Origin of the sequence: Pectobacterium betavasculorum (assembly GCF_000749845.1) — a bacterium.
Classification (GTDB): Bacteria; Pseudomonadota; Gammaproteobacteria; order Enterobacterales; family Enterobacteriaceae; genus Pectobacterium; species Pectobacterium betavasculorum.
Genome location: NZ_JQHM01000001.1, coordinates 1,038,084 through 1,499,456 on the forward strand (window position 1 = coordinate 1,038,084; position 461,373 = coordinate 1,499,456).

423 protein-coding genes, 2 tRNA genes, 6 pseudogenes, 1 riboswitch and 1 other annotated feature (2 of these 433 running past the window's edge) are annotated in these 461,373 nt (G+C 52.0%); of the genes and pseudogenes, 171 read left to right on the forward strand and 260 right to left on the reverse strand.

What is annotated here, in order from left to right; genetic code table 11:
• The 3 genes in view from oppC to oppF are tightly spaced (at most 11 nt apart) and all read left to right on the forward strand, a layout consistent with a single transcriptional unit that may run on beyond the window.
• Window positions 1-106, forward strand: the 3' portion of a protein-coding gene (gene oppC / locus KP22_RS04730) for an oligopeptide ABC transporter permease OppC (protein WP_039322728.1). Its footprint begins 803 nt before the window's first position; the window shows 106 of its 909 coding nt (coding positions 804-909); its start codon lies off the left edge, out of view; it ends in the stop codon at window positions 104-106.
• A gap of 11 nt (window positions 107-117) precedes the next feature.
• Complete coding sequence (gene oppD, locus KP22_RS04735; RefSeq protein ID WP_039322731.1) at window positions 118-1,113, forward strand: ABC transporter ATP-binding protein; 996 nt, start codon at window positions 118-120, stop codon at window positions 1,111-1,113.
• On the forward strand, window positions 1,110-2,144 hold the full coding sequence (gene oppF, locus KP22_RS04740; protein ID WP_039322734.1) for a murein tripeptide/oligopeptide ABC transporter ATP binding protein OppF: 1,035 nt from the start codon (window positions 1,110-1,112) through the stop codon (window positions 2,142-2,144). Before oppD ends, oppF begins: the two co-directional genes overlap by 4 nt.
• A gap of 151 nt (window positions 2,145-2,295) precedes the next feature.
• On the opposite strand, the gene KP22_RS04745 is transcribed toward oppF, so the two are convergent.
• The gene (locus KP22_RS04745; protein WP_039300020.1) at window positions 2,296-2,619 is read right to left on the reverse strand and encodes an HI1450 family dsDNA-mimic protein; all 324 of its coding nucleotides are present in this window, start codon (window positions 2,617-2,619) and stop codon (window positions 2,296-2,298) included.
• 55 nt (window positions 2,620-2,674) lie between these two features.
• Complete coding sequence (cls, locus tag KP22_RS04750) at window positions 2,675-4,135, reverse strand: cardiolipin synthase (RefSeq protein WP_039300016.1); 1,461 nt, start codon at window positions 4,133-4,135, stop codon at window positions 2,675-2,677.
• A gap of 195 nt (window positions 4,136-4,330) precedes the next feature.
• On the opposite strand from cls, the gene KP22_RS22345 reads away from it, so the two are divergent.
• Window positions 4,331-4,507, forward strand: a complete 177-nt coding sequence (locus tag KP22_RS22345; protein WP_085996914.1) for a YciY family protein — start codon at window positions 4,331-4,333, stop codon at window positions 4,505-4,507.
• Between the two features lie 75 nt (window positions 4,508-4,582).
• On the opposite strand, the gene KP22_RS04755 is transcribed toward KP22_RS22345, so the two are convergent.
• Window positions 4,583-6,256 (reverse strand): Tar ligand binding domain-containing protein, encoded by a 1,674-nt coding sequence (locus KP22_RS04755; RefSeq protein ID WP_039322736.1) that lies wholly within the window; start codon window positions 6,254-6,256, stop codon window positions 4,583-4,585.
• A 131-nt stretch (window positions 6,257-6,387) separates the two neighbouring features.
• Window positions 6,388-6,684, reverse strand: coding sequence for a YciI family protein (locus KP22_RS04760; RefSeq protein WP_039300009.1), 297 nt, complete (start codon window positions 6,682-6,684; stop codon window positions 6,388-6,390).
• 252 nt (window positions 6,685-6,936) lie between these two features.
• On the opposite strand from KP22_RS04760, the gene tonB reads away from it, so the two are divergent.
• Window positions 6,937-7,695: a TonB system transport protein TonB gene (gene tonB / locus KP22_RS04765; protein ID WP_039300006.1), complete on the forward strand. Its 759-nt coding sequence runs from the start codon at window positions 6,937-6,939 to the stop codon at window positions 7,693-7,695.
• A 124-nt stretch (window positions 7,696-7,819) separates the two neighbouring features.
• Here the strand turns inward: tonB and yciA are convergent, their stop codons facing one another.
• The 3 genes from yciA to KP22_RS04780 form a co-directional block, all read right to left on the reverse strand.
• A complete protein-coding gene (gene yciA, locus KP22_RS04770; RefSeq protein WP_039300003.1) occupies window positions 7,820-8,242 on the reverse strand; it encodes an acyl-CoA thioester hydrolase YciA in 423 nt (140 codons plus the stop codon).
• A gap of 103 nt (window positions 8,243-8,345) precedes the next feature.
• Complete coding sequence (locus KP22_RS04775) at window positions 8,346-8,912, reverse strand: septation protein A (RefSeq protein WP_039300000.1); 567 nt, start codon at window positions 8,910-8,912, stop codon at window positions 8,346-8,348.
• A 198-nt stretch (window positions 8,913-9,110) separates the two neighbouring features.
• The gene (locus tag KP22_RS04780; protein ID WP_039299996.1) at window positions 9,111-9,863 is read right to left on the reverse strand and encodes a YciC family protein; all 753 of its coding nucleotides are present in this window, start codon (window positions 9,861-9,863) and stop codon (window positions 9,111-9,113) included.
• 348 nt (window positions 9,864-10,211) lie between these two features.
• On the opposite strand from KP22_RS04780, the gene ompW reads away from it, so the two are divergent.
• On the forward strand, window positions 10,212-10,847 hold the full coding sequence (gene ompW / locus KP22_RS04790) for an outer membrane protein OmpW (protein WP_039299991.1): 636 nt from the start codon (window positions 10,212-10,214) through the stop codon (window positions 10,845-10,847).
• A 139-nt stretch (window positions 10,848-10,986) separates the two neighbouring features.
• On the opposite strand, the gene KP22_RS04795 is transcribed toward ompW, so the two are convergent.
• The 7 genes and pseudogenes from KP22_RS04795 to KP22_RS04825 form a co-directional block, all read right to left on the reverse strand.
• A complete protein-coding gene (locus KP22_RS04795; protein WP_039299987.1) occupies window positions 10,987-11,718 on the reverse strand; it encodes an oligogalacturonate-specific porin KdgM family protein in 732 nt (243 codons plus the stop codon).
• 381 nt (window positions 11,719-12,099) lie between these two features.
• The gene (gene trpA, locus KP22_RS04800; RefSeq protein WP_039322739.1) at window positions 12,100-12,906 is read right to left on the reverse strand and encodes a tryptophan synthase subunit alpha; all 807 of its coding nucleotides are present in this window, start codon (window positions 12,904-12,906) and stop codon (window positions 12,100-12,102) included.
• On the reverse strand, window positions 12,906-14,099 hold the full coding sequence (gene trpB, locus KP22_RS04805) for a tryptophan synthase subunit beta (RefSeq protein WP_197061542.1): 1,194 nt from the start codon (window positions 14,097-14,099) through the stop codon (window positions 12,906-12,908). The genes trpA and trpB overlap by 1 nt, the downstream gene beginning before the upstream one ends.
• A 13-nt stretch (window positions 14,100-14,112) precedes the next feature.
• Window positions 14,113-15,480, reverse strand: coding sequence for a bifunctional indole-3-glycerol-phosphate synthase TrpC/phosphoribosylanthranilate isomerase TrpF (trpCF, locus tag KP22_RS04810; protein WP_039299977.1), 1,368 nt, complete (start codon window positions 15,478-15,480; stop codon window positions 14,113-14,115).
• 7 nt (window positions 15,481-15,487) lie between these two features.
• Window positions 15,488-16,483, reverse strand: a pseudogene (gene trpD / locus KP22_RS04815) (anthranilate phosphoribosyltransferase); the annotation flags it as partial.
• Between the two features lie 93 nt (window positions 16,484-16,576).
• A pseudogene (locus tag KP22_RS04820) lies at window positions 16,577-17,148 on the reverse strand (glutamine amidotransferase-related protein); the annotation flags it as partial.
• Window positions 17,148-18,710: an anthranilate synthase component 1 gene (locus tag KP22_RS04825; protein ID WP_039299965.1), complete on the reverse strand. Its 1,563-nt coding sequence runs from the start codon at window positions 18,708-18,710 to the stop codon at window positions 17,148-17,150. The pseudogene KP22_RS04820 and the gene KP22_RS04825, both read right to left, overlap by 1 nt.
• A gap of 30 nt (window positions 18,711-18,740) precedes the next feature.
• Window positions 18,741-18,845, reverse strand: a sequence feature (Trp leader region).
• A 220-nt stretch (window positions 18,846-19,065) separates the two neighbouring features.
• Here KP22_RS04825 and rnm point away from each other — a divergent pair.
• The 3 genes from rnm to rluB all read left to right on the forward strand — a co-directional run bounded on the left by rnm (window position 19,066) and on the right by rluB (window position 21,746).
• Window positions 19,066-19,938 (forward strand): RNase RNM, encoded by an 873-nt coding sequence (rnm, locus tag KP22_RS04830; RefSeq protein WP_039299961.1) that lies wholly within the window; start codon window positions 19,066-19,068, stop codon window positions 19,936-19,938.
• A 142-nt stretch (window positions 19,939-20,080) separates the two neighbouring features.
• Window positions 20,081-20,701 (forward strand): L-threonylcarbamoyladenylate synthase, encoded by a 621-nt coding sequence (locus tag KP22_RS04835; protein ID WP_039299958.1) that lies wholly within the window; start codon window positions 20,081-20,083, stop codon window positions 20,699-20,701.
• 160 nt (window positions 20,702-20,861) lie between these two features.
• The gene (gene rluB, locus KP22_RS04840; protein ID WP_039299955.1) at window positions 20,862-21,746 is read left to right on the forward strand and encodes a 23S rRNA pseudouridine(2605) synthase RluB; all 885 of its coding nucleotides are present in this window, start codon (window positions 20,862-20,864) and stop codon (window positions 21,744-21,746) included.
• 57 nt (window positions 21,747-21,803) lie between these two features.
• Here rluB and cobO read toward each other — a convergent pair whose 3' ends face one another.
• Both cobO and KP22_RS04850 read right to left on the reverse strand, forming a co-directional pair.
• Entirely contained in the window at window positions 21,804-22,394 is a 591-nt protein-coding gene (gene cobO, locus KP22_RS04845; RefSeq protein WP_039322742.1) for a cob(I)yrinic acid a,c-diamide adenosyltransferase, read from the reverse strand.
• Between the two features lie 18 nt (window positions 22,395-22,412).
• On the reverse strand, window positions 22,413-23,174 hold the full coding sequence (locus KP22_RS04850; protein ID WP_039322745.1) for a YciK family oxidoreductase: 762 nt from the start codon (window positions 23,172-23,174) through the stop codon (window positions 22,413-22,415).
• A gap of 354 nt (window positions 23,175-23,528) precedes the next feature.
• On the opposite strand from KP22_RS04850, the gene sohB reads away from it, so the two are divergent.
• Window positions 23,529-24,575: a protease SohB gene (gene sohB, locus KP22_RS04855; RefSeq protein ID WP_039301074.1), complete on the forward strand. Its 1,047-nt coding sequence runs from the start codon at window positions 23,529-23,531 to the stop codon at window positions 24,573-24,575.
• Window positions 24,576-24,632: 57 nt separating this feature from the next.
• Here the strand turns inward: sohB and KP22_RS04860 are convergent, their stop codons facing one another.
• Entirely contained in the window at window positions 24,633-24,902 is a 270-nt protein-coding gene (locus tag KP22_RS04860; RefSeq protein WP_039322748.1) for a YciN family protein, read from the reverse strand.
• A gap of 368 nt (window positions 24,903-25,270) precedes the next feature.
• On the opposite strand from KP22_RS04860, the gene topA reads away from it, so the two are divergent.
• Together topA and cysB are read left to right on the forward strand one after the other, a co-directional pair.
• Window positions 25,271-27,871, forward strand: coding sequence for a type I DNA topoisomerase (topA, locus tag KP22_RS04870; protein ID WP_039299944.1), 2,601 nt, complete (start codon window positions 25,271-25,273; stop codon window positions 27,869-27,871).
• 375 nt (window positions 27,872-28,246) lie between these two features.
• Window positions 28,247-29,221: an HTH-type transcriptional regulator CysB gene (cysB, locus tag KP22_RS04875; protein WP_005968651.1), complete on the forward strand. Its 975-nt coding sequence runs from the start codon at window positions 28,247-28,249 to the stop codon at window positions 29,219-29,221.
• Window positions 29,222-29,303: 82 nt separating this feature from the next.
• On the opposite strand, the gene nth is transcribed toward cysB, so the two are convergent.
• The 10 genes from nth to KP22_RS04925 all read right to left on the reverse strand — a co-directional run bounded on the left by nth (window position 29,304) and on the right by KP22_RS04925 (window position 39,306).
• Window positions 29,304-29,939, reverse strand: a complete 636-nt coding sequence (gene nth / locus KP22_RS04880; protein ID WP_039322755.1) for an endonuclease III — start codon at window positions 29,937-29,939, stop codon at window positions 29,304-29,306.
• The gene (locus tag KP22_RS04885) at window positions 29,936-30,643 is read right to left on the reverse strand and encodes an electron transport complex subunit E (RefSeq protein ID WP_039299940.1); all 708 of its coding nucleotides are present in this window, start codon (window positions 30,641-30,643) and stop codon (window positions 29,936-29,938) included. Before KP22_RS04885 ends, nth begins: the two co-directional genes overlap by 4 nt.
• A complete protein-coding gene (gene rsxG / locus KP22_RS04890; RefSeq protein WP_039299937.1) occupies window positions 30,640-31,269 on the reverse strand; it encodes an electron transport complex subunit RsxG in 630 nt (209 codons plus the stop codon). Before rsxG ends, KP22_RS04885 begins: the two co-directional genes overlap by 4 nt.
• A gap of 10 nt (window positions 31,270-31,279) precedes the next feature.
• A complete protein-coding gene (gene rsxD / locus KP22_RS04895; protein WP_039322758.1) occupies window positions 31,280-32,335 on the reverse strand; it encodes an electron transport complex subunit RsxD in 1,056 nt (351 codons plus the stop codon).
• Window positions 32,336-34,246 (reverse strand): electron transport complex subunit RsxC, encoded by a 1,911-nt coding sequence (gene rsxC, locus KP22_RS04900; protein ID WP_039299931.1) that lies wholly within the window; start codon window positions 34,244-34,246, stop codon window positions 32,336-32,338. It abuts the gene before it with no gap.
• Entirely contained in the window at window positions 34,239-34,817 is a 579-nt protein-coding gene (gene rsxB, locus KP22_RS04905) for an electron transport complex subunit RsxB (protein WP_039299927.1), read from the reverse strand. The genes rsxC and rsxB overlap by 8 nt, the downstream gene beginning before the upstream one ends.
• Window positions 34,817-35,398: an electron transport complex subunit RsxA gene (gene rsxA, locus KP22_RS04910; protein WP_011093834.1), complete on the reverse strand. Its 582-nt coding sequence runs from the start codon at window positions 35,396-35,398 to the stop codon at window positions 34,817-34,819. Before rsxA ends, rsxB begins: the two co-directional genes overlap by 1 nt.
• A 225-nt stretch (window positions 35,399-35,623) precedes the next feature.
• Entirely contained in the window at window positions 35,624-35,839 is a 216-nt protein-coding gene (gene ydgT, locus KP22_RS04915; RefSeq protein ID WP_039299924.1) for a transcription modulator YdgT, read from the reverse strand.
• Window positions 35,840-36,078: 239 nt separating this feature from the next.
• Window positions 36,079-37,584, reverse strand: a complete 1,506-nt coding sequence (araA, locus tag KP22_RS04920) for an L-arabinose isomerase (RefSeq protein ID WP_039299921.1) — start codon at window positions 37,582-37,584, stop codon at window positions 36,079-36,081.
• Between the two features lie 36 nt (window positions 37,585-37,620).
• Window positions 37,621-39,306, reverse strand: a complete 1,686-nt coding sequence (locus KP22_RS04925) for a ribulokinase (protein WP_039299918.1) — start codon at window positions 39,304-39,306, stop codon at window positions 37,621-37,623.
• Between the two features lie 373 nt (window positions 39,307-39,679).
• Between KP22_RS04925 and KP22_RS04930 the strand changes: the two genes are divergently transcribed.
• The 7 genes from KP22_RS04930 (at window position 39,680) to KP22_RS04960 (ending at window position 47,271) form a co-directional block, all read left to right on the forward strand.
• On the forward strand, window positions 39,680-40,663 hold the full coding sequence (locus KP22_RS04930) for an arabinose ABC transporter substrate-binding protein (RefSeq protein WP_039299914.1): 984 nt from the start codon (window positions 39,680-39,682) through the stop codon (window positions 40,661-40,663).
• Window positions 40,664-40,759: 96 nt separating this feature from the next.
• Complete coding sequence (gene araG, locus KP22_RS04935) at window positions 40,760-42,283, forward strand: L-arabinose ABC transporter ATP-binding protein AraG (protein WP_039299911.1); 1,524 nt, start codon at window positions 40,760-40,762, stop codon at window positions 42,281-42,283.
• Between the two features lie 18 nt (window positions 42,284-42,301).
• The gene (araH, locus tag KP22_RS04940; protein WP_039299907.1) at window positions 42,302-43,288 is read left to right on the forward strand and encodes an L-arabinose ABC transporter permease AraH; all 987 of its coding nucleotides are present in this window, start codon (window positions 42,302-42,304) and stop codon (window positions 43,286-43,288) included.
• Between the two features lie 64 nt (window positions 43,289-43,352).
• The gene (gene araC / locus KP22_RS04945) at window positions 43,353-44,285 is read left to right on the forward strand and encodes an arabinose operon transcriptional regulator AraC (protein WP_039299904.1); all 933 of its coding nucleotides are present in this window, start codon (window positions 43,353-43,355) and stop codon (window positions 44,283-44,285) included.
• A 116-nt stretch (window positions 44,286-44,401) separates the two neighbouring features.
• Entirely contained in the window at window positions 44,402-45,448 is a 1,047-nt protein-coding gene (locus KP22_RS04950) for an oxidoreductase (protein ID WP_039322761.1), read from the forward strand.
• A 140-nt stretch (window positions 45,449-45,588) separates the two neighbouring features.
• Complete coding sequence (locus tag KP22_RS04955; protein ID WP_039299899.1) at window positions 45,589-46,581, forward strand: bile acid:sodium symporter family protein; 993 nt, start codon at window positions 45,589-45,591, stop codon at window positions 46,579-46,581.
• A 231-nt stretch (window positions 46,582-46,812) separates the two neighbouring features.
• The gene (locus KP22_RS04960; protein WP_039299896.1) at window positions 46,813-47,271 is read left to right on the forward strand and encodes an SgcJ/EcaC family oxidoreductase; all 459 of its coding nucleotides are present in this window, start codon (window positions 46,813-46,815) and stop codon (window positions 47,269-47,271) included.
• Between the two features lie 102 nt (window positions 47,272-47,373).
• Here the strand turns inward: KP22_RS04960 and add are convergent, their stop codons facing one another.
• From add to manA, 4 genes are all read right to left on the reverse strand, one after another.
• Window positions 47,374-48,387 carry an adenosine deaminase gene (gene add / locus KP22_RS04965; RefSeq protein WP_039322764.1) on the reverse strand — a complete coding sequence of 338 codons (1,014 nt, stop codon included), beginning with the start codon at window positions 48,385-48,387 and terminating at the stop codon, window positions 47,374-47,376.
• A gap of 121 nt (window positions 48,388-48,508) precedes the next feature.
• A complete protein-coding gene (locus KP22_RS04970) occupies window positions 48,509-49,486 on the reverse strand; it encodes an arsenic resistance protein (protein ID WP_039322766.1) in 978 nt (325 codons plus the stop codon).
• A gap of 101 nt (window positions 49,487-49,587) precedes the next feature.
• A complete protein-coding gene (locus KP22_RS04975) occupies window positions 49,588-51,138 on the reverse strand; it encodes a YdgA family protein (RefSeq protein WP_039322769.1) in 1,551 nt (516 codons plus the stop codon).
• Window positions 51,139-51,257: 119 nt separating this feature from the next.
• Window positions 51,258-52,430 carry a mannose-6-phosphate isomerase gene (manA, locus tag KP22_RS04980; protein WP_039322772.1) on the reverse strand — a complete coding sequence of 391 codons (1,173 nt, stop codon included), beginning with the start codon at window positions 52,428-52,430 and terminating at the stop codon, window positions 51,258-51,260.
• A gap of 239 nt (window positions 52,431-52,669) precedes the next feature.
• Between manA and fumC the strand changes: the two genes are divergently transcribed.
• Window positions 52,670-54,067 carry a class II fumarate hydratase gene (fumC, locus tag KP22_RS04985; RefSeq protein ID WP_039322775.1) on the forward strand — a complete coding sequence of 466 codons (1,398 nt, stop codon included), beginning with the start codon at window positions 52,670-52,672 and terminating at the stop codon, window positions 54,065-54,067.
• Window positions 54,068-54,130: 63 nt separating this feature from the next.
• On the opposite strand, the gene tus is transcribed toward fumC, so the two are convergent.
• Together tus and KP22_RS04995 are read right to left on the reverse strand one after the other, a co-directional pair.
• On the reverse strand, window positions 54,131-55,066 hold the full coding sequence (gene tus, locus KP22_RS04990; RefSeq protein ID WP_039323470.1) for a DNA replication terminus site-binding protein: 936 nt from the start codon (window positions 55,064-55,066) through the stop codon (window positions 54,131-54,133).
• A 171-nt stretch (window positions 55,067-55,237) separates the two neighbouring features.
• The gene (locus KP22_RS04995; protein ID WP_052012472.1) at window positions 55,238-56,506 is read right to left on the reverse strand and encodes an MFS transporter; all 1,269 of its coding nucleotides are present in this window, start codon (window positions 56,504-56,506) and stop codon (window positions 55,238-55,240) included.
• 114 nt (window positions 56,507-56,620) lie between these two features.
• Between KP22_RS04995 and KP22_RS05000 the strand changes: the two genes are divergently transcribed.
• The 4 genes from KP22_RS05000 to KP22_RS05015 all read left to right on the forward strand — a co-directional run bounded on the left by KP22_RS05000 (window position 56,621) and on the right by KP22_RS05015 (window position 61,344).
• A complete protein-coding gene (locus tag KP22_RS05000) occupies window positions 56,621-57,520 on the forward strand; it encodes a LysR family transcriptional regulator (protein ID WP_039322779.1) in 900 nt (299 codons plus the stop codon).
• A 231-nt stretch (window positions 57,521-57,751) separates the two neighbouring features.
• Window positions 57,752-58,969, forward strand: a complete 1,218-nt coding sequence (gene mlc, locus KP22_RS05005; RefSeq protein ID WP_039322782.1) for a sugar metabolism global transcriptional regulator Mlc — start codon at window positions 57,752-57,754, stop codon at window positions 58,967-58,969.
• A gap of 134 nt (window positions 58,970-59,103) precedes the next feature.
• Window positions 59,104-59,769: a dethiobiotin synthase gene (bioD, locus tag KP22_RS05010; protein WP_039299870.1), complete on the forward strand. Its 666-nt coding sequence runs from the start codon at window positions 59,104-59,106 to the stop codon at window positions 59,767-59,769.
• A gap of 102 nt (window positions 59,770-59,871) precedes the next feature.
• Window positions 59,872-61,344 carry an MDR family MFS transporter gene (locus KP22_RS05015; protein WP_039299866.1) on the forward strand — a complete coding sequence of 491 codons (1,473 nt, stop codon included), beginning with the start codon at window positions 59,872-59,874 and terminating at the stop codon, window positions 61,342-61,344.
• 242 nt (window positions 61,345-61,586) lie between these two features.
• Here KP22_RS05015 and KP22_RS05020 read toward each other — a convergent pair whose 3' ends face one another.
• The 7 genes from KP22_RS05020 to KP22_RS05055 form a co-directional block, all read right to left on the reverse strand.
• Window positions 61,587-61,886 carry a DUF1161 domain-containing protein gene (locus KP22_RS05020; RefSeq protein ID WP_039322785.1) on the reverse strand — a complete coding sequence of 100 codons (300 nt, stop codon included), beginning with the start codon at window positions 61,884-61,886 and terminating at the stop codon, window positions 61,587-61,589.
• 104 nt (window positions 61,887-61,990) lie between these two features.
• Window positions 61,991-62,296, reverse strand: a complete 306-nt coding sequence (locus KP22_RS22685) for a hypothetical protein (RefSeq protein WP_244880002.1) — start codon at window positions 62,294-62,296, stop codon at window positions 61,991-61,993.
• Between the two features lie 467 nt (window positions 62,297-62,763).
• On the reverse strand, window positions 62,764-63,114 hold the full coding sequence (locus KP22_RS05030; protein WP_039299855.1) for a DUF1283 family protein: 351 nt from the start codon (window positions 63,112-63,114) through the stop codon (window positions 62,764-62,766).
• Window positions 63,115-63,388: 274 nt separating this feature from the next.
• A complete protein-coding gene (gene ydfG / locus KP22_RS05035; protein ID WP_039322791.1) occupies window positions 63,389-64,138 on the reverse strand; it encodes a bifunctional NADP-dependent 3-hydroxy acid dehydrogenase/3-hydroxypropionate dehydrogenase YdfG in 750 nt (249 codons plus the stop codon).
• Window positions 64,139-64,344: 206 nt separating this feature from the next.
• Window positions 64,345-65,529 (reverse strand): pyridoxal phosphate-dependent aminotransferase, encoded by a 1,185-nt coding sequence (locus tag KP22_RS05045; RefSeq protein ID WP_039322794.1) that lies wholly within the window; start codon window positions 65,527-65,529, stop codon window positions 64,345-64,347.
• 315 nt (window positions 65,530-65,844) lie between these two features.
• The gene (locus KP22_RS05050) at window positions 65,845-67,062 is read right to left on the reverse strand and encodes a glycosyltransferase family protein (RefSeq protein WP_039322797.1); all 1,218 of its coding nucleotides are present in this window, start codon (window positions 67,060-67,062) and stop codon (window positions 65,845-65,847) included.
• 30 nt (window positions 67,063-67,092) lie between these two features.
• Window positions 67,093-67,917 (reverse strand): mannosyl-3-phosphoglycerate phosphatase-related protein, encoded by an 825-nt coding sequence (locus KP22_RS05055; protein ID WP_039322801.1) that lies wholly within the window; start codon window positions 67,915-67,917, stop codon window positions 67,093-67,095.
• A 273-nt stretch (window positions 67,918-68,190) separates the two neighbouring features.
• Here KP22_RS05055 and pptA point away from each other — a divergent pair, with 273 nt between their 5' ends.
• The gene (gene pptA, locus KP22_RS05060) at window positions 68,191-68,421 is read left to right on the forward strand and encodes a tautomerase PptA (protein ID WP_039299836.1); all 231 of its coding nucleotides are present in this window, start codon (window positions 68,191-68,193) and stop codon (window positions 68,419-68,421) included.
• A 190-nt stretch (window positions 68,422-68,611) separates the two neighbouring features.
• On the opposite strand, the gene KP22_RS05065 is transcribed toward pptA, so the two are convergent.
• From KP22_RS05065 to KP22_RS05080, 4 genes are all read right to left on the reverse strand, one after another.
• Window positions 68,612-70,123, reverse strand: a complete 1,512-nt coding sequence (locus KP22_RS05065; protein ID WP_039322804.1) for a pyridoxal phosphate-dependent decarboxylase family protein — start codon at window positions 70,121-70,123, stop codon at window positions 68,612-68,614.
• Window positions 70,124-70,132: 9 nt separating this feature from the next.
• Window positions 70,133-71,515: a diaminobutyrate--2-oxoglutarate transaminase gene (locus KP22_RS05070; protein WP_039322807.1), complete on the reverse strand. Its 1,383-nt coding sequence runs from the start codon at window positions 71,513-71,515 to the stop codon at window positions 70,133-70,135.
• Between the two features lie 420 nt (window positions 71,516-71,935).
• Window positions 71,936-73,228, reverse strand: a complete 1,293-nt coding sequence (locus tag KP22_RS05075; protein ID WP_039322811.1) for a glycoside hydrolase family 10-like protein — start codon at window positions 73,226-73,228, stop codon at window positions 71,936-71,938.
• A 5-nt stretch (window positions 73,229-73,233) separates the two neighbouring features.
• The gene (locus KP22_RS05080; protein ID WP_039299825.1) at window positions 73,234-73,521 is read right to left on the reverse strand and encodes a VF530 family protein; all 288 of its coding nucleotides are present in this window, start codon (window positions 73,519-73,521) and stop codon (window positions 73,234-73,236) included.
• 177 nt (window positions 73,522-73,698) lie between these two features.
• Between KP22_RS05080 and KP22_RS05085 the strand changes: the two genes are divergently transcribed.
• Window positions 73,699-73,911: a DUF6500 family protein gene (locus KP22_RS05085; protein ID WP_039322814.1), complete on the forward strand. Its 213-nt coding sequence runs from the start codon at window positions 73,699-73,701 to the stop codon at window positions 73,909-73,911.
• 281 nt (window positions 73,912-74,192) lie between these two features.
• On the opposite strand, the gene KP22_RS05090 is transcribed toward KP22_RS05085, so the two are convergent.
• A complete protein-coding gene (locus tag KP22_RS05090; RefSeq protein WP_039322816.1) occupies window positions 74,193-74,735 on the reverse strand; it encodes a TetR/AcrR family transcriptional regulator in 543 nt (180 codons plus the stop codon).
• A 91-nt stretch (window positions 74,736-74,826) separates the two neighbouring features.
• Here KP22_RS05090 and KP22_RS05095 point away from each other — a divergent pair, with 91 nt between their 5' ends.
• Window positions 74,827-76,344, forward strand: coding sequence for an MFS transporter (locus KP22_RS05095; protein ID WP_039299819.1), 1,518 nt, complete (start codon window positions 74,827-74,829; stop codon window positions 76,342-76,344).
• 158 nt (window positions 76,345-76,502) lie between these two features.
• Window positions 76,503-76,769 carry a YjbD family protein gene (locus tag KP22_RS05100; protein ID WP_005968519.1) on the forward strand — a complete coding sequence of 89 codons (267 nt, stop codon included), beginning with the start codon at window positions 76,503-76,505 and terminating at the stop codon, window positions 76,767-76,769.
• Here KP22_RS05100 and KP22_RS05105 read toward each other — a convergent pair.
• The 5 genes from KP22_RS05105 to KP22_RS05125 all read right to left on the reverse strand — a co-directional run bounded on the left by KP22_RS05105 (window position 76,766) and on the right by KP22_RS05125 (window position 81,817).
• Window positions 76,766-77,665, reverse strand: coding sequence for an HTH-type transcriptional regulator ArgP (locus KP22_RS05105; RefSeq protein WP_072012537.1), 900 nt, complete (start codon window positions 77,663-77,665; stop codon window positions 76,766-76,768). The genes KP22_RS05100 and KP22_RS05105 overlap by 4 nt on opposite strands.
• 189 nt (window positions 77,666-77,854) lie before the next feature.
• On the reverse strand, window positions 77,855-79,828 hold the full coding sequence (locus tag KP22_RS05110; RefSeq protein ID WP_039299813.1) for a methyl-accepting chemotaxis protein: 1,974 nt from the start codon (window positions 79,826-79,828) through the stop codon (window positions 77,855-77,857).
• A gap of 169 nt (window positions 79,829-79,997) precedes the next feature.
• Window positions 79,998-80,483 carry a GNAT family N-acetyltransferase gene (locus tag KP22_RS05115; protein WP_039322822.1) on the reverse strand — a complete coding sequence of 162 codons (486 nt, stop codon included), beginning with the start codon at window positions 80,481-80,483 and terminating at the stop codon, window positions 79,998-80,000.
• A 196-nt stretch (window positions 80,484-80,679) separates the two neighbouring features.
• Window positions 80,680-81,066 (reverse strand): cytochrome b562, encoded by a 387-nt coding sequence (locus tag KP22_RS05120; protein ID WP_231566823.1) that lies wholly within the window; start codon window positions 81,064-81,066, stop codon window positions 80,680-80,682.
• A 322-nt stretch (window positions 81,067-81,388) separates the two neighbouring features.
• Window positions 81,389-81,817, reverse strand: a complete 429-nt coding sequence (locus tag KP22_RS05125) for an OsmC family protein (RefSeq protein ID WP_039299804.1) — start codon at window positions 81,815-81,817, stop codon at window positions 81,389-81,391.
• 330 nt (window positions 81,818-82,147) lie between these two features.
• Between KP22_RS05125 and KP22_RS05130 the strand changes: the two genes are divergently transcribed.
• The 10 genes from KP22_RS05130 (at window position 82,148) to sodC (ending at window position 95,206) form a co-directional block, all read left to right on the forward strand.
• Window positions 82,148-82,837, forward strand: coding sequence for an expansin EXLX1 family cellulose-binding protein (locus KP22_RS05130; RefSeq protein WP_010275007.1), 690 nt, complete (start codon window positions 82,148-82,150; stop codon window positions 82,835-82,837).
• A 290-nt stretch (window positions 82,838-83,127) separates the two neighbouring features.
• A complete protein-coding gene (locus KP22_RS05135) occupies window positions 83,128-84,510 on the forward strand; it encodes an SrfA family protein (RefSeq protein ID WP_039322825.1) in 1,383 nt (460 codons plus the stop codon).
• Between the two features lie 2 nt (window positions 84,511-84,512).
• Window positions 84,513-87,500, forward strand: a complete 2,988-nt coding sequence (locus KP22_RS05140; RefSeq protein ID WP_039322828.1) for a virulence factor SrfB — start codon at window positions 84,513-84,515, stop codon at window positions 87,498-87,500.
• Window positions 87,497-89,959: a putative virulence factor gene (locus KP22_RS05145; protein WP_039322830.1), complete on the forward strand. Its 2,463-nt coding sequence runs from the start codon at window positions 87,497-87,499 to the stop codon at window positions 89,957-89,959. The genes KP22_RS05140 and KP22_RS05145 overlap by 4 nt, the downstream gene beginning before the upstream one ends.
• Window positions 89,960-90,216: 257 nt before the next feature.
• On the forward strand, window positions 90,217-90,696 hold the full coding sequence (locus KP22_RS05150) for a nuclear transport factor 2 family protein (protein ID WP_039299793.1): 480 nt from the start codon (window positions 90,217-90,219) through the stop codon (window positions 90,694-90,696).
• On the forward strand, window positions 90,693-91,409 hold the full coding sequence (locus KP22_RS05155; RefSeq protein WP_039299791.1) for an SDR family NAD(P)-dependent oxidoreductase: 717 nt from the start codon (window positions 90,693-90,695) through the stop codon (window positions 91,407-91,409). Before KP22_RS05150 ends, KP22_RS05155 begins: the two co-directional genes overlap by 4 nt.
• A 5-nt stretch (window positions 91,410-91,414) precedes the next feature.
• A complete protein-coding gene (locus KP22_RS05160) occupies window positions 91,415-92,683 on the forward strand; it encodes an NAD(P)/FAD-dependent oxidoreductase (RefSeq protein WP_039299788.1) in 1,269 nt (422 codons plus the stop codon).
• Window positions 92,676-93,401, forward strand: coding sequence for a DUF1365 domain-containing protein (locus KP22_RS05165; protein ID WP_039322833.1), 726 nt, complete (start codon window positions 92,676-92,678; stop codon window positions 93,399-93,401). Before KP22_RS05160 ends, KP22_RS05165 begins: the two co-directional genes overlap by 8 nt.
• Window positions 93,398-94,627 (forward strand): SAM-dependent methyltransferase, encoded by a 1,230-nt coding sequence (locus KP22_RS05170; protein ID WP_039299782.1) that lies wholly within the window; start codon window positions 93,398-93,400, stop codon window positions 94,625-94,627. Before KP22_RS05165 ends, KP22_RS05170 begins: the two co-directional genes overlap by 4 nt.
• 54 nt (window positions 94,628-94,681) lie before the next feature.
• Window positions 94,682-95,206 carry a superoxide dismutase family protein gene (gene sodC, locus KP22_RS05175; protein ID WP_039299779.1) on the forward strand — a complete coding sequence of 175 codons (525 nt, stop codon included), beginning with the start codon at window positions 94,682-94,684 and terminating at the stop codon, window positions 95,204-95,206.
• 66 nt (window positions 95,207-95,272) lie between these two features.
• On the opposite strand, the gene KP22_RS05180 is transcribed toward sodC, so the two are convergent.
• The gene (locus KP22_RS05180; RefSeq protein WP_039323475.1) at window positions 95,273-96,592 is read right to left on the reverse strand and encodes an ABC transporter substrate-binding protein; all 1,320 of its coding nucleotides are present in this window, start codon (window positions 96,590-96,592) and stop codon (window positions 95,273-95,275) included.
• Window positions 96,593-96,700: 108 nt separating this feature from the next.
• On the reverse strand, window positions 96,701-97,996 hold the full coding sequence (locus KP22_RS05185) for a Gfo/Idh/MocA family oxidoreductase (protein WP_039322836.1): 1,296 nt from the start codon (window positions 97,994-97,996) through the stop codon (window positions 96,701-96,703).
• A gap of 485 nt (window positions 97,997-98,481) precedes the next feature.
• Between KP22_RS05185 and ogt the strand changes: the two genes are divergently transcribed.
• The 3 genes from ogt to uspE all read left to right on the forward strand — a co-directional run bounded on the left by ogt (window position 98,482) and on the right by uspE (window position 101,151).
• Entirely contained in the window at window positions 98,482-99,015 is a 534-nt protein-coding gene (gene ogt / locus KP22_RS05190) for a methylated-DNA--[protein]-cysteine S-methyltransferase (RefSeq protein ID WP_039299772.1), read from the forward strand.
• 249 nt (window positions 99,016-99,264) lie between these two features.
• Window positions 99,265-100,011, forward strand: a complete 747-nt coding sequence (fnr, locus tag KP22_RS05195) for a fumarate/nitrate reduction transcriptional regulator Fnr (protein ID WP_039299770.1) — start codon at window positions 99,265-99,267, stop codon at window positions 100,009-100,011.
• A 189-nt stretch (window positions 100,012-100,200) separates the two neighbouring features.
• Entirely contained in the window at window positions 100,201-101,151 is a 951-nt protein-coding gene (gene uspE, locus KP22_RS05200; RefSeq protein ID WP_039299767.1) for a universal stress protein UspE, read from the forward strand.
• Between the two features lie 188 nt (window positions 101,152-101,339).
• Here the strand turns inward: uspE and pntB are convergent, their stop codons facing one another.
• Both pntB and pntA read right to left on the reverse strand, forming a co-directional pair.
• Window positions 101,340-102,728 (reverse strand): Re/Si-specific NAD(P)(+) transhydrogenase subunit beta, encoded by a 1,389-nt coding sequence (gene pntB / locus KP22_RS05205; RefSeq protein WP_039299765.1) that lies wholly within the window; start codon window positions 102,726-102,728, stop codon window positions 101,340-101,342.
• 10 nt (window positions 102,729-102,738) lie between these two features.
• On the reverse strand, window positions 102,739-104,268 hold the full coding sequence (gene pntA / locus KP22_RS05210; RefSeq protein WP_039322839.1) for a Re/Si-specific NAD(P)(+) transhydrogenase subunit alpha: 1,530 nt from the start codon (window positions 104,266-104,268) through the stop codon (window positions 102,739-102,741).
• Window positions 104,269-104,849: 581 nt separating this feature from the next.
• Between pntA and ydgH the strand changes: the two genes are divergently transcribed.
• Complete coding sequence (gene ydgH, locus KP22_RS05215; RefSeq protein WP_039299761.1) at window positions 104,850-105,803, forward strand: DUF1471 family protein YdgH; 954 nt, start codon at window positions 104,850-104,852, stop codon at window positions 105,801-105,803.
• Window positions 105,804-105,840: 37 nt separating this feature from the next.
• Here ydgH and KP22_RS05220 read toward each other — a convergent pair whose 3' ends face one another.
• The 8 genes from KP22_RS05220 to hemA all read right to left on the reverse strand — a co-directional run bounded on the left by KP22_RS05220 (window position 105,841) and on the right by hemA (window position 113,733).
• Complete coding sequence (locus KP22_RS05220; RefSeq protein WP_039322844.1) at window positions 105,841-106,383, reverse strand: ankyrin repeat domain-containing protein; 543 nt, start codon at window positions 106,381-106,383, stop codon at window positions 105,841-105,843.
• 60 nt (window positions 106,384-106,443) lie between these two features.
• Window positions 106,444-107,937 (reverse strand): catalase, encoded by a 1,494-nt coding sequence (locus KP22_RS05225; protein WP_167333798.1) that lies wholly within the window; start codon window positions 107,935-107,937, stop codon window positions 106,444-106,446.
• A 429-nt stretch (window positions 107,938-108,366) separates the two neighbouring features.
• The gene (gene kdsA, locus KP22_RS05230) at window positions 108,367-109,221 is read right to left on the reverse strand and encodes a 3-deoxy-8-phosphooctulonate synthase (RefSeq protein ID WP_039322849.1); all 855 of its coding nucleotides are present in this window, start codon (window positions 109,219-109,221) and stop codon (window positions 108,367-108,369) included.
• 75 nt (window positions 109,222-109,296) lie between these two features.
• Window positions 109,297-110,106 (reverse strand): invasion regulator SirB1, encoded by an 810-nt coding sequence (sirB1, locus tag KP22_RS05235; protein ID WP_039299752.1) that lies wholly within the window; start codon window positions 110,104-110,106, stop codon window positions 109,297-109,299.
• Window positions 110,107-110,108: 2 nt separating this feature from the next.
• Window positions 110,109-110,510, reverse strand: coding sequence for a SirB2 family protein (locus KP22_RS05240; protein ID WP_039299750.1), 402 nt, complete (start codon window positions 110,508-110,510; stop codon window positions 110,109-110,111).
• A gap of 5 nt (window positions 110,511-110,515) precedes the next feature.
• Complete coding sequence (prmC, locus tag KP22_RS05245; RefSeq protein ID WP_039299748.1) at window positions 110,516-111,361, reverse strand: peptide chain release factor N(5)-glutamine methyltransferase; 846 nt, start codon at window positions 111,359-111,361, stop codon at window positions 110,516-110,518.
• Window positions 111,361-112,443, reverse strand: coding sequence for a peptide chain release factor 1 (gene prfA / locus KP22_RS05250; protein WP_039322852.1), 1,083 nt, complete (start codon window positions 112,441-112,443; stop codon window positions 111,361-111,363). Before prfA ends, prmC begins: the two co-directional genes overlap by 1 nt.
• 33 nt (window positions 112,444-112,476) lie before the next feature.
• On the reverse strand, window positions 112,477-113,733 hold the full coding sequence (gene hemA / locus KP22_RS05255) for a glutamyl-tRNA reductase (protein WP_039299739.1): 1,257 nt from the start codon (window positions 113,731-113,733) through the stop codon (window positions 112,477-112,479).
• A gap of 232 nt (window positions 113,734-113,965) precedes the next feature.
• Here hemA and lolB point away from each other — a divergent pair, with 232 nt between their 5' ends.
• The 3 genes from lolB to prs all read left to right on the forward strand — a co-directional run bounded on the left by lolB (window position 113,966) and on the right by prs (window position 116,550).
• A complete protein-coding gene (lolB, locus tag KP22_RS05260; protein WP_039299736.1) occupies window positions 113,966-114,589 on the forward strand; it encodes a lipoprotein insertase outer membrane protein LolB in 624 nt (207 codons plus the stop codon).
• A 3-nt stretch (window positions 114,590-114,592) separates the two neighbouring features.
• Window positions 114,593-115,465 carry a 4-(cytidine 5'-diphospho)-2-C-methyl-D-erythritol kinase gene (ispE, locus tag KP22_RS05265; RefSeq protein ID WP_039322854.1) on the forward strand — a complete coding sequence of 291 codons (873 nt, stop codon included), beginning with the start codon at window positions 114,593-114,595 and terminating at the stop codon, window positions 115,463-115,465.
• 137 nt (window positions 115,466-115,602) lie between these two features.
• On the forward strand, window positions 115,603-116,550 hold the full coding sequence (prs, locus tag KP22_RS05270) for a ribose-phosphate diphosphokinase (protein ID WP_039299731.1): 948 nt from the start codon (window positions 115,603-115,605) through the stop codon (window positions 116,548-116,550).
• 171 nt (window positions 116,551-116,721) lie between these two features.
• On the opposite strand, the gene ychH is transcribed toward prs, so the two are convergent.
• The gene (gene ychH, locus KP22_RS05275; RefSeq protein ID WP_039299729.1) at window positions 116,722-116,991 is read right to left on the reverse strand and encodes a stress-induced protein YchH; all 270 of its coding nucleotides are present in this window, start codon (window positions 116,989-116,991) and stop codon (window positions 116,722-116,724) included.
• 312 nt (window positions 116,992-117,303) lie between these two features.
• Here ychH and pth point away from each other — a divergent pair, with 312 nt between their 5' ends.
• Both pth and ychF read left to right on the forward strand, forming a co-directional pair.
• Entirely contained in the window at window positions 117,304-117,891 is a 588-nt protein-coding gene (gene pth / locus KP22_RS05280; RefSeq protein WP_039299727.1) for an aminoacyl-tRNA hydrolase, read from the forward strand.
• A 129-nt stretch (window positions 117,892-118,020) separates the two neighbouring features.
• Window positions 118,021-119,112 carry a redox-regulated ATPase YchF gene (ychF, locus tag KP22_RS05285; protein WP_039322857.1) on the forward strand — a complete coding sequence of 364 codons (1,092 nt, stop codon included), beginning with the start codon at window positions 118,021-118,023 and terminating at the stop codon, window positions 119,110-119,112.
• 189 nt (window positions 119,113-119,301) lie between these two features.
• Here ychF and KP22_RS05290 read toward each other — a convergent pair whose 3' ends face one another.
• The 3 genes from KP22_RS05290 to ycgZ all read right to left on the reverse strand — a co-directional run bounded on the left by KP22_RS05290 (window position 119,302) and on the right by ycgZ (window position 120,345).
• Window positions 119,302-119,580 carry a biofilm development regulator YmgB/AriR family protein gene (locus KP22_RS05290; protein ID WP_081923361.1) on the reverse strand — a complete coding sequence of 93 codons (279 nt, stop codon included), beginning with the start codon at window positions 119,578-119,580 and terminating at the stop codon, window positions 119,302-119,304.
• Window positions 119,581-119,620: 40 nt separating this feature from the next.
• Window positions 119,621-119,932 (reverse strand): hypothetical protein, encoded by a 312-nt coding sequence (locus KP22_RS05295; RefSeq protein ID WP_039299723.1) that lies wholly within the window; start codon window positions 119,930-119,932, stop codon window positions 119,621-119,623.
• A 173-nt stretch (window positions 119,933-120,105) separates the two neighbouring features.
• A complete protein-coding gene (gene ycgZ / locus KP22_RS05300) occupies window positions 120,106-120,345 on the reverse strand; it encodes a regulatory protein YcgZ (protein ID WP_039299720.1) in 240 nt (79 codons plus the stop codon).
• A gap of 355 nt (window positions 120,346-120,700) precedes the next feature.
• Here ycgZ and KP22_RS05305 point away from each other — a divergent pair, with 355 nt between their 5' ends.
• Together KP22_RS05305 and KP22_RS05310 are read left to right on the forward strand one after the other, a co-directional pair.
• A complete protein-coding gene (locus tag KP22_RS05305; RefSeq protein WP_039322858.1) occupies window positions 120,701-121,921 on the forward strand; it encodes a diguanylate phosphodiesterase in 1,221 nt (406 codons plus the stop codon).
• 124 nt (window positions 121,922-122,045) lie between these two features.
• Window positions 122,046-122,777 carry a MerR family transcriptional regulator gene (locus KP22_RS05310; RefSeq protein ID WP_039299716.1) on the forward strand — a complete coding sequence of 244 codons (732 nt, stop codon included), beginning with the start codon at window positions 122,046-122,048 and terminating at the stop codon, window positions 122,775-122,777.
• 85 nt (window positions 122,778-122,862) lie between these two features.
• On the opposite strand, the gene KP22_RS05315 is transcribed toward KP22_RS05310, so the two are convergent.
• Both KP22_RS05315 and KP22_RS05320 read right to left on the reverse strand, forming a co-directional pair.
• Window positions 122,863-123,945, reverse strand: a complete 1,083-nt coding sequence (locus KP22_RS05315; RefSeq protein ID WP_039322860.1) for an MBL fold metallo-hydrolase — start codon at window positions 123,943-123,945, stop codon at window positions 122,863-122,865.
• 235 nt (window positions 123,946-124,180) lie between these two features.
• The gene (locus KP22_RS05320; RefSeq protein WP_039299711.1) at window positions 124,181-124,774 is read right to left on the reverse strand and encodes a hypothetical protein; all 594 of its coding nucleotides are present in this window, start codon (window positions 124,772-124,774) and stop codon (window positions 124,181-124,183) included.
• An 803-nt stretch (window positions 124,775-125,577) separates the two neighbouring features.
• Between KP22_RS05320 and KP22_RS05325 the strand changes: the two genes are divergently transcribed.
• Window positions 125,578-126,588, forward strand: coding sequence for a LacI family DNA-binding transcriptional regulator (locus KP22_RS05325; protein ID WP_039299708.1), 1,011 nt, complete (start codon window positions 125,578-125,580; stop codon window positions 126,586-126,588).
• A gap of 322 nt (window positions 126,589-126,910) precedes the next feature.
• Here KP22_RS05325 and KP22_RS05330 read toward each other — a convergent pair whose 3' ends face one another.
• The 3 genes from KP22_RS05330 to KP22_RS05340 form a co-directional block, all read right to left on the reverse strand.
• Window positions 126,911-128,281, reverse strand: a complete 1,371-nt coding sequence (locus KP22_RS05330; RefSeq protein WP_039322862.1) for a NosD domain-containing protein — start codon at window positions 128,279-128,281, stop codon at window positions 126,911-126,913.
• A gap of 73 nt (window positions 128,282-128,354) precedes the next feature.
• On the reverse strand, window positions 128,355-129,788 hold the full coding sequence (locus KP22_RS05335) for a glycoside-pentoside-hexuronide (GPH):cation symporter (RefSeq protein ID WP_039322865.1): 1,434 nt from the start codon (window positions 129,786-129,788) through the stop codon (window positions 128,355-128,357).
• A 566-nt stretch (window positions 129,789-130,354) separates the two neighbouring features.
• Window positions 130,355-131,011, reverse strand: coding sequence for a TetR/AcrR family transcriptional regulator (locus tag KP22_RS05340; protein ID WP_039299699.1), 657 nt, complete (start codon window positions 131,009-131,011; stop codon window positions 130,355-130,357).
• A 746-nt stretch (window positions 131,012-131,757) separates the two neighbouring features.
• Here KP22_RS05340 and KP22_RS05345 point away from each other — a divergent pair.
• Window positions 131,758-132,651, forward strand: coding sequence for an NAD(P)/FAD-dependent oxidoreductase (locus KP22_RS05345; protein ID WP_039322868.1), 894 nt, complete (start codon window positions 131,758-131,760; stop codon window positions 132,649-132,651).
• Window positions 132,652-132,667: 16 nt separating this feature from the next.
• Here the strand turns inward: KP22_RS05345 and KP22_RS22690 are convergent, their stop codons facing one another.
• Complete coding sequence (locus KP22_RS22690; protein ID WP_244880016.1) at window positions 132,668-132,880, reverse strand: hypothetical protein; 213 nt, start codon at window positions 132,878-132,880, stop codon at window positions 132,668-132,670.
• Between KP22_RS22690 and KP22_RS05350 the strand changes: the two genes are divergently transcribed.
• The gene (locus KP22_RS05350) at window positions 132,788-133,087 is read left to right on the forward strand and encodes an antibiotic biosynthesis monooxygenase family protein (protein ID WP_231566834.1); all 300 of its coding nucleotides are present in this window, start codon (window positions 132,788-132,790) and stop codon (window positions 133,085-133,087) included. The genes KP22_RS22690 and KP22_RS05350 overlap by 93 nt on opposite strands.
• Window positions 133,088-133,301: 214 nt before the next feature.
• Here the strand turns inward: KP22_RS05350 and KP22_RS22695 are convergent.
• From KP22_RS22695 to KP22_RS05360, 4 genes and pseudogenes are all read right to left on the reverse strand, one after another.
• Window positions 133,302-133,427 (reverse strand): annotated as a pseudogene (locus KP22_RS22695) (hypothetical protein); the annotation flags it as partial.
• A 141-nt stretch (window positions 133,428-133,568) separates the two neighbouring features.
• Window positions 133,569-133,796 carry a hypothetical protein gene (locus KP22_RS21510; protein ID WP_072012539.1) on the reverse strand — a complete coding sequence of 76 codons (228 nt, stop codon included), beginning with the start codon at window positions 133,794-133,796 and terminating at the stop codon, window positions 133,569-133,571.
• Window positions 133,797-133,969: 173 nt separating this feature from the next.
• Window positions 133,970-134,476 (reverse strand): ClbS/DfsB family four-helix bundle protein, encoded by a 507-nt coding sequence (locus tag KP22_RS05355; protein ID WP_039322874.1) that lies wholly within the window; start codon window positions 134,474-134,476, stop codon window positions 133,970-133,972.
• Between the two features lie 91 nt (window positions 134,477-134,567).
• Complete coding sequence (locus KP22_RS05360; RefSeq protein WP_039322877.1) at window positions 134,568-135,548, reverse strand: LLM class flavin-dependent oxidoreductase; 981 nt, start codon at window positions 135,546-135,548, stop codon at window positions 134,568-134,570.
• Between the two features lie 284 nt (window positions 135,549-135,832).
• Between KP22_RS05360 and KP22_RS05365 the strand changes: the two genes are divergently transcribed.
• Window positions 135,833-137,029, forward strand: coding sequence for a M20 peptidase aminoacylase family protein (locus KP22_RS05365; RefSeq protein WP_052012473.1), 1,197 nt, complete (start codon window positions 135,833-135,835; stop codon window positions 137,027-137,029).
• 181 nt (window positions 137,030-137,210) lie between these two features.
• Here the strand turns inward: KP22_RS05365 and KP22_RS05370 are convergent, their stop codons facing one another.
• The gene (locus KP22_RS05370) at window positions 137,211-137,756 is read right to left on the reverse strand and encodes a flavin reductase (RefSeq protein ID WP_039322880.1); all 546 of its coding nucleotides are present in this window, start codon (window positions 137,754-137,756) and stop codon (window positions 137,211-137,213) included.
• A gap of 299 nt (window positions 137,757-138,055) precedes the next feature.
• Here KP22_RS05370 and KP22_RS05375 point away from each other — a divergent pair, with 299 nt between their 5' ends.
• The 6 genes from KP22_RS05375 (at window position 138,056) to KP22_RS05400 (ending at window position 143,914) form a co-directional block, all read left to right on the forward strand.
• Window positions 138,056-139,384, forward strand: coding sequence for an LLM class flavin-dependent oxidoreductase (locus KP22_RS05375; protein WP_039322883.1), 1,329 nt, complete (start codon window positions 138,056-138,058; stop codon window positions 139,382-139,384).
• A 21-nt stretch (window positions 139,385-139,405) separates the two neighbouring features.
• The gene (locus tag KP22_RS05380; protein ID WP_039322885.1) at window positions 139,406-140,341 is read left to right on the forward strand and encodes a transporter substrate-binding domain-containing protein; all 936 of its coding nucleotides are present in this window, start codon (window positions 139,406-139,408) and stop codon (window positions 140,339-140,341) included.
• A gap of 76 nt (window positions 140,342-140,417) precedes the next feature.
• Entirely contained in the window at window positions 140,418-141,401 is a 984-nt protein-coding gene (locus KP22_RS05385) for an ABC transporter substrate-binding protein (protein WP_039322888.1), read from the forward strand.
• An 87-nt stretch (window positions 141,402-141,488) separates the two neighbouring features.
• Window positions 141,489-142,043 (forward strand): GNAT family N-acetyltransferase, encoded by a 555-nt coding sequence (locus KP22_RS05390; RefSeq protein WP_039299683.1) that lies wholly within the window; start codon window positions 141,489-141,491, stop codon window positions 142,041-142,043.
• Window positions 142,044-142,121: 78 nt separating this feature from the next.
• On the forward strand, window positions 142,122-143,066 hold the full coding sequence (locus KP22_RS05395) for an amino acid ABC transporter permease (RefSeq protein WP_039299675.1): 945 nt from the start codon (window positions 142,122-142,124) through the stop codon (window positions 143,064-143,066).
• Window positions 143,067-143,089: 23 nt separating this feature from the next.
• Window positions 143,090-143,914: an amino acid ABC transporter ATP-binding protein gene (locus KP22_RS05400; RefSeq protein ID WP_039299673.1), complete on the forward strand. Its 825-nt coding sequence runs from the start codon at window positions 143,090-143,092 to the stop codon at window positions 143,912-143,914.
• Between the two features lie 69 nt (window positions 143,915-143,983).
• On the opposite strand, the gene KP22_RS05405 is transcribed toward KP22_RS05400, so the two are convergent.
• The 10 genes from KP22_RS05405 to KP22_RS05450 form a co-directional block, all read right to left on the reverse strand.
• On the reverse strand, window positions 143,984-144,433 hold the full coding sequence (locus tag KP22_RS05405; protein WP_039299671.1) for a hypothetical protein: 450 nt from the start codon (window positions 144,431-144,433) through the stop codon (window positions 143,984-143,986).
• Window positions 144,434-144,555: 122 nt separating this feature from the next.
• Entirely contained in the window at window positions 144,556-145,254 is a 699-nt protein-coding gene (gene urtE, locus KP22_RS05410) for an urea ABC transporter ATP-binding subunit UrtE (protein ID WP_039299669.1), read from the reverse strand.
• Between the two features lies 1 nt (window position 145,255).
• Window positions 145,256-146,092, reverse strand: a complete 837-nt coding sequence (urtD, locus tag KP22_RS05415) for an urea ABC transporter ATP-binding protein UrtD (protein ID WP_052012474.1) — start codon at window positions 146,090-146,092, stop codon at window positions 145,256-145,258.
• Window positions 146,085-147,161, reverse strand: a complete 1,077-nt coding sequence (gene urtC, locus KP22_RS05420; RefSeq protein WP_039323483.1) for an urea ABC transporter permease subunit UrtC — start codon at window positions 147,159-147,161, stop codon at window positions 146,085-146,087. The genes urtD and urtC overlap by 8 nt, the downstream gene beginning before the upstream one ends.
• A 23-nt stretch (window positions 147,162-147,184) precedes the next feature.
• Window positions 147,185-148,774: an urea ABC transporter permease subunit UrtB gene (gene urtB, locus KP22_RS05425; protein ID WP_052012475.1), complete on the reverse strand. Its 1,590-nt coding sequence runs from the start codon at window positions 148,772-148,774 to the stop codon at window positions 147,185-147,187.
• 368 nt (window positions 148,775-149,142) lie between these two features.
• On the reverse strand, window positions 149,143-150,411 hold the full coding sequence (gene urtA / locus KP22_RS05430; protein ID WP_039322890.1) for an urea ABC transporter substrate-binding protein: 1,269 nt from the start codon (window positions 150,409-150,411) through the stop codon (window positions 149,143-149,145).
• Window positions 150,408-151,181, reverse strand: a complete 774-nt coding sequence (locus KP22_RS05435; RefSeq protein ID WP_039322895.1) for a GntR family transcriptional regulator — start codon at window positions 151,179-151,181, stop codon at window positions 150,408-150,410. The genes urtA and KP22_RS05435 overlap by 4 nt, the downstream gene beginning before the upstream one ends.
• Window positions 151,182-151,237: 56 nt before the next feature.
• Window positions 151,238-154,852 (reverse strand): urea carboxylase, encoded by a 3,615-nt coding sequence (gene uca, locus KP22_RS05440; protein WP_039322897.1) that lies wholly within the window; start codon window positions 154,850-154,852, stop codon window positions 151,238-151,240.
• Entirely contained in the window at window positions 154,845-156,647 is a 1,803-nt protein-coding gene (gene atzF / locus KP22_RS05445; protein WP_039322900.1) for an allophanate hydrolase, read from the reverse strand. Before atzF ends, uca (KP22_RS05440) begins: the two co-directional genes overlap by 8 nt.
• Window positions 156,648-156,838: 191 nt before the next feature.
• Entirely contained in the window at window positions 156,839-157,846 is a 1,008-nt protein-coding gene (locus tag KP22_RS05450; RefSeq protein ID WP_039322903.1) for a Gfo/Idh/MocA family protein, read from the reverse strand.
• Between the two features lie 235 nt (window positions 157,847-158,081).
• On the opposite strand from KP22_RS05450, the gene KP22_RS22525 reads away from it, so the two are divergent.
• A complete protein-coding gene (locus tag KP22_RS22525; protein WP_167333796.1) occupies window positions 158,082-158,258 on the forward strand; it encodes a hypothetical protein in 177 nt (58 codons plus the stop codon).
• A 9-nt stretch (window positions 158,259-158,267) separates the two neighbouring features.
• On the opposite strand, the gene KP22_RS22870 is transcribed toward KP22_RS22525, so the two are convergent.
• On the reverse strand, window positions 158,268-158,390 hold the full coding sequence (locus KP22_RS22870) for a hypothetical protein (protein ID WP_269321018.1): 123 nt from the start codon (window positions 158,388-158,390) through the stop codon (window positions 158,268-158,270).
• Between the two features lie 310 nt (window positions 158,391-158,700).
• Complete coding sequence (locus KP22_RS05455; protein WP_039322906.1) at window positions 158,701-159,822, reverse strand: ABC transporter substrate-binding protein; 1,122 nt, start codon at window positions 159,820-159,822, stop codon at window positions 158,701-158,703.
• A 625-nt stretch (window positions 159,823-160,447) separates the two neighbouring features.
• Between KP22_RS05455 and KP22_RS05460 the strand changes: the two genes are divergently transcribed.
• A complete protein-coding gene (locus KP22_RS05460; RefSeq protein WP_039322909.1) occupies window positions 160,448-161,113 on the forward strand; it encodes a GntR family transcriptional regulator in 666 nt (221 codons plus the stop codon).
• A 9-nt stretch (window positions 161,114-161,122) separates the two neighbouring features.
• Here the strand turns inward: KP22_RS05460 and KP22_RS05465 are convergent, their stop codons facing one another.
• Both KP22_RS05465 and KP22_RS05470 read right to left on the reverse strand, forming a co-directional pair.
• The gene (locus KP22_RS05465) at window positions 161,123-161,545 is read right to left on the reverse strand and encodes a type III secretion system chaperone (RefSeq protein WP_039299640.1); all 423 of its coding nucleotides are present in this window, start codon (window positions 161,543-161,545) and stop codon (window positions 161,123-161,125) included.
• A gap of 20 nt (window positions 161,546-161,565) precedes the next feature.
• Window positions 161,566-166,689 carry an AvrE-family type 3 secretion system effector gene (locus tag KP22_RS05470; RefSeq protein ID WP_039322912.1) on the reverse strand — a complete coding sequence of 1,708 codons (5,124 nt, stop codon included), beginning with the start codon at window positions 166,687-166,689 and terminating at the stop codon, window positions 161,566-161,568.
• Between the two features lie 175 nt (window positions 166,690-166,864).
• Here KP22_RS05470 and KP22_RS05475 point away from each other — a divergent pair, with 175 nt between their 5' ends.
• Both KP22_RS05475 and KP22_RS05480 read left to right on the forward strand, forming a co-directional pair.
• On the forward strand, window positions 166,865-168,298 hold the full coding sequence (locus KP22_RS05475) for a pectate lyase (RefSeq protein ID WP_039322915.1): 1,434 nt from the start codon (window positions 166,865-166,867) through the stop codon (window positions 168,296-168,298).
• 1 nt (window position 168,299) lies between these two features.
• On the forward strand, window positions 168,300-168,623 hold the full coding sequence (locus KP22_RS05480) for a hypothetical protein (protein ID WP_039299632.1): 324 nt from the start codon (window positions 168,300-168,302) through the stop codon (window positions 168,621-168,623).
• A 133-nt stretch (window positions 168,624-168,756) separates the two neighbouring features.
• Here the strand turns inward: KP22_RS05480 and KP22_RS21515 are convergent.
• From KP22_RS21515 to KP22_RS05535, 12 genes and pseudogenes are all read right to left on the reverse strand, one after another.
• Window positions 168,757-169,046: pseudogene (locus tag KP22_RS21515) on the reverse strand (contractile injection system protein, VgrG/Pvc8 family); the annotation flags it as partial.
• A gap of 354 nt (window positions 169,047-169,400) precedes the next feature.
• Window positions 169,401-170,513 carry a type III secretion protein HrpN gene (locus KP22_RS05485; RefSeq protein WP_039299630.1) on the reverse strand — a complete coding sequence of 371 codons (1,113 nt, stop codon included), beginning with the start codon at window positions 170,511-170,513 and terminating at the stop codon, window positions 169,401-169,403.
• Between the two features lie 145 nt (window positions 170,514-170,658).
• Window positions 170,659-171,006 (reverse strand): hypothetical protein, encoded by a 348-nt coding sequence (locus KP22_RS05490; protein ID WP_039299627.1) that lies wholly within the window; start codon window positions 171,004-171,006, stop codon window positions 170,659-170,661.
• Entirely contained in the window at window positions 170,999-171,190 is a 192-nt protein-coding gene (gene hrpT, locus KP22_RS05495) for an HrpT family type III secretion system protein (protein WP_039299625.1), read from the reverse strand. Before hrpT ends, KP22_RS05490 begins: the two co-directional genes overlap by 8 nt.
• A gap of 163 nt (window positions 171,191-171,353) precedes the next feature.
• A complete protein-coding gene (sctC, locus tag KP22_RS05500; RefSeq protein ID WP_039299623.1) occupies window positions 171,354-173,423 on the reverse strand; it encodes a type III secretion system outer membrane ring subunit SctC in 2,070 nt (689 codons plus the stop codon).
• Window positions 173,416-173,850, reverse strand: a complete 435-nt coding sequence (locus KP22_RS05505) for a type III secretion system chaperone (protein ID WP_039322918.1) — start codon at window positions 173,848-173,850, stop codon at window positions 173,416-173,418. The genes sctC and KP22_RS05505 overlap by 8 nt, the downstream gene beginning before the upstream one ends.
• On the reverse strand, window positions 173,837-174,061 hold the full coding sequence (locus KP22_RS05510) for a type III secretion protein HrpF (protein WP_009112566.1): 225 nt from the start codon (window positions 174,059-174,061) through the stop codon (window positions 173,837-173,839). The genes KP22_RS05505 and KP22_RS05510 overlap by 14 nt, the downstream gene beginning before the upstream one ends.
• Before the next feature lie 107 nt (window positions 174,062-174,168).
• Window positions 174,169-174,768 (reverse strand): type III secretion system stator protein SctL, encoded by a 600-nt coding sequence (gene sctL / locus KP22_RS05515; RefSeq protein WP_039322921.1) that lies wholly within the window; start codon window positions 174,766-174,768, stop codon window positions 174,169-174,171.
• 38 nt (window positions 174,769-174,806) lie between these two features.
• Window positions 174,807-175,427: a hypothetical protein gene (locus KP22_RS05520; protein WP_039322925.1), complete on the reverse strand. Its 621-nt coding sequence runs from the start codon at window positions 175,425-175,427 to the stop codon at window positions 174,807-174,809.
• Window positions 175,424-176,191 carry a type III secretion system inner membrane ring lipoprotein SctJ gene (gene sctJ, locus KP22_RS05525; RefSeq protein WP_039322928.1) on the reverse strand — a complete coding sequence of 256 codons (768 nt, stop codon included), beginning with the start codon at window positions 176,189-176,191 and terminating at the stop codon, window positions 175,424-175,426. The genes KP22_RS05520 and sctJ overlap by 4 nt, the downstream gene beginning before the upstream one ends.
• A 6-nt stretch (window positions 176,192-176,197) precedes the next feature.
• Window positions 176,198-176,569 carry an EscI/YscI/HrpB family type III secretion system inner rod protein gene (locus tag KP22_RS05530; RefSeq protein ID WP_039322930.1) on the reverse strand — a complete coding sequence of 124 codons (372 nt, stop codon included), beginning with the start codon at window positions 176,567-176,569 and terminating at the stop codon, window positions 176,198-176,200.
• 68 nt (window positions 176,570-176,637) lie between these two features.
• Window positions 176,638-176,844, reverse strand: a complete 207-nt coding sequence (locus KP22_RS05535; RefSeq protein WP_039299607.1) for a type III secretion system major pilin HrpA — start codon at window positions 176,842-176,844, stop codon at window positions 176,638-176,640.
• Between the two features lie 376 nt (window positions 176,845-177,220).
• Here KP22_RS05535 and KP22_RS05540 point away from each other — a divergent pair, with 376 nt between their 5' ends.
• Window positions 177,221-178,801, forward strand: a complete 1,581-nt coding sequence (locus KP22_RS05540) for an EAL domain-containing protein (RefSeq protein ID WP_039323488.1) — start codon at window positions 177,221-177,223, stop codon at window positions 178,799-178,801.
• 81 nt (window positions 178,802-178,882) lie between these two features.
• On the opposite strand, the gene KP22_RS05545 is transcribed toward KP22_RS05540, so the two are convergent.
• From KP22_RS05545 to KP22_RS05560, 4 genes are all read right to left on the reverse strand, one after another.
• Window positions 178,883-179,887 carry a sigma 54-interacting transcriptional regulator gene (locus KP22_RS05545; protein ID WP_039299604.1) on the reverse strand — a complete coding sequence of 335 codons (1,005 nt, stop codon included), beginning with the start codon at window positions 179,885-179,887 and terminating at the stop codon, window positions 178,883-178,885.
• Window positions 179,888-180,237: 350 nt separating this feature from the next.
• The gene (locus tag KP22_RS05550; RefSeq protein ID WP_039299600.1) at window positions 180,238-180,879 is read right to left on the reverse strand and encodes a response regulator transcription factor; all 642 of its coding nucleotides are present in this window, start codon (window positions 180,877-180,879) and stop codon (window positions 180,238-180,240) included.
• A gap of 36 nt (window positions 180,880-180,915) precedes the next feature.
• Window positions 180,916-182,385, reverse strand: coding sequence for a PAS domain-containing sensor histidine kinase (locus KP22_RS05555; RefSeq protein ID WP_039322933.1), 1,470 nt, complete (start codon window positions 182,383-182,385; stop codon window positions 180,916-180,918).
• Window positions 182,386-182,624: 239 nt separating this feature from the next.
• A complete protein-coding gene (locus tag KP22_RS05560) occupies window positions 182,625-183,167 on the reverse strand; it encodes an RNA polymerase sigma factor (protein ID WP_039299594.1) in 543 nt (180 codons plus the stop codon).
• A 326-nt stretch (window positions 183,168-183,493) separates the two neighbouring features.
• Here KP22_RS05560 and sctW point away from each other — a divergent pair, with 326 nt between their 5' ends.
• The 11 genes from sctW to sctU are packed head-to-tail and all read left to right on the forward strand — an operon-like array spanning window position 183,494 to window position 194,015.
• Window positions 183,494-184,702 (forward strand): type III secretion system gatekeeper subunit SctW, encoded by a 1,209-nt coding sequence (gene sctW, locus KP22_RS05565; RefSeq protein WP_039299590.1) that lies wholly within the window; start codon window positions 183,494-183,496, stop codon window positions 184,700-184,702.
• Window positions 184,699-186,801: a type III secretion system export apparatus subunit SctV gene (sctV, locus tag KP22_RS05570; protein WP_039322937.1), complete on the forward strand. Its 2,103-nt coding sequence runs from the start codon at window positions 184,699-184,701 to the stop codon at window positions 186,799-186,801. Before sctW ends, sctV begins: the two co-directional genes overlap by 4 nt.
• Before the next feature lie 9 nt (window positions 186,802-186,810).
• Window positions 186,811-187,740, forward strand: a complete 930-nt coding sequence (locus tag KP22_RS05575; RefSeq protein WP_039322940.1) for an FHA domain-containing protein — start codon at window positions 186,811-186,813, stop codon at window positions 187,738-187,740.
• The gene (gene sctN / locus KP22_RS05580; RefSeq protein WP_039322943.1) at window positions 187,740-189,104 is read left to right on the forward strand and encodes a type III secretion system ATPase SctN; all 1,365 of its coding nucleotides are present in this window, start codon (window positions 187,740-187,742) and stop codon (window positions 189,102-189,104) included. Before KP22_RS05575 ends, sctN begins: the two co-directional genes overlap by 1 nt.
• The gene (locus KP22_RS05585; RefSeq protein WP_039322946.1) at window positions 189,094-189,531 is read left to right on the forward strand and encodes a hypothetical protein; all 438 of its coding nucleotides are present in this window, start codon (window positions 189,094-189,096) and stop codon (window positions 189,529-189,531) included. Before sctN ends, KP22_RS05585 begins: the two co-directional genes overlap by 11 nt.
• Entirely contained in the window at window positions 189,528-190,043 is a 516-nt protein-coding gene (locus KP22_RS05590) for a type III secretion system HrpP C-terminal domain-containing protein (protein ID WP_039299575.1), read from the forward strand. The genes KP22_RS05585 and KP22_RS05590 overlap by 4 nt, the downstream gene beginning before the upstream one ends.
• Complete coding sequence (sctQ, locus tag KP22_RS05595) at window positions 190,040-191,197, forward strand: type III secretion system cytoplasmic ring protein SctQ (RefSeq protein ID WP_039299572.1); 1,158 nt, start codon at window positions 190,040-190,042, stop codon at window positions 191,195-191,197. The genes KP22_RS05590 and sctQ overlap by 4 nt, the downstream gene beginning before the upstream one ends.
• Entirely contained in the window at window positions 191,194-191,847 is a 654-nt protein-coding gene (gene sctR / locus KP22_RS05600; protein ID WP_011093641.1) for a type III secretion system export apparatus subunit SctR, read from the forward strand. The genes sctQ and sctR overlap by 4 nt, the downstream gene beginning before the upstream one ends.
• Before the next feature lie 7 nt (window positions 191,848-191,854).
• Complete coding sequence (gene sctS / locus KP22_RS05605; protein WP_011093640.1) at window positions 191,855-192,115, forward strand: type III secretion system export apparatus subunit SctS; 261 nt, start codon at window positions 191,855-191,857, stop codon at window positions 192,113-192,115.
• Window positions 192,116-192,121: 6 nt separating this feature from the next.
• Window positions 192,122-192,922, forward strand: coding sequence for a type III secretion system export apparatus subunit SctT (gene sctT, locus KP22_RS05610; RefSeq protein WP_039322950.1), 801 nt, complete (start codon window positions 192,122-192,124; stop codon window positions 192,920-192,922).
• A gap of 13 nt (window positions 192,923-192,935) precedes the next feature.
• Window positions 192,936-194,015 carry a type III secretion system export apparatus subunit SctU gene (sctU, locus tag KP22_RS05615; RefSeq protein WP_039299566.1) on the forward strand — a complete coding sequence of 360 codons (1,080 nt, stop codon included), beginning with the start codon at window positions 192,936-192,938 and terminating at the stop codon, window positions 194,013-194,015.
• Between the two features lie 359 nt (window positions 194,016-194,374).
• Here sctU and KP22_RS05620 read toward each other — a convergent pair whose 3' ends face one another.
• Window positions 194,375-195,310 (reverse strand): LysR family transcriptional regulator, encoded by a 936-nt coding sequence (locus KP22_RS05620; RefSeq protein ID WP_039322953.1) that lies wholly within the window; start codon window positions 195,308-195,310, stop codon window positions 194,375-194,377.
• A gap of 143 nt (window positions 195,311-195,453) precedes the next feature.
• On the opposite strand from KP22_RS05620, the gene KP22_RS05625 reads away from it, so the two are divergent.
• On the forward strand, window positions 195,454-196,857 hold the full coding sequence (locus tag KP22_RS05625) for a M20 family metallopeptidase (protein WP_039322956.1): 1,404 nt from the start codon (window positions 195,454-195,456) through the stop codon (window positions 196,855-196,857).
• 166 nt (window positions 196,858-197,023) lie between these two features.
• On the opposite strand, the gene KP22_RS05630 is transcribed toward KP22_RS05625, so the two are convergent.
• From KP22_RS05630 to KP22_RS05650, 5 genes are all read right to left on the reverse strand, one after another.
• The gene (locus KP22_RS05630; RefSeq protein WP_039299559.1) at window positions 197,024-197,314 is read right to left on the reverse strand and encodes a Bor family protein; all 291 of its coding nucleotides are present in this window, start codon (window positions 197,312-197,314) and stop codon (window positions 197,024-197,026) included.
• Window positions 197,315-197,507: 193 nt separating this feature from the next.
• Complete coding sequence (locus KP22_RS05635) at window positions 197,508-198,317, reverse strand: MetQ/NlpA family ABC transporter substrate-binding protein (protein WP_039299556.1); 810 nt, start codon at window positions 198,315-198,317, stop codon at window positions 197,508-197,510.
• A 279-nt stretch (window positions 198,318-198,596) separates the two neighbouring features.
• A complete protein-coding gene (gene menC, locus KP22_RS05640) occupies window positions 198,597-199,709 on the reverse strand; it encodes an o-succinylbenzoate synthase (protein WP_039299553.1) in 1,113 nt (370 codons plus the stop codon).
• A 41-nt stretch (window positions 199,710-199,750) separates the two neighbouring features.
• Window positions 199,751-200,410 (reverse strand): methionine ABC transporter permease, encoded by a 660-nt coding sequence (locus tag KP22_RS05645; protein ID WP_039299550.1) that lies wholly within the window; start codon window positions 200,408-200,410, stop codon window positions 199,751-199,753.
• On the reverse strand, window positions 200,403-201,425 hold the full coding sequence (locus tag KP22_RS05650) for a methionine ABC transporter ATP-binding protein (protein WP_039299547.1): 1,023 nt from the start codon (window positions 201,423-201,425) through the stop codon (window positions 200,403-200,405). Before KP22_RS05650 ends, KP22_RS05645 begins: the two co-directional genes overlap by 8 nt.
• 558 nt (window positions 201,426-201,983) lie before the next feature.
• On the opposite strand from KP22_RS05650, the gene KP22_RS05655 reads away from it, so the two are divergent.
• On the forward strand, window positions 201,984-203,291 hold the full coding sequence (locus tag KP22_RS05655) for an acid phosphatase (protein ID WP_039322959.1): 1,308 nt from the start codon (window positions 201,984-201,986) through the stop codon (window positions 203,289-203,291).
• A gap of 20 nt (window positions 203,292-203,311) precedes the next feature.
• Here KP22_RS05655 and KP22_RS05660 read toward each other — a convergent pair whose 3' ends face one another.
• From KP22_RS05660 to KP22_RS05695, 8 genes are all read right to left on the reverse strand, one after another.
• Complete coding sequence (locus KP22_RS05660) at window positions 203,312-204,613, reverse strand: aspartate aminotransferase family protein (protein WP_039322963.1); 1,302 nt, start codon at window positions 204,611-204,613, stop codon at window positions 203,312-203,314.
• The gene (locus KP22_RS05665) at window positions 204,610-205,734 is read right to left on the reverse strand and encodes a phosphotransferase (RefSeq protein WP_039322966.1); all 1,125 of its coding nucleotides are present in this window, start codon (window positions 205,732-205,734) and stop codon (window positions 204,610-204,612) included. The genes KP22_RS05660 and KP22_RS05665 overlap by 4 nt, the downstream gene beginning before the upstream one ends.
• The gene (locus KP22_RS05670; protein ID WP_039299535.1) at window positions 205,727-206,461 is read right to left on the reverse strand and encodes an SDR family NAD(P)-dependent oxidoreductase; all 735 of its coding nucleotides are present in this window, start codon (window positions 206,459-206,461) and stop codon (window positions 205,727-205,729) included. The genes KP22_RS05665 and KP22_RS05670 overlap by 8 nt, the downstream gene beginning before the upstream one ends.
• A 490-nt stretch (window positions 206,462-206,951) precedes the next feature.
• A complete protein-coding gene (locus KP22_RS05675) occupies window positions 206,952-207,770 on the reverse strand; it encodes an ABC transporter permease (protein WP_011093619.1) in 819 nt (272 codons plus the stop codon).
• A 37-nt stretch (window positions 207,771-207,807) separates the two neighbouring features.
• Window positions 207,808-209,076, reverse strand: coding sequence for an ABC transporter permease (locus KP22_RS05680; protein ID WP_039299526.1), 1,269 nt, complete (start codon window positions 209,074-209,076; stop codon window positions 207,808-207,810).
• A 42-nt stretch (window positions 209,077-209,118) separates the two neighbouring features.
• Complete coding sequence (locus tag KP22_RS05685; RefSeq protein ID WP_039299523.1) at window positions 209,119-210,198, reverse strand: ABC transporter substrate-binding protein; 1,080 nt, start codon at window positions 210,196-210,198, stop codon at window positions 209,119-209,121.
• Between the two features lie 363 nt (window positions 210,199-210,561).
• Window positions 210,562-212,034, reverse strand: coding sequence for an NAD-dependent succinate-semialdehyde dehydrogenase (locus KP22_RS05690; protein WP_039299520.1), 1,473 nt, complete (start codon window positions 212,032-212,034; stop codon window positions 210,562-210,564).
• 10 nt (window positions 212,035-212,044) lie between these two features.
• Entirely contained in the window at window positions 212,045-213,310 is a 1,266-nt protein-coding gene (locus KP22_RS05695; protein ID WP_039322969.1) for a 4-aminobutyrate--2-oxoglutarate transaminase, read from the reverse strand.
• A gap of 144 nt (window positions 213,311-213,454) precedes the next feature.
• On the opposite strand from KP22_RS05695, the gene pdxR reads away from it, so the two are divergent.
• Window positions 213,455-214,948 carry a MocR-like pyridoxine biosynthesis transcription factor PdxR gene (gene pdxR / locus KP22_RS05700; RefSeq protein WP_039322972.1) on the forward strand — a complete coding sequence of 498 codons (1,494 nt, stop codon included), beginning with the start codon at window positions 213,455-213,457 and terminating at the stop codon, window positions 214,946-214,948.
• 205 nt (window positions 214,949-215,153) lie between these two features.
• Window positions 215,154-216,248: an ABC transporter ATP-binding protein gene (locus KP22_RS05705; protein WP_039322975.1), complete on the forward strand. Its 1,095-nt coding sequence runs from the start codon at window positions 215,154-215,156 to the stop codon at window positions 216,246-216,248.
• 226 nt (window positions 216,249-216,474) lie between these two features.
• Here KP22_RS05705 and KP22_RS05710 read toward each other — a convergent pair whose 3' ends face one another.
• The 5 genes from KP22_RS05710 to KP22_RS05730 all read right to left on the reverse strand — a co-directional run bounded on the left by KP22_RS05710 (window position 216,475) and on the right by KP22_RS05730 (window position 220,311).
• Entirely contained in the window at window positions 216,475-216,723 is a 249-nt protein-coding gene (locus tag KP22_RS05710) for a GlsB/YeaQ/YmgE family stress response membrane protein (RefSeq protein WP_039299508.1), read from the reverse strand.
• A gap of 260 nt (window positions 216,724-216,983) precedes the next feature.
• Window positions 216,984-217,826: an excinuclease Cho gene (gene cho, locus KP22_RS05715; RefSeq protein WP_039323491.1), complete on the reverse strand. Its 843-nt coding sequence runs from the start codon at window positions 217,824-217,826 to the stop codon at window positions 216,984-216,986.
• Window positions 217,826-219,091 (reverse strand): translesion error-prone DNA polymerase V subunit UmuC, encoded by a 1,266-nt coding sequence (gene umuC, locus KP22_RS05720; protein WP_039322977.1) that lies wholly within the window; start codon window positions 219,089-219,091, stop codon window positions 217,826-217,828. The genes cho and umuC overlap by 1 nt, the downstream gene beginning before the upstream one ends.
• Window positions 219,091-219,510 carry a translesion error-prone DNA polymerase V autoproteolytic subunit gene (umuD, locus tag KP22_RS05725; protein WP_052012476.1) on the reverse strand — a complete coding sequence of 140 codons (420 nt, stop codon included), beginning with the start codon at window positions 219,508-219,510 and terminating at the stop codon, window positions 219,091-219,093. Before umuD ends, umuC begins: the two co-directional genes overlap by 1 nt.
• 177 nt (window positions 219,511-219,687) lie before the next feature.
• Window positions 219,688-220,311 carry a helix-turn-helix transcriptional regulator gene (locus KP22_RS05730; protein WP_039322983.1) on the reverse strand — a complete coding sequence of 208 codons (624 nt, stop codon included), beginning with the start codon at window positions 220,309-220,311 and terminating at the stop codon, window positions 219,688-219,690.
• Window positions 220,312-220,606: 295 nt separating this feature from the next.
• On the opposite strand from KP22_RS05730, the gene KP22_RS05735 reads away from it, so the two are divergent.
• Genes KP22_RS05735 through KP22_RS05745 form a run of 3 tightly spaced genes read left to right on the forward strand, consistent with a single transcriptional unit; the run spans window position 220,607 to window position 223,672 of the window.
• Window positions 220,607-221,581 carry a threo-3-hydroxy-L-aspartate ammonia-lyase gene (locus KP22_RS05735; RefSeq protein ID WP_039322986.1) on the forward strand — a complete coding sequence of 325 codons (975 nt, stop codon included), beginning with the start codon at window positions 220,607-220,609 and terminating at the stop codon, window positions 221,579-221,581.
• 10 nt (window positions 221,582-221,591) lie between these two features.
• Window positions 221,592-222,533 carry an ornithine cyclodeaminase family protein gene (locus KP22_RS05740; RefSeq protein ID WP_039299496.1) on the forward strand — a complete coding sequence of 314 codons (942 nt, stop codon included), beginning with the start codon at window positions 221,592-221,594 and terminating at the stop codon, window positions 222,531-222,533.
• Complete coding sequence (locus tag KP22_RS05745; protein WP_039299493.1) at window positions 222,530-223,672, forward strand: DSD1 family PLP-dependent enzyme; 1,143 nt, start codon at window positions 222,530-222,532, stop codon at window positions 223,670-223,672. The genes KP22_RS05740 and KP22_RS05745 overlap by 4 nt, the downstream gene beginning before the upstream one ends.
• 57 nt (window positions 223,673-223,729) lie before the next feature.
• Here KP22_RS05745 and KP22_RS05750 read toward each other — a convergent pair whose 3' ends face one another.
• A complete protein-coding gene (locus tag KP22_RS05750) occupies window positions 223,730-224,293 on the reverse strand; it encodes a MarR family winged helix-turn-helix transcriptional regulator (protein ID WP_039322990.1) in 564 nt (187 codons plus the stop codon).
• A 62-nt stretch (window positions 224,294-224,355) separates the two neighbouring features.
• On the opposite strand from KP22_RS05750, the gene KP22_RS05755 reads away from it, so the two are divergent.
• Window positions 224,356-225,228 (forward strand): EamA family transporter, encoded by an 873-nt coding sequence (locus tag KP22_RS05755; RefSeq protein WP_039322993.1) that lies wholly within the window; start codon window positions 224,356-224,358, stop codon window positions 225,226-225,228.
• A 300-nt stretch (window positions 225,229-225,528) separates the two neighbouring features.
• On the opposite strand, the gene narI is transcribed toward KP22_RS05755, so the two are convergent.
• The 5 genes from narI to KP22_RS05780 form a co-directional block, all read right to left on the reverse strand.
• Window positions 225,529-226,218 carry a respiratory nitrate reductase subunit gamma gene (gene narI / locus KP22_RS05760; protein ID WP_039299481.1) on the reverse strand — a complete coding sequence of 230 codons (690 nt, stop codon included), beginning with the start codon at window positions 226,216-226,218 and terminating at the stop codon, window positions 225,529-225,531.
• Complete coding sequence (narJ, locus tag KP22_RS05765; protein ID WP_039322997.1) at window positions 226,218-226,937, reverse strand: nitrate reductase molybdenum cofactor assembly chaperone; 720 nt, start codon at window positions 226,935-226,937, stop codon at window positions 226,218-226,220. The genes narI and narJ overlap by 1 nt, the downstream gene beginning before the upstream one ends.
• Window positions 226,930-228,510, reverse strand: coding sequence for a nitrate reductase subunit beta (gene narH / locus KP22_RS05770; RefSeq protein WP_039299475.1), 1,581 nt, complete (start codon window positions 228,508-228,510; stop codon window positions 226,930-226,932). The genes narJ and narH overlap by 8 nt, the downstream gene beginning before the upstream one ends.
• Window positions 228,510-232,286, reverse strand: a complete 3,777-nt coding sequence (locus tag KP22_RS05775) for a nitrate reductase subunit alpha (protein WP_039299472.1) — start codon at window positions 232,284-232,286, stop codon at window positions 228,510-228,512. Before KP22_RS05775 ends, narH begins: the two co-directional genes overlap by 1 nt.
• A 714-nt stretch (window positions 232,287-233,000) precedes the next feature.
• On the reverse strand, window positions 233,001-234,389 hold the full coding sequence (locus tag KP22_RS05780; RefSeq protein ID WP_039323494.1) for a NarK family nitrate/nitrite MFS transporter: 1,389 nt from the start codon (window positions 234,387-234,389) through the stop codon (window positions 233,001-233,003).
• A 333-nt stretch (window positions 234,390-234,722) separates the two neighbouring features.
• On the opposite strand from KP22_RS05780, the gene narX reads away from it, so the two are divergent.
• The 4 genes from narX to KP22_RS05800 all read left to right on the forward strand — a co-directional run bounded on the left by narX (window position 234,723) and on the right by KP22_RS05800 (window position 240,042).
• Entirely contained in the window at window positions 234,723-236,531 is a 1,809-nt protein-coding gene (gene narX / locus KP22_RS05785) for a nitrate/nitrite two-component system sensor histidine kinase NarX (protein ID WP_039323001.1), read from the forward strand.
• On the forward strand, window positions 236,524-237,174 hold the full coding sequence (narL, locus tag KP22_RS05790; protein ID WP_010276892.1) for a two-component system response regulator NarL: 651 nt from the start codon (window positions 236,524-236,526) through the stop codon (window positions 237,172-237,174). The genes narX and narL overlap by 8 nt, the downstream gene beginning before the upstream one ends.
• A 262-nt stretch (window positions 237,175-237,436) precedes the next feature.
• Window positions 237,437-238,711: an acyltransferase family protein gene (locus KP22_RS05795; protein ID WP_039323003.1), complete on the forward strand. Its 1,275-nt coding sequence runs from the start codon at window positions 237,437-237,439 to the stop codon at window positions 238,709-238,711.
• Between the two features lie 290 nt (window positions 238,712-239,001).
• Window positions 239,002-240,042 (forward strand): DUF481 domain-containing protein, encoded by a 1,041-nt coding sequence (locus KP22_RS05800; protein WP_039299464.1) that lies wholly within the window; start codon window positions 239,002-239,004, stop codon window positions 240,040-240,042.
• A gap of 74 nt (window positions 240,043-240,116) precedes the next feature.
• Here KP22_RS05800 and KP22_RS05805 read toward each other — a convergent pair whose 3' ends face one another.
• Window positions 240,117-240,803, reverse strand: coding sequence for a gamma-glutamylcyclotransferase (locus tag KP22_RS05805; protein ID WP_039299461.1), 687 nt, complete (start codon window positions 240,801-240,803; stop codon window positions 240,117-240,119).
• A gap of 476 nt (window positions 240,804-241,279) precedes the next feature.
• On the opposite strand from KP22_RS05805, the gene KP22_RS05810 reads away from it, so the two are divergent.
• The 3 genes from KP22_RS05810 to dauA all read left to right on the forward strand — a co-directional run bounded on the left by KP22_RS05810 (window position 241,280) and on the right by dauA (window position 245,402).
• The gene (locus KP22_RS05810) at window positions 241,280-242,083 is read left to right on the forward strand and encodes a siderophore-interacting protein (protein WP_039299457.1); all 804 of its coding nucleotides are present in this window, start codon (window positions 241,280-241,282) and stop codon (window positions 242,081-242,083) included.
• Between the two features lie 351 nt (window positions 242,084-242,434).
• Window positions 242,435-243,535: a sodium-potassium/proton antiporter ChaA gene (gene chaA / locus KP22_RS05815; protein ID WP_039299452.1), complete on the forward strand. Its 1,101-nt coding sequence runs from the start codon at window positions 242,435-242,437 to the stop codon at window positions 243,533-243,535.
• Window positions 243,536-243,698: 163 nt separating this feature from the next.
• A complete protein-coding gene (gene dauA, locus KP22_RS05820; RefSeq protein ID WP_039299449.1) occupies window positions 243,699-245,402 on the forward strand; it encodes a C4-dicarboxylic acid transporter DauA in 1,704 nt (567 codons plus the stop codon).
• A gap of 37 nt (window positions 245,403-245,439) precedes the next feature.
• On the opposite strand, the gene KP22_RS05825 is transcribed toward dauA, so the two are convergent.
• On the reverse strand, window positions 245,440-245,856 hold the full coding sequence (locus tag KP22_RS05825; RefSeq protein WP_039323007.1) for a hypothetical protein: 417 nt from the start codon (window positions 245,854-245,856) through the stop codon (window positions 245,440-245,442).
• A 135-nt stretch (window positions 245,857-245,991) separates the two neighbouring features.
• Here KP22_RS05825 and folM point away from each other — a divergent pair, with 135 nt between their 5' ends.
• The 10 genes and pseudogenes from folM (at window position 245,992) to KP22_RS05875 (ending at window position 256,101) form a co-directional block, all read left to right on the forward strand.
• Window positions 245,992-246,714, forward strand: coding sequence for a dihydromonapterin reductase (gene folM / locus KP22_RS05830; protein WP_039299442.1), 723 nt, complete (start codon window positions 245,992-245,994; stop codon window positions 246,712-246,714).
• Between the two features lie 304 nt (window positions 246,715-247,018).
• Window positions 247,019-247,756 carry a two-component system response regulator RstA gene (rstA, locus tag KP22_RS05835; RefSeq protein WP_039299439.1) on the forward strand — a complete coding sequence of 246 codons (738 nt, stop codon included), beginning with the start codon at window positions 247,019-247,021 and terminating at the stop codon, window positions 247,754-247,756.
• A complete protein-coding gene (gene rstB, locus KP22_RS05840; protein WP_039323010.1) occupies window positions 247,753-249,066 on the forward strand; it encodes a two-component system sensor histidine kinase RstB in 1,314 nt (437 codons plus the stop codon). Before rstA ends, rstB begins: the two co-directional genes overlap by 4 nt.
• Before the next feature lie 178 nt (window positions 249,067-249,244).
• Window positions 249,245-249,550: pseudogene (asr, locus tag KP22_RS05845) on the forward strand (acid resistance repetitive basic protein Asr); the annotation flags it as partial.
• 633 nt (window positions 249,551-250,183) lie between these two features.
• Complete coding sequence (locus tag KP22_RS05850) at window positions 250,184-250,486, forward strand: type 1 fimbrial protein (protein WP_039299423.1); 303 nt, start codon at window positions 250,184-250,186, stop codon at window positions 250,484-250,486.
• A 225-nt stretch (window positions 250,487-250,711) separates the two neighbouring features.
• Window positions 250,712-251,533, forward strand: coding sequence for a trypsin-like serine peptidase (locus KP22_RS05855; protein WP_039323017.1), 822 nt, complete (start codon window positions 250,712-250,714; stop codon window positions 251,531-251,533).
• 159 nt (window positions 251,534-251,692) lie between these two features.
• On the forward strand, window positions 251,693-252,085 hold the full coding sequence (locus tag KP22_RS05860; RefSeq protein WP_081923358.1) for a CesT family type III secretion system chaperone: 393 nt from the start codon (window positions 251,693-251,695) through the stop codon (window positions 252,083-252,085).
• Between the two features lie 9 nt (window positions 252,086-252,094).
• Complete coding sequence (locus tag KP22_RS05865; protein ID WP_039323021.1) at window positions 252,095-253,219, forward strand: T3SS effector HopA1 family protein; 1,125 nt, start codon at window positions 252,095-252,097, stop codon at window positions 253,217-253,219.
• Window positions 253,220-253,448: 229 nt separating this feature from the next.
• Window positions 253,449-255,227, forward strand: a complete 1,779-nt coding sequence (locus KP22_RS05870) for a sensor domain-containing phosphodiesterase (protein WP_039299413.1) — start codon at window positions 253,449-253,451, stop codon at window positions 255,225-255,227.
• A gap of 46 nt (window positions 255,228-255,273) precedes the next feature.
• Window positions 255,274-256,101, forward strand: coding sequence for an EcsC family protein (locus KP22_RS05875; RefSeq protein WP_039299411.1), 828 nt, complete (start codon window positions 255,274-255,276; stop codon window positions 256,099-256,101).
• A 27-nt stretch (window positions 256,102-256,128) separates the two neighbouring features.
• On the opposite strand, the gene hrpA is transcribed toward KP22_RS05875, so the two are convergent.
• Window positions 256,129-260,016, reverse strand: a complete 3,888-nt coding sequence (gene hrpA / locus KP22_RS05880; RefSeq protein WP_039323023.1) for an ATP-dependent RNA helicase HrpA — start codon at window positions 260,014-260,016, stop codon at window positions 256,129-256,131.
• Between the two features lie 334 nt (window positions 260,017-260,350).
• Here hrpA and KP22_RS05885 point away from each other — a divergent pair, with 334 nt between their 5' ends.
• On the forward strand, window positions 260,351-260,956 hold the full coding sequence (locus tag KP22_RS05885) for an FMN-dependent NADH-azoreductase (protein WP_039299402.1): 606 nt from the start codon (window positions 260,351-260,353) through the stop codon (window positions 260,954-260,956).
• Window positions 260,957-261,288: 332 nt separating this feature from the next.
• Here KP22_RS05885 and KP22_RS05890 read toward each other — a convergent pair whose 3' ends face one another.
• Together KP22_RS05890 and KP22_RS05895 are read right to left on the reverse strand one after the other, a co-directional pair.
• Window positions 261,289-261,519, reverse strand: coding sequence for a YnbE family lipoprotein (locus KP22_RS05890; RefSeq protein WP_011093566.1), 231 nt, complete (start codon window positions 261,517-261,519; stop codon window positions 261,289-261,291).
• Window positions 261,520-261,534: 15 nt separating this feature from the next.
• On the reverse strand, window positions 261,535-264,126 hold the full coding sequence (locus KP22_RS05895) for a YdbH family protein (RefSeq protein ID WP_039323026.1): 2,592 nt from the start codon (window positions 264,124-264,126) through the stop codon (window positions 261,535-261,537).
• Between the two features lie 574 nt (window positions 264,127-264,700).
• Here KP22_RS05895 and KP22_RS05900 point away from each other — a divergent pair.
• Window positions 264,701-266,254: a methyl-accepting chemotaxis protein gene (locus KP22_RS05900; protein ID WP_039299392.1), complete on the forward strand. Its 1,554-nt coding sequence runs from the start codon at window positions 264,701-264,703 to the stop codon at window positions 266,252-266,254.
• A gap of 117 nt (window positions 266,255-266,371) precedes the next feature.
• Window positions 266,372-267,364, forward strand: coding sequence for a 2-hydroxyacid dehydrogenase (locus KP22_RS05905; RefSeq protein ID WP_039323029.1), 993 nt, complete (start codon window positions 266,372-266,374; stop codon window positions 267,362-267,364).
• Window positions 267,365-267,396: 32 nt separating this feature from the next.
• On the opposite strand, the gene KP22_RS05910 is transcribed toward KP22_RS05905, so the two are convergent.
• Window positions 267,397-267,684 (reverse strand): putative hemolysin, encoded by a 288-nt coding sequence (locus KP22_RS05910; protein ID WP_039323032.1) that lies wholly within the window; start codon window positions 267,682-267,684, stop codon window positions 267,397-267,399.
• Between the two features lie 291 nt (window positions 267,685-267,975).
• Here KP22_RS05910 and ttcA point away from each other — a divergent pair, with 291 nt between their 5' ends.
• Complete coding sequence (gene ttcA, locus KP22_RS05915) at window positions 267,976-268,911, forward strand: tRNA 2-thiocytidine(32) synthetase TtcA (RefSeq protein ID WP_039323036.1); 936 nt, start codon at window positions 267,976-267,978, stop codon at window positions 268,909-268,911.
• A 121-nt stretch (window positions 268,912-269,032) separates the two neighbouring features.
• On the opposite strand, the gene KP22_RS22530 is transcribed toward ttcA, so the two are convergent.
• From KP22_RS22530 to KP22_RS05925, 3 genes are all read right to left on the reverse strand, one after another.
• Window positions 269,033-269,209, reverse strand: a complete 177-nt coding sequence (locus KP22_RS22530) for a hypothetical protein (RefSeq protein ID WP_167333797.1) — start codon at window positions 269,207-269,209, stop codon at window positions 269,033-269,035.
• A gap of 770 nt (window positions 269,210-269,979) precedes the next feature.
• Window positions 269,980-270,963, reverse strand: a complete 984-nt coding sequence (gene zntB, locus KP22_RS05920; protein WP_039323039.1) for a zinc transporter ZntB — start codon at window positions 270,961-270,963, stop codon at window positions 269,980-269,982.
• Between the two features lie 149 nt (window positions 270,964-271,112).
• A complete protein-coding gene (locus KP22_RS05925) occupies window positions 271,113-272,729 on the reverse strand; it encodes a peptide ABC transporter substrate-binding protein (protein ID WP_039299368.1) in 1,617 nt (538 codons plus the stop codon).
• Window positions 272,730-272,894: 165 nt separating this feature from the next.
• Between KP22_RS05925 and mpaA the strand changes: the two genes are divergently transcribed.
• Both mpaA and tpx read left to right on the forward strand, forming a co-directional pair.
• On the forward strand, window positions 272,895-273,614 hold the full coding sequence (mpaA, locus tag KP22_RS05930) for a murein tripeptide amidase MpaA (protein ID WP_039299365.1): 720 nt from the start codon (window positions 272,895-272,897) through the stop codon (window positions 273,612-273,614).
• 79 nt (window positions 273,615-273,693) lie between these two features.
• Window positions 273,694-274,197 carry a thiol peroxidase gene (tpx, locus tag KP22_RS05935; RefSeq protein WP_005972398.1) on the forward strand — a complete coding sequence of 168 codons (504 nt, stop codon included), beginning with the start codon at window positions 273,694-273,696 and terminating at the stop codon, window positions 274,195-274,197.
• Window positions 274,198-274,264: 67 nt separating this feature from the next.
• On the opposite strand, the gene tyrR is transcribed toward tpx, so the two are convergent.
• From tyrR to KP22_RS05955, 4 genes are read right to left on the reverse strand one after another with little or no spacing between them, the layout of a single operon-like run.
• Window positions 274,265-275,833 carry a transcriptional regulator TyrR gene (gene tyrR / locus KP22_RS05940; RefSeq protein ID WP_039299361.1) on the reverse strand — a complete coding sequence of 523 codons (1,569 nt, stop codon included), beginning with the start codon at window positions 275,831-275,833 and terminating at the stop codon, window positions 274,265-274,267.
• A 33-nt stretch (window positions 275,834-275,866) separates the two neighbouring features.
• A complete protein-coding gene (locus tag KP22_RS05945) occupies window positions 275,867-276,073 on the reverse strand; it encodes a hypothetical protein (RefSeq protein WP_039323042.1) in 207 nt (68 codons plus the stop codon).
• A gap of 17 nt (window positions 276,074-276,090) precedes the next feature.
• Complete coding sequence (locus tag KP22_RS05950; RefSeq protein ID WP_039323045.1) at window positions 276,091-277,134, reverse strand: YcjF family protein; 1,044 nt, start codon at window positions 277,132-277,134, stop codon at window positions 276,091-276,093.
• A complete protein-coding gene (locus KP22_RS05955; protein WP_039323050.1) occupies window positions 277,131-278,528 on the reverse strand; it encodes a YcjX family GTP-binding protein in 1,398 nt (465 codons plus the stop codon). Before KP22_RS05955 ends, KP22_RS05950 begins: the two co-directional genes overlap by 4 nt.
• Before the next feature lie 288 nt (window positions 278,529-278,816).
• Between KP22_RS05955 and KP22_RS05960 the strand changes: the two genes are divergently transcribed.
• The 5 genes from KP22_RS05960 (at window position 278,817) to KP22_RS05980 (ending at window position 289,546) form a co-directional block, all read left to right on the forward strand.
• A complete protein-coding gene (locus tag KP22_RS05960) occupies window positions 278,817-280,559 on the forward strand; it encodes a ShlB/FhaC/HecB family hemolysin secretion/activation protein (protein ID WP_039299352.1) in 1,743 nt (580 codons plus the stop codon).
• 11 nt (window positions 280,560-280,570) lie between these two features.
• Window positions 280,571-281,086 (forward strand): toxin-activating lysine-acyltransferase, encoded by a 516-nt coding sequence (locus KP22_RS05965; protein ID WP_039299349.1) that lies wholly within the window; start codon window positions 280,571-280,573, stop codon window positions 281,084-281,086.
• A 27-nt stretch (window positions 281,087-281,113) separates the two neighbouring features.
• Complete coding sequence (locus tag KP22_RS05970; protein WP_244880003.1) at window positions 281,114-288,568, forward strand: hemagglutinin repeat-containing protein; 7,455 nt, start codon at window positions 281,114-281,116, stop codon at window positions 288,566-288,568.
• On the forward strand, window positions 288,565-288,930 hold the full coding sequence (locus tag KP22_RS05975) for a hypothetical protein (protein ID WP_039299347.1): 366 nt from the start codon (window positions 288,565-288,567) through the stop codon (window positions 288,928-288,930). Before KP22_RS05970 ends, KP22_RS05975 begins: the two co-directional genes overlap by 4 nt.
• 61 nt (window positions 288,931-288,991) lie before the next feature.
• On the forward strand, window positions 288,992-289,546 hold the full coding sequence (locus tag KP22_RS05980) for a hypothetical protein (protein WP_231566821.1): 555 nt from the start codon (window positions 288,992-288,994) through the stop codon (window positions 289,544-289,546).
• Between the two features lie 92 nt (window positions 289,547-289,638).
• Here the strand turns inward: KP22_RS05980 and pspC are convergent, their stop codons facing one another.
• From pspC to pspA, 3 genes are all read right to left on the reverse strand, one after another.
• A complete protein-coding gene (gene pspC / locus KP22_RS05985) occupies window positions 289,639-290,004 on the reverse strand; it encodes an envelope stress response membrane protein PspC (RefSeq protein WP_039299346.1) in 366 nt (121 codons plus the stop codon).
• Window positions 290,004-290,228 carry an envelope stress response membrane protein PspB gene (gene pspB, locus KP22_RS05990; protein ID WP_011093546.1) on the reverse strand — a complete coding sequence of 75 codons (225 nt, stop codon included), beginning with the start codon at window positions 290,226-290,228 and terminating at the stop codon, window positions 290,004-290,006. Before pspB ends, pspC begins: the two co-directional genes overlap by 1 nt.
• 101 nt (window positions 290,229-290,329) lie before the next feature.
• The gene (pspA, locus tag KP22_RS05995) at window positions 290,330-290,995 is read right to left on the reverse strand and encodes a phage shock protein PspA (RefSeq protein WP_039299343.1); all 666 of its coding nucleotides are present in this window, start codon (window positions 290,993-290,995) and stop codon (window positions 290,330-290,332) included.
• Between the two features lie 225 nt (window positions 290,996-291,220).
• Here pspA and pspF point away from each other — a divergent pair, with 225 nt between their 5' ends.
• Window positions 291,221-292,210, forward strand: a complete 990-nt coding sequence (gene pspF, locus KP22_RS06000; protein WP_039299341.1) for a phage shock protein operon transcriptional activator — start codon at window positions 291,221-291,223, stop codon at window positions 292,208-292,210.
• A 71-nt stretch (window positions 292,211-292,281) separates the two neighbouring features.
• Here the strand turns inward: pspF and KP22_RS06005 are convergent, their stop codons facing one another.
• Window positions 292,282-293,799 carry a cellulase family glycosylhydrolase gene (locus tag KP22_RS06005; RefSeq protein ID WP_039299339.1) on the reverse strand — a complete coding sequence of 506 codons (1,518 nt, stop codon included), beginning with the start codon at window positions 293,797-293,799 and terminating at the stop codon, window positions 292,282-292,284.
• A 26-nt stretch (window positions 293,800-293,825) separates the two neighbouring features.
• Here KP22_RS06005 and KP22_RS22350 point away from each other — a divergent pair, with 26 nt between their 5' ends.
• Window positions 293,826-294,017, forward strand: coding sequence for a hypothetical protein (locus KP22_RS22350; protein ID WP_156107262.1), 192 nt, complete (start codon window positions 293,826-293,828; stop codon window positions 294,015-294,017).
• 163 nt (window positions 294,018-294,180) lie between these two features.
• On the opposite strand, the gene KP22_RS06010 is transcribed toward KP22_RS22350, so the two are convergent.
• Entirely contained in the window at window positions 294,181-294,669 is a 489-nt protein-coding gene (locus KP22_RS06010; RefSeq protein ID WP_039323053.1) for an RES family NAD+ phosphorylase, read from the reverse strand.
• On the reverse strand, window positions 294,666-295,106 hold the full coding sequence (gene parS / locus KP22_RS06015; protein ID WP_039323055.1) for a type II RES/Xre toxin-antitoxin system antitoxin: 441 nt from the start codon (window positions 295,104-295,106) through the stop codon (window positions 294,666-294,668). The genes KP22_RS06010 and parS overlap by 4 nt, the downstream gene beginning before the upstream one ends.
• Before the next feature lie 170 nt (window positions 295,107-295,276).
• Here parS and sapA point away from each other — a divergent pair, with 170 nt between their 5' ends.
• The 6 genes from sapA (at window position 295,277) to fabI (ending at window position 301,605) form a co-directional block, all read left to right on the forward strand.
• A complete protein-coding gene (gene sapA / locus KP22_RS06020; RefSeq protein WP_039323059.1) occupies window positions 295,277-296,965 on the forward strand; it encodes an ABC transporter substrate-binding protein SapA in 1,689 nt (562 codons plus the stop codon).
• A complete protein-coding gene (sapB, locus tag KP22_RS06025; RefSeq protein ID WP_039323061.1) occupies window positions 296,962-297,927 on the forward strand; it encodes a putrescine export ABC transporter permease SapB in 966 nt (321 codons plus the stop codon). Before sapA ends, sapB begins: the two co-directional genes overlap by 4 nt.
• Window positions 297,914-298,804, forward strand: coding sequence for a putrescine export ABC transporter permease SapC (sapC, locus tag KP22_RS06030; protein WP_039299324.1), 891 nt, complete (start codon window positions 297,914-297,916; stop codon window positions 298,802-298,804). Before sapB ends, sapC begins: the two co-directional genes overlap by 14 nt.
• A gap of 16 nt (window positions 298,805-298,820) precedes the next feature.
• Entirely contained in the window at window positions 298,821-299,813 is a 993-nt protein-coding gene (gene sapD / locus KP22_RS06035; RefSeq protein ID WP_039299321.1) for a putrescine export ABC transporter ATP-binding protein SapD, read from the forward strand.
• A complete protein-coding gene (gene sapF, locus KP22_RS06040; RefSeq protein ID WP_039299318.1) occupies window positions 299,813-300,628 on the forward strand; it encodes a putrescine export ABC transporter ATP-binding protein SapF in 816 nt (271 codons plus the stop codon). The genes sapD and sapF overlap by 1 nt, the downstream gene beginning before the upstream one ends.
• Before the next feature lie 188 nt (window positions 300,629-300,816).
• Window positions 300,817-301,605, forward strand: coding sequence for an enoyl-ACP reductase FabI (gene fabI / locus KP22_RS06045; protein WP_010276729.1), 789 nt, complete (start codon window positions 300,817-300,819; stop codon window positions 301,603-301,605).
• Between the two features lie 62 nt (window positions 301,606-301,667).
• On the opposite strand, the gene KP22_RS06050 is transcribed toward fabI, so the two are convergent.
• The 4 genes from KP22_RS06050 to KP22_RS06065 form a co-directional block, all read right to left on the reverse strand.
• Complete coding sequence (locus KP22_RS06050) at window positions 301,668-302,651, reverse strand: FAD:protein FMN transferase (protein WP_039323064.1); 984 nt, start codon at window positions 302,649-302,651, stop codon at window positions 301,668-301,670.
• Window positions 302,652-302,734: 83 nt separating this feature from the next.
• Window positions 302,735-305,626 carry a flavocytochrome c gene (locus tag KP22_RS06055; RefSeq protein WP_039323068.1) on the reverse strand — a complete coding sequence of 964 codons (2,892 nt, stop codon included), beginning with the start codon at window positions 305,624-305,626 and terminating at the stop codon, window positions 302,735-302,737.
• A 351-nt stretch (window positions 305,627-305,977) separates the two neighbouring features.
• Window positions 305,978-308,344: a glycoside hydrolase family 31 protein gene (locus KP22_RS06060; protein WP_039323071.1), complete on the reverse strand. Its 2,367-nt coding sequence runs from the start codon at window positions 308,342-308,344 to the stop codon at window positions 305,978-305,980.
• A gap of 158 nt (window positions 308,345-308,502) precedes the next feature.
• Window positions 308,503-309,813 (reverse strand): MFS transporter, encoded by a 1,311-nt coding sequence (locus tag KP22_RS06065; protein ID WP_039323073.1) that lies wholly within the window; start codon window positions 309,811-309,813, stop codon window positions 308,503-308,505.
• Window positions 309,814-310,134: 321 nt separating this feature from the next.
• On the opposite strand from KP22_RS06065, the gene KP22_RS06070 reads away from it, so the two are divergent.
• Complete coding sequence (locus tag KP22_RS06070; protein WP_039323076.1) at window positions 310,135-311,205, forward strand: LacI family DNA-binding transcriptional regulator; 1,071 nt, start codon at window positions 310,135-310,137, stop codon at window positions 311,203-311,205.
• On the opposite strand, the gene KP22_RS06075 is transcribed toward KP22_RS06070, so the two are convergent.
• Window positions 311,196-312,098, reverse strand: a complete 903-nt coding sequence (locus KP22_RS06075; RefSeq protein WP_039299299.1) for a LysR family transcriptional regulator — start codon at window positions 312,096-312,098, stop codon at window positions 311,196-311,198. The genes KP22_RS06070 and KP22_RS06075 overlap by 10 nt on opposite strands.
• Before the next feature lie 371 nt (window positions 312,099-312,469).
• Between KP22_RS06075 and KP22_RS06080 the strand changes: the two genes are divergently transcribed.
• The 4 genes from KP22_RS06080 (at window position 312,470) to KP22_RS06095 (ending at window position 320,501) form a co-directional block, all read left to right on the forward strand.
• Window positions 312,470-314,782: an FdhF/YdeP family oxidoreductase gene (locus KP22_RS06080; protein ID WP_039299297.1), complete on the forward strand. Its 2,313-nt coding sequence runs from the start codon at window positions 312,470-312,472 to the stop codon at window positions 314,780-314,782.
• A 232-nt stretch (window positions 314,783-315,014) separates the two neighbouring features.
• Window positions 315,015-316,949, forward strand: a complete 1,935-nt coding sequence (locus KP22_RS06085; protein ID WP_039323080.1) for an exoribonuclease II — start codon at window positions 315,015-315,017, stop codon at window positions 316,947-316,949.
• 158 nt (window positions 316,950-317,107) lie between these two features.
• Entirely contained in the window at window positions 317,108-318,025 is a 918-nt protein-coding gene (locus tag KP22_RS06090; RefSeq protein ID WP_039323084.1) for an aldo/keto reductase, read from the forward strand.
• A gap of 412 nt (window positions 318,026-318,437) precedes the next feature.
• On the forward strand, window positions 318,438-320,501 hold the full coding sequence (locus KP22_RS06095; RefSeq protein ID WP_039323087.1) for a carbon starvation CstA family protein: 2,064 nt from the start codon (window positions 318,438-318,440) through the stop codon (window positions 320,499-320,501).
• Between the two features lie 173 nt (window positions 320,502-320,674).
• Here KP22_RS06095 and araD read toward each other — a convergent pair whose 3' ends face one another.
• Entirely contained in the window at window positions 320,675-321,370 is a 696-nt protein-coding gene (gene araD, locus KP22_RS06100) for an L-ribulose-5-phosphate 4-epimerase (protein WP_039299285.1), read from the reverse strand.
• Between the two features lie 335 nt (window positions 321,371-321,705).
• Here araD and osmB point away from each other — a divergent pair, with 335 nt between their 5' ends.
• The gene (gene osmB / locus KP22_RS06105; protein ID WP_039299282.1) at window positions 321,706-321,918 is read left to right on the forward strand and encodes an osmotically-inducible lipoprotein OsmB; all 213 of its coding nucleotides are present in this window, start codon (window positions 321,706-321,708) and stop codon (window positions 321,916-321,918) included.
• A 50-nt stretch (window positions 321,919-321,968) separates the two neighbouring features.
• Here the strand turns inward: osmB and yciH are convergent, their stop codons facing one another.
• The 4 genes from yciH to KP22_RS06125 form a co-directional block, all read right to left on the reverse strand.
• Complete coding sequence (gene yciH, locus KP22_RS06110) at window positions 321,969-322,298, reverse strand: stress response translation initiation inhibitor YciH (RefSeq protein WP_039323090.1); 330 nt, start codon at window positions 322,296-322,298, stop codon at window positions 321,969-321,971.
• Complete coding sequence (gene pyrF, locus KP22_RS06115) at window positions 322,295-323,038, reverse strand: orotidine-5'-phosphate decarboxylase (protein WP_039323092.1); 744 nt, start codon at window positions 323,036-323,038, stop codon at window positions 322,295-322,297. The genes yciH and pyrF overlap by 4 nt, the downstream gene beginning before the upstream one ends.
• A gap of 181 nt (window positions 323,039-323,219) precedes the next feature.
• Entirely contained in the window at window positions 323,220-324,389 is a 1,170-nt protein-coding gene (gene lapB / locus KP22_RS06120) for a lipopolysaccharide assembly protein LapB (RefSeq protein ID WP_039299273.1), read from the reverse strand.
• Between the two features lie 12 nt (window positions 324,390-324,401).
• Window positions 324,402-324,707 (reverse strand): LapA family protein, encoded by a 306-nt coding sequence (locus tag KP22_RS06125; RefSeq protein WP_039299270.1) that lies wholly within the window; start codon window positions 324,705-324,707, stop codon window positions 324,402-324,404.
• Window positions 324,708-324,891: 184 nt separating this feature from the next.
• Between KP22_RS06125 and KP22_RS06130 the strand changes: the two genes are divergently transcribed.
• On the forward strand, window positions 324,892-325,836 hold the full coding sequence (locus KP22_RS06130) for a sugar-binding transcriptional regulator (protein WP_039299268.1): 945 nt from the start codon (window positions 324,892-324,894) through the stop codon (window positions 325,834-325,836).
• A gap of 86 nt (window positions 325,837-325,922) precedes the next feature.
• Here KP22_RS06130 and KP22_RS06135 read toward each other — a convergent pair whose 3' ends face one another.
• The 9 genes from KP22_RS06135 to pgpB form a co-directional block, all read right to left on the reverse strand.
• On the reverse strand, window positions 325,923-326,921 hold the full coding sequence (locus tag KP22_RS06135; RefSeq protein WP_039323095.1) for a sugar phosphate isomerase/epimerase family protein: 999 nt from the start codon (window positions 326,919-326,921) through the stop codon (window positions 325,923-325,925).
• 114 nt (window positions 326,922-327,035) lie between these two features.
• Window positions 327,036-328,526, reverse strand: coding sequence for an FGGY-family carbohydrate kinase (locus KP22_RS06140; protein WP_039323098.1), 1,491 nt, complete (start codon window positions 328,524-328,526; stop codon window positions 327,036-327,038).
• Between the two features lie 2 nt (window positions 328,527-328,528).
• Window positions 328,529-329,473 carry a transketolase family protein gene (locus KP22_RS06145; RefSeq protein WP_039299261.1) on the reverse strand — a complete coding sequence of 315 codons (945 nt, stop codon included), beginning with the start codon at window positions 329,471-329,473 and terminating at the stop codon, window positions 328,529-328,531.
• Window positions 329,466-330,296 (reverse strand): transketolase, encoded by an 831-nt coding sequence (locus KP22_RS06150; protein ID WP_011093514.1) that lies wholly within the window; start codon window positions 330,294-330,296, stop codon window positions 329,466-329,468. The genes KP22_RS06145 and KP22_RS06150 overlap by 8 nt, the downstream gene beginning before the upstream one ends.
• Before the next feature lie 205 nt (window positions 330,297-330,501).
• Window positions 330,502-331,599 (reverse strand): ABC transporter permease, encoded by a 1,098-nt coding sequence (locus tag KP22_RS06155; RefSeq protein WP_039323102.1) that lies wholly within the window; start codon window positions 331,597-331,599, stop codon window positions 330,502-330,504.
• A gap of 1 nt (window position 331,600) precedes the next feature.
• Window positions 331,601-333,154 carry a sugar ABC transporter ATP-binding protein gene (locus KP22_RS06160; protein WP_039323499.1) on the reverse strand — a complete coding sequence of 518 codons (1,554 nt, stop codon included), beginning with the start codon at window positions 333,152-333,154 and terminating at the stop codon, window positions 331,601-331,603.
• On the reverse strand, window positions 333,154-333,786 hold the full coding sequence (locus tag KP22_RS06165; protein ID WP_039323104.1) for a DUF2291 family protein: 633 nt from the start codon (window positions 333,784-333,786) through the stop codon (window positions 333,154-333,156). The genes KP22_RS06160 and KP22_RS06165 overlap by 1 nt, the downstream gene beginning before the upstream one ends.
• Window positions 333,787-333,830: 44 nt before the next feature.
• Window positions 333,831-334,772, reverse strand: coding sequence for a D-ribose ABC transporter substrate-binding protein (locus KP22_RS06170; protein WP_039323107.1), 942 nt, complete (start codon window positions 334,770-334,772; stop codon window positions 333,831-333,833).
• 264 nt (window positions 334,773-335,036) lie between these two features.
• On the reverse strand, window positions 335,037-335,813 hold the full coding sequence (pgpB, locus tag KP22_RS06175; protein WP_039323110.1) for a phosphatidylglycerophosphatase B: 777 nt from the start codon (window positions 335,811-335,813) through the stop codon (window positions 335,037-335,039).
• A gap of 258 nt (window positions 335,814-336,071) precedes the next feature.
• On the opposite strand from pgpB, the gene ribA reads away from it, so the two are divergent.
• Window positions 336,072-336,665, forward strand: coding sequence for a GTP cyclohydrolase II (gene ribA, locus KP22_RS06180; RefSeq protein ID WP_039299247.1), 594 nt, complete (start codon window positions 336,072-336,074; stop codon window positions 336,663-336,665).
• Window positions 336,666-336,735: 70 nt separating this feature from the next.
• Here ribA and KP22_RS06185 read toward each other — a convergent pair whose 3' ends face one another.
• The 3 genes and pseudogenes from KP22_RS06185 to KP22_RS22990 form a co-directional block, all read right to left on the reverse strand.
• The gene (locus KP22_RS06185) at window positions 336,736-338,370 is read right to left on the reverse strand and encodes an ABC transporter substrate-binding protein (protein WP_039323112.1); all 1,635 of its coding nucleotides are present in this window, start codon (window positions 338,368-338,370) and stop codon (window positions 336,736-336,738) included.
• Between the two features lie 229 nt (window positions 338,371-338,599).
• A complete protein-coding gene (gene acnA, locus KP22_RS06190) occupies window positions 338,600-341,272 on the reverse strand; it encodes an aconitate hydratase AcnA (RefSeq protein WP_039323115.1) in 2,673 nt (890 codons plus the stop codon).
• 162 nt (window positions 341,273-341,434) lie between these two features.
• Window positions 341,435-341,669, reverse strand: a pseudogene (locus KP22_RS22990) (hypothetical protein); the annotation flags it as partial.
• Between the two features lie 116 nt (window positions 341,670-341,785).
• On the opposite strand from KP22_RS22990, the gene gstA reads away from it, so the two are divergent.
• Window positions 341,786-342,394: a glutathione transferase GstA gene (gene gstA, locus KP22_RS06195; RefSeq protein ID WP_039299237.1), complete on the forward strand. Its 609-nt coding sequence runs from the start codon at window positions 341,786-341,788 to the stop codon at window positions 342,392-342,394.
• Window positions 342,395-342,435: 41 nt separating this feature from the next.
• Here gstA and pdxY read toward each other — a convergent pair whose 3' ends face one another.
• From pdxY to anmK, 5 genes are all read right to left on the reverse strand, one after another.
• Complete coding sequence (gene pdxY, locus KP22_RS06200) at window positions 342,436-343,293, reverse strand: pyridoxal kinase PdxY (RefSeq protein ID WP_039323118.1); 858 nt, start codon at window positions 343,291-343,293, stop codon at window positions 342,436-342,438.
• Between the two features lie 84 nt (window positions 343,294-343,377).
• Window positions 343,378-344,655 (reverse strand): tyrosine--tRNA ligase, encoded by a 1,278-nt coding sequence (tyrS, locus tag KP22_RS06205; protein WP_039323120.1) that lies wholly within the window; start codon window positions 344,653-344,655, stop codon window positions 343,378-343,380.
• Window positions 344,656-344,887: 232 nt separating this feature from the next.
• A complete protein-coding gene (gene pdxH / locus KP22_RS06210) occupies window positions 344,888-345,571 on the reverse strand; it encodes a pyridoxamine 5'-phosphate oxidase (protein WP_039301028.1) in 684 nt (227 codons plus the stop codon).
• A gap of 107 nt (window positions 345,572-345,678) precedes the next feature.
• On the reverse strand, window positions 345,679-345,996 hold the full coding sequence (locus tag KP22_RS06215; protein ID WP_039299230.1) for an MliC family protein: 318 nt from the start codon (window positions 345,994-345,996) through the stop codon (window positions 345,679-345,681).
• 96 nt (window positions 345,997-346,092) lie between these two features.
• Window positions 346,093-347,205 carry an anhydro-N-acetylmuramic acid kinase gene (gene anmK / locus KP22_RS06220; protein WP_039299228.1) on the reverse strand — a complete coding sequence of 371 codons (1,113 nt, stop codon included), beginning with the start codon at window positions 347,203-347,205 and terminating at the stop codon, window positions 346,093-346,095.
• 348 nt (window positions 347,206-347,553) lie between these two features.
• Here anmK and KP22_RS06225 point away from each other — a divergent pair, with 348 nt between their 5' ends.
• Window positions 347,554-348,021 carry an outer membrane lipoprotein gene (locus KP22_RS06225; RefSeq protein WP_039299226.1) on the forward strand — a complete coding sequence of 156 codons (468 nt, stop codon included), beginning with the start codon at window positions 347,554-347,556 and terminating at the stop codon, window positions 348,019-348,021.
• A gap of 131 nt (window positions 348,022-348,152) precedes the next feature.
• Here KP22_RS06225 and slyA read toward each other — a convergent pair whose 3' ends face one another.
• On the reverse strand, window positions 348,153-348,590 hold the full coding sequence (gene slyA, locus KP22_RS06230; protein ID WP_039299223.1) for a transcriptional regulator SlyA: 438 nt from the start codon (window positions 348,588-348,590) through the stop codon (window positions 348,153-348,155).
• 228 nt (window positions 348,591-348,818) lie between these two features.
• The gene (locus KP22_RS21530) at window positions 348,819-349,058 is read right to left on the reverse strand and encodes a DUF1289 domain-containing protein (RefSeq protein ID WP_072012542.1); all 240 of its coding nucleotides are present in this window, start codon (window positions 349,056-349,058) and stop codon (window positions 348,819-348,821) included.
• 288 nt (window positions 349,059-349,346) lie between these two features.
• On the opposite strand from KP22_RS21530, the gene gloA reads away from it, so the two are divergent.
• Both gloA and rnt read left to right on the forward strand, forming a co-directional pair.
• Window positions 349,347-349,754 carry a lactoylglutathione lyase gene (gene gloA / locus KP22_RS06235; protein WP_039299220.1) on the forward strand — a complete coding sequence of 136 codons (408 nt, stop codon included), beginning with the start codon at window positions 349,347-349,349 and terminating at the stop codon, window positions 349,752-349,754.
• Window positions 349,755-349,902: 148 nt separating this feature from the next.
• Entirely contained in the window at window positions 349,903-350,574 is a 672-nt protein-coding gene (gene rnt / locus KP22_RS06240; RefSeq protein WP_039299216.1) for a ribonuclease T, read from the forward strand.
• 110 nt (window positions 350,575-350,684) lie between these two features.
• Here rnt and KP22_RS06245 read toward each other — a convergent pair whose 3' ends face one another.
• Window positions 350,685-351,035 carry a Grx4 family monothiol glutaredoxin gene (locus tag KP22_RS06245; RefSeq protein WP_005972539.1) on the reverse strand — a complete coding sequence of 117 codons (351 nt, stop codon included), beginning with the start codon at window positions 351,033-351,035 and terminating at the stop codon, window positions 350,685-350,687.
• 341 nt (window positions 351,036-351,376) lie between these two features.
• Between KP22_RS06245 and KP22_RS06250 the strand changes: the two genes are divergently transcribed.
• Window positions 351,377-352,228, forward strand: coding sequence for a C40 family peptidase (locus KP22_RS06250; RefSeq protein WP_039299213.1), 852 nt, complete (start codon window positions 351,377-351,379; stop codon window positions 352,226-352,228).
• A 101-nt stretch (window positions 352,229-352,329) separates the two neighbouring features.
• On the opposite strand, the gene cydH is transcribed toward KP22_RS06250, so the two are convergent.
• Window positions 352,330-352,419 carry a cytochrome bd-I oxidase subunit CydH gene (gene cydH / locus KP22_RS22360; protein WP_154715561.1) on the reverse strand — a complete coding sequence of 30 codons (90 nt, stop codon included), beginning with the start codon at window positions 352,417-352,419 and terminating at the stop codon, window positions 352,330-352,332.
• Window positions 352,420-352,809: 390 nt separating this feature from the next.
• Between cydH and purR the strand changes: the two genes are divergently transcribed.
• Together purR and cfa are read left to right on the forward strand one after the other, a co-directional pair.
• Entirely contained in the window at window positions 352,810-353,835 is a 1,026-nt protein-coding gene (gene purR / locus KP22_RS06255) for an HTH-type transcriptional repressor PurR (RefSeq protein WP_039299210.1), read from the forward strand.
• A gap of 198 nt (window positions 353,836-354,033) precedes the next feature.
• Window positions 354,034-355,185: a cyclopropane fatty acyl phospholipid synthase gene (gene cfa, locus KP22_RS06260; RefSeq protein WP_039299207.1), complete on the forward strand. Its 1,152-nt coding sequence runs from the start codon at window positions 354,034-354,036 to the stop codon at window positions 355,183-355,185.
• 61 nt (window positions 355,186-355,246) lie between these two features.
• On the opposite strand, the gene KP22_RS06265 is transcribed toward cfa, so the two are convergent.
• Window positions 355,247-355,882, reverse strand: coding sequence for a riboflavin synthase (locus tag KP22_RS06265; RefSeq protein WP_039299204.1), 636 nt, complete (start codon window positions 355,880-355,882; stop codon window positions 355,247-355,249).
• A 248-nt stretch (window positions 355,883-356,130) separates the two neighbouring features.
• On the opposite strand from KP22_RS06265, the gene KP22_RS06270 reads away from it, so the two are divergent.
• The 6 genes from KP22_RS06270 (at window position 356,131) to KP22_RS06300 (ending at window position 362,811) form a co-directional block, all read left to right on the forward strand.
• Window positions 356,131-357,504 carry an MATE family efflux transporter gene (locus KP22_RS06270; RefSeq protein ID WP_039299201.1) on the forward strand — a complete coding sequence of 458 codons (1,374 nt, stop codon included), beginning with the start codon at window positions 356,131-356,133 and terminating at the stop codon, window positions 357,502-357,504.
• Between the two features lie 500 nt (window positions 357,505-358,004).
• Window positions 358,005-358,081: transfer RNA gene (locus tag KP22_RS06280), tRNA-Val, on the forward strand.
• A 285-nt stretch (window positions 358,082-358,366) separates the two neighbouring features.
• Complete coding sequence (locus tag KP22_RS06285) at window positions 358,367-359,920, forward strand: L-lactate permease (protein ID WP_039299198.1); 1,554 nt, start codon at window positions 358,367-358,369, stop codon at window positions 359,918-359,920.
• Between the two features lie 45 nt (window positions 359,921-359,965).
• Window positions 359,966-360,685, forward strand: coding sequence for a (Fe-S)-binding protein (locus tag KP22_RS06290; protein ID WP_039299189.1), 720 nt, complete (start codon window positions 359,966-359,968; stop codon window positions 360,683-360,685).
• Between the two features lie 9 nt (window positions 360,686-360,694).
• On the forward strand, window positions 360,695-362,116 hold the full coding sequence (locus tag KP22_RS06295; RefSeq protein ID WP_039323123.1) for a LutB/LldF family L-lactate oxidation iron-sulfur protein: 1,422 nt from the start codon (window positions 360,695-360,697) through the stop codon (window positions 362,114-362,116).
• Window positions 362,116-362,811, forward strand: a complete 696-nt coding sequence (locus KP22_RS06300) for a LutC/YkgG family protein (RefSeq protein ID WP_039323126.1) — start codon at window positions 362,116-362,118, stop codon at window positions 362,809-362,811. The genes KP22_RS06295 and KP22_RS06300 overlap by 1 nt, the downstream gene beginning before the upstream one ends.
• Window positions 362,812-362,862: 51 nt before the next feature.
• On the opposite strand, the gene uca (KP22_RS06305) is transcribed toward KP22_RS06300, so the two are convergent.
• The 7 genes from uca (KP22_RS06305) to KP22_RS06335 all read right to left on the reverse strand — a co-directional run bounded on the left by uca (KP22_RS06305) (window position 362,863) and on the right by KP22_RS06335 (window position 371,575).
• A complete protein-coding gene (uca, locus tag KP22_RS06305) occupies window positions 362,863-366,465 on the reverse strand; it encodes an urea carboxylase (RefSeq protein WP_039323129.1) in 3,603 nt (1,200 codons plus the stop codon).
• Between the two features lie 242 nt (window positions 366,466-366,707).
• A complete protein-coding gene (locus tag KP22_RS06310; protein ID WP_039323132.1) occupies window positions 366,708-367,343 on the reverse strand; it encodes an urea amidolyase associated protein UAAP2 in 636 nt (211 codons plus the stop codon).
• An 11-nt stretch (window positions 367,344-367,354) separates the two neighbouring features.
• Window positions 367,355-368,119, reverse strand: coding sequence for an urea amidolyase associated protein UAAP1 (locus KP22_RS06315; RefSeq protein ID WP_052012477.1), 765 nt, complete (start codon window positions 368,117-368,119; stop codon window positions 367,355-367,357).
• Between the two features lie 13 nt (window positions 368,120-368,132).
• The gene (locus tag KP22_RS06320) at window positions 368,133-368,924 is read right to left on the reverse strand and encodes an ABC transporter ATP-binding protein (RefSeq protein WP_039323135.1); all 792 of its coding nucleotides are present in this window, start codon (window positions 368,922-368,924) and stop codon (window positions 368,133-368,135) included.
• Window positions 368,921-369,736: an ABC transporter permease gene (locus tag KP22_RS06325; protein ID WP_039323137.1), complete on the reverse strand. Its 816-nt coding sequence runs from the start codon at window positions 369,734-369,736 to the stop codon at window positions 368,921-368,923. The genes KP22_RS06320 and KP22_RS06325 overlap by 4 nt, the downstream gene beginning before the upstream one ends.
• Before the next feature lie 23 nt (window positions 369,737-369,759).
• Window positions 369,760-370,818 carry a putative urea ABC transporter substrate-binding protein gene (locus tag KP22_RS06330; RefSeq protein WP_039323141.1) on the reverse strand — a complete coding sequence of 353 codons (1,059 nt, stop codon included), beginning with the start codon at window positions 370,816-370,818 and terminating at the stop codon, window positions 369,760-369,762.
• Window positions 370,819-370,877: 59 nt separating this feature from the next.
• Window positions 370,878-370,979: riboswitch (guanidine-I (ykkC/yxkD leader) on the reverse strand.
• A gap of 182 nt (window positions 370,980-371,161) precedes the next feature.
• Window positions 371,162-371,575 (reverse strand): MarR family winged helix-turn-helix transcriptional regulator, encoded by a 414-nt coding sequence (locus KP22_RS06335; protein WP_039323144.1) that lies wholly within the window; start codon window positions 371,573-371,575, stop codon window positions 371,162-371,164.
• Window positions 371,576-371,656: 81 nt separating this feature from the next.
• Between KP22_RS06335 and KP22_RS06340 the strand changes: the two genes are divergently transcribed.
• A complete protein-coding gene (locus KP22_RS06340; protein ID WP_039299154.1) occupies window positions 371,657-371,920 on the forward strand; it encodes a DUF3861 domain-containing protein in 264 nt (87 codons plus the stop codon).
• Window positions 371,921-372,006: 86 nt separating this feature from the next.
• Here KP22_RS06340 and katG read toward each other — a convergent pair whose 3' ends face one another.
• Window positions 372,007-374,181 (reverse strand): catalase/peroxidase HPI, encoded by a 2,175-nt coding sequence (gene katG / locus KP22_RS06345; protein ID WP_039299151.1) that lies wholly within the window; start codon window positions 374,179-374,181, stop codon window positions 372,007-372,009.
• Between the two features lie 717 nt (window positions 374,182-374,898).
• On the opposite strand from katG, the gene KP22_RS06350 reads away from it, so the two are divergent.
• Window positions 374,899-374,975: transfer RNA gene (locus KP22_RS06350), tRNA-Val, on the forward strand.
• A 184-nt stretch (window positions 374,976-375,159) separates the two neighbouring features.
• On the opposite strand, the gene KP22_RS06355 is transcribed toward KP22_RS06350, so the two are convergent.
• Window positions 375,160-376,047: a LysR family transcriptional regulator gene (locus tag KP22_RS06355; RefSeq protein WP_039299147.1), complete on the reverse strand. Its 888-nt coding sequence runs from the start codon at window positions 376,045-376,047 to the stop codon at window positions 375,160-375,162.
• A gap of 139 nt (window positions 376,048-376,186) precedes the next feature.
• Between KP22_RS06355 and KP22_RS06360 the strand changes: the two genes are divergently transcribed.
• Window positions 376,187-376,933, forward strand: a complete 747-nt coding sequence (locus KP22_RS06360; protein WP_039323506.1) for an AEC family transporter — start codon at window positions 376,187-376,189, stop codon at window positions 376,931-376,933.
• Window positions 376,934-377,016: 83 nt separating this feature from the next.
• Here the strand turns inward: KP22_RS06360 and KP22_RS06365 are convergent, their stop codons facing one another.
• Window positions 377,017-377,574: a recombinase family protein gene (locus tag KP22_RS06365; RefSeq protein WP_039305365.1), complete on the reverse strand. Its 558-nt coding sequence runs from the start codon at window positions 377,572-377,574 to the stop codon at window positions 377,017-377,019.
• 81 nt (window positions 377,575-377,655) lie between these two features.
• Between KP22_RS06365 and KP22_RS06370 the strand changes: the two genes are divergently transcribed.
• Entirely contained in the window at window positions 377,656-377,997 is a 342-nt protein-coding gene (locus KP22_RS06370) for a hypothetical protein (RefSeq protein ID WP_039305185.1), read from the forward strand.
• A gap of 25 nt (window positions 377,998-378,022) precedes the next feature.
• Here the strand turns inward: KP22_RS06370 and KP22_RS22705 are convergent, their stop codons facing one another.
• From KP22_RS22705 to KP22_RS06390, 4 genes are read right to left on the reverse strand one after another with little or no spacing between them, the layout of a single operon-like run.
• Window positions 378,023-380,020 carry a phage tail fiber protein gene (locus KP22_RS22705; protein WP_052012478.1) on the reverse strand — a complete coding sequence of 666 codons (1,998 nt, stop codon included), beginning with the start codon at window positions 380,018-380,020 and terminating at the stop codon, window positions 378,023-378,025.
• Window positions 380,020-380,595, reverse strand: coding sequence for a phage tail protein I (locus KP22_RS06380; protein WP_039305182.1), 576 nt, complete (start codon window positions 380,593-380,595; stop codon window positions 380,020-380,022). The genes KP22_RS22705 and KP22_RS06380 overlap by 1 nt, the downstream gene beginning before the upstream one ends.
• Window positions 380,588-381,694, reverse strand: a complete 1,107-nt coding sequence (locus KP22_RS06385; RefSeq protein ID WP_039305180.1) for a baseplate assembly protein — start codon at window positions 381,692-381,694, stop codon at window positions 380,588-380,590. The genes KP22_RS06380 and KP22_RS06385 overlap by 8 nt, the downstream gene beginning before the upstream one ends.
• Window positions 381,685-382,032 carry a GPW/gp25 family protein gene (locus KP22_RS06390; protein WP_039305177.1) on the reverse strand — a complete coding sequence of 116 codons (348 nt, stop codon included), beginning with the start codon at window positions 382,030-382,032 and terminating at the stop codon, window positions 381,685-381,687. The genes KP22_RS06385 and KP22_RS06390 overlap by 10 nt, the downstream gene beginning before the upstream one ends.
• A gap of 75 nt (window positions 382,033-382,107) precedes the next feature.
• Here KP22_RS06390 and KP22_RS06395 point away from each other — a divergent pair, with 75 nt between their 5' ends.
• Complete coding sequence (locus KP22_RS06395) at window positions 382,108-382,374, forward strand: hypothetical protein (protein ID WP_156103740.1); 267 nt, start codon at window positions 382,108-382,110, stop codon at window positions 382,372-382,374.
• A 1-nt stretch (window position 382,375) separates the two neighbouring features.
• Here KP22_RS06395 and KP22_RS06400 read toward each other — a convergent pair whose 3' ends face one another.
• Genes KP22_RS06400 through KP22_RS22365 form a run of 5 tightly spaced genes read right to left on the reverse strand, consistent with a single transcriptional unit; the run spans window position 382,376 to window position 388,014 of the window.
• Complete coding sequence (locus tag KP22_RS06400; RefSeq protein ID WP_039305171.1) at window positions 382,376-382,969, reverse strand: phage baseplate assembly protein V; 594 nt, start codon at window positions 382,967-382,969, stop codon at window positions 382,376-382,378.
• On the reverse strand, window positions 382,966-384,117 hold the full coding sequence (locus tag KP22_RS06405) for a phage late control D family protein (RefSeq protein ID WP_039305167.1): 1,152 nt from the start codon (window positions 384,115-384,117) through the stop codon (window positions 382,966-382,968). The genes KP22_RS06400 and KP22_RS06405 overlap by 4 nt, the downstream gene beginning before the upstream one ends.
• On the reverse strand, window positions 384,105-384,320 hold the full coding sequence (locus KP22_RS06410; protein WP_039305164.1) for a tail protein X: 216 nt from the start codon (window positions 384,318-384,320) through the stop codon (window positions 384,105-384,107). The genes KP22_RS06405 and KP22_RS06410 overlap by 13 nt, the downstream gene beginning before the upstream one ends.
• Window positions 384,317-385,201, reverse strand: a complete 885-nt coding sequence (locus tag KP22_RS06415) for a phage tail protein (protein ID WP_039305161.1) — start codon at window positions 385,199-385,201, stop codon at window positions 384,317-384,319. The genes KP22_RS06410 and KP22_RS06415 overlap by 4 nt, the downstream gene beginning before the upstream one ends.
• A complete protein-coding gene (locus KP22_RS22365; protein WP_039305158.1) occupies window positions 385,201-388,014 on the reverse strand; it encodes a phage tail tape measure protein in 2,814 nt (937 codons plus the stop codon). Before KP22_RS22365 ends, KP22_RS06415 begins: the two co-directional genes overlap by 1 nt.
• A 42-nt stretch (window positions 388,015-388,056) precedes the next feature.
• Between KP22_RS22365 and KP22_RS06425 the strand changes: the two genes are divergently transcribed.
• Window positions 388,057-388,326, forward strand: coding sequence for a hypothetical protein (locus tag KP22_RS06425; RefSeq protein ID WP_039305156.1), 270 nt, complete (start codon window positions 388,057-388,059; stop codon window positions 388,324-388,326).
• 59 nt (window positions 388,327-388,385) lie between these two features.
• Here KP22_RS06425 and KP22_RS06430 read toward each other — a convergent pair whose 3' ends face one another.
• The 25 genes from KP22_RS06430 to KP22_RS06550 all read right to left on the reverse strand — a co-directional run bounded on the left by KP22_RS06430 (window position 388,386) and on the right by KP22_RS06550 (window position 405,774).
• Entirely contained in the window at window positions 388,386-388,703 is a 318-nt protein-coding gene (locus tag KP22_RS06430; RefSeq protein ID WP_039305153.1) for a phage tail assembly protein, read from the reverse strand.
• Window positions 388,704-388,844: 141 nt separating this feature from the next.
• The gene (locus tag KP22_RS06435) at window positions 388,845-389,045 is read right to left on the reverse strand and encodes a hypothetical protein (protein ID WP_039305150.1); all 201 of its coding nucleotides are present in this window, start codon (window positions 389,043-389,045) and stop codon (window positions 388,845-388,847) included.
• A 6-nt stretch (window positions 389,046-389,051) separates the two neighbouring features.
• Complete coding sequence (locus KP22_RS06440; protein WP_039305147.1) at window positions 389,052-389,576, reverse strand: phage major tail tube protein; 525 nt, start codon at window positions 389,574-389,576, stop codon at window positions 389,052-389,054.
• Window positions 389,576-391,003 carry a phage tail sheath subtilisin-like domain-containing protein gene (locus KP22_RS06445; RefSeq protein ID WP_039305144.1) on the reverse strand — a complete coding sequence of 476 codons (1,428 nt, stop codon included), beginning with the start codon at window positions 391,001-391,003 and terminating at the stop codon, window positions 389,576-389,578. The genes KP22_RS06440 and KP22_RS06445 overlap by 1 nt, the downstream gene beginning before the upstream one ends.
• The gene (locus tag KP22_RS06450; protein WP_197061572.1) at window positions 390,993-391,220 is read right to left on the reverse strand and encodes a hypothetical protein; all 228 of its coding nucleotides are present in this window, start codon (window positions 391,218-391,220) and stop codon (window positions 390,993-390,995) included. Before KP22_RS06450 ends, KP22_RS06445 begins: the two co-directional genes overlap by 11 nt.
• Window positions 391,214-391,681, reverse strand: coding sequence for a Gp37 family protein (locus tag KP22_RS06455; protein ID WP_039305139.1), 468 nt, complete (start codon window positions 391,679-391,681; stop codon window positions 391,214-391,216). Before KP22_RS06455 ends, KP22_RS06450 begins: the two co-directional genes overlap by 7 nt.
• Window positions 391,681-392,127, reverse strand: coding sequence for a gp436 family protein (locus KP22_RS06460; RefSeq protein WP_039305136.1), 447 nt, complete (start codon window positions 392,125-392,127; stop codon window positions 391,681-391,683). Before KP22_RS06460 ends, KP22_RS06455 begins: the two co-directional genes overlap by 1 nt.
• 2 nt (window positions 392,128-392,129) lie before the next feature.
• Window positions 392,130-392,468 (reverse strand): capsid cement protein, encoded by a 339-nt coding sequence (locus KP22_RS06465; protein ID WP_039305133.1) that lies wholly within the window; start codon window positions 392,466-392,468, stop codon window positions 392,130-392,132.
• A 10-nt stretch (window positions 392,469-392,478) separates the two neighbouring features.
• Entirely contained in the window at window positions 392,479-393,414 is a 936-nt protein-coding gene (locus KP22_RS06470; RefSeq protein ID WP_039305130.1) for a hypothetical protein, read from the reverse strand.
• Between the two features lie 36 nt (window positions 393,415-393,450).
• A complete protein-coding gene (locus tag KP22_RS06475; protein ID WP_039305127.1) occupies window positions 393,451-394,560 on the reverse strand; it encodes a hypothetical protein in 1,110 nt (369 codons plus the stop codon).
• 195 nt (window positions 394,561-394,755) lie between these two features.
• Entirely contained in the window at window positions 394,756-395,205 is a 450-nt protein-coding gene (locus KP22_RS06480; protein ID WP_039305125.1) for a phage virion morphogenesis protein, read from the reverse strand.
• Window positions 395,202-396,023 (reverse strand): phage head morphogenesis protein, encoded by an 822-nt coding sequence (locus KP22_RS06485; RefSeq protein ID WP_039305121.1) that lies wholly within the window; start codon window positions 396,021-396,023, stop codon window positions 395,202-395,204. The genes KP22_RS06480 and KP22_RS06485 overlap by 4 nt, the downstream gene beginning before the upstream one ends.
• Entirely contained in the window at window positions 396,004-397,497 is a 1,494-nt protein-coding gene (locus KP22_RS06490) for a DUF935 domain-containing protein (RefSeq protein ID WP_039305118.1), read from the reverse strand. Before KP22_RS06490 ends, KP22_RS06485 begins: the two co-directional genes overlap by 20 nt.
• Window positions 397,497-399,020, reverse strand: coding sequence for a terminase large subunit domain-containing protein (locus KP22_RS06495; protein ID WP_039305115.1), 1,524 nt, complete (start codon window positions 399,018-399,020; stop codon window positions 397,497-397,499). The genes KP22_RS06490 and KP22_RS06495 overlap by 1 nt, the downstream gene beginning before the upstream one ends.
• Window positions 399,017-399,562, reverse strand: a complete 546-nt coding sequence (locus tag KP22_RS06500) for a DUF3486 family protein (RefSeq protein ID WP_039305111.1) — start codon at window positions 399,560-399,562, stop codon at window positions 399,017-399,019. Before KP22_RS06500 ends, KP22_RS06495 begins: the two co-directional genes overlap by 4 nt.
• A 1-nt stretch (window position 399,563) precedes the next feature.
• The gene (locus KP22_RS06505; protein WP_039305108.1) at window positions 399,564-399,875 is read right to left on the reverse strand and encodes a hypothetical protein; all 312 of its coding nucleotides are present in this window, start codon (window positions 399,873-399,875) and stop codon (window positions 399,564-399,566) included.
• Window positions 399,868-400,200 carry a hypothetical protein gene (locus KP22_RS06510; protein WP_039305104.1) on the reverse strand — a complete coding sequence of 111 codons (333 nt, stop codon included), beginning with the start codon at window positions 400,198-400,200 and terminating at the stop codon, window positions 399,868-399,870. Before KP22_RS06510 ends, KP22_RS06505 begins: the two co-directional genes overlap by 8 nt.
• Entirely contained in the window at window positions 400,200-400,871 is a 672-nt protein-coding gene (locus tag KP22_RS06515; protein ID WP_052012479.1) for a hypothetical protein, read from the reverse strand. The genes KP22_RS06510 and KP22_RS06515 overlap by 1 nt, the downstream gene beginning before the upstream one ends.
• A complete protein-coding gene (locus tag KP22_RS06520; protein WP_039305101.1) occupies window positions 400,855-401,502 on the reverse strand; it encodes a transglycosylase SLT domain-containing protein in 648 nt (215 codons plus the stop codon). The genes KP22_RS06515 and KP22_RS06520 overlap by 17 nt, the downstream gene beginning before the upstream one ends.
• Before the next feature lie 2 nt (window positions 401,503-401,504).
• Window positions 401,505-401,849, reverse strand: a complete 345-nt coding sequence (locus KP22_RS06525) for a putative holin (RefSeq protein WP_039305098.1) — start codon at window positions 401,847-401,849, stop codon at window positions 401,505-401,507.
• 147 nt (window positions 401,850-401,996) lie between these two features.
• Window positions 401,997-403,178: a membrane protein gene (locus tag KP22_RS06530; protein WP_039305095.1), complete on the reverse strand. Its 1,182-nt coding sequence runs from the start codon at window positions 403,176-403,178 to the stop codon at window positions 401,997-401,999.
• A 2-nt stretch (window positions 403,179-403,180) separates the two neighbouring features.
• A complete protein-coding gene (locus tag KP22_RS06535) occupies window positions 403,181-404,188 on the reverse strand; it encodes a nucleoid-associated protein (RefSeq protein ID WP_039305093.1) in 1,008 nt (335 codons plus the stop codon).
• Between the two features lie 130 nt (window positions 404,189-404,318).
• Window positions 404,319-404,711: a hypothetical protein gene (locus KP22_RS06540; RefSeq protein WP_039305090.1), complete on the reverse strand. Its 393-nt coding sequence runs from the start codon at window positions 404,709-404,711 to the stop codon at window positions 404,319-404,321.
• Window positions 404,712-404,722: 11 nt separating this feature from the next.
• Entirely contained in the window at window positions 404,723-405,307 is a 585-nt protein-coding gene (locus tag KP22_RS06545; protein WP_039305088.1) for a hypothetical protein, read from the reverse strand.
• Between the two features lie 35 nt (window positions 405,308-405,342).
• Window positions 405,343-405,774 (reverse strand): helix-turn-helix domain-containing protein, encoded by a 432-nt coding sequence (locus KP22_RS06550; RefSeq protein ID WP_039305085.1) that lies wholly within the window; start codon window positions 405,772-405,774, stop codon window positions 405,343-405,345.
• Between the two features lie 85 nt (window positions 405,775-405,859).
• Here KP22_RS06550 and KP22_RS06555 point away from each other — a divergent pair, with 85 nt between their 5' ends.
• The 14 genes from KP22_RS06555 (at window position 405,860) to KP22_RS06620 (ending at window position 413,931) form a co-directional block, all read left to right on the forward strand.
• Window positions 405,860-406,048: a DNA-binding protein gene (locus KP22_RS06555; protein ID WP_039305082.1), complete on the forward strand. Its 189-nt coding sequence runs from the start codon at window positions 405,860-405,862 to the stop codon at window positions 406,046-406,048.
• A gap of 52 nt (window positions 406,049-406,100) precedes the next feature.
• Window positions 406,101-406,406 carry a helix-turn-helix domain-containing protein gene (locus tag KP22_RS06560; RefSeq protein ID WP_011095206.1) on the forward strand — a complete coding sequence of 102 codons (306 nt, stop codon included), beginning with the start codon at window positions 406,101-406,103 and terminating at the stop codon, window positions 406,404-406,406.
• Window positions 406,407-406,415: 9 nt separating this feature from the next.
• Window positions 406,416-407,324, forward strand: a complete 909-nt coding sequence (locus KP22_RS06565; RefSeq protein ID WP_039305079.1) for a DUF3102 domain-containing protein — start codon at window positions 406,416-406,418, stop codon at window positions 407,322-407,324.
• Between the two features lie 9 nt (window positions 407,325-407,333).
• A complete protein-coding gene (locus KP22_RS06570; protein ID WP_039305076.1) occupies window positions 407,334-409,112 on the forward strand; it encodes a DDE-type integrase/transposase/recombinase in 1,779 nt (592 codons plus the stop codon).
• A 9-nt stretch (window positions 409,113-409,121) separates the two neighbouring features.
• On the forward strand, window positions 409,122-410,273 hold the full coding sequence (locus KP22_RS06575) for an ExeA family protein (protein ID WP_039305073.1): 1,152 nt from the start codon (window positions 409,122-409,124) through the stop codon (window positions 410,271-410,273).
• A 2-nt stretch (window positions 410,274-410,275) separates the two neighbouring features.
• Window positions 410,276-410,533 (forward strand): hypothetical protein, encoded by a 258-nt coding sequence (locus KP22_RS06580; protein ID WP_039305070.1) that lies wholly within the window; start codon window positions 410,276-410,278, stop codon window positions 410,531-410,533.
• A 30-nt stretch (window positions 410,534-410,563) separates the two neighbouring features.
• Entirely contained in the window at window positions 410,564-410,833 is a 270-nt protein-coding gene (locus KP22_RS06585; RefSeq protein WP_011095201.1) for a hypothetical protein, read from the forward strand.
• Between the two features lie 36 nt (window positions 410,834-410,869).
• Window positions 410,870-411,454 carry a DUF3164 family protein gene (locus KP22_RS06590; RefSeq protein ID WP_039305356.1) on the forward strand — a complete coding sequence of 195 codons (585 nt, stop codon included), beginning with the start codon at window positions 410,870-410,872 and terminating at the stop codon, window positions 411,452-411,454.
• An 89-nt stretch (window positions 411,455-411,543) separates the two neighbouring features.
• Complete coding sequence (locus KP22_RS06595) at window positions 411,544-411,843, forward strand: nucleoside triphosphate pyrophosphohydrolase family protein (RefSeq protein ID WP_156103739.1); 300 nt, start codon at window positions 411,544-411,546, stop codon at window positions 411,841-411,843.
• Complete coding sequence (locus tag KP22_RS06600; protein WP_039305066.1) at window positions 411,827-412,555, forward strand: DUF2786 domain-containing protein; 729 nt, start codon at window positions 411,827-411,829, stop codon at window positions 412,553-412,555. The genes KP22_RS06595 and KP22_RS06600 overlap by 17 nt, the downstream gene beginning before the upstream one ends.
• A complete protein-coding gene (locus tag KP22_RS06605; RefSeq protein WP_039305063.1) occupies window positions 412,555-412,755 on the forward strand; it encodes a hypothetical protein in 201 nt (66 codons plus the stop codon). Before KP22_RS06600 ends, KP22_RS06605 begins: the two co-directional genes overlap by 1 nt.
• Window positions 412,733-413,155, forward strand: coding sequence for a gp16 family protein (locus KP22_RS06610; protein WP_039305060.1), 423 nt, complete (start codon window positions 412,733-412,735; stop codon window positions 413,153-413,155). Before KP22_RS06605 ends, KP22_RS06610 begins: the two co-directional genes overlap by 23 nt.
• Entirely contained in the window at window positions 413,152-413,544 is a 393-nt protein-coding gene (locus KP22_RS06615) for a Mor transcription activator family protein (RefSeq protein WP_039305057.1), read from the forward strand. Before KP22_RS06610 ends, KP22_RS06615 begins: the two co-directional genes overlap by 4 nt.
• Window positions 413,545-413,739: 195 nt before the next feature.
• The gene (locus KP22_RS06620; protein WP_039323150.1) at window positions 413,740-413,931 is read left to right on the forward strand and encodes a hypothetical protein; all 192 of its coding nucleotides are present in this window, start codon (window positions 413,740-413,742) and stop codon (window positions 413,929-413,931) included.
• 68 nt (window positions 413,932-413,999) lie between these two features.
• On the opposite strand, the gene narP is transcribed toward KP22_RS06620, so the two are convergent.
• Both narP and narQ read right to left on the reverse strand, forming a co-directional pair.
• Window positions 414,000-414,632, reverse strand: a complete 633-nt coding sequence (gene narP, locus KP22_RS06625) for a nitrate/nitrite response regulator protein NarP (RefSeq protein ID WP_039299121.1) — start codon at window positions 414,630-414,632, stop codon at window positions 414,000-414,002.
• A gap of 87 nt (window positions 414,633-414,719) precedes the next feature.
• Entirely contained in the window at window positions 414,720-416,441 is a 1,722-nt protein-coding gene (gene narQ / locus KP22_RS06630; RefSeq protein WP_039299117.1) for a nitrate/nitrite two-component system sensor histidine kinase NarQ, read from the reverse strand.
• A 365-nt stretch (window positions 416,442-416,806) separates the two neighbouring features.
• Between narQ and napF the strand changes: the two genes are divergently transcribed.
• Genes napF through napC form a run of 7 tightly spaced genes read left to right on the forward strand, consistent with a single transcriptional unit; the run spans window position 416,807 to window position 422,736 of the window.
• The gene (napF, locus tag KP22_RS06635) at window positions 416,807-417,343 is read left to right on the forward strand and encodes a ferredoxin-type protein NapF (RefSeq protein ID WP_039299114.1); all 537 of its coding nucleotides are present in this window, start codon (window positions 416,807-416,809) and stop codon (window positions 417,341-417,343) included.
• The gene (gene napD / locus KP22_RS06640; RefSeq protein WP_039299111.1) at window positions 417,340-417,660 is read left to right on the forward strand and encodes a chaperone NapD; all 321 of its coding nucleotides are present in this window, start codon (window positions 417,340-417,342) and stop codon (window positions 417,658-417,660) included. Before napF ends, napD begins: the two co-directional genes overlap by 4 nt.
• Window positions 417,657-420,143 carry a nitrate reductase catalytic subunit NapA gene (gene napA, locus KP22_RS06645; RefSeq protein ID WP_039323153.1) on the forward strand — a complete coding sequence of 829 codons (2,487 nt, stop codon included), beginning with the start codon at window positions 417,657-417,659 and terminating at the stop codon, window positions 420,141-420,143. Before napD ends, napA begins: the two co-directional genes overlap by 4 nt.
• Before the next feature lie 5 nt (window positions 420,144-420,148).
• On the forward strand, window positions 420,149-420,841 hold the full coding sequence (gene napG / locus KP22_RS06650) for a ferredoxin-type protein NapG (protein WP_039323155.1): 693 nt from the start codon (window positions 420,149-420,151) through the stop codon (window positions 420,839-420,841).
• The gene (napH, locus tag KP22_RS06655; RefSeq protein WP_039299103.1) at window positions 420,828-421,691 is read left to right on the forward strand and encodes a quinol dehydrogenase ferredoxin subunit NapH; all 864 of its coding nucleotides are present in this window, start codon (window positions 420,828-420,830) and stop codon (window positions 421,689-421,691) included. Before napG ends, napH begins: the two co-directional genes overlap by 14 nt.
• Window positions 421,688-422,125, forward strand: coding sequence for a nitrate reductase cytochrome c-type subunit (gene napB, locus KP22_RS06660; protein ID WP_039323159.1), 438 nt, complete (start codon window positions 421,688-421,690; stop codon window positions 422,123-422,125). The genes napH and napB overlap by 4 nt, the downstream gene beginning before the upstream one ends.
• Before the next feature lie 8 nt (window positions 422,126-422,133).
• The gene (gene napC, locus KP22_RS06665; protein WP_010276503.1) at window positions 422,134-422,736 is read left to right on the forward strand and encodes a cytochrome c-type protein NapC; all 603 of its coding nucleotides are present in this window, start codon (window positions 422,134-422,136) and stop codon (window positions 422,734-422,736) included.
• Window positions 422,737-423,204: 468 nt separating this feature from the next.
• On the opposite strand, the gene ccmI is transcribed toward napC, so the two are convergent.
• From ccmI to licT, 22 genes are all read right to left on the reverse strand, one after another.
• Entirely contained in the window at window positions 423,205-424,074 is an 870-nt protein-coding gene (ccmI, locus tag KP22_RS06670) for a c-type cytochrome biogenesis protein CcmI (RefSeq protein ID WP_039323162.1), read from the reverse strand.
• Window positions 424,071-424,529, reverse strand: coding sequence for a cytochrome c-type biogenesis protein (locus tag KP22_RS06675; RefSeq protein ID WP_039299094.1), 459 nt, complete (start codon window positions 424,527-424,529; stop codon window positions 424,071-424,073). The genes ccmI and KP22_RS06675 overlap by 4 nt, the downstream gene beginning before the upstream one ends.
• Window positions 424,526-425,083, reverse strand: coding sequence for a DsbE family thiol:disulfide interchange protein (locus KP22_RS06680; protein WP_039299091.1), 558 nt, complete (start codon window positions 425,081-425,083; stop codon window positions 424,526-424,528). Before KP22_RS06680 ends, KP22_RS06675 begins: the two co-directional genes overlap by 4 nt.
• Window positions 425,080-427,035 (reverse strand): heme lyase CcmF/NrfE family subunit, encoded by a 1,956-nt coding sequence (locus KP22_RS06685; protein WP_039323164.1) that lies wholly within the window; start codon window positions 427,033-427,035, stop codon window positions 425,080-425,082. Before KP22_RS06685 ends, KP22_RS06680 begins: the two co-directional genes overlap by 4 nt.
• Window positions 427,032-427,514, reverse strand: a complete 483-nt coding sequence (gene ccmE / locus KP22_RS06690) for a cytochrome c maturation protein CcmE (RefSeq protein WP_039299086.1) — start codon at window positions 427,512-427,514, stop codon at window positions 427,032-427,034. Before ccmE ends, KP22_RS06685 begins: the two co-directional genes overlap by 4 nt.
• Window positions 427,511-427,729, reverse strand: a complete 219-nt coding sequence (gene ccmD / locus KP22_RS06695) for a heme exporter protein CcmD (RefSeq protein ID WP_039323167.1) — start codon at window positions 427,727-427,729, stop codon at window positions 427,511-427,513. Before ccmD ends, ccmE begins: the two co-directional genes overlap by 4 nt.
• A complete protein-coding gene (locus KP22_RS06700) occupies window positions 427,726-428,466 on the reverse strand; it encodes a heme ABC transporter permease (protein ID WP_039301022.1) in 741 nt (246 codons plus the stop codon). Before KP22_RS06700 ends, ccmD begins: the two co-directional genes overlap by 4 nt.
• A 68-nt stretch (window positions 428,467-428,534) precedes the next feature.
• Window positions 428,535-429,191, reverse strand: coding sequence for a heme exporter protein CcmB (gene ccmB / locus KP22_RS06705; RefSeq protein WP_081926227.1), 657 nt, complete (start codon window positions 429,189-429,191; stop codon window positions 428,535-428,537).
• Window positions 429,191-429,811: a cytochrome c biogenesis heme-transporting ATPase CcmA gene (gene ccmA / locus KP22_RS06710; protein ID WP_039323172.1), complete on the reverse strand. Its 621-nt coding sequence runs from the start codon at window positions 429,809-429,811 to the stop codon at window positions 429,191-429,193. Before ccmA ends, ccmB begins: the two co-directional genes overlap by 1 nt.
• A 245-nt stretch (window positions 429,812-430,056) precedes the next feature.
• Window positions 430,057-430,887, reverse strand: a complete 831-nt coding sequence (gene nrfG, locus KP22_RS06715; RefSeq protein ID WP_039323174.1) for a heme lyase NrfEFG subunit NrfG — start codon at window positions 430,885-430,887, stop codon at window positions 430,057-430,059.
• Window positions 430,884-431,285 (reverse strand): heme lyase NrfEFG subunit NrfF, encoded by a 402-nt coding sequence (nrfF, locus tag KP22_RS06720; protein WP_039323176.1) that lies wholly within the window; start codon window positions 431,283-431,285, stop codon window positions 430,884-430,886. Before nrfF ends, nrfG begins: the two co-directional genes overlap by 4 nt.
• On the reverse strand, window positions 431,278-433,152 hold the full coding sequence (locus tag KP22_RS06725) for a heme lyase CcmF/NrfE family subunit (RefSeq protein WP_039323178.1): 1,875 nt from the start codon (window positions 433,150-433,152) through the stop codon (window positions 431,278-431,280). The genes nrfF and KP22_RS06725 overlap by 8 nt, the downstream gene beginning before the upstream one ends.
• Window positions 433,153-433,173: 21 nt before the next feature.
• Entirely contained in the window at window positions 433,174-434,136 is a 963-nt protein-coding gene (nrfD, locus tag KP22_RS06730) for a cytochrome c nitrite reductase subunit NrfD (protein ID WP_039323180.1), read from the reverse strand.
• A complete protein-coding gene (nrfC, locus tag KP22_RS06735; protein WP_039299059.1) occupies window positions 434,133-434,804 on the reverse strand; it encodes a cytochrome c nitrite reductase Fe-S protein in 672 nt (223 codons plus the stop codon). Before nrfC ends, nrfD begins: the two co-directional genes overlap by 4 nt.
• Window positions 434,801-435,370: a cytochrome c nitrite reductase pentaheme subunit gene (nrfB, locus tag KP22_RS06740; protein WP_039299056.1), complete on the reverse strand. Its 570-nt coding sequence runs from the start codon at window positions 435,368-435,370 to the stop codon at window positions 434,801-434,803. Before nrfB ends, nrfC begins: the two co-directional genes overlap by 4 nt.
• Before the next feature lie 48 nt (window positions 435,371-435,418).
• Window positions 435,419-436,837, reverse strand: a complete 1,419-nt coding sequence (gene nrfA, locus KP22_RS06745) for an ammonia-forming nitrite reductase cytochrome c552 subunit (protein ID WP_280513126.1) — start codon at window positions 436,835-436,837, stop codon at window positions 435,419-435,421.
• A gap of 454 nt (window positions 436,838-437,291) precedes the next feature.
• The gene (locus KP22_RS06750; RefSeq protein WP_039323184.1) at window positions 437,292-438,305 is read right to left on the reverse strand and encodes a nucleoside hydrolase; all 1,014 of its coding nucleotides are present in this window, start codon (window positions 438,303-438,305) and stop codon (window positions 437,292-437,294) included.
• Between the two features lie 106 nt (window positions 438,306-438,411).
• Complete coding sequence (locus tag KP22_RS06755; protein WP_209428688.1) at window positions 438,412-439,602, reverse strand: alpha/beta hydrolase; 1,191 nt, start codon at window positions 439,600-439,602, stop codon at window positions 438,412-438,414.
• Between the two features lie 86 nt (window positions 439,603-439,688).
• Window positions 439,689-441,347 (reverse strand): carbohydrate porin, encoded by a 1,659-nt coding sequence (locus KP22_RS06760; protein WP_039323186.1) that lies wholly within the window; start codon window positions 441,345-441,347, stop codon window positions 439,689-439,691.
• Between the two features lie 250 nt (window positions 441,348-441,597).
• Entirely contained in the window at window positions 441,598-442,992 is a 1,395-nt protein-coding gene (locus KP22_RS06765; RefSeq protein ID WP_039299044.1) for a glycoside hydrolase family 1 protein, read from the reverse strand.
• Window positions 442,993-443,027: 35 nt separating this feature from the next.
• Window positions 443,028-444,929, reverse strand: a complete 1,902-nt coding sequence (gene bglF, locus KP22_RS06770; RefSeq protein ID WP_039323189.1) for a PTS beta-glucoside transporter subunit IIABC — start codon at window positions 444,927-444,929, stop codon at window positions 443,028-443,030.
• Window positions 444,930-445,231: 302 nt separating this feature from the next.
• Window positions 445,232-446,095 carry a BglG family transcription antiterminator LicT gene (gene licT, locus KP22_RS06775; RefSeq protein ID WP_039323192.1) on the reverse strand — a complete coding sequence of 288 codons (864 nt, stop codon included), beginning with the start codon at window positions 446,093-446,095 and terminating at the stop codon, window positions 445,232-445,234.
• Window positions 446,096-446,739: 644 nt separating this feature from the next.
• Here licT and pykF point away from each other — a divergent pair.
• Window positions 446,740-448,152, forward strand: coding sequence for a pyruvate kinase PykF (gene pykF / locus KP22_RS06780; RefSeq protein WP_039323195.1), 1,413 nt, complete (start codon window positions 446,740-446,742; stop codon window positions 448,150-448,152).
• Between the two features lie 313 nt (window positions 448,153-448,465).
• On the forward strand, window positions 448,466-448,702 hold the full coding sequence (locus KP22_RS06785; RefSeq protein ID WP_005970385.1) for a major outer membrane lipoprotein: 237 nt from the start codon (window positions 448,466-448,468) through the stop codon (window positions 448,700-448,702).
• 223 nt (window positions 448,703-448,925) lie between these two features.
• On the opposite strand, the gene KP22_RS06790 is transcribed toward KP22_RS06785, so the two are convergent.
• The 7 genes from KP22_RS06790 to sufA form a co-directional block, all read right to left on the reverse strand.
• Entirely contained in the window at window positions 448,926-449,948 is a 1,023-nt protein-coding gene (locus KP22_RS06790) for a L,D-transpeptidase family protein (RefSeq protein ID WP_039299036.1), read from the reverse strand.
• Between the two features lie 389 nt (window positions 449,949-450,337).
• The gene (gene sufE / locus KP22_RS06795; RefSeq protein ID WP_039299034.1) at window positions 450,338-450,754 is read right to left on the reverse strand and encodes a cysteine desulfuration protein SufE; all 417 of its coding nucleotides are present in this window, start codon (window positions 450,752-450,754) and stop codon (window positions 450,338-450,340) included.
• Between the two features lie 33 nt (window positions 450,755-450,787).
• A complete protein-coding gene (sufS, locus tag KP22_RS06800) occupies window positions 450,788-452,011 on the reverse strand; it encodes a cysteine desulfurase SufS (protein WP_039323198.1) in 1,224 nt (407 codons plus the stop codon).
• Window positions 452,011-453,342 carry a Fe-S cluster assembly protein SufD gene (sufD, locus tag KP22_RS06805; protein ID WP_039299028.1) on the reverse strand — a complete coding sequence of 444 codons (1,332 nt, stop codon included), beginning with the start codon at window positions 453,340-453,342 and terminating at the stop codon, window positions 452,011-452,013. Before sufD ends, sufS begins: the two co-directional genes overlap by 1 nt.
• Entirely contained in the window at window positions 453,317-454,063 is a 747-nt protein-coding gene (gene sufC / locus KP22_RS06810) for a Fe-S cluster assembly ATPase SufC (RefSeq protein WP_039299024.1), read from the reverse strand. Before sufC ends, sufD begins: the two co-directional genes overlap by 26 nt.
• Window positions 454,064-454,160: 97 nt before the next feature.
• On the reverse strand, window positions 454,161-455,660 hold the full coding sequence (gene sufB / locus KP22_RS06815; protein WP_039299023.1) for a Fe-S cluster assembly protein SufB: 1,500 nt from the start codon (window positions 455,658-455,660) through the stop codon (window positions 454,161-454,163).
• A gap of 13 nt (window positions 455,661-455,673) precedes the next feature.
• On the reverse strand, window positions 455,674-456,045 hold the full coding sequence (gene sufA, locus KP22_RS06820) for a Fe-S cluster assembly scaffold SufA (protein WP_039299022.1): 372 nt from the start codon (window positions 456,043-456,045) through the stop codon (window positions 455,674-455,676).
• Window positions 456,046-456,471: 426 nt separating this feature from the next.
• Here sufA and KP22_RS06825 point away from each other — a divergent pair, with 426 nt between their 5' ends.
• The gene (locus KP22_RS06825; RefSeq protein ID WP_005970399.1) at window positions 456,472-456,873 is read left to right on the forward strand and encodes a hypothetical protein; all 402 of its coding nucleotides are present in this window, start codon (window positions 456,472-456,474) and stop codon (window positions 456,871-456,873) included.
• Window positions 456,874-456,942: 69 nt separating this feature from the next.
• On the opposite strand, the gene KP22_RS06830 is transcribed toward KP22_RS06825, so the two are convergent.
• Both KP22_RS06830 and ydiJ read right to left on the reverse strand, forming a co-directional pair.
• Window positions 456,943-457,359, reverse strand: a complete 417-nt coding sequence (locus tag KP22_RS06830) for a hotdog fold thioesterase (RefSeq protein WP_039299021.1) — start codon at window positions 457,357-457,359, stop codon at window positions 456,943-456,945.
• A complete protein-coding gene (gene ydiJ, locus KP22_RS06835; RefSeq protein WP_039323200.1) occupies window positions 457,359-460,412 on the reverse strand; it encodes a D-2-hydroxyglutarate dehydrogenase YdiJ in 3,054 nt (1,017 codons plus the stop codon). The genes KP22_RS06830 and ydiJ overlap by 1 nt, the downstream gene beginning before the upstream one ends.
• A gap of 407 nt (window positions 460,413-460,819) precedes the next feature.
• Between ydiJ and ydiK the strand changes: the two genes are divergently transcribed.
• Window positions 460,820-461,373, forward strand: the beginning of a protein-coding gene (gene ydiK, locus KP22_RS06840; protein ID WP_039299019.1) for an AI-2E family transporter YdiK. The gene runs 559 nt beyond the window's last position; only the first 554 of its 1,113 coding nucleotides appear in the window; its start codon is at window positions 460,820-460,822; its stop codon lies off the right edge, out of view.

The window sequence follows — 461,373 nt, forward strand, 5'->3', positions numbered from 1 at the left end:
GCCATGGTTATTGTTCTATCCGGCGGCGTTTCTGGTTGTCACGTTGTTTTGTTTTAACTTTATCGGCGATGGCCTGCGTGATGCCCTCGACCCTAAAGATCGCTGAGGAGTATTAACATGAGCAAGATTGAATTAACTGGCGCGCACGACGCGCTGCTACATGTTCAGGATCTCCGGGTAACGTTCAACACGCAGGATGGCGACGTGACGGCGGTTAACGACCTGAACTTCACGCTTAACGCGGGTGAAACGCTGGGAATTGTCGGTGAATCGGGATCGGGTAAATCGCAGACCGCGTTTGCGTTGATGGGGTTGCTGGCTCGCAATGGCCGTATTGGCGGCTCGGCACGTTTTCGTGGCAAAGAAATTCTCAATTTACCTGAAAACCAATTGAATAAGCTGCGGGCTGAAGAAATCAGTATGATCTTCCAAGACCCGATGACGTCGCTGAACCCTTACATGCGCGTCGGTGAACAACTGATGGAAGTGCTGATGTTGCACAAACGCTTGAGCAAAAGCGAAGCGTTTGAAGAGTCGGTCAACATGCTTGACGCGGTTAAAATGCCGGAAGCGCGTAAGCGTATGAAGATGTATCCACATGAGTTTTCCGGCGGGATGCGTCAGCGTGTGATGATCGCGATGGCGCTGCTGTGTCGGCCGAAGCTGCTGATTGCCGATGAACCGACAACGGCACTGGATGTAACGGTTCAGGCGCAGATTATGACGCTACTGAACGAGCTGAAGCGCGAGTTTAATACTGCCATTATCATGATCACCCATGACCTGGGCGTGGTGGCTGGCATTTGTGACAAAGTTCTGGTCATGTACGCCGGGCGTACCATGGAATATGGTGTTGCCCGTGATGTCTTTTATCATCCGAGCCACCCGTATTCCGTTGGCCTGCTGAATGCTGTGCCGCGTCTGGATGCAGAGGATGACGTGTTGGCGACGATTCCAGGTAATCCACCGAACTTACTGCGTTTGCCGAAAGGGTGTCCGTTTCAACCGCGCTGCCCGTATTCAATGGATGTCTGCCATAGCGCCCCAGCGCTGGAATCCTTTGGTAATGGCCGCTTGCGCGCCTGCTTTAGAGCGATTGAGGAGGTGGTATGAACAACGCGGACGAGAAAAAGGTGTTGTTAGAAGTGGACGATCTGAAAGTCCACTTTGATGTCAGAGACGATAAGCAGTGGTTCTGGCAGCCGCCAAAAAAACTGAAAGCGGTCGATGGTGTGACGCTACGTTTGTATGAAGGTGAAACGCTGGGCGTGGTAGGGGAATCCGGCTGCGGAAAATCTACACTGGCGCGTGCGATTATCGGGTTGGTAAAAGCGACGGACGGTCGGGTGACCTGGCTGGGGAAAGACCTGCTGGGGATGAGTGCCGATCAATGGCGCGCAACGCGTAGCGATATTCAGATGATATTTCAGGATCCTCTGGCGTCGCTGAATCCACGCATGAACATTGGCGAAATTATTGCCGAGCCGTTAAAAGTTTATCATCCAGAGCTTGATCGACAGACGGTGAAAGATCGCGTGAAAGTGATGATGTCGAAGGTTGGGCTGCTACCGAGCCTGATTAACCGCTATCCGCATGAATTCTCTGGCGGACAGTGCCAGCGTATTGGGATCGCGCGTGCGCTGATTCTGGAGCCGAAGCTGATTATCTGTGATGAACCGGTTTCCGCATTGGACGTATCGATTCAGGCACAGGTTGTCAACCTACTGCGTCAGCTACAGCGTGAAATGCGCCTGTCGCTGATTTTCATCGCTCATGACTTATCGGTAGTGAAGCACATTTCCGATCGCGTGTTGGTGATGTATCTGGGCCATGCAGTAGAGCTGGGAACCTACGATCAGGTTTATCAAAACCCACAGCATCCGTATACTCGCGCGCTGATGTCTGCCGTGCCAATTCCCGATCCCGATCAGGAGCGCAACAAGAAGATACAACTGCTGGAAGGGGATTTGCCGTCACCGATCAATCCGCCATCGGGCTGTGTATTTTGCACTCGCTGCCCGGTTGTCGGCCCTGAGTGCACGAAAACTCGCCCTTTGTTGGAAGGGAGCTTTACGCACGCTGTTTCGTGTCTGAAGGTCGATCCTCAGGCGCTGCTGCCAGTAGCAGAAGCTGAACCACAGTAATCCGTTTTATCGGCTACTGATGTAAAAAAGGCGTCTCCTGTGAGAGACGCCTTGCATTGTTGACAATGTACGTTGAGCGTTGATAGATCGTAAAGACGCTGTAAATAGAATCACCCGCGTTTTTAGATGCTTTGCGTTGAGGCGAAACGAATTATTCTTTCCACAGAATGTGGCAAAGTTTGTGGTCTTTTTCCCGGCAAATTAGCACGCGGGCAAAGATATCGGTAATTTCTTCACCGTCATTCTCGGCCAGCCCAATCACGACTTCGGCAAAGAAGTCTGGATTCAAATCGAAATCAACGTGCTCAGCCCAGTCTTCAGCGGGATCGAATAACTCTGCGCCACCGCGCTCTTCGAATTGCAGGTTGAACAGCAGAATATCTGCCGGATCGAGGTTATCAGCTGCGAGTTCCAAAAAGATATCGTAGGCCTGTTCCAATGCTTCGTCTTCGGTCAGGCGGTTATTCAAATCCATAACGTAATTCCTGTTAATTCCCAATAGTCTTATTAGAACACGGGAAAACGCGTATTTATAGCAGGGGGCTGAAAAAGTAGAACAGCCGCTCGACGATGCGTTGCCAATAAGGGCGGTTTTGCCACTGCGTCGCGTTTAACAGACGTGAACGGGCGATATAGTCTTCCTGCACGCAGGCTAGATCGCTGCCGAATCCGGCATCATCAATCACCAGTGTGATTTCAAAATTCAGCCACAGGCTGCGCATATCCAGATTCACCGTACCGATCAGGCTCAGTTGTCCATCAACCAGCACGCTTTTAGTATGTAGCAGCCCGTCTTTGAATTGGTAAATTTTTACCCCTGCGGCTAGCAGTTCCGTGAAGAACGCCCGGCTGGCCCAGCCGACTAATACAGAGTCGTTCTTGTGCGGAACAATAATGCTGACATCTACACCGCGCTGGGCGGCGGTACAAATAGCGTGCAAAAGGTCGTCGCTGGGCACGAAGTAAGGTGTTGTCATGATCAACTGCTTACGTGCCGAATAGACGGACGTCAGCAGCGCCTGATGAATCATCTCTTCCGGGTAACCGGGGCCGGATGCAATAACCTGAATGGTATGGCCGCTCTCCTGTTCAAAAGGCATGAAGTTAACATCAGGCGGCGGCGGCAGCAGGCGTTTCCCTGTTTCCATTTCCCAGTCGCAGCAATAAATGATGCCCATTGTGGTCGCCACCGGGCCTTCAATACGTGCCATCAGGTCAATCCATTGCCCAACCCCTGCATCCTGTTTGAAGAGGCGTGGATCGACCATATTCATGCTGCCGGTATAAGCAATACGGCTGTCGATCAGGATAATTTTACGGTGCTGTCGTAAATCCATACGGCGCAGGAAAGCACGGAATAGATTCACTTTCAGCGCTTCGACCACTTCTATCCCAGCGGTGCGCATGAGCTCGGGATGATGTTGGCGGAAAAATTGAACGCTGCCAGCCGAGTCCAGCAGGATACGGCAATGCACGCCGCGTCGTGCAGCCGCGATAAGAGAAGAGGTGACTTGCTCGACCAGACCACCGGGTTGCCAGATGTAGAACACCATTTCGATGTTGTTACGCGCGAGTTCAATGTCACGCAATAGCGCTTTAATAGTGTCATCAAATGTGGTCATCAATTGCAACTGATTGCCTTTGACGCCACCAACCCCTTGTCTACGTTCACAGAGCTGGAATAACGCACTGGCGACTTCACTGTTTTCCGTCGCGAAAATACGGCGATATTCCTTTAACTCGCGCAGCCATTTTGCCGTTGATGGCCACATTTTGCTGGCACGCTCAGCACGACGTTTGCCGAGATGAAGTTCGCCAAATGAAAGATAAGCGACAATACCGACAAGTGGCAGAATATAAATCACCAGTAGCCAGGCCATTGCAGAAGGCACCGCCCTACGTTTCATCAGAATACGCAAGGTCACACCTGCGATCAGCAACCAGTAGCTAAAAACCAGTAACCAACTTATTACGGTATAAAATGTCGACATAAACGCAGCACAGTTCCCTTCTGCAAAGAATTAACAAAGTGTACTCATAGATTTATAAAAGGGGAAATGCCTTTCCTCTGAATAAAATAGCGTAATTGGATAAGAAGAGAATCACGGAGAGGTTGATTCACCGATTGTCGTCACCTATGAGGAGGGTATAATGCCCAGCGCGAGTGGATTAACAAGAGTTGCATCATGAAACGCAGTCGGAATGAAGTGGGGCGCTGGCGGATGTTACGCCAGGTCCAGCGTAGAAGAAGTCGATGGTTGGAGGCTCAATCACGTACTTATCGCCATATCCGCTCTGCCCGTTATCTGCAACAAAAGCAGCAACGGCGGGCATTGCTCTATGCGGTAACCTACGACTGGTAAGCCAGTGAGAAAAATAGCGACCTGAGCTGTGGTCGCTATTTTTTATTGCATAACGGATCTTATTTCCTTATCAACTTATCCCATCACGGAAATGCGCTGCGTCCCTTCTTTCTGAGCTATCATCGGATTCACATCAGCTTCTGTCGAGGGAAGGATAAACAGCGACACCGAGGTGTTTAGGCGTTCCGTTAGCTCCAGAAGTGAAGAGAAGGTGTGTGCGGAGGCTTCTACCTGTCCTGCATTTTCTCTGACGGTGTCGTTCAGTGTGCTGAGTCGGTCGGTCACTTCATGAATGCTTTCATTCTGCTGGTGTGATATCTCCGAGATCTCGCTCAGGAACGTGCCAGTCCCTTTCGCCGTTTGAATGATGTTATGCAGGCTGTCATTGAGTTTGTTCACCAGTCGTGCTCCGGCAGTTACGCTGTTATCAGAATCACGAATCAGCACATTGATACTTTGTGCGGAATGACTGCTTTGTGAAGCCAGTGAGCCGACTTCTCGTGCGACAACGGCAAAGCCTCGTCCCATCGTCCCGGCTCGAGCCGCTTCAATCGCTGCATTCAATGACAAGATATGGGTCTGGAATGCGACGTTCTCAATCATCCTGATGGCTTCTGTCATTTCGCGTGTTCTGCCTGCAATATCTGACATTGCTGCCTTGACGTCGTTCATCATCGTTTCACCCTGCGCAGCGATTTTGCTGGTGTCTTCTGCGTGCAAATTAGCCTGTTGGGTATGCTGGGTATTTTTTTCCAGATGCTGGCTAAGCTGAATAATATGTTCTGTGGTGACTTTTAGCTCGTGGGATTGGCGATTCGCCTGTTCGGAAAGCCGATGGTTATCCTCAGCCACGCGATCGACCTGCGTCACCATGTGATCAACGCCCTGACGCACCTGATTAACCAAGGTAACCAGACCTTTCTGCATTTGGATGACGCTGGTATTGAGCTGTTCAACTTCCCGTGTACCCCGTGTCTTTGCGTTGACCGAATGAGAAAGATCGCCTGCCGCGATTAGCTTTAAATGGGCAATGATGTGCGTCAACGGGCGAATAATGACCTGGCTAACACCAATCCAAACGGCAATTGCGATCGCCAGTAAAAGTCCTAAAACCGTGATGAAAATTGTTTTCGCCCGATCAAGAGAGGATAAAAATTGTTGGCCATGTTGTTTTTGCAGTGCATCAGTATCTTGCAGATAGTGTGCATACTTTTGGGTAAAATCGCTTTGATAGGCCTGAACCGGGACAGCAAAGAAAATATCAATCTGATTGATGGTTTTTATTCCCTCTGCCAGCTCGACAAGCCCTGAATAAAGCTGGTTGTAGCTCTTTTTCAAACCGACAAATGCCTCGGTGTCAGTTTCCGCTGTCGTGGCTGTTTCCAGTAATTGATAATGTTTTTTTGCCTGTTTTAGAGATACTTCAGCTTCATCCATCAGGCTGTGCCAGCTACCTTCAGACCCGGTTTCTTTGTCTACCAACAGATAAATGCCTGCGCGGTTGAGCTTGTCGCTGGCATTCATGACTTCCATCCGCGCTTTATCCATTAACGCTTGTTGCTGGCGAAGGCTCTCGTTAGCAGAAATATCCTGCCGAACCTGAGTCATGGTTTGAGAAATGACGCCGACGGAAACCAATTGTAATAAAGAAAATAACCCAATGATCAATAACAATCCGGAGAGAATACTGAGGCGATGACGGCGGCGGATACGTGCAACTCCGTTTCGCAAAATCGCAGGCATTAACATGATTGTTGACTCTCTATAGATGAATAACGGTCAAACTATCACTGTTAAATGACTAAAATATTTCAGCTTTTGACGGGGGCGAAAAGGGCCATGGCTTTTTCATGCAACCATGACCTGTATCAATTGGATGTTTAAAACACTTTTTTGAATGGCTTCACGCTGACGTGTTTATAGACACCGGCTGCGATGTAGGGGTCGGCATTGGCCCATGCTGTTGCCTCATCCAGCGATGTGAATTCGGCGATAATCACAGAACCGCTAAAACCAGCCTGTCCTGGATCTTCACTATCAATCGCAGGTAACGGACCTGCGGTAATCAGCCGCCCTTGATCGCGCAATATCTGTAAGCGAGCAAGATGGTCTGGTCTTACCGACAGGCGTTTTGCTAATGAATCAACATTATCTTCAGCATAAATGACATAGAGCATAGCGACCTCATTGGTTAGGAAGGTACCCTCTCTCGTTTGTGATGCTGGGTAGGGATCCCCAGTGGCCAAACGCTATCGGGTAAGAGAAACGTGTTTTTATCATCATACGTGATGTTGTTCGAGGACAATAGGTTGATTTGCCAGACTAATCCCCCCACGATTTCTGTTTTTTTTACAATTCCATGCGTTGTTATTGAATATGATTGCTATTTGCATTTAAACTTGGGCGGCATAAGAGGATAAAGACAGACTATGCCGCAAAAAAAGTTTTTTTTAACCCGCCGTTACTCATGGCCATTCATACTTTCAGTTGGTTTTCACGGTTCACTGATTGCAGGTTTGCTGTACGCGTCATTTAATAATTCAATCGAATTACCGCAGGAATCTAAGCCTATCAGCGTTGTGATGGTTAACCCTGCGGCTTATGAAGCGGCACCTGCTGCCAAATCTGCGCCTGAACCAGAGCCAGTTAAGCAACCGGAGCCAGAGCCAGAGCCGGAACCGATTCCAGAACCGGAGCCAGTGCCGCAGCCGGTTCCTATGCCATTACCCGAGCCTAAGCCCAAGCCGCCGAAACCTAAACCGGAACCCAAGCCGGTGAAGAAGGTTGAGCAGCCGAAGCCGGTCAAACGTGAGCCGACCGTTGAAAAACAGCCACCGTCACCGTTTACCAGCGAAGAGCCGACGCGCAACGTGAATAATGCACCAGTGAAGCAGGCGCCAGCCGCAAGCTCACAGTCAAGTGGGCCGCGCCCGTTGAGTCGTGCACAGCCCCAGTATCCGGCTCGTGCGTTCTCTCTGCGTGTCGAAGGGCGAGTGAAAATGCAGTTTGATGTGGATGAATCTGGACGTGTTGACAATGTTCGCGTGCTTTCTGCCGAACCGCGCAATATGTTCGAGCGTGACATCAAACAGGCGATGCGTAAATGGCGCTACGAAGCGAACAAGCCGGGTAAGGATTTGGTTGTGACCATCGTCTTTAAAATTGATGGCGGGGCAGCCGTCGAATAATTCACACCAGTAAAAAGAAACGAGGTGTCATCTTTGGCTGATGACACCTCGTTTTCGTTAGTTCTCTATCTGTCAATTCTTCAGGATAGATGATGTCGCATCTACGCAAAAAAAGTGTCAGAAGTTACTCGCTTGGCGTGAAGCTGCTTTTACCTGCTGGCAGCTCGCGCGGATGGCCTTCTTCATCGACTGCGACGTAGGTGAATAGCGCTTCGGTGGCCCGATAGCGCTGTCCAATCGGCTCAGAAGAGACTTTCTTCACCCATACTTCAACGTTGATGTTGATAGAACTACGACCCGTGCGTAAGCAGCGCGCATAGCAGCAAACCACATCGCCGACGGCGACAGGTTTTAAGAACGACATTCCATCAACCCGTACGGTGACGACACGTCCCTCGGCGATTTCTTTTGCCAAAATCGCACCGCCGATGTCCATTTGCGACATCAGCCAGCCGCCAAAAATATCGCCGTTTGCATTAGTATCGGCTGGCATTGCCAGCGTGCGGAGAACCAGTTCGCCCTGTGGTAACACGTTTTGTGTGCTCATTTTGCAATCAGTCAAGTTGGTTAAATTGAGTATACCCAGCCGTAGAAACGATCTTGTGGCTGGGTATAGTGTATTTATCAAACAATTTGTATTGCTTTAGCGATTACTGTTGCTCGCTTTTTTCTTCTTCTGATTTCTCTTGGTCGTTAGGCAAGTGGCGATAAATATAGACGCCGCAAATCAGCGTAAACAGCAGTGTCACACCGGTCAGACCAAAGACTTTAAAATTGACCCAAACGCTTTGCGGTAGCCAAAAAGCAATGTAGATATTAACCAATCCACACACCAGAAAGAACAGAGCCCAGGCGAAATTAAGTTTCCCCCAGACGGGCTGTGGCAAGGTTAGCTCTTTGCCCAGCATCTTCTGAATCAGAGTCTGTTTCATGACAAACTGACTAACCAGCAGAGCAACGGCAAACAAAGCGTAGATGATGGTGACTTTCCATTTGATGAACAGATCATTATGGAACACCAGCGTTAGTGAACCGAAAACGACAACCATTGCAAAAGTGACCAGCGTCATTTTCTCTATTTTACGATACATCACCCAAGTGACAGCAAGTGACAACGCCGTTGCCGCAATCAGTGCACCCGATGCAATATAGATGTCATAAAGTTTATAGGCCGCAAAAAAAACGACCAACGGTATAAAATCAAGAAGTTGCTTCATTATGTCAATCCATCACTCAACAGTGTCGTAATCATAACCCGCGAGAGTTACCTGATAGTTCATGCCATTATCCTTTATTGTGGAACACCATTCCCAAGATATTGTAATAATTTGCAGAAAATTACGATTGGGTAGATAGCGAACGGGATCTGGCGGAACCTATGCCACCAAAACAGTGGCATAGGTAATGTGCGGTAATTAAGCGCGCAGTAGCATATAAAGTCGGAATAGATAAATGAGCAGGATTGCGGAAATAAGGTTGCTCAAACCGTTTAGAACCACGGCTAGCACGGTAGGTGAGGAAATCGGCAACTTCGACACGATCAGCAAAATAGCGATTTTAGCCAGCAGCCACATCACGATAGCAGGCGCGGTTGCACGCAGGTTACCGTAGGCCAGTTTAGAGCTTGTTTTAATGGCGCTGAAAATCCCGCTTTTTTCAGTGACGACAATCACGGGTGACAAACTCAGCGCAATAGCCAGCAGCACGCCAGGAATGACCAGAAGCATCATGCCAAGTTGGATGAGCAGGGTGCACAACAGAATCAGGAAAAGCAAACGCAATAAAAACGGTGCGGATGCGCCAATAGCGCGCAGAGCGCTGGTGCGTTGTCCGTCAGAAACCAACTGAATCAGCATCAGAACCCCGCCCGTTAGCAGCACGTTGCCCACTAACGCAGCAAAGGTGCCTGCCGCCGACATTTTCAGCAACACGGTTTGTTGTTCCGGCGTCATTTGCTGAATCAAGTCCATTAAGCCCGATTCGACGGAGGATGACAGATCGCTACTGGAACTGCTCAGAATCTGTAACTCGTCTCCAGAAGGCGATAACGCATGATTCAGTATGACAGTAATGAATGCCGTCAGCAGTGACATCATTAAGATGCTGATGAACTGGTTACGGGTAAAATTCATTGTGTCACGGTACAACGTGTTAGCCGTGATAGGCATGCAGGCTCCTTGAAAAAGATAAATCGACAGAAAGAACTTAACTCACGATTGTAACCTGTTAATTCCCACTGTGGCACCCCGTCGACGATGCAATGCTGCTTTTCCCTTCACACAAGATCAATGTGGCGTTGCTACCAATAGTGATTCTCTTTGCCATAGGTGATGCATTTTATGGCCTTGCGCTGTTTTTGATCTGGATCAATTCCATGAAATTTAATTGGTTACTGATAAATGATTCAGTTCAATTTGGGCGTAAAATATTTAAAAGATGTGATCTGGATTAAAACAAGAATACCTACTTAGGGGTATATTTCGCTCGAAATTTAAACCCTATAAATGGAGTGGGTAATGAAAAAGACATCTTTCTTGTTGTTGGCAGCGGCGCTAATGCCTGCATTGGCGCAGGCTCATCAAGCGGGTGATTTCATTGTTAGGGCGGGCTCGGCAACCGTCCGTCCCTCTGAAAGCTCGGACAACGTACTAGGCAGCCTGGGATCGTTTCAGGCTAATAACAATACCCAGTTGGGTCTGACCTTCAGCTACATGGTGACGGACAACATTGGTGTCGAACTGCTGGCTGCAACCCCGTTTAACCACAATATCGGTTTGAGAAGCACTGGGACAATCGCTGAAGTCAAACATTTGCCGCCGTCTCTGGTAGCACAATATTACTTTGGTGATAAAGAAGATACGCTGCGCCCGTATCTCGGCGTTGGTGTGAACTACACCCTGTTCTTTGATGAGAAATTTAATGATACAGGGAAAAGTGCAGGGCTAAGCGATCTGAGCCTGAAAAACTCTTGGGGTATTGCTGCGCAGGCTGGGTTGGATTATAACCTGGATAAGAACTGGCTGCTCAATATGTCCGTGTGGTGGATGGATATTGATACCGATGTGAAATTTAAAGCCGGTAACGATCAGCAAAGCGTGCATACCCGTCTTGATCCGTGGGTATTTATGTTTGGCGTAGGTTATCGTTTCTGATTGCGAACCTAATTTTAATATTACACGAAGAATAAAAACGGCGAAGTTAATAACTTCGCCGTTTTTATAGACAGGAAATAACAAACCAATAAAGAAACACTATTTACTATTGAATCTATTCTCTAAATGGCGTTAGCCATTAGAAATTATATTGTACACCTACGCGGTAGCGAGTTTGACGTTCGTCTGTATTTTTGCTGCCAACCACGTTGCCGACTTCAGCGTAAGGCGTCCAGTTTTTATCATATTTATACGCTAATTTAACGTTGTGAGTGAGGCCATAGTTGTCGTTGTCAGCAATGTAGCCAGGGGCTCCTGCTTTGGTTTTCTTATCGTATTCAAATTCGTATTCAACAACAAAGTTCGCTGGCAGTTTATAACCCAGCGTACTGGTGATGGTGTAGCCTTTGATGTCAGTAGGGTTCGCCGCGGTATTGGTGTTACCGATGTTGTTACTTTTACGTAAATAAGATGCACGGTAGCGCAGGCCATAATACAGTGAATCGGTGATGTTAGCCGTGCCTTTAATATAAGGACGATAGTTGTTGTCATCCGACGTCGTGACCATGTTCAGGCCTGCTTCCAAACCAAAGGTTTTATCGAATTTGTACAGATAGCTTGCGGTGACTTCAGTACCGTTGCTGACTGTTTCGTTATACGGTTTATTTGGAGTTGTATCACTTTTTGATTGACCCCACTTGCCTTCCAGTGACAGGCCAAAACCGTTGTCGAAACGGTGGGACATCAGCAGACGATCTTTATGGTCGTTTTTTGCCGTATCCTGCATTTCATGACGATAGTCAATCGTAACAGCCATGGAGCTTAAGCTGATTAAAGAAGTTACCATCATCGTCAATATTTTAGCTTTCATTTTATTATCCCAAGTCAAAGAGAATTATTATTTAAAAATGCGCTGCCACTTTTGTTCAGCGGCTCCATTCTATTTATTATTTTTTACAGTAATGTGAACGAGATCGTTAAAAAGAGAAAATTTAAAACGATCTCAATTATGTGATTATCTTCGTATTTTATTGATGGAAATTATGCGGTTTAAAAATTGAGGGTTATTTAATTGATTTTCTGAATTTGAGTAAATAATTATTTCGATTTGAAAATATTCCTTACACTTATAATGAAATAGAGATCGAATTATGATTGATTTTTTTATTTATTAAAGTAAGAAATGATATGACATGTTATTCGGCGCGCGACATAGCTTGCGTTAAGCATAAATCGCGCACACTGAAAAGTGTTAAGAACGCGTAGCGGCTTTCATTTCACTCACAAAGGCGTGTAATTCTGACAGCATGACATCAGGCTGGTTCAGATTTTTTTCGATAATCCGTACGATCGCAGAACCAGAAATGGCACCCGCTGCGCCTGATGCTACTGTTTCCCGCACTTGAGCAGGGTCGGAAATGCCAAATCCTTGTAGCGGCGGAGCGGCATGATACGCGTTCAGTTTCGCAACCAGATGGTTCAGCGGCAACTGAGCACGTTTCTCCGCCCCGGTCACGCCTGCGCGTGAAACCAGATAGGTATAGCCACGGCCATAAGAGGCAATCTCTCTCAGCAGCTCATCGTCAGCATTGGGTGGGCAGATAAAGATAGGAGCAATACCGTGTCGTAGCGCTGCGGTACGGAAAGCCGCTGATTCCACTACTGGAACATCCGCGACTAAAACCGAATCGACGCCAACCTCAGCACAACGCTGATAAAATTCATCAATACCGTTGCTGAAAACCAGATTGGCATACATCAGCAGGCCAATCGGGATTTCTGGGTATTTCTGGCGTAGGGTCGCTAACATCTCGAAGCATTGTCCGGGTGTAACGCCCGCGGCAAAAGCACGTAAGTTAGCGTCCTGAATCGTTGGCCCATCGGCTAACGGATCAGAGAAGGGCACGCCCAGCTCGAGCGCGTCGGCACCGGCGGCAATCAGCGTATCGATAATCTTCAGTGACTGCTCGGGGGACGGATCGCCCAATGTAACAAAAGGGACGAACGCGCCTTCATTTTTCTCTGCCAGGCGGGTAAACAGCTGTTGATAGCGCTCCATTAGATTTCTCCCCGATCTTTCAAAATATCGTGCACGGTAAAGATGTCTTTATCACCACGGCCGGACAGGTTGACCACCAGCAGTTGCTCTTTCTCCGGCTCCGCTTTGATCATTTTCAAGGCGTGCGCCAACGCGTGGGATGATTCCAGCGCGGGAATAATCCCTTCGCCGCGGCAAAGTGCTTTGAAAGCCTCCAGCGCTTCATCATCGGTAATAGAAACATAGTCAGCCCGGCCGATACTGTTCAGATAGGCGTGCTGCGGCCCTACGGACGGGAAATCCAGCCCGGCAGAAATAGAGTAGGACTCTTCAATTTGTCCGTCAGATGTTTGCATCATCGGGGACTTCATACCGAAATAGATACCGACGCGGCCATGTTTTAACGGCGCACCGTGCTGCCCTGATTCAATGCCTAAGCCGCCAGGCTCAATGCCGATCAGACGAACATGGGTATCGTCGATGAAATCAGCGAACATCCCGATTGCGTTAGAGCCGCCGCCGACACAGGCCAGCACCGCATCCGGCAAGCGACCTTCTTTTTCCAGAATCTGCGCCTTCGTCTCTTCGCCAATCATGCGTTGGAATTCACGCACGATAGTCGGGTAAGGATGTGGGCCCGCCGCCGTTCCCAGCAGATAGTGCGCCGTTTCATAGCTGCCAGACCAGTCACGCAGCGCTTCGTTACAGGCATCTTTCAGCGTGGAAGAACCGCTATGAACCGGAATCACTTCTGCCCCCATCAGACGCATGCGGAAGACGTTCGGAGACTGACGCTCAACGTCTTTTGCCCCCATATAAACGCGGCATTTCAAGCCGAGCAGCGCACAAGCCAGCGCTGTCGCAACGCCGTGTTGGCCCGCACCGGTTTCAGCGATGATTTCACTTTTACCCATGCGTTTAGCCAGCAATGCCTGTCCAAGCACCTGATTGGTTTTGTGCGCACCACCGTGCAGCAGATCTTCGCGTTTCAGGTACAGCTTGGTTTTCGTTCCTGCCGTCAGATTTTGGCACAGGGTTAACGCTGTCGGGCGACCCGCATAGTTTTTTAGCAGATCGGTAAATTCGGCCTGAAATTCAGGATCTTTTTGTGCACTGACGAAAGCCTCTTCCAGCTGGCGTAACGCCGGGATGAGGATCTGCGGAACAAACTGTCCGCCGAATTCACCGAAGTAAGGGTTGAGTAATGTCATAATTTTCCCGTCTGTTTTAGTGTTGCTGCTGACGTAACGTCGCAAAAACGGCAGCAATTTTATGTGAATCTTTTTTCCCCGGTTCGCTTTCCACCCCGGAATTGAAATCCAGTCCTGCGCAACCTTGCTGTGCGGCCAAGGCACAGTTATCGCTATTCAGGCCACCGGCTAACAGCACATTATCCAGTGGTTGATTGTCCAGTAGCGACCAGTTGAAGGTTTCACCGCTGCCGCCCTGACCGTTGTCAAACACGTAGCGATCGACGTGGGTGAGATCGCGCTCAGGCAGCACATCCGCGATGCTCAGCGCTTTCCAGATCTGGCACGCGGCGGGTAATTGCTGGCGCAGTTGGTTGATCGTCTGTTGATCTTCATCGCCATGTAGTTGAACAGCCGCTAAGCCCAACTGCGTCGTGATAGCAACGATATGTTCGACGGGCGCATTGCGGAAAACACCGACATAGCGCAGTGGAGCTCCGGTGATAATATCGGTGGCTTGTTTGGCATCAACATAGCGTGGAGAACTGGCGACGAAGATTAATCCGCCATAGAGTGCACCCGCTTGATAGGCAGCCTGTGCATCTACTGCACGCGTCAGGCCGCAAACTTTGTTCTCGCCCAGAATGACGCGGCGTACTGCACCGCTGAGGTCCGGCTCGGACATCAGCGAGCTGCCGATCAAGAACCCATGAGCAAACGCGCTAAGTTCACGAATCTGCGCATGGTGATTGATGCCGGACTCACTAATCACCGTTACGCCAGCAGGCAGACGAGGGGCGAGTGTCCGGGTACGGTTGAGATCGATGGAGAGATCGCGCAGGTCACGGTTGTTGATCCCGACGACGCGCGCTTCGAGCTGAATAGCACGCTGTAGCTCTTCTTCATTACTGACTTCCGTTAACACACCCAGTTTCAGGCTGTGCGCTACCTCGGCCAGTTGCCGATACTGCTCGTCGTCCAGCACGGACAGCATCAGCAGAATAGCATCGGCCTGGTAGTAACGCGCCAGATAGATCTGGTAGGACGAAATAATAAAGTCTTTGCACAACACCGGCTGATGTACCGCCGCACTGACCTGCGGGAGAAAAGCAAAGTCGCCCTGAAAATACTGCTCGTCGGTTAAAACGGAAATGGCGGACGCATAATCTTTATAGACCTGAGCAATCGCCACTGGGTCAAAATCGTCGCGGATCAACCCTTTGGACGGCGACGCCTTTTTGCATTCCAGAATAAAAGCGGGCTTATCCTGTTTCAGCGCCTGATAAAAGTCGCGCTGGCTGGGAACGATCTCATGCTGAAAAGAGACGAGCGGCTGTGTTTTCTCGCGTTCTGCAATCCAGAGTGCTTTGTCACGCACAATTTTATGTAATACGGTTTCCTGCATGGTTCCATTATCCTCTGGCGGACAGGGCGATAACACGCTGATAAGCCTGTCCGCTATGAATGACTTCAAGTGCCTGTTGCGCATTCTGGCGCAGATCTTCTTGTCCGAACAATCTCAGGAGCAACGCAACGTTGGCGGCAACCGCAGCGGCGTGCGCGCGTTCACCTTTACCTTGTAGCAGCGACGCGAGAATGTCACGATTTTCTTCCGGCGTACCGCCTTGTAATGCCGACAGAGGATGCGCATCCAGACCAAAATCGCGATGCGTGAGTTCGTAGGTTTCGATCTCACCGTTATTTAACTCGGCAACCTGCGTTGGTGCATGAATCGCGACTTCATCCATCCCACCGCCGTGTACGACGGCGGCACGCTGGTAGCCCAGCACTTTCAACGTTTCGGCGATAGGGCGGACTAATTCTGGACTATACACGCCAATCAGCGCCAGCGGAGGGCGTGCCGGGTTAACCAACGGCCCCAGCACGTTGAAGACGGTGCGTGTTTTGAGCTGTTGACGCACCGGCATGGCATGGCGGAAACCTAAATGATATTGCGGGGCAAACAGGAAACACACGCCCAAATCATCCAACGCCTGGCGTGAATCCTGCGCGCTCATATCCAGCTTAATACCGAAAGCAGAAAGCAAGTCGGATGAACCTGAACGGCTGGACACGCTGCGGTTACCGTGTTTGGCGATTTTCAGGCCACAACTGGCTGCAACGAATGCGCTGGCGGTTGAAATATTAATGCTGTTCGTGCCGTCACCGCCCGTGCCGACGATATCGGCAAATAAATAGTCAGGGCGTGGAAACGGCTGTGCATCGGCCAGTAATGCTGTGGCGGCACCAGCGATTTCATCGGGATGCTCGCCGCGCACTTTCATGCTAATCAACGCTGCTGCCAGTTGGCTGGCTTCCAGTTCACCGCGGATAACCGCGCCAAACAGTGCCTGGCTTTCCTGACGGCTGATATTTTCCGCGCGGTATAATTTTTCCAGTATGTTTTGCATGATAAATACATCCTGAGCAGTAGATGGTTCTCGGGTCTTAGAAGATTGTTGCGTAGAAGACAGTTGCATCATCGATTCCCTCGTTAAGCCAGCGCCCAGTCCAGCGTTTGTTCCAGCAGTCGAGCACCGTGTGTGGTCAGGATCGACTCAGGATGGAATTGAAAACCGCAGACGCGATCTGCATCGTTACGCACAGCCATCACCATCATGTTGAAGTGTGCGTTGACGGTTAGCGTAGAAGGAATGTTGCTGCCAACCAGCGAGTGGTAACGGGCGACCGGCAACGGGTGCGGTAAACCGCTAAACATGCCGCTGGCATCGTGGTCAATAGCAGAGGCTTTACCATGCAGGATTTCTCCGGCTTGGCCGACATGGCCGCCGTAGGCTTCCACGATGGCCTGATGGCCGAGGCAAATACCGATAATCGGCAACTGACCGCGCAGACGTTGCAATAGTTCAGGCATACAGCCCGCCTCCGCAGGCGTGCCGGGGCCAGGGGAGAGCATCAGAATCGGTTTTTCCATCTGCTGTAAACGCGCGATGATGACGTCGGCAGGCACATGGTTACGGTAAATCACGACCTGATGACCGCTGGCACGCAGCTGATCCACCAGGTTGTAGGTGAATGAGTCGATATTATCGAGCAGCAGGATGTCGGCCATCAGAAGATCTCCTTTGCATGATGCGCACTGGCAATGGCTCGCAGCACGGCACGGGCTTTGTTGCGTGTTTCGTCGGCTTCGGCCTGAGGGGTAGAATCCAGAACAACACCTGCACCTGCCTGAACGGTGGCAATACCGTCTTCGACATAGGCGGAGCGAATGACGATGCAGGTATCGAGATCGCCGTGAGCGGTGAAGTAACCCACCGCGCCGCCGTAGCTGCCGCGTCGGGTTTTCTCACTTTCCGCAATCAACTGCATTGCCCTAACTTTCGGTGCGCCGCTTAGCGTACCCATATTCATGCAGGCGCGGTAGGCGTGCAGTACATCCAAATCTTCGCGCAGTGTGCCAACGACGCGGGAGACCAGATGCATCACAAAGGAATAGCGGTCAACTTTGGTTAAATCAGCAACGTAGCGACTGCCTGGCTGACAGATACGTGCCAGATCGTTGCGGGCTAAATCTACCAACATTAGGTGTTCTGCTAGCTCTTTATGGTCGGTACGCATTTCCAGCTCAATACGGCTATCAAGATCGCGATCCAGCGATCCATCAGCACGACGACCGCGTGGGCGGGTACCGGCAATCGGGTAAATTTCGATTTGGCGGCTGTCGGCATCGTATTTCAGAGAGCTTTCCGGTGAGGCACCGAACAGTGTGAAATCCTGATCCTGCATGTAAAACATGTAAGGGCTAGGGTTGTTATCTTTCAGCGTTTGGTAGGCGGCCAGCGGTGAAGGACACGGCAGAGAGAAACGGCGTGACGGCACGACCTGAAAAATTTCACCGATGCGAATAGCATCCTGCATCTGGCTGACGACGTCACCAAAGTCTTCATCGCTCTGGTTGCAGCTCAGCGCCATGTCTTCGATGGATTGGCTCGGCAGCGCAGGAGCCGGTTGGGTGAGTTGAGATTGTAATTGATCCAGACGCTGTTGCAGACGCTGTTTTTCGCTGTGGCTTGGCGTAAACAAGCTGGCTTGCAGGGCGGTCACGCGTTTTTGATGGTCAAGCACCAGCAGCGTTTCGGCCAGATAGAAGCAAAAATCCGGGCAACGCTGCTGCTGGCTCAGCGCGGGTAATTCTTCAAACCCGGCGACCAAATCGTAGGCAAACAGACCACCGAGGAACATGGCTTCACGCTCGTCTGGCGGGCTGGCAACCAGCGTCAGAATCTGACGTAAGGCGTCAAACACAGACAGTGAACGCAGGCGAGCATCTTCATCCAGCATGTCATCTGCCAGTGGAAAAGTGAGTTCACGACCGTTCGGACGCGGCTGGTTGATAACCTCCATAGGCAGTGCGGCATCCAGCAGCGGCAACAGACTGGCACCGTTTGCGGTTAATGCCTGAATAGAAACCTGCTGGCCGAGTGCGGTGATGCGCAGCGCGCTATCAATGATTAATAGGCTTTTCAGGTTTTCCTTGCTGTCGATTTCAGCGGACTCTAACAGCAACGTGGCAGGTCTGGCACCGCAGAGTTGATGGAAGATGGCGCTGGGGTCATTACGGTAAACGGCCTCAATACGCAGCAGTTCCAGTTTCGGTTGTGTTGTTTGCATTCTTACTATCCGTTTAATGTTGTGCCCATCAATAAAAAACCCGCTTAGTTAAGCGGGTCTGGGAATATCTGCATGTGTGATAACAGCGATGCGTGATTAGTCCACCCGCGATAGGGAAGCGCGCCACCAACCATGCTTCATCATTTTCTGCGTTGCCATTATCATCATCTCGCTGTTTGTGTACCGAGCAATATTTGCGTGCTGAGCTTGCGTACTAGTTAACTGGTTCGACGATAAAATGTCAACACTTACAATAGGATTATTTTATTACTCAGGGAAACGGCAGGAATTACCCTTTTCTTCCTATTAATGGCATCATGCGGCCTTCGCATAACTCTTGCTAATGGATAGTCTTGTGCCAGAAGATTCCCAACCAATATCGTCATTCCCACTTTATGATTTACATAGCCATACCACGGCGTCTGATGGGCTGTTAACGCCGACGGCGCTGGTCCGTCGGGCGGTAGATATGCGGGTGAGCGTACTGGCCATTACCGATCACGACACGATTGCCGGGCTTGAAGAAGCACAACATGCGATTGCGCAACAAGGGCTGCCAATGAGGTTGATTCCCGGCGTAGAGATCTCCACGTTGTGGGAAAATCATGAGATCCATATTGTCGGATTGGGGATGGATATTGCACACCCCGCATTAAGTGGATTGCTGCAACAGCAGGCGGACTCTCGGCAGAGGCGGGCGGAACAAATCGCGACTCGGTTGGAGAAATCCCGCATTCCCGATGCGCTGGCTGGCGCACAGCGTTTGGCGACGGGAGGGCAGATTACACGAGCACATTTTGCGCGTTATTTGATTGAATTGGGTATCGCGTCGAATATGAATCAAGTGTTTAAAAAGTATCTGGCGAAAGGCAAAACCGGCTACGTGCCACCGCAGTGGTGCACGATTCCGCAAGCTATCGACGCTATTCATCAATCTGGCGGTGTGTCTGTGCTGGCTCACCCAGGCCGTTACGATCTGACGGCCAAATGGTTAAAGCGTCTGTTAACCATGTTTGCAGAAAGCGGCGGGATTGCAATGGAAGTTGCACAATGTCAACAGGCACCGGATGAGCGAACGCAGCTTGCTCGCTATGCGCGTGATTTCAACCTGATGGCGTCACAAGGATCGGATTTTCATCTGCCTTGTGCCTGGATTGAACTGGGTCGCAAACTGTGGCTGCCTGCTGATGTCGAACCCGTTTGGCATCATCCATTATTGGCAGATTAGCGGGATATTACCGTGTCATGGCAACGCTATTTCATGAAATAACAATCTTTTACCACCGACACGTTCTATAATAACCCTATTGCATTATGACGCGGTGTGGGATAAGCAACGCCGCGAAATGTCAGACGCACGAGGTAGGGTCATGAGTCAGTTTTTCTATATTCATCCACAAAATCCACAACCACGGTTAATCAGCCAATCGGTGGAGTTTTTGCATAAGGGCGGGGTGATTGTTTATCCAACGGATTCCGGTTATGCGTTGGGCTGTATGTTAGGTGAAAAGAACGCGCTGGAACGCATCTGTCGGATTCGCGATCTGGGTAGCGATCATAACTTCACGCTGATGTGTCGCGATCTGTCCGAACTATCAACGTATGCCCATGTTGATAACACGGCCTTCCGATTGATTAAAAATAATACACCGGGAAATTACACGTTTATTCTGAAAGCGACGAAAGAGGTTCCTCGCCGTTTAATGAATGAAAAACGCAAAACTATCGGCCTGCGTGTGCCGTCCAATCCTATTGCGCTGGATCTGCTGGCCGCGCTGAATGAACCGCTGATGTCGACAACGCTGATGCTACCGGGAAATGATTTTGCCGAATCCGATCCCGAAGAAATTCAGGAAAGATTGGGAAAACGGGTGGATTTGATTATTCACGGTGGTTCTCTTGGTCAACAGCCTACGACGGTTATCGATTTGACGGAGTCCGTACCGCGCGTTGCTCGTGAAGGCACTGGTGACGTCACTCCGTTCTTATAAGCGCTGTGACGGCTGTAACAATGGGAATACAAATGGCGCGAAGATCGGTATAATCGCGCCAGCATTGCATGTGACGAACGATTTTTACGTAACTTGCTGAATTTTATTAGCAGTTATGACTCCCCCCGACGCCTGGGAAGGCGACACTAGAGGTTGCTCAATGAGCGAAAAGTTACAAAAAGTTCTGGCGCGCGCCGGACATGGCTCACGCCGCGAAATTGAAGGTATCATTCAGGCTGGACGCGTCAGCGTTGATGGTAAGATTGCCACTCTGGGCGATCGCGTTGAAGTGACGAAAGCCACCAAAATCCGTATTGATGGCCATGTGGTTACCGTTAAGGAAACCGAAGAAACCGTGTGCCGCGTGCTGGTGTATTACAAACCGGAAGGCGAACTCTGTACACGGAACGATCCTGATGGGCGTCCAACGGTATTTGACCGTCTGCCGAAAATTCAGGGCTCTCGTTGGGTTGCAGTAGGGCGCCTGGATGTGAACACCTCCGGCCTGCTGCTGTTCACGACCGACGGGGAACTGGCCAATCGCCTGATGCACCCTAGCCGTGAAGTTGAGCGTGAATATGCTGTGCGGGTCTTCGGTGAAGTTGATGATGAAAAGATCAAACAGCTGAGTAAAGGCGTACAGCTTGAAGATGGTCCTGCCTCGTTCCGTTCTATCCGCTATCAGGGTGGTGAAGGCCTGAACCAGTGGTATAACGTCACGCTGACAGAAGGGCGTAACCGCGAAGTTCGCCGTCTGTGGGAAGCGGTTGGCGTGCAGGTTAGCCGCCTGATTCGCGTGCGCTACGGCGACATTACGTTGCCGAAAGGCATTCCACGCGGTGGCTGGGCAGAAATGCCGTTGGAACAGCTTAACTATCTGCGGGAATTAGTGCAGCTTCCGGCAGAAACAGTGTCGAAACTGCCGGTTGAGCGCGAGCGCCGTCGGGTGAAAGCGAATCAGATCCGCCGTGCGGTAAAACGTCACAGCCAGATCAACAGCGCTCCGGCACGTCGCACGTCGCCAAAGCCAAAACGCAACGGCTAAGCTTTTCTCTATATGTTTCACGGGCAGCCTTCGCTGCCCGTTTTAGTTTTATCTCGACTACCAGTCAATGCCTTGCTGTGCCTGAATCCCGTTATCAAACGCATGCTTTACCGGGCGCATTTCCGTCACGGTATCTGCCATTTCGAGTAAATCACGGTGGCAGCCACGACCGGTGATGATCACAGTCTGTCCTGCGGGGCGATGCTTCAAGGCAGTGACAACGTCACTTAAATCCAGATAATCATAGCTAACCATATACGTCAGCTCATCTAATACGACGAGGTCAAGCTGTGGATCGGTCAGCATCCGTTTACCTGCCTGCCACACGCTCTGCGCTGCTTCGGTATCTGTCTGGCGATTCTGCGTCTCCCAGGTAAAGCCCGTTGCCATCACTTGAAACTCTACGCCGTGTTGTTGCAGCAGGTTTTTTTCACCGTTTGGCCATTCGCCTTTAATAAACTGGATCACGCCAGCCTGTAAACCATGGCCGAGCGCCCGCGTGACGGTGCCAAACGCTGCTGTCGTTTTCCCTTTCCCATTCCCCGTGAACACAATCAGGATACCGCGCGTTTCATTCGCTGCGGCAATGCGAGCATCAACCTTTTCTTTCAGACGCTGTTGACGTTGCTGGTGACGTTCATCGCTCATATTGAGTGCTCTTATCTATTATTCGGCTGGACCGGCTTTTCTACCCGGTTGTGCATCAAAACTCATCCCCGTCTTACGGCGGCTGTCATCGCCCATTAGATAGAGATACAGCGGCATGATATCTGCCGGCGTTTTCAGCTTCATCGGGTCTTCGTTGGGAAACGCCGAGGCGCGCATGCCTGTACGCGTTCCACCGGGATTAATACAGTTCACCCGCAGATTGTGTGAACGATACTCATCAGCCAGCACTTGCATCAGGCCCTCTGTAGCGAATTTGGATGCAGAATAGGCTCCCCAGTTAGCACGACCTTCTCGGCCTACGCTGGAACTGGTGAAAACCAGAGAAGAGCAAGGCGATTTCAATAACAGGGATAGCAGAGCCTGCGTCAGCATAAAGGTTGCGTTGACGTTGACTTGCATAACCTGATGCCAGATCTCCGGTGTTTGCTGTACGACAGGGGCAATTTCCCCAAGCAATCCGGCATTGTGGAGGACGCCATCCAGATGCGGTACAACCTGTGCCAGCTCATCAGCCAACTGAAAACACTGTGCGGAGGATAAGGCCAACATATCGCAGACAACAACGTGTGCCTCCGTACCGTGTTCCTGTTTGATCTGCTGTTTAACCGCCTGTAATTTACTTTCCGTTCGTCCTAATAAGACAACGTGTGCGCCGTAGCGAGCGTAGGTCAGCGCGGCTTCTCGACCAATGCCGTCGCCTGCTCCAGTGACAAGAATGATGCGGTTTTGCAGTAAATCGGTTTTAGGCTGGTAATGCACAATGGGTTCCTCTTGCTGTGGCGCAGGATGGCCACGCTTCAGATAATAGATCTGCCATTACGTATCGGCACGATGTGGTTGCAGGGGCGTGTCGATCGGAGCGTCAGATAAGGCGCATCCGGGCAGGTGAATGGGGGTGTTATGCCTCAAATGCCGCACGTTTTCAATGAGACTGCCTCTATTTATCATCGTGCTGTTGTAAAAAGCAGCATTAAACATAAAAACTACAGGAATAACATCGCCATATTGCGTGCCATCAGTTAGGTTATAGGAAGGTAATGGCGTGCGACGTCAACGCCATGGTTGGTCAGTAAGCCAACATTAATTAATACTCAGTCAATGAGGACGGTGTTTGTGGAATTACTTTCTCTGTACGGTTTATTCCTGGCTAAGGCGCTCACCATCGTGGTGGCTATCGGTGCGTTAGTCGTTCTGGCATTCGGGATGACGCAGCGCAAGCGCCAACATAAAGGTGAGTTACAGGTCACGAATCTGGGCGAACAATATCAGGAAATGCAGCGCGAAATGCAGACTGCCTGTATGAGCGACACCGAGCGTAAGCTGTTATCTAAACAAGAAAAAAAGAAAGAAAAAGAAACGGTGAAGCAAGATAAGCAGCGGGCCAAACGTGGTGAAGAGAAAAGTATAAAACCATGCCTGTACGTACTCGATTTCAATGGCAGCATGGATGCAGGAGAAGTCAGTTCACTACGTGAAGAGATTTCTGCCGTGCTCGCCGTGGCGAAACCGAAAGATGCGGTCTTGCTGCGTCTGGAAAGCCCTGGCGGTGTGGTGCACGGCTATGGGCTGGCCGCTTCGCAATTACAACGCTTGCGCCAAGGCGGTGTACGCTTGACGGTCTCCGTAGATAAAGTTGCTGCCAGCGGCGGATATATGATGGCCTGCGTGGCCGACCGTATCGTAGCGGCACCTTTTGCTATTGTCGGTTCTATTGGCGTCGTAGCACAAATCCCCAATTTTCACCGTTTGCTGAAAAACAAAGACATTGATGTTGAATTGCATACCGCAGGTGAATTTAAACGCACGCTAACGCTGTTTGGTGAGAATACTGAGCAAGGTCGTGAAAAATTCCGCGAAGATCTGAATGTCACGCATACGTTGTTTAAGGATTTTGTACAGCAGATGCGCCCGTCGCTGGATATTGATTCGGTTGCGACAGGAGAGCACTGGTTTGGCACTCAGGCTAAAGATTTGGGGTTAATTGACGCCATTGGTACCAGTGACGATCTGTTGATTGCCGAAATGGCTAGCCATGAGGTATTAAGCGTTCGCTATACGCGGCGTAAACGCTTGCTGGATCGTCTGACTGGCAGCGCGGGAGAGACCGCCGAACGTCTGATGCTGCGTTGGTGGCAGCGTGGTTCAAAGCCCCTGCTGTAACCGAGTATTGGTAAGTCGTACCTCGTTTAAGTGCCCGCAGTTTGCGGGCACTTTTCTTTAATCGACCAGATAATATTTTTCGGATAAAACATGCGCAAGATGTTTGAACATGTTAAATACAGCGGTGCTTTTTAAGGTTGGTATTCCGTTTTTATCGAGAAAAAATTCACCGCGGAAAACCAGCACGCCGTTTTTTTGTTCTACGCTATCAGCGACCATACCGTGCAAATAATCATCGTGATGTTTAATGATGTCATTAGCTTCAACTAATAAGCTCTGGCGATCGATAGGACGTTTTTCTTTATTAACCTGGTGTTCAGGTGACATGATTGCTACTCCTGTACTCACCCTTGAAAAAGGGGTAGTTACACTATATCAACAATGCTGTTTCGAAAAGCAACGCTGCTATTTCGAAAACCAATGCGGCTATTCCAAAAACAGCACCAAGAGAAAGGGTACTGCGATACGGTTTCAACGTAAAGGGCAGATTATGATGCAAATGGGCTACATTTTAGGGGCTTACCTGCCGATATTCAATTTGGCAGGAAGCGGATAAAACAGGCTTTCCATGCTAATTAAGTTGCGTGGCAGTATTTATCAGGTAGAGTGTGGGATTTTGCGCAGTCAGTAGAATCCGCTCTGAATGCCCCGAAAAATATCTGATTTTCAGAAGAATTCAGCAGGTAATAGTACATATGGGTAAAGCTCTCGTTATCGTCGAGTCCCCGGCAAAAGCCAAAACGATCAATAAGTATTTAGGCAATGACTACGTGGTGAAATCCAGCGTCGGTCATGTGCGTGATTTGCCGACGAGCGGCTCAGTCAGTAAAAAGAGCGCGGACTCAACGACTAAAGATAAAACGAAAAAGAAAGTCAAAAAGGATGAGAAATCCGCGCTGGTTAATCGTATGGGCGTCGATCCTTATCATGGCTGGAAAGCCAACTATGAAATACTGCCGGGTAAGGAGAAGGTTGTCTCCGAATTAAAAACGCTGGCGGAAAATGCCGACCACATCTATCTCGCAACCGACCTTGACCGCGAAGGGGAAGCCATTGCCTGGCACCTGCGGGAAATCATTGGTGGTGACGATCAGCGTTTCAGCCGCGTAGTGTTTAATGAAATCACGAAGAATGCCATTAAACAGGCATTTGAAAAACCAGACACCTTGAATATTGACCGCGTTAATGCACAGCAGGCGCGTCGGTTTATGGATCGCGTGGTGGGTTACATGGTTTCCCCGCTGCTGTGGAAAAAAATTGCCCGCGGTCTGTCCGCTGGTCGCGTGCAGTCAGTTGCGGTACGCCTGATTGTCGATCGCGAGCGTGAAATCAAAGCGTTCGTACCAGAAGAATATTGGGAATTGCACGCCGATTTGTTGGCGGGTAGCGATATTCAACTGCAAATGCAGGTAACGCATCACAACGGCAAACCGTTTAAGCCGGTTAATAAAGAGCAAACGCATGCGGCGGTCAGTCTGCTGGAAAACGCACGCTATGTGGTTGCTGACCGTGAAGATAAGCCTACCAGCAGCAAACCAGGGGCGCCGTTCATCACATCCACGCTGCAACAGGCTGCCAGTACACGTCTTGGTTTTGGTGTGAAAAAGACCATGATGATGGCGCAGCGTCTGTACGAAGCTGGCCACATTACCTATATGCGTACCGATTCAACGAACCTCAGTCAGGATGCACTGACGATGGTGCGTGGCTATATCGGCGAAGCGTTCGGTAAGCGCTATTTGCCAGAGGCGGCGATCGTCTACAGCAGCAAAGAGAATTCGCAGGAAGCGCATGAAGCCATTCGTCCTTCCGATGTTGGCGTGCTTGCTGACAGCCTGAAAGATATGGAAGCCGATGCACAGAAGCTGTATCAACTGATTTGGCGTCAGTTCGTCGCCTGTCAAATGACGCCTGCGCAGTACGATTCCACCACATTAATCGTGGAAGCCGCAGATTATCAACTGCGTGCCAAAGGCCGTACGCTGCGTTTTGATGGCTGGACGAAAGTGATGCCAGCGCTGCGTAAAAATGATGAAGATCGCACGTTGCCAACCGTGGACGTGGGTGAGTCGCTGTCACTACAGAAACTGTTGCCAGGGCAACATTTCACCAAGCCACCGGCACGTTACAGCGATGCTTCTCTGGTTAAAGAGTTGGAAAAACGCGGCATTGGTCGTCCATCTACCTACGCCTCTATTATTTCGACCATCCAGGATCGTGGCTATGTGCGCGTGGAAAATCGCCGTTTTTACGCCGAGAAAATGGGTGAAATTGTTACCGACCGACTGGAAGAAAACTTCCGCGAATTGATGAATTACGATTTTACCGCGCGGATGGAAAGCCGCCTCGATCAGGTGGCCAATAATCAGGCGGAATGGAAAGCCGTGTTGGATGAGTTCTTCGACGAATTTAGCCAGCAGTTGGAAAAGGCAGAGCTGGACCCTGAAGAGGGCGGTATGCGCCCCAATGCGATGGTGCTGACCAGCATTGATTGCCCAACCTGCTCTCGTCAAATGGGGATTCGTACCGCCAGTACCGGTGTGTTCCTGGGCTGTTCCGGCTATGCACTGCCGCCGAAAGAGCGCTGTAAAACCACGATCAACCTGATACCGGAAGCCGAAGTGCTGAACGTGTTAGAAGGTGATGAAGCCGAAACTAACGCATTGCGTGCTCGCCGTCGCTGTGAAAAATGCGGTACGGCGATGGACAGCTACTTGATCGATAATCAGCGTAAGCTGCACGTTTGCGGGAATAACCCAGCCTGTGACGGATATGAAATCGAAGCTGGTGAGTTCCGTATCAAGGGCTATGATGGGCCGATTGTTGAATGCGAAAAATGTGGCTCCGAAATGCACCTCAAAATGGGGCGCTTCGGTAAATACATGGCCTGCACCAGCGAGACGTGCACTAACACGCGTAAGATCCTGCGTAATGGCGATGTTGCGCCACCGAAAGAAGATCCGGTGCCGTTGCCTGAGTTGCCTTGCGAGAAGTCTGATGCCTATTTCGTCTTGCGTGACGGTGCGGCAGGGGTATTCCTTGCAGCTAATACGTTCCCGAAATCTCGCGAAACGCGAGCGCCGTTGGTAGAGGAACTGGTGCGATTCAAAGATCGTTTATCAGAAAAACTGCGCTATCTGGCCGATGCACCAGTGGTTGATAAAGACGGTAATAAAACGCAGGTGCGTTTCAGCCGTAAGACCAAACAGCAATATGTCTCATCAGAGAAGGACGGCAAGGCAACCGGCTGGTCAGCGTTTTACATTGACGGAAAATGGGTTGAAGGGAAGAAGTAATTTCTTTCTGCCATCCTCTGCCCAACGGTGGTTGGGCGTAGAAAATAGTTAAATCAAGCCAGCCGCAAGGTTGGCTTTTTTATCGCAAAAATCTCCTGATAAAACAGATATATGAAGATTCTCTTGCGGTAGCGTGAGGATTGTTGATCCGTGATAGAGAATCATGCGGTTTACCTCGGTGATAATTGCACGCACTGCATTCTTTAATTACCGACGTTATGTAAAAATGGTTATATAAAAATAATTTTTATGATTAAATGACATTAATTGATGGAAATATGCGCCGGATGATTAAGGCGTAATCATGAGCCAGTCAATAAAACGGAACGTCGTCAGAACGTCGTGCGCACACTTCAATTGGGAATGGGATAAATTATGAAACTACAACAGCTTCGTTATATTGTTGAAGTTGTTAATCACAACCTAAATGTGTCTTCTACCGCAGAAGGGTTGTACACCTCTCAGCCAGGGATCAGTAAACAGGTCCGCATGCTGGAGGATGAGTTGGGCATTCAGATTTTTGCCCGTAGTGGAAAACACCTGACACAGGTGACCCCCGCTGGACAGGAAGTCATCCGCATTGCACGCGAAGTGTTGTCGAAAGTCGATGCCATCAAAGCGGTTGCCGGAGAGCATACCTATCCCGATAAAGGGTCACTGTACGTCGCGACTACCCACACGCAGGCCCGCTACGCGCTGCCAAGTGTTATCAAAGGTTTTATCGATCGCTACCCTCGCGTGTCGCTGCACATGCATCAGGGCTCACCGACGCAGATTGCCGAGGCCGTTGCGAAAGGATCGGCGGATTTTGCTATTGCGACAGAAGCGCTGCATCTGTACGACGATCTGATCATGTTGCCGTGTTACCACTGGAATCGCGCTGTAGTAGTAAAACCTGATCACCCGCTGGCATCCAAAACAGACATCACTATTGAAGAACTGGCTGCCTATCCTATCGTTACCTATACCTTTGGCTTTACGGGGCGTTCTGAACTGGATACCGCGTTCAACCGGGCTGGCCTCACGCCGCGCATCGTCTTTACTGCTACAGATGCTGATGTGATTAAAACCTACGTGCGTTTAGGGCTGGGCGTGGGGGTAATTGCCAATATGGCGGTCGATCCGCAGACGGAAACCGATCTGGTGACCATCAACGCGAACAGCATCTTCAGCTATAGCACCACGAAAATCGGCTTCCGTCGCAGTACGTTCCTGCGTAGCTACATGTACGATTTCATCCAGCGTTTTGCTCCGCATTTAACGCGTGATGTCGTCGATTCTGCCGTGGCGCTGCGCTCGAATGATGAAATTGAAGCGATGTTCAAAGATGTGACGCTGCCAGTGAAGTAAGCGTCATTCAGGACGGGTCAATCAAAAAGCCAGACAATGTCTGGCTTATCATCAAACTCTTTACTAAGAACCCCTCATCAGATTAGGCATCGACTTTTTCGCCGAACTCACATAAATCTTCAATCAGGCAGGAGCCACAGCGCGGTTTGCGAGCAATACAGGTGTAACGGCCATGCAGGATTAACCAGTGGTGGCAGTCGACTTTAAATTCTGCCGGAACGACTTTCAGCAGTTTTTCCTCTACCTGTTCGACATTTTTACCAGGCGCGAATTTTGTACGGTTACTGACGCGAAAGATATGCGTATCAACAGCAATCGTCGGCCAGCCAAACGCGGTATTCAAAACAACGTTTGCCGTTTTTCGTCCTACGCCGGGCAACGCTTCTAATGCCGCGCGATCTTCAGGAACCTGTCCCTGATGCTTTTCCAGCAATAGGCGGCAGGTCTTGATAACATTTTCCGCTTTGCTGTTAAACAGGCCGATCGTCTTGATATAGCCTTTAACGCCGTCCACACCGAGTTTAAGCAGGGCTTCGGGGGTGTTGGCAACAGGATAGAGCTTTGCGGTTGCCTTGTTCACGCTGACGTCGGTTGCCTGTGCGGAAAGCAGTACGGCGATGAGCAGTTCAAATGGCGTGCTGAAAGTTAACTCAGTCGTCGGATGGGGATTGTTGTCGCGTAAACGCGTTAAGATCTCAACCCGTTTGGCTTTGTTCACAGCGATTCTCCTATGGCATTGGTTGCCGGAGCCGCTTTTTCCTCGGTGGCAACGGCACGTGCTCGACGCTGTTTCATTTTCTCATCGATCAAATATTTCACGGCAAGCAGCAACCCCAGACCGATAAAGGCACCCGGTGGCAACATCGCCAGCAGGAAAGGGGAATCGAGGTGAACAACCTCAATGCGGAGGACTTTAGCCCAACTGCCCAACAACAGATCAGCGCCGTCGAACAGCGTGCCGTTACCCAGAATTTCACGCAAAGAGCCGAGAACCACCAATGCGCTGGTTGCTCCTAGTCCCATTGCCAGTCCGTCAATGGCGGAAGGGAAGACGGCATTTTTAGACGCGAAGGCTTCTGCGCGACCGATAACAATGCAGTTCGTCACGATCAGCGGAATAAAAATCCCCAGCGATTGATATAAACCGTAGGCATACGCGTTGATCAGCATCTGTACAGCGCTGACGACGGAAGCAATAATCATGACGTAAATCGGAATACGGATTTCTGCTGGCACCCAGCGGCGCAGCGCAGAGACAGCTATATTCGTACAGGTGAGAACCAGTGTGGTTGCCAGCCCTAATCCCAGCGCGTTAGTTGCCGTTGATGACACTGCCAACAGGGGGCACAGACCCAACAATTGAACCAATGCCGAGTTGTTCTTCCATAACCCGTCAATGAAAAGCGTTTTGGTTTGACTCATTGGTTCTCTCCACAGGCGGACAGCGTGTTGATTTGCGACGGCAGGGTTTGCAGATAAAGCGCACTGCGTTTTACGCTGTTAATAACGGCACGTGGCGTTATGGTGGCTCCGGTAAACTGATCAAACATCCCGCCTTCTTTCTTCACCGCCCAACGGGCGTCATGTTCGCCTTGTACCATCAGCCCATTGAACCGTGTGATCCAGTCAGAAATTCGCAATTCGATTTTATCACCCAGCCCCGGCGTTTCATGGTGCTCCGTCACGCGAACGCCGAGTACCGTGCCATGAAAATCAGCGCCAACCAGCAGTTTAATGGCACCAGAATAACCATCTGGCGCGGTACTTTCCAGTGCAGCGGCTACCGGCTCACCATTCTGACGAGCGATGAAGACGCGGTGCGGTGCTGACGATCCCAATGCTGGATTGGTGACAACGTAACACTCTTTCTGGATGTCACTGTTATACAGCTCGGCGGGAACGACCTGATCTAACAACATCTTTTGCTGCAACATCGCCTGATGGGAGATCGTCGGCTCCGTCAGTATATTCACCACGGCAGTGACTGCGGTAGTGGAAGCAGCAAACAGAGCCAGTGTCGTCGCGTGGCGGCGCATTGTCGTTATCATGGACGTCTCCTCAGCGATGGTGGCCGTAAGCGCGTGGCTTAGTGTAATAGTCGATCAGCGGTACGGTGATGTTCGCCAGTAGTACGGCAAAGGCTACGCCGTCTGGGTAACCACCGTAAGTGCGAATCAGCCACACCAGCAACCCGATCAGCGCTCCGAAAATCAGACGGCCGCGGTTCGTGGTTGATGCAGTAACGGGATCGGTGGCGATGAAAAATGCACCGAGCATGGTGGCACCGGACAGCAGATGTAACATCGGTGGGGCAAATTTCTCCGGCGCTATGAGCCAACTTAATGACGCACAGAACAGCAGTGATAGCAGAAAACTGACCGGAATATGCCAGCGAATTGTGCCGCGCAGCAGCAAGAACAGCCCGCCGATGAGAAAACCGATATTAATCCACTGCCAGCCAATACCAGACAGCGATTGCGCAAATATCGGCTGTTGCAGAATGACTTGTGGTGTTTGACCGGAACGTAAGCTGGTTTTAAACGTATCCAGCGGGGTGGCCTGACTCACGCCATCAACGTTATGCATCAACTGTTGCATGATGTGCCCGTCAGGCGTGTGTCCGGTAAAGATGATGATGAGCGTATCATGGAAACTGAGCGGAATGGTTTGCAGCGGCGCAGGTGGTAGCCAGCTTGTCATCTGGACTGGGAAAGAGATCAGTAACACCACATAGCCAATCATCGCTGGGTTAAAGGGGTTTTGCCCCAGACCGCCATACAGCTGTTTGGCGATAATGATAGCGAAGACGGTAGCCATAACTACCATCCACCACGGCGCTAACGGCGGAAGGCTGATACCCAGCAGCACGGCGGTTAATAATGCGGAATTATCAGCCAGTGTAGTGCGTACTGCGAATCTTCTCAGTGACAGTGTCACGCCTTCCGCAATAAGCGCAGTGGCAGAAGCCAGCCCGACCTGAATCAGGTTGCCGTAGCCAAAGAAATAGGCCTGTGCCAGCATTCCCGGCAGGCAGGCCAAAATAACCAACAGCATGATGCGCTGTGTGCGCTGTTGATTATGTGTGAACGGTGAACTCGCAATTCTAAAAGCCATTTATTCCTCTTGATGTGACGATGCCTGCGCGGCTTTACGGGCTTTAACACGAGCAATAGCGGCAGCAACGGCTGCCTTACGCGGATCTACTGGCTCTTGCGCTTCAACGGCCGCGATCGGTTCTGCTGTTGTCTCGGAAACGATAGGAGCGGCGGCTTCTACATCTGTCGCAGACTGCTGTGCGGCTTTACGGGCTTTAACGCGCGCGATAGCGGCGGCAACGGCAGCTTTACGCGGGTCAAGCTCGTCTGGCATAACATTAGCCGCAGGTGTTTCCTGCTGCGCCCGTTCTTCACGTACTAATGCTTTACGTGCGGCACGTGCCGCAATAGCCGCACTGTTATCCGGCTGTGCATCGGGGATTACGGTAACGGGTGTACCGATCCCGGCTTCTGTAGTTTGTTTACGGCGTACGCGTTCCAAGGCTGCCTGAACGGCGTCTTTATCAGTGGTGGATACGCCAGCGGTAGCCTGTTTATGGCGCAATTCTCGTGCGGCTTTTTCCCGCTCCAGACGAGCCTGTTTGGCATCAAAACGCACTTTGGCCTGCGCGGCACGCTGTGCGTCTTCGTCGATGGCCCGAATTTCGGCCTTTTCCTGACGATAGTACTGCACCAGCGGAATATTGCTGGGGCAGACGTAAGCGCAAGCACCACATTCAATACAATCGAACAGATGATGATTACGGGCTTTTTCGTGTTCCTGTCCGCGACTGAACCAGTAAAGCTGCTGCGGTAAGAGACCTGCCGGACAGGCATCGGCACATTTGCTACAGCGAATACAGGATTGCTCTTCGGCAACTGGCTCCATTTCCGAATGTGACGGCGCGAGCAGGCAGTTGCTGATTTTAACGATAGGGACATCCAGCGACGGGAGAGTAAAGCCCATCAACGGGCCACCCATCACCACCATCGGCTGTTTAGTAATATGGAAGCCACCCTGTTTAAGCAGGTGGCGTACTGGCGTCCCGAGTCGCGCCCACACGTTACCGGGCTGGCGCAAGGCTTCACCGGTCAGTGTCACTACGCGCTCAGTGAGCGGTTCACCGTCGATCACGGCGCGTTTGATGGCGTAGGCCGTGCCGACGTTCTGCATGAGCACGCCAATCGCGGCGGAGTGTTTACCGAACGGGACTTCTTTGCCAGTCAAAATCTTGGTGAGCTGCTTGGCACCGCCTGACGGATACTTGGTAGGGATGACTCGCAGCTGCATGTCGCTGCGTTTACCCAACGCCAGCCGCAGGGCACTGATGGCTTCCGGCTTGTTATCTTCGATTCCGATCAGGATACGTTTTGGCTGCAACAGGAACGAAAGAATCTCGACACCCTGAATAATCTCATCGGCACATTCCTGCATAAGCCGATCGTCGGCGGTAATGTAGGGTTCGCATTCTGCGCCGTTGATAATCAGGGTTTCAATCCCGCGCATCCCGCCTTGTAATTTGGCGGCAGTAGGGAAGCCTGCGCCACCCAAACCCGCAATGCCCGCCTGATGCAGATGGGCAAGCAGGGTATCGACGCTCTGCGCACGATAATCTCTATAAGTCTGGCGCTCGCACCAGCGGTCTTCGCCGTCTGGCACAATAATGATACTAAGTTCGGACAGGCCAGAAGGGTGCGCCGTCGTGTGCTGGCGAATTGCGTTCACCGTTCCCGATGTCGGTGCATGAACGGGTAATGTACGTCCTTTTCCCCGCGTCAACGGTTGACCGCGCAGTACTTTATCGCCGACGCTGACACAGATTTCACCTTCCGGCCCAAGATGCTGTTTGAGTGGAATAATGAACTGCTCTGGCAGCGAGATCTGGCGCAGTGGCGTCTGGCTGGACTGCGTCTTCATTTCCGGCGGATGAATGCCTCCGTCGAAATCCCAGATCCTGTCTTTTCTAAAGGCGGAAAACAGCTTAAGCATGTCGTTCTACTTGAATAACGCGTACTGGAATCGTATCGAGATCCCATTTCCAGTTAGCGGGAGTCGGAGCGATGGGCCGTAATTCGATACAGTCCGTGGGGCAAGGGGAGACGCAGAGATCGCAACCGGTGCATAAATCGCTGACGACGGTGTGTACCGCTTTGGTACTGCCGATGATGGCATCAACCGGGCATGCCTGAATGCACTTGGTGCAGCCGATGCAGTTGCTTTCATCGATCCAGGCAACATGGCGCGCAGGGGCTTGAATATCAGCATCGCCTTCCAACGGTTGCGGGTCGACGTTGAGCTTTTCAGCCAGCTTCAACATCATCGCTTCGCCGCCGGGTCCGCATTTATTAATGCTTTCACCATTTAGCGCGACGGCTTCGGCGTAAGGCCGACAGCCAGGGTAACCGCACTGGCCACACTGGCTCTGCGGCAGCATGGCTTCCACTTCTTCCACGATCGGATCGTTTTCGACTTCAAAACGACGAGCGGCGTAGCCGAGCACCAGACCAAATGCCAGCGCAAGTGCGCTTAATGCCGCAATGGCGATCCAGATAGCGGTCATCAGAATTTCACCAATCCGGTAAAGCCCATAAATGCCAGTGACATCAGGCCTGCGGTGATCAGTGCGATAGAAGAGCCACGGAACGGTGCAGGGATGTCCGACACGGCGAGCCGTTCACGGATGGCGGCAAAAAGAACCATTACTAGCGAGAAGCCTGCGGCACCGCCGAAACCATAAATCGTCGATTGCAGAAAACCGTGCGACAGGTTGATGTTGAGCAAGACAACGCCAAGCACGGCACAGTTGGTGGTGATCAGCGGCAGGAAAATCCCGAGCAGGCGATACAGCTCTGGGCTAACTTTGCGCACGAACATCTCGGAGAACTGCACCACAACGGCGAGCACCAGAATAAAAGCCATGGTGCGCAAATAGAGAATATCGAGCGGGACAAGAATAAATTCGTTGATCAGCCAGGAAAACATGGAACCCAGCGTCATGACAAACGTGGTCGCCATGCCCATGCCAATCGCCGTCTCTAGCTTTTTGGACACGCCCATAAAGGGGCACAGCCCAAGAAACTTCACTAAGACGAAATTATTTACCAGAAGGATGCTAACAAAGAGCAATGCGTATTCGGTCATTACGGTGCCTACAAAACAAAACCGGACTATTATCAGGTATTGTTGGGGTTTCGACAACATACCCAAAGTAGGGTTATCGCTGTCCTCTTCAAGAAGCGGAAGATCAGGTTCTCTGAATAAGAGAAATGCCGGACTATCAAACAGCAACACGTGGTGCATTCTAAGCCATAGCCCGGAAGGGAATTATTGCATAATTATTCTTTTTTCGCAGATAACACTCTATCGCTACAGAACATAACGCCAGACGGATTTTGGCACGCAGCCGATATCGAATAAGCGCCCTCCGGATGCTAGTTCAGCTCGCCGATGATCGGCTGCACGATACATGTTAATGATTTCCTGATTATCTGTCAGAGAGTAATTGAGGTGATCAAAGAGTTTTTCCAGACTTTCTGTTGAGCTGACTTTCCTGAATTTGAGCAAATAGTCATGAACGGTCATGGTGAATTGGTCTAATAGTTATGTGGTTGAGATGACTAAGTATATTCAAGCAAGAAAGCCTGTCTAGAGGGGGATGTAATAAAGTATGCTTATTTTCAATAACAAACGACTGGAAATAAAAAATAAAGGATTGACAGAAAAATAAGACGGCATTGGAGGGTAGGAACGATGAATGCCTATAAAGGGGCAGATTGTCTACGGATGAAAGAACCATAGACAATCTGTCTCGACGCGTGGAACTAGCGGCTACAAAGTTTGTAGTACACCTCGTTCCAGCGCAGTGCATCTTTGAATTCGTGGAGTCGGGTTTCGTTGTCGATCACCAGTAGTTCAATGTTCTGCATCTCTGCATAGAGCCGCATGTGGTCGAGATCCAATGCCTGACTAAAGACCGTATGGTGCGCACCGCCCGCCAGAATCCAGGCTTCGGCCGCCACTTCCAGCGACGGTTGCGCTTTCCAGATGGCACGAGCAACCGGCAATTTTGGCAATGGATGCGGCTGCTCAATGGTATCGACCAGATTAACCAACATTCTGAAACGGTCACCCATGTCGATCACGCTGGCGTTGAGAGACGGTCCGGCTGGCGTGGAGAAAATCAAACGGGCAGGGTCGGCTTTTCCGCCAATGCCAAGGTGTTGTGCATCCAGAATCGGTTTCTGCTCTTTCGCAATGGTAGGGCAGACTTCCAGCATATGAGAACCGACGACCAGATCGTTACCATTCTGGAAGTTATAGGTGTAGTCCTCCATGAAGGACGTTCCGCCCGACAATCCGCCGGCCATCACTTTCATGATGCGCAGCAGCGCAGCCGTTTTCCAGTCGCCTTCACCGCCGAAACCGTAGCCTTGCTGCATCAGACGCTGAACCGCCAGACCCGGTAGTTGTTTCAAGCCGTACAGGTTTTCAAAATCGGTGGTGAAGGCGTGATAGCCGCCTTGTTCCAGAAAGCGTTTCATCCCGAGTTCGATCTGAGCGGCATCCAGCAGGTTTTGCCGGTTAGCCCCGTTGAGTTTCACTGCGTCCGTCAACTGGTAACTGGTTTCATACTCTTCGATCAGCGCATCAATATCGCCTTTGGAGACGGCATCAACCACGGCGGTTAAATCGCCCAGCCCCCAGGCACTGATGGAGTAACCGAATTGAATCTGTGCGCCGACTTTATCACCTTCGGTAACGGCAACTTCACGCATGTTGTCGCCAAAGCGCGCGACCTTCAACTGCTTGCTTTCCTGAATGGCAGCGGCAACGCGCATCCATTTGCCGATGCGAACATGGGCGTTCTTATCCTGCCAATGGCCGACGACAACCTGATGCGCCTGCCGCATGCGGGCGCCGATAAAGCCAAACTCACGTCCGCCGTGTGCGGTCTGGTTCAGGTTCATGAAATCCATGTCCATGGTGTCCCATGGTACTTCGGCATTGAACTGGGTATGGAATTGCAGCAGTGGTTTACTGAGTACGCTCAGGCCGCCAATCCACATTTTTGCCGGAGAGAAGGTATGCAGCCAGGTTAGCAAGCCGATGCAGTTATCCTGATAGTTGGCATCGCGACACAGTGCCAGAATTTCATCCGGTGTTTTTACCAGCGGCTTTAGCACCAGCTTAACCGGTAGGTTGGCCTGTTGATTCAAACCCGCGACGACTTTTTCTGCGTTCTCTTTTACCTGACGTAACGTTTCTGGCCCATAGAGATGTTGGCTACCGATGACAAACCAGACTTCAAGCTGCTTAAAATGTTCCATGATGACTCCTGTACGTGATCCCCTGAGGGATAAAAATTAGTTTTTTGCCGCAGACGTGGGGCTATAGGCTGGTTCCGCGAGGCGGCACCACTGCTGATAGCGCTCGTAAAGCTGCTGATAACGGGCAACGCGCTGGCTATCTGGCATCAAGGTGCGTTCTATACCGCTGGCCATATGCTGTTGTGCGGTTGGGATATCGCCGTGAACGCCAGCCGCGACGGCGGCAAAGATCGCTGCACCAAGTGCACAGCACTGATCGGACGCGACGATCTGCAAGGGACGATTCATTACGTCGGTACACACTTGCATAATGACCGGTGATTTCCGCGCGATGCCACCCAGTGCCAGCACGTTCTCGACGGGGACACCTTGTTCTTCAAAGCATTCCATAATCGCGCGTGCGCCAAAGGCGGTAGCGGCAATGAAACCGCCAAACAGTGTTGGGGCATCGGTGCCCAAATTAAGATCGGTAATCACGCCTTTTAAACGCTGGTTGGCGAACGGCGTTCTGCGGCCGTTAAACCAGTCCAGCACGATCGGCAGGTGATCCAGCGTGGGGCTGTCCGCCCAGTGACGGGTCAGTCGCTCCAGCAGCTTGGCTTCCATCGCCTGTAGTGACGTTTTGAGTTCCGGATGGTCTTTTGCCGCCTCCTGTAACGACCAGCCCAGCAGCCTGCCAAACCAGGCATACATGTCGCCGAAGGCGGACTGTCCGGCTTCCAGACCGATATAGTTGGGGACGACGCTGCCGTCTACTTGCCCACAAATACCGGCAATGGTGCGGTCGGCAATGCGCTCTTCATCAGCGATCAGAATGTCGCAGGTGGAGGTGCCAATCACTTTGACCAACGTATAAGGCTGTGCGCCCGCGCCGACGGTGCCGACGTGGCAGTCGAACGCACCACCTGCAAGCGTGACCGTCTCAGGGATGCCAAGACGCTGCGCCCACTCTGCGGTAATGGTGCCGACCGGTTGCTCGGCGGTCCAGGTATCGGTAAACAACGGGTACTGCAATGCCTCGGTTAGGCAGGGATCGAGCGCGTGTAGGAAATCTTTCGGTGGGAGTCCACCCCAGCTCGGATGCCAGAGTGATTTATGTCCGGCGCTGCACCGGCCACGACGAATATCGGCTGGCGCTTGTGTGCCAGAAAGCAGGGCTGGCACCCAGTCGCACAGTTCTATCCAGGAAACGGCCGCCTGACGCACCGCTGTATCTTCGCGCGATACATGCAGGATTTTGGCCCAGAACCATTCGGATGAGTAAACACCACCGATATAGCGGGTGTAATCCGGGAACTGACCGCTGCGGCACAGTGCATTAATGGCATCTGCTTCTTCTATTGCCGTGTGATCTTTCCACAGCACGAACATCGCATTGGGGTTGTTGGCAAACTCGGGGCGTAGCGCCAGGATCTGGCCTTGTTCATCAATGGGGGCAGGCGTTGACCCGGTTGAATCCACGCCAATACCGATGATGCTCTGCCGTTGATCGTTAGTCAGGCGAGAAACCACCACTTTAATCGCCTGTTCCAGCGATTCGATATAGTCCAGCGGATGATGTCGGAACTGGTTGTTGGCAGGCTGACAATATTTACCCTCACGCCAGCGGGGGTAGTAGACCACTTCTGTTTCCAGTTCTTTCCCGCTTTGGCAGTCAACGGCTAAGGCGCGTACCGAATCACTGCCGAAGTCGAGGCCAATCGTAATAGCGCCCGCGCTCATGCTTTGCTCCTCATTAATCCCAGATCGTTGGTGTTTACGATAGGCAGGGATAACGAGAGGCGGTTAGGAGCGGTTAGCTGGAAGTATGTATTTTTCTGTCGCGAACAGCCATTTTGTGAAGCGGGTCAAAGGTTAATGATTGGTTAAATTTGCTAAATGTATGCACAAACCTGTCATTGTTCGGGACTGTGATAGCGCTCTATATTCTTACCGATAATAACGGCTAAAACATAAAGCGTCTGAATGCTACTGAGTAAAGGAATCACGCTAAGTCTGTGTTTTTCCTTTATCCAGACCGGAAATACCTTACCAGGAACTCGAATTCGCTTCAGCGTCGCTGGCGAATGAAAAGATAATTACACCGGAGAACATCATGCATAAATTCACTAAGGCGCTGGCAGCAATCGGGTTAGCCGCTGTTATGTCACAATCAGCTATGGCAGAGAACTTAAAGTTGGGGTTTCTGGTTAAGCAACCGGAAGAACCCTGGTTCCAGACCGAATGGAAATTCGCTGATAAGGCAGGCAAAGATCTTGGTTTTGATGTGATAAAAATTGCGGTTCCTGATGGAGAAAAAACCCTGAACGCAATTGATAGCCTGGCGGCCAGCGGAGCCAAAGGGTTTGTTATTTGTACCCCAGACCCGAAATTGGGGCCGGCCATTATTGCAAAAGCACGTAGCTACAACCTGAAAGTGATCGCGGTTGATGACCAGTTCGTGAACGCTAAAGGTCAGCCGATGGACTCGGTGCCGTTGGTGATGATGGCGGCCACCAAAATTGGCGAGCGTCAGGGGCAGGAACTGTATAAAGAGATGAACAAGCGTGGCTGGAAAGTGGATGAAACCGCGGTGATGGCGATTACCGCTGATGAGCTGGACACCGCGCGCCGTCGTACCTCTGGCTCCATGGATGCGCTGAAAGCCGCAGGCTTCCCAGAAAAACAGATCTATCGGGTTCCGACCAAATCCAATGATATCCCCGGTGCGTTTGACGCCGCCAACTCCATGCTGGTTCAGCATCCTGGCGTGAAAAACTGGCTGATTATCGGTATGAATGACAACACCGTACTGGGTGGCGTTCGTGCGACAGAAGGCCAGGGCTTTAAAGCGGCAAACGTCATTGGTATCGGTATCAATGGCGTGGATGCAGTGAGCGAGCTGTCTAAAGGTCAGGCAACCGGCTTCTTTGGTTCACTGCTACCAAGCCCGGATATTCACGGCTACAAGAGTATCCAGATGCTGAATGATTGGGTCACCAAAGGCGTCGAACCAGAGAAATTTACCGAAGTAACCGACGTGGTGCTGATCACTCGAGACAACTTTAAGGTCGAACTGGAGAAAAAAGGCCTGATGTAATCACGCCTGATTTCGTAAAGATGCGGATAACGCCGGTCAGTATGATGCTGGCCGAGGTTATCCGCGCTCTACCTGCATCGTTATGAGGAAACAGACATGGCAGCACAGTCACCCTATTTGTCGTTTCATGGGATCGGTAAAGAATTTCCCGGTGTTAAGGCGCTATCGGATATCAGCTTTTCCTGCCATGCCGGCCAGATCCATGCATTAATGGGGGAAAATGGGGCGGGCAAGTCGACGCTGTTAAAAATCCTGAGCGGCAACTATTCACCGTCAGCGGGCGAAATCCACATTCAGGGCAAGTCTGTGCAGTTTAGTAATACGATGGATGCCCTGAATGCGGGTGTTGCCATTATTTATCAAGAGCTGCATTTGGTGCCAGAAATGACGGTCGCCGAGAACATTTATCTGGGCCAATTGCCGCATAAATACGGCATGGTGAACTATTCGCTGCTGCGCTATGAAGCCAAACTGCAATTACAGCATTTGGGGTTGGATATCGATCCTGATACCCCGCTGAAATACCTGTCTATCGGGCAGTGGCAAATGGTGGAAATCGCCAAGGCGCTGGCGCGTAATGCCAAGATTATTGCTTTTGATGAACCGACCAGCTCGCTGTCTGCCCGTGAAATCGAGCAGCTCTTCCGGGTGATTACTGAATTGCGCAGCGAAGGCCGGATCATTTTGTACGTTTCACACCGGATGGAAGAAATTTTTGCGCTGAGCGATGCCATTACCGTGTTTAAAGATGGTCGCTATGTGCGCACGTTTGACGATATGCAACAGGTGAACCATGAGTCGCTGGTACAGGCGATGGTTGGGCGTAACCTGGGGGATATCTATGGTTATGCGCCGCGTCCGCATGGTGAAGAACGTTTGACGCTGAAAGAGGTAAAAGCGCCGGGCGTGAAATCCACGATTTCCCTGAACGTGAAACAGGGGGAAATTGTCGGGCTATTTGGCCTGGTGGGCGCGGGCCGCAGCGAACTGATGAAAGGGCTGTTTGGGGCGACCAAAATAACCGGCGGTCAGGTGCTGCTGGATGGCAAGCCGCTGGTGGTGAATTCTCCCATCGATGCGATTCGTCAAGGCGTGATGCTTTGCCCAGAGGATCGTAAAGCGGACGGTATTATTCCGGTGCACTCGGTGCGTGACAACATCAATATCAGCGCAAGACGCAAGAGCCTGAAAGCCGGTTTTATTATTAATAATCAGTGGGAAGTGGATAACGCCTCACAGCGTATTGAGGCGCTCAACATCAAAACGCCGTCCGATGAACAGCTGATTATGAATCTTTCCGGCGGAAACCAGCAGAAAGCCATTCTTGGCCGCTGGCTGTCCGAAGAGATGAAGGTCATTTTGCTCGATGAACCCACGCGTGGTATCGACGTCGGCGCGAAGCACGAAATTTATCATGTCATCTATGAACTGGCGAATCAGGGGATCGCGGTGCTGTTTGCCTCCAGCGATTTACCAGAAGTGCTTGGGTTGGCCGACCGGATTATCGTCATGCGCGAAGGTGCGGTGTCCGGCGAACTGCTACATGGCGATGCCACGGAGCAGAAAGTGCTCAGTCTGGCTATGTTACGAACCCCCGATATCGAATCTGCGGTTGCCTGACCGCGAAGGAGCAAAACAATGTCAACGGTTACGTCTGCAACCTCAGAAAAGAAGAAAAACGGTATGGGACTGTCCCGCATTTGGGATAACTACGGCATGCTGGTGGTTTTTGCCGTACTGTTTCTTGGTTGTGCAATTTTTGTCCCAAATTTCGCCTCATTTATCAATATGAAAGGGCTAGGGCTGGCGATTTCCATGTCCGGTATGGTGGCGTGCGGGATGCTGTTCTGTCTGGCTTCCGGTGATTTTGACCTGTCGGTGGCTTCGATTATCGCCTGTGCTGGGGTCGCGACGGCGGTGGTGATTAATATCAGTGAAAGCCTGTGGATCGGCGTCGGTGCCGGTCTGCTGCTGGGTGTGGCTTTCGGTCTGCTTAACGGCTTCGTGATTGCCCGCTTGAAGATCAACGCGCTGATTACAACGTTGGCAACGATGCAGATTGCGCGCGGCCTGGCGTACATCATTTCCGATGGTAAAGCAGTAGGGATTGAAGATGAGCGTTTCTTCGAATTGGGCTATGCCAACTGGCTGGGCTTGCCTGCGCCAATCTGGATCACCATCGGCTGTATGATCCTGTTTGGCCTGTTGCTGAACAAGACCACGTTTGGCCGCAATACACTGGCGATTGGGGGAAATGAGGAAGCGGCGCGTTTGGCCGGGGTGCCGGTTGTGCGTACCAAGATCATCATTTTTGCCTTGTCCGGTCTGGTATCGGCGGCAGCGGGAATCATTCTGGCGTCGCGTATGACCAGCGGCCAGCCGATGACGTCCATCGGGTATGAGCTGATCGTCATTTCTGCCTGTGTGCTGGGTGGTGTATCACTGAAAGGCGGGATCGGTAAAATTTCCTACGTAGTGGCCGGTGTGCTGATTTTAGGTACGGTGGAGAACGCGATGAACCTGCTGAATATCTCACCGTTCGCCCAGTATGTGGTACGCGGCCTGATTCTGCTGGCGGCGGTTATCTTCGACCGCTACAAACAACTGGCGAAGAAAACGGTATAAATGCCTGTGCGGCAGGTGAGTCATCCCGCCGCTTTCTTTCTTATTAACGTGTACCGGAGGCCTGATGTATCACCGTATGGCGCATGAATCTCAGCCTAACCCGCTGCTGCCAGGGTATTCGTTCAACGCTTATCTCGTGGCAGGTCTAACGCCGATTCTGGCTGAAGGGCCGCTCGACTTCTTTATCGATCGTCCCGATGGGATGAAAGGCTACATCATTAACCTCACCATGAAAGGACAGGGTCAGGTTTTTGATGGCGATGAGACTTTTTTCTGTAATCCTGGCGATCTACTGCTGTTCCCACCTAAATCGAAGCATTTTTATGGCCGCTCACCGGGCAGCGACTGCTGGTATCACCGCTGGGTTTATTTTCGTCCCCGCGCTTACTGGGCTGACTGGTTGGAATGGCATACCAAAAGTAGCGGCATCGGCCGTATGAGTCTGCCAAATAACCAACTGCTGCTGGAGTTCGACAGGCTATTTGCCAATATCGAGCAGACGCAGCGTTCAGGACGGCGTTTTTCGGAAGAACTGGGCATGAATCTGCTGGAGCGCCTGTTGCTCAGAGCGATGGAAGAAGATCCGCAGAGTCCGCAGAAAATCATGGATCCGCGTGTGATTGAAGCCTGCCAGTTTATTACCAGCAATCTGGCCGGAGAACTGCGTATTGATGAAGTCGCACGGCACGTTTGCCTGTCGCCGTCGCGGCTGGCGCATTTGTTTCGTGAGCAGGTGGGCATTAATATTCTGCGCTGGCGTGAAGATCAGCGCGTGATCCGCGCCAAGCTGTTACTACAGACGACACAGGAATCCATCGCCAACATTGGTCGGGTGGTGGGGTATGACGATCAACTTTATTTCTCACGCGTCTTCCGCAAGCGGGTCGGCGTCAGCCCCAGTGATTTCCGGCGTCGCAGCAGTGAAATCAACTATCCGGCAGCCAAAACGCTGCCCGTGGCGTGGGGAGAGCGGATGCCCAACGCTGTGAGCGGTTAACTTACCTCAAAATCTGACAGATTCCCCTGTCGGTTATCCCTCTCTGCAATCTGGCGGATGACGGGTATATACTGAGTGAGAAATCACAACGTCAAAATAAGCTAAGGGGAATCGTCATGAGTGAGACCGTTCGTGTTGGACTGCTGGGCTATGGCTATGCCAGTAAGACATTCCACGCACCGTTAATTGCCGGTACGGCAGGTATGGAACTGGTGGCCGTTTCCAGCAGCAATGCTGAAAAAGTGCATGCGGATTGGGCAAATCTGCGGGTGGAGAAAGACCCGCAGGCATTGTTTAACGATCCCGATATTGACCTCATTGTTATTCCTACCCCCAATGACACACACTTCCCACTGGCGAAACAGGCGCTGGAAGCGGGCAAGCATGTCGTCGTCGATAAACCTTTTACTGTGACGTTGTCACAAGCATACGATCTGGGTGCGATTGCCGAACGCGTCGGGAAAGTGCTTTCTGTTTTCCATAACCGCCGCTGGGATAGCGATTTTCTGACGCTGAAACAGCTGCTTTCAGCCGGAACACTGGGAAATGTGGTGTATATGGAATCACATTTTGATCGCTTCCGCCCTGAGGTTCGTCAGCGCTGGCGTGAAGACGGCAGCGAAGGTAGCGGGATTTGGTACGATCTTGGACCGCACTTGCTGGATCAGGCATTGGAACTGTTTGGTTTGCCGGTGGCGATTCAGGTTGATATGGCGCAACTAAGGCCAGGCAGTAAGGCAACGGATTATTTTCATGCGACGCTGATTTATCCACAGCGCCGCGTGATCCTGCACGCTAGCATGCTGGTGGCCGCAGCGTCAGCTCGCTATACCGTGCATGGTACACGCGGCAGTTTTGTAAAATACGGGCTCGACCCACAGGAAGATCGTCTGAAAGCGGGTGAGCGCCCACCGCTGGCCGATTGGGGGCAGGATAAAAATGATGGCGTGCTGACACTGTCTCGCGATGGCATAACGGCGGAGCAAACGATCGCCACGATTCCGGGTAATTATCCGGCTTACTATGCGGCAGTGCGCGATGCGCTGACGGGTAAAGGCGAAAACCCCGTCAGCGTGCATCAGGCGATTCAGGTGATGGAGCTGATAGAACTAGGGCTGATCTCCCACGAGCAGAAAAAAGCCGTCACGCTGAAAAATAGCTAGATTTGCCACGTGTTATTCCAGATAGTTAACGGTTTGTTTAAATAGGTGATCTTAGGCTCGCCGTAGACTGCCGTTTTGGGCGTCCGTCGGGTCGTTCATATTGTTAGGGTGTTAATTAGGCTAAGGGAAAGGTGTCGGGCATGGGGTGGTTACAACGGTTACGCATTGATAAGTTTTTATTGGTACTGATTCTGGTTGTGGTGACGGCGTCGATTCTTCCTGCTGAAGGCAGTGTGAAGGTTTTCTTTGAGCATCTGACAACGGCGGCGATTGCTCTGTTGTTCTTTATGCATGGCGCGAAGCTATCGCGTGAAGCGATTACCACCGGTATGGGGCACTGGCGTTTGCATCTGGTGGTATTTGCCAGCACGTTTATTCTTTTCCCGCTGCTGGGAATGGGCATGAGCCTGCTGTCGCCAGTGGTGCTGACGCCAACCTTGTATCTTGGCTTCCTCTATCTGTGTGCGTTACCGGCGACGGTGCAATCGGCGATTGCTTATACCTCAATGGCTGGTGGTAACGTGGCAGCGGCGATCTGTAGTGCGTCAGCATCCAGTATTTTGGGCGTGTTCCTCTCGCCAATTCTGGTTGGTTTGCTGATGCACACGCAGGGGGGAGAAACCGACACGCTGCATGCTATCGGTTCCATTATCATGCAGTTAATGGTGCCTTTCGTCATTGGGCATCTGTCTCGTCCGCTGATTGCCAAGTGGATCGAGCGTCACCGTAAGCTGATTAATATTACTGACCGGTCATCGATTCTTCTGGTGGTTTATGTCGCCTTCAGCGAAGCGGTTGTGCAGGGGATTTGGGGGCAGATCAACGGATGGTCATTGCTGGCGGTCGTGGGGTGCTCAATAGTACTGTTAGCGATTGTGCTGGTGGTGAATACACTGGTTGCTCGTAAGCTGGGCTTTAACACCGCCGATGAAATCACTATTGTTTTCTGTGGTTCGAAGAAGAGTCTGGCGAACGGAATTCCAATGGCAAACGTACTGTTCCCCGCCGCGGCTGTTGGCGCGATGGTGCTGCCGCTGATGATCTTCCACCAAATTCAGCTAATGGTATGCGCCGCGCTAGCACAGCGCTACGCCAAAAGGCTAAGTAAGGAACAAGAGATATCCGAGCAGTAAGGCATTATGGGTTCCTCGATACATAAAATAACGCCCTCGGACTGTACACCGTTCGGGGGCGTTGTTATTTGTGACCATTTAGAAATACATTAAATAATATATTACAGTGATAGTTTTTAAAGTGTATCACCCTCTCGATCTGTTACGTTATAACAATGCTGGCTCATCAAGATTGATTGTCGATAGAGCAGGATGCAGTTGATGATAATTATTATTTGAGATCGAGAATATATGTTAAAAAAAACGCTAGTCACGTTAGCCATGCTAGGAGCGTTAGCTTCCACATCCGTGCAGGCTGCTCAACATATGGACTGTGTACAAGCCAGTCAAAAAGAGATTGCGTCGTTATTTGACCGTTGGAATGCATCATTGCAAACGGGTGATGCGAAGAAGGTTGCGAAAAACTATGCTCCAGACTCAGTGCTTCTGCCGACGTTGTCCGATAAACCACGTACGACTGACGCAGAGCGCATTGATTACTTTGAACATTTTTTGGCAAAAAAGCCAGTTGGTAAGATTGACACCAGCACAATCCGGATCGGCTGTAATAAGGCTGTTGATACCGGAACGTACACTTTTACATTCGGTGATGGTAGCGTAGCCAAAGCACGGTATACCTATACTTACGCTTGGAACGGCAAACAGTGGCTGATCACCACGCACCATTCTTCAGCGAATCCGAGTAGTTGAACCTTATAGATGATCTGTAACAAATTTGCATCAAACGGCTAACGAGAGTTAGCCGTTTTTCGTGTGAGGGTAGGCAGGGGTAACGACATGATTTCACTGTTATCAGGCAGAATCCCGTTTACGCAGAACCTTTTCACGTAACTGTTGCTTTTCCTGCTCGCTGATAAAGGCGATGTTTAGGCCGTTTTCCTGCGCTTTGCGCGTTTCTACCGCCGTCAGGCCTGCAAGTGGTGCTGCGACTTCATATTCGTGGCGGATCTCTATGCCTTGAACCGCAGGGTCGTCCGTGTTGATCGTGGCTGGAATGCCGTAACGCAAGAAGTGGATCAACGGGTGTTTATCCAGAGTTTCCACCGTACTGGTTTGAATGTTCGATGTCAGGCAAGATTCAATGCCAATCCCATTCTCTGCCATGTGCGTCATCAGGCGAGGATCGATAATAGCGGTTACGCCGTGCCCGATGCGCTCTGCGCCCAGATGATTAATCGCCTGCCAAATGCTTTCTGGTCCAGCCGCTTCACCTGCGTGAACGGTGATATGCCAGCCAGCATCGCGGGCTTGTCGGAAATGAGAGGTAAACTTCGCACCCGGGTGGCCGAGTTCATCGCCCGCCAGATCGATCGCCACAATCCTATCGCGCTGTGACAACAGGGCATCCAACTCTTGCTGACAGGCTTCGGTACCGAATGTCCGGCTCATGATGCCAATCAGACGGATATCGGTATCGAAATCACGACAGCCTGCCGTAATACCGTCGATCACCGCCTCAACAACGCCAGCAATTGGTAACTTATGATTCATCGCCATGTAGTAGGGAGAAAAGCGCAGCTCAGCGTAATCCAGCCCAGCTTTCATGGCATCTTCAACATTCTCGTAAGCGACACGGCGGCAGGCGTCCAGTGAGCCGAGAACGGCTACGCCCCAGTCGAGTTTTTGTAAAAAACTCAGTAAATCAGGTTCATTTTTGGTGACCTGGACGTGAGGACGGAGCGCGTCAAGATCGCTGGCAGGTAACGCAATATTGTACTGGCGTCCTAGCTCCAGAATACTCTGTGCGCGGATATTGCCATCCAAGTGGCGGTGGATATCAGTCAGTGGCAGGCGTAAATCAATCATAATGTTATTGTCTGATTACTGTTTTTCATAGGACAAAGTATAAAAAGAAATCGTGGTAAATAGCTAATCGTTACCGATAAAATTCAAGCGCATTGGGCAATCATTGAGCAAAAACAATTAGTTATTGGTTTTTTTGCTTAATTTCAGGCGCGTTTAACTTAGGAATAACCCGGATATAAATGAGTTCACTGAGTAATTCGACTAAAGTTTGGCTAACGATTACCGCTGGCAGTAGCGGTAGCGCGCCCGGGATTGCCAAGGCCAGCGGCAGAATAACCAGAGAATTACGTGTGCTGGCGCTAAAAGCCACGGCTCGTCCGCCTGCCGAATCCAATCGGAACGCGCGGGCAATAAGCCAACCGAGCAACGGTGCCAACAGCGCGAAGAGCAGGTAAAACGGTATGGCGAGTAAAACCGATTCCCAGGTAGTACGCAATTGTGGAATGACTGCGGCCACCACGATAAACAGCACCAGAGCCGTGGCTGGAACGGGGAGATAACCTAATGCATCTGAAAATGTTGCCATAACACGCTGTCGTGCCGCTAACGATTGCAGAAGGGCAGCCAATGCTAAAGGTATGGCAATGAGCCAAATAAAGGCGTCGATAAAGGGGGCGAAAACGATGAGTCCAGCGAAATCATCGCCGAGAAATAGCGTCAGATAAAAGGGCAACGCCAGCATTTGCAGCATCAGTAGTATGGGCGTTGCGGCCAGAAGGCGGGCAGCATCGGCCCGGCCCAGATGCGCGAATGTCACCACGTAATCAATACAGGGGGCGAGTAGCACTAATATGATGCCTAGCTTCACCAGCGGTTCGGCGGGGAGAAAGGGTAATAGCGCCACGACCAGCAAGGGAATCACGATGAAATTGGCAACGAGAAGCGCACCGATGAATCTGGCCTGAGTGATACTTTTTCCGATCGTGGTCAGCGGAACTTGCAGAAACGTAACAAACAGCATTAGCGCCAGAGCGGGATTAATCACTGCACTTAGTTGCTCTGTTTCCGGCACAACCATGGCTGTTGCCGCTGCCACTATTACTGCAAAAAAGTAGATTGTGGCTTGATGGGCTTCCATAAAAGGTTTCAGCGCGGACATGACGTTATCTCAATATCAAACAGAAGATTTAGGGCAGAAAAAACGGTGGCTGAAAGGGCGGCCACCGTGTGTTTTAGCGCGTAATATTATTTAGTGCTGGATTATTGTGCCGGTGGTGTGATCGGCTCTTGCGGCGCGCCAGGCTGGGATTCTTCACCTTCTTCCGTTGGAATGGAGAAATACGGGGCGATGAATTCGGCCAGTGTTACCTTGTTGCCGTTAAAGTCAATTTGACCATCAGCATAGTGCAGTGAGCTGGTAATCGCATTGTCCTTCGTGACACTCATCTGGTTCATTTGACCAATGTCCGCCATCATCTTCGCTTGCTGCTGCGCCATTTCTGTCGCCTGCTTCTGCTCTTCAGCGTTAGCTGGTTTCGGCCCCGCCTGCACCATTAATTCTGCCAGCATATCGAGCGGTACATTGAGTTTGGCATCGAGTTTTTTGACCGATTGACGAATGATTTTTTCTTCATCCGATACCGTTGCGTCAGCGGCTTTATCCGTGCTTTGCAATGGGTCGGTTAAATCCAGTGCGAGCGTGAACGTGCCTTCACCTTTACTGTTTTTCCAACTGATTGGAGAAATTTCAACGCTCGGATTACCTTTCAACAGTTGTGGCAGGTATTGCAGAATAGACATAGCGACTTCGTGCTGATAAACATCGGGGTCCATAGCACTTGGATCCTGCAACAGTTTCTGCACTTTTGCCTGATAGGCAGTGAGGAACTGCTTGGTGCCCGCGCCGTCAAGCTGTGAGATAGACATGCTTGCGTTACCCGAGCCCAGATTACGGTCGCCGATGATTAATGAACCCAGCTTAACGTCCATTTTGCCCGCCAGATTCTTATCATCTTCCGTTGCGCTGCTTTGCAGAGAGAAGTCGTTCAAGGTAACGGGCTCTCCACCTTCTACGATAAACGTCATCGTTTTAAGTGATAAAGCCCCATCGCCTAAATCAAGATCGAATTTGCCTTTTTGATTGGTTCCTTTGATGGAGAAATCGGTGACATCGACGGTCTCGGTTTGACCCCAGGCATTTTTCCTTTCCATCTTCACGCTGCTGATGTTGGTATCCAGCTTGCTGCTGCGTAGATCGTGACCGATATCCAACAGCGCCTCTGCGCCGCTGAAGGAGAATTTTTGTTCTGGCGTTTGATAGTCGATTGGCACCAGAGTAATGAGTGACTGCGTATCACCGCTATAAGCGACGCGAGTTTCGGCCGTGAAGAATGGCTTATCTTTGGTTAGTTCAAACCAGGCTTTGACTGCTGGGGTGTTGGCCAACTCGGTATGAACAGAAGCCATCGCCGGGGCGAGGTTGAATTTCTTGAGTTGCGCCAGCGGGAATGGTCCGTGAGAGACGGTTTCGTTGAAGACGAGTTCTTCACCAGGAGCAAGGAACTGTGTACCTTTTGCTGTGCCATCGGTCTGTATAACGTAGGCCAGAGTGCTGCTGAACACGCCACCTTGATAGTCGCGATAGACCACTTTTAACCCAGCGTTCGGGTAGGCTTGTTTGATCTTAGTATTCAACGTATCGGTAAAATCATCAATCTGCTGAGCCACCTGTTTGCCGGTGTACCAGGATGCGCCGGTCCAGATAGCGCCCAGAGCAACAATAACGCCTACGGCGACTAACGACTTCTTCATTTTTATTCATCCTTTAGTAAAAAAATGCGCGTTTTCAACGCTAAACGCGGGTAACTCTCAACGTAATGCGCAGATAACTTTCAACGCGCTACGCGGGTTAACACCGCGTATGGAACGAGTTATCGATTAAATACGCGAGCGAGACGCCCCTGTCCCTCAACCGTTATCGGTGACTCACTGGCAGAAATAAAGCAGGATTCTCCCGGACGTAGCGAGAGCCGCTGCTCATTCTTTTGCAAGACGGCATGGCCGTCAACGCAAAATACAATGGCAGCACTGTCTTGGCTGAGCGTTTGCGGGCTCTGGCTCAGTTCATGCAGTGAAAAAGCAAAATCATCAACAGGAATAGGGAAGCTTAGTTCATTACCCTGTTGCTGTGGCGTAGTCAGCAATTGGTTTGCGGGTTTGCCTTCAAACACGACATTTTCCAGCAGTTCTGGAATATCAATGTATTTCGGGGTTAAGCCCGCACGCAGCACATTGTCCGAGTTCGCCATGACTTCTAATGCTACGCCTTTTAAATAGGCATGCGGCGTTTGGGCAAACAGGAACATGGCTTCGCCGGGTTGGAGCGTAATGACATTCAGCAGCAGTGGGGAAAACAACCCGCTGTCATCGGAATAGTATCGTGTAATCGCGCGAATGGTGGCCCAGGGCTCGTCATTCTGACTATTTAGCGCAGCCTTCAATACGCCGAGTGCTCGGGATTTCTGCTCACCGTCCATGCTCAGCAGATTAGTGAACAGCATGGCGAGGTTCTTCGCATCGGGCTGCTGTAGAAACGCGGCGATTGATGGATGCGCGCTGGCAACTGGCTCTAGCAGGTGCACAATTTCAGATAATTCTCGGAACCCATTCATGGCCTGAAAGGGGGTTAACGCGTAGACCAATTCCGGTTTGTGATTGGAATCTTTGTAGTTTCTTTCGGCTGCATCTAGCGCGATACCTGCGGCATTTTCTTTCGCAAAGCCTTGTTCTGCCGCTGATTTACTGGGGTGAACTTGAATAGAAAGGGGCTGTTCCGCGCACAATACCTTAAACAAAAAGGGTAATTCGCCAAAACGTTGCGCGATCGTTGCGCCAAGATGGGCTGTCGTGTCTTCGGCAATTACCTCACGCAGGCTGCGGGTGTCGCCTTTTTCATCAATAATTACCGAGCTACTTTTAGGATGGGCGCCCATCCACAGTTCAGCCATCGGTAAATCGTTAGGGTTATCAATGCTATAAAGCTCAGTTAAGGCGTGTTTGCTGCCCCAGGCGTAGTGCTGGACGCAATTGAGCATTTTTTGCATGTCGGCTCCCTGCTATTACATTAATTGTTAGTTTCTGTGATGCTGGCTGTTAACTACTTGAATGATTATGAATACACTGCATCTTCTTCGCTTCATGGTAATGTTTTATGTAGCGCGATGCCAGACCGTGTTAGTAGACACAATAAGTGTTATAGGCCAGTCCGTGTTATCAGAATAGGCCCAGCGATGTGATTCGATGTCTTCTACTATTTGAATCTGTGTTTTAAGGAGGAAAGGTAATGAGCACGACACGTAGTGAAAAAGACTCAATGGGGCCAATCGATGTTCCTGCTGAACGTTTGTGGGGGGCACAAACGCAACGATCGCTGGAACATTTCCGTATTTCTGAAGAAAAAATGCCACGTGCGCTGATTTATGCGCTGGCGCAAACCAAGCGTGCAGCGGCTCGCGTCAATGTGGATCTCACACTTCTGCCTGCCGACCGGGGAAATGCGATTATTCAGGCAGCGGACGAAGTGTTGGCAGGCAAACATACCGGAGAATTCCCGTTAGCGATCTGGCAGACGGGATCGGGTACGCAAAGCAATATGAATATGAACGAGGTGTTGGCTAACCGCGCCAGTGAATTGCTGGGGGGGGAAAGGGGCAACAATCGACTTGTTCATCCCAATGATGATGTCAACAAAAGTCAGAGTTCCAATGACGTATTCCCAACGGCGATGCATGTTGCGGCTGTGGTTGCGATCAACGAACATCTGATTCCTGAATTAAAAGCATTGCATGCAACCTTGGCGTCGAAGGCTGAGCAATTCAAGGACATCGTCAAAATTGGCCGTACGCATTTACAGGATGCGACACCACTGACGCTGGGGCAGGAAATTTCCGGCTGGGCCGCGATGTTACAGCATAATTTGAAACACATCGAAAACAGCGTGCCACATATTTGCGAATTGGCGCTGGGCGGTACCGCTGTTGGTACGGGGTTGAACACGCATCCTGAATATGCGGTGCGTGTGGCGGCGGAACTGGCGAAATTAACCGGTCAGCCGTTTGTGACCTCGCCGAACAAATTTGAAGCGTTGGCAACCTGTGATGCGCTGGTTCACGGGCACGGTGCCTTGAAGGGGCTGGCTGCATCGTTAATGAAGATTGCCAACGATGTGCGCTGGCTGGCATCTGGCCCACGCTGCGGCATCGGTGAACTCAGTATTCCTGAAAATGAACCGGGTAGTTCTATCATGCCGGGGAAGGTCAACCCGACTCAATGTGAAGCGCTGACAATGCTATGTTGCCAGGTGATGGGCAATGACGTTGCCGTGAATATCGGCGGTGCATCCGGTAATTTTGAGCTAAACGTGTACCGGCCAATGGTGATTCATAACTTCCTGCAATCGATTCGCCTGTTGGCTGACGGCATGAAGAGCTTTGATGAACACTGTGCGGTGGGGATTGAACCGAATCACGATCGCATTACTCAGTTGCTGAACGAATCGCTGATGCTGGTGACCGCGCTGAACACGCATATCGGCTATGACAAAGCGGCTGAAATTGCCAAAAAAGCGCATAAAGAAGGGCTGACGCTGAAGGCGTCCGCACTCAAACTGAACTACCTCACTGAAGCACAGTTTGATGAGTGGGTTCGGCCAGAAGATATGGTCGGTAGCCTGAAAAAATAATGATGCTGTAGTTGGCGTTTTATCACGTAGCCTGCCGATACCTATCCGCAGGCTTTTTCTTTTTTATTCTGGCGCATCGGTATACAGATGCAAACGCGGGATAAGCAGGCGAAGTTCGGCGGCTTTCGGTTTATGTTTATGTGTGATGTTGTGGGCATCGTAAGGGCTAAGTTCGCCGATAATCGGCACCTCGCCCCCAGACTCCTGCGGACAAAGCACGAGCAGGGGAGACGGGCAGGGATGTTGAACCTGTTTCTGTTGCTCGGGATACCACACGCGTGCGATTGGCTGCACTTTTACCGGACGTTTTATCTTCAAGACTGCGTCTTCCGGTAACTGCAATACGGCATCCATTTCCTGTTCCACATGCTCAATCCATTGCGCTTTGGTATACGGCGCCGCATGCTTTGCGGCGTTCAGGCTTTTGGTCAATTTTTCCAGCAATTCTATGCGTGTCATGTTTTTGATGACATGCTTATTTGCCCAGCCAAAACGGACTGAGGCCGGGTTGGTTATGAGTGTCAGCGAGCGGTAAGCGCTGAGTGTGATCAACCCTTTCAGATGCGTGTGGACGAACTCAAAGCGTTGTTCCGGCTCAAGCCCTGATTCGACGGTGACTATTTGCTCCAGCTCTTTTTTCAGCGCATTAATTTCCGCAATGAGTGACTGCGCCTGCTGATATTGCGCCGTATTTACCGCAAAGCAGAGTGCGCCGGGTAAGCGAATCGCACTTTTGCTACTGAGTGCTTCTGGGTAGTGGTGAATGAACAGGCGCTGAAAATGCGCTAGCCCTTTATCGCGAGCTTCCTGACCAACGTACTGCGTGACGGCGATGTGCTCAATCGGATCATGCTCCGTTCCTTTTTCCACATGGGGAAGGGAATAGACGCGGCCCGCCAGTAGTCGATACGTTGAAAACAGCTGCTGCATCACGGTAAGCTTGGTCTCTAAAGTCTGAAAACAGTCGTTCATGCGATCGATTAATGCGTAGCGATTCATATGCATAATTATTTTAGTTACAACATACTTATCTTTATACTCATAAATACACGCATCAGCAATTGTGATTACCGGTATTTTCGAGCAGGGCTGATGAGATAATATTGAGGAAGGGTGCAGAAACAACGCGGAGTTTACCCTGGCGCAGGTAAACTCCGGTAATAAAAGAGATTAAATACGGTGTTTTAGTATCAGGCTGACGAGCAGTGCGAGAAGTAAGAGCGTCGTGAGGAATGCGGTGATCCCCATCCAGCCGAATGAATGCCAGAAGAATCCCCCTAGCGTGCCTGCCAGGCTTGAGCCCAGATAGTAAGAAAAGAGATACATGGACGAAGCCTGACCTTTCGCGCGCCGCGCCCGTTGTCCAATCCAACTGCTTGCTACCGAATGAGCAGCGAAGAAGCCAGCGGTAAAGAGCATCATTCCGCCAAAGATAGCGAATAACGGGTTCAGTGCCGTTATTCCTAATCCCAGCAGCATCAGAAGGATCGAAATACTCAGCACCGGGCCGCGTCCGTAGCGAGACGTTAACGCACCGGCTTTCGGCGAACTGTAACTTCCGGTGAGATAGACCACCGAAAGTAAGCCAACCACCGCCTGACTGATTAAATACGGCGGAGCTAGCAGGCGATACCCAATGTAGTTAAACAGGGTAACGAACGCGCCCATCAGCAAGAATCCCTCAAGGAACAGCAACGGCAAGCCCGCATCGCGCCAGTGTAATTTACTATTCAGTAATAGCGTTTTCGGGCGCAGTGAACCGGCACGAAAATGGTGTGATTCCGGCAGAATTCGCCAGAACGTTATCGCCGCAATAAGCGCCAGTACGCCGATGATACCGATAGCAACCCGCCAGGGGAAATAGTCCGTTAACACGCCGCTGACCAGACGTCCGCTCATTCCGCCAATTGAGTTACCGCTGATATATAACCCCATCGAAAACGCCAATACGCTGGGGTGAATTTCTTCACTCAGATAGCTCATGGCGACGGCCGCGACGCCGCTTAGCGACAAACCAATCATCGCCCGCATGATCAATACGCCATTCCAACTGGTCATAAATGCGCAAACCACAGTACAGATCGCAGCCAGCATCAGCGACACAACCATCACATTCTTACGACCAATCGTGTCGGAAAGCGGGCCGGTGAATAACAGGCCAAAAGCCAACATCACCGTCGAGACAGAAAGTGACAAACTGCTGGTTGCTGGCGAAATACCGAAATCCTGAGATAACACCGGCAGCAGCGGTTGTACACAATACAGTAGGGCGAACGTTGCTAACCCAGCAGAAAATAGCGCGAGCGTGACACGCATAAATTGCGGTGTACCACGCGTGATGTAGGGCGTTTTACCAGAAGATTTCGGGGCGATATCATCCGCATCGCTGGCCGTAGAGATAGGCCAGTCGTTTGGTGCAGAAGATGGCAGGTTACTCACAATAATTCCTTAGCGGGAAAGGTAAATCTGACGTAAAACAACGATAAGACGATCATAGAAGAGTGCTATTGTTTTGTATAATATATTAATAATCATGATTGATACGTTTAAAATATGAATATAGAACTACGTCACCTCCGCTATTTTATTGCGGTCGCCGAAGAGCTGCATTTTGGTCGAGCCGCAGAAAGATTACGCATTTCACAGCCGCCGCTAAGCCAACAGATTCAGATTCTGGAAGAGCAGGTAGGGGCAAAACTTTTGGCACGAAACAACCGGAATGTTCAGCTCACGCCAGCTGGTGAAATGTTCCTGAAAGAAGCCTGGTCGATTATCAGCCAGGTTGATCAGGCCGCTGAGCGGGCATCCCGCATTCAACGCGGTGAAATTGGAGAGTTAACGATAGGTTTTACGTCGTCCGCGCCGTTCATCAAAAAGATCTCCAGCAGCCTGCTGCGTTTTCGCCAAACGTACCCAGAAGTGCATATTCAAATGATGGAGCTCAACACCAAGCAACAAATTGAACCGCTGCTGAATGGTAAGCTCGATATCGGCATTATGCGCAATAACCCGTTGCCGGACGCGCTGGATCATCAACTACTATTACGTGAACCGCTTATTGCCGTGGTGCAGGAGTCGCATCCTTTAGCGCAGCAGGCCGCAGGGCGGGCAATCAACATCACACAGTTGGCAAATGAGCCGTTCGTTTTCTTCTCCCGCGCGGTTGGAACCGCACTGTATGACGATACGCTGACGCTATTGAAACGCTATGGCATCAGCCCTTACATCACGCAAGAGGTGGGTGAGGCGATGACCATCGTCGGGCTAGTTTCAGCAGGATTAGGCGTGTCCATTTTACCTGCATCATTTTTGCGTATTCGGGTTGATGGCGTTAAATATTTGCTGCTGGAAGAAGAGGACGCCACAACGGAAGTCTGGCTGGTTACGGCGCGACATCACCCGCAAAGTGCAGCAGCTAACATGCTGATGTCGCTGATGTTGGGCAGACAATAGTTAAAATATGCGGGCTAAATCACATAACGAATCAAATATTTGACGAGTTTAGTGAAAAGCCCCACCATACCCGCAGTTTTTTTATTTTGCAGCGTGAAAAATAGTCATGCCGCGATAATAAAGATGAATTTTTCAACAGCAGTGCCAGTTATACCCTAAATAATTCGGGTTGTAGACAACGCATAGGCAGCTTGAAATATGATGAGTATATAATGCGTAGGAGCCAGGTTTGTGATTGCTGACGGTCAACCAGGACACATCGATCAAATCAAACAAATTAATGCCGGTGCAGTTTATCGGCTGATCGATAAGTACGGCCCGATATCACGTATCGAACTGTCCAAACGCGCTCAGCTCGCACCCGCCAGTATCACCAAAATCGTCCGCGAACTGCTGGAAGCTCATCTGGTACAGGAAACTGAATATCAAGATGTTGGCAGCAGAGGGCGTCCCGCTATCGGCCTGATTCTGGATACCCAAGCCTGGCACTATCTTTCTGCACGCATCAGCCACAATACCTTGTTATTGGCGCTACGCGATCTCAGCAGTAAGCTGGTTGTGGAGGAGGACATTCCCCTTCCCGCAGAAGCCTCGCAGCCGCTGCTCGACCGCATTCTGAATGAAATCGACCAATTTTTTATTCGTCACCAAAAGCGGCTGGAGCGATTAACGGCAATTGCAATTACTGCACCAGGCATGATTGATGCCAGCAAGGGCATTATTCATCGGATGCCATTTTATGACGTTGAGGAAATGGCGATTGGTCCAGCACTGGAACAGCGCACGGGTCTGCCAGTGTATTTGCAGCACGATATCTGCGCCTGGACGATGGCCGAAGCGCTATACGGCGCATCACGCGATTGCCAAAATGTGATTCAGGTGGTGATCGACCATAACGTCGGCGCGGGCGTGATTACCGGAGGACGGATTCTGCACGCAGGGAGCCGGAATCTGGTCGAGATTGGACACACGCAGGTCGACCCTTATGGCAAACGCTGCTACTGCGGCAATCACGGCTGTCTGGAAACCGTCGCCAGCACGGAAAACATGCTGGAACTGGCACAGCAACGCATGAATACGTCCATGAGTTCACTTTTGCACGGCTCACCGCTCAGCGTGGAGAACCTGTGTGATGCGGCGCTCAAGGGTGATGCGTTAGCCAAAGATATCATTAACGATGTCGGTAATAACGTGGGCCGAATCGTCGCCATTATGGTGAACCTCTTCAACCCCGATAAAATTCTAGTCGGTTCCCCTCTGAATAAAGCGGCCAGCATTTTACACCCCGCTATTTTAGGCTGCATTCAACAGCAATCATTTCCTCCCTATAGCCACAATGTCCAGGTAGAAGCGACCCAATTCTACAATCAGGGCACAATGCCCGGTGCGGCATTGGTAAAAGACGCGCTCTACAATGGTTCGCTGCTGGTTAAATTGTTGCAGGGATAACCATAAAGACGTAGAGCAACAAAACATTGCGCTAACGCAAACCGTCCGAATGGGGCATAGCCTAGACTTTCACGCTTGGAAAGCATTTTAGCTGTGCTTGTTTTTTTGGTGTTTAGGTGGTCTGGAGTTATCCCATGTTGAAACGTATTTTTGTCACTGGTACCGATACCGCCGTTGGCAAAACGGTGGTATCCAAGGCGCTACTGCAAAAACTGGCGCAGGCAGGCAAATCAGTTGCAGGCTATAAACCGATAGCAAAAGGGTGCGAAGAGACGGAAGCGGGTCTGCGTAATAAAGATGCGCTGCTGCTACAGGCGGCCTCGACGCTGGAACTGCCCTATAACATGGTTAACCCCATCGCACTGCGAGAAGATGAAATCAGCATCAGTGAAGGAACCATTGATTATTGTGCGATGACGCAGGGCCTACGGCACATGGGCGAGGTCGTCGATATCGTCGTGGTTGAAGGCACCGGTGGATGGCGGACCGTTATGAACGATCTACGTCCGTATTCCGAATGGGTAGTACAGGAACAACTGCCTGTCGTGCTGGTTGTCGGCATCAAACTGGGTTGTATCAGCCATGCGCTGTTGACAGCGCAGGCAATCATCAACGATGGCTTACCGTTGGTTGGCTGGGCAGCTAACCGCATTAACCCTGGACTGGCTAATTACGCAGAAATTATTCACGTTCTGCGGAAAAAAATTCCGGCACCACAACTGGGTGAACTGCCTTATTTGCCGCGTGCCGAACAGCGGGATCTCTCGTCTTACATCGATCTTTCTGCCATCAGCTATTAATTCCTGTTGTCTTCTATTCCCGCATCTCTGCGGGAATAAATTTCCTCCGTCATGCCACCTGTTATACTCACAGGCAGTTTTTCTTCTTATCCTGAAAATATAATGAAAACAGAGAATAACCAGAAACAAACACCTGTTCCACATCGCCATTGGATTTTAATTGCCTGTATGTTAGCCATGTTCACGGCGGCGATTGAAGTGACAATTGTTGCGACAGCGCTGCCCACTATCATCGCGGATTTAGGCGGTTTTTCCCTGTTAGGTTGGGTCTTTGCGGGTTATTTGCTGACACAGTCGATCAGCATTCCAATTTATGGCCGATTGGCCGACCTGTATGGTCGTAAAAAGATTTTCTTCTTCGGCATGGTGGTATTCCTGCTGGGGTCTATTCTCTGCGGATTCTCGACGCAGATGGGCTGGTTGATTGTTTTTCGCACCTTGCAGGGTCTGGGCGCAGGGGCGATTACGCCGATTGCGTTCACCATTGTTGCCGATGTTTATAGCTCAACCGAACGCCCGAAGATACAGGGCTATTTGTCCAGCGTGTGGGGGTTTTCCGCCATTATCGGTCCGTTGCTCGGGGCGTTCATTGTGCAACACTTTAACTGGGCGCTGGTCTTCTGGGTCAATGTGCCGATTGGGCTATTCTCTATCTTCCTGCTGGCTCGTTATCTGCCGACGATCAATGCCGTTCGTCAGCATCAGTTGGACTGGACGGGGGCGTTCTATCTGGTTGTGTCCGTTGCCAGTTTGCTCATGGCGCTGCTACAGGCTGAGGTATTTGGCTACTGGGTGATTCCTCTGTTTGCGCTCTCCATCGTGGGCGGCATTTTGCTGGTTCGACAGGAAAAACGTACGCAGGAACCACTGTTTCCGCTGGCGCTGTGGCGCAACCGAATCATTATTGCCGGTAACCTCGGTGGATTAGTCGTCGGTGCTGCCATGATGGGGGTGAGCGCTTTTTTGCCGACGTTTATTCAGGGCGTGATGGGCAAAACACCACTGGAAGCAGGTAGCATATTGGCAATGATGTCGATAGGCTGGCCGCTGGCCAGCACGCTGAGTGGGCGATTAATGCTATGGACGTCTTACCGATTTACGGCGATGTGCGGCGGTATTGTACTGATTATCGGCAGTCTGACATTGTTAACGGTTCAACCGGACAGCAATCTTATGTGGGCACGGCTTGCGGCCTTTTTGATCGGCTCGGGAATGGGGTTGAGCAGCACCACGTTTCTGGTATCGATACAAAACTCGGTGGACTATTCGATTCGTGGCATTGCGACAGCCTCCGCCATGTTTACCCGAATGCTGGGTTCTGCGCTGGGAACGGCAATTCTTGGCGCCACGCTAAATATCAATCTGCATTGGCGATTGCCGGAAGTGAGCGATCCTCTACAGACACTCATGGACCCGGCCAAGCGTATCCTGCTGAGTGTGAATCAGCTCGATACGATGGCATCGCAAGTCGCGTCGTCAATCCACGGCGTATTTATCGTTTCCGCACTCATCGCGACCATTACGCTGCTTTCCGCCAGAATGATCCCCGTGAGCCAACGACCAGGACAGACGTAAACCCGACAGCAAAAGAAAAGGCGCGAAAGCGCCTTTTGAGGTTGCTGAAAAAGCCCGTAGAGCGAGAGTAACGGATAGATCGTAAAGACGCTGTGAATACATCCTTGTACGCTCGGCTTGCGCCATCCCTGGCGCAAACGCTTTACTCTTCTATTCCGTTACTCCCGTTTTCATTCAGTAAATAGGTTTGTCAATGGTCTGAAAAGGCGCGAAAGCGCCTTTTGAACATCCAGAAGAAGAGGTTACGGTGTCGTTGTCGGCTGGCCTTCAGCTGGCGCAGGTGCGCTTTCAGCATTCGCTTCGCCATCAGCATGACGGGTGTAAACAATCTTGTGTGAATCATTCTCGCAGTGACCAACTACCTGACCACCGGCCTGATTCACCTGATCGTTCGGTACAATATCCAGTGTAAAACCAGATTCTGGTACGCCATTGGCAATGATTTTCTGGGTAATATCCGCTTTCACGCTCTCGCAAGATGCCTGAGCAGCCAACGGAACAACCAAGAATAACGCAGCACCCAAAATGACGGTTCTTTTCATCTTTTGATCCTTTTCTCTGAAAAAGTCTCTTTGAGTATATCAAACGATGAAAATAACGCGAAAAAGCCGCGAAATAAGGCCATCAACGATGGCTCGGAAACACGCTAGACGCAGGGACCAGTGGCGCAACCATACATCATAAACAGCGGGAAAAGGATAACGGCCGGAATCATGAGAGGGGCAAGCAGTACTTCTTTACCGGAGTTATCACTGCTATTGATGACTACGGGGATTGGCTGCGGTAAGCGCCCATTTTCGGTTGGGCTGACCAGTGACCCTTTTTTCTTGCTGAACGTACCTTGCGCGCTAAACGTGACTTCGCCTTTTCCCATCGTCGTGGGAATTTGTGCCGCGTAGAGCTCACGTAAATCAAGTTCCTGTGCTTTGGTCAACCGGCGAGTATCAATCATATTTTTATATCTTGCATAGACTTGACCATTATTACGGAGAGAAAAATCGACCCTCACACCCGTAATGATGTCTTTATAATCGCGATAAAACGCGTAATAGTCCTGATACTCCTTTTGCGTTCTTGCATCAGGGAATTTATAAACGTAGGTATTGGACTCAGCGATAAGCGTCCCGTTGTTATTGGCGATATGGGTGATGTTGTCCGTTTCTGGATACGTGCTTGCGCATGAACTGACCAACAAGCACATGATCAGAAGGCCCCACAATTTTAGGTGAAAAGAGCGGAAAAATAACCGTGCTAAATCCCTATTCATCCTGATGCACTCCATTTTGGATAAAAACGCGTGTTGCTACGGTATAGCGATAATCGTTGAATTTAACGGTGACGTCATCATCGGATGCAGGTTAATTTGTTGCAATCTGAAGATAAAAGGGGAAACCCACGCCAGAAGGCGTGGGTAAAGAATCAAGGATTAACCGGACGACCAGTACGACGATCGAGGCAGCGATCGGTCGTGTTTTCCCAATAAGCGTTGACGTTATAACTCGCGTTGCACTTCTCACGCCCATCAATGGATTTTTCGGTTTTATCGAATTCTTTCTCAACGCGGTTATTGACTTTATTACGCAGCGAGCGGGTTGAATCCCATTGCTCTTTGCTTTGACGCGCCGCTTCTTTCGACAACGCGCTGTCGCCGGAATCGACAATGATATGGCGCGTATCAGCCAGAGCGGCTGGCTGCCAGGCAGCAGAAACGATAACCAGAGAAAGCGGGATGAAGGCCCGAATCAAAGAGGAAAAAGAGTAGTGGTTCATGTTTCACCTTGACAGAACGAATGATAAAAACAAACGCCGATGCCGCAAAATGATAACAAGCGCACGGCAAGCGATAGACAACAAAAGGCGACCGCCGTTCCCTATAACCTTTGCGCTTCGTGCAAAACGAAAGGTTGCCTATTACAAGAAGTATACATCCTTCGCTTCAACGGCACTATAACCGTGCAGCATTGGGTTAAGCGCAATTTATGAACCCAAAGAAAAGGGCATGAAACTACGTTCATACTCTTAATTCCCGTGCTGTCGGCGATTATCAGCTTCCGCGATGTACGCTTAACCCAGCAAAAGATTGGCTAACTGGCATCATTTCCAGCGTGTTGATGTTGACGTGCGCAGGCAGGGTGGCAGCCCAGAAAACAGCTTCTGACACATCTTCTGCGGTCAGCGGCGTCGTGTTGTCATAGGTTTTGCTGACTTTGTCGTCGTTACCCTTGAAACGCACGGCTGAAAACTCGGTTCCGCCAACCAGACCGGGCTCGATATTCGTCACACGGATTCGGGTGCCAGACAGGTCGGCACGTAACCCCAGGCTGAATTGCTGCACGAATGCCTTGCTGGCACCGTACACATTGCCGCCAGCGTAAGGCCAGCTTCCAGCGGTAGAACCGATGTTAATGACATGACCGATATTGCGCGCCACCATGTCAGGCAGCAGTGCGCGTGTCATAAATACCAGCCCTTTGTTGTTGGTATCGATCATATTTTCCCAATCGTCTACCGATGCCTTATGTGCCGGCTCCAGACCCAGCGCCAGCCCGGCGTTATTTACCAGCACATCAATCGCCCGCCAGTCGGCAGGCAGGGAAGAAACAGCCTGCTCAATCGCCTGACGATCGCGCACGTCTAATTTTAGCGTATATAACGCATCGCCCAGCTCCGCCTTCAGGGCATCCAGACGTTCCTGACGGCGGCCCGTCGCGATCACTTTATGACCCGCACTAATGAATTTACGGGTAATTGACTCACCAAACCCAGCCGTTGCACCGGTAACAAAAATAATCATGCTTTTTTCTCCCTGACCGTTTTCATGTTCTGCTTGTGCCTGATATCAATATAAATAATGAAAGGCATGAGATCATTTAGCCGCGCAATTCCCTGCGGGTCAAGCGTTACTCCGGTTTTAACGATGTGTTTCAGGAATAATTGCCCCTCAGAAAGAGGGGCAAATGTCGCGCCATAGCGGAGCAACAAGCTCGGAATAATGGAGAATTAAATCCAACTCTTTTTACGGAATTCGCGCATGGTATCCGCTACCCACTGCATTTCCTGCGGTGTACCTAATGAGATACGGCACCAGCTATCCGCCGGAGGAAACGCGCGGCCGATCAACACGCCAGCGTCTGCCATATGCTTTTGGTAATCCTTGAGCGGCACGACCAACTGGTGGAAAACAAAATTCCCTTCTGACGGCAAGTACGGCAATTTCAGATCATCTAGCGCCTTCAATAATATTTGACGCGACATATCATTACTCTTTTTACTGTAGGTAATAAATGCCGAGTCGTTCATGGACGCCAATGCGGCATCAACGCCGCTAAAGTTGATTTTTTCACCCGCGACATACCTTCCCATCAACGCAATCACGGTAGGGTGTGCAACGGCATATCCAACGCGCATACCGGCCATCGCGTGTATTTTGGAGAAGGTTTTGAGCAGAATAATGTTCTCTGCGCCTTGAGTAATCATCGGTGAAATAGAGCGAAAACGTGGATCATTGACGAACTCGGCGTAGGCTTCATCGACGATAAACATCGTATTGGCAGGCTTGCTGGCAATCCACGGTTCGATAACATCCGCAGGCGTAATCGTGCCCGTTGGGTTATTGGGGTTGACCAGATAAACGATGGAAGGGCCGTTGTAACTGGCAACCGCGGCTTTTAACCCTTCAATATCGAACGCCCAGTTGTTGAGCATTTTGACTTTAGTGACTTTCATTCCGGCAATTTTGGCAAAGTGCTCGCCGTCGCCGTAGGTTAATTCAGGAATCACCAACTGCGCTTCCAACGCTGCGTAAGCTTCGATCGCCGCTCGGATACCTTCGGACGACCCTGCCGTCAGCAAAATGGAAGGGGCTTCCACCTGATGATGTGCTGCCAGTTTATTGCCAAGCATCAAAATTTCATTCTTTGCGTAGCGGTTGGCTTTCACGACGGCATCGCGTGCGGCGGCTTGCGCCTTAGGTGACATACCCAGTGGATTTTCATTGAAATTAATGCGGATCGGGTTATCGGCCGAAGGCGCGGTAAATGTTGCGCTCTCAGGTTGTGTCTCGGCAAACACTCGCGAACTTAACCCTGTGGTTACCGCAGCCGTCCCCAGCAGGGCGCCAGAAAGTTTTAATAATGCTCTGCGTTTCGGGTTTAATACGTCGCTTTCATTGATTAAAAAATTCATCAAAACACTCTCCTTAGTTGCATAATGGCAGGAGAGCTAAAGCATAAAGCGAGCCAGTTTTTCTTATTGATTAATCGCTAATTCATTGTCAGATAGGAGAAATCATATTTTCTTACGACACGATTGCCCGCATAACGGGACATTTCACCTTTTCTTGCACATCCATTAAAAATAAAAAAAATTGATATATTCATTGGGAGATTAACGCAAAGAATATGAGTTACTTATGTTACTTATGCAAGGGATCCATCATGACGCATGAAATGATGCATCATGATGCGTTTGCCCTATGGGTAGTGTTGCATAGTGGAGAGCTCACGTTTCCTGATTGTCGGCTTCTACCGCAGCGTACAGCCGGTCAAGAATATCGGGAAAAGCAGACTGCACACGGTTCCAACTTGGTACAAACGGTTTATCACCTGGACTATCGCTGTAGGCATGGCCGGAAAGGGTGATCACGTCGGAAAATAACTCCACCGCTGACTCTTCTTTATGGCGGTCAAAACTCAGGCCGTTCATACGGGCATCGTGTTCGAAGGCATCAATCATATCGAGAGCGGTGCGATAGTAGGTTGCCCGCAGGACGCGAAACGAATCCGTGGTGATATTCACACCGAGAATCGCGAGCTTGCGATACAGTGCTTTGGTGATGTCAGCCGCCATGCGCTGTAGCCCTGCGTTCGGATCGTCTTCAGACATCGGTTGATGTTTATGGTCGTAGCGATCCGCGATATCTACCTGACAAATACGCCGGGTAGCGGTGCCGCGATGAATTTCTGACAGCACGCCAATTTCCAGCCCCCAATCACTCGGAATACGCAGGTTGTTCAGAATGGTGGTGCGCATCGCAAACTCGCCGGAAAGCGGATAGCGATAACTGCGCATGTAATCCAGATAGTCGGAATTGCCATAAACTTTTTGCAGCGATTTCAGTAACGGATAAACCAGCAGACGCCCCACACGGCCATTCAGTTTTCCCTCAGCGACGCGGGCATAGTAGCCTTTGCAGAAATCATAATTAAAGTGCGGATTCGCTACAGGATAGAGTAGGCGCGCCAGCATTGCCCGATCATAGGTGACAATGTCACAATCATGCAGGGCAACACAGGCTGAACGACGTGATGCCAACGTGTAACCGACGCAAAACCAGACATTTCGGCCCTTGCCAGGCTCCAGCGGTGCCAGCGATTTTTCTGCTAGCTCGTCGCTGAGTGCTTTCAGACGCGGACCATCGTTCCACAGAATACGATGCCGCTGTGGCAGACGAGAGAAAAATTCTCGGGCGTAAAGAAACTGCTCCCGATCGGCGCGATCCAGTCCAATCACAATTTCGCCAAGGTAAGAAACCTGGGATAGCTGCTCGATAATGTGGCTCAGCGCCGGGCCTTCCAACTCAGAATAGAGCGATGGCAAAATCAGCCCCATGCTGTTTTGACCGGAAAATACCTGAAGTTCATACTCCAATTCCTCCGTACTTCTCTGAGTGAGGTTGTGAAAATTAGTAATGATGCCATCTTGATAAAATTCGCTCATCATGTGCTCCCATACCATCTTGTGGCTAATTCATGCAAAGAAATGACCGTTGCCGATAAAGTGCTCCAGTCCTTCACTCCAGCCTTGAGGCCCTGAAGCCTGCGTACAATATTGCTTACCGGCATACGACTCAGGCAGGCTAACAATTTGATTCCCCTTACCTTTGATTAATACAGCGCAGTCTACGGCGCATAAAAGAGAGATATCGTTCGGGCCATCGCCGAGGCCGAGGGTTTTGACGTCAGTGCCGTATTTTTCGATATACTGTTTTTTTATCCAGCCCCCCATAAATCCCTTACTCGTTTGAGTTCCCATGACGTGATAGAAACGACCGCCTTGCGTCAAATCTAAACCCACGTCCGCCAATAACTGACGAAAATGCGGCAATCTGCTGGCATCATCCAACCAAAGTAACGGTTCAGAGGCTTCACGCTGTTGCGCTCGTCGGGCGTCTTGCTCGCTTAACCCTGTGACTTCCGCTATTTCCGTGCAGCTCATATCGCCAAATCCTTTGAAACTAAAACCTAATCCGCGTAGTTGCTCTAACTGCGTGCGGATAATGGAATACCCTGAACCGATTCTCTTCCTTGGATAATCAGGATGTGTTCGCCATGTTGGTGGCAGTACCGCAATGGCACCGTTTTCAGCAATATAAGGATAATCACCCAGCCCAAGTGCCTGCTGTAAGGGCTCAACTTCCGCTGCCGTTTTACTGGTGGTGATGATCAGTGGAATTGCCTCATTCGCCAGCCGTGTCAGCCAGCGTTGTGCGGCATCCCACCGATAAGTCTCATGGTCAAGTAACGACCCATCGAGATCGCTGAAAATAATTAGCTTCGTATTACGCGTTTGCATGGGTTCTCCATGTTTTATCGTGGATAAACAGAGAGTAACGATGGTCGGTGAACGTTAGTCTGAAAGGGCGAGTGGTTTGTCAGTGAGAGGGATTCGTGAATGTGATCGTAATCACACTTTAAAGATAGGCAGAGATCCGTAACTTCACCAATAGCATAATGATCTGGTTACTTCGTTGTACGAGATGGAAATACAGATTTTCAGCGTTACCGTCTTCATGCACAATGGCTATCTTAAGCAACGTGCTGTTTCAGCAATGAAAAGGACCATCCCATGCCCCATATCGATGTCAAACATTTCCCAAGAAACCTGTCTGAAGAAGAGAAGAAAGTCATTGCTGAAGATCTCGCTGCGGTTCTGAAGAAGCACTTCGGTTCTTCTAACAATTCGCTTTCTGTCGCGTTCAACGAAATTGAGCCAGAACGCTGGAAGGACGAGGTTTACGATCCGATCATCAAACCGCATTTGGATACGTTGGCGAAAAAACCGGGCTATTCGTATTAATTCACCTCGCATCTTAATGTGTTAGCTTGCCTGCTCCGAGACTTTTTTCAACGCAGCGGAGCGGGTTGACCACCAACAACAAAGATGAGGAGCATCGTGTCACCGCTTATTACCATTTGGGTTATAGGCAGTAAAAAGCCGATAACCTGTTATGGTTATCGGCTTTTATGATGCTGTAGAGCAGGGGGAGTTATGCGTTCAGCAGTTGCTGTGCGGTGCTTTCAACCAGGGCAAGCAAGACTTTGACATCATCCAGGTTCACCGTTGGGTTCAGTAACGTTAGTTTCAGGCAGGTAACGTCATCAAACTCGGTTACCCCGACGTTGGCACGTCCTGATTCCAGCAGTGCATCGCCAATACGTTGGTTAAGCAGTGCAATCGTTGCATTATCCAATGTCGACAACGGCTGTGGGCGATAGCGGAAGAGTACGCTTGCCAGCTGCGGCTGCATCACTAATTCCAACGAAGCGTGTTCATCCACATACAGGGCAACCTGTTGTGCCAGCGTGACACCGTGATCGATGATCGCCGCATACTGCTGTTGGCCTAATGCTTCCAGACCCATCCACAGTTTCAGCGCATCAAAACGACGTGTCGTCTGCAATGACTTCGACACCAGATTAGGCACGCCTTGGGCTTCATCGAACTCAGAGTTCAGGTAAGCCGCCTGATAGCGCATCAGTTCATAGTGGCGGGCTTCTTTCAGCAAGAATGCGCCACAGCTGATGGTCTGGAAGAATTGTTTGTGGAAATCCAATGTAATGGAATCCACCAATTCAATACCGTCCAGATAATCGCGATACTTCTCGGACAGCAATAGTGCACCGCCCCAAGCTGCATCAACGTGCACCCAAATCTGGTGTTCCGCTGCCAATGTCGCAATCGCCCGCAGAGGATCGATTGCACCCGCATCAGTCGTTCCTGCCGTCGCGACAATCGCCAGAATCTGCTCGCCGTTAGCCTTGGCCTGCGCCACTTTCTCTGCTAAATCGTTCAGATCCATCCGCGCGAAGCGATCGGTTTTCACCAGCGTGACGCATTGATAACCTAAGCCAAGTAAAGCCATGTTCTTTTGCACCGAGAAATGGGCATTTTCAGAACAGAACACTTTAATTTTCTTCAGGTTACCGACTAATCCGTCTTGCTGGATCGAGTGTCCCTGACGGGCGAAGAAAGCATCACGCGCCAGCATCAGCCCCATCAGATTGCTCTGGGTGCCGCCGCTGGTGAACACGCCAGCATCGCCGGACTGATAGCCGACCTGAGTACGCAGCCATTCAATCAGCTTCATCTCAATGATGGTGGCTGACGGGCTTTGATCCCAGGAGTCCATGCTCTGGTTGGTGGCGTTAATCAAAACTTCAGCCGCCTGACTGACCACCAGACTCGGGCAATGCAGGTGAGCGACACACTGCGGGTGATGTACCGACAGGCTGTCTTTCAAAAAGTACTCAATCGCACGCTCGATAGCGACCTGGTTACCCAGACCCTGAGGATTAAAATCCAGCGTGATGCGTTCACGCAGTTCAGCAACTGTTTTCCCCTGATACATCTCAGGCTGTTGCAGCCACTGCATAACGGCTTGACTACTCTGCGTAATCGCATCCTTATAGGCTTCGATACTCTGCGCAGAAGAAGCCAGAATCGGGTTTACTTCTGTTTCCACTACTTCTTTTTGCACTAATTGGGACATCGTGGTCATTCGCTCCACTCAGACTGGCTTCACGCCAGCAGACAGCAGGGCGTTTTCAAATTTATCCAGGAAGATTTCCAATTCAGCATTGCTGATCAGCAGGGAAGGCAGCAGACGCAGAACGCAACCGTTACGGCCACCGCGCTCCAGAATCAGGCCTGATTCAAAACATTTCTTCTGCAACAGCGCAGACAAATTGCCATCAGCCGGGTAACAACCCATGTGATCCTGCGCTTCGTCAGGTTTAACAATCTCAATCCCGATCATTAATCCCAAACCGCGAATGTGTCCGATCACTGGATAACGTTTTTGCAGCTCAGCCAGTTTGGCCTTCAGCCATTCACCTTGCTCAGCGACTTTATTAGCCACCTGATTGTCTTTGAGGTGCTTCAGCGTCGTCAGGCCGGTGGCCATTGCCAGTTGGTTACCGCGGAAAGTGCCGGTGTGATGACCCGGAGCCCAGGCATCGAACTGCTTCTTGATACCCAGTACGGCTAATGGCAAGCCGCCACCGACCGCTTTGGACATCACGATGATATCTGGCTCAATGCCAGCGTGTTCAAAGGCGAAGAATTTACCAGTACGTGCAAAACCCGCCTGAACTTCGTCGATAATCAGCAAAATACCGTGTTCCTGCGTCACTTTACGGATGCGCTGCAACCACTCGGCCGGTGCCGGGTTAACGCCACCTTCACCCTGAACGGCTTCAAGAATGACCGCAGCAGGTTTGCGTACGCCACTCTCAACATCGTTGATCAGGTTTTCAAAATAGTAGGTTAATGCTTTAACGCCAGCGTCACCGCCAATACCTAGCGGGCAGCGGTACTGATGCGGATAAGGCATAAACTGGACTTCAGGCATCATGCCGTCGACCGCTTCTTTAGGTGACAGGTTACCCGTTACCGACAAGGCACCATGCGTCATGCCGTGGTAACCGCCAGAGAAGCTGATTACACCAGAACGGCCAGTGTGTTTTTTTGCCAGTTTCAGTGCAGCTTCAACGGCATCGGCACCAGAAGGGCCGGTAAACTGGAGGCAGTACTCTTTGCCCTGGCCAGGCAATAAGGAAAGCAGATATTCGGAGAACTGATCTTTCAACGGCGTTGTCAGATCAAGGGTATGTAACGGCAAGCCGCTAGTAATGACACGTTGGATGCTTTGCAGCACGTCAGGATGGTTATGACCAAGCGCGAGCGTACCCGCACCAGCCAGACAATCAAGATATTGATTATTCTCAACATCGGTGATCCACACGCCTTCGGCTTTCGCAATTGCCAGAGGCAATTTGCGTGGATAACTCCTCACGTTCGATTCAAATTCAGCTTGTCTTGCCAAATAGGTTTCATTGTTTCCGTTTAATGAATTCGCACCTAAACTGTCAATACGGACTTTATCCGTCATCATATCTCTCCTACAACCGTGTGCTCGCTGGCAATCACAGTTGAATAAATGAATTAAACACGTAACGACTATAAGAAAAGCGCGGCCAATATAGGTTTTTTCAGTCACCGACTCAATGATTTATTTCGTTTCGAAACTTTTATTTTTTCACATAAAAATCAACCAGTTGAATGATTAATTACTCATCATGATGCCATGGCTATCTTACATGCTTATTAAATAAGCAAAAAATATTGCTAAGTACTGGGGAATATTGGAAAGAAAAGCTGAGAGCCACACGACAAATGACCTATGGCGAGATCGTTTCTGATTTATGGCGATTCACATAAATCATTTTTCGATCAATACGTTGATTGGCTTTTAAGCTGAATCGGTAAAAAGTGGTATGCCGTCTCAAGACTGGTGACTGCTGATGGACAGCTAACTGCCCCAGCGGTTCCTCAGGTAGTTAACGGCTTCCTGAGTTTGTGGTTGATTGAGATAGTTTTCTCTGAATAGAATCGTGCCATTAATGTGCGGCGTAGACTCGTTCAAATCGAGCTGCTTTTTCAGCTCTGGCACGCCGCCATTTATCATCCAGTCTGGTTCATTCTTTGACGGTTCACCCACCTTATACAGTGCAACGCCTATGTAGAGACGCGTGCTTGTAGGCTTCACTACATCCGCCCACCATTTTGCCAATACGTCGTAGCGAGCAGCGTCGCGCGCGAAGGGCCAGTAAAGCTGCGGGGCGATATAATCCAGTAACCCTTGCTGAACCCACTGGCGTGTATCGGCATAGGCTTCATCATAGGCAGCAGCGCCTCGCGTGTTGGAACCTGCTGCATCGTGTGATCGGTTGCGCCATACGCCGGCAGGGCTGACACCGAATTCAACCTCGGGTTTCAACTGCTTGATGGTGCGTGAGACCTGCTCAATCAACTGCTGTGTATTGTGTCGACGCCAGTCTGCTTTTGAACCAAATCCCTGACCATACCTTTTAAAGGTTTCTCCGTCGTTAAGAACGGAGCCGGATGATTCAGCATAGAAGTAATCATCGAACTGCACACCGTCAATAGCGTAGCATGTAACGACCTCAGCCACGATACTGGTGATCCAGCTTCGCGCTTCTGGGATTCCTGGGTCGAGGACAAAGCGATCGCCCGCCGTGCGTATCCAGTCACGATGCAACACAAATACGCTGGCCGGATTCTGCGACAGTGTACGGTTTAGCTCCGCAACGGTTCCTGACTTGGTGTTGACGGATACGCGATAGGGATTAAGCCAGGCATGAACTTTCATACCGCGCTTGTGCGCTTCATCCAGCATGAACTGGAGCGGGTCGTAGCCCGGATCTTCACCAATATGGCCTGTCAGCATATCTGACCAGGGCAATATTTTAGAAGGCCAGAGTGCGGTACCATCCGGTTTAACCTGGAAAAATACGGTATTGATACCGAGATTTTTCAATTTATCTAGCTTGCTTTTCAGCGCTTCCTGCTGCTGGGTAATGCGGATAGCAGGGCTGCTGGCATTGACTGATGTCACCGGCGGCCAATCGAGACGGGAAACTGTCGCCAGCCAGACTCCGCGTACCGGTTCCTGACTTTGCTGAGATGTGGCCGGAAGCGGCTGTTTAACCGGAGGAAGCGGAGTGACAAGTGAGCTCGGCGGTTTGGAAGCGCAACTGGCGAGTAGAAGCGCAGCGGCAATAAGTACGACTGGCTTTTTCACGTTGGTTAGCTCTTATTTTTGCGGCTGTTTGCCCATGGATCAACGACGCTATCATCTGATGTTGCGGGAACAACATTATTCAGAGAATCAAGATATAGTGCTTCAACTTCGGCGCGAGCCCACGGCGTCCGACGCAGAAACTTTAAACTGGATTTCACGCTTGGATCACTTTTAAAGCAATTGATGTTGATCAGTTTGCTCAGCTCAACCCAGCCAAAACGTGCAACCAGCGCGTTAACTTGCATTTCAAGCGTTACGCCATGTAAAGGATCTTTAGAAATATGAGCAGTCATGTAGTTGAAGTCCGGTAGTTTCAGTATTGTGTTCAGCGTTGGGCTTGTTAGCAAGGGAAGGGTACAAGAAAGCAGGCCGAGCGGCAATGTTGTGCGGCTATGACGTTGGCACTAATACACAGGATTACATCAGCAAAGGCTAGTATGAGCATCCTCAGTAATCATCAAGGAAAGGTAATGAGAGCCAGTATTCGGGCGAAGATAATGAGAGTATGTGAAGCCAAGATTGCAGCTAAAGGAGATAATGTTGGCGTGTCATTTTATGCTTTTTTTGCCAACAAGAATGACGATCCAGAATTACTCATGGAAGTCGCTCAATGGTGGATCATAGAGATGAAGCTAGACCACTTTGAAAAAGCCAGAAAGATCATATCTCTTCTTACACACTAGAAATAATAAATAAGGGATTTTAATGCTCTGTAAATAGATATTTGGGGCTTTACCTCTGCTCATTGTTTTTTTCGAGGAACGAGGGTTCTATGTGACATTAAGAACCCTTATATTGAATTTAACATAATATACATTATGCGCACCACGAATGATTCACGCAGGAACTGGCCGTTCCGATCCCCGTTCTCTGCCTAAGGCATCGAGGAACAGGAACGCACCCATCTGACGCTTTTCATGAGCGCGGCCAATGATTATTCTGGGTAGAACCCGCCTGAGAGTCATCAGGTGAGCAGAATGTCGATGATATCATCGTGGACAGCCTGCCATTCCTGGTCGCTAAAAGCATGAAACCGGAAGCCTCGTAAGGCAAAAGCACCTTCCGTAGCCAGAAATGCCAGCCGCAGACGACGGCCTGCCAGACTTGAGGTATCGAACATGGCGAAAAAGTCATTATAAAAAATATTCGTCTCGGCCTGGAAAGCCGGTGCCCGCATAAAGCTAGCCATCAGCGCGACCGCGCGTGCAATGACCTCTGCGTCTTCATTCCGGTTGGCCTCAACATAGGCATGGATACGGGTTTCTGGACTGTCGCCCATAATGGCCAGAAACGCCTCAACGACGCGGTCGTAACTGGAGACTACCCGGCTTAGCATCGCATCGATCAGTACATCCTTGCTTGCAAAAGCATAGAGTACTCCCCCTTTGCTGACATTTGCCTCTTTAGCTACGGCATCAAAAGTCAGGCCGCCAGCGCCTTCACGAAGCACCACAGCCTCGGCAGCGTCAAGCAATAACTCTCGATCAATAATTTTACGTCGCCCCATAACTTTACCATTTTCAATCCGTCTGGATGGATATATATTACAACCCGGTTTATTTCAATGCAATTGCGCTCATGCGCAAAGAGGTTTAAAGATGTTGTTTCTCCGAAATCGCTGGTTCGTACTGCTATCAGTGCTTCTGGCATTTTTGCCCATCATACTCGACATGACCATTCTGCACATTGCAGTTCCTTCTCTTACCCTGGCACTGGGTGCCAGTGGAAACGAGGTCTTGTGGATCATTGATATCTATCCGCTAATAATGGCAGGATTACTTGTTCCTATGGGGACATTGTCAGATCGGGTCGGACATAGACGCATGCTGCTGGCGGGTCTGTTCATATTTATGCTTGCTTCGCTGGCGGCAGCCTTCTCACCCACGGCAGGTTTTCTGATTGCCGCCCGCATCCTGCTTGCTGTTGGTGGATCCATGGTGATGCCTAATGTGCTCGCGCTCATCAGACATACCTTCGATGACCCCAAAGAGCGAGGCATGGCTCTGGGTCTCTGGGGGACTTTTGGCTCGGCCGGTGCAGCTCTCGGTCCGTTAGGTGGTGGCGCGTTGCTTGAACATTTCTGGTGGGGGGCTGTTTTCCTGATCAACGTGCCGATCATTCTGGTCGTCTTGCCACTGGCTTTTTTGAACCTGCCACGTTATACACCAACGGTGAAGGGAAACTGGGCTATAAGACAAGCTCTGGTTCTGATTGCGAGCCTGATAGCCATAATCTATGCCGTTAAATCGGGATTTAAGGTAGAAAGCTCCCTGCTGACCACCTACCTGATGCTGGCTACAGGACTCGGTCTGCTGACCTGGTTTGTCCGCCAACAGCTTTCCAGTGCAGACCCTATGCTGGATCTTTCCTTGTTCAGAAAACCTGCTATCTGCACTGGTATCATCATGGCCCTGGTTGCCAGTGGTGCGCTGACGGGAGTTGAGCTGACCCTGGCTCAGGAATTGCAGTTTGTAATGGAATATTCTCCGCTACAGGCGGGGCTCTTTATGATGCCGCTAGTCGTTGGCTCAGCTCTGGGGGGGCCTCTGGCCGGTTATGCCACGGCTCTTTGCGGACTGCGCAGCGTGGCCGTAGCCTCACTACTGGCGGCGGCTGGTTGCCTCGCAGGACTTAGTAGTAGCGACTTCAGTCACCCGAGCATTATCGTTATCACTTTGCTGACGGTACTGGGTATTTCGCTGAGTATCGGTTTTACGGCATCTTCCATCGCCATTATGAACAGTGCACCACCGGAAAAAGCCGGTGCGGCTGGTTCACTGGAAGTGACAGGCTATGAACTGGGGGCTAGCCTGGGTATCACTTTTTTTGGGGTTCTACTTTCAGTGACCTACTCGAATGCAATCCGTTTGCCAGATGGTCTGCCGGGAAACATGCAATCCACTGCTTCCAGTTCAATTAGTGACACGATGGTTATAGCCGACCAGTTGGGTACAGCCGGAACTGCCCTTGCGCAGGCTGGTCGTGTCGCGTTTTCCGACGCGCACAGCATTGTCTTGCTGACATCTGCGAGCATGATAGCCATGTTGGCTGTCACAGTGTTCGTCGCATTGAGAAACTATCAGCCGTCAACACAGCATCAGCCTAATCCTAATTAAGATATTCACTGATAAAAAAAATGGGCGCATGCGAATGCGCCCTGTCCTTGGCAAAACGCATTTCCTACATCAAAAGTCATTCCACTGTGTTAACGCAACCATTGCAGAGTGTTTTCCTCTACAATGTATTTTCCAGCTCGCTTATTAGGCTCATTCCCATGCCCAGACTGACTCAGAAAGACATGACAGAAAGTGAACAGCGTCAACTTAAGACGTTACTCGATCAGGCGAGAAAAAAACAGGATCGCCCGCTGACCAACTCTGAGAGTAATCACATTAAAGATGATTACATTGATAAACTGATGAAGGAACGTGAAGCTGTGGCAAAACAAGCGCGGGCCGAGAAGAAGAAAAATAAATTCAAGCCTGATTCCTCTACAACCTATGAGTGGTCCGCTAATACGAACTTACGAGGCCGCCGCTAGCCTCCCAGCATTGATGATTGAAAAAGATGCCTAACGGCCGCTGCTCGCACACTCTGACTTAATGCTTCCAGCGGCACAGAGCGGATATTCCAACGGTGCCAGTACAGGCGGATATCAATCGCGTTCCCGGTTTGAAACTGCACCAGCTCACCTTTTTCTGTATGAGGTGATGCCATATGTTCAGGGATCATGCCCCACCCTAACCCTCTGAAAATGGCGCCGACAAAGGCTGAGGTTGAAGGAACAAATTGCTGAGGCGGTTCAATCACTTCAGGAACCAGCGATTCAATGAATAAGGACTGTAGCCGGTCTTTATTGTTAAATATCAGGAGCGGCGCTTTCTGCAAACTGTCTGCGTTAATGCCGTCAGCAAAGTACGTATTGTGAAAAATCTGTGAGCAATAGGCGCGGTAGCGCATTGTCCCTAGATATTCTACGCCACATCCTTGAATCGGTTCCGGGCTGGCACTGACTGCGGCCATAACCCGACCTTCACGCAGTAAGGTCGCTGAATGTTCCTGATCCTCAACAAGGATGTCGAGCAAAATACCAGATTGGTGGCCGACATCTTCCATCGCATCCAGAAACCATCCATCTATAGAATCTGCATTCACAGCCACTGAGATACTCTGCCTGCCTGGCATTTCAAGCGTGCTGAAGAGCTCATTCTCCAACATATCAATCTGCTCCGCGTGACGAAGTAGCGCTTGACCGGTCGGCGTTGCGCGACACGGATTGCCCCTTACGATCAGCACCTGACCAAGCTGATCTTCCAATTGCTTGATACGCTGGCTGATGGCAGACGGCGTGACGTGAAGTTTACGGGCGGCAATTTCAAAGCTGCCGCTACGGACGATCTCCATAAACGCTCTCAGGCAGGGATAATTCAGATGCATGGTTATTTTTTCTTAACAATATCAGGATGATTTAATTTGCCTTAATTAAGGGTGCAATACAACTTTCGTGAGGGTGTGAATGCTATGCACGATATTGATGGAGATTTGAAGGCGTGTGAGTATGGGGCAGAGGGGCGCCGGATATATCAGCCCGGCAACCTTAGGGTCGCCGGGTGATCGTATTTCTGTTTATCTTAAAAGCGCATGAGGTAAAGTGTGCTGCTGTTCCAGACGGAAATGCTCTATCGTTTGCGCCAACAGTATGGACTGATCTTCCAGCGAACTGGCTGCGGCAGACATCTGTTGTACCAGTGCGGAGTTTTGCTGCGTTACGCCATCCATTTCATTGACGGCAATCGTTACCTGACTGATGCCTTTCGCCTGCTCATCCGATGCGGTGACAATCTCACCGATAATGCCTTGTACCGAACTAATGGCATGCGTCATATCCTGCATGGTTTTACCCGCGTCGTTTACCAGTTTAACGCCGCTTTCAACACGCTGGCTGGATTCCTCAATCAGTGCGGCAATCTCCTTCACCGCGCTAGCGCTGCGCTGTGCCAGGCTGCGAACTTCCGATGCCACGACGGCGAACCCTCTTCCCTGCTCACCCGCTCGCGCTGCCTCTACCGCTGCATTCAGCGCCAGAATATTGGTCTGGAAAGCGATGCTGTTAATCATGGAGGTAATGTCGCCAATCTTCTTCGCACTATCGTCAATCTGCGACATCGTCTGCACCACCTGGCTAACCAGCGATTCACCGCGCTGAGCGATTTTTGTGGCGTTCTCTGTCAGCGTCGTGGCCTGATGGGCGTTGTTAGCATTGTGTTTCACCGTGGCAGTGATCTCTTCCATGCTCGCCGCGGTCTGCTCAAGCGCCGCCGCCTGCTGCTCCGTACGCGAGGCAAGGTTGAGGTTACCGCTGGCAATTTCCGCTGCACCTTGTCGCACGGAATCACTGGCATCTTTGATCTGCCCGACCACCTGACGCAGTTGTGATTGCATCGTATTCAGTGCGAAAAAAAGGCTACTGCGATCGTTGGTTTTCACGTCAATCACATTACTCAGCCGCCCTTCGGCAACAGACAGTGCAATGGTTGCAGCTTCAAGTGGCTCGCCGCCAATCGGTTTAAGCACTTTACGGCTGAATACCCAGCCTAGCAGCGCGCTCACCAGCAGAATGCTGACCACCATCATGATGACGGCATTGATCAACTGGCGCTCAGACGCGGCCATTACCTGGCTTACTGGCGCAACAATCCCCAGATACCATTTCTCCGTGCTGTTGCCGATGGTAACGGGTTGCCAGGTAACCAGCACTTGTTGGCCCAAAATTGCATCATCGTGTTGTACCACTGAAGAGGTGAAACTGTCCGTCGGTCCTTGCCAGGCTTTGCTCGTCTGCGATTTATCAGGATAAGAGATGACTTTACCCGCACTGGATAACAGCATCGCGTAGCCACCGCCTTCCCAAGGTTTAATCTGGTTAACTTTTTGCTGCAATGACGCAAGAGAAATGTCTGAAGTGACGACGCCCCACAGTTTCCCCTGACTAACAATCGGTGCGGCGACTGATGTCAGCAGCGTCGGAACGCCGTTGTAAGCATAGGTGTAGGGTTCAATTAGCGTATCTTTCTGGCTCTTTTGCGGCAGCAGATAGTAATCGCCCTGGCCGGGAGTCAGATAAGAAAGCAAAGGATGCATGGAGTAATTATCGGCCTGATCGCGGTCAACAAACCAGGCGTAGCGACCTTTCGGTGCCTGACCCGGTTGATCGGCAAACTCAGCATCACGTCCGTCAAACACATTCTCTTCAAAAATGACTGAAATCGAAAGGTATTCCGGGTTATCCCGCAGGGCATATTCCATCATTTTATCGACCACTGCACGGTCTTTAATGCCTGCGGATGGCAAAGCAGCCAGCCCTTGCCCGAGGTTATGCGCTACATCACGTGCGTAGTTGAGTTCCTGCTGAATTCTCAGAGCTTCACTTTGGGCGATTTGCTGTAAATAACGCTCGGCCAAAGATTTTTGTTCACTACTCGACTGCCAACTGAGTACGCCGATGGTGACAGCAAAACCGAGCGCGATGGTGAATGCGCCAGTTAGCAATACCTGGGCGCGGGTGCTCATTGTCTTTTTTTGTATTAATTGTTTGGCCATTATGGCTCTCCTGGTGTTGACCCTTATCGTAATCAACAATCCCTTGCAATGAGTTCCCTACTATTTGTCTATCGGCGTTTTTTTTTTGAACTTTAGCGGCGCAGGAATGAACAAGAGATAAGGGATGGAGACCAATGGTCATCGGAGATCGTATTTCTACGTCATGGACTTAGCCGCACTCTGACAATGAGTTCGATTCCAGTCTTTTGTGCATGTTAAAACCGGTAATCTGGAATCCCTGTTTTTCATATAAAGCCTTAGCAACCGAGTTACCCGTAGCGACTCTCAGCCCGATTTCGCTGATGCCTAGCGCGGCGACCGCTACGTCCATCGCGGCCAGTGAGGCTTTACCTAATCCGAGGCCACGCCACGCTGGCAGAAGGCAAAAATCAGATATCCAGGCAGAATTTCCGTTCAGAACCACCCACAAATAGCCGATGATGCCTTCACCGTTTAAAGAATGAATGCACCATAATTTATTGGCTGGCGTGTGAATGCCTTGCGGTAACGCAATATCGATGGATTGCGTTGCGATCGCCCTCGCCTTTTCCGCGTCATATCCCCGGGACTCTTGCAAATCCTGTGTATATTCAAGAATGAAGAACTGACGATAGTCGGGATAATCCGACTCGGTCATATCCGTTAAATTTACCATTGTGTCCACTTTTCCTCATCCGAGTTACGGCTAACCTCGCTGCTGTTATTCAGCAATTTCAGCCATCACGTAATTTATTCTCAACATAATCAACATAATCAACATAATGACACAAGCAGCGCGGTTCCGGAAATCACAAAAAAAACCGCCAGTGGGCTCGATTCCCACTGGCGGCTTATGGTAAGCGAAAAGCGGTTTAACCTCTCAATTTACTGTGGTATTCACCTTTCAACGTATTGATTTCTGCTAATACTGCCTTGGCTTCGCTCACTTTACCCGCGTCAGCCAGAGCCTGCGCGCTGTCGACTTTTTGCAAAATCTTATCCAAGCCTTCCACATAAGCTTTTCGATCTGGGCCGTCTGCGGGTTGCTTAGCGAAATCAGGCGGTACTTGCGTTTTGGCCTGTACTACATGCTCACGGAATGTGCTCAGTGCGGTTTTCAGCGCGGCAGCATCGTCCGCTTTCGTTGCTGCGGTATAACTTTTTTGCATACCGCGCATGTCTTCCGACACAGTTGCATTCGCCAAAACCGGTGTCAACAAACTCCCGGCCAGCAGTACAGAAAAACAGATCTTGGTCATTCTATTCATCTTGAATTCTCGCTTGTGTTCCATAGCACGACATACTCGGAGAATCTGGCCATCACACGCCGACCAGTCCAATATTGATCTTGTTATATTGCGTCCTACGCCATTGCCCACATCACGGAGCGATGACTCTGCTAATTTTATGGTTATTACGGTAAAGATGTTAAATTATTTTTAATCGTTTCGTTGTTTTTAATTGTATAAATGTAAAAAAGCTCACCAGAACTACTCTGGTAAGCCTTTTATCAGCCCCTATTTTTGGGTAAAACAGGTGAATCACCTAAATTCAGCGGCTTGAGCCTCGCTCAACGAGTTCTTAGTTCAACTGATAATCCAGCGTAATCTCTGCCTTGAGCACTTTTGACACCGGGCAACCTGCTTTCGCTTTTTGGATAATTTTATCAAATATGGCTTCTTCAATCCCCGGTAGCTTTACCGTGCTATGAAGGGCGATCTTGGTGATGGCGAATCCACCGTCGACTTTATCCAGCGAGACATCCGCCGTGGTATCAATGGACTCGGGTTTATGGCCTTCTTCGCCCAACATCAGCGATAGCGCCATAGAGAAACAGGCCGCATGCGCCGCACCAATCAGCTCTTCCGGGTTCGTGCCAGGCTTACCCTCAAAACGGGTATTAAAGCCGTAAGGTTGCTGTTGCAATGCCCCGCTTTCCGTTGAGACGGTGCCTTTTCCCTGCTTGATATCCCCTTCCCAATGCGCTTGTCCTTTCTTATGGATGGTCATGCTCTCTCCTCGTTATAGGTTAGCTATTGGCAGCTATCCGCATTGAAGCGAAATAATGCTGTCATCACACCCTTTAAACCGTAGAACATATTTGTAAGAAACCCAAACCGATTATTTCCTATCTATAATAATTTCATTCTATAGAAATAAACCTGGTGATATATTCACTGCTTTATTGTTTTAAGATAAAACCGATTTACCTATTTATACAAAACTCGGATTATCGACGAGCCAAATCAATAGATTTTCGAAAAATGGACTTCTGTTTTGGCGTGTTTATTTTTACAACTCACCTATGTTATTAATCTTGAATCATATTGGATGTGAAACATGAATAAAATAACCTCATTAGCTTTGTCTGCATTATGCGTCATTCCTCTGATCAATACCGCTCACGCCCAGTGGGAACTGGACGATATCTGTTACGGCTACGCTACCGCGACCGGCTCTGGGTATCAGGGCGGTGCACTCTTGTTGGACCCTATTCCACAGAATATGGAAATCACCGCGTTAAACCGGAACCAACTGGATTATCGCGGTGTGAAAGCATCACTGGCTGGGGCTTACCTGAAAGTCAATGGACCTAAAGGCAGTACGGTAGTTTATGTTACGGATCTTTACCCTGAAGGTGGAGATTGCGCATTAGATTTATCGTTTAACGCTTTCGAGAAAATCGGCGATCTGCGGGATGGGAAAATTAATATAGACTGGACGCTAATCGAAGCACCGGTAAATGGTAACGTTATTTATCGTATTAAGGAAGGCTCAAACCCTTATTGGGCGGCGGTGCAATTCAGAAACGTAAAATATCCGGTTATTGAGATGAAGTATATGCGCAATAACCAATGGATTGCCGCACAAAAAACCGATTATAACCACTTTATTGTTGAACACGTGGGAATGAACGATATTCCTATTGAATTTACCGATGTAAAAGGTAATGTCCTCAGCGACACGCTACCGCCAATGTCACAAAGTACCTCATCAGCCTACCTGATTACAGGCAACGTTCAACTGTAGTCGCCCACTCATTGAGGGGCGCTGACACCGTGCAGCATCCCTCGTTTCTGTCAGATTACGCTTAATAAAAGCGCCCGCCATTTTTGTCAGTATTTTCATCATATTATCTGGATGTCGGCTGTAGCGCATGAGTACGCTTCTCGTTTCCTACTTTTTCTATTGCTCAAATATTTGTAAGTTTTATCACTTCTTTAAGCGTTTGATTCGCCATCATTCGCACTACAGTATACCCTGTCGCAGATTACATTTTATTTTCTGCTTTAGGCATCATTACAAAAGGTCTCTTTTGCGTGGCAAAATTATTTTTACGTAGTGGAAGTTTGGATGATTTTCTGGCGTTGGGTGAAAACGGGCAGCCAGTTTATGCATCAGCACTTCAATTGCGGGAAACGTTACGTCTCAGAAAACAGCAGCAGATTGCCGATTGTCTGGCAATTCCCCAACCCAACGAGCATGGCGACCGCATTGACTGGTACTCGCCGGTTGACGGTAAAGTCACCTCCTGGATTGCCGCTAGTGAAGAAGAACGAAAAAACGCGCTGTCCTTACTGGAAACCTATCAAACTGCGGTTGCCGACATCAGCCAGCGTGCGCAAAACGCAGAAAAAGCGGGACAGAAGCTTTTCGGTGTCCTACTGGCAAAAGCGATACAGTTCCCAGGGGCGAACCACGTCTATCTGGTTGATGGCAAACCAGTCTTAACATTCTGGGGTTTCGTTAATCTTGATAAGAAATCCCGCCTTGATGCACTGGACTGCCTGCGGCCTATCATCAAGGAAACAGAGCCGCTCTTTGTTGCACCCACTCCCGCTGCAAGCGTACCAACGCCTCCACTGGCCGACCCTGTACCGGAGCCAGAAACCCAGCCTATGGTTCAGCCCGAACCCATCGCGCCAACGCCTGTGCCTGCTGCGGCGTTACCGACGCGTCCGCCATTCTTCCGCCTGTGGTGGTTATTACCTGCCGCGGCACTTTTAGCGATTTTGTCATTGCAGATACGTGGCTGTGTGTCGGAACAAGAAAAACAGACATCCGAACAGGCCGCGACGGTCAAATCGGAAAAACGCGCTTTGCCTTCTTCCACACCTGCTGAACCAACGCCGCCACCTGCTCCACCTGTCGCAGAAAAAGAGATCGTGAAAGCAACTGAGCCCCCCATTTCAGCTCCGCCTGTTGTTTCTCCGGCGCCTATCGTAGAAGCGGCCAAACCAGAAGCCCCTGCTGCTGTTGAACCAAAAGAGCCGGTTGAACCTGTTGTCGAGCAAGTGCCTGCACTGCCTGCGGGCAAAGATGATTTAGTCATGCCAGCCGACGCCGTGAAAATTGGTTCTATCAAGTTCCTGAACGGCAACTGGCGCGTCATTGTTGATGGCAAAGCCCCGATTACTGGCAGACCACCTAGCCTGCGCTACCAAATCCAAAATGGCAAAGGAACGGCTCGTATTACTCACGGTGACGGTGTCACGTGTCGCGCCAACGTTGAAGCAGGCTTAATGAGCTCCGGCAACCTGATCATCAACAGCCGTTCTGGCGCACGCTGTTCCGATAATTCTCGTTTCCAGATGCCGGAGCTGGTCTGTAAACAAGGTGCATCCGGCACCGCTGCGGAGTGTATTGGTCGTTATGATGCAGACACCGTTTTCCCGATGACGATAAAGCGCGAGAGTAAATAATCATGCTGGCGACAATTACCGATTATAAACAACGCATTACGTTGATTCAGGACAGCGGGATTCAGTTTTTGGATTTTGCTTTAAAGCCGCAGTTTCTGGCTGAACAGCCTAACTGCTATGTGCGTAAAAGTGCCAACGGCCCCTTATTGCACCTGCTTTATGATGAACATACGGATAAATTCCTGCTGCCTTCTGCAACGGGTATGCCGCCGGAAGTGGTGAAGCCTGAGTTAAGTATTTCACTTGAGCAATCGTTGAAGCTGCTGGAAAAGGTCTGGCTGCCGCTGCCCTTTTTCCGCTTCAATCCGCCGCGTACCTTTATGGGCGGCCCGGACAACTGGGCGCGGATGCAGATCCTTGCGTTGGATACGCCCGATCAGGACGGCAACACGCACCGCATTTGTCTGGCGTTTGATACCAAAACCTATCCCGAAGGTCACGAATACGAGTCGCTGGCACCGAATGCCAATGACATCAAAACCGGCGGAAATTTCGCGCTGGCTTATCACAGCGATGAGCTGGGTGAATTCCTCGATGAAACGTGGGTCGACGGCTGGCTGCGCGAAGTCTTTACTCAGCAGGTTAAAGCGCAGGAAAAACGCGATAACCATGATGTGAAAGTGGCGCTCAGAGGATTCGAATATCAGGCGCATTACCTGAATGTGTTGGATATGCTGGGCAATCAGCTTGAAATACCTGAAATTCGCATCAACACCAGCACGTTGCAGGAACCCGCCGTCAACGTTGACCTGATTTTGGATGTCGGTAATTCGCACACCTGCGGCATTCTGGTTGAAGACCATGCAGACGAAAGCAATGGCCTGAAGCAGACCTATGAACTGCAATTGCGCGACCTGAGTGAACCTCATTATCTGTATAACGAGCTGTTTGAGAGCCGGGTTGAGTTTTCACAGGCGAAGTTCGGCAAGGAAAATTTCTCCGTGGAAAGCGGTCGTGATGATGCCTTCATCTGGCCGTCGATTACCCGCGTCGGACGCGAAGCCAGCCATATGGCGCTGCTGCGTCAGGGAACGGAAGGATCGAGCGGTATTTCCAGCCCGCGTCGTTATCTGTGGGACGAAGAGAGTTATGCGCCAGGCTGGCGTTTTAGCCAGACGGACGCGCATTCTCAGGCCGAACCGTTAGCCACCGCCATGCCGCTGACCATTATGTTGAATGATGAAGGTCAACCGCTCTACAACCAGCCGCTGGATGAGCGTCTACCGGTGTTTTCGCCGCACTATAGCCGCAGTTCGATAATGACCTTCATGCTCTCCGAACTGCTGGCGCAGGCGCTCATGCAGATGAACAGCGCCGCCCAGCGATTGAAAATGATCCACAGCAGCGCGCCGCGCCAATTGCGCAACATCATTCTGACCCTCCCTTCCGCGATGCCGAAGCCCGAGCGTGAAATTTTCCGCCGCCGCATGCATGAAGCTATTGCTCTGGTCTGGAAAGCGATGGACTGGCACCCAATGGACGAAGATTTCACCACGCTGGCAGACAAGCAACAGAGCCGGGTTCCAGTGCCTGATGTGCAAATTGAATGGGATGAAGCGACATGTGGACAGATGGTTTACCTGTATAACGAAGCACAGGTGAACTTTGGTGGCCGCGCAGAGGATTTTTTTGCCAGTATGGTTCGTCCGGATAAAGAGCTTGATGAGGGCGAACCCGTAGGTAAAACGCTGCGTATTGCCTCAATCGACATCGGAGGCGGCACCACTGACCTCGCCATTACGCAATATCTGCTCGATGACGGTGTTGGTAACAACGTTAAAATCATACCACGCCTGCTGTTCCGCGAAGGTTTTAAGGTCGCAGGTGACGATATCCTGCTGGATGTGATTCAGCTTTATATCCTCCCCGCGCTACAGGCTGCGCTGAAAACCGCAGGAATGGCTAGCCCAGATGCGCTGATGGCGAAGTTGTTCGGCAATGAAGGCCGTATGGATGCTCAGCTTACGCTGCGCCAGCAGGTAACGTTGCAGGTTTTCATTCCCATCGGTCGCGCGATTCTGGAAGCCTACGAGCGTTTCGATCCGCTGGACACCAGCGCCGAGATCGAATCCACCTTCGGTGAACTGCTGGAACAGGCGCCGACGGAAAAAGTGCTGGAATACATCAATACAGAAGTGCAGCGCGAACTGCCAGTTAGCGATGCTGTATTCGATATTTTACAGGTGCCGCTGATCCTCAAACTGAACAAGCTGCACGGCGAATTTTTGTCTAACAAAATGAACATCACGCAGAACCTGCGCCTGATGTCTGAAGTCGTGTCGTTGTACTCGTGCGATGTGCTACTACTCACCGGTCGCCCTTCGCGCTTCCCGGGGATTCAGGCGCTGTTCCGTCACCTGCAACCGCTGCCGATTAATCGGATGCTGTCGCTTGATGGCTATCATACCAATGACTGGTATCCGTTTAACAAGCGCGGCCGCATCGATAACCCGAAATCCACCGCTGCCGTCGGTGCGATGTTGTGCCTGCTGGCGCTCGATCTGCGCCTGCCGGGCTTTTACTTTAAAGTCGGTGATTTCCAGCCGTATTCCACGGTGCGTTATCTCGGCATGATGGACAGCAACAATGCCCTGACGCTGGATAATGTGTATTACAGCGATATCGATCTGGATGCATCAGATTTCGAGCTGGACGCGAAACAAAGCTTCCAGGTGCGAGGTTCTCTCTGCCTCGGATTCCGCCAGTTGGACAATGAGCGCTGGCCTGCCTCCTCGCTCTATATGCTGTCGATTGTCGATCAGGATTTAGCCCGTAAGGTCGTCGGGGACAGCAAGCTACGCGTCCGACTGGCCGTGACCAGGAGCGACGATCAAGACAGCCCAGAGCGCTTTGAGATTGCCGATGCGGTATTGGAAGACGGCACCCGCGTTCCACCCCATCATTTACGACTTAAATTGAACACATTATCCGCTAACGGCTCTGGAGCGACCCATTATTGGATCGATAGTGGGAGTGTATTTAAAAAATGAAACGATTAACACCCAAACAGCTTTCTACCCGACTTCACAGCCAGCTACAGGCCGTCGCGCAAGGTGTTGAACAGGCTATCGGCTGGGTTGAAACCACGCGTCAGAACGCCCCTCGTCTGGATATTGAAGCCGACCGCTTGATCGTCAAACTGCGCCGTAACCACAATAAAGCGCAGCATCTCTCCGATGTGGCGCAGAAAGAGATTGCCATCGGCTTTTTTGGCCTGTCTCAGGCAGGGAAAAGCTATCTTATCTCGTCGCTGGCTGGGGGAGAAAACGGCAAGTTGGAAACCTCATTTGAGGGGCAACAGCTGGATTTTATCGATCACATTAATCCGTCTGACCGGGCAACCGCGCTCGTTACGCGTTTTAGCCGACAGTCGGGTGTGAAGAACAAATCGTTTCCCGTTCAACTGCAACTCCTCGGCGAGCTGGATATTGGCAAGATCATGGCTAACGCGTTTTTAAACGATCTCAACCAAGAGACAACGTTTGAAGAGCTGGATGAACGCCATATCGCTGAACATATTAAAACGCTGTTGATGCACCGCCAGCCAGAACCCGTTGAAGGGATGAGCCGCGATGAAGTGGTCGAACTCTGGGACTATCTCATACGCCACGATGTCAAACGGCAGAAACAGCTGGAAGCGCACTTCTGGCCAGTTGCGATTGAACTCGCACCTTATCTCACCGTAGATGACCGTGCCCAGCTCTTCTCTATACTGTGGGGAGAGTTGAATTCTCTGACTTCCGCGTATCGCCATTTCAGCCACACGCTGCAACACTTGTCTGGTGCAAGTAAGTTATTAGCACCGTTACGGACACTGGTGGATGATGAGCTAAATCCCGCAGACGGTCTGGTCGACGGTTCCGCGTTGGAGCGACTGCACAGTACCGACGATCCCAGCGTGCTGGTACGCCCGATTCAAAACGGCCGTGCCGGGAAAACGGCTGAGATTTCGCTGGCCGAGTTGACGATGCTGACGGCGGAGTTGCTTATTCCACTACAGTCACCGCCTAAAGAAGCGCTATTCGAGCAGGTCGATGTACTGGATTTCCCCGGTTTTGGTGAGGTTCGCGAGACGCGAATCGTGCCACCAGCGAAAGGTCAAAACACGCTATATCCGCTGGCACACTCGCTATTGCGCGCGAAACGCGCCTATCTACTGGAACGCTATACCGACAATCAGGAAATGAACGTTCTGATGGTATGCAGCGCCGCGGGCGACCGTGCCGATATTAAAGTGGTCGGCAAGGCACTGGATCATTGGGTCAAACAGACTCAGGGTGAAAATGCGCAGGTTCGTAGCCACCGTAAACCGGGGCTGATTTGGGCTGTTACCCGCCATGACCGTCGTATTACGCACGGACAAAACTACGATGCCGCGGTACAGCGTTATGTCGGTAATCCCGGCGACGCCTGGGGAACGATGCTGGCCATGGATAAACGTGGTGTAACACGGATGGCAACCTGGCTAGGGACTGAAGTTCATCGAGAAGTGAAACTGGGACGCATCAGCGAACAGCTGAATGAGATCCAACGTGAACTCAGCGATAACCTGCTAGGTAACTGGTATCTGCCCGTTGATGTTGACGACCCGGCGGAAAAACAGCGCATCGCAGAAACCTTACTTAAGTCGCTCCAGACCCGCACCGGCGTGCACGGCGAGCTATTGGAACGGCTTCTACCCTCACGTGATGAGCTGCGCCGTCTGTACCTGCAACAGAAAGGGGCAAGCTACGGCGGTTTTCACGCCGATGCGGAAGATATCTCTGCTCCTTTAGCCAATAGCGATCCGTTTGGCGTCGGGATCGAAATCGATCTGTTTGCCGATGAACCGATCGCTCTCGACCAGCCTGTCATGCCCGTTCTGACGATCGATCATGGCTATGAAGCGGACTATGCGCACGGCGTTTATCGTTACTGGATTAATTATCTGCGCGGCTTGCCGGAAAATGCCCCGCTCCTCGATCTGCTGAACGTGCCGAAATCAACGATCGAAATATTGGTCGAAGAATTGATTACCGGCAGCATCCGTTTACGTATCGAAGAAGCGCTGGTCGATATGTTGGTTGATGGTGAGCAGTTGGGTATCAATCGTGAGAATAAAGCCGACCGTCAGGTTTCACGCGTGCTGACCATTCTCGGCGATTTTGTCGCCTGGCTCGGCTTCCAGCAGCTCGATGAATCTCTGCGCCCTGCCAGCCGCATCAATCGCGGCCATAAGATTTTCGCCAAGCCGGAAAAACAGTCGGTCAGCTTTGGGGCCTCACAGCGTTTAACCAAACTGTCGCTCACGCCGACCAACAATACGGCATTTTATATCTATGACTGGCTGGTTGGTCTGAATGAGATGATTATCCAGAACGCGGGTTACTCCGCTGCGCGAGAGGTCAGCGCGGAACAACGTGAACAGCTGGGAACGATTTTGGCGTTGATTAAGCCTGCTGAAAAATAACGTTCAGTCAACCACTGTCGATGTAAGAAACATGACGTGACATTGTCACTAATATTCACGTCATGTTTCCTTTTTTCTGCAACATTATCCCCTCCTGATGTGTTTATCCTCCGTTGTTGTTTCTCAAAATCTTATTTGACGAACGGTGGATTCAATCTATACCTAAGTTGATATCTTTCAATTAATAAGCGTTGACGTTCCTCTATCTGTTAGCCATTTCCACCACGTGGGAGTGGGTGACCTTAACAGGAGTGGTTATGACGATAGAACAAGCGCGCGAGGAAGACGGCATTTCGGTAGAGAATGGCGAGCATGAACCTGTTCTACTGAAAATAAGGGAATTCTATCGAGAACTGACAGCTGAGGGGTTAGCGGAACTGGGTGAAATTTATCATCAGGATATTCATTTTATCGATCCCGTATCTAGTCATCATGGGTTGAGTGCTTTACATCATTACTTTTCCCATTCACTCGACAATCTGAGTTATTGTCAGTTCGATATCAGCGATATCCACACTTTTCGCGGCGGTGCGACAATGTTCTGGACGATGCATTATGCACATCCGTCCTTAAAGCGTAATGCGCCACTGACGCTCGCGGGCTGTAGCCACCTGCTCTTTGCCGACAATAAAGTTATCTACCACCGTGATTATTACGACATGGGTGCGATGCTTTATCAGCATGTTCCTTTGCTCGGCTCGTTAATCAACTATCTGAAGTCGAGACTTAAAACATGAGGCGCGTGTTGATTACTGGCGCCAGCTCTGGAATCGGTCAACAGCTGGCACTGGATTATGCCAGAGACGGTTGGGACGTCCTCGCCTGCGGGCGCGACGAGCAACGGCTTCACGCATTGACTACCACCTCTCCAGCCATTCGCACTGTGGCATTTGACATGACGAATTTAGACGACACGCGTCAGGCGTTGGAAGGCGTGACGGCCGATCTGGTGATTCTCAGTGCCGGAACCTGTGAATATCTGGATAATGGCGTCGTTGAAGCAGAAAAAATCAGCCGGGTGCTAACAACCAACGTCATCGGCCCGGTCAATTGCCTGTCGGTGCTATTACCACAGCTTGCCAGCCATAGTCATCTGGCGTTGGTGGGTTCAACCGCCAGCCTCGTTCCCCTACCACGAGCGGAAGCCTATGGTGCCTCAAAGGCGGCACTGGCCTATTTTGCCCGCAGCCTGTCGCTGGATTTGCAGGCACGCAATATCACCGTGTCGCTGATCCTGCCCGGTTTTGTGGAGACACCACTGACTGCGCGTAATGATTTCCCTATGCCGATGTTGATTTCCGTGTCCCATGCTTCTGATGCTATTCGGCGTGGGCTAGCAAAGAAGAAACGCGAAATCGCCTTCCCTGTACGTTTTGCGCTATTACTCAAATTGATTTCTGTGCTCCCACAGTCATGGCAACGTCTGCTGGCAAGCCGCTTAGTAAGGTAAAAAGTATGAAGATTGCCATTATTGGTAGCGGTATTTCTGGCTTAACCTGTGCACTCAGATTATCCGATCGCTTTCAGGTGTCGGTGTTTGAGGCGAACGATTATCTGGGGGGGCACACGGCAACGGTCGATGTGGTTCAGGATGGTACGCCCTACGCCATCGATACGGGCTTTATTGTCTATAACGAGCGGACTTATCCAAACTTCATTGCTCTGCTGGATGAACTGGGGTTAACGGGGCAGCCTACCGAAATGAGTTTTTCGGTCAGTAATCCGGTTTCCGGGCTGGAATATAACGGGCATACCTTAAACACGCTGTTTGCCCAGCGCAGCAACCTGTTCCGCCCCACTTTCTATCGCTTCGTTGCGGAAATCGTGCGCTTTAACCGCGTGTGTAAGCGGTATTTGAGTGACGATAATTATCAGGGACTGACGCTAAGCCATTTATTGCAGCAGGAAAAATTCTCGCCGTTCTTTGCTCAGCACTATCTTTTACCCATGGGCGCGGCAATCTGGTCGTCGTCGCTTGAAGATATGCGACTTTTTCCGCTATCGCTTTTCCTGACCTTCTTCAACCATCATGGACTGTTGGATTTGGTCAATCGTCCGCAGTGGATGGTGGTGCCCGGAGGGTCGCGGGAATATGTACGGCGCATTGCCGAGCGTGTCCGCGATCGGGCGACGATCCACCGCCAGACGCCTGTCAGTCAGGTAGTGCGTGATGACGCAGGCGTTACGGTGCATATCACCGAACAGGCGCATCGGTTCGATCAGGTTATTTTTGCCTGCCATTCCGATCAGGCGCTGGCGCTATTGGAAACGCGTACGCCCGATGAGCAGCATATTCTCGGTGGTATACGTTATCAGCCTAACCACGTGATTTTACATACCGACACCCGACTTTTACCCCATAACCGACGGGCATGGGCGAGTTGGAATTATCGTCTGCCGGTCGATCAGGCGCTTAGCCGTTCGCGTGCGTCCGTCACCTATAACATGAACATCCTGCAAGGTATTCGGTCATCCACCACCTTCTGCGTTTCGTTGAACCCTCAGCAAGATATCGACCCGAGTAAAATATTGCATCGCGCGGTTTATCATCACCCCGTTTTTACTCAACAGACAACAGAGTATCAACAACAGCGCGAACGTATTAATGGGCACAACCGTAGCTGGTTTTGCGGAGCTTACTGGTATAACGGTTTTCATGAAGACGGTGTAAAAAGCGCGCTGGATGTCGTCGGCCACATCGAGCAAGGTGTGCGACATGAATAGCGCGCTGTATGTGGGTAAGGTTCGTCATCGGCGCTTCACACCCGTCACGCATCGTTTTGACTATGCGCTATTCATGGCATTAATCGATTTAGATGAAATCCCCGCCTTGCCGCATGCAGGCATTGCGTTGGAGCGTTTTGCTCCAGCGTCATTCTATCGCGGTGATTATCTCGGTGGCGGCGATATTAAAACCAAAGCCCAGGATCGGATTGTGGAGCTGACTGGGGAACGCCTAACGGGTAAGGTCTTGCTGCTATGCCAGCTACGCTATCTGGGGTGCTATTTCAACCCGGTCAATTTCTATTATTTGTACGATGAGCATAACCAGCTACGCTGGTTATTGGCAGAAGTGCGCAATACGCCCTGGAACGAACGCCATACTTATGCTGTCGTCCCCGATGGGTCTACTCCCATTTCCAAGGCGTTCCACGTGTCGCCTTTTAACCCGATGGATATGGTTTACCACTGGCGACTCACGCCGCCCGTCGAGCGTTTGCGGATCCACATAGAGAACCACAGACAAGGACGCGAATTTGATGCGACGCTGTTGCTCCATCGCCAGCCGCTCACTCGCGCCAATTTGCGTAATCAGCTTTGGTCCCTGCCGTTAATGACGATGAAAACCGCCTGCACCATATATTGGCAGGCTTTGAAACTGTGGATTAAACGCTCGCCCGTTTATCCTCATCCGCAGTCTGGAAAGAAGGACAACTCATGAGTTCAACGGAAACACAGCTGGTGCGTCACCCGAACGATACCGCTCGCTATACCCGAGCCAGAAAAGTGGTGTTCACCCTGCTTGGGCGAATAGAAAACGGAAGTGTGCGTCTTAGCGAACCAGGAGGTAATGAAACGTTCTTCGGGGATCAACACGCAACGCTGCAAGGCGAAATCACGATACATAATCACCGTGTCTATCGCCGTGTCTTGCTGGGGGGGAGTATCGCTGCCGGAGAGAGCTATATTGATGGCGACTGGAGCTCAACAAACCTCACACTCGTTCTTCAGCTATTGGCGCAAAACCAGCCGCTAATCGACACGCTTGAAACGCGTTTTGGCTGGCTCACCGGGCCATTTCATCGGTTTATCCACTGGTGTCGCCGTAATCGCCCACAGCAGGCGCAGAAAAACATCGCCGCTCATTACGATCTGGGCAATCATTTTTACCGCAGCTTTCTCGATAGCGAGATGCTCTATTCCAGCGCCTGGTATCAGCAGCCTGACATGACGCTGGAAGAAGCTCAGCGCGCTAAACTCCGCCGTCTCTGCGAACAACTGGCACTGTGTGAAACCGATCATTTGTTGGAAATTGGCACAGGCTGGGGAGGACTTGCCGAACTGGCCGCCCGTGAATATGGCTGTCACGTCACCACTACCACGCTGTCACAGCAGCAATATGACTACGCAGTTGAGCGTATTCAGCAGGCAGGACTGAGTCATAAAGTAACGGTGTTGCTTCAGGATTACCGTGCGCTGACCGGCCAGTATGACAAACTGGTATCGGTCGAAATGATCGAAGCCGTGGGGAAAGCCTATTTGCCCACCTTCTTCAAACGCTGCCAGCAATTGTTGAAGCCACAAGGCCGAATGGCGCTTCAGGCTATCACCATCGCCGACCAACGCTACCATCATTACTCTCGCAACGTGGATTTTATCCAACGCTATGTTTTTCCCGGCGGTTTCCTACCCTCTGTCACGGCGATGACTACCACCATGACGCGGCATACCGACTTTATCACCCGCGACCTGTTTGATATCGGTCAGGACTATGCCCGCACCCTCAGAGAGTGGCGGCAGCGTTTTCATCAGCAGTGGCATACCCTGAGTACTCAGGGTTTTGATGAGTCTTTCCAACGCCTGTGGGTATTTTACCTTTGCTACTGCGAAGCAGGCTTTCGAGCACGCACCATCAGCACAGTACAACTCACGGCAGAAAGACCATGAGCAAAAAACATCTCGATTGATTCTTTACACTCAACCCCTAAGAGGTAAAAGACAATGAAACTGAAGGCACTTATCCTGACAGGCGTGTTCTTTTCCTGTTCCACCTTCGCAGCAAGCACCACGGTGACGCTGAATGAAGCGCTACCAACGGGCGCAGGTAGCAGTATCGGTGAAGTCTCCATTACGGAAACCCCGTACGGCCTGCTTTTTACGCCGAATCTAAAGGGACTGGAAGCGGGTATTCACGGGTTCCACGTACATGAAAATGCCAGTTGTGAAGCAGCCGAACAAGACGGTAAATCAGTTCCCGCGCTGGCAGCAGGCGGCCACCTCGATCCAAAGAAAACAGGTAAACACCTTGGGCCTTATGACGATCAGGGACACGTAGGTGATTTGCCCGGATTGGTAGCTAATGCCGATGGTACGTCAACCTATCCGATTCTGGCTCCTCGGATAAAATCACTGTCTGAGGTGAAAAACCACGCGTTGATGGTTCATGTCGGCGGGGATAACTATGCCGATATGCCAGCAAAGTTGGGTGGAGGCGGTGCCCGTATGGCGTGTGGTGTGATTAAGTAAAGCAAGAAGAGAAAGTAACGATGCCATATCGCGAAGGATATGGCATCGAATGTTAACAATCGTTGGTTATCGAATCGCGCGTTTTAATATACGGTTAGCGCCGCTGAGGAAATCATCGGCAACCTTATTCACTTCACCATTTCCGTAGTCCAGTTTTTGCAGACTCGTCGTCCATAACTGTACCAGTTCCTGATTTTCCATAAACGGTGATACAGCTACCTTCGATTCAGGCTGTGCCACTGCTGCCCGATAGGCATTGGCTAATAGGTTACCGGGGTTGATCACGCCGATGTCTTCCAGCAGTTTTTGTGCTTTCGGATTGGCTGGCATACCGTTTTGCAACCCAAGTGCCTTCACGCCTTCTGGGTTACTCAGCATGAAATTCATCAGCATCGCCGCTTCTTTTGGGTGTTTACTGTTCTTGCTAATCGCAAACAGTGAGGAGGGCTTGCTTGTCAACCCAGAGTCCTTAGCGCCCGGCATCGTGATGAACGGTCCGGTTTCTAATACGGTATCCTTCGGCATGTTGCTGGAATAAGTATAGATGGCAGAATCCCACAGATACATGCCCGCTAATTCGCCGTTAATCCACGGGCGAATTTCATAGACGTTGGTGCGCCCGAACGAGGAGAAATAGCGCTGATCGGGTATCACATGGGAATCAACCAGCTTTTTATAAAAGCCGAACAGTTCCCGCACCTGATCGCGGCTATAGGCAATGCTTTGCTTCTTCTCATCGATCATATCAATGCCGTATTTCTGCGCCATATAACTACGACCGAGCGTGAGAATATCCAGCACGTCGCTTGCCCCTTGAGCTACGCCGAGCGGATAGTAGTTGTCACCCAGTTTTTGTTTAAACACCGGGCCAGCGGCAAAGAGTTCATCCCAGGTTTTCGGGTAAGCAACGCCCGCGTTGTCCCAGGTGGTTTTATTGTAAATCATACTGCGGGACGTCATCGAAATCGGGAGACCTTGCAGTTTCCCTTTTACATCTGCCGTTTTCAGAGCGTTAGGCGGGAAATCACCCAACCCCAGAACGTCTTTTTGTTTATTCAGATCATAAAAACCGTCGCCATTACGGGAAAATTGCGGCAGCCAGTTCCAGTCAATACGAATAACATCAGGCTCTTCCCCCCCTGCCATCTGGGTTGATAGACGGGAAAGATAACCGTCCCAACCAGCATATTCGGCTTTAACCGAGATTGTCGGGTTGGCTTTTTGAAATGCGTTAATGGCAGCCAGCGTGGCCTCATGTCGTTGATTGCCGCCCCACCAAGAGATGCGGATTTCGGCAGCGTCAGCAGAGTGAGAAAATGCCGCTCCCAAGGGAAGAGCCGCACAGAGCAGGAGTAAGTGAGATAATGTGTTCCGTGTTTTCGCCATAATAGAACCCTTATAATTGTATTCGGAGGTTTCCACCCGCTGCTCTTTTAGGACAGACAGGTACTACGGATGCGGAAGCTTTTTCTGCCGACATGGCAGAGACTCTAATTAATTCCCTCTTTTCAGGTTAACGGCCAGTTCGCTTATTTTCACTGGCAGTTCGGTGCGTAATGACCGATTAGCGGCAATACCGGTTAAAATAGACATTGCCCCATCTCGATAATCCGCTGCACGATGTAATGGATCGGGTTCCGGTGTACCAAACAGATCGTTTAACATGACCTGATCGCCGCCGCCGTGTCCGCCCGATTTAAATTCAACCGGTACGACATAAGGCTCTTCAAACATCGGATAGATCTTTATTTCACATTCATTCAGCGCACCTTCATCCTCTTTTTGTCCGCCTCCGTTTACGTAAGATTTCTCGACCAGTTTCATTTCTAACCGGCCTTTGCTGCCATTAAACACCACATTCAATCCTTCCCAGGGTAAATATGCATTTAATGAGTACGTCATGATGGCTTTGTTCTTATAGCGCACCATCACTCCCAACACATCTTCAATATTGATACCGTCATCGAACACACTTTTATCACGGTAATAACCATCTTCGTGTTCGGCATCTAAATATAAAGCTGTCAGCTGTTCGCTTTGATTCATATGCAATGCAAACGGATCGTTTTCAGCCGCAGCGCTATTATGTGAACGTGAATAAAATTCCGTAACGCCACGTGTTTCGGCATTCTCTTTACCATAAAAACGTAAATCGCCTTGCGCATAGACCGTTTCCGGTTCGCTGTTCAGCCAGAAGTTGACCAGATCAAAGTGGTGTGTGGATTTGTGGACCAACAGCCCGCCGCTATTGCGCTTGTCACGGTGCCAACGACGGAAATAATCGGCTCCGTGTTCAGTATTTAGCAGCCACTCGAAATGAACGGAGTAGACCTCACCAATCACCCCTGCCGCAATTAACTCGCGGACTTTACTGTGGTGTGGTGCGTAACGATAATTAAAGGTCACCCGTAATTTACGGCCAGTGCGGTTAATCGCATCAATAATGGCCTGACATTTTTCTTCGTCAATCGTCATCGGTTTTTCACTGATGACATCACACCCTAATTCCATTGCCCGAATAATATAATGATGATGCGTCCGGTCTATTGACGCCACAATAACAATATCTGGCTTGGTTTCCGTGATCATCTGTTCAAATCGATCGGCGTGATACGTTGCCACATTATTGTGTCCGAATTTATGGACAATACGGTTGGCGTAATCCATTCGCGTCTGGTTTGTATCGCAAAAAGCAACAAATTGTCCCTGATCCCTATAATCTCTGGCGATCGACTCCAGATAAAGGCCCGCGCGGCCCCCCATTCCCACTACGGCATATTTCTTTTTCATTCTGTGTATTTCCTCCAAATAACGTAGGGCGCATAGCTATTCGTACATAAAACAGGACGCTAAAAAATTTCACCGAATCGACTGGCACATGCCGATTAAGGGAGCTGGTATAGTGATTTTCATCATGCAAGCCATACCCCACTCTATGTCTTTGCCATAAAAAATAGAGCATACCGACATCGTTCACCTTCACATTATTGCCATGTGACGATGTTATCTGGCAGTAGGATGAAGATTGACATGCTTCATCTCTCATAAATGCAAATTGGGCGCACGCGAATTAGCCATTGATTTTATTAACAATATAAGATTATGGTAACTCACATTTTTCACATTGAATGAGCACCGATTCTATTAAGAATGCGCACATCAACGGAATTCTCTCTACATATCTCGCATTTTATTTTCAATCCGTCTGATGATGCCGGATACTAATGAGAGATGTAGGAAAGCGACAAGCGCGTAAGGAACGACAAGGAATCACTATGCAGACTTTTTTTCAGGACACGATGGCCACCCCGCTTGGGGAGTTATTGATTATTGCTGATGAAAATAATCATTTACGTGCCGTCGAGTGGCGCGAGTATGAAGACGATTTATTTCGCTCGCTCAATCGTAGTTATCGGAATGATCCCTTTTCGTTACAGTCACGTCATAATCCCGGCGGTCTGACAGACAGTCTGCAACGCTATTTTGATGGCGAATTAGCGATTATTGATACACTGCCCGTCGCGTCCATAGGGACGGAATTTCAACAGCAGGTTTGGCGGGAATTACGTCGAATTCCCTGCGGAGAGATTACTACCTACGGCGAACTCGCCACGCTATTAGGGCGTGCTGGCGCAGCGCGTGCGGTCGGCATGGCAAACGGCTCAAACCCTGTCAGCATTGTGGTCCCGTGCCATCGCGTCATCGGAACCGGCGGTGCTCTGACGGGCTACGCAGGGGGGATTCATCGTAAACAGTGGCTGTTAGCCCATGAGGGTTACTTACCTCGCCAAAATAGTTTACCGCTATAATTATAACGCTTTGATACGTGAGAATTCCCTTAAGTGATTCCGATTAATCAACGTCTTAATCGTTCAAGAACGAGGTAGGCGATAATATTATCGTCATATAGCGCTTATATATCGGAATATCTTCTAGCAAAATCGAAAAATTATAGTTAGTTCACTATTTATTGGTCTATTCCGATGATTGTTGGTCTTATCACAGCCGATAAAAGCTGTTAAAATTGACCAATATCAATTATTGCCTGAGCAAAGCCTATGATCCCGGAAAAGCGAATTATCCGACGCATCCAGTCTGGCGGTTGTGCAATCCACTGTCAGGATTGCAGTATCAGTCAGCTATGCATCCCTTTCACCCTGAATGAACATGAGCTTGATCAGCTTGATAACATCATTGAAAGGAAGAAGCCTATCCAGAAGGGGCAAGCGTTGTTTAAAGCAGGCGATGAGCTGAGATCGCTGTACGCCATCCGCTCCGGTACGATAAAAAGTTACACCATCACCGAACAAGGCGATGAGCAGATCACCGGTTTTCATCTGGCGGGCGATTTAGTTGGCTTTGACGCTATCGGAACTGCTCAGCACCCAAGTTTTGCTCAGGCACTGGAAACCTCGATGGTTTGTGAAATCCCTTTCGAGACGCTGGACGATCTCTCAGGGAAAATGCCTAACCTGCGCCAGCAAATGATGCGTCTGATGAGCGGTGAGATCCGTGGCGATCAGGACATGATTTTACTGCTGTCGAAAAAGAATGCCGAAGAGCGTCTGGCGGCGTTTGTCTACAATCTCTCCCGTCGTTTCGCTCAGCGTGGTTTCTCGCCACGTGAATTCCGTCTGACCATGACGCGCGGTGATATCGGTAACTATCTGGGACTAACCGTTGAAACCATCAGCCGCCTGTTGGGTCGTTTCCAGAAGAACGGTACGCTTGCAGTGAAAGGGAAATACATCACTATCGAGAATATTGATGCACTTTCCGAATTAGCTGGGTCTTCACGCAAATAATCTTTCCAGCCTAACTATCTGACGTTGCCGCTATTTTACTGTGGCAACGTCACGTTCTCTCCTCCCTTTCCTCACCGTTCGTGATATTTCTTATTTTGTTATTCTGCGGCTTATCTCTGTTGTTCAAAGCGATTCCATTGCGGTACTCTTGATTTACAGGCTGTGGAGTAACAGCTGTTTGGAGGAGCTATGGCAAAGTATCAGAATTTACTGGTAGCTATTGACCCAAACCAGGATGATCAACCAGCGCTGCGTCGGGCGGTTTACCTGGTTCAGCGACTTGGCGGCCGTATCAAGGCATTTCTGCCGATTTACGATTTCTCTTATGAAATGACCACCCTACTTTCCCCCGATGAAAGAGTAGAGATGCGTCAGGGCGTTATTCAACAGCGGACCGAGTGGATTGCGGAACAGTGCAAATACTACCTTGAAGCAGGTATTTCTATAGAAATCAAAGTGGTTTGGCACAATAAGCCCTTTGAAGCCATCATTCGAGAAGTCATTTCCGGGCAACATGACCTGTTGTTAAAAATGGCACATCAGCACGATCGTCTAGAAGCAGTTATTTTTACGCCAACAGACTGGCAGTTACTGCGTAAATGCCCTTGCCCAGTGTGGATGGTAAAAGATCAGCCATGGCCGCTCGAAGGTCGTGCATTGGTTGCGGTCAACCTGGCCAGTGAAGACCCTTATCACGATCCACTCAATATCAAATTGGTATCAGAAACGCTGGAACTGGCTGAGCAGGTTGACCAAACAGAGGTCCACCTGGTTGGTGCCTATCCAGTGACTCCCATCAATATTGCCATTGAATTGCCTGATTTCGATCCCAGCGTCTACAACGATGCGATTCGAGGGCAGCACCTGATTGCCATGAAGTCGCTACGCCAGAAGTTCAGTCTGGATGAGCGTGTGACGCATGTAGAAAAAGGGCTACCAGAAGAAGTGATCCCCGATCTGGCGGAGCATTTGCAGGCTGGTGTCGTGGTATTAGGGTCGCTGGGGCGAACCGGTCTTTCCGCTGCCTTTATCGGCAACACGGTTGAGCATGTTATCGATCACTTGAAATGTGACCTGTTGGCAATCAAACCCGATGACTTCGTATCACCGATTACACAGGAAGACAGTGATAACAACTGACTCCATGTTTCATCACGTTTGAATCAAATAATGCCGGCCTTAGCGCTGGCATTATTTTTGGCAATGTTATGCGGCGCACATGCAACGTAAAACATGAAGAGTCGATATTTAAGATGTAAAAAAGGGGCGATATTCGCCCCTTTCGTTGTCAATCATAAACCACCTCCTCGGGAGGTGGTCTTCACTTCTTACAGTGCTTTCAGAATCGCCTCAACGCTGTCTTTGGCATCGCCAAAAAGCATCTGCGTGTTCTCTTTAAAGAACAACGGGTTCTGTACGCCAGCGTAACCGGTATTCATCGAACGCTTAAATACGATAACGTTCTGCGCTTTCCACACTTCCAGCACCGGCATGCCCGCGATGGGACTATGTGGATCTTCTTGCGCCGCCGGGTTCACGGTGTCATTCGCGCCAATCACCAGCACGACATCGGTCTCGGCGAAATCATCATTAATTTCATCCATTTCCAACACGATATCGTAAGGCACTTTTGCTTCAGCCAACAGCACGTTCATGTGACCAGGCAGACGCCCAGCAACCGGGTGAATACCAAAGCGAACATTGATACCGCGTGCACGCAGTTTTGCGGTGATGTCATGCACAGGGTATTGCGCCTGTGCAACGGCCATACCATATCCCGGAGTGATGATGACTGAAGTTGAGTTCTTGAGTAAATCAGCCACGTCCTCGGCTGAAGCCTCACGATATTCTCCTACCTCTTCGCTCTCACTGGAGGAAACGCCATCGGTACCAAAACCACCGGCAATCACGCTGATAAAGGAACGATTCATGGCCTTACACATGATGTAAGACAGAATCGCACCAGAAGAACCCACCAGAGCACCGGTCACGATCAACAGGTCATTGCTTAGCATGAAGCCCGCTGCCGCTGCCGCCCAACCGGAGTAGGAGTTCAGCATGGAAACGACGACCGGCATGTCTGCACCACCAATCGATGCAACCAGATGCCAGCCAAATACCAGTGCAATTGCCGTCATCAGAATCAGCGCCAGTACCTGTAACGCTACGCTGCCGGTGTTGACGAAGACCAATAACAGCAGGAAGGATACAACCAACGCCGCCAGATTCATTTTATGGCGATGAGGCAACATCAACGGCTTGGAAGAGATATTACCGCGCAATTTGCCGAATGCGATAACCGAACCCGTGAAGGTAACAGCACCGATGAAGATACCCAGGAAGACTTCCGTCAAATGGATATTTACCATCACCGGATCGGTGATTTCACCATGATCGAGGAAGCTGTTAAAGCCCACCAGTACCGCAGCCAAGCCCACAAAGCTGTGAAGAATAGCGACCAATTCTGGCATTTCGGTCATTTCAACCTTACGCGCCAGATAAATACCAATTGACCCACCGATCGCCATAGCCACGATGATCCAACCAACGTTGCCAGAATCAGGCCCCAGAATCGTCGCGATCAGCGCAAGTGCCATACCGCTGATCCCAAAGATGTTCCCTTGTTGCGACGTTTCGTGCTTGGACAACCCGGCCAAACTGAAAATAAACAAAATTGCGGCAACAATGTATGCAGCAGTTACTAATCCACCAGACATGTGTTACCCCTTAGTTTTTACGGAACATTTTCAGCATGCGCTGCGTCACGGTGAAACCACCGAAAATATTGATGCTGGCAATCAATACGGCAATGAATGAGAAGAACGACACCCATCCGCCGTGACCGATTTGCAACAATGCTCCGACAACGATAATGCCTGATATCGCGTTAGTGACTGACATCAGTGGTGTGTGCAACGCGTGGCTAACATTCCAGACAACGTAATAGCCCACCACGCAGGACAATGCAAAAACGGTAAAGTGAGACAGGAACTCTTTAGGTGCGACATCAGCCAGCCAACCAAACAGCAGAATGGCGATCACGAGGAACGCATATTTCTTCCACGGCGATGTTGGCTTGGCTTCTACTTTCACTGCCGCAGCGGCAGGTTTCGCCTGCTGTGGCTGAGCTGAAACCTGAATCGGCGGAGCTGGCCAGGTGATTTCGCCAGCTTTAACCACAGTCACACCGCGAATCACGGTGTCATCAAAATCAACATCGATTTCACCGTTTTTCTCTTTGCAGAGTAACTTCAGCAGGTTGACAAGGTTGGTGCCGTAAAGCTGTGAAGATTGTGTCGGCAAACGGCTAGGTAAATCGGTGTAACCGATAATTTTCACGCCATTTTCCGTAACCGTCACGCGGTCGGCAACGGTCAACTCGCAGTTTCCGCCCGTTTGCGCGGCCAAATCGACGATCACGCTACCAGGCTTCATGCTCAGCACCATCTCTTTGGTGATCAGGCGTGGAGCCGGTTTCCCTGGGATCAGTGCGGTCGTGACAATAATGTCGACTTCTTTCGCCTGCGCGGCAAACAGTTCCATTTCGGCTTTGATAAAGGCTTCAGACATGACTTTGGCATAGCCGTCACCGCTGCCGGCCTCTTCTTCAAAGTCGAGTTCGAGGAACTCGGCGCCCATGCTCTTAACCTGCTCTTTGACCTCAGGACGGGTGTCAAAAGCACGAACGATAGCGCCCAGGCTACCCGCAGCGCCAATCGCAGCCAAACCGGCGACGCCGGCACCGATAATCATGACTTTGGCAGGTGGAACCTTACCTGCTGCGGTAATCTGTCCGGTAAAGAAGCGACCAAATTCATGGGCAGCCTCAACGATAGCGCGATAGCCAGCGATGTTAGCCATCGAGCTGAGCGCATCCAGTGACTGCGCACGCGAAATACGCGGCACGGAATCCATTGCCATTACCGTCACTTGACGAGCGGCCAGTTTCTCCAGCAGTGCCGGGTTTTGTGTCGGCCAGATAAAGCTGACAACCGTACTGCCCGCTCGGGTCAGTTCGATTTCATCATCCTGCGGCGCATTTACCTTCAGGACAATATCAGATTGCCAGACTTCCGAACTGTCAACAATTGACGCGCCAGCTTCTTCATATGCCGCATCGTCAAAACTTGCCAGTTTTCCTGCTTCACGTTCTATCGAGACCGTAAAACCCAGTTTCAGCAGTTGTTCAACCGTTTTCGGCGTCGCTGCTACACGGGCTTCATTGGTCAACCGCTCTCTTGGTACACCAATACGCATGCTGATACCCTTTTCGCTTATTTTAACGAAGGTTATTATTCTCACCCTATTCTGTTATACGAATTCGCCGAGACCTGCTGCACCCTATATCCCCGCATTCACGCGGTAGGAAGAGGGTCTTATCATCTTCTTACCACACGCTTTTTTTGGGGCGTCTCACTTTAGGCGAACTCATTTATAACGTACTGAAAATGTGATCGATGATCCATAAATAAAATGAATTTCACAGAAAAGCCGAGTTATCACAGGTTCTGCCAGCCTTTCTTGGTCGAAAATCATGCTCTTCTCTGCCTTTTGTAGCATTCTTACAGAAGTATTTTTCTGTTCTGTTTCACAAAAACGATGTGTTACAAGCTTGTTAATGCGATAAATCGCATAAATATCCCTTATGATGCCAAAACAATCATTAACCGTTATTATTAGCACTTTCCTTGTTCCCAACCGAAGTATCACGGCATTTCAGGCCGTTGAAAATGCTAAAGCACAAGAATTTATTCCGTGCGATAATCGGCTCTATTCCGTTACAGGTTGATTGCTATACCTTAAATAATTCGAGTTGCAGAAAGGCGAAAGGATTTTTTATGAAGCTGAAGACTACTGTTATTGCATCTACATTGTTGTTATCACTCTCGGCATTTTCAGCGCAGGCTGCACAGGAACTGACACCTGAGCAGGCAGAATCCCTGCAACCATTTAAAAGAATTACATTTAAAGGGCGTTTTAACGCAATCAATGAAGCCGTTGCCGCAGCATCAAAACGTGCCGACAAATCGGGTGCGGAGTCGTTCTATGTGCAAGCTATGGATGACGCTAATTCGAGCGGAAACTGGAATGTTACTGTCGACCTGTATCGCAAAGATGCGCCAAAGGCGAATCAGGACATCCAATTCCGCACGTTTCATGGCGTGAAAGAGTTACCCAAAGACGCGGCCTACTCACTGGAACCCTATGATACAGTAACCGTTGCTGGATTCTTTCGCAGTCAACCGGATGTAAATGATGCCATCGCGAAAGCGGCAAAAGAGAAAAATGCAGATTCGTACTACATCGTCCGTCAGATTGATGTTAATTCAAATAGCGGCAACCAAAGAATCACCGCGTATATTTATAAAGCCGATGCACCGAAACGTCAGACCCAGAGCACAGACGTGATTCCAGCAGATTCTGATGCTGGCCGTGCGGCACTTGCTGCGGGTGGTGCGGAAGCGGCTAAGGTAGAAATCCCTGGTGTCGCCAACTCAGGTAGCCCTAGCCGTAACGTAGGTAACTTCTTTGAAACGCAGTCATCAAAAGGCGGGCGTTACACAGTAACGTTGTCCGATGGCACGCAAATTCAAGAATTGAACAATGCCACAGCGGCTCAGATGGTGCCTTTCGATTCCATTCAGTTCCGCGGCAACTACACCAATATGACGCAGGTGTCTGAAGCCGTTGCTAAACGCGCAGGCGCGAAAGGAGCCAAGTACTACCACGTCACCAGACAGTGGGAAGGTAAAGGCAACAACCTCACAATCAGCGCTGACCTTTATAAGTAAGGTAAATGAAATAGCCCGCAGCAATGCGGGCTAAGCACTATCGGGTAGTAAACTCCCCCTTCTTCAGCGTTTCCACGCTATTACCATTCGCATCCTTCATCTCAAAATCCGCGCCTTTCTCTTTCAGCGCTTTCAAAAGTTCTGAACGCTGGAACAGCGAGGCGTACATCGCAGCCGTTTGTCCTGCATGATTACGTTCATCAGGGTTGCATTCAGCGGCTATCAATCGGCGGGCGATTTTTATCTCACCTTTAAAAACCGCACCCATCAACGCAGTATTACCACGTGCATCACGCAGACATGGGTCAGCCCCTGCTTTTATCAACGCTTCCACCGCGGCATCATGCCCGTGATAAGCCGCGAGGATCACCGCTGTATAGCCCTTTTCATCCGCTACATTCAGATTGTAGTGCGATGTGATAAAGGTCTGGAGTATTTCAAGATCGCCATGCCTGGCTGAATCCCATAAGTACCGATTAAGCGATGAGGTGACTTCGATTTCTCTCAGCCTCGTTTCCTCGCTTTGCGCCACCTGGGGGATAGCGATGAACAACCCAAGAATCAGCAATAGTGTTTTCACTGTCTTTCCTCCTTGAGATAAATGCCCTGCGCCATGAATGGCGCAGGGCATTTAATACGCTTAGTCAGACAGTTTTTCAGCCAGCTTTTTCACCGTGGCAAGATCAGCTTTTGCCGTCGCAGTCAGACGCGAGCCATACTCCGCATCAGCCTTGTAAAAGTACGACAGCATGATGTCGCGGCTTTCTTTATCGGCCGTTGCTAACGCCGTGCCTAGGCTATTAACCAGATCGGTCCGCTCTTTATCACTGTAGGAACGATACAGTTCGCCCGTTTGCTTAAAATTCTGCTCTCGCTGGATTTTACTCTGTGTCGTACTACCCTGTAATGGTAAGTGACTATAACGTGCGGAAACCAACTCCTCACGAGGATACAATCGACTAGGCTGGTAGTTGACGCCTTTGTTCTGCGTTTTCCCACTGTTCAGGCTACCATCCTGATTACCGTTGTTAACGCCATTGTGCGGCGTATTGATTGGCAAGCTGAGTCCGTTGGCTCCAATACGATACATTTGCGTGTCGGCATAGGCAAACAGCCGCCCTTGAAGCAATTTGTCTTCTGAGGGCTCAATTCCCGGCACCAGATTGGAAGGAGCCATCGCAACTTGTTCCGTCTCCTGAAAAATATTTTCAGGATTGCGATTCAGCACCATTTGTCCAATTTTTCGTTCAGGGACGTCAGGCCAGATTTTTGTCGCGTCCAGCGGATCGAAAGCAAACTTCTTCAAATCCTCCGGCTTGAGTACCTGAATATAGAGATCCCATTTAGGGAAATCGCCGCGCTTAATTGCAGACACTAAATCGTTGGACATGTGGCTGTAGTCTTTTCCCTGCACCTGCTCAACCTGTTGCGGATCGAGGTTTTTGATTCCTTGCAGCGTTTTCCAGTGGAATTTGACGTAATGAATCTCGCCCTTACTATTCACTAACTTGTAAGCGTGTACGCCATTACCATCCATATTGCGATAAGTGGCAGGCGTGCCTTCATTGGAATAGAGTAGCGTTAGCGTACGAATAGATTCGGGTACGTGGGAAAAGAAATCGAATCGACGGGCGTCATCATCCAAATTCGTGCGTGGATCGGGCTTAAAAGCATGCACCATATCTGGAAATTTAATCGCATCCCGAATAAAGAATGTGGGGAAATTATTACCGACTAAATCCCAATTTCCCTGAGACGTATAGAATTTGGTCGCGAACCCACGCGGATCGCGCAGCGTTTCTGGTGAATGATTACCATGAACCACGCTAGAAAAACGAACGAAAACCGGCGTCGTAATGCCTGTTTTAAACACCTCAGCAATGGTTAAATCGGAAATATCCGCTGTCGCGCTAAATTCGCCATAAGCCCCCGTACCACGAGCGTGAACAACACGTTCAGGAATACGCTCACGGTTAAATCGCTGCAATTTTTGCAACAATTGCACATCTTGCAAGAGTACCGGCCCATTATCACCAGCCGTTTGTGAATTTTGATTATCGCCAACCGGCGCGCCATTATCACGCGTCAAGGTCGACGCACTAACCGAAGAAGCAAAAAGTCCCAGCAAAACCATTGCCGCACTTTTTTTATAGGAAAAGAGATTGCTCACAAAGGGATAATTCATAACGCAGTCCTCATTATTGTCGTGAAGTCCATTCCCTGCCGCGTTAGCGATGGTGTATTTCCTCGCCTCAGCCCACAAGGCATTCCGAGCTCGTGTCGGAATATCAGATACTCTACCGATGAGAACAGAAAGACGTGAGCACCCAATACCTATTACATCAATAGCTGTAATCTAATTCCATGTAGAAAAAGCGGGTAAAAGTGATGCGAATTAAAGGGAAATTAAAAAATCACGAGGAAAAAATGAGGGTGTATAACCTGATTGGTATCACATTTTGCTATTTTTCATCCAAACAATGACTGACGACCACCGTTTGGAGAGCGTGATCTGTGCGCCCCTGCAATACTTCTTCATCAGCGCACAGATCCACAACTCTTATTACTTGCTGGTGTCCAGTTCAGGGAAATTTTTTACCAGATCGTCAATCGCTTTGATCTGTTGCAGGAACGGCTCCAGTTTGCCGAGCGGCAGCGCCGACGGGCCATCGCATTTGGCATTCGCGGGATCCGGGTGAGCTTCAATAAATAGCCCTGCCAGACCGACTGCCATGCCGGCACGCGCCAATTCGGTCACCTGCCCACGACGGCCACCGGACGCCGCACCAAACGGGTCGCGGCACTGTAGCGCATGCGTAACATCGAAAATCACTGGCGAGCCGTTGGAAGCGTGCTTCATGACATTGAAGCCCAGCATATCGACAACCAGATTATCGTAACCAAAGTTACTGCCGCGATCGCACAGAATTATCTGGTCGTTGCCACCTTCGATAAATTTATCGACGATGTTCCCCATTTGGCCTGGGCTAACGAACTGAGGTTTTTTCACGTTGATCACCGCCCCCGTTTTCGCCATCGCTTCCACCAGATCGGTTTGGCGCGCCAAAAACGCGGGAAGTTGAATCACATCAACTACGTCTGCAACAGGTTGTGCCTGATGCGATTCATGCACATCAGTGATAATTTTTACGCCAAAGGTCTGTTTCAACTCCTGGAAGATTTTCATCCCTTCTTCCAGGCCGGGACCGCGGTAAGAGTGAATCGAAGAGCGGTTAGCCTTATCGAATGACGCCTTGAATACGTAAGGAATACCCAGTTTCTGCGTGACCGTGACGTAATGCTCACAAATGCGCATCGCCAGATCGCGTGATTCAAGAACATTCATGCCGCCAAACAGCACAAAAGGCAAGTCATTGGCAACGGGGATATCCCCGATCTTGACCACTTTATTCGTCATACTGTTACCTTCATGTCGGAAAATAAATTAACGCTGCATTACTGCAAAACGGTTTCTTAATGCAAGACTGTTTTTTTAATGCAAGACAATCTGTTTTTGCTCTATCGAGTGAATCTGCACTTTTATCATTTCACTCACCGGATCTTCCGGGCACTGTTCAACGAAATAGTTGAGATCGGACAGTGCAATATGGTCGCAATCCAGTTGAGCATAAATCAGGCCGCGATCGCGTATTTCGTAAGGGTCGTCTGGGTCAAATTGCAGCACGGCCTCACTGGCTCTCAGCGCCAATTCCATCTGTTTTTCTTCCATCAGTGCGACTTTCAACGTGTCGAGCATTTTACGCACGATCAGGACGTTCTCCGATTCATCCAAATCTTCATCCAGCAAGCGGGTTGACGGGCCGATATTACCTTTAAGCCATACTTCCAACACATGCTCGCTCAGCGTATCGCCATTAAGCGGATTGATCAGCCACATCTCTTCGTCGAGCCAGTCGGCACGCAGAATCAACTGCGTCGGGAAAATCACCGGCATCAACGGAAGACCGAGTTCATTTGCGATATGCAGGAAGATGATGCCAAGTGACACTGGCATACCCTGACGAGATTCCAGCACCTGATCCAGCCATAGAGCATCAGACAGGCGATAAACCCCGCCAGCACCGCCGAATCCCCAGGTGTGATAAAACAGTTCAATCAGTTTTTCAAGCTGAAGATCTTGCTCAAGGCCGTCAGGAATAGCGGCTCGGGCGCTCTCAACCAGCTGTTGCAGATTTTGCCGCACATCCTGAGCGGGAAAGTCGCGGCGAATAGCCTGTGAAACTAACACGACACCATCACTTAGCCGTGACTGGTTGAATTCAAAATCAGCAATAGCACTCATAATTATTCCATCAGCAACGGTGATTGGGTCAGTGCCAGCAGCACGACCACACCAAAGCATAGTAAAGCAGATACAAACGCCAGCCAGCGAACGTTCTGGCTACGAGGGCGTTTCCCCAAGGCGATAACGCCAAGAAGGATATAAATGATAACGCCAAACAGTTTTTCCGTCAGCCAGCTTTGCTCGGGTGTAAACGGATACGTGTGGCTGAGAATGATTAAACCAATACCGCTGATCAATAACAAGGTATCGTTAATATGCGGCAGAATTTTAACCCAGCGCTGTTGCAGTAGAACCGATTGCCGACACAGCCAGAAAAAACGAATAACAAATAGGGAAATACTGATGCCAACCGTTGCCAGATGTAGATATATCGTGGCTGGGTAAAGAGTTATCACGTCCATTGCTCCTAATAATTGATGGTATCCAACCAGCGCCCTAACGACACACGGTCATTGCCACCATAGTCCTGACAAGTTTCTATCTGTGTAAATCCTCGTACCTGCAACAGTTGACGCACCGCCTCACCCTGCTGCCAGCCGTGTTCCAACAGCAGCCACCCATCGGCGTCTAAATAATGCGGAGCAGATTCAATAATGGTGCGCAAATCCGCCAATCCGTTGTCGGCAGCAATCAATGCGCTGGCAGGTTCAAAGCGAACGTCGCCCTGTGACAGATGCACATCATCAGCATCGATATACGGAGGATTGCTGATGATAAGCGCAAAGCGCATATGATCGAGCGGTGAATACCAGCTTCCGGGCAAGAAGCGGGCATTGTCTAGCCCCAATTGCTGGGCATTTTTTGTTGCTAACGCAACGGCATCGGGTTGAACATCGACACCAACTACCCGACAATCGCGTCGCTCACTCGCCAACGCCAGCGCGATTGCTCCGGTTCCGGTGCCCAAATCCAGCACAGCACACGGCGTTTGAGGTAGGCGTAACAAGGCTTGTTCGACCAGACATTCGGTATCGGGACGAGGAATCAGCGTGGCGGGCGACACGGCCAGCGACAATGACCAGAACTCGCGCACGCCGATCAAATAGGCGATAGGTTCTCCCTGTTCACGGCGCGCCAGCAGTTCAGTTAACTGCTGCTGTTCAGCCGCGTTCAGCTCGGTCTCACCAAACGCCAGTAGGAACGTTCGGGGCTTGCTGGTCACAAAGCCCAGCAGAATTTCCGCATCTCGCTTCGGGCTTTCACCCGCTGCGAGTTGCGCTGTTGCAGAAATTAACCAATCCTGATACGTCATTATTCCTGCTCGGACAACGCAGCAAGCTGATCGGCCTGGTATTCCTGTACTACGGGTTGAATCAGCGTGTCCAGCTTCCCTTCCATGACTTCATCCAGTCTGTAAAGCGTCAGGTTAATGCGGTGATCGGTCACCCTTCCCTGCGGGAAGTTGTAGGTACGGATACGGTCAGAGCGATCGCCAGTACCAAGTAGGTTACGGCGCGTTGATGCTTCTTCCAACTGACGTTTCTGCATTTCTGCCGCACGAATACGCGCGCCCAACACTGACAATGCCTTAGCTTTGTTCTTGTGCTGTGAACGTTCGTCCTGACATTCCACAACAATGCCTGTAGGCAAGTGAGTAATACGGATGGCGGAATCGGTGGTGTTAACGTGCTGACCGCCCGCACCAGAAGAGCGGAAGGTGTCGATGCGTAAATCCGCAGGGTTAATGTCCGGCATTTCTGCTTCTGGCACCTCCGCCATGACGGCGACGGTACAGGCCGACGTATGGATCCGCCCTTGAGATTCAGTCGCAGGAACGCGCTGCACGCGATGGCCGCCAGATTCAAACTTGAGCTGACCGTACACGCCATCACCGGAGATCTTGGCGATAACTTCTTTATAGCCACCATGTTCACCATCGCTGGCGCTCACAACCTCAACGCGCCAGCGGCGTGATTCAGCATAGCGACCGTACATGCGGAACAGATCACCGGCAAATATCGCCGCTTCATCACCGCCGGTTCCCGCGCGTACTTCCAGAAAACAGCCGCGCTCATCGTCGGGATCTTTCGGCAATAACAGCACCTGAAGCTGCTGCTCCAATGCCTCAATTATCGCTTTGCTTTCTTTCAATTCCTCCTGCGCCATATCGCGCATTTCGGGATCGTCGAGCATCATTTCTGCGGTCTGTTGGTCTTCTTGAGCCTGCTGCCATTGCTGGAAACAGCCAGTAATATCAGTGAGCTGGGCATATTCTCGCGACAACGCGCGAAAGCGATCCATATCAGCAATGATGCTGGGCTCACCGAGTAACGCCTGGACTTCTTCATGGCGTTCTTGTAACGCTTCCAGTTTAGCAACAATAGAAGGCTTCATGCGGGCGGTTAAATCCTGTAATAGAGATGAATGCTAGTCCAGCCCAAGGCTGTCACGTAAAATTTGTAACCGATTTTGGTCGCCGTCACGAGCGGCTTGCTGAAGGGATTTGGTTGGCGCGTGAATCAGACGGTTGGTTAAACGGTGTGTCAGTTCCTGAATCACCGCTTCAACGTCATTGCCTTGTTGGATGGCCGCCAGCGCCTTGGCCGTCATTTCTGTACGCAGCTCATCGGCTTGAGCGCGATAGTCACGAATGGTTTCCACCGCGGACTGCGCACGCAGCCACGCCATGAAATCGGAGCTTTCCTGCTGCACAATAGATTCAGCCTGCACCGCTGCCGCTTTGCGCTGCGCGAGATTATGCTGAATGATCGCATGCAGGTCGTCCACGCTGTAGAGATAAACGTTTGGTAATTTGCCGACTTCTGGCTCAATATCACGTGGAACCGCAATATCTACCATCAGCATAGGCTGATTGCGCCTCGCTTTCAGCGTCCGTTCCATCATCCCTTTTCCGATAATCGGTAGTGTACTTGCCGTTGAGCTGATCACGATATCGGCATGAACGAGTTGTTCATCCAACTCTGCCAACGTGATGACTTCTGCGCCCACTTCGGTTGCCAACGCCTGTGCACGTTCACGGGTACGGTTCGCGATCACCATTTTCTGAACGTTATGCTCGCGAAGATAGCGAGCGACCAGTTCAATGGTTTCTCCGGCACCGACCAGCAGTACCGTGACATCAGCCAAAGATTCAAAAATTTGCCGCGCCAGCGTACAGGCCGCAAACGCCACCGACACTGCGCTGGCACCGATATCCGTTTCCGTGCGAACGCGCTTGGCGACAGTAAAGGATTTCTGGAACAGCCGCTCTAGTTCGCTGGACAAGGAATGACCACGCTGTGATTCAGCAAATGCTTTCTTCACCTGCCCTAAAATCTGCGGCTCGCCTAGCACCAGAGAATCCAGGCCGCTGGCAACACGCATCAAATGGCTAACCGCGGCGTTATCCTGATGCCAGTACAGGCTGCCGTTAACTTCTTCTGGGCGCAATTGATGATATTCGCACAGCCAGCGAATCAGCTGTTCACGCTGGTTTTCCTGTTCGTCAACGCTAAGATAGAGTTCCGTACGATTACAGGTAGACAGCACAACGCCGCCCTGCACCAGCGGTTGCTGTAGCAGGCTGTCAAGAGCCACCCCAAGTTTTTCCTGTGAGAACACAACGCGTTCACGCAGAGAAACTGGTGCAGTTTTGTGATTAATACCAAGCGCAAGCAGGGTCATGAGGCTGTTTCTGAGTAATACCGGTCTTAGTATGGATTTCGTTTGAGTCGCATTCTACTTGATGCAGGAGTGCAAGAAAAGCGACAGCACGCGATACACCTCGTCCGAGGTAGTCACTTTTTGACAAAAGACAATAAACGCCATTAACGAATAACAACCATTGACGCTGAGCGGTAAGCCCGTTAGCGTGACGTATTTCACGGACTTCTTTCATTTACAGGATACGACCGACATGCCAACCAAAACCGTCCGATGCCTGCGGTTACTGCCTTTAGCCAGTCTATTGCTGGCCGCCTGTAGCATTAATCAACCGCCCCAAACGGGTAAAAGCCGAACCTCGCCAGAGTGGCAACAGCATCAGCAAAAAGTACAACAACTCAGCCAATATCAGACGCGCGGCGCTTTTGCCTATATCTCCGATAGCAAAAAAGTATCAGCCAATTTTTTCTGGCAGGATACACCGCCGCAGCGTTATCGGCTGCTGCTGACCAACCCGCTCGGTAGCACCGAATTAGAGCTGCGTGCCCAGTCCGACGGTGTGCAAATTACTGACAATCAGGGTAAACGTTACGTAGGTAAAGATGCCGAATACATGATTCAGCAGTTGACCGGCATGGCGATCCCGCTGAATAACCTGCGCCAATGGATCCTCGGCATTCCGGGTGACGCAACAGAGTTCACGCTGGATGAGCGCTATCTGCTGAAAACCATCACCTATCGTCAGGGCAATCAAAATTGGAATGTCAACTATCAGAGCTACAACACCGAGTTGACGCCCCCGCTTCCAACCAGCCTCGAATTGGTTCAGGGCGAGCAGCGTATTAAGCTGAAGATGAATAACTGGATGGTTAAATAAGCGATGCAACCGACGGTTATCGAGACATGGCCTGCTCCCGCCAAACTCAATCTGTTTCTTTATATTACGGGTCAAAGACCGGACGGATATCACCTGTTGCAAACGCTATTCCAGTTTCTGGATTACGGTGACACGCTGACGATTCGACCGCGTAGTGACGACCAGATTAACCTGCTTACCCCCGTAGACGGCGTAGAGAATGAGCAAAACTTGATTGTCCGCTCCGCACGCTTATTACAGCAGCATTGTATACAGCATGCTCTTCGCCCTGCTCATTTCGGTGCAGACATTCATATCGAAAAGTGCCTACCAATGGGCGGTGGGCTGGGCGGCGGTTCATCCAATGCGGCCACCGTTCTGGTCGCCCTTAACCATTTGTGGAAAAGCGGGCTGAGCGTTGATACGTTGGCCGAATTGGGGCTACAGCTGGGTGCAGATGTTCCCGTTTTTGTCCGTGGACATGCCGCCTTTGCCGAAGGCATTGGCGAACAGCTAACATCAGCAAATCCGCCAGAAAAATGGTATCTGGTGGCACACCCTGGCATTAGCATTGCCACGCCGTTGATTTTCGGCGATCCTGAGTTGACGCGTAATTCGCCAATCCGTGATTTAGAAACTTTATTAAACCAGACCTTCGTCAATGATTGTGAAGCTATCGCAAGAAAACGTTTTCGTGAGGTTGAACAGCTACTTTCATGGCTGCTAGAATATGCCCCGGCGCGCCTGACTGGAACGGGGGCTTGTGTGTTTGCAGAGTTTGACACCGAGTTCGCAGCCCGTCAGGTGCTTGACCAGGCCCCGGAATGGTTAAACGGTTTCGTCGCGCGAGGTGTTAATATTTCTCCGCTACGACGTAAGCTTTCTGGGCAACGTTAGGTTTTGCCACACACCGGCTGCCGTGCGGCCAGTCTGTAGCAAACTTAATTCATACACCCGTATGCATATTGTGCCTGTTGCTTTTCCCTGCCTGGCAGGTGCAATATTTCTCTGGACGCAAGCCTGAGGTTCTTCTCGTGCCTGATATGAAGCTTTTTGCTGGTAACGCCATCCCGGAACTAGCACAACGTATTGCCAACCGTTTGTACACTAGCCTTGGCGACGCCGCTGTCGGTCGTTTTAGCGATGGCGAAGTCAGCGTGCAAATCAATGAAAATGTACGCGGTGGTGATATTTTCATCATCCAGTCCACCTGTGCACCCACCAATGACAACCTGATGGAACTGGTTGTGATGGTTGATGCTCTGCGTCGCGCTTCCGCGGGACGTATTACCGCCGTTATCCCCTACTTCGGCTATGCCCGTCAGGATCGTCGCGTGCGCTCCGCACGTGTGCCAATCACCGCGAAAGTCGTTGCTGACTTCCTGTCCAGCGTGGGTGTTGACCGTGTTCTGACCGTTGATCTGCACGCTGAGCAGATTCAGGGTTTCTTCGATGTGCCGGTAGATAACGTATTCGGTAGCCCGATCCTGCTAGAAGATATGTTGCAACAGAATCTGGAAAACCCAATCGTGGTTTCTCCTGATATCGGTGGCGTTGTGCGTGCTCGCGCAATCGCCAAACTGTTGAACGATACTGACATGGCGATCATCGACAAGCGCCGTCCACGTGCCAACGTTTCTCAGGTGATGCATATCATCGGTGATGTTGCTGGTCGTGACTGCGTGTTGGTTGACGATATGATCGACACTGGCGGTACGCTGTGCAAAGCGGCGGAAGCGCTGAAAGAGCGTGGAGCTAAACGCGTATTCGCTTATGCTACACACCCGATCTTCTCAGGCAATGCTTACGAGAACATCAAGAACTCTGTAATTGATGAAGTGATTGTCTGCGATACCATCCCGCTGGCGGAAAACATTTGTGCTCTGCCGAATGTTCGTACGTTGACGTTGTCAGGTATGTTGGCCGAAGCGATTCGTCGTATCAGCAACGAAGAATCTATTTCTGCGATGTTTGAACATTAATCGCTTCTGATCGATAACCGATCGCAAACGATAATGATGGAGCCACCTGTAACAAGGTGGCTTTCTTATTTATAACTTTTTTCCGTTTTTTATCTCTATAAAAAACGAAAAAAACCGCTACAGCGAAGCTACAGCGGCTCTACTGTTCATTTCATTAGACTACATTGGCGTTTATGGGTGACGCTGATGACGGCAACGCTTATCAAAGTGTTTAACCCACCAATAACGGTCTGCAACTTCTTCACGCCCGCTAATACGCGCCCCCACCAACCAGAATATAGCGCCAGCAAAGATACCGACCAGATCAATGTAAGTCATAAACTCAGGGACATTCAGTTTAGGGAACTGGCTGGCGATGGAGAAACCAATACCACCAATCATCAGAATCATGCCAAGCCCCATCAACACATTACCTAATGTTGCTACGTTCTTGCGTTTCATCTGCCACCTCCAGATAAATTCAGTGGATGAATCGGAGTGCCATTACAGTTTACTTTTTATTATTGGTGTAATTATAGACAATAACGCTGTCATATGATTGCGGGAGGGATCACAAATAAAAATAATGATTAATATTTTTTTACGTTTAAACAAATAAATAGACAAAAAGATGAATAATCACGCCACTAAATAAATAACAATTTTTTCACATCCCAATACCGCGATTTGGTTATCTACCACGCGGTGTGTAAACTAGCGCTCTTATAATCACGCAACCCTGCGTAAGTTTAAGCACGTAATCTGGAATATACCGTGAGCAGCATTAAATTAATTGTCGGCCTGGCTAATCCTGGCGCGGAATATGCCGCCACTCGTCATAATGCGGGTGCCTGGTTTGTCGATCGTCTGGCTGAGTCTTATCGCCAGTCGCTAAAAGAAGAAAGCAAATTTTTCGGTTACACCTCCCGTCTGAACCTAGCTGGGCAAGATGTACGCCTGCTAGTTCCCACTACGTTCATGAACCTGAGCGGAAAAGCCGTCGCGGCAATGGCCACTTTCTACCGCATCCAGCCGGATGAAATTTTGGTTGCACACGATGAACTGGATTTATTACCCGGGGTTGCCAAACTTAAGCTGGGTGGCGGACACGGCGGACACAACGGGCTTAAAGATATCATCAGTAAATTGGGCAATAACCTGAACTTTCATCGTTTACGCATTGGTATCGGCCATCCGGGTGACAAAAGCAAAGTGACCGGTTTTGTGTTGGGTAAACCACCAATGAGTGAGCAGACACTGATCGACGGTGCCATTGACGAAGCCGTGCGCTGCACAGAAATTTTGATGAAAGAAGACATGATAAAAGCGATGAACCGCTTACATGCCTTCAAAGCGGCATAATCTGGCCAGAACGCGGATGGTAGATCGAGATAAATCGCCATTGCGTGTATAATCGGCCAAGACATTTCCATTCTGACAGGCAAGATAAAGTAATTGTCTGATTAATAAGTTATTTAAGGTGATATAAACATGGGATTCAAATGCGGTATCGTTGGGCTGCCTAACGTCGGTAAATCCACTCTGTTCAATGCGTTGACCAAAGCCGGCATCGAAGCGGCCAACTTCCCGTTTTGTACCATCGAGCCGAATACCGGCGTAGTACCGATGCCCGATCCACGTCTGGACAAACTGGCTGAAATCGTCAAGCCGCAGCGTATCCTTCCTACCACTATGGAGTTTGTTGATATCGCAGGGCTAGTAAAAGGTGCATCCAAAGGTGAAGGATTGGGTAACCAGTTCCTGACCAACATCCGTGAAACAGAAGCCATTGGCCACGTTGTTCGCTGCTTCGAAAACGACAATATCATCCACGTCAATAATAGAGTTGATCCGGCCGATGATATCGAGGTAATCAACACTGAATTGGCATTGTCTGACCTCGATACCTGTGAACGCGCCATTCATCGCGTACAAAAGAGAGCTAAAGGCGGCGATAAAGATGCTAAAGCTGAGCTAGCTGCACTGGAGAAATGCTTACCGCAATTGGAAAATGCAGGCATGCTGCGCTCGCTGGATTTAAGCGATGATGATAAAGCAGCTATCCGCTACCTGAGCTTCCTGACGCTGAAACCAACGATGTACATCGCTAACGTCAACGAAGACGGTTTTGAGAATAATCCTTACCTCGATAAAGTGCGTGAAATCGCGGCCGCTGAAGGTTCTGTCGTCGTAGCCGTCTGTGCCGCCGTTGAATCAGACATTGCAGAGCTGGATGACGCCGACCGTGATGAATTTATGGCTGAGTTAAGTTTAGAAGAGCCGGGGTTGAACCGCGTGATCCGCGCAGGCTATGAACTGCTGAACTTGCAAACCTACTTCACCGCTGGCGTGAAAGAAGTCCGCGCATGGACAATCCCTGTCGGCGCCACTGCTCCACAGGCCGCAGGCAAAATTCACACCGACTTCGAAAAAGGCTTCATCCGCGCACAAACTATCGCCTATGAAGACTTCATCACCTACAAAGGTGAACAAGGCGCGAAAGAAGCCGGAAAAATGCGTTCAGAAGGTAAAGATTACATCGTAAAAGATGGCGACGTAATGAACTTCCTGTTCAACGTCTAAATAAAATTTTCCGTCTCATGAGGTTTCGCTGAATCTCATAAAAGCCGTAAAAAACTATAAAATCCACGCAGTTGCGTGGATTTTTCTTTTCATATAAATGGATTTATTTGGGATAATTGGTTGCTGTACATAATCAATGGGGAAGAAGAAAAAGCCTGTGTATGAAGAGCGGCAAACCTCATTTACAGATTAAATATCGTCCGTTGTATGATCCACGATGATTTCCAATGTCTTACGAATGATATCGCTCTTAACCACATCATCCGTTAACTCAAGTAACCCCATCAGTCGCAGAATAAGCGCTTTATTAGTCAGTGATTCACCGCTGGCAAGGATACTGCGAATAACCGCACCGAGCATTGCCGATTCATCTGCCAGCATATCGCCTGCATTACGAAAATACTCAGACAGAATCGTATCTGGGATATCTGCATAATTTTCTGACTTTTTAAGTATAGTCTGACTCATGTATTCACACCGTTATTGATTTATTTGTCATTAGATACTGTCAGTGCTTTTTATCGAAACTACCCTGCTGGTTGTCGCCAAACATTGGATAGACATTATCCATGGCTCCCCTGTCCCAACCGCTTTGCTCATTCGTTGGGCTGATATTGACAGCGGCACCGTTATTGTGGCTCATTTCAGCAACAATTCGTGCCATTGTCTCTCGCCGCAATCCATTAGGTTCGTGAGCTTCCATCGCTTTCAGCTTCACAATAAGCGCCTGAAGACTGATGGGACAATGTTCCTTGAGGAGGGACAATACCGCCTCTCCGATTAATTCATCTGTCAGTTGATTAATTTCACTACTTTTCATAACTGCATCTCTGATCGCCGCAATGACCGAAGCGGAACGCGGCGTTAGTCAGTTGCTCTGATGGAAGAGCCAGACAAAGGTTACCGTACCTAGGCAAAACCCTCACTGCCTCCTGACAGAATTGACTCTGATAACATCAATTTAAAACATTTATTAGACTTCATCTGGCGTGTTTAACGATCAAAAAGCAGGCCGATTAACGTGTAGTAGTGTCTTTCTTCTTCAGTACCGCAAGCCTGCTCGACTCGACGCAGCAATTTATCGCAGATGGCTTTTCGACTTAGGCTTTTTCCTTCGCTTAGAATCTCAACAACAATTTTCCCTAACGTTTCCTGCTGGTTAGGCAGCGTTGCCTTGTTGAAATACCGGGTGATGGCATTAGCAGTATTTGGAATGTGGCCATTCTGATGCATGTGTCACTCCTCTATTCTTTAGTAATCAGTGAAAGTATTGCTAAACTTATACAAAAACAGAGGATTCGTACACAAAAGTTGTACATTATTTTCAGGAAACCTTTATATAAAAACAAAAAACAATACATTTCAATGAATTAAAAAAACAAAGATGCACAGTAGCAAACTGATTAAGTTGTACATTCACAACAAAATCAAGAAAGCACAAACCAAAAAATCAATACATCAGGAAAGCGTAGTCATGCCAAGGCGTTACCTCTTCCTGTTATCTTTGAAACAAGCGTCATTCCCTACAAGACGTGTAGATAACCATCTGCTACTGTATTGAATCATTCATTTTTGTCTCGGAACAACCATGCTCACCACCCTCATTTACCGTAGCCATCTCTGCGACAATATTCCGGTTAACACATTAGAAGACATGGTGGCTGCTGCAAATGAAAAGAACAGCCAAGCTGACGTAACAGGCATTTTACTTTTCAATGGCACCCATTTTTTCCAATTGCTTGAGGGGCCTGAGGAAAGCGTTATTCCTATCTACCGCAATATCTGCGAAGACCCGCGTCACTATAACGTTGTAGAGCTTTTATGTGACTACGCACCATCGCGACGGTTTGGTAAAGCAGGTATGGAACTCGTTGATTTAAGAAAGTATGACAGACATGAAGTGCTACAGAATCTACTGGACAAAAGCACGTCTAAATATCAACTAACCTATGATGATCGCGCCCTCCAATTTTTTAGAACATTCGTTGAAAACAGAGAAAAAGAGAACTACTTTGAAATTCCCCCTGCTGATTCATGGGATTTTGTTCTCGATGACAATGTCACGCCGTCAAAAGTCGTTGCCGCAGATAAAGCATCAGACTGTAGCTTCGCGTTCCAGCCGATTATCGACCCACTGTCCCAACAGATAGTGTCGCTGGAAGCCTTAATCCGTACGCCATCAGGTGACCGCCCCCATGCTTATTTCGAGGGGCTGACAGACGATGAAATCTACGAAGCAGACCTCAGAAGTAAAAAAATTGCATTTGCTATGGCCTCCGCATTACTGCTCGGAGAACAGAGTCTGTCTGTTAATCTTAGGCCGATGACGCTGGTTAAAATCCCCCAGGCAGTCAACTTTCTTTTGCAGGAAATTCAGGCAAACGGGCTGGTTCCAGAACAGGTCATTATTGAATTTACTGAAAGTGAGGTTATCTCACGCTTTGACGAATTCACTGATGCTGTCAGGCTGTTGAAAGCCGCCGGTATCCGCTTAGCCATTGATCACTTTGGGGCAGGATTTGCCGGGCTGTTATTACTTGCCCAATTTCAACCTGATCGAATCAAGATCAATCGAGATCTCATCAAGGATGTACACAGAAGTGGCTCTCGTCAGGCTATTATTCAAGCCATTATCAAATGCTGTACCTCACTTGAAATTTCAGTTTCCGCCGTAGGCGTAGAAAAACCCGAAGAGTGGATGTGGCTGGAATCTGCGGGAATCTCTCTGTTTCAGGGATACCTATTCGCTAAACCAGAGATTGGTACAACCCCCGCGGTTGCCTGGCCAGAAAAAAAATCCGTTTTTTAAATAAGCGCGATATTGGGGGAATGGTAAGGTTCACTTACTTGTACAGTAAAAAAAAATTTGTACAACCTGCTCTGATTAGTTAGTTTTAGAAGCAAGCGGGTAGATTTTTAACATGAGGGAGTCAATGACCTTTTATAGTATCGGTGACGTAGCCGAGCGATGTGGAATTAACCCTGTAACACTGCGTGCCTGGCAACGGCGCTACGGATTGCTGAAACCGCAACGTAGCGAAGGTGGGCATCGCCAGTTTGATGAAAGCGATATTCAACGAATCGAAGATATTAAGCGTTGGGTAGAAAGCGGCGTTCCTGTTGGTAAGGTTAAAGCGCTGCTAGAAGAAAAAAGTGTTGCCATCAATGATGGCTGGTCATCATTTCAGGAAGAGATGATGACGGTACTGCGTCATGTTAGCCCAGCCAAACTGCGAACCATGATCATGGCAATAAGCCGCGAGCATCCTGCCGATTCGCTCATCGATCATGTTTTTATCCCCGTACGTCAGCGCCTCAGTCTTGATCAAAACACGTCACGCATTATGTCTAGTCTGCTGGATGGCGTACTTATCGAATATGCTGTTCTATGCCTTGCTGAGACACGTAAGAAAAAAGGTAAAAATGCATTACTGATCGCATGGGATACCGACGACCGCACACGTCTATGGCTAGAAGCGTGGCGTCTTTCGCAGCAGGGTTGGCACATTGAGGTGCTGGCGGAACCGCTCAGCTCGCCCCGCCCGGAACTCTTTCCGGGTCAGCACATCCTTGTATGGACAGGTAAAGCATTGTCCCGCAGCCAGCGTGAACAACTCGCTCACTGGCAAGCACAGGGCTTTGCTATCGATTTTCACAAAGCGTAGTCAGGTGGCAAGCCGTATGATACCGCTAAACCGCGTTGATTCTCGCGCCACCTAACTGTGTCAAATAAACGCCATTGCTATAGGCTTAGCTGTCTAGACGAGAGCACCACCACTGACTAAACGTCTGTTGCGGGTTATCTACCTGGACGCATTCACCAATACGCGGCGTCATTAATCGCCAATTCTGATTTTCGCTGGCTTGAGAAATGCGCTCCAGCGGATCGTTCCAGCGGTGGTGCGCCAGCTTAAATTTGCTGTTGTGGCTCGGTAACACCGCCTTGGCCTGCAAGTCACTCGCCGCCTGCGCGCTCTCTTCCGGCGTCATGTGAACGTAGGGCCAATCACTGTCGTATTGACCGCATTCCAGTATCGCAATATCGAACCCACCCAGCCGTTCGGCGATCTCTTTATAGTGCGCACCATAGCCGCTGTCACCACCAAGATACAGACGATGTTGCGCCGTTATCAGCGCAAACGATCCCCACAGCGTTTGGTTATGCTTGAGGAGTCGACCGGAAAAATGTTGTGTAGGAAGCACGTGGATTTCCACCCCGTTCTCTTTCAGGCTGCTGAACCAGTCGCCTTCCGTAATGTCTTTACGGGAGAAGCCCCATTTTACAAAATAAGATCCCACGCCCGTCGGCGTGACAATACGGCGAATTTTTCCGCGTAGCGCGTTCAGCGTAGGGTAATCCAGATGATCCCAGTGATCGTGAGTGATCAACAGGTAGTCGATTTCTGGAACGTCTTCTGCTGAATACACATTGCTGCCTTTGAAGGCGATATTGGTACGTGGCACCGGCGAAGCGTTGTCGCTAAATACCGGGTCCAGCAGGAAGGTTTTTCCTTCCAATTGAATAAAGTAGCTGGAATGCCCCATCCAGATGATGACGTTATCCGTTTTACTTAACTGATGCAGATTGGTCTTTTCCGAAGGCAGGCGAGTATCGGGTAACGCACCTACATCTTTACCGAAAAGAAAGCGATACAGCAGTGCGATTCGATTTTGGCTACCTACCGTCGGGCGAGCAACCGGGTTATGAAACGCCCCATCGCGAAAGAGTGGATTTTCCGGCTGAGGTTTTACCACTGGTGAAACGTATTGCGGCTGCTTTAACCAGCCGTAAACGGCTACTGCAATCACAGCCAAAACGAGTAACAAAATCATAGAATTTATCCGGTGTCGTTTCGTGATGAATATTGTTTTGTAATGAGTACGGTTTCGTAATGATAATTTCAGGCATCGCCTCTCTGGCTCCGGCAGTTATGCACGAACGCTGAGAATCTGGCAAGGGAGAAACGAAGGGTTTTTGGTGCAAAAAAAGCGAAGGCACTCACCTTCGCTCTGGGTTTTGGTGGGGAATTATGGTGGCCTTTCACCAATGACGTTCATCACCTACACGCTATTTCTTAAGCGCCAGCAGCGTTTTTCCCATTCCGATAACGAATTCGTTCTGTTGTCCGATGACTTTATTTAGCCCTGCTTCATCCTGAATATTGTCGACCGTATTGATCGCCTGAACTTCCAACACGCGCCCTTTAATAAGCGTCGAGCACAGGGAATGTAGAACCTTGTTATTAAGAATCGTTTGTAAGCAGCGAAAAGGCGTAGCATCGTCAATTTTTCCTGCACGCTGGTCAGGTTTGATACGCTGACGCAGCATCTCTTTTTCCGTGCTCGCGATCACCGCATCCAGATCGCCAGGTTTGGAAGCAATTGGGATATTGCCATCGCTATCTGGCGGCAACATAAACAGAGAAACCAACGCCTTATTGCCTGCCGTCGGGTCAACATACTCGGTCTGCACCATATGGTTTGCCGCATCGACCACTTTGTCTCGCTGAATCATATTCAACAATTGCGCAGGTAATGCATCGGTAAGATCCTGCGTGGTATAACCAACAAACAAGTCTGGATCCTTTGTCTCGGCTAAACCGTATAACGGCAGCGCCACTAGCAGACCAACAATCCCTTTCTTTATCACACTGATTTTCATTATATTCCCCGATTCTTCATTGTGTGCATCATCCCGTCATACTCTGCACGTTTATGTCGATAGACTTCGACTTTTTATCGCCTTGACCACCGAGTTTAAACACTGCAACGCATTCTACAACTATAGGAAAGAATAGCATTTTTTATACAAAAACTTGTTGTCGGAGGATTCCTTCGCTAGGATCGCGTCGTTTAGCCCCCCCAATGTGTCATTTGGAGCCATAAAGTGCCCTGTACGCAGCCCCCTACTAACCACCGACGACTGCATTAAGCAGCCTAGATTCGGCACAGTCTGCACCAGCGCTGGCAGGCCCACCCGATCACAACCGCCTGTTCAGGCGTATCAGAATATGACATCAGTAGCGCTCCATATTTTTATGACAGTCACTATGCTGCGCATGTCATAAGGTTACCCGCTTAAGATTACTCTGAAGGATCAGCCAGCAAAGGGATAAAAAAATGCCTCAGCGATACAGGTCACAGAGGCGATGAAGGAATTATTGACTGACGCGGATAACAGTGTGATGGCCCTTTAACTTGCGGGGCAACTCACCCAGCCAGTCCATTGAAGTGGCTTAATAATATGATAACAATGGTTTTTTAGTCGTAATAGAAACTTTCCTGAAGGAGCGAAGACTTCCTGTGACCGACTAACGCTACTCTGAACTTTACTTATTAACATGATGCTATTTGTGATCATGACAATGAATTCATGTAACAAAACAACATGAGATCTGTCCGACATTTTTTATCATGCGGTGTTTTACACTATATGTAACTAATGTAATCGGTCACATACGAACTATGGCTTCAATCAGAGATGTAGCAACTAAGGCGGGTGTTTCAACTGCCACCGTATCACGGGTGATTAACAATCATGCTAGCGTTACCATGGAGACCCGCCGCGCAGTGCACGAAGCGATGGATTTTCTCTGCTACGTTCCTAACAGAAATGCCGTACAGCTAAGTGGCAAATGCTCTGGATTAATAGGTGTGGTGGTACCCAATCTGATTAATCCACATTTTTGCGAGCTGCTGGCTTCTCTTGAAAAAGAGGCTCACTACGTGGGAAAGTCTGTTCTGGTTAAAACTCACCAAAACCAGTGCTTTCAGGACAAGCAGTTAGTGAAAAGCTTGATCGGAATGGGTATTGAGGCGTTGATTTGGGTGCCTACTGAGGCAGAGTCTTCTTTGTCTGAATGGCTGCTAAGCACCGGCGTTCATACCGCCGTCGTGACACAAACCTCCCGCTTCTTTAATTCGGTTTCGAACAACCAGGAGCGTGGTGCAGAGTCGATAGCCGAGCATTTTTTCGATATCGGTCGTACCCGGCCCGGTTTTATTGGTCAGGATGGTGTGGACAACCGTAAGATGTCAGCTTTTTGTAAGAAAGTTCTCAGCTATGGTCACCAGGTTGAAAAGCGGCATGGTTACTGGATACCAAAAGGCGATGGTGAAATTAACCGTGGGCATATTAATTCACTCGATACTATCGTTGATAACATTATCTTTCTTGAAAAAAGAATAAACTGCCTTTTTATTTATAATGATGTTGCTGCGAGTTATGTAATTGAAAGTCTCCGACACAAAGGCGTCAATATACCAGAAGATATCGCTGTGGCAAGTTTCGACAATACAATTATTGCACAGATGATGAATATCACCAGCATCGCACAGCCTATTAATGAAATGGGGAAGCTGGCATTTGAATTAATCAATACAACTGAAAAGAAAGATCACATTGATTCAATATCATTAACCACCCGACTCATTGTTAGAAAGAGCAGCTTGGATATGACTGTAACAAAAATTTAATTACTTACAAATAACTACTTTGAGGCGCTCGGTGCAACTGATGGAGCGTTTTCCGGCACGGCCTTCCAGGACTGCGACGGCTCTACACGATTCTATTTTACCGAGCATCTGCCAGCCTACGATCTTTATGCTGGCTATCAGGAAGTTCAGAAGTGCGCCAGCCCTAACCGCTGGCTGGATAAGGTTGGCGCATTAACCTGTACACGCTTTGGCGCGATCGACGCTATCTTAATTTTCATTATCTCATCCACAAAGTAATAACTGGCGGGATAAAAACTAAAAATGGGTGCTTCTGGGACACCCATTTTAAATTCACCATCCGTTATGGAATTAAGTCCGTTAGCCCCTGCGTAGGCGTGGCTCTAAATGCATTGACTGTTCTGTCCATCACAACCTGAGCGTCACTGCCAGAGTCCAGAATCGTATTTTTTTGCGATTCTTTTTCTACCTGCACAACTGTTACATCGAGCAACTGCAAGGCATCGATCGTCAGCAAAGAACCAACCTGTGCGTGGAAGCAGGAATCCGTCGTCGCAGTTTTCGTCTGCGAGGTTACGGTAGTAGCAACAATATGGTTATCAGAAATATAATTCCCGCTGCCTGAAACAATACGTAATATAACCGGCTTGGCACCGGACGGTTTAATATACTGAGCGTCAATGGTTTCAGAAATATGGTTGGCAATGACTGAGTTATTATTACCACTTATATACAGGAGGCCATACAGATCATCTAAACCATTATCGTACGGTTGCATTGGCCCCCAGGGCTCACGTTCACGTAAGAAATGATTTGAAGAAACCAAGTTCTCCGAGCTGTTGTTTTCGAGAACCATCATTCCCGGATAGAACGAGTGGAGCCGATTACTGGTAATCGTAGAGCGTACCACGCCGGAAAAATGGATACTGCTGGAACCTCGTGGGAATACGTTGTTTGCCGCAACTAACAGGCCACCAAAATTTTGTGCATAAATTGAATAGCCTTTATATCCAGCACCTATCAGGTTGTCGGTGATTTTTGAAGCCTGTCCTGCCCCCCTGAGTTCAATACAGTTGCCGCATTCGGCAATGAAGTTATTATGTATAGACAACGCATCTGCATTATAACTGGTCACTCCGTGTTCTAAATACACGATACCCATGCCGGTTATCCTAAATGAGTCCTGAGCACTTGCGATATAAATACCTGTTTTTCCATTGGTGTAGGTATTCTCCGGATCGTTGTGCCCTGAACCATCATCTACAAAATGCAAACCGTCGATACAGAAATCAGCAAATTCAACCGAGCTGATACGTGGCTCCCCATCCCGTTGAACATAAAACGCAGCGCCCGTATATTCCTCATCCCCAGCGGTCGGGGAAAGATCTACCAGAATGCGGCTGCCTCCCGGCCACACTTCATGCCAGTTTGCTACATCACTTGCTGGCGTATTAAAACGGATGCTCGAAGACGTGAAACCGTGGCCTGAGCCCATTATTTTAAGGTAACTGATGTCAACCACGACCTGAGTCGTCAGATGGTAATCTCCTGGTGGAATATAAATGACCGCACCGGGTTTTCCTCCATCATTAATATCAACGTCAGTTTGTCTTATTTTAATATTGGTGATAATACTGTTGATGACTTCGCCGATATCCTGATACGGATTGCCGATATTCCATTCTGTGACATCATAATAATTTTCACTGGCCATTAATTTAATGCTCCGTAATGATTAATGTAAAGTCGATACAAACCCGCTTACTGACGGCATCTTTTAAAAAAAATTAATATGTAGGTTGTCTGGCTGGTGTGTCAGTAAATTCAGATAATTTATTTTGGCCATTTTCCAGTTCGCGTTTTGCAAGATCGACTTTTATTTTTTCGATAAAGGCGTTGTTTAGCTTGAAGTAACGCACCATAAATGCACTGATGAAATAGCTGACCATGGGTAATAACGAGAACATCATAATTATGCCCTGAATCGTCTGTGAATTTTGTTGCGGCTTATTGGCTATATAGCCAGTGTACGACAGGATCCAGGCAACGATCGCACCCGCCACCGCAAGCCCCATTTTCAACATAAAAAGGTTGCCTGCGAAGGAGATACCGGTCAGGCGTTTGCCAAATTTCCAGTCGCCGTAGTCATCAACATCGGACATCATGGCCCACAGAATAGGACCTGACTGGATTAAATGCAGAATATTAATGATGATAAACAGTGTTAACAGCGGCGTTAGCGATGCCGGGTCGACAAACCACAATGCGAACGACAGGATACCGAGAATGATATTAATAATGCGGAATAGCTTAATTTTATCGAAACGATCGGTAAGTGGTTTAGCAATGGCGCTGCCCAGCATATTGCAGGCAACGCCAAGTGCCAGAAAGAAAGTGATAAATCCGACTGAGGCGTGCATCACATAGCTGGCGTAATAGATAGTGACTGCACCGCGAATAAAGGCCGGAAAGACGTTTAGGAAGGTGATTGAAATCATCAGCACCCATTGGTCATTTTTGGCGATATCTTTCAGATCTCGCAATAGCGAGTCATTTGTTTTAACCGAAACAACGCGCTCCTTAATGCTGGAGAAGCAAAATAGAAACATTAAGGTGGCCGCTCCTCCCATGATCATCATCGTCATCTGGAAACCGGATGCGCGGTTTCCATCGCCCAACCAGTCGGTAAGAGGCAAGATAGCAGAAGAGACGATAAGCGTTGCCAGGCCGTTTAAGAAAAAGCGCCATGAAAGGCAGCCCATGCGCTCTTTTTGGTTAAGCGTAATCACACCCGCAACCGAGCAATAAGGAATATTTATCGCTGTGTAGATCATTGACATAACCAGGTAAGTGACCCAGGCATAGATAATTTTTCCATCCATGCTCAGATCTGGGGTAGTGAACATCACCGCTGCTCCCAGGCCAAACGGCAATGCCATCCACAACAGCCATGGACGGAATTTACCCCATCTGCTTTTGGTGCGGTCGCATACTGCGCCCATGAGCGGATCAATAAAAGCATCGAAAATACGGATGACCAGGAATAACGTGCCGACGACTCCGGCATCCAGGCCGTAGACATCGGTATAAAACCAGGTCAGGTAAAGCGCCAGCACGCTCCAGATCATACAGGAACCCGCATCGCCCATACCGTAGCCGACTTTCTCTTTCAGGCTCAGTTTTTCATAAGCACTCAGCTTTTCAATTGCTGAAGCAGACATAAACACCTCTTTATCGCGCAGTCAGGAATACACAGCACCGACCTTTACAGCCTGTGCTAACGAAGATCAAAGATGGAGATGTTATCTCTCCCACCAGGTAGGCTTTATTAAAACTGCATGAGGGTGAGGTCAGAAGACCCATTTTTTGGTTACGCTTTCATGATTAAACTCGTCTCTACTTACAGTGGTGTTCACTATAAATGACGATGAAAGCGAAAAATGTAAGCCAAAGCACATGTCTTTTTGTTACATAAAACAAAGGATAATGGTCTCATTTTGTCTGGAAGGTTTTTTATAAAGGAGAAAAGAACCTATCAATAAGCGTTGTCAAAGGATAAAAATGATGAAGAAAATAGAAGTTAAAATCTCAATATAAACACCTGATTATTTTTATAACAGCAGGCGGATCTGTACCCCAGTAATTTCAACCCCGACGACACGGTTACGTTCAAAACGGGTTTCTCGTCGTAATTACGTTGAAGTGAATGGGAGATGGGAGATGGGGCAACAACACGGAATCTACATCAGTTAGTCACGGGGTTACACCTCGGGAATATGGGAGCAAATCACAGTCGCGATAGCGTACCTTGGCTGCCAGTGTGCGCGGCGATGAACATGGTAACAGCCGACCGACAATAGGATTCGATTTCGTTATCATCCTCTGCTCTCGCCTCATCGAAGCGTGCAATAAACAGGAGATCGGCCCCTTTGAAAAGCGCAGCAAACAAGCGGGCGGACCGGAGAACATCCGGCACGTTCAGAACCGCCGTCGAGTGCATCTGACGCAACAGATCCTCGATACGGGCGATGACATGGGCGGGTCCAGCTTCGTAATGGAGCTTGCTTAACGACTTTTGATTCGCCTTGTCGGCCAAGACCATGGCTTCGACACTGCGGACGTCCGGTCTGAGCAGCGTGCGAAGCAGAGATGTTCCCATCGCCATGAGCTTATCTTCAGCCGAACCGTCGACACTTTCAACAAGGGCCAGTGGTGCAAACGGATGGCAATGAGCCGCCATGGCCGTGCTGAACAGAGCCTCCTTATTCTCGAAATGCCGATAGATGCTTAGCTTGGATATCTTCGCCTGCAATGCGACCTTGTCCATGGTCGTCGCTTGAAAACCCAATTCCAAAAAGAGTTCGCAGGCGGCGTCGACTATCGTTTGACGAAGCGCCACGTTGGCGGGCCGACCACGCCGACCCTGGCTGTTTTTTTCGGTCATGACAATTCCAGTACTTGACAGTATTCAAATCACTTCATTACGATACCATTAAGTATCCTAAACGTGCAAGCAAGCCTTAATCCCCCCCTACATCCACCACACGGATCCCATCATCATCGGCGGCAGCTTTGCAGGCCATTCGCATGGTTTGCCCAGCCGCGCACCAAACCGTCCGCACACTGGGTCTCGCCACTGTGGATACGCTCGATGGCATCGTCCTCAAAGTCGACGAACGCAGACAAACCAGCCCCGGTATATATGCCGCCGGATCTTCATAACCACGAGCGACCGTTACCACATCCGATAGCTTAAGGGTTTCTGATTTTTATTGGCGCAAAGGCAATGCTTAAGCTGATTTCCGGATACCTGGACGACACCATCGCCCCACGCCTGCACGCACCTCCATCCGGCACGCCGTCAAGGACGACTATACCCAACAGCTGCGCCGCTTCCTGCTTAACCGGGGCTCAGCACTCTCCAGACAGATCGACGCCAGTCCCTGAGCCACAAAAGTACGGTCTCCTTTCCTCGCTCAACCGTGCAGCAAAATAGCGGTTTGCACTCCCTGTGGATTCCATTCGAGGTAAGCAACGACGAGCCGTTCGGTCGAGGCAAATTGATTCACGAAAATATAGTCCTTGACAGTATCCTAATTTCTTAATTAGGATACCGATCAGTATCATAAAAGTGCGAGGTGCGCTAGCCCCAGCCCATCTCCCCTCAGCCAAAACACGGAGCCCATCACCATGAATGACGTCATCATCATCGGCGGCAGCTTTGCCGGCCTCGCCGCCGCCCTGCAACTTGGCCGTGCCCGCCGCAAGGTCACAGTCCTCGACACTAACCGGCAGCGCAATCGTTTTGCCGGCCATTCACACGGTGTGTTCGGCCACGATCACAAGCCGCCGTTGGATATCCTGGTCGAGGCACGGCAGCAGTTGGCTCGCTATCCAACGATCAGGCTGGTCAATGCACGGGCCGAGAGCGTATCCGGCACCATCGACGATTTCTGCGTCGTCACTGACGATAACGAAAGCCTGAGGGCGCGCCGCCTGATCCTGAGCTATGGCATCGCTGACCAGATGCCTGATATTCCTGGCTTTGCTGAAGGCTGGGGTACATCCGTCATCCCATGTCCCTATTGCGACGGCTTTGAAGTCGCTGACCAGCATTGGGGCCTCGTCTGGTCTGGCCCGCAGTCGCACAATCAGGTCAGGCTCTTCCATGACTGGACCGACAGGTTGACTGTCTTCGGCAATGGTCACGACATCCCTCCCGACATACGAGCCGATCTGGCTGCCCGCCAGGTACCTCTCGTTGATGGCCGGATCACCGAAATCGCACGTCACGGGAGCCATAGTGCCACCATCAAGATAGATACCGGCTCCGATGTCGCAGTCGATATCCTATTCGCGCATCCGCGTACCAGGCCGTCCGCAAGCCTTCATGACGCACTTGGCCTCGCCACGGTCAATACGCCAACCGGCATCGCCCTCAAGACCGACGAACGCCGCGAAACCAGCATGCCAGGCATCTACGCCGCCGGCGACCTCGCCAACCCCGGAATGCACTCGGTCACCACGGCAACATGGCAAGGCGCGATGGCGGGCATCTTCGCTCAGCAGTCGATGCTCACTTGAGTACAAGTAGCATCGATCACCCCAGTTCAATTTCACAATAGACAGGAGCACCACCGTGGCCGCCATAAAACCATTCAAACCTCTGGACGAGAAATTTCCGTTTGACCGCCAACTCGGTATCGCGGCCGCGCCTCTCGTGCTCATCAACCTCTTCACGGTCGTCGATCCCGCCGACGAAGCGGGCTTCCTGGACGCTTTCAAGGCGGCTGCCGAAGTCATAACGAAGCAACCGGGCTTCATTTCCATGCAACTACATCGAGCGATCGGCGATAGTCCGACTTACCTGAACTATGTAGTGTGGGAGTCCACCGAGGCGGTCCGCACCGCCTTCACTGATCCCGAGTTCCTCGCGAAACTTCCGGCATATCCTTTATCCGTCGTGGCCAGCCCACACCTGTTCCAGAAGGTCGCCGTCCCCGGCTTCTGCACGGCCTGACTCCGGAAATATGGCAAAGCGCGACGTGCACCCAGCCGCAGCCTTCTTTATTGGTTAACGCTTCTGCCAGCACCGGCAGCGTCATCAACGTGCTTTCGGTGAGTTCCGCAAAGCGAACGGTCGGGTGAAGATGTAACGCTTCCGTGACCGGATCAAAGCGAACCCCCACTTTTGGCTTGGTTTCAATTTGGTAGGCTTTGAGAGAACGAAAACGCGACAATGTTTCCTGACTGGCTAACGTGCCTTCGCCGCGGTCATCGCGATCGACATAGATGAAGCCATAGCGTTTACTCATTTCTCCAGCGGGAGCAGCAACCAGATCGATACAACCCCACGAGGAACAGAGGAAGCAAAAGGTGATGTAAACGCGGCGTATTTGATGAAGGTGCAATGAAGGTAATTTTATGAGGACACAACACGGGCAAAACACGCACCGAAAACAATCGTTTACAGCACGTGATTGCCCATTTCTGTAGGAAATTTAAACATAAACGTTAAGCTGGTTAGTTGCCGTTGGGCGATTCACCCCATCGGCTATGGGTGGTTTAAAGACCGAGCCGCTATTTTCATACGCTGTCCGCGTTCGAGTAGAAGCGTCCTGATTAGGGTAACCAGACAGCTGCGACGAACGAGAAATACCTTGGACATAATCCAGTTTGTCAGGCGTGGCGTAATATGACACTGGAGAAACTAGGTTGAGACCAATCATTTTTCTTTCCCCCTATTCATCTCATCTGCCAGTAAAACTTACCTTGCTTATTACTGAGTATAGAACAGTCAAACAGGGGGAATATGTAAGGTTTTGTCTGAAAAAACGCCGCTAACGAGTCCTTATAAGGGGAAAGGTGAGGCCAGCAATCATTTTGATTTACTATCAAACGCTTATTTGTTTTTCTCCCACGCACGCAGGCGTCCGGCAGCATTTTTATAAGGCGAGGCGGTATTGAACTGGATCATCCGACCACGCGTCCACTTGCCATACCAGCATGTACCATAGAGTTGTTCATCGGTGTAGCGCTCAACCAATGCGATGAGTGCCAATTTATTCGCGGCAAGCAGCGCAACCAGTTCCGCCCAATCGGTAATATGGGCATAATCCTGATAGAATTTTTGTGCCAGCAGGCCGAGCTGATTCCATTTATAACCGGCCTCAGGGAAATCAATGGCTTTACCCTGCTCTTCATGCGCATGCCATTTCAGCACCACATTGCCCCAGCCCAGTAAATACGCCACCAGATTTGCCGGGCTCATCTGCGTCCCCTGCGCATGTCCTACCATTTCTGGCGAAAATGCTCGCTCTGCGGGCACCGCGTCAATTCTCTTCATTAATAGCGTGAACTGACTATTGATCGCCTTAATCAAGGCCTCCTTGCTCTCCGGCACCGCCATCATTTTCCCCGATTATGTTGCTATAGACAAAATCAGGTTACTGCCCACAATGCGACACTGCCTTGTCATCGCTCACGTTTTTCGCTATTGCTCAGCGTTGCGCCAACAGCCGGATCGACACCTCACGCTCACGGGGCGACGTCACAGGTGTATGGATAATGAATTCATCTACGCCAAAGCGCTGATGATAGCTCTCCAGACGCTGATGAATATCTTCCGGCGTGCCGTAAAGCACATGGCGTAGCTCCTGCTCGATACGGAAATCCGTCACGCCGGCCTGTCGAACGAAATCTTCGGCCTGTTCCTGACTGCCTACCGTTAGCGGCGGCTTGTTTTCAATATAAACCTTATAGTTATGCTGCGTGCTGGCCAGCGCTTCCGCATCCTCATGACGTTCGGCGGCAATCACCGACAACGATAGCAGCGTCTGTGCACTGGCTGGCTTCAACTCCCGATAGCTCAAGAGCGATTCTGCCAGCAGCGTTTCGCTGGCGTTAATGAACCCAGCGAACACGAAATTCCAGCCCAGCGATGCCGCTAATCTCGCACTATCCTGACTGGCCCCTAGCAGAAAACGCTGTGGCTCATGTTCTGGCAGCGGTGTCGCATTCAGGCGATTGCTCGTGTTGTCATGACTACCGAGAAAATGATTGAGCTGATGTAATTTCTCCGTGAAGGCGATGCGCTGCGCCTCACCGATTTCCTGCTGTAACGCCCGTGTCGCAAGCGGCAACCCGCCCGGCGCTTTACCGATACCCAAATCTACACGCCCGCCTGCCAACGCGCTGATGACATGGAAATTCTCCGCGACTTTATACGGGCTGTAATGCTGTAACATCACGCCGCCGGACCCGATACGCAGCGTTGTCGTATGCGCTAGCAACCAGGTGATCAATACCTCGGGAGACGACCCCGCCAGCTCATCGGAATTATGATGTTCGGAAACCCAAAAGCGCTGGTAGCCAAGCGCTTCCGCCACTTTCGCCAACGACACGGTTTGTGCCAACGCCTGTGCCGCGCTCATTCCTTCGGCGATAGGGCTTTGGTCTAATAAACTGAGCTTATATCCCACGATGCTTCCTTATTTTCAGCGGCTATTCTTTAGCACTATTCATAGCAATAAATAGTCATAACAAAAAAACAGAAATAGCAAAAAAACAGAATAAGAAGAATGTTGCATAAAGGTGTTTAAAATAAATATCAATAATGAGTTTTGTTAGCAGAAATATTCATAATAAATGAATACCAAAAAAGTCATCATAAAAAGACATGAAATATAACCAGACGGTATTTATCCATTGAGTTGCTATCGGCTACCTTTATCATGTTTACGTTTTGTTAAGGAGGTGTATTGATATGGCTGAATCTATTCCCTGTTGTGATACGTCATTTGAGCAACAGCTAATTAACTGGCGACGGCACTTGCATCAGTACCCGGAATTGTCCAATCAGGAACACCAAACCACCGCACACATTACCCGCTGGCTACAAGAGAAAGACATCCGCCTGCTGCCCCTTGCGTTAACCACTGGTGTTGTTGCCGAAATCGGCCACGGCAGCGGGCCGACGATTGCGCTGCGTGCGGATATTGATGCGTTGCCGATTGAAGAACTGGTCGATGTCGACTTTCGCTCTCAAAATGCAGGTGTCATGCATGCCTGCGGACATGACTTCCACACCGCGGTGATGCTCGGCGCGGCTTGTCTGCTGAAAAAACGCGAACATGCCTTACCAGGTAAAATCAGGCTGTTTTTCCAACCGGCAGAAGAGGTATCTACCGGAGCCAAACAGCTTATCCGTGCTGGTGCGCTTGCCGATGTTGCCGCCGTTTTTGGCCTGCACAATGCGCCCGAACTCCCCGCAGGTACCTTCGCCACACGTAGCGGCCCGTTTTATGCCAATGTGGATCGCTTCGCTATTCACATTACTGGCAAAGGTGCACATGCGGCCAAACCGGAACAGGGTATCGACAGCATCGTCACCGCTTGTAATATCGTTAATGCGCTGCAAACCCTGCCCAGTCGCAGCTTCAGTTCGCTGGAGTCACTGGTTATCAGCGTCACGCGTATTCAGGGTGGCAACACCTGGAACGTACTCCCACAAACGGTAGAATTGGAAGGGACGGTTCGTACTTACAATGCTGCGATTCGTTCAGAAATACCGGAACGCATTGAACAACTGATCGGCGGGGTTGCCCTTGCTTTGGGCGCAAAAGCGGAACTCAAATGGTATCCCGGCCCGCCTGCGGTCGTGAACACTAGCGAATGGGCCGATTTCAGCAAACAAATTGCCCGAGACGCAGGTTATCAGGTGGAGAATGCCGAACTGCAAATGAGCGGAGAGGACTTTGCCCTTTACCTTCAGCAAGTGCCGGGTACGTTCGTCAGTATTGGCTCAAACAGTGAATTTGGTTTGCATCATCCTCAGTTCAACCCAGATGAAAGCGCCATTGCTCCTGCATCACGCTACTTTGCACAGCTAGCAGAAGCCGCACTGCATCGCCTGCGCACCACAAAGAGCGCCGCTCCACAGGCGGTACTGTCTCCATCGTAATATTTTGATCTGCAAATACAATCACCTCCGCCCAGTCAATTGGGTGGAGGTGTAGTGGTTACATAAATCCAACATTAGGAGAGATACGGGGATGAGGTTCCCGCAGGGACGCCTCACCCCGTGGTTGCTCCGGGTATCTCGATCGTCAAACGATCGGGGTTAGGAGAGAAAGTTATACAGATTAACCCCGAACCGCATGATAACCACGGGAGAAATACACCAGACCATCGGTACTTTCGCCCTGCTTAATCGCTAATACCTGGCAAATAAAGATATCATGCGTCGCCGCGCTCACCACTTCCTCAACCCGGCAGTCAAACGCGACAAGCGCATCTTGCAACACCGGTGAACCCGTGTGTAACACGTCCCACTCCGCCGCAGCAAACCGTTCTTCCGTAGGCGAGCGACTCCCAAACAGCGAAGACAACGCTTCGTGATGTGCCGCCAATGTATTAACGCATAAATGTTCATTCACCTGAAACGTGGGATACACCGATGAACCGCGATTCAGGCACACCAGCAGCGTGCCGGGCGTATCACTGACGCTGGACACGGCAGACGCCGTAAATCCAGCCTTACCTGCCGGGCCATCGGTGGTAACGATATTAACCGCCGCGCTCAGCTTTGCCATTGCATCGCGAAACGCCTGGCGGTCAACGGCGCTAATCGCCGCAGAGGGAACGGCGTCATTCACGGTTACGCGTCGTTCAGCTGTCAAATCAGACATTACATTCTTCCTTAAGATACGGCGAGAGACATGGCTATTAACATCATACTAACAAAATAAGCCGCGCCATCATCTGAAATTTTTGAATTTCATTATCCATTATTGTTGTTTTACATCACACCTCGCCTCATCAATAGTGAAAACACGCTATTAACGTCCCATTAACCTTTCATTGAATGCGTGAATGCCTGGATGGCTTATTTATTGACAGCCGATTTTATTGATGGACTGTGTTCACTTTCATGGAAGTTTGCTCAATGAATAACAAGCACATTCAATTAATAACAAGGTTTATAATAATGAGTAAAAAACAAACATCCTCAAATCGACAATTAAGACTAGGTTTAATATTACAAGGTGCAGCAGGAAATATGTCCGCGTGGCGACATAAAAACGTCGTACCGGATGCCAGCATTAATTTTGGTTTTGTTCTGGATGCGGTAAAAAAGGCCGAACAGGGGAAGTTTGATTTTGTCTTCGTAGCAGACGGTCTGTATATCAATGAAAAATCCATCCCTCACTTTCTCAACCGTTTCGAACCCTTGACGCTGCTTTCCGCACTGGCTACCGCCACGACTCATATTGGTTTGGTTGGTACGCTCTCGACGTCGTATTCCGAACCTTTTACCACCGCCCGGCAGTTTGCCAGCCTCGACCATCTCAGCAATGGGCGTGCAGGCTGGAACGTGGTGACATCGCCGCTGGAAGGATCGGCGAAAAACTTTTCCCGAGAGCAGCACCCGGAACACGCGCTGCGCTACCGTATTGCCGATGAATTCCTTCAGGTAACGAAAGGTCTCTGGGATTCCTGGGAGGACGATGCCTTTATTCGCGACAAAGCCAGCGGGCAATTCTTCGATCCTGAAAAACTGCATACGCTGAATCATCAGGGGGAATTCTTCTCGGTACAGGGCCCGCTGAATATTGGCCGCTCTGCGCAGGGTCGCCCGATTGTGTTTCAGGCTGGCGCGTCTGAGGACGGGCAAAAACTTGCCGCTAAACATGCCGATGCCATCTTTACTCATCAACACACGTTGGAAGACTCGCAGCGTTATTACCGCGAGGTGAAACAGAAACTGGAAGAAAACGGTCGCCGCGCCGATCAACTGCACGTATTTCAGGGCGTCAGCGTGATTGTCGGCAACGATGCAGAAGACGTAGAGCGCCAGTACCAGGAAACCGCACAGTTGGTCACGATTAAGGACGCGCTTAATTATCTGGGACGCTACTTTGAGCACTACGACTTCTCACAGCATCCGCTAGATGAGCCCTTCCCTGATATCGGCGATTTAGGGAAAAATAGCTTCCGCAGCACCACCGATGAAATTAAACGCAACGCGCAGGAAAAAGGCTTAACGCTGCGGCAAGTGGCGCTGGAAGCGGCATCACCTCGCCCCGTATTCAGCGGCACGCCCGAGCAGGTAGCGGATGGCTTACAGCTCTGGTTTGAAAACGGCGCGGCAGACGGCTTCATCATTCAGGGCGGCACGCCAGATACGCTCAATCACTTTGTCGATCGCGTCGTCCCTTTGCTGCAACAGCGCGGCCTATTCCGTCAGGAATATCCCGGCTACACGCTGCGAGAAAACCTGGCGCTGGATTATCCGGTGAATCAATTCACGCGCTAGTTCGTGTACAGGAGAGTTGCCGTGAAACGTCCCCCTTTTATCACCGTAACCGGTCTGGTAACGCTACTGAGCACCACGCTGGTGGCAAACGTGCAGGCACAAGACGCGGGATTCGTCAGTCGTATCGATCTCAAGGCCAACCAGATTCCCATTCGTACTGAGAAAAACGCCGAGGCTATCGAACAAATCCCGGCTAATTTCAAATTCGTGACGCCGGGTAAACTGACGATTGCCGTTTCGTCGCTCAGTTCACCACCGCTGTCTCTGCTGGCTGACGACAACAAAACAATTGTCGGCAGCGATGCCGACATCGCGCGGCTGGTGGCCGACAGTCTCGGGCTGGAGCTGAAGCTGGTCCCTGCCTCTTGGGAAGATTGGCCGCTGGGCATTACGGCGAGGAAATACGATGCCGCTATTTTTAATATTGCCGTGACGAAACTGCGTAAAGAAAAGTTCGATTTCTCCACCTACCGCATTGATACGCTGGGTTTCTACGTGAAATCGACCAGCAAGATTACCGCAATCAACAAACCGGAAGACGTGGCGGGCCTGAAAGTGATTGTTGGATCCGGCACCAATCAGGAAAACATTCTACTGGGATGGGATAGGCAAAACCGTGCCAACGGCCTTGCCCCCGTACAGCCTGTCTACGTTACTGATGATGCCGCTGCCAATTTGAGTATCCAGTCTGGGCGTGTCGATGCGTTTTTCGGTCCGCACTCTATCGGCGCTTATAAAGCGGCGTTAACGGGTAAAACACGCATGGTGGGCAAAGGCCCGACGGTCGCTTATGTCGCGGTCACCACGCAGAAAGGCAACGGTTTGGCGCAGCCCATCAGTACCGCTATCAATGGCGCGATCCATGACGGCAGCTATGCGCAGGTATTGGATCGCTGGGGTGAAGACGATGAAAAGATCACGCAGTCCGTGGTGAATCCGCCGGGTATCGGCGATTGATAAAAGTGACATAACATAAAAAGTGACGTTCTTGAAAGTGACAAGGTCACCATAATAACCTGCAAGGGAAAGACATATGCAAAAACAGATCGCCTACACCATCGCACATTTGACCGCGACACCTCGCGTATTCCCGTCGCGTCTGACAAAGTTACTAATGGGATCGCTGCTGCTCGGCACGTTATCTGTAACGACTGGTGCACAGGCGGCTATCGATCTAAAAGCCAATCAACAGCCGATCCATGCGCCGAAGAATGTGGACGCTATCGCACAGGTTCCGGCTGATTTTAAATTTGTCACGCCGGGTAAATTCACCGTCGCGATTGCCGCGTTGGGTTCATCGCCGCCGCTGGCCTTTCTGGCTGACGACAACAAAACTGTGGTGGGCAGCGAACCGGATATTGCCCGGCTGGTGGCAGACAGTCTTGGACTGGAACTGAACATCGTTCCCACCTCATGGGAAGACTGGCCGCTCGGCGTAGCCTCCGGCAAATATGATGCCGCCATCATCAATATTACCGTCACCAAAGAGCGTAAAGAAAAGTTCGATTTTGCCACTTATCGCATCGACTCACTCGGCTTCTATGTGAAATCCACCAGTAAAATTCAGTCAATCAAGGAAGCGAAAGACATTGCTGGATTGAAGATTATCGTCGGTTCCGGCACCAATCAGGAAGCGGTGCTGCTGGCGTGGGATAAACAGAATCGCGCCAACGGTCTACCCGCCTTTCAGCCCATTTATGTCACGGACGATGCCGCGGCCAACCTGAGCCTACAATCCGGTCGTTCTGATGCCTATTTCGGCCCAAACGTGATCGGCGCCTACAAGGCTGAGCTGACGGGCAAAGTTAAGCATGTCGGTACGGTAAACGGCGGTTATCCCAACGTCGCACATATCGCAGTCACCACACGCAAAGGCAGCGGATTGGTACAGCCGATTAATACGGCGTTGAACGGTGTGATTAAAAGCGGTGAATACGACAAGGTGCTAAACCGCTGGGGAGAAAGTATTGAGCGTATCGACCGTTCAGAAATCAATCCTCCGGGGCTGGGCAATTAGTCCTGCCCTATGGCTATCGGGACGCTATAAGCGAAACGCAATGGTTACCGATAGCCCGCGTATACCTTAATGAATCAGGAGCATGCAATGTCCGACGACATCTTCATTGTTACCCAGCCCGAGGATCCTATCGTGGCACCCATTATCGACGGCCTGTTCGCAGAATATGAGCAGCGTTACGGTGATTTTTTCGGTGAGCGGGAAAACGACCCGCCGGGAATCTACCAGCAGCCACACGGCATTTTTATTGCACTGCTGCGTCGAGGTATCCCCATCGCTACGGGGGCGTTTAAACGCTACGACAGTACCACCGCCGAGATTAAACGGGTATGGACAGATAACTCACTGCGCCGTCAGGGGCTAGCGGGAAAAGTGATGCATGAGCTGGAACAACACGCTCGCCGATTAGGCTATGAACATTTTTTCCTGACGACTGGCTTCCGTCAGCCTGAAGCCGTGCGCTTATACCTGAGCCACGGTTATCACCCTCAGTTCGATACCACCGTCGATCCGGTGACCTATAGCCTCCCACCTTACGACGGGCGTTTACCGTTTAGGAAAGCGCTGTTCGAAACGGTGGCACCACGGGTTGCGCGGCAAACGGAAGTCGAACTTATCACCCGCCATTTGAAAGTGTGTTGACAGTTATGCACCGGTAATAACCCTATGCGCTAGCCACAAAACGACATTTTTCAGCCTCACATTCAAATGGTATCGATCATGACGCAATCTCTACAAACGTCGTCTCAGCAGACACCGCTGAGTCAGGCACAGGAACCGCCGTTGAACATCGTTCCGGCGCGTTACCCTTTTCGTTTTGCTGGTGCACTGTTTTCACTGTTTATTTTTGCTGGGATTATTCAATCAATCGCGCTGAACCCGCGCTGGGAATGGTCAGTTTTTGCCGAGTGGTTTTTTAATCCGGTCATCCTTACCGGGCTGGGGCAAACGCTGCTGTTGACCGCGCTGGGTACATTATTCAGCATTTTTTTCGGCACCGCGCTGGCGCTGGCACGGCTTTCGCCGTCTTATCTGCTCTCCACCTTGTCGTGGCTGTATATCTGGCTGTTTCGATCGTTGCCGCTGATTTTGGTGCTGATCATTCTCTACAATTTCTCGTATCTCTATGACGAACTGGCGCTGGGGATTCCGTTCACATCTATCGTCTTCCTGCGCTATCCGACAATTGATTTACTGGATCAATTTTCTGTCGCCGTACTTGGCCTGACGCTGGTGCAGTCCGCGTATACAGCGGAGATTATTCGCGGCGGTATTCTTGGTGTGGACGCGGGTCAATTTGAAGCCTCCGCAGCGCTCGGCCTACCCGGAGGTCGCCGTACAGTGCGCATCATTCTGCCGCAGGCACTGCGTTCGATTCTGCCCACTGGTTTTAACGAGATCATCAGCCTCGCTAAAGGCACCTCGATTGTCTACGTACTGGCGCTACCGGAGCTGTTTTACACCGTTCAAGTCATCTACAACCGCACTCAGCAGGTTATTCCATTACTGATGGTCGCTACCATCTGGTATCTGCTGATTACGACAGTGCTATCCATCGTCCAATACTACGTGGAACGCTATGTGTCCCGCGGTGCAGTGCGTGAAATGCCGCTAACGCCGCGCCAGAGACTTATTCGTGTTCTGACACGAAAGCGCGCACGTTAACCCCTCGATTCTGGAGATTCACCATGTCTGAAGCTATCGATTATTTTGCTCACGCCCGAACCACCGAGCAGCCACAGGTAGAAAACGCCCGCGGGCTGATTGAGATCCGCAATGTAGCGAAACATTTTGGTCAGCATAAAGCGCTGGAGGATATCAATCTGACGCTAGCGCCCGGCTCCGTCACGGTGATCCTGGGTCCGTCCGGTTCGGGGAAATCCACGCTGCTGCGCACCATTAATCATCTTGAACGCGTGGACGACGGTTTTATCCGCATCGACGGCGACTACATCGGCTATCGACGCAAAGGGAATACGCTCTATGAATTGAAAGAAAAGGACGTGTTGCGCCAGCGTATCAACGTCGGCTATGTGTTCCAGAATTTCAATCTTTTCCCCCATCTTTCCGTCTTGGAAAATATCATTGAAGCCCCGCTGGCGCATAAACTGTATTCCCGTCAGGAAGCGGAAGATGTCGCCTTTATCCTGTTGGAAAGCGTCGGGCTACGCCATAAAGCACAGTCTTATCCCCGCCATCTTTCCGGCGGTCAGCAACAGCGCGTCGCCATCGCCCGTGCGCTGGCGCTCAAACCGAAAGTGATGCTGTTTGATGAACCGACGTCCGCGCTCGACCCTGAACTCGTCGGCGAGGTGCTGGATGTGATCAAATCGCTCGCCCGATCCGGCGTGACGCTGGTCGTCGTTACACATGAAATCGGCTTTGCGCGCGAAGTCGCCGACCGCGTGGTGTTTATGGTAGATGGAAAAATTGTCGAAAGCGGCGAATCCTGGCAGGTGCTAAACCATCCCCGTCACCCGCGGACGATCAACTTTTTGAATAAGGTACTGTGAGGAAATAAACCGATTAAAAATCCAGCCAGGCTCACGGCGCGTGAGCCTGATGAGATCGCGAATAAATTATTATTTTGCAGTTAATGGTTCAGTGTTCGGGCTGCTATAAACCTGAACCATCACGCTTTTATCGGTATCAAATGTCGCAACCGTCACAACATCATGAGTGCCAACCGCTCGCCAACATTCAGCTTCAACATCGCAACGATCCTGCTTCTCATACCCCACCGAAGTCAGATAGGTGTGAACATTGCGGGTATCGCCAGTACCATAGAAATTCACTGTCCATACTTTAGCTTCTGGACCTGTTACGTTCGAAAAACTGAAGTCGTAGTGGTCTGTAATGCGTGGCATTTTCTTTAGAATGTCGGGGGTATAGAACACATACTCCCTTTTATCCTGTTCGGTATAGTGCGCACTGCTGGCAAAATCCATTTTGATATACGGCCATATCGCACCAACCACAACAGCAATAGCGATGGTGCCGATCGCAGCAAAAATCTTCAGCGGTTTACTCATCCTTAAGTTTCCTTTTAACTGAAGCTAAACAACAAATTATCTTCTTAAGGTTGTATTTTACACCGCTTGCCCGAGCAGTATGAAAATTTTGTACTAGCGAAATGAAACCAAGGTCACTGCGCTCAAATCGCGACCAGCCCCCGCACGCCGTCCTGCTCCATCGTTTCGCCTCGCCCACGCTGTATGATTTCCCCACGAGACATCACCAGATAGCTGTCGGCCAGTTCGGCGGCAAAGTCGTAAAATTGCTCGACCAGTAAAATCGCCATGTCGCCGCGCTGTGCCAGTTGGCGAATCACCGCGCCGATCTCTTTAATCACCGACGGCTGTATGCCTTCTGTCGGTTCATCCAGAATCAACAATTGTGGTTTACAGGCCAGCGCACGTCCAATCGCCAGCTGTTGCTGTTGCCCACCGGACAAATCGCCGCCACGCCGCTGTTTCATTTCATCCAATACGGGAAAAAGCTGGTAGATCTCATCCGGCACCTGCCGAGCTTGTTTGCCCGGAAAACGCGATAGCCCCATCAGTAGATTTTCTTCCACCGTCAGACGAGGAAAAATCTCTCGCCCCTGCGGTACATAGGCAATGCCAGACTGCACGCGCTGGTGGGGTTTACGTGTGTTAATCGCTTCGCCCTGCCAGTGAATCGTGCCGGACTTCGCCGGAATCAGCCCCATTAGGCATTTCAGCAACGTGGTTTTCCCCACGCCGTTACGCCCTAACAGGCAGGTAATCTCGCCAGGTTTTACCTCAAACGACAAGCCACGCAAAATGTGGCTGCCGCCGTAATATTGATTCAGTTCAGCAATCTCTAACATGTTAGCGCCCCAGATAAACGTCAATGACCTGCTCATTCGCCTGCACCTCGCGCAGCGATCCCTCCGCCAGCACCTGCCCCTGATGCAGCACGGTCACGCGATCGGCAATACTCTCGACAAATCCCATATCATGTTCCACCACCATCAACGAGTGCTTGCCCGCCAGACTACGGAACAGTTCGGCGGTATAGGCCGTTTCGGCGTCCGTCATCCCCGCAGCGGGTTCATCGAGCAACAGCAGATGCGGTTCCTGAACCAACAGCATGCCAATCTCCAGAAACTGCTTTTGCCCGTGCGACAACAGCCCTGCTGGTCGCTGCCGTTCGTGACTGAGCCGCAGCAGCGCCAGCGTGTCGTCAATCCGGTCACGTTGTTCGCTGTTCAGCCTGGCACGCAGGCTTGCCCACACCGACTTGTCGGTTTTCAGCGCAATGTCGAGGTTTTCAAACACCGTCAGCGCTTCAAACACGGTCGGTTTTTGGAATTTTCGCCCAATTCCCGCGCGAGCTATGTCCACGGGTGATAGCGATGTCAGGTCAGTGAACTGATCGTAAAACACCTTACCGTTATCCGGCCGCGTTTTGCCGGTAATGACATCCATCAACGTGGTTTTTCCCGCGCCGTTTGGTCCGATGATGCAGCGCAGTTCCCCCACGCCAATCTGCAACGAGAGATCGGTAAGCGCCCGGAAACCGTCAAAACTCACGTTAATCTTATCGAGTTGCAGCACCGGATCGGTCTGGTGTCGATGGCGATCCGACGGGTGTGGCTGGGCAAACTGGGTCGGTGGAGAAATCGTCTGAGTAGACACTGAGGGTACAGATACAGGTTCAGTCATGTTTCTTCCTCGTCAGAAATCCAATCACACCACGCGGCAAAAACAGCGTGACGAGAATAAACATCATCCCCAAAAAAAACAGCCAGTATTCAGGAAAGGCCACGGTAAACCAGCTTTTCGCACCGTTGACGATCCCCGCGCCGAGCAACGGCCCGATTAGCGTTCCGCGTCCGCCCAGTGCGACCCAAATGGCGGCTTCGATGGAGTTGGTCGGCGACATTTCGCTGGGATTGATGATGCCAACCTGTGGCACATACAGCGCCCCCGCCAGCCCACACAGTACGGCGGAAAGCGTCCAGACAAACAGTTTGAAGCCTTTCGGATCGTAGCCACAGAACATCAGGCGGTTTTCCGCATCGCGCACTGCCGTCAACACGCGACCAAATTTACTGCGCGCCAGCGCAAACCCCACCAACAGGCTGGCGGTTAGCAACAGTACGGTGGCGACAAACAGCCCAATGCGTGTACCGGTAGCCGTAATCGGGAACCCCAGCAGCGTCGTAAACCCAGTAAATCCGTTGTTGCCGCCAAAGCCAGTTTCGTTACGGAAGAACAGCAGCATCCCGGCGTAAGTCAGCGCCTGCGTCATGATCGAGAAATAGACGCCCTTAATCTTAGAGCGGAACGCGAACCAACCGAATACAAACGCCAGTATTCCCGGCACCAATACGATCAGGCACAGCGCCCAGGCGAAATACTGCGTACCTGTCCAGAACCACGGTAGCTCAGTCCACGACAGGAACGACATAAACGCGGGCATCCCTTCGCCAGCAGCCTGCCGCATCAGATACATGCCCATGGCATAGCCGCCCAGCGCAAAAAACAGGCCGTGACCGAGCGATAGCAGCCCGGCGTAACCCCACACCAGATCCAACGCCACGGCAACAATGGCATAGCACAGAATTTTGCCGATCAGCGTCAGCGTATAAGTGGAGATAGCCAGTGGATTCTCTGCGGGCAACAGCGCAAAAAATGGCAGTATCAGCAAAGCCAATAATATGCTCGCACCGAGGACAAGCATGAGCCGCGGTGCGCGCTGCGTCAGGGTTATCGTCATGGGCTGTTTAATAGATTGCGTAATAGGTTGCGTCATCAGTCAATCACCCGTCCTTTGAATGCAAACAGCCCCTGTGGCCGTTTCTGAATAAACAACACGATCAGAACCAGAATGACGATTTTGCCCAGCACCGCGCCGATCTGCGGCTCCAACACTTTGTTGAGAATACCAAGGCTAAATGCAGCCACCACCGTCCCTGCAAGCTGTCCGACGCCGCCCAACACAACGACGAGGAAGGAATCGATGATGTAACCCTGCCCTAGTTCCGGTCCGACGTTGCCCAATTGAGACAGTGCCACACCGCCCAATCCAGCGATGCCAGAGCCGAGACCAAAAGCCAGCATATCGACACGTCCGGTCGGCACGCCGCAGCAATCCGCCATCGCCCGGTTTTGCGTCACCGCCCGCACATTCATGCCGAGCCGTGTTTTATTGAGTAATAGCCAGGTGAGCAGCAGCACGCCGAGGACAAACACAATCACCGCGATGCGGTTATACGGCAGCACCAGATTCGGCAACAAGCGTAGCCCGCCAGACAGCCACGCGGGGTTCGCGACTTCCAGATTTTGCGTGCCGAACAGCATCCGCACCAGTTGGATCAGCATCAGGCTGATACCCCACGTTGCCAGCAACGTTTCCAGCGGACGACCATAGAGATGGCGAATCACCGTGCGCTCCAACGCCATGCCGACTCCCGCGGTGATAAAAAAGGCGACAGGCAGCGCCAGCAGTGGATAATACGTCAGCCAACTGGGTGCAAACTGCTGGCACAGCGACTGCACCAGCCAGGTTGCATACGCGCCCAGCATCAACATTTCACCGTGCGCCATGTTGATAACGCCCAATAACCCGTAGGTGATCGCCAGCCCCAGCGCCGCCAGCAGCAAAATAGAGCCGAGCGATAGCCCGGTAAACGCCTGCCCCAGTAGATCGCCGACGATCAAACTTTGCTTAATCTTATCTAGGCTCTCCTGTGCTGCCGCACGCACGCCGGTATCTGATTCATTCGGTGCCTGCGTCAACGGTTGTAGCAGTCCCTGCATTTGCGGATCGCCGGTCTGCCCTAAGCGTTTGACCGCATCAAGACGCACCAGCGGATCGGCAGCGCTTAGCTGGCGGGTGGCAATAGCGATAGTCAGCGCATCGTGCACCTGTGCGTCTTTTTCTACCTCAAGGCGCTGCACCAATAGCGGCAGTTGTCCCGCACTGCTGTCACCTTGCAATTGCCGCACCGCATTCAGGCGCGTTGCGACGTCATCACTGACTAACTGGTGTGAGGCCAGCGCGGTGGCAATCAGAACGCGCAGGCGGTTATTCATAAACAGTTTTTTGGTCGCACCAGTCGGTTGAACATGCCCTTCCAGCGGCGTTAACGTGCCTTGCACATCCATAAACGGCTGTTGATTCTTATCGAGTACCACCGATTCGTCGCGCAGTGCCTGTAGCAACGGCAAGCGTGCGGGCTCCGGCGCAGCGGCCCACTGTTGCAGTAGCTCTGCTTGCTGCGTGCGGCTGGCAGCAGCGAAATCGGCTGCGGGCCCGGCCTGTGCTAACACAGGAAGCATCAGACACAGCGACAGCACAAACGTAGATAATTGACGATTAATCATCGCAATGTCCGCCATATAAGAGAGGGAATATCTATTCGCACCATTTATTTTTCCTTCTATATCCAGCAGTCTCACCGCCACACTTTTATGCTGGTGCAGTGAGTATTTCGTGCGCTATAACGCCGCTATTCATAGGCAATATCCGTATGAGCGCCCGACGCAGGGCGCTCAGTCGCCGCCGCCCTGCGAACCCAGGCTTCCGGCTAAATTATGCCGCTGCGCGGTGTCATCGGTGTTAACGACCGCTAATCGAGCCGTCAGTGACGCGATCCAGACGCGGCACTGACTTTCGCGGCATCCATGCCGCTCACTCGGCGGTCATACCTACCGATGCATAATTTTTTACGCCGGATAACAAAACGATTAAGACCTGAAACTCAAATTTACTGTGCGGCTTTTATTGGATGATCGGGCTTCTTATCGTTACCGGCGATGTACGGGCTCCACGGTTGCGCGCGAACCGGTTTATCGGTTTGCCAGACCACGTTGAACTGACCGTTTTCCTCGATTTCGCCAATCATCACTGGCTTATGCAGATGGTGGTTGGTGCTATCCATCGTCAGCGTAAAGCCATCCGGAGCGGCAAAGGTTTGACCTGCCATTGCGGCACGCACTTTATCCACGTCCGTGGTGCCCGCTTTCTCTACCGCCTGCGCCCACATGTGAATGCCGACATAGGTGGCTTCCATCGGGTCGTTAGTCACCACCGTGCCTGCGTTAGGCAGGTTTTTCGCTTTGGCATAAGCTTTGTAGGCTTCCACAAAGTCGGCATTGGTTGGGTTATCTACCGACTCAAAGTAGTTCCACGCCGCTAAATGGCCGACCAGCGGTTTGGTATCGATGCCGCGCAGTTCCTCTTCGCCTACCGAGAACGCGACAACCGGCACATCGGTCGCTTTGATGCCCTGATTCGCCAGCTCTTTATAGAATGGGACGTTAGAATCGCCGTTGATGGTAGAAACCACCGCTGTCTTACCGCCCGTCGAGAATTTCTTGATGTTGGAAACGATGGTCTGATAATCGCTGTGGCCGAACGGCGTATAGACTTCTTCGATATCCTTGTCCTGCACGCCTTTCGAATGCAGGAACGCACGCAGGATCTTGTTGGTGGTACGCGGATAGACATAATCGGTACCCAGCAGGAAGAAACGCTTCGCCGCCCCGCCGTCTTCACTCATCAGATATTCCACCGCGGGGATCGCCTGCTGATTCGGTGCCGCACCGGTATAGAACACGTTCGGTGACATCTCTTCACCCTCATACTGCACCGGATAGAACAGCAGCCCGTTTAACTCTTCAAACACGGGCAGCACCGATTTACGCGACACTGATGTCCAGCAGCCGAAGACCACCGCCGCTTTATCCTGCGTTAACAACTGACGCGCCTTTTCAGCAAACAGCGGCCAGTTCGACGCAGGATCGACGACCACCGGCTCCAGTTTTTTACCCAACACGCCGCCTTTAGCGTTGATCTCATCAATGGCCATCAGCGCCACATCTTTTAGCGGCGTTTCCGAAATCGCCATCGTGCCGGACAGCGAATGCATCACCCCGACTTTGATGGTTTCCGTCGCCTGCACGCTCCAGGTCAACCCCATACCAACCACTGTCGCAGAAAGCGCAAAAACTTTTAGCAATGAACGTCTTTTCATTTATTAGCCCTTAAGTCGTGTTGAGTAAGAATGGAATCGTGTGATACGTCTGGTGAAGCAGGTTCCGTAGTAACTGACTGAGGCCGCGCCTGCTGTAGCATGTGCAAGGTGATCTTCCGGACTTCGGCCTTACTGACCGCAATGTGGTCGGTGAGAATGTGCTGCGCCTCCTCGGTGTATTGTTGCAAGATCGCCAGCAAAATCTGGGCGTGTTCTTTATAGGTCGCGTCGATGCGATCCTCACGGGTGAAATCGAGACGGCGAATAATGCGGATTTTCTCCGTCAGTTCGCCGTGAATCCGCGCCATTTCACTGTTGCCCGCCGCCATCACCAGCCCACGGTGAAACCCTTCGTCGTAGCGGGACACGGTCTTTCCATCATCCAGACGCGGTTCCTCAATCCAGAAGCGTTTCAGATCGGCCAATAACTCGGCGCAGCGCCCCGGCGGCATTCCACACAAGCGTCGAATGGCTTCGCGCTCCAGCACAATGCGGAAGTCATACAGTTCCTCGAAATACTCAAAATCAAAGGGGCGAACCTGCCAGCCGCTGCGGAAATAGACTTCGACATACCCTTCCCGCTCCAGCCAGAACAGCGCCTGACGCACCGGCGTGCGGCTAACCGACATCCGCTCGGCAATCTCACTTTCACTGAAGCGATCGCCCGGCATCAGACGAAAGTCGAAAATGTCGTTTTTCAGCGTCTGATACACCCGTTCCGCCAACGCTTCCGGGCGATCTTTGTTATTCTTTTGTGTGCCTGTTCGCATGGTTTTCTCCGCCTCGCCGTTTATTACCTGTCGTCCGTTTTATGCAGACACATACCTTATTCCAGCCATAGCAAAGCATCACCGGGACTGACCGGACGCCCCGGCTGACAGCCGATGCGCTTCACTCGGCCAGACTGCGGCGCGTTAATCGTCAGTTCCATTTTCATCGCTTCGACAATGATCAGCGGCTGTCCGGCCTCAACCTCATCCCCCACCTTCACCAGCACTTTCCAGATATTGCCGTTCATATCTGCACTGACCTGAAAAGCGTCTTCGTCGTTTTCTACGGGGGCAATTAAAACGTCCTCCTGCGGCGTGCTGTCCTCTTCCTGCTGCCACAGCGCCACCTCGGTTTCAAATGCAGAGGCCTGACGCTGGCGAAACGCGGCGATATCGTTGGCTTGTTCGGTCAGAAAACGCGTGTGTTCAGCGAAATCAAATTCGGTTTCTTCGATGTGGATCGCGGCACGTCCTTCGCGAAAATCCTCACGCAGCGACGTCAATTCGGCTTCGCTGACGGGATAAAACCGGACTTGATCGAAGAAATGCAGCAGCCACGGTTCGCCCGCGATGAACTGATCGTTTTTGAGGAACTTGTTCCAGATCGGCAGCGTGCGCCCTACAAGCTGATAGCCGCCCGGCGAATCCATGCCGTAAATGCACATGTACATGCCACCGATACCGACCGTGCCTTCGGCAGTGAAGGTACGCGCCGGATTATATTTGGAGCTAAGCAGACGGTGGCGCGGATCGACCGGCACCGCACAGGGCGCGCCGAGATAAACGTCGCCTAGCCCCAGAATCAGATAGCTGGCATCGAAAATGGTGTCGCGCACGTCATCGCGGCTCGGTAAACCGTTAATGCGCTGAATGAAATCAACATTATTCGGCAGCCAGGGCGCACTGGCGCGTACGGTTTCACGGTAGCGTTCAACCGCACCGAGCGTAGCGCTGTCTTCAAATGCCATTGGTAAATGGACGATGCGCGACGGCACTTTCATCTGGCTGACGTCACCAAGCTGGCTTTCCAGATGCAATAGCACGTCCAGCAGCGCACGCTGACGGAGAACCCGGCTGTCATAGCGCACCTGTAGCGAACGTACGCCAGGCGACAGCTCTTCTATTCCCGCCGTCTCTGAAGCACGGATCGCGATCATCAGCAGATGAATACGCAGCCGCAGCGCCAGATCGAGCACGTTCTCGCCGTACTCGATCAGAACGTAGTTGTCGCCTGCCTGACGATAGACGGCAGTTGGCGTGGTCGCCGTGGCTTGCACGACAGCCAGCACCGTGGCGGAGCCGTGTTCTGTCGTCGCCAACGAGGGAACGTCAAACGCTGGCGTATGCGCCGCACCCAGCGTAGAAATACGGTCAGATTGCGCCTGCTCCAGTGCCAGCGCTTCCTCCGCGCTGATAGGATGGAAACGGATACGGTCACCCGGTTTGACCTGACCGACTTTCCACAGTTCCGCTTTGGCAATGGTGACCGGACAAACAAACCCGCCCAGACTTGGCCCATCTCGCGTGAGGATCACCGGAAAATCACCGGTAAAATTCACCGCGCCGATGGCGTATTCACAGTCGTGAATGTTGGAAGGATGCAAACCGGCCTCACCGCCGTTCTCTCGCGTCCAGCCAGGCTTCGGCCCCACCAGACGCACGCCCAGTCGGTTCGAGTTGTAATGCACCTGCCATTCCGCCGCGAAAAATTCGTCGATGGCGGCGTAGGTAAAGAAATCCGGCGCACCATGCGGGCCATAGAGCACGCCAATGCGCCATTCGTTGCCATACTGCGGAATCAGCGCGATGTCCACGGCCTGCGGGGGGCTCACCGGTGCGGGCGTGGTGCAGGCAGGCAATGCGGGTTGAGAAATCGCCAGCATATCCGCCACGCGCAGCGTTCGTCCGGCGTGTCCACCAAATTCCCCGAGCGCGAACGTCGAGCGGCTGCCGAGATACTGCGGCACATCGATGCCGTTGCGTACCGCCAGATAGGTGCGGCAGCCGGACTGCGCCCGCCCCAGCGTCAGCGTTTGCCCAGCCGTTACCGTAACAGGCTGCCAATAGGGCACGACGTCTCCATCCAGCGTCGCTGGGCAATCAGCTCCCGTCAGCGCAATCACCGCCGTACTGTGGAAGCGCAGCGTCGGCCCTTGCAGCGTAAATTCTAGTCCTGCTGCAATCTCATCGTTACCGACAATCCGATTCGCCAGACGGAACGCGAAATCGTCCATCGGGCCAGATGGCGGCACGCCGATATCCCAATAGCCGAGGCGTCCGGGGTAATCCTGCACGCTGCTCCAGGTGCCGGGCTGGATGACTTCAATCACCGACGCGGACGGCGTAAAGCTGTCGAGCATCCTCGTCCATACCGTTCCGCTACGGAACGCGTCGGTGGTGATAATCTGACGCAGATAATCCAGATTGGTGGCAATACCGTGCAAACGTGTGGCATTCAGCGCCTGCTGCATCTTCTCCAACGCCAGTTCACGGGTTTCTGCGTGAACGATCAGCTTGGCGATCATCGGATCGTAATACGCCGATACCTCGGTGCCAGAGCTTACCCAGCCATCGACCCGCACGCCGTCGGGAAATGCCACTTCGGTCAGCACTCCGGGGCTGGGTTGGAAATTTTTCAGCGGATCTTCCGCATAAATGCGTACTTCAATCGCCGCGCCACGCGGGAGCTGTGCGAGCTGCGCCCAGTCCAGCGGTTCGTCCGCCGCAACGCGCAGCATGCATTCGACCAAATCCAGCCCGGTGACACACTCCGTCACCGGATGCTCAACCTGCAAACGGGTATTCACTTCGAGGAAAAAAAACGCGTCACGCTCGGCGTCGTAGATAAATTCCACCGTTCCCGCGCTGCGATAGCTGACCAGCTCGCCGAGTTTCACCGCCGCAGCCAGCAATGCCGCACGCGTGGTTTCTGGCAAATGCGGTGCGGGCGTTTCTTCCACCACTTTCTGGTTGCGCCGCTGCAATGAGCAATCTCGTTCGCCCAGCGCCACCACACGGCCTTTGCCATCGCCAAAAATCTGTACTTCTACATGACGCGCCCGATCGATACAGCGTTCGAGAAAGACGCCTGCATCGCTGAAAAACTGCTCTCCCAAGCGGCGCACGCTCTCCCACGCAGCTTGCAGCGCGACGGCATCTGCACAGCGCGTCAGACCAATGCCACCGCCGCCAGCGGTACTTTTCAGCATCACTGGATAGCCAATCTCATCTGCTGCAATCAGCGCGTCCTCCAACGAGGCCAACAGCGGCGTTCCCGGTGTCATCGGCACGCCGGCAGCCGCAGCCAGTTCACGGGCGCGGTGCTTCAGGCCAAATTCGCCAATTTGCTGCGCGGTTGGCCCGACAAACGCGATACCCGCCTTTTCACACGCGGCCGCAAACGGCAGGCTTTCGGATAGAAAACCGTAGCCTGGCCAGACAGCCTCTGCTCCCGTCTGCTGCGCCGCCGCCAGAACTTTATCGATGCACAGATAGCTGTCGCTGGCCTTTTCCCCACCAATCGATACGGCAATATCGGCATCTTTCACATGTTGTGCGTTTTTATCCGTGTCGGAATAAATCGCCACGCTGGTAATCCCCAAGCGCTTTAGCGTACGCATCGCGCGGCAGGCGATCTCACCTCGGTTAGCAATCAATACGGTCTTAAACATGAGATGCCTCCTGACGGGCGAGCCAATGACGCCAGCCGCCGAACGCGGTGATATCCGTGGCATCGCTTAACGCAGCCGATTCGCAAATAAAGCCTTTAACCTGTCGCCCGTCGGCTAACGTCAGCGTACCAATCCCCAGCGGGGCCGGAATCTCTGCGACAAACTCACCAAAACGTGCCAGCGGGATGTCCCACAGTTCGACGATGATCGCCGCGCCGTCGGTGCTTTTCGCTAATCCGGGCTTGGCAGGTTGCGTATTCGCCAGCGCATAAAGACGATAGTTTTCCGCGGTGCGCGTCTCTTCTATCCGTACCGCATCACGGTTGGTCAATTGATGGTTGAGCGGCATGCCCGTCAGATGTGCGCCGACAACGGCGAGGCGGACGTGTGAGGTGGAAGGCGGTAAGGCGGCTGGTCCCGCGGGCAGCGCTTTTCCCGTCGCGCCCAGCGTAAGCGCCAGTTGAGCCTGCCAGCGCAGGCCAAAGCTCGCTAACGCACGGTCGTGCCACGCGGGTGCAATCAGCGTGATACCCGCAGGCAAGCCGTCAGCACGGAAAGGCGCAGGCAGCGCCAGCGCCGAAAGATCGGCCAGATTGGTAAAGTTGGTGTAGGTTCCCAACTGGGAATTATTGCGTACTGGCTCCTGCTTCATCGCCTCACGCGTATGGATCGTCGGCGAGGTCGGCACCACTAAGGCATCGAACGAAGCCAGCGTCTGCTGAATCTGGCGCGTCAGTTCAGCCCGCAGGTATTCGGCTTTGAAAGCCTCTACCGCGCTGAAACGCTCACCGCTCGCCACGATACCGTGCACCACCGGATCCATCAGTTCAGGCTGCCGCAGCATATCGCCCACCGCCACCGTGCGTTCCGCCACCCAAGGGCCTTGGTAAAGTTGTTCTGCCAACTGCGTGAATACGCTGAAATCGATAGGATGCAGCGTCGCGCCCGTCGCTTCTAATTCGACCAGCGCGAGCTGCCATGCAGCCTGTGCGACGGCATCATCAAAAAAGGTCGGATCGCTGGGAATGGCGACGCGCGGTTTTTCCGGTAGCAAGGCTGGCGCACTGCCCGGATGGCTGCGTGAATAAGCATCTGTTACATCGTATCCGCCAGCCAGCTCCGCGACGGTAAACGCATCTTCAACCGTCAACGCAAATACGGAGATCGTGTCATTCAGGCGACAGGCTGGCACCACGCCGCTTGCCGATAGCCACCCTTTCGTCGGCTTGAGGCCGACAATATTGTTAAACCCAGCGGGAACACGCCCCGATCCGGCGGTGTCGGTGCCTAATGAAAATCCGACCAGTCCTCGCGCCAGCACCGAGGCCGATCCTGAACTGGAACCACCGCTGATATAGTCCGCATTGAAGGTATTCGGTACTTCACCAAACGGTGAACGCGTGCCCACCAAGCCGGTGGCAAATTGATCGAGGTTGGTTTTGCCGACAACCACCGCGCCTGCCGCTTTTAATTTGGCAACGGCAGTCGCATCCTTGTCGGCCAGATAGGTGAATGCCGGACACGCCGCGCTCGTCGGCCAGCCTGCAACATCAATATTATCTTTAACAGCAAACGGAACGCCGAACAGCGGCAGCGAGTCTGGATTTTCACGATACAGAGGCAGAAGAGCCGCGATCTGCGCCTCAAGCAGCTCAGGTGTCGCCAGCACTATCCACGCTGGATCGTCCATCGAGAAGCTGGCGAGCAGCGCACTTAGCGTCTCGCCAACGCTATCGTCCTGCTGTTGGTAATGCTGTTTCCATTCCTGAAGCGTGAGTCCCGTCATTCTTGGCATAGTGTGAATCCCATCTGGTATACAAGATTGAATTCACTAAAGCGAAAACTATGCCAGTTTTCACTACATTGATTTATATGGAATTAAATGAGTTCATTTGATTATCATGCACAGAAAAGGAACAACCGTGCGCCATCGCGGAGCACGGTTTTAAAAAAGGTTGATCATTGATATACCGATAACGCCTTCTCTCAGGCGATCTTATTCGCCGCCTGCTGCGCCAGAATCGACAGTTCTGTTGCCTTGAAGATATGCGACTGCGACATCGCGTTTTCGGTGCGCTCACGGCAATCACGCAGAAAATCGGGGAAAAAGGCGCGTTCGACGCTGCCTGCGGGGGTAAAACGTTGTTCACCCTTGCCATTCACCAGATAAACGACGTTGCTTTCCCCACGCGTGAGATCGACATATTTCCTGATTTCGATATAGCCTTCCGTTCCCAGAATCGTCAGACGACCGTCGCCCCAGACGCTCAACCCATCCGGCGTAAACCAGTCACAGCGAAAATAGCCCGTGGCCCCATTGTCGCCCAGCAGCATGGCATCGCCAAAATCCTCAAATTCGGGATGGTATGGGTGGTGATAATTCGCCGTCTGGCTAGCTACCACGCACGCATTGGTATTGCCAGTAAAATAGAGAAACTGCTCAATTTGATGGATTCCGATATCACAGAGGATCCCGCCGTACTGACGCTTTTGATAAAACCAGTCAGGCCGCGCACCGCGTTCACGATGTGGACCGACACCAATCGTCTGAATCACCCGCCCGATTTCGCCCCGTTGCACCAGTTCACCAGCAAACAGCGCGCTATCCACATTGATACGTTCATTAAAATACACGGCAAACTTGCGGCCAGTATCCGTAACGCGACGTTGGACGGCATCCAACTGTTCCAACGTGGTCAGCGGCGGTTTGGCTGTGAAAAAATCCTTGCCTGCATCCAGCGTGCGCAGCGCCAATTCGGCTCTGTCACGGGGAATCACTGCACAGGCGATAAGATCGATCGAAGCATCAGCAATCAGCTGTTCCGCAAATGCGGCAAAAGGGACAGAAGGGAAAAGCGAGGTAAATTTTGCCCGATTATTCGGGTCAGATTCAAATACGCCAACCAGCTCAGCACCAGCATCAATGAGCTGCCGGCACATGTCATAAATGTGGTTGTGTGCTAATCCAATCGCCGCAAACCGAATCTTTTTCATTTTCACTTCTGCCGATCTCGCTATGCCGAATCACTACAATATACCCAAAATAATTCGAGTTGCATGACAAAACGCTAGCGTTTTGAACAACGCCAACGCACAAGCAGCTTGAAGTATGACGTGTATAGAGTGGAAACGGGACTAGCTAAAGACAAAAGCCGTACAACGCGTTAGAATTTTTCCTGCTTTTTGACATATCCCTACATTCTTTGCAACGCAACCAAAAAAGATAACCATGAAAAGAAAACGCATTCTGATCCCCCTCCTTATTCTGATCCTGTTCGTGCTCTATCTGAATCGCGATGCGTTGAATCCTTTTGCCCCAGATTGCAAAAAACTGCCAGCGAATCAACCGAAGCCAGAAGAGTGTAAAAAACCATTGAAAGAAGTTGCACCCGGTTTTGAAATTTAAGCTGGTGCTTTAGCGCGGTTTGGGGATATTGAACGGTTCCAGCGCGGGGTTAACCGTCTTGGCAAAATCTTCCCGCCGATGTTTGAGCTTGCTTTTGGCATTGAAGAAACTCACCAACTCCGCAATTCCCATACCGATATGAGCGCCCCGTAATCAACGAGCTGTCTGCAATCGGCATGAGGGTAACGCGCTCGTGGGCCATCCACTTTGTCTGCTGGCTTCTGCATCATAAACGAGATCTTCATGCTGAACGTTGGCGAAACATAAAAACCCAATAGCAAGAAATAAGCGTTAATCCTCAACACGTCAATGGTGGTTCGCTGCCATTGTACCCCGCTCAACCATGCATAGAACGATACAGCCATTACACAATGCGTTTATATAATGTAATGCTGGCCACTATTGATGTGACCAGCATAAGTTGACGCAGTAACCTCAGGCGTTAGTTAGCCAGAGGAACTTCTGGATGCACGCCGAGCCAGCCTGGGGTAGGTTCTCCTTTAGCTTCCCCAACATACAGACTCAGTTGCGCGCGAAAACGTTCTACCGCACCACGGTCGTACATGAAATCAGCAAAAGCCTGAGGACGCGTGTTGCGGTATTCCCAGATATGCTTGTAACCCACTGGCGGCTCAACATCAGTGCGTACTGACCACATACGTGAGACCTGAGTCTGCGTTTGCGGATCCAGTACCCAACTCAAATACAGCTTGGCGCTTTCTGGGTGTTTAGCTTGTTTGAAGATCGCTGCTCGTTGCGCCCAGGAGACAAAAGGGTCGGATTTCGGCAGAACAAAGCGGGTTACAGCATCCGCTGCTGGAACAAGCGCGCCGGAACTGGTAAAGGTCGCGCTGTATTTTCCTGTCGCAATCTCAGCACCGGGTACATTGGTGCCGCGTACGTAGACGGGATACTGCTCCTGCAATTTTTTAACAAAGCCCCAGCCGTATTTGTCCACGGCCAGTTTGTACCAGAACAGCACGGCATCGTCGTCATTAGGATAGGCCAGAATCAAATTACCTCTCAAATTGGGACGAAGGTAGTCATTGACTTCGCGTGGCCAGGATTTTTCATCCAGAAGCTGGGTATTGACCAAATTGCTGAATGCGATGACATAGGCGCCAGTCCAGGCACCATCCGCATCACGAAACTCTGGGTAGATTTTGTCCCAGCCCCGTGCCTTGTAATTCAGCAGCACGCCTTCCTTTTTCCAGCGCGGAAAATTCTGCACCGTTTGCAACTGCACCACATCAGGAATCAGGGTATCGGTCGCCAGTTGGTTATCGATACGGGCATCATGATATTTGCTGTAATCGACAATCACATTCAGTTTCATGCCAGGAAAACGTGTCTCAAATGCATTCTTGAAGCCAGCCTGCTGCGACTGCACGTCACCACCGGCATAGACGGTGACCGTACCACCTTCTCTCAACGCACTCTCATAGATTTGATCCAGCGAACGCGTCTCGATTTCGAGGCCTGCCTGACTTTGTCCGACGCTGAGACCGGCCATCATGGCTAACATCAGCACTGTTTTCTTCAGGTACTTCCCAGTGTATTGCATTGTGATTTCCTTCACTTGATGAATAAAACCCGTGCCGACAAACGACAAATATCAGCCGCTGAAACGGCAACGGTGTGACCAGCGAATCGTGAATACGCGACGCGCAGGATTGGAGCGGCGATGAGATCGCCAAAACAAAGTCGAAATAGAAAACGTATGAACCTTCGTCGTTATATCTTCCGCCCAAAGGTCAATACCCACACTTCCTATGTGGGATTAAGCCGTGAGTTTACAGGATTAAATAAAAATGCATACGATGAAAAAGCGAACGATATAGTTAAAAATATTGAATGGATAAGAGAGGCTATTGTTCTATTCAGGGAGAACTAAATAGTGAGGGGTGGAAATCCAGAGGATGACAGAATGAAACCATTTTTATAATGATTACAGTTAGAATTTTGAACAACGCGAAGCGTTGGCCCGCCAGGGCGAGTATGTGAACGCAGCAACTTACATGTAGCTTGAAATATTGCGGCATATTATTTTTCTGCCAGAGAGCCACCTCACCCATAGCCTCGTTGATGCATCATATTGTATATTAGCGCTTCATCGCCGCGAATCCGTTGCAGTATCAACCCATATAGCTATCTCATCACATTGCGCAGCATTTCTCTCTGGGGGAACCGTGAATTATCCAATTGGGCAGATCAATCACAGCTATCTGGGCTCCAGCGTTTACACCATGCTGCGTGAAGCGTTAATTACCGGCCAACTCAAGCCGGATGACCGCCTGAGGATACGGGAGCTGGCAGCCCAGGTTGGCACCAGCGTAACGCCAGTAAGAGATGCAATCCTGCAATTGGCAAAAGAACAGGCGCTGGTGCTTAAGACGCCGCGAGATATCCGCGTTCCTCAACTGACCGAAGCCCAGTTTATAGAGATCCGTACCTTGCGACTCGCGCTGGAAGGCACGGGAGCCGAACTCGCTGCCGCACACATTACGCCGAAGATGTTGGAGCAGATTGAAGAGAATATTCGCCAAAATCGTCTGGCGATTGACGAGAACAATCTACGCGAAGCACTGCGGTTAAATAGCGAATTTCACCTGTTTCTGGCACAGGCAGCACGTATGCCACTGTTGACGCAGTTTATCGGCAGTTTATGGATGCGCACAGGCCCTTTGATTGCGCAGGCCTATGCACATTTTTCCGTGCAGATGGCGATCGAACATCACGAAGACGTTCTCGCAGCCCTACAACAACATGATGCCAGCGCCGCCCGGCAGGCCATCCAATCTGACATTCTGGACGGCAGCGAAACAATGCTGGCCTTTATTGCCATAGATCAATAGATTGCGGCGTTAAGCTTCCATGAGTCGTGGTAATAAGCCGCGAATCAGCAGTCGGGTCTCTTTTGCCTGGCCAATAAACGCGGGCAGCAGCGCGGTAAAGCCCGGTTCGTCGAGCGATTCTGCGGTGTGCTGAGTGCATAACCGCAGCGTTGAATTCTCATCCAGCGCCAGCCAGCAGCCCTTCATCGCCGCCATTTCAAAGTTGAGCATCAGCATCAGTTGGTACACCGTCGTGCTGACCTCCCCCTGAAATCGCATCATATCACTGTGTAATAGCAGTACGCTGCTGCTGGCGGGGACTTCCAAAACCACCGCCTCCTGCCCATCAGGTTCGCGTAACGCACAGATGCCGTCTTGCAAACCCAGTTGAGTACGGCTGAGCGCACCATAATGGCGTAATAAACGGGTAATGTGCTGTTGTGTTGGTGTCATTCTGTTCTCCTTAATCACAATTAACTTTTCAGTTGCAGCCCTTCTTGCTGTAACTGCTGCAAAGCAGTGGTGGCGGCAGGATTGGCTTTTGCAATCTCACCGCTCAGTTTGTAGCTTTGCGGTACGTTTTGATCCTGTCCGTAGCTGAAGCTAACGCTACCTAGCAGTTTATTCATACTGACGCCCGCACTACTTGAGGCGTTGATGATGACTGCCGGGGTATTGAACCCTTCGCTCTTCTTCACCGTCTGCGAGACATCGATGCTGGCAAGACGTAAATTATTGCCGTCTTTAAACAACGCAATGACATCATCTTTTCCGTGCGTCTTGTTCTGGATACCCTTTTCTATCTTCTCCCGGACTTCGTCTTTCAGTTCCAGACCAACCGTCACCGAGGCTATGTCACTATCCTGCAAGCGGCTCACGATATCCTTCAGCGCGGGGTTGTCCGCAATCAGTTGACTGATACGGTCGGCGTTGCTCGGCGGGAGCGAAGAGAATAAATGGCTACCGATAACCTGAAACAGCCCGTTTTCAGTCAGTTTGCTGAGGTTGGTGTAAGACGTCGTATGCTTAACGCTATCCAGCGTTGCCCCGTCGCGCTGCGCAACATCCTGCCGCACATTCAGCTTTTTAAGACTCAGTAATCCCTGATGTTGATCGTCAGTTTTGGCGGTTTTATTCGTAAAATGCTCAGTCAAAATGGCTAACTGATCGTCCGGTTCCGCGATTTTTTTCACACCGTCAATCAACAACTGGCTGGCCGGATCGTTAAATGCGGAGTTAAGCGTATTGGTCAACGCCTCGATATCCTTTTTCTCCAACGGTTCGGCTTTCTTCATGCCCAGACTAATTGATTGGTTAGTGCGCGAGTCCGCCGCTACATTCACCCCGATACTGGCTGAGGTGAAGAACGGGACGATACCATCCGGCGTGTTTCTGGCCGCTCCGGCACTGATCGTTGCGTTGGCACCCATCGCCGCCTGATTCATGAAGCGCAGGCGGTTATCGGATTCAGTGTAGGTGGTGGATTGTTCACCTTGTGCGACGCTGGATGAACTGGTGCCAGACAGGATATTGGCGCTCGCGGTCAGGCCAACAGAGCCACGTAATGTGGCGCTGGTGGGTGCCGCCCCTTTTTCTGTCAGGTTTATCCCACCGCGCAGTTCCAGCGCGGCATTGCCATCCAGATTGAAGCTGACCGTTTTACCCGCTTTCACGCTGTGCTGCTCTCCTTTATCCAGCAGGGCAAGCGGATTGATCGTACCGCTCGACAGACCGTCAATAAAACCGGGTACATCTTCTTCACTGAGGGTAAAGTTCAAGGCATTTTGCTGCGCCATTTGCAGACTGGCAGATACGCCGAATGAAGCACGGACATCCGGTTCAAAGCTGTGTTTACTGTTGATGTTTTGCGTCATCTGCGCCGAGGTTTTTCCTGTCAGATACTCACTGACGTCATACCCGCCAGAGTAGCTCACTTTCCCGGTAATCCCGCCTGAACGCTCGAAGGCAACATTAATACCGTTTTCACCTCGGGAAAAACTCAGGTTGTAATTTCTTTCGCCACTGATACCGCCACCCGGCACCGGAGGGAAAGGTAGGGGTGTGCCACTGACCACAAACGCCATGGATGCGCCACCGCCATAGGTCCGGTTAAAGGCGATACTTTCGTTACTGTCCAACGACAAAACGGTCGCCTTCATTTTGTCGATCATGTCCGCCTGGCTCGACGCCTGCATCACGGTTTTCGAGGTCACGCTGACGGCATTCTCTTCTTTCTTGAACGCTTTCATAAAGGTTTTAACCGAATCGTAATCCGCTTCCAGCGACTTATGGTTGGTGAATCCCATATCGGTCATTTTCTTCACCGGATTGTCGCCATAGTCCCCCTGCCGTAACGCATTTAGTTCCTTCATCATCGATGCCAACGCCGCGTCATTCGGCGACGTGCCAGATAATGCATCAATGCGATCGGTCAGTTTATGCAAGTCCCCCAGTACCAGGGTATCCAACACCAGCCGCGTTTTTGCCAGCGACAGGGCGTCGCTGTTATCCCGCTGCTGACCAAACGCCTCGCTATTGGGCTTTTGCGCGATTGGCGTTTTGCTGTCTACAAAGGCTTTTATCAGCGTACTGGCGGTACTCGTTTTCGATGACGGATGACTTTCCATCGCCGCCAGCAGCACCGGAGCCAGATCTTTTTCTCTGCCGTGTACGCTGGCCGGTTTGCCTTCCGGGTTCATCACACCGCTATCGTTCACCACCCCCTGCTGCCTGCCGATAAGTAGAGCCGCTTTGGCCGAACTGCTTTCGAGTTCGGTCTGGAACTGTTTTAGCAAGTTCACCAGCGGTTTCCCTTTCTCCCCCAGATCCAGCTTGTCGAGCTTACTCGCCAAATCCATCGTCGTTCCCTGCGGCTGGCTCGTTGTGTCGTCCAGCTTTTTCAGTAGGGCAGCTTGCATGTCGTAAACGGGTTTCAGACCCTCGCGGCCGCTGATTTGATGCTGCACATGATCGGCAAAAGTTTTCAGCGGGCGTGGTACCTCCATAGAGAACGACACAACATGGGCTCTGAGCAAATCTGACAGCTTGCTTTTAACCTGCTGTGATTCTTCACCCGTTTTACCCAGTACCTGAACATCGGTTTTAACCGACACGCCGGTCAACGGTATCTTCATCCCTTTGGTTGCCACATCAAGCCGGCCAAACACCGTTTCTGCGGCACGCGCTTCTGAAGGTAATGGCGTTTCCCCTTTTGGCACTGTCGTTTTCCACTCGCTCCCTTGTTGGGTATGAAGTTCATGGTCGTCATGCGCAACCTGCAAATGATGCTGCGCATCCGTACCCAATGAATTCACTTTGCCTTCTGCTGGCGTCTTCACTGGCTGCCATTGTGCCTTGTCATGGTTCGCGGCATTTTGCCAATCGTCTTTCGGCAGTTGAAAGAGCTGCCCTTCTTTATTCAGAGCGAACAACGTCTGCTGGTGATCCAGCGTGATGTCCTGTATCTCACCGGATAACCCATTTTTAGGCAGCGCCAGCGGTGGCGCGGCGGGCTTATCCGTCCCCGGCTTGATCTGGTGGAAATGCAAATCGCCCTGCTTATCGACGGCAATAAATTTATTGCGGTTGAGCACTGCCATCGCCGAGACACCGTCGTCCTTGGCGATCCCAGGGAGCGCCGTGCCCGCAGACGGCGTCATACGCACCTGCGACAACGCAAAAACGGTGTTGTCGCCGTGCGTAAACGACTCTGATTTCTGATTGATGGACAGCGGTGTGATTTCGCCGTCTTTCAGCGTGTAAGCCTGATTATCCAGCCCGCGTTTTAATTGGCTGGCTTCAACGTTGGACGCTTCCCAGTTTTTGGTATTACCGTTGTAAAAATGGACTTTGCCGTCCTGTAGCCCTATTTGCCCCAGTCGTCCCAGATCTAAGGTGTCTTTCGCTGCGGGTGCCTCCGTCGTCAGACCCAGTTTATTGTCCACCACCAGGCTGTCGCTCAGGTTCCACCCCGGCGTTGGCGACAGCCCATTTTGCCCCAGAGACGCGACATGTTTTTGTCCCTGTCGATCGGTAGCGAGTGCCTGTGTCTGCCCATGTTCATCGTGGGCAAATCCGGTAATACGGTGGTCAATACCCAACGCCGCATTCAGTTTCGACGTGCTGACTGGCGTTAAGGTGGCGTGCTGTTCACCCACTTCAGGCAGCGGTGCGTGATAAAGTTTGCCATCATTATCGGCAATCAGTAGATGCTCAGCGGTTAATCCCACCGCTTTCGCATACACCGGTTCACCCTTTTCCAGTTTGAGGTCCATTGGCTGCGGCGCGGCATCCAGCGAACTCATCAGATGCAGTTGCGTAAGGTGATCCTGTTCGGTCAGTACGGCGGATTGTCCGTTCTGATTGGCTGAGAACGCCGTAATCTTATCGCTGAAGGTCGATGACGCCGTCCCTGACGACAAATTGCTCACCGTGTGGTCATCTTTAACCGCATACAGTTGACCGTCCCCCTGACGGGATAATTGGCTATGCGGAACATCACTGCTTTGCTGCCAGACGCCAAATTCGCTGTTCAACGAAAACAGCTTGCTGTCATGCAGGCGCAATTGCTCACCAGCACCTGAAGCCGAATCGGGCTGTCGATGGATACCGGTTAATAGCTCGTGATTCATCCGTCCAGATAGTGGCACGCTCGTGGCATCACCCGATTTTGTTCGCAGAGAGAGATGTTGCAGCGTGGATTCCAACTGTACGTTACCCCCACCCAACTTACCCGACGGCATCGCGCTGCGGCCGCTGCTGTGAAGTGCAATATGCTGATTTTCATCACTTTGAATAACGAATAGCCGACCTGATTTATCGACTAACGCATGCTGCTGTTCCCCCGCTCGAACCTCCTGATTTTCATGATGGGCAACGAACGGCTGGCTGTTTTTCCCTACGGTCTGCTGCAACAGTGTAGTCAGCGCCTCCGGCAGTGCCTTACCCAGTTGAAGTTGGCCAGACTGATCTATTTTTACGCTGAATTCAGGCGCGGCGTGGCCAGACTGGCGAGTCGAGTGGCTAAGTGACGGGGATAGTTCGCTCTGAAAAAGTAACCGATCGCGGCTGATATCTGTGGTTACAGGGGAATGTTCCGTGATTTCTCCGCGCGGCGAATGAAGCGGCGAGCGAGCCTCATATGGCGTGTAGAACCGCTCGCTGTCGCTGCCAGATTCGTTATGGTGCAGTGAATCGGATGCGGTATGAAAACTATCGTTGTGCTCAAGGTGACGACCAGACAGGCTGCTTTCACGCGAAAGTATCGGCGTATCGCCAAATCGGGAAAGGCTTTGGATCGGCCCGCCTGACGTCAGCGAATCGCGAGACGCGCGCGGTAAACGCTGACTCATACTTCCCGATGAAAATAGCTCTTGCAACGTCTTTGAACGCCCCCCCTGACTCTTCACGTGACCACTGCTGCCCTGCTCCAATTCGGGCGGCTTGTTTTTATCATGTAAACCTTGCTGAATCAGTGATTGCGCACCTTTCTGGCTCGCACTAGTGCTATTGCCCTGCGATAACGATGTTTTCGCTAACGTGGCTGGCGCAATTTCCGAAATAGACAAGCTAGGCTGAGCATGCTGGATTTTCTGCATAACAAGTTCCAAAGGTGATGAAGTGAACATGCCAGTTAAGTGGTCATTTCCTCCCTCCGGTTCCCATCACCTTTCTCTTCCCCGATCGGGAACCACATCACACAGCACCGCACTTAATACGCAACAGACGTAAGCCTGTTAATAACCCATCACTTTTTACTTTTAAGGAGATGTTATGGCTGATATGACGATTACACTCAGCATACAACCCAGTGCAGGCCTGTCATCGACAGGTCTGAACTCCCCACTTTCAGGCAGTAACAGCGGCGCATCACCACGTTCTGAGCAGCAAGATAGTCAGTTGATGGAAGCGCTGGGCACATTGTTAAGTGCCCTTCTGCCCAATCCACAAGGCAATACCTCCTCATCAACAGACAGCAGCCCGCAAGGGCAGACTGGAGCAGGCAATGGGGGGAGTTCAGCGTTAGGGCAAAGCGGTAGCCCTGCCGATATACTGATGAAACTGTTGGAAGCGCTGATTCCAGGCAAAAATAGCCAAGCGGGAAATCCACTCTCTTCTGGTTCGTCAGGCGCAGCAGGTGGTAACAACGGAGCCTCACCGATGAACGGTTCATCCGGTACTGGCAGTGCTGGAAGCGCACAAAATCCAGAAGATCTGAGCCGTTCCCTACTGCAAGATTCGGCAGGCAGCGCGTTAGATAACGCGATCAATCCAACGGCAGACGGTGGTGGCCAACTGAACAGCAACGATCTGTTAAAAGCTCTGCTGGAATTGATCGGTAATCTGATGGATTCACAGAAAGGTGAATTCGGCCAGCCGCAAGGTAACACCTCGTCACAAGGCGGCGGATCGCCGTCAGTGGGTGCGCCGTCCTCATCCGGTGGTGGCGGTGGTTCACCTGCCGCACCATCTTCCCCCTCTTCGCCCGTTGGCGGTAGCGGCGGTGCAGCACCTGCTCCACTAACGGCCACACCATCTGGCGTTGGGGGTGGTTCGGCAGCATCACCGACGACATCAACCGCAGGTGCTGGCTCGGTTGCTTTCCCAACAGCCAGCGATGATGCCACAGTGGTAAATGAAACCATTAAAGTTGGCCCCGGCGAAACCTTTGACGGCGGAGGTAAAACCTTTACCGCTGGTAGTAAATTAGGTGACGGCGGTCAGGCTGAAGGTCAGAAGCCAGTATTTGAACTGGCTCCGGGCGCAACACTGAAAAACGTGGTGTTTGGTGACAATGCGGCAGACGGCGTACACGTTCGCGGCGATGCCAAAATTGATAACGTGCATTGGACCAACGTCGGTGAAGATGCACTGACGGTGAAATCAAACAGCGGTAAACCTGCCAACGTGGAAATTACCAACAGTAGCGCTCAAGGCGCATCTGATAAGATTTTCCAGTTGAATGCTGATGCCAACCTGACTATCGATAACTTCAAAGCGAAAGATTTCGGCACGTTCGTGCGCACCAACGGTGGACAACAGGGCGACTGGAATTTGAACCTAAGTAACATTGACGCAGAAAACGGCAAGTTCTCGTTCGTGAAAAGCGACAGTGAAGGATTGAACGTCAAAGGTAACAATATCAACCTGACGAACGTTAATAATCACTACAAAGTGCCAGACTCCGCCAATTTGCAGGTAAATTAAGATGCCAAACACAATGACATTCCCCGCACCAACACGCTGGGCAGATCTTGCCAGACAAGGTGGATACATTACGCCTGCTCAGCGTGAATCATTCACCCAAGCTATTTATCTCGTGAGAACACAGTTGAACACGGTACTTAACCAATCCGGATCGCGGCGACGGGGTGAGTTCGAGTTCGATAGCTTTGTGGATTCGCTGGAGCAGGATTTCTTGCATCAGGCCGATATCCATACGGAAAATGGGCTACATAGCGACGTGGCGCAGACCGCATTCTGGATCGCCCGCCTAATCGCCGATCGCTGTATTGCGGTGCGTCAGATGTAATAGTTGCGCCATACCACACTAGGGAAAAGCCAGCCAGGGGGCCTGTGCTGGCTTTCTCAGCGTTTGCGTTGACAAATATCAGGCATAAATCATTCTTTCCTATCAACAGGTGCCAGAGATCAAGATAGGCAATTAATCGCCACAGCGCCGGACGCACTTCCGCCTGATAGCGCGTGCGCCGGAATCCGGTACCGCCCTGCGTGAACCCACTGATAATCCCGCTGACCCGACGCTTTAGCTCACCTTCATACCAAATCATCAGCTCGCACGGCTGGTCGAGCACCGCGCCGCGCTCGCCAGACTCAGTGACAGGCTGAAAGGCCGGTTCAGCCCCTCATCCAGCCTGAAATCCACCACCGCAAAGGTGCCTGCCGCCAGCGCGCCAACCTTTACGGTGAACTGTAATCCTGTACTGTTTGCCATCGGCCTCTCCTTGTTTACGTTAATAAAATACGGCGTTGATAAGGCTCCATATTGGCTAAAACGCGCTGAGGTGGAATGCGTAAAAAGTTTACGTTAAGCAAAAATTCGGTCGATGGAGATTAAGAAGGTCGCAGGATTGAAGTGGTGTGAAGAGTCATAAAACGTTCCATGTGGCATCCTTGACGCTATTCCTGTTGAGAAAGTACGCATAAAGAATAACAAGATGCTCACAGAGCTAATAGCACAAAGAAAGGACAAAACCTGAGTAAACCAATTGATTTTAATCGAAATAATTTCATTAACACGAATAACAAGAAAGCAGAGCTTCCGCCCTGCTCCCGGTAGTTTTTCGTTTTAGCTGGCGAGCTTTTGCAGCCCCATATTGACGATACGGTCACCGATCATCGCCGCATCAATACCCAGAGAAGCCCCGCCGTTACCACGAGCATTCAGGTTGGTATTGCCGGTATCACCCGCTACCGCGCTCTTGATCATGCCGACAGCCTTCATGAATTTATCCATGCTGCCTTTGGTCATGCCATCGTCATCTGGCTTGCTCAGCGCTTTGGCCCAGGACTTGTCATCTTGCTTCGCCGTCTGCCAGTTATCTTTCTGGTATTCCGGCTTGCCGAAGACTTCAGGATATTGATCCATAAACTGACCAATCTCTTTCGCCATTCCCCGATCTTCCTTATCCACGAAGTAACGGGTCGGGCTGTCATTGTGCGTGCTGATGTTGTTTAGCTCCTGCAAACCAGCTTTTTGCCCAACCCCCATCCCTAACGTGCTACCCAGTTGGTTGAACGCCCCTGCGCCGCTCAAGCCTTGCAGACCGTTGTTACCCAATTGTAGCGGTGAATGCTGTCCCTTTGCCTGACTCAGGCCGTTGCCCAAAATCGCGGACAACGTATCGTTAACGCCCTGGGTATACGCCGAAATTTCCGGTGATGCAGGCTGTTTATTGCCAAACAGGCCCCCCTGTTGTTGTGACATACCGCCACCCAGCAGATCCTCCAACGCACTAAACAGCAGGCTGCCCATCATTGCTGATGGATTCATGGCATTCATACCGGCACCTAGCGCACCGCCTAAACCACCGCCGAGCGCACCGCCCAATCCACTGCCAAGGCTACTGCCGAGACCACCAGCCAAACCACCACCAAGGCCTTGCCCCAGCAGGCCGCCACCTAATCCGCCCAGGCTACTTCCCAAACCACCGAGCGCACCGCCCAAACCGCCCCCCATACCACCGAGACCACCGAGACCACCGCCCATCATGCTGCCCATGAACATCATGGTCGTCATGATATCGGACAACTGTTCTGCAATATTGCTACGCTGGCCACCCAACCCCAACTGCGAGGGCGCTCCGCCATTTTGTGAAGACTGAGATTGAAATAAATCGCCGTTACCGCCCGCTTTGATCGTGATTTGCAAAGAAGTACCGCCACCAAGAGAATTAAGCATAATGTTTCCTCAATGAGTAAATAGGTTATGAAAGCGCCAATGGATGTGCGGTCAGCCCGCGTAATTGTGACACTCCCCCATTAAGTGATTTTCTGGCCTATACGGTTCCAGTTGCCTGCACGAAAACGCATGACTTTTTCACATCTCAGCACCGCGGCAGATCGGCTAAATGCCACAGTTCGTCGATCGCCGCAGCCGAGTCGGTCAATGTAGGTAACGCGCGGCGTAACCGCAGATTTTGCCGTTCATCCAGGCTCAGGCTACATGCAGACAATGCATCGGCATCGAGAAAACGGCGGTGTAACATTTGCCGCAGCATACCGGGATAATATCGGGCGGGAGCTAAAATTAAGATGAGTGCAGCCTGCTGCGCCGACACTGCCGTAAACCACAGGGTGACGGCCGGTTGTACTGGCCAATAGGCCGTCGGAGTGGTTTCCAGCGCCGAGAGAAAGTCATGCTGATTGTCGAATACTTCCGCTGACTCACTCATCCACGCTAACCTTACTGTAATCCGCTGGTCCGCTGCGCAGATCGGGCTGCCACCAGATGATGAGCTGTCGCGTTTCAGGCTGTGGGCGACAGGTAACAGAAGCACAGTTGGCTACCTGCCGCGGAGCATTGCAGGCACTTAATAGGAGTGTTATCAGCGCCACTAACAGTGCTTTATCGTTCATAAGAATGTCCTGTAGTTATTGATGATGTAATTTGAAACAATCATGAGGATGAGTGAGTTGATGAACCGATTTATGCTGCCTCATATGCCCCTCTCAGCCTTTACCCGCGAGAGGATTGGAAGGGCGTTAACATTCCCAGACTTGTCAACAGACAGAGAGAACGCTACTGAGATATCAGCACGTTACGTCGGGTTGATTGAGGCGTTAGCGCGGGTTGCAAAGCCAGAAACACCTCGCTGGATTCCCCTGGTGCCAGCGTTGTTTTCGGCCACACGGCCACCGCCAACGTGCGGCTACTGGCACAGGCAGCTTCATCAAAACGCTGCGGCTGCGTCCCTCCGTTACGTACTACGCCGACGCTCAGCCGCACCTGGCCGTTGCCGTACCACTGATAGCGCGAGCTGTCATAGACCAGGCCCGACTGTGAGCGGCACACCTCTCCCAGTCGCGCACCTTTGCTGTCTGCCTGAAACCCGGCAGGAAGCTGGCGACTGGCGAGATCGCGAAACGCGCCTTCAATCAGGCTATAGAGATCCGTTTTACCGTTGCGTTGCGCCACGCGGTTCATGGCACCATTCAACTGCTGGCGATTTACGGAAGAAACATAGCGCGTAGGATCGGTTTGATCGCCCACAAGGTGAGGCGTAAGGATAAAAAGGCGCTCGCGGCGAGAGACTTCATGACGCGTTGAGGTAAACAGTTTCCCGAGCAGCGGGATATCGCCGAGGATCGGAATGCGGCGATCGCGGTCACCGCTCTCCTCGACGTGAAAACCACCCAACACCAGCGCGCGATTCTCACCAATCAATGCTTGTGTACTGACGGTGCCCCGTTTCACACCAGAGGCTTCCCCCTCACGCCCTGTCTCGACCTGACCGTCTTCAATATCGATAACCAATTGGATACTGCGCTGTGCGCCTTCACCGATCACCCGCGGCGTCACTTGCAGGCTGGTGCCAGCCGTCACCGGCTGAATGTCCGCGACGCGCTCACCAGTGGCTCTGATGAACGCCGTCCGGCTGAAATCGACAATCGCGGGCTGATTCTCCAGCGTCAACACGGAAGGATTGGCGACAATGGAAGCGGTCCCTTCCCCCTCCAGCGCCTGAATGTCGGCGAAAAAGCGTTTGAAATCGCTGACAAACAGCGTACTTCGCCCCATCATCATCGTGCTGCCTGCGCTCACATTGCCGAGCTGCGCCTGCCAGTTCGCTTCCAGCCGCGACAGCGCAGTACGATCCACATCCAGAATAATGGCATCAATGTTGACCAGATTTTGCGGTACATCGATATGCTCGACGAGTTGCTGATACTCAGCCCGGCGTTTTTCATCATCCCGAATCAACAGCGCGTTATTGCGTACATCAGCGGAAATCTTGCCGCTTAAGGTCGTGCGACCTGACGCCTCACCGCTACGCCCCGGACTATTGCGGGTTGCCAGCCGGGTCATTAGTGAACGCGTACTGTCCCGCATGGCTTCCATGCCCGTATCCGGTTGTACCGGCATCGGGCCTGATGCACCCGCCGGGGCTGCACGCTGACCGTCCATCAGCTCATTGAGAATGGTCGCAACACCGGGAATCGTAACTTTTTGATCGCGGTATTGCAGCGTCCGGTCGGATACGGAGGCATAGCGAAGCGGGAAAATCATCACTTTACGTCGTTCGTCCTGCTTTTCCCGCTGCTGACTAAAATTACGGATCAGATCGATATACGCCTGCGGCCCGGTGACCAGCACCACGCCCTCTTCAGGTAATTCTCCCCAGCCGAAGCGCGAGTCGAGTAGCCCGATACCGCTGAGTGCCTGTTTGATGTCAGGCGCGGCATCCGGTGAGATCTCCAGACGCACCGATGCCTGTTCATCCTGCGGGCTGACATACAATGCGTTGTTATATACAAACCACTGAAAGCGGTGCTCCAGCGCCAGTCTGTCGAGAAACAGTGTGGGGTTGTCCGCCCGAATTTTCGCCGTCACCTCGTTGTCAACAATATTGCCTAATACCAAATCCACGCCGTGGCTGTTGGCAAAATCCGTCAACATTGCCGACAGCGGCGTCTGCTCGGCAGAATACGCATACGCGCCCTTATTCCAGTCGGCTGGCGTGGCGGCATGTGCCAGCGAAATCATCCCGTTCACGGGGATAATCCCCATCAGCACTACCGCCCAGCAAAACCAGCGATAGATCACCAGCAAAATGCTATAAGATCCATTACGCATCAATCCCTTACGCATGTCGTTCTCCTTGCAAAAAAGCCAGCGTGTTTAGATTAAGTGGGGCGGAAACGGGTACTTTTGCGCGCGGCATGAGCAGGCTCAGCCAGACGTCCCGCTGATTAAGTAGGGTTTCCAGGTTGCGACACAGTTGCATGACGTCATCGGCATCGGGTCGCATCCATAGCCAGAACTGCTCATCCTGCGGTGAAAGCGAAAGTACGGCGGTATCGTCCTGAAACTGCGCGTGGGCGGCGTCGGCCAACTGTAATGCTCGTTTCAACATCAGCTCATCCGGCAGCGCAGGCAGCGGAATGGCTGCGCTGCATGCCACGCCCGATAACTGGCGCACCATCGTCACCGCGCCCCCGTCAATCTCCAGTTTCAGCGTCGACGCCCCACCGTTTAACCAATGTTCCAACATCACGGCCAACTCAGTTGAAGTCATTAATGATGGCCTTTGCCAAGCCGTGTTTAACGCTCAGCAGTTGTCCGACCGCCCAGCTAGCATTGGAATAATCCATACTGGCTTCAAAAAAGGCGTAACTATCCGCCTGACTGGCCCCGCCTTCGGCAACATTCAGCGCAATATCATCCAGTTGTTGCTGCGAATCGACCAGGTGCGCATCAAGGCGGCGCTGAATGGGGTTAAGGGACATAGCACGTTCTCCTCATAAGGTATTTTTCTCACAAAACAGGTTTCGGTCGCTGACCTGATAATGAGTGGTTAACCCCGGCGTGCAGTTCCCATCGGCAAACGATGATTTCACATGGCAGCGGGATACTCAGGAGGGATGAGTTGCGCTGTCGCCTGCCGCCAGCTCAACGACATCACGCCATGTGTCGTGATCAGTTTCATGGCATCGTTATCCAGTGCCTCATCACTGGCGAGACGCCACTCCAAATGCGGATGCGCGTCCAGCCAATGCTGCACATCGACAAGCTGGGCAGGATGGCAGTACAACGTTCCCCGACTCTCTCCCTGCTGTTGCTTCAGCAATTGCCGTAGTAAGGCGTGATGACGTGACGGCGCAGAGGTTTTATCCAGTAAATGCGCCAGTGCCTCGCGCAGCAACTGCCCCGCTTGCGTAACCATGGTCTGCTCAAGGTGTATCCGATCTTGCCGCATCCCCTGCAATAACGCGTTTGCCTGCTGCCAAAACTCTGCTTCTGCGTTTTCTACCGCCAGCTCACACAGCGTTCGGGCACGTTCGCGCGCCTGTATCACGATCGTATCCGCCTGTACCGTGGCCTCTTCCCAAAGTGTCCGACTGCGGCGATGCGCCGCGACCCGCTCCGCTGAAATAATCACCGCTTCATCTCGACTTGCACCAGGTAATGTCACAAACGTCTTTGTCGTCAGCATGCTTCGTCCTTAGCAAAATGAATAAAAAATGAGGAAGGTTATACGGGGGATGATGCTTTCCAGATTAGGGCGTCGCACAGCGCATGGAGTCTGGCTGTGGGCAATGACACAGTAGGGACATCGCAACGTGTTCCCCAGTCTCGGGGAAAGAGCAACCGCAGACGCGACCAGCACGCTTCGCCATAGCGAATGCGCAGCAGCGTCAATGCGTCCTGATAGCGTGATACGGAGGGCTCCAACGGCGATTGAGCAGAAAACGCAACCGATGTCGGTAGCCATAAACCCGGGCGCAACGCTTTTGCCAGCCGCTCACACCATATGGCTTCTGCGTCAGCGTGATTCGGTTCACGTCTGGGCTGGCACACCTGCGCCATCAGGCGCAACACCGTTTCCCGCTGCGCCGTATCCAGCATCCCCATTTGCATCAGCGAAGCAAGCGGATCCGGCGGTAACAACGGCGACAGAGAAAAATAGTGATTAAGCTGCACGGCGTTTACATGCAGCCAGTCGCGACGCTGCGGCGAATCTGGCAATATAACGCCCCCAGCCCACCAGCTCGGGTCAGCTTGTAACAGGCAGTCTTTTATCCACCAGGTCAACCACGCAAGCGGTGTGATGTCATCCGATTCGTGCGCTCTGGTTTGATCTTGTGTTGTCATTGTGACGACGACGCCCTCGCTTTTTTCTGCTGCCATTGTCGCAGGTAAGGCGTGCCAATGCGCCAGCCTAATAGCCCAGCCAGCATTAGGCCAAATAGCCCGGTGATCCACTGCCAACGACGCACCTCATCCGGCGTCAGCGTGAACGGTCCCAGCGTTACAACGGGGATCGTGTCCTGATACGGTTCTGCCGGAACAAAAACGATCGCCAGTTCTTTATCGTCCTTACCAGACAGACCGGGAATACTGCTGGCCACCATCCGACGAATACGCGGCTCCATTCCATCCGGCTCCAGTTCGGCGCGATATTTAATAAACACCGCCGCTGAAGCAGGTTGAACCGGTTCGCCGGGCGCGATACGTTCGGGCAGAACCACGTGCACTCGCGCGACCAGCACACCATCGATCTGCGCTAGCGTCGCTTCCACTTCCTGCGACAAGGCATAGATATAGCGAGCGCGTTCTTCCAACGGCGTCGAGATCACACCGCTTTTCTGAAAGACCTCCCCAAGATTGGTTCGCGACTGCTTCGGTAACCCCGCCGCATTAAGAATATTGACGGCACGCTCGATGTTTTTTGCATCGATCACCAGCGTCACGCCGGTTTTGTCCACCCGTTTCTCTGCGCCGATCTGGTAACGGCCAAGCATTGAAATCGCCTCGTTGGCATCATTCTCCGACAGCCCGCGATTCAGCTCGATTTGCTCGCCGCAGCCAGCCAATAACCCGATCAGCAGAAGAAATACTCGCTTATCGATTTTCATAGGCAGTTACTGTAAGTTGGTGAGTTTTTCCAGACTTTGCACACTTTTCGCCACCAGTTTGGCACTGAGCAGACTTTCCAGATAGAACGACGACAGTGTTCGGGTCGCATCCAGCACATCCTTAGGATTATTGGAACGCATAGACTGGCTGATGTCGCGTTCAGCAGATTTGAAGACGCCGTTGAGTCCCTGAGATTTCTCCGCCAACGCGCCCAGCCACTGGCTGTTGCCGCGTTCTGCCGTGATCGGTGCCGGCGACAGCGCCGCGCTAAACCAGGACACATCCTGATCGTTGGCGGAAAACGAAAGAGGCGTACCATTGTCTGCCAGCAGAGCATTTCCCGGCTGAGGCAGCGTAGTAGCGTGGTTGATTTTCATGGTGTGTATTCCATCGCGAACGGAATAAAAATAAAGCCGGAGCTATGCTCCGGCTCGTTGGTTCACAATCAGAACTGGATGGCTTTCGCCGCTTTCTGCCCGGAGTTCAATGATTTGGATGCAGAATCCATCTGACCATCCAGAATCGAGTTTTCCGTATCCAGCCCAATTTTCTCAGCCTGAGCGCCCGCTGCACGATTCAGCGAGCCCGCCATCGCGGTATCCAGAACCTGAGAAGCCGACTGAGATGCAATCTGAGAAAGTCCTAATGCCATGATATATCTCCAAATATGATGAATGTTTATGGTAGTGAACTGTCATACTGTACATACAGTCATCTTGTTCATTCATTAAGTAGATATCGGGCTGAAGGAGTTCCCAGAGAGAGGAAATTTTTCGGGAAATTATGTTCGAGGGGAAGAACTAGCCTGTTTTTATCAACCTTTCCTATCGTTAGCTAGAGATCATTTTCCTTTAAAATAGCAAAAATACGAATTACGCCTGCTTGAAGGCAACCCGTGTTTTTGATTTATAGGATCGTTTACGCCATTCTTCTCCTCAATAATGGCTGATAAACGCGGTACGGTTGGCAAGGATGCGATATCTGAATCTATGCCACTCTTCTTTCAGTCATACTGCCGGATGATCGCTATGCTCGCCTTAACGACGAATGCTGGATTATGGTTCAGACTGGTTTCAATTTCGCTTGGCAGCGCACTGCTGGCCTTGTTACTTGGGCAAGCCATTGTCGCCAGGCTGGAGCAGACACAACTGCTGCGCTATAGTCAGGAGGTGCTCAATCAGGGAACCGCCGTCGCGAATGAAGCCCGGGAAACCATTAACCGGGTGCTGACGCTGAATAATGTCCCTTGCTCCAGCGCCGATCTAAAAGAATTACGCCTGCTCTCTTTTTACTCCGTTTATCTACGCGATATCGGGCGTATCAAGAACAACTACCTCATCTGTTCCGCGGGCTGGGGCATGCTCACTCCACCGATCTATCTGCTACCGCCGGACCTGACGACGCCCGATGGCATGCAACTGTGGACTGCAATGAAGAATGTGGTTGACCCACGAATTACCGCAGATATGGCAAGCCTCAACGACGTGGTCACCATCACCGCCGCTGCCGCATTTCGCCGTTTCATCCAGCCACCGGCCGAGCACAGCGCAATGTTGCTCACACGTAATCTGGACCATGTCTATCAAACATTTGGCAACATCGACCTGCCCACGTTCAGGCAGACACAGCAACAGAATAACGAGTGGCTGACCATGGGAAAACGCCAGACGTTTTTCTGTGTGCCTAACCGGGATATCTGCGTACTGTCTCAGTTGGATTCTGCGGGTATCCTGTATCGTCCGTGGTATGTCATCGCCGCCCTGTTTTTTGTCGGGGCGCTTATCGGTGCCAGTTTTACCCTGTCCTATCAGCTCTACTACGATCGGCACCATGCTTTACCCTCACAGTTAAAACGTGCGATCAAACACCAACGGTTTCAGGTACATTATCAGCCGTTAATCAGCCTGCCACAGCGCGCCATTATTGGCGTAGAGGCACTGGCTCGTTGGAAAAACGAACGCGGCGACAACGTATCGCCGGAGTATTTCATCAACATTGCGGAAAAAATGGGTTATTTAGCGGAGCTGACACGGATTATTACACGTCAGGCATTGCATGATATGCAGCCGTACCTCACGCAGCAGACCCCCTTCCTTCTCAGTATTAATCTGTCAGTAACCGATATTGTTTCACCTGACTATCATCACTTCCTACAGCAGATGAGTGACGAACTGGGGATAGACAGAGCGCGTATCATGTTAGAACTCACCGAGCGGTCGAGTACATCGCATCAGACGCTGGCCAACGGTCTAGAGGCTCTGCGACGTTCAGGATATAAAGTTGCGCTTGATGATTTCGGCACGGGCTATTCCAACCTCGATTATCTGAGCCACTTACCGTTCGATATGATCAAGATCGACAAGGTTTTCGTCGGTGCCATTGGTACGGATTCGGTTAATGCCGCTATGGCGGATCTGCTATTCACCCTGATCAAAAAACTGGATGTTCCTGTGATCATCGAAGGGGTAGAAACTCGCGAGCAGGCCGCCTACATCCTGCAACAGTGCCCATCAGCGATAATACAAGGATGGTATTTCGGTAAAGCAGTGGCATTGTGCGATCTACCTGACATTCATCACTATCCGTGTCCACCGATAGAAACGGCGTAACTTGACAGCAGGTCTACAGTTAAAAGTAGGCCTGCACTATCGGCTACCGTATCCCGCAGATAACCCATCGACATTCAGCCATCATGCCTGACAGGCTTCCCCACCACTTGCGCACATTTCTCGCGCCGTCACGTTCAGCACTTTCAGACGATGATAGAGTGTTCGTTTGGGGATCCCCAGCTCTACGAGAGCGTCGTCAATACAGTGATCGTGGCGGCGTAGCGCATCCTGAATCAGAAATTTTTCAATCCGCTTTAAACGATCTTTGAGCTGCAAAGGGCATGGATGCAACAGCGGTTGAATCTCAGCCAAGGGCGACAGCCCCATTGCCCAGCGATCCGCTGCCGCTTTCAGTTCACGAATATTGCCCGGCCAGTTGTGGGTCAGCAACTGCTCATAAATTTCCGCCGTCATCGGTGGCTGCGCCATTCTCAGGCGTACCGCCGCTTCCTGACTAAAACGCTGAAACAGCGGCAGAATGAGATCGCTGCGGGAACGCAGGGTCGGTAGCTGAATTTTTACCGTATCCAGGCGGAAATAAAGATCGCGCCGAAACAACCCTTTTTCTACCAGTTGCAACAGCGGCGTTTGCGTTGCCACAATCACGCGCATATCCACGGGGGTGAACTGGGTACTTCCCAACCGCTTAACACCGCGGTTTTCCAACACACGTAGCATCTTGGCTTGCAGCGTCATGGGCATACTATCGATCTCATCCAGAAACAGAATTCCCTTGTCCGCGCTTTCCAGATAACCGGCGCGAGAGCGATTAGCCCCCGTATACGCCCCCGATACCACGCCAAACAGCTCGCTTTCAGCCAGATTTTCCGGCACGGCGGCACAATTCACCGCCACCAAAGGACCGCGGCATTGCGAAAGTCGATGGATCCGGTTTGCCAGCGTGTCTTTCCCTGTACCGGTTTCACCTTCAAGAACGATGTCAACATTGAGAGGAGCAATGACATTGATGATTGGCGACAACGATGAGTGAATATCCTCAGCCGCAGGCGTGGAATAGCCCGACGGTGGCGGGGAGCATTCTAATGATGAATAGTGGTGTCTGTCCTGGTGGTAATAATTATTCATTAACGACTCCTGAAGCCCAAACGGGCTAACTAACTGCTTTCCATAATGTGGGGCGTACCACCGCATTTCTCCGCGTAGTGCACACCGATTCATCACTGATAGAACGATGACAAGCATTACCGCCCTTGAATAATGAAACCATCAGGCATCGCTGAACATCAGGTAGGAATTCCAGAGGAATTTGTAGGGAAAAACCTACAAAAAACCCGCCAAAATGAGTAAAAACAGCGCGTTACTCGTTCAGGTAATTCGCAGGAAAACGAAAAGATATTGTCAGGCTCAGCAAAAGGGATCCGCCAACGGCTGAATCCCTTTGATCTGTTACTTTTTCTCGCCGCAGGTTTCCACTGCTAGGGAATAAGCTTTTTGCTAAAAACGTATTTAACGATCTCCACATTGGTACTGAACTGCATTTTTTCCATCAGGCGCGCTTTGTGGGTGCTGACCGTTTTATTGCTGATGGCCAACTCATTGGCGATGGCGTTAATGCCCATCCCCTGTGCAAACATAATCATGATTTGGTGTTCTCTGGCCGTCAGGACATCGTGCGCGGCTTTGCCGCCCTCCGTGTAATTGGAAAACACCAACTGCTCGGCAATGGTATGATCGATATAGCGGGCGCCCTGCGCCACACGTCGGATCGCCGCCAGCAGCGCCTCTGGGTCTTTATCTTTGGTGATGTAGCCTCTGGCACCGCTTTTCAGCGCATGCTGTGCAATCTGCGCTTCGCTGTACATGCTAAGCACCAGAATCGGCAGACGCGGATACTGCGCCACCACTCGGGAAATTAGCGCTTCACCGCTGATACCGGGCATAGACATATCCAGCAGCAGTAAATCGGGCGTCAGGCTACGCAGTTGAGCTAGCACCTGCGCGCCATTTCCCGCTTCGGCAACGACGCTCAGCGAGTCATCCAACGCGAAGATTTGCTTGAGTCCTTCACGCATGATCACGTGATCGTCCGCGATCATGAGACGTATTTGTTTTTCCATCGCTCATTTCTTCCTTTTGTTATTCTTGTCCCGCGATTAACGGATATAGCCCTTTTTAGGAAACGTTAACTGCACCTGCGTGCCTTTACCGGGTACGCTTTCAATGATGACTTCACCTCCCAACATCCGCCCTCGCTCTTTCATGCTCATGAGCCCGAAAGCGTTTTTATTCGTTGCGTGGGAATCAAATCCTTTGCCGTTATCCCTGATGCGCAGCACGACACAGTCCTGCTGGTTTTTCAGCGTAATGAACACCTGTGTGGCAGCCGCGTAACGTGCTACGTTGGTCAACGACTCCTGAGCGACGCGAAAGGCCGCCGTGGTGCTTTCGTCATTGAGTACCAACGATTCCCCCTGCGTTTGCAACAGGCAGGTAGCGCTATAGTGTCGATTAAATTCATCGCACAGCCATTCCAGCGCGGGCTTGAGCCCCATGTTCAACACATTCGGCCTGAGTCGGGTCGATACGTTACGCACCACCTGAATCGTTTGGTCAGCCAGCTGCATCAACTTTTGTAAATGCGCCTGCATCTCTGGGTTTTCCTTGGCAAAGCACATGCGCATCAGCGATAGACTCATGCGAATCGTGGTCAGGTGTTGCCCCAGCTCGTCGTGAATTTCCTGTGCGATATGCTTGCGCTCTTCCTCGCGTGAAATCTCACGCTGGCGTGCCAGCAAGCGCAGTTGCATATGTGAATCGGCCAGTTTTTTCTCCGCATAGCGAATGGCGGTAATGTCTCGACCCACTGTCAGGATGGAAACCAGCACCCCATGCTGATCGAACTCCGGCACGCAGCGAATATGGTGAATATCTTGATGACGCTGATCGCCTTTTCCTCGCTCTTCCATCACTTCACCTTCAGCACTGCTACGGGTATCAACAACCTGCTGCACCAACTGTTCCATGCGGATTGCACATCCTGCTCCGGGCATCAATTCCGTAATCATTCGGCCCCGAAGTTGCTCTACGGTAAATTCCAGATGTTTCAAACTGGCAGGGTTGGCATACAGACAATTCAGGCTGGGATCGAAGCGAATAATCAAATCCGGCGAATTCTCTACCAGTGCGCGAAATTCCTGATCCCGCGCGTAAGCCAACTGTTCGATGTGTTTACGTTCCCTAATATCTCTGACTACACACATACTGTAGTTGCGTCCTTTATGTTGGAAATGGGTTAAATTGACCTCGACCGGAATGGTCATACCGTAGCGAGTAAGGTGTATGGTTTCAAACGTGGTACCTACGCCAGAGTCATACTTTTGCAGCCAGTCGGGCGACCAGTGCTCGGCAGCCCAGCATGGATCGATATCGGCAACGCTCAGATGCATGAATTCCGTGATGCTGTAGCCCAGCGTCTTACTGGCAGCCTCATTGACATAACAAAAACGCTGATCTTCATTGACGATATAAATCGCGTCCTTGATACGACCAAACGCAAAATCCACCAGTTCCAGTTCGGGGGCCTTAGTTTGTTCATCGGAACGAAAAGGTTGGGTAAACATCATTGCCATCTCCTTATTTGAATTAAGACATTTGTGCAGCCACCTGCTGTGCAGGTAGCGCAATACGGCGTCTCAACATTCCAGAAGATGGACAGGAAACCCTGCAACGGCTAAACGCGACCTGATATCACAGCGTGCGACCTACGTCCTGAGCGGTAACCCCCTATTGAATCAGGTGGTCACCACATCAAGCAGCGAAAAACGGTGGGTGCAGGCACGTCCTTTCGTCCCGTGGGTTAGCGTCAGGATTCAACTGCCTGACGGATTACACTTCGGGCACGAGACAGCCGTGACCGCACCGTACCGATGGGGATCCCCAACTGCAACGCGAGATCCTGATAGCTGGCATCGGTATCCAGCAATTGCACCAGCATCTGACGGGTATCCTCAGGAAGTGAGACGATGGCCTCCATCGCGCGTTTCAGTGCTCGTTGGCTTTCGGTGATGGCACCGGGCTCGAGTTCTATCGCGATATGTTCCAGCATCTCATCGCCCATGTCCTGAGCACGCTGTCGCGCCTGCTTGAAATGGTTGCGCACCAGGTTGAGGGCAATGCCGAACACCCACGTCTCTGGTCGCGATGCCCCTGCAAACTTATCCTGATGTTTGAGCACTTCCAGGTAGGTCATTTGCTGTAAATCCTCAACGTCGTCATGGTTGCTGACGCGCTTGCGAATAAAGTTATGCAATTTCTTTCCGTGTTGACGAAACACCTGTTCCCAATCGACAGCGAGCGCCGGGTAAAGCGAAGGGGTCTGTTCGATGTGTTTGGTAGACATTTCCATTTGCTGACTCTCCGTTGTTGTGCCCTATTGGCAAAAACGGAAGAGCAAGCCTTGTGCCAGCCCAGAATAATTTTTATCACACTGATTTTTAATCAGTTATTTTTTACTCTGCCTGTTATCGTGCCATTTTTTGCCAACGTCCACAGCACGAAATTGCAAATTATTGCAATCAGTAAAACGGTATTTCACCCAATCCGCTATCAAATTCACCCTGCTCCGGTGACTTCACGCTGGGAACCCATCCTTTTCTGCGTCCACACAGCAATACATTCACATCACTGCACGTTCACACCACGACACATAGCCGATTCATTCAGGATGACATCATGATCAAAATACCGACGGTCCTTCCCACTAGCAGCACCCTGCCGCGCCCTGTCGTCGTGGATGACGATCCCGTGCCACAGACTGCAATGCAGCAGACAAGTTCGCTGCACGCCTCACCCGGTTCTCCACTTTCTACCTCAATTGAGGAAGTGGCGATGGCGTTTGGCGAACAGGCCGAACGAAGGAGCAAGTCGCTGAATCGGCGCCAAATCGCCCAGCAGCCGGAGGCGCGCGCCACTGCCAACGTCGAACGGATCGAGAAACTGACGGAACTGTTCAAAATGTTGGAAAATCCGTCACAAAGTACCCTCGACCAACAGTTGAGCCGCATGCGCGATCTGTTGATGCAGCAAGGTTCGCCGTCTCTTGAAACGGTGCTGGAGGCCGCAGGCAACGATCCGGCACGCGGGGATATTCTGCTGCGTCACATCCAGCAGCAGTCAGCGCAGCAGCCTGAGCTGGCAGCAGCCGCTGAAAGTGCGCTACAGCAGCTACATCAGGAGAAAGGGCCTGAAGTCCGGGCTGGTCTGAATACAGCAACCGCCATTGCGCTGTTCAGCACGCAGCCGGAACAAAAACAGGCGATGCGCGAGCTGTACTACCAGAAAATCGTGCATCAGCAGTCGGCCAGTGCGCTGCTGGACTCCCTGCTAGAACGCTTTGATGCCGCAACATTTTCCATTGGGCTACGTACCTTGCAGCGAGCACTGGCAGCCGATATTGCCTCGCTGACGCCGTCAATATCAAAAAACGTTCTCAGCAAAATGCTGAGCAACCTCAACGACTCTCGTCACCTGAGCCACACATTGTCATCCAGCCAAACGCTACTCACTCGATTGGCGCACAAAGTGCCCGCGTTTACGCTGGGTGCTGTGGAATTAACGCGCCGTCTAATTGGTTTGAGCGCCAACGGTGCCTACGCCCGCGACCTGCATAATCTCGGTCGGGAAGTTGCCGGTACACAGGTACAGCATCAGGTCATGTTTTTCAGCGCCCTGCTGCCGCTTGTCAGCGACCTACCACATCCGCTATGGCGAGACAGCAAAAATCGGCAAACGGCGCTGCAACTAATACGCGGCATGATTGGCGATATCGCCCAGTACGAAAAACAGCAGGCCAAAAGTACTCGGCATGATGAGCTGGCGCAGCATGATGCCTCATCACAGCAAAAACAGCCCCCGCACGCGCCTGATAAGGGGCAGCCATGAATCTGCTGATTATCTGGCTAAATCGTATTGCGCTGAGCGCGATGCAGCGCTCGGAGGTGGTGGGCGCGGTCATCGTTATGTCTATCGTTTTCATGATGATCATCCCGCTGCCCACCGGACTCATCGACGTGCTCATCGCGCTTAACATCTGCGCCTCGTCCCTGTTAATCGTGTTGGCGATGTATCTGCCTAAACCGCTGGCTTTCTCGACGTTTCCGGCGGTACTGCTACTGACCACCATGTTCCGGCTGGCGATCTCCATTTCCACCACGCGCCAGATCCTGCTACAGCAAGACGGCGGCCATATCGTTGAAGCCTTCGGTAACTACGTGGTGGGCGGGAATCTGGCGGTCGGTCTGGTTATTTTCCTGATTCTGACGGTGGTGAACTTTTTGGTGATCACCAAAGGTTCCGAGCGCGTGGCCGAAGTGGCGGCACGCTTCACGCTCGATGCGATGCCCGGTAAACAGATGTCCATCGACAGCGATCTGCGTGCGGGGCTGATCGAAGCCCATCAGGCGCGGCAGCGGCGGGAAAATTTGGCGAAAGAAAGCCAACTGTTCGGGGCAATGGACGGCGCGATGAAGTTCGTCAAAGGCGATGCCATTGCGTCACTGGTCATCGTGTTCATCAACATGATTGGTGGCTTTGCTATCGGCGTGTTGCAACACAACATGGCCGCATCCGATGCCATGCACGTCTACTCGGTATTGACCATCGGCGACGGATTGATCGCCCAGATCCCCGCGTTGCTGATTTCACTGACCGCCGGCATGATCATTACCCGCGTCTCGGCCGACGGGCAAAAAGTGGATGCCAATATTGGTCGGGAAATCGCAGAGCAGCTCACCAGTCAGCCCAAGGCGTGGATCATCTCCTCTATCGGCATGTTTGGCTTTGCACTGCTGCCGGGGATGCCAACGCTGGTGTTTGTCGCTATCAGTTTGGCGTCGCTCGGCAGCGGTCTGTTCCAGCTCTGGCGTATCAAACAGCAGGGCCAGTTGGATGCCAGCCAGTTGGAAGCGGATAACATACCTGCCGAACAGAATGGCTATCAGGATCTACGACGTTTCAACCCCACACGTGCCTATTTATTGTTGTTTCATCCGGTCTGGCAAGGGCAACCAACGACGACGGCGCTGGTGCAAAATATCCGCCGTCTACGTAATCGGCTGGTCTACCGCTTTGGCTTTACACTGCCGTCCTTTGATATCGAATTCAGTGACCGACTGGCAGAGGATGAGTTCCAGTTTTGCGTGTATGAAATTCCCTACGTCAAAGCCACGTTTGTCACCGACCAGTTGGCAGTTGCCAATAGTGCCATTAAACAGGCTGACGCGACGATCGCCACGCCGGGGCCCACACTACGGGATGAAAGCCAGTGGCTATGGCTGCCGCTGGCACATGTTGCCCAGCAGCCGGAGGACATACCGCGCTGGACCGCAGATGAGCTGATTCTGGCACGCATGGAGCAGGCCATTCACCGCACGGGCTCACAGTTCATCGGCTTGCAGGAAACCAAATCCATTCTGGCCTGGCTGGAGAGTGAGCAACCGGAATTGGCGCAGGAGCTACAGCGCATCATGCCGCTTTCACGTTTTGCCAGCGTGCTGCAACGGCTAGCTTCCGAGCGAGTGCCGTTGCGGTCAGTGCGCCCTATCGCCGAAGCGCTGATTGAAGTCGGCCAGCACGAACGGGACACGCTGGCATTGACTGACTACGTGCGTCTGGCGCTCAAATCACAAATCTGCCACCAGTACAGCAATGAAAACAACCTCGCCGTTTGGCTACTGACGCCGGAGAGCGAAGAGCTACTGCGTGATTCGCTACGCCAGACGCAGAACGAAACCTTCTTCGCACTGACGCAGGACTACGCCTCAACGTTGCTCAGTCAATTGCGGCAGGCGTTTCCGCCGCTCTCGTCACAGAGCAGTCTGGTGCTGGTAGCGCAGGATTTACGCAGCCCGCTGCGCACACTGTTACAGGATGAATTTCACCACGTCCCCGTGCTGTCCTTCACCGAACTGGAATCCACTCTGTCGATCAACGTCATTGGACGCCTCGATCTTTACGACTCTCCTGACCCCTTTAGCGCATAGGAAGACACCATGTTTGAATTACGCGTGCTGACTGGTTTGCATCGCGGTGCGGCGCTGCCGCTCTGCGGAAACGCCTGGCGCATCGGTACAGCCGATGATGCCGACCTCGTACTTTACGATCCCGGCATTGCACCTTATCACGGCCAGTTGGAGAAGGCCGCTGACGGCTGGGCGCTCAGTGCACAGGATGGCACCTTGTGTAATGCGGAAGGCCATTCCGTCGAGCACATCGACGCTCTACCGCCCGGTACCCCTTTTGCACTGGGGCAAATTTGGCTCTGCGTCGTGGCCGCCGATACTCCCTGGCCTGATGACGACGTGACGCCTCTGGCTGCGAAAGAGGATGTTCCCACTACGGATATCTCCGCCGACGAGTCGCCGATTCATATCACTACGCCTATTCCTACACCCGCACCGCGCCTGCCGCTGTGGGCTAAAGCCAGCTACCTGCTGCTTGGCGCATTGCTGCTGGTGATGGTGGGCAGTTGGCAGCTTCAGGAGAGTGTCGCGATGCCCGCCGCCCCGCCGCCGCAGGATACCCGCAAACCCCTCAGCACGCTGCCACAGATGGAGAGCACCCTGCGCATTATGTTGCAGGAGCGAGAACTGAGCACCGCCGTAAAGGTAGCGGCGTATCAGGATCGCCTCACGCTCACCGGGCAATTAACACCAGACGATCAAAAAAAACTGGAACGGATGCTCGCCCAACTCCACCAACGTTATAGAACCGCGCTATCCGTTGATAACCGGACACAGTTGAAAACGGAGCAACTACCGTTTCAGATCGTGCAGGTGACCAGCGGGTCACGCGCCAATGTCGTCACAGCAGACGGCCAGCGTTTTTTCATCGGCGATGAGATCGATAACCTGCGTCTGGTGAAAATCGATGACCACAAGATTGAATTCAGCGGCAGACAACAGATAACGGTGAACTGGTGATGCAGACACAATCTTCTTTTCCGCTACTCGAACAGTGGGTCGCTCAGCAGCGGCAGCATCTGGCCGACTACGCGCCTGTGGAGAAAAAAGGCCGCGTCATGGCCGTCAGCGGCATTTTACTGGAGTGCAGTCTGCCACAGGCGCGTATTGGCGATCTATGCTGGGTGGCACGCCAGGATGACAGTCAGATGATGGCCGAAGTGGTGGGATTTAGCCCGGACAATACCTTTCTCTCCGCGCTCGGCGCGCTGGACGGTATTGCACAAGGTGCGGCCGTGACCCCGCTGTATCAGCCGCACTGCATTCAGGTGTCGGATCGTTTGCTGGGCAGCGTGCTGGACGGATTTGGTCGGGCATTGGAAGACGGCGGCGAGAGCGCCTTCGTCGAACCGGGTCATGCCACGAGCCGCACACAGCCGGTGCTGGGCGATGCGCCACCGCCCACCTCACGACCACGTATCAGCCAGCCGCTCCCTACCGGATTACGCGCCGTCGATGGCTTGCTGACCATCGGCCAGGGTCAGCGCGTCGGCATTTTCGCCGGCGCAGGTTGCGGTAAAACCACGCTGTTGGCTGAACTGGCGCGTAATACGCCGTGCGACGCCATCGTTTTCGGGCTGATTGGCGAACGTGGGCGCGAACTACGCGAGTTTCTCGACCACGAACTGGACGATGAACTACGCAGCCGCACCGTACTCGTGTGTTCCACTTCTGACCGCAGCAGCATGGAACGCGCGCGTGCGGCGTTCACCGCCACCGCTATAGCCGAAGCCTACCGCGCCGAAGGCCGTCAGGTGCTGCTGATTCTTGATTCCCTGACGCGTTTCGCCCGCGCCCAGCGTGAAATCGGTCTGGCGCTCGGGGAACCGCAGGGACGCGGCGGGCTACCGCCGTCGGTCTATACGCTACTGCCGCGTCTGGTCGAACGTGCCGGACAAACGGAAGATGGTGCCATCACCGCGCTCTATTCCGTTCTGATCGAACAGGACTCCATGAACGATCCGGTCGCCGATGAAGTCCGTTCGCTGATCGACGGGCACATCGTGCTCGCCCGACGTCTGGCGGAACAAGGGCATTATCCGGCTATCGACGTGCTCGCCAGCCTGAGCCGCACCATGAGTAACGTCGTGGATACCGACCACACCCGCAATGCGGGTGGCGTACGGCGTCTGATGGCAGCTTACAAGCAGGTTGAGATGCTGATCCGCCTCGGCGAATACCAGCCAGGGCATGACGAGTTAACGGATTCTGCGGTCAACGCCCATTCCGAGATCACGCAGTTTTTGCGCCAGTCGATGCGTGAACCGATGCCTTATAACGTGATTCAACAACAGCTCGCCGGAGTCAGCCGCTATGCCCCATAACACCGAGCGCGATACCGAGTTACAGAGCGTGTTGAATCTGCTGATGCCAATACGCCGTCAGCGCTTAAGCCGCAGCGAGCGCCAGCAACGGCAGGAAGAACAGCAGCTTATCAGGATTGCGGAACAGCAACACTATCACCAGCAGCAGGTCGAGTCGCTGCGACAGGCCAGCCACACGCAGCGCGACACGTTTGCCCGAGAAACTCAGGGACAACGCCAAACGCTGGAACACCTGAAAAAGCACCTTGTCGCCGAACAGCGTTTACTCAGCGAGATAGCGACAGAAACGCAGCAGGTTCAGGCCACACAGCGACAGCACGAGAACCAGCGGCGTCAGGTTGATGACGCCCAAAACGCGACCCGCCAGTGTCAAAAGGCGGTAGAGAAACTGGAATATCTGCTTACGTTACCTCAGGAGCACGTATGAATAACCGACAGATTGCGTCATCCGAGTCCAAGGCAACGCAGAACGCGCAGGCCGCGCTACACGGTAAATCCTCACGCACAGGCGATCCGCAACATACGGATTTCTGGGAAGCCTTCACGTTTTCAGACTGCTTTGAAGACGCGCTCTATCAGGAAACGCCCATCGCATTGCCATCGGGCAATCCCATCAGTCCGCCACTGCATAGCGAGGCAACAGATAATGCACAAAACGTGACACCGTCACAGTGGCAGCCACTGCAATGCGAGTTGATTGAGGCGATGGACAACATTTGCGCCCCACCGTTTGCCTTTAGCCTGCAACTGCCGCAGTTGGGTGACATCGATGCCCGTTTAGCCAATCTGGTGCCGCGCGGCTGGGACATCTCGCTGCGCTTTAGCCGGGAAAGCTACCACCAGTTAAAAGATCGGCGCGAAGCCTGCCGTCGCGCAATCGCCACCGCGCTGGATTGCCCGATCAACCTGCGTTTTGACGCCAGAGAGTATGAGCGATGAGCCAGAATTCACTCGACGTCAATTCACAGCATGTCAGACCGCTGACGCTGCCGACCATGCGTGCGCAGCACGCCCGCATCAGATCGACGCTGGCCGCCGGACTATCGCTGCCTTTTGTCCGCGATGGGCTGGCTGGCAGCCTACACCTCCAACTGGCGTATGAGCGTGGGCAGATCGAGGAAACCTCTGCCGCACAGGCAAGTGGCTGGCGTAGCGATATCGGTAATTTCTCGCTGACCGATCCGTTTCCTGTGCTCAGTCTGCTGGCCGACTGTCCGCTGTTGCCCCTTACCGAAGACAACAATGCTGCACATGCATGGTACTGGACGCTCTATAACCAGTCGTTGGCTCCCGTATTGCGATCGCTCATCGGCGAGATTTATCCGCAGGATATGAGCCATGAAACGCCGCACGGTAATAGTACCGCACTCTATGCCTGGTTCATCGTGAGCTGGAATGGCATTACCGTGCGCAGCCGGATGCTAGCCGCTGACGCCGTCTGGCTGGCATTGTTTTCCCGCGTTGACTGGCACCGCCAGCGGCATGTACTACCCGCAGAAATGGCTATTGCTATCCCGTTCTCGCTGGCTGACGTCGTGTTGCCGTTTACCGCGCTACAGCAGATCCAAACTGGCGATATCGTCCTACCTAACCGCCCGTGGTTTACGCCGTCCGGCGAGGGAACGCTGTCGTCCGGCACGCTCCGCCTTCGCGGCACGTTGCAACTCGCAGAACTCGCACCCTACACCTTTACCGTTACCGACATGGAGACTGTCTCAATGCCCTCGTCAGCTATCGACACAATGCTAACCGCTCCCCACTCAGAGTCATCGGTGCTTGAATTTATGCCTGAGAGTGACAACGTCACTGAAAGTTTACCACCGCTGCCGATCACCTTACACATTCGTTGCGGCAGCCTGACGATGACGCTAACGGAATTGCAACACCTTGCCAGCGGCAGCGTGTTAACGCTGCGCGATGTGGTGCCGGGACAAGCCTGGCTGTATCACGGGGATATCGCACTGGCGAGCGGCGATCTGGTCGATGTGGAAGGCCGATTGGGGCTACAGATTACCCAGCGCTTTTCCGCGCCGGCACACAGACTACCAAGGCAGGATGAAGAGCACGCCGCCGAAGAGGAGCTGGCACCATGACGTCCGGCGCGTTCGATCCGTTGATGTTTGCGCTCTTTCTGGGCGCACTCTCTCTGATTCCGCTGATGATGATTGTCTGCACCTGCTTTCTGAAGATTGCAATTGTGCTGCTGATTACCCGCAACGCCATCGGGGTACAACAGGTGCCGCCGAATATGGCGCTGTACGGCATCGCGCTTGCGGCGACGATGTTTGTCATGGCTCCGGTGTTTCAGGACATAAGCAAACGCGTGCAGGAAAAGCCGCTGGATATGACCGACATCACCTCGCTTCAGGCCAGCGTGACCTACGGGCTGGAGCCGCTGCAAACCTTTATGTCGCGCAACGTTGATCCGGATATTCTCACCCATCTGCATGAGAACAGTCTGCAAATGTGGCCTGCCTCGCTATCCGAGAAGGTGAATACGCAAAACTTGCTGCTGGTGATTCCGGCTTTCGTACTGTCGGAGCTACAGGCTGGGTTCAAAATCGGCTTCCTGATCTATATCCCGTTCATCGTCATCGATCTCATCGTCTCCAACGTGCTATTGGCGCTGGGGATGCAGATGGTCGCTCCGATGACGCTCTCGCTGCCGCTAAAGCTGCTGCTTTTCGTGCTGGTCAACGGTTGGACGCGGCTGCTGGACGGCCTGTTCTACAGCTATTTGTGAGGTCGCGATGGAAATAATCACGCTTTTCCGTCAAGCCATGGTGATGGTTGTACTGCTCTCTGCGCCACCACTGCTGGTTGCGGTGATCGTCGGCGTGCTGATTTCACTGCTACAGGCCGTGATGCAATTGCAGGATCAGACGCTGCCCTTTGCCGTCAAACTGATCTCTGTCGGACTGACGCTCGCGCTCTGCGGGCGCTGGATTGGCGTAGAGCTGATGCAACTGGCGATTACCGCGTTCAACATGATTGCGCACACTGGGGTATAAATCCGCATGATCGCCACCATTCAGCACGTTTACGACTTTATCATCGCCATTACGCTCGGCATCGCTCGGCTATACCCCTGTTTTATTCTGGTACCGGTTTTTTCACTCAACGTGTTGAAAGGTATGATGCGCAACGCCGTGGTGATTTCCCTGACGCTGTTGCCTGCCCCCATCGTGCAGCAGCAACTTCTGTTGACACCGCTCTCCTGGCCGATGCTCCCCGGTCTGTTGTTCAAAGAACTTATGGTGGGGTTGCTGATTGCGCTCATTCTGGCGATGCCGTTCTGGCTGTTTGAGTCCGTTGGGGCGCTATTTGATAACCAGCGTGGCGCGTTGATGGGGGGTCAACTCAACCCCGCGTTGGGTTCGGACGCCACACCGCTCGGCCATTTACTGAAACAGACTCTCATTCTGCTACTCATTATCGGTATCGGCCTAAAGGGGCTAACCCAACTGATTTGGGACAGCTACCAGATCTGGCCAGTGCTGTCCTGGCTGCCTGCACCAAGTGAAAAAGGGTTTGAGGTGTATCTCAACCTGTTGGCCGATACCTTTACTCATCTGGTGGTCTACGCTGGGCCGCTGGTGGCGCTACTGCTGCTGTTGGAGTTCAGTATTGCGTTACTCAGCCTGTATAGCCCGCAGCTTCAGGTGTTCGTCCTCTCGATTCCGGCCAAGTGTCTGGTCGGGATGGCGTTTTTCATCATCTACCTGCCGGTGCTGCAATATTTAGGCGACCACAAACTTCAAGGGTTGCCGGATCTCAAACACCTGCTCCCGCTGCTTTTTACCGCATCGAACAGCTAACAAGGCGGAACCGATGAGTGAGAAAACGGAACAACCCACAGAGAAAAAACTGGATGACGCACGCCGTAAAGGCGAAGTTGGGCAAAGTCAGGACGTACCCAAGCTATTGATCTGCGTCGGTCTGCTGGAGTGTGTACTGGCGCTGGCGGACAGTACGATGGGGAAACTGCAAACGCTGGTACAACTGCCGCTGCAACGAATTGGCACACCGTTTGCGCAGGTGGCGACAGAAGTGTTTCATGATGCCGCTGTGCTGGTGGGTACGCTCTGCCTGCTAGCTGCGGCAATTGCGGTGCTACTGCGCATAGCAGGCGGCTGGCTCCAGTATGGCCCGCTGTTTGCGCCCGAAGCGCTGAAGCTCGATCTCAATCGGCTGAACCCGATCAACCAGTTCAAGCAGATGTTTTCAATGCGCAAGTTGGTGGAAATGTTGACCAACATTCTAAAGGCGGTGGTGATCGGTACGGTCTTTTATAAAGTGGTGGTGCCGGAATTGGAGGCGTTAGTTGAATTATCCTATGGCGATCTGCACGGCTTCTGGCAAGGGGTAAAAGCCCTGCTGACGCGCATTGCCCGCACGACACTAACAGCATTGCTGGTGCTGTCCGCGATGGATTTCGGCCTGCAAAAATATTTCTTTCTCAAGCAACAGCGTATGAGCCACGAGGATTTACGCAACGAGCATAAAGATTCCGAAGGCGATCCACATATGAAAGGCCATCGCAAATCGCTGGCGCATGAACTGGCGAACGAACCCGCCGCACCGCGTCCCAAAGCGAAAGTGGAAGACGCCGATATGCTACTGGTCAACCCGACGCACTACGCGGTAGGACTCTACTACCGCCCCGGCAAAACTCCGCTGCCGCGCATCTTGTTTAAAGGCAAAGATGAAACGGCAAAAACGCTTATCGCACAGGCGAAAAAAGCGGATATCCCGGTGATTCGTTTCATCTGGCTGACCCGCACGCTGTATCGCACCACGCCGGAAGGTCATTATATTCCACGCGAAACGCTTCAGGCGGTAGCACAGGTGTATCGCGTCTTACGTCAGTTGGAAGACGAGCAAAAACGCGAGATTATCGAGATGGAGTGAAGGTGAAAAAAGACGTGACATCTATGGAAGGATTTCTGTCCGCACCGAGCAACATTTCGTGCGCATCAGCCAATGTAGATTTCTGCAACTGTTCCAGTATGCGCCCGACATGGGGCGGCTCAATCGCCGCCACCCCATGACCCTAGGCTTTTCACGAAAATCACGTCGCTACGCGATGCTTTCGGCGTTCGTGACTGCTATTCGGGTTCGCCAGTGACGCGCTCCCTACGCGGCACTGACTTTCGCGGCGTCCTGCCGCTCACCCGGCAGTCACGCTCGCCTCAACGCGATTTTTTACGTGAAGGGAAAAACAAAAAAACGAATACTTTGGTAGTTATAGTAACTTATTCTAAGCAGCATCAATAAACCGTATCCGTGGCCACCTGACTTAAATAATACGCTTCTCCCTGACGCAGTTCCGCCATCATGAAATCCAGAAAAGCCTGCTGCTGAGGCGCATGGGCTTTGCCAGCGAGCGTTTGGATCTGGAGTGAACGCTGGTCGAGCTGCTTAATATTCAGCGGCTTCAGGCGCATCGGTTCCTGTAAGCACTTATACATCACGGAGTAGAAGCTACAGGCGGTGACCGCACCCGGCGTGCTCATCGCATAGTAATAGAGCGTGGTGAAGTTGTTGCAGCACAGCGTCGGTTCCAGAAAGGTGCCGTTCATGCGGCATGAGAGGTCAAACAACTGTCGCAGCGTGGTAGAGGATTCCGGCAGCGCCAGCGGGAAAGGATGCAGATCCGCCAGTTGAATTGACTGCTGCGCCAGCGGATGTTCATCCGACATCAGCAGCATCAGCGGAGCGGGCAGCGCCAACTCCACATTCACGCCCTGCTCCGGCGCCAGCGCAAACTGGAGCGCGATATCCACTTCACCATTACGGATCATCTGGGACACCTGCATAGCCGAATCCACTTTCAGCGCAAACGTGGTATCCGGGTCATGTTGGCGAAAACGCGCAAACAAGGTCGGCAACAGATCAAACGCCATTCCCTCCGTACAGCCTATCCGCAACAGAGCCCGGCGGCTGGCCTTCAGCCCTTGAATCTCCGCCACGGCGGCACCCATATCCATCATGCTTTTACGCACATGGTTTTCCAGAATGCGTCCCGCATCGTTTAACACCATGCCGCGTGCATGACGCTCGAACAGCGGCACGCCGATGCGTTCTTCTAGCCGCTGAATCTGGCGACTGATAGCAGAAACGGCAACAAACAGGTGTTGACTGGCGGCACTGAGCGAACCGGTGGTGGCAACCACCAAAAAATAACGAATCTCGGAGCTGTGCATACCGGCCTTCCTTTCAGACAGAGCGAGGGGACTCGGAGGTTTATATTAAAAGCAAAGCTTAATTGCAATTTTTATTATTGTTGCAAAGCTCGTTTTTCCTTTAAATATCGGTAACTTCTGCACATTATCCAGCAAGGAAAGGCATGACCAGCGCAGACCTTATTCGTATCGCCTGTGAACGTTTCGATCGCGGAGAATTTAAACACACGCTGGCACGGCGTATTGCGCATACCAGCGAGAGTCAAAAAGCCGATAACCAGCCTGCGCTGAACCGCTATCTGACTGACGAGATCCAGCCCGTACTGCTGGCAATGGGGTTCAACGTAAACCTGATCGCCTCGTCGGATGAACGTCATCCCCCTTTCCTGCTGGCCGAACGTATTGAAGATCCCAAACTGCCGACTGTGCTCTCTTACGGCCACGGCGACGTGGTTTTCGGTGATGAAGAAAACTGGCGAGATGGGCTCACGCCCTGGGAATTGGTGGAAGAAGGCGACCACTGGTACGGACGCGGCAGCGCCGATAATAAAGGCCAGCACAGCATTAACCTGATGGCACTGGAGCAGGTGTTTCAGGCGCGCGGTCAGCGCCTGGGCTTCAACTGCAAACTGCTGTTCGAGATGGGTGAAGAAATCGGCTCACCGGGGCTGGCCGAACTATGCCAGCAATACAAACAGGAACTGACCGCCGATATTTTTATCGCCTCCGATGGACCGCGTCTTAATGCAGAACGCCCGACGCTGTTCCTCGGCTCTCGCGGCTGCGCTAACTTCCGTTTACGCATCAAAGCTCGTGAGCAGGCATATCATTCTGGCAACTGGGGCGGACTGCTGAGCAATCCGGGTACGCAGTTGGCGAACGCCGTAGCCAGCCTGGTGGACGGACAAGGACGGATGAAAATCGATGCCCTGCTGCCCCCGCCGCTGACGCCTGCGCTGCGGGACATTCTCAGCACGATCGACCCCGCAGGCAGCGAGAGCGATCCGGCGATTGATGAAAACTGGGGTGCAGAGGGACTCACGCCTGCCGAGCGGTTATTTGGCTGGAACACGCTGGAGGTGCTGTCATTCATTACCGGTAACCCAAACAAACCGGTGAATGCGATCCCCGCTGACGCGACTGCCATTTGCCAACTGCGCTTCGTGGTCGGCACCGACTGGAAAAATCTGGCACAACATGTGCGTCAACACCTCGACCAGTACGGCTTTGATCAGGTGGACGTTGAGGTGCTTAACACCTCTCCAGCGACGCGGTTTAACCCTGAAGATCCGCTAGTAAACTGGACGCTGGCACTGATGCAACAAATCAGCGGTAAGCAACCCGCGCTGTTACCGAATCTGGGCGGATCGCTGCCTAATGACGTCTTCGCCGACATCCTCGGCCTGCCAACGCTGTGGATCCCCCACTCTTACCCCGCATGTGGCCAGCACGCCGTCAACGAGCACATGCTGAAATCCGTCGCCCGAGAAGGATTAGCGATCATGACCGGCCTGTTCTGGGAATTGGGGGAGCAAGGACGTCACCTGCTAGCGCGGCACAGGCAATAATAGCGCGCCCAAAGAACATAGCGGAGTGGCATTGCCGGACAAGCTAAATGATTGCTACACAGGAAGCCGTTAATTACAGACAGCTAACGGGCAAAGAAAAAATAAAGCCATCTCGATAGGAGATGGCTTTATCGTAAGACAGACTTATATAAAAGCCGTCTTTAATTTAGATTGAGCAATAAACGCGTGCTTCTCTCGGCGTATAAATTCCGAATGTCACCACCCCAAGTAAACCGTTAACAAAGGTCGTCTGTGTTTCAGTGCGAGCAACTTTATCAGCACCGCCACATACCGCCGCCGCATCAATGGTTTTCTTCTGACCAATCCCAGAGACGAAGAAGTGATGTGTTGTCACCTGTTTAGATGTTGAAACAGCGTCATTCTTTACTGTAAACGTTTGTTGGGCACATCCCGTCAGCACCAGCGCCAATACGGCAGCAGAAAGTATTTTTTTCATTAAACCCTCGTTGTGTTGTGTTGATAAATCTTACGAAGAATGACATTTATACAAAAAATTACAACACTTGAAATGTTTTTATCTTTGCGTTAGCAACGTATGTTGGTTAGGAGGGAATTTGCTGCTTGAGACAAGTGCAGTGAAGAAGCCAGTGACCGACGAGCAATAGGTCACTGGCAGCTTGAGAGGTCAATTACTTCTTCATCCACTCAGGCTTCTGGAACGCGTGGAACATTGAGTTTTTATCCGCAAAGAAAGCGGCGAATTCCGGGGATTGAACGGCGGCTTTCAAGTCCTGAGCAAACGGTTTGTCGGCATCTTCCGCACGCACGACAATCATGTTTTTCAGATCTTCCGGCAGCACATCCAGTTGGATAGCGTCAGACAAATTCAGTCCTGCGGAAATCGCGAAATTGGCGTTAATCAGCGAGCCGGTTACGCCCCCCAGCGCACGCGGCAGCTGTGCTGCTTCCAGCGGTTTAAAAACCAGCCCTTTCGGGTTTTCAGTGATATCACGCAGCGACGCTTTGGTCGGCGTAATATCTGGATTGATCTTGATGAGGCCGTATTTTTGCAGGAAATCCAGCGAGCGAGCCAGATTTGACGGATCGTTTGGCAGCGTAATGATATCACCCGCTTTCAGCTCATTCAGCGAGCGCACTTTGTTGGAGTAAAAACCCATGCTGGCCGTCGGCACGGTGATCACTTCCGCCAGTTTCAGCCCTTTATCCGCGCTGAAACGGTCAAGATAGCGGCGATTTTGGAACAGGTTGGCGTCGATACTGTTGTTCGACAGCGCCAGATTCGGCTGGATGTAGTCGCTGAACTCGCGCACTTTCACCTCGTAGCCTTTTTTCACCATTTCTGGCTTGATCGCTTTTGTCACCATATCGCCATACGGGCCCGGCGATACGCCGATGGTGATTTCTTTGCCTGAATCTGCTGCATAAGCCTGAGAAATGCCCAACGCCAGCATGAGTGGAATGAGTTTTTTCAATCGCATCGTCGCGTTCCTGTCTGTCCGATTTAGTCAGTATTAGCCGTTTTGATAACGGCATTCTCATTATGTAGAGCAGCAGCACACGGTTAAGATCGAGATACCGGGAGCGACCACGGTGCGAGGCATCCCTGCGGGAACCTCATCACCGTGTTTCTCCCTAAATCCACACTCTTATGCACAGTGCGACATCGCTCATTATTTTCTCTATTTTTATAACGTTATTCCCTGGTGTTGGATAACGCTTACTGCCACTACTTTTGAAACTTATTATCTAACAATTAATTAAAACAAAAAGGTTTCCTGTCCGTAGCAATATTTGTCGTACAGTTCAGGGGTGATATCAAAGCCGATTCCCGGTTTATTTGGCACCGCGACACAGCTGTCGCTGTCTAATTCGACAAACGGCAGCATGAAGTCTTCATGCCAGTAGCGGGAAGACGGTGGAATATCGTGCGCGTAGACAAAGTTCGGCAGCGTAGACACTGCAATGTTGTGCGCTTTACCGACCGCCGTATCCAACATACCGCCGCACCACACCGGAATATTGTGCGCCTGACAGTAGTCATGAATCAGCTTGGTTTCAGTAATACCGCCCACGCGCGCCACTTTGATATTGATGATTTTGGCACTGCCCAGCTCTATTGCTTTACGGGCGTCCTCTACCGACGCAATACTTTCATCCAAGCAGATAGGCGTATTCACCACAGCCTGAAGTTTGCGATGATCGATAATATCGTCGTGCGCCAGCGGTTGTTCAATCATTAACAGATTGAATTTATCGATGCGTTTAAAGAAATCAATATCGTCCAGCGTGTAGGCGGAATTGGCATCCACCATCAGCGTAATATCACCAAATTCCTGACGCAGCGCCGCAATATAGTCGTAATCTTTTCCCGGCTTGATTTTTATTTTGATGCGCTTGTAGCCTTCATTCAGGAAATTATCGACCACGCTGACTAATTTATCAGGCGTTTCCTGAATACCGATACTGACACCCGCTTCGACTTTATCCCGTACACCGCCCAGTAATTGATGCAGCGGTACACCTTTTATCTTTGCGTAAGCATCCCAAATGCCACCTTCGATTGCCGCTTTAGCGCAGTTATTACGCTTTACCGGAGCGAAAATATCGCGAACCTGAGAAGGATGTTTAATATCCCCGGCCTGCTTAATCATCGGAATCAGGAAGTCACGCATAATATGCCAGGCAGTGACGTTGGTTTCTTCGTTATAAAATGGCAGGGAAATGGCGGAACAATCGCCGTAACCAATCTGCCCACCCGCATGAATTTCCGCAATGGAGAAGTGTTTCTCCGTCTGCGTCGCAAAGCTGGTGGTAAATGGCGTTTTAAGCGCCATTTTCATTTTTCGTAATACAATTTTGTCTATTTTCATGACATCTCTCTGCTGTCCTGAATAACGTATTCTGTCGCGGCTTAGCGGCGTTCGCGCTTATTCGCCCGTCGCGAGAGCATATCACCCAACGTTTGCACGACCTGCACCAGTACAACCAACGCAATCACCGTCACGACCATGACTTCGGTTTCATAGCGATAATAGCCGAAGCGGATCGCCAGATCGCCGACACCGCCGCCGCCCACAATTCCGGCCATCGCCGAGTAACCAATCAGGCTGACCAGTGTGATCGTCAGACCGCGTAATAAGCCAGCAAGGGCTTCGGGCAACAGCACAGTAGCGATGATGCGCGTCGGGCTGGCACCAAAGGCTTCCGCCGCTTCCACAATCCCCGGATCAACTTCACGCAGCGCGGAATCCACCAGACGGGCATAAAACGCAATCGCTGCCACAGACATCGGCACCGCCGCCGCAACCGGCCCTATTGTGTTCCCCAACAGCAGTTGTGTTAATGGCAACAGCAGTACCAGCAGGATCACAAACGGGATCGAGCGGATAATATTCACCAGCACGGTCGATACCAGATAGATAAAACGGTTCTGCCAGAACAAATGACGATCGGTCACATAAATCGCGATACCTAACGGTAGGCCGAATACCACCGCACAAAGCGTTGAAATACACACCATCGTGAAGGTTTCACCGAAGGCGAAGATTAATTCACCTATTAACTCAGTCATTGATGATCTCCACCCCAAAGGTATTCTGTCGAATATAAGTAATAGCCGCTGCGAGATTTTCTGCTGCTGGATCGTCACGGTATGAAATCTGGGCGATAATATGCCCTAACGCACGATCGTTGATGTACTCAATATTCCCGTGCAGGATATTGACCGATACCTGAAACTGCTGCGCCACGTCAGATAATATCGGTTGTTCTACCGAATCATCGGCAAAAAGTATTTTCAGTAGGACACCTTTATTATTCAGCTTAAAACGCTCAGGTAATTCGACCGGCGTGGTATGGCTAACCAGCTGCTTGGTGTAGGCGTGTTGAGGCGCAGAGAAGATCGTAAAGACTTCCCCCTCTTCCACAATATTTCCACCCGTCATCACCGCCATGCGCTGGCAAATACTTTTGATCACGCTCATTTCATGGGAAATCAGCACGATCGTGATACCTAACCGAACATTAATACTTTTCAATAACGCCAGAATAGACGCCGATGTTTCCAGATCCAGTGCCGAGGTGGGTTCATCACACAATAGTACTTCGGGATGGTTGGCAATGGCGCGGGCAATACCCACACGCTGTTTCTGCCCACCACTTAACTGTGCAGGATAAGAGGTTCCTTTATCCTGCAACCCGACCAGCGCCAGAATTTCCGGCACGCGTGACGCTATCTCTTCTTTACTCTTGCCCGCAGCACGCAAGCTGAACGCCACGTTGTCAAACACATTGCGGGTATGCATTAGATTAAAATGCTGAAAGATCATCCCGATACGCTGACGATGCTGGCGCAGTTCACGGCCAGAAGCATCGCTGATCAACGTATCGCCAAGAAACACGCGCCCTTCGGTTGGACGCTGCAATAAATTGATCGTCCGCAGTAGCGTACTTTTCCCCGCGCCGCTGGTGCCAACAATCCCAAAAACTTCACCCTGCTGAATGGTCAGGTTGACGTTGTTCACCGCCCTGGACTGTGCATTTTTACCGACGGGGAAATCAACGCTCACGTTTTCTAACCGAATCATTACCTGACTCACTCCTGCTGTTACTAACTATTTTAAGAGATATAACGTTGGCGTACGCAAGGTAAGCCTGTTTGATGTAGGGAAACCTTTGTTTGTGGGTAAAATCATTTCGTATTAGCGTGCGTTAAACCTATCCCACGGGACTGTTTCACTTATTATTTTGAACAGAGATAGGCTCTTCATCGCCTTTTTACATTGAGGAATAACCGGGCTATTTATGGCTGCCATTTTTGTTATAATTAGATTAATTTCTTATAAATCAATAAAATATTGAAAAATTATCGTCTGTTTAAGTTAGAGAGAAATGAGCTTTGCGTCAATGATAAAAAAAGCAAATCACCCTTCTGTTTTTTAGAAACTCTTTTATGTCTTTTTCTTCTATATATCCCGTCGTCTTTGTTTATGCCGTTGACGGTTACTGCATCAGTAAACATATCAAATCATGATAATCCGTTGATAAGTATCTCAAAATATGTCCTGAAACATTACTATCACAATCAGCGCCTAGCCTGATCTCGCCACCGACAAACGTTTGTCCTCCCAATTAAGGATGTCATCATGCGTTATCGCACGACTATGCTTGCGACGATCAGAGTGTTACCGATTGCCAGTCTTTTTCTGCTACCGCTTTCCGGGATTGCCGCCCCGCCCCAGCCTGACAGCGCGACTATTAGCACCATTGTGGATTCCACTACGCAGGCCAGTAGCCGCCCACACGTTATTGAACTGGAACAGACCATTCAGGCCGCGCTGCGCAAGGCAATCCAAGGTGATTCGCCTGCGCTCACCCGTGCACAGTTAGCGCAGGCACAAGAAACGCCACAAATGGCGGATAGCAACTGGTTGAATGCCAGCGGCTATGATTTCGCAGTCAAAGCCAATCAGCAGGCAGACATTACGCTGCTGGAATCCTTCTCACACCTTTCTACTGATGTATTGCAGCAAAATACGGCTATCGTGACACGCATTAATCGTGAAGCCACCACGGGACAGCGCGAGCAGGCATTAGTCGATGCTGAGGGACAGGGATATCTTTACTATCTGGCGGATGCGTTGGGCCCGAGGCTGGGCAAGGTATTTATCACCGCCTATAACCACGGTGAAATACGTAAAGCCGCCGTGTTACTCAAGCTATCCGCCGTCAGCACGTCCGCCGCCAAACTGCATTTCAACTATCCTCGTCCTTTTCTACAGCCAAATAACACGATTCATCTGGTGCCAGATACTGCCGTGATCGGTGATAACAAACCCTATACCGCTTCCGGCGGCGCGTTTCCAAGCGGGCACACCAACACCGGTTACACCGATGCCTTGCTGTTAGCAGAAATGATCCCTGAACGCTTTGTCCCGCTAATCGATCGCGGTGCACGCTATGGCTATTCACGCGTCGTGCTGGGCGTCCATTACCCATTAGACGTTATAGGTTCGCGGATGATTGCCGAACGCAACGTGGCACACTACCTCAACGATCCGCAGTACCGTCGGTTATTTGAACAGGCCAAAGCCGAGTTACGCAGCGCATTAGAAAAAGCCTGTGGCACCACGTTGAGCGCCTGCGCCAGGAATACGCCGCAGGACGACCCTTACGCGGCACCAGAAATGAAAACCTTTTATCACTACACCATGACGTACGGTCTGCCTGCCCAGCCTGCCGCGGCCTCTACGGTTAGCGTTCCCGAAGGTGCAGAGGTGTTGCTCGAACCGGTACTACCACGGCTCTCCGCCATGCAACGCAAAAGTCTGATGGTAAAAACCGCGCTGGCCGATGGCTACCCGCTCTCCGGCGCACCGGGTGATAAAGGCACACAGAATTTCTGGCAGCGCCTCAATCTCCATGAGGCCGTACAACAGGCTCAGCACCCCTAGCAATGCCTCCCAGCGAGTGATTACCTTGGCATAGGGTTGCCGATGCCTGCCAATACATCACTCAAGGTGGTTAAGAACACATCGGCATGCTCTTCCAGAAACACCAGCGGCGGGCGAATTTTCAGTATGTTCGCCGCTGGCCCCGTCGCACTAATGAGCACACCGCGTTGACGCATCGCGTTCACTACCAGCAACGCGGATTCACTTGCCGGTGATTTACTTTCGCGATTGCTAACCAACTCCACGCCGATAAACAGGCCATAAGCCCGAATATCCCCCATCAGCGGAAAATGCTGCGCCAGTTGCTGCAACCCCTGCCGTAGATAATTCCCCACCCGCAGAGCATTCTGTTGCAACTGTTCTTCCCGAATCACCCGCAGCACCGCATGCGCCGCCTGACAGGACACCGGATTGCCGCCAAAGGTATTGAAATAGCGCACATCGCGCCCGAATGCGTCAAACAGCGCTGAACGCCCAACCAATCCAGCGATAGGATGCCCGTTGCCCATCGGTTTCCCTAAACTCACCAAGTCTGGGACGACACCGTGACGCGCAAAGCCCCATAGCGATTCACCCGTGCGTCCAAAACCCGGCTGCACTTCATCGGCAATAAACAACCCGCCCGCCTGACGAATCAGCGCCGCCGCCTGTGCCATTTCGCCTTCCGGCGCACAGAACACACCATCGCTGGAAAAAATCGTATCCACCAGTAGCGCAGCAGGACGAATACCTTCCAGTTGCATCTGCGCCAACGCCTCACGAATGCTGGTAAGAAATGCACCCGGCTGACGGTAGGTATCTGGCGCATCGATCAGCTTCACATAGCTACCACGCGCCACACCATCCCCCAGCGACGGCGATAGCTCCGCCAGTGCGCTGGTCACGCCGTGATATGCCCAGCGCGTCACCAATACTCCCGCCCCGCCCGTGGCATGTCGGGCAATGCGTAAAGCCAGATCGTTAGCCTCGCTGCCGGTGCAGGTCAGCATCACATTGTTCAATTCAGGAGGAAATTCGCTCAGTAAATCTTCCGCAAAATCGACAATCGCGTGATGCAAATAGCGCGTGTGGGTATTGAGCAGTGCGCTCTGTCGTGCCACCGCCTCAACCACTGCGGGATGGCAATGCCCAACCGAAGCCACATTATTGTAGACATCCAGATAACGTTTCCCCTGATGATCGAACAGCCACACGCCCTCGCCGCGTGCAACATGCAGAGGCTCTTCATAAAACAGACGGTAGCCGCTGCCCAGTACGCGCTGACGGCGTGCCAGCAACGCGTCTGTTGTTGTCATTTCAGATACCATTCCTCTCTGATTCATTGCTCATTCTCCAGGCAGACCTGCTGTAAACGCGTGACAAACTGCGCATGGGAATAGGTCGCAATGCGCTGCAAATTATGCCAACAGCGCGGCACGTTACGCAGTAGATACTCCCGGTTGTCGGGGTAGCGTGATGCACGCCACTGCGCGATGGTCAGGGTCAACGCCATGCGGGTCGCTATCAGATCGGGCAGCAATGCAATCTCCTCCGGCGCTAACGGAATACGCTGATGATAAGCCGCAACAAACGGCACAACATGTTCTAAAAGATCCTGACCCTCGCCAAACTGGTACGCCAGCGCCGTCGCGACTTCACAAATTAACGGGGCGAATACGGCATCGCCAAAATCGATAATGCCGTTAACCCGCGTCGGCGACGATCCATCCACCAGCACGTTATGCGGATTCAGATCGTTATGAATGACCTGACGACGTAGCGTCGTCAACAGCGGCGCGACCTGGCTGTCATAACGGTCGAAAATACGCTGAAGATACTGATACTGCTGCGGTTCAGAAACGAAATCGAGGTAAGGACGCACCTGAGCTGCCCGGCTGATATCCCACAGCAGCGCACGGTTTGCCGCCGGATGCGTAAAGCTGTGAAGCGCGTTATCCAACTGCGCCAACGTGTCTCCCAACTGTGGCATCAGCGCCGTTGACGGTGAGGCAAGATGCTGCGGCGTTCCTGCCAGATAGCTCACCAACCGCACACGCAACAGTACGCCATCGATCTCAACGCCTGTTTCCGGCTGACCCGCTTTTGTCAGCCTGATACGCGGTACGGGCAGTTCAGGCGCGTGACGGGCAAGATGCAGCAGCAGCGCAGTTTGGAAATCACTGACGTCGGCGGGTTCTGCCGCGTTGATGACTTTCAGCATGTAGCGCTCATCTGACGTGACAGTCAGACAGAAATTCACATCACGCTCGCCCTGAAGCAGCGACATCTGCCCGGACAAGCCATATTCTTGCCGCGCAATAGCCAGCGCCTGTTGGCAGGAAACCTGCGGTACGGCCTGCGTCATTAACTCGTCATCGTGCGGCGAAACCTCGGCAAATACGGGCTGATTAGACGCCGGATTCGGGAATGTCGGAAAAAGTGCCGTAAGTCGTCCGTCAGACATGCTGTCCTCCGTTAACGTGAATTTCCGCGCCGTTGACATAAGAGGCACCGGACGTGCAGAGAAAATAGATCAGGCTGGCCACTTCTTCGGGCTTACCTAAGCGCTGCATTGGCACCTGTCGCTCAATGATGGCGTCCGTACCGGGTGACAGAATCGAGGTTTCAATTTCTCCCGGCGCAATCGCATTCACACGAACGCCGTGCGGACCAAAATCAAACGCCATTTCTCGCGTCAACGCAGACAGCGCCGCTTTTGAGGTGGCATAGGCCACGCCAGCAAAGGGATGAACGCGCGAACCGGCAATCGAGGTCACATTGATGACGCAGCCTTGTGAGGCCTTGAGTTCATCGAACAGGCCGTTTGCCAGCAGCGCGCAGGAAAATAGATTAACGTTGAAGACACGCAGCCAGGTCGCATAGTCGGTATCGAGTACGCCCAGACGTTGGCCGCCTTCCCCCTTCGGCGAAATCCCCGCGTTATCGATCAGCGCATCTAACCGTCCGCCCAGTTTTTCCTTAATCAGCGGCAGCGTCTGTTGCAGGCTGTCGATATCTTCCAAATCGAGATGAATATGGTTGAGTAGCTTTTCTGCCCACGGGCATTCTTCCGCCCAGTTCTGACGCGAAGCGGTGAAGATCCGCCACCCCGCTGCGTGGAAATGCTTAACGGTGGCATGCCCGATTCCCCGGCTGGCACCGGTCAGCAATAACGTTTTTTGCGCTGTCATACCGAACCTCCTGAACGTTTTTACACAATAATCTTTTTACACAACACACATCAAAATGGTGTTTGATGCATCATAAATTTAGTTTTAAAAAAAGCTGAAAAAATTTCAGCGAAATTTAGTCTTTTCACGACTACATACATACTAATATGGAGGTTTCGTGCGTATTAGCAGCGTTATTTCTCTGTGACTTCATCACACGCCCGACAAGGCGCGCTCAATCGCCGCAGCGCCTTGACCACTGGCTTTTTCGGCGCTAATTATGTCGCTGCGCGATGCCTTCGTCGGTATCAGACTTCACGGACCGCTTGCGACACGTTCCAGACGTGGCGCAAGCTTTCGCCGCATCCATGCGGCTCATCCTAAGTCTGATATCTCCTCAGCATAATTTCTTACGCCGGATGACACCGCCCCCCCATTTGCGCTCTACATTAATTACGTGCAAAAAACAGTACGCAAAGGGAAAAATAATCCATACACCAAACGCGTCTGATTATCCCCCACTCCGTAACCGCTCCGAACGGCGGCGTAGGATCTCCATCACGATCAGTAGGATAAGCGCCGCACCGACCATCATCGTCGCGGCGGCCGCTATCGTCGGGTCGAGGTTTTCACGAATGCCGGCAAACATCTGTAGCGGCAGCGTGCGCTGGCGCGGGCTGGCGAGAAACAACGTGACAATGACCTCATCAAACGATGTCGCAAAGGCAAAGAGCGCACCGGAAAATACCCCCGGCGCAATCAGTGGAAACGTCACCTTGCGGAAAGCCAGCAGCGGCGACGCGCCCAGGCTGGCAGCCGCGCGTGTCAGATTATGATCGTAGTTCTTTAATACCGCCGTGACCGTAATCACCACGAACGGCACGCCCAGCATCGCATGCGCTAACACCAGTCCCAGATAGCTGTTCAGCAGCGACAGTTTGGCGAAGAAGAAAAACATCCCTACCGCGACAATCACCACTGGCGCAATCATCGGCGAAATCAGTACCGCCATCACCAGCGATTTGCCACGGAATTCACCTCGCACCAGCCCGACTGATGCTAATACGCCGAGCACTGTCGCCAACAGCGTCGCCAGCGGAGCAATCAGCAGGCTGTTACCCAGCGCCCCCAGCCACTCGCTGGAGTTGAAAAACTCGCGATACCAGCGCAGGGAAAATCCTGTCAGCGGATAGCTCAGAAACGACCCCGCATTAAACGAAAGCGGAACAATCACCAGCACAGGGACGATTAAAAACAACAGCATCGCCGCACCGTAGAAATTAAAGAACGTGTTCCACAGTCGGATACCCACTTCACCCTGTTGTCTCATTTGTTATCTCCCCAGTATAAGGTTATGGATAGCGTACTTAATGCGCTGCCGCTTCCGCATTAGTGCGCGTCACGCGGATGTACACCACGTACAGGAGCGTCACGATGATCAACAGTTGCGTACCCAGCGCAGCCGCCATTCCCCAGTTCATGGTGGTATTGGTGAAGAACGCGACAAAGTAGCTCAGCATCTGGTCGCTTGGCCCACCCAACAGCGCAGGCGTAATGTAGTAGCCAATCGCCATCATGAAGACCAGCAGCGCCCCCGCCGTCACACCCGCGTAAGTTTGCGGCACGTAAACCCGCCAAAAGGCGATAAAGGGATGCGCCCCCAGCGAGATCGCCGCACGCACATAGTTCGGAGAAATACCTTTCATCACCGCGTACAACGGCAGAATGAAAAACGGCAGCAGGATGTGGGTCATCGAGATATAGACACCGATGCGGTTGAACACCAGCACCAGCGGTTCGTCGATAATGCCAATGTTAATTAGCGAACGGTTGATCAACCCGCCGGACTGCAACAGCACAATCCAGCTTGCCGTCCGTACAATCAGCGATGTCCAGAACGGCAGTAAAACCAGAATGAGCAACAGGTTGGCGCGGTTAGACGGCTGTTTTGCCAGCCAGTACGCCAGCGGATAACCCAGCCCCACGCACAGCAGCGTCACGACACCCGCCATCAGCAACGTGCGCAGCAGCACGTCCACATACAGCGCCTGATCGGCAGGTAGCGGAACGATTTGCTGGGTAGTGGCATCGACTTTATGGTCAAACACCGCCAGCAGGTAATAGCTGGTGAACGGCCGTGCGGCGCGATCGAACGTTTGCCAGGTCGCCAACTCACCCCACATCGGCTGTTCGCGTATCAGTTGGTCTCGCACATCGCTGCTGCCCTCTGCGGGCAGCTTACGCAACGTACGGGTAATCAACGTGCGATATTCCGAGCCTTCATACCCCAGGCGTTTAGTGATCGTACTTAACTTGCCGCTGCTACGCGCATCACGCAGATCGCCGACCAGCGCCCGAAAGACAGCCTCATCCGGCACATCGTTACCCGACCAGAGCCGCATAGCGGCAATGGTCTGCGGCAAATTGTCACGCAATTCTGGATTGGAAACGCTTTTCCCCAAAATCGAGGTGATCGGGAAGAGAAAACTCACCACGATAAACAGAAACAGCGGGGCTATCAGCAGCAGAGAGCGTTTCTTATAGGCCTTCTGCGCGATCCACAGTTGCTGTTTCAAGGTTGAATTTTCCTCGCTTCCGCCAGACGGTGCAGCGGCGACGATATCACTCTGGGACATAGGCTCTTTCTCCATCATCACGTACGGTAAATCACTGCAACTTTATTGGGCGGCCCAGGCGTTGAAGCGTTGTTCCAACTCTTCACCGTGATCGATCCAAAACTCAGTGTCTACTTGCAAGGCCTGTGCCAGATTATCCGGAGCCGTCGGCAGATTCGCCGCAACAGCCGGAGCCAGCAGGCTGGTAGTTTTGACGTGTGTCGGGCCATAAGGAATATTCTCGGCGAACACCTTCTGGTTTTCCGGCTGATTGGCAAACGCAATAAACTGCTCCGCCAGTGCCTTATGCTTGGAACCTTTAACGATCGCCCAACTATCCAGATCGTAAATGCTATCGGCCCAGACAATCTTGAAGTCATGCCCTTCTTTCTGCGCTGCTGCGACGCGACCGTTGTAGGCCGACGTCATCACCACATCACCCGACACCAGCCATTGCAGCGGCTGCGCACCGGACTCCCACCACTGAATATTTGATTTGATCTGATTCAGTTTCTTAAAGGCACGCTCGACACCCTCTGGCGTCGCCAGCACGGTGTAGAGATCTTCACGCTTCACACCATCGGCCAGCAGTGCGATTTCCAGCGTAAATTTGGCGCTTTTACGCAGCGCACGCTTGCCGGGATAATCTTTCACATTCCAGAAATCGGCCCAACTTTTCGGTGCCTGTTTCAGTTTCTCTGCGTTGTAGGTCAAGACGGTTGACCACAGGAAAATTCCCGCACCGCACTCGGTGACTGCGCCTTTGACAAACTGGGATTGATCGCCCAATTTTGACCAGTCCAACTGCTCGAACAGCCCTTCACTACAGCCGCGCATCAGTTCAGGGCCTTCGACTTCTACGACGTCCCATCCCACCTGTCCGGTTTCTACCATCGCCCGGATACGCGCCATTTCACCGTTATATTCACCAGCTTCTACCGTACCTTTTCCCGCTGCGGCGAACGGTTTATAAAACGCCTTATCCTGCGCATCTTTGTTCAAGCCACCAAATGAGATCACCGTGACAGATTCCGCCTGCGCCTGGCAGGCCATCGTCACCAGAAAAGCCGTCGCCGCGATTTTTTTCAGCGCCTGACGTTTGAACAGTCCTTTTGCTTTCGAGGAAGAATTGAGTTTGGACATTGCTTTGCTCCTGGAGTGGTAGTCAACGTAAAGGTCAAATGCGTATCACAATTTTGCACACGCTATTTTATGCATGCGTTATTGATGCATCATGTATCAATATAATCATGCAAAAATAGGAGCATAAATTGTGCCAATTCAAAAATTTTATTGATGTTTTGCTACTACGGCGGCGGGAACGGCGATGAAAAACATCAGGGGGACATGGCTCTGTCTTATACCTGATTATACTTCGCCATTTTTGCCATATTATGGTGCAAAGCAATATTGCCTTGCACCATTCAGACACATTGCGCGTCTGTTGCACATGTGCCGGCATTGACTGCCGACACGCGCTTCTTACTGACTAGCAGGATGCAAGCCTTATCGGGAAAGATCGACACAAAGGTATTTCATTTCCAGATAGTCTTCGATACCAAAACGAGAGCCTTCACGGCCCAGCCCAGACTGTTTCACCCCACCAAACGGTGCGACTTCATTCGAGATCAGTCCGGTATTAATCCCCACCATGCCGTAGTCCAGCGCTTCCGGCACTGTCCACTGCCGTACCGCGTCGCGCGTGTAGACATAGGCAGCCAGCCCGAATTCAGTATCGTTCGCCATCGCAATCACTTCAGCTTCATCACTGAAGCGGAACAGCGGTGCGACTGGCCCGAACGTCTCTTCTCGCGCGAAACGCATCTCGCGGGTCACGTCGCCAACAATCGTTGGCGTGAAGAACGTGCCGCCCCGTTCGTGGCGTTGGCCGCCCAGCAATAGCGTGGCCCCGTGCGATAACGCATCGGCAATGTGCTGCTCAACTTTGCTGACTGCATCGCTATCAATCAGCGGCCCTTGCGTGACACCCGGCTGTGTGCCGTCGCCCACGTTTAACTTACGCACTTCCTCAATCAGTCGCTCTACCAGAGTCGGATAAATCCCGTTCTGCACATAGATTCGATTAGCGCAGACGCAGGTTTGCCCACTGTTACGGAATTTGGAGGCCAGAATGCCTTTCACTGCCTGATCCACATCGGCATCGTCAAACACGATAAACGGCGCGTTGCCACCCAGCTCCAGCGACAGTTTTTTCACCGTTGGCGCGCTCTGCGCCATCAGTATGCGACCCACTTCTGTGGAACCGGTGAAACTCAGCTTGCGTACCACTGGGCTATCGCACAGCACCTTACCGACAGACTGTGCATCGCCGACAATCACCTGCAACACACCGCGCGGAATACCCGCCTGCTGCGCCAGTTCAGCCAGCGCCAGCGCGGTAAAGGGCGTCTGCTCCGCAGGCTTAACGATCATCGTGCAACCCGCCGCCAATGCAGGTCCGACCTTACGGGTGATCATCGCTGCTGGGAAATTCCACGGCGTAATCGCTGCGCACACGCCAATGGGCTGCTTAATCACCATCAGGCGCTGCTGCCCCTGCGGCGATTGCAGCACACTGCCTTCAATACGTTTAGCTTCTTCCGCAAACCAGTCGATAAAACTGGTGGCATAGGCGATTTCACCCCGCGCTTCCGCCAGCGGTTTTCCCTGTTCCGCCGTCAGCAGTACAGCCAGATCGTCCTGATTGTCCATAATCAGGCGCGCCCACGCCTGCAATAGCGCGGCACGTTCCTTTCCCGTCTTCTTGCGCCATTCAACCAGCGCCCGTTCTGCGGCGGCAATGGCCTGCTCGGTTTGTGACACCGTAACCAAAGGCACCGTCCCCAGCGCCTCGCCCGTCGCCGGATTGGTGACGTTCAGGCGTTCACCGCTTTGGCTATCCTGCCACTCGCCGTCAATCAGGCAATGTTGACGGAATAACGTTTGTTGTTTCAATGAAGGAAATTGTTTCAGTTGCATAGCTTCTCTTCTATCGTGTTAATACACGCGTCAGGATGTTCATCGCCTTGCTGAACTGCTCATCAGGAACCGTCAGCGGATACAGGAAACGAATCACGTTGCCATGCACACCGCAGGTCAGCAGCAGCAAGCCCGCCTCTAACGCGCTTTTCTGAAATTGGCGGGTAATCTCGGCCGAGGGTTTACCCGTGTTCGGATCGTTAAATTCAGCCGCGACCATCGACCCTTGAGCACGAATCGCCACCAGTGCAGGACACTGCGCTTTCACTTTCTCCAGCGTTTCTACCAGTGCAGCACCCAGACGCTGCGCCCGTTGGCACAATTTTTCTTCTTCAATCACATCCAATACCGCTAACGCCGAGGCGACCGACAGCGGGTTACCCGCATAGGTGCCGCCCAGCCCACCCGGCGATGGCGCATCCATCACCTCAGCACGGCCGACCACGCCAGAGATCGGGAAACCGCCGCCCAGGCTTTTCGCCATGGTGATCAGATCCGCTTTCTCCGCATAATACTCCATCGCAAACAGCTTACCGGTACGCGCAAAGCCCGTCTGCACTTCATCGGCAATCAGCAGGATGCCATGCTCATCGCACAGCTTACGCAGCCCGCTGATAAAGGCGGGTGGCGCGACATGAAAACCGCCTTCCCCTTGTACCGGCTCCAGAATAATCGCGGCAACCTGATCGGCGGCGATGTCGGTATGCATCAGACGTTCGACGCTTTCAAGTGCCTGTTCAACGGTGATGCCACTCTTTTCATTCGGATAAAGCGCATGAAAAATGGAACCGGGGAACGGGCCGAACCCCGTAGAGTACGGCGCCACTTTGCCCGTCAGCGTCATGGTCAGCAGCGTGCGACCATGAAACGCCGCGTTGAAAGCGATCACGCCAGGACGTTTAGTGTAAGCACGGGCGATTTTCACCGCGTTTTCCACCGCTTCTGCTCCGGTGGTAAAGAACGTGGTTTTTGCTGCGCCTTGAATCGGTGCCAGCGCGTTAATACGCTCGGCCAACGTGACATAGCTGCCGTAAGGCACAATCTGATAGGCCGTATGGGTAAAGCGATCCAGTTGTTCGCGCACCGCAGCGACAATTTTCGGATGGCGATGACCAGTATTCAGCACCGCAATCCCAGCGGCGAAATCGATAAACTCTCGTCCTTCAACATCCCACAGGGTGCTGTTTTCGGCACGCTCAGCATAGAAATCACACATGACACCCACGCCACGCGGTGTGGCGGCCAGACGGCGTTGATTCAGTTCGCTATTCTTCATTGTCTGCTCCGGTATCCCAAATACATCTGTTGTTAGTTGAAAATGATGAGTTGAACGATGACAGGTCGTTGCAAGATGATGTCATTTAGACGTGAGATGGTTCTATAATCCAGTGCCAGTTTTGAATATTTGAAGGATCCACTTTTGCGCTCACTCCTCACCGACTTATTGCTACAACGTTTAGCCAACCAGCAGGATGGCGCACTGAACAAGCGTTTATACGACAGTATCCGACTCGCGATCCTTGACGGCGCGATTGCCGCAGGCGTTCGTCTACCGTCGTCACGCGATCTGGCGCAACAACTCGCGCTGTCACGTAATACCGTGTTAACAGCTTACGAACAGCTGCTGGCTGAAGGCTATATCGAGGCGCGTAAAGGAAGTGGTACCTTCGTCACGGAACAGTTGCCCGACGGCAACATGCAGCCAGTGGATAGCGATAATGCGGGGGAAATACGGGAACCTAAGCATAAGCTTTCGCGTCGCGGCATGAACCTGCTGGGGTATGCCGGTGCCTCCGTTCGCCAATGGGGAGCGTTTATGCCCGGCATCCCCGATATCGCCAGCTTCCCGCATGATTTATGGCGGCGTATTCAGACGCGACTGACGCGACGCGTTCGTCCGGAACAACTTTCTTACTCACCGATTGGCGGCTGTCCCGAACTCCAGTTGGCGTTGGTGGACTACCTGCGCGTCGCTCGTTCAGTGGAGTGTACGCCGGAGCAGATTCTGATTACTGAAGGCACCCATCAGGCGATGGATCTGCTCGCCAAAATGCTGTGCAATCCCGGTGATTTGGCGTGGATTGAAGACCCCTGCTATTGGGGGATTCGCAATGTTCTGACGATTAACGGCCTGCGCATTGCGCCTGTCGATGTGGATGAACAAGGGCTGGTGCCGCCGGAGACGCTGTCGTCCGACGCCGCACCGCGCCTGATCTGCGTGACGCCGTCACATCAATATCCTTTGGGAGCCGTGATGAGTCTGGCACGTCGCCAACGACTGCTTGCATTGGCACAGGAGCACGGGTGCTGGGTGGTGGAAGATGATTACGATAGCGAATTTCGCTTTTCTGGTAGCCCAATCCCCGCATTGCAAGGGCTACAGACGCAATCACCGGTGATCTACATCGGCACATTCAGCAAAACGCTCTACCCTGGCCTGCGCGTCAGTTACATGGTGCTGCCTCCGCTGCTCGCGCAATCGTTGAAGACCGCGCATTCCGAACTCTATCGCGGCGGACACTGGCTAACTCAGGCAACGCTCGCGCAGTTTATCCGCGAAGGCCACTACGCCGCGCATATCCGACGCATGCGACTGCTGTATGCCAAACGCCGCGCGTTATTGACGTCACTAATCGAACAGCATCTGGGGGCGGATTACGTCGGCGATAACAGTAATGCCGGTCTGCACATGCTGCTGAGCCTGCCACCTCACGTTGATGATGTCGTGCTGAGCGCCGCGATCCTCCGCCGTGGTGTGATGGTCAAACCGCTTTCCAGCTACTATCTGCAACCCACGCAGCAGCGCGGTTTATTGCTAGGCTACGCCAGCATCGAAGAACCTCAAATGGAGCAGGCTTTTGCTGTAATTGTGGCCTGTATTCGGGCACTGAATACGCATGATTTGAACGCCTGACGGTGTGCATTTTTATAGGGCACAGCGATACCGCCTATTCGCACCGTTAGAGTGCCACACAGCCACATCACGCCCCATTACAGGGCATGCGTCGTGACAAGCGATGGCATTGTTGCCTGTCGCAGTATGACAATCCTCAACTTTCCCGTATCCGGCATGGTTTATGCATTCTAATGAATAACAGTGACTGCCGGAGAGTGAAAAAATGAGAAATTATGTCAGCTTCAGGAACGTTCAGAAGACCTACGACGGCGACCGCCTGATCGTCAAAAACTTGAATCTGGATATCCGTGAAGGTGAATTTCTGACCCTGCTTGGGCCGTCCGGCTCGGGAAAAACCACCAGTTTGATGATGCTCGCCGGGTTTGAGACCCCAACGCAGGGGGAAATCCTGCTGCGCGATGCACCGTTGCATCATCTCCCGCCGCACCAGCGCGACATCGGCATGGTGTTTCAGAACTACGCGCTGTTCCCACACATGACCGTGGCGGAGAATCTGGCATTCCCGCTGTCCATCCGCCGCCTGAACCGTGCCGATGTCAAAGAGAAAGTCGATCGGGTGCTGGATCGCGTGAAGCTCACCAGCCTCGCCGATCGCTACCCAGCACAAATGTCCGGTGGCCAACAGCAGCGTGTAGCGCTGGCTCGTGCGCTGGTCTTCGAACCGAAGCTAGTACTGATGGATGAACCACTGGGCGCGTTGGATAAGCAACTGCGCGAGCATATGCAATTGGAAATCAAAGAGCTGCATCAATCGCTGGAGTTGACCGTGGTGTACGTCACCCATGACCAGAGCGAAGCCATGACGATGTCCAATCGCGTCGCCGTGTTTAACGACGGTGTGATTCAGCAGATGGACAGCCCCAGCGATATCTACGAAAAACCAGAGAATGCATTTGTGGCGCAGTTTATCGGCGAAAACAATACGCTACTCGCCACGCGCGCCGAGGCCGAAGGCGCGTTCTATCGGGCAACGCTCGACGACGGTACATCACTACGCGCGCTGAAAGTTCGCCCCAGCTCGCCGGGCCGTAAAATCACACTCTGCATTCGACCGGAACGTATTCATGTTAATGCGGCTCATACCGACGACACGATGCAGCATGTCAAAGCCCGCATTCAGCAATTCATCTATCTGGGCGATCACGTCAGGATGATGACGGAAGTCGCGGGTCAACCGCAGTTTATGGTGAAACTCCCCGCTAACGAGATTCAGCCACACTGGAAAGCGGGCACCGAGGTCAACCTGTCGTGGCAGCCGGAGCACCTGCGTGCGCTGGATAGCATCATCACACATTAATAGCTACGCACTGACGGCAGCGAGGATATGCAGGAAAGATCATCAGACAGGAAGTAAGAAAAAAGGCACGTTGCCCCTGAACAGGGGCAACAGATGCATACTCTAAATAATTCAAGTTTCAGGAAGGCGGCAAGCGAGGGAGTCCCGATGAGCTTACTCAAGTAAGTGATTCGGGTGACTGAACGCAGCCAACGCACATGCAGCTTGAAGTATGACGAGTATAGAATTAATCTCGAATCTTGCGGTAAATCCACAGTACGACAATCGCGCCAACAACCGCGACGACAAAGCTGCCGAAGTTAAAACCATCGACGCGGCCGAACCCAAAGAAAACGCTAATATAGCCACCCACGACCGCACCGACAATCCCGAGCAGCACCGTCAGGATAAAGCCACCGCCGTCTTTACCGGGCATGATCCATTTAGCCAAAATCCCCGCAATCAAGCCAAAAATAACCCAGGACAGAATACCCATATCTACCTCACTTTTATTTCATCATATACCCCAAATAATTCGCGTTGCATGAAGGCGGCAAGAGAGAAAATCCCGATGAGCTTACTCAGGTAAGTGATTCGGGTTATTGAACGCAGCCAACGCACATGCAGCTTGAAGTATTATGGGTATACCCGTTAAACGCCAATCCTTGACGGACAAGACGCGAATCCAAGTATAGACAAGGATTTTATAAACGCTCGGTCAACGGTAAATAAAAACGCTGACGATCTGTTGCTATCTCATTCATCCAGCAAAATAATATCCACACCTTGACTGACGATCGGTTTACATAAAATCTTGTAGCCATCGCTGTCAAAATTTACCGCGACTCGTTTTAGTGCCGCAACCTCTGATAACTGCGCGACAGTGCCTAAATAGAACCAGTTATGAACAATGTGGTAATCCGTCTTTCCCTGACGGCTTTCTTTGATAGCAATCCGGCCAGGGTATGCCCAACAGTTCAGTTTCATCGCATTAAGTCGGATCGACAGCCTGTTTTGATGTTCCGACATTGGCTCTTTGCCGCAGCAGGCACCGGCGCATTTTTTCAATGCATGGCGAAAACACGCTCTACCTGCGGGCAAGTGCTCAATACCCAGAACACCTAGGCATAGCCTTTCTTCATCAGCAATCGTTTTCAATGCGTTCACCGCCGCGAGACGGTGGCTGAACAATCCATAAAGACCCGATGTCGTGGAGAAATCGACATTTTTGGCGTAAACCACCTCAATCTGCGTTCCATCAAAATGGAACGAACATAGCTGGCGTGAACGCCGCAGACGTTTGTTGAAAAGCGGCACCTGCTGCTTAATCATCTGCGCTTCCAACAACAGCGCACCGATTTCCCCCGCCGTTTCAATAAAGCTGATGCGCCGAGTCTGCCTCAGCAATTTCGCTTCTTTACGCGTCCGCATGTGCGACAACACGCGAGCGCGGATATTGATACTTTTTCCAATATACAGCGGCAATGTTTCGCTATCACCGTAAAAAATATAAACACCGGGAACCGTAGGCAGCCCATCCAATTCAACACGTAGATGCTCCGGGTATTCATAAATATCAGGCATTTTTTCAGGCAACATCATGACTTTACAACCTTCAAATCTTCAGCTCGCGTCGTGTAAGCAGGCGAAAGACGCTCTCGTTTCATTGACCAGCCAGGGTTAATACCTTGACCGGCAAACCAAATTTTCCCTTTACCAGAATGGTTGATACGGTCGATGGCCTTCATCAAACCAGCGCTATTTGCATGCGGCCTACGTGTGTCAAACATATCTAATTGCGCAACGCCTTGCTGGTAGAAATCGGATAACACCACACCCGCTCGGCAATAACGATATCCCTGTTTCCAGATACAGTTCAGAGCCTCAACGGCTAGCGCAATAATGTCTCGCGTATCGTTGGTCGGTACGAGTGTCACGCGGGTCGCTTGATCGCCATAGTACTCTCCCTGTGGGACATGGGGACTGGTACGGATAAATACGGAAACCTGGCAGCAATGCTGTTTCTCATGACGTAATTTCTCGGCCGCACGCTCAGCGTAGCGACAGACTGCCTGACGCAGGTGTTCATATTCGGTGATACGCGAACTGAATGAGCGAGAACACAGTATTTGCTGCTTGGCCGCCGCCAGCTCTTCAACCTCCAGACAGGGCTGTCCGCGCAGTTCTCGCACCGTTCTTTCTACGACAACGCTAAAATTTCGCCGAATATAGGCAAGATCGCAGTGTGCCAGCGCCAAAGCACTCTCTATTCCCATCGATTCCAGCCTACGTGCCAGCCGCCGCCCGATTCCCCACACCTCGCTGACGGGCGTAATTGCCAGCAGTTTTTCCTGACGCGCAGGGCTGGATAAATCCACTACCCCGAAGGTTTTACGCCAGACTTTGGCCGCATGATTAGCTAATTTGGCAAGGGTCTTGGTCGGTGCGATGCCGACACCAACGGCCAAGTGTGCCTCGCGTTTTATTCTGTCCTTGATCTGTTGTCCAAAGCCCGCCAGCGACGTGCAGTAATCCACACCAGACAAATTCAAAAATGCTTCATCAATACTGTAGATTTCCACCGCAGGCGCCATCTCTTCCAAAATACTCATCACACGCGCCGACATATCAGCGTAAAGCGCGTAATTGGAAGAAAAAACGGCAATGTTGTGTTTTTGAATGAGATCGCCGATTTGAAACAACGGCGCGGCCATTTTTACTCCTAGCAACTTTGCTTCATGGGAGCGAGCAATAACACAGCCATCGTTGTTACTAAGAACAATGACCGGTTTGTCTGCCAAATCAGGGCGAAAAATCTTTTCACAGCTGGCATAAAACGTGTTCACATCAACCAATGCGTACATTAGCGTGTCGCATGTATGGCATAGGTCACGACACCAAAAATATCAAGGCTGTCGCACTCGTTAATCGGAATCGGGGCATAGGCAGCATTCATCGGAACCAATGCGCGGGTCGGTGTCAGTTGCAATTGCTTGATAGTGAATTCGCCGTCGAGCGCAGCAATAATGATATCGCCATGACGCGCCTGCAATGCGCTATCGACGACCACCAGATCGCCATCGTAAATTCCTCCCTCCACCATGGACTGACCGGAAACACGAACGAAATAGGTGGCTGAAGGATGGCGGACACACATCGTATTGAGATCGATACGCTGTTCAACATAGTCATTCGCCGGGCTGGGAAACCCCGCTGGCACCGTGTCAGCATAAAGATTTAACGCCTGCTTATCGGGGCAGGACACGGGAAGATATCGTTTCATCGCTCGGCAATATAACTGTATTTTTATACAGTATAAGAAGCGAGTATCGACAATGCAATGCGCAAAGTTCCCCTAAATGGTCAGCTCGTCAGCCTCTCATCTTGCGTAAAAAAGCAGACCACATATCACATCAGTGACTTAACGCATTAAACGATGGCGTGTGAATAGAAAACTTCGTCACTCCTTCGCATACAAATACACCGAAGCTCTCGATACGCCCAGATGCTGTGCGATGGTTTCCATCGATTTTTTGACTTCCAGCAGGCCGCTGTCTTTCAGTTCCTGAAGCAGGATTTTTCTGTCTTGCGCTTTTAGCGCCCGTGGCGTGGTGGCAAGCCGTGCGGCGAAAAGATCGATGTGTTGCCTGATCGCCGCTGCGCCATTTGGTTCTAAATGCTCGGTTACGGAGTCCGAAGCAAGCTGGGTGAACTGCGCCAGCGCATTTTGCATGCCGCGGAATAGCGTCATATCGACATTCAGGCACAGCGCGGCGACGTATTCACCTTCCGCATTTTTGATGCCGACCGAGGTACTTTTTACCGGACGTCCGTCAGTAAACTGGTTAGCGTAGTTCGCCAAAATGTTAGGAAATTCGGGTGAAGCGATTCGTGCAAGGCCCAGCTCCGTCGCAGGTGCGCCCACATCCCTGCCAGAGAGGTTATTATGAATAGAAAGTATCGCGTGTTCCGGGTTCTTCAGATCGTGCACGACCACTTCACAGAATGGCGCAAACGTCTCGCTCAACCCTTTCGCTATAGCATCTAACTGCGTCAGCAGCAGACCTTCTCCAGATGCAGACATATTCCTCTCCAATACCAATACTGGCGCAACCGCGTTTTCTGGCGCTGAGTGTACTGTAAGTACACCGGCTTTAGTATCGCACGCGCTTTCCTCAACGTTCTCGTCTTACCCTGTGAAGCGCATACATTTCGTCCTTTTCCAACAGCACGCGATGCGTCTCACGTAAGCTGAGAATCTAAAAATAAATCAAATTAGACAATTTATCTAATTTTATATATTTTGTTTATCAAGCATTCGACAGCATCGGGGTCAACGGCCTCGGTATTCACAATCGCTACTAGCAGGTGATCCAGACATGAGCGACTTACGCCTCCCAACCTTCGACGATGTGGTAGCCGCAGCGGAACGTATTGCTGGCTATGCTAATAAAACGCCAGTGATGACATCACGCACGGTCAATGATGCCTTCGGCGCAGAGGTTTTCTTCAAGTGTGAAAACTTTCAGCGTATGGGCGCATTCAAGTTCCGCGGTGCCATGAACGCGCTGTTACAGTTCTCAGACGAGCAGAAATCCGCAGGCGTGGTCACCTTTTCTTCCGGTAACCATGCGCAGGCCATCGCTCTTTCTGCCAAGTTACTCGGCATTCCGGCAACAATAGTCATGCCGCACGATGCCCCGGCAGCAAAGGTTGCGGCAACACGCGGTTATGGCGGGAACGTGGTGGAATATAATCGATATACCGAAGATCGTGAGCAGATCGGTAGAGATCTGGCTGAAAAGCAAGGTCTGACGCTCATTCCCCCTTATGATCACCCGCACGTTATTGCTGGGCAAGGCACGGCCGTAAAAGAACTGTTGGAAGAAACCGATGAGCTGGATGCTCTGTTCGTCTGTCTGGGCGGCGGTGGATTGTTGGCAGGTTCCGCACTGTCCGCGCGTCAGCTGTCTCCACGCTGCAAAATTTATGGTGTCGAACCTCTCACCGGCAACGACGGGCAGCAATCTTTCCGCAGCGGCAATATTGTGCATATCGATACGCCCAAAACCATCGCCGATGGCGCACAAACCCAACATCTGGGCAATTATACCTTCCCGCTGATTCACCAGAACGTCGACGATATTCTGACCGTGAAGGACGACGACCTGATTGACGCGATGCGGTTTTACGCCGAGCGAATGAAGATCGTCGTTGAGCCGACGGGGTGCCTCAGTTTCGCGGCGGCGCGTAATCTCAGGGAATCGCTACACGGCAAACGCATCGGTATCATTATTAGCGGCGGGAATGTCGATATCAGCCGCTACGGCGCATTTTTGGCCGGTAGTGCGTGAGGAAAAAACAATGATCTTTATTTCTGAAGCGGAATCGGCGGCGCTCATCAGCCATGAGCTAGCTTATGATGCCGTGCGCGAAGCCCTGCTTGCTGCCAGCGAACCGGAAGCACGCAGTTTTCCGGTGGTACACGGACAAGGCTCCGATCCGGGCAACACATTCAGCATCAAAGCCTCTGCGACCCGTGAGTTTGCGGGGCTAAAAGTCGGTTCATTCTGGCCGGGAAATCCTGCTAATGGCCTGCCTCGGCATAATTCCCTTATTCTGCTGTTCGATCAGCAAATCGGGAAAATGGCTGTCGCGATCGAAGCTGGAAAGGTGAACGCCTTTCGTACCGCCGCCGCCGATGCCGTCGCAGCCGATTTGCTGGCAAGACCCGATGCCTCGGTTTTGGCGGTGTTCGGAACCGGTCATCAGGCTCGTTACGAATGCGCTGCGCTGGCAAGAATACGCCCCATTCGTACTGTACTGATTGTCGGGCGCGATAGCGGCAAATCCGCAGAGATGGCGCAGGAACTCAAGGCTGCTGGACTGGATGCACAAGCCAGCGATGCCGAAAGCGCGTGCCGCGCAGCGGATATCATCGTGACCGCCACACCATCGCGCGCGCCGCTGTTTAACGCCGAATGGGTCAAGGCAGGAACGCACGTCGTCAGCATGGGATCGGACGCCGCTGGCAAGCAGGAGCTGCCGCCAGAACTGTTTACCTCTGGTCGCCTGTTTTGCGATCTGCCTTCTCAGTCCAGAACCCTCGGCGAGTTTCAACACGCTCCCGCTCATGTGACACTGACCGCCATCGGCGATGTAATTAGCGAGAACACAGCAGGACGGCAAACGCCGAATGACATCACCATTTTTGACAGTTCTGGCTTGTCCATTCAGGACTTATATATCGGCCAACGCATTCTTACAGCGTGGCAGGCAGAGAAACCCGATGGAGGCATACAATGAGTAACGCCGAGTGGCTTAACACGCTGGAAACCCCTTTTTTACTGATCGATGAGTTCCGCTTTCAACGCAATATCGACAGACTTTACCAGCGTACGAGAAATCTAGGCAGCCAGGTTCGGCCACACCTTAAAACGCTACGCTCGATTGAGGCTGCCCGCTATTTACTCAAAGACTCCACCTCACCGGCGACGGTTTCGACATTGGCAGAAGCCGAAGCCTTTGCCTCTGCGGGTTATACCAACCTGCTCTACGCCGTGGGGATCGCCCCGCACAAGCTGCCGCGTATCGCTAACCTCATCCGTAAAGGCGTGAATCTTCATATTCTGCTGGATAGCGCGGAACAGGCGCAGGCGGTGACGGATTATGCTCTCGCCAATAACGTGACATTTTCAGTCTTTATCGAGATCGACTGTGATGGACATCGCGGCGGCATTCCGCCGGAAAGTGATGCGCTGCTTGAGCTAGCGAAGCAGCTCGACGGCAACGGTACAACGCTCACCGGCCTGCTGGCTCATGCGGGAGAGTCCTACGCCTGCCGCACGGACGAGGCGATCAGAGTGGCCGCGCGGGCAGAATGTGCAGCCATCAATATCGCCGGACGGCGTGTGCGGGCGCAGGGAATTGCCTGCCCCGTACTCAGCGTCGGTGCCACGCCGACGGCGCACTTTGCCGAAGACTTAACCGGCATTACCGAAGTCAGAGCGGGCGTGTTCACCACGTTCGATCTGGTGATGAAAAATGTCGGGGTCTGTTCGCTGGATGATATCGCCCTGTCAGTCGTCAGCACGGTGATTGGGCATAACCGCGAAAAAGGCTGGGTGTTTATTGATGCGGGCTGGATGGCGCTCTCGCGCGATCGCGGTACGGCTTCTCAGGCAAAAGATTACGGTTACGGGCTGGTTTGCGACCTGCATGGCAGTCCTTACCACGACCTCTGCGTGACCGTCACCAATCAGGAACACGGCATCATCGCGCTACCCGCCGACAGTGGATTTTCGGTCGATAATTTCCCCGTCGGCACGCGGTTGCGGATATTGCCTAACCACGCCTGTGCGGCGGCAGCGATGCATCAACACTATCAGGTGTTGAAATCGCACCGACATGAACAGGAAACCTGGCAGCGCATTACCGGATGGTGATGACCTGCTGAACGTAATCGATCATCCCGCCCGGTCTAAACGCGTCGGGCGGTGATTTCAGGTTTCATCTGACACTGAATTTGTCTCTTTCGGCGCAGCGCGCCCAGCGTGGTTTTCCAGCCCTCGCAGTAGCGCAGTGAGGTTGGCATCAAGTGCCGCCAGAACCTCGGCAGGCAGCACCGAGAGCACCTGACGCTCATTCTCAATATGCGCCTCAACGGCACGATTAATTAGTGCAAGCCCCGTGCTGGTGAGTTGCACCAGCGTACTGCGTGCATCCAGTTCATTCTGCACGCGTTCGATAAACCCTCGGGTTTCAAGGCGCTTGAGTCGGTGAGTCATGGTTCCTGACGTCACCATCAACGTGGAGAAGAGTTCGGTCGGACTAAGGCAATGCGGTGCGCCCGCACGTCGCAGCGTAGCCAACATATCAAACTCCCAACTGCTCAGGTCGAATCTGGAAAAACAGGACTCCAGACGCTGATCCATGAGCACTGCACACCGTCTAAGGCGCCCAATCGGTCCCATGGGGCTGGCATCCAGATCGGGACGTTCGCGCCGCCACTGCTCAAGGATGGCATCTACCGCATCGTATTCGCGCTCACTGGTTTGATTTTTCATTTATCTTGACTTCAAGGTAATTGATCAACACTATCATAGTATCTTGAATTGAAGGTAAAGTCATGAATACTCCATCCTCACCACATTATTGGCGTGACGTTATACTCACTGCGCTGGCTCCCGCGATTTGGGGATCGACCTACATCGTGACATCAGAACTCCTGCCACCGGATCGCCCCTTTACTGCGGCGCTTATACGCGTGCTACCCGCGGGTCTGCTGCTACTTTTATTCACCCGCGTCTTTCCCGCCCGGCGAGACTGGTGGCGTGTGGTCGTGCTCAGCGCTCTGAATATCGGTGTTTTTCAGGCACTGCTGTTCGTCGCGGCTTATCGTTTACCCGGCGGGTTGGCTGCGGTACTTGGCGCCATCCAGCCGCTGCTAGTCATGGTATTAGTTTGGGTGGTAGATCATCGCGCCCCCAGACTGGCTACGCTGTGGTCGGCGGTGATAGGAGTGGTTGGCATGGCCGTTTTACTGCTGTCGCCGCAGACAATATTCGAACCTGTGGGAATCGCCGCTGCGCTGCTAGGTGCGGTGTGTATGGCGGCGGGAGTCTGGTTGACGCGTCGCTGGCAGCTTGATTTACCCGTACTGCCACTTACCGGCTGGCAACTCTTTATTGGCGGATTGATGCTGGCACCCGTTGCGTGGCTAGCCGATGCGCCGCTACCTGCGTTGATTCTGTCGCAGTGGGTCGCTTACGCCTATCTCTGTCTGGCGGGTGCCGTGCTCGCTTATGCGCTCTGGTTTCGCGGCGTATCCCGTCTTCCGACAGTTGCCGTTGCATCATTGGGATTGTTGAGTCCGCTGACTGCCGTGCTGCTGGGTTGGGCTTTGCTTTCACAGTCGATGACCGGTACGGCATTTCTGGGCTTGGCGATCGTGTTAGCGAGCGTCTTCGCCGTGCAATGGACGACGTCACGAAGCAAGTAATCAACTGAACTGCTGATGGTGAATGCTGTTGGCAACGATAAAAAGTCGAGCGGGGATAGTGGGTAGATCGTAAAGACGCTGCGAGTACATCCATGTAAGCTCGAGCCGCGCAGATATGAATCTCATCCTTGAGATTCACCCTTTCAGGGCCGTCGCAAGCGACGTTCAAAAACGTTCCTGACGTTTTTGTCCCTGGCGCGGACGCTTTACTCTTCTATCCCATTATTCCCGTTCTTGTTCTGTAGATAGAGTTTTTAACGATCTTCGGTGTTATAGCAACACTGCCGTTTTCTATCATACTTAGCGACGGTTACGCACTAATTGGTAGCGGCGGGTCAGGTACTCAACAGGCGCGCTCCAGATGTGAACCAGCCGGCAGAATGGGAACAGAACGAATAGCGTCAGCCCCAGTACGATGTGCAGCTTGAAGATCAATGCAACACCCACCAGATGGGCAGACGCACCGCCCTGGAAGTACGCCACGCTCTGTGCCCAACCGACCAGTTTCAGCATTTCACTGCCGTCCATATGCTGTGCAGAGAACGGGATGGTCAGCACACCTAAACCAGCCTGAATCACCAGCAGAGACAGAATGAGAATGTCGCCAACGCTGGAAGTCGCACGAATACGCGGGTTAGTCAGACGGCGCTTTAACAGCAACACACCACCGACAAACGTCAGTAGACCTGCCGCACCACCGCCGAACATCGCCATTTTCTGTTTTACATCCATTGGCAGAAAGGCTTCGTACATCCAGTGCGGCGTCAACATACCAAGGAAATGCCCGGCAAATACGCCCAGAATTCCCAGATGAAAAAGGTTAGACGCCAGACGCATCCCTTTCTTATCCAGCATTTGGCTCGAACCGGCACGCCAACTGTACTGGCCGTAGTCATAGCGCAGCCAACTGCCAATCAGGAAAATAGCCATCGCCAGATAAGGATAGATGTCAAAAAAGAACACGTTAAAATAGTTCGTGAAAGCACTCATTAGCGTTGCCCCCCCGCCGATGTAGCGTCAAGATTCAGATATTGCGGCACCACCGCGCCAGCAAAACGGCGTTGGTGTTGCGTTTGTTGGGCCGATGAGCAGCCTTCTTCGCCGAGGAACTTAATCTGTTCCTCTTCCCACACGGCATCCAACGCCTGCGGCGTGTCGTCGCGGGCTTCGGCAGCAACCTGGTGTGTGACATCGTCACTTTTCAGGTCACTACCAGACAGCGCCAACAACAGGTCGAACAACACGGCATAGCTGCTGTCACGCTGTTGCAAACGCGCACCAATCAACGCCAGAATCGGCGCGATGTCGAGTAAACCCGCACGACTCTGCGCGGGTTCCAGACGAGAAAGGTACTCAAGATACAGCGGCAGGTAGTCCGGCAGCTCACGGCAATCCAGCGCCAGCCCGGCATCTTGATATTGCTGCATGAGATCGACCATCGCCTGACCACGGTCACGAGACTCACCGTGAACGTGTTCGAACAGCAGCAACGAGGTCGCCCGACCGCGGTCAAACAGGCCGCTATATTCTGCCTGTTTGTCCAACAAGTCCTGCGCACACAAGGTATTGATGAACTGCATCAGTTGGTGGCTTTCGCGTAGTGGTAAGGCATCGGCCTCCTCTACCGCTTCGAGCAATTCAGCCCTGTTTTCCCATAGCTCACTATCGGGATAGTCCAACAGGCGGGCAATAATCCTCAGGCTAATCATGGTTCGTCTCCCGCATGATTTTGCTGTTCATGTCGCGCGTTTTGTTGCTGACATCAATCGCATCAATACGCTTGCTGTTGAACAGGTTGAATTTGGTATCGCTGCCGTGGCAACCATCGCCAAAACTGAAGCCGCAGCCTTTGCTTTCAGGGAAGGCTTCACGCGCCAGCTCACGATGGCTTGACGGGATAACGAAACGGTCTTCGTAGTTAGCAATCGCCAGATAGCGGTACATTTCCTGCGCCTGTGCTTCGGTCAGCCCAACCTGCTCCAGCGCGCTGGTATCGATCTTGCCTTCTACGGTTTCTGCACGTTTGTAGTGACGCATCGCCAACATACGTTTCAGCGCCAGCAATACCGGCTCGGTATCCCCTGCGGTCAGCAGGTTCGCCAGATACTGCACCGGAATACGCAGGCTTTCTACGTCCGGCAATACACCGCTATGCGCCAATTGACCCGCATCCGCGGCAGACTGAATCGGTGACAACGGCGGCACGTACCAAACCATCGGCAGAGTGCGGTATTCTGGGTGCAGCGGCAGCGCCAGCTTCCAGTCCATCGCCATTTTGTATACCGGCGACTGCTGTGCCGCTTCAATGACGCTGTTTGGAATGCCATCTTTCAGCGCTTGCTCGATGACTTTAGGGTCATGCGGGTCAAGGAACACATCCAGTTGGCTCTGGTACAGATCTTTCTCGTTTTCCACAGAGGCCGCTTGCTCGATGCGATCGGCATCATAGAGCAGCACGCCCAGATAGCGGATACGTCCAACGCAGGTTTCCGAACAGATCGTCGGTTGGCCGCTTTCGATACGCGGGTAACAGAAGATACATTTTTCTGATTTGCCGCTCTTCCAGTTGAAGTAGATTTTCTTGTACGGGCAACCGGTCAGGCACATACGCCAGCCGCGGCATTTGTCCTGATCGATCAGGACGATACCGTCTTCGCCACGTTTGTAGATCGCGCCGCTCGGACAGGTCGCCACACACGCCGGGTTCAGGCAGTGCTCGCACAGGCGTGGCAGATACATCATGAACGTATTTTCAAACTGGCCGTACATCTCTTTCTGCATGTCATTGAAATGGACGGGATCGAAGTTTTTGTCCTTCGACCGTTTGCTAAATTCACCGCCCAGATCGTCTTCCCAGTTCGGACCCATCTCGATTTTCTTCATCCGCTGACCGGTAATCAGCGAGCGCGGACGAGCGACGGGCTGATGTTTACCTTCCGGTGCTTTACGCAGATTCTGATAGTCGTAGTCGAACGGCTCATAGTAGTCGTCGATTTCCGGCATATCCGGGTTAGCAAAGATTTTGGACAACACGCTGATACGGTTACCCATACGCGGTTCGAGCTTACCGCTGATCTTACGGATCCAGCCGCCCTTCCACTTTTCCTGATCTTCCCAGGCATGGGGATAGCCCACGCCCGGTTTGGTTTCGACATTGTTGAACCAGGCGTATTCCATCCCTTCGCGGCTGGTCCAGACGTTTTTACAGGTAACGGAGCAGGTGTGACAGCCGATGCATTTGTCCAGATTCAGCACCATGCCCACTTGTGAACGAATTTTCATCAGGCTTTCTCCCGCTGTACCGCTTTCTGAACTGTTTGTTGCTGAACATAGTCCTGGCCTTCATCATCCAGCCAGTCGATGCGTTTCATTTTACGAACCACGACGAATTCATCACGGTTTGACCCGACGGTGCCATAGTAGTTAAAGCCATAAGCCAGTTGGGCATAGCCGCCGATCATATGCGTCGGTTTCGGGGTGATACGGGTTACCGAGTTGTGGATACCGCCGCGCTGCTGGGTAATTTCCGATCCCGGCAGGTTAATAATGCGTTCTTGCGCGTGGTACATCATGGTCATTCCCGCAGGCACACGTTGGCTCACCACCGCACGCGCCGTCAGCGCACCGTTGGCGTTGAACGCTTCTATCCAGTCGTTATCCTCGATACCCAAATCGCTGGCATCTTCTTCGCTCAGCCAGATAATCGGACCACCGCGACCCAGCGTCAGCATCAACAGGTTGTCGCTGTATGTGGAGTGAATGCCCCATTTCTGGTGCGGCGTCAGGAAGTTCAACGCTTTTTCCGGGTTACCGTTGGGTTTCTGGTTCATTACCGGTGCCGCAGCACGGGTATCGACTGGCGGACGGTATACCAGCAGGCTTTCACCGAAGGCACGCATCCACTCATGATCTTGATACAGCTGTTGGCGACCGGACAGCGTACGCCACGGTATCAGCTCGTGAACGTTGGTATAACAGGCGTTATAGGAAACGTGTTCGTCTTCCAGACCAGACCAGGTCGGGCTGGAGATAATCTTGCGCGGCTGTGCCTGAATATCGCGGAAGCGAATTTTCTCATCTTCTTTATTCAGTGCCAGATGTGAGTGATCGCGACCGGTGAATTTGCTCAGCGCTTCCCACGCTTTCACGGCTACCTGACCATTGGTTTCCGGAGCCAGAGACAGAATGACTTCTGCCGCATCGATCGCCGTTTCAATCTTCGGACGACCCGCCGCCGCACCGTCAGCCTTGGTGTAGTTCAGTTTTTTCAGGAAATCGACTTCGGTCTGTGTGTTCCAACCGATGCCTTTACCGCCGTTGCCCAGCTTGTCCATCAACGGCCCAAGCGAGGTGAAACGTTCGTATAGGTTCGGATAATCGCGTTCTACCATCATCAGGTGCGGTGCAGTTTTGCCCGGAATCAGATCGCATTCGCCTTTTTTCCAGTCATCCACGCCGAACGGCTGCGCCATTTCTGCCGGGGAGTCGTGTTGAATAGGCAAGGTGACCAGATCGGTTTCCTGACCAAGGTGTCCCTGACAGACGCGGGAGAAGGCTTTCGCGATGCCTTTGTAGATTTCCCAGTCGCTTTTGGAATCCCACGCCGGATCGACAGCCGCAGACAGCGGGTGAATAAACGGATGCATATCCGAGGTATTCATGTCGTCTTTTTCATACCAGGTTGCCGTTGGCAGGACGATGTCAGAGTACAGGCAGGTGCTGGACATACGGAAATCGAGCGTCACCACCAGATCCAACTTGCCTTCAACGCCTTGATCGCGCCATTCCACTTCCTCCGGCTTCACGCTGCCCGCCGTGCCGAGATCTTGCCCCTGAATGCCGTGCTCCGTACCCAGCAGGTACTTCAGCATATATTCGTGGCCTTTACCGGAGGAGCCCAGCAGGTTAGAACGCCAGATAAACAGGTTGCGCGGGTAGTTTTGCGGGCTATCCGGCTGTTCAGCGGCAAATCTGATCTCGCCTGACTTCAGCGCGGCAACCGTATAATCCTGCGGCGTCATCCCTGCGGCACGCGCTTTTTCTGCGATATCCAGCGGGTTAACATTCAACTGCGGTGCAGACGGCAGCCAGCCCATACGCTCGGCGCGCACGTTGAAGTCAATCATGCTGCCGGTAAAGCGGGATTTATCCGCCAGCGGTGACAGCAGTTCCTGCGGCGCGACGGTTTCATAACGCCACTGGCTGGAATGGTTATAGAAGAACGACGTACTGTTCATGTGACGAGGCGGACGCTGCCAGTCCAGACCAAACGCCAGCGGCGTCCAACCGGTTTGCGGACGCAGTTTTTCTTGTCCGACGTAGTGCGCCCAACCGCCACCGCTCTGACCAACACAGCCGCAGAAAATCAGCATGTTGATGATGCCGCGGTAGTTCATGTCCATGTGGTACCAGTGGTTGATACCCGCACCGACGATGACCATCGAACGACCGTGCGTTTTATCGGCGTTATCCGCGAATTCACGCGCAATACGGATGATGTTCTGACGAGAAACGCCCGTAATCTTCTCGGCCCAGGCTGGGCTGTACGCTTTCACATCGTCATAATCACGCGCGCAGTTTTCGTCGCCCAGACCGCGATCCAGGCCGTAGTTCGCCATCGTCAGGTCATACACGCAGGCAACCAGTGCTTCGCTACCGTCAGCCAGCGTCAGGCGCTTAACCGGCAGTTTGTGCAGCAGGATTTCTTCTAGCGCAACGTTGTTGAAATGTTCGCTGACCGCACCGCCAAAATACGGGAAGCCCACATCAACGACATCGTCGTGCGACCCCAGCAGGCTCAAGCGCAGCTTCACTTCTTCGCCGCTCACGCCGTCACGCTGTTCCAGATTCCATTTGCCCTGATCGCCCCAACGGTAGCCGATCGACCCTTGCGGAGCCGTCAGATTGCCGCTTTCATCGTCAATCGCGATGGTTTTCCACTGCGGGTTGTTGTCCTGGCCGAGGTTGTCCACCAGATCGGAAGCACGCAGCATACGACCCGCCGCATAGTAACCGTCTTCACGTGGCTCCAGCAGCACTAGCATCGGTAAGTCCGTGTATTGACGAACGTACTCGCTGAAATACTGGCTCGGTTTGTCGAGATGGAACTCTTTCAGAATCACGTGGCCCATTGCCAGTGCCATCGCGCTGTCGGTACCTTGTTTCGGGTTCAGCCAGTGGTCGCACAGCTTGGCGATTTCAGCGTAATCCGGCGTGACCGCAACGGTTTTGGTGCCTTTGTAGCGAACTTCCGTAAAGAAGTGGGCATCCGGCGTACGGGTTTGCGGTACGTTAGAGCCCCAGGCAATGATGTAAGAGGAGTTATACCAGTCGGCAGACTCCGGTACGTCAGTCTGCTCACCCCAGGTCATGGGTGATGCCGGTGGCAAGTCACAGTACCAATCGTAGAAGCTCAGGCACACGCCGCCGAGCAGAGAAAGGTAACGCGCACCCGCCGCGTAGGACACCATCGACATCGCAGGAATCGGCGAGAAACCGATAACGCGGTCTGGGCCATAGGTTTTGGCGGTGTAAACGTTAGAGGCCGCAATCAGTTCGTTAACTTCGTTCCAGTCAGAACGCACGAAACCACCACGGCCACGAATTTGTTTGTAGTATTTGGTCTTCTCGGGGTCGTTGACGATGGATGCCCAGGCATCAACCGGATCGCTGTGCGCCAGCTTCGCTTCACGCCACAGTTTCATCAGGCGCTTACGCATCATCGGGTATTTCAGGCGATTGGCGCTGTACAGATACCAAGAGTAGCTGGCACCGCGCGGGCAGCCACGAGGCTCATGGTTAGGCAGGTCCGGGCGGGTACGCGGATAGTCAGTCTGCTGCGTTTCCCACGTCACCAGACCGTTTTTCACATAAATCTTCCAGCTACATGAACCGGTGCAGTTTACCCCGTGGGTAGAACGCACGATTTTGTCATGCTGCCAGCGACTGCGATAGCCGTCTTCCCAGTCACGATTGCTATTGAGGGTCTGGCCATGCCCATCGGAAAACGGTTCGGCCAGTTGTTTGAAGTAACGTAACCGGTCAAGGAATTTGCTCATCCGGACTCTCCTGCTGCGAAGCCTGTTGGCTCCTGTCGTTATGAAGTGTTCGTAGCAGACATCTGTTTTTGCTGACGACACATCGCTCAAATTGGCGCTAGGTTATCCAGCAACCGCGCCGCCAAACTTGATAACGATCAAGAGTGTCCCCCGGTGAAAAACGGAGTACACCGCCAACTACCACTAAAGAATTATTACAAAAAAACCAATCAACCAATTGATTTTAAATGATAAAAATAAAACCACTAACTTTGTGTTTATACTAAATCCATACACACGACTATTTAGAGGTAGTAGTCGGGAAGTGACGAAGAATCGTGCACACAAGAGAGATTACATACAGGTGTTTTAGTGTGAGCATGAGACCTGAGATAACAGGATGTTCTCTGTTCTTATTTTTTCCGGCGTAAGAAATTGTGCTGAGGTGGGCGTGACTGCCGGGTGAGCCGCATGGAAGCGGCGAAAGCCAGTGCCGCGTCGGGAACGCGTCACTGGTGGCCCGAGTGGCAGTCACGAACGCCGAAGGTATCGCGTAGCGACACAGTTAGCGCCAAACAGCCACAGGTCAAGGAGCGGCGGCAACTGAGCGCTCCTTGTCGGGCGTGTAATAAAGTTACATAGGAGTGTCGAAATTAATACGCACGAAACTTCGCACTACTGCACATAGACATGTGCAGTTCGCATTGTTCGGCACTTGTTAATAAATTAAAAATCCTAATTTTTCTTTCTGGCATAAAACAGCCACGTCACCAGTACACACACGACGTAGCACACCACAAACACCTTCATCGCCCCAGTGGGTGAACCCGTTAATTCAAGCGACATGCCAAAGGCTTGGGGAATGAAGAAGCCGCCGATCGCGCCAATGGCCGAAATAAAGCCCAGTGCCGCGGCAGTATCCGTGGCTGCCGCACGCTGCGCATCCGCATCACTCCCACCTTGTGTTTTCACGCGATCTGCCGTTAATTTACGGAAAATCACGGCGATCATCTGGAAGGTTGAGCCACTCCCCAGACCAGCCGTCAGGAACAGCATCATGAAGATGCCAAAGAACATCCCGAATGAACCCGCAGAGTTCGCACTTGGCAGAGAGAGAAATAACAACACGGAGAAAATCGCCATCAGGATGAAGTTAATCAACGTGACTTTCACCCCCCCAAAGCGGTCGGACAGCATGCCGCCAACCGGACGCGCCAACGCTCCCAACAGCGGCCCGAAAAATGCGTAGTACAGAATCACGATGTCTGGAAATTGCGTTCTGGACAGCATACCGAAGCCTGCTGAAAAACCGATAAATGAGCCAAAGGTGGACAAATACAAGAAGCTAAGTACCCACAGGTGCATTTGCTTCAAAACTGGCAACTGCTTGCGTATCGACGCATTGGCCGTCGAAAGATCGTTCATGCCAAACCAGGCGGCGGTTGCGGCAATCACCAAAAACGGTACCCACATCCACGCAGCATGATGTAACCAAATCTGGTGGCCGTCAGGTTGCACAACGCCATTACCGGAAAATCCCAGAATCGGCAGGAAAATCACCACCGGTACTAGCAACTGCATCACGCTCACGCCGAGGTTACCCAATCCGCCGTTAATACCTAGCGCACTGCCCTGACGTGATTTGGGGAAGAAGAAACTGATGTTAGCCATGCTGGATGCAAAGTTGGCACCAGCAAAACCACACAGCAGAGAAATCGTGACGAAAACGCTGTACGGCGTTTGCGGATTCTGTACGACAAACCCGAGCCAAATACATGGAATAACCAGAATAATGGTGCTTAATGTCGTCCAACGGCGACCGCCAACCATTGGGATAACAAAGGAGTATGGCACGCGTAACAGTGCGCCGGAAACGGAAGGCAGCGCGGTAAGCAAAAAAAGCTGGTCTGTGGTAAAACTAAATCCAACCTTGTTTAGGTTAACGGCCACGGTGCTGAAAATCATCCAGACACAAAACGACAGCAGCAGGCACGGAACAGAAATCCAAAGATTACGCTGTGCTATCCGTTGTCCGCCAGATTGCCAGAATTTTGTATCTTCAGGATTCCATTCCCTTAGGAGCGTGCTCTGCGATACTTTTTCGGGTGATGAAGGCTGCGTCATAAAAACCTCGATAAATAAAAACGCGGTAGAATTAAGGCGCAACATTAGGGATTACACCGCAGGTAAAGTTGATGCAAATCAACGCGCTGTCAGGTAAAAAAACTGGGTAAAAATAACCACACTCCTTAATGAGTAATAAAAATAGAAAAATAAGCAACGATAATTCAAGCTGTTATATCTCTATTTTTTCTTACTGTCATATCCCCTTTCAAGACATGGATATTCAGTGGTACTCACTAGTGGGTATGGGGTTATCTCGTAGGATCGGGAAAAATGCCAAAAGGGTTATCCTTCTCGATACGGCTTTTCTACTCCTCCAGCAGAGGTTGCTTTATGTTGAAACGTTTCCTGCTGCCGCTGTCGCTCGTCAATCAGGTTGCGCTATTGATGCTGCTACTCGGTTCGCTGGGTATTGCAGGCATGTCGGTTTCCAGTTGGATGTCTCAAAGCATTCAAGGGAACGCGCACGCCATTAATAAAGCGGGCTCACTGCGTATGCAAAGCTACCGTCTGCTCTCAATGGTGCCGCTCTCTGCTGAGAATGAAATCTACCTGCAAGAACTGGAAGAAGACGAAATTAGCAGTGACTTGCAACAGGCCGTTCGTCGGGAAGGACTCAGCGATCAATTCACTGCACTGCGCGTTTTCTGGCTGGAGAATCTGCAACCGCATCTGCGACAGGCAACGCATTCTGCCGATGCCTCGGCAGATGTCGCTCGCTTCGTGAAACAACTGGACGATCTGGTTTCCGCCATCGATCATAAAACCGAGCAGCGGCTGATGATGGTCACGCTGGTGCAGCGTATTTTTATCGGCATCATGTTCATCCTGCTGATCACGACCTTTTTTTATCTGCGTCGCCGCCTGTTGACACCGTGGCGACGTTTGGTTTCGATGGCGCAGGCTATCGGGCAAGGTGATTTCACCCAGCGTGTCGCCATCAACGGCCACGATGAAATGAGCAAGCTGGGACAGGTGCTGAACAGCATGTCGGACGAACTTTCCGCCATGTACCACAGTCTGGAACAGCGTGTCGCCGAGAAAACGGCCGATCTGCAACAGAAAAACGATTTGCTCTCTTTCCTTTATCGCGCCAGTCGACGTCTGCATACTGGCGCGCCGCTGTGCAGCCGACTGATGCCGATCCTGAACGAACTGCCGTCGTTGACGCCACTCTGCAATATCCAACTGCGCCTGTATGAAGATAATAATCAGGAACAGTTTCACCAGTTTAGCGATTGCAGTCAGTTGCAGCCCGATCATTGCCCTGACAACAGCTGTCAGAGTTGCGGTATGCAGGTAAAACGAGAAGAACTGCCGGGTGAGCCTCACTGCTGGGATCTACATGACAAACATGGGCAATATGGCGTTGTGTTGGCCACGCTACCGGGCAATACCGAGCTGAGCCGCGATCAGAATCAACTGCTGAATACGTTATTGGAACAGTTGACCAGCACGCTAGCGCTGGAACGTCAATCCAACCATCAACAGCAATTGATGCTGATGGAAGAACGCTCAACGATTGCCCGTGAATTGCACGACTCCATCGCACAGTCCCTCTCCTGCCTGAAAATTCAGGTGAGCTGTCTACAAATGCAGGGCGGCGGTTTACCTCCTGCGTCGCAGAAGTTGCTGACGGAAATGCGGGAAGAGTTGAACACCGCGTATCGCCAACTGCGCGAACTGCTGACAACCTTCCGGCTGAAGCTTTCTGAATCTGGCTTACTTGCCGCGCTGCGAGCATCGGTCGATGAATTCGGCAAGCGGCTGGGATACCCTATCGAACTCCATTACCGTCTGCCACCGCAGTCGGTATCCGCTCATCAAGGTATTCACGTTCTGCAAATTGTTCGTGAGGCGCTGAGCAACATTTATAAACACGCGCAGGCTACGCAGGTCGATATCACGCTGCAACTACGTCAGGGTTACATCGAACTCAGCGTAGTCGATAACGGCATCGGTATTCCTGATGATGCCAGCCGCGCCAACCACTATGGACTGATTATCATGCGCGACCGTGCACGGGGTTTGCACGGCGAATGCATTGTTCGACGCCGGCCGTCGGGAGGCACTGAGGTGAATGTCAGTTTCCTCTCCGAATACCGTCACCGGCTGCCATTAACAGGAGAAACTCATGATTAACGAAGATGCCGCCACCCTACTGCTGATTGACGACCATCCCATGCTGCGCAATGGCGTTAAGCAACTCATCAGTATGGACCCAGAATTACAGGTGGCAGGTGAAGCCAGCCACGGCGAACAGGGTGTTGAGCTAGCGGAACAGTTGGATCCGGATTTGATTCTGCTCGATTTAAACATGCCCGGAATGAATGGTCTGGAAACATTGAACCGTCTGCGAGAAAAATCGCTGTCTGGCCGCATTGTCGTCTTTAGCGTATCCAACCATGAAGATGATGTAGTCAATGCCTTAAAAAATGGTGCCGATGGTTATCTGTTGAAAGATATGGAGCCGGAAGATTTACTGGCTGCGCTGCATCAGGCGGCGTCAGGGAAAATGGTGCTGAGTGAAACGCTGACGCCGATTCTGGCCGCCAGCCTGCGCGAAAGCCGTCACAGCAGCGATCGGGATATCCAGCAGCTCACGCCACGCGAACGCGATATCCTGAAATTGCTGGCTCAGGGACTCTCCAATAAAGTGATTGCCCGTAAGCTCACGATTACGGAAAGTACCGTCAAGGTGCACGTCAAACATCTGTTGAAAAAAATGAAGCTAAAATCGCGGGTTGAAGCGGCCGTCTGGGTATTGCAAGAAAAAGTCATTTAATTAAACGGTAATAACAAGCCGCTATGCTCGGCGGTACGGATAAGGCGCTCAGGCGCCCTTCCCACCGAGATTGTCCTCGCGCGAGCGAAGATGCCAACGCAGTTAGTGGAAATGCCATCAATGCCCCCGCAAAAGTAAACGGTTGCTAAACGACCCCGGCATTTATAGCCATTATCCTAATTAATGTGACGTTGCTCTCGTCTAAACTAGTTAGTAATCGCATTTTTCGGCTTTTACACCGAGTTTAACGTTGAGGAACAACATGAAGAAGGTCAGTAAAGAGCGATTTATCGGCCTGGAGTGGCTACGATTTTTGCTCGGCTGTTATGTGATGATTTATCACACGGTTCACATTTATCCCCAACGTGAGCGCATTCCTTTCTTGAGTGAACTCACCAGCATGGGATTCTTCGCGACCAGCACGTTCTTTGTCCTGTCGGGTTTTTTGCTCGCCCATGTGTACATTAAGGACGGACGTCTGCGTGAACCTGTCCGCCAATTCTGGGCCAAACGCTTCTTTAATCTTTACCCTATCCACATCATTGCCCTGCTGTCTTCGATTGCCGTTGTCACACTCATGCAGTGGCTGGCCGTGCCACCGGAAGGACAGGTCGCCAGCGCGCGTTTCGTCATTTATGACACCAACGATCCCGCCGCCGACCCTGAAACGTTACGCCATTACATGACGAATGCCCAGTTGGCGTTCAACGGGTTATTGCAGGTACTGATGTTGCAGGCATGGAATCCTTACTTCCTGACTTTCAATGCCCCGCTATGGTCGCTTTCTACGCTGTTCTTTTTCTATCTGGCGTTTCCACTGTTAGCCCCACGCCTGCTTAACAGCCGCCATCCATGGCTGTGGATGGGGATCATCTGCCTGCTGTATCTGCTGCCGCCGATTTGGGTAATTTGGCAACAGCAGTTCGGCATGCCGTACACCGGATTATTGCAACGTGGACCGATCTTCCGTTTGCCGGAATTTTTGGCTGGGATTTTAGGCTATGCGCTATTCCGTCATTATCGCCAGAAAGATCGCTCACCGCTGAGCAGGGGCCAGCGTTACGCTGTAGCCCTCTTCATCGGCGCAAATTTCCTTGTCGCTACCTGGCTATTTACTAAAGGCGAAGCCTATTGGTACTTCCTGCTGCACAACGGTTTACTGCTGCCAGCTCAGGTCGGATTGGTTTGCCTCAGTGCGCTGGCACGTGAACCTAACAGCGAGTGGTTGCGGCATTGGTCACCGCGACTGGGTGCAGCCTCGCTGTCTATCTTTGCGCTGCATGTTCCACTCTTCAATCTGTTCCGCACCTTGGAACAACTGGTGCGCGGTAACCCGATGGCCTGTTTCAGCGATTGGGATCAGTGTATTGCCGCCGCGGGTCAGGTACAGCTATCCATGACAGGCTATATCATTTTCCTGCTCAGTACCGTGACCCTATGCGTTCTCTTCCAGGAACGGATTGTGTTCCGCGTAAGGACGTTCTTGACTTCACGTTTCCTTAGCAACAACACATCACGCACGCAGCGTACCGCGTAGCAAGACATAGCACACGTTCTCTGGCCTGAAACAGCCTGGGCCAGAGAGCTGCACTTCACAGCCCCCTTCTCTAGCCCAAAATGTGATAAACATCTCGTTATAGCGGTTAATCATCAATAGCAATTTTTATAACTATTTACATTCTAATCAATTATCGTTTTCGGGTAGAGCATCACTCCGATTCCTGTTAATGTTTGCCGTTCCGGGCTAAACCGGTTCGTTTTATAGGCTGTACGTCTTTGTCTCTGACGGACGTCTCACTACATGTCACCACGGTTTATTTGGCAATAATGACACTATCCAAACACGTAATCTCTTCCCTCAGCCTGGTCATCGCCCTCTCCGCTGGCATTACACAAAGCCGCGCTGACACCATTTGGCTGAACAATGGCGACAAGCTCACAGGGAAAATCACGCTGCTCGACAGCGGTAAACTCTTTATCGACACTGATTATGCAGGCTCCATTTCTGTAGACTGGGATAAGGTGAAAACCTTTGAAAGCGATCATGGTCTGGTGATTCAAGGCGAACGCTACGAGAAAGGCGTACTGTATCCGGCGGTGAAGGCAGGTGAAAACCGCGCTATCGTCGCGAGCCCGTCGCTTGCTAACGAAGCAGCAGGTCCGCAAACATTGCCGCTTTCCGAAATCACCTCCATCGTGGCGCAGAAGCCGCTGGTAACCGATTTCGCCTGGAAAGGCAACATTGATGCTGGCATGTCGCACAAGAAAAGTTCTACAGAAACCGACAACTACGATGTGACGCTGAACACCAAAGCGCGTCACGATACGTGGCGACACAACCTTGATGCCAGCTACCATTTGGCAAAAGAGGATAAAGTCGAGAGCACCAAGAATGCGGCTGGCGAATATGCGTTGGATAAATTCGTAGATGAACACTGGTTCTGGCAGGGTCGTTATCAGTACAAACGCGACTGGATCGAAAGCATCAAAATCAACCGCTCTTTCGGTCTTGGTCCCGGTTATCAGTTCTGGGATAACGATTTAGGCGCGTTCTCACTGACATCGCTGGTCAACTCCCAAACGTTTGTTTATCGCGATCAGGGAGAAGATAACTTCTACTCTGGCGGGATCAAATGGGCTTATAACCGTTTTGTGTTCAGTAAATCGGTAGAAGCCTTCACCAACGGTGAACTGGGGCGTTCATTTGATGGTACTGCGCCAATCTACCTGAAAGCGGATGCTGGTTTGCGCTTCAAGCTGACCGACTGGTCTTCTATGACCATGAAAGTATCACGTACCCGTATCGACAGTAATCAAGGTAATGTTGACGACACGCTGTACACCATGGGTGTTGGCGTAGGCTGGTAATTCGGTCACGTCACATCGTCTCAAGGTGAACGGCGATATCGTCGCTCACCTCAAATATCACACCAACCTCGTCGTTATTGTCCGTTCCCTGCGGCCGAAGGACGCGGTTGTTGCAGGATACGCACCCGCTGCGCCAATTTGCTTACGCTATCATCTTCCGTACCGTGATTTTTCAGTTCTTGCTCCAGCGCAAACAGATATTGCGCATTGGTGCCGAGGGGACCGCTCGCGCGTGCAATCAACGGAGCAACGCTATGAATACAGGTATCATTTTCGTTCAATGGATGTTCCGGCTCGGAAACAAACACCAGCGCCGTCAGCGGTGTGCCGTTCTTGCGATGCAATTCGCACCAGAGCGGACGATAGCAGCCCGTCAGCATTTCACGCTTCCACAGCAGCTCTAAATCTTCACGCAATGAGGCTTCCGGCAGGCGAAAAGCTACCCCCGTCGTTTGACCACCGGGTTGCAGCGCCAGCATCCTCCCCGGCTGCGTTATTGTGCCGCGGCCAATAGTGAGGCGCAGACAAAAAGCTCGCTGCCACCCTGCTAGCGTTGCCAGACAGGTTTCTTCGGCATCAAAAACCGGGTTCCACATGAGTGAACCGTAGCCAAATACCCAAACAGGACAGCTATTGGGTCGGAGCGCAAGCGTCCTATCCAGAGAATCAGCCCGCTGTTGCGGCGTGAGCAGTAAGGTTTCTTCAATACACCCAAAAGACGTTCTACAATCTGCTTTCTGCAAAAAATCGCGTGTTAACACTACTCACCACCCCCAACCCTACTCTTTTTCTACTCATCAGACCGGCTCTCGCCCTGCGTTTAAAAATCTAACTGCTTCATCTGCCTAATTTTACAACACCATAGAACCTGAGGTTATTCATTTATATACTAAGTAATTCGAGTTTCAGGATAAAACGTTAACGTTTTGAACAACGCAAAGCGTTAGCCCACTAGGGCGAGGCATTCATAATGCCTTGTAACGCGGCAACGGGTATATCAACTTAATCGGCAATTCATCGCAAGACTTGACGCGCTCCTGTTACAAACCTCATTTTTGTGACGCCAGGAGACTGCCGCAAGCCATTCGTTTAATGTAAAAGCGCTAGCAGCGTATTTATTTCGATGGAAATGTGTTTATTTCGAGAATAATAACAACAAAGACACGAGATGATAATAGTTATCATCTCGTGTTACTATTATCCCTATACTGGAATTGACTATCCACGGAGATACTGAATGGCAACGCCGCGTCAGCCTGTTTTAGTTCAGGTTAAACAGATCCACGATATTTCCCCTCATTTACGCTGCATTACTTTTCATCATGACGCGTTGCGCGATTACCCAACCGAACGATATGGCGCACATATCAAACTCTTTCTGCCTCAGGTTGGACAGCAAAAACCGGTTCTACCTACCATCGGTGAGCGCGGCCCGATCTGGCCAGAAGGCGAAGCTCGCCCCATCGTTCGCACCTACAGCGTTCGCGCATTGCGCCCTGAGGCTGCGGAGCTGGATATGGTTTTCGCGCTGCATGAACACGCCGGGCCTGCCGTCACCTTTGCCCGTCAAGCCAAGCCCGGCGACTGGGTTGGTCTTTCACGGCCCGGTGGCCCACTCCCGATGTTGCCTCCAGCAGCCGCTTATTATCTGGCGGCCGATCCGTCATCGCTTCCTGCGCTGATGGCACTGTTAGAGAATTTGCCAGATGACGCCCAAGGGCATGCCGTGATTCGCGTCGATAGTGAAGCGGATAAACTCAATCTCGCTAAACCCTCACAGCTTCAGTTGCATTGGATCATTGGCGGTACAGACGTTACCGACACACTACTACGCTATTATCAGGCACTCCCAGCGGCTGATAATGCATTTTACTGGCTAGCGGGTGAGGATCGCATCGTGGTTCAGCTTCGTCGCCATGTACGACGCGAACGCGGGTGTGAGCGAAATCAGATGTATGCAGTACCTTATTGGCGAGAAGGGTTAAATGAAGAGGATTATCACCACAAACGCCACGATATCATGGACAATCCTGAAGAATAACCCTAAAAAATACATTTGATATTATCATCATAGGGAGAAGATATGCAGATTCTCCCCTTTCATTTAGATTTTAACTCAAAGCGTAAAAATCCGTAAAACTTCCCGCGTTCACACGACAATCTGTTATCATCTTGTTCGTTTTATTACGTTATAACTACTTTTTAGTAACCTTTTGCGGTTTATTATTGTTTTATGTCCATGAATAAATGGTTTTACGACCATCGCTAAATGGTTCTATGCTCTTAATAAATTGCTTTATGCCCTGAGTAATTCGAGTTGTTAGTGCGCTGGCTTGAAGTATGACGGGGATATTTTGCCGTATCATTCCTCTGGATAAGGAGAACTCCCGCAATGAAGTCTCATACTGAGGTGGTCAAAACTCGCCATCATGAATACTCACTCATTTTTCCTGTTATTGCGCTGGCCGTACTCTACATGTGGAGCAATTCACAAGATTTTGTCGCTATTCTCGGCATCAACGCCCTTGCGCTAGCCGGGATACTTTTCAGCGCGTTTAGCGTGGTGCGTCACGCTGACGTGCTTGCACACCGCTTGGGTGAACCCTACGGTTCACTCATCCTCAGTCTATCTGTCGTCATTCTCGAAGTCAGCCTGATTTCAGCGCTGATGGCTACCGGTGACGCAGGTCCAGACCTGATGCGCGACACGCTCTATTCCATTATCGTCATTGTCACTGGCGGCCTGGTAGGTTTCGCCCTCTTGCTCGGCGGTCGCAAGTTCGCCACGCAGTACGTCAACCTCAGTGGTATCAAGCAGTATCTGATGGCGATCTTCCCATTGGCCGTGATTGTGCTGGTTTTCCCCAGCGCTCTGCCCGAGGGTAATTTCAGCGTAACACAGTCGCTGATTGTGGCCGCCATCTCTGCAGCAATGTACGGCGTTTTTCTGTTGATTCAAACGCGTACGCACCAAAGCCTGTTTGTCTATGAACATGAAGACGAAGGTGACGGCGACGATCCGCACCATGGCAAACCGTCCGCACACAGTTCACTGTGGCATACTGGTTGGCTTCTGGTTCACTTGATTGCTGTTATTGCAGTAACCAAGATGAATTCCATGCCGCTGGAAACGCTGCTGACCGAAATGAACGCGCCGACACAATTTACGGGCTTCCTGGTCGCGCTGTTAATCCTCTCTCCCGAAGGATTGGGGGCGATTCGCGCTGTCCTGAAAAATCAGGTACAGCGTGCGATGAACCTGTTTTTCGGTTCCGTGTTAGCGACCATTTCCCTGACGGTTCCTACTGTCACGATCATCGCTATGATTACTGGCCGTTCGCTGAACTTCGGTTTGGATATGCCGCATATCGTTGTGATGCTGTCCGTGCTGGTGCTGTGCCACATTACGTTCTCCACGGGTAGAACCAACGTGTTGAGCGGCAGCGCACATCTGGCGCTTTTTGCCGCCTATTTGATCACCATCACGCTGTAACCCCTCTGCCGACGTGGTTTTCGCCGCGTCGGCCCTACCAAATCTCACTTCTCTTGATGTATATCTGGATCTTCTGAGCGCGTCCGGCGTATCGTAAGGCTGTCGTCGACGGACCGGCAGGCCCGCCATGTTGATTTACCTTCTTACTTTGGTTTCTGCTTAGATGAAAACGCACGGAATTAACGGTGTCAGGCCGTTCAGCGCGCTGATTGATGCGTGCTGGCGCGAAAAATATACGCTACAACGTTTTACCCACGACATTATCGCTGGCGTTACTGTCGGCATCATCGCCATACCGTTGGCGATGGCACTGGCGATTGCCAGCGGCGTTCCTCCGCAGTACGGGCTGTATACCTCGGCCATTGCTGGGATTATCATCGCCGTCAGCGGCGGTTCACGCTACAGCGTATCCGGCCCGACAGCCGCCTTCGTCGTTATTTTGTATCCGGTGTCGCAACAGTACGGGCTATCCGGCCTGCTGGTCGCCACCTTGCTTTCCGGTGTGTTTCTGCTGCTGATGGGCCTCTGCCGCTTCGGCCGTTTAATTGAATATATTCCGCTTTCCGTCACGCTGGGGTTTACCTCCGGGATCGCCATTACCATCGGAACCATGCAAATCAAGGATTTCTTCGGCTTGCAGATGGCAGTCGTGCCCGAACATTACGTCGAGAAAGTGGCGGCGCTGGCACAGGCGCTACCGACTCTACATTTTGCCGATACGTTGATCGGCGCAACGACGCTACTGGTATTGATCGTCTGGCCCAGACTCGGTATCCGCCTGCCCGGCCACTTGCCTGCGCTGCTGGCAGGTGTCGCGGTGATGGGGGTCATGTCACTGCTGGGTGAAGATGTAGCCACAATCGGTTCCCGATTTAGCTATATGCTGGCGGATGGTTCGCAAGGGCAAGGGATTCCGCCTATCCTGCCGCAGCTCATCCTACCGTGGGATATTCCGTCGCCGGAGGGGAAAACGATGACGCTGGATTGGCAAAGCATTTCCGCTCTGCTACCTGCGGCATTCTCGATGGCGATGCTGGGTGCGATTGAGTCGCTGCTGTGCGCCGTCGTACTCGATGGCATGACGGGCAAAAAACACAACTCCAACGCAGAACTGATGGGACAAGGTTTCGGTAATATCATCGCGCCATTCTTTGGCGGCATTACCGCCACCGCCGCTATTGCCCGCTCTGCTGCCAACGTCCGCGCAGGCGCCAATTCGCCGATTTCGGCGGTGATTCATGCGCTACTGGTGATTTTGGCGCTGTTAATACTTGCTCCGTGGCTGTCTTATCTGCCGCTGGCAGCGATGGCTTCTCTGCTGCTGATTGTCGCCTGGAACATGAGCGAAGCACATAAGGTGGTGGATTTACTACGCCACGGGCCGAAAGACGACATTATCGTAATGCTACTCTGTATGTCATTGACCGTGCTGTTCGATATGGTAATCGCAATTACCGTGGGTATCGTGTTGGCGTCGTTGCTCTTCATGCGGCGTATTGCGCAGATGACCCGTCTGAGCGAACTGCCGGACACTAAAATACCGGATCATTTGGTATTGCGTGTTAACGGCCCGCTGTTTTTCGCCGCAGCGGAACGCATCTTCAATGACTTGACGGTGCGTAGCGAAGGCTACCAAAATATCATTTTGCAATGGGATGCCGTGCCGGTGCTGGATGCGGGCGGACTCAATGCATTCTTGCGCTTTAGCGAAACGTTGCCCGAAGGCAAACAGCTCATCATCACCGATATTCCCTTCCAGCCGTTAAAAACGCTGGCGCGGGCGAAGGTGCAACCGATTGAAGGGCGACTGAGCTTCTACGGTTCATTGGCACAGGCCATTGAGGCGACAGCGGTGCGCTCAGTGTAGCAGAAACGTAGTAGAGATAATTTGCAGGCCAGCTGTGCTAATGTTGTACGGCTGGCATTTTAAACCGGACGGACAAACGTTCATCCCTCAGCGTTAAATCCAGCACCTCGTCACACTCGTTGCCGATGGCGTTCAATTGCTCGCTCGTTAGCGCATAAGGTAGTTGGATATCAAACGCCGTCAAACCTTGCTGACGTGCCAGCGTAATCAGCCTGATGATGTTGGTTTCGTCACTCACCTGCGTAGAGAGCACCTGTAACGCCAGTACCTTCAGCTGCTCTTTCGGCGCACTCTGCCGAGCAGCAGCCATCTTGGTCACCATGCCAAAAATCGGCATCACACCGTACATTGCATCTACGAAACGCCAACGTTTGTTGCACAATGCCGCCAAATAATCCGTGTAGTCCAGACAGAGTGGTTCACTGGAACTTGTAGACTCAGGGGGGTTGTCCATATTCCCTTTTCTCCTCTTCGCCAGTGGCTTGCTGCACACTACCCTGACGGGTATAAAACCATAACCTGCGTAATTATTTCAGGTATATTGTCACGGTTCGCCCCCTTTTGACTAGCGTGTTGAGGAAACCTAATTGTGACAATTTTTTCTTCTGCTCCCGTGTTAATTACCGGTGGCGCACGGCGTATTGGGCTGGCACTGGCTCGCTCATTTCTGGCTCGTCCGACTCCGGTTATTCTCAGCTATCGCACACCCTATCCCGAACTGGAGACGCTAGAGCAAGACGGCGCTGTTTGTCTGTCCGCCGACTTTTCCACCACGGAAAACATCTATGCATTTGCTGAGAAAATCCAATCACTCACGCCGCGGTTACGTGCCATTATTCATAATGCCAGCAGTTGGAAGCCAGAAAGCCCCTCTACGCCGCCAGAACAGACGCTGGCCGCTATGCTGCAAATTCATGTCTATACGCCCTATTTGCTTAATCAACTGCTTGAACCCTGCCTGCGTGGGCAAGGTATCGCGGGCGCGGATATTATTCATTTGACGGATTACGTGGTTGAAAAAGGCAGCGAGAAACACATCGCCTATGCCGCCAGCAAAGCAGCACTGGATAACATGACGCGCTCGTTTGCCCGCAAGCTGGCGCCGGAAGTGAAGGTCAACGCCATTGCTCCCAGTTTAATCCTGTTTAATGAACAGGACGACGAAGCATATCGTCAACAGGCGCTGGAAAAGTCATTGATGAAAGTCGCACCCGGCGAAGAGGAAATTGTCCAACTGGTGGACTACTTGCTCAACAGCCGCTATGTCACCGGGAAAACGCTGGGCGTTGATGGCGGACGCGCCTTGCGTTAACACTTCGCTCATCGAGATTGCCGACGCGATTACGTCTTTCCCTGCCCCTTACGCTGTCAGGCTTATATCAGGTAGGTTGCGTACATCAGTCCATCGGTATGCAGAGCAAACACTCGGTGGTTATATCGTCCCCTTTCTCGGTAAACGGGGAGAATGGATGTAATACCGCCTAAAAAGATACGCGCCACAGCTTATCTAATTTTCGGGTAAACAAATAGTTAACACCCATTTACGCTTCATTTCTCGTTTATCACCTATCATCAAGCTATGCTATGCGTAGTGAGATGGGGATGGCGTAAATACCATGCATAAGATTGTTTTTATAGAAGATGATACCGAGGTTGGAAAACTGATCGCTGCCTACCTCGGTAAACATGACATTGATGTTCAAGTTGAAGGACGAGGCGATCGGGCATTAGCCTTTATTGAACAGCAGCAGCCCGATCTTGTGTTGCTGGATATTATGCTGCCCGGCAAAGACGGGATGACCATCTGTCGAGAGTTGCGGCCACAGTACAGTGGACCGATTGTGCTGCTGACGTCGTTGGACAGCGACATGAATCATATTCTGTCGCTGGAAATGGGTGCTGATGATTACATTCTGAAAACCACGCCACCCGCAGTATTACTCGCCCGCCTGCGCCTCCATTTACGGCAATATGCTACTGCACCACAAACGGTGGCAGAAAATGCAGCGCCCGCCACGTTGCAGGTGCATAAATCACTGCACTTCGGCCTGCTCTGCATCGACCCAGTCAATCGGGAAGTCACGTTAGGGCAAGAGCACATTGTTTTATCGACCGCGGATTTCGATCTCCTCTGGCAGTTGGCGACCCACGCTGGCCACATCATGGATCGGGATGCACTGCTGAAAAACCTGCGCGGCGTAACCTACGACGGCATGGATCGCAGCATTGACGTCGCCATTTCTCGTCTGCGTAAAAAACTGTACGACAACCCGCTAGAGCCGTTCCGTATCAAAACGGTACGTAACAAAGGCTATCTGTTTGCCCCCAATACCTGGGAGAGCATCACGCTATGAGAAAGCTGTTCGTCCAGTTTTTTCTATTGCTGTTCGCCTGTTTTGTCGTCATGACGCTACTGGTCGGGCTGGTTTATAAAGTAACGGCTGAACGCGCAGGACGTCAGTCCATGGATGACCTGATGAAAAGCTCGCTGTATCTCATTCGTAATGAGCTACGCGCGATTCCGCCCCGTGAGTGGCATAAAACGATCAGCCAGCTTGATCTAAACCTGTCGTTCAAATTGCATATCGAGCCAGTGAGTAAATACGTGCTGAGCCCCAAGAATCGGCAGCGTCTGAATCAGGGGGAGATTATCGCGCTGGATGATGAATACACGTTTATCCAACGCATCCCCCGCAGCCATTATGTTCTCGCCGTCGGCCCTATTCCTTATTTGTTCTTCCTGCACGAGATGCGGCTGCTGGATTTACTGCTGGTGATGCTCATCGGGCTGTCGCTGGCGTTGCCAGTTTTCCTATGGATGCGACCACATTGGCAGGCCATGCTAAAGCTGGAGAACGCCGCGCAGCGTTTAGGAGATGGTCATCTGGGAGAACGTATTCACTTTGATAGCACCTCAAGCCTTTTTCGGCTTGGTATCGCCTTCAACCGGATGGCGGATAACCTGAACCAGCTCATCAATAGTAAAAAGCAGCTGATTGACAATATTGCGCACGAGCTACGTACGCCGTTGGTCAGGCTACGCTATCGGCTAGCAATGAGTGACAACCTGACGGAAGACGAACAACAGGCGTTAAATCGGGATATTGGTCAACTTGAAGCACTGATTGATGAACTGTTGACCTATGCCAGACTCGATCGTCCACAGGTGACGCTGCATCTTACCAATATTGATATTCCATTATGGCTACAGGCAAAAATAGATGATTTTCGGCTGATCCACCCTGACAAGCACATCTCGCTGGACATGCCTCATTCGGCACAGATTGGTGCGCTCGATCTGCGCCTGATGGAACGGGTCCTGAATAACCTGATCGGCAATGGTTTGCGCTTCTGCCATAGCCGATTACACATCAGCCTGACGTCCGACGCCGAACAAATTGCCTGTCTGCAAGTTGAAGATGACGGTCCTGGCATTGCGCCCGAAAGCCGGGAAAGCGTTTTTGAACCGTTTATCCGTCTGGAGGCGGGGATTGAGAACAGCAGCGGCGGATGTGGGCTGGGGCTGGCGATTGTTCATGCTATCGCGCGCGCTTACGAAGGTAGCATTACCGTGGATGAAAGCCCGCTCGGCGGTGCTCGTTTCCGCTTCTGCTGGCCAGTAAAAACTGCCACAACGCAGGCCGCCATCGCCATTCAAAACTAGCCTCAAGACCGCGTTAACCCCGCTGTCTTTCAATGTATTTATCGCTCTTCCAGACTTGTACATTAGGTTACACGCCGAAACCAATCACTCACTGAAGCCGCCCTCGGTTTCTCCTATTCTCTCTTTAACGGCCCGCGTTAGGGTCACGAAACGTGAATGAGATAACGAGGAAATGATAATGAATAAAGTATTAGTTATGATCGCAGGTGCGGCACTGGGTCTGTCCTCTGTAGCATTTGCCGCGGATACCGTAACCAGCGCACCTGTTCAACCTTCTGCAACGACAACCACCTCTGCTCCGGCTAAAGCCGTTCACCATAAAAAGCAGGTGAAGAAAGCGAAACCAGCTGCTGAACAGAAAGCGCAAGCTGCCAAGAAACACGTGAAGAAAGCTAAACCAGCTCCTGCGCAGAAGGCGCAGGCTGCCAAGAAACACGTGAAGAAAGCGAAAACTGCAAAACCTGCTGATACAACACCAGCGGCGTAATCGGTAAGCACCCGCGCCTTCCCTCACCGGGAAGGCGTCACTTCTGGTTAGCTCGAGTTTGATTACGTCACTAAGGGCTTATCTCAGTGAGAGTAACGGGTAGATCGTAAAGACGCTGTAAACACATCCCTGCGCGCTCGGCGTGCGCAAACGCTTTACTCTTCTATTCCGTTACTCCCGTTTTCATTTTGGAAATAGGTTTGTCAACGGTCTCAAACACCCGGTTTACTGGGTGTTTATTTCATCGGGGGACGGGAGAATGATGCGGCGCTACTCATTTGAAATTATGTTATCTCTGATTTTACTCTGTGGAATTATCACCCTGAGTTTTTTTCTTTAATCCGCATGTTTTCTGCCTCACACAATTATTAATCACCTCGTTACTGTCCACGAAATTATTGATTGCCAGAATCCATACGCAAATAAAGCACTATTTCAATGCGATACGTCATTCATCAACAATTCGATCCTTCCTATGCAATCCGCTACAAACCCATTCGATAGATATCACAAGATAATAGAATTTCAAAAGCGTAGGTATCTGACAAAACAAAATTTTGGGAATAGTAAAGTTTTCTCATTCAGCGCCGTTTATATCATTACCCTCCAAGCAATACCGAGACATTCATAATGAAAAAAAACCTGCAAAAATTAGCCATCTTGCTCTGCATTATGGCTACTACACCGTATACATTCGCCTCGTCCTCTCCGTCGACAGGCATCATTCGCTTTTCGGGTTCCATCGTTGAACCCGTCTGTGATGTTACGACACAGTCAAGTAATGTGACGGCCAACTGCGAACGGCAAGGAAAAGTGCAAACGTTAAAAACGCAAAACAGTTCACAATACGCAGCTTTACCACAAGGCATCGGCTCCATGAGCTCGAAAACGTTGAGTTCAAATGCACGTATCGTGATCGTCAGCTACGAATAAGTCTAATGACACTGAACCGTATGTTAATGTGAAAATGCTACGCCACTTAAGATTGTGGCGTAGCATCCAATTCATATGGATGGCGATAATCAAACCACCGCCACGCCTTTTACACTCAATAACATTTTAATTTTCAGTCCCTCACCAACAAATACATCTATAGTTAATGCAACACGCTATATTTAGCGGATCAAGATGACTTTTATCATAAGGTTTACCTACTGCATGCGCATATCAGCCTGGTTGTTATGTTCATTATCCTTTATCGCCCCGCTAAGTTGGGCTGAATCCTCACTAGCAGGCTCCGCCGCGCAGAAGCAGCAACAAATCTTATTTTTCAACCACGACGATCGGGATATCGTTCCTGACACATCTGTCTGGCCGTGGCAGGCGATTGGGCAATTGGAAACCGCCAGCGGCAACCTCTGCACCGCGACGCTTATTTCCCCTCATCTGGCACTGACGGCCGGGCATTGCGTGGTCACGCCACCGAAGGGCGGCATAGATAAACCCGTCGCGCTGCGCTTTCTGGCAACAGAAAGTGGCTGGCGTTATGAAACGACGGAAATTGAAGCACTAGCGAATCAATCACTCGCCAAAAAATTGAAAGCTGACGGCGAGGGATGGATCGTTCCGCCATCAGCAGCACCGCTGGACTACGCCCTGATTCGACTGAAACAAACCCCACCGGGAATTCGCCCGCTCCCACTCTGGCAAGGCAGTCGTCAAGAATTGATGCAGGCCTTGAAAGATAACGCTCAGCGTGTCACGCAGGCGGGTTACCCAGAGGATCATCAGGAAACGCTGTATCGACATCAGGATTGCCTCATCACCGGCTGGGTTCACCCTGCTGTTATGGCACACCAGTGTGACACGCTACCTGGCGATAGCGGCTCTCCGCTGATGCTGAATTCAGCATCAGGTTGGGTGCTTATGGGTATTCAAAGCTCAGCCCCCGATGCCAGTGAACGCGATCGGGCTGATAATCGTGCGGTTTCAGTTACCGCCATTCGTCAGCAGTTGGAAACATTGGCGACCCAACGCTGACACCACCACGCCGTATCCTCTTTGTATCCCTAATTGCGGCGCTCTTCAGAACAGGCTGAACGCCGCTATTGCACGCCATTACATCGCCTGCTGCATCCCTTCAGGGAACTCATAAGTGCATTTCACTACTCACAGAAAAACAACCCACTATTTAGGTGAATGATGAGTGCACTTTTTTACGATACCTTGCTTCGCGCTTTCTGCGCTAAATCTGGCCTTCCTCCACTCAGGCCGGATAAAAGAGGCGCGTGCGATCTTATCGTTGATGGCGATATTCCCCTTCGCTTGCAACAAGATATAGCTAACCATCGCATGTTGCTGGTCGCGTTTCTGGGGGAAACACAAAACCACATGGCGAAAACGCTATTGGAGGCCAACCGTCAAGCGATACGAGATAATCAACCGATCATCGCCGCCGATCCTGAGGCTAAGCAGTACTACGCTTGCTATATCCTTGATCAAACCAGATTAACCGTCGACATCCTATCGCTCAAAGTAAGCGAACTTGTGGATTACATCCGATTCTGGCGCGATGCCAGCCGAATTGAATGAGGCATATTTATGCAACCGATTACCTCGCGTTTTTCAAATATTCAGCAGTTGCAATCATCACCAGTGGATGTCAAAAAACTGCTTGACCATGGTGCTCTGGAAGTCAATGGCAAAACCTACACTATTAGTGCCGCAGAAGGTGCCAAAATCAATGTTGAATTAGCCACCAAAGCAAAAGGTTTCTTTAGCGCGATAGAAAATATGATGAGTTCTTCCAGCGAAAGCAAAGCTATCGCTCAAATATTGGAAAGCAAACCACGCCTGCTTCGTTCGAATGCTATGCATGTATTTGATAAAAGTGCTGAGACGATAGCGTCATCAAGCCAATCGGTTAAGGATAAAATCAGCACAATACAGCCGGATAACTCACAACAGACCCTGCTCCAGTGGGCAAAACAAGCCAAAGGGACGAATCATCTTACAGAGAGTGGCATTTACAAAATTTATAAGTCGGATAAACCCAACCTGCCTGCCGTTACACCGGAAGCAGGAAAAGCGATGCTGAGTAAGTTAATACGGCTCGATGGCGTAGGTCGTGTCAATGTATTTCCACAGCAAACTGGCCCAATAGGTAAAGACTTAATGAAAGGATTTTTACAGCATAATCCCAACGCGCGTAACAGTTTTATGATGCTCAGACGGGCAGAGACTACTGACCAGGATCCTACCACGAGTAGGATCACACTTAGCGTGCATCCACGAAATGCGGCAAAATTACCAGAAATATTGCACGAAATGATCAGGGATAAAGATTACTTGCACTCAGCAAAAGTCGCGCACCCCTCTTTTTTCGGTCAAGATACCGACAGTGTCATTTTTTATCTGAACGGCCATCTGGGAGAGGCGATCAATCTGGCTAATGATCTTAAGAAACGCTTGCCACCGGATGCAGTGGTTGAACATAATCCGGCCGGCATGTATCCGCTGGCGAAAGGGTTTTCCTATGCTGAAAACGCAGAGGGTGATGTTACAAGTTTTGGCAAATCAAGAGCCAACATTATTCATAGCGCACTAACGGAAAAAACACCGGGTAATTTTGAAAAGCACCTCCATCATCAGTTGGAAGCAAAAGGTTATGATGCAAAGCACCCGGCTTTTATTAAAGACTCCCCAAGTCTGGCTATTATAAACTAATATGTATTAGCTCAGGCAGAGCCATTAGCATGGCATCCTTGATGAGTGCCATGCTCTGTTCTCTCTTCGACCACAGTCAATTGACTTCACGAAAAACCCTGAACGTACGCAAACAAACTAGTGTGTAGCTGCGGATATATAAATCCTATCTACTGTTGTTATGTTATTGTGTCGCCGTTAAATTAAATTGATGTTGTCGCGATTATTATTGCGGAAAGGAAGAGTCTACATGTTAAAACATTTGAGCCATGACGAAAAAAAACGCATGCAGACTCTCGATGACTTACAAAAAACCGATATATCTCAAGACGATATCCTTAATAAACTCACGAAAATGGCCTGCCAACTCCTGGCGACCCCAACGGCTCTCGTGACGCTAACTGGCTCCACATCTCTGCACGTTAAAGCGAAAACCCATTTTCCTTTTGACGACATGGATAAAATCGGTTCCTTCGACCATTTTACCGTACAAACTAGCCACCCTTTCGTTTGTCACGACGCCGCTCAGGATGACCGTTTTAAAGAGAGTCCTTACGTAACTGGCGAACCTTTTATCCGTTTTTATGCTGGCGTACCTCTTAAAACCAAAGAGGGCTATTGTATCGGCACGTTCAGCGTCATCGATCACGCTCCACGTACCTTCAGTAAGATCCAGTTGCGGCTACTGCACGACTTAGCGACGATTGCGATGGTATTAATGGAATATCGCAACGCGATTGGGCTGATTGATGCCGTGACGCTATTGCCCAACCGCCAGCGTCTGATTGACGATATCAGCCACATTACCGATATTCACGAGTCCTACCTGCTTATTCTGATTGATACTATCAACATTTCTTACGCCTACGAAATGGGGTGCGCGCTGGGTATGCCGACCGTAGAAGGTCTACTGAAAGATATCGGGATTTTTTTACGTCTTAGCTTAAATTCATCGGATAATCTTTACTCTGCCGCCGTCGGTCGTTTCGCCCTGCTGGTGAAAGCAGAAAAGAAAGAACAGGTTCTCGCAGAGCTTGACGCCTGTTCCGAGCGTATTCATGAGAGTATCGCCAGCCATATTCCGCTCAAGCTGGAGCTTTTCGTTGGCTATACTGAATTTCAGATTCCGGCCAAAGATCCACAGCAAATTTTGCGTGAATCGATGAGCGCATTGCGTACCGCCATTACCAAGAATATCCGTCAATTCGCTTACAACAATGAGGCAGATCAGGCACAACAAATCGCCTTTACGTTGCTCAATGAGCTGGCCAATGTGCTGCAAAACAATAAACCCGGTCTCTATTTGGTGTATCAACCAAAATTAAGCATCAAGACCAACACCGTCATTGGTGCCGAAGCGTTGATTCGCTGGCGTCATCCCGAGTTAGGTGAAATTTACCCTGACCAATTTATTCCACTAGCGGAAGGCACAACGCTGATGCGTCAGCTAACTGACTGGGTCACCCGGGAAGCAGCATGCCAAGTGAAGCAGTGGCGTCAAGAGGGGTTAACTTTCCCTGTGTCGATTAACGTTTCTGCCCGAAATTTTTCCGAAAATGACTTCATCCCGCGCCTGATCGCCATTCTGGAGAATCACGGTCTTAGGCCTCAGGACATTGACATCGAATGTGTCGAGACACAGGAAATCATCGAAAGCACCGAAACGCTAGCCACCATCCAAACGCTACAACAGCTCGGATTTACTATCGCCCTCGATGATTTCGGCACGGGGTATAGCAATTTAAGCTATCTGCGTAACATCCCCTCTACGGTGATAAAGCTGGATAAATCACTGATTAAAGATATAAAGACTGACCGCAAAAGCCGTGTCATTGTGCAATCCATTATCAGCATGCTGCACAAACTGAATTACATTGTGCTGGCGGAAGGCGTGGAAAATAAGGAAACGCTAGAACATCTGGCTCATTTTGGCTGTGATGAAGTACAAGGCTACTATTTTTCCCGACCTATCCCACCCAAGGCATTTACCACCTGGTTAGCGGCGCACTCGTCACAAACGTCTGCATAACAGCCTCGCCAAACGGACAATTTAACAAACGGTATGGAGAACGCGTATGACTCTTCTTACTTCAGAGGATGAGCTTGCCATCAGAAACGCCATAGCGTTGCTAGAAGCGCCTTCCTTTGCAATACAGGCGGCGAATTTGGTCGGAAAACCGATTGAATGGAGCCTATCGAAGTTACCGTCCATGGTGAGAAACAAAATACAAGATGTGGTTCATACTGCGCTCTACAAGGCTGTCGACGCCGCGCTCTATACGCTGAATGATGCCCCAGCGCGTGTGGCATCGCCAAAGACACATAAGCTTGCCGTCGCCGCATCCGGTGCGGTCAGCGGTTTCTTTGGTGCCGCCGGTCTGCTGGTTGAACTGCCTATCAGCACCACGATCATGATGCGTTCCGTGGCGGATATTGCCCGTAGCGAAGGTTTCTCCCTCACTGATTTATCCGTCAAAGCCGCCTGTGTGGAAGTTTTCGCGCTGGGAGGTACACAAGAAAACGACGATGCTGCCGACTCAGCCTATTACACGTCACGCGCCGTTCTGGCAGATATCACCAAGCATGCCAGCCGCGAATTAATCGGCATTGCTGGCAAGAAAAGCGCAGGGAAAGCCTCTGCCAGAATGAGCACCTCACAAGCAGGAAAAACGCTGGCAAAACTGATTGATGCAGTCGCCACCAGACTGGGGGTGACCATGACAGAAAAAATGGCCGCACAGATTGTCCCGGTGATCGGTGCCGCCAGCGGCGCAGCCATTAATACGCTTTTTATTCACCACTACCAAAACATGGCGAAAGGTCATTTCATCATAAAACGGCTGGAGCAGCAGTACGGTGAAGAGGCGATCAGGTCGGCTTACCTTGAGCTAAAAAAGCCGTAATCACCGACCTGATGTAATAAAGAGAGGTTACCCTTCTACCTGCTCCATCGCCTGCAATACACGCTTATCCGAAATCGGGAACGGTGTGCCTAGCTGCTGGGCAAAGTAGCTGACGCGCAGCTCTTCAAGCATCCAACGCACCGCCTTCACATCGTCGTCATCGCGTCGTTCCGCAGGCAGCTTATTCCACCACTGCTGCCACGCTTGCTGAACCTGTTCCACTTTCAGCATCTGCGCCCTGTCACGGTGGACATCCTGCGCCAGCTTCTCCAGACGTCGCTCTATCGCGTGCAGATAACGCAGCACGTCCGGCAGGCGCTGCCAGCCGTTTTCGGTCACAAAGCCACGGAACACCAGGCCGCTCATCTGGCTCTTGATATCACTTAACGCCAGCGCCATCGCCATATCGACACGCCCTTTCAGGCGCTTGTTAATGGTGAAGACAGCCGTCAGGATTTGCTCAACCTGTTTGGCGATATCAACCACCGTGTCGTTCAGCTCTGCACGTACTTTTTCATGTAGCTGCTGGAAGGCGTCTTCCTGCCAGACCGGGCCACCGGATGACGCAATCAGCTTGTCCACCGCACAGGCGATACAGTCATCAATGAGATCCAGCACCTTACCGTATGGGTTGAAATAGAGGCCAAGTTTCGCCTTGTTCGGCAGCTTTTCATGCAGATATTTGATCGGCGACGGAATATTCAATAACAACAGACGGCGCAGCCCTTGTCGCATTACCTGTTGCTGCTGGTGCGGCGTGTCAAACAGGCGAATGGCTACGCTGTCCTTTTCATCCACCAAGGCGGGATAGGCTTTGACAGAATAGCCGCCACGCTTCTGCTCATAACAATCCGGCAGCGAACCGAAACTCCAGACGTGCAGGCCGCGTTGCTCTAACCCGTCATCCACCACGGATGACAGCGTTTGTTGCACTTTATCCTTGAGCTGATCTTTCAGCACGTTCAGGTCTTTGCCTTCCCGCTGCGTCCTGTTTTTCTCATCGATGACGCGGAACGTGATTTTTAGATGATCGGGTACCTGATCCCACTGCCACGCTTCACGCGGCACCGTAACGCCCGTCATCAGACGCAATTCACGTTCCAGCGCATCCAATAACCCTTTCTCCAATGGAGTAGCACGCGCCAGAAACGCCTCTGCATAGTTCGGCGCAGGGACAAAGTTACGGCGTAACGGCTTAGGCAACGATTTAATCAATGCGATCGTCAGTTCGCGACGCACGCCGGGAATCTGCCACTCGAAGCCTTCTTCACGCACCTGATTGAGGATAGGCAACGGAATATGTACCGTCACGCCATCCGCATCCGCGCCCGGTTCAAACTGATAGGACAGGCGCAATTTCAGCCCACCCTGATGCCAGAAGTTCGGGTAGTCCAGCGCGCTCACTTTCTCTGCGCCGTCTTTGATCAACATGCTCTTTTCAAAATTCAGCAGGTCGGCGTTATCGCGGCTGGCGCCTTTCCACCACTTGTCAAAATGACGAGACGATACAACATCATGCGGCAAACGCCGATCGTAGAAGGCAAACAGCGTTTCGTCGTCCACCATAATGTCGCGACGGCGCGATTTATGCTCTAAATCCTCTACCTCTGCCAGTAGCTTGAGGTTGGCGCGAAAAAAGGCATGATGCGTTTGCCAATCGCCTTCTACCAGCGCGTGGCGAATGAACATCTCACGCGCCAGCGTCGGATCGATTGGGCTATAGTTCACCTTACGCGCCGCGACAATCGGCAGCCCGAAGAGTGTCACCTTCTCCTGTGCCATCACCGTGCCCTGCGTTTTCTCCCAGTGAGGATCGCTATAGCTTCGTTTAATCAGGTGCTGAGCAAGCGGCTCGATCCACTCCGGTTCAATACGTGCGGCGATACGTCCCCACAGGCGGCTGGTTTCCACCAATTCGGCCACCATCGTCCATTTGGGCGGTTTTTTGAATAATCCAGAACCAGGGAAAATAGCAAATCGGGCGTTACGCGCACCGCTGAACTCTTGTTTCTCAATATCTTTCTGCCCGATATGCGACAAAAGTCCGGTGAGCAATGCACAGTGAATACTCAGGTAATCGGCCGGCTCGCTATTGACCGGTAGCCCCAATTCTTTTACCACCTGACGAAGTTGCGTGTAGATATCTTGCCATTCACGAACGCGCAGGTAGTTAAGGAAATCCATGCGGCACTGACGACGGAACTGGCTGGAAGACAGCGCCTTCTGCTGCTCACGCAGATAGTCCCACAGATTGACGAAAGCCAGAAAATCCGAATCTTTATCGGCAAAACGGCGGTGTTTTTCATCCGATGCCTGCTTCTTATCCATCGGTCTTTCGCGCGGGTCCTGAATCGACAGCGCGGCGGTGATCACCATCACTTCGCGCACACAGCCCGTTTTACGCGCTTCCAGCACCATTCGCGCCAAACGCGGATCGATCGGCAATTGCGCCAACTGTTGCCCTTGCGGCGTCAGATGGTAATGTCCGTTCTCCGCAAGATGAATCGCACCCAGTTCCTCCAACAAGCGCACGCCGTCCTGAATGTTGCGCTTATCCGGCGCTTCAACAAACGGGAACGCGGCGATATCACCGAGCCCCAGTGACGTCATTTGCAGAATAACGGAAGCCAGATTGGTGCGAAGAATTTCGGGATCGGTAAATTCAGGCCGCGACAGGAAATCCTGCTCGGAATAGAGACGGATACATACCCCGGCGGCAACGCGACCACAGCGCCCTTTGCGCTGATTCGCCGACGCCTGCGAGACAGGCTCAATCGGCAGGCGCTGCACCTTGGTGCGGAAGCTATAGCGGCTGATACGCGCGGTGCCCGGATCGATCACATAGCGAATCCCCGGCACGGTGAGTGAGGTTTCCGCCACGTTGGTCGCCAGCACGATTCGGCGTCCATGATGTGACTGGAAGACGCGGTTCTGTTCCTGATTCGACAAGCGTGCGTACAGCGGGAGAATCTCGGTATGCGGCAAATCCAGACGGGTCAGCGCTTCTGCCGTGTCGCGAATTTCACGTTCGCCGCTCATGAAGACCAGAATATCCCCCGGCCCTTCGCGCGTCAGTTCATCGACCGCATCAAAAATCGCCTGTAGCTGATCGCGATCGCTGTCATCAGCGTCTTCCACCACGGGACGATAGCGCACGTCTACCGGATAGGTCCGGCCGGACACTTCAATGATCGGTGCGTTATTAAAATGACGAGAGAAGCGCTGTGGATCGATGGTCGCTGACGTAATAATCACTTTTAAATCAGGGCGTTTCGGCAACAGCTGGCGCAAATAGCCCATAATGAAATCGATATTCAGGCTGCGTTCATGCGCCTCATCGATAATCAGCGTGTCGTACTGCATCAACAGGCGATCCTGCTGAATTTCTGCCAGCAAAATACCGTCGGTCATCAACTTGACCAGCGTATTGTCACCGACCTGATCGTTAAAACGGACTTTATACCCGACGCTGCCGCCCAGCGGCGTTTCCAACTCTGCGGCAATGCGGTCGGCAACGGTTCTGGCAGCCAGACGGCGCGGCTGCGTGTGGCCAATCAGACCATGCACACCGCGACCCAATTCGAGACAGATTTTTGGTAACTGCGTGGTCTTACCCGACCCCGTCTCACCAGCGACGATAATCACCTGATGATGACGCAGCGCTTCTAATATCTCGTCTTTTTTCTGGCTAACGGGAAGCAGTTCAGGATAGTGAATCGCCGGACAGCTTGCCCGCCGATTCTCAACTTTCTGACGTGCGGCGGCAATTTCCCCCTCAATTTCCTGAGCGATGGCAGCCTGAGCCTGCGGGCTGCTGACCTTCGCTGCGCCCTGCAAACGGCGGCGCAAACGTTGCCGATCGCGAAGCATTAGCTCACTTAACTGCGTAGATAATGCACTGAGAGGTGATTTCACGTTGCTCTTCCTTAATCGTTTTCTACTTCTTTTCTCTGTCGGGGCGACGATCGCCGCCGGATCTGGCTCGTTTGAGCCTAACCTGATTTTAAGGTACTGAATTTTTAAGTCGTGGATAGTAGCACATTGTCATAAACGGCTCTAATCGCCTCGCAGAGTCTTATGTAAGAACAGTCTTATGCAAGAACGGCTTTACTCAAGCCCTGTCTTATTCAAGAAAATCGAATAAAGACCTCGAATATTTGCACTTTTCACTTTCCAAAACGCCGCATAAGATGTGACACATCAAAGGGCGTTATGTTGTCGCCCACTTCAATCACTAAAGGAATTGGCAATGAGCAAAGTATTGGTTCTGAAATCAAGCATTCTGGCAGGTTATTCTCAGTCAAACCAACTGGCCGACCACTTCACCACCCAGTGGCAGTCTGCGCATCCAGACGATAGCATCACAGTACGCGATTTGGCCGCTCAACCGATTCCGGTGCTCGATGGTGAATTAGTCGGCGCATTGCGTCCTTCCGATGCACCACTGACTCCGCGTCAGCAGGAAGCACTGAAACTGTCCGACGATTTAATCGCTGAATTGCAGGCGCATGACATTATCGTGATCGCTGCGCCAATGTATAACTTCAACATTCCTACCCAGTTGAAGAACTACTTCGACCTGGTAGCTCGCGCAGGTGTCACGTTCCGTTACACCGAACAAGGCCCTGAAGGTCTGGTGAAAGGTAAACGCGCTATCGTATTAACCAGCCGTGGTGGCATCCATAAAGGCACACCAACCGATCTGTTGGAACCGTACCTGCGTGTGCTCCTGGGCTTCCTGGGTCTGACCGACCTTGAGTTCGTGTTCGCAGAAGGCTATGGCTACGGCCCCGATGTGGCACAGAAAGCGACCGAAGACGCAAAAAAACAGCTGTCTCATCTGGTCACCGCATAACGAACCATTATTCATTGCGAATAATGGTTCATATACCCTAAATAATTCGAGTTTCAGGCAGGCGGCAAGAGAAGGAAAAATTCGTCGGGAACGAATTTGACCAGCCAACGGCTGGCCTTCGGTGAGAGACAGGAAATCTCTCATTTCATCCCAATGAGCTTACTCAAGTAAGTGATTCGGGTGAGTGACAAGTCTGCCAGAGGCAGATTTGAACGCTGCTTGCAGCGGCCCCAACGGGGCGAGGTCCACATAAGTGGGCCGAGTAGCGCAGCCAACGCACATGCAACTTGAAGTATGACGGGTATAACGACCTTGCCATTACATTGACTTAATTATTGCGCGCCTTCCGGCGCGCTTTTCTTTATCTCATCACCTGCGGCATTGTCGGATCTTTCCAGCAGTTGCGTCGCTTCTTTATCCGCTTTGATGTGAATCTCATGCTCGATCTTCACATTCATATTGATGGTGATCGGCTCTTTGGGCGCGGCAACCTCAATGCGCGGCACACATCCTGTCAGGAAAGCCACCGTGCAACACACCAGCACTGTCTCGCTTTTGTTCATTGTTCTGCCTTGAGTTTATTCATTCGCCTGCTGTTCCAGCGTATCCCGCAAGTTATCGCCAAAGCGCAGACTGCGCCATAACTGGAAGATATTCTCCTGATGGCGATAGTTAAGAATAACCTGCTGTTTCGCACTGAGCTGCGGGTTTTTCCCCTGTACCCGCGATGTTAATGTCAGTTCACCTTGGTTATTCAGGTCAAGCGTGGCATAAGAACGCCCGATCTCCAGATAGCGTAACCAACCAATCGCCGCACCGCCTGCCAGACTTTTACTCGCTAACTCATCTGCCAGTTGATTATCCAGTCGCAGCGTCAGGAAACCATCGTTGGTAATTCGTCCACCTTCAATCAGCGTGGTCGGATGATTAAAATTCAGCGGAAGCGTACCACTCACACGTCCGGACAGCGCAAACTGCTTTTGCTTTAACACGGTTATCAGTTCGCTGAGATCAACACGCTTAACAGTGAATAGTGCCGGTTCCCGCTGCGGCCAGCGCAACGTGGACAGGCCGATATGTCCATTCAATACGTCCATATCAGCCTGAGACATAACCAGCGGTCGTTGCTCACTGTACGGATAGAAACCCTGTAGATCGACGCGAATATTACTCATCCTAAACAGGTTATCCAGCACGTCAATTCGCAGCGTGACGGGCTGCCTGACGCCCAACTGCCAGCGTTGATCTTTCAGGCGGTAAGGCAGGACAAAATTTACCCCGCTGACCTCACCATCCTGTAGCCACAGCCCACCATTTTTCACCACCCAATGCCCGCCAGCGCTAAACCCTTCTTTACGCGCGGCGGAAAATGCCGCCTGTGCGTAAAACTGTCCGGCACGGATATTCATTTTCAACAACGGAGAAAGTAGAGGCTGAAACACCTTAAGCGGTTGTGTGGGCCACCATGCACCACCGCGCAGTCGCTCACCATCCCAGCGTCCGCGCAGCCTAACGGGTCCAATATCTTCAGCCTGTAGCTGCCCCTGTAGCTGAAAATCATTCGGGCTGCGTCCCTGCATTTCCAGTGTTAACAATGAAGGCGGTAAATAGCCACCGTTGCTGAAATGCGCTCGCTCGGAAGCGAGTTGCAACGCCCCTTGAAAATGTTCGCCTGAGCGGGCACGCTGCCAACGAATCGGCTCAGTAATCGTCAGGCGCGGCTGGTGTACCGTCACAATGCCATAGCCCAGTTGGTCCAGCCCACTTGACAGTTGGCTCACTTCAATCAGCGTATCCTGCCAACGACCTCGACCCGCTACGTCCCACTGTCCTTTCAGCGGCGGCAGGCGACCGCTGCCCCAATAGCGCCATTGCCACTCCCCTTGGTCCGGCCAGAAATCCTGCGCCTGACCGTCAAGGTGCAGGTTAAAGCGCCCCCAGTATTCTTCCCGCGCCTTCACTATCGCCTGTAGTCGCCCATTCACGCCCGTCGCACTAACTCTGACACCAGCCAGCGGCCAACGCGCTTCCTCAAGGTAAATCTGCGGTGCCGGTGTTCCCCAGGCACGCAGCAGCGCGCCCGGTAAGAGAGAGAATTCGGGGTTGAGAATGGAACCTTGCAAAATCCCCGGTAGCGTCGCCGTCAGGGAGAGCGCCGGTAAGTTAGCCTGTCCGGTAAGTTGAAAACGCAATTCACTATTAAGCAGGCCTATGCTGCCCGGTCCCAGCACCAACACAGCGTTAGCCTTGCCGTTATGCCCCTGCGTCAGCATATTTAAACGCGCATTAATCGTGGTGGCATCCAGTCCTTGTCGCCAGTGCTCTAATGTCATGGCCAGTTGCCCGGAGAGGGGCTGATCCGCATGAGGCCAGCGCCAAACACCGTTAGTGACCTGAATAACGTCATCCGTCAGTTGCCACGGCAGCGAGATTAGCGGTGTCTCATCATTCGCGGCATTCAGTACCAGTTCGCCTTGCTGATTATGCCAATCCAGCAGGAGCGAAAGCGGATCCGGCGTCTGTCCTGAATCCAACTTTCCGGTGAGCCTCCCCCGTACCGGTGCGGTATCCAGCGTAGCGGCCAACTCCATCTCACCACTGACTTGCAAACGCACGAATCCAGCTGGCGTGGCGAGCATGCTTTCGTGCAGAGTCAGGCGTGTATCATTCAGCTCAGCCCTAAATGCCAACTGATCGCCCTGATAATCGAGTGTTTGTTGCCGTTTGCCATCGCTACTGAGCCTCACCTGTCCGGCATAATCCTGCCAAGGCCGTAGCGTAAATGTCTTTACCTGAATATCGGCAGCAGGCAGTCGCCGCTGCCATTGCGATAGCTGAGCCGCGGGCTCAGTGCCGTTACCTGCTGGCACATGTTGCAGGCAGTCGCTGTTTAACGTCACGGCATCAATATCGGCATGCCATCGCCAGCTATGCCAACGCAACGTCATATTCCGTACGTCAAATAGCGTGCATTCCCCAGCCGTAATACTGAACCCCGCGCTATGTAGCCCGCCGCCCTGCCAGCCAGGCACCCCATTCACGGTCAAAGACAGACCCGTTGGTAGCCAGATTTCAGCAAGACGTGGCAACCACTGAGGCAATGCCCGCCAGGATAGAAACAGCAAGGCTGCCAACAGAAAAGCGATTGGAAGTAATTGTTTTTTAATCATTAGTGAATATTAAGCATCTCGTTCAATGTCCAATCACCTGCAACAGCAGATATCGAGCATGGTACAGGCCGCATCGGTTTTTAGCCTTTCTCGCTAATCTCATCTTTACAGGCGCTCACATCAGCGCGCCCGCCTCTCACTTAACCTCATTCCCCGCCATTCTTCAACATGCGTTGCCCTCCGTGCAAATTCGCAAAGGCATAATATACTTAGCAAATGAATGTTTTTTGGTCATCAACATGTGCGTTTACAGTGAGCCATGTCGGAAACTAATTTCAAAAAGGAAACATAACAGAAGAAACTAGTGAGAATATATAAATCCCTGAGTTAATTATTTCTCAGATATTGCCGTTAATTAAATAGCGCTAATCGCTTTCCAGTTAGCTTATGGATTTAAAAATATTACGTTTATACCCTGAATAATTCGAGTACGAGACAAGACGTTATCGTTTTGATCAATGCAAAGCGTTGCCCTTAGGCTAAGGTTCCGAATGGCCAGGTCATTAAGGGAATTAATGCACAGTTACTTGGAGAATGACGGGTTTATGCTTGCTTATACTAAAAGGGTCAATAAATGCGTAAGAATTTTCCTGTCAGTGATATTCAGTATTTATTAGATGAAAAAGCTAAGCTAATGTCGGTTACAACCACCGATAGTCATATCACTTATGCAAATGACGATTTTATTGATGCCAGTGGTTACGACTTTGAGGAAATCCTCCATCAGCCTCACAATATCGTACGTCACCCAGATATGCCCCCACAGGCGTTTGCAGACATGTGGGAAACGCTGAAGACAGGAAAAATCTGGACGGCGGTCGTCAAGAATCGCCGCAAAAATGGCGATTACTATTGGGTGAAGGCCAGTACGACGCCGCTGATGAAGGAAGGGAAAATAACAGGATATATGTCGGTGCGAACGCGCGTTTCTCAGGAAGAGATTCGGCAAGCTGAAGCGCTTTATCATCAAATGAATGAGAATAAATTAAAAAACCGCCGACTGTATCAAGGGTTGTTGATTTATAAAGGGCCGCTCAAGCTCCTTAGCTTATTTAACGTCATCCCCGTACGTTGGCGGATAAGAAGCTATGTTTTCCTTTTCATGCTATTCACGCTGCTTTTCTTACTGGCCACCCTTCCACTCACCACACCGCTATTCGTTTTTGTTTTAGTGCTACTCGGCGGCGCTATAATAACCAGCGAATTATTAGTTCAACACCTGGCAAAACCATTGGAAAAGATTCTACGCCAAGCCATTAATTCCGCATCTGGGCAGGCGGATAACTCGTTTCAACTTAATCGGGTGGATGAAGTGGGCATGTTATTACGCGCCGTCAATCAGTCTGGTATGAATTTCTGCACGTTTGTCGATGATGTCAACGGCAAGCTGGCCGAACTGCGCCATGCCTGCGGCGAGATTGCCTCCGGAAATTACACGCTCAGCCAGCGCTGTGAAGATACCGCACAAAGTTTGCAATCTACTGCATCATCAATGGAAGAGCTGACGGCGACGATTCAAAGCAACGCATCAGCCTCGCAGTTGGCGACACGCTGTGCGAACGATGCCAATCAGGCCGTTGATGCCGGTGAAAAAGCGGTCAGTCAGGTAACGGATACTATGGCGACAATGACCCGCTCCAGCAAAGAGATCACCGACATCATCAGCGTGCTGGATAATCTGGCGTTCCAAACCAATATTCTGGCGCTCAATGCGGCAGTAGAGGCCGCTCATGCTGGAGAACAGGGCAAGAGTTTTGCGGTGGTCGCAGGGGAAGTCCGTATTCTGGCACAGCGTAGCGCCGCCGCCGCAAAAGACATCGCGGAAATTATCGACACCACGATTGCGAATATTCACACCAGCGATAAATTGGTCAGCCACACCAGCCAGTCGATGAATAATATCTTAATGCAGGTGCAGCAAGTTACTCAGCTCGTGCATCAGATCAGCCTGGCGACACAAGAGCAATCGCAAGGGCTGGGGCAGATTAATTCAGCGGTAAACAACATTGATGAATTGACTCGTCAAAACACCATTTTGGCAACGCATTCCAGTTCTGCAATTAACAGTCTGGAACAGCAAATTTCCACAATGTCCGAAGCCGTCTCAGTCTTTAGCACTCCTCGCTAACCCGCTTTTATACAATCTCGACCTCTTATTTCAAACCGTTACTGTCAGTCAGGTAACGGTTTGTCACCGCCTGATTTTCTGATAGCTTAATCTGAGGATCTTTCGGAGAAACCCTCAATGAAACTGGCAATTTACAGCACTAAGCAGTATGACCGTAAATATCTGGAACAGGTCAACCAGCAGTTTGGCTATGAACTAGAGTTTTTTGATTTCATGCTGACATCGCGCACCGCGAAAACAGCTGCGGGCTGTCAGGCTGTTTGCATCTTCGTAAACGATGACGGCAGTCGCGACGTGTTGATCGAACTGGCAGAGCTGGGCATTAAAACACTGGCGCTACGCTGTGCAGGTTTTAATAATGTCGATTTGGAAGCCGCCAAGGCGTTGGGTATCAGCGTCGTACGCGTTCCCGCGTATTCTCCTGAGGCCGTCGCTGAGCACGCCGTCGGCTTGATGCTGACGCTAAACCGCCGCATTCACCGCGCCTATCAACGTACCCGCGACGCGAACTTCTCTCTGGAAGGGCTGATTGGGTTCAACATGCACAACCGGACGGCAGGCATTATCGGCACCGGTAAAATCGGCATCGCCACCATGCGTATCCTGAAAGGCTTTGGCATGCGCCTGCTGGCCTTCGATCCCTATCCGAACCCGCAGGCCTTGGCATTAGGGGCGGAATATGTCGACCTAAAAACGCTGTATGCCAATGCAGACGTTATTTCTCTGCACTGTCCGCTGACGCCGGAGAATCATCATCTGCTAAATCAAGCAGCCTTTGAACAAATGAAAAATGGCGTCATGATTATCAATACCAGCCGTGGCGGGTTGATCGATTCGCAGGCCGCTATCGATGCATTGAAGCAGCAGAAAATTGGCGCGCTGGGTATGGACGTTTATGAGAACGAGCGCGATCTCTTCTTTGCCGATAAATCTAACGATGTGATTCAGGACGATGTTTTCCGCCGTCTATCGGCGTGCCACAACGTGCTGTTTACCGGACACCAGGCGTTTCTGACCGAAGAAGCGCTGATCAGCATTTCCCAAACCACGCTACAGAATCTGAAGGACATCAGCCAGAATACGCCCTGCGCCAATCTGGTTACGCCTTAAGGTTTTCTGCGGCAGTACAGGCTGCCGCACACTCACCCCGCAGGACAGCTTCCATTCATCAGCGCTTGTTCGCTACAGCGCTTACCATTTGCTAACTGACAGGCTCCCACGCTCGCACCATCAAGCTGTCTGGCGATCGCCATCGTCCCGCCAATCAATGTACAGTTGACGTCAATCGGGGAACTGCTTTTCAGTAACACCGCAGTGCTCGTATCATCATTTTGCACAGCGTCTTGTTGGGCAGCAGCGTTCTCACTATGATTACTGCATCCCGCCAGCAGGAGCGCAGCAGCAGTACATAGCCATGGCAACAATTTCATGTTTTTGCCTCGGTTCGGGTGGTCCACAGATTCCGACGCCCCATTGGGCATCAAAATCTGATGAATAATCTTTTCAGACAAAGACTATATCTATCACACCTCACATTGACAACACAGGACTCAATGCAGTCATCTCTCTGTTGAACACTCTGTTTTCTGTTACTACGGTAAAACGATCTGGCATTCGTCGCCGTAATCCGTACCATACACGCCATAATCACGCAGACCATATTGGCGTCTGCTCTGAACCGTTTTCCATCCGCAACGCCTTTTGCAACGAGCACAGATAAAATGTCAGAAAATCAACAAATTAAACAAAAAGAGCAGTACAACCTCAATAAATTGCAAAAGCGCCTGCGTCGTAACGTCGGTGAAGCCATCGCTGATTTCAATATGATTGAAGAAGGCGACCGCATTATGGTCTGCCTGTCCGGTGGAAAAGATAGCTTCACGATGCTGGAGATTTTGCGCAATTTGCAACAAAGCGCGCCAATTAACTTTTCTCTGGTCGCGGTGAATTTGGATCAGAAGCAGCCAGGTTTCCCGGAACATGTTCTGCCACAATACCTTGATAACATCGGTGTGGAATACAAGATCGTCGAAGAAAATACCTATGGGATTGTGAAGGATAAGATCCCGGAAGGGAAAACTACGTGTTCGCTGTGTTCACGTCTGCGCCGTGGGATTTTATACCGTACCGCGACGGAACTCAGCGCAACAAAAATCGCCCTTGGCCACCACCGCGACGATATTCTGCAAACACTGTTTCTGAATATGTTCTACGGTGGAAAACTGAAAGGTATGCCACCGAAGCTGATGAGCGACGACGGTCAACATATCGTCATCCGCCCTCTTGCCTACTGCCGTGAAAAAGATATCGAACGCTTTGCAGAAGCCCGTCAATATCCAATTATCCCGTGCAATCTGTGCGGCTCGCAGCCAAATCTGCAACGTCAGGTGATTAAAGATATGCTGCGCGACTGGGATAAACGCTATCCTGGCCGTATCGAAACCATGTTCAGCGCTATGCAGAACGTTGTTCCTTCTCATCTCGCCGATCATGCGCTGTTTGATTTCAAAAGCATTCGTCACGGTAGCGAAGTCGTGGACGGCGGCGATCTGGCTTTCGATCGCGAAGAACTGCCGTTACAACCTGCGGGATGGCAGCAGGAAGACGATGACGAAGCACCGTCAATGACTCGTCTTGACGTGTTGGAAATAAAATAAGCGCGACATTCTCATTAGAGGATGGCATTACCGTTAAGTACATGGACACGGTGGCAAGAAGCAGGTGTTGCTGTTTCACCACCGTGTTTTTTATTGCTGTTCTCCACTAAGCACTGGGCTGCTATCTATCTTGTGTTGGTTCAGTGACAGGTTCGTGTTCTGGCCCTGTAGGTGGAAGATCAGGGAGTGGCGGTGGATCGGGAAGTGGATAAGGTGACGGGTCGTTCGGCACAATAGGAATCGGTTCAACCGGAACCGTGTCGGCTTGTAGGTAATCCGTCGCACCTTGAATAAGCATATTTTCCTCCTCGGTGTTGGATAATGTTAAGGCAAATCCAGCGACTGAAGCAGTATAGACATGCGTTACGGCTGGCCTGGCAACACCAGCGCTTCTCTTTAAGAGTAGTAAGCTAATGAATAAAATGCCAAAGGCATTTTACAACGTCGCTTGCGACGGCCCGAAGGGTGTGGCGCGTCAGCCCACTATAATAAAATGCCAAAGGCATTTTACAACGTCGCTTGCGACGGCCCGAAGGGTGTGGCGCGTTAGCCCACTATAATAAAATGCCAAAGGCATTTTACAACGTCGCTTGCGACGGCCCGAAGGGTGTGGCGCGTTAGCCCACTATAATAAAATGCCAAAGGCATTTTATAACGTCGCTTGCGACGGCCCGAAGGGTGTGGCGCGTCAGCCCACTATAATAAAATGCCAAAGGCATTTTATAACGTCGCTTGCGACGGCCCGAAGGGTGTGGCGCGTTAGCCCACTATAATAAAATGCCAAAGGCGGCATCGTTAAGGATGGAATAGGAAAAGTAGGATCGAGGGATAAAAAAAAAGCCGACAAAACTGTCGGCATGGTGTGAATCAATTGTGCTATGCAGTAATTCAAAAAAGGAAGTAAGACAATATGGAGCGCAACGCCCATCGCTTGACGTTGCATTCACCTGCGAGAATGATAGTGCCGCACAACAAGGTAAAAAATGTTGATATTGCTCAATTTACGCGTGGTTTTTTAGCCGTTAGCGACAGTTTGTGATTATCTATGCACTCACTCACCGCGAGTTTCTATAGCCATTTACTACGCTTTAACCACCATGCAACGCTGCCAACCAATATCACCAACATCAGGCAGAACGTGAAAAAACCAAACGGCGCATCGCCGCCGGGAATTCCCCCTAAATTGACACCAAATAAACCGGTTAAGAACGTCGTCGGCAAAAAAACCATCGCCAAAAGCGACATCGTATAGGTACGACGGTTCATCGCTTCAGTCATTAAGGCGGTGATTTCATCCGAGAGTACCGTAGTGCGCGCAATACTGGCATCCAAATCCTCCAGCCCACGCCCTAACCGGTCAGCAATCTCCTGCATTCTGCGGCGGTCGTCATCCTGCATCCAAGGCAGTTTCTCACCGGAGATTCGCGAGAAAACATCGCGCTGTGGCGTCATGTAGCGGCGTAATACGATAAGCTGCTTGCGAATCAGCGCCAGCTCACCGCGTGGTGGAATCTTTTGTTCCAGTAAGTCGTCTTCCAGATCGATGATTTTCTCATGCAAATCATCAATGAACTCGCTGGTATGATCGGTCAAGGCCTCCGCGATGGAAACCAACCAGTTCCCGCTGTCCGTCGGGCCATTGCCTTCATTCAGGTCGGTAAGAATCTCGTCGATAGCCAAAATCTTACGGCGTCGGGTAGAGATAATCAGCTTGTCGGTAATGAATACTCTAACAGCCACCAGTTGGTCTGGACGTGCGTTGGCATTCAGGTTAATGCTGCGCAGCGTGATCAGCGTGCATTCACCCAAACGCGTCACTCTGGGACGGACACTTTCCCCGGCCAGCGCATTACGTACGCTATCCGGTACCACAGTCGTTTTATTCAGCCAGCGTGCGCTGGCGGGCACAGTAGAATCCAGGTGTAGCCAGCAGGGCTTCTCACTATTGACCACGTCCTGCTCGCCAATTGGGGTAATACCGCCCTTTCCGTCCAACTGATACGCATGAACCGCACCGCTGTGTTGCAACTCTTTTCCTGCCAAGGATTCCACGTCTTGCCTCCAACGGTTTTTGCTATCAGCTCTTTAACTATTTGTTCTTTTACTATCCGTTCTTTTACTACCCGTTCTTCGTTCTGCCCGCCGGAAGAACCCTCATGACCGCTCCGGCTTTATTGCTACATTATTCAATGTATTCGTACTTAATGCTTTTCGATGTAGAGCATGTGGCTATACGCAACGTCTTCAGGGTTAGTAATCGGATACCCCTTCACCCACGGCTTGATTAAACGTCCATTGGTATATTGATAGATCGGCGCAATCGGCGCTTCATCCATCAATATCTGCTCTGCCCGATTGTAGTCTGCATTCAGCGCTTGTGGGTTAGTCTGGTTACCGGCTTCGTCCAGCACACGATCATAATTCGCACTTTTAAAGCGTGCGATATTCCCGCTGTGGTGCGATGTCATCAGAGAAAGGAATGTCGAGGGTTCGTTATAGTCACCGACCCAGGACGCCCGCACGACGTCAAAATTACCGCTATTGCGGCTATCGATATAGGTTTGCCACTCTTGATTCGATAAACGTACATCAACGCCCAGCGTTTTCTTCCACATGGAAGCAACGGCAATCGCGATCTTCTGGTGGCTTTCCGAGGTGTTGTATAGCAATGAGAGTTTCAAGGGATTGTTTGGGCCATAGCCCGCCGCTGCCATCAGCGCTTTGGCCTGCGCATCCAGCTCATCCTGAGAATATTGCTGCAACAAGCTTTCCGTCGGTTTGAAGCCTGCGGTAACATCCGGCGTGAAGTGCCAGGCCGGTTTTTCCCCCGTGCCCAGCACTTTTCCGGCAATCACTTTACGGTCGATGGCGTAAGACAGCGCTTTTCGTACTCGTACATCATTGGTGGGCGCACGTTGCGTGTTAAACGCGTAGTAATAGGTGCCAAGTTGCTCCGGCGTATAAACCTGACCGGGTAAATCTTTCAGCAGCTTCTGGTACAGGTTTTTAGGAAATGACTCGGTGATATCAATATCCCCGGACAGATAGCGTTTTGTCGCGTTCGATTCCTGATTGATCGGAACAAAAGTCACTTTTGTCAGACGCGTATTGGCGTTATCCCAATAATATTGATTCTGCGTGAGTACCAACTTCTCATTAACGACGCGGTGATCCAGCTTAAATGCACCATTTCCAACCAGGTTTCCCGGCTTAGTCCAGTCGTTCCCAAATTTCTCTACCGTGGCCTGATGGACGGGAAACAGGCTGAAATTCGCGGTCAGACTAACAAAATAGGGTACAGGCTTGCTGAGTTGCACTTTCAGCGTGTGATCATTAACGGCTGTCACGCCAAGCTGATCGACGGGCATTTTGCCTGCGAGAATCTGTTCGGCGTTCTGAATCCCCGCGAGCCGGGCAAACCAGGCGAATGACGAGCTGTTTTCAGGCGTAACCAAGCGACGCCAACTGTAGACAAAATCGTTTGCCGTAACGGGCTCACCGTTAGACCAGCGGGCGTTATCACGCAGGGTAAAGATAAACGTACGGTTATCCGTCGTCTGCCAACGCAGTGCTACGCCCGGGACGATGTTCCCCTTGGCGTCCTGATTGACGAGCCCTTCAAACAAATCCCGTGCCACCTGTGCTTCCGGCAGCCCCACCGCTTTTATCGGATCGAGAGAAGCGGGTTCATCTTTAATATGACGAACGATTTCCTGTTTCTCAGCCAAAACCGTTCCCGCCGGAACCTGCGCCGCGACGGCGTTGCCCGTCATGGCCGCCATCAACGCGGCATAAAATGCAGAATATCCATAGTGCATGATGAGTTGACCTGAAAGCGTAATGAATTGATTGAAGAATATAATAGTCAGAAATCATCGCTATCATCCAGCGATACACCTGCAATTTGTCAATCCGTATCACCGTTTGCGTCTCTGGAACGATTTTTTTATGATGAAATGCATCGGTAACCACAGGGCGATATCATGGAAAATACGATCATTCCTCTTCAAGCGCGTCAGCAGCGAGGTAATTTGCCGTCGCTGGGAGAACCCTATGGGAAATCACTGTTGGGCGCACCGTTACTCTATTTTCCAGCCGAATTAGCGCCTTCAGAGAGTGGGCTGATTATTGCCGGGACACACGGAGATGAAACCGCAGCCGTTGTGGCGCTTTCGTGTGCGCTCCGCACTCTCTTTTCAGGACAGCGCCGCCATCATGTTGTTCTCGCAGTAAATCCAGATGGCTGTCAGTTGGGCCTACGTGCCAACGCTAACGGCGTCGATCTCAATCGCAATTTTCCAGCCAGTAACTGGCAGCCGGGGAATTCGGTATATCGCTGGAATAGCGCGGCAGATGAGCGCGACGTCGAGCTATCCACCGGTGAAACAGCAGGTTCAGAGCCGGAAACGAAAGCCCTTTGCACACTGATTGAGAAACTTAATCCTCGCTGGGTTGTCTCTTTTCATGAGCCACTCGCGTGTATCGAAGATCCACACGATTCCGAACTGGGTCGATGGTTGGCACAACAGTGCGGGCTGCCGCTAGTGTCCAGTATCGGTTATGACACACCGGGCTCTTTCGGAAGCTGGTGCGCCGATCGTTCGCTCCATTGCATTACCGCTGAGCTTCCGCCAATCTCGGCAGATGCGGCCAGCGAATGCTACCTGAACGCGATGGTTGCGTTGCTAAGCCAGCAATTTTAATCGTAATTTTTATACCAATGTTGCTAATGTTGCCCTAAACTGAGCAGCGTGTTAATCACCTGTAATTAAGGACGCAAACATGTCACAGAACGTACATTTTCAAGGCAATCCTGTGCCAGTAGCAGGGTCATTCCCGGCCAAAGGAAGCAAAGCGCCAGCATTCACTCTGGTAGCTAAAGATCTGTCAGATGCTTCACTCAGCAACTATGCTGGCAAGCGCAAAATCCTGAACATTTTCCCAAGCATCGATACCGGTGTTTGTGCCGCGTCCGTGCGTAAATTTAACCAGTTGGGTTCTGAACTGGATAACACCGTTGTACTGTGTATCTCTTCCGATCTGCCGTTTGCACAATCCCGTTTTTGCGGTGCAGAAGGCCTGAACAACGTGGTTGTACTGTCTACCCTGCGTGGCGGTGAGTTCAAAGAAAGCTACGGCGTCGCTATTGCTGATGGCGCATTGAAGGGTCTGACCGCCCGCGCTGTTGTCGTGCTGGATGAAAACGACAACGTGCTGCATAGCGAACTGGTGAATGAAATCACCACTGAACCAGATTATGACGCAGCACTGGCTGTTTTGAAATAAGCCATACTGTCAGTTATTGGTACTGATGATAGTGAAGAAACGGCTGCGCAAGCAGCCGTTTTGTTCTTTACTCTTCGTCATCCCCCGCAGGTTTGCGTTGGCTGAGTCCGTATTCCCGTAGTTTGTTGGCTATCGCCGTGTGTGATACCCCTAGCCGCTTCGCCAGTTTGCGTGTGCTTGGATAGGATTGATAAAGACGAGTCAGCACGGAGCGCTCAAAACGTTTGTTGATGTCATCCAGCGAGCCGTCAAGCAAGGTTTCATCTTGTGGCGCATCAATCGAAAATGCAGGGAGATCGATATCTTGCATATGCAGTTCACTACCTTCCAACTGCGTCAGCGCGCGATAAATGGTATTTCTTAATTGCCGAACGTTACCCGGCCAACCGTACTGTGGCAGGAAATGTTCCACATCTGCTGCCAGTTTAGGGCGAGGAATTCCCTGTTCGTCGGCAAAACGCGCTACAAAGAGTTCAGTCAGCGGCATAATGTCTGCCGGACGCTCACGCAGCGGCGGTAACATTAACGTGAGTACATTGAGGCGATAATAAAGATCCTCACGGAACTCACCGCGCTGCACCAGTTCCAGCAGATTTTTCTTGGTCGCGCAAATCACCCGTACATCCACATGGACTTCGTGATCTTCGCCCACGCGGCGGAATGTCCCATCATTCAGGAAACGCAGCAGTTTAGTCTGCATCTGTGCCGACATTTCACCGACTTCATCCAGCAGAACCGAGCCGCCGTTAGCCTGTTCAAAGAACCCTTTTTTACCTTCCTGGGCATTGAGATACGCGCCGGGCGCATGCCCAAACAGTTCACTTTCCATTACGTCATCGGGCAATGCTGCACAGTTCAGCGCCAGGAAAGGATTTTTACCGCGCGGTCCGCGCAGGTGGCAAGCACGCGCCAGCATATCTTTGCCTGTCCCCGTGTCACCCACGATCAACAGCGGTGCATCCAGCATCGCCAGCTTGCGGGCCTGTTCAACTACCTGACGCATTTTGGGGCTAACGGCAACGATATGATCGAATTCGTTTTCATCGTTCACGGCAAGATTCTGTAACTGTCGACCCATGCGAGCGGCCGATTTCAACATCACCAGTGCGCCTGCCGTTGCCACGTTACCGGCATCATCTTCCAAACGGACAGGCGTCATTTCCAGCAAGAAATCTTGACCACGAATCACCACGCGCTCCGCGACGACAGAGCTGTTCTTCTCCAGCCAGTGGGTGAAATTGAAACCGGGGATCATCGTGGCAATCGTCAATTCGCTGATGGTTTCTGCCGATTGTTCAAACAGCGCCAGCGCGGCCGGATTAAACAGTTCCGGTTTCCCTTTCATATCCAGCGAGAACACCGGCTCAGGCATCGACTCCAGTAGTGCATTCAACGCCCGATGTTCACGTTCAGATGGCATAAACGCCACAGTGCGCACATCGCTGACGCTTTCAATACGGCGGATTTCCGTCATCAGTGGACGGAAATCATCAAAATCGAGGGTGGCAAAATTGAGGTAAATACGGCCAATAGACGCAATTTCGATGCCGCGTAAATCAATATGGCGTGACGCAAGCAGATCTAACAGTTCACGGACCATACCAATGCGGTCTTCACAAATAACTTCCAGATGCATCAACGGCTACCTTCTTCAAGAGACACGACATGGCTATTGCAACTGATAATACCCTTTCGTTTGCACCGGATGAAGTAAAGTGGCAGCAAAAGTTGACACATCTGTACGTTTTTTCCACGTCAATAACAAAACGAGGTAAGACAGCGGCGTGGTTGCCATCGCCACAATGGTTCGAATACCTTCCAGATAATTACCAAGACGTAAGTTTTCATCAAAACTAATAACGATGGTGCAAACCATCCACCATCGTCTTCACCCTAACGCCCTTTTTGCAGCGTTTCTTTTACCTGACCAATCAATTCGCGGCGGAAATCGCCGAGGCGTGGTTTGTCATCCAGCCACGGCAGCGGGCGACACAGCTCCATCGTTTTGATACCCAAGCGCGCGGTCAGCAGCCCTGCGCCAATGCCCTGTGCGGCACGAGTTGATAGCCGTGCGGCAAGATCCTGTGACATCCAGTCCATGCCAATTTCCCGCACCAGCTCCGATGCGCCGGCAAACGCGATATTGACCAGCACCAGTCGGAACAGGCGAATCCGGCTGAAATAGCCGAGTTCGATGCCGTACAGCGCGGCAATACGGTTAATCAGGCGCAGGTTGCGCCAGGCGATAAATGCCATATCCACTAGCGCCAGCGGGCTGACGGCGATCATCAAGGTGGATTCCGCCGCCGAGCGGCTGATTTCACGCCGCGCCTGCGTGTCCAGTACAGGCTGAACCAGACGCGCATACAGTTCCAACACTTCACGGTCGTTGTGGGTTTCATGGAGGGAAGCCTGCCAGCGCTGTATCGCCGGATGGCCGCTATCCAGCCCTGCCTGACGTGCCAGCTTTTCACAGAATTCGCGCCCGCGCCCCACACCGTGGCTATGTAACAGATCGCGGGCCACGTCGCGCTCTTCTGCCCGCTCCCGTAAGCGATAGAGCCGTCGCCACTCAACGGCCAGCGAGCCGACGCCCGCCGCCACAATCAGGCTGCCTGCGGTAATGCCGCCCAGCGCGATCCAGTCCTGCTGCACCCAGGCGTTATGCAGTGACTGCACGCCCTGCGCCAGCGCGCTGACGCCAAACAGCCCTATTCCCGCCATCACCATACGCCGCCACAGACTGCGCTTCGGCCGCAATGCCGCACTGATAGCCTCTTCCGCCGCGCCTTCTTCCGGCACTTCTTCTACGCGGCTGATGGGAGAAAATGGCGTGCCGCTCTGCTCGTCAAACGCCAACCCGGCACGTAGCTGTGGCTGCGGTTCTTGTGGTGAAACATCGTCGAACGTAACGCGTGGTTTTAGTGGCTCGTTCATCGCAATTTATCCTTTAGCAGAAAGTCCATGACCGTATCCAACCGGATATGCGGCAACGGCGTGTCTACCGTCATCTCACGAGGACGAAATTGATCGAAGTGGAAGCCCTGCGTTTGCCAGAATGCTGCGCCCGGCAAGCGAGCAGGCACTTCACCGGGGTAAACCGTCAGCGGCTGACCGTCGCTGAGTCGATGCCCCTTCAGCGCCGGAATTTTCTGTCCCTGATGATCGACGACGCCACTCTGCGTTGACTGGATCGACGCAATACCTTCACAGCGCATATCAATGCCTTCAAACGCGGCGTTCTGCCACGCCTCTTGCACCAGTTGCTGAAGCAAAGACACCAAATTGGCGTGCTGATCGGCGGTAATATGATCGGCTTTACTCGCGGCAAACATCAGTTTGTCGATGCAGGGCGAAAACAAACGCCGGAACAATGTGCGCTTACCGTAGTGAAAACTTTGCATCAGTTGGGTCAGCGCCAGCCGCATATCGTTAAACGCATGAATACCGCTATTGAGCGGTTGCAGACAGTCGACCAGAACAATCTGTCGGTCGAAGCGCACAAAGTGATCCTTATAAAACCCTTTGACGACCGACTGACAGTAATAGTCAAAACGCTTGCGCAGCATGCCGATGTTGGTTTTCTCATCCGCCTGCGCCAGCTTGGCTTCACCGATATTATTCACCTGCGGCCAGGGGAAAAATTGCAGCACTGGCGCCCCCGCCAGATCGCCCGGTAGCACAAATCGCCCCGGTTGAATAAAGTGCAATCCTTCCTGTTTGCAACGATGCAGATAGTCGGTGTAGGCCTGCGCCACCTCGGCGAGCTGGTTTTCATCCGTCGGTGCCAGCGGATCGATTTTCTCACACAGCGCCAGCCAGGGTTTTGCCCACTCGGTGCGTCCCCCTTGCAGCAAGCCGCTCATCTGCTGCGACCAGCTCAAATAGGTTTGCTCCAACAGCGGCAGATCCAGCAGCCATTCACCAGGGTAATCGACAATTTCCAGGTAGAGCGTCGACGTGTCTTTGAAATGACGCAGCAACGAATCTTTAGAACGATAGCGCAGCGCCAAACGAATCTCACTCACGCCACGCGTCGGCGTTGGCCAAGCCGGCGGCGAGCCATACAGCGCGGCCATGCCTTCATCATAAGCAAAACGCGGTACGCCCAGATCGCGCTGCGGCACACGCTTCACTCCGAGCAAACGTTCTTCGCGCACCGGGGAAAACATCGGCAGATGCGCACCGCTGTGGGTATTTAATAATTGATTGACGAACGCGGTGATAAACGCGGTTTTGCCACTGCGGCTCAGCCCGGTGACGGCAATCCGCAGATGGCGATCCACGCTGCGATTAACCAGTGAGTTAATTTCGTTCTGTAGTCGACTCATCGAATGAACCATCACTCCTGTAGTTGATATATATATCGTATCAATATAATAAAATCAGACAAACACCTCACGCCGACATAAGTTCAACCACGATCACCTATCTCATACCGTATTTTTACCGCTAAAATGTAAAGAAACGATAATTTTAAGACTACTCTTAGCAAGCAATAAGACAACTCTTAGCAAACAAATTGTTAACGTATATAACCTGAGATTGTACCAAGTAACCAATTGTTCCTAGAAACGAATAGTGTCCCAATAACAATCAATAATTCAGGTTAATTAATTATGCTACGGAATGCGTCATTCACTGACGGGTATCAACCTGCGTGTCTCAGCCCACTTGCGCTATTTATTTTATTGACCACCTCAGCAAGCAGTTGGGCGGCAGATAATAATCTGACGCCTCTTGCCGCACCGAGCCGGGTGGATGAACAGCTAAATATCAACCAACAGGATCGCCAGCGTGCGATGCAGCAGCAATTAGCCCCACAAACGCCCGATGTGCGTTTGCAGCCCCCCTCCTCATTCTTTACTAAGTTGCAATTTCCGCAGGAGCAACAGTGCTTTACGCTGTATCACATTATCCTGACCGGCAAAGAAGATTTCCCCTCCTGGCTGCGTATCCCGCTGCAACAGCTGGCCGATCAGGGTAAAGGTCCGTGCCTGGGCGCTCAGGGTGTCAACCTGCTGATGAGCGCACTGCAAAACCGTCTGATCGACCATGGCTACGTCACCGCACGCGTGATGGCGCCGCCGCAAAACCTGAAAACCGGCACCCTGCATATCACCCTGATTCCGGGCAAAACGCGCCAGATAAAACTGACCAAAGAGAGCGATCGCTACGTGAGCCTCTGGAGCGCCCTGCCAGCGCGTGAAGGCGAACTGCTGGATTTGCGTGATATTGAGCAGGGACTGGAAAACCTACAGCGCGTGCCCACCGTACAGGCAGAGATGGCGATTGTCCCAGGCGAACAGCCCGGCGAAAGCGACATTGACGTCACCTGGAAACAGGAAAAAATGTGGCGTCTCGGCGCGACGCTCGATGACTCTGGCACCGAAACCACCGGTCGTTATCAGGGCGGCCTGACGCTGTATATCGATAATCCCTTATCACTCAGCGACCTGTTCTACATTTCCGGCAACCATGACCTTGAATCCGGCAGCGAAAAAGGCAGCAAGAACTACATGCTGCACTACTCCGTACCGTTCGGTTACTGGATGGCGGGCGTCACCGCCAGCGGCTACGACTACAACCAGAATGTGGCGGGCGCGAATGAAGACTACAACTATAGCGGCAACAGCAAAAACCTTAACTTCCAACTGAGCCGGGTGCTGTACCGCAGCGGCAGTCAGAAAACCTCAATGAGCTATGAAATTCTGACTCGCGAATCGCAGAACTTCGTCAACGATACCGAAGTGGATGTGCAGCGGCGTAAAACCAGCGCCTGGCGTCTGGGTCTCCAGCATCGCCACTACTTCGGTGCCACCACCCTTGATGCCGCAGTGAGCTACCAGCGCGGCACTCGCTGGTTCGGCGCTATTCCGGCGCAGGAAGAGTATTTCGATGAAGGCACCGCACTGGCGAAAATTATCCAACTCAATGCCCAATTGGATATGCCGTTTACAATAGGAAACCAGACCTTCCGCTACAACGTGCAGTATCTGCGCCAGATCAACCACACCAAACTAACTCCTCAAGATCAACTGTCGATTGGTAACCGTTGGACCGTGCGCGGCTTTGATGGTGAACGCACCCTGACGGCCGACCACGGCTGGTTCATACGCAACGATCTGGCCTGGCGCACCCCGTTGCCTAACCAGGAACTGTATCTCGGCGCTGACTACGGCGAAGTAGACGGCACGCGTGATTACCTCGCCGGAAAACATCTGGCGGGCGGCGTGCTTGGTCTGCGCGGTAACGCCTTTAACACCGGCTACGACCTGTTTGTCGGTGTGCCGTTCTCCAAACCGGAAGGTTTCCACACCAGCCCGGTCACCCTCGGTTTCAACCTTAGCTGGCAGTACTAAGGAGGCGCGTGATGAAGATTCCTGTTAATGGCTATCAGTTAACCGCTCCGCTGCTCGGTGGTCAGTTCAGCGAAGCGGAAGCGCTTGGCGCGGCGGTCTGGCTGTGGATGCATTCGGAACAGCACCGCGATATTCCGCTCAGTGTGCTGCCGACGCTGCTGCTGCCCGCCATCAAACATCAGCAGTTTGTTATTGCCAGCCGCGATGACAAGCCCATGTTTTTCCTCAGTTGGGCGTGGATGGACGAAGAAGCGGAACAGCGCTACCTCACCGGCCCCGGCATCCTGGTGCAGCCGCAGGACTGGACCAGCGGCAACCGCCTGTGGTTCCGCGACTGGGTCGCGCCATTCGGCGATCAGCAGGCATTTCGTCGTATCGTCGGCGGCACGCTGTTTCCCCACTTATGTGGCCGTGCGCTGTACCACAAAGGGGCAGAACGTGGACAACGGGTATTGCAATTCCGTGGCGATGACGTCACCCAGCAACAATTCAGACTCTGGCAGCAAAACACGCCGCTGATTGCTTAACATCACTTTTAGCAGGGATAACTTTTCGTGAATAAGAACCTCTATCGCATCATTTTCAACAAGGCTCGCGGCCTGTTAGTGGTGGTTTCCGAAATCAACCGCGGCCAGGGTAAAAGCGGCGCAAACGGCGTCGGCCATACGCTGAGCCAGCTGATTGGCCGTATGAAGCCCACCGCCTTCCTGACCATGACCGCACTCGGCCTGGTCACGCTCGCGCCACAGGCGCTGGCGGCCGGAATTGTCGCCGACAAGAGCGCCCCGGGCGGCCAGCAGCCGAATGTAATGCAGAGCGCCAACGGCACGCCGCAGGTCAATATCCAGACGCCGAGCGCCGGTGGTGTTTCGCATAACAAATACACCCAGTTTGACGTCGATAACAAAGGTGCGATTCTTAATAACTCGCACAAACAGGTACAGACCCAGCAGGGCGGCTGGGTGGCAGGTAACCCATGGCTGGCGAAAGGCGAAGCCAAAATTATTCTTAACGAGGTCAACTCGCGCGACCCGAGCAAGCTGAACGGCTATGTCGAAGTGGCAGGCCGTAAGGCGCAGGTGGTCATCGCCAACCCGGCGGGCATCAGCTGCGACGGCTGTGGCTTTATTAACGCCAACCGCGCCACGCTGACCACCGGCACACCGCAGATGACCAACGGTGAACTGCGCGGTTACCGCGTGGGCAAGGGTGAAATAGTGGTGGAAGGCGCTGGTATGGACAGCAGCCGTCAGGATTACACCGACCTTATTGCCCGCACCGTGAAGGTCAATGCCGGTATCTGGGCGAAAGATGTGACCGTCACCACCGGTAAAAACGAGGTGGCCGCCGATAACCGCACGGCCACAGCCAGCGGCGTAGCGGACAGCGACGTCAAGCCGACGCTGGCGATCGACGTAGCCCAGTTGGGCGGCATGTATGCCGGTAAAATCCGTCTGGTGGCGACCGAACAAGGGGTCGGCGTCAGCAACAAAGGGATTCTTGCCAGTCAGGCGGGTGACATCACCATTAACGCCAATGGCGATATCGTCAACAGCGGTACGGTCAATGCCGGTCAGGATCTGCTGCTGGGCGGTAAAAAGGTTGACAACAGCGGCACCCTGTTTGCCCAGCGCGATCAGAGCACTACCGCCAGCGGCGAGGTGACCAACAGCGGCCTTATCGCCGCCAAAGGCAACACCAGTGTGCGCAGCGCCAGCATCCGCAACAGCAAAGGCGCGGCCATTGCCGCCGGGATGAAAACCGATGGCACCCTGGCCGACAGCGGCAATCTGACACTCGCCAGCAACGGTAAACTGACCAGCCGGGGTCAGGCGCTGGCCGGTGGCGATCTGAACGCCAGCGCCAGCCAGATTGATCTCAGCGGCAGCGATACCGCCGCGCATCACGCCACTCTGACCAGCAGCAGCGATATCATCACCGACGACGCGCAACTGCTGGCGAGCGGCGATTTGAAACTCTCCGCCGCCGGTAAACTCAGCAACGATCGCGGCGTGATTAACGCCAATGCGCTGCGGGCAAGCATGCCGGTTATCAGTAACCGCGGTGGTCAGTTACTGCAAAGCGGCGACAGCGATCTGCAACTCAGCATTCACAGCATTGATAACCAGAATGGCCGCATCGCCGCCAATGCCAAAAAATTCAGCGTACAGAGCGCCAGCCTGAATAACCAGGGCGGCACCATTATGGCGGCCGGTTCCGGCTCGCTGGATGTTGCGGCCAGCAGTGAACTGAATAACCAGAACGGTACGCTGGCCGCCGCCAGCGATCTGGCGATCGCCACGCCGGTGCTGAATAACAACCGGGGACAGATCTCCGCCAATAAGCAGTTGACGCTCGATCAGCACAACAGCAGTGCCCTCGCCCGCACCGCAGCCACCCGCAGCGATCTGCGTATCAGCAATGAAGGTGGCCGTCTGGTGGCAGGTCAGCAGTTGACCTTCCGCGGCCGCGAGATTAATGGCAGCGGTGACATTCTGTCGCTTGGCGATATGGATCTCAGCTTCGCCGACGGCTTCAGCAACACCGGCAAAACACTCGCGAATGGCGATCTGACGCTGAATATTAACAACAGCCTGATCAACACGGCACTGCTTGGCGCAGGCGGTAAGCTGAATGTGCAGGCCAGCAACATCAACAACCAGACCACAGGCGAACTGAGTTCCCAGCAGACCACGCTGAACGCCAGCGATACGCTGAGCAACCGTGGCCTGATCGACGGCGTGCTGACCCGCATCAACGCCAGCACCGTGAATAATATCGGCACCGGCCGTATTTATGGCGACGGCCTGGCGTTCAGCGCAGCGACGCTGAATAACCTGGCGGAAAATAACAGCAGCGCCACCATCGCGGCGCGTCAGCGTCTGGATCTGGGCATTGGTACACTGAATAACCGCGACCACTCCCTGATCTACAGCGATGGTGATATGGCCATCGGCGGCGCGCTGGATGCGGACGCGCTGGCGACCGGCAAGACAGGCGAAATTAACAACCACAGCTCGACTATCGAATCTGTGGGCAATATGGCGCTGAGCTTCACCGCACTGAACAATATCAATGACAACTTCGCCACCAGTATGGTGCAGTTGTCCCAGCAGCAGAAAGATGAGTATATGGTGGTGGACCTAAATAATGGCGTCCACTACAGCCCTAACGACTACAACATCAGCTTCTACAAAGATGAAGTGCGCCATATCTGTATCCAAGGCGTGGTGTGTGGTCGCGACCATTACTATCAGTACAGCTATACCGAGACCATCAGCGAAGAGCAGATCGCCCAGAGCGACCCGGCGAAAATCATCGCGGGCGGTCAGATTTCGCTCTCCGGCGATAAGCTGCTGAACGACAAGAGCCAGATTATTGCCGGTGGCACCCTACTGACGGCAGTGAAGGAACTGGTGAATACCGAAGTCACTGGCCAGAAGCTGACGGAAAAAGTGGGCCAGGTCATCGAATGGGACCGTATTCATAAGAAAGGTACCGACAGCCAGAAAGCCAGAGCCTCCGCCTATACACCGCCAACGGAAATCCAGTCCATCAGCCTCAGTCCGAGCGTGATGAAGGAGAATACCCTGGCAACCAGCAGCGCACCATCGCTGGCTGAGTATGCTGCGCAGCGCGTGGAAGTGGCCGGACAGAACACTGATGTCATCCGTTCGATGACGCCGGATGCTTCCCTGCCAACCGGCAGCCTGTTCACCACCCTGCCGGATGCCACCAGCAGCTATCTGATCGAAACCGATCCGCGCTTCACCAATCAGAGAACCTGGCTGAGCTCCGACTATATGCTGAGCCAGTTGCAGACCGACCCGTCGATCACGCAAAAACGCCTCGGCGATGGTTTCTATGAGCAACGTCTGGTGCGCGAGCAGATTGTTGAGCTGGTCGGCCAGCGCTATCTCGCCGACTATAACAGCGATGAAGAGCAGTATAAGGGCCTGATGGAATCTGGCGTCAGCTTCGCGAAGAAATTCAACCTGGTGCCTGGCGTGGCGCTCACCGCAGAGCAGATGAAACAGATCACCCAGGATATGGTGTGGCTGGTGGCGCAGGATGTGAAGATGCCGGATGGCACTACCCAGAACGTGCTGGTACCGCAGGTGTATGCACAGGTGCAGCAAGGCGATATGGACGGCAGCGGCGCGTTGCTGGCCGGTAAGAACGTCAGCATTGGCGTCAGCGGCGGCATGCTGAACAGCGGGCGTATCAGCGCTACACAGCTGGTCAGCGTTTCCGGCGACGATATCGTTAACGTCGGCGGCATCATCGCCGGTAAATCCGTGTCGCTGCAAGCGACCAACGATATCACTAACACCGGCGGCACGGTGCGTGCCACCGATACCCTGCTGGCGCAAGCCGGACGTGATATCACCGTTGCCAGCGAGACCAACCACGCGGAAAGTCAGAACGGCAGTAACCGTTTCAGCCGCGACAATATCGACCGTGTGGCAGGCATGTATGTGCAGGGTGACGATGGCAAACTGTTGCTACAGGCAGGCCGTGATGTCGATCTTCAGGCCGCGCAGGTGGTCAGCTCCGGTGAAAACAGCCAGACGCAGATCGCTGCTAACCGCGATATCACTATGACCACCGTCACCACCGGCAGCCACGACAACGTGGTGTGGGATAAAGATAACCACGTCACGCAGACGCTGACTCAGGTACAGGGCACTGACGTCACCAGCGACGGCAATATCTCGCTGAATGCCGACAATAATATTAACGCTCAGGCGGCGAAACTGAATGCCGATCGGCAGCTTTCGCTGACCGCCACCAATGATATCAACCTCGGCAGCGCCGGCAGCCAGGAATATCTGGATATGAACTCCAAAGTAAAAGGTTCCGGCTTCCTGTCGAAACGCACCACTACCACCCGCGCCGGCTACGATGCCACGCTGGCGAACGGCAGCAGTCTGGGCGGGGAGAATATCTCCGTCACTGCGGGTAACAACCTGAATATCACCGGCAGCGATGTGGCGGCGGATCAGGATCTGGCACTGCGTACCGGTAACGACCTCAACGTCACGGCCGCAGAAGAAAGCCGCGACAGCTGGTCGATGAAGAAAACCACCAAGTCGGGCCTGATGAGCAGCGGCGGCATTGGCTTCTTTGTTGGCTCGATCAAAGAGAGTTCGACCTCTGATACTGCGGCGCTGACCCACAACAACAGCACACTGGGCAGCGTCAATGGCGATACCAGTCTGGTGGCGGGCAATAATATCGCCGTGCAGGGCTCCGATGTGATCGCCGGTAACGACATCAATATGGTGGCGAACAATATCACCATTGATGCCGCGAATAACCAGAGTACAACGGATACCACCTATGAACGCAAACAGGCGGGTCTGACGCTGGCGCTGTCCGGCGCGATCGGCAGTGCGCTGAACACCGCCTACACCAGCGCGAAAGCCGCCGATGAACAGCAAGATGGCCGTATGGCGTCACTGCAAAAGCTGAAAACGGGTCTGGCGGGCGTACAGGCCGCCCAGGCCGCGGTGCTGGCTTCGCAGAATACCGCGGATCAGAACGCCATTGGCGTCAGCCTGTCGCTGAGCACCTCGAAGTCGAAGAGCGAGAGCCATAGCGAAGAAGTCAGCGCCTCGGGCAGCACCGTGCAGGCGGGCAACAATATCAACCTGGTGGCGACCGGTTCAGAGAATGGCGACGATGGCGATCTGACGATTGGCGGCAGCCAGTTGAAAGCGGGCAACGATGTGCTGCTGTCGGCGAACCGCGATATCAACCTGCTGTCGGCGCAGAATACCCAACAGCAGACCGGTAAAAACAGCAGCAGCGGCGGCGGCGTAGGCGTCAGCATCGGCGCTGGTCAGGGCGGCGCGGGGATCAGTGTGTTTGCTAACGCCAGTAAAGGTTCCGGTAACGAAAATGGCGATGGTCTGACCCACACCGAAACGACTGTCGATGCCGGGAATAAGCTGACGGTTAACAGCGGACGTGACACCACCTTGCGCGGCGCACAGCTGAGTGCCGATCAGGTGGTGGCGAATGTCGGACGTGACCTGACGTTGCAGAGCGAACAGGACGTCAATAACTATGACTCGAAGCAGAAGAACAGCTCGGCTGGCGCCAGCTTTACCTTTGGCAGCATGACCGGTAGCGTCAGCGCCAGCGTGGCGAAAGATAAGATCCACAGCACCTATAACAGTGTGCAGGAGCAGACCGGTATCTTCGCCGGTGACGGCGGTTTCGATATCACCGTCGGCAACCACACGCAGTTGGATGGCGCAGTGATTGGCAGCACCGCCAGCGAAGATAAAAACCGCCTCGATACCGGCACGCTGGGCTTCAGTAATATCGACAATAGCGCCGAGTTTGAAGTATCGCACAGCAGCGTCGGCATCAGCACTGGCGGTCTGGGCGCGCAGGATTTGCTGAAAAATGCCGTACAGAATCTGGCGGCTAATGGTCTGGGTGCGGGTGGCAGCGATGGGAATGCCTCCGGCACCACCTATTCCGCCGTTTCTCCGTCATCGCTGATTATCCGTGACCAGGCGAACCAGCAGCAGGATGTCAGCGAGCTGAGCCGCGATGTTGAGCATGCGAATCAAAGCATCAGCCCAATCTTTGATAAGGCGAAGGAACAGCAGCGTCTGAGCCAGTTGCGGTTGATTGGCGACGTGGTTAATCAGGGCGTGGATATCACCCTTACCCAAGGGCAGATCATGGCGAACAGTGCCGGGATCGAAGCTGCGGGTGAGTGGGATGAGGCGAAAGAGACGCGCAAAGAGTACTGGGACCGCGTGCAGAATACTGCGGCTTATAAAGATATCAGCGAGCAGTATAAGGCAGGTGGCGACCTGGAAAAAGGTATCCGCGCAGCGGCAGCCGCCATTACCGCACTAGCGGGTGGCGATCCGCTGAAAGCGCTGGCTCAGGGCGCTGCGCCTTACATGGCAGGCGTGGTTAAAGACATGACTGTCGGGTTTGATGAAAATCCTACAGCCGGGCAAATCGCAGCGAACGCGATTGGCCACGCAGTGCTGGGTGGCGTGATCGCTGAACTATCCGGTGGTAATGCCACTGCCGGCGCAGTTGGCGCAGCAGCCGGCGAGCTTGCAGCGCGCGCAATCAAAGACTATCTCTACCCGGATACCGCAACTGCTGATTTGGCCGATAGTGATAAGAGTAAGATCAGTAACCTGGCATCGCTGGCGGCGATGCTGGCGGGCGGCGTAGCAAGCGACTCTTCTGCTGGTGCGGTGAATGGTCATGATGCTGGCAAAAATGCAGTGGATAATAACTATCTGACCGTGAAGCAGATCGATGACTGGGTCGCTGAAGTCAAATCCTGCCAGGCTAAGGGCGGCGATTGCGGCCCTATTATGAAGAAATATCAGCAACTCAGCATCGTACAGCAGGAGCAGCTGATGAGCGACTGCGCTAACGATCCAGATAATTGTCAGGCTAAATATGGTAGTGTTCTTGCCAATAGTCTGGCCGTTAAGCAGGCAATTGACCGGGCAATGGGCGAAGACCTTCCCTGGAGTATGAGTTATGATTTATCTGTTCTATGGATGCATCAGATCGATGCCGATGGTGTCGTTTCCAGTAACTTCGTATCGGAAAATCTGCGAGCTAAATATGGTCTGGATCAGATACAGGCTGACCTGATTGCAAGTGCCGCACTGGGTGCGATTACTGGCGTAGGTAAAGCAAAGTACCAGCCAAATAAGGGTGCTGTTGGTAATATGGGAGAATTTTTCAAACAGTCAGGCTTTGGCAGCCAGATGAAAACTAGCTCGCAAAAAACCAACCAAATATTTCAGGGACAAAGTGTTTATCAGGCGAAAGGGACTGTCGGCGACCATATTGCTAAAGGTGACAAGTACTACCTTGATGGCCTCCACAAAGATCATATTGAAGTTTTTGACAGCAAAGGGAAAGTCAAAGCAGTTCTGAACCTGGATGGCTCTTACAACGATTCGAAAACAGCTAGTGCGATTAAAGAAGGACGGAGGCTGCCTAAATGATAAATGATCTCTTTTTTGAGTTAATGAAGAACAACTTCATTGCAGTATTGAAGAAAAAAAACACATCTTCTATCGAAATAGATGACCTGTCGATTGACTACAATGGGCAACTGAATGAACAATTCCTGAATCAATTAAATTTTCTGAAAGTTCATACTGACTTACTACAAAAAGCCAGTGCTGAACATGATGAACTGGCAATGCAATCAGCTTTACTGAAGTTAAGGAGTCACGCAATGACTCTCTCAAGTTTCTTCGAGGCCATAGCTGAAGATAGTGAGGCGTTATTGAAAATGAATAGCTGGCCTGAGATCCCTGAAGGTTATCAATTACCAGCGCATTATGGTTTACCGGGGAAATAATACCTAAAACCGCTAAGATGTTATAATAAGGCAAGGACGCCTTGTTTATAAGGAACATAAAGTGAAAAATATCTTAAAATTTAAACTTGCTATTCTTGCATCTTTGAGTTCCGCCTGTTCCATAATGCCAAATAATGATTTTTTTGTCCCCGCCTCTCAAGACGCTAATTCAGCATGGGTACGTATCGTAGATAATACCGAACAGACAAGTATCTATCAGACATTAAACGGCAAACGCACTGGCGGTCTTATTCGCGCCAGTGAATGGGTTTTACAAAACACCCAGGATCGCGGAATGCCAAAAGTCGCTGGAGAAAAATACAGTATCGATTACTACGAGACACCTGTTGTACCGGGGGTGGAAACGGCCATCGAAAATGTCTATGTCGAAAGTAAATATACCTGCCTGATTACCACCCGCTTTATCCCGGAGAAAGGCAAAAAATATGAATTTCGGCTGGAGAGCGATACGCTACGTTACCAGTGCCGTGCGATTGCCAGCGAAATCGTGCAGGACAGTAATGGTCAGTGGAAGCTAATCCCTCTGCAAAATGTGCGCTATAGTGCGAAAGAAGGCAACGGCTGGCATCCGATGCACAGTGGGATAGGATCATAGAGATTGCAGCGAAAAAGCAGCGCGACATTATCCACTCTCGACTCAAGTCGTACGGTGGATAATGTCAGCGAAAGAGTATAACCGATGACAAATTACAGGTGACGAAAGCGGTTCTGAACGCCAAACGTATCCGAGGTGACATAGCGCTCAATGTTACGCAGGCGCTGTTCGCTGGCCTGCAATGTCGCATCTGCCTCATTCAGCAATTGGCTGGGCGTCCGGGCCGTTTTTTCATCCTCAAATCCCATTCCCGCCGGAGCCGGATCGAGCATAAAGGTCAGAATGATGTAAGCCACAATCGTGAAAAAGAACAGGCCGAAAAACATCGACAGCACCACGATTATCCGCAGGAGTTTCACCGGCACGTCAAAATAACGCGCTAAACCAGCACAAACCCCTTTCAGCATGCCTTCTTCCGGTATGCGATATAACGTTTTACCTGACCACGTATTTTTCATTACGATTTTCTCCAGTCCGGGTGTTCTGCATCCAGAATGTCTTCCAGCGCCCTGATACGCTCACGCATACGGCTGGACTCTTCCGTTAAGCGTGTCAGACGTTGCATATCGTTTTGTCCCAGTTGAGCACTGTTTTTACGCTGACTGTAATGTAGCCAAAGCCATATCGGTGCCACAAACAACATAAAAATGGTCAGCGGAATGGCAAGAAACAACGCACTCATTGTATCTCCTTAGTATTATTTACACGCCTCAAAGAGCACGAGGGCTAAGCGTTGGCTGCCATTTTGCAACGACAGCCCGCCCAATAGCGTTTACGCTTTAATTACTCTGCTGGCTTAACTTTAGCTTTAAGTGCCGCCAACTGCGCGCTGATTTCATCGTCCGCTTTCAGCTCGGCAAACTGCTGATCCAGCGATTTTTGTTTCCCCAGCCCGTGACTTTCCGCTTCCGCTTCCATCGTGTCGATACGGCGTTCGAACTGATCGAAACGCGCCATGGCTTCATCCAGCTTACCGCTATCCAGTTGGCGGCGTACATCACGCGATGATGCGGCGGCCTGATGGCGTAAGGTCAGCGCCTGCTGACGGGCACGCGTTTCGCTTAATTTGTTTTCCAGCTCACCGATTTCACGCTTCATGCGATCCAGCGTTTCATCCACGTTTTCGGCTTCATGCTGCAACACAGCGATCAAGTCGGTCAGTTTCTGCTTTTCAATCAGCGCCGCACGGGCCAAATCGTCTTTATCTTTACGCAGCGCCAGCTCTGCTTTTTCCTGCCACTGCTCTTGCTGACCGTGCGCTTGTTCAATACGGCGGGCAATCTGTTTCTTTTCTGCCAGCGCCCGCGCCGAGGTTGAACGCACTTCAACCAGCGTATCTTCCATTTCCTGAATCATCAGCCGCACCAATTTCTGCGGATCTTCAGCTTTATCCAGCAATGAGTTGATGTTGGCGTTCACGATGTCGGCAAAACGAGAAAAAATACCCATAATTACATCCTCTTCATGATTTCCAGCGTCTGATTACGCCTGATTTATCATCGTGACCAGCCGAGGCAGTCACGATCTCGTTCTAGATATATCAATAAGCATGCCAACTTTAAAATCCACCTAACTAACTGAAAATAAAGGAATGTATTATTTTGACTATTTTTCCCTTTTCCTTAGATTAGTCAAATATGCTAATAGTTAGTAAAAATAACACGGTGAAACATCATGCTTCAGGAAAAAGAGAACCTGCTGGGCGAAGCCAACAGTTTTTTAGAGGTGCTGGAACAGGTGTCGCAGCTGGCACAGTTGAATAAACCGGTGCTGGTGATCGGCGAACGCGGCACAGGTAAAGAGCTGATCGCCAGCCGCCTGCACTACCTTTCTCCACGTTGGCAAGGGCCGTTCGTTTCCCTCAACTGCGCGGCGCTCAACGAGAACCTGCTTGATTCCGAGCTATTTGGTCATGAAGCGGGTGCCTTTACCGGCGCGCAGAAACGCCATCTGGGGCGCTTCGAACGTGCCGACGGTGGAACGCTGTTTTTGGATGAATTGGCTACCGCGCCGATGCTGGTGCAGGAAAAATTACTGCGGGTGATCGAATACGGCATGCTGGAGCGCGTCGGCGGCAGAGATCAGCTACAGGTTGACGTACGTCTGGTGTGCGCGACCAATGACGACCTGCCTGCGCTGGCTGCCAGCGGTAAGTTCCGTGCGGACCTACTCGATCGTCTGGCCTTTGATGTCGTGCAACTTCCGCCGCTACGTGAACGCCAGCAAGACATCATGTTGCTGGCGGAACACTTTGCCATTCAGATGTGCCGAGAGTTGCATCTACCGCTGTTTCCCGGTTTCACGCCAGCCGCGCGTGCGACGCTGCTGACTTACGACTGGCCGGGCAACATTCGTGAACTGAAAAACGTGGTTGAGCGCTCGGTGTACCGTCATGGCGATAGCGAACAGCCTCTCGATGCCATCATTCTTAATCCCTTCAGTCGAACTCCCGCCGTTCAGGAAACGTCGCCGCGTGCGACAACCAGCCAGCCGAATTTACCGCTGGAGATGAAACCGTGGCTATTGGAACAGGAGAAAAGCTTAATCGATCGGGCATTGAATCAGGCAAAGTTTAACCAGCGCAAAGCCGCTGAGCTACTGGGATTAACCTATCACCAACTGCGTGGATTGCTGAAGAAACACGACATCGCAGTGAATGAGTGAAGATCTGGAAAGAAAAAGCGGGCGAATTCACGCCCGCAGGATTAGTAGATTAATAGGTCAGCGACGTGCGATTACGGCTCCACGCCCCATACCAGCGTACCTTTATCGTGCACGGTGAGCTTGTCCCAGTTGGTGTAGCTCGTGACGTTAGCGCCGTATGAATAGTCATTCGTTTCATTCACGTTGCTCCAGTCACCCGCGTGGATACGCACCTGCACTTCACCGGTTTCCGCGCCCGGTTGAAGGGAACCGGCTCCGCTACTGAAGGTCACCAGAACATAACGATTGGCCTTATCGGTGCTGGCAGCAGGCGTCCCCGTGCTGGTCACGATATTGTTAGGCCCGACGTTAGCCCAGTCAACAAAGAGGTTCGCGCCAGGTTTGCCATCATCATGGAAGTAGTAACGCACTTGCAGATCGCTCAGTTTGATCGGCGTACTTCCGGTATTTTTGATATTAAAGGCCATACGAATCGCATCATCGGAAGGGTTGTTATCCACATTGCGATATTGCAGCACGACGTCACCCGTTGTTCCATTACCTGGGTTGGTCGGTTCCGTTGGCGTGGTTGGCGTATCGCCACCGCTCAGGTCTGCCCCCGCGCGAATCTGTGCTCTGACAAATTTGCCTGACGTCGACAGATTTTGCTCCGTCCAGCCACCCGATTTGCTCGCTCCCGGAGCCAGCGCCGCGGACGCCTCGGATTTATCGGTAAGCGACCAGTTCACCCAGCTTACGCCGCGGTTATTCAGGAAATCGATCCAGGTCTGCGATTCTGGTAGGAACGGCCCGCCGTTGCCGGACGCATCGCTAGTGCCCCATTCGCTGACGAAAATCGTAGCGCCACGGCTTTGCGCATAGTCAATGCGATCGCGTAGAAACTGCCCATGCGTACCCGCATAGAAATGCAGCGCGTACAGGGTATTCGGATCGGGCAGCTGATTATCTGCCGCGTCATGGATATCCTGACTCCAGGTGCCCGTACCGACGATAATGAGGTTATCGGGATCTTTGCTACGGATGGTGTCCGTCACTTCCAGCGCATAAGGTCGAATCTGTCCGTTCCATGTCACGCCGCCGTTTGGCTCATTGGCGATTTCATAGATCACGTTTGGCGAGTTGCCATACAGCCCCGCCATTTCGGCAAAGAAGGTTTTTGCCTGTGCTTTATAAATATTAGGATCGTTGTCCGACAAGATGTGCCAGTCGATAATGATGTAGACGCCAAGACTTTGCGCCGCCGCAACGGCCTCTTTTACCTTATTGGCGATGGACGGGTTAGCAATATAACCATTCTCCGCTGTGTACATAGCGACGCGGAACACGTTAATCCCCCAGTCATCACGCAGCCATTTCATCGAATCTTTGTTGACATAATCACCAAACCACTGCAACCCGTGTGAACTCATCCCTCTTAGTTGCACCCGTTTCCCTTGTTCATCCACCAGTCGCCCATTTTCGATGGACAGCTGGCCGTGCGTTTCCACCGGTGTGGCAGATAATGCGGAGAAACTGAGCGACATCCCCAGCACCGTTGTTACCACCCCTAACGTCAATTTCCTGACGATTTGATTCCTTCTGATCCACATATTCCTTATCTCCATTGTGAACACCCATGATTTTGGGCACAGGCATGATAAGGGAGATTTTTGTTCTCGCCAACAATTTAGGAGAAATCCCAATCATATTGATTTTATTAATTATTTACAGAGAAATAGAAAGCAAAGTAAGTATCTGGCGAGGTCATTTTTCAGGCAAAAAAAAGCCAGCACGTCGGCTGGCTAAAATAATACTGGAAGCAATGTGAGCAATGTCGTGCTCTCCTTCAGTGTCTGCGAGGAGCCACTGCTGAAGTGCGAAAATGATGATAATAGTTATCAGTATCATCTGTAAAGCACTTTGTTGAGAATTTTTCTCATTTCCATACTGATTATAGGGTTCCTAGCGATCCCGTCACGACCATCACAAACCTAATGCCCTACCGGATTAAACAGCCTGTGACTGTAAAAATCCGGGATCGCCTCAATAAGGCGTAGCTGGCTTAACGCCGGGTGTAGCGGATTAATCAGTGCATTACGCATACTGCCAAACGGCTTAACCGTGCTGGTTGGCACCCAAATCACCAGCGATCGCCCCGCATTCAGGCAGCGCGATCCTAACGCCTGCACATCCGGCATGAACGGGTAGCATTGCCAGTCTTCAGGCAGCATGTCTAACGTGATGGATTCTTGCGGAACATCGTCTGGCAGTTCATATACGCCCAAACGGTAGCTGGCAGGCAGCAACTGCGGCGAAGGAAGATAATTCCCCATTTCCAGCATCGCGACGGCGGGCGTTTCACTGAAATATAGCACTGGCGTGTTGGGCTGATTGAAACGCGCACCGTGCAGAAAGCTCACACCCGTCTGCCCTGAAAACGCCTCCAGCCAGACCGCTTTGGTGATGCGGTAGAGCCTCATATAAATTCGCCGTGTTCAATACGATTCAGCGCATTATCAACCAACTGACGCCCTTTGTGCGTATCCAGCATTTCCGCCGGCGTTTTCCCGCCAAAGGCTGGAATGCCGCTCTCCATCCACAGTTGTGCCTTCGCTTCATCTTCAAACGTCGTCATGGCTTTCAACCACAGGCGGAACGTCTCCAGCGCCGCTTCCCCCTGCTCCAGCGTTAAATGCTTACGGCGGAATAAACGGGAGATATTCGACGGGTCGACGGACAGTGCCGAGCCAATCAGCTTACGGCTTAGCCCGCTGGCATCCGCTCCACGTTTCAGCATCGCGCCGGATATCCCGCTGCGCACCACATTAACGAACATCAGCGGGTCATGGAAAACGCCATCAGGCAGCTCGGCTTCACGAGCAAAGTTTTCAACTTTAAGACTGATTTCTGCATTCATAGTTATTTCCTCGTCATTATGACTTAACTATAGCATTCATTATGACGCCTTCCATCATTCATCTGGTGGCTCAACGGTTGCAAAGTCACCAGACGCACACAACAAGAGTGGGGAGGATGCCAAGAGTACGATACACTCTCTCTATAACCGTATTGACTGAAAAATCCCGTATGTTCGGAAAAACCTGTTTCGCACTGGCACTCACCTGGCTGGCTTTGCCTGCACTGGCCGCACCACAGCCCGTGCTAACGCCGCCTGCTCCGCTGGAAAATATTCGCGAGAGCGGTTTCGTCTATTGCGTCAATGATGTCCTGAACACGTTTAACCCGCAGATGGCGCGCAGCGGTGTCACCATTGATACACTGGCGGCACAGCTTTACGATCGCCTGCTGGATGTCGATCCTTATACCTATCGTCTGATGCCAGAACTGGCTCAGCGCTGGGAAGTCTTGGACAACGGTTCGACATACCGTTTCTACCTGCGCCGCGATGTGCCGTTTCAACGTACCGAGTGGTTCAGCCCCACGCGGAATATGAACGCCGACGACGTGATATTCAGCTTCCAGCGCATGCTGGACGAAAAGCACCCGTACCATGATGTCAACGGCGGCGAATACCCCTATTTCGACAGCCTGCAATTCGCCGATTCGGTGCAAAGCATCCGCAAGCTGGGCGAGTACAGTATTGAGATTCGGCTCAACAGCCCGGACGCCTCTTTCCTCTGGCATCTGGCCACGCACTACGCGCCGATTCTGTCCGCGGAATACGCACAACGCCTGGCGAAAGAAGATAAAAAAGAGCAGTTGGATCGCGAACCGGTAGGCACTGGCCCTTATCTGCTCAATGAGTATCGCAACGGGCAATATATCCGGCTGACGCGCAACGCTGATTATTGGCGCGGTTTGCCGCGTATGCCGCAGGTTGTTATCGATCTCGGCTCCGGCGGTACGGGCCGTTTATCCAAGCTGTTAACCGGTGAATGTGATGTTCTCGCCTATCCGGCCGCCAGCCAGTTAACTATCCTGCGTAACGACCCGCGTCTGCGTCTCTCGCTACGTCCTGGCATGAATGTCGCCTATTTGGCCTTCAACGTAAGAAAAGCACCGTTGGATGACCGCCGCGTGCGGGAAGCTATCGCGCTGGCAATCAATAACGACAGGCTGATGCAGTCAATCTATTACGGCACGGCAGAAACCGCCGCCTCTATTCTGCCCCGCGCCTCGTGGGCGTACGACAATGAATCACAGATAACGGAATACAATCCGCAGAAAGCGCGACAAATCTTGCAGGAACTGGGGCTCACGAACCTGAATCTGCGCCTGTGGGTGCCCAGCGCCTCGCAATCCTACAACCCCAGCCCGTTGAAAACGGCTGAATTGATACAGGCCGATCTGGCGCAAATTGGTGTCACCGTGACCATCGTACCGGTAGAAGGCCGTTTTCAGGAAGCACGGCTGATGGAACTCAGCCACGATTTAACGCTGGCAGGTTGGGCAACGGACAGTAACGACCCGGACAGCTTTTTCCGGCCGTTGTTAAGCTGCGCGGCCATTCGCTCCCAGAGTAACTACGCGCACTGGTGCGACCCCACTTTTGACGAAGTGCTGCAAAATGCGCTCTCGTCACAGCAGCTTTCTAAGCGGATTGACTATTATCAACAGGCACAGCGCATTCTGGCAGAACAGTTACCCGTTCTACCGCTCGCGTCGTCATTACGACTGCTCGCCTACCGCTATGACATGAAAGGGCTAGTATTGAGTCCGTTCGGCAATGCCTCGTTCGCAGGAGTATTCCGCGAGGATCAACAGGCGCAGCAGAAACCCTCTGCACCAGAAACCGTGGAGGAAGCACAGCCGTGATTATTTTTACCTTGCGACGTCTGGTGTTACTATTCGTGACATTGTCACTCTTGACGCTGGTTGGTTTCAGCCTCAGTTACTACACACCCAACGCTCCACTCAATGGCGCAGCGCTGTTTGATGCCTACCACTTCTACCTCACTAGCCTGCTGCAAGGGGATTTCGGTCGTTCCAGTATTAACGGGCAGGCCATCAGCGAACTGCTGAAAGAAGTGTTCCCTGCCACGATCGAGCTTTGTCTGCTGGCGTTTGCGCTTTCGCTACTGGTTGGTATTCCGCTGGGGATTACCGCGGGCGTGATGCAGAATCGCGGTGCGGACATCGTGATCAGCACGCTGGCTCTGATCGGCTTTTCCCTTCCGGTGTTCTGGTTGGCACTGCTGCTAACGCTGTTCTTCTCGCTGCATCTCGGCTGGTTGCCGGTTTCAGGCCGTTTCGATCTGCTTTATCAGGTGAAAACCGTGACTGGCTTTGCGCTGATAGACGCCTGGCTGTCCGATTCACCGCATCGTGGTGAAATGATCGCCAGCGCCATCCGCCACCTGATTTTGCCAATTACCGTGCTGGCCGTCGGCCCGACCACCGAGGTGATCCGCCTAATGCGCGTCAGCACCACGGAAATTATCAGCAAAAACTACATTAAAGCAGCAGCAACTCGTGGACTATCACGTTTTACAATCATTCGTCGCCACCTGATTCACAACGCGCTGCCGCCGATTATCCCCAAGCTAGGGTTACAATTTTCCACGATGCTGACGCTGACGATGATTACCGAAGTGGTCTTTAACTGGCCGGGTATCGGTCGCTGGCTGGTGAACGCCATTCGTCAGCAGGATTTCGCCGCGATTTCTGCGGGCGTGATGGTGGTTGGCGCGATGGTCATCACGGTCAACATTCTGTCTGATATTTGGGGCGCTATGGCAAATCCGTTGAAACATAAGGAATGGTATGCCCTACGATAACGTCTATAGCGAAAAGCGGCTGCCTAGCCGACTGGGTGACACCTGGCGTGCATTCCATCAGGATATGCTGGCGATGATCGGGCTGTACGGTTTTCTGATCCTGATCGGCCTGTGCCTGTTCGGCAAATTTCTTGCACCTTATGAAGTGGATCAGCAATTTTTGGGCTACCAACTGCTGCCTCCTTCCTGGTCGCACTACGGCGAAGTGTCGTTCTTTCTCGGCACCGACGATTTAGGGCGCGACCAGCTAAGTCGCCTGTTGAGCGGTGCCGCGCCAACCGTCGGCGCATCACTCATCGTCACCTATGCGGCGGCACTGTGCGGTATCGTACTAGGCGTCTTTGCTGGCGTTACGCGCGGGCTGCGTTCGGCGATGCTCAACCATATCCTGGATACGCTGCTGTCGATTCCGTCGCTGTTGCTGGCGATTGTGGTGATTGCCTTTATCGGCCCGAAACTCGAACACGCGATGCTCGCGGTCTGGCTGGCACTGTTGCCACGAATGGTGCGCACCATCTACAACGCCGTACACGATGAAATGGACAAAGAATACGTGATCGCCGCCCGTCTTGACGGTGCCTCAACCTTTTATCTGATCTGGTACGTTGTTTTACCAAACATTGCCGCGCTGCTGGTTTCAGAATTTACTCGTGCGCTGTCGATCGCCATTTTGGATATCGCCGCGCTGGGCTTCCTCGATTTAGGCGCACAGCTACCGACCACCGAATGGGGCGCCCTGCTCGGTAACTCACTGGAGCTGGTTTATGCCGCGCCCTGGACCGTCATGTTGCCCGGTGCCGCTATCACGCTGAGCGTGTTAATCGTCAATCTGCTGGGCGACGGCATCCGCCGCGCGCTCGTCGCGGAAACGGAATAAGAGGCGACGACTCCCTATGCCATTACTTGATATCCGTAACCTGACGATTGAATTTCTGACCACAGACGGTGCCGTAAAAGCCGTCGATCGCGTCAGTATGACGCTAAGCGAAGGGGAAATCCGCGGGCTGGTGGGTGAATCTGGCTCAGGCAAAAGTCTGATCGCCAAAGCCATCTGTGGAATTACCAAAGAGAACTGGCGCGTCACCGCCGATCGCTTCCGCTTCGATGATATCGACCTACTGCAACTGTCGGCGCGTGAGCGACGTAAGTTGGTCGGTCATAACGTCTCCATGATTTTTCAGGAGCCGCAATCCTGTCTCGATCCGTCCGAGAGTATCGGTCGGCAATTGGTGCAGGCCATTCCCGGCTGGACGTATAAAGGCCGCTGGTGGCAGCGATTTAACTGGCGCAAGCGCCGCGCTATCGAACTGCTGCACCGCGTCGGGATTAAAGATCACAAAGACATCATGGGCAGCTATCCCTATGAACTGAGCGACGGCGAGTGTCAGAAGGTGATGATTGCCATCGCGCTGGCAAACCAGCCGCGTCTGCTGATTGCCGATGAACCGACCAACGCGATGGAATCCACCACGCAGGCACAAATTTTCCGCCTGCTATCGCGCCTGAACCAAAACAATAACACCACGATCCTGCTCATCAGCCACGATCTGCAAACCATGAGCAAATGGGCAGACCGGATCAACGTGCTTTATTGCGGGCAAACAGTGGAGAGCGCCACCTGTGAAGATTTGATCACCGCGCCGCATCACCCTTATACGCAGGCGCTGATTCGTGCGATGCCCGATTTCGGTCGTTCGCTGCCGCACAAAAGTCGGTTAAACACCCTGAACGGCGCGATTCCCTCATTGGAGCATCTGCCAATTGGCTGTCGACTCGGCCCGCGCTGCCCTTATTCACAAAAGCAGTGTATGCAAACGCCGCCGCTGCTTTCCGTTAAGAACCACTTATATGCCTGCCACTTCCCGCTCAACATGGAGGAACCGTGATGGTTGAGATGCTGCTTGAAGCCCGCAACCTGACCAAGACGTTCCGCTATCGGACCGGGCTGTTTCGTCGCCAGCACGTTGAGGCGGTGAAATCCGTCAGCTTTACGCTACGCGAACGCCAGACGCTCGCCATCATTGGTGAAAACGGTTCGGGGAAATCGACGCTGGCAAAAATGCTGTCAGGCATGATCGCCCCAACGTCCGGCGAGCTGGTTATCGACGATCATCCGCTGCATTACGGCGATTATGGCTATCGCAGCCAGCGCATCCGCATGATCTTTCAGGATGCGAGCAATGCACTCAATCCGCGTCAGCGTATCGGGCAGCTATTGGATGTTCCGCTGCGGCTGAATACCGACCTTAGCGCCGAAGCGCGCGAAAGGGCGATTAATCAGGCGCTACAGCAGGTTGGATTACGCTCCGATCACGCTTATTACTATCCGCACGCGCTTGCACCGGGGCAAAAACAGCGCGTTGGTCTGGCACGTGCGCTCATTCTGCAACCGAAAGTGATTGTGGCCGATGAGGCGCTGGCTTCACTGGATATGTCTATGCGGTCACAGATTATCAATCTGATGCTGGAGTTACAGGAAAAGCACGGTATCTCTTATATTTACGTAACGCAGCATCTGGGCATGATGAAGCACATCAGCGACCAGATTCTGGTGATGCAGGCAGGCGAAGTGGTCGAACGCGGCAGTACCGCCGATGTGTTGTCCGCCCCGCTTCATGACCTGACGAAACGTTTGATTGCCAGCCACTTCGGCGAAGCGCTCAGCGCCGATGCCTGGCGACGCGACGGCGCACAACGTTAATCTCCGCACGATGACAGTATTCCCGCAGTCACAGGACTGTGGAAAAGGGGGGATACTGCTCGGAGTACCCCTACCGTCCCCAACATGGTAGAATCGCGCGGTTTATTCATCTCGGTCGCCGCTTGCCGCGTAGGTTTACAGGCACAGAAGTGGCGATCGCAGCAACAATGATCACAAGGATTACTGCTATGGGTTTTCTTACCGGTAAGCGCATTCTGGTAACAGGCGTTGCCAGCAACCGTTCTATTGCCTACGGTATTGCACAAGCAATGCAACGTGAAGGTGCCGAGTTGGCATTCACGTATCAGAACGATAAATTGAAAGCACGCGTTGAAGGCTTTGCCAGCGAGCTAGGTTCCAGCATCGTTCTACCGTGCGATGTCGCCGAAGATGCGAGCATCGAAGCACTGTTTACCGAACTGGCTAACGTATGGCCGAACTTTGATGGCTTCGTGCATTCCATTGCTTACGCACCGGGCGACCAACTGGATGGTGACTACGTTGATGCCGTTACGCGTGAAGGCTTCAGCATTTCTCACGACATCAGCTCTTACAGCTTCGTCGCGATGGCGAAAGCCTGCCGTAAGATGCTGAACCCGAACTCTGCGCTGGTTACCCTGTCTTATCTGGGTGCTGAGCGTGCCATCCCTAACTACAACGTGATGGGTCTGGCAAAAGCCTCTCTGGAAGCGAACGTACGTTACATGGCAAATGCCATGGGTGCTCAGGGCGTGCGCGTCAACGCCATTTCTGCGGGTCCGATTCGTACACTGGCTGCATCCGGCATCAAAGACTTCAAGAAAATGCTGTCTCATTGCGAAGCCGTTACGCCAATCCGCCGTGTCGTCACCATTGAAGACGTGGGCAACTCTGCTGCGTTCCTGTGTTCCGATCTGGCTGCCGGTATCTCCGGTGAGGTCCTGCACGTTGACGGCGGCTTCAGCATCGCCGCGATGAACGAGCTGGAACTGAAATAAGCGAGTTTTATGCTTGCCTTATGCCCTGGTTTTGCCGGGGCATATTTTTTTCTGCCTAATGATTACGCAACATCTTCCGCAACATGAACCGAATAATCCTTATCCAGCAATTCAAACGTATAATGCCGCTGCGAAGAAAAGACTATCTCTTTATTCTTCGTCACAAAGATGGCTTCTATATCCAGTTGATGTTGTAGAAACTCGATACCGGCACGAACACCCATGCCGTAAAGCAGTGTGGTGTAGATATCACCGTCAAGGGAATCATTCGAAATAATCGTCACGCTGTGCAGTTCATTATCCAGCGGATAACCCGTTTTGGGATCGAGAATATGATGATAGATATCATCGTCCACGGTAAAAAAGCGCTCATAGACGCCGGATGTCACCACGGATTTATTCTTTACCTTAATCACGCCGAGCAGGCTATCGCGATCCGCAAACGGTTTCTGCAACCCGACACGCCATAGCCCTTGCTCATCCGCCAATGCACTGCCGATAGCCAGCACGTTACCGCCCAGATTGATCAGCGCGTCCTGAATAGCGTGTTGACGCAGGACATCTCTGACGATATCGGCAATATAGCCCTTCGCAATCGCGCCCAGATCGATTTCCATTCCTGCCTTTGCTAATAACACCGCGCAGTCTTGCTCTCTGAGGAGAATGCATTCGGGATGCGTGACCGCCAGCGCACGATGTATCGATTCTTCATCTGGCACCGTGCAGCCGCTAAAGCCGATTTTCCAGAGTTTGACGACGGGGCCGATCGCCACGTTAAAGCCGCTATTTTCAATCAGGCTCACGGCTTTGGCGCGTTTAATCAATTCAAAAACAACCGGGCTGACCGGAACATAATCTTTTCCCGCCGCGTGGTTGATGCTCATCACTTCCGACTGCGCCCGATTAACAGTTAGCACGTCTTCAAGCTGCTTAATGCGCTGGAAAACCTGCCTGACCGCAGTTTCATTATGGACGAACAGTTTAAGCAGAATGGGGCTACCCATCAGGTGAGCAGAATAGACGTAAGCATCATCGACAGAAGGCATAAGGGGTCTCATGAATGGATTTCAACGCGCAGAGGAAACGATCGAAACATCGCGAGCGCCCTTTCAGACGCTCGCCATCAGCGCTATTCCTCTATCGCTGATGCTTCCATCATAACAGACGGTTTTTCAGACGTTTTAGCCGTCGTTTTCACAAATTTGGCTTTACGCGCCTTGGTAGGAAAAACGTCAGCATGGCGCGATGACTTCGCATAGGCCGTCGCCTGAATTCCCGCCTGAATGCCGAAGATAATGATATCCGCCACGGCGTTGCCGCCAATGCGGTTCGCGCCGTGAATCCCCCCCACCACTTCCCCGGCGGCATAAGCGCCAGAGATCGTCTCTTTGTGGCGGTTCAGCACTTCCGCTTTCGCATTAATCGTCACACCGCCCATCGTGTGGTGCACGCCCGGAGCGACCTTAATGGCATAGTAAGGTGCCTGATTCAACGGATCGCGCATGCCTGTTGAACGGCCAAAATCTTCATCGTGTTTATCGGCAATAAAGGTGTTGTAGCGTTCGAGCGTGGCTTGCAGAGCCGCCTGTGGCATGTCGAGTTTCTCAGCCAGTTCTGCCACACTGCCCGCGCTAACGGTCAGCCCTTGGGCAACATATTCTTCGACCGCCCGATTACGGCTTCTCACCTGCTCGTCGAACAGGATGTACGCATAACCCTCAGGCAGATTGACGATGGCGGAAGAGACATTATCGCGTGTTTCCATCTCGTTGAAGAAACGTTCACCGCGTTGTGAAACCAAAATAGCACCACCACCACGAATAGATTCGGAGATCAGATAAGAAGTTGTTTGCTCGACCGTCGGATGGGTTTGAATTTCCCCCATGTCCACCGTATCCGCGCCAATCTGCTCTAACAGCCGAATCCCGCCGCCCGTCGCGCCTTTGTGGTTGGTCGTGACGAAACCTTTCAGGTCTGGACGGTATGACTCCACCATCGTCTGATTCGCGCTGAAGCCGCCCGTGGCAACAATCACCGCCTTTGTCGTAATCAGGCTTTCTTCCTGTTCATCATTCACGACTTTCACGGCGGTGACTTTGCCCTTCTCTTGCACAATCTCCGTCACCGACGTTTCCAGCAGTACCTCAATATTGTATTTATTGAGATTTTTAATCAGCCCGCTGACCAGATAGCCGCCCACCGCTGCGCCGTTGGCAGGCCGATGCGTTCTGTCCACGCTCATGCCGCCCGTCGTCGTGATATCGCTCAGCTCAATATCGTGCTGCGCCAGCCAGTTAATCGCATCAGATGCATGATCGACGAAATATTGCACCAGCGTTGGGTTGTTCTTCTGCTTTCCGCTTTTCAGGGTTTCGTTATAGAACAGCGCGTAGCTATCTTCGATACCTCTGTTTTGCTGGAAGACGGTTCCCGCCGCGTTCATACCCGCAGAGGCCTTGATGGTGTTGCCGCCGATGACCGGCATCTTTTCAATGACGATAACGCGAGCGCCCTCTTCGCTGGCCTGAATAGCCGCCGCCAGCCCTGCGCCGCCGCTGCCAATCACCACGACGTCTGCTTCACGACGCGCATCAGGATTACCGCCATCGGCAACAATGGCGTCTTTGCTCGATTTCACCATCGCCTTGGTGACGGCTTTTTTGATCGCCTCACTCTGCGCTGTTGCACCCGTTACGGCGTCAACATGTGGGCTATTGGTATCCAAAATACGTTCACGGATAATGCCAAAACTGATTTTCAGTGAATCATCAATATCACGATTATCTAACGCAATATCGGCGACCCGATTCTGCTCAAAATGGACAGTAATGTGCAATTCGCCACATTCGTCCTGAACATTTTCCTGATAAACCCCTGATTTAAATTTTTTGCCGGTTAAATTTACGTCCCGAATCATGGCTTCGACTAATGAGAAACGCCACAGCGGCTCGGGGATCATTAATGCTTCACGTTTATCGCTGGCAATATAAAGATCGAGTTTTTTCTGTTCGGCAATGCAATCCGTCCAATCGGGATAAGCAATACAGGCTCTGCCAACGGCAATCAGGTCGTAACCATTTTCTAACGCCGCATCGGCATCGGCTTGATTGACGATATCCCCTACGCCAATAACCGGAATAGCCGCTAATGTCGCAGAACGCCGAGCGACATATTTTTTAATCAGTGGCGTCGGATCGTTTGTCTCGATAATGGATGAACGCAGGATATTCCCCATCGAGAAGTGGACGTAATCCAACCCGCGCGCCGCCAGTTTTTCCAGCAAATAGATCGAATCATCAAAATGAATGCCCGGCTCTTCAATCTCCTCTGGCGAGAAGCGATAGCCGATGATAAATGACGGATCGGCGTATTTACCGGCAACCTCGTGGGCGATATCCAGAACGGCAAGTGGAAACGCCGCGCGTTTGTCACGGCTGCCACCCCATTGATCTGAGCGTTGATTTGAGTGGGGAGAATAAAATTGCTGAATCAGGTAGGTGTTGGCTCCGTGAATTTCGACACCATCGAAACCCGCCTGAATGGCTCGATGGACGGCAGCACCAAACTTCTCGATCATAGCTTCGACTTCATCACCTGACAGTGCTACCGGAACGATGGCGCCCGCACGCGGCGCGGCAATGGCGCTAGGCGCAACCGGCGTCGCGCCGCCGATAAAACGCGGTTCTACCATACGCCCACCGTGATAAATTTGCAGGATTGCCGTCGAGCCTTTTTCTTTAATCGCCGTCGCAATTTTGGTCAGCCCGGCAATTTTGTCATCGTTGTCGATCCCTATTGCGCCGGGAAAGGCCAACCCTTTGTCATCAATAAAACAGCACTCCACAATCACGGTGCCGATACTGCCTGCTCTGGCCTGATAATATTCCACCAACTCCTTTGTCACACTCCCATCGTAAAACCCGCTACAGGTGGTCATGGGTGCCATCAGCATCCGATTTTTCAGCGTAGCGCCGTTGGGGAGAGTAAAAGCGGCAAATAAATCATGGTGACTATTCTTCATAGTGAATACTCCACTTAAAATAAAAACTCTGTTCGCAAAGGAATCAGAAGCCGCCATGTTTGTTTTTAATCATTAATTCTTCTGGCTGATAATTCGCGAACTTATTACTTACCAAGTATCTATTTTTTTTGATGTTATAAAATGTTTTCTTACTATTTAAACTATTTTGTAGATCCGCTGTTATTAGGGGTATTCGCACAACTCTTTTTTATATTTAATATTCCATTCACTTCATTAACATCTCTTTATCCTGAAGATAACCAATCGGATATTATTGATATTCTGCATAACAAAAAAAACGCCCCGGTAATAAATCCGGGGCGCAATAGGAAGCAATAGGTATGGCGGTGATTATTGGTGTTGATAGGTATCCGAGCGAACGCCGTTAATGTACAAATCGCGCTGCTCGCCTGCTGGCATGCGCAGCGTCGCGTGCTTCCAGGCTGGCTGATATCGCCCTTCTGACGTAAATGTGACGTCAATCCGCTGGCTATCCGCGCGGATTTCCCAACGTAACCACAGCGCATTTCCTTCACGCCATTGCCACGTTTCCCCATCATCTTCAAACAGCAGTCCAGAGTCCGTGCCGCCAGCGGTAGGTGGAAAGAGCAGGAATTCGCGCTGTTCGTCTTCATGTTGGCTGACATACGCTGTTCGCCCCGATAGTGGGATCATCGCTCCCGCTCGGACCATCAGCGGCAGGCGTTCCAGCGGCGCATCTAACACGATAGTCTGTCCGCCACTGAACCATTGGCCGGAATAAAAATCATACCAGCCAGAGGTATTCGCCGGTAGATAGACCGTACGCAGGCGTTGCTCTGGTTCAACCACGCTGGCGACCAGAATGTCTCGCCCCAGCATGAAATCGTCGGTTTCCTCTAGCGTCGCGCGATCTTGTTCGTGATCGAGGAACGTCGGTCGCAGCATCGGCTCATCGTCTGCACTGGCTTGCCAGAGCAACGTATAAAAATACGGCAGAAGGCGATAGCGAAGTTCAATCGCACTGCGTATTGCCGCCGTTACCAAGGGATACATCCACGGTTCGTTTACCGTGTGGTCGTCATTCCACGAATGGATAGTGAAACGCGGATGCATCACGCCGTTTTGAACCCAGCGTACAAAAAGCTCAGCGTCCGGCTTGTCACCGGAAAAACCGCCGACGTCATGCCCGACATTAAACAGGCCGGACAGACTCATTCCTACTCCCATCCGCGTGTTGTAGCGCAGCGTCTGCCAGTTGGTGCGGTTATCGCCGCTCCAGGTCTGCACATAGCGCTGCATTCCCGCACAGCCAGAACGAGAGATCAGATAAGGACGCAGCGTTGGGGCGAAGCGCTGCTGTGCCTCCAGCGAGGCGCGCATCATCAACAGCGGCATCAGCGGACGAATATTTTTGATCGCCATCGGTTGGCCGAATCCGTGACAGCGGGCTTCGCCATCCCAGACTTCATATTCGTTGTTATCATTCCACGTCGAGTCGATGCCTTTCTCCAGCAATTGCCGGGTGACGTTCTCCTGCCACCAGACCACCGTTGCTGGGTTAGTGAAATCAAGATGGGAACCTTCATCGTCCCAAAAACTGGAACGCTCCGGCGCATCGGATTCGGAATCGCGGATAAACAGCCCCTGCGCCGATACCTCATCATATTTCGGGTGATCTTGCAGTAAACAGGGTTTGATATTGGCTGCCAGCTTCAGGCCCGCATCGTGGAACGCCTGCGACATCACTTCCGGCTGAGGGACTTTGTCGTAGTTCCAGTTAAACACATAACGCTTATTGTTAATCGACGTGTAGCCCGATGAGAGTTGAAACGAATCACACGGAATGTGGTGTTCACGGCACAGCGCAATAAATTTCATCAACTGCTGCTGTGCATCGGGCGCATCGGTGTAATGCATGGTGGAACCGCTGTAGCCCAGGCTCCATTTTGGCCCAAAGAGCGTTTTCCCCGTCAGCCGCACGAAGGCTTTTGTCACATCCAGCACGCGTGGCCCAATAAACAGGTAATAATCGAGGTCGCCCGCCTCCGCCTGATAGCGTCGGTACGCCAAATGATAATTATCGATTTCATTGCCAAGATCGAGCCAGGTCGTGCTCAGGTTATCGTAGAACAGGCCAAAGCTGACATCGTCACGCCGGGTAATGGTAAACGGAACATGCTTATACAGCGGATCGGTGCTCGCCGCGTTGTAGCCCATCGCATCCAGATTGCGGAACTCAAATCGGCGTCCGGTGCGTTCAAGATCACCCGCTTTTTCACCCAGACCATAATAACGCTCGGTCGGGAAACGGCGCTGATAGTGCGCAACGCCCTCACCGTGTGGGTTCAGCAGATAAGCGCTGGTGGGTCGGTCAGCGGCAAACGGCTGCCATTCGCCCTGCTCATCCCGATATTCCCACGCCAGCCACAGCGGCTGGTGAATCGTAATGCGCATCCGCGCGGTGCTGATGCGCAGCCCGTTGTCCAATTGTTCCAGTGAAAAACCCGGCAGGCTGAAACCGTCGTTACTTTCACGGTTACGCCCTTCCCAGGGAACATCCTGCTGCGGCGCGATGCTCCAGGTGCGGTTCAGACTCAGTTCGCCATTCTGTTTAATCAGCACGCGGGCCAACATAGGCTCAAGTACGTACAGACGAAAAACATGCCTATCGTCCACCAGCAGTTCAACATGATCGGCGCTCTGATGGCGGAACACCCAATTTTTCAACGTTTTCATACAGCGTCCTTTTCAGGAAAAAATAAACCAGCCGTTACGCTTAATCCAGGTTACGTAAGCCCATTTTTAGGAGAAACACGGGGATGAGGTTCCCGTAGGGAAGCCTCGCCCCGTGGTCGCTCCGTGTATCTTGCTTCTTAAACGGCCGCCATAAGCCGTTACGCCTGTGAGCGCGTTTTCCCGCGGCGTTCAGCAATAAACGCAATCAGGAAGACGGCACCAATCAGATCAAAGAATCCCATCGCCACAAACAGCGGATTAAACCCAATCTTGTCGGCGGTGACGCCAATCAGCAGCGAGAACAGAAAGCTGGCAATCCACGCAAACGAACCACGCATCCCGTTCACGGTTGCCATCTGCCCTTTATCAAACGATTCCACGACCAGTGCGCTCAACATGCAGGAAATCACCTGATGGCCAAACCCGCCTATGGAAATCAGCAGAATCGCTACCCACGGATCTTTGCTGATGGCGACCAGCGCCAGCGACAGCATCAGAAATGCGCCCGTTACCGAGCTAGCCACAATCGAGTTAACACGCGAGCAGCCGAACCAGCGGGTGTAGAGTCGGGTGAGGTAACCGCTGGCGACACTGCCCAGATCGGCAGCAAGAAACGGCAGCCACGCAAACATCGCGATTTGCTTCAGATCCATACCGCGTTCATTCGCCAGATAGAGCGGTACCCAAAAGCTGAGCACGGCCCACGCAGGTTCCGCCATAAAGGCTGGAATAGCGATACCGTAAAAGCGTTTGTTTTTTGAAACGGTTTTCAGTGCGGTAAAGAAAGGCAGTTTGACCGGCGGAGCTTCATTATCCTGACGGATGAAATCCAGCTCTTCGCGGCTTAAATTGGGGTGATCTTCCGGGTTATGGTAGAACAGCCACCACAGCACCACCCACAGCAGCGCCAGCCCACCCGTGAACATAAACGCGCCCTGCCAGCCCAGATAGGCATGCGCGACGACGATAATCGGCGGTGCCAGCAACGCGCCAATGGAAAAACCGACACCGGCCCAGCCGGCCGCAATCGGTCGCTCTTTCTTAGGGAACCATTCGCCCAGCGTTTTAGCGTTCGCTGGTGTTGCGGCAGCTTCGGACGCCCCCATAAAGAAACGCAGAATCGCAAGGTGTACCCAGCTTCCCGCTCCCGCGTGGAAGATGCACATCAATGCCCATATCACCGCACAAATCATAAAGCCCATTTTCAGGCCGATGACGTCGATCAGCCAGCCGCAAAGCGGCTGAAAAATGGTGTACGCCAACTGGAATGCACCCACAATCCATGAGTATTGCTCGGTGGTAATGCCCATACTGGTTTTCAGTTCTGGAGCCAGAATACCGAGCGAATTGCGTGTGATGTAGTTAACGGTAACACCAAGCAGAAACAGACTCAGCACCCACCAGCGCAGATTTCTGAATGTCCGTTTACCTTTGGTAGCGATGGAGGACGGATTGATATCGAGACTCATGGTGACTCCTATACAGGAATGTAGGGTTACATTGGTCTGATATCTCGACAGCATTTTTGTATTTATCGCCTATCGAACAATCAAACCATTTTTATATCATTGTAATTATTAATTTAAATCCTATTTCTATCGTATCTGCCTACTGAAATTGGTTAACCAAATTGAGAGTAAAACAATTGAAAATCGCGAAATACTCACTTTTTTGAAAACATTTTCATGCTATGGTCAAAATGCAGGCAAAAACCTGCCTACATCACCTGAAAACAGGCGATAGTTAGCAATGAAAATATTGTCATTTTCGAAGGTGAACGGGATCACAAAATGAAAGGAAACCTGAAAATACGTGAAATTGCGCAGCGGACAGGCTACTCAATCAGCACCGTTTCACGCGTGTTATCCGGTCAGTCCAATACCAGCGAGCGTGCTAAAGAGGACATTCTCAACTGTGCTCGCCAGTGCGGGGTGCTGACCGATCTCGCCAATGGTCGCCTGCTCTTGAATGGACTGACTATCTTTGCCCCGCCGCGTGCATTTGATATTCGGTCCGACATTTTCTATCACAAGGTGGTACAGAGCATTATTGATGCCCTGAAGCCCCATGATGTGCGAGTGCGATACTGCGGGCTGGAAGAAAATGACAGCGACGTGGCGCTATTTTTAGACAAAATGCGCGATCCCGCCACGGAGGCCGCCCTGCTTATCGGCATTGACGACCCGTACATTCACGCACTGGCGGCGGACAGCGGTAAGCCCTGCATATTGATTAACTGTATCGACCGTAAGATGAGGTTGCCAGGTGTCGCCCCCGCGCATCGGCTAATTGGCGATTTCTCTGCCCACTACCTTTTTGAACAGGGGCACCATACCGTGTTGACGCTGTTATGCCTGCGTCGTTACACAATGGAGCTGCGTCTGGACGGCATCCGCGATGCTTATCAGCACCATAATCTTCCTTTCTCCCCAGAAGAGCATTTGCTGGCGTTAGATAATTTCAGCACGGCGGATGCAGAACGCGCGATGAGCGATTTTTTAGCCCGTTGCCCTCAGGATAAATGGCCCACGGCGATTCTGGCAGGCGGTGACTTTATCGCGGTTGGGGCGGTGAATGCGCTGAACAAGGCGGGATTACGCGTACCGCAGGACATCTCGGTGATGAGCATGGATGGGTTCAATCTCTCCGCGATTCACGACGTGCCGCTAACGTCGGTACTCGTGCCGCGTGAGGCGCTGGGCGAAGAGGCTGTGAGACTGCTGCAATATCGTCTGATTCGCCCCGACGCCCCTGTCGGTAACCTGCTGCTAAACGGTACACTGGTGATTCGTCAGTCCGTCAGGCGGCTTCGCGCCAGCAAATCCGTTGCCCCGGTGCAGGATAAAAGCCTCTATGACTGAGTCAGCAACCACTGCTGTGCGACGTCAAAGAAATTCTGTGCCAATGCCGTCGCTCTGCCCGCCTGCGCGATGACGACGGCAGGCTGGCGGTGCATCGGGGGAAATTGCAGCGGCCGCTGCGTTAACGCGGGCGTCATCTCTGGGATCAGGCTACCGTGGGGCACAATCCCACAGCCAAGCCCAACGTAGACGCTTTGGATCAATTGCAGAACGGAAGCGCTTTCCACCTTTACCCACGGCGAGACGCCCATTTCACGAAAATGGCTATCCAGATAGCGACGGAAATAGCGGCTGGCTTCCGCCAGACAAAGTGGCACTTCAGAAAGTGTATCGAGCGCCAGTGGCGCATCCCCCACCAACTGTGGGAAATGATGCGGATGGAACAACAGGTCAACGCCCTGCTCCGTTAGCGGCGACGCCTGAAAGTGCAGTTCCTCTAGCGTTGACAACTCAAAAAAGCCGATGCCAACATCCACTGAATGGGCATTCAGCGCTTCCAGCAGTTGATCCGCACTGAACAGCGAGATTTGAAAATCCAGCTGTGGATATTCCTTATTCACCGCTGCCAGCAGGCTAGACAGCGCGATACTGCTTTGCGGCACCGCACCGATGCGCAATACCCCGCTTACACCACGTTTCAGCGAAGCGACTTCCAGTTTCAATCCCTGATATACCGAGACGATTTCCCGCGCCCAGGCCAGCACGCGCTCGCCTTCGGCCGTAAAACCTTCAAAGTTGTTACCCCGGTTGATTAACGCCAGATCCAACTCCCGCTCCAGATTTTTCAACCGCATGGAGAGCGTTGGTTGACTGACAAAACTGGCTTCCGCTGCCCGGCCAAAATGGCGCTCTTTTTCCAAATTGCACAGGTATTGCAGTTGTTTAATATCCATCGCCAGACTCTGTAGTGGGTAAGCGACAAGTATACCGATAAACCGCCTCTATCCCACCATAGCCGCATTTGATTAGACGCGATCGCCGACGGCACCTAAACTTCAAAACATGAGCAAACATTTAAAGTTTTGTTCACATAAAAAAAACAAAACCCTAAATAATTCGAGTTTCAGGCCGGCGGCAACGCAGCGAGTCCCCAAGAGCTTACATAAGTAAGTGACTGGGGTGAGCGACAAATCTGCCAGAGGCGGATTTGAACGCTGCTTGCAGTGGCCCCAACGGGGTGAGGCACACGTAAGTGTGCCGAGTATCGCAGCCAACACACCTGCAACTTGAAGTATGACGGGTTTATTCACCTGCGGAATACGTCATGAAATTCAAACCATCTATCAAGCCATACCGCAATGCGGCTGGCGGTTGGGGCTCGTTGGAAGCCACTACGCGTTTTGTCCTCGATAGCAAGCAAGCGCTGAAAAATATCCGAAACTTGTTGCGGGTCAATAAATCGAAAGGATTTGACTGCCCCGGCTGCGCCTGGGGTGATGACAACAGCAGCACGTTCAGTTTCTGTGAAAACGGCGCGAAAGCGGTGAGTTGGGAAGCGACGCGTAAAGCGGTCGATCTGGATTTCTTCGCCGCCCACAGCGTCACGACACTACGCCAGCAAAGTGACTATTTCCTTGAGTATCAGGGGCGTTTAACCCACCCGATGCGCTACGACCGCGCCAGCGATCGCTATGTTCCCATCGACTGGGACGCCGCTTTTGCGCTGATCGCTCACCACATCAGTAATATGGCTCACTCTAATCAGGTGGAGCTTTATACGTCCGGCCGAGCCAGCAATGAAGCATCTTATCTGTATCAACTCTTTGGCCGCATGCTGGGCACCAACAATTTCCCTGACTGCTCGAATATGTGCCATGAAGCCAGCGGAATCGGCCTGAAACAGAGTATTGGCGTCGGTAAAGGGACTATCCGACTGGATGATTTCGAACACGCTGACGCGATTTTCGTCTTCGGTCAGAACCCCGGCACCAACCACCCACGTATGCTACACAGCCTGCGTCATGCCGCCGATCGCGGTGCCCACATTGTCTCGTTTAATACGCTCCGCGAGCGCGGTCTGGAACGGTTTGCCAATCCACAGAATCCGCTGGAACTGCTCACGCCGCTGTCCGGCACCATCAGCGAAACCTACCTGCAACCCAATCTGGGCGGTGATATGGCCGCCGTGCGTGGCATGGTGAAAGCGCTGCTGGAGACACATCATCAGCGTCTGTCTGACGGCGAGTCGGGGTTATTCGATCAGGATTTCCTGTCCACGCATACTCAACAGGTGGACGAGTATCTGGCCGTTGTCGACGGCACAAGCTGGCAGAAAATCGAACAGCAGTCCGGCCTAAGCGAAGCGCAGTTGCGCTATGTCGCGGCGATTTATCAGCAGTCGCCGCGCGTGATTTGCACCTGGGCGATGGGGATTACCCAGCACAAGCATTCCGTCGCTACCGTTCGGGAAATCGTAAATCTGCAACTGTTGTTTGGGCAGTTGGGGAAACCGGGCGCGGGGCTGTGTCCGGTACGTGGTCATAGTAATGTGCAGGGTAACCGCACGATGGGGATCGATGAGAAGCCGGCTGCTGCGTTTCTCGATCGTCTGGCTGCGCATTATGATTTCACACCCCCTTACGCCGCAGGCCACAGCACGGTAGAAGCGCTGGAAGCCATGCTGCGCGATGAGGTTAAGGTGCTAATCGCGCTAGGTGGTAACCTCGCCGCCGCCGCACCGGATTCGGCACGCACCGAAGCAGCACTGAGCCGTTGCGATCTGACCGTACATATCAGCACCAAGCTCAACCGCAGTCATTTGGTTACTGGCAAGGTTGACGCGCTAATTCTACCAACACTCGGCCGCACCGATCTCGATAGGCAGGCCAGCGGTGCGCAGTTTATTACCGTCGAGGATTCATTCAGCATGGTGCACGCCTCACAGGGCGTCGGACAACCGCTTTCGCCATTGCAGCGTTCGGAGACAGCGATTGTTTGCGGTATTGCCAACGCAGTTCTCGGCAATGAAAAGCTCAACTGGTTGGCGCTAGCAGACGATTATTCACGTATCCGCGACCATATCGCCGCCACCATTCCCGGCTTCACGAATTTCAATGCCAACTGCGATCTGCCGGGCGGGTTTTATCTCGGCAATGCGGCTGCCGAACTCCGCTTTAATACCCTCAACGGCAAAGCCCAATTCAGTCATGCCGCGCTGCCCGATACGCTGTTCCCACAGCTACAAGGCAGTGATGTGCCTTTTACACTGCAAACTCTGCGCTCGCACGATCAGTACAACACCACGATTTATGGTCTGGATGACCGCTATCGCGGCGTTTATGGTCAGCGAGAAGTGCTGTTCATGCACCCGGATGATATTGCCGCGTTAGGGCTGGAAGATGGCGATCTGGTCGATATCGAGACGCTGTGGAACGATGGTATTACCCGTATCGTCAACGGCTTCAAGCTGGTGAGCTACAATATTCCGCGCGGTAATCTGGCGGCCTATTACCCAGAAACCAATCCGCTGGTGCCACTGTCCAGCTTTGGCGATGAAACGCACACGCCGACCTCTAAGTCGGTGCCCGTTAGCGTTCGTCGCAGTACGCAGGCGGAATCGCTACTGCGTATCGCCTGAGAACCTATTCATTAAGGTCTACGTCATAGCATACCCCCCTGTCGCGTTGCAAAACCAATGGCGCACACGATGGGGTTTTACTCCAATCAGCATTGACTTTATTCGTATTTATCCGCCTTTTCGCTACCGTTATCCGGCCGCGCCATCCCCGATTATTCTTGCCGCCAGCACCTGATTCGAGTAAAACTGTGAACTGCTAATTGAGCCACTCACAATCGTATTTCTGGACGCTATGTTTCAAGACAATCCGCTGCTTGCACAGCTAAAACAGCAACTTCACTCTCAGACACCGCGTGTTGAAGGTGTCGTCAAAGGTACCGATAAGGGATTTGGCTTTCTTGAGGCTGACGGACAAAAAAGCTATTTCATTCCCCCTCCACATATGAAAAAAGTGATGCACGGCGATCGGATTACTGCCACCCTGCACACGGAAAAAGATCGGGAAATTGTCGAGCCAGAAACGCTGATCGAACCCTTCCTGAGTCGATTTGTTGGGCGCATCCATAAAAAAGACGATCGCTTATCAATTACCCCCGACCATCCGCTGCTGAAAGAGGCAATTCCTTGCCGTGCCGCGCGTGATGTCACAGACAATTTTCAGGAAGGCGATTGGGCTGTCGCAGAAATGCGCCGTCACCCATTGAAGGGCGACCGTGGATTTCATGCTGAACTGACGCAATACATCACCACGGGCGATGATCCGCTGGTGCCGTGGTGGGTGACATTGTCACGCCACAATCTGGAGCGATCTGCCCCAGACGTTGAAACCACTGAACGTCATGACGGCGAACTCGTCCGTGAAGATCTGACGGCATTGAACTTTGTCACCATCGACAGCGCCAGCACCGAAGATATGGACGACGCGCTGTATGTGCAGGACAACGGTGACGGTTCCCTGCAATTAACGATCGCTATCGCCGATCCAACCGCGTATGTGGATGAAGGCAGCGAGTTGGACAACATTGCACGCCAGCGCGCCTTCACTAACTATCTACCCGGCTTCAACATCCCGATGCTGCCGCGCTCACTGTCGGACGATATCTGTTCCCTGCGCCCGAACGAGCGGCGCCCTGTCCTCGCCTGTCGCGTGACGATTGCCGCCGACGGTGCGCTGGGTGACGATATCCACTTCTTTGCCGCCTCGATCGAATCCAAAGCCAAATTGGCGTATGACAACGTCTCTGACTGGTTGGAAAATCAAGGCGAATGGCAGCCGCAGAACGAGGCGATTGCCGAACAAATCCGTTTACTGCACCGCCTCTGTCTGGCACGCAGTGAATGGCGCACCACACACGCGCTGGTGTTTAAAGATCGCCCGGATTATCGCTTCCTACTGGGTGAAAAAGGCGACGTATTGGATATCGTGATCGAACACCGCCGTATCGCCAACCGTATCGTTGAAGAATCCATGATTGCAGCCAACGTCTGTGCGGCCATTGTGCTGCGCGATAAGCTGGGCTTCGGTATCTATAACGTGCACAACGGCTTCGATCCTGCCTCGATTGAGCAAGCCGTCGCCGTACTGGACACACACGGTGTTCAGGCCGACGCACCAACGCTGTTGACGCTCGATGGCTTCTGCACGTTGCGCCGTGAGCTGGATGCTCAGCCGACACAGTTCCTGGATAGCCGTATTCGTCGCTTCCAGTCTTTTGCCGAAGTCAGCACCACACCGGGACCGCACTTCGGTCTGGGGCTGGAAGCCTATGCCACCTGGACATCTCCGATCCGTAAATACGGCGATATGGTGAACCACCGTTTGCTGAAAGCGGTTATCACTGGACAGGCTGCGGAAAAACCGCAAGACGACGTTACAGTACAACTGGCCGAGCGCCGTCGCCTTAACCGTATGGCTGAACGTGATGTCGGCGACTGGCTGTACGCCCGCTACCTCAAAGATAAAGCGGGTACAGATATTCGTTTCAACGCGGAAATCATTGACGTGACACGCGGTGGACTGCGCGTTCGCCTGCTGGATAACGGCGCAGTGGCGTTTATCCCATCCTCCTTTATCCACGCCGTGCGCGATGAATTGGTGTGCAGCCAGGAAATGGGGATCCTCACGGTGAAAGGTGAAGTGGTTTATCGCCAGGGAGATACGCTGGACGTCATCATCGCTGAAGTCCGTCTGGAAACCCGCAGCATCGTGGCGAAACCTGCCGCATAATAGTCATACCGCATCTCCGCGCGGGCATTCGTCGTGAACTGACCCGCGCGTCATCATCTTTTATCCGCTACATGATTTATCAACGATATAGCGGCGTCTGATCCGCTTTTATAGCCGTCAACGACAGGCGTGCAACTCTACTAACAGGAGTGTTCCCGATGAAGAAAATAACAATCGGCACATCCGCGATACAGGCTTCCAACATTGCGTTGGGCTGCATGCGAATGGCGAAGAAAAGCACGAATGAAGCGGCTGCCATTCTCAATGCGTCCGTTGAGGCTGGCATCGATTTCTTCGATCACGCTGATATCTATGGCTCAGGCTTGTCGGAAGAGATTTTCGCCGCAGGTTTACAGAAGACGTCCATCCGCCGGGAATCGCTTTTTCTGCAATCCAAATGCGGTATCCGTAAGGGCTTTTTTGATTTTTCCAAAGCGCACATCATCGCGTCCGTTGAAGGCAGCCTGCAACGCTTAAAAACAGACTATCTTGATATGCTCCTGCTGCACCGCCCGGATACCTTGTTTGAACCTGACGAAGTCGCTGCCGCATTCGATGCATTGGAAAGCAGTGGGAAAGTTCGCCATTTCGGCGTCAGCAATCAGAACCCGTTGCAGATTGAGCTACTGAAGCAATCCGTACGCCAGCCGCTTATCGCCAACCAGTTACAGTTCAGCATTATGCACACGGGCATGATTGATGCTGGCTTCAACGTGAATATGACAAACCCAGCATCGGTGAACCACGATGGTGCAATTCTGGAATACAGTCGTCTGAATACGATGACGATTCAGGCCTGGTCTCCCTTCCAGTACGGCTTTTTCGACGGCGCTTTTCTCGATAATGAGAAATTCCCCACGCTAAACGCGACGATTGATCTCATCGCCAAGCACCATAACGTCACCAACACTGCGATCGCCACGGCGTGGATCCTGCGTCACCCTGCCACCATGCAGGTCGTTATTGGCAGCATGAGCCCGGAACGTATCCGTGATATCACCGCAGCATCTACGTTGTCGCTCAGCCGCGAAGAATGGTACGAGATTTACCGCGCAGCCGGAAATGTCCTGCCTTAAGCGCATCGGCCCTGCCAGCCACTGAATTATCCCCAGCAGGGCCTCTGATTTACCGCTTCTACATGTTAGCCATTGTTTAGCCTTTAAGTTTCTTTACAGAAATTCACGTTCGCTCACATTTTCTCATCCATTCGCTTCTCTTCGTCAACAAACCCACTATTGTTAAATTGTATTAACACTCGCGCCATATACCTCAAATAATTCGAGTTGCAGGACAAAACGTTGACGTTTTGAACAATGCAAAGCATTGGCCCGCGAGGGCGAGGCTCATTATGAGTCTCGTAACGCGGCAAACGCATGAATCCCCAGGAGCTTACACAAGTAAGTGACTGGGGTGAGTAAGAGAAGCCAACGCACATGCAGCTTGAAGTATTACGGTATACCCTTTCTGAATAACGAAGGAGCCGTTGTTATGAGTAACGTAAAGAGCATTGTGATCTGGCTGCTGGTCGGCCTGGCGGGCGCCTTTTCGTTCGCCACGCTGGCGCTAAGCCGCGGTGAGCACGTCAATGCCGTATGGTTGGTTATCGCCGCGGTATCCTGTTACAGCATCGCCTATCGGTTTTACAGCCTGTTTATCGCCAAAAAAGTGTTTGAGCTAGACGATCGCCGACTGACCCCGGCAGAGCGTCATAACGACGGTCTGGATTACGTTCCTACCAATAAATGGGTGCTGTTCGGCCACCACTTCGCCGCCATTGCTGGTGCCGGTCCGCTGGTTGGGCCGATCCTCGCCGCCCAGATGGGGTTCCTCCCCGGTACGATCTGGATTCTGGTCGGCGTGATGCTGGCGGGTGCCGTGCAGGATTTCCTGGTGCTGTTTATCTCCACGCGTCGGGACGGACGTTCATTGGGTGAAATGGCGAAACAGGAACTGGGCACGTTTGCGGGTATTATCACCATGCTCGGCGCTCTGGGCGTCATGATCATCATTCTTTCGGCGCTGGCGCTGGTGGTCGTTAAGGCACTGGCGGAAAGCCCGTGGGGATTGTTTACCATTGCTGCTACCATCCCTATCGCACTTTTCATGGGCGTTTACATGCGCTTTTTACGTCCGGGTAAAATCGCGGAAGTGTCCATCATCGGCTTTGTGCTGATGATGCTAGCGATTGTCTACGGCGGCAATATCGCCGCACATCCCTACTGGGGGCCGTTCTTCACGCTGAAAGGTACATCGCTTACCTGGGTACTGGTCATCTACGGCTTCGTTGCGTCAGTCCTGCCCGTCTGGCTGCTGCTGGCACCGCGTGATTATCTCTCTACATTCCTGAAAATCGGGGTCATTATCGGGTTAGCCTTCGGTATCGTGTTCGCGATGCCTGAAATGAAAATGCCCGCTGTTTCTCGTTTTATTGACGGCAGCGGACCCGTCTTCTCAGGCTCGCTGTTCCCCTTCCTGTTCATTACCATCGCCTGCGGCGCGATTTCCGGCTTCCACGCCCTTGTTTCCAGTGGCACCACGCCGAAGCTGGTTGAACGCGAGAGCCATATCCGCTTCATCGGCTATGGTGCAATGCTGATGGAATCCTTCGTGGCCATCATGGCGCTGATTTGTGCCTCGGTTATCGAACCGGGTATCTACTTCGCCATGAACTCACCCGCTGCACTAATCGGTAGCACGGTTGAAAGTGCCTCACTGGCCATTAATAGCTGGGGGTTTGTGATTACCCCGCAGGAATTGAGCGCCATTGCCAATGACGTCGGCGAAGCCTCTATTCTTTCGCGCGCCGGTGGTGCGCCGACCTTCGCGGTGGGCATGGCCTATATCATCACGGAAATCTTTAACAGCCGGGCGATGATGGCATTTTGGTATCACTTCGCGATCCTGTTTGAAGCCCTATTCATTCTGACCGCCGTTGACGCCGGAACACGCGCCTGTCGCTTCATGGTGCAGGATTTGGTCGGTATTGCGATTCCAAGATTAGCTAACAGCCATTCCTGGATGGGGAACCTGGCCGGTACGACCGTTGCTGTAGCCGGTTGGGGGTTCTTCGTGTATCAAGGCGTGATCGACCCGTTGGGCGGTATCAACACGCTATGGCCGCTGTTCGGTATCGGTAACCAGATGCTGGCCTCGATGGCGCTGATTCTCGGCACCGTGGTGTTGTTTAAGATGAAGAAACAGCGCTATGCGTGGGTGACTATCGTCCCTACCGTATGGCTGTTTATTACATCGATGACGGCGGGTTGGCAGAAAATCTTCCATGAGAAACCGAGCATCGGCTTTCTGGCTCAGGCAAAACGCTTCGCGGCGGGTATTGAACAGAACACGCTGATCGCACCAGCAAAATCGATTAAAGACATGGAAACCATCGTCTTCAGTAACCAAATTAACGCCGCACTGTGCGGGTTCTTCATGCTGGTGGCAGTGACAATGCTGGTTTCCGCATTCTTCGTCATTCGTCGTGCACTCAACAGCAATGTCCCAACGGCAAGAGAGACGCCGATTGTCTTACGGGACGGCGCTCAGCCTTAAACGTCATCGGCATATATTCTTCAATCCCTCCCGCGTGGAGGGATTTTTTTAATCAAAGATAACGTTTTAGGGGATTAGAGTTGAATTCGTGCAGTTTAGGCGCGACGACATGTGACTCAAACGACGCAACGGCGTTGCGTCGTTGAGGTAAACCGAAGAGGAACTACTGAAGTTTACTGCCCGTAATACGCGTTTTTACCGTGTTTGCGTAAATAGTGTTTATCCAACAGTGTTTGCTGCATCTCACCCAGCTGAGGTGTTAGCTGGCGCGAGAAAATTCCCATGTAGGCAAGCTCTTCCAGAACCACAGCATTGTGCACAGCGTTATCGGCATCTTTGCCCCACGCAAAGGGGCCATGCGAATTAACCAATACAGCAGGGATATCCACCGGAGAAATGCCGCGCTGGCGGAAAGTTTCGACGATCACCGTTCCCGTATCCCATTCATAGCGGCCATTTATTTCTTCATCCGTCATCAGGCGAGTACAGGGAATGGCGCCATAAAAATAGTCCGCATGCGTCGTACCCCAGGCGGGGATGTCTTTACCGGCCTGCGCCCAAATCGTGGCATGGCGAGAATGGGTATGCACAATACCGCCAATATCAGCAAACTCCAGATATAACACACGGTGAGTATCGGTATCTGACGACGGCTTCTTCGTCCCCTCGATTACTTTTCCACTTTCCAGCTCGACGACAACCATATCCTCCAGCGTCATGGCCGAATACTCCACGCCGGAAGGTTTGATCACCATCAGGCCGCGCTGCCGATCTACCGCACTGACATTTCCCCAAGTGAACGTCACCAGATGGTGCTGCGGCAAGGCCAGATTGGCTTCCAACACCTGTTTTTTTAGCGTTTCTAACATAATCAGTCTCCCATCGGCGCGATGACACCATTCTCGCGGCCTGATGGGTTCGTCGCTATGGGCTAAATCGCTAAAGACCTAGCGGTGTTCTGCTATGGGAAAAAGAAAGAGACACCCCACAGAATTGGACAAAAAACAGCCAGCTTTATCAATTATTGCTATCGTTAACATAACGCTGGGGAATTAAGAGTTTTTACCTGTTGCAGTTTTTTCCGATGATTATACTTGTCACCAAGCAGTAAAAGGTCAGTTCCTTTATTTAATACCGTAAAAAGTACGTTGTTCGATATTTTCCTCACAAGAAACGTGAGACTAAGAGCAGAAAGGGGAAGAAAATGAAATTAAACAAACGCGTTGCAACGGCCGCTCTGGCAATTACGCTTGCTGTTACGCTTGCGGGCTGTTCAAACATGTCAAAACGTGACCGCAATACTGCCATTGGTGCTGGTGCGGGGGCGGTAGGTGGAGCTATCTTGACGGATGGTGGAACATTAGGAACATTGGGCGGTGCCGCGATTGGTGGGCTGATTGGCCGTCAGGTCGATTAATAACGAATTTATAGCAGCAGGTTCACGGGAGTAAACCTGCTGCTTTATACTTAGCCACCAGCCAGCCTAACCTTCATGCCTTTCGCTTCCAGAAGCTGTTTTAGCAGGTCGCGCTTGTCTCCCTGAATTTCGATTACGCCTTCTTTCACCGATCCGCCGCAGCCGCATTTTTTCTTCAATTCCGCAGCCAGCTTATTCAACTCAACATCGTCAAGATCGAGACCGCTAATCAGGCATACGCCCTTCCCTTTGCGTCCACTCGTCTGACGCTGGATGCGCACGATACCATCGCCCTTCGGTCGAACGATTTTTTCGTCTTCCGGCGTAATTCGCCCGGTTTCTGTAGAGTAAACCAGTTGACTGTTCTTATCATGATTCATGATGCAGAACCATTTAACAGCGACGCGCGAATATCACGCAGCGTCTGAGCCGGATCGGACGATTGGGTGATCGGACGCCCAATCACCATGTAATCCACACCCGCCTGCTGTGCCTGAATCGGCGTCATAATACGGCGCTGATCGCCAACGTCACTGCCTGCGGGGCGAATACCCGGCGTGATCAGCTTAAATACCTGCCCACATACCTGCTTCAACCGTTGCGCTTCATGTGCGGAACACACCACGCCATCCAGCCCGCTATTATGGGTTAGCACAGCCAGTCTTTCCGCATGCTCCGCTGGGCTAACGGTAATGCCAAGCCCACGTAGATCGTCTTCGTCCATGCTGGTTAGCACAGTTACGGCAATCAGCAACGGTGCACCTTTACCAAACGGCACCAGCGCTTCTTTCGCCGCAGCCATCATGCGTGAACCGCCACTGGCATGGACATTGACCATCCACACGCCAAGATCGGCGGCTGCCGCTACGGCATGTGCAACGGTGTTGGGGATATCGTGGAATTTCAGATCGAGAAACACATCAAAACCGCGCTGTTGTAACGTCTGCACGAACTGGGGGCCAAATAAAGTAAACATCTCTTTGCCAACCTTCAATCGGCAATCCTGCGGATCGATACGGTCAACAAACGCCAGTGCGGCATCCTGACTGGCGTAGTCCAACGCGACCACAATTGAGGATGATACCGTTTGATTTTTTTGCTGTAGATTCTCGTTTTTCATTCGTCACCCAGTTTCTTGCGAAGCCAAAATTCCCGCCGCATTCTACATCCCTCGCCCCCGAAATCCCAGCTACCTGAAGACCAATACGATTAATGAAGCTGCTGAAATGGAAATCACACCCAATCTTTAGTATGTTGTAACTAAATTAGATTAAAGAATAACGACGAGATGCCGCGTGAAGCTACTGCCCGTCTAATCCACGGATCGGCTTCACGCTAGCCCAGGTACGACAGGAAGGACATTGCCAATAGAGTGATTGCGAAGTGAAGCCACATTTACGGCAGTTGTAGCGCGGTTTGGTACGAATCTGTTCACCCACCATATCACGCAGTACCAAAAGGCTCTCTTTTGCACGACCGTCCTCCGCTTCATGCAGGTGAAAATCCATGAGGCGATGGAATACGCGCATCGTAGGGTGGCGTTGAAGCTGACGATTAATGTAGACCTGAGCAACCTCAGCCCCCTCTTCTCTTTCGAGAATATCAGCCAGCATCAGTTCTGCCATCGCACCGGTATTTTCCTCAACACAGCGCTTGAGGAAATTCGCCCAATCCAGCGGCTTATCTAAATACTGATAGCACTCTTGCAGCATCGGCAGCATTTCACTGACCAGTTCTTTATCCTGATCGAGAACCTGCCGCAGGGCTTCCACCGCGCGCGAATAATCCTGCTGCGCCATGTAGATGCGCCCCATCATGATGGATGCACGAGCGCACTGGTTATCCGCCGCGGCCCCTTTCTTTAGAAGCGCTAACGCTTTATCCAGATCGTCACTGCCCATTGCCAGTAGCGCCAACTCGCAATAAAAATGCGCAATTTCCACACGAAGCTGATCTTTTCCCATTTTGACCAGTTTTTCCGCAACATCAATTGCCGCCAGCCAGTCGCTGGTTGCCTGATGGATCTGCAATAGCTGCTGCAAAGCACTCCGACGAAAATCTTCTTCGTCCACCAGTTGCTTAAAAATCTCTTCGGCACGGTCATACAGCCCAGCAGCCATGTAGTCACGACCCAGTTGCTGCACCGCTAGCAGGCGTTGTTCAAAGGTTAACGATGCGCTTTCGGTCAGCGCCTGATGGATGCGAATCGCCCGGTCAACTTCGCCACGCGAGCGAAACAGATTACCGAGCGTAAGGTGGGCTTCAAAGGTATTGCTGTCATCCTTGAGCATGTCGAGGAATAGCTCCACCGCCTTATCCTGCTGGTTAGACAACAGAAAGTTAACCCCGGTGACATACTCACGGGACAGGCGGTTGGACTCCTGCTCTTTGTCCTGCTGAGCACTTCTGCGCCCCATGTACCAGCCGTACGCGGCGGCCACGGGCAGCAACAGAAACAGCAGTTCTAACATAGAGAGAATTCCTTAGTGGGTGACCGTCTGCACTGGCGCCACATTCTCCTCAGATGAGGTAGAAAGCTGTTGTTCCAGACGCTTGATTTTACGTTGTGCACGGCCAAGCGCAATGCGCTGACGCAGATAAAACAGACCACAGATAACCCAGCCAAGGACAAAGCCCAAGGCAAACAACGTGGCGAGCAGCGTGGAGATACGATAATCCCCCTGAGCCAGCAGGTAGTTAAATGTCACAACCTGATCGTTGTGCGCACCCAGTGTGACAGAAATGATGAATATCGCCAGCACGAGTAAAAAAATCAGCAAATATTTCACATTGTCCTTCCTGTGATATCCAATAAGCGGATGAATTATGCCAAATTTTGGCGATAAACCCCATTAAATTACCATGTCCGGCGGGGACAGGGAAATCAAGAAACATACTCCACTGCCGTCTGCGCTTGTTATTTATTCTGTGCTGAATAAAAATGACAACAGCATGCCAGCAAGGGGAAAAGTCATGTCAAAGCAGGACGAACAGCGATTATTAGTCAAGATCGCTACGCTCTATTATAGCGAAGGGATGAAACAAGCAGAAATTGCCGCGTCACTTCATTTGTCACAGTCTTTTGTCTCGCGCGCGATCGCTCGCAGTGTTAAAGAAGGTGTGGTCAAAATCAGCGTAATTCAACCCCCGAACATGTTTATGCGGCTGGAGTCCGCCATCCAGAAACGCTACGGCATCGATCAGGCTATCGTTGTGGATGTCGCCGACAACGCCACGCTGACGCAAATTAAGCAGGCGATTGGCTCTGCCGCCGCGCACTATGTCCAAACCAGTATCCGCTCTGACGATCTGGTCGGTATTTCATCCTGGAGCAGCACGTTACGGGCGATGGTGGACAGTCTGCACCCACAAAGTGTGAAAGCACAGGGCGTGATCCAACTGTTGGGCGGCGTGGGGCCAAACGGCAATGTACAGGCGACAATCCTGACACAAACGCTGGCCAACCAATTAAGTTGTCCGGCCTATCTCTTACCCGCACAGAGTATTGAGCGTTCGGTGGAAGATCGCGCCCGTTTGGTGACCAGCGATGAGGTTTCCAGCGTAGTCGACAAATTCAGCGAAGTGAGTCTGGCACTTGTGGGCATCGGCGTACTGGAACCGTCACAATTGCTGAAAAACTCCGGTAATTATTATCAAGAAGCGATGCTGCAACAGTTGGCGGAACGCGGTGCCGTGGGTGATTTGTGCTTGCATTATTACAATGCGAAAGGCGAGCCAGTATTGCAAGATGATGAGGATCCGGTAATTGGCATGGCGCTGCAACAGTTGCGACAGTGTCCACGTGTGGTGGCGTTGGCGGGCGGTGTCGAAAAAAGCGCAGCGATTCGCGGCGCATTAGTCGGCCACTATATTGATGTCTTGATTACCGATCAATTAACCGCTGAGACGTTGATCTAACGTACTCAGCCCTCGTGGTGAGCAATAAGAGTAACGTCAGGCGCGGAATGCTTCTCCTGCTCCGTGCCTGACGAATCGTGGCGTGATTACTCGTTAACGTTAATGGATGACAGCAGCGCGTCCTGCACAATCCGCTGCGCCTGTAACGGGTTTTGCGCTTCCTGCGCCGCCTGAAGTGCTGGGATATCCAGTTTGTCCAGCGCACGATAGATGTGCTTCAGGAAACGGATGGACAGTTGCGCCGCTTCAACATGGTTCTCACGGAATGGGAACTGATCGAGCTGCCAGACGCCCTGCCAGTTGTTGATTTTCAGCACGTAGAAGAATTCGAAGATCTCGGTCATGTGCACCGTGCCAACGACCAAATCGTCATCCCAACCGCGCAGGTTGTCGTTCACATCCATGCCGAACAGCCGACCGCGATCGATAATCAACTGGGCAGAATCGGCCGGTGATTCTCCGCCATACAGCGCATGCCCGAAGTCCAGCAGCACGCCGACATTATCCAGTCCGATGTCTTCAATACCCAGCAGCGTTCTCGCAGCGGAATCCCAGGTCATTTTTACACGCGGTTCACGCGGTTTGTATTCGATGGCGAATTTCACATCGGGGTTAGCCCCTGCCAGATCGCGCATGCCGTCAACAGCAAGCTTCCACAGATTTTTATGGCTGACCTGAAACGGATAATCCCAGCCATCTTGCCCCGGCCAGACTTTGACATAATTCGCACCTAATTCACGCACAATGCCAGCAGATTCGTGCATCAGTTCAAACGCCGCAGCACGAGCCGCCGGATCGGGGTTGGTGAAGGCGCCACGCGACCACTTTTGCAGGTAAATTTCCGGCGTGATGCCAATCGCTTTCAACCCTGCATCCTTCAGTGCATCTTTCACTTCGCTTAGCGTGACGCCCGGCGTGAAGGGATAAGGCAGATCGACATACGATAGCTCGCCGACCTCTTTCGCCGCGTTGATCTGATCGATCGTGCTCAATGCCGGGCCGTAGCCGTCCACCGCGTAGCGGTCGATATAATTCGCAAAATGCCACAAACCGGCACCAAATTCAGGGTAGTTATACGTTGCCATAATAAAGTCACCTCATTGATTTATAGAGTATTGAGCTGCTTATCTTTCTTGCGCATCGGATAGGTTCTTACTGCTAACATTTCCTACGGTTAAAAACTTCTTACCTTAAAATAATTACGATGCAGGTCGCAGGCGTGCACGCGCCACCGCCGTGCGCCACTGTTGATAGCTCTCAAGAATGGCCTGATTTATCGCCGACGGTTCGATGACTTCCACCTCTCTCGGCAGTGCGGCGATCTGTTCGTTGTGCTCCCACCATCCCAGCATTTTTCCGCCCAGATAAGCCGCTCCCAGCGCCGACACTTCCGCGTTGTGATTGCGAATCAAAGGACGTTGTAATAAATCGGCCTGAAACTGCATCAGCCAGCGGTTTTGCGTCGCACCGCCGTCAACACGCAGAGCGGGTAAAGCGACGTGCGAGGCCTGCTCCATAGCGAAAAAAACGTCAGCGATTTGATACGCAATCGCTTCAAGCCCGGCACGAGCGATAATGGCGGGTGTGGTGGCGTCGCATAAACCGCACAGCAGGCCGCGCGCTTGTACGTCCCAATAGGGCGCGCCAAGCCCGGATAAGGCAGGAACAAAGAAGACGCCCTGATTCGATTCGGCGCTGAGCGCCAGTTCGGTCAGTTGCGTAACGGAAGGAATGCCCAGCATCTGACCAATCCAGGCAAATCCCGAGCCGGTATGGGTGATATTGCCTTCCAATGCGTAGCGCAGTTCACCATCGTGCCAGGCAATTGTGGTGCTGAGCCCAGCGGCGTGAAGATGCGGCGTGTTGATGGTGGTCATCAGCGATGAACCGGTGCCATATGTTGCCTTGATTTCACCACTTTGGGTGATGCCCTGACCGTACAGCGCAGCATGGGAATCCCCAATCAGCGCTACAATCGGTACACCAACAGCAAGCCCGCTGATACCCGTCACGCCGGTGTGACCGTGTAACGCCGAGGAAGGCGTGACGGCAGGCAGACAAACGCTGGGGATACCGAACAGCGCCAGCAGATCCTCATCCCAACAGCCGCGGTGAATATTGAACAACTGGGTTCTCGCCGCGTTGGAATAGTCGGTGGAGAACGCCTGCCCGCCGCTAAATTGCCAGTTAAGCCAGCAGTCCACCGTTCCGATGCACAGCTCTCCTTGCGTCGCACGAGCAACACCGTTTGGTAATTCCGCCAGCATGGCATGAAGTTTGGCAGCAGGAAAAAGCGGATCGACCTGGAGCCCAGTACGAGATTCGATCAGACGTGCCTCAGCGCTTCCCTGCAATGCCTGACAGAATTTCTCCGCACGGCGATCCTGCCAACTGACCAATGGCGTCAGCGCTTTTCCTGTTTGCCTTTCCCAAATCAATACCGACTCACGCTGATTGCTAATGGCGACACCCACCACCTGAGCACGGTGTAATGACGACAAGCAAGCCTCTGCCGCCTGACAAACCGCACGCCAGATCGCCATTGCATCCTGTTCGGCTCTGCCGGGCTGTGGGTGTGCCACCTGCAAAGCAACGGCCGCTTTAGCCAGAATCCGCCCCCGCTCATCGACGGCAATCGCCTTGGCGTTCGTCGTCCCTTCATCGATTGCCAAAATAACCGGCGTATACATCATCAGCCTCCCGGACAAAGACGCAGTGCCGCATTGACAATACCCGTCGCGTCCAGCCCGTGATGCGCCCGCATCGCGCTCCGATCGGCGGCAATCGCGTATTGGCCATCAGGAATCCCCAACCGTACCAGAGGAATTCCACTGCCCGCTTCCGCCAGCACTTCCGCAACCAGACTGCCCGCACCGCCGTTGACGTTATGTTCCTCGATGGTAATAACTCGAGGTGTTTCACTCAGGATTTCAAGCAATTGCTGAGTATTACACGGCCGGATAGAGGAGAGATTGACCACCGTAGCGGAGAGTCCTTTTTCTGCTAATAATTCAGCAGCCGTCACAATTTCATGTACGGTTGACCCCAATCCGACCAGCGTGATATCACGACCTTTACGCAGTACATCGATCTGTCCCGGCACAAAGCGATAGTGCTCATCATGCAAGGCAGGCAGTGGTTTTCCATCGAGGCGAATATAGACAGGCCCCTGATGTGCAAACGCATAATCGATAATCTGACGACACTCTTCCGGGCTGGATGGCGCATAGATCTCAATATTGCCAAACCCTCTCAGCACCGCGATGTCATCGATACTGTGGTGCGTGCTGGCGAGTGGGCCGTAGCTACAGCCCGCATTAAGCCCAAACAGCTTAACGTTGCTGTTGTTGTAGCAGACGTCGACTTTGAGCTGTTCGTTAGCACGGGAGATCAGAAACGGTGCCGCGTTGCAGGTCACTGCAATCTTCCCGCCGATGGACAGCCCTACCGCCGTTCCCACCATGGTTTGTTCTGCAATCCCCACGTTGACGATGCGGTCGGGAAAACGCTGTATGAACGGTGAAATCTTCGCCGTGGAGGACGAATCCGCTAACACCGGAACAACATCAATCCCCTGTTCGACGGCCTTGATGAACTGCTCGACCATCACGCTTGCCAGATGCTCTGCGCTACTCATCTTTTAGTTCCTCCAACGCTAATGCAATTTCTTCGCCTTTCGGCACCCGGTGGTGCCATTCAGCTCGCCCCTGAATAAACGATACGCCCGCGCCTTTCTCCGTATTCGCAATCACCACATTCGGCTTGCCGTTGCGAGGCAGATTCTCCAGCGTGTCCACCACCGAGCGCATATCATTACCCGCGCACTCCGTCACCTGTAGGCCAAATGCCTGCCACTTTTCCGCCAGCGGATCCGTGTTCATGATGGAGCAGGTCGTTCCCGCGAGTTGCAGCTTGTTCTTGTCATTGATGATGATCAGGTTATCCAACTGGTAATGCGCCGCCGCCAGCGCCGCTTCCCAGTTACTGCCTTCCGCTAGCTCGCCATCGCCCGTCAGGACAAACACCCGACGCGGGCTGTTATCGCGCTTGGCAGCCAAGGCAATGCCTACAGCAACCGGCAATCCGTGTCCCAACGCCCCCGTGTTCAGCTCAATCCCCGGCGTCTTGTGCTTGACCGGATGCCCCGGCAAATGCGAATCCGGGTGCTGATAGGTTGCCAACCACGATTCCGGGAAATAGCCCGCCTCTGCCAGACAGCAGTAATAACCGCCAACCGCATGACCTTTTGACTGGATGTAAATGTCGCGCTGCGGATCCTGAAGACGATCCGGCGCACAGTTCAGAATGCGAAAATACAGCGCCGTCAGAATCTCAACCTGCGACAGATCTGCGCCCGTATGCCCACCAGCCGGACTATTGGCATTCAGATGAATAATGCGGCGACGAATGGCGCGGGCTTTGTGCGTCAGCGCCTCCACCGACAATGAGTACGGATTCATACCTCACCTCACTTGAATTTTTACTCAAAAACGAATATTTATTCATATCAAGTCAAAAAAAATTGCGCTTAAATCGGGCCTCGGTATGTCTACCGACATCGCTCCTGCCACAACCCAACGCCCCGTGCTATCTGCTCTTAAATACACCCACTCTTAAATACATTTACGCTTAAATGCTATCGACACTTAATGCACCAGCGCCTGATTAAGCGCCTTCCGCCGCGGCCTTCTGTGACACAATTGCGGCCTTGTGCTGCATACGGTTTTGCATCTGGTCGATAATGACCGCCACAATAATGACGATGCCTTTGATCACCATCTGCCAGAATTCACTCACGCCCATCATCACCAGCCCATCGGCAAGGATCCCGATGACAAATGCGCCAATCAGCGTACCCAAAATCGTCCCGCGTCCGCCAGCCAATGAGGTTCCGCCGAGAACCACAGCAGCAATCGCGTTCATTTCAAAAGCGGTGCCCGTCGCCGGATGGCTGGCGACCAGTTGAGAGGACACCACGATGCCCGCGATAGCTGCGCAGAAACCGGAAATGGTGTAGACCCAGACTTTAACCTGACGAACCTTGACGCCAGAAAGCTCCGCAGCACGTTCATTGTCACCAATCGCATAGACATGGCGACCAAACGGCAGGCGACGCGCCACATAGGCAATCACCACGGCCAGCACCAGCATCAGCCAGATGGCCAGCGGTAATCCCAGGATTGTGGCAGAACCAATCAGCTCAAAACCGGTATTGCCCAACTGCGGGTTACCGCCCAAGCCGGGGAATGTTTCCCCGCCGGAAATCAGCATCGATGCACCACGCACGATGTACATCGTTCCGAGCGTGCAGATAAAGGGCGCAACGTTATACCGCGTGATGATCCAGCCGTTGATGGCACCGATGAGCGCACCAATCAGCAGCACGACAGGTACGATGACCCATACGCTGGGGAAAATCGCGATACCGAACAGGGGCAGCACTATGCCCTGAGTAATCATGTAGCCCGCCACCATGCCGCACAGCCCCAGCGTGGCCCCAATTGACAGGTCAATCCCGGCGGTAATGATCACAAACGTGATCCCTAATGCCAGAAACGCGTTGATGGCAATGTGCTTCACCATGATGATCAGGCTGCCCGTCGCCAAAAATCCGGGCACCGTGAAGGCAAAGAACCCCAAAATCAGGAACAGCGCGATAAACGTACGTAGCCTGAGAATCAACAGCAGAATGCTTTCTCGTGAGCGTACAAACTTACCCGGTGATAGCGCGCCCGACGCTGCCGGAAGGTGAGTCGTTTTCATGTCAGAACCCTTGTGCACTTGCCGAAACTAATGCCGATTCGCTGGCCGACTGACGCACAATATTCGCCGTCAGCTTGCCATTCGACATCACCAAAATACGGTCCGATACCGCCATAATCTCTTTCAGATCCGAGGTGGAAAACAGCACACCAATGCCTTGTTCGGACAGCCCGACCATCATTTCAAACACATCGGCTTTTGCCCCCACATCAATACCGCGCGTCGGTTCGTCCAGTAACAACACTTTAGGACTGGTCAGCAACGAGCGGCCAATCACCACTTTTTGCTGATTGCCGCCGCTCAGTGCCTGAATTTCCACCTCAGGTGAAGACACTTTGATCGCTAACCGCCCAACGGTGCTGGCAACCACCTCTTGTTCCTGCCGCTGGAAGATCGCCATGCCGTATTTCAGCCGTCGCCACAGGCTGGCGATAGTGAGATTGGACGCCACCGACGAGAGCGGAAAGATGCCAGTTTTTTTGCGATCTTCCGGCACCAGACTCATTCCCATACGAATGCGCTGCGCGGTAGAAAGGCGCGGACTCACGGGCTTACTATCGAGATAAATCTTGCCCAGATAATCATTCTGAATGCCCAGCAGACACTCAAAAAGTTCGGTTCGTCCTGCCCCCATCAGCCCGTAAATACCGACAATTTCCCCTTCACGTACCATCAGCGAGACATCGTTAACGACCTGATGTCCTGCATCATTGAGGCAGGTAAGGTGTTCAGCCTCCAATATCGGCGCACCAAACGTTCTACCCGAATGTAGGAAACTGGTGACAGGGTCACCGCCGAGCATTTCCCGCACGATCCACGGCACGTCAATGTCGCTGACCGCTGCTTCCGCCTGAAAACAACCGTCACGCAAGATGGTGATGTAGTCGCCAATCGCCATCAATTCTTCAAGCCGATGCGAAATGTAGATGATGGAAACATTCTGGCGAGTCAGTTCGCGTATTACGCGAAACAGAATTTCCACTTCGGTTTTGCTGAGCGCGGAGGTCGGTTCGTCCAGAATCAGAATGTCGGCCTGATCCGCCAGCGCCTTGGCGATTTCCACCAGTTGCTGCTGCCCGACTTTCAGGCTGGCAACTTCGGTACGCGGCGAAATATCCTGATCGAGACGCGCCATCAGCTCCGCCGCAATCCGCTCCTGCTCCAGGCAATCGATGGGCGCAACCCCCTTTTGCAGTTCCCGGCCCAGAAAAATGTTCTCCGCCACGCTCAAATTCTCGGACAGATTAAGTTCCTGATGCACCATGCCGATACCTTTCGACGCCGCATCACGCGTATCCGCGATGCGCACTACTTCGCCATTCAGCAGAATCTGGCCGGACGTCGGCTGTTGCACACCAGCCAGAATCTTCATCAACGTCGATTTACCCGCCCCGTTCTCACCAATAATCACGTTGACCTTGCCGCGATAAACGTTGTAATCGACGTTATCCAGTGCTTTGGTGCCGGGAAACAGCATAGTGATGCCTCGGGTCGCCATCACTATTTCGGGTGGGCTAACCACATCTGGTTGCATAGCCGCATCTGAACGTTCCATCATTGAGTCCCTCCGCTGCTCGCTCCGGTCAGATTTAGCGTCATCGGTACCGCATCGCTGATGCCCTGTTTGGTCACCACCAACGCTGCCAGTACATTAACGGATTTACCCTGCACACTTGCATCCAACTCTGGTAACGACGCGATCGCTTTGTTATTCAGCGCGCGTGCCAGTTGGGCAAACTGCACCTGATTCTTGAAATCGTCAAAGCGGATAAATCCTGCCGCATCACGAATCGCATTGCCTTTAACGATGGGCCCTAATTGAAGCGTGACAGCGTCACCTTGCACGTCAAGCGTCAATTTTCCTTCGCGATTTTCCCGGTCAACCCCGCTGACCGTACCCTGAATCCGGGCGTAGACGGCTTTGCGTGCCGATCCCTCCAGCGCTGCCTGCGTTTTCTTCACCTCCTCCCATGACAGCGCCTGCTGTTGCGCCGCAGGGAGCAGCGTTGGCTGCCACAGCACAGTCGCGATGCTCTCTGGTGTCATGGTGCTATAGCCTGGCGTAGCCGCTGGATCGACCGGAATAATCGGCTTACCGTTTTCATCCAGATCGACCACCGTACAGGCAGACAGCAGCAAAGCGCAGAGCCCAACCCAACCAGCGCGATATCGTTCATCAAACAACATAACGACTCCTCTATCAGCAGGCGCTAACGCGCCCGCTGCCTCGATTACGGTTTCAACGCAAAGGTGTTGAGTTTGTTCGCGTTAGACTCATCGATCAGAATGCAGTCCATCAACTGTTTTTCATCGTGCTGTGCCTTGCCGTTTTTCAGGTAGTAATCCGCCTGTTCAACCGCCATCTGCGCCTGTTGCCAGCCGGGTTGCAGCACCGTGGCTTTGATATTGCCTTTATTGATAATGGAATCGCGCACATAGTCACTACCGTCAAAGCCCACCACAATCACGTCGTGACGCCCCGCCGCTTTCAGCGCCGCTTCTGCACCTAGCGCCATGGTGTCGTTGCCGGAAATCACGCCGGTGATATCGGGGTTCGCCTGCAAGATGGCTTCCATGCGGGTAAACGCTTCCGTCTGACTCCAGTTCGCCGTTTGTCTGGCAACCCGCTTCATGTCGCTGTATTGATCGATCACATCATGGTAGCCCTGCGAGCGGACGTGCGCATTGGTGTCCGACTCGCGCCCAATCAGCTCGACGTACTTACCTTTCTGCCCCATCAGTGCGACGAATTTCTCCGCACCGAGCTGCGCACCCTGATAGTTATTGGAAACGATCTGCGCCACGGCCACGCCGGTTTCATTGATTTCACGGTCGATCAGGAACGCAGGAATGCCAGCGGCTTTGGCCTTCTTCAACGGGCCAATGGTGGCATCAGCCCCGGCATTATCCAGAATGATAGCTTTCGCCTTGCGGGCAATGGCAGTTTCAATCAGTTGGTTTTGTTTGCTGACGTCATCGTCATGCGACACCACCAGCGTGGTGTACCCGAGTTCAATGGCTTTGGTTCTGGCACCTTCGGCTTCCGCTTTAAAAAACGGATTATCGTGTGAAGGAGTAATAATGGCGATCAGGCCGTTATCTGCGGCGAACGTACCCGCGGAGAGGGAAAACATGATGGCCAGCAGGGAGGATTTCAGACGGTAAGGTTTCATTGTTATTCTCCTGTTTGAATATATATTCAATATTGAATTAACATTCAAGTAAAGTTTTACAACCAACCAAAAAATTGTCCAACAGCAAAAACGGGAATAGCGAGGCAGCTCACAAATTGTTTACATTTTGCGTGAGGAGATAAGGTATGGGGGAAAAGACAAGAACGAAGAGAGATTGGCGAGATAAAAAATGCGGATGACTGGCACCATCCGCAAAGATTCACTCAATAAAGACACGACAAGAGATAACTCACGATAAAAATGCTACGAGGATTTATTCTCGGCAGCAGCATCCTCCGCCTGCTCCTTAATCTCTTCATACTGGAGCGACAGTGGGCCGCACCAGCGCTGTGCCAGCCAACTGGCGACAACGACCAGTAGCCAACTGATTAACGTCGCCACCACCAGATCCTGCGGCCAATGCATGCCGAGTACCAAACGGCTGCCCATGACGCCGCTGGCCCAGAGCATCAGTACCACCACCGTTTTATAATGCCGACGCGCCCACAGTAACCCAACGCCCAGCAGTGCCCAGGTTGCGGCAAACATCGTGTGCCCGGAAGGGAAAGCAAAGCCAGTTTCAAACTGCCAGTGGCTGCGTAGCCACTGTGGGATCTGTGCTTGATCCTGCAACTGCGTTTTCACCAGTTCCGAACGCTCCGCGCGCGGCAGTGAGTAGAAATAGCTATCGTCCACCTGATGATTTTTCTCCAGCCAGACGACATAGGGGCGTGATTCTTGTACCCACTCTTTAATCACTGATTTTATGCCCTGCCCAATCAGCACAGTCAGCACCATAATGACTAACAGACCGAGCGCTGGCTTCAGGCGAAAACGCAGGCACCAGAGAAACCAGATGCTCAGCACAGTGCTGGTCAGGATGCCCCACGGTGATGTCACCGTCTCAGTGATCCAGAAGAGTACACGTAACCAAAGTCCGTCATACTCCGGCTGCCACTGCCAACCGCTCATCCAGATAATCATTGGCATAATCAGTAACAGTGCCGCGCCAATGGTTGTTCGTTTGGCAATCTCGTACATAATTTCTTCCCATAATTCAGTATGATGCTATGCAACAAAACTTTTACAATTCTATCAGAAAATCCGACACGAACTGTCAGTATGGCGTAAAATAGCGCTCAGTTCTGTCAATGAATCTGAAACTAAACCGCGGTAAGGTCACGTTGTAATTCAATTTTTGTGATGTTCTTAAACAGGCTTTTTTGCTGGTCAAGCGCGATAGGTCGCAGTAGGATTCGCCTCAGCACTTTTTTGGACACAGCTTTTTTGGAGAAAAGTATGCAGCTAAAACGGGTGGCGGAAGCCAAGTTACCCACTCCGTGGGGCGATTTTCTGATGGTGGGTTTTGAAGAGATCGCCACGGGTCACGATCACCTTGCACTGGTCTATGGTGATATTTCCGGTTCAGTTCCCGTACTTGCTCGCGTGCATTCCGAATGCCTGACGGGGGATGCCCTGTTTAGCCTCCGCTGCGACTGTGGCTTCCAGCTTGAGGCTGCATTAGGCCACATCGCCGAAGAAGGTCGCGGCGTGCTGTTATACCATCGTCAGGAAGGCCGTAATATCGGGTTGCTCAATAAAATTCGCGCTTATGCGTTGCAGGATCTGGGAGCCGATACGGTAGAAGCGAATCATCAGCTTGGGTTCGCTGCCGATGAACGCGATTTCACGCTGTGCGCTGACATGTTCAAACTGCTGGACGTTGATGAAGTTCGCCTGCTGACTAACAACCCGCAGAAAGTGAAAATCCTCAACGAAGCCGGCATCAATATCGTCGAGCGTGTGCCATTAATCGTCGGGCGTAATCCGAAGAATGAGCACTATCTGGCAACCAAAGCCGCCAAAATGGGGCACATGCTGGATATAAAATAACGATCCCATCGTTCTGAGATCGTTTCCTTCAATGTCTACAGCCGGTTTTTCACCGGCTGTTTTATGTAGACTAGTGCTTGAGGATGTACATATCTTGCGTGTAATAATCGCCGCGAACATTAGGCGAAAAACCACCGATATACGTCTTAACCATCTGCGGCTGAACATAGTAATAGATGGGCAGTAATGGAATAGTGTTATCTAAAATATCCGAGGCCTGTTGATAAATAGCCTCTTTCTCATGCTTATCTTTGACCGTCAGCGCCTTTTTCAGCAGCGCGTCATACTGTGCATTACTGAACTTACCGTTATTGTTGCTATCGTTGGTTTCCAGCGTGTTCAAGAACGTACTGGCTTCATTGTAATCTCCTGTCCAAGACTGTCTGACCACTTCAAAATTCCCCGTACGTACGGTATCCAGCATGGTTTTCCATTCCTGGTTTTGCAGCGTCACTTCTGAACCAAGGTTCTTCTTCCACATTGAACTGGCGGCAATCGCCACGCGTAAATGCGACTCGGACGTGTTGTAAAGCAGATTGAGTTTCAGCGGATGTTTCTCATCAAATCCGGCCTCTTTCAGCAGTTTCTTCGCCTCATCATTGCGCTGCTGCTGCGTCCAGTTTGCCCACTCAGGATCCTTGCGCTGGAAGCCTCCTACATTTTTGGGAATCAAGCTGTAAGCAGGCGTCTGCCCCATGCCTAGCACATTATTTGCGATGATATCTTTATCCAAACTGAGATCCAGTGCGCGGCGAACGCGTGGATCGTCAAAAGGGGCTTTTTTCGTATTGAAACGGTAGAAATAGGTGCCAATCTGTGGCGAAACCTTCACTTCTTGCGGGTAGTCTTTTTTCAATGACGCAAACTGGATGGGTGATAAAAGTCCCGTGATATCAATTTCGCCCGCTTTATAGCGATTTAATTCCGCTGCCTGCGAGCTGATCGGCAGGTACGTGACTTTGTTAATTACGGTATGCGCATCATCCCAATACTGGCTATTGCGCTTGCCGACGATGCGTTCGTTAACCATCCATTCGCTCAGCGTGTAAGGGCCACTGCTGACGAAACTCCCAACCTGCGTCCAGTTTTCAGGATGCTTTTCAATGGCGGTTTTCGGCAATGGCACCATAACATGATAAGCCGACATTTCCAGGAAATAGGAAAGCGGATGTTCCAACGTCACTTCAACCGTATGGCTATCCAGCGCCTTTACACCTAGCGTATCCGGTGCCTTCTTGCCCGCCATAATATCTGCCGCATTCTTCACATACATACTGGCGACGTAGCTACCGTAAGGCGATAGCGTTTTGGGATCGCTAAGACGTCGCCAACTGAAAACCACATCATCCGCAGTAATCGGCGAGCCATCGGACCATTTGGCATTCGGCCGCAGGTGGAACGTCCACACCGTGTTGTCTTTATTATCCCAGCGTTCGGCCAGTCGCGGCTGGATAATGCCATCATCACCCACGCGAATCAGGTTATCGAAGAAGTCATTGATAATATGGCCTTCTACATCACTTTCTACCTTATGCGGATCCAGCGATGCAGGTTCGGAACCATTGCCCCGCACCAGTTCTTGTTTATCCGCTAGCGCCGTCCCGGCAGGAACCTGTGCCGCAAAAGCCGATGTCATTGCTCCTGTCGCGCATAGCGTCAGAAGTAGCAGCGAGTGTTTAAAACGTTTTTTGATTACAGCATTCATATAACCTCCTGTTATATCCCCGTTATTCTTCAAACCGCGTTAGCGTTGTCGTCGGGGCATGGCTGGGTAATAATTTTTACTTATTCCCCATGTAGTTAGCGTCAATAGATAGTTAGCATCAACACAACATAACCACAATTCAACAGAGGATTCGAGTCTTTCATGTGGGAAAAAGTGCGCTGGCGCAGCGGAAAGTGCACCAGCGTGGAGGGACTACGCGAAGATAACGTTACAACATATTGCGGATAACGTAATGCAAGATGCCATCGTTCTGGTAATAGGTCAGTTCATTCCGAGTGTCGATGCGGCAACGGGTAGCAATCGTCTGTGTATTACCATCAGCATCCGTGATGTTTACCTCAACCGTGGCACCCGGTGTCAGTTGATTTAATCCCATAATCGAAATCTGTTCATCACCCGTTAATTGCAGCGTTTTACGCGTCACACCTTCGGGAAATTCCAGCGGTAGAATCCCCATCCCAATCAGGTTTGAGCGGTGGATACGCTCGAACGATTCGGCGATCACTACGCGAACGCCCAGCAAACGCGGGCCTTTCGCAGCCCAGTCGCGGCTAGAACCCGAACCGTACTCCTTCCCGGCAAACAGCGCCAGTGGGACACCCTCTTCCTTGTAGCGCATCGCCGCATCATAGATCGTCATCTCATTCTGCGACGGGATGTGGCGGGTATAGCCGCCCTCTTTACCCGGCACCATCTCATTACGGATACGGATGTTGGCAAACGTCCCGCGCATCATCACTTCGTGGTTACCGCGCCGTGAACCGTAAGAGTTAAACTCCGTGGTTTCAACACCGCGTTCCAGCAAATATTTCCCTGCCGGGCTATCACGCTTGATATTGCCTGCTGGCGAGATATGGTCGGTTGTAACGGAATCGCCCAGCATCGCTAGAATGCGCGCCTTGTGGATATCCTGAATCGGTTCCGGCTCTTTCCCCATATCCAGAAAGAAAGGCGTTTGGCGAATATAGGTCGATTCTTCCGGCCACTGATAGGTAGGGTTGTCGTCGACCTCGATATCCTGCCACTCCTGCGTGCCTTCAAACACCGCAGCATATTGCTTGTGGAACATGCCTGCGCTGACATTCAATACCGCATCCGCCACCGCTTTCGTCGAGGGCCAGATGTCTTTAAGATAAACGGCTTTCCCGTCACGATCTTCACCCAGCGGTTCTTGCGTCAGATCGACATTCATATTCCCCGCCAGCGCGTACGCGACCACCAGCGGTGGCGATGCCAGCCAGTTCGTCTTCACTAGCGGATGAATACGACCTTCAAAGTTACGGTTACCTGATAACACTGCGCCGACCGTCAAGTCGCCTGCTTTTATCGCCGCTTCTATCGCATCCGGCAGCGGGCCAGAGTTGCCGATACAGGTGGTACAGCCGTAGCCCACCAGATTGAAGCCCAACTCGTCGAGATACGACGTTAATCCTGCTTTAGCATAATAATCCGTGACGACCCGCGAGCCCGGTGCCAGCGAGGTTTTAACCCACGGTTTGGTTTTCAGCCCCCGCTCTACGGCGTTTTTTGCCAGCAGACCAGCCGTCATCAGCACGCTAGGGTTAGAGGTATTAGTACAAGAGGTGATCGCCGCGATCACGACCGCGCCCTGATGCAAGCGGTGCGTCTCACCTTCCAACGTGAACGCTTCGTAGTCAGAGCTGTTCTTCACCGAGCTGACATCCAATTCCCGACTGGCTTTGAAGGCTTCTGGCACACCGGCTAACGGCACGCGATCCTGTGGACGCTTCGGCCCTGCCAGACTGGTTTCCACCGTAGCCAAATCCAGCGCGAGCTGGCTGGTGAATACCGGTTCATCGCCCGTATTACGCCACAATCCCTGCTGCTTACTGTAGGCTTCCACCAGTGCAATCTGTTCTTCGGCGCGGTTGGTCAACCGCATATAGTCGAGCGTGATTTGATCGATGGGGAAGAAGCCACAGGTTGCACCATATTCCGGTGCCATGTTGGCGATGGTTGCGCGATCCGCTAGCGGCAGCGAATCCAGCCCATCGCCGTAAAACTCCACAAATTTGCCGACTACACCATGTTTACGCAGCATCTGCGTGACCGTCAGCACTAAATCGGTTGCCGTAATCCCTTCTCGCATTTTGCCGCTTAATTTGACGCCAACTACATCGGGGATCAGCATTGAAACCGGCTGCCCCAGCATCGCGGCTTCGGCTTCTATCCCACCGACGCCCCAGCCGAGCACGCCCAAACCGTTAATCATCGTGGTGTGTGAATCGGTTCCTACCAGCGTATCGGGGTAGGCAAACTGTTTATCACCCTGTGTTTCGTACCAAATAGCCTTGGCCAAATATTCCAGATTCACCTGATGGCAGATCCCGGTTCCCGGCGGCACGACGCTGAAGTGGCTAAAGGCATTTTGTCCCCAGCGCAAAAACTCATAACGTTCACGGTTACGCGCCATTTCCAACTGCGTGTTATCCGCTAGCGCCTGACGATCGCCGAAATGATCAACTGTAACCGAGTGGTCAATAACCAGATCGACTGGCGAAAGCGGGTTAACCTTATTCACATCGCCGCCCAGCCGTTTCACCGCCGCACGCATCGCCGCCAGATCGACCACCGCAGGCACGCCAGTAAAGTCCTGCATCAGCACGCGCGCCGGACGATAGGCGATTTCCCGATCGGCGTGACCGATTTTCAGCCAGTCTACCACCGCCTGAAGATCGTCCTGCTCTACGGTGTCGCCGTCCTGATGACGCAATAAATTTTCCAGCAATACCTTGAGTGACTTCGGTAATTTGTCGATATTGCCAAGCGTTTTCGCCGCCTCCGGCAGGCTGTAGTAATGGTAAATCTGCTGTCGTACCGTCAGTGTTTCCAGACAAGTGTCGCGAAGGTGTGATGACATGCTTCCTCCCAAATTAACTTGCTATTCGTTATTCTGCGTCAGGCGCTCAATGAATAACCAGCCTGAGCTTGCGGTCTTATTTAAAGATAACACAAACAAAAAATAACGTTTTTGCAACAATGCTATATGAACACAGCAATAGCCGTTAGCTATTAAAAAGAGAGAAGCCATGCCATTACCAATCACATTAGCCGCCGTGCGCCTCATATCCAGGAACGGGTCGATACCGATAATCAGTAAAATACCCGCTTCGGATAATAGGCCGCTTCGCTACTTGCGGTAGCAAACGCCAGCATACTCGGTTCGCGTAGCAGCTTGATCAGTCCCAGGTTGCTTTCTTACCAAGGAACAATGCACCTGCACCGAACATCAGTCCCCACAACAGCGCCAATCCAATTTTGCAAGAGGACTCACACTCTCTCGTTACGTTTTGTTGTAAAAAAACAACATGTCGTTATTCAACAATCCTCAGCGCGTGTGTTGATGGAAAAATAATAATAGAAAGGGGTTTTCATGAAACTGTTTTACAAAGCTGAAAGCAGTTCTCTTTTTACACACATCGTTTTGCTCGAATCCAAATTGGAGTTCAAGCTGGAGAAGGTCAATCTGCGTACGAAAAAGACAGAGCGTGGAACTGACTATACCTTGATCAATCCGAAAGGGATGGTGCCAGCGTTAGAATTGAAAGATGGTTCCATTCTGACTGAAGGCGTCGCTATCGCCGAATACATCGCCGATCTGGTTCCGCACTGTAATCTTATTGCGCCTACAGGAAGTTTGGCGCGTTACCATACGATTGAGTGGCTAAATTATATTTCTGCTGAACTGCACAAAACGTTTACGCCAATTTTCCGCCCCGGCACGCCAGAAACGTATAAGGATCTGTTAGTTGAATATTTGCAGGTCAAATTCCGTTATATCAATCAGGTGTTGAGTGAACAGAATTATCTGGTTGCGAACCGCTTCAGCATCGCCGATGCGTACCTGTTTACCGTGATGCGCTGGGCACAGTCATTAAAGTTGGATATGTTCCGCTACCCTGCGCTAGCAGCCTATCTCGACCATATTGCCGAGCGCCCTTCCGTCGCTACCGCGCTTAAGGTTGAAAGGTTGAAAGGATAGCATGCAATAACGCCCCGACTCTCGGGGCGTTATGTGTTTCACTACAGGCGAACGGCCTGGAAATGATGACGCGGATTGGCAATACTATCCTGAGCAGCAACCAGTTGCAGCTCATACTCATTCATCTCTTTCGTCACCAGCATGACTTCATACACAGCAGCCGTTGTGTGTTCCAGCGCTTTATCCAGCGCCACACCTTTCAGCAAATTCACCAGCAGCAATCCACTGGTCAAATCGCCCACACCTACAGGCTGGCGTTCAAACTCCACCAGCGGGCGGCTGATATGCCAGGCATCCGTCGGCGTAACCAGCAGCATTTCAAAGCTGTCTTCACGACTTGCGGCTCTGCTAAGATGCTTCACCAGAACAATTTTTGGCCCTTTCTCACACAGCGCACGCGCGGTTTCCACGGCCTCTGCCACGTTGTGTACGGTACTGCCACCAAGCAGCTCCAGCTCAGGCAGGTTCGGTGCGATAATATCGGCCGCTAACAGCGACTGCTGGCAGTGAAAATCAGACACGCCGGGCGCGACGATACAGCCTTTCTCCGGCGTACCCATTACCGGATCGCAGAAGTACAGCGCATCGGGGTTGGCGGCTTTTACCTGCCGAACAATACCCAGAATATGTTCCCCTTGCTCGGCAGAGCCGATATAACCGCTCAATACCGCATTACAGGTCTTCAGCTTGTCGATGTTCGCAATCCCCTGCACCACTTCAGTTAAGTGGCTGGCGGGCATCACACATCCTGTCCAGTGACCGTATTGGGTATGGTTCGAGAACTGCACCGTATTCAATGGCCAAACGTTTGCGCCCATCCGACGCATTGGAAACTCTGCCGCACTGTTACCGGCATGACCAAAAACGACATGTGACTGGATGGAAAGTATATTTTTCATTAGATATGACTCAGATCCTTGCCAGCGCCTGTGCGCCTCAACTTACAAGAAGAAAGGGAGCTGGCGCTCCCTTGTCGGTAATGCTTATGCTTTCCAGCAGATCAGGCAGTAGTGTTTTTTACCGCGACGCAGCAAGGTGTAGCGATCAAACAGACGGTCGGAAGCACTGAATGTGTATTCAGGATTGGCCTGTTTTTCGCCGTTAATCATTACCGCATTAGAAGAGATCATCGTACGAGCTTGACCACGTGACGGCACCAGCTCAGCGCTGACCAGCGCCTGTTGCAAATCTGCACTGTTTTCCAGTTCGATGATCGGCATACCATCCTGCGCCAGTTGGGCAAAATCGTCCTGTGTCATATCCTGCAATGCGCCAGAGAACAGGCTTTGGGTAATGCGACGAGCGGCTTCCAGACCCGATTCACCATGAACCATACGGGTGACTTCTTCCGCCAGCACGTATTGAGCGCGCGGTGCTTTGCCGCTGTTCTTGTCTTCTTCTTCCAGCGCATCGATATCTTCGAGGCTCATGAACGTGAAGAATTTCAGGAAACGGTACACATCGGCATCCGCCGTGTTAATCCAGAACTGGTAGAATTTGTAAGGGCTCGTCTTACTTGCATCCAGCCAGATTGCGCCACCTTCCGTTTTACCGAATTTCGTGCCGTCAGATTTGGTGATCAGCGGAACGGTCAGACCATAAACCTGTTTTTGATTCATACGACGCGTCAGGTCGATACCAGACGTGATATTGCCCCACTGGTCAGAACCACCGATTTGCAGTTCAACATCATGTTGCTTGTTCAGCGAGGCAAAGTCGTATCCCTGCAACAGGTTGTAAGAAAACTCGGTGAACGAAATGCCGACGTCATCACGGTTTAAGCGCTGTTTGACGGCTTCTTTGCTGATCATCTGGTTAACGGAGAAGTGTTTGCCGATGTCGCGCAGGAAATCCAGCACGTTCATACTGCCGAACCAGTCGTAGTTATTGGCGGCAATCGCGCTGTTTTTACCGCAGTCAAAATCCAGAAACGGAGAGACCTGACGGCGGATTTTTTCTACCCACTCACCCACGGTTTCAGCCGTGTTCAGCTTGCGTTCAGTGGCTTTAAAGCTGGGGTCACCGATCAATCCCGTAGCACCGCCGACCAGCGCAACCGGCTTGTGACCGGACAGCTGGAAGCGCTTCAGGCAGAGCAGCGGCACCAGATGCCCCAAATGCAAGCTGTCAGCGGTGGGATCGAAACCGCAATACAGTGCAATTGGCCCTTGCGCCAGCCGCTCTGCTAACGCTTCCTCATCCGTCACCTGGGCAATCAAGCCCCGCTCTTGCAATTGTTTAATCAGGTTACTACTCGCCATCGATAACTCCATTTTTATAAAAACAGGCCGTCACGTTCCCTTTGGGTTAACGCAAGAAGCCGTAAGAATGCGCAGCATACCTGTCTGCTGTCGCATGATGATTTCGCTGCCGCATTACCTTACAAACAGGCCATGAACGTCATATCGCCACGTAATACCCAGTCAACGCGAAACTTCATAGGATAAAGTGCTGATGATAGGAGCGCCAGCGTTTAACAAGGATATTTCGCGATTAAGGCGCTAAACGATCGATCTGCCAGCCCTCTTCCTTCCGCTGGTAGAAAAATCGGTCATGCAGGCGGTGTTCACCGCCCTGCCAAAATTCGACAGAATCAATTACTACACGGAAGCCACCCCAGAAGCTCGGCAAAGGAACCTCGCCGTTTTGAAATTTTTGCTTCAACTCCAAAAACTTGCTTTCCAGTACGCCTCGCGCGGAAATCCGGCTGGACTGTTTTGATACCCATGCACCGATTTGACTGTCTTTCGGGCGACTGTGGAAATATTTCAGCACCTCAAGCGCAGGCAGCTTCTCTACGCGCCCCAGCACCATCACTTGTCGCTCCAGCATATGCCAAGGGAACAGTAGACTGATGCGTGGATTATTTTCCAGATGATGCGCTTTGCGACTGCCCAGATTGGTATAAAACACCATGCCTTTCTCATCATAGTGTTTCAGCAGAACGATACGCTGGTAAGGCTGCCCGTGCTCATCAACGGTCGCGACAGACATCGCGGTAGGATCGGGCAACTTCGCCTCGCAGGCTTGTTTCAGCCAGCGTTCGAACAAGTCCAGCGGATTAGCGGGAAGATCGCCACGGCGGAGACCGCCACGTGTATATTCACGGCGAATGTCAGCGATATCGGCTGGTTGAATAAGAGGAGTACCGTCAGAGAGGGAGCGTTCCTGTGTCATAATATCCTGCTGTCGCAATGTCGGGCCAGAAGCGGGGGAAAATCCCATTCTGCTCCCGTACCCGAAAAATCGCAATCAGCAGTAACGACGTAACCGTACGGTGTCAGTTACATCGGTGCCAGCATACAATCATCTACGATAACCCGTTCACCCCGTTGGATAAATGCACGATCGCCTTTGCTCCAGAATGCGTAGGTATCATTGCTATATCTGACGCCAGAAGCGGACACCACTTGAGGTAAGCTGAGACGTTCACCGTCCAGCAAGAAACTCACCTGAGAAGGCGCTTCGCCTCCCTGCTGTTGCGTAACGGTGAGCGGCATTGTGCCACATTGGTAATGCAACGTTTCTACCGTCTGTTTATGACCAAAATAGCTGCATCCACTCAGCATAATCAGCGCAGTCCCTGTCAGCAATCGTTTCATTTTTTCTCCTGTCATTCCTGTCAATGGCGGCAACTGACGCTGCCGCTCATTTAAGTTTAACAAGAGGGTAATGATGAACCTCTCGGCAAAATCTGATTAATCCACGTTAACCGGATAAATCGCACCTAACACGGTTTCCTGACTCGCCCCCGTGACAGACGGCAGATTACCCGGTAATCCTGACAGCGTGCGTGACGCCAGCCAGGCAAATGCCAGCGCTTCCATATCATCGCCGCTTACGCCACATTCATTCGTCGTACTGACTTCAATACCTGGCAGCAGAGCCGAGAGCCGCGTCATGATGAGCGGATTCCGCGCACCGCCACCACAAACTAATAAACGTTCACATCCGCCAACCAGCAGTACTTGCTCGGCGATACTCATAGCCGTCAACTCACCCAATGTCGCCTGAACATCCTTTGGCGCAATGGGAGGCAGACCAGCCAGCATTTTTTCCAACCAACCCAGATTGAAATATTCTCGCCCGGTGCTTTTCGGTGCCCGTAATGCAAAGTAAGGATCGCTCAACATCCGGCGTAATAATAACGGGTTCACCTGTCCACTCATCGCCCATACGGCGTCTTTATCATATGGCTGCGCACGGTGCCGCCAGATCCAGGCATCCAGCAGCATATTCCCTGGTCCGGTGTCGTAACCTCGCACGGGTGCCCCCGGTACCAGCAGCGATAGATTGGCAATTCCCCCAATGTTAAGCACAATACGACGCTCAACAGGGTGCAGTAGCAACGCATGGTGGAAAGATGGCACCAGCGGAGCACCTTGCCCGCCATAAGCCAAATCGCGACGGCGGAAATCCCCCACGGTGGTGATACCAGTCAAGGCAGCAACGCGGTTATTATCGCCTATCTGCATAGTACAAGGCGCATCGCCTGTGGGCTCATGCCAGACTGTCTGTCCGTGGCAGCCAATCGCAGTAATATCCTGCGCGCCCAGCGCAGTCTCTTTAAGCAGCGTCAGCACAGCTTCTGCAAACAAGATTCCCAGACGCGTATCCAACTGCCCCAGCACTGACAGCGTCACCGCCTGCCCTTGACACATTCCCAGGATGGCCATTTTGATATCCTGCGGTATCGGGTGACAGTAGCTGGCCTGCTGAGCCACCGTATGTTCATCAATCGCGGCTAGCACGACATCCACACCATCAAGACTGGTGCCGGACATCACGCCAATATATCTGCCTGATCTCATTATGTAGCCTTTGCCTCTATGGAATAAAAAGAGAACATCGATAAAAACCATTATGTCGAGAATAAAAGTAGCACGTTAACACGCTGAATTATTAAATTTTTTGTGTTTTTGCCACACGGGTTAGGTTTTGACCAAAAGTCGCTTTTTGATAATATTTGCTACAAAAAAGCCCTTTCTCCTGCTATTTACTTCTCTGTTTATGCACAATTTAAGCGCACTATTATATTCTGCAAAAAAGAGTAAAAAGAGTGGCATGCTATACTGAGCCAGACCATAATTTATAGGTATAACACTGCGTCGGCCGAGGCTGAGCCAGCCCGACATATTCGCTATTAAGGAGTTTTTATTATGATGAAGCGTTTACTTGTGGTTACCCTTGCTGGTATCACGCTGGCTGGTTGTGCTAATACCAGTACGCTTTCAGGTGATGTGTACAGTGCATCCGAAGCTAAGCAGGTGCAGAGCGTTACCTACGGCACCATCGTTTCTATGCGTCCGGTTCAGATTCAGGCGGGAGAAGATTCTAACGTTATCGGTGCTCTGGGCGGTGCGGTACTGGGTGGATTCCTGGGTAACACTATCGGCGGCGGATCTGGTCGTAGTCTGGCGACAGCGGCTGGTGCGGTGGCAGGTGGTGTAGCGGGTCAAGGCGCAACGGGTGCACTGAACCGTACACAGGGCGTAGAACTGGAAATTCGTCGTGATGACGGTAGCACCATTATGGTGGTACAGAAACAAGGCGATACGAAATTCAGCGCAGGCCAACGCGTAGCCATGGCGAGCAACGGTCACAGTATTACCGTCTCTCCACGCTAATGTTGTGTGACGATCGCCGCAGATAGCGGCGATCGTCACAACGAATAATCAACTCCCGGAACGAATAACCAATAGCACGTATCGGTAATCTTACCAGAATTTAATTCTCCCTCTGCGCAACCCAAATTTAGCTACGCTTGATTCTCATGTAATGCCAATATATTTTTCTCAAGCCGCGCCACCAGCAGCGCTAATTCATCAACCTGCTCCGGCGTAATACCAAATAATACTTCACTACGTGTATGACTAATTACGCCATTGACTGCCTGTATTATTGGCTCTGCTGATTCAGTCAGCATAATACGTTTTGCCCGGCGATCGTGTGCACAAACATGGCGAGTGATTAACCCTTTTTCCTCAAGCTGATCCAGTGTTCGAACTAATGAGGGTTGCTCAATACCTATTGCTTTGGCGAGTTGAATCTGCGACTGGCCAGGGGGTAAATGGTATATGTTATGCAACGTGACCCAATGCGTTTGAGTCAGTTCAAGTGGTTTTAATCGATGATCGACCAGCGCACGCCACACGCGCACCAGACGGGCTAAATCAGATCCTAATGGCAATTCCATCACCTCTCCTTATTGTTAGTACGCTAAGTTATATCCCTGGATTGCAATCAACTCTGATTTATAAGAATAAAAAACGATTTTATTATCGTAAAAAATAGAACCCTAACGGAAGTGGATTCTATCAAATAAACGTCTTTTAAAAATGATCTCAGGCTTATTTTATTCAATCGAACGCTCCTGCGTTGCTTAAACAAAATTTCACGTAAATAGATCATCTATAAAAATGGCTTAAAACAACGATGGCTGATGGGACTCTGCTGGCGCATCGGCTTTCTCTGAACGTTGTAATCGTTTCATTCTCTGCCGACACAGACGCAGCACATCCTGTTTCTGCGCATCACTCATTTGACCCCAACTAAAGCGCTCATTGCGATTACGAAAGCAACCACGACAATATCCGCCTTCATCCGCCTGACAAATACCACGGCATGGATTAGGGACAACAAAGAGTTCAAGTTGCTCTGGCACAACACCTCCCGCTACAACTCTATTTATTGAAGCCCTGTTCTTTACTGCTGGCAAGCCCAAACGGACAGTCACAATGAAAATAATTAGGTAACCATTGTAATAACTGACGATTTTTTTACACGCAGAGCGGTCTAAAATTAACCGGGTGCGCGATTTGTCCCTCCTGATAGTACGTTTTAACACAAACCTCACCGCAGTGTCGCATTTTTAGCATCATCCCAACGGCTTGGACTCAGCAGAGCCACAACGCTATACTTCCCTTTTGTTGCACTTTTTAACGAGGACACTATGCGTTTACTTCATACCATGCTGCGTGTTGGCGATTTACAACGCTCTATTGATTTCTATACTCAAATTCTGGGAATGCGTGTGTTACGCACCAGCGAGAATACCGAATACAAATACACGCTGGCTTTTGTCGGTTATACCGAAGAGAGCGAGGGTGCGGTTATCGAGCTGACCTACAACTGGGGCGTCGATAGCTATGAACTGGGCAATGCCTATGGTCATATCGCATTGGGCGTTGACGATGTGGCCGCAACCTGTGAGCGCATCCGTAAGGCGGGTGGCAATGTGACGCGTGAAGCAGGTCCGGTAAAAGGCGGTACGACCGTGATCGCATTCATTGAAGATCCAGACGGTTATAAAATCGAATTGATCGAAAACGCTCACGCCGGTAACGGCATCGGACACTAATACGCTGCGCAATACAGGTGTCACATCGGCACCTGTTCTTCTCTATTCCTCTATCACCTTCGCCATTTGAAATGGCAACGGGTATGCTGCATCTCCAGCCAAAATTTGCAATAATGCGCGCTGCGTTTTGCTAACGATTAAGAGACAAATGGCTGATAAAAGTGATCTGAACGCCCTGAGCGGTCGTTTTCGTGGGTTTTACCCGGTAGTGATTGATGTTGAAACCGCCGGATTTAACGCGAAAACCGATGCCTTGCTGGAAGTCGCAGCGGTAACATTAAAAATGGATCAAGACGGTTGGTTGCAGCCAGATGAAACGCTACATTTTCATGTTGAGCCATTCGAAGGTGCAATACTGGAGCCGGCTGCACTGGCATTTAACGGCATTGACCCCACCAACCCGCTACGAGGCGCGGTGAGCGAATACGATGCGCTGCATGAAATTTTTAAAGTCGTGCGTAAAGGGATCAAAGATCAGGGCTGTAACCGCGCGATTATCGTGGCGCACAATGCCACATTCGATCACAGCTTTATGGCAGCAGCAGCAGAGCGTTGTAGCCTGAAACGTAATCCATTCCACCCTTTCGCCACCTTCGATACCGCAGCGCTCAGCGGCCTGGTGTTAGGCCAAACGGTTCTTGCTAAAGCCTGTATTACCGCTGGTATTGCGTTTGACTCCAGCCAGGCGCACTCCGCGCTCTATGACACCAATCAGACCGCGTTATTGTTCTGTGAGTTGGTCAACCGCTGGAAACGCCTGGGGGGATGGCCGCTTGCGTTGGAAGAAAATTCTTTGGAAGACGCGTCAGCCGAAGACTGAGACGGTGGGAAAGACAGAAATCAAAAACGGGTGCCTTAAGGCACCCGCAGGAAAGATTCACGCTAGCAGCATAACAACATTTAGCATCGTTATTATGCTTGATAAGAGCATTACTCTTGATCGGCCTGCTGCGCTTTGTATTTGTCTGCCGTTTCTTTGATCAACTGTTGCAGTTCACCGCGCTGAAACATTTCAACCACGATATCACAGCCGCCAACCAGTTCACCGTCAACCCACAGCTGTGGGAATGTCGGCCAGTTGGCGTATTTTGGCAGCTCAGCACGAATATCTGGGTTCTGTAAAATATCCACATACGCAAAGCGTTCACCGCATGAAGACAATGCCTGAACGGTTTGAGCTGAAAAACCGCAGCTTGGCAATTTCGGGGAGCCTTTCATGTACAGCAGAATCGGGTTTTCAGCAATTTGGCGCTGAATTTTTTCAATTGTCGGTGTCGTCATCTTCTTGCTTCCTTAAATCTATAGGATGGCTAACGTCCAAAACGCTAGCCATGAGCCGCCGTCAGAGTTATTACGACAGCGACATTGACTCAGTGATATTGTACCGATGCCACTAGCCACAAAAAAACGCCATTTTTTGTAGGGTTATTTTCTCTTATCGCTTCACCTTATTGATGAAATCAACGCCAGAAAGTGCTGATAAATCAATCGAAAAAATAACTATTAACGTTTTTTCACTATTCTGTATGAATAAAGCGACCGTGCCCACTTTTTTATGATGCTGTTTTCAGGAATACTGTACGGCTTGAGCGAGTTAAGGATTATGTTCGGTCACTTTTATTATGCGCTTATTTATTACTCTTTTTATATTGTTTTTCAGTAATCTATCCCTGAATTTAGTTCAGGCTGCGCCGCATACTCCGCATTCAGCACCGAAGAAAAGCGCCGTTGAAGAAACGAATAAGAAAAGTCGTCAAACAAAGGGGAATGCTAAATCACCGACTCCGATCAAAAGCAAAAAACCAGAACCTACCGCAGTCAGCAATAAAACCAAACCCCGTAGCGCTAACAAACTGACAGAAAAAACACCGTCACGCACACAAAGCAGCACGCCCGCGCTAGTAAAGAAAAATATTAAAAAGCTGAGGCCTGAAGAAGAGAAGCAGACAATAGCACAGGCTAGAGTAAAAACCGGGTTAAAGAAGAGCGTGCTCAAAGGGAAAGTTGATAAAAATCCTTCTCCGACAGAAAAAGGCATGATGCTTAGTGGAGCGCATAAAAAACGCTATCAGCATGCCAAAACTACAGCCATGAATAAATTGATGAGCCAAATAGGTAAACCTTATCACTGGGGCGGTTCTTCACCCTTTACCGGGTTCGACTGTAGTGGGTTGGTTTATTACGCTTATAAAGACGTCGTTAAGATCCCAATTCCACGCACTGCGAACGAAATGTATCACCTGCGTGATGCCGCGCCGATTAAAAAGAGCGAACTGGAAAGTGGCGATTTGGTCTTCTTCCGTATCAATAATCGTGGCGCAGCCGATCACGTCGGGGTTTACCTGGGGGAAGGGAAATTTATCCAGTCACCGCGTACAGGTTCAGATATTCGTATCAGCAAGCTGAGTGAGGATTACTGGCAGGAGCACTACGTTGGCGCGCGGCGCGTGGTAACACCGCAGACGATTCGTTAAGCAGATTATATCTGGTATACCCTAAGTAATTCGCGATTCAGACACGTTTTATGCATCATTAACGTGTCTGAATACCTAACCCGCGCAGAAGCACCGATCGGTTAGTTCAGCACCGCAACAAAGCTAAACACGATGATCACAGCCAAAGAGCCAACCGTTGTCAGCAAAGACATCTTCAAATTTGTATCCATAAATCACTCCTTATTAGCGAACAAGCTTCATGTGAAACTTTATCTGAAAAAAGACACCGCCATTCGCAGCAGAACCTACTTAGGCGGCTAAGGCTACAAAAAATAGGGTTATTACGATTCTTTCATAATTTTAGCGAAAAATCTCGGACGAATGCATCACTAATAGTATAAATTAGCTCTTTCACTTTCATGATAAATCGGACACAATCCGCTGTTTATGAAAGCGCTGCGTATCAGTCGAAAAACATCAACCCAGACCCCTTCGGTATAGCATTCGGCATTCTCCTTCTGAAATCCTGTTTTTTAGCTTAGAAGAAGAACTTTAAACGTAGGCAAACGATTAACAATATACTTACGTCTGTAACAGGTAAGTTCAGGAGTCATTTTTAGATGGCAACGATTAAAGATGTGGCAAAACGTGCTGGCGTTTCCACCACAACCGTATCGCACGTGATCAATAAAACACGTTTCGTCGCCGAAGAGACTAAGGCAGCCGTCAGGGCAGCAATCAAAGAATTGCACTATTCTCCCAGCGCTGTCGCTCGCAGCCTCAAAGTTAATCACACCAAATCTATTGGCTTGCTGGCCACATCCAGCGAAGCGCCCTACTTCGCCGAGATTATTGAAGCGGTCGAAAACAGCTGTTATGCCAAAGGTTACACGCTGGTGTTGTGTAATTCTCATAACGACATTGGCAAGCAGCGCGCCTACCTTTCCATGTTGGCGCAAAAACGTGTCGATGGCCTGTTGGTAATGTGCGCCGAATACCCGCCAGAGCTATTGGGCATGCTGGAAGATTATCGCAGCATTCCAATGGTCGTGATGGACTGGGGACAGATGCACAGCGATTTTACCGACACGATTATCGATAACGCCTTTGAAGGCGGTTATATGGCGGGTCGCTATCTAATTGAGCGCGGTCATCGGGATATCGGCGCAATCCCCGGTATTCAAGAACGTAACACCGGTAGCGGACGCTACCTCGGCTTTTTAAAAGCGTTGAAGGAAGCCGACATCACCGTGCGCGACGAATGGATTGTCCAGGGTGATTTCGAACCAGAATCCGGCTATAAAGCCATGCATCAGATTCTCGCGCAGAAACATCGACCTACAGCCGTATTCTGTGGTGGCGATATCATGGCGATGGGTGCCATCTGTGCCGCAGATGAACTGGGTCTGCGCGTGCCGCAGGATATTTCGGTGATCGGTTATGACAACGTGCGCCACGCACGCTTCTTTACGCCAGCACTGACCACCATCCACCAGCCGAAGGAGCGCCTGGGTCAATCCGCATTTTCTATGCTGCTGGATCGTATTACTAGTAAGCGGGAAGATGCGCACGTCATTGAAGTACACCCGACGCTGATTGAACGCCGCTCGGTTGCCGATGGTCCGTTCCGCGATTATCGCCGCTAGTCTCGACGACCAATACAGACGGTTTTTCTATTCCTGCCCATTTTCCCTCTCTGCTTCAGCCCAGTTTCTTGTCTGCTGGCTGAAGCAGTTCTAAATTTAATACCGTGTTTCATTTCCTCTGGTGACAGCCGATACGCCGGCTGAGATAAGTGCTGTCCAGTGTTTTACGATACTTTTACATAAAGTTAAGGGGGCATGATGGGATCACCTTACACAGAAGAATGGGATCGCGATACCGCGCCTTGGTTTCACATAATGCAGGACATGTTGGCCATTGCGGATATCGCGATCAACGGTACTCGCCCTTTTGACATCCACGTAACCCATCCGAACTTTTTTAAGCGCGTCTTGCGAGAAGGCTCGCTGGGATTAGGTGAAAGTTACATGGACGGATGGTGGGAGTGTGAACGGCTGGATATATTTTTCCATCGCGTCCTGCGCGCAGGGCTAGAAAATACATTACCTCGTCGCTTGCACGATCTGACACGAGTCGCCATTTCCCGCGTCACCAATTTGCAGTCCCGCAGGCGAGCTCAGGCTGTCGGTAAAGCACATTACGATTTAGGTAATGACCTTTTTACCCTAATGCTTGATCCCTACATGCAATACTCTTGCGCTTATTGGAAACAGGCACAGACGCTGGAGCAGGCGCAGGAAGACAAACTCACCATGGTTTGCGAAAAACTCCAGCTAAAATCAGGGATGACGCTGTTGGATATTGGCTGCGGTTGGGGCGGACTTGCTGAGTTTGCGGCGCGGCGCTACGGTGTTTCCGTTTACGGCATCACCATCTCCAGAGAACAGCAAAGACTGGCGCAACAACGCTGTCAGGACTTAGACGTCATCATTGCGCTACAAGACTACCGCGATCTCAACCAGCAATTCGATAGGATCGTCTCTGTCGGCATGTTTGAACACGTCGGCCCGCGCAACTATGGCTCGTACTTTCGCATGGCGAAACGCAGTCTTAAACCCGATGGACTGTTTCTGCTGCATACCATTGGGGCTAATAAGACCAACCCACATATTGATCCCTGGATTCATAAATACATCTTCCCCAACGGCTGTATTCCATCCATACAGCACATCGCGCAGGCAAGTGAGCCTTACATGGTGATGGAAGACTGGCACAATTTCGGCGCTGATTACGATCGCACATTAATGGCCTGGCAGGCACGATTTCAACAAGGCTGGCCGCAGCTTGCTACACGCTATACTGCCCGCTTTCGTCGGATGTTTAGTTACTATCTGAGCGCGTGCGCAGGGGCGTTCAGAGCCAGAGAACTTCAGCTCTGGCAGATCGTATTCAGTATCAGTGGAATTGACGGTGGATTACGCGTTTCGCGCTAAGAGAAAAGAGAAAACCGGATGATCTTGTTCATCCGGTTTACAAAAAGATACCACGCAGGAATTACGCTTCGTTGGCGAGGTCATTCGCCTGCTTGCTGGCTAACACGCGTTCTACGGTATCGACCACGGCCTGCGTTTGCGGGTCGATTTCAATATTGATACGATTCCCCAGTCGCTTTTGACCCAGCGTTGTACGGCTCAGCGTTTCCGGAATTAAATGCACACAGAAACGTCCGCGGGTTACTTCTCCCACCGTCAGACTGATGCCATCAATCCCGACGAAACCTTTATGCAGCACGTATTTCATCAGCGCTTCATCTGCCAGGCGGAACCAAATCTGATGATTATTTTCTGAAACCTGAATCTTGACCACTTCCGCCGTACACATGATGTGGCCGGACATGACGTGTCCACCGATCTCATCACCAAATTTCGCGGCTCGTTCAATATTCACGACGTCGCCTTCATGAATATCGCCCAGATTCGTTAGCCGCAGCGTTTCTTTCATAAGGTCAAAACTGATGCGATCGCCATCAATGGCGGTTACCGTCAGGCAGCAACCATTGTGCGCCACCGATGCACCGAGCGTAAGCCCTGGCAGCAGGTCACTCGGAAGTTGAATAACGTGCGTGCGAAAGTTGGTTTTTTCTTCAATCGACACCACCGGTGCGGTGCCCTGAACAATACCGGTAAACATGCGATTTGCCTCTTAAAAACAAAGAAATGACTGCATGCAGTGTGCCCGATATTCCGTGGAAAACCAAACCGGAATACCGCACGTCAAACGCAATCGAAACAGCAGCGTAACAAAAAGAACATATTCTCTTTCAAGCTGGTTTACTTTTATTAAGTCGTTACAATAACGCTCTCGTTCTATTCTTGACGTTTTTCATATCCAGATTATTCATCCCGCTAGCAAAGTTAAGTCATTCAAGGAAGGTATCCGTGCATCAGTATCTGACAGAGGCGCGTAAATTATCGACGCTTGCTGTTCCTGTCATTATTGCGCAAGTGTCCCAAACGTCGATGGGTGTGGTTGACACCATCATGGCCGGTGCTTATAGCGCCACCGATATGGCCGCCGTCGCAGTGGGAACCTCTATTTGGCTACCCGCCATTCTTTTTGGTCACGGTCTGCTGTTGGCATTAACCCCCGTCGTCGCGCAGCTCAACGGTTCTGGCCGACGCGACCGCATCTCTCATCAGGTGCGACAGTCTTTCTTGCTGGCCGCCCTCATTTCCGTGCTAACGATGCTGGTACTGTATCAGGGGGAATATGCCATTAATCTGATGAGCGAAGATTCACCTGAATTGGCGGCAAAAGCCATCGGCTATCTGCATGCGTTGCTGTGGGGCGTTCCCGGTTATTTGTTCTATCAGGTGTTGCGCTGCCAGTGTGAAGGCCTATCAAAAACCTATCCGGGTATGATGATCGGGTTCATCGGGCTACTAATCAACATCCCGATTAACTATATCTTTATTCACGGTAAATTCGGCATGCCAGAACTGGGGGGAGTCGGCTGCGGCGTGGCTACCGCATCGGTTTACTGGATCATGATGCTGTTGATGATGCTCTATACCCGACGAGCGTCCTGGCTACGTGATATCCGCCTTCATCGCCCCGCATTCCGCCCGGATGTGGCCGTGCTGAAACGTTTGTTTGGCCTCGGTCTACCGATTGCGTTGGCATTGCTTTTTGAAGTCACTCTGTTTGCTGTGGTGGCGCTGTTGGTATTGCCGCTGGGCGTCATCGATGTGGCTGGTCACCAAATTGCCCTGAATTTCAGTTCGCTGATGTTCGTTCTTCCGCTTTCGGTTGGCGTCGCCACAACCATCCGTGTCGGGCATCGATTAGGGGAGGGCTCGGTTGAAAACGCCCGCATTGCCGCACACACGGGTATCATGGTCGGTGTCGCGTTGGCCAGTTGTACGGCAATTTTTACCACGCTGCTGCGTGAGCCTATCGCCCTGCTCTACAATCAGGATCCGTTGGTTGTCGCGATGGCTTCTCAGCTCATGCTATTGGCCGCCGTTTATCAAATTTCCGATGCCGTACAGGCGATCGGCAGTGGCGTACTACGCGGCTACAAAGACACCCGCGCGATTTTCTATATTACGTTCACTGCGTATTGGATATTGGGATTACCGAGCGGCTACCTACTAGCCTTGACGGATATCGTCGTGCCGCGCATGGGCCCGGCGGGTTTCTGGTGCGGTTTCATCATTGGTCTGACAGCAGCGGCGGTGATGATGGTGACGCGGATTCGTTTTCTTCAGTGCCAGCCTGCCGCACGAATTTTAGCGCGAGCCGCTCGCTAGATAACGTTTCACCCTGTCTTCTACCCTAAATAATTCAAGTTGTGTGACAAAACGCTAGCGTTTTGAACAACGCCAAAGCGTTGACCCTTTAGGGCAAGGCTCATTTATGGCCTTGTAATGCGGCAATCGAGCGACAAATTCGTCGGGAACGAATTTGACCAGCCAACGGCTGGCCTTCGGTGAGAGACAGGAAGTCTCTCATTTCATCCCCAGGAGCTTACACAAGTAAGTGACTGGGGTGACAAATCTGCCGGGAGCGGATTTGAACGCGGCTTGCAGCGGCCCTTTAGGGCGAGGCCCACGACGGGCCGAGTATTTAAGGGCAGCCAACGCACAAGCAGCTTGAAGAATGACGGGTATCGTCGAAAAAAACGACGGAATGGATACAACCCCAGCAATCGCGCTGGCAAGGGCACAAAATTGCATTTTTCCTCTTGCCAGCTTTCACCTTGCTCGCTACTATTCGCCTCGCTGCCTAACAGGCGGCTCGGTATCTCAATGCGTTCATAGCTCAGTTGGTTAGAGCACCACCTTGACATGGTGGGGGTCGTTGGTTCGAGTCCAATTGAACGCACCATTCTTTGTTTCTTTCTTTTTAACTCCTTTGGCGTGCCGTTCGTTTTTCACTATTTCATGAAATAAACACTGCGATTTTCACTCGTTCACGTCCCTTACCACACCATTTAATTAATTAAATTAACCATTAAGTAATTAATTTCACACCCATTCCGCACTTCTTTGTTTCATCTGACCCGATTCAGCTAAAATTATTTAATAACCGCTCACTATATAAGTGTATATAGCACCACGTTGGTACTCCTTGTTTTTTTACTTCTTAAAATCAGGATGTCAGGACACCGCTATGCACGATTATTTATATTTTTTTCTGGGTAGCTTCCCACTGCTGGTCATGATTGTTCTTATTCTCAAAATAAAAATGCCTATCCATCACGCGGTACTGATTACGCTGACGATAACCGTCGCGATCGCCGCCCTATTCTGGCACACGCCACTGAAAACGCTGGGGTTAGCGGCAAGCTATGGCGCACTGAAAGGGCTATGGCCAATTATCATCGTTATTCTGGGTGCGATATACAGTTATAACCTGATGCAAAAAACACGCAGTATGGATGTACTACGGGATGTCCTTGCCAGTATCAGCGATGATAAGCGTATTCAGGTATTGCTGATTTCATGGTGTTTTGGTGGTTTCCTCGAAGCGGCGGCGGGTTATGGCACTGCCGTTGCGATCCCCATCGGCATTCTTATCGCACTCGGTTTCGATCCGATGAAAGCGGCCATCGCCTCACTGGTCGCCAATACTGTCCCTACCGCTTTTGGTGCCGTCGGCATTCCGGTTTCTATTTTAGCGGAACAGGTTCACCTTCCGGTCACCACATTAAGCGCCACGGTGGTATTGCAACTGGCGTTATTTAACATTCTCCTGCCTTTTGTGATCATCGCGATCGTTGGCGGCGGTATTAAAGCCATTCGCGGCGTGTTCGCTATTACGCTGGTGTGCGGCGTGACCACGCTGGTGCCGCAGTATATTGTGGCCGTTCACCTCGGTGCCGAATTGCCCGCCTTCGCTGGCAGTTTAGTCAGCCTGGTTGCGGTTACGTTAATGGCAAAATGCCGTAAAAAAGAAACCGATACCACCTACCTTATCGATAGCGCTCAGCGCGCATCCCTATCTGGCTATTCCTCCAGTCAACTACTGCGCGCCTGTGCGATTTATATCCTGATTTTTACCTTTATTCTGCTTTGCTCTCCGTTATTTCCTGCCATCAAAAGCACAGTCTCTCAGGTGGCTTCCGTGATTCCCTTCCACCTAACGGACACACAAGTGCTGAAGTTGAAGATCGACTGGATTGCCACTCCCGGCGTCCTCATCATCATCGCCAGCCTGCTGGGCGGTTTTATACAGGGAGCGAATCTGGGGACCATGCTGAATGTCTTCGTCAGCACGGTAAAACAGCTCAAAAATTCGATCATCGCGATTACCGCCATCGTCGCCATGGCGACGGTAATGGATGTCAGCGGACTGATCGCCACATTGGCACAAACCCTGGTGGACGTCACCGGAGGGGGCTATCTGTTTATTGCTCCCGTGATTGGTGCGTTAGGCACCTTTGTCACCGGCAGCGACACCAACTCCAACGTGCTGTTTGGCAAGTTGCAAACCATGGCTGCGGAAAAGCTGCATGTCGATCCCGTCTGGTTGGCTGCGGCAAATACCGCAGGGGCCACCGGCGGCAAGATGATATCGCCGCAAAGTATTGCGATCGCGGTGTCGGCAACACGCATGGAGGGACAAGGCAGCGCGATCATGTCCGGCACGCTGAAGTATTGCGGTGTCTATATCATCATCCTTGGGCTCAAGGTCGGCCTGGTGTACTACCTGTTTATGGCCTGATATCACAATAAAAAATCCATCTATATTGAGTAATGGGAGTCTGTCGTGAATGTTAATTTTTTTGTTACCTGTATTGGTGACGCCCTTAAATCCCGTATGGCGCGTGATTCCGTACTGCTATTGGAGCAGTTGGGCTGCAACGTGCACTTTCCTGAAAAACAGTCATGTTGTGGGCAACCCGCCATCAACGGCGGTTACATCAATAGCGCCATTCCCGGTATGAAAAGCGTGATTGCCGCGCTGGAGGACAATGACGACCCGATCATTTCTCCCGCAGGTTCATGTATGAACGCGATCCGTCATTATCCCGAATATCTGGCCGATGAGCCCGAATGGGTGTTGCGTGCCGAGCGTGTTGCCGAACGCATGAAAGATCTGACCTCGTTCATCGTCAATACGCTGGGCGTAACGGATGTCGGTGCACGCCTGTCAGGAACTGCGGTTTACCATCCCTCCTGTAGCCTGTTTCGCAAACTGGGCGTGCGAGAGGAACCCGTCACGCTGCTCAGCCACGTTCAGGGTCTGCACTTGCTGCCGTTTAAGGCAGAAGAAACCTGTTGCGGCTTCGGTGGCACGTTTTCGGTGAAGATGGCAGAAATTTCCGGTGAAATGGTCAAAGAGAAAGTCAGCCATATGATGGAGGTCAAACCCGACTATCTGATTGGTGCCGATGTCAGTTGCTTGCTCAATATCGGTGGACGAATGCAGCGTGAAGGCCACCCGGTCAAGGTGATGCACATCGCCGAAGTCCTGATGAGCCGCTAAGGAGAGGATATGAGCCTAAAAACCAGCGATGTTAAATTTAAGGATCGTATTCAAACCCAGATTCACGATCCCATCATGCGTAAGGCGGTTGCCAACGCGCAGGAGCGTATCGGCGCAAATCGCCAGAAAATGGTCGACGAGTTGGGCCATTGGGAAGCGTGGCGCGATCACGCCGCCCAGATTCGCGAGCATGTACTTAACAATCTCGATGCGTACCTTTACCAGCTATCAGAAAAAGTCACGTCCAACGGCGGACAGGTCTATTTCGCCAAAACCAAGGAGGATGCAACCCGCTATATCCTTAAGGTTGCTCAGGCTAACCATGCCAAAAAAGTCGTCAAAGCGAAATCGATGGTCACCGAAGAAATCGGCATGAATCACGTCTTGCAGCAGGCGGGGATTGAGGTTATCGAAACCGATCTGGGCGAATATATTTTGCAGTTGGATCAAGACCCGCCTTCGCATGTTGTGGTTCCCGCTATCCACAAAGATCGCTACCAGATCCGTAAAGTACTGCATGAAAAACTGGGCTATGACGGGCCAGAAACGCCAGAAGCCATGACGTTGTTCATTCGCCAGAAGATACGTGAGGATTTTCTCAGTGCGGAAGTCGGCGTAACCGGCTGTAACTTCGCGGTGGCGGAAACCGGCTCGGTCTGTCTGGTCACCAACGAAGGCAATGCGCGAATGTGTACCACGTTGCCCAAAACGCATATTGCGGTGATGGGTATGGAGCGGATTGCGCCAACCTTTGAGGAAGTGGACGTCTTGATCACCATGTTGGCGCGTAGCGCAGTCGGTGCACGCCTAACGGGTTATAACACCTGGCTGACAGGGCCACGGGAAGCGGGACACGTTGATGGACCGCAGGAATTTCATCTGGTGATCGTCGATAACGGTCGTTCACAGATTCTCGGCTCCGCATTCCGCGATATTCTACGCTGTATCCGCTGTGGCGCCTGCATCAACACCTGCCCTGCCTATCGTCACATTGGTGGACACGGCTACGGCTCTATTTATCCTGGTCCAATTGGCGCCGTCATTTCTCCGTTGCTAGGCGGCTATCAGGATTTCAAAGAACTGCCTTATGCCTGCTCACTCTGCACCGCCTGCGATACCGTATGCCCGGTCCGTATTCCCTTATCGTCACTGATTCTCAAGCACCGGCGCGTCATGGCGGAAAGCGGAATAACGCCAAAAGCAGAACAGCGCTTCACGAAACTCTTCAGCTACGTCAACAGTCATCCGATGCTGTGGAAGGTCGGAATGATCGCCGGTGCCCATGCCGCAGGCTGGTTTATCAAAAACGGTAAAACACGCATTGAGATGGGTGCCATCGGCGAATGGACGGAAGCCCGCGACCTGCCGGATGCAGACGGTGAAAGCTTCCGCAGCTGGTTTAAGAAACATCAGGCGAGAGGAAAAAAATAATGGAAAACCGCGATACCTTTCTGGCCGATATTGCCCGTCAGCTTGGACGCGAGGTGCGCCACGCTCCTGCTCCATTGCCAAGGCCTGCCAGCCATCATGCGCGTACTCGATTAACCGATCTAACTGTACAGCAGCGTTGTGATGCGTTTATCGATGTCGCCACCAACGTCATGCTGGCACACTGTGAAGTCGTCAGCGAAGCCGACGCAGCGCAGGCCGCGCTGCAATTGTGCGATAAATACGGACATGCACCTGTGATCATCAGCGACGATCGGCGTTTAGAGACATTAGGGATCACCGCATGCTTGCAGCGTGAATGCCAGGCCACCGTATGGGATCCCAGCGTGGGAGAAGAAAACTTGCGGCTGGCGGAGCAAGCCAAAGTCGGCGTAGTCTACGCGGAGTATGGCCTAACCGAATCAGGCGGCGTGGTGCTATTTTCCGCACCACAACGAGGACGCGCCGTCAGCCTGTTGCCGGAATCCTCTCTCTTTGTACTGCGAAAAAGCACATTGTTACCCCGTATCGCTCAGTTGGCGCAGCACCTGCATCACATGGCACAACAAGGCGAGCGTATGCCATCGTGCATTAATATTATTGGTGGCCCGAGCTCCACCGCCGATATTGAACTGATCAAAGTAGTCGGCGTACACGGGCCGATTAACGCCGCCTATCTGATCGTTGAGGACTGTTAAAAATCGGGCAGGCGGCATCATTTCGCCGCCTGCCGCGATACGGAGCGGGACTTATCCCTGATATTCAATCACCACCACGCACTGCCCGGCACGAACGGATGCGCCGGGCTGGCAGCGAATCTCTCGAACAATGCCGCGCTGCGGCGATACAATCGGGATCTCCATTTTCATGGATTCGAGGATCATCAGCGTTTCCCCCTCGGCCACCGTCTTACCCACCTCCGTCGCCACCTGCCAGAGGTTGCCGGAAATCGGGCTTTCCACGCCGATCTGCCCCGGCTGGATCGGCATTTCGCTCGCTGCCTCAATCACCACGTCCACGCTATCCGTTACCGATTGACCGGCAATACGCCAGCGTTCACGCTCCGCCTCAAACGCTGCCCGCTGACGCACACGGAATATCTTGATGTCTTCCGCTTCCCGTGACAGGAAATCCTGATAGGCGCTTAGCGCCAGTTCGCTTTGCTCGATCCTCAGCGGATAACGGCCTAGAGGGAAATCCCGTCGGATGGATAACAATTCGTCAGCCGAGACCGGATAAAAGCGAATCTGGTCGAAGAAACGCAGCAGCCATGGTTTACCGTCAAAGGCATCAACGCCGCGATAGCGATCCCACATTTGCAGCGTGCGTCCGACAAACTGGTAACCGCCCGGCCCTTCCATGCCATAAACGCACAGGTAAGCGCCGCCAATCCCCACCGAGTTTTCTGCGGTCCAGGTACGTGCCGGGTTATATTTGGTGGTGACTAAACGGTGACGCGGATCCAGCGGTGTCGCCACCGGTGCGCCGAGGTAAACGTCACCCAGCCCCATCACCAAATAGCTGGCGTCAAATACCGTGCGATAAACCTCATCGAGATTATCCAGTTCGTTAATGCGGCGGATAAATTCAAGGTTACTCGGGCACCAGGGCGCATCGCTGCGTACCGTGGTCATATATTTCTGAATCGCCAGTTGGCAGGCGGGATCGTCCCAGGACAGCGGCAGATAAACCACTCGCGACGGCACGGTCAGATTTTGCTGGGCGCAAACGGCCAACCATAAGGAAGAAAGCACCTCCAGCAGAGGCGGCAATGCCAGCGTTTCAGGCCGATAGTGCACCTGCAACGAACGAATACCCGGCGTGATATCAATAATGCCATCGAGCGTTTGTTGTTCCAGTGCCAGCATCAGCGCATGAACGCGAAAACGCAGCGCCACGTCCAGTTCCGCTGCCCCCACTTCCAGCAGCAGATGGGTATCGCCGGACAGTCTTGCAACCAGCCGCTTATCCGCATCACCGATATCCAGCACCACCGGAGAAATCAGCGCGGCAGGCGACCAATTGATGTTGATCGGCGCAAGCTGTTCTACCTCAGCATGACGCGCCAATGCCAGTGAACGCGCCGTGGCGAGATCGACGGGAATAAAGCGCACGCGATCGCCGGCATTAAGCTGCCCCAGCGCCCACAGATCGGCTTCGATCACCGTCACCGGACAGACGAACCCCCCCAGACTCGGGCCATCCGGCCCTAGAATAACTGGCATATCGCCGGTGAAATCCACTGCACCGATAGCATACGGATTATCGTGAATATTCGACGGGTGCAGCCCCGCTTCTCCGCCGCTGTCGCGAACCCATTCCGGTTTCGGCCCAATCAGGCGCACGCCCGTACGGCTGGAGTTAAAATGCACTTCCCATTCAGTGGTGAGAAAAGTGTCCATGTAGGCAGGCGTAAAATAGTCGGGTGCGGCATGAGGGCCGTAAATCACGCGCAGTTCACGTACCGCAGACAAGGTCGTGCGTAACGCATCCGGCAGGCTGTCGCCAACGCGTCTGTCCGCCAGTGCAGCAAGGTGCAAGACATCCCCCGCCCGCAGCGCGCGCCCAGCATGGCCACCAAACTGTCCGAGCGTGAACGTGCTTTTACTACCAAGGTAATCCGGCACCTCAATACCACCACGCAGGCAGAGATAACTGCGCACGCCCTGTTCCTGCATTGTCCCTAAGCGCAACGTGGCACCAGCCGGTATCGCAAACACGCAATCCATCGCGACGGGCTGGTCGTCCATCTCAATAGCGATAGCTGCCCCCGTAATAACCGCCACCGCATCCGTGTTAAAACGTAAGGTCGGCCCGTTCATCGTGATCTCCAGCGCGGCCGTCCCCGCCGGATTTCCCACGAGTCGATTCCCCAAACGCAGTGCGCGATCGTCCATCGGCCCCGACGGCGGCACACCGACCGACCAGTATCCGAGACGCCCGGGATAATCCTGTACGGTGGTTTGCGTACCTGCACTCACTACTTCGCAGGTTGTCGCCTTGTAGGCCAGTGCATCCAGACAGCGCGTCCATGGCTGGCCGCTGGCAAACGGTTCTGCCGCCAGAATCTGACGCAGATAGTCACGGTTGTGCTCGACACCGTAGAGGCGCGTGTCCGCCAGCGCGCGATCCAGCCCGGCCATCGCCTGCTCACGGGTTGGCGCACAGACGATGATCTTAGCCAGCATCGGATCGAAAAATGGGGGGATGTCGCATCCTGCCGTCACCCAGGTATCGATGCGCAGGCTGTGTCCTTCTGACGCGGGGAATTCGACCTCCGTCAATAATCCCGGTGATGGCTGGAACTGTCTGCCCGGATCTTCCGCATACAAACGTGCCTGAATCGCGTGCCCCTGAGGATTCAGTTGGGCTGCCAGTTCGCGCAACGGCGGTAGATCCCCTGCGGCCAGTTCAATCATCCAGCGTACCAGATCCACACCCCAGACCTGCTCCGTTACGCCGTGCTCGACCTGTAGGCGCGTATTGACTTCAAGAAAATAAAAACGATCGGTTGCGCTGTCATAAACGAACTCCACCGTCCCCGCACTGCGGTAATTCACCGCCTGCGCCAGACTGATTGCCGCAGAACACAGCGCCTCGGCGACGCCATCCGGCAAATTGGGCGCGGGCGTTTCTTCAATGACTTTCTGGTTACGGCGCTGCACCGAGCAATCCCGAACGCCCAACGCTAGTACCTCTCCCTGACCATCGCCAAAAATCTGTACCTCCAGATGCCGGGCACGCTCGATATATTTTTCGATGAAAACGCCCGCGTCGCTGAAATTGTTCTGCCCCAACCGTTTTACCGTTTCAAACGCCTCGGACAGTTCCGTGGCGCTATAGCAGACGCGCATCCCAATCCCACCACCACCGGCCGTGCTTTTGAGCATGACAGGGTAGCCAATCTCTGCTGCCGAGCGGAGAGCTGCATCAATATTTTCCAGCAGCTCGGTGCCTTCCAGCAGCGGAACGTGGTATTTTTTCGCCAGTGCCCGCGCCGTATGTTTTAAGCCGAACACACGCAGTTGCTGCGGCGTCGGCCCAACAAAGGCAATCTGTGCCGCTTCGCAGGCTTCGGCAAACGCCGCATTCTCAGACAGAAAGCCATACCCCGGATGGATGGCCTGCGCACCACTGCGCTGCGCCGCCGATAAAATTTTCGCGACATCAAGATAGGTATGTGCCGCCGCGCCCTCTCCCAGACTAATGGCTTCATCGGCGTCCTGAATATGCAGGCTACTGATATCGGCATCAGAATAGACCGCGACGCCACGGACGTTCATCTCGCGCAGCGAACGCAGAATACGGCACGCAATTGCACCACGGTTAGCAATCAGAAGTGTATCGAACATACGCTAGACTCATGCAAGGGCAGGTCGTCCCGCCGAAATGCGATCCGCATGATGGTCGTCCATCGCGGTAACGGTCAAAGGATGTAGAGGCGTGCTACCACATCGAAATCATCAGTTTTTGTCAGACGGAGAACGGCTCGTTGACGGCAGAAAATACCGGTTCGCTCTCGCTTCCAATGCACTTACTAGCCACTCTCTCACACGCTGCCATCGCGTGTGTTTTTCATGGCCTCGATCCGGCGTCAGTTCCATACCAACACCTCCGCAGGCGTAGGGTTCCAGCCATTACACGGGTTGTTAAGCTGCGGACAGTTGGAAATCAGCACGACGACGTCCGTTTCGGCGCGTAGCTCCACGTATTTCCCCGCCGCGGAAATACCGTCCTCGAAGGTCAGCCCGCCTTCCACCGTTACCGGCACGTTCATAAAGAAGTTGATGTTCGCACCAATATCTTGCTTGTTCAGACGACCATCGTGTAGGCAGGCACAGAGAAAGTTGTCACGGCAGCTGTGCATGTAGCGTCGGTCGAGCGCATAACGCACTGTGTTACTCTCTTGCGCACAGGCACCGCCCAACGTGTCATGTCGACCGCAGGTGTCGGCGACAATCGTCAACAACGGATTGCCAAGGTTGGAATACAGCACGCTACCCGTAGTCAGGTAGACGTTATTCTGACGGCGCAGCGTACGCTGTGGATCGTAGCGTTCACGTGGGTTATCAACGCGATAGAACAGCGTATCCACCGCCTGATTACCTTCTAAATCCAATAATCGCAGCGTCTGCCCTTGTTTGACTTCAAACAGATAGGGTTCTCCGGCTGGGATGACATGGCGGAAGACCGCGTCCTCGGCCATTTTATTGCTGGCAATTAACGTCATATCCGGCCTCCTTACAGGTAACCGCGTTCGGTATTGTGAAACGCGCGTGCATTTTCCTCACGGAACTCACGGCAGTACTTGGCGACATCCTCGTCTTCTGCTCGGCTCCAGGTGAGTGCAATTGGACGCGGCGCATACGTCGGGTTGGGATCCATCGGGTGTTGCAAAGCCGTCAACACGACCAGCGTGTCCATCGGTGCATACAGCTCGATGTAGCCACCCGCCTGAGAATGATTGGCGTGAAAGTGAAACTGCCCTTGTGCATCCACCGTGACTTTGCTGAACAGGTTGATCGTCATCAGCAAATCTTGCAGATTGAGGTTCCATTTGCCCATTTCGACCAACAGGTTATCCATACCGTTACGGAAAAAGCCGTTGCGTAATTCCTGATAGCGCCCCTGCCCGTATTTCTCATGCACCTCCTGCGCATTGAGCACGCCGCCCATGCTGTCGTGCCAGCCGCAGGTGTCGGTAACGATCGCCGCCAGTACCCGTCCCATATCGGAGTAAAGGCAGTGCCCAACCGTTAATTTGGCGGTATGTTGCCCTTTCAGAGTGTCCGGCAGGTTTAACCGTTCGCTGGTCTGGTGCGCATTAAACATCAGCAGACCCACATTACCGCCGCCTTCCACATCGGTGATCCGCAGAATCTGTCCGCGCTTGAGAATGAAGGAGGTATGGCCTCCACCCGGTACCGTTTCTTCATCCAACGTTGACCGGCCTGTCGATGTATTTTTCGATGCGTGTGTGTCTGTTAATACCTGTATCTCTGTCATCACAGAAAGCTCCTTAAACGGGGGATGTCGCCGCACTGACAACAGGAGACAGCGGCGTAAGCGCACGCTTGCGCGTAGCGAGACGCGCCTGATTCAGCGGGATGTCATAAGTAATACGTGCGCCATAGGCTTCCGGCACATGGGGATCGACGCGCACTTTGTCGAACACCAGCAAACGTGTGCCGAGGTGGAACCCCTCCGGCAGATCGTGGGTAACCATAAAGACCGTTAAACGGGTTTCCCGCCACAGCTCCAGCAGTAAGGTGTGCATATCGCCGCGAATACCGGGATCCAGCGCCCCAAAAGGTTCATCAAGCAACAGGATGCGCGGCTGGACAATAAACGCCTGAGCAATCGCAAGCCGCTGCTGCATCCCACCGGAAAGTTGATTGGGATATTTGTTCATCGCATGTCCAAGCCCGACGCGTTCCAGCATGCGAGCAGCACTGGCACGGACCTCCTGCTTACGCCGTCCAAACAGCTTGCCGAACCAAGGGGAGCGCGGTATTTCCAGCCCAATCATCACGTTTTCCAATACGGTTAAATGTGGGAAAACCGAATAGCGCTGAAACACCACGCCGCGACTGACATCCGGTTCGGCAGGCAACGTTTTCCCTTCGAGTCGCACTTCGCCACGACTGGGCGTTTCCTGCCCCAGCAGCAGGCGCAAAAAGGTGGATTTACCGCAGCCGGATGCGCCAACCATCGTGCAGAATTCCCCTTCCTCGACGTTCAGGTTCAACCGTTCCAGCACAACGTGGTCGCCGTATTCCTGCCAGATGTTATCGATCTCGATAAAACTCATGCTTTGCTTTCCTCTGACCACGGGAACCAGCGGCGATGCAACCAGCGCAGTGCCATATCCATCAACCATGCCAGCAGCGTGATCCACACGACGTAAGGCAGAATCACGTCCATCGCCAAATAGCGGCGAACCAGAAAGATGCGGTAGCCCAGCCCGGCCGTTGCCGAAATCGCTTCGGCAGAGATGAGAAACAGCCACGCTGCACCCAGCAGCAGCCGCAGTGAAATCAACAGTCGTGACAGCAGTTGCGGCAGGATGACGCGCAACACCACTACCCAGCTGTTCGCCCCCAGCGTTTGCGCTTTGATCAGCATTTCCTGTGGGATATTGCGGGCACGCTGTTCGAGATCGCGCGCCAGCATCGGCGTGACGCCAATAACGATCAACATCACTTTTGAGAGTTCATCGAGTCCGAAGACGATAAAAAGAATGGGTAAAATCGCCAGCGGCGGGATCATCGACAGTACGGTCATCAACGGCGAGAGCGGCGCGCGGAACAGCGGAAAAGCCCCCGCCGCAATCCCAAACAACAGACTCAACAGGCTGGCGATCCCCAAACCCAGCGCGAGACGCACCAGACTGGCCTGCGTATCCAGCCAGAACAGGTAGTCACCGCTACGTTTGTCTTCGGTAAATGCCATGCGCTGAATCGCCTCAGCCATTTGCCCAAGGCTTGGCAGCAGTTTGTCATTGGGATTGGTTTCCAGCCGCAGCGCTGACCCCACGAGGTACATCACCAGCAGCACGGCAAACGGCAGCAGGACAAGCAGCAGCCGTCCGCCTCGGCTGGGGGAGCGATTGATCAAGCGCACGATAGTCTCTCCAGTCTGCGAGGTCAGAGTTTGTTCTCTGCGGCCAGACGCACGAAGGTGTCGTCAAAGCGCAGTTTCACATTCGCGCTGTCACCTTGCGTGACCTGCCCAGGGAACGTCATGCCGATAAAATCGGCACTCTGAGCACCAGTGCCGAGCAACCCTTTATCAAAGGAGAAGTCTGCAACGCGTTTCATGGTGTTCGGGAGATCGGCGCTGGTCAGAAACGCCAGGTTGTCCTGTGCGGAATAAAATAAATGGGTGGTTTTTAGCTGTGCCTGATAGCCTGCTAAATCGGTACCGGAAGCGGCCGCCATCGATTCCAGCGCGGGTTTGTCGCCCGCCTTCATCAGCGCCATCATTTCAAACCAGGCACCGGCTAGCGCTTTACCTAGCGCTGGATTCTCTTGTAGCGCCTGCGTGTTCACGACCATCATGTCGATCAGTTCGCCAGGGATCTGACCGGACTGAAAGACTTCCGAGGTATCCGGCTGGCTTTTAATCGCGGAAAGCTGTGGGTTCCAGGCGACAGCAGCCTGTACGCTGCGGGTGGCGAAGGCGGCAACAATATCGGCATCCGACGTGTTGACGACGGTGACATCCCGCTCACGCAATCCGGCGGTTTCCAGACCGCGCACCAGCAGGTAATGCGAAACGGAGAGTTCAGGCAGATTGACCTTCATCCCACGCAAATCGCTCAGCGTTTTTCCTTTGCCCTTGAGTACGATACCGTCATTGCCTGCGGAGAAACTACCAAGCAGCAGCGCCGTGGTATCCACACCGCCCGCCGCCGGAATGGTCAACGCATCCATGTTGGTCATGGTGCAGCCGTCAAACTGTCCGGCGGTGTATTGATTGATCGACTCGACGTAGTCGTTAAGCTGGGTAACCTTAATCTTAATGCCGTACTTATCGGCCCATTTATCGATAATGCCCTGCGTGCCGATGAAGCCCCACGGCATCCAGCCAGCGTAGATAGTCCAGCACACGTTGAATTGCGTTTTAGGCGCAGCCGGTGAAGGGAAGCTCAGCAGCGCTGAGAGACTGAGGACGCAAACGCCCAGTAAACGAGATAGATTCATGCCAGACCTCCGGTTGAGTAAGAAAAAAGCGGGAACAGCGCGACACCATGGGTGTTGCTGTCTCCCGGGCTTTTGTCCCGCCGTGTAACCTCAACTGGAGGTCGCCAGCTCTCGGACCAGACATCCATATTGCATGGATCGGAACCCTAGCCAGCTATTCAGGTTGTTCAGCGCCCTATGTGGTGCTGTCCCGAAGAGACTAGAGCAAAATGCGTGCCAGCACCGGAGATGCCGCTACGGCTGGTATTTGGGCAGGGAAGAATGCCGCTCTCGCGCCAGCACGGTGCAGCAGCACAATGAACGCGCCTCACGGCAGTGCAGAGATCTTGAGTTGGTGTAGGATTTAGTGTTTAGCATCGCTCGCCGCTATTTTTTCCAGCAGCGCACTAAACATGGCTTGTTCGTCCGAGGACAGAGCCTGAAGCATCTGTGCTTCAATCTGCTTTTCCTGATGCAGAAAAACCTGTGTAAACACGACGCCTTTATCGGACAAGCTGAGCCACACGCTGCGGCCATCATCCGGATTATCTATTTTGCGGACATAATCACGCTTGACCAACTCAGCCACCATTCGGGTAATTTGCGCCTTATCCCGACCAACAGTTTTCGCCAGCAACTGAGGCGTAATCCGCCCTTCCATCGCGATGATCTTACATAGCCGAATGTGCACGACATCCAGACTAATATCGTGCGCTTTCATTTGTTCCTGCATCTGTGCCTTATAACTTTCTAATAAGGCAAAAAGGGCTTTCATCATGTTTTATTGACTCAGTCAATCAATGGTCATATAGTTGATCTTATCAACTATCTATTATGAGTTCAATTTAGTGAGGACATTATGGGAAACACCTATCAGATTACGGTGGAAGAAAAAGCTGAGCAGCAACGCACGCTGTCGTTTGAATTCTCGCTTCACGATGATCTGTTCAAGCTACTAGAAAAAGTCGACGGCAAGATGGACATGACGCCGGAACAAACTCAGGCTTTTATGGTGGGATTGAAGCTATTTAGTGAGGTGATGATGCAGCAAAGAAAGCATCCGCTGTTTAAGGAATTTTCTGCCCCGTTCAGAGAATTCATGATGAAGCTGAAGAAACAGTGATCGGCACAGACACACCGAAAATGCATCACAGTAGAAAATGATTCTCCCCACGCGGCACAAGCGCCCGCGCAGGGAGTGGTTACGTCTTACTCTGCCAGATCGAAGCGATCCGCATTCATCACTTTCACCCAGGCAGCAACAAAGTCATTCACAAACTTCTCTTTGCTGTCGTCCTGTGCGTAAACTTCAGCGTAGGCTCGCAGGATGGAGTTGGAACCAAAGACCAGATCCAGACGCGTCGCCGTCCACTTGACTTCACCCGTTTTACGATCGCGGATTTCATACAGGTCTTTGCGGTAAGGCTTCCACGTGTATTTCATGTCGGTCAGATTGACGAAGAAATCGTTCGTCAGCGCCCCTTCACGATCGGTAAACACGCCGTGCTTCGTACCGCCGTAGTTGGTTCCCAACACGCGCAGCCCCCCCACCAGCACAGTCATTTCTTTCGCAGTCAACCCCATCAGTTGGGTACGGTCGAGCATGAGTTCTTCCACGCTAACGGCATAATCTTTCTTCAGCCAGTTACGGTAGCCATCATGAATCGGTTCGAGGACATCGAAAGATTCCACATCGGTCAGGGCATCAGTGGTATCGCCACGTCCCGGCGCAAAAGGCACGGTCACATGTACGCCCGCCGCTTTTGCCGCTTTCTCAATCCCCACATTACCTGCCAGAACGATGGTATCGGCCACGCTGGCTCCCGCTGCGGCCGCAATACTCTCCAAAACGACCAGCACGCGCGCCAGACGCGCAGGTTCATTACCTACCCAGTCTTTCTGCGGGGCAAGACGAATACGCGCACCGTTGGCACCGCCGCGCATATCGGAGCCACGGAACGTACGGGCACTGTCCCAGGCGGTTGCCACCAGCTCACTAATGGAAAGGCTACTTTCGGCAATGCGCGCTTTGACAAGCGCAACATCATAGTCGGTACGGCCAGCCGGAACCGGATCCTGCCACAGTAAATCTTCCTGCGGCACATCTGGGCCAACGTAGCGCGCTTTCGGCCCCATATCGCGGTGAGTCAGTTTGAACCACGCTCGGGCAAACACTTCAGAGAAATAGGCCTGATCCTGATAGAAACGCTCAGAAATCTTACGATATTCCGGGTCAACTTTCAGCGCCATATCGGCATCGGTCATCATTGGGTTGTAACGAATAGACGGGTCTTCAACATCAACCGGTTTATCTTCTTCTTTAATGCTGACGGGTTCCCACTGTGACGCGCCCGCTGGACTCTTTCTCAATTCCCATTCGTGGTTCAACAACATGTGGAAGAAACCGTTGTCCCATTGTGTAGGATGCGTTGTCCAGGCACCTTCCAGCCCACTGGTCACGGTATAGCGACCTTTACCCGATCCCGTCGGGTTATGCCAGCCGAGGCCTTGCTCTTCAACATCAGCACTTTCTGGTGCCGCACCCAGCAGGCTGGCATCACCGTTGCCGTGGGTCTTACCTACCGTGTGTCCACCCGCCGTCAGGGCGACCGTTTCTTCATCATTCATTGCCATACGAGAAAACGTAACGCGCATGTCTTGTGCGGTTCGCAGCGGATCGGGATTGCCGTCGACGCCTTCCGGGTTAACGTAAATCAGCCCCATCTGTACGGCAGCCAGCGGATTCTCCAGCGAAGTACGATCGTCGCTGCCATAGCGTTCAGTACTTTTTGCCAGCCACTCTTTTTCCGCTCCCCAGTAGGTATCTTTTTCCGGTTGCCAGATATCTTCACGACCAAAAGCGAAGCCGAAGGTTTTCAGCCCCATGGATTCATAGGCGATAGTGCCCGCCAGAATAATCAGGTCTGCCCAACTGAGTTTATTGCCGTATTTTCTTTTGATTGGCCACAGTAAACGGCGCGCTTTATCGAGGCTGACGTTATCCGGCCAGGAGTTAAGCGGTGCAAAACGTTGGTTACCGGTTCCGCCGCCGCCGCGACCGTCAGTTGTACGGTAGGAGCCTGCCGAATGCCAGGCCATACGAATCATCAGCCCGCCGTAGTGACCCCAGTCCGCAGGCCACCACTCCTGGCTGTCGGTCATCAGCGCATGCAGATCTTTTTTGAGGGCATCGACGTCGAGGGTTTTGAGGGCTTCACGGTAGCTGAAATCGCTGCCTAATGGGTTGGTCTTGGTGTCGTGCTGATGCAAAATGTCGAGATTGAGGGCATTTGGCCACCAGTCCGTGTTTGATGAGCCAGTAGAAGTGTTTCCGCCGTGCATAACCGGACACTTGCCGGCTGGTTTCGTTTTATTCTCGTCCATCATTATCTCCCAGTATGTTGCATTGCCTTAATCGCTGCGCAAGAAGGTGGATCGTTCTCCGATAGCCTTACCTTTATGGCAACGGGGCGCTTTACCTATTCCTTCTTCTTGATGCAAGACAGTGCCAGAGTCTCCCTATCATTTATAATTGTATATGCTAACTTCTGCGATAGCTTAAGCTGATGAAAGCGGCTCAATCGCACATTTTTCCTATCTGCATCAATAATCTCGCCGATAGAATAGCTTGAGATGATGTGTTTGCTTATTATTATCAATAGCAATCGTTCCAGATCGAATATTGGGAGCAACCACGGTGCGAAGCATCCCTACGAGAACCTCATCATCGTGTTTCCCTAATCGAACCAGGAAGCCGTTCCACAAACCGGCACCATTGCTCACTATAAATGCATACCATCTACGTTATAACTACCGGAAACATAGCTCTCATTCGCTAGCTGTGTTACCCAATGCATGCCCAGTACCTGCTCGCCAGCACAAACGCAGCATTATCACGGCTACTCGACACAGGCTCATTGATTTGCTGGTACAACAGCTTCACTCGACGAATTCGGCTAAACATTCGGCACTTGAAAGGGGATGATAAATAAAGCGCTTGCCACCAACACCAGAGCCGTCCATAATAGCGCCCATTCCAAACGCTGGAATGAAGAAAAGCATTCTAATCAAAACGTTACTGATTAAGATGTTATCTCCTGTACGACCGTAGCTCAGTTGGTTAGAGCACCACCTTGACATGGTGGGGGTCGGTGGTTCGAGTCCACTCGGTCGTACCAATTCATGTTCTAAAAATATTACCCTGCGCCCGTAGGTTAATGAATGTGAATTGAAATTTCCCTTACTCGTATCTTGTTAAATTCCTCAAAATAAATTCAACGTTTATTCGTTCGCTTTAATTTAAATGATGCAAGCCACACAGCTAACCGATACATACTACCGAGTAGCTAAACCGAGCTTTGGCTATTGCGCCAATGCCTGATCAATATAGCGGGTAAACAGTTTGTAGAGTTTCCCTGGTCGTGTCACGCTCAGCACAAGCTGAATGGCTGGAACGCTGGGAGCGCCGTCTTCCGGTCCCAGAACATATAGCGCCTCGGAAAGAGCACTCTTCGGCAGTAAACCAATCCCCAGTCCATTTGCCGCCGCGCCTCGGATGTTATCAAAAGACCCGCTTACATAAGAAAAGTAATATGGACGTCCAACATGCTCCAAGGCAGAAACCGCGCATTTCCGGATCACACAACCATCTGGGAAAGTGACGAGAGGGATTTCATCCATCTCACTGAAATTCACTGCGCCTGAACTGACCCAGTGAAGAGATTCCACACGCAGAATTCTTTCTGTTTCAGAAATCAGCGGCTGTCCCGCCATTCCTTTAAGGATCACCACATCCAGACGTTGCTGTGCCACCATCGAAGACAGCACATTTGATGAAGCTGCCGTGATTTCTACCCTTAGTCCAGGATTTTCCTCAAGGCATAACGAAATGATTTCATGCAGATTCTTAACCTCAAAATCATCTGGAACGCCAAGTGCTACGCGACCTGTCATAGGGGATTTCTTCAATGCGCCAATTGCTCGATTCGTACGTAGCAAGATATCACGGGCAGCGGGCAGCAACTGTCGTCCTTCTTCGGTCAAGCCAAGAATGTGCCCCTGACGCCGTTCGATGAGGCGACAGCCAACATCTTCCTCTAAGCGTTTCAGGCCAGCACTAAGCGTTGATTGCGTTCGTCCCAGCTCTTCACCCGCGCGTCCAAAACCTCCGTATTCCGCGATGGATACAAAGATACGCAGTTGTTCGAGCGTGATACCACGCCCCTCTATCCGCCCTACTTGCGCTCGCATCGTTATCCTACCTCTTGAGATTATCGTTATTGATTAAATCAATTATCAGCACATCATAATTCATTTAGAAGTTTATGAAACACTCGGCAAGATCCAAGGGTCGATATCGTCAAAAATTAGTAAATAAAGAGGCTCATCCATGTTCTTGATTGTCGTTCCCCTATTTCTGGTGATTCTCGTTGGCTACTGTTATGGAAGAACAAGGTCCGACAGTGGTAATGCAGATAAGTTAATCAACGATTATGTCTTGTATATTGCGCTACCAGCCTTGTTGTTCATTGCCGTGGCACGAGCAGACACTGGCGATCTGAAACAGTGGGGTTTTATTCTGTCAACGCTGATCGGAATCACGGCGTCCTACGCGCTTGCCACATTGTTGGCAAAGCGTATGAAGATCGCGCTGCCACACTCCTCCATTCTTAGCATGGGGGCGTGTTATGGCACCACGGGATACATGGGTGTGCCGATTTTGATTTCAGTCTATGGCGAACAGGCAGCACTGCCCGCGGCGCTGGCAACTATTCTGCACAATATCCCAGCTATCATGGCCGTGATCGTCAGTTGGGATGTGTTCTCTAAACGGGTGACAGGTGCTAACACGCGGCTGATTCAAAGTGTAGGACGCTCGGCGCTGACTACCGTGAAGAATCCATTGACGATCTCCGTACTTGCTGGCTTGGCATTCGTTCTGTTCGATATTCAAGTCCCTACCGTCATCGAATCCTTTGCGCGTTTTCTCGGCGGTGCAGCAGGCCCAACCGCATTATTTGCACTAGGTCTGGGTCTTGCCAGACTGAAAGTCAGAGAGCACCTGAACGTCACGGTCAGCAAAACGGTGCTACCGATGATTGCGCTAAAACTCGTGATACAGCCCATCATTACTTGATGCGCCGCACGATAAATGCGGCACATCCTGCGCGATAAATTAAACACCCGCACTGTTACGCATACTGTAAAAAAATTACAAAATTATGCATCGCAAACTGGGAAGTGCTTATAGATGGTAGACATGCCCACATCATAAATAATTGCCAATTGCTGTCTGCTGTGTCCCGCATTCAGTAACCGTTTAATCATCTCCCTATCTTCTAATGTAAAAGCTTGTGGTCTACCACCAATACGTCCTTTTTCTCTCGCAGCAGCTAATCCTGCTAACGTCCTTTCAACAATTAGCTCTCTTTCCATTTCGGCAAGGGCTGACATGACGTGGAAGAAAAAACGCCCCATTGGGGTTGATGTATCTATGCTGTCAGTTAATGAACGAAAGTGAATACCTCGCTCATGGAGTTCAGAGATCAATGTAACTAAATTCTTCACGCTGCGCCCCAGTCGATCCAGTTTCCAAACGACGAGCGTATCTCCCTTTTCCATGCATTTTAATGCACGTCTAAGTCCAGGCCGATTAGCTATCCGCCCGCTCATTTTGTCTTCAAAAACCTGTTCGCATTCTGCGCTAATCAATGCATTGCGCTGTAAATCACTGCATTGGTCATTTGTTGACACCCTCATATAGCCAATTTTCGCCATCTGTAAGAATCCACTTATAATAAAGAGAGGGGGATTTTTACAGATGGGCCACAGCATGGCACTCCTGAAAACCTCGGTTTTGTGGAACAGTTGATTTATCCAGAGGGAACAGAAAATGCACCGGGCACAATCACAGCAAATAAGTCAGTAAATGTAGCCAATCCATTTAATACTTTGGGCTGCATGATTCAAATAGAATTCCTAATTGACGACGAATGGGGCGTTGCGTGCAATGGAATACATGAGGGAACTGTAGCAGGCCAAACGATGGGGATAGGAGCTAATTTTTTAGATAAAAATACGATTGTGATAAAGACTGGTAGCGCTACGATTACACGCGGTGGTTTATGGGATGCAAATCCGTGGAATAAGGGGCAAATGAATAGCGCAAAATATCGTTTGCGAGTCATTAAATTGACATAGTATTGTGGCCCGGTGGGCCACTAATTCACACAGCATTAGCAATGACGTGATAGTAAAGTTTTTTTGTATTGCCAACGCCATTTTCATTATGACGATCCCAAGAAATGGAAAAGCCAGTGTTAGTAACATTAGAAACCCGTACTGTGTAGGCATTTGCGCCTGCGTACCCCCCAATGTCATTAGTCACAATAAAAATCACACCATTCGTTTTCACAGGAAACAGAGCGTCTTTACTTACGCCTATTGTCACATCCACATTAGCAAAAATCTCAATCAACCCGCCTGCATATTTTCGCCAGTAAAATCCCGCGCCAGACCCCGTATCAATGATTCCCACAAAACCGAGATTTTCAGGAGTGAGGTTGATATCTTTTGTCCCATCAAATGCAACACCATTGATCTTGCGGGCTGTCGTCAGTTTAGTCGCTGCTGCTGCCGTTCCCGCAGTTGGCAATGCTCCGATGTTTGCCGGAGTTAGAGCGATATTCGCCGTGCCATCAAAAGCCACACCATTAATTGTACGTGCTGTCGCCAGTTTGGTCGCTGCTGCTGCCGTTCCCGCAGTTGGCAATGCTCCGATGTTTGCCGGAGTTAGAGCGATATTCGCCGTGCCATCAAAAGCCACACCATTAATTGTACGTGCTGTCGCCAGCTTGGTCGCTGTTGCTGCCGTTCCTGCAGTTGGCAATGCTCCGATGTTTGCCGGAGTTAGAGCGATATTCGCCGTGCCATCAAAAGCCACACCATTAATTGTACGTGCTGTCGCCAGCTTGGTCGCTGCTGCTGCCGTTCCCGCAGTCGGCAATGCTCCGATGTTTGCCGGAGTTAGAGCAATATCCGCCGTACCATCAAACACCACGCCTGCGATCTTTCTTGCTACAGCCAGTTTGGTCGCTGCCGCCGCCGTCCCACCTGCAGGTAGTGCGCCGACATTAGCCGGTGTCAATGCGATATCCGCCGTGCCGTCGAATGCCACTCCGGCTATTTTCCTGGCCAGTGATAATTTGGTGGCTGCCGCAGCCGTTCCTCCGGCGGGCAACGCGCCGATATCCGCCGCTGAGGGTTTATTGTTTGGACTGTAGACGCGTTGGCCTTTTTCCTGAAGTAAGGCTGAGTTAACCGTATGGCCGAATTCAACATTCCCTGTAGCCATATTGATTCTAAATGGACGTAAATTATTCCATGCAGCGTAAGCAGCATCTTTATTTGTTAACAGGATATAAAAGTCTGAACCATCGTTACGAAAAATAGCGCCATATCCGCCGTTAATTAAACGTAACGCATCGGCCACCGTTGAAATCAACGCGCCAGTCAATGTACCACCCGCAATCGGTAATGCGCCTACGCTGGCTGGCGTCAGAGCAATATCGGCAGAGCCATCGAATGCCACGCCTGCAATCTTTCTTGCTGTCGCCAGTTTCGTTGCTGTCACCGCCGTGGCGGTTTTTCCCAAATAGCGGCCATCACCAGTAGTAATGTCGGGGATATCGCTGGCTCCGGTGCCTACTGCGCGGGTAGCGGCAGATTTTAATCCAACATTGGCCATGAATTTGGCTTTGTCGGGAATGTCTGCGCCGTTTTGTTCTTTCTCCAGCTTTTGCGCCAGCTTATTCAATATCGTAGTTGAAAAGTTGGGGTCATTCCCTAACGCAGTGGCGAGTTCTTTTAGCGTATCCAGCGCTCCCGGAGAGCCATTGACCAGCGCGGCAATCGCCGCCATCACGTAGGCTGTCGTGGCGATCTGCGCGTTATTGACGCCTGTGGCCGCAGTAGGAGCCGTTGGCGTTCCCGTCAGCGTCGGGCTGGCTTTAGGTGCATACTGGGTATGCGGGTCGGCCGCTTTGACATGCGATTGCAGATCCGCGCCCGTTTTTTCCTGTTGTTCCTTCAGATATCCGGTGCGATTAGCCAACTGTTCCGCCTGCCGGTTGGAAATACCGCCGGGGCCACCAATCACGGGGTCGGACGTCTCCAGTTGGTAAATGCCGTCAATCCACTCTTTTTGTTCAGGCAGGTTAGCCATTATGCACTCCCGTGATTGTAGCTGCCGTCATATGACGCGGTTTCGTTGTAGCGAATAGGCACCCCCAGATATTCCAGGCTGGCCAACAGGCAGCGGGCGGGGGCAATCATTTCCAGTGTGTTACGCAGCATCTGCGCCTGGTCATTGGTGATGGGTTGTTGCAGCAGAACGCGGTAGACCGGCCATTTACTGGGGTCTCCATAGACCATATGGCCGTTATAGCTGCGAATGCCGTTATAGCTGAGGCGTCCGATGTGTTCGATTAACTCGATATCGCCAAATCCGAGGCTGCGTATCACGTCACGAACGGCCCATTCCGTGCCTTTGAATCGGTGTCTTTCAATGGCCGATTTAATCATGGCGCGGCGGGCATCTTCAGATTCAGCCAACTGCCAGCCGTCTTCCTTCAGTGAAAACTGCTCGGCCAGTGCATCCAGTGCGCTGTTATCAACGATATCGACCAGATAGACAATCACGGCCTCCACCTGTAACGCGTCGAATCTATCCAGCAGTGACGCCAGAACGCTAAACCGCAGGTCAGACGCCAACGGGGGCGGAAGCAGGTCTTTACTCATCAGCCGAACCTGAGACGGTTATGGTGATGTCGGTGCAGATGGCGAGCTGCCAGTCGTCCAGCACCGTTAACGCCGGAGACAACAGCTCCACGCTGTAAACGCCGTCGAGCAACAAGGCCGCATTAATCTGACTGGGCACGATGTCCTGCCCCAGCGTTGCCCGACGCTGTTTTGTCCAGGCTAATGCCGCCTGTTGTGCCGCCTGCTTAACTGGTAATGCCTGCACATCGCGCTTTAGTGTCAGCCTGGCATGGAGTGAATATTCCACAGGAACCGGGGATTTAGCCGCGACGGTGTCCGTGAGCGGGCGGACTTTTTCATCCGAACAAACGCTGATAACCTGCGCCAGCACGCTGTCATCGGGTAGTCCCGCTGACATCAGAGGATATAAATGAACGGTGCCAGGCTCGGCCCTGACCACCGCAACGTCGACAATATCGGGGTGGGCGCTCAGTGCGTGATAGCGGTACGCCAGCTTTGAGCCTGCGGTGCTGAAGGACTCCGGGGCCAACTGGATACGTTCGCGCAGCCGGTCATCGGTCTCTTCATCAGAGCCACCGACACTGGCAGTAATATTGGTCACTGTGAAATCGACGTCGTCAATCTCATCCAGCAGCGTGCTGATTTGCGCCGGTTGCCAGTTATTGCCGACCAGCCCAGCCTGCGTACAGGTTGCCGTCACTGTTACGTTCAGTGTGCCAGCCTTCATTATCACATCGCTATCCGTGGCAAACACGACGCTGTCGGACGCGCTGACGCGGGTGCCGACGGGAATCAGCGTATCGGTTAGTAATGCGCTTTCGACGCTAAATTGCAGCGTCGTCTGTCCGGCCAGCGCCGCAAGACGGTACGTTCCCACCAGTTCGCCGAGGTAATCCAGCATCGGGGCGCGGGCATAACGCACCAGATTCTGTTTGGCCGCATCCTGAATCGCGCTGCGTACCAGCATTTCACGGTAGGCCATCAAATCAATCAGCAGGCGTTCGGCCTGTGCCGGATACAACGTCTTATCGCTGTCTGCCTCATATTTTGCAATCAGCTCAGCGGTAATCTTCGCTGCATCGCGTTCAATGAAGACCGGTTCCGTCGTTACCGCCATAGCACCTCCGTAACCTGTAGCACGCCGCTGGTTGTTTCCCAACTCAGGCGCAGTGCCATGTGTGTACCATCAATTAACGGCTTCACAGCCAGCAGCTTGCAGCGCGGCTCCCAGCGTTTGATCGCTTCGACCGTCTCCCGCACGACGTGCGGAATGGCTCGGTCAATCGGGTAGTCGATGTAGCGATGCAAGTTGCTACCAAATTCGGGACGGTGTGGATCGCTTCCGCAGGGTGTGCGCAGAATGATGTGAATGGCCTGAGTGATATCGGCAACCCCCTCGACGAGTTCGCCAGGGTGCTGCAGGGCCGGTTGCCAGTAAACAGAATTAGTATTCATGGGGGCAGTATCGCCCCCGACAGGGTTGTGTAATATTAAAGGGGCTTAATAAGGCATGAATAACCAAGGAGACAGATGATGGATATTATTCAATACGATTTGAACACGTTACTTTTTCTAAAAAGCAAAAATCATTTTCAGCCAGGGGTGATACAAACTCCAGAACAAGCTGGCTACTCGTATTTGCACAGCCGAAACGCAAACCACATTATTGATAATCTGACTACACAGACCGCTCTAGACAACATCGCTTTCTTCACAGAGTTCAATCCTAATACCTCTGGGTGGGACGTTCAAAAAGTAGAGGTTAAAGATACCTCTGGTGAAATTACTCCTTATTAAATCAGTGAGAATGGTGATTTGAATTACCACCGGCATCCATCACCGAACCGGTGGCATCAATATCCCCCTGAACGCTGACATTGCCCTGAATCGTTGCCGCTGCGCCACTCCCGCCAGAGCCTGCCATGCCGCCCTGATAGGTCAGTTTGCCTTTAACCAATAGATCGCCCGTGACTTCCGTTTCTGGTGCATCAATGGTGGCCTTTGATGTTTTCACCGTCACGTCCGTACCACAGGCGATCACGATATGCTCAATGCCGCCGTTGATGGTTAATGTATGCGTCTTGCGGTCATAGTAAAACGAGGCGCTGTCGGCATAGGTAACGCCGCGTGCGTCCGGGTTATTAACAGGCGGTTTATCGACACTGGAGTAGACCGCGCCCACAATAACGCCATCCTCGCCATTTTCATCCAGTAGCACGACAACCTGCTCGCCGACGTCGGGCAACCAGTAGTCCTTATTGTTCTGGGTATTGTGTTGCAGCACATCAAGCCAGTTGGTACGCATGTTATCGCACTCAGGCAGGCGAACGCGGGCGCGGACGTTTTGCGAGTCAACGGCGCTGACTGTGCCCACCTGTCGTGATACGCTCATTTTTTCTTTTCCTTTACGGTCGTTGTCGTAGTAGTCGTGCCATCTGCTTTGTAAACCGTCAGCGTCTGCGTTTTCTTCTTTTTCTTGCCATTGGTCACCGGGCCACGCGACACCTCCAGTTCGGTCACGTAACCGCTGCTGCGATCAAACGAATGCCGGGCGCTGGTAATAAGCCATTGCCCAGATAGCTGACCAAATTTCACCAACTCTATTTTGTTGCCGGCAGTGAGTTGCGGCGTTCCCATCACCGCCAGTGAACCGGTCTGCTGATATTCGTTATGTGAATCCAGTGCAGCATCGGCTTTGAGTTGCGCACTGTCTTTGTCCGATGAACGGCTGGTGACCTTGAGTGTGTCCGCACTGGTGGTTTTGCCGCTCTCTTTTCCTGTGGCTGTCGTCGTACTTCCATCTGAATGGTACGTCACCAGCTTTTTGTCACTGGCTTTCTGGTGCTTCAATTTTGCCGACTTGTAGACCTGGTTGATGGTGTCACGCAGAGAATAACGGGCGACGTCGGTGGGTGATAATTGCTTAATGGGATCAAGTTGTCGCAAGGTGGCCAGATGGGAAAATATCAATTGGTCGCTGACAACCTTAACGGCATAGCCATACTCGCTGGCCAGTCGCTTCAGGAAGCCGACATCGGTTTCCGCATACTGCGTGACGCGATCGACCTTTATTGACTCAATACCGCCGACCAGTTTCAGGCTGTGCTTTTTGGCAATGCGACCTGCGATAGCAGCCAGTGTGGTGTTCTCAAACCCCCGACTGGATTTAGTACGCAGCGCAGTGTTGACTGACGTGGCCACACCGCGAATGGATACCGTTGACGGCGGCGCACTGACTTCAATCTCATCGATAGAAAATGTCCCACAAGACAGCAGTTTCTCACCGCTGTAACCGAGCTTGAGCGTCAACGTATCGCCTTTCCCCGGATACCACTTATCCAGCCAGCGGCCGTCAGTGTCATCTAGGGCAACCTCGATTGTGTCCGACTCAGACTTGATATTGTCGCTATAGCTGACGCGGGTGACGTAAGGCGCAATATCGTTGGTGATATCTTGCTTCAGATACCACAGAGTAAATACCGGTTGCAGGACGTCTGAGGTGCCAGGCAGCGGCGCTGTTTGTTGAATTAACGTAGCCACGGTGCAACCTCCTCGGCGTTTTCTACTTCATCTTGTTCAACCATTGGGATCAAGAGAACGATGCCGGATGGTAATGAGGGCGTAACGGCCACATGCGGGTTCGCCATGATGATCCGGTCATAGCCCAGCGGATCGCCATAATAATGTTGTGACAGCGAATCCCACCGGTCACCCATTTTTGTTACATGCTCGATGTACCTCATGCTTTCCTCGCCACAATGGTCGATGTCATTTTACTGAGTGCCGGAGAATTGTTTTTCAGCAGCACGCCAGCGGCATCGAACTGTCCGGAGACGGTATTCAATGCGGCGGCCAGATTGCGGCTGTCAACGCCTGCCAGCGATTGTCGCGCCGATGCCACAAACATTGCAGCCTGACTGGTATCACGGGCTAACCGCACCGCATCAGGAAAGGTATCTTTGACGGCATTCAACGCAGGAATAGATGACATTAGTGGCGCAGTAACGCCGCCTATCTGTGACATCAGACCGGGAATACGGGTTAGTGCAACAGTCGGATTGGTCGCCATCTTTTGCACCGCACGTACCGTACTGGCGGCGGTGGTAAGGGCAGACTGCGCTTTTTTCGCATAGCTCACTGCGTCACGTACCGATTGCGCCATGCCACTGGGTTTGGTGACGGCACTGGTGACAACGCCCGTACCAGGAATGGCGCTATTAATCGCGGGCGGTTTTTGCGGGCTTTTCGGATCACCGATATACTCGCGCAACGTCACTTCCGCCGTCATAGCCATCACGTTCCCGGACGAATCGGTCTGCTGGCTGCTGGCCGTCACGGCGGTAATCACAAACCAGCCGCGATAATCGCCATTACCGAATACCAGCGCCAGTGCCTGATGCGCCCGCATCGCGCGGCGTAACCGCGACAGCTCGTTATCTGGCGTGCAATACAAGCTGTGGAATACCAGGCTAATGCGGAACTCATCGAGCTGCTCGCCAACGAACTGCAGCCCTGGCTTCCCCTCAATTCGGCTGTGTTCGGCATAATCGACGCCGAACGTCGATTCAAAACCATCCCAGTAGGTAATCAATTCAAACTCAATATCACCCAATACGGCAAACATTAGGCATACCCCCGACGCTGTTGTTGCGCCACAATGCGCTCCATCATCTTCTCCAGTTCGTGCAAGGACAGATTCAGGGCACTGGTAATTTCAGGAGTGGCTGGCGTTTTCTGCCCATTGAGGTAGATGTTCGGTGAGAACGTCACACGCAAAACGCTGTCCCGCTCTCCGCTGCCAGCTTGGTCTTGCTGCCGGGAGGTCGGCATTTTAGGTATGGCAGGAGGCAGTGGCACGTCCGGTGGTGTCTTTGTCAATGACTCATCGGGTATTACCTTTGGTTGCGGTATCGGCTCACGGGTGAGATACGGCATGACAGGAACGCGCAGAGGTGACACTGGAACGGTAATCGCAGGCAAGGATTGCGCCAACGATAGGGGCTGCGTGGTGACAGCAGGCATATCCATCTGCGGCACTGCGGGGGTTAATGCCTCAGCCAGATTCTGCCCCGCTTTGGCGGCCAGCGGTGTGGTGCGGCTAATCCCTATCGCAGCCCCCTGCGATATATTATCGCCGAATGTTGCAAATACCCGGCTGGGGGAATGAATACCTAATTTCTCGGCAAACCAGCCCTTAATATTATCGCCTAGTTCACCAACAACCTTTTTTGCGCCTTCCCAGGCATTTCTAATACCGTTCACCAGACCACTGATAATATTTGCGCCAAAGTCGGTAAACTTGCTCGGCATATCAATGCCGAAATATTTCATGACCTCAGCGAATACGGTGTAAAAAATACCGATGGGTGACCAGTTCAGAATCAATTTTGTCACGCCGCCGATGCCGCCGCTAAATGCGGTTGTAATATCATTCCAACGAGCACGAAACCAATTACTGATAGGCTCCCAGTGGCGATAAACCAGATAGGCTGCGACGGCGATCCCCGTCACCAGTAACCCGATGGGGTTCATCAGCAATGCGCGGCCCATCATCATCACGGCACGGCCCACTAACGTAATACCGCGTAGTAACGCGCCACCCAACACGCGGCCTAATACCAGCGACACGCGCCCCAGCCATCCAGCGCCACCGGCCAGCAGTCGGATGCCGTTGAGGATCCCGCTGCCAAAGAGCCGCCCGACGGTCATTACACTATTCCCCATCCACAGCAGTCCGCGACCGGCTAACTGGATGCCGCGCCCCAGCCCGCCGCCCAGCGAACGGGAAAGATTGAGCGCGCCGCTGGATAAATTAGCCAATACGCTAAGCCACTGGCGAGCACGGCCACCGGCACCAAATGCAGTTTGGAGTAACAGCCATTTGGAACGCAGCAGTACCGCGCCTTTCCAAAGGTCAACAACAGGGGACAGCAGCAGATTTAAGCCCAGTTTGGTGCCGATCGCCGCTGCTTTAAAGGCCAGCAACCCGGTTGCGGCCATCACCACGCCTTTCACAATTTCAGGGTTGGCGGCGATCCATTTCCCAGCCTGATCGATAAGCGGGATGATGGTTTCGCCCAGTGAGATTAGAGCGGGCTTTAATGACTCGCCAATGCCGATAGCCGCTTCATTCATGCGTATTTGGGTTTGTCGCCAGCGTGCCTCTAACGTATCGTTCTGCTTGGCTGCGTCTTTATCTAGTGTTTGTTGGGATTCAGGGCTATTCATTTCCGTTTTGTTGGACTGATATTTCCCCCAATCCTGACGCATCGAAATCAAATGCTGGGCGGTCTGAATATCAGTAAATATTTCTGCCATCCCGAATGATTCAAATAATTTTTGCTGCGTATCTTTATCACCGATTGCACCTGCTTTCTGCCACTGATCGGCAAATGCTTTGCCCTTGCTATCAATAAATCGGTTGGCAATCATGAGAGAGGCTTCATATTGCGAAAATCCCTTTGCAACATAATCCTGCATGGACGCTTTATAGTTGATGCCTGCCTTCTCATACTTTTGAATCGTATCGCTGCGGTTCATTGCGGCCAGCCAGTTGGTCATGTTGGTGACCGCCTCTTCAGCAGAACCAGAACCTTTCGCCACTTCCAGACTGGCGACGATCTGGGTAATGGCGTCTTTACCGACAATCCCTTTGGCTGCAAAAGACTTTGCCAGTCCCGGTAATGCTTTTGCCATATCTTTCAGTTCAAACGACCCCAGCTTTGCCCCCGTCGCTGCCATAGCAAAGGCTTCTTCCATTTCTTTGGGATCGGTGATTTGCAGTGCAGAGCTGAAGGCATACGTCATCTTCGCCAGTTCTGTCATATCGCCTTTCGTCGCGGTGGCGGTTTTACCCAGCATGTTGGCAAACTTTGCGGCTTCTACGGGATTCATCCCATCCGCAACCAGTTGACCGACGCCGCCCAGTAACGCCTCCTGTGTCTGGTTGACCTTTAGCGCGGCTTGTCGAATCGCCGTCCCAATAGCCTGTTCCTGCGCCTTATCCAGATCGCCCGTCACCGCAATATCTCGTAGTCCCGACTCAAAACTGGCGTATTGTTTTACCGAACTCACAATCGGTGACGCTACCGTTCTGGCCACCGCATAAGTCTCCGCGCCTTTGGCGTAGAGCGCCATCCGGTTTGCCCGCGCCGCATCGCTGGTTGCCGCCGCTGTAGCGAGTCGGTTCTGCTGGCGCTGTAGCTGTTCCATCGTGCGCCCGACGCGTTGCAGGTCGCTGTTCAGTCGCTGGCTGGCGCGTGAACCGAGCTGCCCATAACGTTCCGTCGCCCGCGTGAGTGCATTTTGGCGATCCTGAAGGCGACGGGTGGTTTCACCAATCGAATCCAGCGTGCGGCGGGTTCCCGTAACGGCGCTGCGAAATGCACCGGATACGGCTCCGCCAATAATCACGCCTATGGAAAATTCTGTGGCCACGATTTATGATTCCTTTTAACGATGCGAAACAGGGACACGGATATGGAAAATGCGCTGATGGTATGTAAAGGACTGCTGATAGCGGTATTCGGCGGGACGTATCTTTATCTGCTGACAAAACTGGTTATCTATACCGTTAACAGCAGCAGTGAGCCGTTTGCCTGGGTACTGATGATTGGCGGCGGTGCTGCGCTATTATCGCTGGCCCTGGCACTGGCCGCGTTTCTCCTGCAACCCGCCGTCTATCTCCTTGCCGCGCTATTTGCGGGCGTCGGTGCCTTGATTAGTCGCTATCGCCGTTCTCACGTTTAATCTGTTCGCTGGCTGTTTCCAGCCAGCTTTCAAACTCATCCAGATCCAGTTCGTTCAGTTCACTCGGCTGAAACCGAAACCACCTCGCCAGCAGCGCCTGCGCCTGAATCAGTGTTTTCGGATGATGCAACCACCCCTGTAAGGTGCTGAAATCGTTTTTGCAACGCCAGATAGTCAGCTAAATCCATCCTATCAAAATCTTCAGGTGGCAGACCGCTGGAACGCGCAATCAGCAGGTCATCCCAGTCTTCGGCCTTATCACTGATTTTTCGTACCGCTTTGAGGTCTTTGACTTGCAAGCGGCGCAGGGACAGGGACTCCAGTTTGACGCCAGCGGCAGTGGAGTAAGGAATCGATAACGTAAAGGTTTCAGACATGTTGATGCTCCCGATGACATTAATGTGAATTAGCGTTCAGGGGCAGTATGGCGAGGGGCAGAGAAAATCAATATTAATGGCAGTTAACGAAAAAAGGAGGGAAACCTCTCCCTCCTTTATAGTTAAAAATACAGCGTTTGCTTAGTCCAGTTGCAGCACGCCATGCAGCTCAGACTCGGAATAGGCAATCAACCCGCAATACTCCGGCACGAGAGTGCCATCATTGGCTTCAAAGGCGGGAATGGTGCCATGGGTGATGGTATACGCTGGCTGGCCTTCCGATTCTGCAAACTCAGCCAGCGCCTTGATCTGCTCAGCGTTTACTACGATTTTCTCGCTCATAGTATTTTACCCCCCGATATTGATGCGATAGTCCGTCAGCTGGTCGATGCCGCCCACGCGGAAGATATTGGCCAGATAATCCAGCTCCAGCAGCTCTTCGCCGTCCAGTACCTGCTTCAGATAGGAACAGGTGAAGCTACTGGAGAACTCGGCGTTCTCATGCTGCTTGAAGGTTCCCAGCGGGTTCTTCTTGAACATGATGGTCATGTACGTTACCAGCGGGATTTCATCGATACGCCCCTGCGAACTGTAGCGCTCGACGCTGGAGCGGCACTGCAACGCCAGCGTCTTGTAAGGGTTCGCCGCGCCGAGCATCGCGTCCCGATAGAACGAGTTCCACTTGATCTCGCCTTCGAGTTTGTCGAATCCGGCGGGCAGTTCAACCTTGCCCACCATCCCCAGCGCCTTATGCTCCTGCATCACCATGCTGACATCCGGCAGTTTCACCTCTTCAGCACGTCCCAGCAGGTTCACCCCATCCAGATAGATATTGGCGTTGGTGATACGGTTCACTTCAATTTTCCCGGCCATCAGCTATTGCCCTCCAACGTGACCAGATATTCGGAGGTGATCTCCGTCTCGAACGTCAACCGCTCTAACGGCGGTGGCGGCGTGTATTTGTAGCTCAGCAATAGGTGGCCCGCTGCCAGCTCCGTTTCCTCATTGCGTGCCGGGTCATACCAGCATTTGAAGCCCAACAGCGCACCGTCACCAATCAGCTTGCGGCCATAGCCGTTCACCGACTCGGTCAGCGCGTCGATCAACGCCTGAGTGATCGGCATATCGATGTATTGCTGGCTGAAGTAGCGGATGGACTCGTTAATCACATCACCGGTGCGCCGCACGTTCTCAAAGTTGCGCATATGGGTAACGGTTGGCCACGCCGCACAGCGATTGCCCCACAGGCGTAGTCCGGAGCCGTAGCTGTTGAACACGGTGGTAATGCCTTGTTCGTTCAGCAGATTCACTTCACTGTTCGGGTCGTCGATCATCGCTGATAACTGACGCTCCACGCCGGTGATGCCCAATAACTCCTGATTGGAAGACGACCACCAGAAACCTCTCTCCAGGTCGACTTTGGCACGCAACCCCGCTGCACGCTGTGACAGCGGCTCCAGCCGTTCAGCGTTGGTTTGTGCGTCATAGACCTTGACGTGCGGATAGCACAGCCGCACGCGGTCGGAACTGGTGTTGAAATTGATGGTGCCGGTCGGGCCGCGACCTGCCAGCACCTGTGCAAAGGTGGTGCCAATCGGTGCATCGATATAGGCGATGGCATCGAGTTTGTCAGCCAGCGCAATCAGCTCCACGCTGACGCTGTTCTGGGTACAGAACACCGGTGCAATGAGGATTTTGGCAAAGAAGCCAAACTGGTTATATGTATCGTGCAGCAGCTTCATGCCGGTACGGTTCCCCGCCGCATTGACCGCGCCGATAATCTCCGCCGCCGTCACTTTGGTCGGGTCAGCGTAATCGTAGCTGGCCAGCACCGCCTCATCCGTGGGAATGTTGTTATTCAGTCGGGTAATGACACCCGTCTGTGCATCGAGCTGGTAGTCAGTGCCGTCACTATACGGCGTGGTTTCCAGCGACTGGCGCAACACCAAATTAGCGATGGCACGGTGTGCCAGTTGGGCTTTTCCTGTCGCGGCTGCCACCGTCACACTGACATTATCGACATGGGTTTTATGCACGTCCGGGTCAAGCACGTTGATGACCAGCACCGTTCCCGCGCCGTGGTCATAGATAGCATCCAGCGCCTGCGGGATGGTGAAACCACTGTATTGGCTGCCGAACTGCGCCGCATCTTTCTCCGACAGGCACAGCGTGACGGTATTGACCGGCCCCGTGGGTGCGGTGCCGATGAGGCCGATAACAGCAGATTTAACGGTTTTCACCGGACGTGCGCCGTTTTCCACCTCCGTGGTTTCGACGCCGTGTAAATAGTTAGCTGCCACTGTTCACCTCCGTTTTCTCTTCACCGGCATTTTTACGGCGGGCAGCGGATACGGCGACGACATCCGGCTCGGCGTGTAAATGCTTCAGCGCGACCAGGGTTTTGACGTAGTCGTGCGCCTCCGGGAGTTCAACCACAGTGTCTGGCCACAGCAGCACCTCAGTGCCGTCAGCCAGCGTGACGCCGCTGGATGGGCCGGTATAACGGTATTTCATGATTCGCTTTCCTCATAGTTGACCAGGGACAGTAACGGCCCATCGGATAAATCGGTGTCTTCCAACTGGACGGATTCGGTGGAGAAATCCAGCGCGTACTGCCACAGCCCGCCGACATTGCCCAGGAACACATCACGCACCAGCCAAATTTTGCGGCGGCAGTTCGGCGGTTTGTAACCGCACAGCACCCGACGCACGACATCGAGCACCGCTACCGCGCCCTGACGACCGTTCAACTGACGGAACACCACGGTGGTGTTCAGGGTAATGGTGTGCGACTGCATCACCGCGCCGACATCTTCCGGCTTGCCAAAGCGGGAACCGGCGTAACTCACCAGTACCGCGCCAACCGGATGATTAAGGCGAAAGTCAGCAGGCTTTTCCGGGAAATACTCAATCTGTAGCTGAGGCAGTTTTTCCTTCAGACGAGCGACAACCGCTTCGATAACCGGATTAACATCCATCAGTATTTCTCCAGCATGCCGTCATGACCGCCAAAGGTTGGCCGACGCGCCCGTACCCGAAACTCGCCGGATTCCGGTACATCCTGACGGGTTGACGGTAAGGCCAGCGTCAGCTTCGCATCACGGATCTCCACCAGTTGACGCGTGGCCACTTTGTTGTCGTCTTTGACCGTATCCGGCATCGTCCCTTCCGGGCGACGGGCATATAATCGATAGCGGGTCAGCGTGACCGCAATGTCGCGTAGCACGGTGGGGATTTCAGTCAGCGGCAGGGTGTAACGCCCGCGCAAATGGGCGTCGATCAGCTCATCGGCGTAGCGAATGCAACTGTCCACTACCGTAGTGTTAACCGGAGGTGGCGCATCAAATCCCACCGTTTCATTGGTCAACTGGATCAGCGTGGACTCCGGCACCTGTTCCAGTAAATCCGCCAACGTGCAATACATGGCTACACCCCGCGCAGGATGCGGATGACGTCACCTTCGGCGAGGGCTGCATCCAGTGCGATACCATTTGATACGCCCGTTTCTGTCAGTAGAACGGCTCGGGCGGACTCGTCGGACTGGACAGACATACCACGCCCGACAGCCGCACCGGCTTCCACGGCAACGATACCCAGCACATTAACCGGCACGGCGTCACCCGTGGCACCATCCACCTCGGCAACGCCCAATGCGGCAGCACCTGCCTGACACGGTGCGTTATCCGCGCCGACAAAACGCTGCTGTGCCAGGGCAGCAGTAGCCAGAACCGTGGTGGTCAGAATGACCTGTTGTGTGGCTCCCATAATGCCCCCGTTATTTCAGGATATTGGTGATGAGATACCCGGCATCGCCGCCAACTACCGCGACTTTGTAGATATCGGTGAAACGCACGTAAGAGACTTTGCCGCCCACGCCCGGATATTTGTCAGAAACAGGCATCCCTTTGCGGCGGAAGGTGTAGCCGAACGACGGTTCGTTTTCGTCCGCGCTTTCCGTATCTGGCTGTGGTGGTGAAACGTAGTGCAGCATCAGGTTGTCAGCCCAGACATCGATAGCGGCTTTCTTACTGTCCGGGCTAGACACCGGTTCACCGATCAGCACCTTATTGATTTGGAAAATGTCTTGCAGGATTTCCGCTGTGATCCGTTTACGCTCGTTAGCCCCAATTTGTGCCTGAATCGCTGGGTGATAGCGCAATGCTGACATGACGCTGGCGCCCATCGTCATCAGATTCGGGCGTAAGCCCGTTGCGTTACGGACAGCTTCGATACCCGCTTCAATCGCGGTGACGGGCTCACCCTTGCCATTTCCCCAGCGTTCTGCGGCGGCCAGCGCTTTTTTCGAGCCAGCCAGATAGACCTTCGGGTCTTGCGCCAACCGGGCGGCATACAGTTCACGTTTCAGATTGACGCCGTTGGTCGCACGACGAATGGCTTTTGCCTCTTCGTTGAACAACGACTCGGCCTGTTCGCGGTAGTCGACCGGCGCGGCCAAATCATGCTCATTGAGCACCAAATCCATCGAACTGGACTTCTCACGTAGCAGAACGTTACTTTCTGCCCCGACCGCACGTTCGGTGTCGTATTCAACGAATGCGCCTTTACCAAAAAGCGGCACCACAATGCCTTCCTTTTCCACCTGAACGATGGGGAAGATGCTCTCACCGATAAACGCGGCATTCTTGTAACCCCGTGCCACACTGGTCAGCACCGGGTCAACGACGCGTTTACCTCTTAAATAATCAGACATGATGTCTCCTTTTCTTACGGTTACGGATTGCTGCGGTTACAGGCAGCGAGCGACAGCGGCGTCGTAGCTAATGCCTTCTTTCTTCGCCAGTGCCGTGGCTTTTTGGTGCAGTGCCAGGCGCTCAGGATCGGCTTCAGCAAATTCCACTGACGTCGTGGTGAGATCGACGTTGACGCGATCTTTGGTGGCGTGCTCACTGAAATCCAGTACAGGTGTCGCACCGCCTAACAGTTCCTTAAACGCGCTGGCCAGCGGCTTTTTCACCTCACCTTCGGCGAACTCAACCGGCTGCTCGCCTTTGGAGACTTCATCCAGCAGCGCCACGACAACCGCTTTTGCGGCTGGCACCAAGCGGCCTTCCGTCACCAGTTTTTCTGCAAAGGCAACGTTGCCGGTATGCACCGTTTCCTGCCGCTGCTTCGCATCAGCAGCCAGTCGGGTGGCGGCGTCTGCCTTCAGGCGGGCGTTCTCGACCTGCAGGGCCTCAATTTCTTCTTTGGTCACAGTGGTGTCCTCATGGGTAGATGTGGGATTAGCGGGGTTGGGTTCCTGAAATGCTGGGTCGGTTTGTACGGTTTTGTCCTCCCGCATCGCTTCATCACGCAGCGTGTCGAGTTGCCACGACGGCAGGACGCTATCGGCGTCTTCCATGCCGAATTTGCTGATGATGAATTCACGCAGGCGACTGAACAGGCTGGCGCTGGTCATCATTCCCCAGTCGGCGAACTCGACCACGCCATCTTCCTGTTCATTGAAGGCTACCTGCCTCAACCCCTTAATCGACGGCGGCTGTGCACCGAGGAACCCTACATGGCGCAGATAGAGCGTGCCGGGCTTAGGATTATTGGGTGAATCAGGCAGGTAGAACGAGGCGGAAACCTTCTTGTAACGGCCTGCATCCACCAGTTCGGCGAACTGTGGATCGACCTGCTTAGGCTCAGCCAGCAAATCGCCGCCGCTGGTTGACAATGAAGCCACCCAGCCATAGGCCGGAGCATCCGCTTTAGGGTGGCCGATCACCATCGGGGCCTCATGCACCGCCGGATCATAAGCCGCCGCACACGCGACCAAATCAGCAGGCGTGAACGGCAATTTCGTGCCGTGCATATCGGTATGGGTGCCGGATTTAAAAATGTGGAGTGGCATAGTGCTGTCCCAGTTTGGAAAACTCAGGACAGTGTCAACGGAACCGTTAAAGTTGGCTGTTAACCCCCATTAAGAAAAACGGGGAGCAAAGCCGGTTTGGTGTGGTGGGAATAGTGCGGCTGTAAAGCCTTTATAAAGGAATTTAAGCCATTTTTCAGGATAGGCGGCACATTGGCTTAACTGTGCCGCGTGAAATCAACGCTGCGCCGCAGATTCAAGATGACGTTGGACGGTGTCCAGCACCGAATTGACCGCATCGGGTTGCAGATTGCCGTCTTCATCCATCGGCAGATAGGGACGGGCGGGCAGCTCGACGGATTCATTGCGCCCGGTCTTACCGCCAAACTGGTGAATAGCAGCGTAGACGGTATTGGTGCCGATCATCGCCGTGCTGGAATCATATTCGGTTGACACCGAACCTTGCAACTGCCCGGTTTTGCGCAGCGTCTGGCCGTCTCGCTCTTCCGCCGCCTGTGATACAACCCATTCAGGCCGTCCGGTCTCGTCAAAATTGATATCGGTTTCCGCGTGCAGCGTGCCTGCAATCTTGCGCATCGCCGGGGTCATGTCCGTTGCGGCACTCTCCAGCGCACGCAGTCCACGACGCAGATCGCTGTCGTTAATCGTGATGCTGACGGTACTCATGACGATAACTCCTGTTTAGCCAGGGACGTGAGGCCGCCCTGATAACGGGCCAAGTCCGGGCGATACGCCGCGCCCGGCGCATACGACCATCCCAGATCGGTACTGATTTTGGTGCTGCCGGTATTGAACGTGGCCACGCGTTGCATCTCGCCGGTTTTCTCCGAGACCAGCTTCAGTTCCCAGCCCATCGCATTAATGGCGTTGGCCACCTTCAGCCCGCGCCGTTCGATATCGTGCTGACTCAGGGCGATCACACTACAGCGGCAGCGCCAACCATTCGGCGGGTAGAACGCCTGCCAGAACGGGTCATCTAACCGGAATACCATGCCATGCAGCGCCAGATGACTGTGGCGCGTGTGGGTGTCGCGGATAGCGTTGTACATCCCATAGGGCCGATCGTCGATGTTTTCCATCTGTTCAGCCCATCGACCACTGCTGTAAAGCACCGACATATTGGTGCGGAAGATGGTATCCAGCCGCCACGGACTACCCTGCTGAATAGTGACGGGTTCACCGGTCACCGGATCGGTGGTATCACGCGGCCCCCACCAGCCTTTCTTCTGCAGCACCGGCTCCAGCTCCTTATGAAACCAGCGGTCAGTCTTGCCGCCATCTAGCGTTTCCTGCAGGGCGCGGCGGATATCTTCCAGAATATCCAGCCGGGTCACTTTAGCGACGGTAAAGGCGCGGGCGTGGGCGTCCTGCCAGACCTCTTCCCAATCCCAGCTTATCGCGTAACCCTTTGCCTGCAGATAGCTGATGGCCCGTTTAGGTGGTAGCGTCATGCAGTAGGCCAGCTCAGTCGCGGTGATGCTCATGCAGATGCCCCCAAATATTGGCGACGAACAGGATACGTGCCAGCCGCTCTTGCAGGTCGTCGGCCTTCATCTGCGGATACAGTTCCGCCAGTTCGCCCAACAGATCGCCGGGACGGACGCCGGACTGGACGCGTTCAAACAGCGGAGCCAGCAGCGGCTCCAGTACGCCGTCGAGCTGGCCACCGTTCATCACAATATCCAGCGCGGCATCGAGCGCGTCCTGTGCGTCAACGTCAGCATTGACGGCTTCCGCGAACGCCAGCGATTGGCCGGGTTCTTCCTGCGGCGGCGTTTCGTCAATATCGCCGTCCTGCAACTGGTACTCACGCTTCCAGTATTGCGGGGTAAACGTCACACCCGCGCGGTTTAGCTTCTCATCGCGTGTCGCCTGTACCTCATCAACGGATTCCTGCTCCCATAGCTGATACACCGGCGCGACAACGTTACTGCCGAAATTGAGGTCAACCACCCAGCGGATCAACTGATTGATCGAGCTGGTCACGATATCGCTGTCGCCATCCCGGATATCGTCGGTGACTTCCAGCCCGGCCTGCGCCGAGGCTTTGTTCGCTGTTGCTTCGGTGGTCTGGTTTTGCCCCAGCAAGGCGATAGCGATTTCACTGCGCGATACGGCGATCAGATTCTGGTAAATCTCGCTGCTGTCGGCTTTGCCCGCCGCTTCTTTGATATCGACAGACGAATCATCAGGAATAGCGGCAACGGCGTCCTCGATCATTGCTTCCAGCGAATCCAGCAGGTTGTCGATTTCCCCTTGCGGCGTGCCGCGAGGATGCTTGCCGATCACCCACGGTGTGCCGTATTTCTCGGCAAACCGCACCCAGAACTTCATCCCGCCTTTTTTAAAGGTGACAGGCCAGAAGCACATCGACAGGTCGGGGAAACCATACGGGTTGTCATAGGTCGCATCCTGGCGTGGAACCAGAAATTTGTAGTCTGGAATAGCTTCCCCCTCAAACCCGCTGTCACGGGAGCGAAAGCGCAGCCGGTTGTCGGTGTCGAACTGGAACCAGTCAGCGGGCTTACCGACGATGTCGCTAACATGCCAGCTTGTCCCGGAGCGTTGCCACATCACTTCACAGGGCTGGTAGCCGTACAGCACCGCATCGGTCATTTCCCCGATAATGCGCGACATATCCATATCCGTCAGCATATCGCGGATAAAGCTGAACACCCGGACAGGGGCGCTCCCTCTGTCGACGCCGCGCTCCAGCGTTTTCACCGCAGCCTTACGGCGACGGATACAGCCGCCAACCAGCGGATCGGTGCGTAGCTCACGATAAATACGAATATCCTTTCCCTGCGCTTTCAGGATCGGGTCGGGGTTCGGCAGATACATGCCCAATCCGTAGAAATCCATGCTGCGGTCACGTGAGGCGATCTGCTCGCTGAGTGATTTCTTAGGCTCGGAAAAGGAAACAAATTCGGTGGGTGAAACCCAGAGTCCGCGTGCCATTAGTAGTTCTCCAGTAGGCGGGCAGACGTTCTGCGTCTGCGGGAGGATGCCGTCACCGGCCCTTTGTTAATTTCCCGGCTGGCGTAGTAGGCCAGCGCCAGTGCAATGGCTGCGTCACCGTGGCGCTTACCGCCATCTGATTTGGCTTTTGAACGCTGCTCCGGCACGCGGGGAACGCCATTCACCACCTGAATGGCTCGCAAATCATCCAGCGTATCCTCGTCTTTTGGCAGATCGACCAAATTGCCGTCTTCCAGCGCAGCTTTGACGGGCGGCATATTGTCCCGATACCAGCCTTCTGTTGGCATGACCTGCTGCACCCGGCTGGCACCGTAACGCTGCATCGCGTATTCCGCCAGATAGGCACCGTTGCCCCGCGCGTCGAATGCCGCCCCCAGTAACATCGGCAGGCCGTCCATCAGATACCAGGTGATCTGCTCCTGCTGTTTGAACGGCACGTTGCGCAGCTCCAGCACGAACGGCACCTGCCGCACCAGATTCTTCTGTTGCAACAGGGGATAATCTACCGACAGGTCACCACTGCGGCCAAAGTCACGCCCCAGAAACGAGCGGGCACCACTCGGTAGCGCATCCAGCAACGGTTTCAGATGGGTGTCCAGCCAGTCCTGTGTTTCGCTCCAGCGGGTTTCATCGGATTTCAACTCATAACCTTCAGGGCAGGTCAGACGTAAAACAGGGGTATCGGCTGACATTCGGGATTCGATCAGGGCACGAGACAGCCAGGCTCCGCCACCATTAGCCGGGATGCAGTCCAATTCTTCGGATGAACCCGCACCATAGAATTTATATACCGATGCCATCCACGCTTGCTCGGCTTCTTCCGACCATGCTTTCCCAGTACGCAAGCAGACGCGGTGAAAGAGTCCCTGTGCTACTGCTTCCTTAAAGGTGATGCGATGTACACTTCCACCTTGTCGTCCCGCACGGATGTCAGTGATCGTAGTATTAAATTCATTGTCATCGCCATCATGGGTGGATATAACCCGTACTTTTCCGCCCCAGATAAGCATGGCCATTGCCGCTTTAAGCAACTCTTTTAATTGCTCATGGAATGCTGCCTCATCAATTACGATGATGCCCTGACGGCCACGCAGGTTAGACGGACGACTGGACAATGCGACGACACGAAAGCCAGAGTCGGGGAATTTGATGGTATAGGTCTTGATGTGCTTGTCGTCTTCGTCCTCTTCCCAGAAACCTTCTTCAATCTCGCTGGCCGCATAGTTAAATGCCCGTGCCCACATCGCACAGGCCTGAATATACTCAACCGTCATGTCCTGGTTATAAGCGATGTAATAGACGTTCATACCACCGGCAGGCGCTGAAGAGGCAGCGGTCAACACGTTATCGGATGCCTCTGCCCAGGTAATACCGGTACGGCGGCTTTTTTCATAAAATTTGAGTGGGGACGTATCAGCAATCCAGCTTTGTTGATAGGGCAACAGAACGGGAGGTGCCTCATAGCCAGAGGTATCGGGTAATACAGGAGCCAATTGCATCATGTGGCTATCCCCAGAATCTCCCGACGCAGCGCCTGTACGGCATCGGCTGACAAACCACCTTTGCGGGCAATCTTCTCGGCATTGCTGGCCGCTTGCTGCGCTTTGGTTCTGACTTCAGCCTGGAACTTCTTCAGATTGACACTGGCCCGCGACAGGGTGGCGACGTTCTTTGCCACTTTGGACAACAGCGCGACACGTTCTTTGGGATCGATTTCCTCTTCGTCAGCTTCCTGTAACTGGACGATGCTTTCGAACAGTTCAGTCTGGATCAGTGCGATGACCGCCTCCGAACGCGCATCCTGATCGTCCGCCGCGCCTTCGGTCAACATGCGGGCGGCTTCCGTGGCGGCACGAATAGCGCCGAAACGCTTTTCAATCTTCTGGCCATAACGGTGGATCGCCGATTTACTGATGAGGTAACCCTGCTCACGCAGCAGGCTCTCCAACTCCGCATAACCGCTGAAGCCGGATTCGGTCAGCGCCCGCTCCAGCCAGCGGCGAGCCGCTTCCGGCAGTTTGTCGATAGTGCTGCGACGGGCCATATCATTCGCTCCAATATTTTTCAGGCCGGGCGATCCCTGGGCCGCACTCCACGGTGTACTCAACGATATCAACGCCCAGCCGCGTCAAATCGGCAAACCAGTCACCGCTGGGGCGCTTGGTCAGATCCACCATCTTGCGGTCAGACAGGTAATCCAGCTCGCGCCGCAGCTCCAGCGGCGTGGTGTCGGGGTAAATGGCCCGTGCGATATCCAGCAACAGCGTCTCACTGGCGGTATACGGGCGGGTTTTATTGAGTGCGACCAACAGACTCCAGCGCAGTCCCTCACGGCGCACGCGAATGATATCAACCATGTTGTCCTCCGTTCATACGGTGCTGTTGCACCAGTTCCAGTTTGTTGTAAACCGCGTCCAGTTTGGCTTCAATCACCGTCTGCCCACGGATATAATCCTCACGGCGGACATAAGTCACCGGCAGATCGGCACGAAACTCCAGAAACTCCCGCTCCAGCCGCTGCCAGCCTTTTTCACTCTGAGAACGGCCTTGCTCCAGTGCGCCAAAACGTTCATTCAGGCGCTGCTCTATCTGTGCCAGCAGAATTTTTCCGGCCGCAAAGACAAACCCTAAAAAACCCAGCAACAGACCGACTAGTTGCCAGAACTCCACTTCAATTTTCATTATTTCGTCCTGTCTTGTAGCGTATCGAGGTAATCCAGCAGGCCATTTACCTGCGCGGCAAGCTGCTGGTAACGTTCTCCTGCGTCGGTGCTGTGGGCGAGGATGTCGCGTTGGGTAACACCGGAGTCGCGTAGCCGGGCGTCAAGGGGGGTAGCGGCTGCGGGCGTGTAGCCAGCCCCGCTGGCAGCGGTGGTAATGCCTGTACCTGCAAGGGCATCAAAGGCGGCGTTGTACTGCTGCACGAAACCAGCAGTAAACACGCACTCAATAGGACGGCTCTGGCCGCGTTCGTCAATCCAGTGTTGGGTGACATCATCAATTCTCCGCTTCAGGTTTTCATTTTGCTGGCGCAATGACGCCGTGGTGGTGAGGTAGCGCTGCTCGGCGGCATTGGCAGACATGACAAGTTGCTGGTAACGCTGCTGCCACACCTGTAATGCAGCATTGTGCTGTTCCGCACGTTGCTGCTGCTGCTGAGCGACATCCGCCTGAAGGCGCGCCATCGTTGCATCGGACGCTGATTTCTGTTTCTCCAGTGCGGTATGACCAGCGGATTCTGCCCTGGCGAATCCGCTCTCATAACCGTTCTGGTAAATCAGCCACAGCGCCAGCAATACGGCAGCAACCCATAGCAAGGTTTTCCACGGCAACTTTTTAAGCAGGTTCAGCACAGCTACGGCCTCCCCACGTCAGATAGCGCGGCGCTAACTCCAGCAGGATGCGTTGTGGGTAATGACGATTCTCACGCCAGTTAGCGTCAGAACGTCCGGCATTGACGGTAGCGACATGCCCAAACCAGCGCTGACGATCTAACCCACGTTGTGCCGCCATTTTCTGATCGCGCTGTACCCAGCCCAGCCCGCCGTTATAACCGGAGAGCGTCATCGCCATCCGTTGGCAGTTGTCAGCCGCAGTAACACGCTGCCAGATCCAGCGGTCATAGCGGGTCAATGCACGAATTGACCACGCAGGGTTAAACGGCTGATTAGCTTTTAGTTCCGGCATGATGTCGCTAATCCACGCCGATGTAGCAGGCATAAACTGCGCTAATCCCTGTGCGCCAACGGGCGAGACTGCGCGGGGATTCCAGCCGGACTCCTGATGGAGTTGCGCCGCGAAATCGGCCACCGGCGCATTCAGTCCCCAGTCCAGCCGGGCATTGCGGATAAGGTCGCTGCGGTACTGCTGGGCAGCCTCAGGCGGTTGGGCTGCATCACCATCCAACGCGCCGACCAGCAACAGAATGAATAGGAGTAACAACAGCCCTGTTCCTGGATCGTTATTACGAATCCGGTTAGCCATTTTTATAGCCCCATCGCCACGGCCAGACAGACCGCCGCCACGATAATGGCGCGACGGATCAAGGCCGCAGCAAATATCCGTTGATAGCCATTTTTGACCGGGTATTCACCGCGCTCCATTAGTTCTGGGTCATGCACCAGGTACTGGCCTAGCGCAGCCTTGGGGAACAACGAACGGTCGAGCCAGTAGCCCAACACAGCGGCCAGCGTGATCAATGAGATTTTATAAATGACGACAGGGAGCTGCTGTGGTGATACCAGCGCGATGACGACCAATAGCAACACGGCAGTCAGTTGCCAGCCTAAAAGGCGCTTCAGGCGTGTGAGTCGAAAGAGGTTGAGTTTCATTGCTGTCTCCTTATGTAAGTGAAGACAGCATGGCTCATTACGTCATGTGGCGATTTTAAACGGCGTTAGAAGTGGCAGTAGACGGTGAACGCTGCTCGGCGACGGGAGCTTGTTATTTGGAGTTTTTGACAGTAAAAAACAGATAAACTACATGCACTCAAAGAAGGACAGTACCCAGCTAAAAACGGGTTTTGTGTACCAGCAATAAATAGTAATTGCTGTAACGATACCAATAACCAGCACACCGCGAATGATCCTAAAGGTGCGTTTCTGCGTTTCCAATCGCGTAGTAATACTGCTAAACACCCCCTCCACATCATCTTTGATGAAAGAGAATTCCTTATTTATCTGCTTTTTTTTATATTCGATTTCTTCGCCCAGTGCCTTCATGGATTGCATTTGATTCGACAATGCCAGCCAGATTAGTGTCGCAGCAAAAATACACCCCAGCAGGATTATTGTGTTTGTTATCCCCTGGCCTGACCAACCTGCGGCTTCTTTGAATTGGGTGGCCACAACGACCGATGCCACAGGAATACCAAGGATATGGTTCTGAATATCTGAAAACGTCTTGTGGATTTTACCCATTTCTTCAACTTTTGCGGCACGCAGCTGATCCATCACCTTGTCATAGGAGAAGCCAGAAGAGTAGATCCGATACCCTTTAAGGAATTGTTCATGTAGGCGCTGAATATTGTCCAGACAAAATGCAAACATGTCCTGCGAATCAACGTCTTCGCTGACCGCCTGGATGCTTTCAATCAAAATGTCCAGCTTCTGATCCTTGTGCGTGTCGTCGTTGAAACAAGCCATCAAGTTATCCAGATGTTCACGTTTCAGATTTTGCACGGTCTCTGCTGTAAAGCGCGGCAATAGCTTAATAACTTCTTTTTTCAAAAAAACCAACTGACAGGCAGTATTGTCAAAATAAGCCGCAGCCCCTTTCAGCAGTTCAACAAACTTTAGGATCGCCCGGTAGTTCTTGATGAAGGCCGGAACCTCTGTATCATCGTTGCAAAATTTCGTCTCAAGAATGAAGTAATTAGCGGGTTCCTGGCACTGATGCTTTGGTGCGCTCAGCAATATGCTGTGCGTGGCAAACACAACTCCAAGCCCGCTCCGTGGTGGTGTTACGAGAAGGGTGATGGCACAACCTGGCTCGACCGTTCCGGTATCAACAGAAACTCCGTACTCACGTGGATCTTCCAGCAATGTGTTAATCAGGTCGCAATCGGACTGGTCAGAGAGCAACAGCGAACCGACACGGAACTCCTCCTGGAATTCCATGCGACGGTACAACTCTGTTAGCGTCTCAAACGAAATCGTCACGATTAAACCTCATTTAGCCACATATCCCTGAATTCATCAGGCACATTGCGCAGGGTGATGATATTTGTTTCTGGGTCATAGTCAATGTCACCGGAAGTTGTCCCTTCCCGATCAAACTTGAGTTCCCAATATTTGGATTTGCCTTTGAAAGACACTAACGCCCGGATAACGCGCCCGTCAGGCACAAAACCATCTGACAGACCGAGTTCTTCAGCAGCAAGTTTACTTGATAATTCCTCAGGCGCATGGGGCCAGACAGCATTAACAAAGGTTTCAAGACTAAGTGGCTCACCGGCTTTGCTTAATGCCTGTAAATGCTCAAATGCTCCCTTAAGAAACGCGTCTTTTTCTGCACCTTCAAGATTTTTCTCTGCCGCAAACGCTGTCAAAGTATCGCGTAATTTTTCAGACTCTCGTTTGGCGATTAGAACATCATTACAGCCGAGGAACTGCTTAAAGTAGTTTGAAACATTTCCCTGACCTTTAAGGAAACTGATGTAACGCTCCGCACCACTTTCCCACGCGGTTAAATCAATACGCCCAGCCATACGCAACTTAGCGATGTCCAGATAGGTACTGTCCTGAATGTTAAAATCGTCAGTAACGGTTGACCCGATGGTGGCACTAACGATTGCGATCAACAGATGTTCGTTGTTTCCTATCTCAATGTGTGCGAACAGAACGTACCCACCGGTAGCCATGTTTTCTCGTTGTGAGCGTTCTGTTAGGTGATGCATCATTCGACAGGAACTTTGGTAAAAATCATCAGTGTCGTCCAGATAATCACTGGCCATTCGTTCCATCGGGTAATTATCCGTATCCCCTTCAAAATAGCCGTAACCTTTGCCTGTCCGGCCTGCGTATTTGGCACAGATATCGTTGATCAAGCGCTGGGAGGCTTCAGTGACCATACCCTCTTCAGGACTCAAGCGCTCCGATGCATCACCATTCTGTTGTTTATCCAGAATATGAACTACGACGTGTTTGACTTCAATGGCCTGCTCAGACATTCGTTATCCACCTTGTTTTATTTGCTGTTTGTAATCTTGCAATTAACTACTCATTAAAAACCATTAATAAGCTCAAGTATTTATACAGACGTAGGTTAGATATTATGTGGCATTCTAATATCAATCATTTTTAATACTTCATCACGACTGCTGCTAATTTTTCCGCTGTTTGTGGGGTTAACCCGCTATTCAACTGAGCAACGATGAGGCCGTTCTTCGATTGGTAAAGGTAAGGGCCTGCAAAGGCTTTGAGTGCATCAAAGTAGGCATAAATCGCATCACAGTATTCTTTCTTCTCACAGATAAAGACTTGTCCACCTTTGGGGGAAACTTCTGAAAGAACAAAAGTAACATGCTCTTTGTAGCTGTTAGGTACAGGCGTTTTTACACTGCGATCTGGCGTTTGAATATCAGTGACCGTGACACCTGTTTGCTGGAACTGCTCCATAATGCTCTGTGTCGTAATAGCCTTATCGCCACAACCTGCCAAAAGAAATACAAATGGTATTAATAGCTTGTGCATAACCAATATCCTTATCTAAATAAAAAAGATGTAAAAAATCCTAAAAAGAAAATACCGATAAATACTTTAGGGTGAGCTTTTATAAGTTCTTGCCAATCCACTGCTTTGGGCTGTGTGGGGTTTGGCTGGCGTTGCCGCAATTCATCTCGGTCAAAATGGTCAAACGCCACTTGAAGTTGTTCACGGGATAAATCGTTGAGCGTTTTCGTACCAAATTTTTTCAGACAAAATCTATCGCGTTCTGTTGCGGTATCCACGGTTAATCGCAAGATTTCGCTGACTAATCGGCGGCACTCTTTTGCCAGCTTAGCCTCTGCCAGTCTATGTTGCAGATACGTCTCAGCTTTATGATATTTCTTGGTTGTAATGCCATTGATACTGTGAACATCAATATGGGCATGAACGGCTCGCCATAGATCTTTTTTAGGCTCGCCGCTGGCAGTAACAAGATCATCTAGCAATTGGTGCAGGCGATGGCGCTGAGCCGGAAGTAGCGACTCGTCATCTGTCAGGTTTTCACCTGAAGGGGAATGTATATTGATAATGTCTCTGGATGAGAACTGTCCCTGTGCAGTTCCATTAAACTCCTGCCGCATCCTATCTCCTTTATTATTACTGTGTGTTACTCGTTCTATTTATTTTTTTTATTACTGACCACACCGTTATTAATAATCTGATTACCGGCAAATTGACCACTGATATCACCATTGAATATCTGACTTGAACTTGTCGGTTGGGGTGACGTACCTGCCGTTAATGCAGCCAAAACTGCAGCTTTCACTACTAATGGTGCATTTCTGTAATGCTGTATCAGTTCTGACTCATCTTTAGTGATGCGATTCTCAACAGATGGCGGGTTACTGCCAGTAAGAATGAATTGCACGTTTGCACCAGCCATTGCAAACAACATCAAAACCTCACCGCCAGGTACGGCTATACCACGCTCGTACTTGCTCCACATTTCACGAGAAACCCCGCATATATCAGCCACCTCACCTTGTTTCAGCGATAAGCGGGAACGTTCAGATTTGATACGGGGCGCACAAAGAGAATCAAAGTTCACAAAAACCTCATTGACAATGAGAACTAAAGTTCACATAATCTATCACGTATTCTACAAACATCATTGCATAACCGGAGGCCGTAGCATGACACCCGAACAAGTTAAAAGCCGCTTGCAGCAACGCGGTATCACCATCACCCAATGGGCGCAGGACAATGGTTACTCCCGCGAAGCGGTCTATCGCGTATTGAGCGGCATCACAAAAGCCAAGTACGGCCAGGCACATGAAATCGCCGTCAAACTCGGCCTTAAAACCACGGCCCGTGCCGCCTGATATCTATCAGCCTGCGTAACAGATTATCACATATCGCAAAAAGGGGAATGACATGACTAAGGCAAATGTTTCCAGTGCAGGCGCACGCATCCTCCGCGTTCTCAAAGCCCTGCGTGGCCATACCCTGAACGGGGTATCAAACGGCGAACTGGCGGCGGCACTGGATGATTCTCCGGCCAACGTTAACCGCGCCTTGAACACCCTTATTGAGGAAGGGCTGGCACAAAAACTGGATAACGGCAGATTCGCGCTTTCGATGCAGGCGCTACAAATCGCACAAGCTCATGCGAACGAAATATCCCGTGCGCAAGACCGTATTAACGAAATGAATCAACGCCTGCTGGCTGGCAGTCGCTAAGGATAAGAAATGGCACGCACCAAATCACAAACGGTTGAATTAGTAGAAGATGCCCCGTTAGCAGGCGATCTGAATGTGAAACTCAATGCTCTGACTGAGCACCGGATGCAAGTGATGGCTCAGTTCGGTGACGGCCTGCCGTATGAACGTGATCGCATCGTACACGAAACCAAGTTCTATATGGCGCAAAGTGCGGAAGCCATGCTGGAAGCGGGTAAACGGTTGGTTGTTCTCAAGGAATGTGAACCACACGGCGATCTAGTAGACATAATTGAAAACGATCTAGGGCTTCCATACCGCACAGCGGCAAGAATGATGCAAGCCTCAGCTAAATATTTGTCACCAGCACTGAAATCAAATATGCCAGCGCTGGCACATTTGGGTAAAACCAAACTGTTTGAGTTGGTAACAGAGAGTGACGATGACCTCATCGAACTGGCCGAAGGCGGAACAGTTGCTGGTATGACGCTGGATGACATTGATCGCATGACCAGCCGCGAACTAAAAGCCGCTCTCCGCGAAGCCCGCGAAACCAATACCGCCCAGCAACGCGTTTTGACCGACAAAAACCAAAAGATAGATGACCTGACCACCAAACTGGATAAGAAATCCCGTATTCAGCCACCGCCACCCGATCAGGAAGCCGAGAAACTGCGCAAAGAGGTTAGCGCTATTGCCTATGAAGCAGAAGCGGCTATCACCGTGCGTCTTCACAGCGCATTTTCGACCTTAACTACCTTCACATCCGATAACGATGTAGAGCCACCGTATGACTTTATGGCGGGTTTGGTGTGCCAGATAGAGCGGGCGTTACACCATATCCGCGAGGTTTTTGACCTGGAGGCAGCGCCTACCGGCAGCGAACGTCCGACATGGCTGGATGCACCGGAACCCCAGATTCCGCGTACCGACGCATAAGGGGACGCCATGAGTGCCGCCCTGACAGAACGATTAGTGGCTATAGCACGTGCAGCACGGCAGGCCGGACATGGTGAACGCGGTGCCATCTATGACGCCGCCTGTATTGAGCTGGGGCTATCTCGCGCCACGTTGCTACGCAAGTTAAAGGAGGTTGCAGTGACTGACAAACGTAAAAAACGTGCCGATGCCGGACAAAGCGCCTTGACGCGGGATGAGGCCGCCATGATTTCCGCCACGCTCATGGAAGCAACCCGTAAAAACGGCAAACGTCTGTATTCCATCGCTGACGCAGTCGAAACACTACGGGCAAACGACATGATCGCTGCCGGGCGTATTGATGAAACCACGGGCGAATTTTATGCCCTGTCAGAGACCGCTATAAGCCGCGCTCTGCGCAATTATGGCCTGCATCCCGATCAGTTAAGCCAGCCTGCGCCCGTGACCGAGCTGGCCAGTCTGCACCCTAATCACGTGTGGGAAATCGACGCCTCACTTTGCACCCTTTATTACCTGAGCAACGGGCATAAGGGCTTACAGGTGATGGACAGCGCGAAGTTCTACAAGAACAAACCGGCCAATGTGGCACGTATCGCCAGTGACCGCGTCTGGAGCTATGAAATCACAGACCACACCAGCGGCTGGATCTATGTCGAGTATGTGATGGGCGCTGAATCTGGCGAAAACCTGTGCTCTGTGCTCATCAACGCCTTGCAAGAGCGCGGCGGCGCGGACGTGCTGCACGGCGTGCCTAAGCTACTGTATCTCGACCCCGGTTCTGCCAACACCGCAAGCATGACAAAAAACCTGTGTCGTGCATTGGGTATCGATTTAAAGGCACATAAAGCCCATGCGGCACGCTCAACGGGCAGCGTTGAGAAGGCCCGCGACATCATCGAACGCAAACTGGAACCGGGCCTGAAGTTCCAACCGGTTCATAGTCTGGAAGAGTTGAATGCGCTGGCTGTGAAATGGCGTTCTCACTTCAATGCTACTGCTGTTCATAGCCGCCACGGACAGACCCGTACCGATATCTGGCTGAAAATCAATGCTGAACAGTTGGTGAAAGCGCCGTCTATTGAGGTTTGCCGCGAGCTGGCCGTCGCAACACCAGAAGAGCGCAAGGTCAAACCGAAGCTGCGCGTGTCGTTCCGTGGCATTGAATACGATGTGTCTACCGTACCCGGCGTGATGGTCGGCGAGAAGTTGCTGATCACCCGTAATCCGTGGCGCACCGATGCCGCGCAAGTGGTGCTGACAGGTGAAGATGGCCACGACACCTTCTTCCTGATCGATGAAGTCACCAAAAATGAATTTGGCTTTGCCGACTCTGCTGCAGTGATTGGCGAAAACTACAAATCACATGCCGATACGCCAGCCCAAACCGCAGCGAAAGAAATTGAACAGTTAGTGACGGGAACGGATAACGCGACGGATGCAGCGGCAGCACGTAAAGCGAAGGCACTGCCGTTTGGCGGGAAACTTGATCCATACAAACATATTGATGACACCACGTTACCTGCATTTATGCCGCGTCGTGGCACGGAATCTGATGTACGCAGCCCGCGCGTCGAACAGCGACCACTGACGCAAGTTGAAGCCGCTAAGGCGCTGCGTGAGCGGTTTGCAGCCCGTAACCAGACATGGACAGCAGGACACTTTCACCAGTTGGTTCAACTTTATCCCGATGGCGTGCCGGAAGAACAACTGGATGAGGCTGTCGATGCGCTGCTGATGCCGGTTTCCGACAATGTCATCAATATCGTCAATATCGTCAACGGGAATTAAGGGGGAAACATGCTGGTACTGAAACAACAGTTAAAACAGGCACGGCTCTCGCAGGCCGTTGTCGCCAGACATATCGCTGTGTCAGAGGCCACGCTGGCACAGATTGTTAATCACGACCAGTGGCCACGCACCAACACCGGGGAAATTCGCCAGCGTCTGACAGCCTTTCTGTCGGCTAATGGCATTGAAACACAACGTAGTTTTGATGCTGTGCAGGACGGCACATCCTGCACAGCAGATACAACAGACCTCACAACGGAGGAAAACATGTTACTCAAAAAACAGGTGTTATTTCCAGCAACAAAAAAGGCATTCGGATTGTTCCGTGACCCGTTTGCCGATGACGCCATGCAGGGCGCGGAAGACGTTTTTACTACGCCGGATAGCCGCTATGTGCGTGAGTCACTGTATCAGACCGCAAAACATGGCGGGCTGATGGCGGTCATTGGTGAATCTGGGGCGGGAAAATCTACGCTGCGCCGCGACCTTATCGAACGCATCAATCGCGAGAACGCGCCCGTTATCGTCATTGAGCCATATGTGATTGCGATGGAGGACAACGACGTTAAAGGTAAGACGCTAAAAGCCGCCGCGATTGCCGAAGCGATCATCAACACCATCGCCCCGCTGGAAGGCGTGAAACGGTCGCAAGAAGCACGCTATCGCCAACTACATCGTGTACTAAAAGACAGCAGCAATGCGGGCTACAGTCACGTTCTGGTGATTGAAGAGGCGCATAGCCTGCCAATCCCCACGCTGAAACATTTGAAGCGATTTTACGAGCTGGAAAGCGGGTTTAAGAAGTTGCTGTCTATTGTCCTGATCGGCCAGCCAGAGCTAGCCGTCAAGTTAAGCGAACGCAATATGGAGGTACGCGAGGTTGTCCAGCGCTGTGAAATCGTCGAACTGCTGCCACTGGATAACAGTCTCGAAGCGTTTCTGACATTCAAAGTTGAGCGCACAGGCAAGAAACTAACCGACATTATGGACGGCAGCGCGATTGAAGCTATACGTGGGCGTCTCAGTAGCAATCTCGGTGGCAGAAAGAACGTCAGCCTATTGTACCCGCTGGCCGTTTCCAATCTGGTGATCGCGGCAATGAATCTGGCCGCTGATATTGGTGTGTCGGTGGTTAATGCTGATGTGGTTAAGGGGGTTTAACGGTGGCCAAAATCATTATTTCTGTACAACAACTGCCTGCTGCACTGGTAAAGGAGGATCAGGAACTCAGCCAGTCTATTAACGTTTCAATTGAAAATGAAACAGGTGACATCGTCGTGACACAGCTGCTGGCAACGATGATTAAAGATGAGATGGCTAACGCAATTAAGGGAGCTAATACAAAACTGATAAAACATCTTAATGCGGCAGGAATGACCTTCACCAGCCAAATGATGCGTAATCACAGGGATCTACACTAAACAACGCACCTATATTCTGAGGACTGAAATATGACGTCTGTTTTGAATATTGATGAGCAATTATCCAATGTACAAGCCGTCATGACGGCGTTACGCGCCATGAATGCTACGGTTCACAGTGTAATGCTCAAGGGGAGTCAACCGGTTATCCGTATTGCCAGAAATGGCCACTGTGCAAAATTGATTGAAAACGGCGTGGCGCGTTATGTGCTGAACGGTGTGAATAACAATGGTCGATTCCGACAAGGGGAATTTGAGCAGCATGGGTGCCGTATTATCTGGTCTGAGTCATTACATTGAGGGGAAATAAACGTGGAAATTAATAAAGCTGAATATATGACTGACCGCAAAGGGCGACTGGTTCCCGTTAATCAGGTCTCGGACTATGACTTGGCAATGGATACGTTTGTAAAAGAGCAAGTCGCTGCGGCAAAGATTAAAAGCGCAGAATTGCTGGCGTTCAAGAACTGCGCGTTCAATGAATGTTATGCCTGGTTGGATCTGGTCGCAGAGAAGTACGGGCGCACACGTGGAGGCGCTAAGGGTAATATCACATTCAGTAGTTATGATGGTAGCCAGCAAATTCGTATTGCGGTGCAAGACTCTCTGACGTTCGGGCCTGAGCTACAAATAGCCAAAGACCTAATTGATGAGTGCGTTACCGAGTGGTCGCAGGATGCCAATGACAATCTCCGTGCGTTAATTACGGATGCATTTTCCGTTGATAAAGAGGGGCAACTAAATACGGGGCGAATCCTATCCTTACGCCGGATTAAGATCGCAGATGAACGCTGGGTTAAAGCAATGGAGGCAATTTCTGAATCATTGCAAGTCGCTGTATCGAAAACCTATATCAACTTCAGGGAAAAAGACGAATCGGGGAAATTAGTTAATATCCCGTTAGATATCGCCGCCATTTAATTATTAAAAAATGAAATTGCTTTTATTTCGGCGTCAACGCCGGGGAATCCTGCACGCGTAATTCAGCATAACCACTATTTGGAGAGCACATGATTAAAGGTATTGCACACAATCGCTCAACGCTGTACCGCATGGCGTTAAAGCACTTTGGCCCTGAGTCTCAGACGCTAAAACTTATCGAAGAAGCAGCGGAGTTAGGTGCTGCCGCATCACGTAACCTGAACGGCCTCGGTAACGAGGTCGCTTTAGCGGAGGAAATGGCCGACGTCGAGATCATGATCGAACAGTTCCGCCTGAATGGCATGGATAAATTAATCGAACTGGCTAAACACAATAAATTAAAACGACTGGCTGAAAGGCTGGAGGTGGAATATGTCGGCGACAAATAAAGAAAAGCATCTACAGAAACTGAAGAAACTACTGAATCTTGCTCGTCGCACGACAAATCCTAATGAGGCAGCTAATGCAATGAGCCAGGCTCAGGCGTTAATGCGTCAACATGGCCTGACTGACGCTGATGTCGATCTAATGAAGATCAACGAATCCGGCAGTAAGTCGGCTCCATCCCATGCGCAAAAAGTCCCTAAGTATATGGGATGGTTGGCTCAGGTTATTTGCGAGACATTTGGTGTTAAATGCTACCACTCATTTCAACGCAGTTATCTCAGTAATAGCCAACGCAGCGTTATTTTCTACGGCCCAAATGAACGCCCACAAGTTGCAGCGTATGCGTTCGATGTCCTATCTCGTCAAATGATGAAAGCACGGAAAGAATTTACTTCAGGCCAGCGCAAAAATATTAAACCCAGTACAAAAGTAGCCAGAGCTGACATGTTCTGTGAGGGATGGGTTCAGGGCGTCTATCAAGTGCTCGACAAATTTGTTATTTCAAGAACCGAAGCGACGTTGATTGAAGCCTATCACCATAAATTGCAACAAGACGGAGGGATTAAGTCGGGCGATCTGCGGGATGCAAAAAATGCTCGTGGTACTGATGTGGCAAAAGAAGTTGGCTATCAGGCGGGCAAGAACGCCAGTCTACACCATGCGGTCAATGGCTCAGGCCAAGCTGATATAGCAAGAATTGGGAGGGCTGGGTAATGGTTATCGGTTTCGTGTTACTGGTATCGGCCTGCGGCACTGATTTCTGCGATGCCATGCCTGTTTCAGATGACATTTATCTGAACCAAGAGTCGTGCCAGTTAGTGTTGGATGCTATCCATGAACGCCGCCCTGAAGCCATCTTGCTGTGCGGCGAAGTCTGGCGGGAGGAAAGCGATGACAAAGAATCAACTGATTAAGTTGATACACATAGCCAAACGCGATCTGCAACTGGACGATGACACCTATCGCCAGTTGTTAATCACTGTTATAGGCAAGTCATCTACGCGGGACATGACAGTCCCGCAGTTAGATAATGTGCTGAACGCTATGAAGAAACGCGGGTTTAAGATTAAATCGGCAAAAAAGGCTAGTAGCACTCGTCCATTGGATGATTCTCCCCAGTCCAGAAAAATCCGCTCATTATGGTTAGAAATGGCTGATGCAGGCATCATTCGTGACCGTTCTGAAGCCGCGCTGGCGCGTTGGGTGAAGCGTGAAACTGGCGTTGATAGCCTGCAATGGCTGAATTCAGAACAAGCCAGCGTCATTATTGAGAAGCTGAAGCAGTGGCAACGCCGCGTAAGGAAGCCAGAATGAACAACGGCAATAATTTCCGCAGCAAAGGGCCTGAGCTATTGGTGGAGCTGGCGCAGCATACTACAAGCACAATAAAGGAGGTTGTCGAGATCGACACGGCTATCGCCGAGCAAATCGGCGAGGCAGTGGCCAACCGTATGATGCAGGTTTGGGGCGGTCAAAGCGTCTACTTTCCGATGGGAACGCTATGGCGCATCTCTCAGCGCGACCACGACATCTTCAACGACTTCAATGGCCGCAATCATCATGACCTGGCACGTAAGTATGGCGTTTCTCTGCAATGGGTTTACAGCGTGATTAAACGTGTCAGAAAGTCTGAGACAGACAGGCTGCAGGGACGCCTGTTTGATGATGGTGAATTTGATGACGAACCACAACAAGGGGGGTAAAATTTCACAGGCCGAACAGAAGAATGACTAAATTTTTCGTCCGGCCTGTTTTTTCACATACTGTAAGAGAATTACAATTACCATCCAGTCTCTTCCCTGTTCACCCCACGTAGTCCCACAATTATCTCGCAGACTCTGTATTATTTATCTCACTTCTAATCAATTACTCTCGCAATAGCCGTCTATGTATTCGGAATGGATCACTCTCAGGGGATCTGGCTGGCAACCGCCGTGGTGATGGCCGCACAGCCAATTGGCGCAGGCGTTTATGTCTTTGCCAAGAAGTATAACTATCAGCAGGATGTGATCGCATTATCGATCATCGTCTCACTACTGCTCGCACTTGCCACAATTCCTACCGTATTGAGCTTTTTTCCGCCTTCGTGAATAACCGTCTGGGCTTCTTGAAGCAATTCGGAAGCCTCATTCACAGCGTCTATTTAACGTGAAACAGACTACTGGCCGCGAGTTTCCAGATACAGCACCGCGGCAGCGACGCGGGAGCGCACGTTGAGTTTGCGCAGCATGTTGCGGATATGCACTTTTACCGTCTCTTCTGAGATATATAGCACCGCAGCGATTTGCTTGTTGGAAAGCCCTGAAGCCACTTCCTGAAGTACATCCAGTTCGCGCTCCGTCAACACGGTAAAGGGCGACGGCGTCTCCTTTATGGCAATACGGTGGCGTAAGACATCGCGAACCTGTTCACTGAATGCATCACTGCTACGGATGGAATCCAATAAGTGTTCCGGGGCGCTGTCTTTAAGCAGATAGCCATCGGCACCCGCGTCCATCAGCGCATAAATATCGCTGGGTGCATCGGAAACTGTCAGTACAATCACGCGAGCGCAGATCCCATCACGTCGCAGCGCGTGAAGCGTATCCAGCCCGCTTAATCCTTTCATGTTGAGATCGAGCAAAATGATATCAGGAGAATCCCGATTTGCGAGGCTTAGTGCCTCCATGCCATTGCTGGCTTCCCCAATCACGTCAAAGGTGGCGTCAGTTGCCAATAACTGACGGATTCCTCGGCGCATAAGCGGATGATCGTCAACGATCAGCACGCGATAAGATGGTTTTTCTGACATGCCCAGCCCCAATGTAATATGGATCTTATTATTTTTTATTTATGATTTATCCCTGTCATCTTTCAAGCGATATGTGCGCCACTCGAATTATTCAGGGTAGAGATTGTTTGTATTGTCACGTTCACGCGCTGCCGTCGGCGTCGAAAAACAGACGCTAACCTGCGTTCCCCCATCAGGGTGGAGACCAATAGCTAATCGTCCTCCTAACCGTTCGGCACGTTCCTGCATAATATTTAAACCGTAATGCCCTGCGGGTTCTTCCTGATTGATAATGCCGCAGCCGTCATCACGAATATCAACACAATGGCTGCCATCCGGCTGCGTACCACAGTTGACGGTAATCGTCGTCGCCTGTGCGTGTTTAATGGCGTTCAGCACCGCTTCACGAATGATTTGCAGTAGGTGAACCTGCTGTGATGCATCCAGCGCCTGCGTAGGAATGCGGCAATCGATATCAATCTTCGCCGGAGTCTGCGCTCTTAGCGGTTCAATCATTTCCTGCATCGCCGCAGGCAAATCAGCCTGTTGCAGCGTCAGTCGAAACGTTCCCAGCAACTCTCTCAGTTGGCGGTAAGCATCGCTTAACGCCTGTTCGAAATCGGTGATAATCAGCCGAGCCTGCGCATTTTCTTCCGCTACCGCACGTTTTAATAACGCCATCTGGATATTCAGATAAGAAAGCACCTGAGCCAGTGAGTCATGCAGCTCACGCGCGATAGTGGCTCGCTCTTCCATCAGGAGCAGTTGCTGGTAGTGCTTCTGCGCCTGATTAAAATAGAGACCACGGCCCAGCATATTGGCGACGCTTTCCATCAGCTGCGCCGACGGCTGCTGCGGCGTTGATGCCTGCCACCGCAGTTGTCCAAATTCGACCTCTTGCAAACGGATGGGCAGCGCCTGCCACGCAGTTTGCTCGTCAGGCTGGCCTTCGCATAATAGCCAGTTCTCCCCTACCCGCATTTCCAGACAGACGACCGTTTCATAGCGATGCACAATTTGCAGAATCTGCTGAAAGCAATGCCTGTCGATCGTGCTGACGTTCATCGCCTGAGAACAGTTATACAACACCTTCAGCATGCGGTTCACTTCCTGTAAACGCAGCGTTTTCTGCCGTACCTTGTCTTCCAGAGAGCGATAGAGCTTTTGCAATTCGTCAGTCATGCTGCTGAAAGTTTGCGCCAGTAAGCCCAATTCATTCGGCAGATTGACATCCAGCCGCGAATGAGTAAAACGCCCTTTCTCAATGGACGCACAGGCCGCCATCAGCTTACTCAGCGGCACGACGACCTGACGACGAATGCGACGCAACGTAAAGAAGATCAGTATATAGATAGTGATCGAACCAATTATTGATGTCACAACCACTATCATCATCTTGCGTTCGGAATAATGCTGTAGCGCCAGTACAAAGAGATCGATCTGCGTGACATAGCGAACAATATTGTCCTGATACCACACCCGATCCCCCGCACTCAGGCGCTCATCCATCGTTTTCCAACTCTGCAACAGGGCGGAATAACGATCGCGTACATCACGCGGTACATACCAGCGATCCAACAGGTGAAAAACCGGGGAATCCAGCGTTTGTGCGTAGAGGCGGCGATGCGATTCTAATTCGGCGCGATCGCTCTGTAAGTCATAGCCCATGCGATAGCTTTGCATGCGCATCGAGCCAGCCACGTTGATCGCTTCCGCATCGCGCAAGCCACTGGCTAACGTCAACAACGCGATGCCCGTCGTTAAAAATGAGAGCAACGCGATATAAAAAAAAGCACGAGCCAGACTGGTAGAAACAGGACGTTTGACCATCACAACAAGCAATCCTCTTTAGCAATACAAACTCGATACCCTGAATCATTCGAGTTGCAGGACAAAACGTTAACGTTTTGAACAACGCGAAGCGTTAGCCCTTTAGGGCGAGGCTCACGACGGGCCGAGTATTTGAACGCAGCCAACGCACATGCAGCTTGAAGTATGGCGGGTATTCACTATCGCGATCCCCGCGTGCTCAGGCAAGCCGATAAGGCACGAATCCTACATAAGCTTGATCCGGCACCCCCATTTACCTCTAAAGGGTGATTATCGCATACAGCCTAGGGAGCATAGTGTAATCCCTATAAAAACAACGTGTTTTTTATTGGATATTTTACCGAGTGCCAGAGCGACGAACTGCCATGACTAACCTCTCCCGACGTTCCTTACTGACCGGTGGTCTACAGCGTGCAGACAGCACGCTGCGTCCGCCATGGAGTGGTGCTGAAAGCCATTTTCTGAGTCAGTGCACGCGCTGTAATGCCTGCGTTGAGGCTTGCGGAACAAGGATCATCCAGCGCGGTTCAGGGGGCTTTCCCACCATCGATTTCCAGCGCGGCGAATGCACCTTCTGCTATGACTGCGCTCGCGCGTGTCCACAGGCGCTGTTCGCGGAGAGCCACACCGCGCCGTGGGAATACCACCTGACGATTCAGGATGCCTGTTTATCGCTGCATCAGGTGGAATGCCGCAGCTGTCAGGATGCGTGTGAAACAGGCGCAATACAGTTTCGTCCTACCATGGGACGCGTTGCCGCACCGTCGATCGATGATGACGCTTGTACCACCTGTGGCGCATGTATTTCAGGGTGCCCGGTCTGTGCCATATCGATGAAAAAAATAACAGCGGCATATCACACCGCGCCAACGCGTCTCACAACGCAACAGGAAAACCGATGAACACAGTCTGGCATGTTTGCAGTGTCGTGGTTCACGTCAATACGGAACGTATGGCAGCAGTAAGCGACGCATTGGAAAAATTACCCAATGTGGAAGTAGCCGCCAGCGATAGCGATACCGGAAAAATGGCCGTGGTACTGGAGTCAGATTCAGAAGACACGCTGTTAAAACACATAGCGTCAATACGCGAACTTGCAGGCGTACTGGCGGTTTCGCTGGTTTATCACCAGCTTGATGAACAGTCTTTTGATGAACAATCTTTTGCTTTCGATGAACAACCTCTTGATCAACAAGCTCAGGGTGAGGAAATACCATGAAACTCAGTCGACGACACTTTATGAAGGCGAACGCGGTCGCAGCGGCAGCCGCGGTCGCAGGCATCACCATCCCTATCGCAGTTCGCGCCGCGGATGCGCAATCGGACGCTATCCACTGGGATAAAGCCCCCTGCCGCTTCTGTGGTGTAGGGTGCGGTGTGCTGGTGGGAACGCAAAATGGGCGCATCGTCGCCAGTCAGGGCGACCCCGAAGCGCCGGTTAACCGCGGGCTAAACTGCATCAAAGGCTATTTCCTGCCCAAAATCATGTACGGACAGGATCGTCTGACCCAGCCGTTACTGCGTATGCGTGATGGTAAATTCGATAAAGAAGGCGAATTTACCCCGATCTCCTGGGACAAAGCGTTTGACATCATGGCGGAGAAATTCAAAACCGCCCTGAAGGAAAAAGGCCCGAACGCGATAGGAATGTTTGGCTCTGGGCAATCGACGATTTGGGAAGGCTATGCCGCCGCCAAACTGTTCAAAGCGGGCTTCCGTTCCAACAATATTGACCCCAACGCACGCCACTGTATGGCATCGGCGGTCGTCGGCTTTATGCGTACCTTCGGTATGGATGAACCGATGGGTTGCTATGATGATATCGAGCAGACCGATGCGTTTGTGCTGTGGGGCTCCAACATGGCGGAGATGCACCCAATTCTCTGGTCGCGTATTACTGACCGCCGCCTGTCGAATAGCAACGTCACGGTTGCCGTGCTGTCCACCTACCAACACCGCAGTTTTGAGCTGGCGGATAACGGGATGGTGTTTACGCCGCAAACCGATCTGGCCATTCTCAACTACATCGCTAACTACATTATTCAAAATAACGCGGTGAACGAGGCCTTCTTTACCCGCCACGTGAACCTGCGTAGAGGCGTGACTGATATCGGTTACGGGCTGCGCCCAACGCACCCGCTGGAGAAAGCGGCGAAAAACCCCGGATCCGATGCGTCCGAGCCAATGAATTTTGAAGAATATAAAGCCTTTGTCGCCGACTATACGCTGGAAAAAACAGTTGCGATCAGCGGCGTTCCTGCCGATCAGTTGGAAGCGCTGGCGAAGCTCTACGCCGATCCGAAGAAAAAAGTGATCTCTTACTGGACGATGGGCTTTAACCAGCACACGCGCGGCGTCTGGGCGAACAATCTGGTTTATAACATCCACCTATTGACCGGTAAGATCTCTCAGCCGGGCTGTGGGCCGTTCTCGTTGACTGGTCAACCTTCTGCCTGCGGCACCGCGCGTGAAGTCGGCACCTTTGCCCACCGCCTGCCAGCAGACATGGTGGTCACCAACGAGAAACACCGCGCGATTGCGGAAAAACTGTGGCAATTACCGACAGGTACGATCCCTGAAAAAATCGGTTTGCACGCCGTCGCACAAGATCGGGCGCTGAAAGACGGCACGCTGAATGCCTATTGGGTTATGTGTAACAACAATATGCAGGCTGGCCCTAACATCAATCAGGAACGTATGCCGGGCTGGCGCGATCCGCGCAATTTCATTGTCGTTTCCGACCCTTACCCAACCGTCAGCGCACTGGCCGCCGACCTGATTTTGCCTACCGCGATGTGGGTGGAAAAAGAAGGTGCCTACGGCAACGCCGAGCGTCGGACACAGTTCTGGCGTCAGCAGGTTAAAGCACCGGGCGAGTCAAAATCGGATCTGTGGCAGGTCGTCAGTTTTGCCAAACGTTTCACCATGGAGGAAGTGTGGCCGGAGGAACTCCTGGCGCAGAAACCGGCCTACCGCGGTAAGACGCTCTATGACGTGTTGTTTGCTAACGATGTCACCACGCGCTTTCCACTCAGCGAGTTGGCGGAAAATCAGCTGAACGATGAATCTCGCGAATTTGGTTTTTATTTGCAGAAAGGCCTGTTTGAAGAATACGCCGCGTTTGGCCGTGGGCACGGCCACGATTTAGCACCGTTCGATGCCTACCACAAGGTGCGCGGGTTACGCTGGCCGGTAGTTGACGGCAAGGAAACGCAGTGGCGCTACAGCGAAGGGCACGATCCTTACGTCAAAGCAGGAGAAGCCTACCGTTTTTACGGTAAACCGGATGACAAGGCGGTGATTTTCGCGCTGCCATACGAACCTGCCGCAGAAGCGCCGGACGAAGAATACGATCTCTGGTTCTCTACCGGTCGCGTACTGGAACACTGGCATACCGGCAGCATGACGCGCCGCGTGCCAGAGCTGCATCGCGCTTTCCCCGAGGCCGTGCTGTTTATCCACCCTCAGGATGCCAAAGCGCGCGATCTACGACGCGGTGAGAAAGTGCGCATCATCTCGCGCCGTGGCGAAGTCGTTTCTGTCGTTGAGACACGCGGTCGTAATAAACCGCCGCGCGGGCTGGTGTATATGCCGTTCTTCGACGCCGCGCAGATGACCAACGTCCTGACGCTGGATGCGACCGATCCGCTGTCGAAAGAAACGGACTTTAAAAAATGTGCCGTCAAGCTGGCTAAGGTATAGCGAACATGGCACGCCCGGAGAATTCCTCCCCCGCTCGCCGCCGCTTTCTGCGTGACGCCGTTCGGGCCGTCGCGGGTTTATCCGCAGCGGTGACGATACTCGGCATTCAGCAGCAGCGCGCGCAGGCTGACGTACTCCGGCTGCGGCCGCCGGGTGCGCTGCCTGAAGCGGCGTTTTCCGGTGCCTGCATCCGCTGTGGTCAATGTGTTCAGGTCTGTCCTTACGACACGCTGAAGCTGGCGACGCTGGTATCCGGCTCAGCAGCGGGTAGCCCTTACTTTGTCGCACGCGATATCCCATGTGAGATGTGCGAGGACATTCCCTGCGTGGTCGCTTGCCCCAGCGGTGCCTTACAGCCGCTGGATGCTATCGATGATGCCCGCATGGGATTAGCGGTGTTGTTAGATCAGGAGAACTGCCTGAACTATCAGGGATTACGCTGCGATGTGTGTTATCGCGTCTGCCCCCTTATTGATAGCGCCATCACACTGGAGCCAGAACGCAATGCCCGCACCGGAAAGCATGCTCGCTTTCTACCTATCGTGCATAGCGATGTGTGTACCGGCTGCGGCAAATGTGAAAAAGCCTGCGTGCTGGAACAGCCTGCGATAAAGGTCTTACCGCGTGCGCTGGCAAAAGGCGAACTCGGGCACCACTACCGTTTCAACTGGCTGGAGGCACGCGATGGCAAATCGTAAGCAAGACGCCGGACGAGAAGCTCAGGCGAAAAAAGGCTGGTGGCGCAGTCACCGCTGGCTAGTTCTGCGTCGTCTGACCCAATCACTGGTACTGCTCATGTTCCTCAGCGGCCCGCTGTTAGGGTTCTGGATCTTGCGCGGTAACTACAGCGCCAGTCGATTGCTCGACACCGTGCCACTTAGCGACCCGCTAATGGTGCTGCAAAGTCTGGCTAGTGGCCATCTACCCGCCGCTCTCGCGCTCGTCGGGGCGCTGATTATTGCGCTGAGCTATGCACTGGCGGGCAAGCGCCTGTTCTGTAGCTGGGTCTGCCCTGTGAATCCGCTCACCGATTTAGCTGCCTGGCTGCGCCGTCGTTTCGGTATCACCGCCTCGGCAACGCTCCCCCGCAATCTGCGTTACTTACTGCTGATACTTATTCTGGCAGGTAGCGCACTGACGGGTGGGCTGTTGTGGGAATGGGTCAACCCTGTCTCATTGATGGGTCGTGGGCTAATTTTCGGGTTCGGTGCAGGTATCTGGTTGCTGCTGGCGCTGTTCCTGTTTGATTTGTTGGTCGTGGAACACGGCTGGTGCGGGCACCTTTGCCCGACGGGTGCGCTGTATGGTGCGCTTGGCGGCAAAGGTGCGTTAGTTGTGGATGCCGCCGAGCGTGAACGTTGTACGCGCTGCATGGACTGTTTTCATGTCTGTCCAGAGCCGCAGGTACTGCGCGCGCCCTTGCTCGATAAAGACAGTCCGGTACAGGTGACTGACCGAGACTGCATAACATGCGGACGCTGCATTGATGTCTGCGCTGAAGACGTTTTTAAAATAACCCTTAGATGGAAATCGGGAGCAAAGTCATGAAAAGCCTGAGAATGGGATGGTTTCGTTGGTTCACCGCCCTGGCAATAATGTGCAGTGCGATAGCCACTGCACAGGTCGATTTAAGCCAATCGCCGGAAGTCGCCGCCGCACAGCCGGGAAACAGCCGGATGCCAAAGCAGCAGGAGCGTATGGCGCTCAACTATGTCAACCAACCGCCGATGATTCCGCATAGCGTAGATGGCTATCAGGTCACCCCAAGCTTTAACCGCTGCTTACAGTGTCACGGCGTGGAGAACTACCGTTCCACCAGCGCCCCCCGCGTCAGCCCGACGCACTTTGTCGACAGAGACGGCAAAGTGCTGAGCAATGTGGCACCTGCACGTCATTTCTGCCTGCAATGCCACGTGCCGCAGGCGGACAGTTCGCCGATTACTGGCAATACGTTCACCCCTTCTAAAGGCTTTGGACAGTGAGGTTTGCTATGAAACAGCCAGGAAAAGTAGGACGGTTGTTGCGCCAGCTATGGCAATGGTGGCGTCGCCCAAGTCGGCTGGCGCTGGGAACGTTACTGATTATCGGTTTCGCAGGCGGTATTTTCTTTCTGGCGACGTCCCAGAAAGGCATGGAAATGAGCAACAGCGAGGCGTTCTGCATCAGCTGTCATGAAATGCGCAATACCGTTTATCAGGAATATATGGAAACCGCGCACTACAGCAACCGCAGTGGCGTGCGCGCCACCTGCCCGGATTGCCACGTTCCGCATGAGTTTGTGCCAAAAATGGTGCGTAAGATTCAGGCCAGCAAAGAGCTTTACGGCAAAATAATGGGTACGATTGATACGCCACAAAAGTTTGAAGCACACCGGCTGACAATGGCGCAGAGCGAATGGCGGCGCATGAAAAATAACAATTCTCAGGAATGCCGCAACTGCCACAACTTTGACTACATGGACTTCTCAGGGCAAAAAACGGTCGCGGCGGAAAAACACAGCGAAGCGATTAAACTCGGTCAAACTTGTATCGATTGCCATAAAGGCATCGCACACAAACTGCCGGACATGCACGGCGTCAAAAGCGGGTTATAACCCGCGTCTCCTTGTAACTCACGGGACGGCGTATGCCGTCCTCACCACAAGCGGAAGTATCCGCCCCTTCCAAATCTGATTGTTGTGAGTACAGTGAGGGTTTCGTGCGCAATAAGTAATGTGATTTTCTGCAACTCGCGTCGCACGCGCCCGACGCGGGGCGGCTCATCGCCGTCGCCCCGCGACCCCTGGCTTTTTGCGGTAAATCGCGCCGCTTCGCGGTGCCTTCGGCGCGCGTACCCGCTGTTCGGACCGTCTGCGACGCGCTCCCGGCACGGCGCAGACTTTCGCGGCGTCCATGCCGCTCATCCGGCGGCTACGCCCACCTCAGCGCAATTCTTTACGCTTGAAATCTTCACTGCAACAGTTGCAAAGAGTTACCCTGCTCATTGCGCACGAAACCTTCACCGTAACAACAAAAGGGCGATATCTCGCCCTTCTGCTATTGATGATGAAGATAAAAAGGATCTACTTCCCCGTAGCCGCCTGCACCGACAGTGACGCTTTCGCCTGCGCCACGCTACGCTCGATGACCGCTCGGCGTGTGTCGTTTTGCGGAAGCAGTTTCAGCATTGTTTTCCAGGCCTCAATCGCGTCTTGATAGCGCTGGGCTTCATAGGCATTGAAAGCCAGCAGACTCAGCACGCGTACATTGGTTGAGCCGGAATTCAGCAGTTCATGCAGCATCTCGCTACCGCGCTGGCTATCACGCGGATCGGTGGAACGCGAAAGTAGGTCGGCATAGTCCAGCGCCAGATCCGTATTTTTCGGATCGAGAGAGAACGCTTTAGCAAACGCTTGTACGGACATGTCATAGTTATTCAGCAAGCCCGCAATACGCCCCAGCATCCACCAGTCTTGTGCATTATCTGGCTGCGCTTCCAGTTGGCTGCGTAGCCCCAGACCGAGACGCGCGACCTCTTCAATGGTCAGTGGTTCAGCATCGGGATCCAATGCCCGCTTCATCAGGTCCGGCGTTAACGCCACAACCTGTTGCAATTCCTGCACCCGATTAACCGCAGACGTCTGCCAAAACACACCGCAACTGACGATGACCAACAACAGCACGCCCGGCAGTAAAACCCAACGGCTCAACGGGCGCTGGTGTGACTTCGTACCGTCAGGAATATCCTGCAATAGCGTATGCTGGAGTTCTTCAACTAACTGAGCACGCTCCGGTTCATTGTCAACATCCCCATTAAGCTCACGCAGGCGATCGCGATACAGCGCCTGATTGATCGCATCACGATCGTATTCGCCCCGTGATGACCACGGCGCAAGCAGCAACGCGGACAGGCCAATCAGCGATAACACAATGATGGTTGTCAGTAACATCATTCCGATTTCTCCTCACGATCCAACAACATCTGCAAACGCTTTTTGTCCTGTTCGCTCATCGGTTCTTTGGCACTTTTAATGCGGCGCGTGCGCCGAATAATCATCGCAGCACCAGCAGTCAGAAACAGCGCAGGCAGTAGCCATAGCAAGATCGTGAAAGGCGTGATCGGCGGTTCATACGTCACAAAATAACCGTAACGATCCACCATGTAATCGACAACCTGCTCTTTCGTTTGCCCTTGCTGCATGAGCTCATACACTTTCTGCCGCATATCTGAAGCAATCATCGAATTGGAATCGGCAATGCTGTTGTTCTGGCATTTCGGGCAGCGCAGTTGCATGGTTAATTCACGGAACTGTTGCTCCTGCGCGTCGTTGTCAAAACGTAATACCTCAGATGACGCCAGCACGCTAAACGACAGCAGCAGTGTACCAAGGAAGCTGATCACTCTCATGCACCGCCCTCCTTGCTGTATTTTTCCCACAGCGGTTGCAGCGTGTCTTGCCACACCTGCATGTTGAGATCGCCCGCGTGGCGATAGCGAATGATACCTTTCCCATCGATCAGGAAGGTTTCCGGCGCGCCGTACACGCCCAGATCCAGTCCCAGCATGCCATCGCCGTCAAACAAGCTCAGCGCATAAGGGTTGCCTAACGTCTTCAACCATTCGACCGCTTTAGGACGTTCATCTTTATAGTTCATGCCCACGACGCGAATTCCCTGCGTCGCCAGCGTATTGAGAAACTGGTGCTCAGCCCTACACGTTGGGCACCAGGTCGCCCAGACGTTCAGCAGCAGCGGCTTGCCATCGCTCAACTCAGATTGGCTGTAAATCTTTCCCGGCTGATCCAGCGATTCAAGACGAAACGCAGGGATTGATTTACCAATCAGGGCAGACTCCAGCCGCATGGGATCGTCGCCGTCGCTGTTGCGCATCAATTGCCACAGCAAGGCAACGGCCAGCAGTAAAAACAGGGCGAGCGGGATTAACAAAATCTTACGGCTCATGATGATGTCTCCCTAACCGCGCGACGCAGGCGATAGCGAGGGTCAAACATGCACAGGATACCCCCTAACGCCATCAGCCCCCCGCCGTACCATATCCAGCGGATAAAGGGTTTGTAATACAGTCGTACCGCCCAGCTACCGTCATCTAACTGCTCGCCCAAGGCCGCATAGAGATCGCGCGTCACGCCCGCATCAATAGCGGCTTCCGTCATGACCGCGCCGCTGGTGTTATAGAAGCGTTTTTCCGCTTTCAGGATCGCCTCCTGCTTGCCGTTACGCGTGACCTCAATGGTTCCTTTACCACTGCGCCAGTTAGGTCCCACGACATCCTGCACGCCTTGAAATGTAAAACGGTAATCATGAATTTGTATGCTGTCGCCTGCCCGCATCCGTACATCGCGCTCGACGCTATAATTCTGGCTGAAGGCAATACCGACCACCGTCACCGCCAGCCCAATATGACCGCACACCATGCCCCACTGGCTCAATGAGAGCTTGGTCAAACCGCGCAGTAAACCGTGACGCTGGGTGGAACTGGTATGCAGCTCGTACACCGTTAAGAAGAATACCCACAGCGCCATCGATAGGCCGACCGCCGTCATGGCAACCAGCGAGTCCTGTAATAGCCACGGAAGCAGCAGCGACAACGCGGCAGTCACAACCAGCGCAATTAGCAGTAGCTTGCGCAGCTTTTGCGGCTCATCCCGACGCCAGCGAACCAGTGGCCCCACGCCCAACAGCAGAGCAAAAGGTGCCATTAACAGGGTAAACATGGTGTTGAAGAACGGTGCGCCAATGGAAATACTGCCCAAACCCAGTTGCTTATGCACCAACGGCAACAGCGTTCCCAGCAGCACCACGAGCGTGGCCGCCATCAGAATCAGGTTATTGCCGAGCAGGAATGTCTCGCGTGACCAGAGCGAGTTCGTCACCCGCGCCCGCACACTATTGCCCTTGATGGCGAACAGCAGCAACGAACCGCCGATGACAATGACCAGAAATGCGAGAATAAACATCCCACGCGCCGGATCGGAGGCAAATGCGTGCACCGAAACCAGTACGCCGGAACGTACCAGAAAGGTACCCAACAGGCAGAGCGAGAATGCACCGATAGCCAACAACACCGTCCAGGCCTTAAAGCTGCCGCGTTTTTCGGTGACCGACAGCGAATGCAGCAGCGCCGTACCCACCAGCCACGGCATTAATGACGCATTTTCTACCGGATCCCAGAACCACCAACCGCCCCAGCCAAGCTCGTAATACGCCCACCCTGAACCCAGCACGATACCCAACGTCAGGAATGACCAGGCCGCCTGCGTCCACGGTCGGGACCAACGTGCCCACGCGCTGTCCAACCGTTCAGCCAGCAGAGAGGCAACTGCAAACGCAAATGCCACAGAAAACCCAACATAGCCCATGTAAAGCAGCGGAGGGTGGAAGATTAACCCAACATCCTGCAACAGCGGATTGAGATCGCGCCCGTCAATCGGGTAGTTCGGCAGCGTGCGCGTAAAGGGATTCGACGTCAGAATAATGAACAACAAAAAGCCGACATTAATCATCCCCATGACGGCTAATACCCGGGCGACCGCATCCAGCGACATCCCCCGGCTGAATACCGCCACGGCAAAGGTCCAACCGCTCATCAGCAGAACCCAGAGCAGCAACGATCCTTCATGCGCGCCCCACGCCGCCGCCACGCGATACCAGACTGGTAACGCACGGTTCGAGTTGTTTGCTACATAGAGGACGGTGAAATCATTGATCACCAGCGCATGTACCAACACGAGGAAGGAAGCCAAAATGCATGCAAACAGCGCCCAGGCAAGAGGACGCGCCAGCGCCATCAGGCGAGTATCCTGACGTGAAGCTCCCCATAGCGGATACACGCTGAGCAATAGCGCGACGCCCAGAGCCAGACAGAGCAGATAATTGCCCACTTCAGGCATCATAACCGTTTACCCTCTGCGCCAGCCGCGGGGGCATGACCGTGCTGCCCTTCCATCGCCGCTTTGATTTCCGGTGGCGTGTAGTTTTCATCATGCCGGGCAAGCACTTCTTTCGCCGCAATATGATCGTCGGTATCCAGAATGCCCTGCGCCACAACGCCTTGCCCTTCGCGGAACAAATCCGGCAGCATCCCGTTGTAAGTCACGTCCACTGAACCCTGTGCATCATAAACGGTGAAACGGACTTCCAGACTTTGGCTGTCACGACGTACGCTGCCCGGCATCACCATACCGCCAACGCGCAAACGCTGCCCGATCGCCGGTTTTTCCTGCGTTTCATTTTTGCCGTAGAGAATTTCGCTGGGCGTATAGAAGAGATCGATATTTGAACTCAGCGCATAGAGCGTCAGCGCTACCGTCACCACCGCGCCGCAGACAACGGCCAGAATGGCATAGAGGCGAGTTTTACGCGGTGCACTCATTGCGCTACCTCCAACGCTGACTGACGCGCCGTACTCTTACGCTGCTCGCGCGCCTGCTGGCGGCGAATATCCCGCAGCAATGCACGACGGCCCAAAAGGGTATGCCCGATCAACGCACTCAGCGGTAATAGCGTTAACACCACGGCCAGCCACACGTACAAGGCATAGCCGCCCATCGCAAAGAAATCTTGCCAACTCGTGAAGGCGATGTTCATCGTGCTGCTCCTCCTTTATTGACCAGCGCAGTAACCCAAGGTGCATGGCGCTGCTGTACCAGTATCAAATTACGCAATCGCATGAGTGACAACGTCACGAATAAACTCATAAAACCTAGCATCATAATTCGCAGCGGAAGACGCATGGCGGGATCGATGGTCTTCTGCATTTTTGTCGATCCCTGATGCAGGGTATTCCACCACTCGACCGAGAAATGGATGATGGGTAAGTTCACCACGCCCACCAGCACCAGAATGGCCGCGGCACGACCGGCAAGACGGCGATCGTCAAATGCGTTGTAGAGCGCGATGATACCGACGTACAGAAATAACAGGACGAGTTCCGACGTCAGGCGCGCATCCCAAACCCACCACGTTCCCCACATCGGTTTGCCCCAGGTGGCGCCGGTGGTCAGCGCAATAAAGGTAAACACCGCACCGACTGGCGCCATCGCCGCCACGGCAAGCTCCGCCGTTTTTGACTGACGAATCATCCCGACCAGCGCAAAGATTGCCATTACGGCATAAACGCCCATCGACCACACGGCAGCAGGCACGTGCAGGTACATGATGCGATACCCTTGCCCTTGCTGATAATCCACAGGCGCAAACCCGAACCCTAGCAGGCAACCGACGATCAGCAACGCGACGCTGATCAGTGCCACCCAGGGGATAAGCCTGCCGCAAAGGCCATAAAGGCGATCCGGCTGCGTAAGCTGATAGTTTTTTTTCAACATAATCGTGTGCTCACTTTGCGTAAAACGCATCCCAACGGGACGACGAATGCGATCCTGAGATCGGAAAATTATTGTATGCTCACCCGCAATGCCGCCGCCGTGGCAAACGGGCTTAGGGTCGCGCTACCTGCCAGAAAAGCACCGAGTATCGCCAGATACCCGCCCACTGGCAGTTGCATCATCGCGGCCTCGACTGCCGCCGTAGCAAAAATCAACAGCGGTATGGTCAGCGGCAATACCAGCAGGCTTAACAGTACGCCGCTGCGGCGCAGCCCGACCGTTAATCCCGCGCCGATAGCGCCGAGAAAACTCAGCGTTGGCGTGCAGAGCAACAGCGTTAACGCCATCACCCGCCAACCGTGGCAGTCCAGCCCAAACAAAAGCGCCGCCAGCGGCGAAAGCAGTAACAACGGCAACCCACTGACCATCCAGTGCACCACCACTTTCGCCAGTACCACCAACGGTAACGGCAACGGCAGCAACGTCAGCTGTTCCAACGAACCGTCCTGATAGTCATCACGGAAAAGGCGATCCATCGCCAACAGAGAAGCGAGCAGTGCAGCGACCCACACCACGCCCGGCGCCACGCGCATCAATAGCTGCGGTTCTGGCCCAATGGCTAAAGGGAATAAAATGATGACGATGAGGAAAAACCACAGCGGGTTGAGAATTTCGGCGTTATTACGTAGCGCGACACGCAGTTCTCGAGCAATCAGTCGTCGCATTATGGCATTCCCTCACTCGGAGTGAGCTGGATGCAGCGGATACTTTGAGCAAACGGACGTAGCGGCTGATGGGTGGTTAAAATAATAATGCCGCCGTGCGCAATATGGTGTTCCATACGCTGTGTCAGCATTTCGACGCCTGCCACGTCAAGCGCGGTCAGCGGTTCATCCAGAATCCACAGCGGCACGTCGGTGAGCCACAAACGCGCCAGCGCAACGCGCCGCTGTTGTCCTGCCGAAAGACGCGCCACGGGCACATCTTCATATCCTGCCAGCCCGACTGCTGCCAACGCCTGCCAATGTGCATCCTGATGCTGTTGCGGATAGAAGAAGCGCAGGTTTTCTTCACCGGTCAGGACGCTCTTGATGCCCGGCTGATGGCCTAGCCACAGAAGCTGCTGATTAAAATGCTCGCGGATACGATTGATCCTCTGCCCCTGCCAGCAGATTTCTCCCGATTCGGGCGTCGCCAGACCGCTTAACATGCGCAGCAGCGATGTTTTACCTACCCCGTTGGCGCCAGCAATCTGCACCATTTCTCCCGGTTTAGCCGTAAACGACAACGCGCTGAACAGCACATGCTCATCGCGTATGCAAACCACATCGCGCGCTTCTAACATCGGGGTGTACTCCTACTTTCTAATGCCATATACCCTGGGTATAGAATAACATGGTGCCCTTACTCCCCCCTCTCGGGGGGCGTAACCCTAAAGAGTTAATCTTTTTTATTGAGATCAATAAAGTCGGTGATTCCGGTTATCTCCGTCATCATGACGGTGTCAAAAGTCGTGTAGGAGCACAGCGTCTTGGTCATATTTTTATGCAGCCACCGAGACCGTTTCGTGCACCATAAGACCTTCATTCACTATTTCTGGCTATTCTTTAGCAGCGTTGCCGTGTTGATCGCTTCGATCAATTGAGCGCGGTTAACCCGGGGGCTGTATGTATCCAACAGGCGCTGCCAGATCGTAATCGCACGTGCATAATCGGCCTTCATGAACGCATCAGACGCCAGTAGCATCAGCGCCGTGACTTCATTGGCGTCCAGCGCCAGCGCTTTATCGACCATCTCCTGCATAGGAGGCGTGACAACCTGACCAGACTGGTAATACAGCACCGTCGCCAGCGCCGAATACAACTCCGCACTGTCACCCTTCAGTGCAATCGCCTGCCGATAAGCGCGCAGTGCGTTGTCATAGGCGTTACGGTAAAGATAATATTCACCCAGCTCGGCCCAGAGAGCGCTATCACCCGGCGTGTTACGAATGTTGTCCTGCAAGGCAGCAAGCTGTTTTTCCTGCTGCTGTGCGTCGCTAAAATCACGTAGCGGATCGGCAAGCCGCTGGCGTTCCGCCTGAACCAGCACACCGCGCGGGCTCAGCGCATAGAACGCCGCACTGCTCAATAGGATAACGATGACCACAGCAACAACGGCGATAGTGGGCATCGGGCGCGGTGCGGAAGAAGAGGATAGCGTTAACGGCAAATCGTGAGCCAGTTCGCGCCCCAGCATCTTGGCTTCATGCTCAGAAAGGTGCTTCACTGCCTGTTCACACTGAAAATGCCAGATGCGTTCCGCTAAACGCGGTAGCTTTCCATCCCCTTCCGTATTGCGCAGGGGCAATAGCGGCCACAGCAGTCCAACACCGAGAACAAGCACAGCGACAGCGACGATCAGCACGTTTAGCAGACTCATAGGTGCCCCCCTCGGTTCTGTCGCCGCATCACCCGCCACGCAATCACCGCGATCGCTAACAGCAAAAGCAATGGCGTTAGCCAAAGGATGGCGGTTTGCATTTTAATTGGGGGGTTGTATTGAACAAAATCGCCATAGCGCTGGTTCATAAACGCCATAATTTCTGACTTGTCTTTGCCCTGCTCCACCATGGAAAAAACCTCATGGCGCATGCTGACCGCCACGGGCGAGTTCGACTCCAGCAGGCTCTGGTTCTGGCACTGCGGGCAGCGTAATTCCCCAGCAATCGCCATCGCTTCCTGGCGCTGTGCCTGACTGGAAAACACCCAGGTATCGACCACCTGAGCCTGCACAGAAAAAGCCAGCAGCATAAAAAAGAGCATAGGATATTTAGTCATAAGCCCTTCTCCCTCTGAACCATCCCAGCAGTGCGCCCGCAACCATTAGCATGCCGCCGCCCCACACCCAGCGAACGCCGGTTTGCACATAGAAACGCATCGCATAGCGGTTTTCGCCGGTTTTCTCTCCCATCACGGCATACCATTCTCTGATTGGCCCCCAGGCAATACCCGGTTCAATCATCTGCTGTTTGCGTGCATTGTAATAACGGCGTTCTGGGATGACGCGGGCGATCGGCGAGTCGCCACGATAAATCGCAATCACGGCCTGCTCTGCGGTGTAATTCTGCGCCGCCACTAAATCCAACTGTAAAAAATGAAATTGATAGTCACCCAGCGTAACCTGTTCTCCCTGACCCACATTGGCGCTGATTTCCTGCTTGCTGCCCGCAGAGAACGCAATCCCCAAGGCAAACAGCGCCACTCCCGTATGTGCTAACAGCGCTGGAAGCTGCTGGCGTAGCGCCGACAGCGGCTGTAGCCACTGCGCAGCCATCACCCAGCCGATCAGACCGGAAGCCAGCGCCACATCGTACCCATACGGCCATAAGACCAAAGTGATGACGACACCGACCGCCAGCGTCACGCCTAAACGCCAGACAGGCCAACGCGCGCTACGTTTCCAGTAGCCTCCCGCTGCGACTCCAATGAGCAACAGCATCAAGCCAGCGAAGGGCAAGAGCACGCGATTAAAATAGGGCGCGCCTACTGAGATTTTCCCCCAGCCTGCCAGTCCATAAATCATCGGATAAAGCGTGCCAAGCATGACCACCAGCGCGACGGCACTAAATAACAACAGCACCAGCAATATTGCCATTTCCCGTGACCAGCCGGAGAAACGGGCTGCGGGGTGGACAAGCTGAGCACGCCAGCCATAAACAGCCAGCGCCGCCATGCTTAAACAGGCAAACAGGATAAATAAAGGCACCGCGCGGTCATGTTCGAGGGCGAAGGCATGGACAGAAACCAGTATTCCGGAACGAACAATCAGCGTCCCCAGCAGGCATAAAATGAACGTCAACAGCGCCAATATCAGTGACCAATGGCGGAAGATACCGCGCATTCGCGTGACAGACAGACTGTGAAGTAATGCGCTGGCCGTTAACCACGGGAGCAATGAGGCGTTTTCTACCGGATCCCAGAACCACCATCCTCCCCAGCCCAGCTCGTTATAAGCCCACCACGACCCCAAAATGATTCCCAGCGTTAGCAGACTCCAGGCTGGCAGCGTCCAGCGCCAGCAAATCCAGGCGGCCGGAGCCGTTAACTCGCCGTGAATTAGAGCGGCTAACGCCAGTGCTGCACTCACGGTTAAACCGCCATAGCCTAGGTAGAGCAAGGGTGGATGGAGAATGAGGCCAATATGTTGCAGCATCGGGTTGAGATCCCTCCCCGCCACCGCAAGCGGGAAGAGACGCACAAAGGGATCGGAAAAAAACACAATGAATACCAGCAATGCGGTCGCAATCACCGCGAGCATCGCCAGCGTCAGCGGGAACAGATCGCTCGTCGCCTTGCGATAGCGACAGGCGAACGCGGCGCTCCAGCCGGACAAACACAGCAGCCACAGCAGCAGCGACCCTTCATGCCCGCCCCAAACCGCCGCAATTTTTAGCCCCAGCGGTAAATCACGGTGGCTATGCTGAGCGACGTAATTAACAGAAAAATCATCCTGTGCCACGCTTAGCGTCAGCGCGACAAACGCGAACAGCACGAGACCAAACAGCACCAGCGTCCAGCACCGCGCCAGTCGGTAAGTGCCCGACCAGCGCAGAGAGTAGCCTGAAAATGTTAGCAATGCCGTGGCCACACCGACGCAAACTGCCAGTAACAGCGCCACATACCCAAACTCTGGCAATAACAACATCAACAGGCCTCTTGCTGGAAGCTAGACAACGGTTAACTGCCCCGCATAGAGGATAAAGAAGCGCAGCAGCAAAACGCCTACTAAACTCATGCCGCAGACCGCCAGCACCCCATAGGGTGAATGCTGACGGTTAGCCCACGACTTGAGCAGCAAGGGAATGACTAATCCAACCCCTACCACACCCAGCCAGAACCACACGGCCCAGAATCCACCACCCAACGCAGCCACTAACGCCCGCTGCTTCCCATCATCCCCCAAAGCAAGGCCAATAAAGAACGCGAACAGCAAGAAGATCTCTAGCCACACGACCGGCGTTTCGACGCGATGAACAAAGTGCGCCTCGTCGCTATGCGGATTGCGACGATAGCGGCAGGTCATAGCGATCAGCGCCACTGCGGCACCGGAGGACACCCCCGAAAACAGGAATAACGCGGGCAGAATCGGGTTATTCAGCAGCGGGTAGGTCTTCAGCGCGGAGAGTAAAAATCCGGTGTAAGCCCCTAACATCACCGCAAGCAGTAACATCACGATATCCAGCGATTTCTGCATCGGTGCCAGCCAGCCGAGCACCTTGGGGAAGAGAGTCAGCTTCGGCAGCCAGCGCTGTTGCAGTACAATAGCCTGCTCGCTAAAAATATTGACCAGCCAGACTGCCAGCGCCGCCATGTAAACCTGAAACAGCATCACCCCAACCGACATCACCGAGGTAAAACTGTAATGGAACATCAGCTTCCAGAACGTCCAGGGGCGCGTCAGGTGGAAGACCAGAATCAGCAATCCGAAAATGATGGTGCACGGCGCGAGAATAAGCGTGGTGCGCATTAGCGTACTGTCTGCGGTGGCCTGTTCGGGATGGTAGCGCCGCAGTAGGGCCGACAGCGTCACCAGACCCGCAGAAATACCCACCAGGAACAGGTAAATCGCAATCGGCCAGTCCCAGACTAACGAATCAAAATGGAATGCGCTTGAAGACACCGGCGTCATTGATGAACCTCCCCGTATTTAAACGGTACGCGATAAACCTTAGGACGAGTGCCGAGCGCGATTTTGTAGCGATAGGTCGGCTGTTGACGAAGCAGGCGGGAAATTTCGCTGTCAGGATCGTCAAGATTACCAAACGTCAGCGCATTCGTCGGACAAGACAACACACAGGCAGGCAGTTTTCCGGCTTTCAGATTGGTCTTGCGGCAAAAATCACACTTATCCGCCGTTTTCGTCTTCGGATGAATAAAGCGCACCTGATAAGGGCAGGCCGCAATACAGTATTGGCACCCTACGCACAGGTCGGGATCCACATCTACAATGCCGCTTGCCGCATCACGATACGACGCACCAGTAGGGCACACGTCAACGCAGGGGGAATTCTCACAGTGCTGACAGGAGTGACGGAAAAAGCGATATTTCACGTCTGGGAATGTCCCAATCGGTTCGCTGCGAATGATCGTCAGACGCGATACCCCCTCCGGCACCTGATTGACCTCACGACAGGCATCCATGCACGCCGTACAGCCGATACAGAGCGATTCATCGTGGATCATGCCGTAGCGGACGCCGTTAACGTTCAGCGTCTGTGCAACGACCTGCCCCGCCGCACTGGTGATGGCGATCAGCCCTCCCATACGGGCAAGAAATTGACGACGAGAGCAACTCATGGCTGCCTCTTATTACCCAGATGCACTGAGGCTGGGTTGAAGTCTGGGTTATTACGCTGATCGCTATGGCAATCCACGCACAGTTTGATGCGACTCTTGTCGTTCAGCGTCTGCATACTGTCCTGCGTGGGGTGCAGTTGATGGCAGCTGGCACACGCCACTTTCGTCACATGCACATCGTGTGGCCAAAACGCTTTCTGTAACTGCTCCGGCGCATGGCATGACATACAGACGCTGTTCTGTTCTTCCACCTTATACATCGGGAAGTTAAAGCGCATGACATCTTTAACGCCTTCGCGGTGTAGTAGTGACGGCTTGCCGTGACAGTTCGTGCAGGTCAGCTGTTGTTGATTATGCGGGTTGACGGCGGTGGCATGCTTGCCTTGCATGCCATCCTCTTCCGGTTTATGGCACTGTAGACAAGCCTCATCGGGATTGCGCTGCGGCATGACCTCCCACCGCTCTCCTTTTTCCGCCTGAGGTGCGGGCTGCGTCAGCCCTGGCAATGCCCAAAGCATGCCTGATACCAGCACCCCGGCAGTCAATAACGAACGTAATACGCTCATATCCACTCCACTTTATGATCGCCCGCGTCCACGGGCGATGAGGGGTTATTAGTTCAGTCGTCCAGCTTTACGCGCTTGCTCATCCCACTGCGGCACTACCGTATTCAGGAAATCCTGTTTTTCGGCGTTGATTTGCTGCATGTTGAGACCAATCGCCTGTTGCGCTTTCTCTTTCGTCGAGATATCCGGCAACTTGACTTCCCCTGTCACACCTTTCTGTGCCAATAGGCGCACCAGTTTGGTTCTCGCCTCGGCAGATTTGCTCAGCGAGGTGCCAAGCATCCGTAAGCCTTCATCCGGCGCATGCATATGAATGCCGTGAGACGCCACTGCCAAATCCCAGCGCCACTGTGCATGGCGGATATCCATCAGAATCGGCTGCATGTCTGCTTCGGTTGCACCGGCATCCCAGGCCGCTTTGGCCTCAAAATGCGCGTGAACCAGTTGCTCCTCTGCTTTCAGTTTCAATTCCTGAATCGCCGTTTTGCGTTCAGCGACAACTGCCTGCATTGCCGCTTTATCCTGCGTATGGCAATTGGTGCAGGTTTCGCCGTAGTTATCGAAGGGGTTACCTATCTTGTGATCGGTGTACAGCTTGCCATCTGCGTTTTTCACTTTCGGCATATGGCAGTCGATACAGGTCACGTTGTTTTTACCGTGGATACCAACGCTCCAGGTTTCATACTCTGGATGTTGGGCTTTCAGCATCGGTGCACGGGAAAGGGTGTTAGTCCAGTCGGAGAAGGAAATGGCGTCATAGTATTTCTCCATGTCTTCGACTTTCGTGCCGTTATCCCATGGGAATTTCACCGCTTTATCTTTGCCAGAAAAATAATACTCAACGTGACATTGTCCACAGACCATGGACTGCTGTCCGAACCGACTGGCGTTATCAAACGGTTTGCCAATCGCCTCCATTGCGCGCTCCGCGTAAGGACGGGACAGCGTCAGCGCGGGTTTGCCCTGAGCAAAATCCGGGGATGCGGTATCATGGCAATCTGCACAGCCGAGATCGTTAGTAATCTCCGGTCCGCCGCGCGCCCATTTGCCTTTGAAGTAGCCTTCCTCGCCTTCCTGTTGGATCAATCGGGCGACGTCCGGGCTTTTACAACTCCAGCACGCCATTGGCAGAGGACCATCTTCCGCCGTCTTCGGTGCGCCGGTGCGTAGCGTTTCACGCACGTCCGTTAACGCATAAGCATGGCCGCGCGGCTTATTATAGTCTCTGGAAAAAGGGTAACCCGCCCAGAGGATCACCATATAGGGATCTTCTGCCAGCGCATCGTGGCGCTCAGACTGTTCGCCGGTCGCTTTCCACGAGTTGAACTGATCGGGGTGTTGATTGATGAATACCGAGTTTCTTGCCTCTATCGGGGCGGGAGAAGGAGACGCCGGAACATCCGCCGAATAGGCTGGCATCATTAGAAAGAGACTGGCTACCATGCCCCACAGATAGGAGATTGACATGCTTATCCTGACCATGCGTTTGTGTCCACATTAAGCCGCCTGCTGGCGGTCATTTTAGTTATCCATTCGACAGAAACCACACCAACTGTCGTGACATTGCTCTCCCTATGAATAGCAAAAAGATGCATTTAAAATATTGTTTTCGATCAAAGGTAAAGAGAAGTAATGAATGGTATCGAAAGTTATATGAGGATTGTCTCAGTCGCGGAGGGGCGGGAATCGCCAAAATAAGACAAGGGACTTGAAAATTGCAGGCTTAAAAATTATGAGCTTAAACACTGTCAGCTTCGGCATCAAGGTATGTGGCGCGAGCGCTGGGATGAGTGTTCATGTCAGAAATTCATCCCAGTGTGTTTTCTGATAAAACGCGGCGTAAGGCATCCCCGCGGGAATGTATTACCGTGAACGGTCTAAATCCACGCTTGAGTAAGCGGAATTAACCCTTCGGGAATTTTTATTTTCCCTGACCATAAGCCAATGCCAACTTGGCGTAAAAATCTTCCAGCGTGAAGCGGGCATCAACCGCGTTATACACCCGAATTTGGCGCGCATTGTCCTGAGGCGCATAGGTCAGATCGTCGTTTAACTGTGGCGCGTTAATCAGCGTGTAGTGATATTCGTGGTCATCCAGCAACAAAGAAACCGCGGGATTATCACCCAATACCCAAACTTCACTTTTCGGCCAGGGAACATCTTTGATAGTTTCGGAAATCGCACGATTAAACTCGATGAGTTGTTGCCACAGATACTCCCCGACTTTCCCTTGCGGCTTCACGCGCACCGCCAGTTCAGACAGCGAGACGCGCACGGACATATAAACATTGTGCGGAACCTGCCACAACGGTATCTGGGATTTGAATACGCTGTTCGCCGCCACCGGATCGTTGAACATATTGTATTCCCAGCCGCCTTTCGGATAAGGCATGCCGCCAATCCACACTACCGTCATTTTACTGGTGATCTTCGGTTCAGCCTGAAGCGCAGCAGCAATATCCGTAATCGGCCCCATAACTAACACAAATAACGGATGCGGATTGTCTTTTAACGCCTCCTTGATGAGCATCTGCGCCCCTTCGCTCAACGCAGGCGCACCACCGTCAGCTTTCAGTGCCTGCGTCGCACCGCGATAAACAGGAATGTCAGTCTTTCCCATCACATTCATCAGGCGCTGAAGCTCGTGGTAGCTTTCCATCATGCTATTTTCGCCATCACGTTTCATCAGCGATGCGGTACGGGAGTAATGGGCGGCAATCAGTCCTTTCACCTGCATCGTCGGCGTCAGCACTGCATGGGCAACGGCAAAATCATCGTCAGCCTCGTTTTTAGCATCGGCACTGATAATGACGCGAATCTGTTTATGATCGGCTACATCAAAAAGTGAAGTTTGAGCCTGAGCGTCGAACGCGCTGAGGAAAGGTAATGCCACGATCACCATGGCAAACCGAGCAAAATATCTGTAGATAAACATGATTATCCTTAACTGTGCTGGGCAGTCGTTGATATGGCAGCCCAGCGATTCAGGCTGCCATCACAGAAAGCGAGCATGCGGATATTCAACCCGCAGCACGAAGACACTACTTAAAAAGCTTCTGAACAAATTCGCTGTAGGCCGGTCGCCAGACATCCATCTCATGGCCGAGATTAGGATAATGGGTATAGTCAAACCGGATATTTTTCTGCTCCAGTACGGTTTTCAAGCCTGCAATATCCTTACCGGTGATGTTATCGGTTTTGCCAATCACCACCGTGAAGTTTTTCAGTTGCTGATTAATCTGCTCAGGTCGTTCAAGTTGTGCAGCAACGGCCGTGTTTGGCACCGTTTCGGTAGTGACGCCGCTAAACGTTGCCAACCAACTGAAATGATCCAGATGGCTCATACCCGAAACCAGCGCCTGATATCCCCCCTGAGACAACCCGGCCAGCGCCCTGCCATTTGCATCCTGACGAACATTAAAGCGTCTACCGATTTCAGGGATAATGTCATGAATGAGTTCCCTGTCCGCCGCTAACGCATTGCGCGGATAGAACACCTTGCGTCGCTCCTGCGGTGGGTATTCTTCCGGGATAATCCCAGGAACGTCGGTTTCCGTATCAGGGATGACGACCAGCATCGGCTCAATTTTTTTCTCTGCCAGCAGGTTATCCATCATCTGCGGTATTCGCCCCTGTACCACGGCAGACGCACCCGTGTCGCCAAAGCCATGATAGAAATAGAGCACGGGTAACGGTTTTGACGATGCGCTATAGCCTGGCGGCGTCCAGACATACATCTGACGCTCTGATTTCAACGCATTTGAATGATAGGTCAGCGTTCTCAGCTCACCGTGCGGAACCTGACGCACGTCCAGAATACTTCCCGGCACCAGAATCAGGCTGGTATTCACCTGACGCTGCGGTTTGGTAAACGCCGTACCTGTATCGATGGTACGAAAACCATCCACGGTGAAGAAATATTCATACAGGTTCGGCGACAGCACAGGCGTTTTGAACGACCACACGCCTGATTGATCTTTCGTCATCGCATGGGACACGATGCTATCGGGAGTCGAACCGGTAAAAACACTGACCTGCTTCGCCGTTGGCGCAAACAGGCGGAAGGTAATGCTGCTGTCCGCGTTAACCGTCGTGACATACTGGCTTACCGGAATGGTTGCCGCTGGCATAACAGGAAAGTCTGCCGGCAACGCAGACGCATTGATAGATACGCCAACCAGCACGCCCAGCGTTAATAATGATAAAGATATTTTCTTCATGTTCATTCGCATAATCCCATCCCGACTATCACATAATCGAATCTGTTTTTGCTAAATGTGACGACACCACCGTAGTAGTGCCGACGTGATGATAGGTATTACCACCAGACTTCCGCCTGAACACCCAATGAGAATTGATCGTTCTTACTGTCGTTAAAAGTGGCCTTACTGATGTCGTTATCTTCAATTTTCAGGTAAGTACCATAAAAACGGATTTCCGGCCGCGACGTTAAAATACTGGTATTAACCTTGATGGCGTGATATAGCGTCGTTTTATACCCAGATTCATGGTAATTCTCGCCGTTTGTTTTATTGGTCTGATTAAAGTACGCCAATTCCACTCCCGTCTGATTGAACTTATCCCAAATATAGGCAGGGCGAAGTACGGCGCGAATACTATCAAAATCGGTATTTGCACCCGTATCATAGCTGTAGATATCGTTCCCTTTTGAATAAACTAATGCATTAGCCATGATAATATCATCACGCAAATACATTTCCCCTTGCGAGATCACACGGAATGCATTTCCTGAGTGGTTCCCATAGTAATCACCATTTCGACTATACGTTGGGTTAGCATCGGATATATTAGCAAAACCGCTGGCTATAGCATTGCTGGCTCCCTGCACGGTAAATTCATTAAATCCGCCGTTATATAATCCCTGCCGTAAAATTACACCAGCAGTCCAGGCATTCTTCAACTTATAAGACAAACCATCACTTTCGTCATTTTTCTGTATATTGTCTTTATTGGCCTGTGCATATTTACCAATCAGAGACAGCGTTGCATTATCCCATAGCGGAATACCTTTGTAGCGGATATCAACGGCGTTGGTATTGACCTGGTGTTTATCCTGAGGCGAACTGCTGTTGCGGGGATTATATAGCGCATGGCGTGCGTTAACATCTTCACGATTTAAGGAGAGATCAAGCTGACCCACGCCCAACTGCCAGTTCTCAATACCTACACCGCCGGCTGCTTCTGAGCGGTGGCTTTTCCAGTCCAGCATCTGAATTTCATAAACGGGTAAGGTGTTTTTACCGACCCAAAAATCTGCGTCTGGCGCAAATGGTAAAAACCCTTTCGTTGTCACATACATATGAGAGAATTGCAGTTTATTTTCGTTCGTGGCGTCTTCACCAAACCAGGCGCTGTTGTACTGCATGCCCACGTTGCCATCCAACTGAACAACGGCATCAACGCGCTTATTACCTTCTTCAAATACTTTTTGATTTAAGGAGAGATCGAACCAGCCGCTATGCTCATTACCAAAACGCCCCAGAGAACCGATCGCATAAGATTTTGGTGAACCATGATCGGCTGTTGCCCATCCCGAACGGAAATAGCCTGTATAGCTAAAACCAAGATCATTTTTGACATATTTGCTAATTTCAGCGAGCGTCAGCGGCTTTGGCTGCGTATTTGCTGTGGCGGCAACATCAACCGTGTTGGTCGCAGGCTGAACAGTAGGTGCCGCTACAGTATAGGTAGACGGAGAAGTGTCGGCTGATGCAACAGCCAATGTTTTCTGTTGGGCCGTTGAGTTGGCGGCTATGCGTGTTTTATTCTCCGCGATCGTCTTATATTCACGCAGCTCTTTTTTCGTTGACTGCAATTCAGCTTTATTTGCCGCCAGTTCTTTCTCCAATAGTTCCAGCCTTTCTTCTACGGTCAATTTTGCGGCCATAGCACCATTAGACAAAAACACTGACGACATCAGTAATACCATCACCTTTACAGGGAATTTTTTACGCATGATTATTATCCGAGTAGGGTACATTATTAAATTTAAAACGAAGCCATTCTGACGCCAGCCGATGGTTCGTCTATTTATAAAAAGCTCTCTGTAAAACCCAAATGATTGTTTACATGATTTAATGGCTAGCCATTAAATCATGTTTAATTTTTCGGCCATCTTTCCCATGGGGTGTAAAAAATAAACTTCGCATTCATTCCAGACCTTCTTTCTTAGAATGAATGCGTAAGTGACGTATCAATACGCTGATTTATTTCAACGCTTTACCATTAGAGGAAATAACCTCTTTATACCAGTAGAAACTTTTCTTACGCCGACGCGTTAACGTGCCGTTGCCTTCATCATCGCGATCGACATAAATGAAGCCGTAGCGTTTCGACATTTCAGCTTTTGATGCACTCACCAGATCGATAGGCCCCCAGCAGGTGTAACCCATCACTTCAACGCCATCTTCCAGCGCTTCGCCGACTTGATACAGGTGGTCGTTCAGGTATTTGATGCGATAGTCATCGTTAATGCTGCCATCACTCTCCAGTTTATCTTTAGCACCCAAACCGTTTTCCACAATGAACAGCGGCTTTTGGTAACGGTCATACAGATAGTTCAGCAAGTAGCGCAACCCTTCCGGGTCGATCTGCCACCCCCATTCGGAGCTTTCCAGATGCGGATTCGGCACCATATTCAGAATATTGCCACGGGCTTTCTGGTTCACTTCTTCATCGGTGGTCACACAACCCGTCATGTAATAGCTGAAAGAAATGAAATCGATGGTTTCCTTCAGAGACTGACGATCGTCTTCCGTTACCGACAGCGTAATGCCGTGCTCTGCGAAGAAACGCTTCATGTACGCCGGGTAGTATCCTCTGGTTTGTACATCACCGAAGAACAACCAGTCGCGGTTCTGCTGCATCGTTTCCATGACATCCGCAGGCTTGCAGGTTAATGGATAGAACATGGAACCCAACATCATATTGCCGATTTTGGCATCAGGGATAATTTCATGGCACGCCTTCACCACTTTAGCGCTGGCAACGAGCTGGTGATGAATCGCCTGATAAATATCCTGCTTACTACTCTCGGTAGGTAAGCCAATTCCTGTAAACGGCGCGTGCAGCGCGCAGTTGATTTCGTTGAACGTCAGCCAGTATTTCACTTTGTCTTTATAGCGCTGGAATACCGTGCGGGCATAGCGCTCGAAGAACGTAATCGTTTCACGACTTCCCCAACCACCGTAATTCTTCACCAGACCGTACGGCATTTCATAGTGGGACAACGTCACAAGCGGCTGAATGCCATACTTTGCCATTTCATCAAACAGGCGATCGTAAAATGCCAGCCCTGCTTCATTCGGCTGAGTTTCATCGCCCTGCGGGAAAATACGCGTCCAGGCAATGGAGGTTCTCAGGCATTTGAAACCCATTTCAGCAAAAAGCGCGATATCTTCGGGATAGCGGTGATAAAAATCGATCGCGGTGTCTTTAGTTCCGCTGTCGCCCGGCGTACGCATGACGATCTCGCCGAAAATACCCTGTGGCTGTAAATCGGACGTTGATAGCCCCTTGCCGTCCGTTAAATATGCGCCTTCAACCTGATTGGCTGCGATCGCGCCTCCCCACAAGAATTCTTTCGGAAACTGATGGCTCATCTTCTCTCCTCCCAATTGGGTCGTAAATGTCAATTTCAGCGGATTAACGTCAACAGTGCGCCCTGTTCCCGCACGGTGTTTCCGGCGGTAGGCAGAATATCAACGTAATTTTCGCTATTCGTGATAATGACGGGCGTTGTCGTGTCATAACCGGCTTTCTCAATCGCCTGATAATCAAATTCCACCAGAAGATCGCCCTGCTTCACGACATCGCCAGTCTTAATGTGTGCGATGAAATACTGACCATCCAATTTCACCGTATCGATACCGACGTGGATGAGGACCTCAGCCCCCTCTTCTGATTCGAGGCCAATGGCATGATTGGTCTTAAACAGTGAAGCAACGGTCCCATTCACCGGCGAAACAACGCGCCCAGCCAACGGTTTAATCGCGATACCTTTTCCCATTAATCCGCTGGCAAACGTTTCATCACCAACCTGATCAAGGGTCAGTACCGTTCCCTCAATCGGGCTGGTTATCGCTTGTTTACGCGTTGCATCATTTGGGTTTTGCGTAGCTTGCGGAGCCGCCGTGGGGGCGTTTACTACTGTGGTATTTTCTTGCGCAGGAATCCCAAAGGCCCAGGTAGCCACCGCCGCGAAGGTAAAGGCGATTGCCGTACCAATAATGGCGGCCCAGACCGTATTATCGACACCTGTCGGCGGGATAACCTGAGTAAAGGTGAAAATGCTCGGGAAGCCGAAGGAATAAATAGTGGTATGGAAATACCCCAAAATTGCGGCTCCCATTGCGCCACCAACACAGCCGAATATGAAAGGACGTTTCAGCGGCAGCGTAACGCCATATACCGCAGGTTCCGTAATACCAAAGATTGCAGCCGAGAAAGCCGAGCCGGAAATACCTTTTAATTTCATGTCGCGAGTACGCAACAATACGCCCAATACCGCACCCGCCTGCCCTAATACCGCCGGAACCAGGAGAGGCATCATGGTGTCGTGCCCCAACACGCTAAGGTTATTAATCATCAGCGGTGTTAAGCCCCAGTGCAGGCCAAAAATAACGAACACCTGCCACAGCGCCCCCATTAACGCGCCCGCAATCATGGAGTTCAGCCCATAAATCAGTTGGTAACCGCTGGCCAACATGTGCCCAAGCCAGGTTGCCGCGGGGCCAATCAGCAGGAACGTAACGGGAACCGTGATACAAAGACACAGTAGAGGCGTGAAGAAATTACGGATATTAATATGCAAGATGGCATTCAGCGGCTTTTCCAGTCGTGAAGCAAGCCAGGCCGAGAAAATAATAGGAATAACCGAAGAGGCATAATTAATGAAGGTGATTGGAATGCCGAGGAAATAAAGCCGTTGGTAACCCGTATCCTGCATCGCACCAAATTCAGCAATCATTGATGGATGTACTAACGTAGCACCAATCACCATGGTAACGAATGGGTTTCCGCCAAACTTTTTCCCTGCGGTATAGCCTAAAATAATTGGGAAGAAAAAGAATAGCGCATCACTCGCAGCGAATAACACTTTATACGACCCACTGGTCTCAACCATCCAGCCACAGGCCAGGCTGAGCGCCAAAAAACCTTTTAAAATACCGGAGGCTGCCATCACACCAATTAATGGCGTAAATATTCCAGAAATAATATCAATGAAGCGAGAGAAAACATTTCCTTTTTTCTCATCACCGTCCTCATTATTTGTGGAATCAGTCTGATCGGTCAATCCAGAAACATTCAGTAAGCTGCGATACACATCACTAACGTGATTGCCTACGACAACCTGAAACTGTCCGCCGCTTTCAACCACCATAATCACGCCTGAATTATTCTTCAGCGCAGCTGCATCCGCCTTTTGGTTGTCTTTTAGTTTAAAACGCAGCCTGGTTGCACAGTGCATCATGCTAATGATGTTGCTACGTCCACCGACACCATCGAGTATCTCACTTGCTAATGCTTTGTATTCCATCGTCTATCCTTAATGCTAAACAGACTTAATTATCAATAATTTAAGATTGCCATTTCTGTTTGAGACAAAAAAAAACCTAAATCGCTTTTCCCAATAAACATTGAGAAAACGATTTAGGTTTTGCCTGCCTGGACTGACAGTAACAATCCTAATTCTTTGTCAGCACAACTCATGCACCGACAATAAAAACCACTTCATCTGATAATTTACTTTCCTCATATTCTATTCTTTCACTTTCATCGTAAGCAAGTGATTTATCTTGCCACACTACTATTTTGTGACAGAAAGCAAATTAACAGAAATTATTCTCCGTCGCCTGGCTCTATTTTATCCAGCCCCTCCGTACGCACACGTTCAATATGAATCGTTAAGAACATTAACTCTTCTTTCGTTAACGTATAATGATACTTTTGAATAATATGCGCCTGTATTTTTTCCGCACAGCGATAAGACAATTGATATCTTTCCTTCACTACATCATGCAATGATTCATCATCACTAAATACGGTGCTTTTTCCTATTAGCCGTTGCGCAAAAAACTTCAAATGCGTAACAAATCGATGATAGCTTAACGCTTGCTCGTTATAATCCAGATTCAGCTGATATTTTACAATATTCAGTATTTCCTGCATGATTTTGGTTATTTGCAATACTTCCGGCATTTCGCTGTCAAGCTGCGCATTAACCAAATGCAGAGCAATAAATCCGGCCTCATCTTCCGGCAACCGCACAGCCAGACGCTGTTCAATAATATCCAGCGCTTCCTGACCAACGGCAAATTCCTTTGGATACAGGCGTTTTATTTCCCATAACAGCACATTGCGGATATCCACGCCTTGCTTGTGACGCTCTATCGCAAAGTGGCAGTGATCCGTTAAAGAGATATAGACGCTATTTTGCAGTTTCCCAGGTAAGCGCGCTTTTGCCAGCAGAATGATCTTGTCTGCCGTCGTGATGACATCCATCGGAATTTCTGACAGCAGTTCCTGTAGGCGCGATGTCAGCTCGCCAGATTTCATGACAAACACGCGTTCAATCAGCGTTTCATCCAGCAGATCGCCAGAGTGCTTTTTGAAGCCCAGCCCGCGTCCCATCACAACCGACTCATTATTGTTTTCGTCGATTATGGTGACGACATTATTGTTGAGTATTTTGGCAATCTTCATTTTTCAAACCCTGGAAACAAAAAAACCAGACACTCGTAGCAAGAACGAGCATCTGGTTTTGCCTGCTTACGCAGTAACAATCCGCAATGGCTGGTAAACTACCATCTGCATTCATCTTCTCAAGGAGCATGACACAAAAACGTGATACGGATCGACAGAAAAACATGTCGCTCACACGTGTTTTCTTTGTTTATAGTCGGCGATTACTAGAATCAACAACTTGCCATCACACGCGGTAATACCGTACTTAATACGGAGGATTTTTTAGGCAGTTGCGCAACAGAGTTAGGCAAAAACACCAAATCGCACAGTTTTTGCGTAAACGCGACAAAATATTCAACTTGATACCTTTTGCCACCTTGTTTCTCGGCGCTTAATAACTATAATACGGAACGTCGTTTCAATTGAATGGTTTCAGCTAAACAACGTGCCACTATCAATAATAGTATTATCAACGGCATCGCCAACGCGAATCTCCGCTAATCTCATGCGACGAGCGGCTGCGTACTCCATTACCCATTCGCTACGACCATCTATACTTACCTCTTTACGCTGTTTCCTCACACATTCTTTCCAGCGGCTTGTCCCACATCGCCACTGGTTCACTCGTTTTTTTATCCATCACAACTTGTAGAAACTATCTTATGAAAAAGACAAAAATTGTTTGTACCATCGGGCCGAAAACAGAGTCGGAAGAAGTGCTTGGCAACCTGCTGTCTGCGGGCATGAATGTTATGCGCCTGAATTTCTCTCACGGAGATTACGCAGAACATGGTCAACGCATCAAGAATCTGCGTGCCGTCATTGAAAAGACGGGTCAGCAAGCGGCTATCCTGCTTGACACCAAAGGCCCAGAAATCCGCACCATGAAGCTGGAAAACGGCGCTGATGTAACCCTGGCCGCTGGTCAAACGTTCACCTTCACCACCGATCAGAGCATCGTGGGTAACAAAGATCGCGTCGCAGTCACTTATGCTGGATTCACCGAAGACCTCAGCGTGGGCAACACCGTTCTGGTTGATGACGGTTTGATCGGTATGCAGGTTACCGCGATCAACGGTAACGACGTCGTTTGTAAGGTGCTGAACAATGGCGATCTGGGCGAGAATAAAGGTGTTAACCTGCCAGGCGTTTCCATCCAACTGCCTGCTCTGGCTGAAAAAGACAAACGCGACCTGATTTTCGGTTGCGAACAAGGCGTCGACTTCGTCGCAGCGTCCTTTATTCGTAAACGTTCCGACGTTGAAGAAATTCGCGCTCACCTGAAATCACACGGTGGTGAGCACATTCAGATCATTTCCAAAATCGAAAATCAGGAAGGCCTGAACAATTTCGACGAAATTCTGGAAGCATCCGACGGCATCATGGTTGCCCGTGGCGACCTGGGCGTTGAAATCCCAGTTGAAGAAGTGATTTTTGCACAGAAAATGATGATCGAAAAATGTAACCTGGCACGTAAAGTGGTTATCACCGCGACGCAAATGCTGGATTCAATGATCAAGAACCCACGTCCTACCCGCGCTGAAGCGGGTGACGTGGCGAACGCCATCATCGACGGGACCGATGCCGTTATGCTGTCTGGCGAAAGTGCGAAAGGTAAATATCCGCTGGAATCCGTTACGATTATGGCAACGATCTGTCAGCGCACCGATTCCGTGATGAAAAGCCGTCTGGATACCATCAAGACGCCAGGAATACTGCGTATTACTGAAGCTGTTTGTCGTGGTGCGGTAGAAACCGCAGAAAAACTGGATGCACCGCTGATTGTCGTTGCGACCAGCGGCGGCAAGTCAGCCAAATCTATCCGTAAATACTTCCCGAATGCCCGCATTCTGGCGCTGACGACTAACGAAGTCACCGCGCGCCAGCTTCTGCTGAGCAAAGGCATTGATACGCTGCTGGTGAAGGAAATCGCTTCTACCGATGATTTCTACCGCATTGGTAAAGAAGCGGCGCTGAAGACCGGTCATGCGCAAGCAGGTGATGTTGTGGTGATGGTATCTGGTGCACTGGTTTCCAGCGGCACAACCAACACCGCTTCCGTACATCGCCTCTGATCTCAACACTCAGATCGATAAAAGCGCCTTAATGGCGCTTTTTTTATATTCTGAAACGACTTTCTACAGCGCGATAACCTAATTAATGCGTTTGCATAACACGCCATTTTAATAGCCTAAAACCTCAGAGTTATCCGATAAAAATAGCACTGTTTTCCTTACTTTTTTAATGAATAGGTAAAACTCGCTGTTTCTTTGAGCGAACGATCAAAATTAAGCATGTTCTCATCAAAAATTTATTCTCATTAGAAAAAAGTTTGTGTAATACTTGTAACGCTACATGGAGATTAACTCAATCTAGAGGGTATTAATAATGAATCGTACTAAACTGGTACTGGGCGCGGTAATCCTGGGTTCTACTCTGCTTGCTGGTTGTTCAAGCAACGCTAAAATTGATCAGCTGTCTTCTGACGTTCAGACTCTGAACGCTAAAGTTGACCAACTGAGCAACGACGTGAACGCAATCCGCTCTGACGTACAAGCTGCTAAAGATGACGCAGCTCGTGCTAACCAGCGTCTGGACAACCAAGTTCGTACTTACAAAAAGTAATCGAGCTGGTTAAGTAGTGAAAATGGCGCACAATGTGCGCCATTTTTTTGCCTTTGTTTTATCAATAAATCGCTGTACCAAACGTTTTATTCTATCAGTAGTTCTGTTCCATCGACCTTCGCTTTCATCCCTCTTCCACGTTTTCTGCCGTCACTATCCTTCCGTCCGATCTCTGAACCAGCACAGATGCGTCTAAGACGCATCTGACCGTTTTATTTCATGATTAACGCGAGGTAGTGTTAATAGAAGTGATTGGCGCAACCTGATGTGTCTCAGGCGCTTCTGGAGACGACTCTACCGGTGGCTGGTAGGTATTGATATCTTGCCCCACGCTAACCACAATCGGCATGCCGGAACGACGCACAATCGCATCAGCAACGGCTTTACTGTCCGTCTCCGCGTCCTTAACAAACTTCTGCGTCTTCGCCGTCAACGGAATCTTCATGGTTTGTGGATCGTCTTTATCGGTCTTCGACAAAGGCTGATGCACTTCAACATAGCGTTTACCGTCCGGTTCAACGGAAGTTTTAATTGCATCATTAAGAATCTGCACACGCGTACCGACTGGCACGTTGTCGAACAACGCCTTGATATCGTCTGGACGCAGACGGATACAGCCGGAGCTTACGCGCATGCCGATACCGAAGTCCGCGTTCGTACCATGCAGTAGATAAACGCCGCCATGCGCTGACAGGCGCAACGCATGAAGTCCCATCGGGTTATCCGGGCCAGCCGGAACCACAGCAGGCAGCGTAATGCCTTGCTCTTCGAGATAATGCTTACGGATGTTCGCCGTTGGCGTCCAGGTTGGATTCTCACGTTTCTCGCTCACGCTGGTCGTCATCAGTGGCGTATTACGCCCCAGTTGACCAATGCCGATCGGGTAAACGATGACGGTATTTTTCCCTTTCGGGTAGTAGTAGAGGCGTAATTCCGCCAGATTGACCACAATCCCTTCACGCGGGGTATCTGGCAACAGCATTTGCGTCGGGATCGTGAGAGTAGAACCCGGTGTCGGCAGATAAGGATCCGTTCCAGGATTTGCTTCCAGCATGCCCAGTAAACCAATCTTGAAATCCGCCGCGATAGCTTCCAGCGGACGACCGTCATTGGGGACCGTATAAGCGATGTTCTCGCCGATAAGGCGGCTATTTGGTGGCGGTAGCGGATATTCCGTCGCTCTGGCGGCGGTGCTGGCCAGGTATGCCGCAAAGGCCATACCAAGTAAAGTTAACGCGCGTTTCATATTAGGTTCCCTACAATCAATAACATCTGGTTGTGTACCCAGAATGCAGTATCCGACTATACCTCTTGATCTGGTATCAATGAGGCTGTTGCTGCGCCTCTCCACAGAACGTGTGGTATATATTAGCATTGCTGTAACAAAAGAATATTTTATTTAAAAATCAAAGCATTGATATTCAATTCTTTACAAAGCACTGTCAGGATAAAATTTAGCAGGAAATAAATATACAGGACGAATTCTGAAATATCAGCGAGTTAATAAATTGATCGAGAAACAATAACGTATCGCTGGTGAAGATCAGTCAATAAAAAACAAAAAGCGCTGAACGTTTTTTCCGTCACAGCGCTTTTTTCTATACTCAGTAAAAGCAGAGAAAACAGAGAAGATAATTAAAGCAGTGCAGCGGCATGGGCACGAATGGCACGTAACATAGCCTCAAGCCCCTGAGATCGGGATGGCGTCAAGTGTTGGTTCAACGCCAGCGATTCAAAGAACGGCCGCACATCCAGCTCAACAATCTCCTGCGCTGTCAGCCCCTGATACAGGCTGAAAACTACCGCGATCAGGCCTTTCACAATGGCAGCATCGCTGTCGCCGTGCAGAGTGATGACGCCCTGCTCATCAGGTTGTGTCACAATCCACACCTGACTCTGGCACCCCGCAATCAGGTTATCGGGATTACGCCACTCATCGGGCAGTGGATCAAGACGCTCCCCTAACTCGATGACATACAGATATTTTTCTTCCCAGTCATTACAGCGTGCAAAATTGCGCGCCAGCTTCTGCGGTTCTGGCAGACTCGCCATGGTTTCCTCCCCGAACAGGTTCGCGCGCGGCGCTTAACTGCCCAGCAATCGATGGATACGTTGCAATCCGGCAACCAGCCGGTCAATTTCTTCGCACGTAGTATAAACGGCCAGCGAGGCGCGGCACATACTGGGAACACCATAGTGTTCCATCAGCGGCATCGCGCAATGGTGGCCGGTGCGAATCGCAATACCGTACCGATCGAGGAAACTTCCAACATCATAGGCATGGTGCTGCCCAAGGTTAAACGCAATAACGCCGTGCCGTTCGGCAGGACCGTACAAGGTCAGATCGGGCACCTGCGTTAACGCTTCCAGCGCATACTGCATGAGCGAGGATTCATAACGCTGAATATTTTCACGCCCCAGTGCCGTCACATAATCCAGTGCAGCACCTAAGCCCATGATACCGCCCGTGTTAGGCGATCCGGCTTCAAAGCGCCACGGTGAATCCGCATAGGTGGTGCCTATACGCAGGCTGACCTGACGAATCATCGCCCCACCACCTTCCCACGGTGGCATGGCTTGAAGCAGGTCACGTTTGCCATACAGCACACCAATGCCTGAAGGGCCGTAGATCTTATGTCCTGAAAAGACAAAGAAATCACAATCCAGATCCTGCACATCAACAGGCTGATGCATAATCGACTGTGCGCCATCGATCAACACAACAGCGCCCGCCGCTTTTGCCTGCGCAATCATCGCTTTCACGGGGTTCAGCGTGCCCAATACGTTGGATATCTGCGTCACCGCCAGCAGACGAGTGCGTTCATCCAACAACGCGGGAAGCTGTGCCACATCCAGCGAACCATCTTCAGCCAGCGGCAATACGCGAACTTCAACGCCACGCGCTTCCGCCAGCATCTGCCAGGGAACAATATTCGCGTGGTGCTCCATCTCGGTAATGATCAGGTTATCGCCCGGCTGGATAAAGGTGCGACCATAGCTGTTAGCCACCAGATTGATGGCCTCCGTCGTCCCGCGTACAAAGACAATCTCTTCCGCTGAGGCGGCATTAATAAAAGAAGCCACCTGCTCGCGTACCGCTTCCATCGCGCTGGTCGCCTGCGCGCTGAGCGTATGAATGCCGCGATGCACAGCGGCGTATTCATGGCGATAGAATTCAGCTTCGCGATCGATAACAGAATGAGGCTTTTGCGCACTCGCGGCGCTATCAAGATAGGCTAACGGCTGGCCGTTAACCTCGCTTGCCAGCAACGGGAAATCGGCACGAACTCGCTCAATAGGATAACTCATCATACCGCCTTGCCGACATTCGCCAGCGCGTTGGGCAAACGCTGCGCAATACGTTCCAGAACCACATCTCGCAGAGACTCGTTTTCAATCGCTTCTGTGACTTCCGCAGCGAAGGCGAAGATGATCATCTGTTGCGCATCCTGTTGCGTAATACCGCGGGAACGCAGATAGAACAGCTGTTCTTCGTCCATACGACCGATGGTGGCACCGTGGCTACATTTCACGTCATCCGCGTAGATTTCCAACTGCGGCTTGGTATCTACCTCAGCCAATCGACCCAGCAGCAGGTTGTTATTGGTCATCTGTCCGTCAGTTTTCAGCGCATGCGGCGCAACCTTGATCATGCCGTTAAACACTGCTCTGGCGCGATCGTTGACAATGACTTTATGCAGTTGACGACTTTCGCCGTTGCCCTGATTGTGTTCCAGATACGTTCGCGTATCACACACTTCGCTGCCAACAGGCAGAATCAGGCTGTTCATGGACAGGTTCGTCCCTTCGCCGTTCAACTGAGCACTGGTGTGGTGACGTGTTAGCCCAGCTCCCAACAGGAAACTGTGGCTGCGAACCCGAGCATCGCGTGCCAGAACCAGATCGTTATGCGCGAAGTGGTAGCTCGCCGCCGCTTCAAACGCCAGTTTATAGTGGCTAATCTGGCTGTTTTCCGCTGCGTTCACCGTCAGGCGTGCACCGGTAAAATGAGCATGCTCATCCAGACTGATGTAGTGCTCGATAATCTCCGCACTCGCGCCACGCTCAACGTTCAGATGATGACGATGGTGAACCGTGTTCAACGCCGCAGCCTGACTGCTGCTGACGTGCAACAGATAAAGCGGTTTTTCCGCTTGCTGCCCGGCAGCCAGACGAATCAAGGTACTTGTGCTAGCCAGACTTTCGGTCAGATGCAGGAACACGTCGGACTGGATCGCCGCAGGCAGCACGCCACGCGCACGCGACGCCTGTACGTCCACCTGATACGGACCCCAGGCGCTGTCGCTCAGTTCTGCGTTGAACACACCATCGACAAACACCAGACGCCAGCTATCCACCGCCAATGCCAGTGCGTCCACAGCAGCACGATCGATAGACAGTGCCTGAGGTGCGACAAATTCGTTGCTCAGCAAGCCATCCAGTGGCGTGTATTTCCAGTGTTCATGCTTACGATGCGGTAAGCCAAGACGAATAACGTCCTGCCAGTGTTGGTTTGCATCTTCAGAACGACGCGACGCATCGCGTTCAAACAGGCTATGCCATTGTTGCAGCGCCTGCTCTTGTTTCTGTGCGATGCCGGTTTTACTCGTCACATTATTGCTCGTCGGTAAGCCAGCCATAGCCTTGCTCCTCCAACTGTTTAACCAGCGAGAAATCACCGGATTTCACAATGCGCCCTTGATACAGAACGTGTACGTGATCCGGTTTGATGTAATCAAGAATACGCTGGTAGTGCGTGACAATGATGAACGAACGTTTGCCGTCGCGCAGGGAGTTCACGCCGTTAGAAACGATTTTCAGTGCGTCAATGTCCAAACCAGAGTCAGTCTCATCCAGAATGCACAGATCCGGCTCTAACGCCGCCATTTGCAGAATGTCGTTACGCTTCTTCTCGCCGCCGGAGAAGCCTACGTTGACCGAGCGGGTCAACAAATCTTCCGGCATATTCAGCAGTTTGATCTTTTCTTCGATAAAGTCGGCGAAGTCAAAGCGATCCAGCGGTTCCTGCTCGCGGTATTTACGTACTGCGTTAACAGAGGTTTGCAGGAAGAACTGGTTGCTCACGCCAGGGATCTCTACCGGATACTGAAACGCCATAAAGACGCCTTCACCCGCGCGATCTTCTGGAGACAGTTCCAGCAAGTCTTTCCCTTTGAAGTTCACCGAACCATCGGTCACTTCATATTCTTCACGTCCAGCCAGCGTCGCGGAGAGCGTACTTTTTCCTGAGCCATTCGGGCCCATGATCGCGTGAACTTCACCCGGCTTAATGGTGAGATTAAGCCCTTGGATGATCGCTTTGCCTTCTACGCTAACTTTTAAATTTTCGATGCTTAACATGCTTATTCCTTCCAACGCTCAATGTGGCGAGCGCTTAATGAATTCCGGGACCGATGATTCTCATTATTCGTCTGTGAAAATCCCGGTAACCGCCGAATTAACCCACGCTGTGTTCCAGGCTAATCGCCAGTAACTTTTGTGCTTCTACCGCGAATTCCAACGGCAATTCAGAGAAAACGTCCTTACAGAATCCGTTCACGATCATCGAGATGGCGTCATCTTCGCTGATACCGCGTTGCAGGCAGTAGAACAACTGATCATCACCGATTTTCGAGGTCGTCGCTTCATGCTCCAAATGCGCAGTATTGTTACGCACTTCCACGTACGGGAAAGTGTGCGCGCCGCACTCGCTGCCGATTAACATGGAGTCACATTGGGTAAAGTTACGGGCGTTGGTCGCGCTCGGCATAATCTTCACCAAACCGCGGTAGGTGTTCTCACTGCGCCCGGCAGAAATCCCTTTAGAGATGATGGTCGAACGGGTGTTTTTACCGATATGAATCATCTTGGTGCCGGTATCGGCCTGCTGGCGACCGTTGGTCAAGGCAACAGAGAAGAACTCACCCACGGAGTAGTCACCGCGCAGAATGACGCTTGGGTATTTCCAGGTGATCGCTGAGCCAGTTTCTGACTGCGTCCAGGACATTTTTGAATGCTCGCCTGCACACAGCGCGCGCTTGGTTACGAAGTTCAGAATGCCGCCTTCTGCGTCATCTTTACCGGAGAACCAGTTCTGCACCGTGGAGTATTTCACTTCGGCATTCTTGTTGATGATGACTTCCACCACCGCGGCATGCAGCTGATAGGTGTCACGAACAGGTGCGGAGCAACCTTCGATGTAGCTGACGTAGCTGTCATCATCGGCGATCAGGATCGTACGCTCGAACTGACCGGTTTTCGCCGCGTTGATGCGGAAATACGTCGACAATTCCATCGGGCAGCGCACGCCTTTCGGGATGTACACAAACGTACCGTCAGAAGCGACCGCCGAGTTTAACGCCGCAAAGAAATTGTCGTTCGCCGGTACGACTGTGCCGAGGTACTGACGCACCAGATCGGGATGTTCCTGAATCGCCTCGCTGAATGAACAGAAAATAATGCCTTTTTCAGCCAGCTCATGCCGATACGTGGTCGCAACAGATACCGAGTCGAAAATAGCATCGACCGCGACTTTCTGGCCTTCACGGACGGGAACGCCCAGCTGATTAAAGGCATTTTCTACTTCGCTGGTCAGGTAATTATTCACGTCCGTAATCCCGGATTGCTGCTTGGCGCCGGGCTCAGAGCCACAGCTGTCGTCACAGTTACCGCAGGAAGGCGCGGAATAATAGCTATAGTCCTGATAGTCGAGTTTCTCGTAATGGGCTTTTAGCCAATGCGGCTCTTCCATCTCCAGCCACGCTTTGTAAGCGTTAAGACGGAATTCCAGCATCCACTCAGGTTCATTACGCTTCGCCGAGATCGCCCGCACGACATCTTCGTTGATGCCGTGCGCCAGCTCATCGGTTTCCAACTGCGTGAAGAAACCTTCTTTATAGCGTCCATCACCCATCCAGATCTGGACATCATCAGGTACATCTACCGTGCTACGTGCCATAATTTTTCATCACTTAAATGCCAAAGCTTTCGCCACATCCACAAGCATGCTGCGCTCTGGGATTATTAAACTTGAATATCTGATTCAGCCCTTCACGGACGAAATCAAGTTCTGTGCCGTCAATGAAAGGCATCGCTTTCAGTGGGACATATAGTTTTGCGCCATCACGTTCGAATACCAGATCGTCGGTTTCAAACTCCTGCACCAGATCCAGCACATAGCCAAACCCGGCACAGCCTGATTGTTTAACGCCAAGCCGCAGCCCTTGCACGGCTTCATCCTGCGTCATCAGATTCTTAATCTGCTTCACGGCGCTATCTGTCAGCGTCAGTCCCTGCCAGACATTTTCATCCAGTGAAAATGTCCCTACATTTTCCGCTTGCATATGGAATACCTCATTGCGTGTGGTACCAGTTTTAGGCTGGTTTCCCCTAATGTTAGTGATTATGAAACTAGCTTCAACCTCTTGTTTCGCAGGGCTATTCGTAACATTTGGTTTTTTAGCGATCCAATAGCATCATTTTACACGTCTCTGAAGCGCCAAACAATGCGGCAATAAATCAACTAACCAATTGATAAAAAATGAATTAATAGCCTCTTCCCTGTTCCTTTAGGGAAGGCGGAAATTATCATCTCGTTATCATTATTATAACATTTATCGGTGATACCTATTTATAAAACAGGGAAGGTATATGAAGATTTATATGATTTCCGATCGTATTTTTCACGTTAAAGCACGTTTTGCCCATTGATCACGGCCTTTTTTATTAATATGATAATGATTATCATTTCATATTCAGGATCGATAACCATGCTTTCCGTGAATGCCTGGCTGCACCACCAGATTGACGAATATAAATTTCAGATTCGCGATGCCACTGTTGATTTCTATATGGCGGAAGCCCGCCTGAATCGTCCGGGAAGTAATATTGATCATTTACGTCGATTCCATAACGCCTGCATGGACATGGTTGAACTGTGTCTGAGAAATGGCGATGACGACAGTTATCTGCACGCACTGGTCAAGTTGCACAATCGGTTGATTAAAGAGATCAATAATGAAGGGCGCTGCCACCTCTTTCGAGTGCAAAGCTACTACTTTGCGCGTAACACGCTGAAGTCGATTTGCCATCAGTTAAGCATGCAAGGCTCATGGGATAAAGCCACCGCGTTTCAGACGGACTTCGTTAAGCGCGTGCCTTTTCTCCCCTAAAGAACGATCGATCTACCCTAAATAAAAATCGAACCAGACCCGCCAACAGTCTGGTTCAGCGTTTCATACTTACGGCGTAATCACCGACGTCGTCAGACGTGAAATGCAGCACAGGCGATTCTGATTATCAAAAATCTCAATCTGCCATACCTGGCTACGGCGACCAACGTGAAGCGCACGGCATACTCCCCGAACCTCACCTTCACGCACAGCACGCAGATGATTGGCATTGATTTCCAGCCCCACCACCTGCTGATCGCCCTCAGAGCACAGATAGCCCGCGACGGAGCCGAGCGATTCCGCCAGCACGACGGAAGCGCCACCGTGCAGTAAGCCAAACGGCTGACGCGTGCGTGAATCCACTGGCATCACCGCTTCCAGAAAATCCTCCGCAAGGCAGGTATAACGAATCCCGAGATGACCAACCATACACGCCTGGCTCTGTTGATTGAGCTGCTCAAGCGTAACCTGTCGTTTCCATTGCATCAGAGAATCTCCAGTAGAGCCTGTAGCGGATGGCGTAATGCACTGCCTTCCATGCGTTTTACCTGACTACGGCATGAATAGCCGGTGGTCAGACAGCGTTTCTGCGGCAACTTCTGTAACACCTGCTGCCAGGATAGCGCATAGATTCCCTGCGAGTTGGCAAGGTTTTTGGTTTCATGACCGTAAGTTCCCGCCATACCGCAACACCCGACGCTGACGTTCTCCAGTTTTGCGCCAAAGCGCGAGAAGATATCAGCCCACTGCTTAGTGCTGATCGGTAGCGCGGTCGTTTCGGTGCAGTGGCCGAGCAGATACCAGGACTCACCGGTGGCAGGCATAGGCGTGCTATCTGCCAATGCCTTCACCAGCCATTCATGCACCAGCTGTACCTGAAAATCACCACGTTTCTCCCCCAAAATTTCTCGGTATTCGTCGCGATAGCACAGCACCAGCGCCGGATCGACGCCCACCATCGGCATTCCTAGCTTGGCAACGCGATTCAGGAAATCTGCCGTCTTCGACGCCGTTTTGGCAAAGCGTTGTAAAAAGCCTTTAATGTGCTGCGCTTTTCCGTTCGGCGAAAACGGCAATAGCACCGGTTTCAACTTTAGTTTTTCGATCAAATGAACGAAATCCGCCACCACCTGCGCATCGTAATAGCTAGTAAACGGATCCTGCACAATGAGAACGTACTGTTGGCGCGCCTGCTCAGGCAGTTGTTCCAACTGTTCAAGCGTGGTGTTGACTCCGCTATGCCCGGCAAACTGCTGACGAAGCGACGGTGATGACAGCAAGGGCAAATCAACCATGCCAATCTGGCTGCGGCTCAGATTATTCAGCAACGGCATTTTCAGGAAGAAGTTAAACGTCTTCGGGCTACGTGCCATCAGCGGCGCATAGCTTTCGACACCGGCCACCAGATAGTCACGAACCGGACGCAGGTAGCGCGTGTGATAAAGCTGTAGGAAGCGGGAACGGAAACCGGGCACGTCGATCTTGATCGGGCACTGCGTTGAACAAGCTTTACACGCCAGACACCCTGACATCGCCTCTTTGACTTCATGCGAGAAGTCGTAATCGCCTTGCTTCGCCTGCCAGCTATTGCGGGTTTTCTGGATAAAGGCGCGCAGGCTTAATTTTTGCTGCGGTAAGGCGTTCTCTAATGCAACCGGATCGACGCCCTGCTCCGCCAGCAGGCGCAACCATTCACGTACCAGCGTCGCGCGACCTTTCGGGGAGTGAATACGGTTTCCGCTGATTTTCATTGACGGGCACATTGGGCTACGCGCATCAAAGTTGAAGCACAACCCGTTACCGTTACATTCCATTGCGCCACGGAATGCGGTACGCACCGTCAGCGGGATCGTGCGGTCAAACGTGCCGCGCTTGACTGCATCCACTTTCATCATCGGTGCATCGACATCCAGCGGCGCACAAATTTTCCCAGGATTAAGCCGGTTATCAGGGTCAAACGCCGCCTTGATCCGACGCAGCTCGTCATACAATTCCGGGCCAAAGAATTCGGGGCTGTATTCAGCACGGAAACCTTTACCGTGTTCGCCCCATAGCAGCCCGCCGTATTTAGCCGTCAATGCGACAATCTGGTCGGAAAGCTGTTTCATCAGCATTTCCTGTTGCGGATCGCACATGTCCAGCGCAGGACGAACGTGCAGCACCCCGGCATCCACGTGGCCGAACATGCCATACTTCAGATTGTGACTGTCCAGCAGCGCACGAAACTCTTCGATATAATCGGCCAGATGCTGGGGAGGCACGCAGGTATCTTCCGCAAACGGGATAGGCTTAGCCTGCCCTTTGCTATTACCCAGTAGCCCGACGGCTTTTTTGCGCATGGCGTAAATACGTTCGATTCCGGCAAGGTCGTTACAGGTTTGATAGCCAATCACCCCGCCTTCTCCGGTAACCAGCAGCGTGTCCAGCCGCTGACATAGCGACTCAACCTGCCCGTTGATCAGCACTTCATCGTCACCTGCGAATTCAACGATATTCAGGCCAAGCATTTCCTGATTAGGTACATCAGTAATCAGTTCACTGACGGAATGCCACACGATATCTTCGCGGGCAAGATTTAGGACTTTGGAATCCACCGTTTCGACGGATAACGCCTTCGCTTCAACCATGAACGGCGCATTGCGCAACGCGGAATTGAAGGAGTCGTACTTGATATTCACCAGACGACGGCTCTTCGGCAACGGCGTGATATCGAGCTTCGCTTCAGTGATAAATGCCAGCGTGCCTTCGGCCCCGGTCAGAATACGCGTCAGGTCAAAGGTACGGAGATCGTCGCTGAACACATGCCGCAGATCATAACCCGTCAGAAAGCGGTTCAGCTTAGGGAATTTGTCGATAATCAATGCGCGCTGCTCGCGACAGCGGTGCAGCACCGTGTGATAAATGCGGCCAACGGGAGAATCTTCTTCTGCTAACTGCTCTGCCAGTTCTGTCGGCATCGCCTGCGTATCCAGCATCTCGCCGCCCAGCAGGATCGCACGCAGCCCCAGCACATGGTCTGAGGTTTTACCGTACACCAGTGAACCTTGTCCTGATGCATCAGTATTGATCATGCCGCCCAACGTCGCCCGGTTACTGGTCGATAGCTCGGGAGCGAAAAAATAGCCGTAAGGCTTCAGATATTGGTTAAGCTGATCTTTAATGACGCCAGCCTCAACGCGCACCCAGCCCTGCTCAGGATTGATCTCCAGAATGCGGTTCATATAACGCGACATATCGACCACAATGCCGCGATTCAGCGCCTGCCCATTCGTACCTGTCCCGCCACCGCGTGGGGTAAAGGTCAACTCTGAAAAACGCGCCTCGCCCGCCAGCCGCGAGAGGATCGCGACATCGGCAGTTGAACGGGGGAAAACCACCGCATCTGGCAGAAGTTGATAGATACTGTTATCCGTTGCCATCGTCAGACGATCGGCATAATTGGTCGCCGTATCGCCCGTGAATCCATTTTTCTTCAATGCTTCCAGAAAATTAAGCACCGGCTGAACCAGCCCGGGAGATTGCGTGATCTGTGGGATCATTATTTTTTGACCCTGTCCATACATGATGTGTTTGCCAATTATGTCGTGAAATGCCTATGAAGCGTGGTATATAGCCTAATGTCGATCGGTTAAGAACCGAGAAACACGGGGCGAGGTCTCCCTGCGGGAACCTCATCCCCGTGTTTCCCCTAAAATGGGACTTGAGTGATCAGCTATGCTATAGCCGTCCTTTCATCGGGGACATCACGTTTTATCACATTTCGCAATCGTGTGCGCTCCCGGATCGGCAAAAACATACAGCATGTTGGCGAAGCGTCGTTTCAACAACAAAATGTTCAATAGGCTGTCAAAACACCCGGAAATATCTCATGATGACTTCTGATGAGATCACTTCACCCAAGCTACCCCACCTTCCGCCTTTTCTTTTGCTATTGAGGAACGATTCGTTGAGCAAATATTCTCAACCACCACGATTTGACCTGGCCAGAATCCTGTTCAGTCTGGTGTTTATTACCATCATGATTATTGCCTGTTTTTGGGTAGTGCAGCCTTTTATTCTGGGATTCGCCTGGGCATGTATGGTGGTTATTGCCACCTGGCCGATGCTGATTAAATTTCAGGCACTCTTGTGGGGGCGACGTTCTCTGGCAGTGCTCGTGATGACGCTTCTGCTTATTCTGCTATTTATTGTGCCGATTGCCGTTCTTGTCAGCAGCGTGGTGGAGAACAGTTCGGCGCTAATGAACTGGGGAGCCAGACAGGAAAACTTTTCGCCGCCGACACTCGAGTGGCTATCGTCAATTCCTTTAGTCGGGGAGAAATTGTTCAACAGCTGGCAGGCGCTATTGCAAAGCGGCGGCAGCGGTCTGTTCGCCAAGGTGCAACCCTATTTTGGTAAAACAGCAACCTGGCTGGTGGCACAGGCAGCACATGTCGGACGCTTTCTGGTGCACAGCTCCCTAATGCTGATCTTCAGTGCTCTGCTGTATTACAAAGGTGA

Bases quoted from the DNA above. Each gene is read 5' to 3' on its own strand.
- KP22_RS05635 (WP_039299556.1), bottom strand. From the start codon at position 198,317: ATGCGATTGAAAAAACTCATTCCACTCATGCTGGCGTTGGGCATTTCT.
- narX (WP_039323001.1), top strand. From the start codon at position 234,723: ATGTTGAAACGTTTCCTGCTGCCGCTGTCGCTCGTCAATCAGGTTGCG.
- KP22_RS05400 (WP_039299673.1), top strand. From the start codon at position 143,090: ATGTCTGAAGCTATCGATTATTTTGCTCACGCCCGAACCACCGAGCAG.
- KP22_RS05455 (WP_039322906.1), bottom strand. From the start codon at position 159,822: ATGCAATACACTGGGAAGTACCTGAAGAAAACAGTGCTGATGTTAGCC.
- KP22_RS06600 (WP_039305066.1), top strand. From the start codon at position 411,827: ATGTCGGCGACAAATAAAGAAAAGCATCTACAGAAACTGAAGAAACTA.
- KP22_RS05685 (WP_039299523.1), bottom strand. From the start codon at position 210,198: ATGTCCAAACTCAATTCTTCCTCGAAAGCAAAAGGACTGTTCAAACGT.
- KP22_RS22705 (WP_052012478.1), bottom strand. From the start codon at position 380,020: ATGGCTAACCTGCCTGAACAAAAAGAGTGGATTGACGGCATTTACCAA.
- KP22_RS05480 (WP_039299632.1), top strand. From the start codon at position 168,300: ATGCCAAACACAATGACATTCCCCGCACCAACACGCTGGGCAGATCTT.
- KP22_RS06785 (WP_005970385.1), top strand. From the start codon at position 448,466: ATGAATCGTACTAAACTGGTACTGGGCGCGGTAATCCTGGGTTCTACT.
- KP22_RS05485 (WP_039299630.1), bottom strand. From the start codon at position 170,513: ATGCTTAATTCTCTTGGTGGCGGTACTTCTTTGCAAATCACGATCAAA.
- KP22_RS06425 (WP_039305156.1), top strand. From the start codon at position 388,057: ATGGAAAATGCGCTGATGGTATGTAAAGGACTGCTGATAGCGGTATTC.
- KP22_RS06725 (WP_039323178.1), bottom strand. From the start codon at position 433,152: ATGTTGTTATTGCCAGAGTTTGGGTATGTGGCGCTGTTACTGGCAGTT.
- KP22_RS05225 (WP_167333798.1), bottom strand. From the start codon at position 107,937: ATGGTTTTGCTGGGACTTTTTGCTTCTTCGGTTAGTGCGTCGACCTTG.
- KP22_RS05490 (WP_039299627.1), bottom strand. From the start codon at position 171,006: ATGAGTGAGTCAGCGGAAGTATTCGACAATCAGCATGACTTTCTCTCG.
- KP22_RS06075 (WP_039299299.1), bottom strand. From the start codon at position 312,098: ATGGATATTAAACAACTGCAATACCTGTGCAATTTGGAAAAAGAGCGC.
- KP22_RS06500 (WP_039305111.1), bottom strand. From the start codon at position 399,562: ATGGCCCGTCGCAGCACTATCGACAAACTGCCGGAAGCGGCTCGCCGC.
- KP22_RS06755 (WP_209428688.1), bottom strand. From the start codon at position 439,602: ATGCGAATGAACATGAAGAAAATATCTTTATCATTATTAACGCTGGGC.
- KP22_RS06135 (WP_039323095.1), bottom strand. From the start codon at position 326,921: ATGGCAACGTATAACTACCCTGAATTTGGTGCCGGTTTGTGGCATTTT.
- KP22_RS05150 (WP_039299793.1), top strand. From the start codon at position 90,217: ATGACGATAGAACAAGCGCGCGAGGAAGACGGCATTTCGGTAGAGAAT.
- KP22_RS05355 (WP_039322874.1), bottom strand. From the start codon at position 134,476: ATGGCGGTGCCGGAGAGCAAGGAGGCCTTGATTAAGGCGATCAATAGT.
- KP22_RS06355 (WP_039299147.1), bottom strand. From the start codon at position 376,047: ATGCGAGCGCAAGTAGGGCGGATAGAGGGGCGTGGTATCACGCTCGAA.
- sctN (WP_039322943.1), top strand. From the start codon at position 187,740: ATGCAGACACAATCTTCTTTTCCGCTACTCGAACAGTGGGTCGCTCAG.
- araG (WP_039299911.1), top strand. From the start codon at position 40,760: ATGGCAGCACAGTCACCCTATTTGTCGTTTCATGGGATCGGTAAAGAA.
- narL (WP_010276892.1), top strand. From the start codon at position 236,524: ATGATTAACGAAGATGCCGCCACCCTACTGCTGATTGACGACCATCCC.
- cysB (WP_005968651.1), top strand. From the start codon at position 28,247: ATGAAACTACAACAGCTTCGTTATATTGTTGAAGTTGTTAATCACAAC.
- KP22_RS05825 (WP_039323007.1), bottom strand. From the start codon at position 245,856: ATGGACAACCCCCCTGAGTCTACAAGTTCCAGTGAACCACTCTGTCTG.
- KP22_RS05000 (WP_039322779.1), top strand. From the start codon at position 56,621: ATGAATATAGAACTACGTCACCTCCGCTATTTTATTGCGGTCGCCGAA.
- KP22_RS05795 (WP_039323003.1), top strand. From the start codon at position 237,437: ATGAAGAAGGTCAGTAAAGAGCGATTTATCGGCCTGGAGTGGCTACGA.
- KP22_RS22530 (WP_167333797.1), bottom strand. From the start codon at position 269,209: ATGCTTATTCAAGGTGCGACGGATTACCTACAAGCCGACACGGTTCCG.
- KP22_RS06245 (WP_005972539.1), bottom strand. From the start codon at position 351,035: ATGACGACACCGACAATTGAAAAAATTCAGCGCCAAATTGCTGAAAAC.
- KP22_RS05750 (WP_039322990.1), bottom strand. From the start codon at position 224,293: ATGAAAAATCAAACCAGTGAGCGCGAATACGATGCGGTAGATGCCATC.
- KP22_RS05550 (WP_039299600.1), bottom strand. From the start codon at position 180,879: ATGGAAAAACAAATACGTCTCATGATCGCGGACGATCACGTGATCATG.
- sctU (WP_039299566.1), top strand. From the start codon at position 192,936: ATGAGTGAGAAAACGGAACAACCCACAGAGAAAAAACTGGATGACGCA.
- KP22_RS05510 (WP_009112566.1), bottom strand. From the start codon at position 174,061: ATGTCCCTTAACCCCATTCAGCGCCGCCTTGATGCGCACCTGGTCGAT.
- KP22_RS06605 (WP_039305063.1), top strand. From the start codon at position 412,555: ATGGTTATCGGTTTCGTGTTACTGGTATCGGCCTGCGGCACTGATTTC.
- KP22_RS05895 (WP_039323026.1), bottom strand. From the start codon at position 264,126: ATGATTAAAAAACAATTACTTCCAATCGCTTTTCTGTTGGCAGCCTTG.
- KP22_RS06510 (WP_039305104.1), bottom strand. From the start codon at position 400,200: ATGAAAATTGAAGTGGAGTTCTGGCAACTAGTCGGTCTGTTGCTGGGT.
- KP22_RS05745 (WP_039299493.1), top strand. From the start codon at position 222,530: ATGAGTAACGCCGAGTGGCTTAACACGCTGGAAACCCCTTTTTTACTG.
- KP22_RS05155 (WP_039299791.1), top strand. From the start codon at position 90,693: ATGAGGCGCGTGTTGATTACTGGCGCCAGCTCTGGAATCGGTCAACAG.
- KP22_RS05330 (WP_039322862.1), bottom strand. From the start codon at position 128,281: ATGGCCAGTGAAAATTATTATGATGTCACAGAATGGAATATCGGCAAT.
- KP22_RS05365 (WP_052012473.1), top strand. From the start codon at position 135,833: ATGGCTGAATCTATTCCCTGTTGTGATACGTCATTTGAGCAACAGCTA.
- sctC (WP_039299623.1), bottom strand. From the start codon at position 173,423: ATGCGTAAGGGATTGATGCGTAATGGATCTTATAGCATTTTGCTGGTG.
- sctT (WP_039322950.1), top strand. From the start codon at position 192,122: ATGATCGCCACCATTCAGCACGTTTACGACTTTATCATCGCCATTACG.
- KP22_RS05450 (WP_039322903.1), bottom strand. From the start codon at position 157,846: ATGAAAAAGATTCGGTTTGCGGCGATTGGATTAGCACACAACCACATT.
- KP22_RS06315 (WP_052012477.1), bottom strand. From the start codon at position 368,119: ATGACAGAGATACAGGTATTAACAGACACACACGCATCGAAAAATACA.
- KP22_RS06760 (WP_039323186.1), bottom strand. From the start codon at position 441,347: ATGCGTAAAAAATTCCCTGTAAAGGTGATGGTATTACTGATGTCGTCA.
- KP22_RS06310 (WP_039323132.1), bottom strand. From the start codon at position 367,343: ATGACGTTAATTGCCAGCAATAAAATGGCCGAGGACGCGGTCTTCCGC.
- KP22_RS06520 (WP_039305101.1), bottom strand. From the start codon at position 401,502: ATGGCTAACCGGATTCGTAATAACGATCCAGGAACAGGGCTGTTGTTA.
- napB (WP_039323159.1), top strand. From the start codon at position 421,688: ATGAAAAGCCTGAGAATGGGATGGTTTCGTTGGTTCACCGCCCTGGCA.
- mpaA (WP_039299365.1), top strand. From the start codon at position 272,895: ATGGAAAATACGATCATTCCTCTTCAAGCGCGTCAGCAGCGAGGTAAT.
- KP22_RS04795 (WP_039299987.1), bottom strand. From the start codon at position 11,718: ATGAAAGCTAAAATATTGACGATGATGGTAACTTCTTTAATCAGCTTA.
- ychH (WP_039299729.1), bottom strand. From the start codon at position 116,991: ATGAAACGCAAGAACGTAGCAACATTAGGTAATGTGTTGATGGGGCTT.
- sapC (WP_039299324.1), top strand. From the start codon at position 297,914: ATGCCCTACGATAACGTCTATAGCGAAAAGCGGCTGCCTAGCCGACTG.
- KP22_RS06430 (WP_039305153.1), bottom strand. From the start codon at position 388,703: ATGTCTGAAACCTTTACGTTATCGATTCCTTACTCCACTGCCGCTGGC.
- KP22_RS06165 (WP_039323104.1), bottom strand. From the start codon at position 333,786: ATGTTGTTTGATGAACGATATCGCGCTGGTTGGGTTGGGCTCTGCGCT.
- KP22_RS06365 (WP_039305365.1), bottom strand. From the start codon at position 377,574: ATGGCGAAAATTGGCTATATGAGGGTGTCAACAAATGACCAATGCAGT.
- KP22_RS06540 (WP_039305090.1), bottom strand. From the start codon at position 404,711: ATGCACAAGCTATTAATACCATTTGTATTTCTTTTGGCAGGTTGTGGC.
- napF (WP_039299114.1), top strand. From the start codon at position 416,807: ATGACTAACCTCTCCCGACGTTCCTTACTGACCGGTGGTCTACAGCGT.
- KP22_RS04970 (WP_039322766.1), bottom strand. From the start codon at position 49,486: ATGTCCGCGCTGAAACCTTTTATGGAAGCCCATCAAGCCACAATCTAC.
- narQ (WP_039299117.1), bottom strand. From the start codon at position 416,441: ATGGTCAAACGTCCTGTTTCTACCAGTCTGGCTCGTGCTTTTTTTTAT.
- KP22_RS05705 (WP_039322975.1), top strand. From the start codon at position 215,154: ATGAGAAATTATGTCAGCTTCAGGAACGTTCAGAAGACCTACGACGGC.
- KP22_RS05465 (WP_039299640.1), bottom strand. From the start codon at position 161,545: ATGACACCAACACAACAGCACATTACCCGTTTATTACGCCATTATGGT.
- KP22_RS04755 (WP_039322736.1), bottom strand. From the start codon at position 6,256: ATGTTAATGCCTGCGATTTTGCGAAACGGAGTTGCACGTATCCGCCGC.
- umuD (WP_052012476.1), bottom strand. From the start codon at position 219,510: ATGAAACGATATCTTCCCGTGTCCTGCCCCGATAAGCAGGCGTTAAAT.
- ydfG (WP_039322791.1), bottom strand. From the start codon at position 64,138: ATGATTATTTTTGTTACCGGTGCAACGGCTGGGTTTGGTGAGTCAATT.
- KP22_RS04780 (WP_039299996.1), bottom strand. From the start codon at position 9,863: ATGCCTATCACGGCTAACACGTTGTACCGTGACACAATGAATTTTACC.
- KP22_RS06615 (WP_039305057.1), top strand. From the start codon at position 413,152: ATGAACAACGGCAATAATTTCCGCAGCAAAGGGCCTGAGCTATTGGTG.
- KP22_RS06080 (WP_039299297.1), top strand. From the start codon at position 312,470: ATGAAATTCAAACCATCTATCAAGCCATACCGCAATGCGGCTGGCGGT.
- KP22_RS06395 (WP_156103740.1), top strand. From the start codon at position 382,108: ATGATGGATATTATTCAATACGATTTGAACACGTTACTTTTTCTAAAA.
- narI (WP_039299481.1), bottom strand. From the start codon at position 226,218: ATGAGTGCTTTCACGAACTATTTTAACGTGTTCTTTTTTGACATCTAT.
- pntA (WP_039322839.1), bottom strand. From the start codon at position 104,268: ATGCGTATTGGTGTACCAAGAGAGCGGTTGACCAATGAAGCCCGTGTA.
- atzF (WP_039322900.1), bottom strand. From the start codon at position 156,647: ATGCCAAGAATGACGGGACTCACGCTTCAGGAATGGAAACAGCATTAC.
- KP22_RS04825 (WP_039299965.1), bottom strand. From the start codon at position 18,710: ATGCAAACAACACAACCGAAACTGGAACTGCTGCGTATTGAGGCCGTT.
- hemA (WP_039299739.1), bottom strand. From the start codon at position 113,733: ATGACCCTGCTTGCGCTTGGTATTAATCACAAAACTGCACCAGTTTCT.
- sapD (WP_039299321.1), top strand. From the start codon at position 298,821: ATGCCATTACTTGATATCCGTAACCTGACGATTGAATTTCTGACCACA.
- KP22_RS06685 (WP_039323164.1), bottom strand. From the start codon at position 427,035: ATGATGCCTGAAGTGGGCAATTATCTGCTCTGTCTGGCTCTGGGCGTC.
- pspC (WP_039299346.1), bottom strand. From the start codon at position 290,004: ATGAAAAATACGTGGTCAGGTAAAACGTTATATCGCATACCGGAAGAA.
- araA (WP_039299921.1), bottom strand. From the start codon at position 37,584: ATGGAACATTTTAAGCAGCTTGAAGTCTGGTTTGTCATCGGTAGCCAA.
- KP22_RS06320 (WP_039323135.1), bottom strand. From the start codon at position 368,924: ATGAGTTTTATCGAGATCGATAACATCTGGCAGGAATACGGCGACCAC.
- KP22_RS05395 (WP_039299675.1), top strand. From the start codon at position 142,122: ATGACGCAATCTCTACAAACGTCGTCTCAGCAGACACCGCTGAGTCAG.
- KP22_RS05905 (WP_039323029.1), top strand. From the start codon at position 266,372: ATGAAACTGGCAATTTACAGCACTAAGCAGTATGACCGTAAATATCTG.
- KP22_RS05810 (WP_039299457.1), top strand. From the start codon at position 241,280: ATGGCAACGCCGCGTCAGCCTGTTTTAGTTCAGGTTAAACAGATCCAC.
- rstB (WP_039323010.1), top strand. From the start codon at position 247,753: ATGAGAAAGCTGTTCGTCCAGTTTTTTCTATTGCTGTTCGCCTGTTTT.
- tpx (WP_005972398.1), top strand. From the start codon at position 273,694: ATGTCACAGAACGTACATTTTCAAGGCAATCCTGTGCCAGTAGCAGGG.
- KP22_RS06400 (WP_039305171.1), bottom strand. From the start codon at position 382,969: ATGAGCGTATCACGACAGGTGGGCACAGTCAGCGCCGTTGACTCGCAA.
- KP22_RS04745 (WP_039300020.1), bottom strand. From the start codon at position 2,619: ATGGATTTGAATAACCGCCTGACCGAAGACGAAGCATTGGAACAGGCC.
- KP22_RS05620 (WP_039322953.1), bottom strand. From the start codon at position 195,310: ATGCACAGCTCCGAGATTCGTTATTTTTTGGTGGTTGCCACCACCGGT.
- KP22_RS05575 (WP_039322940.1), top strand. From the start codon at position 186,811: ATGTTTGAATTACGCGTGCTGACTGGTTTGCATCGCGGTGCGGCGCTG.
- narP (WP_039299121.1), bottom strand. From the start codon at position 414,632: ATGTCAGAAAAACCATCTTATCGCGTGCTGATCGTTGACGATCATCCG.
- KP22_RS06295 (WP_039323123.1), top strand. From the start codon at position 360,695: ATGAGCCTAAAAACCAGCGATGTTAAATTTAAGGATCGTATTCAAACC.
- pdxY (WP_039323118.1), bottom strand. From the start codon at position 343,293: ATGAAAAATATACTTTCCATCCAGTCACATGTCGTTTTTGGTCATGCC.
- KP22_RS06330 (WP_039323141.1), bottom strand. From the start codon at position 370,818: ATGAATCTATCTCGTTTACTGGGCGTTTGCGTCCTCAGTCTCTCAGCG.
- gloA (WP_039299220.1), top strand. From the start codon at position 349,347: ATGCGTTTACTTCATACCATGCTGCGTGTTGGCGATTTACAACGCTCT.
- KP22_RS05385 (WP_039322888.1), top strand. From the start codon at position 140,418: ATGCAAAAACAGATCGCCTACACCATCGCACATTTGACCGCGACACCT.
- KP22_RS05180 (WP_039323475.1), bottom strand. From the start codon at position 96,592: ATGGCGAAAACACGGAACACATTATCTCACTTACTCCTGCTCTGTGCG.
- KP22_RS05955 (WP_039323050.1), bottom strand. From the start codon at position 278,528: ATGAGTCGACTACAGAACGAAATTAACTCACTGGTTAATCGCAGCGTG.
- KP22_RS05585 (WP_039322946.1), top strand. From the start codon at position 189,094: ATGCCCCATAACACCGAGCGCGATACCGAGTTACAGAGCGTGTTGAAT.
- KP22_RS06480 (WP_039305125.1), bottom strand. From the start codon at position 395,205: ATGAGTACCGTCAGCATCACGATTAACGACAGCGATCTGCGTCGTGGA.
- KP22_RS06010 (WP_039323053.1), bottom strand. From the start codon at position 294,669: ATGAGGCTCTACCGCATCACCAAAGCGGTCTGGCTGGAGGCGTTTTCA.
- KP22_RS04975 (WP_039322769.1), bottom strand. From the start codon at position 51,138: ATGAAGAAGTCGTTAGTCGCCGTAGGCGTTATTGTTGCTCTGGGCGCT.
- napC (WP_010276503.1), top strand. From the start codon at position 422,134: ATGAAACAGCCAGGAAAAGTAGGACGGTTGTTGCGCCAGCTATGGCAA.
- KP22_RS06085 (WP_039323080.1), top strand. From the start codon at position 315,015: ATGTTTCAAGACAATCCGCTGCTTGCACAGCTAAAACAGCAACTTCAC.
- KP22_RS06525 (WP_039305098.1), bottom strand. From the start codon at position 401,849: ATGAAACTCAACCTCTTTCGACTCACACGCCTGAAGCGCCTTTTAGGC.
- KP22_RS05110 (WP_039299813.1), bottom strand. From the start codon at position 79,828: ATGGCCAAACAATTAATACAAAAAAAGACAATGAGCACCCGCGCCCAG.
- KP22_RS05670 (WP_039299535.1), bottom strand. From the start codon at position 206,461: ATGACAGCGCAAAAAACGTTATTGCTGACCGGTGCCAGCCGGGGAATC.
- araH (WP_039299907.1), top strand. From the start codon at position 42,302: ATGTCAACGGTTACGTCTGCAACCTCAGAAAAGAAGAAAAACGGTATG.
- slyA (WP_039299223.1), bottom strand. From the start codon at position 348,590: ATGGAATTGCCATTAGGATCTGATTTAGCCCGTCTGGTGCGCGTGTGG.
- KP22_RS05140 (WP_039322828.1), top strand. From the start codon at position 84,513: ATGCTGGCGACAATTACCGATTATAAACAACGCATTACGTTGATTCAG.
- KP22_RS05090 (WP_039322816.1), bottom strand. From the start codon at position 74,735: ATGGGGCGACGTAAAATTATTGATCGAGAGTTATTGCTTGACGCTGCC.
- KP22_RS06065 (WP_039323073.1), bottom strand. From the start codon at position 309,813: ATGAGTCTCGATATCAATCCGTCCTCCATCGCTACCAAAGGTAAACGG.
- KP22_RS05975 (WP_039299347.1), top strand. From the start codon at position 288,565: ATGATAAATGATCTCTTTTTTGAGTTAATGAAGAACAACTTCATTGCA.
- KP22_RS22870 (WP_269321018.1), bottom strand. From the start codon at position 158,390: ATGGGAATTGCGGAGTTGGTGAGTTTCTTCAATGCCAAAAGCAAGCTC.
- sctW (WP_039299590.1), top strand. From the start codon at position 183,494: ATGATCAAAATACCGACGGTCCTTCCCACTAGCAGCACCCTGCCGCGC.
- KP22_RS05045 (WP_039322794.1), bottom strand. From the start codon at position 65,529: ATGAATTTTTTAATCAATGAAAGCGACGTATTAAACCCGAAACGCAGA.
- rsxA (WP_011093834.1), bottom strand. From the start codon at position 35,398: ATGACCGAATACGCATTGCTCTTTGTTAGCATCCTTCTGGTAAATAAT.
- KP22_RS22350 (WP_156107262.1), top strand. From the start codon at position 293,826: ATGATTTTGGGCACAGGCATGATAAGGGAGATTTTTGTTCTCGCCAAC.
- tonB (WP_039300006.1), top strand. From the start codon at position 6,937: ATGCCGCAAAAAAAGTTTTTTTTAACCCGCCGTTACTCATGGCCATTC.
- rsxD (WP_039322758.1), bottom strand. From the start codon at position 32,335: ATGGCTTTTAGAATTGCGAGTTCACCGTTCACACATAATCAACAGCGC.
- ribA (WP_039299247.1), top strand. From the start codon at position 336,072: ATGCAGCTAAAACGGGTGGCGGAAGCCAAGTTACCCACTCCGTGGGGC.
- ispE (WP_039322854.1), top strand. From the start codon at position 114,593: ATGCAACCGACGGTTATCGAGACATGGCCTGCTCCCGCCAAACTCAAT.
- rluB (WP_039299955.1), top strand. From the start codon at position 20,862: ATGAGCGAAAAGTTACAAAAAGTTCTGGCGCGCGCCGGACATGGCTCA.
- KP22_RS06765 (WP_039299044.1), bottom strand. From the start codon at position 442,992: ATGAGCCATCAGTTTCCGAAAGAATTCTTGTGGGGAGGCGCGATCGCA.
- KP22_RS05740 (WP_039299496.1), top strand. From the start codon at position 221,592: ATGATCTTTATTTCTGAAGCGGAATCGGCGGCGCTCATCAGCCATGAG.
- KP22_RS05545 (WP_039299604.1), bottom strand. From the start codon at position 179,887: ATGAATAATTATTACCACCAGGACAGACACCACTATTCATCATTAGAA.
- KP22_RS05295 (WP_039299723.1), bottom strand. From the start codon at position 119,932: ATGAAAAGTAGTGAAATTAATCAACTGACAGATGAATTAATCGGAGAG.
- cho (WP_039323491.1), bottom strand. From the start codon at position 217,826: ATGTTGCCTGAAAAAATGCCTGATATTTATGAATACCCGGAGCATCTA.
- KP22_RS05170 (WP_039299782.1), top strand. From the start codon at position 93,398: ATGAGTTCAACGGAAACACAGCTGGTGCGTCACCCGAACGATACCGCT.
- KP22_RS06610 (WP_039305060.1), top strand. From the start codon at position 412,733: ATGACAAAGAATCAACTGATTAAGTTGATACACATAGCCAAACGCGAT.
- prfA (WP_039322852.1), bottom strand. From the start codon at position 112,443: ATGAAGCCTTCTATTGTTGCTAAACTGGAAGCGTTACAAGAACGCCAT.
- KP22_RS06185 (WP_039323112.1), bottom strand. From the start codon at position 338,370: ATGAATGCTGTAATCAAAAAACGTTTTAAACACTCGCTGCTACTTCTG.
- KP22_RS05055 (WP_039322801.1), bottom strand. From the start codon at position 67,917: ATGCAAACGCGTAATACGAAGCTAATTATTTTCAGCGATCTCGATGGG.
- KP22_RS05165 (WP_039322833.1), top strand. From the start codon at position 92,676: ATGAATAGCGCGCTGTATGTGGGTAAGGTTCGTCATCGGCGCTTCACA.
- KP22_RS05520 (WP_039322925.1), bottom strand. From the start codon at position 175,427: ATGACAACACAAGATCAAACCAGAGCGCACGAATCGGATGACATCACA.
- KP22_RS05875 (WP_039299411.1), top strand. From the start codon at position 255,274: ATGACTCTTCTTACTTCAGAGGATGAGCTTGCCATCAGAAACGCCATA.
- ccmB (WP_081926227.1), bottom strand. From the start codon at position 429,191: ATGCGACGACTGATTGCTCGAGAACTGCGTGTCGCGCTACGTAATAAC.
- nrfC (WP_039299059.1), bottom strand. From the start codon at position 434,804: ATGAGTTGCTCTCGTCGTCAATTTCTTGCCCGTATGGGAGGGCTGATC.
- manA (WP_039322772.1), bottom strand. From the start codon at position 52,430: ATGCAAAAAATGCTCAATTGCGTCCAGCACTACGCCTGGGGCAGCAAA.
- KP22_RS05145 (WP_039322830.1), top strand. From the start codon at position 87,497: ATGAAACGATTAACACCCAAACAGCTTTCTACCCGACTTCACAGCCAG.
- KP22_RS06340 (WP_039299154.1), top strand. From the start codon at position 371,657: ATGGGAAACACCTATCAGATTACGGTGGAAGAAAAAGCTGAGCAGCAA.
- ychF (WP_039322857.1), top strand. From the start codon at position 118,021: ATGGGATTCAAATGCGGTATCGTTGGGCTGCCTAACGTCGGTAAATCC.
- nrfB (WP_039299056.1), bottom strand. From the start codon at position 435,370: ATGAGCGTATTACGTTCGTTATTGACTGCCGGGGTGCTGGTATCAGGC.
- KP22_RS05305 (WP_039322858.1), top strand. From the start codon at position 120,701: ATGCTCACCACCCTCATTTACCGTAGCCATCTCTGCGACAATATTCCG.
- KP22_RS05735 (WP_039322986.1), top strand. From the start codon at position 220,607: ATGAGCGACTTACGCCTCCCAACCTTCGACGATGTGGTAGCCGCAGCG.
- KP22_RS04950 (WP_039322761.1), top strand. From the start codon at position 44,402: ATGAGTGAGACCGTTCGTGTTGGACTGCTGGGCTATGGCTATGCCAGT.
- ydgH (WP_039299761.1), top strand. From the start codon at position 104,850: ATGAAGCTGAAGACTACTGTTATTGCATCTACATTGTTGTTATCACTC.
- nrfF (WP_039323176.1), bottom strand. From the start codon at position 431,285: ATGACTAAATATCCTATGCTCTTTTTTATGCTGCTGGCTTTTTCTGTG.
- KP22_RS06470 (WP_039305130.1), bottom strand. From the start codon at position 393,414: ATGTCTGATTATTTAAGAGGTAAACGCGTCGTTGACCCGGTGCTGACC.
- KP22_RS05900 (WP_039299392.1), top strand. From the start codon at position 264,701: ATGCGTAAGAATTTTCCTGTCAGTGATATTCAGTATTTATTAGATGAA.
- cls (WP_039300016.1), bottom strand. From the start codon at position 4,135: ATGTCGACATTTTATACCGTAATAAGTTGGTTACTGGTTTTTAGCTAC.
- KP22_RS05020 (WP_039322785.1), bottom strand. From the start codon at position 61,886: ATGAAAAGAACCGTCATTTTGGGTGCTGCGTTATTCTTGGTTGTTCCG.
- ccmD (WP_039323167.1), bottom strand. From the start codon at position 427,729: ATGAACATCGCCTTCACGAGTTGGCAAGATTTCTTTGCGATGGGCGGC.
- rnt (WP_039299216.1), top strand. From the start codon at position 349,903: ATGGCTGATAAAAGTGATCTGAACGCCCTGAGCGGTCGTTTTCGTGGG.
- KP22_RS05780 (WP_039323494.1), bottom strand. From the start codon at position 234,389: ATGACGCAGCCTTCATCACCCGAAAAAGTATCGCAGAGCACGCTCCTA.
- KP22_RS05050 (WP_039322797.1), bottom strand. From the start codon at position 67,062: ATGAGCGAATTTTATCAAGATGGCATCATTACTAATTTTCACAACCTC.
- KP22_RS05315 (WP_039322860.1), bottom strand. From the start codon at position 123,945: ATGATTTTGTTACTCGTTTTGGCTGTGATTGCAGTAGCCGTTTACGGC.
- rsxB (WP_039299927.1), bottom strand. From the start codon at position 34,817: ATGACCGCTATCTGGATCGCCATTGCGGCATTAAGCGCACTTGCGCTG.
- KP22_RS21510 (WP_072012539.1), bottom strand. From the start codon at position 133,796: ATGATTGGTCTCAACCTAGTTTCTCCAGTGTCATATTACGCCACGCCT.
- ccmA (WP_039323172.1), bottom strand. From the start codon at position 429,811: ATGTTAGAAGCGCGCGATGTGGTTTGCATACGCGATGAGCATGTGCTG.
- KP22_RS05070 (WP_039322807.1), bottom strand. From the start codon at position 71,515: ATGACGGATAAAGTCCGTATTGACAGTTTAGGTGCGAATTCATTAAAC.
- menC (WP_039299553.1), bottom strand. From the start codon at position 199,709: ATGAAAATAGACAAAATTGTATTACGAAAAATGAAAATGGCGCTTAAA.
- tus (WP_039323470.1), bottom strand. From the start codon at position 55,066: ATGAATCGCTACGCATTAATCGATCGCATGAACGACTGTTTTCAGACT.
- KP22_RS06475 (WP_039305127.1), bottom strand. From the start codon at position 394,560: ATGCCACTCCACATTTTTAAATCCGGCACCCATACCGATATGCACGGC.
- KP22_RS06095 (WP_039323087.1), top strand. From the start codon at position 318,438: ATGAGTAACGTAAAGAGCATTGTGATCTGGCTGCTGGTCGGCCTGGCG.
- KP22_RS05925 (WP_039299368.1), bottom strand. From the start codon at position 272,729: ATGCACTATGGATATTCTGCATTTTATGCCGCGTTGATGGCGGCCATG.
- KP22_RS05945 (WP_039323042.1), bottom strand. From the start codon at position 276,073: ATGGTTTGCACCATCGTTATTAGTTTTGATGAAAACTTACGTCTTGGT.
- KP22_RS22685 (WP_244880002.1), bottom strand. From the start codon at position 62,296: ATGATTGATACTCGCCGGTTGACCAAAGCACAGGAACTTGATTTACGT.
- KP22_RS05960 (WP_039299352.1), top strand. From the start codon at position 278,817: ATGCTACGGAATGCGTCATTCACTGACGGGTATCAACCTGCGTGTCTC.
- yciH (WP_039323090.1), bottom strand. From the start codon at position 322,298: ATGAATCATGATAAGAACAGTCAACTGGTTTACTCTACAGAAACCGGG.
- KP22_RS06150 (WP_011093514.1), bottom strand. From the start codon at position 330,296: ATGAATCCGTACTCATTGTCGGTGGAGGCGCTGACGCACAAAGCCCGC.
- KP22_RS06300 (WP_039323126.1), top strand. From the start codon at position 362,116: ATGGAAAACCGCGATACCTTTCTGGCCGATATTGCCCGTCAGCTTGGA.
- KP22_RS05390 (WP_039299683.1), top strand. From the start codon at position 141,489: ATGTCCGACGACATCTTCATTGTTACCCAGCCCGAGGATCCTATCGTG.
- napG (WP_039323155.1), top strand. From the start codon at position 420,149: ATGGCACGCCCGGAGAATTCCTCCCCCGCTCGCCGCCGCTTTCTGCGT.
- KP22_RS05965 (WP_039299349.1), top strand. From the start codon at position 280,571: ATGAAGATTCCTGTTAATGGCTATCAGTTAACCGCTCCGCTGCTCGGT.
- narH (WP_039299475.1), bottom strand. From the start codon at position 228,510: ATGAAAATTCGTTCACAAGTGGGCATGGTGCTGAATCTGGACAAATGC.
- KP22_RS06360 (WP_039323506.1), top strand. From the start codon at position 376,187: ATGTTCTTGATTGTCGTTCCCCTATTTCTGGTGATTCTCGTTGGCTAC.
- KP22_RS06385 (WP_039305180.1), bottom strand. From the start codon at position 381,694: ATGGCGGTAACGACGGAACCGGTCTTCATTGAACGCGATGCAGCGAAG.
- KP22_RS06675 (WP_039299094.1), bottom strand. From the start codon at position 424,529: ATGAGAGTGATCAGCTTCCTTGGTACACTGCTGCTGTCGTTTAGCGTG.
- KP22_RS06265 (WP_039299204.1), bottom strand. From the start codon at position 355,882: ATGTTTACCGGTATTGTTCAGGGCACCGCACCGGTGGTGTCGATTGAA.
- KP22_RS06145 (WP_039299261.1), bottom strand. From the start codon at position 329,473: ATGAGTAGCGCAGAGCATCTGGCAAGCGTGATGGTCGAGCAGTTCATC.
- KP22_RS06380 (WP_039305182.1), bottom strand. From the start codon at position 380,595: ATGAGTAAAGACCTGCTTCCGCCCCCGTTGGCGTCTGACCTGCGGTTT.
- yciA (WP_039300003.1), bottom strand. From the start codon at position 8,242: ATGAGCACACAAAACGTGTTACCACAGGGCGAACTGGTTCTCCGCACG.
- KP22_RS06215 (WP_039299230.1), bottom strand. From the start codon at position 345,996: ATGAAACGATTGCTGACAGGGACTGCGCTGATTATGCTGAGTGGATGC.
- KP22_RS05870 (WP_039299413.1), top strand. From the start codon at position 253,449: ATGTTAAAACATTTGAGCCATGACGAAAAAAAACGCATGCAGACTCTC.
- uca (WP_039323129.1), bottom strand. From the start codon at position 366,465: ATGTTCGATACACTTCTGATTGCTAACCGTGGTGCAATTGCGTGCCGT.
- KP22_RS06490 (WP_039305118.1), bottom strand. From the start codon at position 397,497: ATGGCACGCGGACTCTGGGTTTCACCCACCGAATTTGTTTCCTTTTCC.
- KP22_RS05120 (WP_231566823.1), bottom strand. From the start codon at position 81,066: ATGACCAAGATCTGTTTTTCTGTACTGCTGGCCGGGAGTTTGTTGACA.
- KP22_RS06495 (WP_039305115.1), bottom strand. From the start codon at position 399,020: ATGATGCAATTGGCTCCTGTATTACCCGATACCTCTGGCTATGAGGCA.
- hrpT (WP_039299625.1), bottom strand. From the start codon at position 171,190: ATGAACGATAAAGCACTGTTAGTGGCGCTGATAACACTCCTATTAAGT.
- narJ (WP_039322997.1), bottom strand. From the start codon at position 226,937: ATGATTAGCCTGAGGATTATTGCCCGCCTGTTGGACTATCCCGATAGT.
- KP22_RS05800 (WP_039299464.1), top strand. From the start codon at position 239,002: ATGACACTATCCAAACACGTAATCTCTTCCCTCAGCCTGGTCATCGCC.
- KP22_RS05855 (WP_039323017.1), top strand. From the start codon at position 250,712: ATGCGCATATCAGCCTGGTTGTTATGTTCATTATCCTTTATCGCCCCG.
- sctQ (WP_039299572.1), top strand. From the start codon at position 190,040: ATGAGCCAGAATTCACTCGACGTCAATTCACAGCATGTCAGACCGCTG.
- fumC (WP_039322775.1), top strand. From the start codon at position 52,670: ATGAGCACGACACGTAGTGAAAAAGACTCAATGGGGCCAATCGATGTT.
- cfa (WP_039299207.1), top strand. From the start codon at position 354,034: ATGGGATCACCTTACACAGAAGAATGGGATCGCGATACCGCGCCTTGG.
- KP22_RS05660 (WP_039322963.1), bottom strand. From the start codon at position 204,613: ATGAATCAGAGAGGAATGGTATCTGAAATGACAACAACAGACGCGTTG.
- pspA (WP_039299343.1), bottom strand. From the start codon at position 290,995: ATGGGTATTTTTTCTCGTTTTGCCGACATCGTGAACGCCAACATCAAC.
- KP22_RS05775 (WP_039299472.1), bottom strand. From the start codon at position 232,286: ATGAGCAAATTCCTTGACCGGTTACGTTACTTCAAACAACTGGCCGAA.
- KP22_RS05080 (WP_039299825.1), bottom strand. From the start codon at position 73,521: ATGACTGCTCATATTTCTAAAGATCCTTTACATGGCGTAACGCTTGAA.
- araC (WP_039299904.1), top strand. From the start codon at position 43,353: ATGTATCACCGTATGGCGCATGAATCTCAGCCTAACCCGCTGCTGCCA.
- rstA (WP_039299439.1), top strand. From the start codon at position 247,019: ATGCATAAGATTGTTTTTATAGAAGATGATACCGAGGTTGGAAAACTG.
- KP22_RS05910 (WP_039323032.1), bottom strand. From the start codon at position 267,684: ATGAAATTGTTGCCATGGCTATGTACTGCTGCTGCGCTCCTGCTGGCG.
- KP22_RS06545 (WP_039305088.1), bottom strand. From the start codon at position 405,307: ATGCGGCAGGAGTTTAATGGAACTGCACAGGGACAGTTCTCATCCAGA.
- KP22_RS06140 (WP_039323098.1), bottom strand. From the start codon at position 328,526: ATGTATACGCCGGTTATTTTGGCAATCGATGAAGGGACGACGAACGCC.
- KP22_RS05665 (WP_039322966.1), bottom strand. From the start codon at position 205,734: ATGTCTGACGGACGACTTACGGCACTTTTTCCGACATTCCCGAATCCG.
- fabI (WP_010276729.1), top strand. From the start codon at position 300,817: ATGGGTTTTCTTACCGGTAAGCGCATTCTGGTAACAGGCGTTGCCAGC.
- KP22_RS06560 (WP_011095206.1), top strand. From the start codon at position 406,101: ATGACTAAGGCAAATGTTTCCAGTGCAGGCGCACGCATCCTCCGCGTT.
- KP22_RS06680 (WP_039299091.1), bottom strand. From the start codon at position 425,083: ATGAGCCGTAAGATTTTGTTAATCCCGCTCGCCCTGTTTTTACTGCTG.
- KP22_RS06250 (WP_039299213.1), top strand. From the start codon at position 351,377: ATGCGCTTATTTATTACTCTTTTTATATTGTTTTTCAGTAATCTATCC.
- lapB (WP_039299273.1), bottom strand. From the start codon at position 324,389: ATGTTAGAACTGCTGTTTCTGTTGCTGCCCGTGGCCGCCGCGTACGGC.
- KP22_RS05405 (WP_039299671.1), bottom strand. From the start codon at position 144,433: ATGAGTAAACCGCTGAAGATTTTTGCTGCGATCGGCACCATCGCTATT.
- sapA (WP_039323059.1), top strand. From the start codon at position 295,277: ATGTTCGGAAAAACCTGTTTCGCACTGGCACTCACCTGGCTGGCTTTG.
- KP22_RS05505 (WP_039322918.1), bottom strand. From the start codon at position 173,850: ATGACTTCAACTGAGTTGGCCGTGATGTTGGAACATTGGTTAAACGGT.
- nrfD (WP_039323180.1), bottom strand. From the start codon at position 434,136: ATGACGCCGGTGTCTTCAAGCGCATTCCATTTTGATTCGTTAGTCTGG.
- kdsA (WP_039322849.1), bottom strand. From the start codon at position 109,221: ATGACGAATAAAGTGGTCAAGATCGGGGATATCCCCGTTGCCAATGAC.
- KP22_RS05345 (WP_039322868.1), top strand. From the start codon at position 131,758: ATGAATGACGTCATCATCATCGGCGGCAGCTTTGCCGGCCTCGCCGCC.
- KP22_RS06390 (WP_039305177.1), bottom strand. From the start codon at position 382,032: ATGAATACTAATTCTGTTTACTGGCAACCGGCCCTGCAGCACCCTGGC.
- napH (WP_039299103.1), top strand. From the start codon at position 420,828: ATGGCAAATCGTAAGCAAGACGCCGGACGAGAAGCTCAGGCGAAAAAA.
- KP22_RS05695 (WP_039322969.1), bottom strand. From the start codon at position 213,310: ATGAAGAATAGCGAACTGAATCAACGCCGTCTGGCCGCCACACCGCGT.
- sufA (WP_039299022.1), bottom strand. From the start codon at position 456,045: ATGCAAGCGGAAAATGTAGGGACATTTTCACTGGATGAAAATGTCTGG.
- KP22_RS06535 (WP_039305093.1), bottom strand. From the start codon at position 404,188: ATGTCTGAGCAGGCCATTGAAGTCAAACACGTCGTAGTTCATATTCTG.
- KP22_RS05340 (WP_039299699.1), bottom strand. From the start codon at position 131,011: ATGACCGAAAAAAACAGCCAGGGTCGGCGTGGTCGGCCCGCCAACGTG.
- pgpB (WP_039323110.1), bottom strand. From the start codon at position 335,813: ATGTACGAGATTGCCAAACGAACAACCATTGGCGCGGCACTGTTACTG.
- KP22_RS06090 (WP_039323084.1), top strand. From the start codon at position 317,108: ATGAAGAAAATAACAATCGGCACATCCGCGATACAGGCTTCCAACATT.
- KP22_RS05335 (WP_039322865.1), bottom strand. From the start codon at position 129,788: ATGTCTGCTTCAGCAATTGAAAAGCTGAGTGCTTATGAAAAACTGAGC.
- napD (WP_039299111.1), top strand. From the start codon at position 417,340: ATGAACACAGTCTGGCATGTTTGCAGTGTCGTGGTTCACGTCAATACG.
- KP22_RS05105 (WP_072012537.1), bottom strand. From the start codon at position 77,665: ATGCATCTGAATTATCCCTGCCTGAGAGCGTTTATGGAGATCGTCCGT.
- rsxG (WP_039299937.1), bottom strand. From the start codon at position 31,269: ATGATAACGACAATGCGCCGCCACGCGACGACACTGGCTCTGTTTGCT.
- KP22_RS04775 (WP_039300000.1), bottom strand. From the start codon at position 8,912: ATGAAGCAACTTCTTGATTTTATACCGTTGGTCGTTTTTTTTGCGGCC.
- sirB1 (WP_039299752.1), bottom strand. From the start codon at position 110,106: ATGAGTGCTATTGCTGATTTTGAATTCAACCAGTCACGGCTAAGTGAT.
- rsxC (WP_039299931.1), bottom strand. From the start codon at position 34,246: ATGCTTAAGCTGTTTTCCGCCTTTAGAAAAGACAGGATCTGGGATTTC.
- nrfA (WP_280513126.1), bottom strand. From the start codon at position 436,837: ATGTCAATCTCCTATCTGTGGGGCATGGTAGCCAGTCTCTTTCTAATG.
- KP22_RS06825 (WP_005970399.1), top strand. From the start codon at position 456,472: ATGCTTTCCGTGAATGCCTGGCTGCACCACCAGATTGACGAATATAAA.
- KP22_RS06590 (WP_039305356.1), top strand. From the start codon at position 410,870: ATGACTGACCGCAAAGGGCGACTGGTTCCCGTTAATCAGGTCTCGGAC.
- pspF (WP_039299341.1), top strand. From the start codon at position 291,221: ATGCTTCAGGAAAAAGAGAACCTGCTGGGCGAAGCCAACAGTTTTTTA.
- KP22_RS06620 (WP_039323150.1), top strand. From the start codon at position 413,740: ATGGATCACTCTCAGGGGATCTGGCTGGCAACCGCCGTGGTGATGGCC.
- KP22_RS05240 (WP_039299750.1), bottom strand. From the start codon at position 110,510: ATGGACGTGATAACTCTTTACCCAGCCACGATATATCTACATCTGGCA.
- KP22_RS06460 (WP_039305136.1), bottom strand. From the start codon at position 392,127: ATGTATTGCACGTTGGCGGATTTACTGGAACAGGTGCCGGAGTCCACG.
- urtA (WP_039322890.1), bottom strand. From the start codon at position 150,411: ATGAAAAGACGTTCATTGCTAAAAGTTTTTGCGCTTTCTGCGACAGTG.
- KP22_RS04885 (WP_039299940.1), bottom strand. From the start codon at position 30,643: ATGAGTCAAACCAAAACGCTTTTCATTGACGGGTTATGGAAGAACAAC.
- pykF (WP_039323195.1), top strand. From the start codon at position 446,740: ATGAAAAAGACAAAAATTGTTTGTACCATCGGGCCGAAAACAGAGTCG.
- uspE (WP_039299767.1), top strand. From the start codon at position 100,201: ATGGCAAAGTATCAGAATTTACTGGTAGCTATTGACCCAAACCAGGAT.
- KP22_RS04925 (WP_039299918.1), bottom strand. From the start codon at position 39,306: ATGAGCGCGGGCGCTATTACGATTGGCCTCGACTTCGGCAGTGATTCG.
- osmB (WP_039299282.1), top strand. From the start codon at position 321,706: ATGAAATTAAACAAACGCGTTGCAACGGCCGCTCTGGCAATTACGCTT.
- purR (WP_039299210.1), top strand. From the start codon at position 352,810: ATGGCAACGATTAAAGATGTGGCAAAACGTGCTGGCGTTTCCACCACA.
- KP22_RS06455 (WP_039305139.1), bottom strand. From the start codon at position 391,681: ATGGATGTTAATCCGGTTATCGAAGCGGTTGTCGCTCGTCTGAAGGAA.
- nrfG (WP_039323174.1), bottom strand. From the start codon at position 430,887: ATGAGTCTGCTAAACGTGCTGATCGTCGCTGTCGCTGTGCTTGTTCTC.
- sctL (WP_039322921.1), bottom strand. From the start codon at position 174,768: ATGCTGACGACAAAGACGTTTGTGACATTACCTGGTGCAAGTCGAGAT.
- oppD (WP_039322731.1), top strand. From the start codon at position 118: ATGAGCAAGATTGAATTAACTGGCGCGCACGACGCGCTGCTACATGTT.
- ttcA (WP_039323036.1), top strand. From the start codon at position 267,976: ATGTCAGAAAATCAACAAATTAAACAAAAAGAGCAGTACAACCTCAAT.
- KP22_RS05645 (WP_039299550.1), bottom strand. From the start codon at position 200,410: ATGACTGAGTTAATAGGTGAATTAATCTTCGCCTTCGGTGAAACCTTC.
- fnr (WP_039299770.1), top strand. From the start codon at position 99,265: ATGATCCCGGAAAAGCGAATTATCCGACGCATCCAGTCTGGCGGTTGT.
- acnA (WP_039323115.1), bottom strand. From the start codon at position 341,272: ATGTCATCACACCTTCGCGACACTTGTCTGGAAACACTGACGGTACGA.
- KP22_RS06070 (WP_039323076.1), top strand. From the start codon at position 310,135: ATGAAAGGAAACCTGAAAATACGTGAAATTGCGCAGCGGACAGGCTAC.
- KP22_RS06595 (WP_156103739.1), top strand. From the start codon at position 411,544: ATGATTAAAGGTATTGCACACAATCGCTCAACGCTGTACCGCATGGCG.
- KP22_RS05530 (WP_039322930.1), bottom strand. From the start codon at position 176,569: ATGAAAATCAACCACGCTACTACGCTGCCTCAGCCGGGAAATGCTCTG.
- KP22_RS06050 (WP_039323064.1), bottom strand. From the start codon at position 302,651: ATGCCTTCTGTCGATGATGCTTACGTCTATTCTGCTCACCTGATGGGT.
- KP22_RS05535 (WP_039299607.1), bottom strand. From the start codon at position 176,844: ATGGCATTAGGACTTTCTCAGATTGCATCTCAGTCGGCTTCTCAGGTT.
- KP22_RS05885 (WP_039299402.1), top strand. From the start codon at position 260,351: ATGAGCAAAGTATTGGTTCTGAAATCAAGCATTCTGGCAGGTTATTCT.
- sapF (WP_039299318.1), top strand. From the start codon at position 299,813: ATGGTTGAGATGCTGCTTGAAGCCCGCAACCTGACCAAGACGTTCCGC.
- cydH (WP_154715561.1), bottom strand. From the start codon at position 352,419: ATGGATACAAATTTGAAGATGTCTTTGCTGACAACGGTTGGCTCTTTG.
- gstA (WP_039299237.1), top strand. From the start codon at position 341,786: ATGAAACTGTTTTACAAAGCTGAAAGCAGTTCTCTTTTTACACACATC.
- KP22_RS05160 (WP_039299788.1), top strand. From the start codon at position 91,415: ATGAAGATTGCCATTATTGGTAGCGGTATTTCTGGCTTAACCTGTGCA.
- KP22_RS05290 (WP_081923361.1), bottom strand. From the start codon at position 119,580: ATGAGTCAGACTATACTTAAAAAGTCAGAAAATTATGCAGATATCCCA.
- araD (WP_039299285.1), bottom strand. From the start codon at position 321,370: ATGTTAGAAACGCTAAAAAAACAGGTGTTGGAAGCCAATCTGGCCTTG.
- KP22_RS04860 (WP_039322748.1), bottom strand. From the start codon at position 24,902: ATGTCACCTGAACACCAGGTTAATAAAGAAAAACGTCCTATCGATCGC.
- sufD (WP_039299028.1), bottom strand. From the start codon at position 453,342: ATGGCTGGCTTACCGACGAGCAATAATGTGACGAGTAAAACCGGCATC.
- KP22_RS05590 (WP_039299575.1), top strand. From the start codon at position 189,528: ATGAATAACCGACAGATTGCGTCATCCGAGTCCAAGGCAACGCAGAAC.
- KP22_RS06005 (WP_039299339.1), bottom strand. From the start codon at position 293,799: ATGTGGATCAGAAGGAATCAAATCGTCAGGAAATTGACGTTAGGGGTG.
- sctV (WP_039322937.1), top strand. From the start codon at position 184,699: ATGAATCTGCTGATTATCTGGCTAAATCGTATTGCGCTGAGCGCGATG.
- KP22_RS05375 (WP_039322883.1), top strand. From the start codon at position 138,056: ATGAGTAAAAAACAAACATCCTCAAATCGACAATTAAGACTAGGTTTA.
- sufB (WP_039299023.1), bottom strand. From the start codon at position 455,660: ATGGCACGTAGCACGGTAGATGTACCTGATGATGTCCAGATCTGGATG.
- KP22_RS05560 (WP_039299594.1), bottom strand. From the start codon at position 183,167: ATGGAAATGTCTACCAAACACATCGAACAGACCCCTTCGCTTTACCCG.
- KP22_RS05470 (WP_039322912.1), bottom strand. From the start codon at position 166,689: ATGCAGAAAATCCAGCATGCTCAGCCTAGCTTGTCTATTTCGGAAATT.
- KP22_RS05475 (WP_039322915.1), top strand. From the start codon at position 166,865: ATGGCTGATATGACGATTACACTCAGCATACAACCCAGTGCAGGCCTG.
- trpCF (WP_039299977.1), bottom strand. From the start codon at position 15,480: ATGCAGGAAACCGTATTACATAAAATTGTGCGTGACAAAGCACTCTGG.
- KP22_RS05865 (WP_039323021.1), top strand. From the start codon at position 252,095: ATGCAACCGATTACCTCGCGTTTTTCAAATATTCAGCAGTTGCAATCA.
- KP22_RS06575 (WP_039305073.1), top strand. From the start codon at position 409,122: ATGCTGGTACTGAAACAACAGTTAAAACAGGCACGGCTCTCGCAGGCC.
- KP22_RS06435 (WP_039305150.1), bottom strand. From the start codon at position 389,045: ATGAGCGAGAAAATCGTAGTAAACGCTGAGCAGATCAAGGCGCTGGCT.
- KP22_RS05630 (WP_039299559.1), bottom strand. From the start codon at position 197,314: ATGAAAAAAATACTTTCTGCTGCCGTATTGGCGCTGGTGCTGACGGGA.
- anmK (WP_039299228.1), bottom strand. From the start codon at position 347,205: ATGAGATCAGGCAGATATATTGGCGTGATGTCCGGCACCAGTCTTGAT.
- KP22_RS06225 (WP_039299226.1), top strand. From the start codon at position 347,554: ATGATGAAGCGTTTACTTGTGGTTACCCTTGCTGGTATCACGCTGGCT.
- KP22_RS05100 (WP_005968519.1), top strand. From the start codon at position 76,503: ATGCCCAGACTGACTCAGAAAGACATGACAGAAAGTGAACAGCGTCAA.
- KP22_RS06485 (WP_039305121.1), bottom strand. From the start codon at position 396,023: ATGAGCATCACCGCGACTGAGCTGGCCTACTGCATGACGCTACCACCT.
- parS (WP_039323055.1), bottom strand. From the start codon at position 295,106: ATGAATGCAGAAATCAGTCTTAAAGTTGAAAACTTTGCTCGTGAAGCC.
- KP22_RS04760 (WP_039300009.1), bottom strand. From the start codon at position 6,684: ATGCTCTATGTCATTTATGCTGAAGATAATGTTGATTCATTAGCAAAA.
- ydgT (WP_039299924.1), bottom strand. From the start codon at position 35,839: ATGACCGTTCATGACTATTTGCTCAAATTCAGGAAAGTCAGCTCAACA.
- pntB (WP_039299765.1), bottom strand. From the start codon at position 102,728: ATGTCTGGTGGATTAGTAACTGCTGCATACATTGTTGCCGCAATTTTG.
- KP22_RS06790 (WP_039299036.1), bottom strand. From the start codon at position 449,948: ATGAAACGCGCGTTAACTTTACTTGGTATGGCCTTTGCGGCATACCTG.
- KP22_RS06830 (WP_039299021.1), bottom strand. From the start codon at position 457,359: ATGCAATGGAAACGACAGGTTACGCTTGAGCAGCTCAATCAACAGAGC.
- urtB (WP_052012475.1), bottom strand. From the start codon at position 148,774: ATGGCGGACATTGCGATGATTAATCGTCAATTATCTACGTTTGTGCTG.
- KP22_RS05680 (WP_039299526.1), bottom strand. From the start codon at position 209,076: ATGTCCCAGAGTGATATCGTCGCCGCTGCACCGTCTGGCGGAAGCGAG.
- pptA (WP_039299836.1), top strand. From the start codon at position 68,191: ATGCCCCATATCGATGTCAAACATTTCCCAAGAAACCTGTCTGAAGAA.
- sodC (WP_039299779.1), top strand. From the start codon at position 94,682: ATGAAACTGAAGGCACTTATCCTGACAGGCGTGTTCTTTTCCTGTTCC.
- cobO (WP_039322742.1), bottom strand. From the start codon at position 22,394: ATGAGCGATGAACGTCACCAGCAACGTCAACAGCGTCTGAAAGAAAAG.
- KP22_RS05435 (WP_039322895.1), bottom strand. From the start codon at position 151,181: ATGCGAACAGGCACACAAAAGAATAACAAAGATCGCCCGGAAGCGTTG.
- sctS (WP_011093640.1), top strand. From the start codon at position 191,855: ATGGAAATAATCACGCTTTTCCGTCAAGCCATGGTGATGGTTGTACTG.
- KP22_RS05320 (WP_039299711.1), bottom strand. From the start codon at position 124,774: ATGAAAATCAGTGTGATAAAGAAAGGGATTGTTGGTCTGCTAGTGGCG.
- tyrS (WP_039323120.1), bottom strand. From the start codon at position 344,655: ATGGCGAGTAGTAACCTGATTAAACAATTGCAAGAGCGGGGCTTGATT.
- KP22_RS06555 (WP_039305082.1), top strand. From the start codon at position 405,860: ATGACACCCGAACAAGTTAAAAGCCGCTTGCAGCAACGCGGTATCACC.
- KP22_RS05185 (WP_039322836.1), bottom strand. From the start codon at position 97,996: ATGAAAAAGAAATATGCCGTAGTGGGAATGGGGGGCCGCGCGGGCCTT.
- KP22_RS05850 (WP_039299423.1), top strand. From the start codon at position 250,184: ATGAAAAAAAACCTGCAAAAATTAGCCATCTTGCTCTGCATTATGGCT.
- KP22_RS06160 (WP_039323499.1), bottom strand. From the start codon at position 333,154: ATGGAACGTTCAGATGCGGCTATGCAACCAGATGTGGTTAGCCCACCC.
- ydiJ (WP_039323200.1), bottom strand. From the start codon at position 460,412: ATGATCCCACAGATCACGCAATCTCCCGGGCTGGTTCAGCCGGTGCTT.
- KP22_RS05625 (WP_039322956.1), top strand. From the start codon at position 195,454: ATGACCAGCGCAGACCTTATTCGTATCGCCTGTGAACGTTTCGATCGC.
- trpA (WP_039322739.1), bottom strand. From the start codon at position 12,906: ATGGAGCGCTATCAACAGCTGTTTACCCGCCTGGCAGAGAAAAATGAA.
- KP22_RS06285 (WP_039299198.1), top strand. From the start codon at position 358,367: ATGCACGATTATTTATATTTTTTTCTGGGTAGCTTCCCACTGCTGGTC.
- KP22_RS06570 (WP_039305076.1), top strand. From the start codon at position 407,334: ATGAGTGCCGCCCTGACAGAACGATTAGTGGCTATAGCACGTGCAGCA.
- KP22_RS04955 (WP_039299899.1), top strand. From the start codon at position 45,589: ATGGGGTGGTTACAACGGTTACGCATTGATAAGTTTTTATTGGTACTG.
- KP22_RS05890 (WP_011093566.1), bottom strand. From the start codon at position 261,519: ATGAACAAAAGCGAGACAGTGCTGGTGTGTTGCACGGTGGCTTTCCTG.
- KP22_RS06335 (WP_039323144.1), bottom strand. From the start codon at position 371,575: ATGATGAAAGCCCTTTTTGCCTTATTAGAAAGTTATAAGGCACAGATG.
- topA (WP_039299944.1), top strand. From the start codon at position 25,271: ATGGGTAAAGCTCTCGTTATCGTCGAGTCCCCGGCAAAAGCCAAAACG.
- sufS (WP_039323198.1), bottom strand. From the start codon at position 452,011: ATGAGTTATCCTATTGAGCGAGTTCGTGCCGATTTCCCGTTGCTGGCA.
- KP22_RS05860 (WP_081923358.1), top strand. From the start codon at position 251,693: ATGATGAGTGCACTTTTTTACGATACCTTGCTTCGCGCTTTCTGCGCT.
- KP22_RS04930 (WP_039299914.1), top strand. From the start codon at position 39,680: ATGCATAAATTCACTAAGGCGCTGGCAGCAATCGGGTTAGCCGCTGTT.
- ccmI (WP_039323162.1), bottom strand. From the start codon at position 424,074: ATGATGTTACTGACAACCATCATTGTGTTATCGCTGATTGGCCTGTCC.
- KP22_RS05130 (WP_010275007.1), top strand. From the start codon at position 82,148: ATGAATAAAATAACCTCATTAGCTTTGTCTGCATTATGCGTCATTCCT.
- KP22_RS05125 (WP_039299804.1), bottom strand. From the start codon at position 81,817: ATGACCATCCATAAGAAAGGACAAGCGCATTGGGAAGGGGATATCAAG.
- KP22_RS05310 (WP_039299716.1), top strand. From the start codon at position 122,046: ATGACCTTTTATAGTATCGGTGACGTAGCCGAGCGATGTGGAATTAAC.
- KP22_RS05710 (WP_039299508.1), bottom strand. From the start codon at position 216,723: ATGGGTATTCTGTCCTGGGTTATTTTTGGCTTGATTGCGGGGATTTTG.
- bglF (WP_039323189.1), bottom strand. From the start codon at position 444,929: ATGGAATACAAAGCATTAGCAAGTGAGATACTCGATGGTGTCGGTGGA.
- ccmE (WP_039299086.1), bottom strand. From the start codon at position 427,514: ATGAGTGCACCGCGTAAAACTCGCCTCTATGCCATTCTGGCCGTTGTC.
- ogt (WP_039299772.1), top strand. From the start codon at position 98,482: ATGCAGACTTTTTTTCAGGACACGATGGCCACCCCGCTTGGGGAGTTA.
- KP22_RS05675 (WP_011093619.1), bottom strand. From the start codon at position 207,770: ATGAGACAACAGGGTGAAGTGGGTATCCGACTGTGGAACACGTTCTTT.
- KP22_RS05655 (WP_039322959.1), top strand. From the start codon at position 201,984: ATGCGTTATCGCACGACTATGCTTGCGACGATCAGAGTGTTACCGATT.
- KP22_RS05085 (WP_039322814.1), top strand. From the start codon at position 73,699: ATGAGAGCCAGTATTCGGGCGAAGATAATGAGAGTATGTGAAGCCAAG.
- KP22_RS05065 (WP_039322804.1), bottom strand. From the start codon at position 70,123: ATGACCACGATGTCCCAATTAGTGCAAAAAGAAGTAGTGGAAACAGAA.
- urtD (WP_052012474.1), bottom strand. From the start codon at position 146,092: ATGACTGAACCTGTATCTGTACCCTCAGTGTCTACTCAGACGATTTCT.
- KP22_RS06465 (WP_039305133.1), bottom strand. From the start codon at position 392,468: ATGGGAGCCACACAACAGGTCATTCTGACCACCACGGTTCTGGCTACT.
- bioD (WP_039299870.1), top strand. From the start codon at position 59,104: ATGTTGAAACGTATTTTTGTCACTGGTACCGATACCGCCGTTGGCAAA.
- pspB (WP_011093546.1), bottom strand. From the start codon at position 290,228: ATGAGTGCGTTGTTTCTTGCCATTCCGCTGACCATTTTTATGTTGTTT.
- KP22_RS06505 (WP_039305108.1), bottom strand. From the start codon at position 399,875: ATGGTTGATATCATTCGCGTGCGCCGTGAGGGACTGCGCTGGAGTCTG.
- KP22_RS06585 (WP_011095201.1), top strand. From the start codon at position 410,564: ATGACGTCTGTTTTGAATATTGATGAGCAATTATCCAATGTACAAGCC.
- napA (WP_039323153.1), top strand. From the start codon at position 417,657: ATGAAACTCAGTCGACGACACTTTATGAAGGCGAACGCGGTCGCAGCG.
- KP22_RS06060 (WP_039323071.1), bottom strand. From the start codon at position 308,344: ATGAAAACGTTGAAAAATTGGGTGTTCCGCCATCAGAGCGCCGATCAT.
- KP22_RS05730 (WP_039322983.1), bottom strand. From the start codon at position 220,311: ATGTCTGCATCTGGAGAAGGTCTGCTGCTGACGCAGTTAGATGCTATA.
- licT (WP_039323192.1), bottom strand. From the start codon at position 446,095: ATGAAGATTGCCAAAATACTCAACAATAATGTCGTCACCATAATCGAC.
- ycgZ (WP_039299720.1), bottom strand. From the start codon at position 120,345: ATGCATCAGAATGGCCACATTCCAAATACTGCTAATGCCATCACCCGG.
- prmC (WP_039299748.1), bottom strand. From the start codon at position 111,361: ATGACGTATCAGGATTGGTTAATTTCTGCAACAGCGCAACTCGCAGCG.
- KP22_RS04835 (WP_039299958.1), top strand. From the start codon at position 20,081: ATGAGTCAGTTTTTCTATATTCATCCACAAAATCCACAACCACGGTTA.
- KP22_RS05015 (WP_039299866.1), top strand. From the start codon at position 59,872: ATGAAAACAGAGAATAACCAGAAACAAACACCTGTTCCACATCGCCAT.
- KP22_RS05030 (WP_039299855.1), bottom strand. From the start codon at position 63,114: ATGAACCACTACTCTTTTTCCTCTTTGATTCGGGCCTTCATCCCGCTT.
- pyrF (WP_039323092.1), bottom strand. From the start codon at position 323,038: ATGAAAAACGAGAATCTACAGCAAAAAAATCAAACGGTATCATCCTCA.
- KP22_RS05950 (WP_039323045.1), bottom strand. From the start codon at position 277,134: ATGAACGAGCCACTAAAACCACGCGTTACGTTCGACGATGTTTCACCA.
- KP22_RS06155 (WP_039323102.1), bottom strand. From the start codon at position 331,599: ATGAAAACGACTCACCTTCCGGCAGCGTCGGGCGCGCTATCACCGGGT.
- KP22_RS06440 (WP_039305147.1), bottom strand. From the start codon at position 389,576: ATGGCCGGGAAAATTGAAGTGAACCGTATCACCAACGCCAATATCTAT.
- KP22_RS05690 (WP_039299520.1), bottom strand. From the start codon at position 212,034: ATGCAACTGAAACAATTTCCTTCATTGAAACAACAAACGTTATTCCGT.
- KP22_RS22345 (WP_085996914.1), top strand. From the start codon at position 4,331: ATGAAACGCAGTCGGAATGAAGTGGGGCGCTGGCGGATGTTACGCCAG.
- ompW (WP_039299991.1), top strand. From the start codon at position 10,212: ATGAAAAAGACATCTTTCTTGTTGTTGGCAGCGGCGCTAATGCCTGCA.
- umuC (WP_039322977.1), bottom strand. From the start codon at position 219,091: ATGTACGCATTGGTTGATGTGAACACGTTTTATGCCAGCTGTGAAAAG.
- KP22_RS05650 (WP_039299547.1), bottom strand. From the start codon at position 201,425: ATGATTCGGTTAGAAAACGTGAGCGTTGATTTCCCCGTCGGTAAAAAT.
- KP22_RS05755 (WP_039322993.1), top strand. From the start codon at position 224,356: ATGAATACTCCATCCTCACCACATTATTGGCGTGACGTTATACTCACT.
- dauA (WP_039299449.1), top strand. From the start codon at position 243,699: ATGAAAACGCACGGAATTAACGGTGTCAGGCCGTTCAGCGCGCTGATT.
- KP22_RS05370 (WP_039322880.1), bottom strand. From the start codon at position 137,756: ATGTCTGATTTGACAGCTGAACGACGCGTAACCGTGAATGACGCCGTT.
- chaA (WP_039299452.1), top strand. From the start codon at position 242,435: ATGAAGTCTCATACTGAGGTGGTCAAAACTCGCCATCATGAATACTCA.
- KP22_RS05115 (WP_039322822.1), bottom strand. From the start codon at position 80,483: ATGGTAAATTTAACGGATATGACCGAGTCGGATTATCCCGACTATCGT.
- sufE (WP_039299034.1), bottom strand. From the start codon at position 450,754: ATGGCGAGTCTGCCAGAACCGCAGAAGCTGGCGCGCAATTTTGCACGC.
- KP22_RS22525 (WP_167333796.1), top strand. From the start codon at position 158,082: ATGAAAAGAAAACGCATTCTGATCCCCCTCCTTATTCTGATCCTGTTC.
- KP22_RS04960 (WP_039299896.1), top strand. From the start codon at position 46,813: ATGTTAAAAAAAACGCTAGTCACGTTAGCCATGCTAGGAGCGTTAGCT.
- KP22_RS06750 (WP_039323184.1), bottom strand. From the start codon at position 438,305: ATGTTTATCTACAGATATTTTGCTCGGTTTGCCATGGTGATCGTGGCA.
- KP22_RS06410 (WP_039305164.1), bottom strand. From the start codon at position 384,320: ATGAGGTACATCGAGCATGTAACAAAAATGGGTGACCGGTGGGATTCG.
- sctJ (WP_039322928.1), bottom strand. From the start codon at position 176,191: ATGAAAATCGATAAGCGAGTATTTCTTCTGCTGATCGGGTTATTGGCT.
- sufC (WP_039299024.1), bottom strand. From the start codon at position 454,063: ATGTTAAGCATCGAAAATTTAAAAGTTAGCGTAGAAGGCAAAGCGATC.
- lolB (WP_039299736.1), top strand. From the start codon at position 113,966: ATGCCAACCAAAACCGTCCGATGCCTGCGGTTACTGCCTTTAGCCAGT.
- KP22_RS05325 (WP_039299708.1), top strand. From the start codon at position 125,578: ATGGCTTCAATCAGAGATGTAGCAACTAAGGCGGGTGTTTCAACTGCC.
- KP22_RS06055 (WP_039323068.1), bottom strand. From the start codon at position 305,626: ATGAAGAATAGTCACCATGATTTATTTGCCGCTTTTACTCTCCCCAAC.
- KP22_RS05540 (WP_039323488.1), top strand. From the start codon at position 177,221: ATGCTCGCCTTAACGACGAATGCTGGATTATGGTTCAGACTGGTTTCA.
- KP22_RS06130 (WP_039299268.1), top strand. From the start codon at position 324,892: ATGTCAAAGCAGGACGAACAGCGATTATTAGTCAAGATCGCTACGCTC.
- oppF (WP_039322734.1), top strand. From the start codon at position 1,110: ATGAACAACGCGGACGAGAAAAAGGTGTTGTTAGAAGTGGACGATCTG.
- KP22_RS05095 (WP_039299819.1), top strand. From the start codon at position 74,827: ATGTTGTTTCTCCGAAATCGCTGGTTCGTACTGCTATCAGTGCTTCTG.
- sctR (WP_011093641.1), top strand. From the start codon at position 191,194: ATGACGTCCGGCGCGTTCGATCCGTTGATGTTTGCGCTCTTTCTGGGC.
- KP22_RS06415 (WP_039305161.1), bottom strand. From the start codon at position 385,201: ATGTTTGCCGTATTGGGTGATATTGAGTTTGAATTGATTACCTACTGG.
- KP22_RS06565 (WP_039305079.1), top strand. From the start codon at position 406,416: ATGGCACGCACCAAATCACAAACGGTTGAATTAGTAGAAGATGCCCCG.
- KP22_RS06170 (WP_039323107.1), bottom strand. From the start codon at position 334,772: ATGAAACCTTACCGTCTGAAATCCTCCCTGCTGGCCATCATGTTTTCC.
- urtE (WP_039299669.1), bottom strand. From the start codon at position 145,254: ATGTTAGAGATTGCTGAACTGAATCAATATTACGGCGGCAGCCACATT.
- add (WP_039322764.1), bottom strand. From the start codon at position 48,387: ATGATTGATTTACGCCTGCCACTGACTGATATCCACCGCCACTTGGAT.
- tyrR (WP_039299361.1), bottom strand. From the start codon at position 275,833: ATGCATCTGGAAGTTATTTGTGAAGACCGCATTGGTATGGTCCGTGAA.
- KP22_RS06700 (WP_039301022.1), bottom strand. From the start codon at position 428,466: ATGTTGAAAAAAAACTATCAGCTTACGCAGCCGGATCGCCTTTATGGC.
- KP22_RS05555 (WP_039322933.1), bottom strand. From the start codon at position 182,385: ATGATGTTTACCCAACCTTTTCGTTCCGATGAACAAACTAAGGCCCCC.
- uca (WP_039322897.1), bottom strand. From the start codon at position 154,852: ATGTTTAAGACCGTATTGATTGCTAACCGAGGTGAGATCGCCTGCCGC.
- pdxH (WP_039301028.1), bottom strand. From the start codon at position 345,571: ATGACACAGGAACGCTCCCTCTCTGACGGTACTCCTCTTATTCAACCA.
- katG (WP_039299151.1), bottom strand. From the start codon at position 374,181: ATGGACGAGAATAAAACGAAACCAGCCGGCAAGTGTCCGGTTATGCAC.